Source organism: Rathayibacter sp. VKM Ac-2857, assembly GCF_013205025.1.
Taxonomy (GTDB): domain Bacteria; phylum Actinomycetota; class Actinomycetes; order Actinomycetales; family Microbacteriaceae; genus Rathayibacter.
Genome location: NZ_JABMLE010000001.1, coordinates 113,700 through 571,438 on the forward strand (window position 1 = coordinate 113,700; position 457,739 = coordinate 571,438).

Genomic DNA, 457,739 nt, shown 5'->3' on the forward strand with positions numbered 1-457,739 from the left:
CCGGGCACCCGTGGCTCGCGCGCCTGCGCGATCGCTCCGTCCGCGAGCGGATCGTGCGCGCCTCGCTCGGCCGCGCCTCCGAAGGCGGACCGCACGACAACCGCGACGTCCTGCTCGACATCGTCGTGCTGCGGGCCGAGCGCGCCGCGCTTCTCGGCCACTCCTCGCACGCCGCGTTCGTGATCTCCGGTCAGACCGCGGGCACGCCCGAGCGCGTCCGCGCCCTCCTCGAGGAGCTCGCGATCCCCGCCGCCCGCAACGCCCGCGCCGAGCTCGAGCAGATGCAGCAGCAGGCCGACGCCGAGCAGGACGCCGCCGGGCAGCCGCGCTTCGCCCTCGAGGCCTGGGACCGCGCCTACTACGAGGAGCGCGTCCGCACCGCCCGCTACGCCGTCGACTCCAGCGCGCTCCGCCCGTACTTCGAGCTCGAGCGCGTCCTGCGCGAGGGCGTCTTCGCCGCCGCCACCGGGCTCTACGGTGTCCGGTTCGCGGAGCGGCCCGACCTGGTCGGGCACAGCGCGCACGTCCGCGTCTTCGAGGTCGCGGAGGAGGACGGCACCCCGCTCGGTCTCTTCCTCTTCGATCCGTTCACGCGCGACTCCAAGCGCGGCGGCGCCTGGATGAACTCGCTCCGCATCCGCACGACGCTGCTCGGCGACTCCGCCGTCGTCGTCAACACGCTGAACATCTCCGCGCCCGGCGACGGCGAGCCGGCACTCCTCAGCCTCGACGAGGTCGAGACCCTCTTCCACGAGTTCGGGCACGCGCTGCACGGCCTCTTCGCGACCACTCGCTACCCGCGCTTCGGCGGGACGAGCGTCTTCCGCGACTTCGTCGAGTTCCCGAGCCAGGTCAACGAGATGTGGATCCGGCACCCGGAGCTGCTGCCCGTCTACGCCCGGCACGTCGAGACCGGCGAACCCCTGCCGGCCGCCGTCGTCGAGCAGCTGGAGGCCGCAGCGCTCTGGGGCGAGGGCTTCGCGACCACGGAGTACCTGGCCGCCGCGCTGCTCGATCTCGCCTGGCACGAGACGCCCGCCTCCGCTGAGCGCGCCGACGTCGCGGGGTTCGAGACGCGAGCGCTGGACGCCGCAGGGCTGCTGAACCCCGCGATCCCGCCGCGCTACCGCAGCACGTACTTCAAGCACGTCTTCTCGGGCGGCTACTCCGCCGGCTACTACTCCTACATCTGGAGCGAGATCCTCGACGCCGACACCGTCGAGTGGTTCGAGGAGAACGGCGGACTCGACCGCGCGGCCGGCGAGCGGTTCCGGCGGAGGATCCTCGAGATCGGCGGCTCGCGCGATCCGCTCGTCGCCTACCGGGAGTTCCGCGGGCGGGACGCGCGCACCGAGCCGCTGCTGCGGCGCCGCGGGCTCGCCTGATCCGGGGGGTCGTCCCGGGAGTCAGGCGTGGCGGGCGGACCGGCGCGGGTGCAGCCAGGCCAGCACGACCAGGCCCACCACGAGGCCCCAGAACGCGGAGCCGATGCCCGCGACCGCGATGCCGGACGCCGTCACGAGCAGGGTCGCCGCAGCGGGCAGGCGCAGTCGCGCGTCCTCGACCGCCGCCTGCACCGACGAGACGAACACGCCGAGCAGTGCCAGCCCGGCGACCGCCTCGATCAAGAGCGGGCTCGCCGACGAGACGAGGGCGGCGGCCGCTCCGGCGACCGCGCCGAGCACCAGGTAGGACGCGCCCGCGGAGACCGAGGCGATCCAGCGCCGCTCCGGCTGCGGCGACGCCTCCGGTCCCGCGGTGAGTGCCGCGCTGAGTGCCGCGTAGTTGACCGGGACTCCCCCGAACACCGCGGAGACGCCCGAGGCGAGACCGCTCGAGACGATCGCCGGCCGCGAGTGCGCCTCGAAGCCGAAGCTCGACAGCACCGCGATGCCGGGAATGTTCTGCCCCGCCATCGTCACGACGTAGAGCGGCAGGCCGATGCCGACCATCGCGCCGATCTCGAAGACCGGCACGACGAACTCGGGCACCGGGAGCAGAGGCGCACCCGCGAGGGCGGCGCCGTCGGTGACGAGCAGCAGCACGATCGCGAGGGCGATCGCCGCCGGCACGGCCCAGCGCGGCAGCAGGCGGAGCAGGATCAGCCAGAGCGCGATGACCGGCAGCGCGAGCAGCGGGATCTCGACCGCGGCCCGCACCGGCGCCAGCACGAGCGGGAAGAGGATGCCGGCGAGCATCGCGTTGGCGAGCGGGCGCGGGATGCGCGCCACGAGCCTCCCGAGCGCCGGCCAGAGACCGGTGACGACGATCAGGGCGGAGGCGATGAGGAAGGCGCCGACCGCGCGGTCGAAGCCGCCGGGCAGGGTCGCGGTGGCGGCGAGCAGCGCGGCGCCCGGGGTGCTCCAGGCGAAGGTCATCGGCACCCGGTAGCGCACGCTCAAGGCGATGCAGAGCACGCCCTGCAGCACGCAGACCGCGAGCAGTCCCGACGCGGCCTGAGTATCGGTGGCGCCGACGGCGACGACGCCCGCGAGGACGATCGCGAACGAGCTGGAGAAGCCGGTGAGTGCGGCGACGATCCCGGCGAGGAGCGGCTGGACGATGACGGTGCCTCCGGTCGCTGACCCGACCGGGCGGTGGGCCGGCGGACGCATCGGCGATGCGCTCCGCCAGAGTAGGGAACCGCCTCCGCGCCGGGGCGCCGAACGCCGGGCCAATCAGCGCGAACTGGTCACGCGACGGCCCGGCGGGGACGACTCAGGCGCTCTTCTCCTGGCGACGCGGGGCGTGCGGCACGATCGTCGGCGCGGCGTTGTCGAGCACTGCGGCGCGGGTGACGACCACGCGGGCGACCTCGTCGGAGGACGGGACCTCGAACATGATCGGGCCGAGCACCTCCTCGAGGATGGCGCGGAGGCCGCGGGCGCCGGTCTGGCGCAGCACGGCGAGATCGGCGATCGCCTCGAGGGCGCCGCGGTCGAACTCGAGCTCGACCCCGTCGATCTCGAACATGCGCTGGTACTGCTTGACCAGCGCGTTGCGCGGCTCGGTCAGGATCTGCATCAGCGCGACCTGGTCGAGCTGCGTGACGGTGGTGACGACCGGGAGGCGACCGATGAACTCGGGGATGAGCCCGAACTTGTGCAGGTCCTCCGGCAGGACCTCGCTGAAGATGTTGATCTCATCCTGCTTGTTGTGCAGCGGGGCGCCGAAGCCGATGCCGCGCTTGCCCGCACGCGAGGAGATGATGTCCTCCAGCCCGGCGAAGGCGCCGGCCACGATGAACAGGACGTTCGTCGTGTCGATCTGGATGAACTCCTGGTGCGGGTGCTTGCGCCCGCCCTGCGGCGGCACGGAGGCGACGGTGCCCTCGAGGATCTTGAGCAGCGCCTGCTGCACGCCCTCCCCCGAGACGTCGCGCGTGATCGACGGGTTCTCGGCCTTGCGGGCGATCTTGTCGACCTCGTCGATGTAGATGATGCCGGTCTCGGCCCGCTTGACGTCGTAGTCCGCGGCCTGGATCAGCTTCAGCAGGATGTTCTCGACGTCCTCGCCGACGTAGCCCGCCTCGGTCAGCGCGGTCGCATCGGCCACGGCGAAGGGCACGTTCAGCCGCTTGGCCAGGGTCTGCGCGAGATAGGTCTTGCCGCAGCCGGTGGGGCCGATCAGCAGGATGTTGCTCTTCGCGATCTCGATCTCGTCATGGATCGCGTCCGCGGCGGTGATGGTGTTGCGGACCCGCACGCGCTTGTAGTGGTTGTAGACCGCGACGGCGAGGGCGCGCTTGGCCTGCTCCTGGCCGATCACGTACTCCTCGAGGAAGCCGTAGATCTCCTTCGGCTTCGGAAGGTCGAACTCGTGGCTCGTCTCCTCGCTCGACTCGGAGAGGCGCTCCTCGATGATCTCGTTGCAGAGCTCGACGCACTCGTCGCAGATGTAGACGCCGGGACCGGCGATGAGCTGCTGGACCTGCTTCTGGCTCTTGCCGCAGAACGAGCACTTCAGCAAATCGGCGCTTTCGCCAATACGTGCCACGGGGATGCCCCACTTCCTTGTCGTGCGTCGGTGCTCTCGGGCGGCGGTGCCCTCGAGCGTCTCGCAGAGAGCGGTCATGCGGAACCGCCGAACTCTGGTCCGAGCCTAGCCGCTGAGCCGAGGCGGCTCGGCAGGCGGGCCGGATCGGCGGTCCTTTGCCCCGCTCGTGTCGGTTTGCTACATCTCGAGGGCACGGATCGGCCCCCGGGACGCGGAAGGGCCGGGCGGCGGATCGCTCCGCCTCCCGGCCCTTCGACGATCGGTCGGTCTCCCGAGGTCAGACCGTGAGGGCGGGAACGCCCTTGCGGCTGGTCAGGATCTGGTCGATCAGTCCGTACTCGAGCGCGTCGTCGGCGCCGAGGATCTTGTCGCGGTCGATGTCCTTCTTGACCTGCTCTGGGGAGCGGTTGGAGTGGAAGGACAGCGTCTTCTCGAGCCACTCGCGCATGCGCATGATCTCGGCGGCCTGGATCTCGATGTCCGAGGCCTGGCCACCGCCCTGCTGCACGGCCGGCTGGTGGATCAGGATGCGCGCGTTCGGCAGCGCCAGGCGCTTGCCGGGGGTGCCCGCCGCGGTGAGCACCGCTGCGGCCGACGCGGCCTGACCGAGGACGACGGTCTGGATGTGCGGGCGGATGTACTGCATCGTGTCGTAGATCGCCGTCATCGCGGTGAACGAGCCACCGGGCGAGTTGATGTACATCACGATGTCGCGGTCCGGGTCCTGGCTCTCGAGCACGAGGAGCTGGGCCATGATGTCGTCCGCGGACGCGTCGTCGACCTGCACGCCGAGGAAGATGATGCGGTCCTCGAAGAGCTTCGCGTAGGGGTCCTGGCGCTTGTAGCCGTAGGCCGTGCGCTCCTCGAACGTGGGGAGGATGTAGCGGGAGGAGGGCGCGGCTCCGGAGCCGAAGGCCGTCCCGCCGAAGGTGGGTGTGTTCATTGTCTCTTCCTGATCTCTCGGCGCGTCGGGGGGCTCAGCTGTCGGCGGCGGTTCCGCCACCGCCGGCGACGTCGGTCGCCGAGGAGCGGATGTGGTCGACGAAGCCGTAGGCCAGGGCCTCCTCGGCGCTGAACCAGCGGTCGCGGTCGCCGTCCTCGTTGACCTGCTCGACGGTCTTGCCGGTCGCCTGCGCGGTGATCTCGGCGAGGCGCTTCTTCATGTCGAGGATGAGCTGCGCCTGGGTCTGAATGTCGGACGCGGTGCCGCCGAACCCGCCGTGCGGCTGGTGCAGCAGGACGCGGGCGTTCGGCGTGATGTAGCGCTTGCCCTGGGTGCCCGCGGTGAGCAGGAGCTGACCCATGGACGCCGCCATGCCGATGCCGACCGTCACGATGTCGTTCGGGACGAACTGCATCGTGTCGTAGATCGCCATTCCCGCGGTGATCGAGCCGCCGGGCGAGTTGATGTACAGGAAGATGTCCTTCTCGGCGTCCTCGGCCGCGAGGAGCAGGAGCTTCGCTGCGATCTCGTTCGCGTTGTCGTCGCGCACCTCAGAACCGAGCCAGATGATCCGGTCCTTGAGAAGGCGGTCGAAAACACTGTTGGGCATCGCCATTTCGGCCATGTGTCGCTCCGTTTCAGTTGTCGCTTCGGAGGCGAATCTATCGGACGGCACCCGGCCGATCCGGCCGTGTTCGCCGGGGGCGGAGCCGGAGCGGCCGGTGTTCGCCCGGGGCGGACTGCGAGCGGGACTCGGGCACGGAGTCGGGCCGGGACGACGAGAGCCGCCCCCGGTGATCCGGGAGCGGCTCCTGTCGTTCTCGCGTCGAGGACTACTCGGCGGCCGGGGTCTCCTCGGCGGCCGGAGCCTTCTTCTTCGCGGGGGCGCGCTTCTTCTTGGGGGCCGGAGCGGCCTCCTCCTCGGCGGCGGGGGCCTCGGCGGCGGCGGGGGCCTCCTCGACGACGGCCTCCTCGACGACCTCGGCGGCGGGCGCGTCGACCTCGTCGGTCGCGGCGTCGTCGGTGGCGGTCTCGTCCGCGTCGTCGCCGGGAACGGCGGTGAACGCGGTCAGGTCGACGGCGTTGCCCTCGGTGTCGGTGACCTTCGCCTTGCCGAGGACGATCGCGAGCGCCTTGTTGCGGGCGACCTCGCCGACCATCTGGCCGATCTGGTTGTTCTCGGAGAGGATCTTGATGAACTCGTTCGGCTCCATGCCGTACTGCGCCGCACCCTGGATGAGGTACTGCGTGAGCTCGTCCTGGCTGACCTGGACCTTCTCCTGCTCGACGACGTGGTCGAGGAGGATCTGGGTCTTGAAGGTCTTCTCGCTGGCCTCGGTGACCTCGGCGCGGTGCTCGGCGTCCTCGAGGCGGTTCTCGCCCTCGAGGTGGCGGTGCACCTCGTCCTCGACGAGCGCGGCGGGGACGGGGACCTCGACGAGACCGAGGAGGGCCTCGACGAGCTTCTCGCGCGCCTGGCCGCCCTGACCGAAGGTCTTCTGCTGGGCGGCCTGCTCCTTGAGCGAGTCGCGCAGCTCGGCGATGGTGTCGAACTCGCTGGCGATCTGCGCGAAGTCGTCGTCGGCGTCGGGGAGCTCGCGCTCCTTGACGGCGGTGAGCGTCACGGCGATCTCGGCCTGCTGGCCGGCGTGGTCGCCGCCGAGCAGCGGCGCGGTGAACGTGGTGCTCTCCCCCGCGGTGAGCGAGTCGAGCGCCTCGTCGATGCCCTCGATCAGCTCGCCCGAGCCGAGCTCGTAGGAGATGGCGTTGGCCGTGTCGACCTCGACGCCGTCGATGGTCGCGATGAGGTCGATCTGCGCGAAGTCGCCGGTGGTGGCCGGGCGGTCGACGGTGACGAGCGTGCCGAAGCGGCTGCGGAGCTTGTCGAGCTCGGCGTCGACGTCGGCGTCGGTCACCTCGGCCGCATCGACCGTCAGCGCGAGACCGTCGTAGTCGGGAACGGTGATCTCGGGGCGGACGTCGACCTCGATGGCGAGCTCGAGGTCGCCGGTGAAGTCCTTGTCGCTCGGCCAGGCGACGATGTCGGCCTGCGGGCGGCCCAGGGGGCGCACCTCGGTCTCGCGGACGGCCTCGCGGTAGAAGCCGTCGAGCCCCTCGTTGACCGCGTGCTCGAGGACGGCGGCCTTGCCGACCCGCTGGTCGACGATCGCCGGCGGGACCTTGCCCTTGCGGAAGCCGGGGACGTTGATCTGCTCGGCGATGTGGCCGTAGGCGTGCGTGATGCTGGGGCCGAGCTCGTCCGGGGTGACCGAAATCGCGAGCTTGACGCGGGTCGGGCTCAGCTTTTCTACCGTGGTCTTCACGTGAGGGGATCTCCTGTGCTGGTTGGTGTCGGCGCCGTGTGACCGGTCGTCACGGGTCGATGTCGTCACGATGAGTACTCGTGGTCGGGGCGACAGGATTCGAACCTGCGACCTCCCGCTCCCAAAGCGGGCGCTCTAGCCAAGCTGAGCTACGCCCCGGTTGCGCGGGCCGGTGCACCGTGCCGATGAGGACTCTCGTCGAGCCCTTCCTGCACGGTCACTGGCGCGACACGCCGAAATGGCCTTCGCAAGTGTACTGCACCGCACTCCTGCGGCCGGAACAGGCGCGCGGGCCCGGCCGTGCGGGTCCGCGTCGCGGCCGCTTCCCGTCGTGTACTACAGTGTCCTGGTGCCCGGTCGAGACGACGGGCCGCGCTCGAGAGGGCGACCCGAGGCGCTGGTACCGCCGATTTCGGGGCTGTAGCTTAGTGGTAAAGCCTCTGTCTTCCAAACAGATGATGCGAGTTCGATTCTCGTCAGCCCCTCCATCTCTTCTTCTCCCCGCACTGGTCGAGTAGCCGCGGCGCGCCATCCCCATGCTGGTCGAGTAGCCGCGCAGCGGCGTATCGAGACCCGCCGTGCCCAGCAGGGGTGGATCTCGATACGCCCTCGGCGAGGGCTACTCGATCAGCATGCGGGGGCGGAGCTCACCGGACGGTGACGGCGACCGGGGCGCTCGTCGCGGTGTTGCCCGCGGCGTCCGTCGCCTTCGCCACCACCTGGTGCTCGCCCTTCGGGAAGCCCTTGGTGGAGACCGTCAGCTTCCAGGTGCCGTCGGCCGCCTGCTTCGCGGTCCCGATCCGCGTGCTCCCCGTCCAGAAGACGAGGGACGTCGTGTCGGCGTCCGCGACTGCGATGAGAGTCGTCGTCCCGACGACGGTGCTGCCCGCGGTCGGACTGGTGATCCGCGCGGTCGGCGCCGTCGTGTCGCGAGCGGGCGTCGGGGTCGGCGTGCGTGTCGGGGTCGCAGTCGGAGTCGGAGTCGGGGTCTGCGTGGGCGTCGGAGCCGCCGTCGCCGTGGGAGCCGCCGTCGGAGTCGGCGTCGGCGTCGCGGTCGGCGTCGCCACGGGCGCGGGGGTCGCGGTCGGTGCGGGGGTGTCGGCGGGTGCGGGCGTATCGGCCGGCTCCGGTGTCGCCGTTGCCGCGGGGGAAGCGCTCGGCGTCGGAGTCGGAGTCACCGTGGGCGTGGCGGTCGGTGTGGGCGTCGCGGTCGGCGTCGGCGTCGCGGTCGCGGTCGCGGTCGGCGTCGGCGTGCCAGCCGGGGCGGCCCACGCGGGCACCGCCTCCGGGCCCCAGAGGATGCCGGCGATGAGGGCCTGACCGCGGGCATTGGGGTGGAAGTAGTCGACGGTCGAGACGATGTCGGGCGAGACGGCGGTCGCGGTGAAGGCGCCGCCGTCCCAGTTGCAGCGGGGTCCGATCGCCGAGCAGGCCGACGCGAGAGCGTCGTTGAACTGCTGGGTGCGCAGGGCGGCGGCGGTCACCGCAGCGGTGTAGGCGTCACCCGTCTGGACGACGTTGTCGGCCGTCGCTCCGCGGGTCGTGCGGCAGAGGCGGTTGGCGGGCCAGCCCGCCTCCGCGGGTCCGCCGCGCAGGCCCGCCCACTCGGACGCGATGTCCGGCATCGAGCCGACGAGGACGGTCGCCTCGGGCCAGGTCGAGCCGATCTGGCGCAGGATGCTCGACGCCGACGCCGCGAAGGATGGGGCCGGCGTCATCGCGTACCCGTCCGCGGCTCCCGTGAGGTCGGGGTGGCAGAGGTCGTTGCCGCCGACGAGGAGGGTCACGACGTCGGGGTCCGCGCCCGCCGAGGCCGCGGCGGTCACGGTCGCGGGCACGGTGGCGATCCGGCTGCCGGACTTCGCGTAGTTCGCCGTCGTGACGACGCTGCCCGGGTTCACCTCCTGGAGTCGGGTGGCGATCGAGCGGACCGCGCTCGCGCTCCCGGTCGACCAGGAGTTGACCGGGCAGTCGGCTCGTGTGCCGCAGCTGGAGGCTCCGCGAGTGATCGAGTCGCCGAAGGAGACGACCGAGAGGGTGGGCGCGGGCTCGGCGGCTGCGGCGGGGACCGCGGCCCCGCCCGCGAGGACGAGCGCGAGGAGGAGAAGGAGGACGGACAGGGGGGAACGGCGGGCCGGGCGCGGAGGCATGACTCAGCTCTCGTGGGACGACGTGGTGCTGCGGCAGCAGAGCACCGCGGAGGCGCGGGCTCCGTCGACCGGGCGACCGGGGGACGGGGAGGGGAACGGCCGGATCCCACCCGGAGACGTGCCGCTGCGGGAGCCGGACCTCTCCGGCGAGGCCGGCTGATCCGAGCCTGGCCGACGCCACCGCAACGCGATGCCGCCTCACGACCGGCCTGCTCCCCCCTTAGGTGAGGCGCGGCACAAGTCGAATCCTTCGGTGCGCCGCTCACCGCTTCCGCGAGGACCTCCGCGGTCGCACGGACGCCCGGTGGCGTCCCCCGCTGGTCAGCGAACGGTCAGGGTGATCGCCGCGCTCGTCGAGGTGTTCCCCGCGCGATCGACCGGCTTGGCGGTGACCGGGTGCGATCCCTTCGTGAATCCGCCCGTCGAGACGGTGAGTGTCCAACTGCCGTCGGCGGCCTGCTTGGCCGCGCCGATCCGGGTCTTTCCGCTCCAGAAGACGAGCGACGCGGTGTCCGGGTCGGAGACGGCGACCAGCGTGACCGTCCCGACCACCGTGCTGCCCGCGGCCGGGCTGGTGATGCGGGCGACGAGGGCGGTCGTGTCGCGGACCGGTGTCGGTGTCGGTGTCGCGGACGGTGTGCGGGTCGGCGTCGGCGTCGCGGAAGGTGTGCGGGTCGGCGTCGGGGTGGCGGTCGCCGTGCGTGTCGGAGTCGGAGTCGGGCTCGCGGTCGGCGTGCGCGTCGGAGCCGGCGTCACGGACGGCGTCGGCGTGCTGCTCGGCACGGCACTCGGCGGAACGGTCGGTCGCGGCGTCGCAGTCGGCGCGGGTGTCGCCGATGGTGAGGGTGCGGGCGTCGGAGTCGGCGTCGAGATCGGGGTTGCAGTCGGTTTCGGCGTCGGCGCCGCGGTCGGGAGCGGACTCGGTTCCGGAGTGTCCGCCGTGGGCGCCGCGGACGGAGTCGGCACAGGTGTGGCGGGCGAGGTGGGCGCGGACGTCGGTTCCGGTGTCGGGGCGGCACTGGGCTCGGGCTCCGCAGGTGCGGTCGCCGTGGGCGTGACCGTCGGAACAGGAGACTCCGTCGGCACGGGAGTCGGAGTCGCCGTCGGTTCAGGAGCGGGGGACGCCGTCGGCTCAGGAGTGGAGGTCGGCGTCGCGGTCGGAAGCGGCGTGGCCGTCGTCGCGGCGAAGCGCGCGGCCCAGGCCGGCACCCGCTCCGGACCCCAGAGCACGTCCGCGATCAGGGCCTGGCCGCGCGCGTTCGGGTGGAACCAGTCCACGGTCGACACGATGTCCGGGGTGAGCGGTGTGGCGGTGAAGGCGCCGCCGTCCCAGACGCAGCGCGGACCGACCGCGGCGCAGGCCGACGCCAGCGCGCGGTCGTACTGCTCGGTGCGCAGAGCCGCGGCCGCGGCCGAAGCGGTCTGCGCCTCGCCGGTCAAGGGCACTCCCGTATCCGTGACTCCGCGGGTCGTCCGGCACAGCTTGCTCGCGACCCAGACAGGCTCGGCCGGTCCCCCGCGCAGTCCCGCCCACTCCGAGGCGACGTCCGGCACCGAGCCCAGCAGGATCGTCGTGGTGGGCCAGGCACTGCCGATCTGCTGCAGCAGGCTCGAGGCGGACGTCGAGAACGCCGCCGCCGTCGTCATCGTGTAGCCGTCGGCCGCCGGGTAGAGGTCGCCGTGGCAGAGGTCGTTGCCGCCGATCATCAGGGTGACGACGTCGGGCGACGCTCCCGCCGCCGCCGCCGAGGTCACCATCGCGGCCACGGCCCGGATCCTGCTCCCGGACTTCGCGTAGTTGGCCGTGCTGACGACGCTGCCCGGCGCGATCTCCTGCAGCCGGGTGGCGATGGAGCGGACGGCCGGCGCCGAGCCGGTCGACCAGGAGTTGACCGGGCAGTCGGCCTTGGTCGTGCAGCTCGCTCTCCCCTGGCTGATCGAGTCGCCGAGCGCGAGGACCGAGATCGTGGCGGGCTCGGCCGCGGCGACCGGGACGGCGGCGCTCGCGAGGACCAGCAGCGCGGTGCCCAGCGCGACGGCGAAGCGGAGAGGGCGGCGGTTCGGACGCGCGCGCATGGCGGGGCCTTCGTGGAGCGTCGAGGCGAGGTCGCACGGCACGGCGAGCCGGGCGTGTTCCGCCGCTGAGCGGAGGGGGGCGAGGGAGCTGAGACGAGCATGGCGCGGCGGCGTCCGCGCGGCAAGACCTCGCTCCCCCGCGCGGACGTGTCCGGCCGGGTCAGCGGACCGTGACGGTGACCGGGGCGCTCGTCCCCGCGTTGCCCGAGCGGTCGGTGGCGGTGGCCAGGAGGTCGTGCTCGCCCTTCGGGAAGCCCCTGGTCGAGACGGCCAGCGTCCAGCTGCCGTTCGCCGCGTGCCGGGCCGAGCCGAGGCGGCGACCCTCGCTCGAGAACACGACCGAGGCGGTGTCGTCGTCCGCGACCACCGTCAGCACGGCGCTCCCGGCGACGGTGCTTCCGGTGCTCGGGCTCGTGATCCGCACCGCCGGGGCGGTCGTGTCCTTCACGCCGACCAGCGCTCGGCCGGACGGACCGGGCGCCGGAGCACGCGAGGCCGCGGGCGCGGGGGTGGCGAATCGTGCGGGAGTCACCGTCTTCGCCGTCCGGCGGGTACCGCCGGGAGCAGGAGGCGCCGCCGGAGCCGGCGTGCTCGTCGGAGCAGGGGTGGTGGCCGGAGCGGACGTGGTGATCGGAGCAGAGGGCCGCGACGTGAGCTGCGCCGCCCAGGCGGGCACCGCGTCCGGACCCCAGAGCACCCGCGCGATCAGAGCCTGGCCCTGCACGTTCGGGTGGAAGGAGTCGACGCTCGAGACGATCTCCGGGCGGATCTCCGTCCGGCTGAGGGAGCCGCCGTCCCACACGCAGTGCGGACCCACGGCGGCGCAGGCCGAGGCGAGGGCGTCGTCGTACCGGCGGGTGCGCTCGGCGGCCGCGGCCACCGTCCTCGTGAAGGCGTCGCCGGTCTGGACGACGCCGTCCGCGAGGGCCCCTCGCGTCGTCCGGCATAGCTTCGCCGAGGGCCAGACCTTCGCGCCGGCTCCGCTCTGGACGGCTGCCCACTCGGACGCCACGTCGGGTACGGAGCCGACGAGGACGGTCGCGTCCGGCCAGGCCGAGTGGATCCGCTGGAGGGCACTCGTCGCCGAGGCGGCGAAGGCGTCCGCCGGCGTCAGTGCGTAGCCGTCGGCTCCGGCGCGGACATCGGGGTGGCACAGGTCGTTGCCGCCGATCAGGAGGGTCACGACATCGGGTCGAGCACCCGCGGCGGCCGCCGCCGACACCGCCGAGGCGACCGCCGCGACCCGGCTCCCCGACTTCGCGTAGTTCGTCGCCGTGACGCGGCGACCCGGGTTCAGCTCCTGGAGGCGGCTGGCGACGGAGTGGACCGCGGGAGCGGACCCGGTGGCCCAGGAGTTGACGGGGCAGTCGCCCCTGCCCCCGCAGGTCGTGGCGGCTCGGGTGATCGAGTCGCCGAACGAGGCGACCGAGAGCGCGGGGGCCTCCTCGGCGACGGCGGACGGGGCGGCGGCCGCTCCTCCGACGAGGAGCAGTGCCGCGAGGGCGAGGGTGGACAGGCGGGAACGGACGGACATGGCTCTTCTCGAAGGCGGTGAGGAAGGAGGGCGGAGCGAGACCGATCGGCCTCCGGCTCCGTCGGCCGGGTGGCCGCAGAAGGGCCCGCGGACGGAGTCGGCGGAACCCAGTGGTGAACGGTAATTGCGGTCCTCCACCACCCGCCAACTTGTGGCGCGAACCGATCAACTGGCGTTTCTTGAGCCCCTGTCCGGCCCTGATCGTCTGGCGCGATCCGGCGACGATGGCGCCGTCTCAGGGCTACCGGCCGACGCTCACGGCCTGCGAGACGTCCGACCGCGATCCGGTTCCCGCGGACGGCTGCGCGTCGGCCGGGCGGCCGAGCTGCACCCTCTCGGTCACGTTCTCAGGCATGCCGACCCGCGTCCTCGAGCGGTCGGGAGCACTGTCGGTCGAGTCGGCGATGCCGATCTCGTCGAGGGTCGGGATGTCCGCAGGTACCGGGAGAGCCGAGGGCTGCGGGACGGCCCACGCGGGGACCGCCTCCGGCCCCCACAGGACGCTCGCGACCAGCGCCTGGCCGGCGACGTTCGGGTGGAAGTAGTCGACGGTCGAGAGGACGTCCTTCGTGACGGGGGTCCTGGTGAGAGCGCCGCCGTCCCACACGCACTGCGGTCCCACCGCGGAGCACGCCGCGGCCAGTGCGTCGTTGTACTGCTGCGTGCGCTCAGCGGCTGCGGCGACCGCCGCCTCGAAGGCGGCCCCCCTCTGGACGTGATTGTCGGCCTTCGCTCCGCGGGTGGTCCGGCAGATGCTGAAGAGCCCCCAGAACAGCTTTCCGGGCGTCCCCTGGACGACCTCCCACTCGGACGCGATGTCCGGCATGGATCCGAGGAGCACGGTCGCCCGGGGCCACGCCGAGCCGATCTGCCCGAGGAGCGTCGAGGCCGAGGCGGAGAAGTCCGCGGCGGTCGTCATCGCGTAGCCGTCGGGCCCGGCCGGGACGTTCGGACTGCAGAGGTCGTTCCCCCCGATGAGCAGAGTGACCACGTCCGGGGCGGCTCCCGCCGCCTGCGCTGCGGTGACCTCCGCCGAGACCTCGGCGATCCGGCTCCCGGACTTCGCCCGGTTGTCGGTCGTGACGGTGCGCTGCGGGTTCACCTCCTGGAGGCGGGTCGCGATGGAGCGGACCTCGGGAGCGGAACCGGTCGCCCAGGAGTTGACGGGGCAGTCGTCCTCTGTGCCGCAGGTCGCCGCGGCTCGGGTGATCGAGTCGCCGAAGGCGACGACGGACAGATCGGGCGGCGCTGCAGCGGCCGCGGTGGGGGCGATCGCCCCTCCGGCGAGCACCGCCACGGCGAGGCCGAGGACGATCAGGGGGGAACGGCGGGGTCGGTGCAGGGACACGATTCTCCTCGGGAAGGGTGGGACGGAGGCAGAGGTGTCCGATCGATCGGCGAGCCGTCGATCCGAGGGCGGCGACCGCGCACCGGAGTGCCGCGGCGGAACCTGTTCACGAACGGTAAAGAGGGCCGTCGTCGAAGCGGAAACTTCTGGCGCCGATCGGTCCCCTGGCGCTCCCCGACCGCCTCAGTCCGTCTCGGCGGCCGCGGCCGCTCCCCGGTGCAGATCGGCCAGCACGAGGTACGACGCCGCGTTCCGGCGGATCCCGTCGCGCTCCTGCTCCGACAGCTCCCGGCGCACCTTCGCCGGGACACCGGCGACGAGGGAGCCCGGCGGCACGACCGTGCCCTCGAGCACGACGGCGCCCGCGGCCACGAGCGATCCGGAGCCGATCACGGCCCCGTTCAGGACGGTCGCGTTCATCCCGACCAGCACGTCGGACTCGAGGGTGCAGCCGTGCAGCACGGCGTTGTGCCCGACCGAGACCCCCGAGCCGAGAGTCGCGTCGAAGCCCTCGTCGACGTGCACGATCACGCCGTCCTGCAGATTGCTGCCGCGGCCGATGCGGATGCGCGCCCTCTCCGCGCGGAGGACCGCGCCGTACCAGACGCTCGACTCCTCCCCCAGCTCGACCGCCCCGACGAGCGTCGCGCCCGGCGCGACCCAGGCCGAGTCGGCGACGACGGGCGATCCGCCGGGCAGCGCGATCAGTCGGGCGTCGGGGTGCGCTCCTCGAGCCATGGCGATCGGTCCTCCTCCTCGGCGGACGGTGCGGTCGCCGGATCCCAGTGTCGCAGGGGCGTCCTGCACCGCCGGAGAGGCGATCCTGGCCGGTCGTCGGGCCCCGACCACGATCTGTCCCCGTCCGGGGCACGCGCGGAGGAGGCGGCACGACTTAGGCTGACCCCGGTCCGGGGGGATTTCCGTGGCCGACGGAACAAGGGGACAGCAATGCGACGACGAACCGCACGGGCGACGATCATGGGAGCGCTCGCAGCCCTCCTCCTGGTGCCGATGGTGGCCACCGCGCCCGGCAGCTCGGCGAGCGCCGCCGCCGACACGGTGAAGCCGGTCGTGAGCATCACCGCTCCGACCAGCGGATCGACGGTCTCGGGGACGATCTCCCTGAAGGCGACGGCGACGGACGCGGTCGGGACCACTCAGCTCTCGTTCTGGGAGGGCACCCGCCGTCTGGGCTACGCCACCGTGCAGGCGGGCGTCTGGACGCTGCCGCTCGACACCCGGTCGCTGACTGAGGGCTCGCACGTCTTCGTGGCGAAGGGCAAGGACGCGGCCGGGAACATCGGGAACAGCTCCGCCCTGCGCGTCGCCGTGCAGAACTCGGGCGCCACTCCCACCCCGACCGCGACGCCGAGTCCCTCCCCCACGCAGACCCCCGTGCCGTCGGCGACGCCCACCGCGACGCCCACCCCCTCGCCGACCGCGAGCCCGACGACCGCGCCGACTCCCAGCGCCACGCCGACCGCCACCGGCGCTCCGAAGCCCGACACGACGAAGCCGACCGCGCGGATCACCTCGCCGGCCAGCGGGAGCACCGTTCCGCGGACCGTGACGCTCGTCGCGACCGCGTCGGACGACGTCGGAGTCACCGCCCTCTCGTTCTGGTCCGGCTCCACCCGGGTCGGGAACGCCGTGAAGCTGGCGTCCGGTGACTGGTCGCTCACCACGTCGAGCCTCGCCACGACCCCGCACGTGATCATCGCCAAGGCCCGCGACGCCGCCGGCAACATCGGCAGCAGCGGCTCGATCGCGCTGACCGTCTCGGCCACGGCCCCGACGACGCCGCCGACGCCCATCGCGACTCCGACGCCCACGGCGATGCCGACCGCCACCGCGACGCCGACGGCGACCCCCACTGCCACCCCGACCGCGACGCCGACCCCCACCGCGACGCCCACCACTCCCCCCACGGTCCCCGGCATCCCGGCGCCGCTCGCGCAGTGGGACTTCACCCAGTCCGCCGCGCCGTACTACTCCACCGCGAACGACCTGCCGCTGATGCAGGCGGGCAAGACCAAGGCCACGACCACGTCGACGCCCTGGGGCTCCGGGATCTCGATGACCGGGTCGAGCTTCCTCCGCGTGCCGCTCGAGTCGGCCGGTCGCCTGACGATCGGCGCAACGGGCAACGCGGTCACCGTCGCGAGCTGGGTCTACATGACCGACGACAGCACCGGCTACGTCGCCGGTGCCTGGAACGAGCACGGCGAGCGCGCCGGCCGCTCCTACGGGCTCTTCTACGACCTCGGGCTGTACGGCGGCGACGAGCGGTCGGCCTTCCACGTCTCGCGCACCGGCGGGCCGACCCCCGGCTATCCCTACTCCCGCGACTACTCGGCCTCGGGCGACAAGTTCACCCGGTACACCTGGCAGCTGCACGTGGGTACTTACGACGGCACCTACGCGGTCTCGTACCTCGATGGCGCCTCGGTCGCCTACCCCCGCTTCGTCGACAACAAGGGTGCGACCTACGCCAAGAACCCGTACCTCTTCACCGAGGGGCTGAATCCGAACGCCGGCGACTTCACGGTCGGCGCGGTCGAGCTCACCTCGGGCCCCGGCAATTACGCGAAGGGCACCTTCGCGAAGATCCGCGTCTGGGACAGAGCTCTGACCGCAGAGCAGGTCAAGGCGCTCTACGACACGGAGCGCACGGCGCTGAAGCGAGTGAGCGGGACGGCTGCCGAATCCATGCTGATCGAGTAGCCCGCGCAGCGGACGCAGCGAGTGGAGCGGGCGCCTTCGGCGCCGCCGCGGGGCGGGGAAGAGACCGACGTTCTTGGGGTGGGTGGGTCTCTTAGGAAAGATCACCTAGTACGTATGGGGAAAGTCATGATGATCGAGTAGCCCGCGGAGCGGGCGTATCGAGATCCGCCACCGTCAGGACGCTGAGTATGCAGACCCGCCCTGCTGGTGGTGGCGGGTCTCGATACGCCCCTGCGGGGCTACTCGACCAGCATGACGCGGCGTCGCCGCGTCCTTTCCCTGACCACCGAGACGCGAAGCGGCTTCGCCGCTCGATACGCCCCTAAGGGGCTACTCGACCAGCAAGGTCCGTCGGCGCGCGACTGGTCGGTCGGGGCGGCGCGCGAGCGGCTCAGCGCGCGGCGCGGAGCCAGGCCAGCACCGCGAGGACGCGGCGGTGGTCGGAGCCGGAGTCCTCGAGCCCGAGCTTCTGGAAGATCGAGGTGACGTTCTTCTCCACCGCGCCGACGCCGATGAAGAGCGCGGCGGCGATGCCGGCGTTGGTGCGTCCCTCGGCCATCGCCTCGAGCACCTCGCGCTCGCGCGGCGTCAGGAGGGCCAGCGGGTCGCGGTTGCGCTGGAGCAGCGACGCGACGACCTGCGGGTCGAGCACCGTCCCGCCCGCCGCGACGCGCTCGACAGCGTCGCGCAGCTCCTCCACCGAGGCGACGCGGTCCTTCAGCAGGTACCCCATTCCGCCCTCGCCCGAGCCGAGCAGCTCGTGCGCGTAGGTCACCTCGACGTACTGGCTGAGCAGGAGCACGGCGATCCGCGGGTGCAGGCGCCGCAGGTCGAGCGCCGCGCGGACGCCCTCGTCGCGGAAGGTCGGCGGCATGCGGACGTCGAGCACGGCCACGTCGACCGAGGTGGGCTCCGCGGCGACGGCTGCGAGCAGTCCCTCGGCGTCGCCGTGCGCGCCGACGACGGCGAACCCCGCGTCCTCGAAGAGTCGGACCAGGCCCTCGCGCAGGAGGACGGAGTCCTCGGCGAGGGCGACACGGATCGGTGAGGCGGGCGGCACGCCCTCAGGATAGGGCGGGCACCGGGCGGAACGGCACGTGCACGCCCACGGTCGTCGGGCCGCCCGCGGGCGACTCGACCGTGAACAGCCCGCGCAGACCGCTGACCCGACCGGCGACCCCCTCCAGACCGTGCCCGGGCAGGGGTGACGCGCCGCCCACTCCGTCATCGACGACCCAGACGTCCAGCCACCGCTCGCCTGCGCCACCGACCCCGCGCACATCGAGGTGCACGCGGATCGCGCGCGCCGACGCGTGCTTCGACGCGTTCGCGAGCAGCTCGGCGACGACGAAGTAGACGCTGCGCTCGACCTCGGGCGGCACCTCCGCCACCGGATGCTCGACGAGCACCTCGACCGGCACCGGGCTCATCGCGGCCAGCGAGTGCACCGCCGCCGCGAATCCGCGGTCCTGCAGGATCGGCGGTGCCACTCCCCGGGAGAGCGCGCGCAGCTCGTCGAGCGCCGACCGGACGTGCTCGCGCGCCTCCCCGATCAGCATCGCCGCGGAGTCGGGGTCCGACCGCACCCGGCTCAGCGCCGACCCCAGGTCCATCTGCACCCGGATCAGGCGCTGCTGCGGGCCGTCGTGGATGTCGCGCTCGAGCCGCCGGAGCGCCCTGTCCTCGGCGGCGACGGCCGCACCGCGGGAGACGCTGAGCTCCGCGACCTCGCGCTGGAGCGCCTCCGAGCCCCAGGGCCCGAGCAGGAGCCGGTCGACGAGGAAGCGGGCGAGGGTGAGGCCGCGGGAGACGAACGGCAGGGTCGAGACGAACAGGACGACGAGGGCGACGTCGGCCAGCGCCAGGAACACCGCGGGCGGCCCGGGAACGCCGAGCACCGCGCTGGACTGCCCGGACACCAGCCGCACGATCCCGGACGTGTCCCCGCCGATCAGCGCTGTCAGCGAGCCGAGGCCGGCCCAGCTCCACAGCCCGAGGACGGCGGCGAAGACGAGTGCGAGGAGCGGCGCGACCACCAGGGTGTGCAGCAGCGCCAGCCAGTAGTGCCCGTCCACCACCGGCCCGTAGAGCGCGAAGGTGGCGGGGGCGACGGTCGAGGGCGGGCGGCGCCACTGCGGCTCGTCGATCCGCGGGCGGCCAGCGAGCACGTCGAGCGCGCGCGACGCCCGGCCGAAGCCGCGCGCGGTGTGCAGCGCCAGCGGGAGGAACACCGCACCGATCAGCACGCCGATCAGGCCGAGACCCAGAGCGAGGGCGAGGCCGGTCGCGAACGCCCCGGCCAGCGCCAGCGGCACGGCGAGCAGGAGCGAGAGGGCCTCGCGCGGCAGCTCGCGCCAGAGTCGGAGGTAGGCAGAGAACGCTTCGCCGAGGGCGGTGTGCGCTGCGGGCATGCGAGCCTCCTCCCCCGGCCCGCACGGGTCGCGGGGCATCCTCTCGAGGGTACCGGCGGCTCTCGACAGCGGCGCGGGGGCTGACCCCCGGAACCGCCTCCCGCGCAGCGCTCGAGCACAGGCGAGGCTCCCCTTCTCCCGCCTTAGCCGAGCCTGCACTTCCTTGCGAACACTGGGCTGCGGCGTAGTGTTGACGATCAGTCACCCCCTCTCGAAAGGAACAGACGATGTCCACTGCATCCGTCACGTCGCTCACCTCGTCGAACCCGGATGTCGCATCCGGAGTCGCCCAGTTCCTCAGCCCGGTCGTCATCGAGATGACCGCCCTGGCCGTCAACAGCAAGCAGGCGCACTGGCACGTGCGCGGCGCCAACTTCATCGGCGTCCACGAGCTGCTCGACGTCGTCGTCGGCCACGCGATCGAGTGGGCCGACCTGGCCGCCGAGCGCGTCGTCGCCCTCGGCCTCCCCGTCGACGCCCGCATCCAGACCGTCGCCTCGGCCACGCAGACCGCCCCGCTCACCCCGGGCTTCCAGCGCTCCGAGAACGCCATCGTCGAGGTCATCGGCCTGATGGACGTCGCGATCACCACGGTCAACACCGCGATCGCCGAGCTCGCCGACATCGACGCGAGCAGCCAGGACGTCGCGATCGAGATCGGCCGCGGCCTCGAGAAGGACCGCTGGTTCCTCTTCGCCCACGTCAGCGAGAGCTGAGCACGCGCCACCCGCGCGGCGACGGCCCGTCGGATCCTCGGATCCGGCGGGCCGTTCGTCGTCCCCGCGCTCGCGGACGATCAGGCGTCGTGCGTCAGCCGCCCGGCCAGCAGCGTCGCGGCGACCGGCATCGCGCGCAGCTGCTCCCCCTCAGAGGTGAGCGGGTCGCGCTCGACGACGACCAGGTCGGCGACGTCGCCCGTCTCGGGAGCGAGGCGGCGGGTCCGCGTCGACGCGACGAGCGCCTCCGCGATCGTGACCCGCTGCTCCGGGTGCCACGGGTCGTCGCCTTCCCTCGCGCGGGAGACGGCGGCCGCGATCGCGATCCAGGGGTCGAGCGGCGCGACCGGGGCGTCGGAGCCGAGCACGACCGTCGCACCGGCGTCGATCAGCGAGCGCAGCGCGAAGGCCCGGCCGGTGCGTCCCGCCCAGTAGCGGTCGGCGACCTCCCGGTCGTCCAGCGCGTGCGCCGGCTGCACTCCGGCGACGACGCCGAGCCGGGCGAAGCGGGGCAGGTCGGCGTCCGAGAGCAGCTGCGCGTGCTCGATCCGGCCGCCGCCGACCTGGGCCAGCGCGTCGAGCGCGACCGTCGCGGCGGCGTCGCCGATCGCGTGCACCGTCGGCCGGATGCCCGCCGCGGCCGCACGGGCGAGCAGCTGATCGAGCTCGACGGGGTCGACGGTGAGCACGCCGCTGCCCTCGTGCCCGGCGTACGGGTGCACGCAGTACGCGGTGCGCGTGTTCAGCGAGCCGTCGACGAGCACCTTCAGCGGCCCCATCCGGAGCAGCCCCTCGCCGCCCGCGATCTCGTCCCCGGTGCGCAGGCCCTCCGAGATCGCGCGGTCGAGGTGGTCGCGGTAGACGCCGATGTCGACGCGGAGCGAGCGGGTGCCGCGGGCGATCCGCCGGGTCCAGTCCCCCGCGTTCCAGCGCATCTCGAGATCGACGACCCCGACGACGCCGCGGGCGGCCGCACGGCGCGCCGCCTCGTCCGCCAGATCGTCGAGCTCCTTGTCGCTCAACGCGCCGAGCGCCGTGACGAGGCGGAAGCAGGGCTCCTCGCGCAGGATGTCGTCCTGCGGGGCGAAGCCGTAGCGGCGCAGCGCCGCGGAGTTCACCCAGGCGCAGTGCAGATCGCCGCTGACCAGGACCACCGGTCGCTCCGGCGCCACCGCGTCGAGCAGTGCCGTCGTCGGCAGATCGGGCCAGAGTCCGTCGCGGAAGCCGAAGCCGACGAGGGTCGCCGGCGAGTCCGGTGCGAGGGCGAGCCGCGCGCGGACCGCGTCCACCGTCTCCGCCGCCGACCGCGCCGTCGAGACGTCGAGGCGCGGCGCCGTCATCGACCACTGCGAGAAGTGCACGTGCTCGTCCCAGAGACCGGGCAGCAGCCAGCGGCCGTCGAGGTCGCGCACCTCGTCCGCGCCCGTCTCGGCCGCGTCGAGCGCGCCGTCCGGGGCGATCGACTGGATCCGTCCCGCGCGCAGCAGCACGGACACCGGCTCGTCGCGGCCGAGGAGCCGCGCGGTGCGCAGGAGCAGGGTCGGGGTCACGGGAGCCTCTCGGTCGTCCATCACGGTGAGCGGATCAGGCGGTCACGACTGGCACACCGGGCACCAGTAGAGCTTGCGCGCGCCGATCTCCTCGAGCAGGACGTTCGTGCCGCAGACCCGGCAGGGCAGTCCCTCGCGCTTGTAGACGTAGTTGCGCTCGGCCCGGCTGCGCACGGCGGCGGAGCGCTGCGTCTTCGTCAGTCCCCGGCGGGTGATCATCATCCCGGTCCGGATGCCGTCCTCGAGCAGGAGCGCCCAGTCGGCCCAGAGCTTGCGCGCGAGCTCGAGCGGCACCAGCTTGCCCGGCGTGTGCGGATCGAGTCCGGCGCGGTAGAGCAGCTCGGCGCGGTAGATGTTGCCGATGCCGCTGACGACCGACTGGTCCATCAGCACGAGCCCGACCGGCGTGGCCGTCTTGCGCAGCCGGTTCACGAAGCGGTCGCGGGCCTCGTCGGAATCGTCCGCCGCCGGATCCGGGCCGAGCCGGGCGAGCAGCGCCTCCACCTGGGAGGGGTCCATCACCTCGCAGGCGGTCGGGCCGCGCAGGTCGGCGACCGTCTCCTCCGTCTGGATGCGCACGCGCACGGCGCCGATCGGCGGCGGCGGGAACTCCTCGAGATCGCTGTCGGTCTCGTGCTCGGTCTCGGAGAGGCGCACGGCCCGTCGCCGACGCGGCGCTCCGATGCTGCTGCCCGCCGTGCCGTCCTCGAAGAGCGGCGAGACGTGGCCCAGGAAGTCCCAGGCGCCGTAGAGGCCGAGGTGGACGTGCAGGGTCGCGTCGCCCTCGAAGCGCAGGAGCAGGTGCTTGCCGACCGCGGTCGACTCGAGCACGGTGCGGCCGTCCAGCAGCGCGGCGCCCTCGACGAACCGGCCCTGCGGGCTGCTCGTCGCGACGGCGTGGCCGACGATGTCGCGCTCGAACTGCAGCGCGATGCGGTGGACGGAGTGGCCCTCGGGCACCTAGCGGCCGCTCGCGGCGGAGTCGACCGTGCGGCCGGCGATGTCGCCCGTGGCCTCGTACTCGGCGAGCTGCGCGATGCGGCGCACGTGGCGCTCCTCGAAGGAGAACGGCTCGGCGACGAAGGCGTCGATGAAGTCCGTCGCCTCCTCGACCGAGTGCTGGCGGGCGCCGATCGAGATCACGTTCGCGTCGTTGTGCTGGCGGGCCAGCACCGCGGTGCTCAGGCTCCAGACCAGTGCGGCGCGGACGCCCGTGACCTTGTTGGCGGCGATCTGCTCGCCGTTGCCCGAGCCGCCGAAGACGACGCCGAGCGCCTCGACGCCGGCCTCCTGGTCGCGCACGACCGCGGCGGCCGCGTTGATGCAGAACGACGGGTAGTCGTCGAGCGGGTCGTACGAGGTGGGGCCGTGGTCGACCACGTCGTGGCCGGCGGCACCGAGGTGCTCGATCAGGTGCCGGCTGAAGTCCAGCCCGGCGTGGTCCGTTGCGATGTGGATGCGCACGCGCTCGTCCTCCGGAAAGCCGTTCGTGGCCCGTGGATCCGGGGCCGGGAGTCAGGGTACCGCTCGCGCGGCGGCCGGGTCCTCAGGGGAGGACCGGGCCGCCGACGCGGATCGCGGCTCAGTCGAAGATGGGGTCGCGGGTGCGCGAGCGCTTGAGCTCGAAGAAGCCGTCGTAGGAGGCCACGGCGACGAGGCCGTCCCACAGGGAGAGGGCCTGCTCGCCGCGCGGGATCGGCGAGATGACCGGTCCGAAGAAGGCGATGTCGCCGATCGCGATGACGGGCGTGCCGACGTCCTGGCCGACCCGGCCGATGCCGTCGAAGTGCGAGGCGCGCATCGGCTCGTCGTACTCGTCGGTGTCGGCGAAGGCGGCGAGACCCGCGTCGAGACCGACCTCGGCGAGCGACTCGGCGATGACCGCGTCGACGTCGGTGCGGCCGCCGTTGTGGATCCGCGTGCCGAGCGCGTCGTAGAGTGGCTTGACCTTCTCCTGGCCCTCACGCTCGCCGACGGCCGCGACGAGCCGCGTGTAGCGCAGGGCGCGCGGGAAGAAGGCGCGGTAGTCGTCGCTCACGTCCTGGTCCTCGTTGAGCACGGCGAGGCTCATGATGTGCCAGGTGACGTCGAGGTCGCGGCCGGGCGTCACCTCGTCCACGAAGCGGGAGGTCATCCAGGCCCACGGGCAGGAGGGATCGAACCAGAAGTCAACGGCGGTCATGAGGCCACGCTACGCCTGTCCGCGCCTCCCGGGTGCGCAGGCCCGGGACGGCCCTAGGGTGGTTCGGTGGCGCCCGCACCCCGGCGCCGAAGCGGCAGCGCCGAGACGAACGGATGGAGCACCCTGTGCCTGGAGACAACCTCACCCGGAGCGAAGCGCAGGAGCGCGCCTCACTGATCCAGGTCGACGCCTACGACGTCGCCCTCGACCTCACCCGGGGGGCCGAGACCTTCCGCAGCACCACGACCGTGCACTTCACCGCGACGGAGGGTGCCTCCTCCTTCATCGACGCGATCACGAAGACCGTGCACTCGGTCACGCTCAACGGCGTCGAGCTCGACCCGGCCGAGGTGGCGGACGGCGTCCGGATCCGCCTCGACTCGCTCGCGGCCGAGAACGTGCTGCGCGTCGACGCCGACGCGCTGTACACGAACACCGGCGAGGGCCTGCACCGCTTCGTCGACCCGGTCGACGGCGAGGTCTACCTCTACTCGCAGTTCGAGGTCCCGGACTCGCGCCGCGTCTTCGCGGTGTTCGAGCAGCCCGACCTCAAGGCCGCGTTCTCCTTCACGGTGACCGCGCCCGCCGCCTGGCAGGTCGTCTCGAACCAGCCGACCCCCGAGCCCGTGCCCGCCGGCGACGGCGTCGCGACCTGGAGCTTCGAGCCCACCCCGCGGATCTCCTCCTACATCACCGCGCTCATCGCCGGCCCCTACGTCGTCGAGACCGACTCGCTGGTCTCCTCCGACGGCCGCACCGTGCCGCTCGGCGTCTTCGCCCGCGCCTCGCTCGCGCCGTTCCTCGACGCGGACTACGTCTTCGAGAAGACCAAGCAGGGCTTCGCCTTCTACGAGGAGAAGTTCGGGGTGCCGTACCCGTTCGCGAAGTACGACCAGCTCTTCGTGCCGGAGTTCAACGCCGGCGCGATGGAGAACGCGGGAGCGGTCACCTTCACCGAGACCTACGTCTTCCGCTCGAAGGTGACCGACGCGGTCAAGGAGCGCCGGGTCGTCACGATCCTGCACGAGCTCGCGCACATGTGGTTCGGCGACCTGGTGACCATGAAGTGGTGGAACGACCTCTGGCTGAACGAGTCGTTCGCCGAGTACGCCTCCACCCTCGCGACCGCCGAGGCGACCGAGTGGACCGAGGCCTGGACCACCTTCGCCGCGATGGAGAAGAGCTGGGCCTACCGCCAGGACCAGCTGCCCTCGACGCACCCGATCGTCGCGACGATCAACGACCTGGAGGACGTCCAGGTCAACTTCGACGGCATCACCTACGCCAAGGGCGCCTCGGTGCTCAAGCAGCTGGTGGCCTGGGTCGGCGAGAAGGAGTTCCTGGCCGGCGTGCACGAGTACTTCGTGAAGCACGCCTTCTCGAACACCGAGCTGCGCGACCTGCTGGTCGAGCTCGAGGCGACCAGCGGCCGCGACCTGACCGAGTGGTCGGCGCAGTGGCTCGAGACGGCCGGCGTGAACACGCTCCGCCCGGAGATCGTGGTCGACGAGGAAGGCGCCATCGCCTCGTTCGCGATCCTGCAGAGCGCGGTCGCCGACTACCCGACGATCCGCCCGCACCGCCTCGCGATCGGCCTCTACGACTTCGAGGGCGACCGTCTCGTCCGCGTCGACCGCCTCGAGCTCGACGTCGACGGCGAGCGCACCGAGGTGCCCGAGCTGATCGGCCGCACCCGCCCCGCCCTGGTGCTCCTCAACGACGACGACCTCGCCTACGCGAAGATCCGGTTGGACGACGCCTCGCTCGCCGTCGCGATCGAGCACCTCGCGAGCATCAGCAGCCCGCTGGCGCGCTCGCTGGTCTGGGGCTCGGTCTGGGACGCGACCCGCGACGCCGAGTCGGGGCCGCGCGACTTCGTCCGCCTGGTGCTCGGCAACATCGCGACCGAGACGGAGTCGACGACGCTGCGCACGGTCCTCGGCCAGCTCGTGAGCACCGCCTCGCAGTACGTGGCGCCGGAGCACCGCGACGAGGTGCTCGCGGAGGTGGGCGACCGGCTGTGGACGCTCGCGCAGGGCGCCGAGGCCGGCAGCGACGCGCAGTTCCAGTTCGTGAAGGTGCTCGCCGGCGTCGCCACGACGCCCGCTCACCTGGACGCGGTGCAGGCGCTGCGCGACGGGACGACGACCCTGCCGGGTCTGGAGATCGACACCGACCTGTCGTGGGAGCTGCTGATCGCGCTGGTGGCCGGCGGGCGTGCGGACGCCTCGGACATCGACGCGGCCCTGGCGGCCGACAACACGGCGACGGGAGCGCAGTCCGCGGCGAACGCCCGCGCGGCGATGCCGACGGCGGAGGCCAAGCGCGCCGCCTGGGACTCGGTGACGCTCGACGACTCGGCACCGAACACCATCGTGCGCGCGACGGGTCTCGGCTTCCAGCGCACCAGCGACCCGGCCGTCCTCGAGGCGATGGTGCCGGTGTACTTCGACTCCCTCCGCTCGCTGTGGGACGCGAAGAGCTACAAGATCGCGGAGTACCTCGTGGTCGGCTTCTACCCGGCGGCGACGCCGACGCCGGCGATCGTGGACGCCACCCGCGCATGGCTCGACGCGAACCCCGACGTGCCGGCGCTGCGCCGCCTGGTCATCGAGAACCTGGCCGGCGTCGAGCGCGCCCTGCGCGCGCAGGAGCGCGACGCGGCGCTCTGAGCGCGTGGGTCTCGATACGCCGCTCCGCGGCTACTCGACCAGCATGAGCGGCCGGCGGATCACGCGCCTCCCTGCTGATCGAGTAGCGCGCGCAGCGCGCGTATCGAGATCCCCCACCACCAGGACGGTGGGTCTCGATACGCCGCTCCGCGGCTACTCGACCAACATGAGCGGCCGGCGGACCACGCGCCGAAGGCGCCCCTCCATGCTGATCGAGTAGCGCCCACAGCGCGCGTATCGAGATCCCCCACCACCAGGAGGACGGGTCTCTCAGGAAAGATCACCTAATCCGTATGGGAAAGTCATGCTGATCGAGTAGCCCGCGCAGCGGGCGTATCGAGATCCACCACCGTGAGGACGCTGAGTCTGCAGACCGTCCTGCTGGTGATGGTGGGTCTCGATACGCCCCTGCGGGGCTACTCGACCAGCATGACGCGGCGCAGCCGCGTCCTTTCCCTGACCACCGAGACGCGAAGCGGCTTCGCCGCTCGATACGCCGCTGCGCGGCTACTCGACCCGCATGCGGGGCGCGCAGTGGGCACCGCGCCGGCCGCGCCGGCTCCGCAGGACAGCGAGATGCAGGCGGGGTCAGCGCTCCGGGACCGCGCGGCGGGCCGGGCCGTCGTAGGCGGACAGCGGGCGGATCAGCGCGTTGGAGGCGCGCTGCTCGAGGACGTGCGCGGTCCAGCCGACGACGCGGGCCGCGACGAAGAGGGGCGTGAACAGCTCCGTATCGAAGCCCATCAGCCGGTAGGCCGGACCGGACGGGTAGTCGAGGTTCGGCAGGATGCCGGTGCGCTCGGCCATCTCGGCGGCCAGGGCGTCGTAGAGCTCGAGCATGTCGTCCGCCCCGGCCTGGTCCGCCACCCGCCGGAGCGCCGCCTCCATCGTCGGCACGCGGGAGTCGCCCGACTTGTAGACGCGGTGGCCGAAGCCCATCACCTTGCGCTTCGCCCCGAGCGCCTCCTTCAGCCAGGTCCGCGCTCGGGGGCCCGCCTCCGGCCCGATGCCGATCTCGTCGAAGACGTGCAGGACGGCCTCGTTCGCGCCGCCGTGCAGCGGCCCCTTCAGCGCGCCGACCGCCGCCGTCACCGCGGAGTGCACGTCCGACAGCGTCGACGTGACCACGCGGGCCGTGAAGGTCGAGGCGTTGAACGAGTGCTCGGCGTACAGCACGAGCGACACTCGGAAGGCGTCGACGACCACCGGATCGGGCAGCTCGCCGAAGGTCATCCAGAGGAAGTTCTCCGAGTAGTCCAGATCGTCGCGCGCGGCGATCGGCTCCTGCCCGTGCCGTCGGCGCTGGATCGCCGCGACGACGGCGGGCAGCACCGCCCAGAGCCGCATCGAGCGCTCCAGCACCGCCTCCGGCGACTCGTCGTCCGGGTCGGCCTCGAGCGCGCCGAGCACGCTGACCGCGGTGCGCACGACGTCCATCGGATGCGCTGTCACCGGCAGCAGCTCGACCACCGCGCGCACTTCTGGCGCCGGCTCCCGGTGCGCGCGCTCGAGGGCGCGCAGCTGCTCGCTCTCGGCCGGAGTCGGCAGCTCGCCCTTCCACAGCAGCCAGGACACCTCCTCGAAGGAGCAGGACGCCGCCAGCTCCTGCACCGGATAGCCGCGGTACAGCAGCGAGTTCGACTCCGGGTCGACCTTCGAGATCGCCGTGGTGTCGACGACGACCCCCACGAGTCCCTTGCGGATGTCCTGCTCGGTGGTGCTCATCGCTCGCTCCTTCGCGATCGGATCGGCGACCGGAGCCGCCGGGGTGGGTCGTGGCTCAGACGCCGTGGTGGCCGGCGAGGCTGAAGTCGAAGACGCCCTCGTCGAAGCGGCTGTAGGACGAGTAGTCGAGCAGCTCGTAGAGCTCGGCCCGCGTCTGCATCCCGGCGACCTCGGACTGCAGCGAGCCCTCCGCCTTCAGCGCGTCGAGCGCGCGCATCGCCGCACCCATCGCGATGCGGAGCAGCGACACCGGATAGATCACGATGTTCACCCCCACGTCGGCGAGCTGCTGCGCCGTGAAGAGCTCGCTCTTGCCGAACTCGGTCATGTTCGCCAGGACCGGGACGTCGATCGCCGCGCGGACCGCCTCGAATTCGCTGAGGTCGCGCATCGCCTCGGGGAAGATCGCGTCGGCCCCCGCGTCGACGAGGCGCTTCGCTCGGTCGATCGCGGCCTGCAGCCCGTCGAGGGCGCGGATGTCGGTGCGGGCCATGATCACCAGACCCGGATCGCGGCGGGCGTCGACCGCGGCCGCGATCCGCCGGACGGAGGTGCTCTCGTCGACGACGGCCTTCCCATCGAGGTGCCCGCAGCGCTTGGGATTGACCTGGTCCTCGATGTGCAGGGCCGTCACTCCCGCGTCCTCGAGCATCTGCACGGTGCGCGCGACGTTGAGGGGCTCGCCGAAGCCGGTGTCGGCATCGATCAGGACGGGCAGGTCGGTCATCCGCGCGATCTGCTGGCCGCGGCCCGCGACCTCGCTCAAGGTGGTGAGGCCGATGTCCGGCAGGCCGAGCTCGGCCGACAGCACCGCGCCCGAGACGTAGACGCCGTCGAAGCCCTTCTCCTCGATCAGCCGCGCCGACAGCGGGGTGAACGCCCCCGGCAGCTGCAGCAGCTCGCCGGTCGCGAGCCGCTCGCGGAAGAGGCGGCGCTTCTCGGCGGGAGTCCGGGTGGAGTGGAGCATCGGGCGTCCTTCCCCTGGGGCGGAGTTCGGGTGCGGAGTGCGGAGGCCGGCCGGCCCTCGTCGAATCTATCCCCCGGACGCCGCCCGGCGTCGTTCCGGCGTCACCGGAGCCGGCCAGCGCGCGTCCCTTAACCTGGAAGGGATGCTGCTACTCGAGACCTCCACCCCAGACCCCGTCGCCGCGACCATCTCCTTCTTCGACTCCGAGCTCTTCTGGAAGAGCGTCGCCGTCCTCGCGATCGTGCTCGGCGCCCTGCTGGCCCGCGTCATCGCGCACTTCGTCGTCGGGCGCGTCGTCGATCAGATCGTCTCGGGGGTGAAGAAGCGCCAGCGGGTCGAGGACACCCAGGCGATCGCCGCCTCCCCCCTCGCCGCGGTCCGGGTCGTGCAGCGCACGAGGACCCTGGGCTCGATCCTCAACAACATCAGCTCGATCCTGATCGTCGTCATCGCCGTCGTGATGATCGTGAACACCATCGACAACACCCTGATCGGCTCGTTCGCGCTGCTCACAGCCGCGCTCGGCGCCGGCCTCGGCTTCGGTGCGCAGAACATCGTCAAGGACGTCCTCAACGGTCTGTTCATGGTCGCGGAGGACCAGCTCGGCGTCGGCGACGTCGTCGACACCGGCCAGGCCACAGGTGTGGTCGAGAACGTCGGCGTGCGGATCACCCAGATCCGCGACGTCAACGGCACGCTCTGGTTCGTGCGCAACGGCGAGATCGTCCGGGTCGGCAACATGTCGCAGGGCTGGTCGCGGGTCATCATCGACCTCGCCGTGCCGTACGAGACCGACCTGGAGTCGGTGCAGAGCACGATCCTCAGCACCGCGAACGAGCTCGCGGCGAGCAGCCGCTGGCGGGCCCGGATCATCGACAAGCCCGAGCTCTGGGGCCTCGAGTCGATCGCCGACGACGCGCTGGTGATCCGCGTGGTGCTGAAGACCCGCACCACCGCGAAGGACGACGTGGCGCGCGAGCTCCGCATCCGCCTGAAGCGCGCGCTGGACAGCCTCGACGTCAAGCTGCCGTCGCTCAGCGCAGTGGTGCTCAGCGGCTTCGAGGGCGCGACGAGCGTGGGCGGCGTGAAGGGGCCGCGCACGACGCCGACCGCCACCGTCACGACCGAGCACGGGAAGCCGGTGCGACTGCCGCGTGCACTGCGGCGGCCGAAGGCGCCGCCGGCACCCGAGCAGGCGCCGCCCGCTCAGCGCCCGCAGGACGGCGGCTCCGTGCCGCCGCAGACGGGACCGCGCTCGTGAGCGGCCTGCAGATCGGCGGCACTCCCCCGATGCGCTCCTTCTGGGAGCACCTCGGCGGCCGCCCGACCTTCGAGCGCCTCGTGCGCCGCTTCTACCAGGGCGTCCGCGAGGACGAGGTCCTCTGGCCGATGTACCCCGAGCACGATCTCGAGGGCGCGATTCAGCGGCTCACCGGCTTCCTCGAGCAGTACTGGGGCGGCCCCGGCACCTACAGCCAGGAGCGCGGCCACCCGCGGCTGCGGATGCGGCACCAGCCGTTCAAGGTGAACCCGGAGGCCCGCGACCACTGGCTCCTGCACATGCGCACCGCCGTGGACGAGCTGGAGCTGGCTCCGGCGGACGACGCGATGCTCTGGGACTACCTCGAGCGCGCGGCGCACGCGATGGTCAACACCTTCGAGGAGTAGCGTCTCGGCGCTTCCGCTGGTGTCGCGTCAGGCGGGGGTGCGGACGAGCACGTGGCCGCGCCGCGAGGTGAGGCGCCGCCACTGGCCACTCTCCAGCAGTGCGACCGGGTCGTCGGCGCCGAGGAAGCCCAGCGCGAACAGCGCGAAGGCGGCGCCGGCCGGGACGTCCTCGAGGCCGTCCAGCGAGCGGCCCCAGACGGTCGAGCGCACCCGGCCGACGATCTGCTCGCCGGTCTCGGAGCCGACCGCCGCGGCGATCTCGTCGATGCCGTCGCGGGCGACCTTCTCGAGGAACGCCGGGTCCACCGGCTCGCGCCGCTGCCAGCCCCCGCGCGGCGGCGAGATGCCGGCCCAGGCGCCCGCCGTGGCGTCGTCGCCGTCGGGCAAGACGACCGGCTTGCCGTCCGCTCCTCCGGGCTCCCACTGCAGGCGGGCGAGCCGGTCGGAGAGCGCGCGGATCGGCACCACGCGGTCGAAGGCGGTGGGCTCGTCGAGCGCGAAGACGCGCAGGCCGAGCACGGTGGAGGAGCGGTCGAGCAGGCCGCGCGGCTGGAGGATCGCGGTGTACGCGGCCAGGATGCGGTCCTGGGCGAGCAGGCGCACGGCGCCGTCCTCGACGCGCGCGGACCGGCCGAGGAACACGCGCAGATCGGAGAGGCTGGGCGGATCCGCCAGGGAGAAGGACGACATCATCGCGTCGATAAACTTACCCGAGGCCGCTCTCCTGAACGGCAGACACCCCGGAGGTCCCGTGTCCGATCCGCTCTCCTCGTTCCTCACCGCCCTCGATCTCGTCGACACGGGAGCCCGCACCAGCGAGGACATCTCCACCGGCCCGTCGCAGTGGATGCCCGAGGGCCGCGTCTTCGGCGGCCAGGTGCTGGCGCAGTCGCTGATCGCCGCGGGCCGCACCGTCGAGGAGCGCAGCGTGCACTCGATGCACGGCTACTTCCTCCGCCCGGGCGACGTCTCGCTGCCGATCACCTTCTCGGTCGACCGGATCCACGACGGCCGCTCCTTCGCCACCCGGCGGACGCAGGCCTACCAGAACGGGGCGCCGATCCTCTCGATGATCGCGTCGTTCCAGACCGAGGACGAGGGTCTGGACCACCAGACGCCGATGCCGGAGGGCGTGCCGGACCCCGAGTCGCTGCCGAGCACGGCCGAGGTGCTGAAGGGCGTCGACCACCCGGTCGGCAGCTTCTGGGCCACGCAGCGGCCGTTCGACGTCCGGCACGTGGAGCAGCCGGTCTACCTCCGAGCGGATCCGAACCGCACGGCGCACCAGTGCGTGTGGCTGCGCGCGCTCGGTCCACTGCCCGACGATCCGCTGCTGCACCGCGCCGCCCTCGCCTACGCGAGCGACTACACGATCCTCGAGTCGACCCTGCGCCGCCACGGCGCCGCCTGGGTCACCCCCGGGCTGCGCATCGCGAGCCTCGACCACGCGATGTGGTGGCACCGCCCCGCCCGCGTGGACGAGTGGCTGCTCTACGTGCAGGAGGCGCCGAGCGCCTCGGGCGGTCGCGGACTCTCGCTGGGCCGGATCTACTCGCGCGACGGCCGCCTGGTGGCGAGCGTCGCCCAGGAGGGCATGGTCCGCGTCCCGCTCGGCTGAGCGGCCCGGCTCGCGCCGGGGCCGCCCGCCGGACGGGACGGAGTCAGCTCCGCTTGGAGAAGGCGACGGGCTCCTCGACGTACGGGGCCCAGACCTCGCGGAGCTCCTCCGGGATGCGCTCGGGGCGGCCCGTGGCGGCGGTCACCATCACGAGCGTCGTGGCGGCCTTCGTGTAGAGCACGCGCGGCTCGACGCCGGCGGGCGAGTACAGCTCGTAGCAGACCTCGAGGCTCGCGCCGCCGATCCGCCCGATCCACAGCTCGATGTCGAGCGGGGCGCGCATGTACGGGATCGGCGCGAGGTACTCGATCTCCTGCCGCGCGATCAGGCTGATGGTGCGCGCGCCCGGCCGGGCGTCGAGCACCGCTGTCGCCATTCCGCCCGGCTCCGGGGAGTCGGGGCGCCAGAACGCCTGGATGCGCGCTTCCTCGAGCAGGCGCAGCATCTCGGCGTTGTTGACGTGCGCGTAGGCGTCGAAGTCCGACCAGCGCAGCGGGATGGCGACGTGCAGGCGCATCAGTCGCGGGTGAGCTTGCGGTACGCGGAGCGGTGCGGCTTCGCCGCGTCCGGGCCGAGGCGCTCGATCTTGTTCTGCTCGTACGACTCGAAGTTGCCCTCGAACCAGTACCAGTTGGCCGGGTCCTCCTCGGTGCCCTCGTAGGAGAGGATGTGCGTCGCGATCCGGTCGAGGAACCAGCGATCGTGGGTGATCACCACGGCGCAGCCGGGGAACTCGAGCAGCGCGTTCTCGAGGCTGCCGAGCGTCTCGATGTCCAGGTCGTTGGTGGGCTCGTCGAGCAGGAGCAGGTTGCCGCCCTGCTTCAGCGTCAGCGCCAGGTTGAGGCGATTGCGCTCGCCACCGGAGAGGATGCCGGCCCGCTTCTGCTGGTCCGGGCCCTTGAAGCCGAACTGCGAGACGTAGGCCCGCGAGGGGATCTCGGTCTTGCCGACCTGGATGTAGTCGTGCCCGTCGGAGACGACCTCCCACAGGTTCTTGTTCGGGTCGATGCCGCCGCGGGTCTGGTCGACGTAGGAGATGTCGACCGTCTCGCCGATCCTCAGGTCGCCCGAGTCGAGCGGCTCGAAGCCGACGATGGTCTTGAAGAGCGTGGTCTTGCCGACGCCGTTCGGGCCGATGACGCCGACGATGCCGTTGCGCGGCAGGGTGAAGCTGAGGTCGTCGATCAGGACCCGGTCGCCGAAGGACTTGTGCAGCTTCTTCGCGTCGATGACCTGCGAGCCCAGGCGCGGGCCGACCGGGATGACGATCTCCTCGAAGTCGAGGACGCGCGTCTTCTCGGCCTCCGCCGCCATCTCCTCGTAGCGCGCCAGGCGCGACTTCGACTTGGTCTGGCGGCCCTTGGCGTTGCTCCGGACCCACTCGAGCTCGGTGGTCAGGCGCTTGGCGAGCTTGGCGTCCTTCTTGCCCTGCACCTCGAGGCGCGCGCTCTTCTTCTCGAGGTAGGTCGAGTAGTTGCCCTCGTAGGGGTAGAGGTGACCGCGGTCGACCTCGGCGATCCACTCCGCGACGTTGTCGAGGAAGTACCGGTCGTGGGTGACGGCGAGGACGGCGCCGGGGTACTTGGAGAGGAACTGCTCGAGCCAGAGCACGCTCTCGGCGTCCAGGTGGTTGGTGGGCTCGTCGAGCAGCAGGAGGTCGGGCTTCTGCAGCAGGAGCTTGGTCAGCGCCACCCGGCGCTTCTCACCACCGGAGAGGCTCGTGACGGGCGAGTCGCCCGGCGGAGTGCGCAGCGCGTCCATCGCCTGCTCGAGCTGCGAGTCGAGGTCCCAGGCGTCGGCGGCGTCGATGGCCTCCTGCAGGGTCCCCATCTCGGCGAGGAGGGTGTCGAAGTCGGCGTCGGGGTCGGCCATCGCCAGCGAGATCTCGTTGAAGCGGTCGATCTTGCCCTTGATCTCGCCGACGCCCTCCTGGACGTTCTCGAGCACCGTCTTCGTCTCGTCGAGCTCCGGCTCCTGCATCAGGATGCCGACGGTGTAGCCCGGGCTCAGCCGCGCCTCGCCGTTGCTGGGGGTGTCGAGCCCCGCCATGATCTTGAGGATCGTCGACTTGCCGGCGCCGTTCGGGCCGACCACGCCGATCTTCGCCCCGGGCAGGAACGACATGGTGACGTCGTCCAGGATCAGCTTGTCGCCGACCGCCTTGCGGGCGCGCACCATCGAGTAAATGTATTCAGCCACTTCAGTCCCTCAACCGCTCGTACGTTCTCGGAGCCCCGCTCTCCGCCGCGGGCGCCCTGTTCGTCGGGTGCCCCTCGGCCGGAATGTCGCCGGTGATCGACCACCGCACGCGGGAGCGCGGGCGGGAAGGTCGGAGGCCGGGCCGGTACCGAGGATACCGGCTGGACGCTCGTGGCGTTCGGCTCCGTGCTCAGGCTTCCGCCGGCGGCTCAGCCGTCGAGCGGGACGGTGCTGCCGATGAGGCAGGCGCCGGTCGCGATCGGCGCGGCGACGACGGCGCGGACCCCGTCCACCTTCGGCCCGTACTGCCCGATCAGGCAGGCGTCGCTCGCCTTCACCGAGACCTGGACGGAGTCGGCCTCGAGGCCGACCGAGGTCTCGTCGGCGGTGAGCTGCATCGACTCCTTCGCGAAGCCGGCGGCCACGAGGGCGTCGACGACGCTCCGGCCCGGGGTCCCGGGATCCGAGCCGGCGGCGGCGGTGACGATCTGCCGGAAGAAGGGGAGGTTCTCCTCCGCGGTGCCGCCGGGCACGAGCGCGACCGGGGCGGCCGACTCCTCGGCGGACGGAGCGGCGGAGGCCGACGGGCTCTCCACGGCGGGCGGCGCAGCGGGGGCCGTGCAGCCGGCGATCCCGGTGAGCAGCGCGAGTACCGCTCCCGCTTGCAGGCCGGCGCGGACGACGGTCCGTGTGCTCACTCGATTCCCTCCCGCGGCGGCCGGACGCACGCCGAACGCCGCGTCAGAACGGGGCGTCGGCCGAGTCTAACGAGGCCTCGGACGGCTCCGGCGCGGAGGCGCGCGCTGCGCCCCAGTCGCCGCAGGACGACCCGGAGGACGCGCCCTCGACGGCGGCCGGCGCCTCCGGGCTCCAGCCGCTCGCGCCGCTCGTGGCTGCCTCGGGTGCTGCCGCTTCGGGCGCTGCCGCCTCGGGCGCTGCCGCCTTCGCCCGCCCGACCGTCCGGGTGCAGCGCGTCGTGCCCCAGGCCAGGTCGTGGCCGAGGCCCTCGGCGATCACGCTGACGTCCGTCCCCGCCTTGCCACCCGACTCCCAGGAGCGGACGGAGAGGCGCCCGGTGACGAGGACGCGGTCGCCGCGCGCGAGCGACGCCAGGGCGTTGCCGGCCAGCCCGTTGAAGGCGTTCACGGTGTACCAGTTGGTCGAGCCGTCCACCCAGCGCTGGGTGGAGCGGTCGTAGCGCCGCTGGGCGGACGCCAGGCGGAAGGTCGTCATCGCGGTGCCGCTCGCCGTGTCGACGCTGCGCGGCTCGGTACCGATGACTCCGATGACGGTCAGGGTGTCGGTCATGCTGCTGTCCTCTCCTCGGTCGCCGCCACGGGCGACGCTCCTCGTGTCCCCGACGCGACTGCGACGGGGACGCCGCCCGGGCGGAGGGGGCTGGATCCACCCGGGCGACGCAGGGACAGTGTCGTGACGAAGGGCCCGCCTCCGTGGTGGAGGCGGGCCCTTCGGTGGAGACCCGGCGAGATCATCGCCTGGGGAGGAGAGCTAGGACGCGAGGATGTACTTCGAGTACGACTTGCGGATCTTGTTCACCTTGGGCAGCGCCACAGCGAGGCAGTAGCCCTGGCCGGGGTTCTTGGCGAAGAAGTCCTGGTGGTAGTCCTCGGCCTCGTGATAGACGCCCAGCGGCGCGATCTCGGTGACGATCGGGCCGTCCCACCACTCGGACGCGCGGTCGCGGGCAACCTCGAACAGCTCCTTCTCCTCGTCGGAGGAGTAGTACATCGCCGAGCGGTACTGGGTGCCGACGTCGTTGCCCTGGCGGTTGAGCTGCCGCGGGTCGTGCAGCGTGAAGAACACGTCGAGGATGACCTGCTCGGGGATGACCTCGGGGTCGAAGGTGACGGCGACGGCCTCCGCGTGCCCGGTGCGGCCTGTGCAGACCGACTCGTAGTCGGGGTTCGGGGTGGATCCGCCGGTGTAGCCGGAGACGACGTCGGTCACGCCGTCGAGGACGCGGTAGACGGCGTCCAGACACCAGAAGCATCCTCCGGCGAGTACGAATGTGCGCATTGCGTGTGACTCACTTCCTGTCGCATCGACGCAGCCGGGGTGCCGGGCGCGTCACTCGATCCAACACGCTCCGCGCGGTCGGCATTCCGCCGCGCTCACCCCCTGGAATAGAGTCGCCGGGTGAGCTACGACGCCGCCCCCGCCCGCTACGACGCCATGGACTACCGACGCGCAGGACGGAGCGGGCTGAAGCTGCCCGCCCTCTCGCTCGGGCTGTGGCACAACTTCGGTTCCGACCGCCCCCTCGACACCCAGCGCGCGATCCTGCGCCGGGCGTTCGACCTGGGGATCACCCACTTCGACCTCGCGAACAACTACGGCCCGCCCTACGGCGCCGCCGAGACCGCGTTCGGCCGCCTCTTCGCCGAGGACTTCCGCCCGTACCGCGACGAGATCGTCATCTCCTCGAAGGCCGGCTACGACATGTGGCCGGGTCCGTACGGCGACGGCGGCTCGCGCAAGTACCTCCTCTCCTCGCTGGATCAGAGCCTGAGCCGGCTCGGGCTCGACTACGTCGACGTCTTCTACTCGCACCGCCCCGACGCCGAGACGCCGATCGAGGAGACGATGGGCGCGCTGGTCTCGGCCGTCGAGCAGGGCAAGGCGCTCTACGTCGGCATCTCGAACTACAGCCCGGAGCAGACCCGCGCCGCCGAGGCCGCCCTGGCCGGCAGCGGCGTGCACCTCCTGCTGCACCAGCCGCGCTACTCCCTTTTCGACCGCCACATCGAGGACGGACTCTTCCCGGTCCTCGACGAGATCGGCACGGGCTGCATCGTCTTCTCGCCGCTCGCCCAGGGCCTGCTGACCGACCGGTACCTCGACGGCACGGTGCCCGCGGGCTCTCGCGCCGCGACGTCGCGCTTCCTCTCCTCCGATCGGATCGACGAGAAGTACCTCGAGCGCGCTCGCGGCCTCAACGCGATCGCCCAGGGCCGCGGCCAGACCCTCGCGCAGCTCGCGCTGAGCTGGGTGCTCCGGGTGCCGACGGTCACCAGCGCCATCATCGGCGCCTCGAGCGTCGCGCAGCTGGAGCAGAACGTCGCCGCCCTCGAGGCCGGGCCGCTGACCGAGGCGGAGACCACCGCGATCGAGGAGTTCGCGGTGCACGGGACGTCGCTGACCTGACGTCGCGGGCCGGCGGCGATGTCGGTGGTCGCTCGTAGTCTGCGAGAGCACTCGGCCGGTGGGTGCTCCCGCATTCGACGACCAGCAGGAGGAAGCAGTGTCCCTCACCACCCTTCACGCCACCCGCGTCCCGCCCACCCTCACCCGCGTGAACGCCCGCCTCTGGCGCGTGAGCACCGGCACCGGCTCGATCGTCGGCCACGTCGAGCTCGTCGAGGGACCCCAGGGCGAGAAGTACCGCGCCCGGCTCCTCCGGGCCGGGATGCCGTCCGGGCCCGAGATCGGCGAGTTCTGGAGCGTCGAGGACGCGATCGAGGTCTTCCGAGTGGCCTGAGCCTCGGCTCGGCGCGCCGATCCCCCGGGGGTCGGCGCGCCTGACCCGTGTGCCGCCGGAGCCCGGGCTAACGTTCGGCTCATGCAGTGGTGGAACGAATTCGTGACCTGGGTCCAGACCGCCGAGGGGCGCCAGTCGGTGTTCGTCGGCGCACTCGTGCTCCTCGCCGTGATCGTCGGGGTGATCGTGGCTGCGCTCGTCCTCCGCTCGGCGATCGCGCGCCTCATCCGGCAGCAGGAGCACGAGCGCAAGAACGCGGTCATCGCGACGCTCATCGACGCCGCCGTCGACGCCTCGGCGTGGAACGTGCTCAGCCCGTCGGAGCGCATCCTCAGCGACCGGGCCGCGGCGCAGGCCGAGACGCACCTCCGCCTCCTCCCCGTCAAGGGCTCGGGAGTGGCCGCCAACTGGGCCGCGCACGAGCTCGCGGACCTCAAGCACACCTCGTCGACCGGCGGCTACCAGACCCAGGCGAGCGTGGGCGAGTTCCGGGACCGCCTCGTGCTCTGGCGCGACAAGCCGGGCCGCGCCCGCAAGGCCTTCCTCGCCGACCTCGAGCGCTGGCGCTTCTCGGAGACCTCGCGTCCCGAGACTCCGAAGACCAGCGCCTCGACGGAGGGCTCGGGCGACCGCGCCCCGGAGCCCGCGCGCTCGACGCCCGCCCCCGCCGCCACCCCGGTGGTCGTCGGTGCCGGCCCGAGCGAGCCCACCACCGCCTTCGAGCGCCCGTCGACGCCGACGATCGTCCTGCCGCCCGCCTCAGACGGCACGCACAACGACGAAACGCGCCGACTTCTCGAGGATGTCGACCGCCTCGACGTCCCCTCGCGCGAGCGCACCGTCGAAGAGCTGCCGCCCGTCGAGCAGCCCGCCTCGAGCACCTCGGCGACCTCCGCCGAGGAGCCGGACGAGGCACCCGCCGAGCGCGATCAGAGCACCGTCACCGCCCGGCCGGCCGAGTAGCAGAGCCCCGGACGCAGAGAAGGCCCCGATCGCGGTTGCGATCGGGGCCTTCTCCGTGGTGCGGTTCGTACGCCTCAGACGTGCGCATCTCGAGCACGAGCGACTCGACCGACCAGCACAGCGAGAGGCGCCGCGATGATCGTCCACGCGACGGCGATTCCGCCGAGGATGGCGAGGAGCAACATGGTCGTACCTCCGTTTCTTACGTCGTTGTAATTCCGGTGCTCGCCCAGCCTAGGTGCCGCTCGAGGGCCGGAACGGCTGATGCAGCGAAACACGCCGGTGTTGCTCAGATATCTGCAGTGTGCTAGCGACGCCCTGCCCGCGAGCCCGCGTCCGGGGGACTCCGCGACACACGTCCGGGGGACGCGCGGAGGTTCGACCCGGGGCGCGTGTCGCCGACCGCCGGGGACTCTCCGTCGCCGGGCCCGCCGACACAGAAGTGCCCCCGGCAGGACTCGAACCTGCGACCGTCAGATTAGAAGGCTGCTGCTCTATCCGCTGAGCTACGGGGGCGTCTCGCCAGGGTACTACGGGGGCCTCCGCGGGGCGGCGTCGCCACGGCGCCGTCGGCCGGGCCGGGTCAGGCGCCCTGCACGAGTCCCAGCACCCCGACGATCAGGGAGACGACCGCCAGCAGCAGCGAGATCCCGATCAGGATCGTGTGCACGCGGAGGAACGTCGTCGCGCGGCCGGAGGCGTCGCGGGCGCGCGGGTCCTTCCGCACCCGGCGGAGGAACGGCGGCCAGACGACGGCGTTCCAGACGGCGTTGGCGATCAGCAGCACGCAGACGAGGATCATCACGGAGACCGAGTCTAGGAGGCGCTCCCCCGCCGCCACGGCCGTGTCGGTGGCCGCGGATAGACTTCGGCGCATGAGTAGCGCCCCCGACCGTCTTGTCTGGATCGACTGCGAGATGACGGGACTCGACCTCGCTGTCGACGAGCTCGTCGAGATCGCCGTGATCGTCACCGACTTCGATCTCGAACCCCTCGACGAGGGGCTGTCGATCGTGATCCGTCCCGATGCGTCGGCGCTGGAGAACATGGGCGACTTCGTCCGGAACATGCACGAGACCTCGGGGCTCCTGAAGGAGATCCCGAACGGCGTGAGCGTCGCCGAGGCGGAGTACGAGGTCCTCGAGTACGTGCTCAAGCACGTCCCCGCCGAGCAGCAGGCGCCGCTCGCCGGCAACTCCATCGGCACCGACCGAGCGTTCCTGGTCAAGTTCATGCCGCGTCTCGACGCGCATCTGCACTACCGCAACGTCGACGTCTCGACCGTGAAGGAGCTGGCCCGCCGCTGGTTCCCGCGCATCTATTTCAACGCCCCGGCCAAGCACGGCGGCCACCGCGCCCTCGCCGACATCCTCGAGAGCATCCGCGAGCTGCGCTTCTACCGCCGGGCCGTCTTCGTCCCCGAGCCGGGCCCCACCTCCGCCGAGGTGCAGGCGGTCTCGGCCGCCGTCGTGGACGAGTTCGCCTCGCGGATGTAGTACTCTCGTACAGTTGCTTCGCGGGTCAGCCCCGCGGAACACCGTCCTGGTGGGTATAGCTCAGTTGGCAGAGCGCCTGGTTGTGGTCTAGGAGGTCGCGGGTTCGAGCCCCGTTACTCACCCCAGTGGTAGTGATATTCAGTTCGGAAGGCCCGGAGTCGACGACTCCGGGCCTTCCGTCTTTCCGGCGCCGGAGACCGACCGCTGCTCCATCCGTTCGACGACGAGAGGACAGGCGATGCTCACCCTCGACGAGGCCGAGTTCGAGACGCTGGTCGTCGCCGAGCTCGACGCCCTCCCGGACGACATGGTCGACGGGCTCGAGAACGTCGTCTTCGTCGTCGAGGACCGCCCCGAGGACGGCTCGCTCGACCTCCTCGGCCTCTACGACGGCGTCGCGCTGACCGAGCGCGAGCGCTACGGCTTCGGCGAGATGCCCGACCGGATCATCCTCTACCGCGAGCCGCACCTCGCCGCCTGCGAGACGCTCGACGAGCTGCGCGACGAGATCCACGTCACCCTCGTCCACGAGATCGCGCACTTCTACGGGATCGACGACGACCGGCTGCACGAGCTCGGCTGGGCCTGACGCCTCAGCCTTGCCGACCGCTCGCGGGGTCGCTCGAGTCCAGCACCAGGTCGGCGCCCTCGCGCGGCCGCTCCCGCTTGCAGTAGCGCTGGAACTGCTGGTCCCAGGAGTCCCAGTGCGGCTCGAAGAGCGCGCCGTCGCGGGCGAGCGCGCGCTGCTTCCGCTGGGCCTCGTCCGCCTCGATCCACACGGTGAGGTCGGCGAAGCGCCGGCTCCGCTCCCCCGCGGCACCGCAGCCCTCCACCAGGAGGAGCGGTGCCCGGACGACGCGCGGTCCGGCGGTCGTCCCGCTCGCCCAGTTCCACGCCTGCCAGCGGGCGCCGAGCCCGAGCGCGTGCGGCCGGACGATCCGGTCCGCCGCGATCACGACGGAGCGGTCCAGGCCGGACCAGCCCGGGTAGACGTCGTCCATCCGCACGAGAGCTGCGTCGGACGCGCGGTCGATCCGCCGCAGCTCCACCAGCAGCGCCAGCGCGAAGGTCGACTTCCCTGAGCCGCTCGGTCCGTCGAGCAGCACCGTGCGCGCCCGGCGAGCGACGAGGGCGGCGGCGAGCGTTCGCGCGGTCGCCCCGGTGAGGTGCCGCTGGTCAGCCATTCAGCACGAAGCTCCAGGTCCCGCTGAGCACGGCCGCGGTGACCGCGATCGCCGCGATCGCCGCGCCGCCCAGCACCAGCAGCACGTCGAACGCGCCCAGGCGCGACTCCCGCGCCCAGGTCCGCGGGGTGTCCGCGCCGAAGCCCTTCGCCTCCATCGCCGTGGCCAGCCGGCTGCCGCGCCGGATCGCCAGCACCAGCAGTGAGAAGCTGCGGGCGCCGAGACTCTTCAGCGCGGCGACCGGCCCGCGGCCGTCGGCCATGCCGCGGGCGCGACGGGCCATCGCGAGAGTGCGCCAGTCGTCGGTGAGCAGGCCGACGAGCCGCATCCCGGCGAGACCGCCGAGGACGAACCGCGCCGGGAGCCGGAGGATCTGGGCGAGGCCGTCGGCGAGATCGGTCGGGTCGGTCGTCGAGATCAGCACCACGCTGGGCAGGCCGATGGCGAGCACGCGCAGGGCGATCGCGCCGCCGAGGGCGACGGAGCCCTCCGTCACGGACACGAACAGGAACTGCCCGAGCACCGCGCCGCTGTCCCGTCCGTAGAGCACCGTCGTGACGCCCGCGAGCGGCGCCGCGATCCAGACCGGAGCGGTGCGGCGCACCAGATCGCCCGGGCGCAGACCGACGAAGGGCAGCACGAGCAGCTCGAGCGCGAGCGCGGTCGCCGCGGACACGACGTCGACCGTCAGGATCAGGACGACGGCGATGACGAGGCTCGCGACGAGCTTCGCGACCGGGTTGGCACGGGCGATGCGGCCGCGGGCCGGGATCGCGTCGAGGAGCGTCATCCGGTCACCACCGTCGGCTCGCCGAGGCGCACCACGGCGTCCGCGAGGGCCGACACCAGGTGCTCGTCGTGGGTGACGGCGAGCACGGCGCGGCCGTCCGCGCGCAGCTCGGCCAGCAGGTCGACGACCACGTCCCAGGTCCGCCGGTCCTGCCCGAAGGTCGGCTCGTCGAGCACGACGACGGCGGGACGCCGGACCAGGGCCGAGGCGACGGTGAGCCGCCGCTTCTCGCCGCCGGAGAGGGTGAAGGGGTTCGCGTCGGCGAGGTGGGCGAGGCCGAGGCGCTCGAGCAGCTCGTCGGCGCGGCGCCGCTCCGTCTCGTCGCGGACTCCGAGGTGCAGCTCCTGGCGCACCCGCGCCGTGAGGAACTGGTGCTCGGGCTCCTGGAAGACCATGGCGACCCGGTCCGCGAGCTGTCGCGAGCTCCAGCGGTGCGGGTGCGGCGAGGCTCCGTCGCGCACCTCGGGAGAGGCGACGACCTCGCCCCCGGCCGGAGGGAGCAGGCCGGCCAGCGTCAGGGCGAGCGTCGACTTGCCGGCGCCGTTCGGGCCGAGGACTGCGGTCACCCGACCGGCAGCGATCGTGATGTCGAGGCCGGCGGCGATCAGGGGCGGCGTGCGGCGGCCGAAGACCGGCCGGGCGAGATCGAGTGCCGCGGCGGTGAGAGCGGTCGGAGCCGATCCGGTCGCCTCGTCGCGCCGCTCGGGGTGCTCGCCCGGGAGCCAGACGCCCGCTGCGACGAGGACGCCCCGGGCGCGGTCGATCACCGGACGCGGCTCGCCGTCGGCGACGACCGTGCCGTCGGCGCCGAGCACGACGATCCGGTCGACGAGGTCGATCCAGACGTCGACGCGGTGCTCGACGACGATCAAAGTGGTGCCGGTGCGCGCCGTGGTCCGCTCGACCGCGGCGCGCACCTCCTCGACGCCGCGGGGGTCGAGGTTTGCGGTCGGCTCGTCGAGCAGCAGCAGCCGGGGCTGCATCGCGAGCACGCCGGCGAGGGCGAGCCGCTGCTTCTGCCCGCCCGAGAGCGCCGAGGTCGACCGGTCGAGCGCGACGTCGAGACCGACGTCGTCGAGGGCGCGCCGCACCCGGGCCGGGATCTCCGCGCGCGGGACGCCGAGGTTCTCGCAGGCGAAGCCGACGTCGTCGCCGACGCGCGCGAGCACCGCCTGGGTGTCGGGGTCCTGGAGCACGAGACCGGCCACACCGCGGCGCTCGCCCGGCGCGCCGCCGTCGATGCTCAGCTCGCCCTCGTCCGCGCCGTCCTCCTCGCCGCCGAGCACCCCGGCCAGCGCGTGCAGCAGCGTGCTCTTGCCCGCACCGGACGGACCGAGGAGCAGGACGCGCTCCCCCGGCCGCACGTCGAGGTCGAGCCCCGTGACGGCCGCGCTCGATCGGCCCGCGTGCCGCCAGCTCCAGCCGCGGGCCCGGATCGACGCGCCGCTCATCGAGCGCCCGCGCCCGCCCCCTCGACCACGCGGCCCTCCCGGCCGGAGACGAAGCGGTCCAGCGCTCCGGAGGCGGCGAGGCCGCGCACCGCGAACCAGGGCAGGAGCCCGGCCAGCACGGCGCCCGACACGAGCGAGGACACGACGTAGACCATGCGGAACAGGTCGTCGACGGCCGGGTAGTAGACCAGCAGGTCGTTGACGGCGAGGGCCAGGCCCGCGCCGGCGCCGGCCAGCATCGCGACGAGCGGACGGCCGCTGCGGTAGAGGAACAGGGCGAGGACGATCTCGGCGCCGAGACCCTGGACGAGGCCGGACAGCAGGACGGCGAAGCCCCACTGCGTGCCGATCAGGGCCGAGACGACCGCGGCGAGCAGCTCAGTGTAGAGCGCCGCGCCGGGCTTGCGGATGATCAGGCCACCGAGCACGCCGGCGAAGAGCCAGCCGCCGCCGAGGAGGCCGCCGAGACCGGGGAGGAACTCGAAGGCGACGCCGAGGACGTTGGTCGCGAGGCCCCAGGCCCAGAAGACGATGCCCGCGGCGACGGCGACGACGCTCGCCACGACGATGTCGACGACGCGCCAGCGGAGGTCGCGGGGGCGGCCGGCGGAGGAGGCCTTCGTGGGACCGGAGGTGGTCTGCGTTGCTGCGTTGTTCTGCACTGTCGTGCCCTCTCGTGGAAGCGAAACGGGGCACGGGTGAAAGAAGAGGAGATCGAAACGTTCCTTCGCTGGCATGACCCAGATCAGGTTCGACGGTCGAAGGCTGCTGCCTTCCTCTCAGCCCGGTGCACCGGACTCCCGTGTTCGTCAGCAATCATAGACAGCATGTCGTGGTCGGTGGTGCTCGTTCTCGCCGCGGTCCTCGTGGTGCTCCTGCAGGTGCTGCTCTGGCGGCGCCGGTCCCGGATCCGCCGCGAGCTGCTCAGCTACGGCACGCGGGTGCCCGGGCGAGTGGTCGCCCACGACGCGAGCCGTGGCGATGCCTCGGCCGCCCGGGACCTGGGGCGGCTGCTGGTCGCCTACCGCCTCGTCGACGGCGAGGAGCGGCACGCGGTCAAGACTCCGTGGAAGCGCGGTGACGCCTGGATGGCGGGCGAGCCGGTCGCGGTGATCTACGACCCGCGCCGGCCGAACGACTCGGAGCGGCTCCTCGTCGGCTTCGGCCGGACGAAGAAGACCTGGTTCACGGCGCGGCCCCAGCGCTGAGGCCGCGCGTCGGCTCCGCTACTTCTTGAGGGCGCGGATGATCCGCGCGAGCGCCTTGCCGGACACCCAGACCAGCGGGACGCCGACGGCGAGGACCGAGACGATGTTCGGCTGGAAGCGCAGGCCCAGGTCGTCCTTGATGTAGGCGCCGATCGGGACCACGGCACCGCCGCCGCCTCCTCCGCCGCCCTCCTGGCCGTCCTCGGAGCCGCTGCCGCCGCCGAAGCCGAACCAGCGGAGCGAGACGGGGACGAGCGAGACGCCGTCGACCTCGATCGGGTCTCCGTAGCTCGTCGCGGCACCCGCGGAGGTCACTTTGTCGGCCAGGGAGACAGCGATGTTGGGCATGGCCCGACGCTACTCCGCGGGTCGAACGGGCGACAAGCGGCGCACCGGCGCGCACAGGACTCCCCCACCTCGTCCCCGAGGTCTGCTGCGATGATCGACGGATGCCCTCCCGCCCGCGCCGCCGTCGACCAGGACGTGCCGCGTCCGTCGCGGTCGCGAGCCTGCTGCTGGCGGCGTTCCTCGCCTTCCACCGCGGGCTGTGGGAGGCGGCGGGCTGGCTGTCGGTCGTCGAGACGGCGATCCCGTGGTCGGGGCTCGCGGTCCTGCTCCTGGTGTCGGCCGCGATCGCTCTGCGCTCACGCGGTGCCGGAGCGGCGGTCACCGTGCTGGTGATGGTCTACGGGGTGCTCGTGCTGCCGGTGGCGCTGCCCGCGCCCGCCGTCCGCTCGGGCTCGTTCACCGTCATCAGTCAGAACCTCGGCACCCGGGACGACGCCGGCGCCCTCGCCGCCGAGCTGGCGAGCCGCGGGCCGGACGTGCTCGCCTTCCAGGAGCTCGACGGCGACGCGCGCGAAACGGTCGACGCCGAACTCTCGGACGAGTACCCGCACTCCTACGTGGTCGGCACCGTCGGGCTGTGGAGCCGCACCGAGCTCTCGAACGGCGAGCCGCTCGACCTCGGCCTGGACTGGAACCGCGCCCTCGCCGTCGACGTCGACACGCCGCTCGGGGCGACGCGCCTCTTCGTGGTGCACCTCGCCTCGTTCCGCCTCGGCGATCACGCCGAGCGGGACACGATGCTGGGCGGCCTCGCCACGACCCTCGCGGACGACGCGTCCGACCGCCGGCTCGTCGTCGGCGACTTCAACACCGCGACGGACGACCACCTGCTGGCGCCCGTGCTCGACGAGGCCCGCCTGGTGCGGACCTCCGGCATCGGCTTCCCGGCGACCTGGCCGGCGCTGCTCCCGCTCGTCTCCCTCGACCACGCGCTGGCCGACGGCGTGCCCGCCGCGACCCTCGAGGTCCTGCCGCGGAACGGCTCGGACCACCGGCCGATCAGTCTGACGATCGGTTCCGCGTAGCCAGGGTGTCGCTGATGTCGATGCCCTTCGCCGATTCCGGAGCGGAGCGCGAGAGCAGCGAGGCCGGCCGGACCGCGCCGGTGCCGAAGCGCGCCGAGACGCCGTCGACCGCGAGCTCGGCGTCGCGCCAGTCGTCGGAGTCGCTCCAGAGCGAGAACGCGACGTCGTCGCCCTCGACGAGCTGCTCGCCGCGCACGCCGATCAGGCGGACCGGCCGCCGCATCGGGTTCGCCGCATCGAGGAGCGCCGACGACGCGTCGTAGAGCACACGGGCCACGTCCGTGGCCTCGGGCAGGGTGCGCGAGCGGGTGAGCGTGCTGAAGTCGCCGAAGCGGACCTTGACCGCGACGGTGCGACAGCGCACCCCGGAGCGGCGCATCCGCACGGCGACCTTGTCGCAGAGGCGCAGCAGCTCGCGGCGGACCAGCTCGGGGTCGGCGACGTCGTCGGCGAAGGTGATCTCGTGGCCGGCGCTCTTCTCGATCTGCCGGGTGTCGACGGGGCGCGGATCCACTCCGTTGGACAGCGCGTGCAGGCGGCGGCCGGTGGCCTCGCCGAGCGCCGAGACCAGGGAGGCGAGCGGCGTGGTCGCCACGTCGGCGACGGTGCGCAGGCCGCGCCGCACCAGGGCCTCCTCCGTGCTCGCGCCGACGCCCCAGAGGGCGCTCACCGGGAGCGGATCGAGGAAGGCCTGGACGCCGTCGGAGGGCACGACGAGCAGGCCGTCGGGCTTGGAGCGGCCGGAGGCGAGCTTCGCCACGAACTTGGTGCTGGCGATGCCGACCGAGCAGGTGAGCCCGAGCTCGGCGTGCACGCGCCGGCGGATCTCGGTGCCGATCGCCCAGGGCGACCCGGAGATCCGCCGCGCACCGGCGACGTCGAGGAACGCCTCGTCGATGCTGAGCCGCTCGACGAGCGGGGTGAAGGAGTCGAAGATCGCCATCACCCGGCGAGACGCCTCGCGGTAGCGGTCCATGTGCGGCTCGAGGATGATCGCGTGCGGGCAGCGGCGCAGCGCGACGGCCATCGGCATCGCCGAGTTGATGCCGTACTTGCGTGCCTCGTAGGTGGCGGCGGTGACGACGGAGCGCGAGCCGATGTGCCCGACGACGACCGGCTTGCCGCGCAGCTCCGGGTGCTCGAGCAGCTCGACCGAGGCGAAGAACGCGTCCATGTCGACGTGCAGGATGCTCGCGCGCGGGTCGTCGAAGGGCTCGGTGGTGACCTGCCGCCCCGTGCCGTCCTGCTTGCTCACGTTCCGCCCTGCTCGAGTCGTGCGCCCCGCCCCGTGACGGTGTGCTTTCCGAGGATCATGGTCGCACGCACCACCGACACCGGTCGCAGCGGCGACCCCGGTGGGAATGGCGACGCCGCTCCCGCGGTTGACCCGAGCACCCGCGACGACTCCACCCGCGACGACTCCATCGGAGAAGACATGACGCACGAGCCCGACTCCCCGCACTCCGACCTGAGCCTCTGGCTCGACCTGCAGGCCCGCGCACACGCCGCGTTCGAGGTCCGCCTCGACGCCGTCGTCGACTGGACGGCGCCGACCCCCGACACCGAGTGGGACACCCGCGCGCTCGTGCTGCACGTGGTCCGCGAGCAGCAGCGGGCGCACACGCTGCTCTCCGGCGGCGACGAGTCGCCGATCCGCCTCGAGCCCGTCGCCGCGGACCTCCGCAGCGAGTGGACCCGGGTCACGACGCTGCTGCGCGCGGTGTCCCGCGAGATCGACCCGCAAGCGGAGATGCGTCTCGGCCGCGACACGGTCAGCGCCCTCGAGCTGCTCCAGGAGCAGGTCGCCGACATCACCGTGCACACCTGGGACCTGGCCCGGGCCACCGGCGCCGAGGAGGCGATGGAGGAGGAGCTCGTCGCCGCGGTCTGGGAGCTCTTCGCCCCGCAGGAGGAGACGCTCCGGGCGAGCGGGCTGTTCGCCGCCCCCGTGCCCATCGACACCTCGGCGCCGCTGCAGAGCCGGCTGCTGGCCGTCACCGGGCGCGACGACCGCCTCGCCGCCTGAGCCTCGCGGCCTGAGACGGAGCAGCTGAGCCGCAGCACCGGAGACGGTGCAGCTGAGAACGGCCCCAGGCTGCCGACGGCAGGATGGGGAGGTCCGCGCCCGCCGCGCGGACGGGAACCGGGGCGCATCCGCCCCGTCGAAGAGAGGACAGTCCATGACACGCGTCGCCGTCATCGGAGCACACGGCAAGGTCGGCCAGCAGATCCTCCATCTGCTCTACGACGCCGGACACGAGGCGGTCGGAGTCGTCCGCAACCCCGAGCACTCGGAGGACATCGTCCGCCTCGGCGGCGAGCCGCTGGTCCACGACCTCGAGCACTCCACCGTGGAGGACTTCGCCGGGCGGCTGGAGGGCGTCGACGCCCTCGTCTTCACCGCCGGCGCCGGCCCGGACTCGGGCCCCGAGCGCAAGCGCACCGTCGACCTCGGCGCCTCCGTCCTCAGCCAGGAGGCCGCCGCGATCGCCGGCGTCCGCCGCTTCGTGCAGATCAGCGCGATCGGCGTGGACGCCCCGCTCGCGGACGACACCGAGGAGGGCTGGCGCGCCTACGTCGAGGCCAAGCGCGACGCCGACACGGCGCTGCGCGGCACCGACCTCGACTGGACGATCCTCCGCCCGGGCGGTCTCACCAACGACGAGGGCACCGGCCGGATCGAGCTGGGCGAGAGCGTCGAGAAGGGCAGCATCCCGCGCGAGGACGTCGCCGCGACCGTGATCGCGGTGCTGGCCGATCCCTCCTCGATCGGGAGGACCTGGGAGATCGTCTCGGGCGACGTCGCCATCGAGGACGCGGTCGCGAAGGGCGCCTGAGCCCGGGCCCTCCCCCGGCGCCGCTCGATCGGCCGCCGCCGACCCTGCGCCTAGAGTGGGGCGGGTGAGCACTCACCCGCCCCGCCCCTGGATCCGCAGCTACGCAGACGGAGTGCCGGAGGAGCTGGAGCTCCCGACCGGCTCGCTCGTCGACATCGTCGCTGAGTCGGCGCGGGTCTACCCGCACCAGGTGGCCCTCGAGTTCTTCGGCCGGTCGACCAGCTACGCGCAGCTCGCCGACGAGGTGGAGCGCGCCGCGGAGGGACTGCGGAAGCTCGGCGTCCGCGCCGGGGATCCCGTCGCCCTGATCCTGCCGAACTGCCCGCAGCACGTGGTCGCCTTCTACGCGGTGCTGCGTCTCGGCGCGGTCGTCGTCGAGCACAATCCGCTCTACACGCCGCGCGAGCTGCGGCACCAGTTCGAGGACCACGGCGCGCGCGTCGCGATCGCCTGGGACCGCGTGGTGCCGCTCGTCCAGGAGCTGCCCGACGACCTCGGCGTCGAGACCATCGTCTCCGTCGACCTGACCCGCGCCATGCCCGCGCCGATGCGCGCGGCGCTCCGCCTGCCGATCCGCAAGGCCCGCGAGTCGCGCGCCGCCCTGACCGGGAGGGTCCGCGGCGCGATCGAGTGGGACTCGCTGCTGCGCCGCCGGCTCGACCCGGCGCACCCGCGGCCGACGGCGGAGGACCTCGCGGTCATCCAGTACACGAGCGGGACGACCGGGGCCCCGAAGGGTGCCGAGCTGACGCACCTGAATCTGACGGCGAACGCCGCGCAGTCGCGCGCGTGGGTGCCCACGGTGCGCCGCGGCGACTGCGTGGTCTACGCGGTCCTGCCGATGTTCCACGCCTACGGGCTGACCCTGTGCCTGACCTTCGCGATGAGCATGGGCGCGCGCCTGGTGCTGTTCCCGAAGTTCGACCCGGACCTCGTCCTCAAGGTCGTCCGCAAGCACCCGGCGACGTTCCTGCCGGCCGTGCCGCCGATCGCGGAGCGACTCGCGCTCCGTGCGAAGGAGAAGGGCGTCTCGCTTCAGGGCATCGAGATCGCGATCTCGGGCGCGATGCCGCTCGATCCCGATCTGGTCGAGTCGTTCGAGGCGCTGACCGGCGGCACGCTCGTCGAGGGCTACGGGCTGTCCGAGACCTCGCCCGTGCTGATGGCGAATCCGGTCAGCACCGCGCGCCGGGCCGGGACCGTCGGACTGCCGCTGCCGGGGACGGACGTGCGGATCGTCGATCCGGAGGACCCGGAGACCGAGGTCGCGGCCGGCGGGCAGGGCGAGCTGGTCGTGCGCGGCCCGCAGGTGTTCCGCGGCTACCACCGCAAGCCCGACGAGACCGCGGCCGTCTTCACTGGGGAGGGCTGGTTCCGCACCGGGGACATCGCCACGATCGACGAGGACGGCTTCGTCACCATCGTCGACCGGATCAAGGAGCTGATCATCACCGGCGGTTTCAACGTCTCGCCGTCCGAGGTCGAGGAGGTGCTCCGCCGGCTCCCCGCCGTGCGCGACGTCGCCGTGGTCGGGCTGCCGGACGCCCGCAGCGGCGAGCAGGTCGCTGCCGCGGTCGTCCTCGAGCCGGGCGCCCACCTCGATCAGGAGGAGGCGCGCCGCACCGTGCGCGAGGCGCTCACGCCCTACAAGGTGCCCAAGCGGATCGTCGTCGTCGACGAGCTGCCGCGGAGCATGATCGGGAAGGTGCTGCGCCGCGAGGTGAAGGCGCTGCTGCTCGACGAGTCCTGAGGCCGGCCGGTCTCGCGCCGGGCCTCAGGACTCCCGAGGGTCAGAAGTCGAAGCCTCCGCCGAAGTCGCCGCCTCCGAAGTCGCCTCCGCCGTAGTCGCCTCCGCCACCGAAATCGCCTCCGCCGTAGTCGCCCCCGCCGACGTCACCGCCGGCGTCGCCGGCACCGGCGTCGCCGCCGTCCGCTCCCGCGTCTCCACTGTCGCCGCCGTCGGCCTGCACCGATTCGCCGACCCCGTCGGGGATGAACGCGTCGGCGATGGCGGAGCCGATCACGAAGCCGGCGATCGTGCCGAGCATCGACGAGGCGAGCACGCCGCCGAAGCCCATCCCGCCGGCGCCGCCGCCGGAGAAGCGCCGCTCCATGAAGCCGGGCTGGCGGAGCTCGCTGCGGGTCGCCGACTGGGCGAGCGACTGAGCGTCGTCGGCGCGCGGGGCGTCGCCCGCGGGCGCGCCCTCGCTGAGCTCGCGGAAGACCTGCTGGCGCTGCTCCGGCGTGAGCTGCTCGAACGCCTCGCGGTGCACTTGCTCGATCGCCTCGGGCGGGGCGGTGCGGAGGAGGTAGCGGTAGCGCTCGATCGCGATCTCGTCCTTGCTGCGCGCGGACTGCGCGGGCGGAGTGCCGTAGGCGGGAGCGTCGGCACGGCGCTCAGCGGCCGCGGGGGCGGGGTAGCCGGCGGCGGAGCCGCGGTCCTCGGGTCGCTCTTCGCGGCCCAGCAGTCGGTCCAGGAATCCCATGATCTCCTCCTCGGCGCGGCGGGGGGCACGCGCACAGCGCAACGCTATGCCTCCCTCCGCGGCGATCGCTGAGGGTTCACTCAGAGCGAGCCCAGCGCGGAGGATCGCTGGCGAGCGCGGGTCTCGATACGCCCCTAGGGGGGCTACTCGACCAGCATGAGGAGGCAAGGCACGCGCCATCGCCCCCTCAGACGGATTCCCCTGTCTCCATGCTGATCGAGTAGCCCGCGCAGCGGGCGTATCGAGATCCACCACCGTCAGGACGGGGGTCTGCAGACTCGCCGTGCTGACGACGGCGGGTCTCGATACGCCCCTGCGGGGCTACTCGACCAGCAAAACGCGCGCTCGGCGTCAGCACCCATGCTGATCGAGTAGCCCGCGAAGCGGGCGTATCGAGATCCACCCGCGTCGGAACAGGAGTCTGCAGACTCGCCGTGCTGACGACGGCGGGTCTCGATACGCCCCTGCGGGGCTACTCGACCAGCATGAGGGCGCGGTTCGCGGCACGCGAGTCCTCCACGGGGAGCGCGGCTCGCGGTTCGCGAGTCCTCGTCGTCGGGGAAGGCGGACTCCTGAGGGCGCGGCTCGCGGCACGCGAGTCCTCCACTGCGAAAGCGGCTCGCGGCACGCGAGACCTCGTCGGACGGTCAGGCGGACTCGCGGAGGACGAGCTGGTGGCGGACGGTGCGGTGCACCGAGGGGCCGCCCTTGGGGAGTTCGCCGGCGATCATGGCGACGGCGAGGTCGAGGGCGTGCCGGGCGAGCTCGTCGAGGTCGACGGCGAGGGTCGTCAGCGTCGGTGCGAGCAGCCGCCCGATCGACAGGCCGTCGATACCGACCACCCGGACGTCGCCGGGGACGTCGACCCCCGCGCGCCGGCAGGCGGAGAGCACGCCGAGCGCGCAGAGGTCGTTGAACGCGACGATCGCGTCCGCGACGCGCGGCCGGGCGACGATCCGCTCGGTCGCCTCCGCTGCGGCCTGGGCGGTCGGGCCGTCGGCGCGGACGACCGAGGGCTCGAGACCGTGCGCGGCGAACGCGCGAAGCAGCAGCTCGGCCCGCCTGCTCGGCCGCGCGTCCCCCGAGACGTCCACGATCACCGGACGCCGCACCCTCGCTCCGGCGAGGTGCTCGGCCAGCGCCTCGACCGCGTCGGAGTGGTCGAGCACGACCGCGGCCCGCAGCGGATCGCCGGTGGGATCGAGCTCGACCACGGGGACGGAGCCGAGGCGCTCGATCCACTCGGCCGCCCGATCACCGAAGGTGCCGATCACCGCATCGGTCTGCGCGCCGAGCGCCTGGATCATCCGGTCGGAGTCGGCGGCGAGGCCGACGTCCGCGAGCGAGACGTTCCAGCCCCGCGCCGCGGCGACCCGGACGACGGCGGAGGCGAGCTCCGGCGACCACGGGTTCCGGAGGTCGTCGACGACGAGCCCGAGCTGGTGCTCGCCACCCGTCACCAGCCCGCGGCCGAAGCGCGACGGCCGGTAGGACAGCTGCTCCGCCGCGTCGAGGACCCGCTGCTTCGTCTCCTCGCTGATGCCCGGCATGCCGTTCATCGCCCGGGTGACGGTCTGGCGGGAGACCCCGGCGGCCGCGGCGACGTCATGGATCGTCGCGCGGCCGCCGGACTCGGCACCGCTCAGGCGCGGAGGTCGAGCCACGCCGTCTGCTCCGGAGTCAGCTCGATCGACAGTCCGCGCATCGACGAGCGCAGCTCGGTGATCGTGCGCGGTCCGAAGAGCGGGAAGGTCGGGAACGGCTGCGCGAGCACGTAGGCCAGCGCGATCGCGGTCGCTCCGACGCCGTGCTCGGCCGCCAGCTGCTCGGCCCGCCGGAGGCGCTCGAAGTTGTCCGGCCCGTAGTAGCAGCGCACCAGCTCGGCGTCGCTGGTGTCCTCGGGCCGCGCGCGGCCGGTGAAGAAGCCGCGGGCCTGGGAGGACCACGGCAGCAGCGGGATCTGCCGCTCGACCAGCCACTCCTTCGAGGCCCGGTCGGTGACGTGCACGCAGCCGTCCCACGGCACGTCGTAGGCCTCGGCCAGGCCGAAGTGGTTGCTCAGCGCCTGGAAGCCGGCCCGGCCGTTCGCCCGTGCGTACTCCTGGGCCTCGTCGAAGCGCGCCGGCGTCCAGTTCGAGACTCCGTAGGCGCGGATCCGCCCGGCGCGCTGGTGCTCGTCCATCACGTCGACGAACTCCCCCACCGGCACCTCGAGGTTGTCGCGGTGCATCAGGTAGATGTCGGCGTAGTCGGTGCCCTGGCGCTCGAGGCTCTCGAGCAGCTGCCGGGTGAGCGACTCCGGGTCGCAGTACGGGGTGTGCGCGCCCTTCGTGATCACGACGACGTCCTCGCGGATGCCGCGGTTCTGGATCCACTGGCCGAGGCGGCCCTCGAGCACGCCGCCGCCGTAGATGTAGCCGGTGTCGAAGGCGGTGCCGCCCTGCTCCACGAAGGCGTCGAAGATCGCCGAGGCGTGCGCGAGGTCGGGCTGGTTGTCGACGCCCATCACGAGGCGCGACATCCGCTTGCCGACGCCGGGGATCTCACCGGAGAGCATCGGGGCGTTCGCGGCCACGCGCAGCGGACGGCCGGAGACGGTCTGGATGTCGGCGGTCTCGGCCTCGAACGGGAAGCGCAGGCCGATCGCGGCGCGCCAGCGGTCGAGCGTGCGCGCGGTCGCGAGCGTCTCGTCGAGCGTCATCTGCGCGGCCTCGACCTGCCCGGCGGCGAGGGCGTCGGTCGTCGCGTCGGCTTCGAGCGCATAGGGGCTCTCCCCCTCGAAGGCGACGATGCGGGGCTCCTCGCCCACGACGCTGATCTCGATGCCCGTCTCCGCCGCGCCGAACCACGGGTCGGCCACGTGCAGACGGCCGCGGGTGCCGTGGATGGTCAGGGCGTTCACGTCGTCGAGCGCCACTCCGGTGCGGAGGGTCGCGGTGATGCCGCCGCGGTAGGTCGCGCGGGCGACGCTCCACTCGTCGACGCCGGTCGGGCCGAGGCTGCCCTGCGCGTCGAACTCGACGGGCTCGGCGACGGCGACGCCGGTCGCCGCCTGGACGACGGCCGCCGCTGCGGTGACCGTGTAGCCGCCGACGTCGAGGATGCCGCCGCCGGCCGTCTCGACGTCGTAGAGCCGGCCCTCGCGGGCGCCGGTGCGGAAGGAGAAGGAGGCGTCGATGTGCACGACGTCGCCGATCACGCCGTCGCGGACGAGGTCGAGCAGTGCGGCCGTCTGCGGGTGGAAGCGGTACATGTACGCCTCGACGAGCGGCAGACCCGCACTGCGGGCGGCGTCGACCAGGGCCATCGCCGTGCCGTGGTTAACGGCGAGCGGCTTCTCGCAGAGGACGGCCTTGCCGGCCTCGAGCGCTTGGAGGACGAGGGCGGCGTGGCCGGTGTGCACCGTGGAGATGTAGACACTGGTGACCCGCGGGTCGGCGAGGACGGCGGCGTAGTCGCCGGCGATCGCGTCCGGGAAGCCGTGCTCGACGGCCTCGGCGGCGAAGGCGGCGGCGCGCCCCTGGTCGGAGCTGCCCGCTGCGACGAGTCGAGCCCCGCGGCTGCTCGCCGGGAGCTGGGAGAGGAACCGGCGCGCGATGCTGCCGGGGCCGAGCACGGCCCAGCCGGGTGCGGCGGCGGTGGTCGCGGCTGTGGTGGTCGAGGTGGAGTCGGTCATGCGTGGCCCTTTCGCGGCGTCGTCGACGTGAACGTTCACGCACGACGCTAGAACGGCGAGAGGGGCCGCGTCAAGCCTGGCGCGCAACGACCGCGTGAACGTTCACCACGCGAAGGGAGACACTCCCCCGCCGCCGCTCCCGAGGGACGCGGACGGGCGGAGGAGCGCCGGGATCACTTCTGCTTCGGGACGACCACCCACATCACGAGGTACGCGATGATCTGCGGCCCGGGGAGCAGGCAGGAGAGCACGAAGAGCAGCCGGACCAGGAAGGGGCTCCAGCCGAAGCGGTTTGCGAGGCCGGCGCAGACGCCGGCGATGATCTTGCCCCGACGGGGGCGCACGAGAGTAGCCATGACTCCACTCTGGCGCAGCGGTGCTGAGTGGAGCATCAGGGGAACCCCCCGAACCGGCCTAGGGTGCGCCGTCCGGCCGCTCCGAGGCGATCCGCCGCGAGAAGCCGGCGGCGACGGCCGCGTCCTCCTCCGGCCAGACGAGCCGGAAGCGCTCGAAGACGACCGTGCCGACACCGCCCGGCGACTCGCGCTCGAAGTAGCGGCGGTGCCCGGCGAGCCAGGACTCCCGCGAGCGGTCCTTCTCGCCCTCGTCCCAGGCGAAGGCGTCGTCGACGCTGTCGAGCGCGCCGAGGCGGACCTCGACGGTCTGCAGCAGGACGCGAGCGACGCCGGCGCCGTCGCAGACGATCCAGTGGTCGCCCGCCTCCGGTACGGGCTCGTCGCCGACCAGCGAGGCCGTCGCGGTCTTGACGCCCCGCCGCACCAGGGCGAGCAGCTCGTCGGCGAGCTCGACCGAGTCGCCGAAGGACTCGACGAGCGGCAGCTCCTCGGGCACGGCCGGGTGCTGAGCCCGGTACGCGGCCCAGAGTGCGGCAGCGGACTGCTCATCCGGCTCGGGCAGCGGAGTGCGCTCCGGCGCGTCGGGCAGCAGCGGGAGCAGGTTCGCGCCCGCCAGGGCGGCCGGCTCCTCGGGGTGGTTGTCGGGGGTCTCGACCCGCTCGAACGGCCAGCGCAGCAGCAGCCAGCGCCGCGCGTAGGCGTCGAACTCCTCCTCGAGGCGCGAGCCGGCGAGGCCCGGGATCACCCACCAGGACGCCTCCGCGCCGTCCTCACCGGTGGGGCGGACGCTCAGTGCACCGAGCACCTCCGTCCAGTCCGCTCCGACGAGGAGGTAGGCGAAGAGCGTCCGCTCGCGTGCCGCGGCCTCGAGCAGCCGCAGTGCGCGCAGGTCGTCACCCGGCGACGCGGACGGCAGTCCGCTCGGGTCGCCCTCGGGCAGCAGTGCGGCGAGCCAGCCGCGGTGCTGCCCGATCGCCGGGTGCAGCAGATCCGCGTCGCTCGTCACGAGCGGGCGGAGGAACGCGCCGCCCGGCAGGTCGAGCCGCGCGGGAACGGCGGCGTCGCCGGGCAGTGCGCTCACGCCGCCGTCCGTTCCCCGCGCGCCACGTCAGCCGGCCGCGCGCTCGAGGACGAGCTCGCGGACGCGGGCCGCGTCGGCCTGGCCCTTCATCGCCTTCATCACCGCGCCGATGACCGCGCCGGCGGCCTGGACCTTGCCGTCACGGATCTTGGCGAGCACGTCGGGCTGCGAGGCGAGGGCTGCGTCGATCGCCTCGATGAGGGCGCCGTCGTCCGAGACGACGGCGAGCCCGCGGGCGTCGACGACCTCCTGCGGGGTGCCCTCGCCGGCGATGACGCCCTGGAGCACCTCGCGGGCGAGACGGTCGGTCAGGGTGCCCGCGTCGATCAGCTTCGCGAGCTCGGCGACCTGCTCGGGCGACACCAGCTCGGCCGGGTCCTGCCCCGCCGCGTTGGCGAGGCGCGCGACCTCGCCGGTCCACCACTTGCGGGCGGCCTGCGGCGTAGCGCCGGCGGCGACGGTCTCGCTGATCTCGACCAGGAGCCCGCTGTTCGCGACGTCCTGGAACTCGAGGTCGGTGAAGCCCCAGTCGGCCTTCAGCCGGCGGCGGCGGGCGGCGGGCTTCTCGGGCAGCGCGGCGCGCAGCTCCTCGATCAGCTCGGGGCTCGGCACCACGGGCAGCAGGTCGGGCTCGGGGAAGTAGCGGTAGTCGTCGGCGTCGCTCTTCGGGCGGCCGGCCGAGGTGCGGCCGGTGTCCTCGTGCCAGTGCCGCGTCTCCTGCGTGATCGTGCCGCCGGCGGCGAGGATCGCGCCCTGGCGCTGGATCTCGTAGCGCACGGCGCGCTCGACCGAGCGGAGCGAGTTGACGTTCTTGGTCTCGGTGCGGGTGCCGAGCTTCTCCTGGCCGATCGGCTTGAGCGAGACGTTGGCGTCGCAGCGCAGGTTGCCGCGCTCCATCTTCGCGTCGGAGATGCCGAGCGCGAGGACGATGTCGCGGATGGTCGCGACGTAGGCCTTCGCGAACTCCGGGGCGCTCTTGCCCGCGCCGTGGATCGGCTTGGTGACGATCTCGACGAGCGGGACGCCGGCGCGGTTGTAGTCGACCAGCGAGTACTCCGCGCCCTGGATGCGACCGGTGGAGCCGCCGACGTGGGTCAGCTTGCCCGCGTCCTCCTCCATGTGCGCGCGCTCGATCGGGATGTCGACGACGGTGCCGTCGGCGAGCTCGACCTCGACCGAGCCCTCGAAGGCGATCGGCTCGTCGAACTGCGAGATCTGGTAGTTCTTCGCCATGTCCGGGTAGAAGTAGTTCTTGCGGGCGAAGCGGCTGGACGGCGCGATCGAGCAGCCGAGGGCGAGGCCCAGGCTGATCGAGTAGCGGACGGCCTGCTCGTTGACGACCGGCAGCGAGCCGGGCAGGCCCAGGCAGACGGGCGTCGTGTTGGTGTTCGGCTCGGAGCCGGAGACGTTCGGGGCGTCCGAGAACATCTTCGTCTTCGTGTTGAGCTCGATGTGCACCTCGAAGCCGAGGACCGGCTCGAAGCGCTCGAAGACCTCGTCGTAGTCCATCAGCTCGGGGGCGGTGTGCGCGGACGCCATCAGACGGCACCTTCCTGGGGGGCGGAGAGCTGGGCCGGGGTGAGATCGGGTGCCTGCGAGAGCAGCGGGTGGCCCCACTGCTCCTCCAGGAGCGCCTCGAGCGCGCCGCCGACGGTGTAGAGGCGGACGTCCTGGCGGGCGGGCGCCAGGAACTGGACGCCGACCGGCAGGCCGTCCTCGTCGGCGAGGCCGGCGGGGACCGAGATGCCGGGGATGCCGGCCAGGTTCGCCGGGATGGTCGCGATGTCGCCGCGGTACATCGCCAGCGGGTCGTCGAGCTTCTCGCCGAGCCGGTAGGCGGTGGTCGGCGCGGTCGGCGAGGCGATCACGTCGACCGAGGCGAACGCGGCGTCGAAGTCGCGCTGGACCAGGGTCCGCACCTTCTGCGCGCTGCCGTAGTAGGCGTCGTAGTAGCCCGCGGAGAGCGCGTAGGTGCCGAGGATGATCCGGCGCTTCACCTCGGGGCCGAAGCCCTGCTCGCGGGTCGCGGCCATGACCTGCTCGACGGTGCCGCCGCCCTTCGGGGTGACCCGGAGGCCGAAGCGGACGGAGTCGAACTTCGCGAGGTTGCTCGACGCCTCCGCCGGGAGGATCAGGTAGTAGGCGGCGACGGCGTGCTCGACGCTCGGCGCGCTGACCTCGACGATCTCGGCGCCGGCCTTCTCGAGCACCGCGAGGGCCTCGTGGAAGCGCGCGAGGACGCCGGGCTGGAAGCCCTCGCCCCCGTCGAGCTCCTTGAGCACGCCGATGCGCAGCCCCGTCACGTCGGCGCGGCGGACCGCGTCGGCGAAGGAGGGCCACTCGTCGCGGAGCGAGGTGGAGTCGCGGGGGTCGTGCCCGGCGATGACGTCGTGCAGCAGCGCCGAGTCCAGGACCGTGCGCGAGACCGGGCCGATCTGGTCGAGGCTCGAGGCCAGCGCGACGGCGCCGTAGCGGGAGACCCCGCCGTAGGTCGGCTTGACGCCGACGGTGCCGGTGACGTGCGCGGGCTGGCGGATCGAGCCGCCGGTGTCGGAGCCGAGGGCCAGCGGCGCCTCGTAGCTCGCGACGGCCGCGGCCGAGCCGCCGCCGGAGCCGCCGGGGATCCGGTCGAGGTCCCACGGGTTGTGGGTGGGGCCGTAGGCGGAGCGCTCGGTGGTCGAGCCCATCGCGAACTCGTCCATGTTGGTCTTGCCGATCGGCACGAGGCCGGCCGCGCGGACCTTCTGCATCACGGTCGCGTCGTACGGCGGGCGCCAGCCCTCGAGGATGCGCGAGCCCGCAGTGGTCGGCATGTCGTTCGTGACGATGACGTCCTTGACCGCGAGCGGGACACCGGCGAGCGGGTGCAGCGACTCGCCCTCGGCGCGGCGGCGGTCGATCCCCTCGGCCGTGGCGGTGGCGGCGTCGCCCGCGACGTGCAGGAAGGCGTGCACCGCGCCGTCGACGGCGGCGATGCGGTCGAGGTGCGCCTGCGTCGCCTCGCGGGAGGACACGGAGCCGTCGGCGAGGCGCTCGGAGAGGGCGGAGGCGCTGAGGCGGACGAGCTCGTCGCCGTGGGCGCTCACTGCTCCTCCCCCAGGATCGCGGAGACCTGGAAGCGGCTGCCGTCGTGCTCGGGAGCACCGGAGAGCGCCTGCTCCTGGGTCAGCGTCTCGCCCACGACGTCGGGGCGGAAGACGTTCTCGAGCGGGATGGGGTGGCTGGTGGCCGGGACGTCGGGGGTGGCGACGGCCTGGATCGCCGTCACCGAGTCGACGATCTGACCGAGCTCCCGGGTGAGGTTCTCGATCTCCTCTGCGGTGAGGTCGATCCTGGCCAGCGAGGCCAGATGGGCGACCGTGTCGGCCGTGATCTCGGACATGCGTCTCCGTCGGGTGGTTCGTGGGAATCGGCGTCCAGTCTAGCCAGCGGCGCCGACGCTCCCTCCGCTCAGGCCCCGGGCGACGGAGTGGGCGACGCGGTGACCGCGCCCGTGCCGAAGAGGCTCGTGCCGTGCTTCAGCAGCGCCTCGTAGGCGCCCTGGTAGGTGGTCGGCAGGTCGTCGCCGGGCTCGCCGTAGCGGGCCAGCAGCAGACCCATCAGCCCGAGGGCCGGCGGGCTGAGCGGCTTGTCCCTGTTCGCGTTGGCCGGGTGCGGCGGGGTCGCCTCCGGATTCGGCGGCAGGTACTGCGGCACGGTGGTCGGCCAGTCGTCGATCTGGCGGGGCGTGTCGAGCGTGACCACGCCGAAGAGGTCGGGTGCGTCCGCGTCGCGGGCGGTGAGCGGCTCGAGCCCGTGCAGGCGGCTGAGGGTGCGGATCAGGGCGCCGTGGTGCATCTCCTCGTGCAGGATCGTGCCGGCCCGCGTGTAGGCGGAGATCGCGATCGCCGGCACGCGGCAGCCCAGGCGGTCGAAGCCGAAGCCCATCTCGCCCTCGCGACCGTCGCCGGGTGGCGTCGCGGCGGGCGGCGGCACGTGGTCGTAGAGTCCGCCGTGCTCGTCGAAGGTGGCGAGCAGCATCGTGTTGATCGCGTTCGAGCCGGTCGTCGACGCGCTCTCGCGGATCGCCGAGTAGATCCGGTGCAGCAGCAACTCCCCCGCGCGCACGTCGGAGAGCGCGCTGTCGTAGAGTGGCTGCCCGTCGACCTCGTCCTCGTGCAGGACTCCGGTCGGCGGATGCATGTCGTTGTGGTCGAAGACGAGCCGCGGCTCGACGAAGGCGTAGTCCGGCAGCTCGCCGCTCGCGACGTCCGCGTAGAACTGCTCCATCGGGGCGAAGTTGGTCTTCCAGTACTTCTCCAGCACCGGCGCGTGCAGGAAGCCGGTGTAGGAGACGACCTGGAGCGCGTCGAAGTAGACCCGCCAGCTCTTCCCGGCGTCCTCGAGGCGGTTGAAGACGGTAGGCGCGTCGGCCAGGTCGTCGGCCAGCCACTTCTCGTAGCCGCCAGCGTGCTTGTTGGTGACGAAGCCGTGCGAGGTGGACGCGTGGAAGAACGAGCGGTTGCAGAAGGTCTGCGAGGGGACGGCGCAGAACCAGTGGTCGAAGACGGCGAACTCGCGCGCGAGCGTGGAGAAGACGGGGAGCATGTCCGGCGAGAAGCCGCCCATGATGGTGCCGTACTCCTCGCGGGTGGGGTCCTCGCCCTCCTTCAGGGCGCGGAGGTTCTGCACGTAGTCCTCGAGGAAGCCGCTCATCGTCGGCGCGGAGGTGTCGGCCGGGGCGTTCCAGGGCGCGGTCATCGCGCCGACCGTCTTCCCGGCGTTCTCCGGCGGGTCGATCGTGCCGAAGAGCTGGGTGTTGACGTGCGGGTACTCCTCGCCCGGGTCGGGATCGGGCTGGCGCATCACCGTGTCGGTCGCGCCCTCGTAGACGTGCGCGGCGACGGTGTCACCCGCGGCGGTGGTGTTGGAGTGGTCGCCGGTCTGCAGGCCCTCGAAGGTCTCGCCCGCGGGCGGGCCGTCGGCGGTGTGGAGCTGCCCGAGGATGTTGTCGAAGGAGCGGTTCTCGAACATCACGACGACGACGTGGTCGAAGCCCGGCTCGCTGCGCTCGGGCAGGGGCGACTCGGCCTCGCGGTCACGGCCGGAGGCGACGGCCGCGCCGATCGCTCCGCCGGTGAGGCCGGCCGCGGCGACTCCGCCGGCCACCGCGCTGCTGGCCAGGAAGCGGCGGCGGGAGCGGGAGCGGGGGGCGTCGTCCGGTGAGGTGCTCTCGCCGGTGCCGCTGCTGCCGCTCATGCGCTCCACCCTCCCCGCGTCCCGCGGATCCGTGCCTCCGGGGAGTGTAGCGACGCGCCCGGGGCGGCGGCTCGGAGCATCGTGAGGGCCTGTTCGGCGTCGGCGGGAGCCCCGGTGGCGCCCGCCGCGGTGAGGGCGGCGGCGAGGGCGGGACCGATCGAGCGCTCCCGGTTCTCCGGAGTGAAGGCGGGCGCCGTGCGCGGGAAGCGCGACAGCGGCCGGGCTGGTCCGGACAGCGCCTCGGCGACGGCGAGCACGCCGTCGTCGGCCAGCGCCCGGCGGTCGGCGGCGAAGCGGGCGCGGTGCAGGAGGGCGGGGGTCGTCGGGCCGAGCCGGGCCGTCAGGCGATCGCCGGGCCGTGCGCTCGAGGCGATGACGAGGGCCGGGACGTCGCCGGGCCGATCGGCCCGCCCGCGCGCGATGACGAGCAGCAGCACCCGGCGGCCGGCCGACTCCGCCGCCCGGACCGCGTGGACGGTCTCGTGCAGGAGCCGCTCGGCGACGCGCGCGTCCGCGGACCGCGCGGCGCTCGAGTCGTCGGCGGCGGCGAAGTCGGCCGGGGCGACGAGCGAGCGCGGCTCGACCAGGACGACCGGTGGCAGGGAGCCGGCGGCGGCGACGCCCGCGAAACCGGAGAGCGGAAGGAGGGCTCCCCCGGCGGCGGCGACGGCCGCGTGGTCGCGGTGCGGCCACTCGGCGTCGGCGAGGAGGGTGGTCGAGACACCCTGCCGGTCGTCGACGACCAGGGACCAGTCGGTTCCGGCGTGCCGGGCCGAGTCGAGCAGTGAGCGGAGCGGGTCCCGGCCGTCCGCGCGCCAGTGGTCGGCGCGCGCGAACGAGTGCGCGAGCAGCGTGTGCACGGGGAGCATCGCGGGGGCGAATCGTTCGCCCGGGGTGGCGGGGCCGGGGGCGGTCAGCACCTCGTCGGTGCCGCCCGCGAAGTCCGTGCCGGGCTCGCCGTCGAGGGCGCCGAACACCTGGCGGCGCGGCCGGCCGGCGAAGGACAGGACGACGAGGTGGTCGATCCGGGCCAGCGCGGCGGCGGCGGCGCGCTCTCGTGCGGTCGGCGGTGCCGCACGAGCAGCGGCGTCGAGCGCGGTCGAGGCGGCCTCGGCGAGAGAGCGGCGGAGGAAGGCCCGCCGCTCCTCGCCGGGCAGGTCAGGCATCCGCGTCGGGGGTCTCCTCGGCGGCGGGCGCATCGGCGTCGGGCACATCGGCGTCGGCCTCGGCCGGCGCGTCGGCAGCGGGCGCCTCGGCGCTCGTCGCGTCGGCGGCAGCGGGCGCGTCGGCAGCCGCCTCATCCGCGGCGACCTCCTCGGGCAGTGCGATCGCCTCGGGCCCCTCGGTCACGAGCAGGTGGAACTCGGCAGCGGTGATGATCCGCACGCCGAGCGCCTCGGCCTTGCCGAGCTTGCTGCCCGCGCCGGGGCCGGCGGCGACGTAGTGCGTCTTCTTGGAGACGCTCGAGCCGGCCTTGCCGCCCGCGGCGAGGATCGCCTCCTGCGCCCCCTCGCGGCTGTAGCCCTCGAGCGAGCCGGTCGCGACGACGGTGAGGCTGGCGAGCACGCCGCCCGCGGCGTCGGCCGCGCCGGGTCCGGGGTGGCCGGGCGTGGCGAACTGCACGCCGGCTTTCGCCCAGCGGTCGACGATCTCGGCGTGCCAGTCGACCTCGAACCAGGCGAGCACCGCGTCGCCGATGATGCCGCCCACGCCGTCGACCGCGGCGAGCTCCTCGCGGCTCGCCGCGCGGATGGCGTCGAGCGAGCCGAAGTGGCTGGCCAGGGCGCGGGCGGCGACCGGGCCGACGTGCCGGATGCTGAGCGAGACCAGGAACCGCCAGAGCGGCGAGGTCTTCGCCTTCTCGATGTTGGCGATCAGCGCGAGACCGGTCGTCGACGGCACGTACTCGGCGTCGCCGCCGAACACCTCCGCCGCCGGGTCGAACGGGCCGTCGCGCTTCTGCCGCTTGCGCTTGAACGGGCCGACGACCTTCGCCTCGCCCTTCTCATCGAGCTTCTGCAGCCCGGTCTCGCTGTCGCGGACGACGACCTCGATCGGGAAGACGTCCTCGATCCGCAGCTCGAACAGGCCCGCCTCGGTGACCAGCGGCGGCTCCGCGGGCACGAACGGCTGGGTCAGCGCCGCGGCGGTGACCTCTCCGAGCACCTCGATGTCGAGCGCGCCCCGGCTGCCGATGTGCTCGACGCGGCCGCGGACCTGCGCGGGGCAGGAGCGCGCGTTCGGGCAGCGCAGATCGACGTCGCCCTCCTTGGCGGGAGCGAGGGTCGTGCCGCACTCGGGGCACTGCGTCGGCATCACGAACTCGCGCTCGCTGCCGTCGCGCAGCTCGATCACCGGGCCGAGCACCTCGGGGATGACGTCGCCGGCCTTGCGCAGCACGACGGTGTCGCCGATCAGGACGCCCTTGGCCTTCACCACGTCGGCGTTGTGCAGCGTGGCCTGGCGCACCTCGGAGCCGGCGACCTTCACCTTCTCCATCTGCGCGAACGGGGTGGCTCGGCCGGTGCGGCCGACGCTGACGACGATGTCGAGGAGCTTGGTGTGCACCTCCTCGGGCGGGTACTTGTAGGCGATGGCCCAGCGCGGGGCGCGGCTGGTGGCGCCGAGCTCGTCGTGCAGCTCGAGCTCGTCGACCTTGACGACGACGCCGTCGATCTCGTGCTCGACCGAGTGGCGCTCGCGGCCGTACTGCTCGACGAAGGCGAGGACCTCGTCCACCGACTCCGACACCCGGTTGTGCCCGCTGACCGGCAGCCCCCAGGACGCGAGCAGGCCGTAGACCTCGGACTGGCTCTGCACCGGCGGGTCGGGCCAGGCGCCGATGCCGTGCACGTAGAGCGCGAGCGAGCCGACCCGCGCCTCGCCGGCGCGGAGGTCGAGGCCGGACTTCTTGTCGAGCTGCTGGCGGAGCCCGCCGCTCGCGGCGTTCCGCGGGTTGGCGAAGGTGGGGAAGCGGCGCAGAGCGCTCTCGCGCGCCCGCTCCTCGTCGAAGGGCTTGCGGGTGGCGCTCGGCCGGGCCGACCAGCGCTCGCGCGCCTCCTCGACGGCGTCGTCGCGCAGGGTCTCCTGCAGAGCGTTCAGCGCGGCGAACTCGGCGACCGGGATGAAGACCTCGCCGCGGACCTCGACCAGCGCGGGGTGCCCCTCGCCGGACAGCTGTTGCGGGATGCCGGCCACGCGCAGGGCGTTGACGGTGACGTCCTCCCCAGTGCGCCCGTCGCCGCGGGTGGCGGCGGTGACGAGGCGGCCGTTCTCGTAGTGCAGCGAGATCGCCAGGCCGTCGATCTTGAGCTCGGTCAGCCAGGCGACCGGGCGGGCGGCGGAGGCGACGGTCTTGTCGCACCACTCGCGCAGCTCCTCGGCCGAGAAGACGTTGTCGAGCGAGAGCATCCGCTCGGCGTGGTCGATCGGGTCGAGACCGGCGGCGACCACTCCCCCGACGGTCTGCGTCGGCGAGTCCTCGCTGGCCAGCTCGGGGTGCGCCGTCTCGAGCGCGGCGAGCTCGCGGACCAGCGCGTCGTACTCGGCGTCGGCGAGCGGCGAGGCGTCGGCCGCGTAGTAGTCCTCGCTCGCGGAGCGGATCCGCGCGCGCAGCTCGTCGACGCGCTGCGCCGGATCGAGGTCCGCCGCCGGCGTCGCGCCCGCCTCGGACTTCGCGGCCATCAGAGCACCGCCCCGGTCGCGGAGGCACCGACGAGGTCGGCCGCGACCGTGCGGTCGATGGTGCACTGGCCGAGCACGCGGGTGCCGAGGTAGACGACGGCCGTCTGGCCGGGGGCGACGCCGTCGAGCGGCGAGTCGGGAGTGATCACGAGTTCCACCTTCGAAGAGACGTCCGACACGACCGCGGTCGCCGGGACCGGGTCGGCGTGCGCGCGGATCTGCACGTCGCAGCGGAACGGCGTCGACGCGTCCTCGGGCGCCGCTCCGGCCCAGGTGAAGCGCGAGCCGGCGATCTCGCGGATGCGCAGCGCCTCCCGCGGGCCGACGACGACCTCGTTGGTCTTCGGCCGCACCTCGAGGACGAAGCGCGGTCGGCCGTCCGGCGCCGGCACGCCGAGGTGCAGGCCCCGGCGCTGGCCGACGGTGTAGCCGTGCGCGCCCTCGTGGGCGCCCACCACGGCGCCGTCGCGGTCGACGATCGCGCCGGTCTCGGGAGCGACGCGCTCCGAGAGCCAGCCGCGGGTGTCGCCGTCGGGGATGAAGCAGATGTCGTAGCTGTCCGGCTTGTTCGCGACGCTCAGGCCGCGGCGCGCCGCCTCCGCCCGGACGACCGCCTTCGACGGCGTCGAGCCGAGCGGGAACATCGAGTGCTCGAGCTGCGCGGTGGTGAGCACGCCGAGGACGTAGGACTGGTCCTTCGCCTCGTCGCTCGCGCGGTGCAGCTCGGGGCTGCCGTCGGCCGCGGTCTCGAGCGAGGCGTAGTGGCCGGTGCAGACGGCGTCGAAGCCGAGGTCGAGCGCCTTCTCGAGCAGGGCGGCGAACTTGATCCGCTCGTTGCAGCGCATGCAGGGGTTGGGGGTGCGACCGGCGGCGTACTCGGCCACGAAGTCGTCGACGACGTCGAGCTTGAACCGCTCCGAGAAGTCCCACACGTAGTAGGGGATGCCGAGGACGTTCGCGGCGCGCTGCGCGTCCATCGAGTCCTCGATCGTGCAGCAGCCGCGGCTGCCGGTGCGCAGCGTGCCGGGCATCCTGCTCAGCGCGAGGTGCACGCCGACCACCTCGTGCCCCGCCTCCACCGCGCGGGCCGCGGCCACCGCCGAGTCCACTCCACCACTCATCGCCGCGAGAACCTTCACCGTCCGAGTCTACGAGCGGGCGGCGCTCGCGCGGTGGCGGCTCTCAGCCGGGCAGCACGGAGCGGTTCGAGAGCCCCGCGCGGGCGGCGCGGGCGTACGCGTCGGGCAGTGCCGCGAGCAGCGCGTCGACGTCGGCGTCGACGGTGGTGCGGCCGAGCGTCATCCGGAGCACTCCGCGCGCCTCGTCCTCGCTGCGGCCGAGCGCCAGCACCACGTGCGAGGGCTCGGGGATCCCGGCCGTGCAGGCCGAGCCGGTCGAGACCGAGACGCCCGCCATGTCCAGGAGGAAGAGGAGCGAGTCGCCCTGCGCGCCGGGGAAGGCGACGTGCGCGTTGCTCGCGACGCGGCGGCCGGAGTCGAGGGCGGGACCGGTGAGCGTGGCGCCGGGGACGGCCGCGAGGATCCCGGCGACGAGCCGGTCGCGCAGGGCTGCGAGCCGGAGCGCCTCCTCGGGCAGCTCCGCGACCGCCTCCGTCACGGCCGCGGCGAACGCCGCCGCACCCGGAACGTCCTGAGTGCCCGAGCGGACCCCGCGCTGCTGGCCGCCGCCGTGCAGGACCGGCACGACGCGCGCGTCGCGGGCGAGGACGAGCGCGCCGGTCGCGATCGGGGCGCCGACCTTGTGCCCCGAGATACTGACCGCGACGAGACCCGCGCCGTCGCGGGAGCCGGAGGTGCGACGGACCGACGCGATCTCGAGCGGCAGGTGGCCGAGCGCCGCGACCGCGTCGAGGTGCAGCGGCACGCCGGCGCGTGCGCAGACCGCGGCCAGCTCGGCGACCGGAGCGATCGTGCCGATCTCGTTGTTCACCCAGAGCGCGGAGACCAGCGCGACCGAGCCGGCGTCCGCGGCGAGCGCCGCCGCGAGCGTCTCGGGCCGCAGCGTCCCCTCGGCGTCGAGCGCGAGCCACTCGATCCGGGCTCCCTCGTGGGCGGCGAGCCACTCGACGCTGTCGATCGTGGCGTGGTGCTCGCCGCCGGGCACGAGGATGCGCGTGCGCGCCGGGGACTCCGCGACGCGCTGCCAGTAGAGGCCCTTGAGCGCCAGGTTGATCGCCTCGGTGCCGCCCGCGGTGAGGATCACCTCGATCGGCTCGCAGCCGAGCGCGAGCGCGATGTCCGAGCGGGCGTCCTCGAGCCGGCGGCGCGCCTCCTGACCCGAGCCGTGCACCGAGGAGGGGTTGCCGGGGAGCGCGGACGCCTCGGCGAAGGCGGCGAGCGCCGAGGCCCGGAGCGGGGTGGTCGCAGCGTGATCGAGATAGATCATGGCGCCCTCCGTCCCGCGGCCGGGGTACGGAGGAGGTCTCCGGCCCTTCACTACTGTAGGTCGCATGCAGACACGCGACTCCCTGGCCCGCCTCGGAGTCACCGTGGACGCGGAGGGCGGCGAGCTGCGGGTCTGGTCGGAGCACGCCACCGCGATCGACCTGCTCCTCTACGACGAGAAGGACCCGAGCTGGGTGACCCGCACGGTGCCGCTGGTGCGCGGCGACGACGCCGTCTGGTCCGCCCGGGCCGCGCAGCTCACCGTCGGCCGGCGCTATGCGATCAAGGTCGACGGGCCCTCGGGTGTCCCCGGTCGCTTCGACCCGCGGGTCCCCTTGCTCGAGCCGTACTCCCGGGGACTGCACCGGGTCGCCGAGAACGAGTGGCGCTCGGTCGTCGTGGACGACTCCTTCGACTGGGGCTCCTCCGAGAAGCCGCGCACGCCGCTGGACCGCACGGTGATCTACGAGGCGCACGTGAAGGGGCTGACCAAGCTCAACCCGGCGCTGCCCGTCGAGCTGCGCGGCAGCTACGCCGGTCTCGCGCACGAGTCGACCGTCTCGTCGCTCCTCGACCTCGGGGTCACCGCCGTCGAGCTGCTCCCCGTGCACGCCTTCGTCTCGGAGCAGCGCCTGCTGCGCCAGGGGCTCACCAACTACTGGGGCTACAACACCCTCAACTTCTTCAGCCCGCACGCCGCGTACGCCTCCCCCGCCGCCCAGCGCGGCGGGCCGACCGCCGTGCTGCGGGAGTTCAAGGGCATGGTCAAGCTGCTGCACGAGGCGGGTCTCGAGGTGATCCTCGACGTCGTCTACAACCACACCGCGGAGGAGGGCCCGGGCGGTCCGCGCTCGAGCCTGCGCGGGATCGACGACCGGTCGTACTACCGCCAGACCGACGAGGGCCACTACATCGACGTCACCGGCTGCGGCAACACCCTCGACTTCGGCCGGCCCGTCGCCCAGCGCCTGGTGCTCGACTCGCTCCGCTACTGGTCCGACGAGGTCGGCGTCGACGGCTTCCGGCTCGATCTGGCCGCGACCCTCGGGCGCGACGAGATCGCGCACTTCCAGCGCGACCACCCGCTGCTGCGAGCGGCCGTCGAGGATCCTTCCCTCGCCGACGTGAAGATGATCGCCGAGCCGTGGGACGTCGGCATGGGCGGCTGGCAGACCGGCAACTTCCCCGACGGCTGGTCGGAGTGGAACGACCGCTACCGCGACCGCGCCCGCAACTTCTGGCTCTCGGACATCGACTACGCCCGTCGCGCGGGGACGGCGCCGGTGGGCATCGGCGGCTTCGCGACGCGGCTCTCCGGCTCCTCGAACACCTTCTCGGCCGAGCGCGGCCCGCTCGCCTCCGTCAACTTCGTCACGGCGCACGACGGCTTCACGCTGGCCGACCTGGTCTCGTACAACGTCAAGCACAACATCGGCAACGGCGAGTCGAACCGCGACGGTGCCGACACCAACCGCTCCTTCAACCACGGCTTCGAGGGCCCGACCGCCGACGACGGCGTCAACCAGGGCCGGCGGAAGGCGATTCGCAACCTGCTCGGGACACTGCTGCTCTCCGCCGGCGTCCCGATGATCACGGCGGGCGACGAGTTCGGCCGCAGCCAGCGCGGCAACAACAACGCCTACTGCCAGGACTCGGACCTCACCTGGCTGCGCTGGGACGGGCGCAGCGACTGGCAGCTCGAGCTGCGCGAGCACGCCAGGACGCTCATTCGCCTCCGTCGCGAGCACCCGGCACTGCGGCCCTCGCGCTACGGGCGCGGCGGAGAGGTGACGCCGAGCGCCACGAGCATGCGCTGGTTCGACGCGCACGGGCGGACGATGTCGGAGCACGACTGGACCTCCGCGGAGAACCGCACGCTGCAGTACCTCGCGGCGTCGACCCCCGAGACGGAGGAGTTCGACCGCGTCCTGCTCATCGTGCACGGCGTCGAGGCGGACACCTCGGTCGTCCTCGCCGAGAGCGAGGGCGTCACCGGCTACACCCGGCTGTGGAGCAGCGCGGAGGCGGTGCCGCTCGAGCACGGCGAGTCGTTCGAGCCGGGGCAGGTCGTCCGCGTCGCCGGGACCTCGATGCAGCTGTTCGCCGCGCACGGCCCGCGTCCGGTCGCCGCGAGCTGATGAGGGGCGGACCGGGGACGCCGGCGACGCTCGCGCTCGCCGCGGCGGGGATCGCGTTCGTCCCCCGGGAGTACCGGCACGATCCCGGCGCCGCGAGCTACGGCGGCGAGGCGGCCGAGGCGCTCGGGGTGGAGCCGGAGCGGGTGTTCAAGACGCTGCTGGTCGACGTCGACGGCGAGCTGGTCGTCGGCATCGTGCCGGTGACCGGGTCGCTGGGGCTCAAGGAGCTCGCGGCGGCGGTCGGCGGCAAGCGGGCGGCGATGGCGGACCCCGCGCTCGCGCAGCGGCGCACCGGCTACGTGCTCGGCGGCATCTCGCCGATCGGGCAGAAGACGCGGCACCGGACGGTGCTCGACGAGACGGCGGAGCTGTACGACACCGTGCTGGTCTCCGGCGGGCGGCGCGGCTTCGACATCGAGCTCGCGCCGGCGGACCTCGTGGCCGCGACGGGCGCGATCGTCGCGGACATCGCGCGCTGAGCGGGGGCGGGTCGCCCTTCATGCTGATCGAGTAGCCCTCGCAGAGGGCGTATCGAGATCCACCGTCATCCGATGGGTGGGTCTCAATACGCCGCTCCGCGGCTACTCGACCAGCATGGGGGCACCGCGCGACTGTTGGATTCATGCTGATCGAACAGCCCGCGCAGCGGGCTTCCCTGCTGATCGAGTAGCCCGCGCAGCGGGCTTCCCTGCTGATCGAGTAGCCCGCGCAGCGGGCGTATCGAGATCCACCACCGTCAGAACCTGAGTCTGCTGACCAACCCTGCTGGTGACGTCGGGTCTCGATACGCCCCTGCGGGGCTACTCGACCAGCATGACGCGGCGCAGCCGCGTCCCTTCACTCACCACCGAGACGCGAAGCGGCTTCCCCGCTGGATACGCCGCTCCGCGGCTACTCGGCCAGGATGCCGGCGTCAGCCGGCGGCCGCGACCAGGCCGAGCTCGGCCGAGCGGGCGAGCAGCGGGTGCCGCGGCACGACGCGCACGGTGTAGCCGAACGAGCCGCTGCGGTCGAGGACGATCTCGCCCGCGTAGGGCACGCGGCCGACCGCGTCGGCGGGCACGACCGCGCCCGACTCCTCCGCGACCTCGAGCTCGTGCAGGCGCACGTCGACGAGCGAGCCGTCCGCGGCGGTGGTGCCGGAGACGACCTGCACGGTGACGTCCTCGGGCGAGAGCTCACCGAGCCGGACGCCCGCACGCAGGGCGAGCCGGTCCCCGCGCTGGGGCACCGCGTCGATGCCGCCGGACTCGACCGACGCGACGGCCACGCCCGGCCAGCCCGCGCGCACCCGCTGCTTCCAGGCCGACAGCTCCTTGGCCGGCTCGAAGTGGTCGGCCGCGATCTCGCGCCCGGCCTCGGCGGCGGGGTGGTAGAGCGCCTCCACGTACTGGCGCACCATCCGCTCGGCCGACAGCTCCGGCGAGAGCGTCGACAGCGTGTGCCGGATCGAGCGCACCCAGCGGCGCGGCACTCCGTCGTGGTCGCGCTCGTAGTAGCGCGGCACGACCTCGCTCTCGAGCAGCTCATAGAGCGCATCCGCCTCGAGCGTGTCGCGCGACTCCGGGTCGAGGTCGCGGTCCGAGGACGGGATCGCCCAGCCGTTCTCGCCGTCGAAGTACTCGTTCCACCAGCCGTCGAGGATCGACAGGTTCAGCGAGCCGTTCAGCGCCGCCTTCATCCCGGAGGTGCCGCAGGCCTCGAGCGGACGCAGCGGGTTGTTCAGCCAGACGTCGGTGCCCGGGTAGAGCAACTGGGCCATCGCGATGTCGTAGTCGGGCAGGAAGACCATGCGCCGGCGCACGTCCGGCTCCTGCGCGAAGCGGACCAGCTTCTGGATCAGCCGCTTCCCCTCCTCGTCAGCCGGGTGCGACTTGCCGGCGATGACGATCTGGATCGGGTGCTCGGGGTGGGTCAGCAGCGCGCGCAGCCGCTCCGGGTCGTGCAGCATCAGCGTCAGCCGCTTGTAGGTGGGCACCCGCCGGGCGAAGCCGATGGTGAGCACGTCCGGGTCGAGCAGCTCGTCCAGCCAGGCCGGAGTGAGGCCGCCCGGGTTCTGCTCGCGCCAGGAGCGCGCGGCGCGGGTTCGGGCGTCGCGCACCAGCTGCTCGCGCATCGACCGCCGCGCCTGCCAGAGCTCGCCGTCGCTGAGGGCGCCCGAGGCCCAGTCGGCGCGGGTGGTGTCGTCGGTGCCGAGCCGGTCGCGGGCGAGGCCGCGGAGGATCGGATCGGTCCAGGTCGCCGCGTGCACGCCGTTGGTGACCGAGCCGATCGGCACCTCCGCCGTGTCGAAGCCCGGCCAGAGGCTGGAGAACATCGAGCGGCTCACCTCGCCGTGCAGCTTCGAGACGCCGTTGGAGCGCTGCGCCAGGCGGAGCCCCATGAACGCCATGTTGAAGACGTCGCTCGCGCCGCCCGTGGTCGACTCGGAGCCCAGCGCCAGGACGTCCTCGATCTGGACGCCCGGCAGCAGCTCGGTGGTGAAGTACTGCTCGATCATCCCGCGGTCGAAGCGGTCGATGCCCGCCGGCACGGGCGTGTGCGTCGTGAAGACGGTGCTCGCGCGGACGACCTGCAGCGCCTGGTCGAAGTCGAGGCCCGAGCCGATCAGGCCGGAGATGCGCTCGAGACCCTGGAAGCCCGCGTGCCCCTCGTTGGTGTGGAACACCTCCGGCAGCGGAGTGCCCGAGACCTCGGCCCACAGCTCGAGGGCGCGCACGCCGCCGATGCCCAGCAGCATCTCCTGCAGGAGGCGGTGCTCGCCGCCGCCGCCGTAGAGCCGGTCGGTGACCGTGCGCAGGGCGTCCTCGTTCTCGCGGACGTCCGTGTCGAGCAGCAGCAGCGTCACCCGGCCCACCTCGGCCCGCCAGACCCGCGCGTAGAGCGCGCGCCCGTCGGGCAGGGCCAGCACGATCCGCGCCGCGGAGCCGTCGGCCATCCGCACGATCCGCAGCGGCAGGCCGTCGGGGTCGAGCGAGGGGTAGGACTCGAGCTGCCAGCCGTCGGCCGAGAGCCCCTGGGCGAAGTAGCCCGAGCGGTAGAAGAGGCCGACGCCGGTCAGCGGGACGCCGAGGTCCGAGGAGGCCTTGAGGTGGTCGCCCGCGAGGATGCCCAGGCCGCCGGAGTACTGCGGGAGCGCGGCGGCGATGCCGAACTCGGGTGAGAAGTAGGCGATCGAGCGCGGCGCCGACTCCGGCAGCGACTGGTACCAGCGCGGCTCGGTGCGGTAGCGCTCGAGATCGTCGCGGAGGCGCCAGGCGTCGTCGACGAAGCCCTGGTCGCGGGCGAGCTCGGCGAGGCGCTCGGGCGCGATCGCGCCGAGGAGGGCGGTCGGGTCTCCGGTGCCGCGCTGCCACAGCTCGGGATCCGCCCGCTCGAACAGGCGGCGGGTCGGCTCGTGCCAGGCCCAGCGCAGGTTGCCCGCCAGCTCGCCGAGCGCGGACAGCTCGGGCGGCAGGACCGATCGGACGGTGAAGCGGCGGATGGCCTTCACGGCACTCCTCGACTCTCTGCCGATACGACGACCGGCTGATTCCGGCGACTGCGGACCCCGGTGAGCACCCCCTGCGGACGGCCGGGGCGGTCGCGCTCGCACACTGTAGCGGAGTGCCCGCGACCGCCGTCGACCGTGGCGCGGGCCCTTTTGCACAGCGGCGCGGGGCTCCGCAACCGGCGTGCCAAAGGCACCGCCGGTCGCTACTGTCGTGACGTGGCTCAGACACCTTTCGGCAAGGCTTCGCACGGCAAGGACGCACGACGAGCGGCTCGGGGAGGTGCGGCCCGGGAGGAGACTCCCGCCGCGCAGACTCCTCCGTCGCCGGAGGCGGCGGCACAGGATGCGCAGCGCACTGCACCGGCTCCGGCCGTGCAGGCGCAGGCGCCCGTGGCACCGGGGACGGCCGCCGCGGCGCCGGCTCCCGAGGCCGCGGCGGAGACCGCGGAGCAGTCCCCTCCGACCGGCTCCGGCTACCGGGTGCGCGCCGAGCGGATCCCGATCATCGACCCGCAGCCGCGGCTCGAGGACGACCGGTGGCCCGCCAAGGCCTTCGTCGGCGAGGTCGTCCCGTTCGCGGCGACCGCGTTCCGCGAGGGGCACGACCTGATCGGCGTCGACCTGCTGCTCACCTCCCCCGCCGGCACCGAGTCGGAGCACCGGATGGCGCTGATCGCCACCGGCACCGACCGCTACGGGCGGCTCGTCCTCCTCGACCACGAGGGCGACTGGAGCTACCGCGTCCGCGCCTTCGCCGACGACTGGGCGACCTGGCTGCACACCGCCGAGGTCAAGATCCCGGCCGGCCTCGACATCGCCGTCACCTTCGCGATCGGCGAGAGCCTCCTCCGCACCGCGGCCGGCGACGACGCCCGCTCGGAGGCCGAGCGCTCCCTCCTCTCCGACGCGGCCTCCACGGTCGCCGACTCCTCGCTTCCGCCCGAGGCCCGCCTCGCGGCGGCCGAGGACCCCGCCGTCCACGGCGCGTTCACCGCACGCCCGGTCATGAGCCTCGCGAGCGTCTCGGAGCCGCGCACCGTGCACGTCGAGCGCACCCGCGCCGGCGTCGGCGCCTGGTACGAGTTCTTCCCCCGCTCCGAGGGCGCCGTGCGCCACGAGGACGGCACCGTCACCTCCGGCTCCTTCCGCACCGCGATCGACCGTCTCCCGGCCGTCGCCGCGATGGGCTTCGACGTGCTCTACCTCCCGCCGATCCACCCGATCGGCCGGAACTTCCGCAAGGGACCGAACAACACGCTGGACGCCGGCCCGGACGACCCCGGCTCGCCGTGGGCGATCGGCGCCCCCGAGGGCGGGCACGACGCGATCCACCCGGACCTCGGCACGGTCGAGGACTTCACCGCGTTCCACGACGCGGTCACCGCCGCGGGCCTCGAGCTCGCGCTCGACTTCGCGCTGCAGGCCTCGCCCGACCACCCCTGGGTGACCAGCCACCCCGAGTGGTTCACGACGCTCCCCGACGGCTCGATCGCCTACGCCGAGAACCCGCCGAAGAAGTACCAGGACATCTATCCGATCAACTTCGACAACGACCCCGAGGGCATCCGCCAGGAGGCGCTGCGCGTCCTGCGGTACTGGATCTCGCTCGGCGTGAAGATCTTCCGCGTCGACAACCCGCACACCAAGCCGCTCGACTTCTGGGAGTGGATCATCCACGAGGTCAACGCCGAGAACCCCGAGGTCGTCTTCCTCGCGGAGGCGTTCACCCGCCCGGCGATCATGCGGGCGCTCGGCAAGGTCGGCTTCCAGCAGTCGTACTCGTACTTCACCTGGCGCAACACCAAGGAGGAGCTCGAGGAGTTCTTCACGAGCATCTCGCACGAGACGGCCGACTACATGCGGCCGAACCTCTTCGTGAACACACCGGACATCCTCACCGAGTACCTCCAGTACGGCGGCCGCTCGGCCTACAAGGTCCGCGCCGCGCTCGCCGCGACGGCTTCGCCGCTCTGGGGCGTCTACGCCGGCTACGAGCTGATCGAGAACGTCGCGCGCCCGGGCGCCGAGGAGAACATCGACAACGAGAAGTTCGAGTACAAGACGCGCGACTGGGCCGCGGCCGACGCCGCCGGCACCACGATCGCCCCGTACATCACCCGGCTCAACGAGATCCGCCGGGCGCACCCCGCGCTCGCGCAGCGGCGCAACCTGCAGGTGCACGGCAGCGACGACGACGCGATCCTCGTCTACTCCAAGCACCTGGACCGCGCGTTCACCGGCACCGGATCGGACGACACCCTCCTGGTCGTCGTCAACACCGACCCGCACTCGGCGCGCGAGACCACGGTGCACATCGACCTGCCGGCCCTCGGCCTGGACTGGAGCGCGACCTACGAGGTCGAGGACCTGATCACCGGTGCCGTCTGGACCTGGGGCAGCGACAACTACGTGCGGCTCGACTCCTTCGTCGAGCCCGTGCACATCCTGAGCGTGAAGGCGGACGGACGATGACGGTTCCCGAGGACAACGGCACGAGCCCGGTCGAGAGCACGGACAAGACGGCGCAGAACGCCGTCCCCGCGGAGGCCGGCAGCCCGGCCGACGCGGCGGGCGTCGAGCCGCGCACGGAGACGGTCGTCACGACGGGCACGAGCTCGGCGACGACCACGGGCGCGCACGTCGCGGAGCCCGCGGCCGACGAGGCGTCGGCAGTGCCCGAGCGGCTCACCCCGCCCGAGCCCGTCGCACCGCCGGAGCCGCTCCTGCCGCCCGAGCCGACCGCGGCGTCCGCGACCCCCGAGCCGCTGACGCCTCCGGAGCCGACCGCACCGGCCGCTTCGGCGCACGACTCCGCGCCGGCGCCGGACTCCGACGTCGACGCGCTCCCCGAGTTCCCCGAGTGGGTGCTCCAGCAGCTCGCGACCGGCAGCAACGCGCTCCCCCACGACGTCCTCGGGCAGCACGCGCTCCCCGGCGGTGGCGCCGTCGTCCGCGTCCGCCGTCCGCTCGCCGACGCCGTGACGGCCGTCCTGGCCGGCGGCGTCCGCGTCGAGCTCGAGCACCTGCACGACGGCCTCTGGCAGGGCGTCCACGACGAGGACCCGCAGGCGTACACCGTCGAGGCGCACTACGGCGACGGCTCCCTTTGGACCGCCGAGGACCCGTACCGCTTCTCGAAGACCGTCGGCGACTTCGACCTCTACCTGATCGGCGAGGGCCGGCACGAGCGACTCTGGGAGGCGCTCGGCGCGCGGCACCGCGAGCACGAGGGCGTCTGGGGCACCTCGTTCGCCGTCTGGGCGCCGCACGCCCAGGCCGCCCGCGTCGTCGGCGACTTCAACGAGTGGAGCGGCGAGGGCCACGCCCTGCGCAACCTCGGCGTCAACGGCGTCTGGGAGATCTTCGTGCCCGGCGTCGAGCCCGGCGCCTCCTACAAGTTCGACCTGCTCTCGCGCGACGGCCGCTGGGTCCGCAAGGCCGACCCGATGGCCCGGGCGACGGAGGTGCCGCCGGCGACCGCTTCGCGCGTCCCCGTCTCGCACCACCAGTGGGGCGACTCCGGCTGGATGGAGCAGCGCGCGAGCGTCGACCCGCACACGCAGCCGATCAGCGTCTACGAGATGCACCTCGGCTCCTGGAAGCCCGGTCTCGGCTACCGCGACCTCGCGGACCCCCTGATCGAGTACGTCACCACGCTGGGCTTCACCCACGTCGAGTTCATGCCGCTCGCCGAGCACCCGTTCGGCGGCTCCTGGGGCTACCAGGTCACCGGCTACTACGCCGCGTCGAGCCGCTTCGGCACCGCCGACGACCTCAAGTACCTGATCGACCGGCTGCACCAGGCCGGCATCGGCGTGCTCGTCGACTGGGTGCCCGGGCACTTCCCGAAGGACGACTTCGCGCTCGCCCGCTTCGACGGCGAGCCCCTCTACGAGCACCCGGACTGGCGCCGCGGCGAGCAGATGGACTGGGGCACCTACGTCTTCGACTTCGGGCACACCCAGGTCCGCAACTTCCTCGTCGCGAACGCGCTGTTCTGGCTCGAGGAGTTCCACGTCGACGGCCTCCGGGTCGACGCCGTGGCGTCGATGCTCTACCTCGACTACTCCCGCAAGGAGGGCGAGTGGCTGCCCAACGAGTTCGGCGGCCGCGAGAACCTCGAGGCGATCAGCTTCCTGCAGGAGGTGAACGCCACCGCCTACAAGCTCTATCCCGGCATCATGATGATCGCCGAGGAGTCGACCAGCTGGCCCGGCGTCACCCAGCCCACCGTCTCCGGCGGGCTCGGCTTCGGGCTCAAGTGGAACATGGGCTGGATGAACGACTCGCTGCGCTACATGGCGAACGACCCGCTCTGGCGCCAGTACCACCTGGGCGAGATCACCTTCTCGTTCGTCTACGCGTTCAGCGAGCACTTCGTCCTGCCGATCAGCCACGACGAGGTCGTGCACGGCAAGGGCTCGCTGATCCAGAAGATGCCGGGCGACCACTGGCAGCAGCTGGCGAACGTGCGCGCCTACCTCGCGTTCATGTGGGCGCACCCCGGCAAGCAGCTGCTCTTCATGGGCCAGGAGTTCGGGCAGTACTCCGAATGGTCCGAGGAGCGCGGGCTGGACTGGTGGATCCTCGACCAGCCCAGCCACCGCGGGCTGTGGAGCCTCGTCGGCGAGCTGAACCGCGTGTACCGCGAGGTCCCGTCGCTGAACGAGCTCGACAACGACCAGGCCGGCTTCGAGTGGATCGACGGCGGTGCCGCGGCGCCGAACGTGATCTCGTTCCTCCGCAAGGACAAGGCCGGCCGCTCGGTCGCGGTCATCGTGAACTTCTCCGGCTCGCCGGTGCACGGCTACCGCGTCGGCCTCCCCGAGGCCGGCCGCTGGGAGGAGCTGCTGAACACGGACGCCGAGATCTACGGCGGCTCGGGCGTCGGCAACTTCGGCGCCGTGGAGGCCCGCGACGAGCCGTGGGCCGGGCGGCCCGCCTCGGCCGAGCTGATCCTGCCCCCGCTCGGAGCGCTCTTCCTGCGCCACATCGGCTGACCGCAGCCCGACCCGCACGACGGCGGGCGGAGCGGACGCTCGCGCGTCCGACCCGCCCGTCGTCGTTCACCCGGCAGCCCGCGCCCGCGTCGCCAGACCTGCCGAGCCTCGCGCAGCCACTCAGTGGCGACCGTGGTGCGCCGGCGCGTGCGGCCGGGAGGGCTGAGGTCGCGTCGGCGCTCGTTCCTGCGAGGGGGCCGCCGGCGGAGCCTTCCCGGCGCTCGACCCCTCACCGGCGACCGGTGGCTTCGCGGCCTCCGGAGCGACGGCCGATGGCTTCGCGGCCTCCGGAGCCACGACCGGAGCCTTCTCGGCCTCCGGAGCGACGACCGGTGGCTTCTCGGCCTCCGGAGCGACGCCTGCAGCCGGAACCCTGCCCGAGCTCGGTCCCTCGACGGCGACCGGAGCCTTCTCGCCCTCTGCACGGCCCGCGGCCGGAACGGTGTTCCGGTTCTCCTCTTTCGCGGTCACCTCGCAGAGGACGCACTCCTGGGCAGAGGAGGTCGCGGCGGGAGGTCCCGCGAGGGGAACGCTCTTCCCGGCCCAAACGTCCTCGAGGGACCGCTCGAGGCGGAGGTTCGCCGACTCGAGGGGATGGAGGAGATCCTCCGTCCCGAGTGGCCCGCGCACCTCGAACACTCCGACCGAGCTGATCGCCGCGCCGGTACCGATCACTCGCCTCATCGCGGTGTACTCGCTGCGTGTGGGGAGGTTCAGTGCCGCAGCCACCCTGACCTCGGTGGGATGCTGCGTCACCAGCCGGTCGATGGCCTGCTTGCGGCGAGCCAAAGCCTCCTGCTCGTGAGGCGGAGCGTCCTTCGCAGCCCACTCATCGAAATCTGCACGGTCGAGTGCCCCCGCCAGGTAGGGATTGGCCACGCGCTCGAAGTCCGACGCCTCGAACTCCCCGTCGCTGCCCTCGCCGCCTGCGAGGCCGGCGTGCTTCACAGCCTCGAGGCCCCGAGCGCCACCGGTCGTCACCAGCTCCGAGACCCTGATCGAGAGGTCCCGCTCGGCTTCCGTCGTTCCCGGCGAGCGCAGGTCTCCGGATCGCAGCGGTGTGGCGACGACCGCCTCGGTGCTGCGGTCGATGTTCGCGCCGGCGAGGGACTGCACGGAGTGGTAGAGCTCGTGAGCGAAGACGACCGTCGGCGAGAACAGGCGGATCTCGCCCGTCCGGGAGTCGAAGTAGGACAGGGCGCGGTCGGGGTCGAAGTGCAGGACGCTGTCGGAGCCCCCGCCGCCGACGGCCTCGTCCCTGTTCAGCGCCACCGATACCCACCGGGCGGCCGGTGCGATCAGGACCCGCACGCTGGACAGGTTGCCGTCGCTGTCCAGGAACCGATTGCCGTTCGCCTTCTTCGCCCCCAGAAGATCCGGGACGGCCTCCACGAGACTCCTCGCGGGCTCCGTCGACCGCAGCTGGTCGATCATCGACCGCACGAGCCAGTAGGTGCGCAGTCCCGCCTGCGGCGACTCCGTCTGTCCGCCGTCGCGAGGCCGGGCGGCGACCGCGATTCCGGGTGCCACCTCCCAGGACTCGTAGACGGAGCCGGTGGTCGGATCCTTCACGAGCGTGAACGAGGACGGCCGCAGCAGGTCACCGCCGGGCATCGCCGCGGCACCGCTCGCGGTGAAGAGCGCGCTGAAGCCGACGAGCGCCGCGACGACGACGCTCGGAAGGAGCATCGCGCCACGGCTCGTGACGGAGGATCGAGAGTGGGTGGTCGCTTCGGGACGGCGTCGGATCAGGGCTGGGAGCAGAGGCACGGCAGTACAGTACTGAGCACCGGACGGGCGCTCACGGGCGTGGCGCGGGATCGACGACCGGCCCGGCGGCCGCCCGTCAGGCGGACTCCGCCCGGACGACCGCAGTCCGTCGCGTGTCGATCAGGACGATGCCGCCGAGGATGACGAGCGCGAGCGAGACCGACGCGAGGGTGTCGGTGAGCCAGTGGTAGCCGAGGTAGAGGCGGGCGACGACCTGACCGGCGATCATCCCGAGCGAGAGCGCGAAGCCGCCGATCGCCCAGACCGGCGAGGAGCGGCGCGACGCGAGCAGGAAGGTCGTGATCAGGAAGAAGTCGCAGACGCCGGTGACGTGCCCGGACGGGAACGAGAAGGTGCCGTCCGCCCCGAGGAGCATGTGCTCGACGGGCGGTCGCACGCGCTGCACCAGGTGCGCGGCGAGCTGAACGCTGAGCATCCCCGTCACCATCCCGCCGGCGAGCAGGAGCGGCCGCCAGAGGTGGCGGGCGAGCGCGATCCAGAGCACCAGCATGCCGAGGATGATGATCGGCAGGAGGACCGGGCCGAACACCGTGGCCAGCGTGTCCATCACGACGGTCCCCTCGGCGAAGCGCTTCGCTCGGAACCACTCGGAGACCGCCGGGTCGAGCACGGCCAGGCCGGTGCCCGTCGCCACCTGCACGGTCAGCGCGGCGAAGAGCACGAGCCCGACCGCGACCGACCCGCTTCCCGCGCGCATCAGCCGGCGGCGGGCGGGTGCTGACATCTCCCGCTTCTCGACGAGGAAGCGCTGGTGGAATCGGGCGCTCGGGGAGAGGGCGGCGGTGCTCATCCGCTCACCCTAGGCGTCGGCGGGCTCGGCACCGTCCGCTGCTCATCCTTCGCGCCCGCCCTCCCCGACCGCGCCCTCGGGAGCGGCCGCCCTCGCGGACTGCCCGCTGGCAACCCCCTGGCCTCCCGTGACGCGGAGAGGAGAGGGTCGCTGCATGACTCGATCGAGCACCCCCTCCCGCCCGGAGTCGCGGGGATGGCGCGCCCTGGGCCCGCGCGCCGCCCGGAACGCCTGGTCGGGCGCGCTCTTCGGCCTCGGCCTCGCGGCGTTCGTCGACGAGACCGTGTTCCACCAGCTGCTGCACTGGCACCACTTCTTCGACCTCGGCACGCCGGAGCTCGGGCTCGTCTCGGACGGGATCTTCCACGCCGTGGGCTGGTTCGCGGCGATCGGAGGTCTGTTCCTCTTCGCGGATCTGCGGCGGCGCGGGGCGCTGGAACCGCTGCGCTGGAGTGGAGCGGTGCTCCTCGGCGCGGGTGCGTTCCAGCTCTACGACGGCACCGTCCAGCACAAGCTGCTCGGACTGCATCAGATCCGGTACGTCCACGACCTGCTGCCCTACGACCTGGTGTGGAACACCGTCGCCGCAGTACTGATCCTCGCGGGAGTCGTGCTGCTCGTACGGGCGAGGACGGCCGCCGCGCGGAGGCGCGAGGCGTCGTGATCCCGTCCGCGCTCGACGGACCGGGCCACGCCCACGGCCACGCCGTCCCCCTCGAGCCGGTCCTGCTCCTGCTCGCGGTCTCGGGCGTGCTCGCCTACGCCGGCGCCGCCGCGGTGTCCGGCCGCCGGGGCCGACCCTGGCCGGTGTACCGCGTCGTGCTGTGGACGGCGGGGATCGCCTGCGCCGCCGCGGCCGTCGTCGGACCTCTCGCCGTCGCTGCGCAGTCGAGCTTCACCTCGCACATGGCCGCCCATCTGCTCGCCGGCATGCTCGCGCCGGTGCTGCTCGTCCTCGCCGCCCCCGTCACCCTGGCCCTGCGGACGCTGAGCACGACCCCCGCCCGGCGCCTGACCCGGCTGCTGCGCAGCGCGCCCGCCCGCGTCCTCGCCCACCCGATCACCGCGACCCTCCTCAGCGCGGGCGGGCTCCAGCTGCTGTACCGCACCCCGCTCCTCGAGACGATGCACGCGGCGCCGCTGCTGCACGTCCTCGTGCACGCGCACCTCCTCCTCGCGGGCTGCCTCTTCACCACCGCGATCATCGGCGTCGACCCCCACCCCCATCCACCGGCTCGCGCGACGCAGGTGGTCGCGGTCGTCCTGGCGACGGCCTCGCACGCGATCCTCGCCAAGCAGCTCTACGCCCGGCCGCCCGTGTTCCTCGACGCCGCCGACGTGCGAGCAGGCGCGGAGCTGATGTACACGGCGGGAGGCTGGCTGGAAGCGGTGGTCGTCGTCGTCTTCTGCGCGCAGTGGTACCGGGCGGCGGGGCGACGGCTCGAGCGCGACGAGGCCGGAGCGGGCCGCCGGGAGATCCGCCGCCCCGCCTCATTGTCAAGAGCGGATAACCGCCGCCCGGATCGGGGACCATCGAGGGATGGCGACCAGCGGAGCACCCCTCGAGGGCCGGCACGTCCGATTCATCCGCTACACCCGCACCCGCGACGGCTGGACCAGCGAGACCGTGCACGGGCGCCTGGAGGGGCACACTCCGGCGACCTGGCAGCTGCGGGTCGTCGACGAACTGCGCGAGCTGGCCCGGGACGAGTGGGCGCTCTACCGCCCCTGAGGGTGAGCCCAGCGCCGCTGTCAAGATCCTCGATCGAGGCCGCTCCGTCGGACTAGCGTCGTCCGCGCCGGACTCGTGCCAGTCGAGGAGGTCGTCCGATGTCCCGCTCCCCCACCGCGTCGAGAAGACGCAGCCGCGCACTCGTCGGTGCGCTCGTTCTGCCCCTGGCCGGGTGCGCCGGCCTCGCACCGGACACGGCGGCCGCCGGTGCCACCGCCGCGGCGTTCGAGGAGGCGCTGGCGGCGGGAGACGGCTCCGCCGCGTGCGCGGCCCTGACCCCGCGGGCGGCCGAGGCGGTCGTCGAGGCCGGTACGGCATCGGCGGCGTGCCCCGACGCGATCCTCGCGCTCGGCCTCGACTCGGCCGCCGTGGGCTCCCCCCGCGCCGAGGCCTTCGGCCAGGCCGCCGTGGTCGAGCTGGGCGACGACACCGTCTTCCTCGCGGCGAGCGGCGACGGCTGGCGCGTGCGCGCCGCGGGGTGCACGGCGACCGGCGAGGACCGCCCCTTCGACTGCGTGATCGACGGCTCCTGATGCGCGGGGTGTTCACCGGCTGCCTCTGCGTGATCGGCGCCGGTCTCGTCTTCTTCCTCGCGATGGGGCTGCTGCACCGATGAGCGCCGTGACCCGGGCGCGCGGTTCCGAGCGGCACGCCGGCGCCGCTCGGGGCTTCCTGCGCGAGAACTCGCTGACCCTCGTCTTCGGCGCGCTCTTCGTGCTGTCGCTGGCCGGCCAGTCGGCCGCCGGGTTCCACGTCCACCTCGACGACCTGCGGGTCGCCGGGCTCGAGCCGGTGACGTACGCGCGCTACCTCACGTCGTCGACCTTCGTCGCCGACGTCGCCGAGAACTGGCAGTCGGAATACCTGCAGTTCTTCCTCTACATCGCGGCGACGGTCTGGTTCGTGCAGCGCGGGTCGTCGGAGTCGAAGGAGCCCGGTGAGCGCGGCCGCGCCACGGAGCAGGAGCAGCGCATGGGGCCGTGGGCCGAGGAGTCCTCCCCGCGGCCCGCGAAGCTCCCGAGCGGCCTCCGGCGCTGGCTCTACGCGCACTCCCTGCTGATCGTGATGGGGGCGGTCTTCGCCGGTTCCTGGCTCGCGCAGTCGGTCGCCGGGCACGTCGCCTACGACGAGCAGCAGCTGCTGGACCTGTCGGCGCCGGTCTCCTGGGGCGAGTACCTCGCCTCCGCCGACTTCTGGAGCCGCACACTGCAGAACTGGCAGTCCGAGTTCCTCGCGGTGGGCAGCATGGCGGCGCTCTCGGTCTACCTGCGCGAGCGCGGCTCGCCGGAGTCGAAGGCGGTCGGCGCCCCGCACGCCGAGACGGGCGGGGACGAGTGACGCGTCCTCGGGCCAGACCCAGGCGGAGAGGACGACCACCGCGGGACCTCTCCTGCCGCGGCGCAGTAGCGTCGGCCCGTGGAGGCGGCGCACACCTGCAGAGTCGCGGGAGGATGGCAAGCCCTTTCCCGTCCTGTCACCGTTTCCGTGACACTGGAGTCGATGCCGCCGACGATCCCCGCCCTCGCGATCCTCCCCGCCGCTCTCGTCGAGGTCGGACGTCGTGCCTGAGGACGGCCTGGACGGCGTGTTCGTCTCGTGGGTCGAATCGCTGCCGGAGGTCGACGACGACGAGGCGGCCGTGCTGCAGGCCGTCGGCTTCCTGAGCGCCGGCCTGCGGATCTCCGCCGACATCGCGTTCATCACATTGCGCGAGGAGGCTCGGGTGAGCGACCTGAGCCTGCCGACGATGGCCCGCGAGGTGCTCGGCCACCAGCGCATCCTCGCTACCCCGCACACCGAGGCCTGCCGCCACCCCTGACGGCCGACGCCGGATCTCGTAGGACAGATCACCTCGTCGACGTGGGCACTTACATGCTGATCGAGTAGCCCGCTCAGCGGGCGCATCGAGCGGAGGGGGCGCCTTCGGCGCCAGCGCAGGGCGGGGAAGAGACCGACTTCCTTGGGGTGGGTGGGTCTCGATACGCCCCTTCGGGGCTACTCGACCAGCATGTTCTGCGGGCGTCTCTTCCAAGTAGATCCACCACCGTCAGAACAGAAGTCTGCAGACCCGCCCTGCTGTCGTCGACGGGTCTCGATACGCCCCTCCGGGGCTACTCGACCAGCATGTCTGCGGGCGTCTCGTCCAAGTAGATCCACCACGTCGGAACAGAAGTCTGCAGACCCACCCTGCTGCCGACGCCGGGTCTCGATACGCCCCTCCGGGGCTACTCGACCAGCGAAGCCGCGCCCCGGCTGCGTCTGCGGCGCGACCCCCATGCTGATCGAGTAGCCCGCGCAGCGGGCGTATCGAGATCCACCACCGTCGGAACAGAAGTCTGCAGACCCGCCCTGCTGCCGACGGCAGGTCTCGATACGCCCCTCCGGGGCTACTCGACCAGCATGAAACGGTGCGCCACCGCATCCTTCCGGGCACCGACCGCATACCACCGCCGTCAGAACCAGCCGCTCACCCTCAAGGCGACCGGCGAGAAACGCGTGCCAGCGTTTCGCGCGAGCCGTGCGCAGGACGCTCTGTGGTTCGCGACCACACGATGTGCCGACCGCGGCGGGAGGAGCGTTCGCGCTCCTCCCGCGGACGAGCACCGCACGCGTGCCAGCGTTTCTCGCGAGCCGGACGCAGGACGCTCTGCGGAACGCGACCACAGACTAAGCCGACCGCGGCGGGAGGAGCGTTCGCGCTCCTCCCGCGGACGAGCACCGCACGCGTGCCAGCGTTTCTCGCGAGCCGGACGCAGGACGCTCTGCGGAACGCGACCACAGACTCAGCCGACCGCGGCGGGAGGAGCGCTCGCGCTCCTCCCGCAATTCAATACAGCAAGCCGGTCAGCCGCGCCCGCGCCTTGTTCACGCGCGGGTCCGTCGTTCCGACGATCTCGAAGAGCTCGAGCAGGCGGGCGCGGACGCTCGCCTTGCCGTCGACGTCGAGGCGGGGGTACATCGCGAGGAGGCGGTCGAACGCGTCCTCCACGTGGCCGCCGGAGACGTCGAGGTCGGCGACGGCGAGCTGCGCGTCGAGGTTCGCGGGCTCGGCGGCCGCGGTCGAGCGGATGTCGTCGAGGGTGCGCCCCTGGAGGCGCTGGAGCAGCCTGACCTGGGCGAGTCCGGCGACGGCGAGGTCATCGCGCGGGTTCTGCGCGATCGCCGTCTCGTACTCGGTGATCGCGGCCGAGTAGTCGCCGCGGTCGATCGCGTCGTAGGCCTCCTGGTGGTGCGGGGGCAGCGGCTCAGGGGCGGGCTCGGCGCCCGGCTCGGCGGCGGCGCCCGGGTCGACCGGGACGGTGCCGGTGACGCCCTGCTGCGCGGCGAGCTGCAGCACCTGCTCGAGCAGGTCGCGCAGCTGCTCCTCGGTGATCAGGCCGTTGAACATCGGCACCGGACGGCCGGCGATCACGGCGGCGATCGTCGGAACCGACTGCACCTGGAAGGCCTGCGCGAGCTGCGGGCTCGACTCGACGTCGACGCCGACCAGCACGAGCGCGCCGGCGTAGGAGATGACGACCTTCTCGAGCAGCGCGGTCATGCTCAGGCTCTGGTCGGACCACGAGCCGCGCAGGTCCACGATCACGGGGACGCGCGAGGACAGCTGGACGACCTGGTCGAACTCGGCGTCGCCGGCCGACAGCAGCAGCGGGTTGGTGACGGGCGGCCCCTGGGGCGCCTCCGGACCGCCGGCGGGCGCGGCGGGGGCGGCCGGTGGGGTGCGCCGGTTCACGAGGGTGGACAGGTCGACGGCGCCGCGGAGGTTTCCGGGCAGCGGGGGCAGGGGGGTGCTCACGGCAGCTGCACCACCGAGACGAGTCCTTGGCTCCATCCGAGCATGACGATCTTCTCCTCCGATCCGACGGGCGGTACGTAGAACAGCAACTGATAACCGTAGGTGGTCGCGATGCCCGTGGTCGACTTGTCGGTGCCGAGCAGGGTCTGCGAGGCGCCGGACGTCGACACGGTCGAGCCCTCGGCGGTCGGGCGGACCGTCGCGGTCTCGGCGATGCTCGCGGCGACGAGCGCGCCGGAGTCGTTGGTGGCGAGGGCGATGGTGTCCGAGGTCCCCGCCGCGTTGGTGAACTCGATCGAGGCGGTGTCCGGCAGCGCCTCGCGATCGGCGTTCTTCTTGTCGACGCCGACCTGACCGCGCAGGGTGTCGCCGTCCGCCGAGAAGGTCTCGGCGTACTGGCTGGCGTCGCCGTTCGCGAGGATGTCGGCGTAGGCCGTCCCCACGTTCTCCGGCGCGAGCTTCATCAGCCGGGAGTCGGGGGCGACGATCGAGGTGCCGACCGTCACCGGGGCGACGTCGGGGATCCGCGCGTTGGCCTCGAGCGAGATCGCGTAGTCGACCTTGTAGTCGACGCGCGGGCTGGCCTGGCTCATCATCAGCGCGATCGGCGCCTGCGTCGCGTCGGACGTGTTCTGCACGACGGCCGTGACCAGGCGCGGCCAGCTGTCGGTGTCCTGCGGCAGCACGAGGCTCACCGGCGACGCCGGAATCGCCTGGGGCGCGTCGATCGTGCCGCCCTTGGTCAGCACCTCGTAGTTCGTGGTGCGCTCGGTCAGCGCCTCGCCCTGGAAGCGCTCCGCGAGGATGCTCGCGTCGCGGGCCGCGTCGGCCGCGGCGGCCACCTCGGAGACCGAGGCGACGATCGCCTCCGCCTGCTGCGTCGTCACGACGGGGGTGGGCTCGGCGGCGACCGGCTCCGCACCGGGGGTCGCGGTGGCCGACGCCGTCGGGGTCTCGGAGGCCCCGGCGGCGAGATCGGGCCAGTAGTCGGAGCTGCAGCCGGCGAGCGCGACCGTCGCGCCCAGCGCGATCGGGAGCACGAGCAGCCGGCGGCGACGCGAGGGCTGCGCCGAGGCGATCGAGGACTGGATGCCGGCGCGCGCGCGCGGCAGGCGGACGCCGCGCGGGACCTTGCCCTGCGGGCCCTTGCGGCGCGGGCCGTGCTGGCGGCGCAGGTGCAGGAACGCCCAGATGTACAGAACGAGGCCGATCAGGAGGAAGACGGCGCCGCCGAGCAGCAGCGGCCCGGCCCACGGCGTGGCCGTGTCGACCGGCCAGCTGACGCGGATGTCGCTCGCGGCCGGGGCGGTCCCGTCGGTCGCGACGAGGAGCGAGACGTCCTCCGGGAGGTCGAGCGCGACGGTGATGCTGCCGGTGCCCTCGAACTGCTCGAGCCAGAGGTCGGAGCCGCGGGGATCGACGACGGCGGCGTCCGCCTCGGCGACGTCGGACGCGAGCGTCAGCGCCGTCCCGGTCTCCTGCTCGGCGCGCAGGGAGTCGGCGCCGTCCTCGCTCGTCGCGTAGTCGATCCGGTCGTACTCGGAGCCGCCGACCCAGCCCATCACGTCGGTCGTCGGCGCGTACGCCATCACGAGGTCGCCCTCGCCCTCGATCGTGATCGTCTGCCGGCCCGGATTGGCGCCGAGGGTGCTGCCGTCGATGACGGCGTAGGGCGCCTCGGACTCGAGCGAGGTCTGCGCGGTGAGCGACTCGGGTGGAGCCCACACCGTCCGCTGGCCGATGCCGAGCGCGATGAGCGCCGCGGCGATGACGGTGGCGATGATGGCGAAGACGAACCGCACGAAAGAACTCCTCCTGCGTTGCCGGATCGGGGGTGGCGGCCCGGGACGGCTCCGGTGACGGCCGGACCGGGGCGCGACGGCAACAGACAAAGACAGTCCAGGTTAGCGGATGGGCTCCGCCGAACCCAGGGATCGGCCGAGAGCCCCGATCGCCGGGCGCGCGGTGCGGGTGTCGGCCGGGGCCGGGCGGCACCCGCTGACTAAACTCCCTGGAGTGCCGCGACCCCACCGCGGCCGTGTTCCGGAGGAGACGACGTGGCAAGCGACGAGGCCGAATTCACCCAGGTGTTCCGTGGCTACGACCGGGACGAGGTCGACAAGGCCATCCAGGGTCTGCGCCGGGAGCTCATCCACGCCAACACCCAGGCCGCCGAGAGCGGCCGCGAGTCCAAGCGCCTCGCCTCCCGCATCGACGGGCTGGAGAAGGAGCTGCAGCAGGTCGGCGCGCCCACCTACGCGGGCCTCGGCGCCAAGCTCGAGCACACCCTGCGTGTGGCCGAGGAGCAGTCCGAGCGCATCATCGCGCAGGCCGAGAACGACGCCTCGGCGCTGCGCCGCTCCACCCGCGACGACCGCGACGGCCTGCTGAAGGACGCCCGCGACGAGGCCGAGCGCCTCGTCACGGAAGCCCGCCGCCGTGCCGACCGCACCCGCGAGGAGTCGGAGGCGCAGGCCGCCGCGACCCTCGGCAAGGCCGCCGACGACCGCGATGTGATGACGCAGGACGCCGTCCGCGAGGCCGCCGCCATCCGCGGCACCGTCGCGACCGAGGCCGCGGAGACCCGCGCGACCGCCAAGCGCGAGGCCGCCGCGATCCGCTCGGAGGCCGGCCGCGAGGCCGCCGAGATGCGCGCCGTCGCCGCCCGCGAGGTCGAGGTGGCCCGCGCCGAGGCCGCGCGCCTGGCGCAGAGCAACGAGCTGCTGCGCGCCGAGGTCGCCTCCGAGGTCGACCGCCTGCGCGCCGCCGTCACCGCCGAGGTCGCCGAGGCGCGCGCCGCGGTCGAGGCCGAGGTCCAGGCCGCCCGCGCCGACCTCGAGGCCGACGTCCTGTCGAGCCGCGCCGCCCTCGCGGCCGAGCTCGCTACGGGCCGCGCCGAGGGCGCCCGCGAGCTCGCCGACCTCCGCACCGAGCTCGCCCGAGACCGGGCCGACGCCGTCGCCCTGCTGGACGCCGAGCTGGCCGCCCTGCGCTCCGCCGCCTCCGACGAGGCCGCCGCGCTCTCGCGCGAGGTCGAGCAGGCCCGGATCGACCTGGTCGTCGAGCTCGCCGCCCGCCGCGAGGAGGCGGACCGCGACTACCTGCTCCGCCACCAGGAGGCGGTCGCCCAGACGCAGCGCTACCTCGACGAGTCGAACCTGCAGCTCGCCGACGCGATCCGCCGCGCCAACGACAAGCGCCTCGAGGCCGATGCGCTCCGCAGCGACGCCCTCGACGACGTCACGCGCCTGCGCCGCGACGCCCAGGACGAGTCGGACGCGCTGCTCGACTCCGCCCGCGACCGCGCCCGCGAGATGATCGCCGACGCCGAGCGCCGCACCCGCGAGCTGCAGAACACGGCCGAGTCCCGCCTCGACGAGATCCGCACCGAGCGCGACGCGATCGCCGGCTACGTCACGGGCCTGCGCGGCCTGATCGGCCACATCGACGGGCTGTCGGACGACTCCGACGACGACTCGAAGGACAGCGGCTCCTCGAAGGACAGCGGCTCCTCGAAGCGCTGACCGGCGCGGGCGGGCTCAGCCGAGCTCGCCCGCCCACTCCGTCGGCAGCGGCGACGACTCCGGCGCCACCACCCGCACGATCTCGTCGAGCACGCGGCGCGTCTGCGCCTCGCCGACCCAGAGGTGCTTGCCGCCGGCGACGGGCACCAGCTCGGCCTGCGGGACGGACGCGAACCGCTCGGCGGCCGCCTCCGGCCGCAGGTAGTCGTCGAACTCGGGGATCAGCGCGACCAGCGGTCGCCCGTCCTCGCCCCAGGCCGCGACCTCCTCGGCCGTCGCCCGGTGCAGCGGCGGCGAGAGCAGGATCGCCCCGTCGACGGGGTGCTCCTTCCCCCACTTGAGCGCCAGCTCGGTGCCGAAGGACCAGCCCACCAGCCAGGGGTGCGGCAGCCCGCGCTCGGCGACCAGCGCCATCGCCGCCGCGACGTCGGCACGCTCGGCGGCCCCGCCGTCGAACGCGCCCTCGCTCGTCCCGCGCGGCGAGCTCGTCCCGCGGGTGTTGAAGCGCAGCACCGCGAGGCCGGCCAGGGCGGGGAGCCGGGCGGCGGCCTTGCGCAGGATGTGCGAGTCCATGAAGCCGCCGTGCGTCGGCAGCGGATGCAGGGTGACCAGTGTGGCGACCGGCTCGCGGTCGAGCGGCAGGGCCAGCTCGCCGACGAGGGTCAGCCCGTCGGCGGTGCGCAGCTCGACGTCCTCGCGGCGGGCGGGGAGGACGACGCCTCCGCGGATCTCGTGCGTCATCGTGCTCCTTCGATCCGCCAGCAGTGTGTGTGCCAGTGGCGACGGCCGGCGAGGTCCGCGGCGTCGCCGAGTGCTCCGTCGCCACGCCAGACGACGACGTGGGCGAGGCCGATGTCGATGGTCTGGCCGCAGCCCGGGCAGAGGTAGTTCTTCACGGCGCGCGACGAGGACACGGGCTGGACGTTCCACTCCCGGCCGCGGCGCGTCTCGGTGCGGCGCCAGCCGGCCAGCATCTGCGAGAGGTCGCGCTGCTCGTCGTCGTCCTCGCGCCCGCGTCCGCGGGGTCGATTGCTGCGCGGCATGCCTCCCAGTCTAGGAGCCGCGATCCGCGCGCCCGCACTCCCGGACGCCGCCGTCCCTGTCAGTGCGAGGAGTCGTCCATCTCGAGCCGCGTCTCCTCGGCGTCGAGCATCAGCTGCGCGCGCCGCAGGATACGCGAGGAGTAGACCCCGCGACCGCGCGCCTCCAGCAGCGCCTCGCGCTCGGCGCTCAGCACCGCCCGCCGCAGGTGCAGGTACTGCCCCTGCGGACCCAGGGGGCCGTCGACGTCGCGCTCGACCTGCTCCCACGCCACCTGCGAGCGCGTCAGCGTGTCCCGGCGGACCCGCTCCAGCACGCGCTCGCCGACACTGCCCTCCGGCAGGTCCTCGACCGCCTCCGGCAGCGCCTGGATCCCGGTCGCCGCCACCTCGTCGAGCAGCGTGGCGAGCTCGCGGCGGTCGGCGTCGCCGTCGCTCCCCTGGATCCCCGTCACCCGGATGAGCGCGGGCAGCGTCGCACCCTGCAGCAGGAGCGTCACCACCGCGACCGTGAAAGCGATCAGGATGAGCTGCGAGCGGTACGGCGTCTCCTCGGGCAGCGACTGCGCCGCCGCGAGCGTGACCACGCCGCGCATCCCGGACCAGGACAGGATGACGCCGCCCCGCCAGCCGAACGCCTCGCTCGTCGTCGCCGCGAGGTCGGTCTCGCGCCGCTGATAGAGCCGCTCCGCCCGCTGCTGCCGGCGGAGGAACCGGTCGTCGCTGCTCGCGCTGTTCCGCAGCCGCATCACCCCGACCGCGAGCCGCCGGTTGATCCGCTCCGCCCGCCGCCCGGAGCCGCGGAGCCAGAGCAGCAGCGGCCAGACGAACAGGGTGCGCAGCACGATGAGGATGACGACGGTCGCGAGCCCGAGGTAGACGGCCGTGTCGACGCCGACCCCGCCCGGCTCCACCTCGCCGACGATCGCCTTGATCTCGGCGCCCATCAGCAGGAAGACGCCGTTCTCGAGCAGGAACTGCGCCGTCCGCCAGTTGACCCGCTCGCTGATCCGCGACTGCGGGCTGAGGAACCGCGCGCTGTTGTGCCCGGTGTAGATGCCGGTGACGACGACGGCGAGGACACCCGAGGCGCCGAGCTCCTCCGCCGGGATGTAGGCGAGGAAGGGGACCGCGAAGGAGACCGCGGTGTCGAGCACCGGGTCGCGCAGCTTCGAGCGCACGAAGACGGTCAGCACGCCCATGACCAGTCCGAGGACGACGGCCATCACGACCGAGTAGACGAAGAGCACGCCGACCTCGCCGATGTCGATGGCGTCGCTCGAGACGGAGGCGCCGACCACCGCGGTCGCGGCCGTCGCGGCCCGCAGCAGCACGAGGGCCGAGGCGTCGTTGACGAGGCTCTCGCCCTCGAGCACGGTGACGAGCCGCGGTGGCAGCCCGAGCTTCTTGCCGATCGAGGTGGCGGCGACCGCATCGGTCGGGCTGACCACCGCTCCGAGCGCGATGGCGGCCGGGAGGCTGAGGTCCGGCAGCAGCATGTAGAGGAAGAAGCCGACGACGAGCGCCGTGACGACCACGAGCAGGACCGAGAGCCCGAAGATCGAGCGGAGGTTCCGCCGGAAGTCGGCGAGCGGCACCTGGATCGCCGCCGAGTAGAGCAGCGGCGGCAGGACCCCCGCGAGGATCAGCTCCGGCTCGACCTCGATCTCGGGCACGCCGGGCAGATAGGACGCGCCGATGCCGATGACGACGAGGAGCAGCGGTGCCGCCACGCCGAGTCGGCTCGAGAACCGCGCGACCGTGACGACGGTGATGATCCCGACGACCCCGAGCAGCGCGTAATCCACGCGCTCAGGCTAGCGGGCCGACCGGCCGACCCCGACGAGGGGCGGCGGAGCGGTGGTCAGTACCAGCCGACGCTCTCGGAGTGCGCCCAGGCGCCGCAGGGTGAGCCGTAGCGACCCGAGATGTAGGTGAGGCCCCAGGTGATCTGGGTGGCGGCGTTGGTCTGCCAGTCGCCCGCGACGGTCGCCATCTTGCTGCCGGGGAGCGCCTGCGGGATGCCGTAGGCACCGCTCGACTTGTTCTCGGCGTAGACGTTCCAGCCCGACTCGCGGTTCCAGAGCAGGACGAGGCAGTCGTACTCGCTGTCGGCCCAGCCGCGCTGCACGATCTGGTCGTAGGCGATCGCCTTCGCCGAGCCGGGGTCCGGGGCCGCCGAGCGGGCGACGGGCGCCGCTACGGCCGACTCCTCCTCGTCCTCGACAACGGCCTTCTTCGACGACGTCGGAGTGGGGGTCGGCGTCGGAGTCGGGGTGGGAGTCGGCTTCGCCTGCGCGTCGAAGGTGTCGCGCTGGACCGTGCGCTCGACGGCCGCCTCGGCGACCACGAGGCGCTGCGCCGGGTCGCCGTTGAAGCGCTCGGGGGCCTGGTAGAAGGGCGATGCGACGGCGCCGCTCGACGGATCCACGGCACTCACGGCGACGAAGCCGATGGAGGCCGCGAAGGCGAGGAACGCCAGCGGGAGACGGGTCCGGGACCGACGAGCCACCGGGCGCTTCGACGTCTCGACCGAGGATCGGGAGACGGAAGGCTGCGCGACGGACGTTCTCTGATGCATACCCACGATCACGAAAGCATAACGGACGACCTCCCGATCCGCCAGCATCGGGCCCTCCGCTCAGCGCACCGCCAGCATCACGTCGACCACGGCGTCGAGCACGAGGTCGACCTGGGGCTCGGAGTAGCCGCCGCGCTGCGGGGCGAAGGACACCGTCCGCACGTCGTCCACGGTGAGCACGGAGCCGTCGCGGAAGTAGCCGGAGATCCGGTCGGAGAAGGCGTCGACCTGACGGATGTTGTAGCCGGTGGTCAGCACGCCGGCGCGGGTGAAGCGCTCCCGGGCAGGCCGGGCCAGGCGGTTGACGATCTCCTGCGCGGTGTCGCGGGCGCTCTGCAGCCAGGCCTCCTCGCCCTGCACCGCGATCGCGTACTGGCGCTCGCGCACCGCGAAGGCGTCCTCGAGCCGCTCGAGCGCCGCGTCGACGTGCGGCGCCGAGTAGCCGCCCTTCTTGAGCGAGAAGGCGGTGTGCCGCAGATCGGCCGCGCGCAGGTCCGCCGGTCCGCCCGAGAGCTGCGCGTAGGCGTCCCTGGCCGAGGCGAGGAAGGAGTCGACCTCGTCCGTGTCGTAGCCGGGCCGGGACTCGCGCGCGCGGGGGAAGGGAGCGTCCATCCCGTCATTCTGCCAAGACGACGGCCCGGTCCGGCAATCGGCGCGTCGGCCGAGCCGGGAGACCGGTGACCGAGCGTGCGGAGATCTCGAGCGCGACGACTCAGTGCGCGAAGACGAAGTACAGCACGTAGGCCGCGGCGGCGGACGGGAGGATCGAATCGAGTCGATCGAGGAACCCGCCGTGGCCCGGCAGCCAGGAGCTCATGTCCTTGATGCCGATGTCGCGCTTGATCAGCGACTCGGCGAGATCGCCGAGCGTCGCGGTCAGCAGGATGACGGCACCGAAGACCGCGCCGACCCACCAGGGCTGGTCGAGGAGCAGGACCGCGAGGAGGACGCCGACCCCGACACCGGCGGCCGCGGCACCCGCGAAGCCCTCCCAGGTCTTCTTCGGGCTGATCCGCGGCGCCATCGGATGCTTGCCCCAGGTCAGACCGCTGGCGTAGGCGCCGGTGTCGACCACGATCACCAGGATCAGGAAGGACAGCGCCCAGAGCTGGCCGCCCTCCTCCGCGACGAGGCGGATGGCGAAGGCGCCGAGGAAGGTGACGTAGATCTGCACGAAGGCGCCGAGGCCCACGTCGAGCAGGAGCTCGCGCCCGGTGGACCGGGTGCGGCGGAAGAGCTGCTCCCCCAGCCGCCAGAGCGCGACCAGCGCCGAGCCGCCGAGGACGGCGAACCAGGCGGCCTGCATCCCGCCGTAGTACGCCGCCGGCACGGCGACCACGGCGACGACCCCGGTGGGGATGCGCGGGATGTCGCGACCGGCCTGCCGCAGGGCGTTCGACAGCTCCAGCGCCGCCAGCAGCACCAGCGCGCCGGCCAGCACCATGAAGAGCTCTTTGATCACGAGCAGGCTGACGACCATCGCGCCGCCGCCGATCAGGCCGATGATCGTCGCGGAGACGAGATTCCGGCCGGACCGCGCGGTGAGGCGCTCGTTGGTGGCCTCGAGCTGGGCGCGGGTGGCCTCCAGCTGCCGTTCGACGTCGGCGCGCCCCTGCTGGGCCCGGGCGCGCAGGGCGTCGCGCGTGACCATCCGCGAACCCCGGGCGCCCGGAACGTGCGGCGCCGGAGCGTCGTCGCTGCTCTCGGGTTCCTCGGGGTTCACGGGCACGGAACTACACCTCGAGCAGTTCGGATTCCTTGCGCTTGAGCGCCTCGTCGATGGCGTCCACGTGCTGCTTGGTCAGGGCCTCGAGCTCCTTCTCCCCGCGGGAGAGCTCGTCGTCGCCGATGTCGCCCTTCAGCGCGTCGAGGTCGCTCTTGGCGCTGCGGCGGATGTTGCGGACCGCGATCTTCGCGTCCTCCGCCTTCGTGCGCACGATCTTCACGAACTCCTTGCGGCGCTCGGCGGTGAGCTCGGGGAGGTTGATCCGGATGACCGAGCCGTCGTTGGTCGGGTTGGCGCCGAGGTTCGGCATGTCCCGGATGGCCTGCTCGATGTCGCGGAGCGCGCCCTTGTCGTAGGGGGTGACGAGCAGGGTGCGCGCCTCGATGTTCTGCAGCGACGCGAGCTGCGACAGCGGCGTGGGCGTGCCGTAGTAGCTCACGAGCACCTTCTGGAACAGGCCCGGGTTGGCCCGGCCGGTGCGCACTGTGGAGAAGTCCTCCTTGGCGACCCCGACGGCCTTGTCCATCTTGACGGTCGCGTCGGCCAGTACATCCGAGATCACAGGGGGCTCCTTAAGAGAGAGAAGTGGTCAGTCTAGTTCGAGGCGGGAATGCCCTAGTTGGAGACCAGGGTGCCGAGTCGGGCGCCCCGGATGGCCGCCGCGACGTTGCCGGCCGGCTCCATCCCGAAGACCTGCATCGGCATCCCGTTGTCCATGCAGAGGCTGAAGGCGGTCGAGTCGACGACCTTCAGGCCGCGCTGCAGCGCTTCCAGGTAGGTGAGCGTGTCGAGCTTCTTCGCGTCCGGGTTCGTCCGCGGGTCGGCGTCGTAGACCCCGTCGACGCCGTTCTTCGCGACGAGCACGACCTCGGCGTGCGTCTCGAGCGCGCGCTGCGCGGCGACGGTGTCGGTGGAGAAGTAGGGCAGGCCCGCGCCGGCGCCGAAGATCACGACGCGGCCCTTCTCCATGTGCCGGATCGCCCGGCGGGGGATGTAGGGCTCGGCGACCTGCGTCATGGCGATCGCGGACTGGACGCGCGTCTCCGCGCCGGCCTGCTCGAGGAAGTCCTGCAGGGCGAGCGCGTTCATCACCGTGCCGAGCATGCCCATGTAGTCCGCGCGACCGCGGTCCATGCCGCGCTGCGAGAGCTCGGCCCCGCGGAAGAAGTTGCCGCCGCCGACGACCACCGAGATCTCGACCTCCGTCGCGGCGTCGGCGATCTCGCGGGCGAGAGCACTGATCACGTCCGGGTTCACACCGAGAGTGCCGGCTCCGAACGCCTCCCCCGACAGCTTCAGCAGCACCCTGCGGCGCTTGCCCGTCGTCTTCGCATCCGTCTCCGTCATGGACGTTTCCTCCCGTAGACCCGTACAAACCTATCCCGCGCAGAGCACGCCCCGCGACCACGCCCGGGCACCTCCCCCGGGCAGAGCGAAGGGAGCCCGGGTCGACTGAACGACCCGGACTCCCTCCCCTGTGCGTGCTACGCGCCGACCTTGAAGCGGGCGAAGCCCGACACGGTCAGACCGGCGTCCGCCACGACCTTGCTGATGGACAGCTTGTTGTCCTTGGCGTAGTCCTGGTCGAGCAGCGCGACCTGCTTGAAGTACGCGTTGACGCGACCCTCGATGATCTTCGGCAGGGCGGCCTCGGGCTTGCCCTCGCCGCGCGAGATCTCCTCGACGATGCGGCGCTCGTTGTCGACCTCCGACTGCGGCACGTCCTCGCGCGACAGGTAGGAGGGGTTGGCGAACGAGATGTGCTGCGCGATCGAGCGGGCGGTCTCCGCGTCGTCTCCCGAGTAGCCCAGGACCACGCCGACCTGCGGGGGCAGGTCCTTGTTGGTCTTGTGCAGGTAGACGGCGAAGTGCTCGCCGGAGACGGCGGCGACGCGGCGCAGCTCGACCTTCTCGCCGAGGATCGCGGCCTCGTCGTTGATGAGGTCGGCGACGGTCTTGTCGCCGGCGGGGGCCGCGAGGCCCTCCTCGACGGTGGTGGCGCCGGCGGCGACGACCGCGGCGAGAACGCCGTCGGCCAGGGCGATGAACTTGGTGCCCTTGGCGACGAAGTCGGTCTCGCAGGCGAGCTCGATCAGGGTGGCGACGCCGTCCTTCTCGGCGGCGGCGACGAGGCCCTCGCTCGTGGAGCGGTCGGCGCGCTTCGCGTTGCCCTTGGCACCCTTGAGGCGGAGGATCTCGACCGCCTTGTCCAGGTCGCCGTCGGCCTCGACGAGCGCGTTCTTGGTGTCGACCATGCCGGTTCCGAGCTGCTCGCGCAGCGTCTTGACGTCAGCGAGGCTGAAATTAGCCATAGTTCTGCGAACTCCTCTTGTGTGTGTCCGGCCGGCGCGGCGCTTCGAGCGCCTGCGCCCGACCGGACGTCGTGGTCTGCCGTTCCCGCGGCGACGGGCCTCGGTCTCGAGGACTCCATCACGCCGGAGTGTCGGCGGTTCTGATTCGTGGTGGACGTGCACCGAATGAGCAGGGGCCGGACGGGCGCTCGCGCGACCCGTCCGACCCCCGGCTCAGAGCGGGTGTCAGACGGACGCGGGGGTCTCGTCGGTCGCGGACTCGGCGGGAGCCTCGGCCTCGGCGACGGCCTCGTCGGCGGTCGCGAGCTCGGCGTCGGCGACCTTCTCGGTCTCGGCGCCGGCCTGCTCGGCGGGCTCCTGGACGTCGGACGCCGGGGCGTCGGTGGCGGCGTCGGTCGAGGCGGCGGAGTCGTCGCTCGTGGTGAGCAGCTCCTTCTCCCACTCGGCCAGCGGCTCGACGGCGGAGACGTTGCCCTCGGCCTCGGGCTTCTGGTGACGCTGGATGAGGCCCTCGGCCGCGGCGTCGGCGACGATGCGGGTGAGCAGGCTCACCGAGCGGATCGCGTCGTCGTTGCCCGGGATCGGGTACTGGACCTCGTCCGGGTCGCAGTTCGTGTCGAGGATGCCGATGACCGGGATGCCCAGCTTCTTGGCCTCGTCGATCGCGAGGTGCTCCTTCTTGGTGTCGACGACCCAGAGGGCCGACGGCGTCTTCGAGAGGTTGCGGATGCCGCCGAGCGACTTGTGCAGCTTGTCGAGCTCCCGCTTCTTGATGAGGAGCTCCTTCTTCGTGAAGCCGCTCTTCGTCGTGTCGTCGAAGTCCAGCTCCTCGAGCTCCTTCATGCGCGCGAGGCGCTTGGAGACCGTCTGGAAGTTGGTGAGGAGGCCACCGAGCCAGCGCTGGTTGACGTAGGGCTGGCCGACGCGGGTCGCCTGCTCGGAGATCGCGTTCTGCGCCTGCTTCTTCGTGCCGACGAAGAGGATGGTGCCGCCGTGGGCGACCGTCTCCTTGACGAAGTCGTAGGTCTTGTCGATGTAGGCCAGCGACTGCTGGAGGTCGATGATGTAGCTGCCCGAGCGCTCGGTCAGGATGAAGCGCTTCATCTTCGGGTTCCAGCGACGGGTCTGGTGCCCGAAGTGGACGCCGCTGTCGAGCAGCTGGCGCATGGTGACGACTGCCATGAGTCGTTCTCCTTGTCTGGGGCTCGGGCGCACGACGGCGCCGAACTCCCGTTCGGTTGTCTGCGACGGCCGGTCGGCACGTCGCCCTGGCGCCCGGCGCGCTCCCGCCCTCCTCGCGCTGAGCGAAGGGGACCGTGGGGAGCGTTGGCCGAATGGGCGCGCGTAGTCACCCCGACGAGCGAGGTGCTCCGAGAAGCCTAGCACCAGGACGGCCGCCTCCCCCGCGGGTGCGGGAGGGCGGCCGTCGGTGTCGCGAGGTGGGGCGCTACTTGCGCGCGGACTTCATCACGGTGCGGATGTGCAGGGTGTCCATCTCCTCCAGCGAGCGGCCCTTGGTCTCCGGCACGAACATGAAGACGAAGAAGAGCGAGATCGCCGCGAACGCCGCGTAGAGGCCGTAGGCGAGGGTCAGCGAGACGTCCTGCGACAGGATCGGGAAGGTCACCGTGATGGCGAAGTTGGCGATCCACTGCGCCGAGGCGGCGAGGCCCAGGGCGGCGGCGCGGATCCGGTTCGGGAAGATCTCGCCGAGCAGCACCCAGACCAGCGGGCCCCAGGTCGCGCCGAAGAAGACGACGAAGGCGTTGGCCGAGACCAGCGCGATCGGACCCCAGGCACCGGGCAGCGAGACGTCCTCGCCGCTGATCGTCGACTGGCTGAAGGCGAGCGCCATCAGTCCGAGCGAGATCGCCATGCCCGCCGAGCCGACGAGCAGCAGCGGCTTCCGGCCGACCTTGTCCACCAGGAAGATCGCGACGAAGGTGACCACGACGTTGACCACGGAGGTGAAGACCGAGATCGCGAAGGAGTTCGACTCGTCGAAGCCGACCGCGCTCCAGAGCGAGGTCGAGTAGTAGAAGATCACGTTGATGCCGACGAACTGCTGGAACACCGAGAGCAGGATGCCGACCCAGACCACCGGCAGCAGGCCGAGCGCCGGTCCGCGCAGGCTCGAGCGCTGGGCGTTCTCGGCGTCCTCGTCGATCTTCTTCTGGATGTCGGCCAGCGCCTCGTCCACCTCGTCGCGCGGGGTGACCGTTGCGAGGACCTTGCGCGCGTCCTCCGAGCGGCCCCGCGTGGCGAGGTAGCGCGGCGACTCCGGCAGCGTCAGGGCGAGCAGACCGTAGATCACGGCGGGGACGGCGCAGGCGATGAACATCCAGCGCCACGCGGCGACGCCGAACCAGTAGGGCTCGGACGCGCCGCCGGCGCCCTCCGCGATGATCGTGTCCGAGAGCAGAGCGGCGAAGATGCCGAGCGTGATCGCGAGCTGCTGCAGCGACGCGAGCGCCCCGCGGATCGCCTTCGGGGCGATCTCGGAGATGTAGGTGGGGGCGATCACCGAGGCGATGCCGATGCCCAGGCCGCCGACGATGCGCCAGAGGACGAGGTCCCAGACGGCGAAGGCCGCGCCCGCGCCGATCGAGGAGATGAAGAACAGGCCGGCGCCGAGAAGCATCACCTTGATGCGTCCCCAGCGGTCGGCGAGGCGACCCGCGAGGTACGCGCCGAGCGCGCAGCCGAGCAGCGCGGACGCCACGGCGAAGCCGATCAGCGCGGCCGACAGCTCGAACTCGCCCTGCACCGCCTCGACCGCTCCGTTGACCACCGAGGAGTCGAAGCCGAAGAGGAAGCCGCCGACCGCCGCCGCGATGGCGAGACCGATCACCTTCCTCTTCAGTTTCGCCGCCGAGGGGTTCGGGATGCTGTCAGATCGTCCGCTGGTCATGGTCGTCTCCGATTCTCGCCGCCGGTGGGTGCGGTGTCTCCGCGCCCGCTCCGGATCACAGGCACGTTACTCCCGCCTGCCAAACCGCCGGGACGGGTTGTGCCGGGCGGTGTTCCGAGTCACTCCTCCACAGCCGCCGCCCTCGGGAGTTTCTCCCCCGGTCGGGCCGCGAGTCCCCCACGGCGGTCGACGGACGGCGAGGGTGTCCGCATGGTCTCCCACCTCCTCCTCCGCCCGAACGTGTTCCCGATGCTCGCTCTGCTCGCCGCGATGCTCTGGACCTCGCCGGTGGACGGGTTCTCCGTGGTCGAGCCGTGGCGAGCGCCCGCGCATCGCTACGCGGCGGGTCACCGCGGGATCGACCTCGCCGCGGTGGCGGGAGCACCGGTGCGGGCCGTGGCGGACGGGCGGGTGTCGTTCGCGGGGCGGGTGGTCGACCGGAGCGTGGTCAGCATCGCGCACGCCGGCGGACTGGTGTCGAGCGTGGAGCCGGTCGAGCCGTCCGTCGCGGAGGGCCAGGAGGTGCGCGCCGGGGACGTCATCGGCGCGGTGGGCGCGGGCGGGCACTGCGACGGGTCGTGCGTGCACCTCGGAGTGCGCGAGGACGGGGAGTACGTGAATCCGATGCGGTTCTTCGGCGGGATCCCGCGGGCGGTGCTGCTGCCGATGGACGGGGTGCCGCCTGTGGCTGCGGGCGCCGTGGCGGTCTCAGGCGCGCGGGTGGGCGAGGCGGTAGGCCTCGCGGATCCGCTCGGTCGAGACGTGGGTGTAGATCTGGGTGGTGCCGAGACTCGCGTGGCCGAGCAGCTCCTGCACGGCGCGGAGGTCCGCTCCCCCGTCGAGCAGGTGCGTCGCGGCGGTGTGCCGGAGGGTGTGCGGGCCGGAGGGGCCGGAGCCCTGGCCGCCGTCGAGGAGCCGGGCGACGACGCCGTAGACGGTGCGCGGGGTGAGGCGGGCGCCGCGGCGTCCGAGCAGGAGGGCCGAGGTGCCCGTGCCGCTCGCGCCGGTCTCCGCGTCCGGGAGAAGCTGCGGCCGGGCCTTCTCCAGGTAGGCGATGAGCGCCTCCTTCGCGGGCACACCGAACGGCACGACGCGCTGCTTGCTCCCCTTGCCGGTGACGAGCACGGTGAGCCGGCTCAGGTCGAGGTCGCCGACGTCGATCGCGACGAGCTCGGAGACGCGGATGCCGGACGCGTAGAGCAGCTCGATGATCGCCAGGTCGCGCAGCGCCACCGGGTCCTCGGTCGCCCCCCGCGCCGCGACGACGTCGATCAGGTGCTCGGTCTGCGGCTCGGTGAGCACGCGCGGCAGCGGGCGCCCGCCCTTCGGGGTCCGCAGGCGCGCGGCGACGTCGATCGGGAGGCGCTCGGAGCGCTGCGCCCAGGAGGAGAAGGAGCGGACGGCCGCGGTCCGCCGGGCGAGGGTCGCGCGGGCCACGCCGGTCTGCGACTCGTGCCAGAGCCAGTCGCGCAGCAGCTCGAGGTCGAGCTGGGCGAGCATCGGCTGCCTCCGGCTCGCGGCGAAGTCGATGAGAGTCGAGAGGTCTGCCCGGTAGCCGCGGGCCGTGGCGGGTGAGAGGGAGCGCTCGTCGAGGACGTAGCGGAGGAAGTCCTCGACGGCACCGGCCAGCGGCTCCCCGCGCGAGGGCAGGCCTGCGGGAGGCGTGTCAGCCATCGGTGCTCGGCATCCGCGACCAGAGGTCGATGCGGCCCTGCTCGTCGAGGATCTCGAGCTTCTCGATCAGGTCGGTGCCGAAGCGGGTGGCGATCGGCGCGGTCGCGCTGGGGACCAGCGAGGTGACGACGGTCTCCGGGTGCACGTGCACGAGCGAGAAGCTCTGCGCCCCGTCGATCCCGGCGAGCTCGCGCTCCGGGGCGCCGAGGTCCATCGTGTAGCTGGTCGCTCCCGCGACGAGGACGGGGACGCCGGCGAAGGTCGCGGCCGTGGGGTAGTGCAGGTGCCCGCCGAGGATCGCGCGCACATCCGTGCCGCGCACCACCTCCTCCAGCCGGTCCATCCCGCGCAGCTCGAGCACGGTCATCGCCCCGAGCGGAGTCGGCAGCGGCGGGTGGTGCAGGGCGAGGATCGTGCCGAGCGGGGCGGGTGTCGCGAGCTCGGCGGCGAGGGCCTCGAGCTGCTCGCCGGTCAGCGCGCCGTGGTGGTAGCCGGGCACCGCGCTGTCGAGCGCGATGAGCCGGAGCCCGCCGAGGTCGACGACCTGGTCGATCGGGGTATCGGTCGGCACATCGCCCGGCTCCTGGTCGAGGAGGATCCGGCGGAACGCGCCGCGCTCGTCGTGGTTGCCCATCACCCAGACGATCGGGCAGGCGAACCGCTCGCCCAAAGGATCGAGCACGTCCTTCACCCGCCGGTAGGCGTCCTCCTCGCCGCGGTCGGCGACGTCCCCGGTGACGAGGATCGCGTCGAGCCGACCGCCGCGCTCGACGAGCCGCGCGACCGCCTGCTCGAGCCGGAAGACGGTGTCGACGCGCCCGTAGAGCGGAGCGCCCTCCGCGAGGAAGTGCGGGTCGCTGAGGTGCGCGATCACCCGGTCGGCGGCCCGGAAGTGCCCGAGCTGCGGATGCTCCGGCTGCGTCCTCGTCGTCGTCTCGTCGCCCATGCGGCTCCCCTCGCTGCTCTGTTGTCAGCGTAGGGCGCACCGCCGACAGCGCCGGCAGCGAACGGCGGCGGTCGGTTCGAGCGGCGGCTCTCCCAAGGCGTGAACTCGTGTGGCCTACCGTCTTCGCGCTGCCGTGGACGGCGACCGCGACGCCGATCGGCGCCGCTGGTCCTCATGCGGCTGCCCGCCACCTCCCCTCCGCGTCGCGCTGGACGAGCCCGGTCGCGAGGCAGGTCCCGAGTAGATCGAGCGTCTCGGGGACGGACAGGCCGGAGCGCTGCGCGAGCGCCTCGGTCTCGTGAGCACCGTCCGAGCGGAGGACGTCCAGGACGCGCGACGCCGTCCGTGAGACCTCCGGCGCAGCAGCGAGCACCGCGGACATGCCGAGCAGCTCGACGACCTCCGAAGCCGAGGTCACGCAGGTCGCGGCGTACTCCCGGAGGAGCCGGTGGCAGCCCGCCGAGGAGGCGCTCGTCACCGGACCGGGCACGGCACCGAGCGGCCGCCCCAGCGCCGCCGCATGGCCGGCGGTGTTCAGCGACCCCGAGCGAGCACCCGCCTCCACCACGACCGTCGCGGCAGTCGATGCGGCGATCAGCCGGTTGCGCTGCAGGAAGCGCCTGCGCGTCGGCGTGGTGCCCGGCGGCACCTCGGTCACCACCGAGCAGCCGGGCGTCGCAATGACGCGGTGCAGAAGGTCGGTGTGCGCCGTCGGGTAGAGACGGTCGGAGCCGCCCGCGAGGAAGGCGACGGTGCGTCCGCCCGCGCCGAGGGCCGCCTTGTGCGCGACCGCATCGATGCCGAAGGCGGCTCCGGAGACGATGAGGACGCCGCGCTCGGCGGCGCCGGCGGCGAGGTCCGCCGCGACGTGCTCCCCGTAGCCGGTCGCGGCGCGGGCGCCGACGACGGCCAGCCGGTGCGGAGCAGCGAGCGCGAGCGGATCACCGCGGCTCCAGAGCACGAACGGCGCGTGCTCGCCGAGGTCTGCCAGCGGCAGCGGCCAGCCGTCGCAGCCCGGCAGCAGCAGGCGGGCGTCGAGGCGATGCGCGATCTCCAGGCGGCGACGCAGCAGGGCTCGGTCGACGCGGGGCCGCCAGCGCGTCAGGCCGGCGGCGAGGACCCTCGTTCCGCTGCGCGACTCGTCGCCATCGGACTCCTCATCACCTGTCGAGTCACCCGAATCGTCGTTGCCGCCGATCGCGACGGCAGCATCATCCACAGATCCGGCCTCGACCCGATGCGCCTCCGCCGCCGCCGACTCCGCGAGGATCTCCCGCGCCGAGAGCGTCCCCACGACCTGCGCGAGCGCACCACCCGCACCGAATCGCTCGATCAGCGTCCCCGCCACCGCGTCGCCCGGCTCGGCGAGCGAGGACCACGCGGCACGGGCGAGTGCCTCCACCGGATCGGACTCGCTGTCCTCGGGAAGCAACCGCCGCACGAGGCGCGTCTCGGTCCGGTCGAACAGCTCGGCGACGGCCGTCACGAGCCCGCTCCCCGCAGAATCAGTGCGCGGGCGAGGTGACTCGCAGCAGGGCGGTCGACCTCGTCGAGGTCGGCGAGCGTCCAGGCGAGGCGCAGCACGCGGTCGTAGCCGCGCATCGTCACCAGCCCGCGCTCCAGCGCCAGGTCGAGGGTGCTCGACTCGCGGGCGGTCGGGCGCTGCGGGCTCGCGCGGAGCCAGGCGCCGGGCACCTCGGCGTTCACCGACCACGGGGTGCCTGCCAAGCGCTCCCGAGCGCGGGCCCGCGCGGCGACCACCCGCGCGCGGGCCTGCGCCGTCGAGAGCCCCGGCTCATCGCGGCGGACGGCGAGCTGCGCCGCCCCGATGCGTCGGACCGTGAGCCGGATGTCGACGCGGTCGAGCAGCGGACCGCTCAGCCGCGCCAGATAACGGCGTCGCACCGGCGGCGAGCACGTGCAGATCTCACCCCGGATGCCGTGGCGCCCGCAGGGGCACGGGTTCGCAGCGAGCACGAGCTGCACGCGGGCCGGGTACTCCGCGAAGGTGTTCGCGCGGTGGATGCGGATCACGCCCGACTCGAGCGGCTGCCGCAACGCGTCGAGGGCGACGGCGGAGAACTCCGGAGCCTCGTCGAGGAAGAGGACGCCTCGGGTCGCGCGTGCGACGGCTCCCGGGCGGATCCTCCCGCTGCCCCCGCCGACGATCGCTGCGGCGGATGCGGAGTGGTGCGGGCTCTCGAACGGCGGACGGCGGACGAGGGTGCCGCCGGTGTGCTCCCCGACGAGGGAGCGCATGCAGGTCGCCTCGAGCGCCGCTTCGTCGTCGAGGTCCGGCAGGATCCCGGGCAGGCGCGAGGCGAGCATCGTCTTCCCCGCTCCGGGCGGACCGAGCAGGAACACGTGGTGCCCGCCCGCCGCTGCGGCGACCATCGCGGACGCCGCCTCCTCGTTGCCGATCACGTCCGCGAAGTCGAGGCGCGACTCAGGCTCACGAACGGCAGGAGGCGCAGCAGTGCGCTCCGGCAGGACCGGCACGTCCCACTCCGCCCCGTGCCAGACCGCGGCCTCCGCCAGGGACGACACCGGGATGACGTCCACCCCGTCCACCAGCTCCGCTTCGAGCCGGTCGTCCTCGGGCACCATCACCCTGTATCGGCCGGCTCGGGCGGCGGCGAGCACCGCGGGCAGAACGCCCGGCACCGATTGCAGTCGCCCGTCGAGCCCGAGCTCGCCGATGTGCACGACCGCGGCGACCGACTCCCGGTTCACCTCCCCCAGCGCCGCCAGAGCCGCGAGCCCGATCGCGAGATCGAACGCGGACCCGTGCTTCGGCATCGCCGCCGGCGACAGATTCACCGTCATCTTGTACTCCGCGATCCCGCTGCCCGAGTTGATCGCCGCGGACCGCACCCGCTCCTTCGCCTGCGACAGCGCCGCATCCGGCAGACCGATGATCACCATCCCCGGAGTGCCATCAGCCGAATGCGCCTCCACCCCCACCACCGCACCGGTGAAACCGACCAGCCCGACCGCGGACGTCCTCCCCAGCCCCATCACGCCACCGCCCGCACGTGCCGCACCTGCGACGCCACACCGTCCGGAGCGACGATCCCGACCGCATCGATGCGCAGATGGCGCGACCGCTCGTCGTGCGCCCGCGCCCACGCATACGCCAGCCGCCGCAGCCGCTGCGCTTTCACCCGCGTGATCGCCTCGATCGGCAACCCGAACCGCGTCGACGACCGCGTCTTCACCTCCACCACCACCAGCGCCGAACCCTCCCGCGCCACGATGTCCAACTCCCCTTCGCGCACTCGCCAGTTGCGGTCGAGGATCTCGAAACCGCGCTCCCTCAGGTGCGCCGCAGCGATGTCCTCACCGCGACGGCCCAACTCGTCCTTGTCCATGCAGAACCTCCCGGGGGAAGAGTCGCGGAGGTCGGAATCCGATGGGGCGGTGGGCGGCGGATCTGGGGAAGGATCACGCGATCGGTCGCGGTGGAGGCGGATCAGCCGGCCCGTCACTGCGCTGACATGCGCGTGTGCGACGGTGGGGCAGGTCCCGAGACGCCGCCCGCGGCGGATCCTCGACCGACGGAAGCCCACGCCCCGACCGAAGGACTCCCCCGACATGCCGACCTCCCGCCTCCGCTACGCCCTGATCGGCTCCGGCCACCGCGCCGAGATGTACATCCGGGCCATCGCCGGACCCCACGCGGAGGTGGCCGAGCTCGTCGCGGTCGTCGAGCTCAACCCCACGCGGGCCGAGTACGCGGCGGAGGCGGCGCTGCGCCACGGCGCTCCCGCGCGCCCTCGGCTCAGCGGCCCGGACGACCTCGAGAGCGTCCTCGCCGAGGAGCGCGTCGACCGCGTGATCGTGACCACGCCCGACGCCACCCACGCCGGCTTCCTCGACCGCTGCCTGCGCGCCGGAGTGGACGTCGTCGTGGAGAAGCCGCTGACCATCGACGAGGCCGGCGCCCGGCTCGTCGCGGAGTCGGCCCGCGCCACCGGCCGCATCCCGGTGGTCACCTTCAACTACCGCTACTCGCCGCGCAACTCGGCCCTGAAGGAGCTGGTGGCGAGCGGGGCGATCGGCACCGTCACGTCGCTCTCGTTCGAGTGGCTCCTCGACACCTCGCACGGCGCCGACTACTTCCGCCGCTGGCACCGCGACAAGACGGTCTCCGGCGGACTGCTCGTGCACAAGGCCTCGCACCACTTCGACCTGGTCAACTGGTGGCTCGACGACGTGCCCGAGCGGGTCTTCGCCTCCGGCGGGCTCCGGTTCTACGGAGCGGCGAACGCCGAGCGCCACGAGCGCAGCGTCAGCCAGGACCGCGGGAGCGACGACGCCTCGGCCGACGACCGGTTCGCCCTGGACCTGCGGCGGGATGCGCGCCTGAGCGCCCTCTACCTCGACGCCGAGCACCACGACGGCTACCGCCGCGACCGGTCCGCCTTCGATCCGGGCATCACGATCGAGGACAACCTGGCTCTGATCGTCGACTACCGTGGCGGCGCGACGCTGAGCTACGCGCTCCACGCACATTCCCCGTGGGAGGGCTACCGCGTCGCGATCAACGGCACCCTCGGTCGGGTGGAGCTCGACGTGGTCGAGCGCGGCGCCGTGCTGCCCGACGAGGACGGCCGGATCGCGGTCGACCGCTCCGCCACGGGCGCGGCGGCGGACGCCTACGGACTGCGGCCGAACGGGGAGCGCCTGCTCCTGCAGCGGCACTGGGAGGCGGCGTCGGAGATCCCGATCCCGAGCGCCGCGGGAGCGCACGGCGGCGGGGACGAGCGGATGCTGAGCGACCTCTTCCGCGGAGCCGGCGACGATCCGCTCGGACGGGCGGCCGACTACCGCGACGGGCTCCGCTCGATCGCGGTCGGCGTCGCCGGGAACCGCTCGCTCGAGACGGGGCGGGCGGTGCGGCTCGCGGAGCTCGGGATCCTGCCGGAGTGACACGGACGATCGGCTGCGGGCGGGACATGCACGGAGGCGTCCTGCGGACGGCCGTGGGTCTCGATACGCCGCCTCCGGCGACTACTCGACCAGCATGAAGGGAGGCGGCCTCTGAGAAGGAGGCACCGCTGGCACGAAGGGGGCGGCGTCCGAGGAGGAGGCGCCGCCGGCATGAAGGAGGCAGCCGCCGAGGAGGACACGCCGCGCGTTGGGCTGCCCGACCAGCGGGCGGGAGAGCGGCGCGCCGGAGGCGCTCCTCAGCGCCGGAGCAGGGAGGCCCTACTCGTCGAGGGCGAGCTCCTTCGGGAGCTCGAACTCCTTGCGGGAGAGCTCCTCGACGTTGACGTCCTTGAAGGTGAGGACGCGGACGGACTTGACGAAGCGGTCGGAGCGGTAGACGTCCCAGACCCACACGTCGCGCATGGTCAGCTCGAAGTAGAAGTCGTGCTCGGTGTCGCGGCGGACCAGCTCGACCTCGTTGGCGAGGTAGAAGCGCCGCTCGGTCTCGACGACGTACGAGAACTGCGAGACGACGTCGCGGTACTCCCGGTACAGTGCCAGCTCGACCTCGCGGTCGTAGTCCTCGAACTCGTCGTCATCCATCGTCTCCCGATTCTACGCGACACGACCCTCCGCCGGGACCGCCCTACGCAGAGACGGCGTCCGCTCCCGCCTCGCGCGAGCGCGACAGCCACGTCACCCGGTGCAGCGGCGACGGCCCGACGCGGTCGAGCCCCGCCCAGTGCGCGGCGCTGCCGTAGCCCTTGTTGCTGTCCCAGGCGTAGTCCGCGAAGTCGTCGTGGTGGCGCACCATCTGGCCGTCACGGCCGACCTTCGCCAGCACCGACGCGGCCGAGACGGAGGCGCAGTCGCGGTCGGCCTTGATCCGGGTGACGATCGTCAGCTCGGCCGCCCACGGGCCGAGCGCGGGCGTCAGCCAGTCGTGCTTGCCGTCCAGCAGCACGACGGCGCGGGACAGCTCCACGCCCTGGTCGACGAGGCGCTCGATGCCGCGCGAGGCCGCACGGCCGAGGCCCGCGATGATCCCGGTGTCGTCGATCTCGTCGGCGGACGACTCGCCGATCGCCCAGCCGGACACCCACTTCACCACGCCGGGCAGCAGCGCCTCGCGACGCGCCGGGGCGAGCATCTTCGAGTCGCGCAGGCCCTCCGGGAAGCGGCCGCAGCGCGAGCCGATCGCGACGACGCCGACCGAGACCGGGCCCGCGATCGCCCCGCGGCCGACCTCGTCGCAGCCGATGACGCTCTCGTAGCCCTGGCGGAAGAGCCGGCGCTCCTCGCGGAGGTCCGGGTCGGCGACGACCACCTAGCGCCCGCCCGCGCTGGTCCGGTCGTCCCCCGACTGCTCGTCGGACGCCTCGGTGTCGACGCCGCGGAAGACCGACGGGTAGTCGTCCAGCCAGGCCCACTGCTGCACCGGCCAGGTGACCAGGATCGCGCGGCCGACGACGTTGTCGATCGGCACGAAGCCGTTGCCCGGCTTGTCGGTGTTGTAGCGGGAGTCGGCGGAGTTGTAGCGGTTGTCGCCCATCACCCAGAGCGAGCCCTCGGGCACGACTACGTCGAAGGGGGTCGCCGAGACGGCCTGGACGCCGTCGGGGAGCTTCACGTACGGCTCCGAGATCGGGTTGCCGTTGATCTCGATCTGACCGAGCGGCGTGCAGCACGTGACGTGGTCGCCGGGCAGGCCGATGACGCGCTTGATCAGGTGGTCGTTGCTGTCGGGCGCGGTGAGGCCGACGAGCGCGAGGGCGGAGTCGATCGCGGCCTGGAAGGCGGGCACTTCGGGCTCGGTGGTCGGCGAGAGCCAGCCGCCCGGATCGCGGAAGACGACCACGTCGCCGCGGGAGATCGGGACGACGCCGGGGACCAGCTCGTTGACGAGGATGCGGTCGTTCTCGACCAGCGTCTGCTCCATCGACGACGACGGGATGTAGAACGAGCGGATGAGGAACGTCTTGACCAGGAAGGACACCAGGACGGCGACGACGACGATGATCAGCACGTCGCGGAGGAAGAGGAGCACGCCGCGGCGGCGGCGGCGCGGCCGCTGGTCGTCCGGTCCGGCGGAGTGGCGGGCGCCGTCCTGCGGGAGCGTCACCGGGGCCGTGCTGTCTGTCATCGCGTGCCGTGGCCCCTACTGTGGTTCACCCGTGGCGGCGGTCCGCCGGGGTCTGTGCGTCTCGAGGCCGGACGTGCCCCCGGGCGGGGTCGAGCGGCCCCGGAAAAGGGTCGGACCCCGGTCCATCATAGATGGGCCGGGGTCCGGGAATCGCTGTGCGGACGCCGCTCAGGAGTCGCGCTTCTCCTTGATCTTCGCCTTCTTGCCGCGGAGGTTGCGGAGGTAGTAGAGCTTCGCGCGACGCACGTCACCGCGGGTGACGACCTCGATGTGGTCGATCACCGGGGAGTGGACCGGGAAGGTGCGCTCGACGCCGACCTGGAAGCTGACCTTGCGGACCGTGAAGGTCTCGCGGACGCCCTCGTTCGAGCGGCCGATGACGACGCCCTGGAAGATCTGGATGCGCGAGCGGGTGCCCTCGACGATGTTGACGTGCACCTTGACGGTGTCGCCGGCGCGGAACTCGGGGATGTCGGTGCGGAGTGACGCCGCATCGAGTGAGTCGAGGATGTGCATGCTGTATCGCTCTCCGTGCCCGCCACAGGTCGAACACCGTTTCGTTGATGGAAGTCGGTCGTGCCCACGTCGTCGCGGCTCCCCTGTGGCAGAGCCTGCGCGAGGCACAAGCGCTCATTCTGCCATGGCGCCGGAGCGTGCGTCAAAGCGACGGGCCCGCGGGGTGGCGGACGAGGCCCCCATTCCGCAGAAGTTGCGGTAGTCGACGTCGACTACCGCAACTTTCAAGGACTCGACGCCGGGACCGACCCGCGGGGTCTCGCCAGTACGCAGAAGTTGCGGTAGTCGGGCGCGAGTACCGCAACTTTTGGGGGATCGGCGGAGGAGCCGGAGGCGCGGCGGGACCGGCGCGTCGCCTCAGAGGACGATCGTCTGGCCGTCCTGGGGGCGCTCCGGGTCGAAGCGCTCGTCCGTCACGGGCTGCGGCTGCGGGCCGCCCTGGGCCTGCACCTCGGCGGCCGCGGCGAAGGCGAGGAGCGTCGCCCGCGCATCCGTGAAGAAGCGCCAGACGGAGTGGCCGAACGCGACGACGCCGAGCAGGATCGAGAGCAGGCCGAGCGCCCACGCTCCCGGGGGGAAGAAGCCGAACGCGATCAGCGAGGCGTGCCAGGCCCCGAGCGCGGCGACGTCGCCCCAGGCGGGGGCCCTCGTCGGCCGCACGGTCACTCGAAACGCCACGACGCTCGCGACGACGGCCAGAGCGACCGCCAGAATAGGGAGGGCGATGACCAGGCCGAGCACGGTCCAGCCGCTCGATCCTCCGAAGAGTCCGTACCCCAGGAGGATCCAGAGCGGCAGGACGACCGCCGCCGGGTACAGCCAGGAACCGAAAGCCCGTCTCGTGCGCATGCACCGACGGTACCCACGAGCGCTGAAGATCACCTCAGCGAGCACCGAGAGGATCAGCATGATCGAGCTGCGCACACCCGCCGAGATCGAGGAGATGCGCCCGGCCGGCCGCTTCGTCGCCGAGGTGCTGAAGGCGACGTCCGCCGCGGCCGCCGTGGGCGTCAACCTGCTCGAGCTCGACCGCCTCGCGCACGACATGATCCGCTCCGCGGGCGCCGAGTCCTGCTACATCGACTACCACCCCTCGTTCGGCGCCAGCCCCTTCGGCAAGGTGATCTGCACGTCGGTGAACGACGCCGTGCTGCACGGCCTCCCCTTCGACTACCGGCTGCGCGACGGCGACCTGCTGACACTCGACTTCGCCGCCTCCGTCGACGGCTGGGTCGCCGACTCCGCGATCACCGTCGCCGTCGGCACCCCGCGACCGGAGGACCTGAAGCTGGTCGACACCACGACCCGCGCGCTCGAGGCGGGCATCGCCGCCGCACAGCCCGGCAAGAAGATCGGCGACATCTCCGCCGCCATCGCCGCGGTCGCCCGTGCCGAGGGGCTCAGCATCAACACCGACTTCGGCGGCCACGGCGTCGGCCGCACCATGCACGGCGACCCGCACATCGCGAACGACGGCCGCGCCGGCCGCGGCTACCCGCTGCGCCCGGGCCTCGTCGTCGCGATCGAGCCGTGGTTCCTGCAGAGCACCGACGAGATCTACACCGACAAGGACGGCTGGACCCTCCGCAGCCGTGACGGCTCGCGCGGCGCGCACATGGAGCACACGATCGCGATCACCCAGACGGGCAACATCGTCCTCTCCGCGCGGGACTGACCTCCCTCCGCGCCTGACCGCGACCCGGGACGTTCTTGGACTGATCGCTGGACAGCAACAGTATCCGATAGCGATACTATCCGCATGCGAGTCTCGGAGTTCAGCCGCCTCAGCGGTGTCAGCCTGCCCACGATCAAGTACTACATCCGCGAGGGTCTGCTGCCACCGGGCAGGGCGTGCGGGCCGCAGCGCTCCGACTACGGCGATGAGCACCTCGCCCGGCTCCGCCTGCTCCGCGCGCTGATCGAGAGCGGCGGAGTCGGCATCGCGGGAGCGAAGCGGATCACGGCCGTGCTGGACGAGGGCGCTCCCCCGGCGGTTGCGTTCGAGGTGGCGCAGGACGTCGTCTCCGCGAACGTCGACTCCGAGGCCGTCGCCTCGGACGAGGCACTCGAGCGGGTGCGGTCGGTGGTCGGCGACGACTACTGCGAGCACCCGGCGGTGCGGACGGCGGCCCGAGCCCTCGACGCCCTCGAGCTCTCCGGGGGCGGGATGACGCCGTCCTGGCTCGCCGCCTACGCCCGGGCGGCGGCGATCGTCGCCAGCGCGGACCTGGACGAGCTCGAGGCCCGCAGCAGCGTGAGCGAGCAGACGTCGATCGCGGCGGTGGGCACGGCCCTCGGCGACGTCGTGCTGCAGTCGATGCGCCGGGTCGCCCAGGCCCGCGAGACGCAGCGGAGGTTCGGGGACCGACAGGGGGCGGCGTCCGCCTCCGAGCACGTCGCGGCGCGAGAGATCGCCGAGGTGGCGCGATGACCGCCACGATCCAGCGTCCGGAGCGTGCCGCAGCGGCCCCCGCCCGCCCGCACCGCCCGCTCCTCGTCCTCGCCGCGGCGATGGCCGTCGGCGTCCTGGCCTGCCTCGTGCTCCTGCTCGTCGACCCGCGCGAGCTCGGCGGGCAGCCGCTCTGGGCCAAGCCGCTGAAGTTCTGCCTCTCCATCGCCGTCTACGCGCTGACCCTCGCCTGGCTGATCGGCCTCGTCCCCGAGCGCCGCCGGCGACTCGCGCGCATCCTCGGCAGCGTCGCTGTCGCGGGTCTGGCGATCGAGATGGTCGTCATCGGCGGCGCCGCGGCGGTGGGCGTCACGAGCCACTTCAACGTCGCGACGCCGCTGCACTCGGCGCTGTGGGCGGCGATGGCGGTCTCGATCGTCGTCGTCTGGCTGGTCACCCTGGTGCTCGCGGCGCTCCTGGCGCGGGTGCCGCTCGGCGACCCTTCGCTCACCCTCGCGGTCCGGGCCGGCCTCGTGATCGGACTCGTCGGGATGGCGCTCGCCTTCCTGATGACCGGACCGACCGCCTCGCAGCTCTCGGAGTACCAGGGAGTCGTCGGTGCGCACGCGGTCGGCGTGGATGACGGTGGCGCGGGACTGCCGCTGCTCGGCTGGAGCACCACGGGCGGCGATCTGCGGATCCCGCACTTCCTCGGGATGCACGCGCTGCAGGGGCTGCCGCTGCCGGCCTTCGCGCTCGCGCGGCTGGCGACGCGGGTGCGGCTGCTCGGCGACGCGACCCTCCGATTCCGGCTCGTCGCGCTCGCGGCACTCGCCTGGGCCGCCGTCGTCGCGCTGACCTGCTGGCAGGCGATGCGCGGGCAGTCGATCGTGGCTCCGGATGCGCTCACCCTCGCCGTCGGCGGCGCGGTCGTGCTCGCCCTCGCGGTCGCGGGAGTGGTGGCGGTCCTCCGCGCCTCCGTCGAGGTCGCGCGATGAGCCGGCTGCGCCGCGGCTGGACGCCGCCCGCCGTGATCTACCTGGTGCTCGCCGTCGCCGGCCTCGTCGGCACCTGGACCTACAACGTCCGGGCGGTGCTGGAGAGCGTCGACTTCCTCGGTGACCTGTCGAGCGGCGGTCCGGCGATCTCGTCGATCACGACGGATCTGCTGGTGGTGGCGATCGCTGCGGTCGCCTTCATGGTGGTCGAGGGGCGCCGTGTCGGCATGAAGCGGGTCTGGATCCTCGTCCTGCTCGCACCGCTGGTCGCCCTGGCCTTCGCCTTCCCGCTCTTCCTCGCCCTCCGCGAACGCCACCTGACTCTGGCCCGCGAGCCCTGATCCCCGCCGCGAGATGCCACGTATGAGCGCGACACGCCGCAGAAAGCGTGCACAAGTGGCATCTCGCGAGGTCGGGCCAGGCGTGCAGTCGCGAGATGCCACTGGGGGACCCGACACGCCGAGGGAGGCGTACGCACGTGGCATCTCGCGGAGGTGGGTCAGGGCAGGAGCTCCGGGCGGACGCGGCGGGTGCGCTCGACGCTCTGCTCGTGGCGCCAGGCGGCGATCGCTCCGTGGTTGCCGCTGAGCAGCACCGGGGGGACGTCGAGGCCGCGCCAGGAGGCCGGCTTGGTGTAGCTCGGGTACTCGAGCAGTCCGTCCGAGTGGCTCTCCTCGACGAGGCTCGCGGGGTTGCCGACGACGCCGGGCACGAGGCGGCCGACGGCCTCGATCATCGCCATCACGGCGACCTCTCCCCCGTTGAGGACGTAGTCGCCGAGGCTGATCATCCGCACGCGGGCGCGCTCGGCGGTGTGGTCGACGACGCGCTGGTCGATGCCCTCGTAACGGCCGCAGCCGAAGACGAGGGACGACTCCTGCGCGAGCTCGCGCGCGGTGGCCTGGGTGAAGACCTCGCCGGCGGGCGAGGGGAAGATCACCACGGGGTCCGCGGCGGAGTCGAGGATCGTGTCGAACGCCTCGCCCCACGGCTCGGGCCGCATCACCATGCCGGCGCCGCCGCCGTAGGGCGTGTCGTCGACGGTGCGGTGCCGGTCGTGGGTGAAGGAGCGGAGGTCGTGCACGCCGAGCTCGATCAGCCCGCTCTGGCGCGCGCGCCCGAGCAGGCTGATGTCGAGGACGCCGAAGAACTCCGGGAAGATCGTGACGATGTCGATCCTCACGACCGCGGCTCCTCCTGGGAGTCCGGGGTCGCGGGAGCGGCGGAGTCGTCGGACGCGTCAGCGGACCCGGCATCGACCGACTCGGCATCGGCGGACTCGTCCTCCTCCTCGACCGGAGCGGCCGCGGCCAGCTCGGGATCGGAGAGGTCGATGCCGCTGAGGTCCACCTCGGCGGGCTCCTCCTCGGGAGCCTCCTCGAAGAGGCCGATCGGCGGCGTGACGGTGACGACGCCGGCGACCGGATCGACGGACGGGACGATCGCGTTCACGAACGGGACCATCACCTCGCCCGACGGCGTGCCGACGATCAGGAGGTCCTGCGCGGGGAAGTGGTCGACGCGGCGGACCGTGCCCACCTCGCGGCCGTCGCGGACGACCGACATGCCGACCAGCTGGTAGTCGTACCAGGAGTCGTCGTCGCCGGGCTCGGTCTGCACCTCCTCGTCGATCCAGAGGATCGCCTTGAGGAGGGTCTCGGCGGCGTCGCGGTCGGCGATGCCCTTGAAGAACGCGACGGGGTGGCTGTTGTACCAGCGCAGCTCGACGAGCTCGAGCTTCTTGCCGTGCCACTCGGAGGTGCGGGGCACCTGGAGCGTGAAGGAGGCGCCGGGGGTGAAGCGCTTGTCGGGCTCGTCGGTGTAGAGCTCGAGCTTGATCGCGCCCTTGAGCCCGTGGGCCTTGGTGAGTCGGGCGACGCGGAGCTGCGTCGTGCCCGCTGCGGGGGCCGCCACCCTACTTGTCGGTGTCGACGACGTCGACGCGCACGCGTCGCCCGTCGGCGAGGGCAGCGACGAGAGTGCGGACGGCCTTGGCGGTGCGACCGGAACGTCCGATCACGCGGCCGAGGTCCTCGGGGTGCACGCGCACCTCGAGGACCTCTCCGCGCGGGGAGCTCGTAGCCACGACCTGGACCTCATCGGGGTTCTCGACGATCCCCTTGACGAGGTGTTCGACGGCGGGAGCGAGCACGGACTACGCCTCGGTGGAGGCTTCGTCGGCGGCGGGCGCCTCGGGCGCGGTGGCCTTGGCGGGAGCCTCGGACTTCGGCTTGAGGACCGGCTTCTTCTTCGCGTCGACGACGAACGGAGCCTTGGGCTCCTTCACCTGGACGGTGCTGACGGCGTCGGCGTCGCCCTTGAAGCGGCCCCAGTCGCCGGTCAGCTTGAGGATCGCGGCGACCTGCTCGGTCGGCTGCGCGCCGACTCCGAGCCAGTACTGCGCGCGCTCCGAGTCGACCTTGATGAACGAGGGCTGCTCGGTCGGGTGGTACTGACCGATCTCCTCGATCACGCGGCCGTCGCGCTTGGTGCGCGAGTCGGCGACGACGATGCGGTAGTAGGGCGCTCGGATCTTGCCGAGGCGCTTCAGACGAATCTTGACAGCCACAATTCTCCTGTGTGGTCGTTGACCGTGAGGTCGATGATGGATGAACTGAGCCGTGAGCGTGGGGGCACACCCGGCCGGAAGCTCGAGGGGGTTTCTTCGGCGGTGAGTAGAGGGTCGACCGCCTCGGACCCGACGGATCATTCTGCCAGAAAAACCCGCGCCCTGCGGCGCCGACACGGAGAGCCGTCACTCGGCGTCCGCTCCGGTCTCTGATGCGAGGATGTGGGGGCGCGTCCCGACCCGGCGGACGCCCGACTGACGAGGACGCCGTCATGGAGATCACCTTCGCCGAATCCGACCGCTCCACCCTCGGGATCGAGTGGGAGGTCGCCATCGTCGACCGGCAGACGGGCGATCTCGCCAACGTCGCCGACGTCGTGCTCGAGGCGCTCCGCGGCGAGGACGGGTCGCCGCACCCGCGGATCACCGGCGAGCTGCTGAAGAACACGGTCGAGCTGGTCTCCGGCGTGCACCGCACCGTCCGCGACGCGGTCGCCGACCTGCAGGACCAGTTGCGCCAGGTGCGCGAGATCACCGACCCGATGGGCCTGGACCTCGTCTGCTCCGGCTCGCACCCCTTCGCGCAGTGGTACGACCAGACCATCACCGACAAGGAGCGGTACCACCGGCTCATCGACCGCACCCAGTGGTGGGGTCGCAACATGATGATCTGGGGCATCCACGTGCACGTGGGGATCGAGGACCGCGACAAGGTCCTCACGATCCTCAACTCGCTCCTCGACTACTATCCGCACCTGCAGGCGCTCTCCGCGTCGAGCCCGTTCTGGGGCGGCGTCGACACCGGCTACGCCTCGAACCGCGCGCTGATGTTCCAGCAGCTGCCCACTGCCGGCCTGCCGCCGCAGTTCGGCGCCTGGGCGAACTACGAGGAGTACGTCGACGACATGATGCGCACCGGCGTCATCGACGACCACACCGAGGTCCGCTGGGACATCCGCCCCTCGCCGCAGTGGGGCACGATCGAGATGCGCGCGTGCGACGGGCTGTCCTCGCCGGAGGAGATCGGCGCGGTCGCGGCGCTGATCCAGTGCCTGGTCGAGCACCTCTCCACGCAGCTCGACGAGGGCGGGACCCTCGCGACGATGCAGCCCTGGTACGTCCGGGAGAACAAGTGGCGCGCCGCCCGCTACGGGCTCGACGCCGAGATCATCCTCGACGCGGCCGGCAACGAGCGGCTCGTCACCGACGACATCCGCGATCTGCTCACGACCCTCGCGCCGGTGGCCGAGCGCCTCGACTGCACGGCGGAGCTGGCCGATGTGGAGCTCATCCTCGTGGCGGGCGCGAGCTACCAGCGCCAACTGCGCACCGCGGCCGAGAACGACGGCGATCTGAAGGCCGTGGTCCGCGCGCTCGCGGGCGAGCTGCGCGACGGGCTCAAGGACCCGCGGGCATGACCCGACGGCTCCTGGCCGGCGCGGCGCTGCTCGGCGCCGGCGTGCTGGCTCTCGCCGGCTGCTCGAGCGCCAGCGGCGCCCCCGCCGGAGCGAGGGCGACCGCCACGGCGTCGGCCACCGCCGCGCCGTCAACGACCTCCGATCCGCTGTCCGACTCCGCTCCCCTCGCCCTGGGCGGCGCACTGCCGGCCGGCGCGCGCGTGACGATCGTCGGCGACAGCATCGTCCGCGGTCTGGGGCTCGACCCCGGGCAGGCGTGGCCCGCGCTGGTCGGCGACGACCTCGGCTGGACCGTGGACAACCTGGGCTGCGACGGCGGCGGCTTCATCGAGCCGGGCGACTGCGGAGTGGCGATCGGCGACCGGGCCGAGGAGATCGCCGACACCCGGCCCGACGCGATCGTGCTGATCGCCAGCAGCAACGACCTCGGCTGGACGCCGGAGGAGGTCGCGGATGCGATGGGCCCGGCGGTGCAGGCGATCGCCCAGGCGTCCCCGTCGGCACGGCTGATCGCGCTCGACTCGGTGTGGGGGCCGGACCCGCGGCCGGAGGACCTGGACGCGTACGACGCGGCGCTGGTGGACGCCGTGGACGCGGCGGGCGGGATCTCGCTGGAGTACCCGGATCCGCTGCGTGCCGACGGCCTGCTCGCCGAGGACGGCGTGCACCCGACGGCGGAGGGCCAGGTCGCGCTCGCGGACGCCTTCGTGCTGGCGGCGGAGAAGGTCGGGCTCGCGCAGGCGATCCCCGGTGATCAGCGGGCGACGGACGCGCCCGACTGACCCCGGGGATCCGCTCAGCGGGTGGTGCTGTTCTTGCCGTCGCGCCAGGAGAGCAGGTCGCGCACGGGCTGGAGGTCGATGTCCGGGCCGGTGATGCCGAGCGTGAAAAGGCGGGCGCCGAGGTCGAACTGCTGGTCGAGCACGCCGAAGGAGGCGTCGCCGACTCCCCCGCGGACGCTCGCGCCGGTCGAGATCTCGATGACGTCGACGTCGCGGTCGACGCGGCCGCACCAGTCGGCGAGGACGCCGAGCTTGCGCTCGAGGGTGGGGACGTCGGAGAAGCTGTGCCAGATGTCGGCGTGCTCCGCGACGATGCGGAGGGTCTTCTTCTCGCCGCCGCCGCCGATCATCACGGGGATGTCGCGGGTGGGGGCGGGGTTGAGCTTGTCCCAGCGGGCGCGGATGCGGGGCATGGCCTCGGAGAGCTCGTCCAGGCGCGAGCCGGCGGTGCCGAACTCGTAGCCGTACTCCTGGTAGTCGCGCTCGAACCAGCCGGAGCCGATGCCGAAGATCAGGCGGCCCTCGGCGCCCTTGGCGCTGATGTGGTCGACGGTGCGGGCCATGTCGGCGAGGAGGTCGGGGTTGCGGTAGCTGTTGCAGGTGACGAGCGGGCCGAACTCGATGCGGCTGGTCTGCTCGGCCCAGGCGGCGAGCATGCTCCAGCCCTCGAAGTGCAGGCCGTCCGGCTCGCCGGAGAGCGGGTAGAAGTGGTCCCAGTTGAAGGCGATGTCGACGCCGATGTCCTCGAGCTCGGCGAGCGTGTCGCGGATGACCTCGTAGGAGACGTGCTGCGGAGCGATCTGGACGCCGATGCGGACGGGGCGCGGAGAAGCGGTTGTCATGCCTTCACGCTAGACCTCGCGGCGGGCGGACCGCACGGCTCTGGGGATGACGGTGGTGGGTCTCGATACGCCCCTTCGGGGCTACTCGACCAGCATGAGGCGGGCCCATGCTGATCGAGTAGGCCGCGCAGCGGGAGTATCGAGATCCGACCGGCGCGGCTACTCGCCGGCCGGGTCGGGGGACGCGGTGGGGGCGTCGTCGCTGGTGGAGCGGGCGAGCTTGACGGTGGTGGCGCCGTCGGCGTCGAAGAGGCGGAGGCGACCGCCGTCGATCGAGGCCATCATCGCGTCGGCGAAGATCATCGGCAGGGCGACGCCGTCGCAGGCCATCATCGTGCTGGGGCCGGCGTCGACGGTCAGCGAGCCCTCGCCGTCGATCGACCACTCGCCCTGCACGCCGTTGCAGCCGTCGGAGCCGGTCCAGGTGCCGTCCCCGGCGAGGAGCAGGAACGGGACGTCGGGCGACTCGTAGGACACCCCCGTGACCCAGCGGCCGACGAGCTCGTCCGGCGACGGGGCCGACGCGGCGTCGACTCCCGAGCCCTCGGAGCAGCCGGCCAGCCCGAGGGCCAGCGCGGCCGCCGCGGCGACCGCGAGACCGGCGCGCAGGCCCCTCATCGGCCGAGGAGCTTCTGCAGCTGCTCCAGCTCCTCCGGAGTGGGCTGCGCGCCCGCACCGGAGCCGCCGCCGAGGCCGAAGCCCGAGCCGCCCGCGTTCGTGGACTGCGGACCGGAGGTGATCGCCGCGTTCTCCGCCGCGCGCTTGGCCGGGTTGCCCGACTTGCTGCTCTTCTTCTTCTGCGGCTTCGGGCGGCCCTGGTAGCCGGCGCCGGGCACGGGACCCATGCCGGGGACGTTCGGCATGCCGCCCTTCGCCACGGTCTTCATCATCTTGGCGGCCTGGTCGAAGCGCAGGACGAGCTGGTTGACGTCGGTCACGGTCATGCCGGAGCCGCGCGCGATGCGGAGGCGCCGCGAGCCGTTCAGCAGCTTCGGGTTCACCCGCTCGGCCTTGGTCATCGACTGGATGATCGCCTCGGTGCGCACGATCTCGCGCTCGTCGAACTGGTCGAGCTGCTCGCGCATGCCCTTCGCGCCGGGCAGCATGCCGATCATCTTCTTGATCGAGCCCATGTTGCGCAGCTGCTGCATCTGGCCGAGGAAGTCGTCGAGGGTGAACGTGTCCCCCATGATCTTCTCGGCGATCTTGCGCGCCTCGTCCTCGTCGAAGGCGCTCTGCGCCTGCTCGATGAGGGTGAGGACGTCACCGAGGTCGAGGATGCGGCTCGCCATGCGGTCCGGGTGGAACTGCTCGAAGTCGTCGAGGCCCTCACCGGTGGAGGCGAAGAGGATCGGGCGGCCGGTGAGCGAGGCGACCGACAGGGCCGCGCCGCCCCGGGCGTCGCCGTCGAGCTTGGAGAGGACGACGCCGGTGAAGTCGACGCCCTCCTGGAAGGCCTTCGCGGTGGCGACCGCGTCCTGGCCGATCATCGCGTCGATGACGAAGAGGACCTCGTCGGGGTTCGTCACCCGTCGGATGTCGGAGGCCTGCTTCATCATGTCCGCGTCGACGCCGAGGCGGCCGGCGGTGTCGATGATGACCGTGTCGTACTGCTTGTCGGTGGCGAAGCGGATCGCGTTCTGCGCGACCTTCACCGGGTTGCCGACGCCGTTGCCGGGCTCGGGCGCGTAGACGGCGACGCCGGCCTGCTCGCCGACGACCTGCAGCTGCTGCACGGCGTTGGGGCGCTGGAGGTCGGCCGCGACGAGGAGCGGAGTGTGGCCGTCCTTGCCGAGGTACTTGCCGAGCTTGCCGGCGAGGGTCGTCTTGCCCGCGCCCTGGAGGCCGGCGAGCATGATGACGGTCGGCGGGCGCTTGGCGAACTCGAGGCGGCGCGACTGGCCGCCGAGGATCGCGACGAGCTCCTCGTTGACGATCTGCACGACCTGCTGCGCGGGGTTCAGCGCCTTGTTGACCTCGTCGCCGAGGGCGCGCTCCCGGATCTTGCCGGTGAACGCCTTGACGACGTCGAGCGCGACGTCGGCGTCGAGCAGCGCGCGCCGGATCTCGCGGACGGTGCCGTCGACGTCCGAGGCCGAGAGCTTGCCCTTCGTGCGCAGGTTCTTGAAGGTCTCGACGAGTCGATCGGAGAGGGTGCCGAAAGTAGCCATGATGCCGGGAATTCTACCGGAGCCTGCCCGGGGGTCGGACGACGGCGCCGGGACACGATTAACTGTACCGAGTGCAGGAAGTCGTCTAGGGTGGCCGCGTGATCGAGACACTGCTCGCGGGCGACGCCGCGGATCCCCTGGACTACCGCGACGGCTGGGAGCTGCAGCGCCGGCTGCACGGCGAGGTGGTCGCGGGCGTCCGGCCGGGCACCCTGGTGCTCTGCGAGCACGCCGCCGTCTACACGGCGGGCAAGCGGACGGAGGCGCACGAGCGGCCGGTCGACGGCTCCCCCGTGGTCGACGTCGACCGTGGCGGACGGCTGACCTGGCACGGGCCGGGGCAGCTGGTCGGCTATCCGATCGTGCGGCTGCGCGAGCCGGTCGACGTGGTCGCCTACGTCCGCTCGCTCGAGGGCGTGCTGATCGACGTGCTCGACGACCTGGGCGTCGCCGGCGTGCGGGTCGACGGGCGGTCGGGGGTCTGGATCCCCCGGGCCGACGGCGCCGACAAGATCGCCGCGATCGGCATCCGGGTGGCGCACGGCGTGACGATGCACGGCTTCGCACTCAACGTGTCGAACAGCCTCGAGCCCTACTCCCGGATCGTGCCGTGCGGCATCGCCGACGCCGGAGTGACCACCGTCGAGCGCGAGCGCGGCGAGGCGCCCCCGATGGAGTCGGTGCGCGACCGGGTCGAGGCGAGATTCCGGGAGGCGGCTCCCGCCTTCGCTGCCGTGGACGCGATCGCGGGGGTCGCGGCGTGAGCGCCGAGACCGGCGGCCGGAAGCTGCTGCGCCTCGAAGTCCGCAACGCCGAGACGCCGATCGAGCGCAAGCCGGAGTGGATCAAGACCAAGGCCGTGATGGGCCCGGAGTACCGGCAGCTGCAGTCGCTGGTGGAGGACGAGGAGCTGCACACGGTCTGCCAGGAGGCGGGCTGCCCGAACATCTTCGAGTGCTGGGAGGACCGCGAGGCGACCTTCCTCATCGGGGGCTCGCAGTGCACGCGCCGCTGCGACTTCTGCCAGATCGACACCGGCAAGCCTGCGGACTACGACGCCGACGAGCCGCGCCGGGTGGGCGAGTCGGTGGCACGGATGAAGCTCCGCTACGCGACGGTGACCGGGGTGGCCCGCGACGATCTGCCGGACGAGGGCTCGTGGCTCTACGCCGAGACGATCCGGCAGATCCATGCGCAGGCGCCGGGGACGGGGGTGGAGATCCTGGTGCCCGACTTCACCGGGCGCGCGGAGCACCTGCAGCGGGTGTTCGACGCCCGGCCGGAGGTCTTCGCGCACAACGTCGAGACGGTGCCGCGCATCTTCAAGCGGATCCGGCCGGCCTTCCGCTACGAGCGCTCGCTCGATGTGCTCACGCAGGGGCGCGACGCGGGGCTCATCACGAAGTCGAACCTCATCCTCGGCATGGGCGAGGAGCGCGAGGAGATCTCGCAGGCGCTGCAGGACCTGCACGACGCCGGCACCGACATCGTGACGATCACGCAGTACCTCCGCCCGACTCCTCGGCACCTGCCGGTGGACCGCTGGGTGCACCCGGAGGAGTTCGTCGCGATCAAGGAGGAGGCGGAGGACATCGGCTTCCTCGGCGTGCTCTCCGGCCCGCTCGTCCGCTCCTCCTACCGCGCCGGCCGCCTCTGGGCCCGCTCGATGGAGTCGAAGGGGCTGCCGGTCCCCGAGCACCTGCGCCACCTGGCGGACGCGGCCCTCACCTTCTCCCAGGCGGTCTGACCCCCTCCGCGAGATGCCACTTGTGCACGCCTTGCACGGCGTGTCGCGCGCACAAGTGGCATCTCGCGGAACGGATCCTGGGGTCCCTTGCTGGTCGAGTAGCCCCGCAGGGGCGTATCGAGACCCGCGATCGCCAGCAGGGGTGGTCTGCAGACTTGCTGTCGGGCGCTGGTGGATCTCGATACGCCCGCTCCGCGGGCTACTCGATCAGCATGTGCGCCGCTCCGCTGGCTACTCGATCAGCACGGGCACCGCTCCGCGGGCTACTCGATCAGCATGGGTGGGACTTCCGAGAGGGCTGTTCGCCGAGTCGACCCGTCTCGGGCTGTGGCCTGCTCAGAGAGCCCGGTTCGCGTCCACTCGCCGCACCACGTTCCACTGAGCGGACCCGCACCGGGCGCTGATCGGAGCACAGAGCCCGGTTCGCGTCCACTCGCGCCCTGGCGAGGAGCGGCAGGTGAGGCTGCGGCGGCGTCCGGTCTCCTTCGCGAGATGCCAGTTGTGCACGCGTTTCGCGGCGTGTCGCGGGCACAAGTGGCATCTCGCGGAGGGGGAGGGAGGGCTCCCCCGGGTCAGGCGACGAGCTGGGCGGCGAAGACGTGGGGGGTGAAGCCGGTGAGGTCGTTGATGCCCTCCCCCTGGCCGACGAGCTTGATGGGGATGCCGGTCTTCTCCTGGACGGCGAGGACGAAGCCGCCCTTGGCCGAGCCGTCGAGCTTGGTGATGACGAGGCCGGTGACGCCGGCGTGCTCGATGAAGGCCTGGGCCTGCATCAGGCCGTTCTGGCCGGTGGTCGCGTCGAGGACGAGGAGGATCTCGGAGATCGGCGCCTGCTTCTCGACGACGCGCTTGATCTTGCCGAGCTCGTCCATCAGGCCGCCCTTGGTGTGCAGGCGGCCGGCGGTGTCGATGATGACCATCTCGATGCCGTGGGTCTTCGCGTACTCGACGGTCTGGTAAGCGACCGAGGCCGGATCCTGGCGCTCCTGCTGCGGCCGGACGATCTGCGCGTCGGCGCGCTGCGCCCAGGTGGCGAGCTGGTCGACCGCGGCGGCACGGAAGGTGTCGGCGGCGCCGACCACGACGCTGCGGTCGAAGTTGCGGAGGAACTTCGCGAACTTGCCGATGGTGGTGGTCTTGCCGACGCCGTTGACGCCGACGACCAGGATGACCGCGGGCCGCTCGCTGAGCTTCAGGGTCGTGTCGTACTTGGAGAGGCGCTCCTCGAGCGACTCGCGGAGCATCCGCTGGAGGTCGCGCGGGTCGGTCGTGTTGTAGCGGGCGACCTTGGCGCGGAGGTCCTCGACCATCTCCTCGGTGATGTCGGGCCCGAAGTCGGCGGTGATCAGGGCCGTCTCGAGGTCGTCCCAGGTCTGCTCGTCGATCGTGCGCTTCTCGAACAGGCCGCGGAGTGCGCGACCGAGCGACCAGGAGCTGCGTTCTGCCATGCGCCCAGGCTACCGGCGCGCGGGGGGCGGGCTGCGGCGCGGGGCGGGTCCGCGCGCGTCCACAGCACCGGCCCCTCCCCTACGCCGCGCTCACCGACACCTCCACGACCGCCCACGACAGCGCGGGCAGCGCCAGTGTCACGACCGAACCGTCGACCGCCACTCCCGCGAGCGGCACGAGCCCGACGGCGTCCTGCGCCTCGAGCGTGTTCGCCGTGTGGCGCGTGCCCCCCGACGGCACCTCCAGCAGTTCCGCGCGCAGCACCCGGCCGCCCGTGAAGCCGCGCAGCGAGATCGAGACGGCCGATGCGTCGTCGAGTCCGCGGTTGGCGAGGAAGAACGCGATGACGCCGCGATCGGCGTCGTAGGTCGCCGAGACGTCGACCTGGTCGGCGTCGCCGAAGGTGCCCGCGTCGACCTTGTCGCAGGTCACTGCCGTGCGCAGGATCTGCCCCTGCGCGAGCGCCGCCATCCGGGCGAACGGCCAGAAGATCGTCTGCTTCCAGGCCGGCCCGTTCTCCTCCGAGCGGATCGGCGCGATCACGTTGACGAGCTGCGCCTGGTTGGCGATCGAGACACGGTCGCCGTGACGCAGCAGCGAATTGAGCAGGGTTCCGACGACGACGGCGTCGGTCACGCTGTACGTGTCCTCGATGAGGCGGGGATGCTCGCGCCACGACTGCGAGACAGCGCTCGGCTGGTCGTCGGTGTCGAGCCCCGACTGGTACCAGACGTTCCACTCGTCGAACGAGAGGTCGATGTACTTCTTCGCCTTGCGCTTGGCCCGCACGGCGTCGCAGGTCGCGACGACCGACTCGATGAAGTAGTCCATGTCGACGGAGGACGCGAGGAACGACGCCGCATCGCCGTCGTGCTCCTGGTAGTAGGCGTGCATCGACATGTAGTCGACCTCGTCGTAGGCGTGGGAGAGGACGGTGTGCTCCCACGAGCCGAAGGTCGCCATCCCCGAGTTGGACGATCCGACGGCCACGAGCTCGATGGACGGGTCGACGAAGCGCATCGCCTTGCCGGCCTCCTGAGCGAGCCGACCGTACTCGTCGGCCGTCTTGTGGCCGATCTGCCACGGGCCGTCGAGCTCGTTGCCGAGGCACCAGAGCTTGATGTCGAACGGATCCGCGGCGCCGTTGGCGATGCGGCGATCCGACAGGGCGGTGCCGCCGGGGTGGTTGGCGTACTCGACGAGCTCGCGAGCCGCGTCGACGCCGCGGGTGCCGAGGTTGATGGCCTCCATGATCTCGACGCCGGCCTCCTTCGACCAGTCGACGAACTCGTGCAGCCCGAAGGCGTTGCTCTCCACCGTGTGCCAGGCACCGTCGAGGCGGCGGGGACGCTCGGCCGCGGGGCCCACGCCGTCCTCCCAGTTGTACCCGGAGACGAAGTTGCCGCCCGGGTAGCGGACGACGGTGGGGCCGAGCTCCTTGACGAGGGCGAGGACGTCCCGGCGGAAGCCGCGCTCGTCGGCCTGCTCGTGGCCGGGCTCGTAGATGCCGGTGTAGACGCAGCGACCCATGTGCTCGACGAACGAGCCGAACAGGCGACGCGGCACCGGGCCGATCGTGAAGTCGCGGTCGATGACGATGTGTGCCGTGGGCATGGAGCTCCTGACGTAGGTGTGAGGGACGAGTGGGTGCCCGCCCGGGGGCGGGGGCGTGGAGGTCAGCCCTTGAGGCCCGAACCGGTGACGCCTTCGACGATCTGACGCTGGAACGCCAGGTACATGACGATCAGCGGGAGTGCGGCCAGCAGAGCGCCGGCCTGGATGTCGGCGAAGCGCTGGCCGAACGAGCCCTGCACGGTGGCGAGGCCGACCGGGATGGTCATCAGATTCGGGTTGGAGAGCACGAACAGCGGCAGCAGGAGGTTGTTCCACACCCCGACGAACGTGAGGATCACGACGGCCGCGATCACCGGGCGCGAGAGCGGCATGATGACCGACCAGTAGATCTTCCACAGGCCGGCGCCGTCGATGCGGGCGGCCTCCTCGAGTTCCTTCGGGATCCCGTCGAAGAACTGCTTGAAGATGAACACCGCGATAGCGGCGGGGACCTGCGGGAAGATCACCGACCAGTAGGTGTTGAGCAGATTGAGAGCGCCGAGCTCCTGGAAGATCGGGATGATCAGCACCTGGCCGGGGATCATGATCCCGAACAGGATGAGCAGCAGCACGACGTTGGAGCCGCGGAACTTCAGTCGTGACAGCGCGAAGGCCGCCATCGAGGCGAAGAGGACGGTCAGCACGGCCGTGACGACCGAGGTGATGCCCGAGGCGAGGTACCAGTTCCAGATGTCACCGGCTCGGAGGAGCGTGGCGTAGGAGTAGAGGGTGGGGTTCAGGTCCTTCATGATCGCCGGGGCACCGAGCGCAGCCACCCCGTTGGCCGTCAGTGACGTCTTGAGCGCGAACAGGCTGGGGATGAGCCAGATGATCGCGAAGACGACGAGGACGACGGCCGAGACGATGCCGAAGGTCCGGTTGCCCGTGCCCACGCGGGCTGCGGTCGGCCTGGCCATCGGTGCCGCACCGGAGATCGGCGACTTCGTGGCACGAGGAGCGTCGGTGATGGCCACGATCAGGCCGCCTTTCGGGTGGCGGCGCGGTCGATGTACTGACGGATCAGCGCGATGGCGACGATGACGATGAGGAGGAGGACCGACGCGGCGGAGGCCGCGCCCAGGCGGTTGTCCGTGAAACCGACGTTCGTGACGAGGGAGAGTGCGACCTGGGTCGAGATGCCGGGGCCGCCGGACGTCATCAGGTAGACCTGATCGAAGATCTTCAGGGACGCGATGATCTGCAGCAGGATCACGAGCGTCGTGGTGCGGTTCAGCAGCGGCAGCGTGATGAAGCGGATCTGCTGCCAGGGCGTCGCCCCGTCGATGGCCGCGGCTTCGTACAGCTCGCGCGGGATCTCCTGGAGTCCGGCGAGGTAGAGGACGAAGTTGAAGCCGAGGGTCCACCAGACGGTGGCGATCGCGATGCCGATCATCGCGGTGCTCGGGTCCGCGAGCACGCCGGTCGCGCCGGTGATGCCGAACCAGCCCTGCGCGGTCGCCCACAGGCCCGTGCCCGGCGTGAAGATGAACAGCCAGATCAGCGAGATGGTCGCCGACGGGAGAATGTACGGCAGGAAGAACGCGAGGCGGAAGAACCACTGCCCGTGCCGGACCCGGTTGGTGAGGATCGCGAAGACGAAGGCGATGATCACGAGCGGGGGCACCGTGTACAGCGTGAACTGGAGCGTGTGCCACATCGCGCTCCAGAAGTCGGCGCGCGAGAGCATCTCGGCGTAGTTCGCGACGCCGGCGAACGAGCCCAGACCCGCTCGCACCGTCGAGGTGTTGAAGAAGCTGGAGACGACCATCCAGACGGCCGGCCCGAGGAGGAAGGCCAGGTAGAAGAGTCCGAAGGGAGCGATGAAGAGCCAGGCTCCCCGGCTCTCGCCGCGAGTGCGGCGGGATCCCGTGGTGCCGCTACTCGACGTCGATGTCGGGGCGGGGCGGATGAGGGCAGGTGCGGCGGTCACGTCGTTGTACCTCCAGGGGTCAGCGGTCGAGAGCGGGTCAGAGGGGGCTGGGGGTGTTCGTGTAGATCGCGAGCTGATCCTGGATGGCCTTCAAGGCTCCCTCGGGCGACAGCGACAGCTGCTGGACGAGGGCGAGCTGCGCGCCCACGGTGACCTCGAAGGTCGATCCTGATCCGCCGTACCAGGCCGGGTCGTCATAGACGGCGTAGTCGGCCGCGGACGAGTAGTCGGCCTGCGGTTCGAGCGCCTTGTACTCGGCGCTCTCGAGGGTCGGGAGGTACGCGGGCACGTGGCCGCCCATCGCCCAGGTCTGGCCCTGGTCGAGCATCGACTTGATGAAGCCCATCGCCTGCAGGCGCTGCTCCGGGGTGCGGTCCTTGCGGGGCAGGACGAAGGTGTGCGAGTCGGCCTGCACGGCCGGCCTGTCGAACAGCTGCGGAACCGGCACCATGCCGAAGGCGAGGCCCTCGATCGACTGCGCCGTGGTGATCTCCCACTCCCCCTGGAGGAAGATGCCGGACTGTCCCGTGAACATCGCCGTCTGCGCACCGGCGTAGTCGAGGCCCGTGTTCAGCCAGCCCTTGTCCACCCAGTCCTGGATCGTCGTGGTCACCCGGAGGAAGGCGTCCTCGTCGACCGAGATCGTCGCTCCGTTGTCGGAGAGGAACGGCGTCACGCCGTCGATCTGGTTGTAGAGCGTCCAGAACACCCGCCAGGGAGTCGCGGTCTCGTTGACGTTCCCGAAGGTGATCGCCGTGCCGCCGGTGACCTTCGCGATCGCGTCGAGCGCGGATTCGAACGTCTCGAGGCCGGTGAGGTCCTTCAGCTTCCCGTCCGGATCGAGGAGTCCCGCCTGGCCGCAGATGTCGGAGTTGAAGAACATCACGAGCGGGTGGGTGTCGAGCGGGATCGCGATGTTCTTATCGTCCGTCTTCTGGGCGTCCCAGGAGGCCGGGTTGAAGTCGGCGGAGGACATGCCGACCGAGGCGAGGTCCTCCTCCGTGATCGGGTCGAGGATCCCGCCGTCGTACAGCGGCTTCGCCCGCGTGAGGTGCGCGACCGCGACGTCCGGCGGCTTGTTGCCCACGGTGGCGAGCGTCAGTTTGGAGTAGTACGGGTTGCCCCACGCGAAGACGGTGGCCTGCAGCGAGCCGGGGCCGCCGTTCGCGTCCGCGTAGCCCGCCTGCATCTCCTGCATCCGGGTGCCGTCGCCGCCGCCGAAGAGGCTCCAGAAGATGAGCTGCTCGGGGTTGAGCGGGCTGCCGAAGAGGCCGGCTCCGATCGGACTGCTCGCGCAGCCGGCGAGAGCGAGAGTGCTCGCCGCGGCGAGAGAACCGCCCAGAAACGCCCGTCGGGTGAATGGTGACACCATGTCGACCTCCTCGTCGTGTGGCAGCGCCCGTGCCAGAACTGTGCACGACGGCCCGCGAGCGAGTCGGTCGTAGCGCTTGGACAGCAGCGTTACATCGTTGTAACGGGGAGTCAAGACCTGTGAGCGAGTCGCCTCGCAGAATCAGTCCGTGAGTGCCCGGTCCGTCGCGGTGGACGCCCGCGCGATGATCTCGTGCGGGATGAAGATCCGGCGCGGTGGGAGGGACCGGTCGGCGATCCGCTCCGCGAGCACCGACAGCGTGGTCTCGGCGAAGGCGCGCTTGTCGAAGGACACCGTGGTCAGCGGCGGGGACGCGAAGCGGCCGCCGCGCACGTCGTCGAAGCCGGCGACGGCGATCTGCTCCGGCACCCGGATGTGCCGAGCGAACAGGATGCTCAGAATTCCGACCGCCATCGAGTCGGTGAAGCAGAAGACGGCGTCCATCTCGACTCCCGCGTCGAGCGCGCGGGCGAACGCCTCCCCGGCCACGCTCGGAACCCAGTCCTCCGTCATGATCTCGAGGGCCGGGTCGTTCGGCACACCCGCGGCCGCCAGGGCCTCGCGGTAGCCCTTCGTCCGCGCTCGCGCCGACGCCCGATCGGAGTCGGGGCCGTCCGTCCCGACGACCGCGATGCGCCGATGGCCGCGCGCGAGGAGGTGCTCGGTCATCTCCCGAGCGGCGGCGACGCTGTCGACGGCGACCCTGTCGACGAGATCCTGCTCCACCTCGCCGATCACGACGATCGGCGGCAGCTCGGCGGTGCCGACGATGGCGCTCAGCTTCAGGCTGACCGGGTTGAGGACGAGGCCGTCGATGAGGTGCTCGCGCGCACGCGAGAGCAGCTCCCCTTCGCGGTCGGGGCGCCTGCCGGTCTGCTCCATCTGGATCGACCACCCACGCTCATGGGCGGCTTCCACGAACATGTCGAGCATGGCGGCGGAGTACTCGGTGGTCAGGTCGGGGAACGCGAGGGCGATCGCACCGGAGCGGCCGTTGCGCAGACCGCGCGCGCTGAGGTTGGGCACGTAGTGGAGCTCGGCGATGGCGGCCTCGACGCGCTCCCGAGTGTCGGGCCTCACGAACACGACGCCGTTGATGACGTTCGAGACGGTCTTCGGGCTCACCCCGGCACGAGTGGCGACATCCCGGACGGTTGCTCGCATGCGGCCCAGAGTAGCGCGGCGCTCAGCCCGGGCTGAGCGCCGCGTGCCGCAGAGCGCCCATCGCTCGTCAGACCGCCGGAGCCTCCACGCGCTGGCCGACCACGGCCGAGACGCCGTCCTGGCGCATCGAGACGCCGTAGAGGGCGTCGGCGATCTCCATCGTGCGCTTCTGATGCGTGATGACGATCAGCTGGCTCGAGGTGCGGAGGTCCTGGAAGATGCTGAGCAGGCGGCCGAGGTTCGCGTCGTCGAGCGCCGCCTCCACCTCGTCCATGATGTAGAACGGGCTCGGGCGCGACTTGAAGATCGCGACCATGAAGGCCACCGCGGCGAGCGAGCGCTCCCCGCCGGAGAGCAGCGACAGCCGCTCGATCTTCTTGCCGGCCGGGCGCACCGCGACCTCGATGCCGGTGGTCAGCAGGTTCTCCGGGTCGGTGAGCCGGATGCTGCCGGTGCCGCCGGGGAAGAGCACCGGGAAGACGTCCGCGAAGGCAGCCTGGGTGTCGTCGAAGGCCGAGGCGAAGACCGTCTGCATCGTCTCGTCGAGCTCCTCGATGATCGTCAGCAGGTCGCGCCGGGTGTTCGTGAGGTCGGTCAGCTGCTCGGTGAGGAAGACGTGGCGCTGCTCCAGAGCCGCGAACTCCTCCAGGGCCAGCGGGTTCACCCGGCCGAGCTGGCCGAGCTGCTTCTCGGCCTTGTCCAGGCGGCGGCGCTGCTCGTCGCGGACGAACGGGCGCGCGGGCGCCTCCGCATCGGTCTCGTCGGGGACCGGGACCTCGGGGCCGTACTCGGCGACCAGCACGTCCTCGATCAGGCCGAGCTCGGAGCCGGCGCGCTCGAGCAGCCCGGTGAGCTGCAGGCGCTTCTCGTAGATCTGCAGCTCGAGGCCGTGCACGCTCTCGGTGACGCTCTGCAGCCGGTCGCGGAGGACGCCCTCCTCGCGGCGCAGCGCCTGCAGCTCCTCGTTCTGCTGCGAGCGGGCGGTCTCGGCGCGCAGCAGCTCGGCGCGCGACTGCTGCACCGAGCGGTCGACGGAGGCGAGCACGGCGGGGATCGCGCCGGTCACGTCGGCCGCGGCGTCGTGCTGGCGGCGGCGGATCACCGCGCGGCGGGCGGCCTCGTCGGCGGCCGCGCGGTCGGCCGCTTGCTGGCGCTCGAGCGACTCGCCGCGGGACTGCTCGGCCCGGACGCGCTCCTTGGCGGTCTCGACGCCGAGGCGCGCCTCGATCTCGCGCTCGCGGGCGGCGTCGACCTCGCGCTGGAGGCCGTCGCGGGCGCTGACGTCGAGGACCGGCCGCGGGCGCGAGCGGGCGACGTCCAGCTCGCCCTTCGCCTTCTGCGCGGCGGCCTCGGCGTCGCCGACCCGCTCGGTCGCGATGGTCAGGGCCTTCTCGCCGCGGCCGAGCTCGGCGGTGGCGCCCTCGAGCTGCGCGCGCACCCGGCCGAGACGCTCGGTGTGCGCGGCGCGGGCGGCGTCGTGCTCGCGCAGGGCGGCGAGGGCGAGGCGCGACTGCTCCTTCGCGGCGCGGAGGGCGCCGGTCTGCTCGGCGAGGTCGAAGCGGAGGCGGTCGATCCGGCCCTCGATCTCCTCCAGCCGGCTCGCGGCCGCGTCGCGCTCGGAGACCAGCTCGAGCCGGCTGCGCTGCCCGCCCGCTCCCCCGCTGAGGACGGCGTCGGAGACCGAGGCGCCGTCGCGGGTGACCACGGTGACGGGGTGCTCGCCGCCGGCCAGGGCGGGCCAGAGCCGGCGGGCGGTGTCGAGGTCGTCGACGACGACGCCCTGCTCGAGCAGGGCGAGGACGCCGTCGGGGCCGGTGACCAGGTCGCGGGCGCGAATCGCCCCCTCCGGCACCTCGATCGCGAGGGCAGGGCGGGCGGCGTCGCCGATCAGCAGCTCGACCCGGCCCAGCTCGCGGCGGATCGCCTCGTCCAGCGCGGCCTCGGCGTGGGGCTGCGAGTCGGCGAGCACGGAGTCGGCGGCAGCGCCGAGGGCCGCCGCGATCGCCGCCTCGTAGCCGGGGCGGACCTGGATGCGCTCGGCGACGCGGCCGCGGACGCCGTCGAGACGGGTGGCGATCAGCTCGGCGGAGCCGTCGGAGACGTCGAGGGCGAGCGAGAGGGCGCTGCGGCGGGCGGCGAGGCCGTCGCGCTCGCGCTCGAGGGCGTGCAGCTCCTCGCGGAGCCGCTCGATCTCGCCCTCGGCCTCGAACACCGAGGACTGCGCCAGCTCGTAGCCCTCGTCGAGCGTGCCGTCGGTGCCGCCGCCCGCCTCGCCGATCTCGTCCTCGAGCGCGTCGAGCTGGCGCTGAGCGGCCTCGCGGCGCTGCACGGCGGAGTCGAGGGTGTTCTGCGCGCGGAGGACCTCGCCGCGGACGGCGGCGAGGCGGGAGGCGGCGGTGTCGGCCTGGCCGGTGAGCTTGGACAGCTCGAGGTCGTGCCGGGAGACCAGCGCCGACTGCGCCGCGATCTCCTCGTCGGTCGCGTCCAGGGCGCCGCGGGCGCGCACCGTCGCCTTCTGCGAATCGGTCCACGCGGTCTCGGCGTCGAGCACGGCGACGCGGAGGCGCTCCAGCTCGGCGCGCGCCTCCTCGACCATGGGCGCCGTGACGCGCGGCTGCACCGCGGGCTGCTCCGACTCCGCCTCGAGCAGGGCGAGGCGCTGGCCGGCGAGCGCCGCCAGATTGCGCAGCCGCTCCTGCACCGACTCCAGCTCGAAAGTGGTGCGCCGGGCATCGTCCACCGCGTCACCGACCATCTCGGACTCGATCCGCGCGGTCCGCAGCGTGCTCTGCTCGAGCCGCTCCTGCAGCACGAGGCGCTCGCTGTGCCGCTCGCTCTCCGTCCGGGCGAAGCCGTCGAGCGCGGTGCGGAGGGTGACGACGTCGTCGGCGAGCAGGCGCGCGCGGGCGTCGCGGACGACCGCGGCGATGGTCTGCGCCTGCCGGGCGACCTCCGCCTGGCGGCCGAGGGGCTTGAGCTGGCGGCGGATCTCGCCGGCGAGGTCGGAGAGGCGGGTCAGGTTCGCCTGCATGCCGTCGAGCTTGCGGAGGGTCTTCTCCTTGCGGCGGCGGTGCTTGAGGATGCCGGCCGCCTCCTCGATGAAGCCGCGGCGCTCCTCCGGGGTCGCGTGCAGGACGGCGTCGAGCTGGCCCTGCCCGACGATGACGTGCATCTCGCGGCCGAGACCGGAGTCGCTCAGCAGCTCCTGGACGTCGAGCAGCCGGCAGGCGCGGCCGTTGATCGCGTACTCGCTGCCGCCGTTGCGGAACAGGGTGCGCTTGATCGTCACCTCGGTGTACTCGATCGGCAGCGCGCCGTCGGTGTTGTCGATGGTGAGCGCGACCTCCGCGCGGCCGAGCGGGCCGCGGGTGGAGGTGCCGGCGAAGATGACGTCCTCCATCTTGCCGCCGCGGAGGGTCTTCGCGCCCTGCTCCCCCATCACCCAGGCGAGCGCGTCGACGACGTTGCTCTTGCCCGAGCCGTTGGGCCCGACCACGCAGGTGACCCCGGGCTCGAAGGCGAACGTGGTCGGCTGCGCGAAGGACTTGAACCCCTTGAGGGTCAGGCTCTTCAGGTACACCCGGCCGCCTCGCTCCGCTCGAAAACGCTCCCTACGGTACTCGACGGGCTCCGCCGTGCCGCGGAACCGCGCGGTGCGGCCCGGCGGCGTGCACACTGGGGACGTGACGAGCCCCACCGACCCCGCGCTCCGGATCCGCGAGCTGCCGATCCCCGAGCACCCGGGCGCCGAGGGCTGGGACGACTTCGTCACCCTCACCGCGATCGGCAACGCCGTCGAGGCCGAGGGCACCGGGACGGACGAGCTCGGCTTCCCCGCCGAGACGAACCTCGGCGAGTGGCGGCAGCAGGAGTTCGACCCGCGCCGCGCGTTCCTCGCCGAGCTCGTGACGGACGACGGCGTCCGCGCGGTCGGCAGCGGCGAGCTGCACTGGAGCACCGAGGAGGGCGACGACGCGGCCTGGCTGGCGTTCTCGGTCCTCGACGCCGAGCGCGGGCGGGGCGTCGGCTCCGCGCTGCTCGAGCGGCTGACGGCGGAGGCGCACGCGCTCGGGCGGACGGTGCTGCAGACCTGGACCGCGCACCGCGCCGACCGCTCGGGGCCGCGCCTGGCCGCGCGCTCGGGCGCCGGCTCCGTGCCCGCCGAGGACCCCGGTGCGCGCTGGCTCGCCTCGCGCGGCTGGGTGCTCGAGCAGGTGGAGCGGGTCAGCGTGGTGCGGCTGCCGCTCGACGCGACACTCGCCGCGTCCCGGCGCCGCGGTGCGCTCGCGCACGCCGACGGCTACGCGCTCCGGCACTGGAGCGGCGCGACGCCCGAGGAGCTCGTGGACGGGATGCTCGCCCTGCGCGCGAGCATGTCCGCCCAGGCGCCGACGGCCGGGCTGTCCGTGCCGGAGGAGACCTGGACCCGCGAGCGGCTGGAGGCGCACGACCGCGAGTCGACCGCCGGCGGGCGGGTGGAGCTGACCTCGGTCGCGCTTCGGGACGGGCAGCCGGTCGGCTACTGCACGGTCGACGTGCTGCCGGGCCGCGCCGCGCTCTGGGGCGCGACGCTCGTGCAGCCGGCGCACCGCGGGCACCGGCTCGGGATGCTGCTGAAGCTCGACGCGCTCGAGCACCTGGTCGCGGCCGACCCGGACTGCCGTGCCGTCTACACCTGGAACGCGGAGGAGAACCGGCCGATGCTCGCCGTGAACGAGGCCGTGGGGTTCCGGGCGATCGCGGTGGAGGGCCAGTGGAAGCTGGAGGGGCAGTGGAAGCGGGAGGGCCAGTTGAAGCCGACCGAGGTGTCGCCGTGAACCCGCTCGTGGAGCCCGGACCGCCGCTGACCGCCGCCGAGCGCGAGCGCTTCGCCCGGCAGATCCGGCTCTCGCCGCTCGGCGAGCTCGGGCAGCGGCGCCTGCGGAACGCGCGGGTGCTCGTGCTCGGCGCGGGCGGCATCGGCTCCCCGGTGATCACGGCGCTCGCCGCGGCCGGAGTCGGGCACCTCGGGATCGTCGACGGCGACGTCGTCGAGGCGTCCAACCTCGCGCGGCAGACCGCGCACGACGAGTCGTCGATCGGCTCCTCGAAGGCCGAGTCCGCAGCGGCGACCGCGCGGCGGCTCTCCCCCGGGATCGACGTGCGGGCCTTCCCCGTCTCCTTCACCGGCGCGAACGCCGACGCGCTCGTCGCCGGCTGGGACGTGGTGGTCGACGGCTTCGACACCTTCGGCTCGCGCTACCTCGCCTCCGACGCGACGACCCGGGCCGGGGTCCCGCACGTCTGGGGCTCGGCGCTCGGCTTCGACGGGCAGCTGTCCACCTTCTGGGCGGACGCACCCGGCGGCGGGGTCACCCTGCGCGCCCTGCACCCCGGGGCGGAGGACGCGGCGGACAGCTGCGCGACGGTCGGCGTGCTCGGCTCTCTCTGCGCGGCGATCGGCTCGGCGATGGCGAGCGAGGTGGTGAAGCTCGTCACGGGCGTCGGCGAGCCGCTCTTCGGGCGAGTCGTGGTGCACGACGCGCTGGACGGCTCGTGGAGCGAGCTGCCGCTGGCGCGCGCGGTGCCGCCGGTGGCCGCGGTGCTCGCTGTGGCCGGAGCGGTGACCGCCGATGAGCTGCGGGCGCGGCTCGCCGGGCCGACGCCGCCGACCGTCGTCGACCTGCGGGAGGACGACGAGGACCGCTCCGTCGAGATCCCCGGGGCGGTGCGGCTGCCGATGTCGCGCTTCGATCCGGCGCTGCTGCCCGCGGGGCCGCTGGTGCTGCACTGCGCGTCGGGGGTGCGCTCGCGGATCGCGGCCGACCGCGCGGCGGCGGCGGGGATCGCGTCGGACTCGCTGCTCGGCGGGATGGTGGGCTGGCGGAGCTGATCCGGGCGGATCAGCCGCCGGCGAAGGGCGGCAGGACATCCACTGAGGCGCCTGCGGGCAGCGGAGTGGCGCGGTCGGTCGTCGAGACGCCGTCGACCAGGTAGCTGCAGCGGGCGAGCACGTCGGCCGCGGACGGCTCGGAGGCGACCAGCGCGGCCTCCAGGGCGGCCAGGTCGGCCACGCCGTCGAGCTCGTCGGAGGCGCGCCCGAGGGCGGCCTTCGCCGCGGCGAAGTAGCGGACGCGCACGCTCAGCCGCCGATCGCGCTCATGGTGCGCTCGGGCTGCACGAAGCCGGCCCGGTTCATCTCGTGGCCGGCCGGCTTGGCCCACATCGCGCCGCGCCAGAGCTGGGCGACGTGGTGGTCGTCGGCGCCGGAGCGCATCGCGCCGAGCAGGTCGGTCTCCTCGTTGGAGAACAGGCAGCTGCGGACGCCGCCCTCCGCGGTGAGTCGGGTGCGGCGGCAGTCGCCGCAGAACGCCTCGGTGACGGACGCGATGATGCCGACCGTGCCGAGCAGCTCGTCGGAGCCGATCGCGCGGACGTCGAAGAGCTCGGCGGGAGCACCGTCGCGGGGCGCGGCGTTCGGCGTGAGGACGAAGCGCTCCGAGAGCAGGTCGCGGATCATCGCCGCCGTGATCATGGTCGAGCGGTCCCAGCCGTGGTCGGCGTCGAGGGCCATCTGCTCGATGAAGCGGAGCTGGTGCCCTCCGGCGAGCGCCCAGGCGAGCAGCTCGGGCGCCTCGTGGTCGTTGATCCCGGGCAGCAGCACCGCGTTGATCTTGGTCTGCTTCAGGCCCGCGGGGCCGAGCGCGTCGATCCCGGCGAGGACCCGGTCGAGGAAGGGGCGGCGGGTGACCTTCGCGAAGGTCTCGGCGCAGATGGAGTCGAGCGAGACGTTCACCCGGTCCAGGCCCGCGTCGGCGAGCGCCTGGGCGCGCCCGGAGAGGCCGATCGCGTTGGTGGTCAGCGAGATCTCGGGGCGCGGCTCGATCGCGGCGACGTCGCGGATGATGTCGACGAGGTCCTTGCGCAGGAGCGGCTCGCCGCCGGTGAAGCGGATCTGGCGGACTCCGAACTGCTCGACGGCGATGCGGGCGAGGCGGACGATCTCCTCGCGGTTCAGCAGCGACGCGGGCGGCTGGAACGGCAGGCCCTCGGCCGGCATGCAGTACGTGCAGCGGAGGTTGCAGCGATCGGTCAGCGAGATGCGCAGGTCGTCGGCGACGCGGCCGTAGGTGTCGAGCAGGAGCGGGGTCTCGGGCCGCTCGGCGGGGAGGACGGCACCGCGCGGGCGGGGCCGGATGCCGGGGATCCCGAGTGCTGTGCTCATCCGGACAGACTACGCGCCGGATCCGGGCGGGAGCGGGCAAGATGGAGACGTCCCTGCCGCCGGTCAGGAACGCCCCGTCCCATCAGGAACGCCTTCGCCGGCCAGGACCTCCGAGAGGACCCGATGACCTCGATCGATCTGCATGCCGCCCGCGTGCGCGCGCTGCTCGCGCCGCTGGCCACCCGCGGCGCCCGCGAGACGCTGGCGCTCGATCCCGCCGCGGTCGCCGCCGATCCGGGCGCGTACGACCGCCGGGTGCTCGCGCGCTCGGTCGACGCTCCGCTCGATCTGCCGCGCTTCGACAACTCGCAGATGGACGGCTTCGCGGTGCGCGCGGCCGACCTCGCCGCGGCGAGCGCCGACAGCCCGGTCTCGCTGCCGGTGGCCGCGCCCGTCCCGGCCGGCGACCGCGCTCCCCGGCACGAGGCGGGCACCGCGGTGCCGATCATGACGGGCTCGCCGCTGCCCGCCGGTGCGGACGCCGTCGTCGCGATCGAGACCGTCGACCCGCCGCGCTTCCCCGCCCCCGGCAGCACCGGTGTCCGCGTGGCGTTCTCGCGCCCCGTCGTCGCGGCGGCCTTCGTCCGCGCCCGGGGCAGCGACGCGAGGCAGGGCGACCTCGCGCTGCCCGCCGGCACCGTCCTGCGCGCGGCGCACTACGGACTGCTCGCCTCGCTCGGCCTCACCGAGGTCGAGGTGCTGCCCCGGGTCCGCGTGCTGATCGTGCCGACCGGGCACGAGATCCGCGCGGCCGGCTCGGAGCTCGAGGACGCGCAGATCTACGACGCCAACGGCTCGCTGCTGGCCGAGGCGGTGCGCGAGGCGGGCGGTCTGCCGATCGTGGTGCCCTGCGGCAGCGACCGGGCGGAGGACCTCCTCGCCCTCCTGGACGCGCACGCGGCCGAGGCGGACCTCGCGATCACCGTCGGCGGCGTCAGCGCGGGCGCCTACGAGGTGGTCCGCGACGCGCTCGGGGCGGCGGGCTCGGAGTTCGGCCACGTCGCCGTGCAGCCGGGCGGACCGCAGGGTCTGGGGCTCGTCCGGGTCCGAGACGACCTGCACCTGCCGATCGTCTCGCTGCCGGGCAACCCGGTCAGCGCTCTGGTCTCGTTCGAGCTGTTCCTGCGGCCCGTGCTCCGCTCGCTCGCCGGCCGGCTGCCGGCCGAGCGCCCGCGACTGCGCGCCCGGCTGGCCACGCCGCTCGACTCCCCCGGGCACCTGCACCAGATCCGGCGCGGCACCCTCGACGACGAAGGGCTCGTGCACGCCGTCGGCGGGCCGAGCTCGCACCTGCTCGCGTCCTACGCTCGATCGAACGTGCTCATCCACGTCCCGATCGGGACCGAGCACGCCGCGACCGGAGACACGGTCGAGATCTGGAGGATCGATGACTGAGACGACGGACGCGACCGGAAGCGGCGGGGCCACCGACGGCGCGGAGCTGACCCACGTCCGCGGCGACGGTGCCGTGCACATGGTCGACGTCGGCGGCAAGCAGGTCACCTCGCGGGTCGCGGTCGCGGAGGGGTTCGTCGAGACGACCCCCGACGTCGTCCGCCTCCTGGCGCAGGGCGAGCTGCCCAAGGGCGAGGCGCTCGGCGTCGCGCGCATCGCCGGCATCATGGCGGCGAAGGCCACCTCCGCGCTGATCCCGCTCTGCCACCCGCTGGTGCTCGACGGCGTCGACATCGACCTCGAGCCCGGCGACGACCGGGTCCGGATCGAGGCGCGCGTGCGCACGAGCGGCCGCACCGGCGTCGAGATGGAGGCGCTCACCGCCGTCAGCGTCGCCGCGCTCACCGTCTACGACATGATCAAGGCCGTCGACCGCGGCGCCGTCATCACCGGGATCCGCGTCCTGGCGAAAGAGGGCGGCAGGAGCGGCTCGTGGAGCCGGGCGTGAGCCGCACCGCGGTCGCGGTGGTCGCCTCCACCCGCGCCGCCTCGGGCGTCTACGAGGACCGCACCGGCCCGGCGCTGCTGACCTGGTTCGAGAGCCGCGGCTGGAGCGGCCGCGTGGTCGTCGTCGCGGACGGCGAGGCGGTGGGCGAGGCGATCTCCGACGCCCTCTCGGCCGGCACCGACGTCGTGATCACCACCGGTGGCACCGGCGTCGCGCCGAGCGACGTGACTCCGGAGCAGACCGCGCCGCTGCTCGAGCGCGAGCTGCCCGGTCTCGCCGAGGCGATCCGCGCGCGTGGCGCCGCCCACGTCCCGACCGCCGTGCTCAGCCGCGGGCGGGCGGGCGTAAGCGGCCGGAGCGTGGTCGTCAACCTGCCCGGCTCCCCCGGCGGCGTCCGCGACGGCATCGAGGTGCTCGAGCCGGTCATCGGCCACCTGCTCGACCAGCTGGGCGGGGGCGATCATGTCCGCTGATGCCGTCGCCCTGGCCCGGCTCTCCCGCGAGGCGATCACCGTCGACGAGTGCGAGCACGCCGTCGAGTCGCCGACCCACGGCGCCGTCGTCACCTTCGCCGGCGTCGTCCGCGATCACGACGAGGGGCGCGGCGTGCTGCGGCTCTCCTATGAGGCGCACCCGGAGGCACCCGCGGCGCTGCTCGCCTCCGCCCGGCGGATCGCGGAGCGCTTCCCCGAGGTGCGGGTCGCCGCGGTGCACCGGGTCGGCGACCTCGTCGTCGGCGACCTCGCGCTCGCCTGCGCCGTCGCCTCCGCGCACCGCGCCGCGGCCTTCGAGGCCTGCGCGGCGCTGGTCGACGACATCAAGGCGTCCGTGCCGATCTGGAAGGAGCAGTCGTTCGTCGACGGCAGCTCGGAGTGGGTCGCGTCGCTCGGCTGATCGCCCTCGGCGGGCTCGGAAACACGAGCGTCACACGTGTGGGGTTCACTGGAGCGAGCGCGCCGTCGGCGCAGGGAGCGGAGGGCGCGGCATGGACCTGAACACGATCCAGCGCGTGCGCGTCGTCCGCGAGCGCGCCGACCTGGCCGCGATGGGTCCGCGCACCGCGGTGATCGGCGGCGGGTCCTGGGTGTTCTCGCTCCCGCACGACCACCTCGACGAGCTGCTCGACCTGCAGGGCTTCGGCTGGGAGCCGTACCGCGAGACGGCCGAGGGCCTGTCGATCGCGGCGACCTGCACCCTCGCCGAGCTGTCGGCGATGCCGGACGGCGGCCGGCCCTCGCACCCGCTCTTCTTCCAGTGCTGCACGGCGCTGCTGGGCTCGTTCAAGATCTGGAACGTCGCCACGGTCGGCGGCAACATCGCCAACGCGCTCCCGGCCGGCCCGATGATCAGCCTCGCCGCGGCGCTCGACGCCGAGGCGCTCGTCTGGCGGGCGGACGGCTCCGACGCGCTCGTGCCGGTGGCCGAGCTGGTGACCGGCAACATGACCACCTCGCTCGAGCACGGCGACGTGATCCGCTCGATCGAGTTCCCGCGCCGGGCGCTGGAGGCGCGGACGGCGTACCGGAAGATCGCGCTGTCGCCGCTCGGGCGCTCCGGAGCGGTCGTCATCGGTCGCGTCGACGCCGACGGGGCCTTCGTGCTCACGGTGACCGCCGCGACGATCCGGCCCGAGGTGCTGCGGTGGCCGGCACTCCCGTCGTCCGAGGACCTCGACGACGCGATCGGCGCGATCGCGACCTGGTTCACCGACCCGCACGGCGCGGCCGACTGGCGGCGCGCGGTGGTCGGCGTGCTGGCCGAGGAGATCCGCGGCGAGCTGGACGGCACGGCTGAGCCGGAGACGATCGCTCGGCCGGTCCCGACGGAGGGAGGCGCCGCATGAGGTTCACCGTCAACGGCGAGCCGGTCGACGCGTCGCCTCGTCCCGGTCAGGTGCTGCGGACGCTGCTGCGCGACCACGAGCACTTCGAGGTCAAGAAGGGCTGCGACGCCGGCGACTGCGGCGCCTGCTCGGTGCTCGTCGACGGCACGCCCTTCCACTCCTGCCTCTACCCGGCGCACCGCATCGAGGGCCGCGAGGTCACCACTGCCGCCGGACTCGGCACTCCGGAGGAGCCCGGCGCGGTGCAGCAGTCGTTCGTCGATCACGCCGCCTTCCAGTGCGGCTTCTGCACGGCCGGCATGGTCGTCACCGCGAGCGCCCTCGAGGGGGCGCGCGAGGAGGACCTCCCCCGGCTGATGAAGGGGAACCTCTGCCGCTGCACCGGCTACCGGCCGATCCGCGAGGCGGTGTCCGAGCACGTCTGCGAGCCGCCCACCGGGCTGACTCCCGTGCGCCGCACCGGGCGCGTCTCCGCCGACGAGTCCCGCGTGGGCCGCCCGCTCGGCGCCCCGGCCGGCCGCCGCATCGTCTCCGGGCAGGAGCCGTACACGCTCGACGTCGCCGTGCCCGGGCTGCTGCACCTCACGGTGCTGCAGAGCCCGCACGCGCACGCCCGCATCCTCTCGATGGACACCGCGGTCGCCGCGACGATGCCCGGCGTCGTCGCCGTGCTGACCGCCGCCGACGTCCCGGACGTCCTCTACTCCACGGCACGGCACGAGTCGCGACTGGACGACCCCGACGACACCCGGATGCTCGACACCGTCGTGCGCTTCCGCGGCCAGCGCGTCGCGGTCGTCGTCGCCGAGTCGGTCGGCGTGGCCGAGGCCGCCTGCCGCGCGATCGAGGTCGAGTACGAGCTGCTGCCCGCGGTCTTCGACCCCGAGGAGGCGCGCGCGCCGGGCTCCCCGCTCCTGCACGCGGACAAGGACCCGATCGCCTCGCGCATCGCCGACCCCGGCTCGAACGTGGTCGCCGAGCTGCACGGCGAGTACGGCGACGTCGCCGCGGGGCTCGCCGAGGCGGACGTCGTGGTCGAGGGCCGCTGGACCACCTCCCGCGTCGCGCACACCGCGCTGGAGACGCACGGCACGATCGGCTGGCTCGAGGGCGACGAGCTGGTGCTGCGCACCTCCACCCAGGTGCCGTTCCTGGTCCGCGACGAGATCGCGCGGATCTTCGACCGCGACCCCGCGAGCGTGCGGGTCTTCACCGCACGGGTCGGCGGCGGCTTCGGCGGCAAGCAGGAGATCCTCACCGAGGACGTCGTCGCGCTGGCCGTGCTGGCGACCGGGCGGCCGGTGCAGTTCGAGTTCACCCGCTCCGACGAGTTCACGATGGCGCCCTGCCGGCACCCGATGCGGGTCGACGTGACGCTCGGCGCGCGCCGCGACGGCCGGCTGACCGCGCTGAGCGTCGACGTGCTCTCGGACACCGGCGCCTACGGCAACCACGGCCCCGGAGTGATGTTCCACGGCACCTCCGAGTCGGTCGCGACCTACACGGCGCCGAACAAGCGCGTCGACGCGCAGGCGGTCTACACGAACAACCTGCCCTCGGGCGCGTTCCGCGGCTACGGCCTCGGCCAGGTGATCTTCGGCATCGAGTCGGCGATGGACGAGCTCGCCGGCGAGCTGGGCATCGACCCGTTCGAGCTGCGGCGGATCAACGCGGTGAAGCCCGGCGAGCCCCTCGTGGTGACCCACGTGGAGGGCGACGACATCGGCTTCGCCTCCTACGGGCTCGACCAGTGCCTCGACCTCGCGGAGGCGGCGCTCGACCGCGCGACGGGCGCCGCGGCTCCGGAGGGACCGGGCTGGAGCACCGGGCGCGGCATGGCGGTCGCGATGATCGCGACGCTGCCCCCGCGCGGCCACTTCTCCGAGGCGACCGTGTCGGTCGACGCCGACGGTGTCCTGACGATCGGAGTCGGCACCGCGGAGTTCGGCAATGGGACGACCACCGTGCACACCCAGCTCGTCGCGAGCGCGTTCGGGGCCTCGGCGGACCGGGTGCGGATCCGGCAGTCGGACACGGCTGCGGCGCGGTACGACACCGGCGCGTTCGGCAGCGCGGGGACGGTGGTGGCCGGCAAGGCCGTGTACAGCGCGGCGCTGCGGCTGCTGGCCGACCTGCGCTCGCTGGCGAAGCGGCTGACCGGGCACGACGGCAGCGAGTTCGAACCGGACGACGAGGGGCTCCTCGCCGCGGACGGCACCCGGGTGAGCTTCGCGGACCTCGCGCTCGCGGCCGGCGGACCCGTGTCCGCGACCGGCAGCGAGGACGGCGCGCAGCGCTCGCTCGCCTTCAACGTGCAGGGCTTCCGCGTCGCGGTGCACGCGCCGACCGGCGAGGTGCGGATCCTGCAGTCGGTGCAGGCGGCCGACGCGGGCTTCGTCATCAATCCGGCGCAGCTCCGCGGGCAGGTCGAGGGCGGCGTCGCCCAGGCGATCGGCTCGGCGCTCTACGAGGAGGTGATCCTCGACGGCGAGGGCACCGTGACCACGGCGATCCTGCGGAACTACCACATCCCGCAGATGGCGGACGTGCCGCCGACCGAGGTCTACTTCGCCGACACGGCCGACGAGCTCGGGCCGTTCGGCGCGAAGTCGATGAGCGAGGCGCCCTACAACCCGGTGGCGCCCGCCCTCGCCAACGCCGTCCGCGACGCCGTCGGCGTCCGGCCGCACGCGCTGCCGATCTCCCGCGACCGCGTCTGGCGCCTGCTCCACCCCGACGCGGCCCCCGTGCCCACGGTCGACGCGGGCGCGCCCCCCGGCTGACCCGGCGACTGCGGAGGCCGCGGCCGTGGCCGACCATGCTGGTCGAGTAGCCCCGCAGGGGCGTATCGAGACCCCCCCCCACCGCCAGCACGCGGGGTCTGCAGACCAGCCTGCTGACGACCGTGGATCTCGATACGCCCGCTCCGCGGCCTACTCGATCAGCAAAGAGGCGACCCTCCATGGAATCGCCAGCGCCTTCATGCTGGTCGAGTAGCCCCGCAGGGGCGTATCGAGACCCACGCACGTCAGCGCGCCGGGCCTGCAGACCGCCCCGCGGACGACAACGGATCTCCTTGAAAGAGACGCCCGCACCCATGCTGGTCGAGTAGCCCCGCAGGGGCGTATCGAGACCCACCACCGCCAGAACGCGGGGTCTGCAGACCAGCCTGCTGACGACCGTGGATCTCGATACGCCCGCTCCGCGGCCTACTCGATCAGCATGGAGGCGCCCACTCGGTCGGTCTGCGCACGGCGACTCGGTCAGCATGCAGACGCGGTGGGCTTCGCCTCCATGCTGGTCGAGTAGCCGCGCAGCGGCGTATCGAGACCCACGCTCGCCAGGACACCCCGCCGAGACGTCAGACGCGGGAGGCCAGCTCCGCGCTCGCGCGGGCGACCTCGCGGGCGATCGCGTCCTCGTCCGCGCCGACGAGGTGGCCGTCGGCGACCGCGGGCCGACCGTTCACGAGGAGGAGCGTCACCGGCGGCTGCGCGCCGAGCGCGAGCGCCGCGACCGGGTCGGCGATGCCGGCGTGCTCGATGCCGTCGATCCGCCACAGCGCCAGGTCGGCGAGCTTGCCCACCTCGATCGAGCCGATCTCGTCCTGGCGGCCGAGCACGCGCGCGCCGCCGATCGTCGCGATCGAGAGCGCCTGCCGCGCGCTCATCCGGTCGGCCCCGGCGCGGAGGCGGTTCATCAGCACGGCCGCGCGGATCTCGGAGCCGAGCTGCCCGGACTCGTTCGAGGCGGCGCCGTCCACGCCGAGCCCGACCGGAGCCCCGGCCGCCAGCAGCTGCGGGATCGGCGCGATGCCCGCCGCGAGCCGCGCGTTCGACGACGGGCAGTGCGCGACTCCGGTACCCGTGGCCGCGAACTTCGCGATCGCGTCGTCGTCGAGGTGCACGCCGTGCGCCATCCAGACGTCGTCGCCGAGCCAGCCGAGCGACTCCAGGTAGTCCGTGGGCGACATGCCGAAGGTCTCGCGGGTGTACGCGTCCTCCTCGACCGTCTCGGAGCCGTGGGTGTGCAGCCGCACGCCGAGCTGCCGGGCGAGCACCGCCGACTCGCGCAGCAGGTCCGGGGTCACCGAGAACGGCGAGCACGGCGCGATCGCGACGCGCACCATCGCCTCGAAGGAGGTGTCGTGGTAGCGCTCGACGGCCTCGCCACTCGCCTGCAGCGCCGCGGCCGTGGTCTCGACCGCGAAGTCCGGCGGCAGCCCTCCCTGCGACTCGCCGAGGTCCATCGAGCCGCGCGTCGCGTGCAGGCGCAGCCCGAGCGTCGAGGCCGCGTCGACGATCCCGCCGACGATGTCGCCGGAGCCGCGCGGGAAGACGTAGTGGTGGTCGCCCACGGTGCTGCAGCCCGAGCGGGCGAGCACCCCCATCGCGCCGAGGGACGCCGACCGCGTGAGGTCGGCGTCGATCCGCGACCAGGCCGGATAGAGCGCGACGAGCCAGTCGAAGAGGATCGAGTCCTGCGCCCAGCCGCGGGTCAGCCACTGGTAGAGGTGGTGGTGGGTGTTGACGAGCCCCGGGGTCAGCAGGTGGCCGCGGCCGTCGACCAGGGTGAGCACGACCGGCTCGGCCGACGGCACTCCGGTGGGCGCCCGGCCGTCGAGCGCCCAGGCGGGTGGAGCGCCGGCGCCGACCGCGACGGTCCGCCGGTCGTCGACGACGACATGACCGCCCGGATGCTCGGTCCCGGCGGCGTCGACGGTGGCGACATGGGCTCCGGTGATGACGTGGCGCTGCATCCCCCGAGCATGCCAGCGCGGTGTTTCGCCGTCGTTTCCGTGGAGCAGCCCGCCTCGGTCGAGGCGGCTCGCCTGCTCAGCGGGTGAAGAGGTAGACCGTGAAGGGAGGAGCCGTCCACGAGCGCGTCGGCGTGCGGACGGTCCATCGGCCTGAGACGGTCACGACCCCGGCGTCGAGCTCGTGCGCGGTGATCCGCCGCTCCGCAGTGCTGAAGCTCGAGGACTCGCCGGGCTCGAGCTCCTCGGCGGTCGGGCCGATGTCGTGGAGGGCCACGTCTCCGGTGTTCGCGAAGTGGTAGGTGAGCGTGATCGGCGAACCCGGTTCGATCAGCCCGCCGGGCGTCGTCTCGAAGCGCGCGGTGACGTCGACGTGCAGCCCGGGATGCTCGACGACGGAGGACCGCGACGAGGTCAGCGACGAGGTCGGCTTCGGCGTGCTCGGGAGCGGCAGGTCGGCGGATGCCGCGGGTGCGACGCCGCACACCAGTGCGGCACCGACCGCCGCTGCCGTGACGAGGGACGGGAAGCTTCTTCGGTGGGGGCGGACGCGAGCCGGCCGGCGCAGACGAGACGAGTGCGGCGACGCGCTGATGGAGGGGCGATCGATCATGGGAACTCCCTGAGGGTGCGCGGAAGGGGACAGCGAACGGGTTCGTGCTTCTCTCGGCGAGGACGGCCTCACGGTGAGGGCCACGCCTCTTCGGCACGGCACGCTTTCGAGACGGATGCGGGCCGGCGGAGGAGGACGGACGCGGAGCGATCGAGCCTCGCTCCGCATCCGTCCCCTCGAGGCGGTCCGCCGGCCCCCCGCGAACCGCGGGTCAGCCGGTCGGACCGCCGCCGACCTCTGCCTGCTCTAGCCGATGGACCAGGGGAAGAGGAGGTCGAACGTGCTGGTCGGCGAGGTCACCGAGCCGACCGGCGTCCTCGCCGTCCAGGTGCTCGACAGGGCCACGTAGCCCCGCCGGAGATCCTCCCCGGTGACGACGCGCCCCTTGACGGTGATGGTGGAGACCTTGTCGACGTCCAGGTTCAGGCTCGTCGGACCGACATCGCGCAGCGGCATGTCACCGGTGTTGAAGAACGAGTACACGACGGTGATCGGCGTGCCCAGCCCGATGACGGCCCCCGGCGCGACGTCGAAGGAGGCGTAGGTCTTGACCTTGAGCCCGGGGTGCACCGCGGCTCCGCTTCCCCTTGAGGCAGCGAAGGTGAAACCGCCGTCGGAAGCCGCGACGGCCGACGGCGCCGACGCACTCCCGCCGCTTGTGACGATGCTCTTCGCCGGGCTCGTCGGGGCTGCGACGTCCGGGGTCGGGTCGGCGAGCGCGGCCGGAGCGAGGCCGCCTGCGAGACCAGCGACGAGCGCGAGGGTCGCGACGGTCGAGCGGCTTCCGCGCGCGGGACGGGCGGCGGTGAGGGAACGGGTGGGTTCGGTCATGGTGACTCCTGGTTCATCGTGCTGAGGGCGAGCGGCGGAGCGACGCCATGGTGGCATCGCGCCCGTCGCGCTGTCCTCTCTGTGGCACGGACTGAGGAGCCCGGCAGCGCGTGTGACCCGCTGGCGCCTTCTGTCTCAGCGCGAGGCGTGGATCGGCCCGGACCGCTCCGTCAGCCGCGCCCCCGAGGCCCCCGCGCGCACCGCCAGCACCTCCGCGAGGATCGACACCGCCGTCTCCTCCGGCGTGGACGCGCCGATGTCCAGGCCGATCGGCGAGTGCAGCCGCGCGAGCGACTCCTCCGCCACCCCGGCCTCGCGCAGCAGCCGCAGACGCCGCTCGTGCGTTCGCCGCGACCCCATCGCGCCGATGTAGGCGGCCGGCAGGGTCAGCGCGGTCTCGAGCAGCGGCACGTCGAACTTCTCGTCGTGGGTCAGCACCGCGATCACCGTGCGCTCGTCGACCTCCGTCGCCGCCAGGTAGTCGGCCGGCCAGTCGACCACGACCTCGTCGGCGCCCGGGAACCTCCCCGCCGTCGCGAACACCGGACGCGCGTCGCAGACCGTCACCCGGTAGCCGAGCAGCGCCCCGGCCGCGCAGAGGGCCGCGGAGAAGTCGACGGCGCCGAAGATCAGCAGGCGCGGCTTCTCGGCGCTCACCACGTACGTCACCTCGAGCTCGACGCCCTGGCAGGCGATCTCGACCGTCGCCGAGCGGCCCGAAGCGAGGCGCGCCGCCCGCTCGGCCAGGATCCGGCGGACCGTGTCCTCGTCCAGCAACCGCCCCACCACGTCCTGCGCGCGGGTCGCCCCGGTGAGCACCAGGCCGACCAGCTCGTCGGGCCCGCCGACGATCATCGCGAGCCCCGCGGGCCGCCCGGCCCGCGCAGCCCGCAGCTCGGCGAGCACGGCCCCCGAGGACGCGTCGACCGCGTGCCCGAAGACCCGCAGCTGACCGCCGCAGGAGAGCCCGGCCGCGAAGGCCGCCTCGTCGTCGAAGCCGAAGTGCTCCGAGGCGGAGCCGCCGGTGCCGAGCACCTCCTGCGCCAGCGCGTAGGCCTGGGCCTCGACGCAGCCGCCGGAGATCGAGCCGAGGGCGCTGCCGTCGGCGTCGACCGCCATCGAGGAGCCGAGGGCACGCGGCGCGGAGCCGAAGACGTGGGTGACGGTGACGACGGCGACGCGCTCGCCCGCCTCGACGCGCGCGAGGATCGGCACTGCGAGTTCGAGCACGGCGGCCTCCGACGTCGACGGGCGGGAGGGCGCAGAGCCGGGTCGTGCGGCCGGCGGGCGCTCACACGCGGGAAACATGCCGAGTATATGGTCGAACCCATGCCCGACGACTCCCCCTCGCTCGACCTCGTGATCCGCTCCTCCGCCGTCCTCACCGAGAACGGGACGCGGCCCGCCAGCGTCGCCGTCGCGGGCGGAGTCATCGTCGCCGTGGGCGACATCGACGCGCCCTGGAAGACCCTCGAGGAGGTCGTCCTCCCCGCCGGCCAGGTGCTGCTGCCCGGGATCGTCGACACCCATGTGCACGTCAACGAGCCCGGCCGCACCGAGTGGGAGGGCTTCGCCTCCGCGACCCGTGCGGCCGCGGCCGGCGGCGTCACCACGATCATCGACATGCCGCTCAACTCGATCCCGCCGACGACCACCGTCGCGGGCCTCGAGGCCAAGAAGGCCGCGGCCGGTCCGCAGGCGCTCGTCGACGTCGGCTTCTGGGGCGGGGCGATCCCCGAGAACCTCGGCACCCTGCGCGAGCTGCACGACGCCGGCGTCTTCGGCTTCAAGTGCTTCCTCTCGCCCAGCGGCGTCGACGAGTTCCCGCACCTCAGCACCGAGCAGCTCTTCGCGGCGATGGCCGAGATCGCCGCGTTCGACGGCCTGCTGATCGTGCACGCCGAGGACCCGGACGAGCTCGAGGCGAGCGCGAACAGCGGCGGCACCTCCTACGACGCCTTCGTCGACTCCCGGCCGCCGACCTCCGAGAACTCGGCGATCGCGAGCGTGATCCAGGCCGTCCGCGAGACGGGCGGGCGGGCGCACATCCTGCACCTCTCCTCCGCCGAGGCGCTGCCGCTGCTGCGCGAGGCGAAGGCCGAGGGCCTGCGGATCACCGCGGAGACCTGCCCGCACTACCTCACCTTCGACGCCGAGACGATCCCCGACGGCGGCACGCAGTTCAAGTGCTGCCCGCCGATCCGGGACGAGCGCAACCGCGAGCTGCTCTGGAAGGGGCTGCTCGACGGCACGATCGACCTGATCGCGTCCGACCACTCCCCCGCCACCGCCGAACTCAAGTTCGCGCACGACGGCGACTTCGGCCTCGCCTGGGGCGGCATCTCGGGCCTCGAGCTGAGCTTCCGCGCGGTCTGGACGGGAGCGCGCGAGCGCGGGATCCCGCTCGAGCAGGTCGTGGCCTGGATGTCGACGGCGACGGCGGCGTTCGCCGGGCTCGGGCAGAAGGGCCTGCTGCGCGCCGGCGCGGACGCCGACCTGGTCGCGTTCAAGCCGGAGGCGGCGTCGCCGGTCGACGTCGACGCGCTCTCGCACAAGAACAAGGTCTCCGCCTACGACGGCCGTGTGCTGCGCGGCGCCGTCGCGGCGACCTGGGTCGGCGGAGTCCGGGTCACGGGCGAGACCTCGGCGCCGGTCGGCCGGCTCCTCGAGCGTCCCTGAGCCGTCACCGGCAGCGGAGTCGCAGCGACGGGGTCGCGCCGCGTGTTCCGGTCACGTTTCGGCCGTGTGAACTCCCGCGGTTCCGCACGCGCTTCCGGGCGGATCGCACAAGACTCGGGGCTCACGGGTGGCGGACGCTGAGTGCTCCGCCGGTGCGGCGGGACCGGCCCGCGGGGCATCCTGGCAGACGGGCACCGCAGTCCAGCACCGCAGCCGGCACCGCCCACCGCGCGGCCGCGGACTCCCGCGCACCGCCACGAACCACCGAACGCGAACAGGAGCGGACATGTCGATCGTCCTCGGAGACCACCAGTACGGGAAGGCCGAGAACCGCGTCGTCCGGATCTACCGCGACAGCCCGCGGCACGAGATCCACGACGTGAACGTCTCGACCGCCCTGCGCGGCGACTTCGAGGCCGCGCACCTGACCGGCGACCAGTCTGCGGTCCTGCCCACGGACACCCAGAAGCAGACCGCCTACTCCTTCGCGAAGGAGAAGGGCCTGCGCTCGATCGAGGCGTACGGCCTCGAGCTCGCCCGGCACTTCGTCGACGGGACCGCGACCGTGCACGGCGCGCGCATCGAGATCGAGGAGTTCGCCTGGGAGCGCGTCCTGGTCGACGGCGCGGAGCACGACCACACCTGGGTCCGGAAGGGCCAGGAGGTGCGCATCGCCTCCGTCACCGTCGAGGGCACCGGCGACGCGCAGCAGGTCTGGATCACCGGCGGCTTCAAGGATCTGACGATCCTCAAGTCCACCGGCTCGGAGTTCCACGGCTTCCTGACCGACCCGTACACCGTGCTCCCGCCGACCCGGGACCGCGTGATGGCGACCTCGCTGGTCGCGAAGTGGCGCTTCGCCCTGACGGACGACGAGATCACGGCCACCGACTGGGAGGCCGTCTACGCCGGGGTGAAGGCGCTGATGATCAGCCGCTTCGCCACCGTGCACTCGCTCGCGCTGCAGCAGACGCTCTTCGAGATGGGCAAGGCGGTGCTGGAGGAGTTCCCGCAGATCGTCGAGGTGCGCCTCTCCGCCCCGAACAAGCACCACTTCCTCTACGACCTCTCGCCCTTCGGCGTCGAGAACGACAACGAGGTCTACCACGCCGCCGACCGGCCCTACGGACTGATCCAGGCCGCCGTCACCCGCGACGACGCGCCGGACGCCGGGCCCGCCTGGCGCGCGTACTCGGGACTGGTGTGAGCGGAGCGTCTGCTCCGGGCGCCGGCCCGCGCGGCGTGCATCGCGGCCACGTCCTGCACGTGGCCGGCCGGCCCACCGTCGACACGGCCGCGAACGCGCTGGTGTCGATCCCGGACGGTGCGCTCGTCGTCGGCGACAGCGGGACGATCCTCTGGGTCGGGCCGCACGCCGCGCTCCCCCGCGACTACGCGGACTGGCCGGTCACCGGCGACGCGGGCGCGTTCCTCCTGCCGGGCTTCGTCGACACGCACCTGCACTTCCCGCAGACGTACTCGACCGACGCGTTCGGAGGCGGGCAGCTGCTGGAGTGGCTCGACACGGCGATCTTCCCGGCTGAGTCGCGGCTGGCCGCCGAGGAGTTCGCCGGCCGCATCGCGCGCGCCTTCACCCGGCGGCGAGTGAGCGCCGGGACGACCGCGGCGATGGTCTTCGGCTCGGCGTTCCCGCACGCGCAGGACGCGCTGTTCGAGCGGAGCGTCGCGGCGGGGCTGCGGACGGTGTCGGGTCGCGGGCTGCAGACGGTCGGGCCGCCGTCCGCCGCGGCGCTGCTGACCGGCGAGGACGAGGCGCTCGCGCTCGTCGCCGAGGAGATCGAGCGCTGGCACGCCGTCGACACGGGCGACCCCTCGACGGCGCTGCAGCAGGTCGCGATCGTCCCCCGCTTCTCGCTATCGGTGACGACGACGACGCTCGCCGGCCTCGGCGAGCTCTACGACGGTGTCCGCGACCGCGGCGTGTACGTGCACAGCCACCTCAACGAGAACGACCGGCCGGGCGACGGCGAGATCGCGGCGGTCCTGGCGAGCTTCGGCACCCGCAGCTACCTCGACACCTACGACGGGCTGTTCCTGCCCGGTTCGCGGCGCGGTGGCTCGTCGCTGCTCGGCCGGAGGACGATCCTCGCGCACGCCGTGCACTGCCAGGACGCGGAGCTGCACCGGATGGCCGCGACCGGCACCTCGATCGCGCACTGCCCGACCTCGCAGCAGTTCCTCGGCTCCGGCACGATGCCGTGGCGGCGCACCGCGGCCGCGGGCGTCACGATCGCGCTCGGCAGCGACATCGGCGCCGGCGACGAGTGGCTGCTCGCGCGGGTGGCCAACGACGCGTTCAAGGTGCACCTGTCGGAGGAGGGCGACGCGTCGATCGCGCTGCACCCGGCCCAGCTGCTCTTCACCGCGACGCTGGCGGGCGCTCGGGCGCTGGACATGGAGGAGCGCTTCGGCAACTTCGACCTCGGCAAGGACGCGGACTTCCTCCGCATCGAGCCGGACCGCTGGGAGCCGCTCGCGGAGGTGCTGGCGCTCGGCGTCCGCGCCGACGACCTGGAGGAGGCGACGGCGCAGCTGCTGTTCGCCCTGCTGCTCGGGCTGCGCGAGCCCGCCATCGCCGCGGTGCACGTGCAAGGTCGCCGGGTGCTCGCTCCGGCGGAGTGACCGGCCGTCGTCCCCGTCCGCGCTGCCCCGCTCGTGTCGTGATCCCGATGATCCTGTGCCCGGGCCGAGCAGCGCGCTAGCGTCGGGCCATGACCCGTCGACTCGCCTCGGTCCTCGCCTCCGCGCTGCTGGGCCTCCTGCTCGCCGGCTGCGCGTCGTCGTCGACGCCGGCGTCCGACGCGAGCGCCGCGCCCACCGCCGGCGACCTGGTCGCGGCGGCGGTCGACATCCGGTTCACCGGCGAGGCGATGCGCCTCTGTCCGTTCGACAGCGATCCCGGCTTCACCATGGGACCGTCCCCGTGCGAGGACGCTCTCTCCCTCACCGGGATCGCACCCGACGACCTCCGCTCGCAGAGCGCGGCGCAGGGGTTCCGGCCGCGGACCGAGGACGGCGTCGAGACGATCCCCGCCTACGTCGTCGGACGCCTCTCGGGACGCTCCTTCGACTTCGTCAGCGCTGACGGCGAGCGGTACGTCCCCGTGGGCAGCAGCACGCCGACCGCCGCGCCGACCCCGGCTCCGAGCTTCGCGACGGACGAGGAGAAGACCGCCTACTCCGACGCCCAGCCCGTCCCGCAGCCCGAGGGCTGCATGGCCCCGGAGGGCGGCTGGCGATCGATGGCGGCGCTCGGGCTGCACGAGGCCGCCGCGTACCAGCAAGCGCACCCGCTCACCGTGCTCGGCAACGCGCAGACGTTCGTCGACCACAGCACGCAGATCGCACTGCTGTCCGTCGCGGCGGACGCCGACCCCGCGATCGTCGCGGCGGATCTCGCTGCGGCCTTCCCGGGCGCCCTCTGCGTCCTGCAGTCGGACATCACCGCCGACGACCTGGCCCGCGTCCAGGCCGACCCGGTCCTCACCGCCGCCGAGACCGTCCTGTCCTCGAGCCTCTGGCAGCCGAGCGAGACGAGCGGCGACGATCCCGACCCGGTCTTCACGGTCCGGATGACGGTCCTCACCGACGAGGCGATCCAGCGCGCAGCCGAGTACCCGGACGGACTCGTCGAGCTGCAGCCCTGGTTCGAACCCGTCGTCGACCGCGACGCCTCCTGAGCAGGCCGGCCCAGCCGCAGCACCCGTACGTCGAGGGCCCACCATGCTGGTCGAGCAGCCCCGCCAGGGGCGTATCGAGACCCACGCGTGCAGACGGTGGTGGATCTCGATACGCGCGCTGCGCGCGCTACTCGATCAGCATGAATGCGCTCAGCCCCGAAAGGGTCGACCAGCCCCACAAGGCTCAGCCACGATGATGGAACAGTCCCGCAGGGTCCCCTCCATGCTGGTCCCGCAGCCCCGCGGGGACCCCTCCATGCTGGTCGCGCAGCCCCGCGGGGCCCGCCTTCATGCTGGTCGCGCAGTCCCGCAGGGTCCGCCTCCATGCTGGTCGCGCAGCCCCGCGGGGCCCGCCTTCATGCTGGTCGCGCAGTCCCGCAGGGTCCGCCTCCATGCTGGTCGCGCAGCCCCGCGGGGCCCGCCTCCATGCTGGTCGAGTAGCCCCGCCAGGGGCGTATCGAGACCCACGCGTGCAGACGGTGGCGGATCTCGATACGCGCGCTGCGCGCGCTCCTCGATCGACATGGTTGCTCAGCGCAGCCGCAGCGCCAGGAAGAGGTCGGCGCGGTCCGAGGTGTTCGACAGGTCGCGCTGCGTCAGCTCCTCCACGCGGGCGATGCGGTAGCGGACCGTGTTGAGGTGCAGGTGCGTCTGCTCAGCCGCGCGCACCCAGGAGCCGCCGCAGTCGAGGAACGCCGAGAGCGTCGCGACCAGCTGCGAGTTGTAGCGCGCGTCGTGCTCGAGCAGCCGCCCCAGCACGAGCTCGACGAACACCGCGCGGAGATGGTCGGGCACCGCGCTCAGCAGCTGGACCGCCGAGGTCACCTCGCCCGCCGTGCCGATCCGCACCGGGGAGCCGTCGCCCGGCGCGGACGGCAGCCGCAGCGCGTAGCGCGCCGACCGCAGCGCCCCGCCGAGCGCGGCCAGCGGACTCGGCGCGCTCACTCCGACCCGCAGCACCGCTCCGTCCAGCGCCGCACCGGCCCGGCGCAGCGCCGCGGTCACCACGGCCAGGGCTTCGTCGTCCGTCACCGGGACCAGCGCCACTGCACCGTCGGCATCGCGCCCCACCACGGCCCGGCCCAGGTGCGCCACCGCGTCCGTGAGCACCGAGCGCGCGAGCTCGCCGTCGCCGTCCACCGCGGCCGCCAGCACCGCGAAGCGCTCGACGCCTCCGAGACCCAGCTGGCGGAGGTACACCGCGGTCTCGGACTGCTCGCTGTCCTCCTCGATCAGCTCGAGCAGCCGGTCGGCGAGCGCCGCGTCGGCGAGCAGGGCCGCCTCGCGCTGCAGCCGGTACAGCCCGATCACGCCGGTCAACTCGGTGATCGCGTCGAGCAGCGAGGGGTGCCACTCGTTCCAGTCGCCGGCGACGACGACGAACCACGAGGCGGCGCGGTGCTCCTCCGCTCCCGCGATGGCGAGGATCGACAGCACTCCTCCGTGCGCGTCCGGCACCGTCACCGGAGTGCGGCGCGAGGTGAGGGCGGCGTGCACGACGCGGTCGACCTCGTCGGCGCTCAGCGGGTCCGCGGACGCGGCGGCGGAGCGCCCGGTCGCGGTCAGCACGCGCACCGGCCGCCCGAGCTCGGTCGAGGTGCGGGCGATCAGCTCGTCGAGCAGCTGCCCGCGGTAGACCTCGGTCAGCAGCTGCCGCTGGCGCGCGAGCCCCGCGGTCAGCCGCGCGACCCGATCGCCCGCCAGCGCATTGGAGAGGTGCGCGGTGATCGAGGCGAAGGACACGTCGGCCGGCACGGCGAACAGCGCGACCCCGTGCCCGCGGCAGGCGGCGACCAGATCGTCGGGCACGAAGCCCAGGAGCCCCTCGCCCGCCAGCAGCGCGACGGCGCCGGAGGAGGCGACCGCGGCCACGAAGGTCTCGCTGTCCTCGGCCGTGCGCCGCCACATCATGCCGGTGAGCACGAGCTGATCGCGCGCCAGGTAGCGGCGCGGGTCGAGCAGATCGGTCGTGAACGTCCAGTTCACCTCGCGTGCGAGCGCCTCCTCGGTGGTGTGCACGGCGCAGATCCGCAGCGTCGGCGCGTCGAGGAGCTCCCGGAGCTGCACGCTCAGCTCCCCCGGTAGGTCGAGTAGGCGAACGGGCTGAGCAGCAGCGGGATGTGGAAGTGCGCGGCCGTGTCCTCGAGCCGGAACGCGACGACGACCTCGGGGTAGAACGACTCCGTCTCCGAGCGCTCGAAGTACACGGCGGTGTCGAAGACGACGCGGTAGACGCCCGCGGGCAGCTCCGCCGGGCCGAACTCGGCGACGCGGCCGTCGGAGTCCGTCCGCGCGCTCGCGATCGGCTCCCAGCCGGACGCGCCGCGCACCTCGAGCGCGACCGGCACGTCCTGCGCCGGCCGACCGAGCACGGCGTCGAGCACGTGCGTCGTGACGTGGCTGCGGTGCGCGCTCATCGGCCCGCCTCCACGACGGCGCCGGTCTCGGGACCGAGCGCGCGCACCCGCAGCACCGTGATCTCGCGCAGCTGGTCGGCGACGATCCCGCGCTCGATCTCGTCGTCGTGGGCGAGCCGGCGCTCCAGCTCGGCGACGATCTCGGCGCGGTCGCGCCCGGCCGCGCGGATGAGGAACACCCGACCGAACCGCTCCTCGTAGGCCCGATTCCCGGCCAGCAGGCGCTCCGCCAGCGCCTCGTCCGGCGAGAGGCTGGCCGCCTGCTCGGCGGCGGAGAAGTCGGAGGAGCGTCCGGTCCCCGCGTGCTTCTCGCCGATCCGGGGGTGGTCGGCCAGCGCCGCCTCCACCTCCTCGGCGGTCAGCGTGCGCGCGCTCGCGTCGGCCGCGTCGGCGAGGGCCTCGGTCGAGGCGTAGGGCGCCCCCGCGGCGACCTCGTCGGCCCAGCGCGGGACGGCGAGGCACGCCAGGAGCGCGTCGCGGAGGGAGGTGGGGTCGGTCATGCGGTCTCCTCGTCGGCCCGGGCGTGCGGCACGATGGTCGGATGGACGTGGTGGGGATGGTGCTCGCGGCGGGCGCAGGCCGGCGCGCGGGCGGGCCGAAGGCGCTGCGACGCGATGCGGCGGGCGTGAGCTGGGTCGAGCGCGCGGTGGTGCGACTCGAGGCCGCCGGCTGCGGGAGCGTGCTCGTGGTGCTCGGCGCCGGGGCCGAGGAGGCCCGCCGCCTGGTGCCGGAGCGTGCGCAGGTCGTCGTCGCCGACGCCTGGGCCGAGGGGCTCTCCGCGTCGCTGCGCACCGGACTGCGCGCCGCGCACGGCGACGCCGCCCTGGTGACGCTCGTCGATCTGCCGGACGAGCCGGCCGCGGTCGGCGAGCGCGTGCTCCGCGACTCCCCCGTCGGTCCGGCGGTGCTCGCGCGGGCGACATACGGCGGTCGCCCCGGTCATCCGGTGCTCCTGGGCAGCGCGCACTGGCGGCCGCTCGCGGCGGCGCTCACCGGCGACTCCGGCGCCCGCGACTACCTGGCGGCGCACGGAGCGCTCGGAGTGGAGTGCGGGGATCTCTTCTCGGGAGCCGACCGCGACGGACCCGGCTGAGGCGGTCATCCGAGCCCGCTCTCGTCGAGCGCGTCGCGCAGGGCGCGCCAGGCGAGCGTGGCGCAGACCGAGCGCACCGGGTTCGCGGCGACCAGCAGCAGCGCCGCCTCGTCGCCGAGCGGCTCCCCCGCGACCGACTCCACGGCGCGTCCGGACACCGCGTCGTGCGCGGCCATCGCGTCGAGGAAGGCGGCGACGCGCCCGCGCAGAGTGGCAACGTCGAGCCCGTCGAGCTCGTCCGCGAGCAGCGAGGCGGAGCCCTGCGACACCTCGCAGCCGCGCCCGCTCCAGCGGATCGACAGCGCGGCGGCGTCCCCGGAGACCCGGACCTCGATCCGGTCGCCACAGGTCGGAGTGAGCAGCTCGGCCCGGCCGAGCACCTCCGTCGGCGCCGTCTCGTCCCGCCCCACCGGGTGCCGCGCGTGCGCCCGGATCAGCTCGGCCGCCTCGGCGCTCACGGCCGCTCCTCCAGCTCCGCCAGCTCGGCGTACAGGGTGCTGATGCCCGCGATGCGCTCGCGCGACTCCCGCGGCACGGCGCCGAGCACCCCGGCGGCGAGCACGGCGACCGCGCTCATCGCCGCCGCGTAGCTGTCGAAGGCCGCCTCGCTGTCGACGGGGCACTCCAGCCACACCGCACAGCGATCGGCGAAGCGCCGCGCGTGCGCATCGGCGAGCAGCACGACCGGCACCCCGTGCGCGGCCAGCACGTCGACGACGGCCGCGAAGGAGGCGGGCCGCCGGCGGAAGCCGACCAGCACCACCGCGTCCTCCGCGCCGAGCCCGGCGACCTCCTCGCCGAGCGACTGCCCGGGCTGCGGCGCGATCCGCACCCGGGCGCGCGCCTGTGCGAGCTGCTGGCGCAGGTGCAGTGCGACCGGGTAGCTGTTGCGCAGTCCGATCACGACGACCTCGCGGGCGCCGGAGAGCAGCCGGACGGACTCCTCGAGCCGCCCGTCGGCGAAGGTCGTCGCGAGCCGGCGGAGGTTCGCGTGCTCGCTCTCGAGGTGCACGGCCAGCGCGTCGGCGGGGGCACCGGCCGACGCCGGGCCGACCGGCACGCCGGAGCTGCGCAGCGCGCGGGCGTGCTCGCGCACCTCCTGCGAGTTGGAGAAGCCCAGGCGGCGGAAGAGCCGCGAGACCGTGGCCTTCGAGACCCCGCTGTGCTGCGCGAGCTCGGTGGCGGTGTAGCTGGCGAGGTCGCCGAGGTGGTCGAGGATGAAGTCGGCCGCGCGCTGCTCCTGCCGCGACAGCGAGGCGTAGCCCGCGTCGATCCGGTGGCCGATGCTCGGCGCGGAGGCCTCGGTGCGGTGCTCGGCGATCGGCGCCGAGGCGGTCACACCCGTCCTGCCCGCGCCTCGGCGAACGCGAGCACCGCTGCCTCGAAGGCGTCCAGCGCGGTCGCGACGTCGGCCTCGGTCACGTTCTCCTCGGGGTGGTGGCTGACGCCGCCCTCGCAGCGGACGAAGAGCATCGCGTACTCGGTGAGGTCGGCGATCGCCATCGCGTCGTGCCCGGCCTTGGAGAAGAGCACCATCGGCTCCTGGTCGCCGGTCGCGCGGATGCCGGTGCGGACGACGTCCTGCAGCCAGTCGGCCGCGACGACGGCGGGCGCACCGTGCGTCTCCTCGACGGTCAGCGCGAGCCGGCGGCGGCGGGCCGACTCCGACATCGCGTGCTCGATCTCGTTCCAGACGGTGTCGCGGACGTCGTCGAACTCGGCCCGCAGATCGAGCGAGAACTCTACGCGGCCCGGGATCACGTTGACGGCGCCCGGGAACGCCTCGAGGCGGCCGACGGTGGCGATCGCCCCGTGCTCGCGGGCGATCCGCTCGACGGCGAGCACGGCCTCCGCGGCGCCGGTCAGCGCGTCGCGGCGGCGGTCGAACGGCACGCCGCCGGCGTGGCCGGCCTTTCCAGTGAGGGTGAGGGCGAAACGGCGCGCGCCGGCGATCGAGGACACGACGCCGAGGGCGCGGTCCGCCTCCTCGAGATACGGGCCCTGCTCGATGTGCGTCTCGAGGTAGGCGAGGACGTCGGCGGCGTCGCGCGCCGCGGTCGAGATGCGCGAGGGGTCGAGGCCGAACTCGTGGAACGCCTCGACGAGGGTCGTGCCGTGCGCGTCCTCCAGCTCCCACCAGTGCTCGTCCCAGGTTCCGGCGACCGCTCGGGAGCCGAGCAGGGCCGTGCCGAAGCGGGTCCCCTCCTCGTCGCCGAACGCGACGACCTCGACCGCGAACGGCAGCCGGGTGCCGGCGGCGTTCAGCCGGGCGACGACGGCGATCGCGAGCATGACCCCGAGGATCCCGTCGTAGCGGCCCGCGTCCGGCACCGTGTCCAGGTGCGAGCCGAGCAGCAGCGCGGGCAGGCCCGGCGTCGCACCCTCGTAGCGGCCGCACTGGTTGCCGGCCGCGTCCTGCCAGGTGCGCATGCCGGCGTCCTCCATCCAGCGCGCCGCCATCGCGTTGACGCGGGCGTGCTCGGGAGAGAGGTAGACGCGCTCGATCGCGCCGCGGGTGCTCGAGACGGCGGCGAGCTCGTCGCAGCGCGCCATGATCGCGGCGGCGTCGACGGTGCTCACGCCGCGCCTCCCGTCGACGCGTCGTAGACGCCGTACGCGCCCGCGACGCCGCCGCCCGGAGCGACGGACGCGCCCGCGCGGCGCAGGACCGCCTCGAGTGCGGCGAGGGTCGTCAGCACCGTGTCCTGGCGGGCGTTGTAGCCCATGGTGCCGATCCGCCAGACCTTGCCGTGCAGCGGGCCGAAGGAGGTGCCGATCTCGATGCCGAAGTCCTCCAGCATCGCGCCGCGCACCGCGTCGCCGTTCACGCCGTCCGGGATGTGCACCGCGACGACGTTGTTCATCTTGTGGGCGAGGTCGCCGAACACGCGGAGGCCGAGCCCCTGGACGCCGGCGAGCATCGCCGCTCCGTGCAGCTCGTGCCGCGCGATCGTGGTCTCGAGGCCCTCCTCGACGATCAGACGGGCGCACTCGCGCGCGCCGTAGAGCATCGTCGTGGCCTCGGTGTGGTGGTTGAGCCGGCGCGGGCCCCAGTAGTCGAAGACCATGCCGAGGTCGAAGTAGTTGGAGCGGACGGGGTGCGCGCTGACCGCGTCGCCCTCGTCGCGGATGCCGGCCTCGATGCTCTTCCGAGCCTCGATCACGGCGACGGCGCGCTCGGAGAAGGTGACGGGAGCGGAGCCGGAGGGCCCGCCGAGGCACTTCTGCAGCCCGGCCGAGACGGCGTCGAGGCCGAGCTCGTCGGCGCCGAACGCGTTGCCCGCGAGCGACGCGGTGACGTCGGTGTAGAAGAGCACGCCGTGCTTCTCGCAGACCGCGCCGAGCTCCTCGAGCGGCTGCGCCATCGTCGTCGACGTGTCGCCGTGCACGACCGCGAGCACCTTGGGGCGCACGCGCTCGATCGCCTCGGTGATGACGGAGACCGGGAACACCTGGCCCCACTCCGCCTCGATCACGTGCACCTCGGCGCCGCAGCGCTCGGCGATCTCGCGGAGGAGATGGCCGAAGCGGCCGAAGACGGGCACCAGCACCCTGTCGCCCGGCTCGAGCATCGAGACGAGCGCCGCCTCGATCCCGGCGCGGCTGGTGCCGTCGACGAGCATCGTCTTCTCGTTCGAGGTGGCGAAGACGCGGCGGTAGAGCTCCTGCGTCTCGTTCATCATCGAGGTCATGAACGGGTCGTACTGGCCCACCAGCTGCGCGGACATCGCGCGGAGCACCCGCGGGTCGGCGTTGATCGGGCCGGGGCCCATCAGCAGCCGGGGCGGCGGGTCGATGGGGAGGAACGTCGAGATCGCGGGCGCGGTCGGAATGGGAGCCACCTTCTTCGCAGACGGACGTGCAGAGAAAAACCTGTTTCAGGTCTTGAGTCTACTGCAACAGACGTTTCGCCGATGTTTCGGCGCCGGACCAGGTCGGAGGAGAGATTGACGTCCTTGGGGTGGGCGGGTCTCGATACGCCCCTGCGGGGCTACTCGACCAGCATGCTTGCGGGCGTCTCTTCCAAGGAGATACACCCACCCCTGCTGGTCGCCGATCCCGGCGAGGGCCCTTCATGCTGGTCGAGTAGCCCGCGCAGCGGGCGTATCGAGACCCGCGCCTCCCAAGCGGGGCAGCACATGCCTCACCGCAGCGGCCCCTGCATGCTGGTCGAGTAGCCCGCATCGCGGGCGTATCGAGACCCGCCTACTGCAAGACCTCCGCCGCCAGCTCCAGCAGCGCCAGATCCGCCCCGCGCGGCCCGACCAGGCACAGCCCCACTGGCTTGCCGTCGACGCTCAGCCGCGGCACCGACAGCGCCGTATACCCGCCGATCCCCGCGAGGCAGGTCAGCCCGAGCGTGGCCGTCCGAGCCGCATCGATCACCTCGGCCGACGCGTCGAGCGCAGGAGCCACCGACGACGCCGACGGCAGCAGAAGCACCCGCCCGCCGAGCGCCGCATCGAGCTGCTCGCGGAACCCCGCGACCCGCTCCCGCGCCGCCGCCTCGGTCTCCGCGTCGATCCGCGCCGCGGCATCGAACCGCCCCTGCACGTCCGGCGCCAGCACTCCCGGATGCGCCGTGACCCAGTCACCGTCCGACGCCCACGCCTCCGCGGCTTGCACCGTCCGGAACGCCTCGAACATCTCCGCCACCGGCGGCAGCGCGATCCGCTCGACGTCGAGGCCCTCCACCACCGCCGAGAACGCGGCCGCGACCGGAGCATCGACCCGCTCGAGCAGCGCCTCGGCGACGACGAACCCGCCGACCGGCGACCCGGGATTGCCGCTCAGCGCGACACCGGCGACCCGCTGCAACGTCTCGAGATCCCGCGTCAGCCACCCCACCGTGTCGAAGCTCGGCGCGAGCGGAAGCAGCCCCTCCACCGGCACCGCTCCGTGCGTCGTCCGCAGCCCCCAGAGTCCCTGGTACGACGCGGGCACGCGGATCGACCCCGCCGTGTCCGTCGCGAGTCCGATCGACGCCTGCCCGAGCGACACCGCGGTGGCGGGTCCGCTCGAAGAGCCACCAGGGATCGCTCCCGGGACCGCCGGGTTCGGCGGCGTCCCGTAGCCGGAGTTCCGCCCCGCGATGCTGTACGCGAACTCGTCGGTCTGCGCGATCCCGCGCACCGACGCTCCCGCGCCCAGCAGCATCGCGACCGCGGGCGCCGTCGACCGCTCGACCGAGGCCTCCGCCAGCCGCACGGGGATCCCCGCGCCGATCCGCTGCCCCTCGATCGCGAAGAGGTCCTTCACCGCCACGTCCAGCCCGTCGAGCGGCCCCGGCGCGGAGGCGGGCACGAGCGGTGCCCCGACCGCCCGCCACACCCGCACGTCGAGTGCCGGCGCGGGCGCCTGCACCTGGGCAGCACGCACCCGCCACACCCCGGAGGCCCGCGTCCACAGCTGCGTCACCAGCCCGCGCCCCCCGCGGGCCGGCAGGTTCACCGTCACGACCAGCGCGTCGTCCGTCCCGAGGGCCCGCACGTGCAGCTCGGCGAGCGCCCGCGGCGGCGTCCCGCCCCGCCGCCCGCGGAACCCGGTGATCGCCTCGTGCCCGACGAGCAGCCCGGAGGCGTCGCCGCGGAGGGTCGTCGGCTCGCGGACGAAGGCGTCGGCGAGCGCCGGCACGTCGTCCGCAGCCAGCGCGGCCTCGTAGGCGAGCACCGCGTCGACGAGTCCCTCGGGCAGCTCGCCCTCCAGCGTCGTGACGCGCGGATCACTGCCGCGCGGCTCAGTCATCGAAGTCCGCCGTCCGCACGCGGGCGTGCACGCCCTTCACCAGATCGACGACCTGCGAGATGTTGAAGTCCGTCGCCGCGCTGAGATACGCGTAGGCGAGGCTCGCGTCCATCCCGTAGCGGGCCTGGAGCAGCGCGATCGCCGCGCGCACGCAGTTCTGCACCGCGACGTCGAGGTCCTCGTCCATCCCGGTCGGCACCAGGAACTCGGCCGTCTCACCGAGCGGCCCGGCGATCTCGCCGAACGCGGCGAGCGCCTCCGCCCGCGGGATCACCTCGAAGCGCACCCGCACCCGCAGGCTCGCCTCCATCGCGGTCAGCGCGACCTCGCCGTCGCCCTGCGCGAAGTGCGGATCGCCGACGTAGGCGAGCGCCTCCGGCACCTGCACCGGCAGGTAGACGCTCGTGCCCGCCGTGAGCAGCGAGATGTCGATGTTGCCGCCGTGCGCACCCGGAGGCACGGAGTGCGGCCGCTCGTCGCCCGCCACCGCGACGCCCATGATCCCGAGGAACGGATGCAGCTCGAACCGCGCCGAGCGCTCGCCCCCGGGCGTCAGCGGCAGCACGCCCCGGCGGATCCCGTCGGCGCCCTCCTCGACACGGGCGAACGCGCTGAACGACCCCGCGGCCAGCGGGTACTCCCCCGGCAGCGCACCGCGGCCGTGCCGGTTCGAGATCACGCCGTACGGGACGCGCGGCTCGGCCTCGAGCAGCGTCATCCGCAGCAGATCGCCGGGCATCGCCCCGCGCACCGCGATCGGGCCGGTCACCACGTGCGGCCCGTCGACGGCGGTGTCGCGGAAGGGACCGTGGGCAGCCAACTCGACGGCGTCCTGCAGCACCCCGTCGGGAGCCACGCCGTGCGCCACGAAGAACGCCACGGGATCACGGCCCTGATCCTCCAGGACCCCCTCGTGGCTCAGCGTGTCGATGACGACCTCGGCGCCGGAGTCGACGGTGAGCACCGCCCGGTCACTCGCGCAGGGCAGCCGCCCCCACAGCACCGATCCGGGCCCCGCCGGCAGGTACTCGACCCCCTCCGGAAGCCCCTCGCCGGGCTGCACCGTCCACCCCGTCTGCCGCACCTGCCGCACCTCTGCTTCCCGCATGCCGGCCACCTCTCCGCGCGGGTCCGCCCCGCACTCCGTCCGACAGTAGCGGCGCCGTGTTGCGCCCTCGTGTCCCGACCGCCGCCCGCATCCATGGCAGGATCGGCCCCGCACCTCCCCCTCTCCCCTCCCGCGAGATGCCACTTGTGCGCGCGACACGCCGACGGAGGTGCTCACAAGTGGCATCTCGCGGCCCCACCCCTCCGACGACAGGACCCCCGTGTTCCGACGCCTGCGCACGCGCACCGACAACGTCCACCTCGGCCTCATGCTCGCCCTGACCTTCTCGACCGGCATCATCGACGCCGTCGGCTACCTCGGCCTCGACCGGGTCTTCACCGGCAACATGACCGGCAACGTGGTCATCCTCGGCATGGCGCTCGCCGGCGCCGACGACCTCCCCATCGTCGGCCCGATCATCGCCCTCGCCGGCTTCATGCTCGGCGCCGCGATCGGCGGCCGCGTCCTGCGCCCGGTCAAGGTCGGCTGGACCACCCGCTCCTCCTGGCTGTTCACCGTCGTCGGCCTCCTGATGGCCGTGCTCGCCGTCGTCCTCGGCGTCGTCCCCGAGCACCCCGAGCCCCTCGCCCTGACCGTCACCGGCGTCCTGGGCCTCGCGATGGGCCTCCAGGCTGCGACCGCCCGCCACATCGCGGTCAAGGACGTCACCACCGTCGTCGTCACCTCGACCATCACCGGCCTCGCCGCCGACTCCCGCCTCGGCGGCGGCAAGGGCCAGCCCTGGTTCCGCCGCGTCACCGCCGTCGTCCTGATCGCCGCCGGCGCCGGCGTCGGCGCCCTGGCCCTGAACGTCGGCCTCTGGCTCGGCCTCGCCCTCGCCGCCGCGATCACCCTGATCGCCTCGCTCCTCGGCCACCTCGTCGCCCACGTGAAGCACGCGACCCCGGCCGAGGAGAAGGCCGCCGCCTGACCCGCCACCGCCCGTCCAACGGAGCGGTCCGATGCAGAACATCAGCCAGGAGTTCTGCTCATCGCCCATCAGCGATGACCCGCCACCTCAGCTGATGTTCTGCAGCGGCTCCTCCGTCGAAGGCAGCTGAGCGGACCGGAAACCGCACCGCTCAGCGCGGCGGCCGCTGGCAGTGCGGGCAGAGGTGCGACGAGCGGTTCATGAACGGCACGCGCACGATCGGCTCGCCGCACCGCGGGCAGGGCTTGCCGGTCTGGCCGTAGGCGTTGAGGCTGTGCGAGAAGTAGCCGGAGGCGCCGTTCACGTTGACGTACTGGGCGTCGAAGCTGGTGCCGCCCTCGGCCAGTGCGCGCTCGAGCACCGAGCGGACCTCGGCGAAGAGGCGGCGGATCCGCGCCTCGGTCAGCGTCGAGCTCGGGGTCTCGGGGTGCAACTCGGCCGCCCAGAGCGACTCGTCCGCGTAGATGTTGCCGATGCCGCTGACCAGAGTCTGATCGAGCAGGGAGCGCTTGATGCCGCTGTTCCGGCGCGCCAGAACGGCGAGGACAGCCGTGAGGTCGAAGTGCGGATCGAGCGGATCGCGGGCGATGTGCGCGACCTGCGACGGCACGGCGCGCAGCCAGTCGCCCTCGACCGCGTCGTCGCCGGCGTAGCCGCCCGGAGCACCGTCCGCGGTGGGGGCCAGCGAGTCGATCGCCATCGAGCCGAAGATGCGCTGGTCGACGAAGTGCAGGGCCAGTTCACCGTGCTCCGGATGCTCGATGCCGATCCGGATCCGCGTCAGCCTCGCGAGCGCGGCATCCGCCGTCCGCAGCAGCACCTGCCCGCTCATCCCGAGGTGCACGAGCAGCGCCTCGTCGCGACCGGCCGGCAGCCAGAGGAACTTGCCGCGCCGCACCGCGCCGCGCAGCCGCCGCCCGACCAGCAGCCCCTCGAACGAGCCGAGCGGATGCACGTGGCGCTTCAGCGAGCGCTCGTCGACGATCTCGACGCTCGTCACCAGCGCGCCGGTGACGGCGGGAGCGAGACCGGCCCGCACCACCTCGACCTCGGGCAGCTCGGGCACGGTCAGTCCCCGGTCGGAGCGGCGGGAGCCGCGGGAGCGACCGGCTCGCCGGGAGCCGTCGCCGAGAGGCGCGTCCAGGCGTCGAGAGCGGCGGCCATCTCGGCCGCCTTCTTGCTCGTCCCCTCGCCGCGGGCCGTGACGAGCCCGCCGACGATGACGGTGGCGACGAAGACCTTGCTGTGGTCCGGCCCGGTCGCCGCGATCTCGTAGCGGGGAGCGGGCGCGCCGCGCTCGGCGGCCGCCTCCTGGAGGCTCGTCTTCGGGTCCATCGAGACGCCGAAGCGCAGCGGATCCGCGGTCAGCGGAGCGATCAGCCGCAGCACGAGATCGCGCGCCGCATCCGGGCCGGTGCCGAGGTAGACGGCGCCGATGATCGCCTCGACGGTGTCCGCGAGAATCGACGACTTGTCGCGGCCGCCGGTCATCTCCTCGCCGCGACCGAGGCGGAGGTGCTCGCCCAGGCCGATGCCACGGGCGATCTCCGCGAGCGCCACGGTCGAGACCAGGCTCGCCCGGCGCTTCGCCAGGTCGCCCTCGCTCAGCGCGGGGTACTCGGTGTAGAGCATGACCGTCACGGCCTGCCCGAGGATCGAGTCGCCGAGGAACTCGAGGCGCTCGTTGTGCGGGAGGCCGCCGTGCTCGAAAGCGAACGACCGGTGCGTCAGGGCGAGCTCGAAGAGCTCACCGTCGAGGCTCACGCCGAGCGTGGCCTCCAGACGCGACCGGTCGTCGCTGGAGGGTGTTGCGGAAGTCTGGTTCACCATGGACCGCACGGCTCGTGTCGCGGGGCGACGCGGAGCCGAAGGGACTGGATCAGACGTTCGCGACCTTGCGGCCCTTGTACTCGAGGAACAGCGCGGTGCCCGCGGAGTCCTCGACGACCTTGGCGCGGTGCGGGAGGCTGTAGACGGTCTTGCCGTTCTCGACGGTCTTCACCAGGGGCGGGACCTCCGCCTTCCACTGCGAACGACGAGCGTGGGTGTTCGCGCGGGACTTCTTCCTCTTGGGAACAGCCATGATTCTCTCTTCTCTAGCTCGGTCGGATCAGGCGGGGCTGATCAGGTTCGGTCGTCTTCGGTGCGCGGCTCGGCGCCGGCACCACTGTCTGCGGAAGCTCCGGGCGCTGCGGCCCCACCGGTCCCCGACTCGCCCAACCCGGCGAGCGCGGCCCACCTGGAGTCGCGCGGAGCCTCGGGCTCGGACACGGAGGACTCGGCCAGCCGCTCCCCCGTGACAGGGTCGAGGCCCGGACAATCCGGCCGGCAGACCGGCTGGAACGGCAGCGACAGCACCACCGCATCCCTGACCAGAGGTTCAAGATCCACGTGGTCGTCGTGAACCTCATAGTCGAAAGCTTCGTCAGAAGAGTACGCGAAAAGTTCCTGGAACTCGACATCGACAGGCAGGGAGATGTCGGTGAGGCAGCGGCTGCACTCGCCGACGGCCTCCGCGGACACCTGGACGCTGGCCAGGATGCCCTCGTGCACCGACTCGATCCGGACGTCGAGATCGAGCGGCGCGCCCTGGCGGACGGCGACGATGCCCTCGCCGAAGGCCTCGGGCGCCTCGAGGTCGAGACGGTGCTCGCGCATCTCCCCCGGGCGGTTCACGATGTCGCGCACGTTCACGGTGAACGGCGTCTTCTTGAAAGTAGTCACGAGGATCGAGCCTAGTCCCCCGCGCCACGCCCGGGCGGAGGTCCGGCGGATCCCGCCGACGCCCCGCACCCCCACTCCTCAAAAGTTGCGGTAGTCGCGATCGACTACCGCAACTTCCGCGGAGTCGCAGAGTCCCGCTTCCGCCGCCGCGGCGAAGCAGAGGGTCAACACGCAAAAGTTGCGGTAGTCGGGGACGACTACCGCAACTTCTGAGGGGTGGGAGGGGCGCGTCAGGCGCCGCCCGCCTCCAGGGTCACCTCGATCGGCTCGTAGTCGGCACCGCTGGTGTCGACGCCCTCGTCGGCGAGCTCGGCGAGCGCCTTCTCGACGTACTCGTTCGAGTAGGCGGTCTCCGGCGGGTCCTCGCTGATGATCGTCGCGCCGGTCTCGTTCTCGGTCGTCTTGGCGATGTCGACCGTCTGGTCCCAGGCGGCCTCGTCGATCATCCCGACGCCGTTCGTGGAGGGCCAGATCAGCTTGTTGACCTCGTTGGTCATCCAGAGCTGGTGGCTCGTGCCGAGCGTGGAGCCGGCCGCGGTGACGATGTCCGCCGCCTCCTGCGGGTTGTCCTTCGCGTAGATCCAGCCCTTGATCGACGCCTTGATGAAGGCGACGGTCTGCTCGGCGTAGGCGTCGTCGCTCGAGAGCTTGTCCGCGTCGGCCCAGATCGCGTCCTGCAGCATCGCGGTGCCGACGTCGTTCCAGCTGATCACGTTGAGGTCGTCCGGCGTGTACAGCTCGCCCGTGGCCGGGTTCGTCGACTCGAGGACCTGCGCGTACTCGTTGTAGGTCATCGCCTGCGCCGCGTCGATGTCGCCCGCGAGGAAGCCGTTCATGTCGAACTGCTGCTGCACGAGCGAGATGTCGTCGAGCGCGACCCCGTCCTTCTGCATGCCGGCGAAGAGCTCCCACTCGTTGCCGTAGCCCCAGCTGCCGACCTGCTTGCCCGCGAGGTCGGCGGGCGAGGTGATGCCCTTGTCCTTGAACGAGATCTGCGTGGTCGCGCTGCGCTCGAAGATCTGCGCGACATCGGTGATGTTCGCGCCGTTCTCGATCGAGCCGAGCACCTTCGGGACCCAGGAGATCGCGTAGTCGGCGTCTCCGGAGGCGAGGACGTCCTGCGGGACGATGTCGCCGCCGCCCTCGGCGATGGTGACGTCGAGGCCCTCGTCCTCGTAGTAGCCCTGGTCGACGGCGGCGTAGTAGCCGGCGAACTGGGCCTGGGCGACCCACTGGAGCTGCAGGGTGACGGGCGTGAGATCGCCCGAGTCCCCCGAGGCTCCGGAGCCGGTGTCACTGGATGCGCTGCAGCCGGTGAGCGCGAGGCCGACGGCGGCGAGTCCGGCCGTGGTCGTCATCGCGATGCGCGTGCGTCTGTTCACTGTTCCTCCTGGTGCGGTGCGGTGCGGGATGCGGCCCGGGCGGGCCGGCAGTGCCGTGGTGCGGATGGAGCGGTGGAGCGGATGGAGCGGTGGAGCGAGTGCAGTGGTGCGGATGGAGCGAGTGCAGTGGTGCGGATGGTGCGAGTGCAGTGGTGCAGGTGGTGCGTTCGGGTGGTGCCGAAGGGCCCGCCGACGCGAGCCGGCGGGAGCGGGGGGACGCGCGCCTCAGCGCGCGTGGCTGCGCCGGAGCGCGAGCGCCTCGAGGCCCGCGGTGACGCAGTAGAAGACGAGGCCGACGAGCACGGCCCCGAGCACGTAGGCGTAGGCCAGCGCGTAGTCGCTGCCCGACGCCGCCGAGGTGATCGACTTGCCGAGCCCGCCGATCGGCCCGCCGAAGTACTCGGCGACCAGCGCCGAGATCACCGCGAGCGAGGAGGCGATCCGCAGCCCGGTGAAGAAGAACGGCACCGCCCCGGGCAGGGTGATCGTCCGCGCCGTCTGCCACGGCGAGGCGGCGTACGCGCGCATCAGATCGCGGTGCACGGGCGCCGCCTGACGCAGCCCGCGCAGCGTGTTGACGTACACCGGCACGAAGACCGCGAGCGCCGCCACGAGCTGCCGGGCCGTCTCGACGTTCGCGCCGAACATCGTGTACAGCACCGGGGCGAGCGCCACGATCGGCACGACGGCCGCCGCAGCGACGATCGCTGCCACCAGCCCGTCGAAGACCCGCACCAGTGCGGACACCCCGGCGACGAGCACCGCGAGCACCGCCCCGGCGATCAGCCCGATCAGCGCGTTGCCGCCCGTCACCCGGCTCCCGGCGAGGACCGAGCCCGCGTTCTGCGCGAACTCCGCCCCGATCGCGAGCGGCGACGGCAGCACGAACGGCTGCACGTCGAGCGCCGAGACGCCGACCTGCCAGAGCAGCAGCGCCACGACGCCCAGCACGAGCGGGGCGACGACCGCCCGGGCGAGCGCGGGGCTGTTCACCGGTTCTCCACCCCGCGCGGCACCGCGGCGGCGTCGCCGTGCAGCAGCTCGCGCACGGCGCCGACGTCCGAGAAGAACGCCGCGTCCTCACGCACCCCGGCCTCGCGCTCGGAGGAGTCGGGCAGCGCGATCCGCAGCACGTCGCGGATCCGCCCGGGCCGCGGCGACATCACCACGACGCGGTCGGAGAGGAACACCGCCTCCGGGATCGAGTGCGTCACGAAGACCACGGCGGCGCCCGTCTCGCTCCGGATGCGCAGCAGCTCGGTCTGCATCCGCTCGCGCGTCATCTCGTCCAGGGCGCCGAACGGCTCGTCCATCAGCAGCAGCCTGGGGCTCTCGGCGAGGGCGCGCGCGATCGCGACCCGCTGCTGCATCCCGCCGGAGAGCTGGTCGGGGTAGGAGTCGGCGAAGTCGCCGAGCCCCACGAGCGCCAGCAGCTCGTCGACGCGGGAGCGGCGCGCGGCGGCGCCCACCCCGTGCAGCTCGAGCGGCAGCGCGATGTTCGAGCGGATGCTCCGCCAGGGCAGCAGCCCCGCCTGCTGGAAGGCGATGCCGTACTCCTGGTCGAGCCGCGCGCGCCGCGCCGTCTTGCCGAACACCGAGATCGTGCCGGAGGTCGGCTCGTCGAGGTCGGCGATCAGGCGCAGGAGCGTCGACTTGCCGCAGCCGGAGGGCCCGATCAGCGAGACGAACTCCCCCGCGGCGATCTCGAGCGAGACGGTGTCGAGCGCGGTGACGCTCGTGCTCTTCTTCGTGGTGAACGTCTTCGTGACGGAGTCGACGACGACGGCCGGTTCGGCAGCGCTCATGCGGGCTGCTCCCCTCTGCGGAACGGACGGAGGGCGGTGCCGATCAGGCCGACGGCGCCGGCGGCCGCGAGGCCCACCAGCACCGCGCCCAGGATCGGCGCCCAGGGCTTGGCGGGATCTCCCCCGGCGGAGGAGGCGAACTCGATGATCATCCGGCCGATGCCGCCGCGCAGACCGATCGAGACCTCGGCGACGACGGTGCCGATGACGGCGCTGACGGCGCCGAGCCGGAGCGCCGGAAGCAGGAACGGCACGCTCGCGGGCAGACGCAGCCGCAGCAGCGTCTTCCACCAGCCGACGCCGTAGACGCGCATCAGCTCGACCTGGTGCGCCGACGGCGCGTTCAGACCGCGCAGCGCGCCGATCGAGACCGGGAAGAAGGCGAGGTAGGAGGCGATCAGCGCCACCGACATCCAGTTCTCCCAGGTGAAGGCGCCGAGCTCGAGCTGCGAGCCCCAACGGCGCACCAGCGGCGCGATCGCGATCAGCGGCACCGTCTGGCTCAGCACGATCCACGGCAGCACCGCGGACTCGGCCGTGCGGAAGCGCTGCATCAGAACCGCGAGCAGCAGCCCGACCACCACGCCGACGACCCAGCCCACGGCCGCGACGCCCAGCGAGAAGGCGCTGGCCTGCAGCACCGCGAGCCAGAGCACCGGGGCGTTGCGGGCACCGGTGATCGGCTCCGCGAGCCGGCCGGCGATCTCCCAGAGGTGCGGCATCGCGATGGCGCTGGTGCGCGGGAGCACGGTGACGCCCTGGATCACGACGCCGGTCTCCGGTCCGAGGGCCTTGTAGACCTCCCAGAGCACCGCGAGCAGGAGCAGCCCGGCCGCGCCGAGCAGGACCCCGCGCGTCGCGGCCGGCGACCTCATGCCTTGGCCACGATGTGCGGGCCGAGGGCGGGGATGACGCGCTCGCCGTACACGCGCAGCGTCTCCTCCTTGTTGTCGTGCTGGAGGTAGCCGGCGAACTGCGTGACGCCGATCTCGGCGAGCGCCGTCAGCTTCGCGATGTGCTCGTCGGCCGTGCCGAGGACGCAGAAGCGCTCGACGATCTCGTCGGGGACGAAGGCGGTGTGCGAGTTGCCGGCCCGCCCGTGCTCGTTGTAGTCGTAGCCCTCGCGTCCGGCGATGTAGTCGGTCAGCGCCTGCGGGACGGCGCCCGACGTGCCGTAGCGGCCGACGATGTCGGCGACGTGGTTGCCGACCATCCCGCCGAACCAGCGGCACTGGTCGTACATGTGCTCCCGGTCGGTCCCGATGTACATCGGCGCCGCGACGCAGAACTGCAGCGACTCCGGGTCGCGGCCGACGTTCGCCGCCGCGTCCTTGACCGTCTGGATCATCCAGCGCGCGATGTCGAGGTCGGCGAGCTGCAGGATGAACCCGTCGCCCGTCTCCCCCGCGAGCTTGAGCGCGAGCGGTCCGTAGGCGGCGACCCACATCTCCAGCGAGGAGCCGCGGCTCCACGGGAACTGCAGGGTCGAGCCGTTGTACTCGACCGAGCGGCTGTTGGCGAGCTCGCGGATCACGTGGATCGACTCCCGCAGCGTCTTCAGCGTCGTGGGAGCGCCGCCGGTGACGCGGACGGCGGAGTCGCCGCGGCCGATGCCGCAGACGGTGCGGTTGCCGTACATCTCGTTGAGCGTCGCGTGCAGCGAGGCGATGACGGTCCAGTCGCGGGTCGCCGGGTTGGTGACCATCGGGCCGACGGTGATCCGGTGGGTCTTCTCGAGGATCTGCGAGTAGATGACGTACGGCTCCTGCCAGAGCAGGTGCGAGTCGAACGTCCACGCGTAGTCGAAGCCGTAGGTCTCGGCGAGGACGGCGAGCGCGACGGTGCGCGAGGCGGGCGGGTTGGTCTGGAGGACGACTCCGAAGTCCATGGGGCTTCCTTCGTTGCGGTGGAAAAGAGGGACTTCAGGTCAGATCAAATATTGAGACAACCCGCGCTTGATGTACTTGCCGTCCCCGGCGGTGCCGATGTAGTCCCCGTCGTCGACGACGACCTTGCCGCGGGAGATCACGGTGTCGACGTGGCCGTCGATCTCGAAGCCCTCCCAGGCGGAGTAGTCCATGTTCATGTGGTGGCTGCGGCCCTCGCCGATGCCGATCGAGGTGTGCCCGTTCGGGTCGTAGACGACGACATCGCCGTCGGCGCCGGGCTGAATGACGCCCTTCTTCCCGTACATGCCGAACATCCGCGCGGGAGTGGTCGAGGTGAGTTCCACCCAGCGCGGCAGCGAGATCTGCCCGGACACGACGCCCTGGTACATCAGGTCCATCCGGTGCTCGACCGAGCCGATGCCGTTGGGGATCTTGGAGAAGTCGCCGACGCCCATGTCCTTCTGGCCCTTCATGCAGAAGGGGCAGTGGTCGGTGGAGACCATCTGGATGTCGTTGGTGCGCAGCGACTGCCACATGTGGTGCTGGTGCCCCTCCGCCTTCGAGCGCAGCGGCGTGGAGCACACCCACTTCGCACCCTCGAAGCCCGGCGCGCCGAGCTGCTCCTCGAGCGAGAGGTAGAGGTACTGCGGGCAGGTCTCGCCGAAGACGTTCATGCCGCGGTCGCGGGCCTGCGCGATCTGCTCGACCGCCTGCTTCGCCGACACGTGCACCACGTAGAGCGGCGCGCCGGTGAGGTCGGCGATCATGATCGCCCGGTGCGTCGCCTCCTCCTCCGCCTGCCACGGCCGCGAGGTGCCGTGGAAGTAGGGAGAGGTGTTGCCGGCGGCGAGCGACTGCTTCACCAGCTCGTCGATGATCGCGCCGTTCTCGGCGTGCATCATCATCATCGCGCCGTTCGACGCGCCCTTCTGGAACGCCCGGAGGATCTGCCCGTCGTCCGAGAGGAACACGCCCTTGTAGGCCATGAACAGCTTGAAGCTGGTCACGCCCTCGTCCATCAGCTCGTCCATCGCCACCAGGGACGAGTCCTGCACATCGGAGAGGATCTGGTGGAAGCCGTAGTCGATGGCGCAGTTGCCGGCCGCCTTCTCCTGCCAGGCCTGGTAGCGGTCGACGACGCTCTCGCCCGGGTACTGCACCACGAAGTCGACGATCGAGGTGGTCCCGCCCCAGGCCGCGGCCCGGGTGCCGGTCTCGAAGGTGTCCGAGGCGAAGGTGCCGCCGAACGGCATCTCCATGTGCGTGTGCGCGTCGATCCCGCCCGGGATGACGTACTTGCCGGCCGCGTCGATCACGCGGTCGACGTTCGCCGCGAGGTCGAAGCCCAGCAGCGTCGAGCCGGGCGCGAGCACCGCGGCGATGGTCTCGCCGTCGATCAGGACGTCGGCGGTGGCGGTGCCGGTCGCGTTGACGACCGTGCCGTTCGTGATGAGGGTCTTCATCGATGCTCCTCGGTGGTTCCGGTGCTGCGGCGGTCGCGCGGCCCGTGCTTCGGCGGTCAGGGCTTGGCGATGCTCGTGTACGAGTCCGGACGGCGGTCGCGGTAGAACTGCCAGTCGTCGCGCATCTGCTGCACCATGTCGAGGTCGAGATCCCGGATCAGGATCTCCTCGCTCTCGCCCGAGCCGCGCTCGCCGACGAAGTTCCCGCGCGGGTCGATGACCTGGCTCGTGCCGTAGAAGTCGACGGCCAGCTCGCCGTACTCGTTGTCCTCGCGGCCGACCCGATTGGGCTGGAGCACGAAGTAGCCGTTCGCCACGGCGGCGCACGGTCCCTCCACCTCCCAAAGCCGGTTCGAGAGACCGGGCTTGGTCGCGTTCGGGTTGAACACCATGTGCGCTCCGTTGAGGCCCAGCTCGCGCCAGCCCTCCGGGAAGTGCCGGTCGTAGCAGATGTAGACGCCGACCTTGCCGACCGCGGTGTCGAACACCGGGTAGCCGAGGTTGCCGGGGCGGAAGTAGAACTTCTCCCAGAAGCGGTCGAGGTGCGGGATGTGGTGCTTGCGGTACTTGCCGAGGATCGTGCCGTCGGCGTCGACGACCACGGCGGTGTTGTAGTAGACGCCGGTGATGTCCTCCTCGTAGATCGGCAGGATCATCACCGTGCCGAGCTCCTTCGCCAGCGCGGCGAAGCGCTGCACGATCGGGCCGTCGGCTGGCTCGGCGTAGCGGTAGTACTTCTTGTCCTCGGTGATGCCGAAGTACGGGCCGTAGAACAGCTCCTGGAAGCAGACGATCTGCGCTCCCTGGGCGGCGGCGTCGCGGGCGAACTGCTCGTGCTTGTCGAGCATCGACTCCTTGTCGCCGGTCCACGTGGTCTGGGTGATCGCTGCGCGGACGATGGTCATCGGTACCTCCATGCTTCGGTCGGCCCGGTCGAGGCTCCGCCGAGAGCACCCGCGACGCGGGAGGCGGGGCCGAGGGGCCGTGGTCTCACTGTGGTCCGCGCGCGGGCCGAAGGCAATGACCGCCTCCGCTCCGCTCACCGGACAGGGGTTCATCGTCGTCCTCCGACGTTTCCCGGGTGTTTCCGGCACGGATCCGCAGCATTAAGGCCTCGGCCCCTTCGGAATCCGCGGTGGGGGCCGTCCGCGGTAGCGTCGACGAATGCGCATCACGATCCTGGCCGGCGGCGTCGGCGGCGCCCGCTTCACTTCCGCGGTGCGCGAGCACCTCCGCGACCTCGAGGCGGCCGGCGGCGGACCCTCCGAGATCACGGTCGTCGCCAACACCGGCGACGACCTGTGGCTGACGGGCCTGAAGGTCTGCCCCGACCTCGACTCGCTCACCTACGCGCTCGCCGGCGTCAACGACACCGAGCGCGGCTGGGGCCGGGCCGGCGAGAGCGAGCGCGTCTCGGCCGAGCTGACCGCGTTCGGCGTCGGCTGGCCGTGGTTCACCCTCGGCGACCTCGACATCGGCACCCATCTCGCGCGCACCTCGATGCTCCGCGACGGGCTCACCCTGTCGCAGGCGACCGAGCGGATCACCGCGCGCTGGCCGCTCGGCGTCCGCCTGCTGCCGATGTCCGACTCCGACGTCGAGACCCACGTCGAGGTCGACCTGCCCGGCGAGGGCGTCCGGCTGCTGCACTTCGAGGAGTGGTGGGTGCGGCTGCGCGCGTCGGTGCCCGCCCGCCGCTTCGTGCAGCAGGGCGTCGCGGAGGCGCGTCCCGCCCCGGGCGTGCTCGAGACGATCGCCGACACCGATGCGGTCCTGATCGCGCCGTCCAACCCGGTGGTGTCGATCGGGACGATCCTCGGCGTGCCCGGCATCGCGGAGGCCGTGCGGACCACGTCGGCCCCGGTCGTGGGCGTCTCGCCGATCATCGGCGGCGCGGTGGTGCGCGGCATGGCCGACCACTGCCTGCCCGCGATCGGCGTCGAGACCTCGGCGGAGGCGGTGGGACGGCACTACGGCGCGCGCTCGGCCGGCGGGCTGCTCGACGCCTGGCTGGTCGGCGAGGAGGACGCGGCGGCCGTCGGCGCCCTCGACGACACGGGCCTCCGGGTCCACTCGGTCCCGCTCTGGCTCCGCGACCGCGACAGCTCGACGCGGCTCGCGGCCGACGCGATCGCCGCCGCCCGGGCCTGACCCGACCCCTCCCGCCGACCGCTCCCAGCCTCGGGGGCCACGCTGACAGCACCCCTCACCGCACCCTCGAAAGGACCACCCATGCCCGGAGCCCTCGTCCTCGCCGGAGGCGGCCTCGCCGGAATCGCCTGGGAGCTCGGCATCGTCCGCGGCCTCAGCGACGCCTCGCCCGAGGCGGCCCGCCTCCTCCTCGACCCCTCGACGACCCTGATCGGCACCTCGGCCGGCTCCGCGGTCGCCTCGCAGCTGAGCACCTCCGTCGGCCTCGACGAGGCCTACGCGTCGCAGCTGCGCGAGGAGTCGGCCGAGATCGGCGCCGTCGTCGACGTCGAGCGCCTGCAGGCGATGTACGCGGCCGCGATCGAGGGCGCCACCTCCCCCGAGGACGCCCGGCGCCGCATCGGCGTGCTCGCCCTCGAGACCGCGACCCTGTCCGAGGAGTCCCGCCGCGACGTGATCGCCGCGCGCGTCGCCGACGCCGACTGGCCCGAGCAGCGCCTCCTGATCACCGCGATCGACACCGCCACCGGAGCGCTCGAGGTCTTCGACCGCACGAGCGGCGTCGACCTGGTCGACGCCATCGCCGCGAGCTGCGCGGTGCCCGGGGTCTGGCCGCCGGTGAGCATCGGCGGCGTCCGCTACATGGACGGCGGCGTGCGCTCCGGCAGCAACGCCGACCTCGCCGCGGGCGCCGACTGGGTGCTCGTCATCACGCCGCTGTCCGGCATCGGCTCGCCGGGTGTCGGCACGCTCCCGACCGCCGAGCTCGACGCCCTCTCCGGCTCGCGGGTCGAGGTCGTCTACGCGGACGAGGCGTCGATCGCCGCCTTCGGCCCGAACTCACTCGACCCCGAGGTCCGACCCGCCGCTGCGCAGGCCGGCCGGGCGCAGGGCGCGCGGATCGCCGCCCGGATCGCGGCGCTCGTCGGCGCGGAGGAGACCGTCGGCTGATCGGCGGGCCCTAGCGTCGTCAGCGCTTCACGCCGTAGCGGAGGAACACCGTCCCGTCCGCGAAGCACCGCTGCTGCCGGAGCTCGAGCCTGCTGCGGAGCCCGTGAGGGAGGAACGGGGTCCCGCCGCCGACGATGATCGGCGCGACGTACCAGCGGATCTCGTCCACCACTCCGCCGAGGAGCGCTTGCGCCCCCAGGGTCGCGCCGCCGACGGAGACGTCGTGCGGCTTCGAGCGCGCCTCCGCCGCCACGGCCGCCGGATCGAAGGACCGCTCGAGCCGGGTCCGGCGGGTGCGGACCGCGGGCAGGGTCCGCGAGTAGACGACCTTGTCGGCCGCCCGCCACATCTCCTGGAAGTCGTGGATGAAGGCGAACTGCTCGGCGAGCTCGTAGCCCGCGTCCCAGCCGCGCATGGTGTCGTAGATCCGGCGGCCGTAGAGGTAGGTGCCCACTCCGGCCTCGGTCTCGTTGATGAAGCGGTGCACCTCGGGGCGGGGCGTGGCCCAGCTGAAATCCCCGGTCTCGTCGACGGTGTAGCCGTCGATCGAGGCCACACCGCTGTAGACGAGCGCGCCCACAATGGCCTCCTCCGCGGCCGGCTTCGGGTTCCGTCCACGTGCGCGAGGGTAGGCGTGAGAGCGCTCCAGCGCAACGATTTCCGGAGAACGGTCGCTGAACGGCGGCCGAGCGGCGGCGGCGGTCCGGATCGGGCTCAGTGGCGGCTGCTGAGCAGCGCCAGCACGTCGGCGTGCCGCCCTTCGGCCTCGGCGTCGCGGAGGAAGCGGACGCGGTCCACGAGCACCTCCTCCACGTCCGGCTGCGTGGCGAGGATCCGCACCGTCTCGTCGAGGAACTCGTCCAGCGGCATCGCGCTCGGGTCGTCCTGCTGCCCCATCAGCGTGGTCTGCACGGCGGGCGGCACCAGCTCGATGACCTGGACCGGAGTCTCCGCGAGCTGCGCCCGCAGGCTCTGCGTGTAGGAGTGCACGGCGGCCTTGGTCGCGCTGTAGGTCGGGGTCGCCGGGAGCGGCACGAACGCGAGCCCCGAGGACACGGTCATCAGCACGCCGTCCGGCTTCGCGGCGATCCACGGCGTGAACGCGGTCAGCGTGCGGATCGTGCCGAGCAGGTTGGTCTCGACGATGGCCGCGGCGGTGTCGAGGTGCCGCGAGTCCTGCAGGTCCTCCGGCAGCATGATGCCGGCCATCGTGACGACGACGTCGAGGTCGGGGTGCTCCCGGGTGACCGTCTCGACCGCGGCGGCGATCGACTCCGGGTCGGTGACGTCGATCACGACCGAGTGCGAGCCGGGGTGGGCCGCCGTGAACTCGTCCAGCAGCTCGCTGCGGCGACCGCCCAGGATCACCGTGTTCCCCGCGTCGAGGAGGCGCTCGGCGAGCCCGCGGCCGATGCCCGAGGTCGCGCCGGTGATCAGGATGGTGCTGCCCGTGGTCTTCATGTCGTCTCCTTCGTCTGCCCGGGCTGTCCTGCCCGGCCGGACTCCACCGTCTCCCGGCGCGGCGCGGGCCGGAAGGGCTGGACGATCCAGGGACCGGCGCTCCCTGGTCCGGCACGCTTGCGGAGCGGCAGGATGAGCGCATGGACAGACCTGCGCTCGCCGAGTTCCTCCGCGGCCGACGCGAGCGGCTGCAGCCGTCCGACGTCGGCATGCCGCCCGGAGCGCGCCGCCGCACCGCGGGCCTGGGCCGGGAGGAGATCGCCGCCGCCGTCGGGATGTCCGCCGACTACTGGTCGCGGCTCGAGCAGCAGCGCGGCCCGCAGCCGTCCGAGCAGATGCTCACCGCGATCGCCCGAGGGCTGCGCCTGGACCTCGACGAGCGCGACCACCTGTTCCGGCTCGCCGGGCAGACCCCGCCCGCGCGGCACCGCCGCGACGAGCACGTCTCCCCCGGGCTGCTCCGCGTCCTCGACCGCCTGGAGGACACCCCGGCGCTGGTGATCACGGAGCTCGGCGAGACCCTGGTGCAGAACCGCCTGGCCCGCGCCCTCTTCGGCGACGGCTCGAACTGGACCGGACTCGATCGCAGCGGGATCCACCGCTGGTTCGCGCACCCCGGCGAGGCGCGGCACAGCTACCCCGAGCGCGAGCACGAGCACCAGGGGCGGATGCAGACCGCCCAGCTGCGCTTCGCCGCCGCGGCGCCCGATGCCGATCCGCTGGCCGCGCGCATCATCGCGTCGCTGCTCAGCCGGAGCGAGGAGTTCCGCCGCTACTGGGAGCTGCAGGAGGTCACGGCCCGCTTCGAGGACCACAAGACCCTGCGGCACCCCGAGGTCGGCGAGATCGACGTCGACTGCCAGGCGCTCTTCACCGAGAACCAGGCGCAGGTGCTGCTGGTGCTCACGCCGCGCGCCGACTCCCCCGCCGCTGCCGAGGCGCTCCGCCTGCTCGGCGTGGTCGGCGACCAGCGGCTGACGCCGTCCGCGTGAGGCCGGCGCCGGCCGGGTGCGGATGTCCGCCGCGCGCCGACGTCCGCCTAGGGTGGAGGCGGTCGCAGCGAGCGGCCGCGAAGGGTTCCTCATGAAGATCAGCCAGCTGCGTCACTTCGTGGCCGTCGCCGAGGAGCTCCACTTCGTGCGCGCCGCCGAGAAGCTCGGCATCTCCCGCAAGAAGCTCGACTCCTCCGTCGCCGCCGTCGAGTTCGACCTCGGCCGCCCGCTCTTCGAGCCCGGCGCGGCCGCCACGACCCTCACCGCCGCCGGCCGCCAGCGCCTCGCCTCGGCCCGTGAGGAGCTCGCCGCCCTCGGCGACGAGCCGGAGGAGGCCCCCAAGTCCGGTGGCAAGGCCAAGGCCTCGAAGGGCACCGGCCGCGCCCCCGTCGTCAAGGGCCAGCCCAAGCCCTACAAGCGCCGCCAGTCCCGCTGAGCCGAGCTCTCGCGAGGTTCTCCTGTGGGCCCTACCGGGCTCGAACCGATGACATCCACGGTGTAAACGTGGCGCTCTACCAACTGAGCTAAAGGCCCCCGTCGCGGGCGGGCCGCGGACGATCGGATCGATCCTACGACACGGCTCGCACCGCTACTCTCGGCGCATGGCGGACACGGACGACGGGCGCGCGAGGCGCCGGGCCGAGAGCCGCTGGCCGGCCTCCGCGGCGATCCTCGTGGCTGTGGCGCTCAACCTCGTCGGGCACGACTCGAGCACCTCGGTCGTCCGGATCGCCGCGGCGGTCCTGACGCTCGCGCTGCTGATCCCGCTCTTCGTCGTGAACCCGCGCCGCTTCGACATCGAGACCCGCTGGTCGCGCGGAGTCTCGATCACCCTCGCGGTCGTCCTCGCCGCGGCGAACCAGGTCAACGTCGTCCGGGTCGTGGTCGACCTCGTCGACGGATCGGCCGACGGCCCGCTGCTCCTGCTCACGGCGCTGCAGGTCTGGGTGACCAACGTCGTCGCCTACGCGCTGATCTACTGGGAGCTCGACCGCGGCGGCCCCGTCTCGCGCGGCACGCTGGAGCGCTCGCAGCTGCCGCCCGCCGACTTCGCCTTCCCGCAGGACACCTACCGCGACACCGTCGCCGAGGTGGCTGTCGGCTCCTCCGAGAAGGCCGACTGGCGCCCCGGCTTCGTCGACTACCTCTACGTCTCGACGACGAACACCATGGCGTTCAGCCCCACCGACACCATGCCGCTCTCCAGCCGGGTCAAGCTCCTGATGGCCCTCGAGGGCTTCACCGGCTTCGTCCTGCTGGCCCTGGTCATCTCCCGAGCCGTCAACATCCTCAACTGACCCCCTGGCATGTGCACCCCTGCACCCCCTCCGCGAGATGCCACTTATGAGCGCGACACACCGTGAAAGGCGGTCACAAGTGGCATCTCGCGAAAGGCGTCAGGCGTGGGCCGGAGTGAGCGCGTCGATCGCGGCGCGGTAGTCGTCCATCGAGCGGGCCTCACCCGGGGCCGTGATGAAGGTGTCGCGGATGACGCCCTCCTTGTCGATGAGGAAGGTCGCGCGCGTCGCGTAGCCCTTGCCCTCGAGGAAGACGCCGTACTGCTTGGCGACGTCGCCGTGCGGCCAGAAGTCGGAGAGCAGCGTGAAGTCGTAGCCCTGCTTCTCGCCCCAGGCGCGCAGGGTGTGCTTGGAGTCGACGGAGATGCCGATCAGCTCGACGTCGGCGTGCTCGAACAGCGAGAGGTTCTCGCGCAGAGCGCAGAACTCGCCGGTGCAGGTGCCGGAGAAGGCGAGCGGGAAGAAGACGAGGGCGACGTTGCGCCGCCCGTGGAAGTCGCCGAGCTGGATGCGCTCGCCGTACTGGTTCGCGAGTTCGAAGTCGGGAGCCAGCGTGAGCTTCTCGAGAGCCATCGGACGATGTCCTTCCATGCGCACGAATGTCGCGCGAGCACGAGGGGCAATGCTAGACCCGCTCCGGCCGTCCACCAAGGAGGAGCCGAACAGCGGTCGGGAACCGGGCCGCCCACCGGGCCGCCGACGAGCCCGCCGACACGGCCGCACCACGCGCTGCCGCTGGAGAAATCCCACAGTGCCCTGTGCGCATCCGTCGTGGATCGCCACACATGGCCGGAATCGCTAGGCTGACACGGGTGCCCGCGCGCTGCTCGTCATCCGAGAATCCTGCGCGCGGATCCGCACCGCTTCATGAGAGTGATGTCTCGGGCACGATCTGCCCCCAGAGAGAGGTCGAGGGTGACTGTTAACGATCAGGACCCGTATTCCGTCGGACACGTCGACTCGGATCCCGAGGAAACGTCGGAGTGGAACGAGTCGCTGGACGCGCTCGTCGAGGAGCGGGGTGCGGGTCGCGGACGCGACGTCATGCTCAGCCTCCTCAAGCGCTCCAAGGAGCTGCACCTCGGCGTTCCGATGGTGCCGACCACGGACTACATCAACACCATCGCGGCCGAGAACGAGCCCGAGTTCCCCGGGGACGAGGACGTCGAGCGCCGCTACCGTGCCTGGATCCGCTGGAACGCGGCCATCCTGGTGCACCGCGCGCAGCGCCCCGGCATCGGCGTCGGCGGGCACATCTCGACCTACGCGTCGAGCGCCTCGCTGTACGAGGTCGGCTTCAACCACTTCTTCCGCGGCCAGGACCACCCGGGCGGCGGAGACCAGATCTTCATCCAGGGCCACGCCTCCCCCGGCCCCTACGCACGCGCCTTCCTCGAGGGTCGCCTGAGCGAGCACCAGCTCGACGGGTTCCGCCAGGAGAAGTCGCACCAGGGCGGCGGGCTCTCGAGCTACCCGCATCCGCGCCTCATGCCGGAGTTCTGGCAGTTCCCGACCGTGTCGATGGGCCTCGGCCCGATCAACGCGATCTACCAGGCGCAGGCGAACAAGTACCTCACCAACCGCGGCATCAAGGACGCCTCCGACCAGCAGGTCTGGGCGTTCCTCGGCGACGGCGAGATGGACGAGGTCGAGTCGCGCGGTCAGCTCCAGGTCGCCGCGAACGACGGCCTCGACAACCTCAACTTCATCGTCAACTGCAACCTGCAGCGCCTCGACGGACCCGTCCGCGGCAACGGCAAGATCGTCCAGGAGCTGGAGTCGTTCTTCCGCGGCGCCGGCTGGAACGTCATCAAGCTCATCTGGGGCCGCGAGTGGGACGACCTGCTCGCCCGCGACACCGAGGGCGCGCTGCTCGACCTGATGAACAAGACGCCCGACGGCGACTTCCAGACCTTCAAGACCGAGGACGGCGCCTACGTCCGCGAGAACTTCTTCGGCCGCGACGAGCGTGCGAAGAAGCTCGTCGAGGACTACAGCGACGAGCAGATCTGGGGCCTGCGCCGCGGTGGTCACGACTACCGCAAGATCTACGCCGCGATGAAGGCCGCGACGGAGCACAAGGGCCAGCCGACCGTCATCCTCGCGCACACCATCAAGGGCTACGGTCTCGGCCGCAGCTTCGAGGGCCGCAACGCGACCCACCAGATGAAGAAGATGACGCTGGACAACCTGAAGGGCTTCCGCGACACCATGCGGATCCCGATCACGGACGCCCAGCTCGAGGAGAACCCCTACCTCCCGCCGTACTACCACCCCGGTCAGGGCGACGAGGCGATCGAGTACATGCAGGAGCGCCGCCGCGCACTCGGCGGCTACCTGCCCGAGCGCCGGTCGAAGTACACGCAGCTCTCGCTGCCGGACGACTCGGCCTACAAGATCGGCAAGAAGGGCTCCGGGACGCAGGAGATCGCCACCACCATGGCGTTCGTCCGCATCCTGAAGGACATCCTGCGCTCGAAGGACTTCGGCAACCGCGTCGTCCCGATCATCCCCGACGAGGCCCGCACCTTCGGCATGGACGCGTTCTTCCCGAACGCGAAGATCTACAACCCGCGCGGCCAGCACTACACGTCGGTCGACCGCGAGCTGCTCCTGGCCTACAAGGAGAGCCCGCAGGGTCAGATCCTGCACGTCGGCATCAACGAGGCGGGCGCCCTCGCGGCGTTCACCGCGGTCGGCACCTCCTACTCGACGCAGGGTGAGCCGCTCATCCCGGTCTACGTCTTCTACTCGATGTTCGGCTTCCAGCGCACGGCCGACGCGATCTGGGCGGCGGGCGACATGATGGCCCGCGGCTTCATGATCGCGGCGACCGCCGGTCGCACGACGCTGACCGGTGAGGGCCTCCAGCACGCGGACGGCCACTCGCCGATCCTCGCCGCCACCAACCCGGCCGTCGTCAGCTACGACCCGGCGTACAGCTACGAGATCGCGCACATCGTGCAGTCCGGTCTCGACCGCATGTACGGCGGGAAGCACCCGGACCCGAACGTCATGTACTACGTGACGGTCTACAACGAGCCGATCGTGCACCCGAAGGAGCCCGAGGACGTGGACGTGGACGGCATCGTCCGCGGCATCCACCGCGTCTCCTGGGGTCAGTGGGACGGCCCGAAGGCCCAACTGCTCGCGTCCGGCGTCGCCGTGCCGTGGGCGATCGAGGCGCAGAAGCTCCTCGCCGAGGACTGGGGAGTGTCGGCCGACGTCTGGTCGGTCACCTCGTGGAACGAGCTGCGGCGCGACGGCATCAAGGCCGAGCACCACAACTTCCTCTACCCCGAGGACGAGGCTCAGGTGCCCTACGTCACGCAGAAGCTCGCCGACGCGAAGGGCCCCTTCGTCGCCGTGTCGGACTTCTCGCACCAGGTCCCCGACCAGCTGCGCCAGTTCATCCCCGGTGACTTCGCGACGCTCGGAGCGGACGACTTCGGCTTCTCGGACACCCGCGCCGCCGCACGCCGCCACTTCAAGATCGACGGCCCGTCGGTCGTCGTGCGGACGCTGCAGCTGCTCGCCAAGCGCGGCGAGGTCGACCCCTCGCTCGCCGCCCAGGCGATCCAGAAGTACAGCCTCCACGACGTGAACGCCGGCACCACCGGCAACGCGGGCGGCGAGAGCTGACGGACGGCTCGGTGCTCTCCTCCGACGACGAGCAGTCGACGACGCGGGGCACTGCCCCTTCGGCGGAGCGTCCGGCCACCCGGCCGGGCGCTCCGCGCACGAAGGAGCAGACCCTCGCGTGGCTCCGGACCCTCTCGGGCGAGCTGTCCACGCAGACCATCAAGAAGCTCGAGGACACGCTGCCCTGGTACGGCAGCATGCCCCCGGGCCGCCGCTCCGCGGTGGGCATGGTCGCGCAGGCCGGCATCACCTCGTTCATCTCCTGGTTCGACGACCCCTCGGCGACGCCGTGGATCGCCGCCGACGTCTTCGGAGCGGCTCCCCGCGAGCTGCTCCGCTCCGTCTCGCTGACCCAGACCCTCCAGTTGATCAAGGTCACCGTCGAGGTCGTCGAGGAGCGGATCACCAACCGCGGCGAGGACCTGCGCGAGGCGATCCTGCTCTACTCCCGCGAGATCGCCTTCGCCGCGGCCGACGTCTACGCCCGGGCGGCCGAGGCGCGCGGGCTCTGGGACGCCCGTCTCGAGGCCCTCGTCGTCGACTCGATCCTCACCGGCGAGGCCGACGACGAGCTGCCGAGCCGCATCGCGGCCCTCGGCTGGCACGGCCACGGCGAGGTCGCGGTGCTCGTGGGCACCGCGCCCAAGATGCTCGACGTCGACCAGCTCCGCCGCACCGCCCGGCACATGAGCGCCGACGTGCTGATCGGGGTGCAGGGCAGCCGGCTCGTGCTGGTGATCGGCCGCGCCGAGCCGAGCGAGAACGCGACGGAGGAGACCGGCCCGCCGGTGGCTTTCCTCGAGATCGCGAACGCGCTCGAGCCGGGCTTCGGCTCCGGCCACCTCGTCCTCGGCCACGAGGTCCCGACGCTCGTCGAGGCCTCGCGCAGCGCCCGCGCCGCCCTGGCCGGCTTCGCGGTCGCGCGCTCCTGGCGCAACGCCCCGCGGCCGGTGAACGCCGACGACCTGCTGCCCGAGCGCGCGCTGGCTGGCGATCCGCTCGCCCGGCAGAGCCTGATCACCCAGATCTACAAGCCGCTGCAGAAGCACTCGACCGAGCTGCTCACCACGCTCTGGGCGTACCTCGACAACGGCCGCTCGCTCGAGGCGACGGCCCGCGAGCTCTTCGTGCACCCCAACACCGTCCGCTACCGCCTCAAGCGGGTGGCGGAGGTGATCGGCTGGGACGCGACGGGCGCCCGCGAGGCGCTCATCCTGCAGTCGGCCCTCATCCTCGGCTCGATGAGCGACCCGGACGGAGCGGTCCGCCGCCGTCCGACCCGCAAGTGAACCTCCGCTCCTGGAGGGACCTGTTGTAGAACCGCCACAAGCTCTTTGTGGTTTGTCAGTACCTCATTGCGCCGCACGAACCGGCGCGGATCGGAAGACTGAAAGCGTGATCGTCGTCGTCGCCCCGGGTCAGGGCTCCCAGACCCCAGGATTCCTCGAGCCGTGGCTCGCCGTCCCGTCGGTGGCCGAGCAGGTCGCCGCGCACTCGGAGGCGGTCGGCATCGACCTCGCCGCGCACGGCACGGTCTCGGACGCGGACACGATCCGCGACACCGCGGTGGCCCAGCCGCTGATCGTCTCCGCCGGGCTGGTCAGCCTGGCTGCTCTGCTCGAGGGCGGCCGCCGCGAGCGCATCGCGGGCATCGCCGGCCACTCGGTCGGCGAGATCACCGCCGCGGCCGGTGCCGGAGTCCTCTCCGAGTCCGACGCGCTCGTCTTCGTCCGCGAGCGGGCCCGCGCCATGGCCGCCGCGGCCGCCGCGACGCCCACCGCGATGAGCGCTGTCCTCGGTGGCGACGAGGAGGCGCTCCTCGCCCGCCTCGACGAGCTCGGCCTCGAGCCGGCCAACTACAACGGCGGCGGCCAGATCGTCGTCGCCGGCGCGGTCGACGCCCTGCAGGCGCTGAAGGACGAGCCCCTCCGCGGCACCCGCGTCGTCCCGCTCCAGGTGGCCGGCGCCTTCCACACCCGTTACATGGCTCCCGCCCGCGACTCGCTCGCCGGCGTCGCCGCCTCGATCACTCCGGCCGACCCGACGCTGCGCCTCTGGACGAACCGCGACGGCTCGGTCGTCGACTCCGGCGCCCGCTTCCTCGAGCTGCTCGTCGGCCAGGTCGCCTCGCCCGTCCGCTGGGACCTCTGCATGGCGGCCTTCGCCGAGGCGGGCGTCACCGGCCTGATCGAGCTGGCCCCCGCGGGCGCCCTCGTCGGCCTCGCCAAGCGCGGCCTCAGGGGACTCCCGACCCTCGCGATCAAGACCCCCGACGACCTCGACGCCGCCCGCGCCTTCATCGACGAGCACGCCGCCTAGCAGGAGAGACCCATGACGACCCCTTCCCTCACCCAGTCCAGCGGCAGCCAGTACACCCGCATCCTCGGCATCGGCGCGGCGCGCGGCGACCTCGTCGTGCCCAACGACGACCTCGTCGGCCCGATCAACTCCTCCGACGAGTGGATCCGCCAGCGCACCGGCATCGTCGAGCGCCGCCGAGCGTCGGCCGACGTCCAGGCCGTCGACCTGGCGACGACCGCCTCTCTCGAGGCGATCGAGAAGGCCGGGATCCGCGCCGACCAGATCGGCCTCGTGCTGGTCTCCACCATCAGCAACACGGTGCAGACCCCGTCGCTCGCGGCGCTGCTCGCCGACCGGATCGGCGCGAACCCGGCCCCCGCCTACGACATCTCCGCGGCCTGCGCCGGCTACACCTACGGCATCGCCCAGGCGGACTCGTTCGTCCGCTCCGGCCTCGCCGAGTACGTCCTCGTCGTCGGCGCTGAGAAGCTGTCCGAGATCGTCAAGTCGACCGACCGCAGCATCTCCTTCCTCCTCGGCGACGGCGCGGGCGCCGCGATCGTCGGCCCGAGCGAGACCGCCGGCATCTCCAAGACCGTCTGGGGCTCGGACGGCTCGAAGTGGGACACCGTCGGGATGGACAACCCGCTCGCCGCCTACCGCGACGGCGTCGCCGAGTGGCCCACGCTGCGCCAGGACGGCCCCTCCGTGTTCCGCTGGGCGGTCTGGGAGATGGCCAAGGTCGCCAAGCAGGCGCTGGCCGAGGCGGGCGTCGCGCCCGAGGACCTCGCCGCCTTCATCCCGCACCAGGCCAACATGCGCATCATCGACGAGCTCGCCAAGCAGCTGAAGCTGCCCGAGTCCGTGACGATCGGCCGCGACATCGAGACGACCGGCAACACCTCCGCCGCCTCCATTCCGCTGGCCACCCACCGCCTGCTCGAGGAGCACCCCGAGCTCAGCGGCGGCCTCGCCCTGCAGATCGGCTTCGGCGCCGGACTCGTCTTCGGCGCGCAGGTCGTGGTGCTCCCGTAGGGGGCGCAGGCCCACCCCTAAACTGACCTACGGTCACACGACGAACACCCTCGATCTCGACGAACACCGAGTCGAAACACCCTGATCGAACACCCCTCAAGGAGAGAACCATGGCACTGTCCAACGAAGAAGTCCTCGCCGGCCTGGCCGAACTGGTCAACGACGAGACGGGCATCGCGACCGATTCCGTCGAGATGGAGAAGTCGTTCACCGACGACCTCGACATCGACTCCATCTCGATGATGACCATCGTCGTCAACGCCGAGGAGAAGTTCGACGTGAAGATCCCGGACGACGAGGTCAAGAACCTCAAGACGGTCGGCGACGCGGTCACCTTCATCGTCAAGGCCTCCGCGTAACCAGCGCCCCGCGCTTCCCGTCCTCGCGGCGGACACCCCGGTCAGGGCCCTGAGCCCGGCCGGGGTGCGCCCGGAACCCACCCGTCACGGAACAGAGATCGTCGTCATGAGTCCCAAGAAAATCGTCGTCACCGGCATCGGAGCCAGCACGCCCCTCGGCGGCACCGCTCGCGAGTCCTGGAGCGCCCTTCTCGCGGGTGAGTCCGGCGTCAGCACGATCCAGGCCGACTGGGTGACCGAGCTCGAGCTCCCCGTGACCTTCGCCGCGCAGGCAAAGGTGCGACCGGAGGAGGTCCTCCCCCGGCCCGAGGCCAAGCGCCTCGACCCCTCCAGCCAGTTCGCCCTCATCTCCGCCCGCGAGGCGTGGGCCGACTCCGGCATCACCGACGTCGACCCGCTGCGCGTCGGCGTCGACTACTCCACCGGCATCGGCGGACTCTGGACCCTCATCGACGCGTGGGACACCCTGCGCGAGCGCGGCCCCCGTCGCGTCCTCCCGATGACCATCCCCATGCTCATGCCCAACGCCGCCGCGGCCGCCATCAGCATGGCCATCCCCTCCCGCGCCTACGCCCGCACCGACGTCTCCGCCTGCGCCTCCAGCACCGAGGCGATCGCCAACGCGTACGAGCACCTCCAGCGCGGCCTCGCCGACGTCGTCATCGCCGGCGGCACCGAGTCGGTCGTCCACCCGCTCCCCCTCGCGGCCTTCGCGTCGATGCAGGCCCTCTCGCGCCGCAACGACGACCCGGCCACCGCCTCCCGCCCCTACGACGTCTCCCGCGACGGCTTCGTCCTCGGCGAGGGCGCCGCCACCCTCGTCCTCGAGACCGAGGAGCACGCCCTCGCCCGCGGCGCCCGCATCTACGCCGAGCTCGCCGGCGGCGCCGTGACCAGCGACTCGTACCACATCACCGCTCCCGACCCCGAGGGCTCCGCCGCCGCCCGCGCCATGATCGAGGCCCTCGAGCAGGCCGGCGCCGCCCGCACCGACGTCACCCACGTCAACGCCCACGCGACCAGCACGCCCGTCGGCGACATCGCCGAGTACCGCGCCCTCGCCCGCGTCTTCGGCGACCACCTGCCGAACATCGCCGTGTCCGCCACCAAGGCCGCCACCGGCCACCTCCTCGGCGGCACCGGCGCCCTCGAGGCGATCTTCACCGTCCTCGCCCTGCACGAGCGCACCGCCCCGCCCACCATCAACCTCTTCGACCAGGACCCGCAGATCCCGCTCGACGTGGTCACCAGCCCTCGCGACCTCGGAGCCGGGCCGCTCGTCGCCCTCTCCAACTCGTTCGGGTTCGGGGGGCACAATGCTGTTGCCGCGTTCCGTTCGGTGTAACGGGGCGTAGCCCCGTCACCCCGAGCGGAACGCGGGCTGCGCCGCTCCCTGCGCGGCGCAGGCGCGTCCGCTCCCTGCGGGGTCGCGTTCCGCAGGGCCGGTGCGGTGCGGCGACGGCGATCCGCTGGAACGCGGATCGCCGGATGCGCCTCGTGCCGCGAGGGTGGTCGTTCACCGCAAGCCCTCGCCCACAGTTCTGGGAACGGGGCCGCATCGCCTGCGGCTCGCTCGGCCGGACACCCGCTGCAGCACTCCGGGTGGAGTGACCGCATCGCCTGCGGCTCGCTCCGTCGGACACCTCCGCCAGCGCTTCCGGAGAAGGCCGCTTCGCCTGTCGTCTCGTCGGCAGGGCCCACTCATGCTGGTCGAGTAGCCCCGCAGGGGCGTATCGAGACCCGCCACCACCAGCAGGGCGGGTCCGAAGACTCGCGTTCTGACGGTGGTGGATCTCGATACGCCCGCTGCGCGGACTACTCGATCAGCATGACGAGCTTGCTGGTCGAGTAGCCCCGCAGGGGCGTATCGAGACCCGCCGTCCCCAGCACGGCGGGTCCGCAGACTCGTCCTGCTGGCGCTGGTGGATCTCGATACGCCCGTTGCGCGGGCTACTCGATCAGCATGCAGCTCACGTCTCTCCATTGAGGAACAGGACGTTGCGGCGCCCCCCCACATGCTGGTCGAGTAGCCGCGCAGGGGGGTATCGAGACCGCCGTCCCCAGCACAGCGGAACAGCAGCCGGATCCCAAGGTTCCGACGAGCCGCCCACTCGGTCAGAGAGTAGCGCGCACCGTATCACCGCGCCCCACGAGGCGTATCCGGCGATTCGCGTGCCAGCGAATCGCCGTCGCCGTTCGCACCCCGCTCTGCAGAACGCGACCATCTCCCCGAGCCGACCGCGCTGCGCCGCGCAGGGAGCGGCGCAGAAATGGGCACCGTGCGCTCAGCCGACGCTGTGCATCCAGATGACCCGCCCGAAGTCACTGGCGGCGCGGAAGGGCTCGAGCTCGTCCTCCCAGGCCTGGCCGAGGGCGAGGCGCAGCTCGCGGTGCAGCTCGATGGGGTCGGCGCCGGCGGTCTCCATGGCGGAGCGGATGCGGTCCTCGGGGACGACGGTGTTGCCGGCGCTGTCCGTCTGGGCGTGGAAGACGCCGAGCTCGGGGGTGTGCATCCAGCGGCCGCCGTCGACTCCGGGGGACGGGTCCTCGGTCACCTCGTAGCGGACGTCGGCCCAGCCGCGGAGAGCGGAGGCGATGACGGCACCGGTGCCGACCGGGCCCTCCCAGGAGTACTCGGCGCGCTGGGAGCCTCGCTGCACCGGCTGCTCGATCCAGGCGAAGTTCACGGCACGACCGAGAGCGCGACCCGCTCCCCATTCCAGATGGGGGCAGAGCGCGCGGGGGGCGGAGTGCACGAAGAGCACACCCCGAGTCTGTTGCGTCACCACGCTGTCCTCCGTCCGTCCTGGTGCGTCTTCCCCAACGACCTGGACCACGAGCGACATGCAGTGCCTTCTTGTGCGGTGGACGAGCCACCGGTTCAGATTATGCAGGACCCTCCGCGCCACGACAAGGCGCCTCGCCGCGGCCGCCGCCGGGTCGAGGAGATCCCCTGCCTATACTCGGGAAAGTCCGCCCGAACCGCGGCGTCGCCCGGCTCCGGGCCCGCGACCCGCTCGAGAGGAGCCCCGTGTCGGTCCGCGACGGTCTGCTCGCTCTCCTCACCCTCGGCCCCGCCTACGGCCTGCAGCTGCACGCCGAGCTGCTCGATCGGGCGGCCCACCGCCGCCGGGTCAACGTCGGCCAGATCTACTCCACGCTCGACCGGCTCCGCGAGCGCGGCCTCGTCGCGGCGGCGGGATCGACGGAGGACGGGCTCCCCCTGCACGCCCTCACCGACGAGGGCCGCGCCGAGGCGCTGGCCTGGCTGAGCGGCGACGGCGCCTCCGCCGAGGAGGACTGGGACGACGTGCTCGACCGGATCCTCCTGGCGTCGAGCCTGTCCGACGCCGACCTCGACGCGGTCCTCGACGCCTACCGGAGCACGCTCCCCGATGAGCAGGAGGTGCTCGACGACCATCCGCAGCGCCGCCTCGCCGCCCGCGCGGTGCTGGTGCGCGACGACGCGCTGCGCCGACTCCTCGAGGCCGCCCGCGAGGAGCTCGCCGGAGCCGACGAGGGAGGCGCCGTCCGCGGCTACGCGCTCGAGCGCCCGCGGCGGGGGCGCAAGGCCGCGGCGAAGGACGACGCCGCCGCCGAAGAGCCGCTCGGCGACAGCATCGCCCGACACGAGACAGGCGCGGGCGCCGTCGCCTAGGCTGGCGGGTATGATCCGTTCGCCTCTCGGCCTCCGCGTGTCCACCTCCGCGCGCCGACGGCTCGTCGCAGCCGGTGCGGGCACGGTCCTCGTCCTCTGCGCGGCCCTCGCCGCACCGATGGCGGCCTCCGCCTACGACCCGGCGGACTACCCGTCCTGGTCGGACGTCGAGGCCGCGAAGTCGAGCGAGAGCGCGACGGCCGCCGAGGTCGACCGCATCACCGCGATCCTCGCCGACCTGCGCGACCAGGCCGCCGCCCTCACGGACGCCGCCATCTCCCGCGCCGCCGAGGCCGACGCCGCGCAGAGCGCGCTCGACGAGGCCACCCAGCGCGTGACCGCCCTCGAGGAGCGCGCCGCTGCCGCCCGTGCCGACGCGGACGCCGCGAAGGAGCAGGCCGGCCGCCTCGCCGCCCAGCTGTACCGCAACGGCGGCACCGACGCCACGCTCAACCTCCTGGTCGGCGGCGAGCAGTCGGACAAGCTGCTGTACCGCCTGGGCACCATGAGCCAGCTCACGCTGCAGACCAGTCGCCTCCAGGACGACGCCGAGACGACCGAGAACGCCGCGACCGCACTCGCGGGCCAGGCCGAGCAGGCGCGCACCGAGCGACTCTCCCTCGTCAGCGCCGCGCAGGATGCGCTCGCCACGGCGCAGGCTGCCCAGTCCGAGGCCGACGCGAAGGTCGCGGACCAGGAGCAGTACAGCTCCGGGCTCTACGAGCAGCTCGCCTCGCTCAAGAACACCACGGCCGCGCTCGAGGAGGAGTTCGCCACCGGTCAGGAGGCGAAGGCCGCGTTCGAGGAGCAGGCGCGCCTCTCCCGCCTCGCCGCTGAGGCGGAGGCCCGTCGCCAGCAGGCGGCGAGGGCCCCGTCCGCTCCCTCCGCTCCCGCACCGGCGGCACCCGCGGCACCGTCCACCGGCGGCGGTCCGGTCGAGCTGGGCGACGACGACGCCTCCGGCAAGAACAGCTCCGCGAAGACCATCGCCGCGCTCGGAACCTACGCCGGCCGGACCGACGGCATGTCGCCGGCGCAGGCGCAGAATTACGCGCGCTCCGTCATGGGCGTCCACGGCTGGAGTCAGGACCAGGTGGACAGCTGCCTCATCCCGCTCTGGAACGGCGAGTCGGGCTGGCGCTGGAACGCGCTGAACCGCTCCTCCGGCGCCTACGGCATCCCGCAGGCGCTGCCCGCGAGCAAGATGGCGACGTACGGCTCCGACTACCAGACCAACGCCGCCACTCAGATCGACTGGGGTCTGGCGTACATCGCCGACCGCTACGGCTCGCCCTGCGGAGCCTGGTCGTCGTGGAACTCGAAGACGCCGCACTGGTACTGAGTCGCAGCCGGGGTCCCGGCCCCGGCTCGCGTCACTTCGCCTCGTCGTAGGCGTCGACGATCGCGACGGTGACCGGGAAGTCGACGTCCTGATCCCCGAACAGCGCCCGCCCGGCGCGCGCGGCGGCCTCGCGGACGATCGCGGCGACCCGCTCGGACTCCTCCGCGGGCGCGTGCACGATCACCTCGTCGTGCAGGAAGTAGACGAGGTGCGCGAGCGCGCCCTCCACGCGCAGCCGGGCCCGCAGCTCGCCCATCCAGCAGAGCGCCCACTCGGCGGCCGTGCCCTGCACGACGAAGTTGCGGGTGAAGCGCCCCCAGTCGCGGGCACGCTGCCCGCCCGCATCGGCGTCGCCGGGCGGTGAGCTGCGCCCGAGCCGGGTCGACACCCGCTCGCCCCGCTCTCCGGCGCGGGCGGCCGCCTCGACATGCGCGACCGAGAGCGGGTAGGCGCGTGCGAGCCGCGGGAGCAGCCGCCCGGCCTCGCCGCTGGTCGCCCCGTACATCGCGCCGAGCATCGCGACCTTCGCCCGCGGCCGATCCGGCACGACTCCCGCGTCGACGATGCCCTGATAGAGGTCCTTGCCTCGGCCGGCGGCGGCCATCACGGAGTCGCCCGCCAGCGCGGCCAGGATGCGCGGCTCCAGCTGCGCCGCGTCCGCGACCACGAGCGTCCAGCCCGCATCGGCCGTCACGGCCGCGCGGATCTGCCGCGGCAGCTGCAGCGCTCCCCCGCCGGACGTGGCCCAGCGGCCGGTGACGACCCCGCCGACGACGTACTCGGGCCGGAAGCGCCCGTCGTGCACCCAGGCGTCCAGCCAGGCCCAGCCGTTGGCGGTCAGCAGGCGCGAGAGCTTCTTGTACTCCAGCAGCGGCGGGATCACGGGGTGCTCGATCGACGTCAGCTCCCAGGAGCGGGTCGACTCGACCGCGAGCCCGGCGCGGCGGAGCGAGCGGAGGAGCTCCGTCGGCGAGTCGGGGTTCAGCTCGGGTGCGCCCAGCTCGCGGCGGATGTCGTCGGCCAGTGCCTCGAGGCGGGCCGGCCGGCCGCCGAAGTGCGGTCGGGGGCCGAGCAGCTCGGTGAGCACCCGGTCGTGGACGTCCGCGCGCCACGGCAGCCCGGCCGCGGCGATCTCGCGGGCGATCAGCGCGCCGACCGACTCGGCGGCGAGCAGGAGCCGCAGGCGCCCGCCCTCGGCAGCCGCTGCCAGCGCCTCCTCCTGCCGCGCGAGCTCGACGAGCGGGTCGAGCTCGTCCGTCGCGGCCGGCGCCTCCTCGAAGCCGAGCAGCGTGTCGCCCGCGACCGGTGCGGCCGCGCCGGCGTCCCAGGCATCGGGAGCGGCGCGGGCCAGCGGCGAGCGCGCGGTCTGCTCCGAGCGCCGGAGGATCGCCCGGGCCAGGCGCAGGTCGTGGCAGCGCGCGACGTGCACCCCCTCGGCGAGGAGCGCGGGGTACCAGCGCGCGGTGTCGTCCCAGACCCAGCGCGGACGCTCGACCTCCCGCTCGCGGACGAAGGCGGCCAGCTCGGCCGGCCCGCGTCCGCGACCGATCTCGGTGCCCGAGCCGTCCGCGGCGACCGCGCGCCACGCCCCCGTGGGACCACCGGTGAGCGCGAGAAGCATCCGGCCATTCTCCTCCGCGGCGGCCCGGGCTCGGACGAGCGCCCCGGGAGCGGGGGTCACGGGGCGCGCTCGGGCGCCGGCTTCGACGCCGGATAGCCGGGGAACGGCTTCTCCTGCGCGGTCAGCGGCTGATGCGCCCAGAGCTCCGCCGCGATCGTGTCCATCGACCGCGAGTAGCCCACCAGCGTGCGCCGCTCCGGCTCCGCGGCCCAGGTGACCGCCCGGTACCAGCTCTCGCGGTAGGGGCCCGTCTCGATCCGGCGGATCAGCCCGATCCGCCCGGTCCGCATCGCGTCCACCATCACCCACTCGTCGGGCCCGCTGCTGCGCAGCATCTGGAGGGGACTCCACTCGATCATCTCGCCTCCTGCCCGGTCGATCCGCTGCCGTGGCGAGCACGGGCGCCGCGGCGTACACTCGCAGACTATCGAACACATGTTCGAACGGCCAGTCGGCTTCGACGGGTCGAGCGGAGCAGGCGGGAGCACCCACGATGGCGGTGATCGAGGAGACGGCGATGGTCGCGACCGACGGCGACGGAGTGCCCGTCGCGCTCGAATGGCGAGGCGCCAGCTACCGGGTGACGGACCGTCCGACGGTCTGGACGCGCACCAGCGACTGGTGGGCGCCGCTCGACGGCTTCCCGCCGACGTTCGGCGGTGTGCCGGTCAGCATCGGCGGCTGGCGGTTCCAGGCGACCGATCTCGAGACGGGCGGAGCCTTCGTGCTCGACGTCGTCGCCTCGACGGATCCGTGCTGGAGCGTGGTGCGGTACTACGAGTGAGGGTCGGCGAGTGCGACCCCGCCACCCTCTACTTGCTGTCGGACCAGGGGGCCCTCGTCATGGCGATCAAAGCCGCGACTCCGGAGACGAGGCCGACACCGGCGATGGCGGCTACGACGAGCCAGAGCACGAGTTCCATAGGGCCAGTCTACCGAGTGCGTCGAGCCCCCGTTCCATCGCCCGGCTCTGCAATAGCGTGAGCGGAATGACCGACTCCCCCACGCGCGCGAGCGTCGGACTGCGCTCCGAGCGCGGCCCGATCCTCCTGGCGCTGATGATCTCGACCGCGCTCGTGGCTCTCGACGCGACGATCCTCTCCACCGCGGTGCCCTCGATCGTCGCGGACCTCGGCGGCTTCGAGCAGTTCCCCTGGCTGTTCTCGATCTACCTGCTCGCGCAGGCGGTCTCGGTCCCCCTCTACGGCAAGCTCTCCGACGTGATCGGCCGGAAGCCCATCATGCTGATCGGGATCGGCCTGTTCCTCGTCGGCTCGCTGCTCTGCGGCCTGGCCTGGAGCATGCCCGCGCTGATCGCCTTCCGTGCCCTGCAGGGCCTGGGCGCCGGAGCGATCCAGCCGATGGGCATCACGATCGCCGGCGACATCTACACGGTCGCCGAGCGGGCGAAGACGCAGGGCTACCTCGCGAGCGTCTGGGGCATCTCCTCGGTCGTCGGCCCCACCCTCGGCGGCGTGCTGTCGGATCTCGGCGCCTGGCGCTGGATCTTCCTGGTGAACATCCCGCTCTGCCTGCTCGCGGCCTTCCTCCTGATCCGCAGCTTCCGCGAGACCACCCGCGGCGAGCGCACCCCGCTCGACCTGGCCGGCGCCTCGGTGCTCGCGGTGGGCACGGCGCTGCTCATCCTCGGTCTGCTGGAGGGCGGCAACGCCTGGCCCTGGCTCTCGCCCGCGGGAGTCGGCGTCTTCGTCGTCGCGGCCCTCGCCTTCGCCGGCTTCGTCACCATCGAGCGCCGGGCGGTCGCCCCGGTGCTGCCGCTGTGGGTGCTCACGCGGCGGGTGCTGCTCTCCACCAGCCTCGTCTCGGTGACGGTCGGCGCGATCACGCTCGGCGTCACCTCCTACTTCCCGACCTTCGCGCAGGGCGTCCTCGGCAGCTCCGCCCTCGGCGCCGGCTTCGCGGTCGCCGCGATGACACTCGGCTGGCCGGTGGCCGCGAGCCTCTCCGGGCGCCTCTACCTGCGGATCGGCTTCCGGCGCACGGCCTTCCTCGGCGCGGCGCTGGTCACGGTCGGCACCGGGCTGACGATCCTCCTCGGCGCCTCGTCGAGCCTCTGGGAGATCGCGGGCTTCTGCGTGCTGATCGGCGCCGGCATGGGCCTCGTCGCGACGCCGACCCTCATCCGAGCCCAGGCGAGCGTCGACTGGAACGAGCGCGGCGTCGTCTCGTCGACGAACTTCTTCGCCCGCAACATCGGCAGCGCAATCGCCGTCGCGGTGTTCGGCGCGATCGTCAACGCCCAGGCCGGCGGCGGCGATCCGACACCCGAGGGCCTCGCGGCCGGCACCCGCTTCGTCTGCATCGCACTGACCGTCCTCGCGGTCGGGATGCTCTTCGCCGTCCGCGCGATGCCGAAGGACGATCCGCGCGCCGCCGAGGCTCCCGCTGCGCCCGCCGCGGAGTCCTAGCGCGGAGCGCGGCGAGCCGCGGCGACGGCCCGCAGCCGGTCGAGGTGCCGGCGCCGGGTGCGGTGGATCCAGCGCTGCATCGGGTCGCCGAGCCCGGGGTGGCGCCGGAGCGTGTGCAGGGCGCGGTCGAGGCGGCGCACCATGTCGGCCGCCGCGCCGAACGGTCGCGCCGAGATGCCGACCTCCAGGTGGCGGTCGTACACGATCCGGTGCCGCAGCCCCAGGTGCACGCTGATCTCGACGTCGTCGTGCACGTAGGGGTCGTCGCGGTGCATCTCCCCCGCGATCTCCTGCCAGGCCGAGCGGCGGACGGCGCAGTTCGAGCCGAAGAGCGGCCAGTTGGCCAGCGCGGAGCCCATCAGGACGAAGTACGCGTCCATGTAGACGATCCGCGCGAGGGTCCGCGCGACCGGGCCGAGCTCGACGAAGCGGCCGGGGCCCGTCACCGCTCCGACGCTCGGATCGGCGAAGTGCGCCGCGATCCGCGCGAGCCAGTGCCGGTCGGGCTGCGAGTCCGCGTCCAGCCGCGCGAGCACGTCGCCCTCCGCCTCGTCGAAGCCGTGCGCCGTGCTGGCCGGGATGCCGCTGCCGCCGTGCACGATCACCCGGGCGCCCGCCGCGCGCGCGAGGTCGGCGCTGTCGTCAATGCTGCCGTCGTCGACGACGACGATCTCGAAGGGGGCGAGGGTCTGCTCGGCGAGGAGCGCGAGCAGTCGCTCGAGGTGCCGGGCGTCGTCCTTGACGGGGACGACGACCGAGATGCGTCGGGAGTCCATCCGGACAGTCAACTCGATTCCGGCACCCGCCCGGACATCCGCCGCGCCCGCGACCGCGGCGATCGGCGTGTCAAGCGGGTCCCGCCCGGGCGAGCCGGGTGCTGGGATCGGAAGCGAGGGGGCGCCCCGCCTCCTCGGAACAGGAGACGTCATGATCCAGGGACCCCGCGACTTCCGACCCACCCGCGCCATCGTCACGGCCTCGGACTCCGGCATCGGCCGGGCCGCCGCCGTCGCGCTCGCCGAGGCCGGCCTGGACGTCGGCATCACCTGGCACAGCGACGAGCAGGGCGCCCAGGAGACCGCCGAGGAGGTCCGCTCGCACGGCCGCCGCGCCGAGGTCGCGCGCCTCGACGCCACCGAGCTCGGCACGGTGGGCGACGTGATCGACGACCTGGCCCGGCGACTCGGCGGGCTCGACGTCTTCGTCAACAACGCCGGCGGGGGCGGCGGTGGGGCCTTCCTCGAGCAGAGCGTCGACAGCTGGCGCGAGGTCGTCGCGCTGAACCTCGACGGAGCGTTCGTCGGCCTCCAGCGCGCCGCCCGGATCATGGTCGAGCAGGGCACCGGCGGCCGCCTCATCGGCGTCACCAGCGTGCACGAGCACCAGCCCCGCGTCGGCGCGAGCGCGTACGTCGCGGCCAAGCACGGACTCGGCGGACTGCTGAAGGTCGCGGCCCTCGAGCTCGGCCGCTACGGGATCACCGCCAACGCGGTCGCGCCCGGCGAGATCGCGACCCCGATGAACGACGCGGAGGACGTCGACCCGCACGGCATCGACCGCCCGGGCATCCCGCTCGGCCGGCCCGGCGACGCGCGCGAGATCGCGGCCGTGATCGCCCTCCTCGCCTCCCCCGCCGGCGCCTACATCACCGGATCCTCCTACGTCGTCGACGGCGGCATGCTGCAGATGGGCCCGCAGGCCGGCTCGCACCTGCAGCAGGACGACTGGCGCGACGCCTGAGCGGCCGACCGCTCCGACCAGGCGACGGCACCTGCCGGCGCTCGTGACCTCTCCGGCTCCCGGAAACAGCACCAACTCACCGTGACTGCCGGATTCGACGAGCCGGAGCCGATCGCCCGAGCCGCCCGACCGGTACTCTCGAAGAGGTGCTCCGGCGGGCGGGGCGCTCGGACGAGGGTGCAGGTGACGCGCGTGTGGTTCCGCCGTCGACGCAGGTTCAAGATGGAGCCGTACGACCCGGACGAGAACCCGTCGCGTGAGCCCGTCTCGGTCGAGGAGGCCGCGGAGGAGGGCCTGCTGCTCGCCCAGTACGCGAGCCGGATGGCCGTGAAGAACCGCGTGCTGATGGACGGACTGGCCGAGGGCGTCGCGTTCGACGTCCGGCACTACTCCGTCATCGCCGCCGCCGAGCTGGAGAAGCTCGCCGACGAGTCGGAGGCGGCGGCCGAGCGCCTGCGCGCCATCGCCGCTGACGCGACCCTGGTCGGCGGCCGCTCCGACCACGTGCACGACTACCGCTCCGCCGATATCGACAACCTCGACCACCGCGAACGGCTCTCGCTCTCGGTGGCCGACTCACTGCGCCACCGCGCGCAAGACGAGCAGTATCTGGCCGCGCTCGTCGACGACGCCCGGCAGGACGCCTGGCGCGAGCTGTCGCAGTCGATCGAGGAGACCCTCGACCGGGCGCCGCTGATCGACGCGGACGACGAGGAGTACCGCCGCGACCGCTCGGTGCGGATGGCGCTCGTCGTCGTCGACGACCTGGCGAAGCTCGCCGCGGAGCGCGGAGTCGTCCTCGAGGAGTGAGGTCGTGCCCCCGCGGTCAACGTCAGACAGCGCTCAGCGGAAGTGCTCGATCACGCCCAGCCGGCGCGGAACGACTCGGTCGCCTCGGAGGAGCGCTCGCGCACGGCCTCGAGCAGCTCGACCATCGAGGTGCTGCGCAGGAACGCGAGCCGGTCGAGCTCGGTGACCGGAGCGACCCCCGCGAGCTGCCAGGCGTGCGCGGCCGGGTCCTCGGCCAGCTCGACGACGGCGCCGTAGCGCTGCTCGACGAACTCGCTCGCGACCGCCAGCGCCGTCCGCACCGCGGACTCGGCGGAGCGCAGCAGCTCCTCGTGCTCAGGCGCCCACTCGAGCGGAGCGACGGGGCGCACCTCGGCCTTCGGGTACGGGTCGTCGTCGTACCAGCGGACGACCTCGAAGCGGTTCTCGCCGACGCTGTCGAGGGTGACGAACGCCTCCGCGCCGTCGATGTTCAGGATGCGCGCGACCGTGCCGATCGGGAAGCGCTGGTCGCCGCCGCCGACCTCCTGCCCGCGCTCGATCAGGACGACACCGAACGAGAGCGTCTCGTCCTCGAGCACGTCGCCGAGCATCCGCAGATACCGCGGCTCGAACAGCCGGAGCGGAAGCGGCATGTGCGGCAGCAGCACGGAGCCGAGCGGGAACATCGGGAGGTCAGGCACGAGAACAGCGAACCACGTCGTGCAGGGAGCGGCCACTACGGGCTTCCGGGCGGCGGACGTGCTAGCGCCGACGCGGTCGACACAGACGGAACACCATCCGTTAACCAACAGGGAGGAAGATCCGCCCGTGACCGCTGAAGTGAACCTCGACCAGATCGTCTCCGAAGTGTCTGCGCGCCTGCGCACCCGCTTCCCCGACCGCCCCGCCGCCGAGGTGGAGTCGGCCGTCCAGAAGGAGCTCGACTCCCTCGCCGACCGCCCGGTCCAGGACTACCTCTCGGTCCTCACCGAGCGCGCGGCGAAGTCCCGCCTGAAGAAGTCCCGCCCGGACGCCTGACCGGCCCCTCCACTCCGCCCACTCCACAGAAGTCGTCGTACTCATCGCCCGAGTACGACGACTTTCGCGGAGTCGTCGCACGGGCCGACGGCGCGACGGCACTGAAGCGGAAGTAGGGCGTACGGGACTTGAACCCGTGACCGACGGATTATGAGTCCGCTGCTCTGACCGGCTGAGCTAACGCCCCGCGGCGGCCGGAGCGGGCGGGGCGGGCCGTCAGGAGGCGGCTCGGCCTGCCGGAGCGGACGCTGCGTCGGCGGCCGGATCGGCCACCGGCTCCCCACGATACAGGCTCTCGAAAGTGCTGATCGTGCGGTTGATGTCGTGGGCGGCGACGATGCGGAGCGAGCTGCGCTTGAGGGCCTCGAGGCGCTCGGGGTCGGCGGTCAGGACGTCGGTGAGGCCGTCGGCGAGGGCCTGCGCGTTGCCGGGCTCGAAGAGGTGGCCGTTCTCGCCCTCGTGGACGAGGTGCGGGAGCGCCATCGCGTCGGCGGCGACCACGGGGAGGGCCGAGGCCATCGCCTCCATGGTCGCGATGCTCTGCAACTCGGCGATGGAGGGCATCGCGAAGACGGTCGCGCGGCTGTACGCCTGCTTCAGCTCGGCGTCCGAGACGTAGCCGGCGAAGTGGACGCGGTCGGCGATGCCGAGGGTGGTGGCGAGCTGCTGCAGGTTGCGCATCTGGTCGCCGCCGCCGACGATCTCGAGCTGCGCGTCGAGCGACGGGTCGAGCAGCGAGACCGCGCGGAGGAGGACGTCGATGTGCTTCTCGCCGGTGACGCGCCCCACGAACAGGATGCGGTTGGCGGTGCGCGGGGTGAAGTCGGGCGTGTAGTTGTCGGCGTCGATGCCGCAGGAGATGGCGTGCACGCCCTGCAGGCCGGTGTACTTCTCGAGGAACTGCGCGGCCTTGCGGGTCGGCGTCGTCACGGCCTCGGCGCGGCCGAAGGTGCGGCGGGCGGCCCGCCAGGCCATCGCGACGGCCTTCGCCTGAGCGGCCTTGGGCAGGAGCGTGAACTCGAGCATGTTCTCGGGCATGAAGTGGTTGGTGCCGATGATGCGGATGCCGCGCTTGGCCGCCTCCTGGCCGAGACCGCGGCCGACGATGACGTGCGACTGGAAGTGCACGACGTCGGGCTTCACCTCGTCGAGGATCCGCGCGCTGTTCTGGCGGATGCGGAACGGCAGCGCGAAGCGCAGCCAATCGTGCGGGTACCAGCGGAGGCTGAAGAGGCGGTGCACGATGATCCGCTGACCCTCGTGGCTCTCGACGCGGGTGCCGCTCCAGCCGTCGGCCGACGGGGCGACGACGTGCACCTCGTGGCCGCGCGCCTGCAGGCCGGCGGCGAGGCGCTCGGCGAACTTGGCGGCTCCGTTGACGTCGGGGGCGAACGTGTCGCAGCCGATCACGACGGTCAGCGGGCGGCGGGCGGCGTCCGCACGGGCGGGCTCACCGGTCGACGACTCGGGGCGTGACGCGTCGCGGGGATCTGACACGGAGTGGGTCCTAACGATGTCGTGTCGCTCGGAGGAAGGAGCGATCGGCGTGGGTCGGGCGGGTGCGTGGCGTCGAAGCGGTCCCAGTGTAGGCGCGGAGAGCGCCGGAACCCGGGATTGCGGCGCCTCGCGTCGGGCGGCTCAGCGGGCCTGCGGGTGGTGCTTCGCGAGGAGGAAGACGCCCCAGATGGCGACCACTCCCGCCGCGATGAAGAGTGGGATCGCCCACGGCGCCGCGTACTGCGCCTCGCCGAGGACGATGATGCCGATCGCCACGGCGACGAGCGGGTCGACGACGGTGAGGCCGGCCACGACGAGGTCCGGCGGCCCGGACGCGTAGGCGTTCTGCACGAAGTAGCCGCCGAGCGCGGTCGCGGCCAGGAGCGCCACGATGCAGACGACGGTCAGCGGGTCGAACTCGCCGAACTTGATCCGGTTGAGGACGACCTTGGCGAGGGTGGCGACGAAGCCGTAGACGACTCCGGCGCCGAGGATGTAGAAGATCGCGCGGGCCTTCTTGCGGAAGACGCGGAAGGCGATCACGAAGATCGTCATGACGACCGCGAGGATCACCAGGATCGTGATCAGCTGCGACGTCCGGATCGACTCGTCGACCGCATTGAACGCGGCCACCAGCACGAAGACTCCGACACCGCCGACGCAGAGCATGATCGCGCGGATCGAGGACGCGTTCAGCCGCACCTTGCTGACCCGGGCGTTGACGATCGCCGTGATGACGAGCGCGACCGCGCCGAGCGGCTGGACGACGATCAGCGGCGAGAAGCCGAGGCTGGTGAGCTGGAAGACGATCGCGAGCGCCAGCATCAGCGTGCCGATCACCCAGGACGGTCGCGAGAGCAGCGCGAAGAGCTGCCCGCCGCTCAGTCCGCTCGAGCCGGAGCGCTTGGAGAACCGCTCGACCTTGACGACTCCGCGGTGCTGGAACTGCGCGCCGAGGGAGAGGAAGACCGCGCCGACCAGAGCGATCGGGATGCCGATGAACTTCGCCGGGTCGTTCAGAAGGTCGGCGAGGTCAGTGGGCATGGGCACGACCCTACCCACGATCGATCCGCGCATCCTCCGACGCACGGGGGACCTCGGCCAACCAGCGGATGACGATCAGGACGGCCGTCCGCAGGGCCCGCGATACCCTGATCCCCATGGCCGTCCTCCCCATCCGCATCGCCGGCGACCCCGTCCTGCACTCCCCCGCCGCCCCCGTCACCGAGTTCGACGACGCGCTCCGCACGCTCGTCGCGGACATGTTCGAGACGATGGACACGGCGCCCGGCGTCGGCCTGGCCGGACCGCAGGTCGGCGTGCCGCTGCGGCTCTTCGTCTACGACTACGAGGCCGACGACGGCACTCCCCGCCGCGGTGTCGCGATCAACCCCGAGCTCTTCGTCACGCCGACGCCGCTGGGCGAGGCCGACGAGGACACCGAGTCCGAGGGCTGCCTGTCGTTCCCCGGCGAGCGCTTCCCGCTGCGGCGCTCGGAGCGGGCGATCCTGCGCGCGGTCGACCTCGACGGCACGCCGTTCGAGATCGAGGCGGACGGCTGGTTCGCCCGCGTCTTCCAGCACGAGTTCGACCACCTCGACGGCGTCCTCTACACGGATCGCCTCGAGCACGAGTACGCCAAGCCCGTCGCCAAGATCACCCGCAAGCGCGGCTGGGGCGTGCCCGGCGTCTCCTGGACACCGGGCCTCGAGCACCTCGAGGACTGAGTCCGCGACAACCGGATCCGCGAGGCACGGCGGCCAGACCTTTGCGCCGGACCGGCGCCGCCTCCCTCAGGCCAGGTCGACGCCGTGCACGCCGTTGTGGTGGCGCACGGTCGGGAAGGACGCGGTGACGCTGCGCCCGACTCCGGGGGTGCGCTTCTCGACGACGTCGCCGCCGAAGAGCCCGGCCCGCTCGCGCAGCTCGGAGAGCGCGGGGCTGTCGATCCGGTCGGTGAGCGCGTGCAGATCGGCGTCGACGGCGCTCGCGTCGGACTCGGCGCCGGCGTGGCGCTCGCGGTCGTCGTCGACCTCGACGCGCAGGCCGGTGGCGGTCCAGCGGGAGGTGATCCGCAGCTCGGTGCCGGTGCCGCCGGACTCGAGGGCCTCGTCGAAGGCGTACTCGAGGACGCGCATCACGGCGACGTCCGCGCCGTCCTGCAGCGGGAACGGCTCGCCGAAGGTCTCCTCCTGCACGACCAGGCCGCGCTCGCGAGCGCTCGCGATCAGGGAGTCCGTCCCTCCGGCCAGGGGCAGCTCGCGCGGATCGACCGCGGCGACCGTCGCGATGCGGCGCAGCTGGGCGAGCGACGCCTCCGCGGCGCTGACGGCCCGGCCCGCGGAGCGCGAGGCGGCGGCGGGATCGCGGTCGATGGTGAGGCGCACGCTCTCGGCCTCCTCGACGACCTTCGACGCAGCGCGGACGGCGAGCTGCTCGAGCTCGCCGACGATGCGCAGCCGCGCCTCCTGCTCCCGGACGGACAGCTCGAGGGCGACGGCGCGCGCCGCCTCCTCGGCTCGGCTGTCGAGCGCACGGCGCTCGGCGGCGGCGGAGCGGCGCCACAGGACGATCGCCGCCGCCGCGACGATCAGGGCGAGGACGAGGACGACTTCGAGCACGACGGCCTCCGGGGCATCAGGGAACGGCGCGGGGGACGCCGGAGAGCGATGGTACCCGGGAGCGGGCGCGAGAGCCGGAGGCGCGGCGGGGGCTTGCGGTCGCCTCCCCCGACTCGGGTGAGCGGTCAGCCCTCGCGGCGGCTGCGCGCGACGGTGAACTTCGCGCTGCGCTCGATGATCTTGGTCGGCCCCACGGAGCGGCGCAGCTCGGCCGGGTGCGCGAGGTGCGAGTTGAAGACCGTCCACAGCTCGCCGCCGGGGCGGAGGATGCGGCCCGCGGCCGCGATCATCCGGCGCGCCACGAGGTCGGTCACCGCGCCATCGGAGTGGAACGGCGGGTTGCAGAGCACCACGTCGACCGAGCCGTCGGCGAGCGTGGAGGCGTTGTCGTCGTGGAGCAGCCGGATGCGCTCACCCAGGCCGTTCGCGTCGGCGGTCAGGCCGGCGGACTCGACGGCCGCGCGGGAGCTGTCGGTGGCGATCACCTCGAGGTCCGGGCGGGCGAGCGCGAGCGAGGCGGCCAGCACTCCGGAGCCGCAGCCGAGGTCGACCGCCACTCCCCCGGGCAGCGCGGCCGGGTCGAGCGCGGCGAGCAGCGCCCGCGTGCCGAGGTCGAGCTTGGCGCCGGCGAAGACTCCGGGCAGCGCGACGACCTCGAGCCGGTGCTCGGCCAGGCGGCGGCGCTCCGCACCGGCGGCCGCGGGCTGCTCCGCCTTCGCCTCGCTCGCGAGCAGCGCGCGCGACTTCTGCCGGGCGAGGCTGACGTCGATCCGGTCGTAGCGGCGGGCCAGCACCTCGTTCATGCCGAGCGACATGTGCTTGATCCGGCCGGCGCCGATGAGCTGCGCGGCCGGGTTCGCGAGCGCGACCTCGGCCGCGACGGCGGCCAGGGCGTCGAGCGAGCGTGGGAGGCGCAGCAGCACGATCTCGGCGCCCTCGACCGCCTGGGCGATCGAGTCGGCGATCGTGAAGGGCGCGAGCTCGATGCCGGCGGCGCGCACCGTCTCAGCGTTCGCCGCGAGGGCCCGCTCGGCGACGATCGAGTCCTGGGCGGAGGACACCGTCACGCCGTCCGCGGCGAGGGCCAGCGTCAGCGCTCCGAAGGCGTCGCCGACGACGGCGACCCGGGAGTGCCCCGCGGCGAGGTCGAGGAGGAGGCGGTCGCTCGCGTCGACCGCGACGAGGTCGGGGACCTCGACGTCGGGCCGGCGGCGGAGGAGGTCGAGGACGTCGTCGCGCATGGTGGCTCCGGTCGGGGTCGTGGCGGAGAGCACGGCGGACCGGTGGGGACGGAACCAGACAGGGAGACCGGGCCGGGGCGACCGACTCGAGGGCACGAAAAAGGGCCCAGGAGTGGAGTCCCAGGCCCTTCGCTCCCCGACTTGGACTCGAACCAAGAACCTACCGGTTAACAGCCGATTGCTCTGCCAATTGAGCTATCGAGGATCATCCGCTCACCCGGAGGCGAACAGCGCGTGATTACTTTAGCAAAGTCTGCGCGAACTCCAAATCCTGGATCAGTAGCCGAGCGCCGGGTCGACGACGCCGAGCAGTTCGCGACCCGCGGCGAAGGCGGCGACGTTGGCGCGGACCCGCTCGGCGAGCAGCGGCGTCGTCATCTCCGGGGTGTCCGCGGAGTGCGGGGTGATCAGGCAGCGCGGCTCGCTCCAGAGCGGATGCCCGTCGGGCAGCGGCTCCGGGTCGGTCACATCCAGAGCGGCTCCGGCGAGCCGACCCTCGGCGAGCGCTTGGACTAGCGCATCGGTGTCGACGAGGCTCCCCCGGGCGACGTTGACCAGCACGGCCTCGGCCGGCAGCCGGTCCAGGAGCGCCGCGTCGACCAGCCGGGCGGTGCCGTCGGTCGCGGCGGCCGCGAGCACGAGGACGTCGGCGTCGGCGACCACGTCGGGTAGCTGCTCCGCGGTGACCGTGCGGTCGGCTCCGGGCAGGGCGGCATCGCTCCGGCGCACCACGGTGACGTGGGCGTCGAAAACGCTCAACAGCCGAAGCAGCTCCACGGCGATGCCGCCCGCGCCCACCACGACGACCCGCGCGCGGTGCAGGGTCCTGGCGCGCTTCACTCCCCAGGAGTCGGCGCGAGCGCGCTCGGGCAGCGAGCGCAGCAGCGCGAGGGTCAGCGCGAGTGCGTGCTCGGCGACCGGCTCGGCGTAGGCGCCCTTCGCGCTGGTCCAGCGCAGCCCTCGATGCCCGGTGCTCCGCAGCACGGGGGCGAACACGTCGACACCCGCCCAGGGCAGCTGCACCCAGCCGATGCCCGGATGCTCGGCGAGGACCTCGGCGAGCTCGTCGGTGCGGCCGTAGGAGAGCCAGAGCAGCGCCTCCGCGTCCTCGACGCCGACGACGGTGCCGCCGCCCGCCTCGATCGCGTCGGTGAAGACGTGCTTCGGCCGGGGCAGCACGGCGAGGCGCGGCGTGCTCATCCGGCCTCCTCCGCGGGGGCCGTGCGCGCGGCGCGGGTGGCGTCGAAGCGCTCGAACTCCGCGAAGGCGGCGCCGAGCTCGCGGACGTAGGGGTGCCGCGAGAAGTTCAGCACCTCGAGCAGCGGTCCGTAGGCGACCACCTCGCCCTCGACCAGCACGGCGATCCGGTCGGTGGCCCGGCTGAGCACGTCGATGTCGTGGCTCACGACGACGGCGGCGAAGCCCTCCTGCCGGCGCAGATCCGTCAGCAGGTCCACGATCGACTCGCGGACCGTCGCGTCGATGCCGGAGGTCGGCTCGTCGGCGATCAGCACCTTCGGGCCGAGGACGAGGGCACGGGCGATCGCGACGCGCTGCCGCTGACCGCTGGAGAGCTCGTAGGGGAAGCGGTCGAGCAGGAACAGCGGCAGGTGCACGGAGTCGAGCAGCGTCGCCACCCGCACTGCGGCGCTCTTCGGGTCGTAGTGGCGGTCGCGGAGGAAGATCGGCTCGGCGATCAGCTCGGAGACGGTCAGCTCCGGACGCAGCACAGCCCCGGCGTCCTGCGCGAGGTGCGCCACGTCGAAGGTGAAGCGCTTGACCTCGCGGGCCGGCATCCCGCGCAGGCGGTGGCCGGAGACGGTCGCCTCGCCGCCGATGATCACCGGTCGCGTCCGCGCGCCGGCCCCGGCCGGGCCGTCGAGCCCCTCGCCGCCCAGCACGCGTGCCAGCGTCGACTTGCCCGAGCCGCTGCCGCCGAGGATCCCGAGCACCTCGCCCGGCTCGACGCGGAGGCTGACCCCGCGCAGCGCGGTCCAGCGCCCGCTGATGCCGCGCGGCGGGTACTCGACGCTCAGGTCGTCGACGACGATGGGCGCCGAGGCGGCGGCGGCTCGGCTCACGCCGTCCGCTCCGCCGCGACGATGCTGCGCAGGAGCTCGCGGCGCTCGGCCTGCTCCCCCGGGTCCGGGACCGGCAGCGAGGCCAGCAGCCGCTGCGTGTACGGGTGCTTGGGCGCGGACAGCACCTCCTCGCCGGTGCCCTCCTCGACCAGCTCGCCGCGGTAGAGCACGGCGATCCGGTCGGCGAGCAGGTCGACGACGGCGAGGTCGTGGCTGATGAAGAGCGAGGCGAAGCCGAACTCGCGCTGCAGCTCCGCGAACAGCTCGAGCACGCGCGCCTGTACCGAGACGTCGAGCGCCGAGGTCGGCTCGTCGGCGATCAGCAGCTTCGGCTCGAGCGCGAGCGAGCGCGCGAGACTCGCGCGCTGCCGCTGACCGCCGGAGAGCTCGTGCGGGTAGCGGTCGCCGTAGGAGCGCGGCAGCTGCACCGCCTCGAGCAGCTCGTCGACCCGCTTCCGCGCGGCGCCGGCGTCGCGGGCGCGGCCGTGCACGATCAGCGGCTCGGCGACGCACTCGGCGATCGTCAGCAGCGGATTGAAGCTCGAGGCCGGGTCCTGGAAGACGAAGCCGATGTCGCCGCGGACGGGACGGAAGGCGCGCTCGCGGATGCCGCGCATCTCCTTGCCGAGCACGCGGAGCGAGCCGCCGGTGACGGGGGTGAGCCCGGCGATCGCGCGGCCGATGGTCGTCTTGCCCGAGCCGCTCTCGCCGACCAGGCCGAGCACCTCGCCCGCGCGGATGCGGAAGGAGACACCGTCGACGGCGACGAAGCCGGGTCGGCCGAGCCGGCCCGGGTACTGGATCCGCAGGTCCTCGGCGAGGACGAGCGTCTCCGCCTCCGGGGCGCCGGCGCGCTCGATGGCGCGCTCCTTCGCCCGGGCGACGCCCTGGCCCACGTGCGGCACGGCGGCCAGCAGCTTGCGGGTGTACTCGGCCTTCGGAGCGGCGAACAGCTCGGCGACCGGCGCCTCCTCGACCAGCTCGCCCTGGTACATCACCGCGACGCGATCGGCCAGGTCGGCGACCACGCCCATGTTGTGGGTGATCAGGACGATCGAGGTGCCGAAGTCGTCGCGGCAGCGGCGGAGCAGGTCGAGGATCTCGGCCTGCACCGTCACGTCGAGAGCCGTGGTCGGCTCGTCGGCGACGATCAGCCCCGGGTCGAGCACGAGCGCCATCGCGATGACGACGCGCTGCTTCTGCCCGCCGGAGAACTGGTGCGGGTAGTAGTCGACCCGCTTCTCGGGCTCGGGGATGCCGACGGTGCGCAGGACGTCGATGGCGCGCTTCCGCGCGTCCTTGCGCGAGACGGAGGCGTGGGCGCGCAGCCCCTCCGCGATCTGCCAGCCGACGGTGAACACCGGGTTGAGGGCGGTGCCCGGCTCCTGGAAGACCATGGCGACGTCGGTGCCGCGGAGCTCGCGCAGGCGCGACTTGGGCACTGAGACCACGTCGGTCGACGAGCTGCCGTCCTTCTTCGAGAGCAGGATGACGCCGGACGCCGTCGCCGTCTCGGGCAGCAGGCCGAGGATGGTCTTGGCCGTCACGGTCTTGCCGCTGCCGGACTCGCCGACGATGGCGAGCACCTCGCCGCGCTCGACCCGGAGGCTGACGCCGGCGACCGCGCGGACCGCGCCGCGGTCGCTCGCGAAGGCGACCTCGAGGTCCTGGATGTCGACGATCGGGCGGGAGCCCGCGTCTGCGGCGCGGGCTGTGTCGGTCGGACGCTGATCGCTCATCGGGTCTTCTCCACTCCGGCGACGGGATCGTGTCCCGGCGTCTCCAGGCCGTCCGCGGGGAGGGTGCCGCCCGGGACGACGGACGTCGCGGCGACGTCGCCGGAACCGGCGGCCACCGCGCGCCGACCGCGCAGGCGCGGGTCGGCGAGGTCGTTGAGGCTCTCGCCGACCAGCGTGATGCCGAGCACGACGAGGACGATGGCCAGGCCCGGGAAGACCGAGGTCCACCAGATGCCGCTGGTCACGTCGGACAGCGCCTTGTTGAGGTCGTAGCCCCACTCGGCGGCCGAGGTCGGCTCGATGCCGAAGCCGAGGAAGCCCAGGCCGGCGAGAGTGAGGATCGCCTCGGACGAGTTCAGCGTGAAGATCAGCGGCAGGGTGCGCGTGGCGTTGCGCAGCACGTGCTTGAACATGATCCGCGGCGTCGAGGCTCCGATGACCTTCGCCGACTCGACGAAGGCGTCGCCCTTGATCCTGACCGTCTCGGCGCGGATCACGCGGAAGTACTGCGGGATGTAGACGACCGTGATCGAGACCGCGGCGGCGAAGATGCCGGACCAGAGGTTCGACTGGCCGCCCGAGATCACGATCGACATCACGATCGCGAGCAGCAGGGTCGGGAAGGCGTAGATCGCGTCGCAGATCACGACGAGCACGCGGTCGAGCCAGCCGCCGAGGTAGCCGGAGACGAGACCGAGGAAGACGCCGAGGAAGATCGACAGCACGACCGCGACCACGATGACCAGGAACGCCGTCTGCGCGCCCCAGAGCACGCGCGAGAGCACGTCGTAGCCGCCGACGGTGGTGCCGAGCAGGTGCTCGGCGCTCGGCGGCTGCTGCGCGCCGAACGACTCGGTGCCGGTGCGCAGCTGCGAGTAGCCGTAGGGCGCGATCAGCGGGGCGAAGGCCGCGACGAGGAGGAACGCGCCGGTGATCACGAGACCGGTGACGAGCATCCCGCGCTGCAGGCCCACGCTCTGCCGGAGCTGGTGGACGACCGGCAGCCGGTCGGCGAGGCGGCGGCGCGGACGCGCCGGAGTGGTGGTGCTCATGGGTCAGTACCTCACTCGGGGGTCGATGAGCGCCGCGATGACGTCGACGATGAAGTTGGTCAGCGCCACGATCACGGCCAGCAGGGCGACGATGCCCTGCACGGCGACGAAGTCGCGCGCCTGGAGGTACTCGGCCAGCTGGAAGCCGAGGCCCTTCCACTCGAAGGTCGTCTCGGTGAGCACCGCGCCGCCGAGCAGCAGGGCGATCTGCAGGCCGATGACGGTGATGATCGGGATCAGCGCCGGTCGGTACGCGTGCGTGCGGACCAGGCGGAACTCGCTCACTCCGCGCGAGCGGGCGGCGTCGACGTAGTCGGTGCCGAGGGTGCCGATCACGTTGGTGCGCACGAGACGGAGGAAGATTCCGGCGGTCAGCAGACCGAGCGCCACGGCCGGGAGCACCGCGTGCGAGAGCACGTCGGCCACGGCGGCGGGGTCGCCGGTCTGGATCGCGTCGATCAGGTAGATGCCGGTCTTGTTCTCGAGGAACTGCAGCGAGAGCTCGGTGTTCGTCGTCGCTCGGCCGGCCACGGGGAACCACTTGAGCCAGACGGAGAAGACCAGCTTGAGCAGGAGCCCGGCGAAGAAGACGGGCGTCGCGTAGCAGAGGATCGCGAAGATGCGCAGGACCGCGTCGGGCGTGCGGTCGCGGTGGTAGGCAGCGAGCATCCCGAGCGGGATGCCGACCAGGAACGCCACGATCAGGGCGTAGAAGGCGAGCTCGACGGTCGCGGCGCCGTAGGTGACCAGCACCTCGGTGACCGGGCGGTTGTCGCTCAAGGTGGTGCCGAAGTCGCCGCGCAGCAGATTGCCGAGGTACTCGAGGTACTGCACGATCAGCGGGCGGTCGTAGCCGGCCGCGGCCACGCGCTCGGCCAGCTGGTCGGCGGTGAGCCGACCGCCCAGCGCCGCGGTGATCGGGTCGCCCGTCGAGCGCATGAGCAGGAACACCATCGTCACGAGGATGAAGACGGTCGGGATGATGAGCAGGAAGCGGACGAGCAGATAGCGCCCGAGTCCTCCTCCGGAGCCGCGCGGTCGCCGGGTGGGCGCCGTCGCCGCAGCCGTCGTGGCTGTCGTCACGTGATGCCTTTCGTGGAGAACGGCCGGCGCCTCCCGGGTGGGGAGGCGCCGGCCGGAGGGGTGGATCAGCCCTTGCTGAGCGCCGCGTAGCGGAACTTGAACGAGGCGTCGAGGGTGTCCTCGGCTCCGCTCACGGTGCTGCCGACGATCGCGACCTGCGAGCCCTGGAGGTAGGGCAGGGTCGACAGCTGCGCCGCCACCTTGTCCTGGATCTCCTCGATCAGCGCGGTGCGCGCATCGGCGTCGGTGGTGGAGACCTGCTCGGCGATCAGGCTCTGCACGTCGGCGTCGTCGAAGTGGTTCGCGAGGAAGTTCTCCTTGATGAAGAACGGCGACAGGTAGTTGTCGGCGTCGGAGTAGTCCGGGAACCAGCCGAGCTGGTACGCCGGGTAGACGTCGCTCGAGCGGTCCTTGGAGTACTGGACCCACTCGGTCGTCTGCAGGTTCACGGTGAACAGGCCGGTCGACTCGAGCTGGTCCTTGATCAGCGCGTACTCGTCGCCCGAGGACGGACCGTAGTGGTCGTTCGAGTACTGCAGGTTGAGGGTGACGGGGGTGGTGACGCCCGCGGCCTGGAGCGTGGCGGCCGCCTTGTCCGCGTCCGCTCCGCCCTGGCCGTCGCCGTAGAGGCCCTTGAGAGACTCGGTCGCACCGGTGAGGCCCTGGGGGACGTAGGAGTACAGCGGGGTGTAGGTGCCCTTGTAGACCTGGTCGGCGATCTCCTGGCGGTCGATCAGATCGGCCGCGGCCTGACGGACCGCGAGCGCCTTGGCCGCGTCGGCCTCGGCGGTCGTCGCGCCGAAGGGCTGCGTGTCGAAGTTGAAGGTGATGTAGCGGATCTCGCCGCCGGGACCGTCGACGACCTTGACGGCGTCGTTCCCGCGGAGGTCCTCGACGTCGGTCGCGGAGAGGCTCCGGTACGCGACGTCGATGTTGCCCTCCTGGATGTCCAGCTTCAGGTTCGAGCTGTCCGCATAGTACTTGACGTTGACGGTGCCGGTCTTCGCCGCGCCGAGCACGCCCTGGTAGTCGTCGTACGCCTTGTACTGGATCAGGTTGTTCACGTCGTAGTTGGCGATCGTGTACTGCCCGGCGAAAGCGTCGCCCGAGACGATGTCCGCGTCGGCGGTCAGCGCGTCGGCCGAGAAGACCTCCTCGTCCACGATCGGGCCCGCGGGGCTCGAGAGGATCTGCGGGAAGGTCTGGTCGTTCTCCGACTTCAGCGTGAAGACGACGGTGGTGTCGTCCGGCGCCGCGACGCTGTCGAGGTTCGCGAGGAGCGACGACGGGCCGTTCTCGGCCGCGATGGCGACCTGGCGGTCGAAGGAGAACTTGACGTCCGAGGAGGTCAGGTCGTGGCCGTTGGCCCACTTCAGTCCGTCCTTGAGCGTGACCGTGTACTCGGTCGGCGCGGTGAACTCGGCCGACTCGGCGATGTCGGGCTCGACGTCCGGGCTGCCGTAGGGGGTGTTCATCAGGAACGGGAACACCTGGTTCATCACGGCGAAGGAGCCGTTGTCGTACGAACCGGCGGGGTCGAGCGTGGTGATCTTGTCGGTGGTGCCGATGGTGAGCGTGCCGCCGGCGGCGCCGCCGGTCGAGTCCCCGCCGCCGGCGGAGCAGCCCGCCAGCACGAGCGCGACCGCGGCGAAGCCTGCTGCCGTGCCGAGTGCTCGCGAACCGCGAGTGAATCCGGATGTCATCTCCGTCTGCCTCTTCCTGTCAGAAATCGGATGCGGACCTCGGCGTGGAACGCGGTCCCGCGGCGCAGAGTCCGTCTCGCACGGGGTCCGTGCGGAGCGGGGTCGACCCGGCGCACTGCCCTTCAGGCGCACGGTGTTCTCTGGGCGCACGGGGGCCACGACGCTGAGCGCCCGCATTGCTGTTCCTCAGTGGTAACACATGCGGAAGCGCTCTCCGAACCGGCGCGGGCCCTGCGGCGCTTTCTTCACACGACTGCAACACGTCCCTCATCGAGGGCACGGGGCGCCCGCGGCACCCTCATTCGGTGCGCAGCGCCCGCTTCTCGCGCTCCAGCTCGACCAGGCGGACCTGCACGGCCCGGGAGAGCACGGGGTCGGTCGAGGCGCGCTGCAGGGCGCCGCGCAGCTCCGCGATCTCGCGCAGGAGATCGCGCTCGATCAGCGAGATCGCGACGTCCTTCGAGTAGCGGGCGAGGCCCGCCTCGTCGGCGGCCGGGATCGGCGCGACCGCCAGCTGGTGCACGAGCGAGGCGAACGGCCCGGGCACGTCGGCCGCCACGTGCTCGACCCAGTCGCGGTCCTGCGCGCGCTCGAGGTTGGCGACGACGGCGTCGCGGACGACGCGGAGGGTCTCGTTCGTGACCGCGGCGTGCGCGGCGCGGGCGAGCAGGGCCTCCCCCATCACCTGGGGCAGCTGGAGCATGGCCATCAGCGCCTCGCGCTCGATCCGCGTGACGACGTCGACGGGGAGGTCGGCGATCCGCGCGCCGGCCGGCGTCTCGGGGGCGTCCTCCTGCGGGCGCTCGTCCCGGCCGCCCGGCGCGTTGCGCGCACGGGAGCCGGCGGAGCGGACGGCGGAGTTGACCTCGGACATGTCCAGGCCGAGCATCCGGGCGAGCTCGCGGGAGTAGCCGGGGCGCAGCGCCGGGTCGCGGATCTCGGCGACGACCGGGGCGGCGGCGCGCAGGGCGGCGATCCGGCCCTCGACCGTGTCGAGGTCGTAGCGCGCGAGCAGCTGGCGGATGACGAACTCGAACATCGGCTTCTTGTCGTCGATGAGCCGGCGGACGGCGTCGTCGCCGCGGTTGAGGCGGAGGTCGCAGGGGTCGAGGCCCTCGGGCGCGACGGCGACGAAGGTCTGCGCGGCGAAGCGGTGCTCCTCCTGGAACGCGCGCATCGCGGCCTTCTGGCCGGCGGCGTCCGGGTCGAAGGTGAAGACGACCTCGCCGACGCCGCTGTCGTCGCCGAGCACGCGGCGCAGGACCTTGATGTGGTCGACGCCGAAGGAGGTGCCGCAGGTGGCGACCGCGGTGGTGACGCCCGCGAGGTGGCAGGCCATCACGTCGGTGTAGCCCTCGACGACGACGACGCGGTGGCCGCGGGAGATGTCGCGCTTGGCCAGGTCGAGCCCGTAGAGCACCTGCGACTTGTGGTAGACGGGCGACTCGGGGGTGTTCAGGTACTTCGGGCCCTTGTCCTCCTCGAGGAGGCGGCGCGCGCCGAAGCCGACGGTCTGCCCGGTGACGTCGCGGATCGGCCAGACGAGCCGGCCGCGGAAGCGGTCGTAGACGCCGCCGCGGTTGCTGCTGCTGACGAGGCCCGCCGTGGTCAGCTCCTCCTCGGAGAAGCCGCGGCGCTTGAGGGCGGTGGTCAGGCCGTCCCAGCCGTCGGGGGCGAAGCCGACGCCGAAGCGGTCGGCGGCAGCGCGGTCGAAGCCGCGCTCGCCGAGGAAGCGGCGGCCGACGTCGGCGCCGGGGGTGGCCAGCTGCTCGCGGAAGAACTCCTCCGCGGCGTTGTTCGCGGCGATGAGGCGGGCGCGTCCGCCGGTCTCGGGGGCCTGGCCGCCGCCCTCCTCGTACTGCAGCGGGAAGCCGATGCGGCCGGCGAGCCGCTCCACGGTCTCGCTGAACGAGGTGTGGTCCATCTTCATCACGAAGCTGTAGACGTCGCCCGATTCCTGGCAGCCGAAGCAGTGGTAGAAGCCGGCCTGGGGCCGCACGTGGAAGCTCGGGCTGCGCTCGTCGTGGAACGGGCAGAGCCCCTTCAGCGAGCCGACGCCCGCCGACTTCAGCGTCACGTACTCGCCGACCACGTCCGCGATGTTGACCCTGGCCTTGACCTCCTCGACATCCGTCTGTCGAATCCGAGGCATGCCTCCCATCGTATCCGCCGCCACCCGCCCCCCGGCCGAGTGCGCCGTTTCCACTGCCCGCCGCCCCGCATGCCGGTCGAGCAGCCGCGGAACCAGCAAGAAGGAGCGCCGACCGGCGCACGCACCACCCGCGCGCATGCTGGTCGAGCAGCCAGGGAACGCGGCGCCCCCCATGCTGGTCGAGTAGCCGCGGAACGCGGCGTATCGAGACCCACCGTCCCCAGCAGGACGGGTCTGCAGACTCGTCCTGCTGACGCTGGTGGATCTCGATACGCCCGCTGCGCGGGCTACTCGATCAGCATGGGCTTCCCACCGAACCGGACACGTCGGTCTCGATACGGGCGCTCCGCGCCCTACTCGACCAGCGAGAAGGAGCGCCGGCGGGCGCACCCGCCACCCGCGCACATGCTGGTCGAGTAGCCCCGCAGGGGCGTATCGAGCGGCGAAGCCGCTTCGCGTCTCGGTGGTGAGGGAAAGGACGCGGCTGCGCCGCGTCATGTTGGTCGAGTAGCCCCGCAGGGGGCGTATCGAGACCCGCCACCACCAACAGGGCGGGTCTGCAGACTCGCGTTCTGACGCTGGCGGATCTCGATACGCCCGCTGCGCGGCCTACTCGATCAGCATGGGCCTCCCACCGAACCGGACACGGCAGCCGCCGTCGTCGTGCGAAGCACGCGACCCGCACCCACATGCTGGTCGAGTAGCCGCGGCACGCGGCGTATCGAGACCGCCCCGCCCGACGCGTCGGTCTCGATACGGCCGCTGCGCGCCCTACTCGACCAGCATGAAGATCGGCCTCCCGGCGGTCGCGGCGCAGGATGCAGCCGAACGGGTGATTCGCGTGCCAGCGAATCGCGCTAGGCGTCCGCGACCCGCTCTACGGAACGCACCACCCCGAGGAGCCGACTGCGCGGACGCCGGGCGGGGACCGGCGTCCGAGCGAGCCGGGCTGCGCCCGGCGAGCTCAGTGGCACAGCCTCTCGAACCAGCTCAGGGCGCTCTGGTCGGTGAGGTTGGCGACCTGGTCGACGACGACGCGGCGGCGGGCGTCGTCGGTGCCGGCGGCGTTCCAGTCCTCGGCGAAGCCGGCGTCGAGGGCGCCGGCGCCGCGCTCGAGGAGGGTGTCGGCGAGGCGGGTGAGGACCTCGCGCTGCTGGGCGTAGATCGGCTGGCGGGTGTTCCGCGACATCACGAAGGTGGCGACGATGCCCTTGAGCACGGCGATCTCGGCCTGCTGCTCGCGGGGGACGACGACGTGGCCGCCGAAGCGGACGAGGTCCGGGTGGGAGTAGGCCTCGCGGGTGGCCTCGGTGGCGGACGCGGCGAAGCGGCCGATGAGCTGGCTGGTGAGGTTCTTCAGCCGGGCCTGATCGCGGCGGGAGCCGTCCCAGGAGTCGACCCAGACGTCGAGGGAGTCGAGGCGGTCGAAGGCGGCGACGAGCTCGTCGTGGCCGATCTCGCCGCCGACCCAGGAGTGCATCGACTCGACGAGGTCGTCGTGGTCGACGCGGGAGCCGAGCGCGGCGACGTCGATGTAGCCGGAGAAGACGGCGTCCTCGAAGTCGTGCACCGAGTAGGCGATGTCGTCGGAGAGGTCCATCACCTCGGCCTCGATGCAGCGGACGCCGTCGGGGGCGCCCTCGCGCATCCAGGTGAAGGCGGGCTCGTCGTCGGCGTAGAAGCCGTACTTGGCGCGGCCGGACGGGTCGGCGACGGAGCGGGTGTCGGGCCAGGGGTACTTGCAGCTGGCGTCGAGGCTCGAGCGGGTGAGGTTCAGACCGTAGGGACGGTCGTCGTCGCCGAACACCTTCGCCTCGAGGCGGGTGAGCAGGCGGAAGGTCTGCGCGTTGCCCTCGAAGCCGCCGATCGACTCGGCCCAGGTGTTCAGGGCCCGCTCGCCGTTGTGGCCGAAGGGCGGGTGGCCGATGTCGTGGGCGAGGCAGGCCGTGTCGACGACGTCGGGGTCGAGGTCGAGGCTGGTGGCGAGCTCGCGGCCGATCTGCGCGACCTCGAGCGAGTGCGTCAGCCGGTTGCGAGCGAAGTCGACACCGGCGGTCGGGCTGAGCACCTGCGTCTTCGCGGCGAGGCGGCGGAGCGAGCTGGAGTGGAAGAGCCGCGCGCGATCGCGGGCGAAGTCGGAGCGGCGAGTGCTGTGGTCCTCCGGCAGGAACCGCTCGACGTCGACGAGCGAGTACCCCCAGAGCGCGCGGTCATCCACCGCTGTGGTGGATCTCGGCGGCCGAGACGGCGTCGCGCTGGTCGGCGTTCAGCTCGCGGGACTCGAGCCAGCGGTCGGGCAGCGAGGGCGTCTTCGGCGAGCCGGCGCGGCCGCGCTGGCCCTCGGCCGCCTCGCCGGGGTACGGCACGTCGGGGTCGAGGGTGGCGAGCAGCTCGTCGAGCTCGGCGAGGGTGACCACGGAGGCCATCCGCGCGCGCAGGTCGCCGCCGACCGGGTAGCCCTTGAAGTACCAGGCGACGTGCTTGCGGATGTCGCGGCAGCCGCGCTCCTCGCTCTCGAAGAACTCGCAGATCAGCTGGGCGTGCCGGCGGAAGGCGGTGGCGACCTGGCCGAGGGTCGGCGTGAAGCGCTCGTCGGAGCCGGCGAAGGCGGCGGCGAGGTCGCCGAAGAGCCACGGGCGGCCGAGGCAGCCGCGCCCGACGACGACGCCGTCGCAGCCGGTCTCGCTCATCATCCGCAGCGCGTCCTCGGCCGACCAGATGTCGCCGTTGCCGAGCACGGGGACGCTCGAGATCGCCTGCTTGAGGGTCGTGATCGCCGACCAGTCGGCCTGGCCGCTGTAGAACTCGGAGGCGGTGCGCGCGTGCAGCGCGATGGAGGCGACCCCCGCGCCCTCCGCCGCCCGGCCGGCCTCGAGGTAGGTGAGGTGGTCGGAGTCGATGCCCTTGCGCATCTTGACCGTCAGCGGGACGTCCCCGGCGGCCTTCACCGCGCCCTCGACGATCTGGCGGAACAGCGGGAGCTTCCACGGCAGGGCCGCCCCCCCGCCCTTGCGGGTGACCTTGGCGACGGGGCAGCCGAAGTTGAGGTCGATGTGGTCGGCGCGGTCCTCCGCGACGAGCATGGTCACGGCCTCGGCGACCGTCTTCGGGTCGACCCCGTAGAGCTGGATCGAGCGGACCTTCTCGCTCGGGTGGTGGCGGATGAGGCGCATCGACTCCGGGGTGCGCTCGACGAGCGCGCGGGAGGTGATCATCTCGCTGACGTAGAGCCCGTTGCCGAACTCGCGGCAGAGCCGGCGGAACGCGGTGTTGGTGATCCCGGCCATGGGCGCGAGGACGACGGGGGCGTCGAGTTCGAGGGGGCCGATCCGGAGCGCCGGCGCGGTGCGCGCGGGCGGTGCGGCCATGAGAGTGGAGGACATCGGTATCGATTCTCCCAGATCCTGTGTTGGGGAAGGCGAACGAGCGGAGAGGTGGGGACGGATGGACGGGAACGGCACTGTGGAGGACGGCACCGTGAAGAACGACACTGTGGAGGACGGCACCGTGGAGGACGGTCCGGCGCGGTTCGAGGCGGACGCGCGGGAGCGCGGACTCGACGTCGAGATCGTCGACCGCCCGGAGGCCGGGAGCCTGGCCGAGGCGGCCGAGCTGCTGGGCATCGAGCCCGGCTCGATCGTGAAGTCGCTGGTGGTCAAACGCCACGACGGCGGCTTCGTCTTCGCGCTGGTGCCGGGCGGACGGCAGATCTCCTGGCCGCTGCTGCGCGCGGTGGTCGGCGTGAACAAGCTCCGGCTGCCCGACGAGTCGGTGGCGCTCGAGGCGACGGGCTATCGCCGCGGCACGATCACGCCGATCGGCTCGACGACCGCCTGGCCCGTCGTCGCGGACGAGCGGATCGTCGGCCGCCGGATCGCGATGGGCGCCGGCACGGGCGGCCGCAGCGCCTTCGTCGAGGCGGACGCGCTGATCGCGGCCTACGGCGCGACCGTCGCGGACATCACGGTCGAGGAGCCTGCTCGCTGACAGCGGGAGCGGCAGGAGTCGGCACCGCGCAGACACCGTCCTCGCAGACGGGTATGTCCGCGGCGCCGAGCATCTCGAACGGCCCGCTCGGCACTCGATCGCTCATGCGACGACCGCCCGCTGCGACAGCACGTGCTCGAGCACCTCGGTGAACGCCGTCGGCTCCTGCGCGCCCGAGACGCCGAAGCGGCCGTCGAGCACGAAGAACGGCACTCCGTTGATCCCGTACTCGCGGGCCTGCGCGATGTCGGACTGCACGTCGGCGAGGTGGCGCTGCTCGTCCAGCGCTCGGTGCGCCTCGTCGGCGTCGAGCCCGACCTCGGCGGAGAGGGCGGCCAGGACGTCGGAGTCGGCGAGGTCGCGCCCCTCGACGAAGTAGGCGCGGAGCAGCCGCTCCTTAAGCTCGAGCTGCAGCCCGTTCGCCTTCGCGTGGTGGAGCGCCTGGTGCGCCCGCACGGTCTTCACGTGCACGACCGACTCGAAGTGGTAGTCGAGGTCGACCCCTGCGGCGATCGCCGTGACGGAGTCGAGCATCTGCTGCGCCTGCTCCAGCGGGACGCCCTTGTGCTGCGCGAGGAACTCGGCCGTGCCGCCGCGGTAGTCCTCCGGCGTCTCCGGCGAGAGCTCGAAGCTGCGGTACTCGACCGCGACCTCGGGTGCGTCGGGGTTCGCGGCGCGGAACGCCGCCAGCCCGCGCTCGAACTTGCGCTTGCCGATGTAGCACCAGGGGCACGCGATGTCGGACCAGATGTCGACGGTGATGGGGGTCTGCGCTTCGCTCACTCCGAGGACAACCGCCGTCACCGGGAGCTATTCCCGCAGCACCCGGACGAGCTCGTCGACGTCGGACTCGTCGTTCCAGAGGTGGAAGGCGACCCGGAGGCGCCCGCCGCGGCCCGAGACGCGCAGCCCCGCGGCCTGCAGTCGCGCCAGATCGGCGCCGTCCTCGTCCGGCCAGGAGACGATCGCGCGGTGCTGCGGCGCGCGGTCGAGCCGCTCGCAGAGCCGGTCGCCGAGCCCGGAGGCGCGCTCCCAGACCGCGGCGAGGTCGAGCGAGCGGAACAGCTCGAGCGACGCCTCCGCCCCGACGAACGCCTGCCAGGCGGGCGAGACGTCGAAGCGGCGGGCGTTCTCGGCGAGGTGCATCGCGGGCCCGTAGCAGGAGGACCAGACGTCCTCCCCCGAGTACCAGCCGGCCTGCACCGGCAGCAGCTCGGCCGCGTACTCGGGCGAGACGGTGAGGAAGGCGACGCCGCGGGGCGAGCAGAGCCACTTGTAGGCGTGGGTGAGGGTGGCGTCGAAGCGCGAGGCGTCCACCGGCAGCACTCCTGCGGCCTGCGTCAGATCGCAGGCCGTGCGCACGCCGTGGCGGGCGGCGGCCTCGACGACCGCGTCGAGATCGGCGAGCGCGCCGCTGCTCGACTGCACGGCGGAGAAGACGACGAGGTCGTCGGCGTCCTCGACCGAGTCGGCGAGCGCCTCCAGCGGCACCGAGCGCACAACGACGCCGCGGTGGGCCTGGGCGAGGAAGGGGAAGACGATCGAGGAGAAGTCGCCGTGCACGCAGAGGACGCGCGCGCCGTCCGGGAGCGAGGCGGCGAGCACAGCGGCCATCGCGGAGGTCTGCGAGCCGATCGCCACCCGGTCGACCGGCACTCCGGCGATCTGCGCGAAGGAGGCTCGTGCGCGCTCGGCGACCGCCCCGTAGCCCGCTGCGGTGCCGCCGCCGGCGGACCACTCGTCGAGATCCGCGCGGAGCGCTGCGGCGGTCGCGAGAGGCGGGAGGCCGAGGGTGCAGGCGTTGTGGTAGCCGCGCGCGCCGGGGAACAGCGCTCGGAGATCGGCGGGGGTCGGCGGTGCGGTGCTCACCCTCCGAGGATCCCCCTCGCCGACCGGATCGCCAACCTCGCACCGGCTCCGGGCGCGTCGTGCGTCATCGCGCGGCGAGCGCGTGCGCCTGCTCGATCAGCGCGACGACGGCTCGCGCGTCGCGCACGTCGACGGGCGAAGGGGCACCGTCGAGCAGGGTCCGGGCGACTCCGGCGAGGAAGGCCGCGTAGTGCCCGCGCTCGCTCGGCACGGACGTGGTCCCGTGCTCGTCGATCAGCACGCCCTCGGATCCGGCGGGCACGACACCGAAGTCGTCGTCCAGCGGAGTGGCGCCGCCAGTGCGCAGCGCGCCCTCCTGCGGGTCGAGGCCGTCGACCGAGAAGGCGGCGCGCGTGCCGAGCACCCGGAAGCGCGGCGCGGCGGCGCGGGCGACCCGGCTCATCGTCAGGTGCGAGCGCACGCCGGACTCGTGCCGGAGCGAGACGAAGGCGTCGTCCTCGCTGGCGCCGCCCTCGTGCACGACGCGGGTCTCCGCGGCGGTGACGACGGCCGGGCCGAAGAGCACGAGGGCCTGGTCGACGAGGTGGCTGCCGAGGTCGAAGAGGATGCCGCCGCCCTCCGCCGGGCCGATCGCCGTCTGCCAGCGCCCGGTCTTCGGGGCGCTCCAGCGCTCGAAGGTCGACTCGAAGCGGATCACGTCGCCGAGCGCGCCCTCGGCCAGCAGCCGGCGCAGCGTGAGGAGGTCGGCGTCCCAGCGGCGGTTCTGGAAGACGAAGACCGGCGCCCCGCCCGCCTCGGACGCGGCGAGGATCGCGTCGACATCGGCCGTGCTCGGCGCGAACGGCTTGTCGATGACCACCGCGACACCGGCGGCGAGCACTTGCTCGGCCTGCTCGCGGTGCACGGAGGGCGGAGTCGCGAGCACCACGAGATCGGGCTGCTCGGCCAGCACGGCATCGAGGCCGGCGACGATCCGGGCGCCGGGATGCGCGTCCGCCGCCGCCGCCGCCCGCTCGGGATCGCTCGTCGAGATCGCCACCAGGTCGAAGTCCGGGTCCGCCTCGACGAACGGCGCGTGGAAGACGCGGCCCGCGAGCCCGTAGCCGACGAGCCCGACGCGGACGGTCCTTCCGCGGGTCACGCCGACGCCCCCGGCACGTCCACGGCGCCGCCGAAGCGGCGGGTGCGGCCGGCGTAGTGCTCGATCGCACCCCAGAGGTCCTCGCGGGTGAAGTCGGGCCAGAGCCGGTCGAGGAAGACCATCTCGGCGTAGGCGCTCTGCCAGAGCAGGAAGTTGCTGGTGCGCTGCTCGCCGGAGGAGCGCACGAAGAGGTCGACGTCCGGCATGTCCGGCAGGTAGAGCGCCTTGCCGATCGTCTTCTCCGTGATACCGGACGGCTTCAGCCGGCCCGCCGCGACCTCGGCCGCGATCCGCTGCACCGCGTCGGCGATCTCGGTGCGGCCGCCGTAGTTGACGCACATGGTGAGCGTGAGGACGTCGTTGCCCTCGGTCAGCTTCTCGGCGTACTGCAGCTCGTTGATGACGGAGGCCCAGAGCCGCGGCTTCCGGCCGGCCCAGCGCACGCGCACGCCCCACTCGTTGAGCTGGTCGCGGCGGCGGTGCAGCACGTCGCGGTTGAAGCCCATCAGGAAGCGCACCTCGTCGGGCGAGCGCTTCCAGTTCTCGGTCGAGAAGGCGTAGACGCTGAGGTGCTTCACCCCGATCTGGATCGCCCCTGCGACCACGTCGAGCAGCGACGCCTCACCGCGCTTGTGCCCCTCCACCCGGGTCAGCCCGCGGGAGTTGGCCCAGCGGCCGTTGCCGTCCATCACGATCGCGACGTGCTCCGGGACCGCCTTGCGCGGCAACTCCGGCGGGTGCACGCCCGTCCAGTCGAGGGGGCGGAACGGAACGGCGTCCCTGTGGGTGAACGGCTTCATCGGGTGACGTGCTCCAGAGATCTCAGTCCGCGCTCGAGGTGCCACTGGGTGTAGGCGGCGACCACGCCGCTCGCTCGGGAGCGGGTCGAGGGCTCCGTCGTTTCGGCGTGCTCCCAGTCTCCCGTGAGCAGGGCGCCGAGGAGGACGACCACCTCGGGGGCGACCCGCGGGGCGCCCGGCGGCGTGCAGTCCTCGCAGACGACCCCGCCGAGCTGGACGACGACGGCGCCGTGCGGGCCCGGGGCACCGCAGCGGGCGCAGTCCTCGAAGCTCGGGGCCCAGCCGGCGATCGAGAGCGCGCGGAGCAGGTAGGAGTCGAGGGTGAGCACCGGCTCGTGCTCGTGCTTCGAGAGCGAGCGCAGGGCGCCGACGAGCAGGAGGTACTGCTGCAGCGACGCATCGGCGTCGGTCAGCCGGTCGGCCGTCTCGACCATCGCGCTCGCCGCGGTGTAGCTGTCGTAGTCGGCCGCGATGATCGCGCCGTAGGCGCCGAGCGACTCGGCCTGGGTGACGATGTCGAGGCTCCGGCCCTCGTAGAGCTGCAGGTCGGCGACCATGAACGGCTCGAGCCGCGAGCCGAACTTGGAGCCGGTCTTGCGCACCCCCTTCGCGACCGCCCGGATCTTGCCGTGGCTGCGCGAGAGCAGCGTCACGATGCGGTCGGCCTCGCCCAGCTTGTGGGTGCGCAGCACGACGGCTTCGTCACGGTAGGTGGGCATGCACTCGATTATCCTCCCCACCCCTGACAACCCCGCGGCGGCGCAGCACCTCGCCTGCTCCGGCCGTGGAACGATGTCTCGGTGGCCGCCTCCCTCTTCGAGATCCCCGCCTGGGCCGACCTCCTCGCCATCGCGATCGGCTGCCTGCAGGGCGCGATGTTCGCCGGCGAGTTCCGCGACCGGCGGATCGACCTGCTCGGCGTCACGATCATCGGCACGGCGACGGGCCTCGGCGGCGGCGTGCTGCGCGACCTGCTGCTGCAGACCCCGCTCGTGGCGCTGCACACCAACGCCTACCTGCTCGTGGCGGTGGCGGCCTCGCTCTTCGGCATGCTGCTGCAGCACGTGCTCAACCGGGTCGACGGCACGATCACGGCGCTCGACGCCCTCACGATCGGGCTCTTCGGCGCCATCGGCACGACGAAGGCGCTCTCGCTGGGCGTGCCGGAGGTGCCCGCGGTGTTCGTCGGCACCGTCTCGGCCGTCGGCGGCTCGGTGATCCGCGACATCCTGCTGAACCGGCCGATCGCGCTGATGCACGTGGGCTCGCTCTACGCGATCGCGGCGACCGCCGGCACCGTCGTGCTGGTGGTCGCGCTGCGGTTCGGGATGGTGATCGACTACGCAGCGCCGATCGCGGTGCTGGTCACGGCCGTCATCCGGCTGCTGGCGGTGCGCTACGGCTGGAGCCTGCCGGAGCAGCGGGCGCTGAGCCGGGTGCCGCGGCTGGGCTGGCGGAAGCGCGGCTGACGGCGGGGATGCACGTCCGGACGGCTCGCGGAAGCCCGCGCCCGTGTCGGGGGTCCGACCTAGGGTGGCGGCATGACCGCTGCGGGCACCACGAACGACCGACACGACGTGCTGATCATCGGCGGGGGGAACGCGGGGCTCTCCGTCGCGGGGCGGCTGCGCCGCTACGGAGTGGAGGACGTCGCGGTGATCGAGCCGCGCGAGACGCACCTCTACCAGCCGATGTTCTCGCACGTCGCGGGCGGCACCGCTCCCGCCTCGAAGGCGACCCGGCCGCAGGGCTCGGTGACCCCGAGGGGCGTGACGTGGATCCGGGACCGCGTCGAGGGCATCGATCCGGCCGCGAAGACGGTCGTGCTCGCCTCCGGTCGGCGGGTCGGCTACGGCGATCTCGTCGTCTGCCCCGGCATCCAGAAGGACTGGGACGCGGTGCCCGGGCTGACGGCGGCGATGGCGTCACCGGTCGGCGTCTCGAACTACGAGTTCGACTACGCGCGGAAGGCGTCGAGCGTGCTCCGCGGAGTCCGATCCGGCACGGTCGTCTTCACGCAGCCCAGCGGCCCCGCCACCTGCTCGGGCGCCTCGCAGAAGCCGATGTACCTCGCCTGCGACTACTGGCGCGAGACCGGGGTGCTCGCGGACGTCCACGTCGTGCTGGTCGTGCCGACACCGACGATGTTCGGGATGCCGCTGATCGACGCGGAGCTCGAGCGGAAGGTGGCGGAGTACGGGATCGACGTGCGCTACAACCGCGAGCTGGTCGAGGTGGACGCCGAGAAGCGGACGGTCGTCATCGCCGGTGAGGATCGCCGCAGCGCACAGCTCGGCCCCGACCACGACGCCGGCCACGTCGGCGGCGAACAGCGGGAGACGCTCTCCTACGACGTGCTGCACGCCGTGCCGCCGCAGTCGGCGCCGGACTGGCTCGCGGACACCGGGCTCGTGGCGGAGGGGAGCACGGGCGGGTTCGTCGAGGTCGACCCGCTGACGCTGCGCCACCCGCGCCACCCCGAGGTCTGGGCGCTGGGCGACGCCGCGGCGACCACGAACTCGAAGTCGGGCGGCGCGCTCCGGCAGCAGACGAAGACGCTGGCGAAGAACCTCGTCGCAGCGCGCAAGGGGAAGCCGCTCCCCCAGGTCTACAACGGCTACTCCGTCTGCCCGTTCGTCGTCTCGCGCTCGACCGTCGTCTTCGCAGAGTTCGACGACCGCTACCGCCCGAAGCCGACGATCCCCTTCTGGAAGGGCCTCGCGAAGGAGCGCCGCCTCACCTTCCTCGCCGACCGCTACCTGCTCCCCTGGGTCTACTGGAACCTCATCCTCCAGGGCCGCGCCTGAGACGGAGGGCCGCCTCGGCGGCGACCGCAGCAGCGCGAAGCTTGCTGGTCGGGAAGCCGTGGAACGCGGCATCGTCATGCTGGTCGAGTAGCCGCGGCACGCGGCATCGTCATGCTGGTCGAGTAGCCGCGGCACGCGGCGTATCGAGACCCACTACCGCATGGACGGAGGTCTCGATACGCCCGCTCCGCGGGCTACTCGACCAGCATGGCGCACCGACTCCGCGGGCTACTCGCCAGCCTGGCGCCCCCGCTCCGCGGGCTACTCGATCAGCAGGAAAGTGGCCGCGCCGCCTCAGCGGCGACCGCAGCGGTGCCCAGAGCATGCTGGTCGAGTAGCCGCGGCACGCGGCGTATCGAGACCCACCACCGCATGGACGGGGGTCTCGATACACCCGCTCCGCGGGCTACTCGACCAGCATGGCGCGCACGCTCCGCGGGCTGCTCGCCAGCATGGAAGGGACAGCGCCGCCTCGGCAGCGACCGCAGCGGTGCGCAGCACTCCGCTCGGGCCGCGGGAGGCTCAGGCCGAGGCCGTCGCCAGGACGCGGTCTGGTGCCTCCTCGCGGAGGGCGCGGTTGACGGCCGAGACGATGGCCTTCAGCGAGGCGGTCGAGATGTCGGCGTCGACGCCCACGCCCCAGAGGGTGCGGCCGTTGACCGAGCACTCGACGTAGGAGGCGGCCAGCGCGTCGCCACCGGCGCTGAGAGCGTGCTCGACGTAGTCGAAGACGCGGACCTCGACGCCGTGCTGCGCCAGCACCGCCTCGAAGGCGTTGATCGGGCCGTTGCCGGTCGCGCTCGCCGTGACCGTCTCGTCGCCGACGCGCAGTACGGCGTCGAGCGCGATCGAGCCGCCCAGATCGCTCGAGGTGCTCGTGCGGGTCAGCTCGAAGCGGCCCCACTTGTCCTCGGCGCGGTGCGCGGGCGCGGGCAGGTACTCGTCCTGGAAGATCGTCCAGATCTGCTCGCTGGTGACCTCGCCGCCCTCGGCGTCGGTCTTGGCCTGCACGACGGCGGAGAACTCGATCTGCAGGCGGCGCGGCAGGTCCAGCGCGTGGTCGGTCTTCAGCAGATAGGCGACGCCGCCCTTGCCGGACTGCGAGTTGACGCGGATGACCGCCTCGTAGGAGCGGCCGAGGTCCTTCGGGTCCACCGGCAGGTACGGCACGGCCCAGGTCAGCTCGTCGCGGCTGACGCCGGTGCGCTCGGCCTCGGCCTCCATCGCTTCGAAGCCCTTCTTGATGGCGTCCTGGTGCGAGCCGCTGAACGCGGTGAAGACCAGGTCGCCGGCCCAGGGGCTGCGCTCGGGCACGGCCAGCTGGTTGCAGTACTCGGCCGTGCGCTTGATGCCGTCCATGTCGCTGAAGTCGATCTGCGGGTCGATGCCCTGGGTGAACAGGTTGACGCCCAGAGCGACCAGGTCGACGTTGCCGGTCCGCTCGCCGTTGCCGAAGAGGCAGCCCTCGATGCGGTCGGCGCCGGCCAGATAGCCCAGCTCGGCCGCCGCGACCGCGGTGCCGCGGTCGTTGTGCGGGTGCAGCGAGACGATGATGTTCTCGCGCTGGGCGAGGTTGCGGCACATCCACTCGATCGAGTCGGCGTAGACGTTGGGCGTCGCCATCTCGACCGTGGCGGGCAGGTTGAGGATGACCTTGCGGTCCGGAGTCGGCTCGAAGACCTCGACGACGCGGTCGCAGATCTCGCGGGCGAAGTCGAGCTCGGTTCCGGTGTAGCTCTCGGGCGAGTACTCGTAGTACACGGCGGTGCCGGGGACGGACGCCTCCATCTCGCGGCACTTGCGAGCGCCGGCGAGGGCGATGTCGATGATGCCCTGGCGGTCCTTGCGGAAGACGACCTCGCGCTGCAGCACGCTGGTCGAGTTGTAGAGGTGCACGATCGCCTGGCGGGCGCCGCGGATCGACTCGTAGGTGCGCTCGATCAGGTGGTCGCGGGCCTGGGTCAGCACCTGGATGGTGACGTCCTCCGGGATCGCGTCCTCCTCGATGAGGCTGCGGACGAAGTCGAAGTCGGTCTGGCTGGCGCTCGGGAAGCCGACCTCGATCTCCTTGTAGCCCATCCGGACCAGCAGGTCGAACATGATCCGCTTGCGCTCGGGGCTCATCGGGTCGATCAGCGCCTGGTTGCCGTCGCGGAGGTCGACGGCGCACCAGCGCGGCGCCGTCGTGATGCGCTTGGCCGGCCAGGTGCGGTCGGGCAGCTCGACGACGATCTGCTCGTGGAAGGGCTTGTACTTGCCGATCGGCAGCGACGACGGCTTCTGGGTGTTCTTCATGAGTGCTCTCCTGGCGCGGGAACGCGCCTGTCTCTCGTCTCGCGGGGATCCGGATGCGGATCGAACCACGCGGGTGGTCTGTGGTGACGATGGGTCTGAATCAGCCGACGACGGACTCCGCGACGAGGAGGGCCTGAGGATCAGATCTCGTCGCGGCGGCTAAGAAGGAGCAGACCGATGCGCACGCGACCACGGTAGCACTGCCCCCGCGGCGCGGCACCCACCAGGCACCACCGCGGCGCGGACGTCGCCCTCAGGCCACGAGCCCGTTCTCGTAGGCGTAGACGACCAGCTGCACCCGATCACGCAGCCCCAGCTTGCCGAGCGTCCGGCTGATGTGCGTCTTGACCGTCGCCTCGCTGAGGAACTCCGCCCGCGCGATCTCGGTGTTGCTGAGGCCCCGGGCGGCGAGGTGGAAGATCTCGCGCTCGCGGTCGGTCAGCGTGCCGAACGCGGCCGGCGTCTCGCGGCCGCTCCCCGGCGCGCCGAAGTGCTCGAACAGCTCGCGGGTCGCGGAGGCGGCGACCACCGCGGTGCCGGCGTGCACCGTGCGCACGGAGGCGAGCAGGAACCCCGGCTCGGTGTCCTTGAGCAGGAAGCCGCTCGCCCCGGCGCGGATCGCGCGGGCGGCCGCCTCGTCCAGGTCGAACGTCGTGAGCACCAGGATGCGCGGCGGCTCCACGCCCTTCTCGGCGGCGTCGGCGAGGATCCGCCGCGTCGACTCGATGCCGTCGACGCCCGGCATCCGGATGTCCATCAGCACCACGTCCGGAGCCAGCCGGCCCACGACCTCCGCGCCCTCCGCGCCGTCGGACGCCTCGCCGACCACCTCGAGGTCCGGCTGGGAGCTCAGCAGCATGCGGATGCCGGCGCGGAAGAGCGCCTGGTCGTCGACGAGGACGAGGCGGATGGTGTCGGTCATGCGGGGTGGCCTCCAGAGGCGACGGGCAGGGCGGGCGAAGAGGGGGCGGGCAGGCGCGCGTCGACCACGAAGTCGTCGCCCTCGGGGCCGGCGCGGAGCACGCCGCCGACGAGCGCGGCGCGCTCGCGCATCCCGACGAGGCCGTGCCCCTCCCCGGGCACGCGAGCGGCGGCCTCGGCGTCGGCGCAGCGCGCGTTGCGGACGGTGAGGACGATCTCGCCGGACTCGCGGCGGAGCGCGACGTCGAGCGGGGAGCCGGGACGGCCGTGCCGGAGCGCGTTCGTCGTCGCCTCCTGAGCGATGCGGTAGAGCGCGAGGCCGATGCCGCGCGGCACGGTCTCGAGGTCGACCTCGAGCTCGGAGCGCAGCTGGGTCCCGGCGCCCGAGACGCTCTCGAGCAGCGCCGGCAGGTCGCGAGCCTCGGGCTGCGGGCCGTCGCTCTGGCTGTGCCGCAGCTGCGCGAGGAGGACGCGGACGTCGCCGAGCGCGTCGCGGGCGACCGAGGAGATGGTGAGCAGGGCGGCGTCGGTCTGCTCCGGGCTCGATGCGCCGAGGTAGCGGGCGCCATCCGCCTGCGCGATCACGACGGCGAGCGAGTGCGCCACGACGTCGTGCATGTCCCGCGCGATGCGGTTGCGCTCCTCGACGGTGTCCAGCTCGCGCTGCGCCGCCGCGCGCTCGCGCTCGGCCTCGGCACGGAGGGTCTGGCCCTCACGCGCCCGCCGGACGGAGCGGGAGAGCAGGCCGACCGTCCAGGAGAGGCCGAGCGTGGCGAGGATCCCGCCGAACACGGCTCCCCCGGTCAGGATCGGCGACGTGGTGTTCGCGATCAGCCCGAAGATCAGGACGAGGTAGACGACGGCCACGACCGCGCCGAGCACCGCCGAGACCGCTCCGGCCGCGCGCACCCGGCGTCGCTCGGAGGCGCCGGTGCCGAAGAGCACCGCGAGGATCGCGAGGTCGGCCGGCCCGGGCGCCAGTCCGAGACCCATCTGCAGCAGCGCCCCGCCCCAGGCGATCGCGAGGGCGAGGGCCGGCGCCCGGCGGTGCAGCACGAGCGCTACGGCCAGCACCCCGCCGACGACCGGCTGGAGCGACCCCGCCGGACCGGCGAACGGCACCGTGGAGATCAGGAGCAGCAGCAGCGCCTGCCAGCCGGCACTGCCGACGGCGAAGCCGTCCTGCGGTCCGGCGACCCGCACCAGCAGGGCGTCGATGCGGTCGTCCGGCCCGACCGGCCGGCGGAGGCCGCCTCGCCAGGCGAGCACCTCGGCGCCGGCGAGGACACCGGCCGTCACGAGGGCGGTGACGGCGCGCACGAGGAGCACCTCGTCCGCGCTCGCGTCCTGCGGGAGCAGCTGCTCGGTCGCGGTCAGCGCCGCGACGATCCCCGCGATCCCGGCGAGGACCAGCGCCCCGACCAGGGCCAGCGAGCGCGTCCACGGACCGAGCCGCCGGGCGGTCGACCAGAGCACGACCAGCCCCACGAGCACGCCGTCGATCGGAACGCCGAGGACCGGGATGCCTCCGCCGACGATCGCGCCGACGGCGACCAGCGACGGGGCGAGGGCCGGGAGGAACGCCGCGACGGCCAGGCCGAGCGCGATCAGCAGACCACCGCTGAGGTTCTCCGGCGCGGTGATCCCGGCGGCGCCCAGCGCGAGCTGGAGGACGGCGAGCAGCGCTCCGGCGATCGGGAGCGTCGCGGGACGGTCCAGGAGCGCACGCATGGATCCCACGCTACGCGGCGGTGCGGCCGGCGGCGTCGTCCGGGAGAGTGACCGCGGTCCCCCTGCCGGTGCGGCGCCCGGAGTCACCGGAGGCTCAGAAGCCGAGGCGGCCCAGCAGCTTCGGGTCGCGCTGCCACTCCTTGGCGACCTTCACCCGGATCGAGAGGAAGACGCGCCGGCCGAGCAGCCGCTCGATCTGCTCGCGCGACACCGCGCCCACCTCGCGCAGGCGCTGACCGCCCTTGCCGATGATGATGCCCTTCTGGCTGTCGCGCTCGACGAAGACGTTCGCGTAGATGTCGATGAAGGAGCCGTCCTCGCGCTCGACCATGTCGTCGAGCGTCACGGCGAGCGAGTGCGGCAGTTCGTCCGAGACGCCCTCGAGCGCGGCCTCGCGGATGAACTCCGCGATGCGCGAGCCGGTGTCCTCGTCGGTCACGGCCTCCTCGGGGTAGAGCGCCGGCGAGACGGGCATCAGGCGCAGCAGCTCGACCGCGAGCACGTCGAGCTGCTCCTCGGTGACCGCCGAGATCGGCACGATCGTGTCCCACTCGCGCAGCTCGGAGACGGCGAGCAGCTGCTTCGCGACGGACTTCTTCGAGGAGAGGTCGACCTTGGACACGATCGCGACCTTGCGGGCGCGCGGGAAGGACTCGAGCTGCTCGTTGATGAAGCGGTCGCCGGGGCCGATCGGCTCGTCGGCCGGGAAGAGCATCCCGATCACGTCGACGTCGCCGAGCGTCGAGGTGACGAGGGAGTTGAGCCGCTCGCCGAGCAGGGTGCGCGGGCGGTGGATGCCCGGGGTGTCCACCACGATCAGCTGACCGTCGGGGCGGTGCACGATGCCGCGGATGGCGCGGCGGGTGGTCTGCGGCTTCGAGCTGGTGATGGCGATCTTCTCGCCGACCAGCGCGTTCGTCAGGGTCGACTTGCCCACGTTCGGGCGGCCGACGAACGACACGAAGCCCGCCCGGTAGGGAGTGCTGGGGGTGCTCTGGTCGGTCATCGTGCGTCCTCGTCCTGGTGGTCTGTCTCCGCGACGACCGCAACCGGTCCGGTGCTGGTCTCGCCTGAGGGATCGTAGTCGGGATCGCGCCGCACGATGACGGTCGAGATGGTGCCGCGGCGGGGATCCGCCTGCTCTGCCTCGAGGATCACCCCGTCGATCCGGGCGGTCGCACCGCGCTCGGGCAGGCGGCCGTAGGCCTTGGTGAGCAGTCCGCCGACCGAGTCGACGTCGTCGTCCTCGAGCTCGAGGTCGAACAGCTCGCCCAGCTCGTCGACGGGCAGTCGCGCCGAGACGCGGTAGACGCCCGGCTCGGTCTCCTCGAACAGGTCGACCTCGCGGTCGTACTCGTCCGAGATGTCGCCGACCAGCTCCTCGATCAGGTCCTCGAGCGTGACGAGTCCGGCGATGCCGCCGTACTCGTCCACCACCATCGCGAGGTGGTTGGACTCGAGTTGCATCTGTCGCAGCAGCTCGTCGGCCTTCTTCGACTCCGGCACGAACAGTGCCGGGCGGGCGAGGTCGGCCGCGGAGTCGTCGTCGTCCGGGCGCTCGTAGGTGTGCCGGGCCACGTCCCGGAGGTAGAGCACGCCGAGCACGTCGTCGACGCCGTCGCCGATGACGGGCAGGCGCGAGATGCCCCGGCTGAGCAGCAGGCCCATGCCGGCGCCGACCGAAGCACCCGCCTCGATCGTCACCATGTCGGTCCGCGGCACCATCACCTCGCGCACCAGGGTGTCGTTGAACTCGAAGATCGAGTGGATGAGCTCGCGGTCGTCCTGCTCGAGGACGGACTGCTCGGTCGCCTCGTCGACCATGCTCAGCAGTTGCTCCTCGGAGGAGAAGCCGGCCGAGCGGCCGGTGCCCGGAGTGACCCGGTTGCCCAGCGCGACGAGGCCGTGCGCGACCGGACCGAGCGCGACCCGCAGCACGTGCACGAGCGAGGCGCTGGAGCCGAGCACGGCGCGGGCGTGGGCGCGACCGACGCTGCGCGGGCTCGAGCCGACGAGCACGAACGACACGGCCGCCATGATCAGGATCGCGAGCAGGAGCGCCAGCCAGAGCGCGTCGACCACGACGACGAGCACGGTGGTGACGAAGACGGCGGCCGTGGTCTCCGCCGCGATCCGGGTGAAGTTGACGACGTTGACGTGCGCGCTCATGTCGCCGGCGATGGCCCGCAGGGCGCGGGAGCTGCGCGAGTGGTTCGCCATCTCGAGGACGTCGCTGCGCGAGAGCACGCCGAGCGCGGCGTCGGTGGCGGCGAGCCAGCCGCCGAGGGCGACGAGGCCGAGTGCCGCGAGGAGGAGCTGGACGGTGAGCACGCCGGGCCTAGCGGCGTCGCTCGCTGATGTGGAACCCGACGAGGATGTCGCGCTGGATGCCGAACATCTCGCGCTCCTCCTCCGGCTCCGCGTGGTCGAAGCCGAGCAGGTGCAGCAGCCCGTGCGCGGTCAGCAGCAGCAGCTCGTCGAGCACGGAGTGGCCGGCCGCCTCCGCCTGGGTCTGCGCCACCTGCGGGCACAGCACGATGTCGCCGAGCAGGCCGGCCGGGGTCTGCTCGTCCTCGGTGCCGGGGCGCAGCTCGTCCATCGGGAAGCTCAGCACGTCGGTGGGGCCGGGCTCGTCCATCCACTGCACGTGCAGCTGCTCCATCGCACCCTCGTCGACCAGCACGATCGCGAGCTCGGCGTCGGGGTGCACGTGCAGCGAGTCGAGCGCGTAGCCCGCGAGGCGCAGCAGGGTCGCCTCGTCCACGGGGATGCTCGACTCGTTGTTGATCTCGATGCTCACGGGGTGCGGGGTTCCTTCGGTCGGGAGGGTGCTCGGCGGGAGGGGCGGAGGGCGGGGCGGGTGCCGTGCTCAGGCGCGCGGGCGCTTGGGCTGAGCGTCGCCGGTCGAGCGGGTGGCCGCCCGGCGCTCGGCGCGGGCCGCGAACTCGCGGGCCTGCTCGCGCTCGAAGCTCTGCGCCTGCTTCTGCTGGTCGTACTCGGTGTAGGCGTCCACGATCCGGCCGACGAGGCTGTGGCGGACCACGTCCTCGCTGGTCAGCCGGGCGAAGTGGATGTCGTCGATGTCGTCGAGCACCCGGGTCACCAGGCGGAGTCCGCTGGAGCCGGCGGGCAGGTCGACCTGCGTGATGTCGCCCGTGATCACCATCTTCGAGCCGAAGCCCAGACGGGTCAGGAACATCTTCATCTGCTCCGGTGTCGTGTTCTGCGCCTCGTCGAGCACGACGAACGAGGAGTTCAGCGTGCGGCCGCGCATGTACGCCAGGGGAGCGACCTCGATCGTGCCCGCCGCGAGCAGCTTCGGCACGATCTCCGGGTCCATCATCTCGTTCAGCGCGTCGTAGAGCGGGCGCAGGTACGGGTCGATCTTGTCGGTGAGCGAGCCGGGCAGGTAGCCGAGCCGCTCCCCCGCCTCGACCGCGGGGCGGGTCAGGATGATCCGCTCGACCTCCTTGCGCTGCAGGGACTGCACAGCCTTGGCCATCGCGAGATAGGTCTTGCCGGTGCCGGCCGGGCCGATTCCGAAGACGATCGTGTTCTGGTCGACGGCGTCGACGTACTCGCGCTGCCCCAGGGTCTTCGGGCGGATGCTCTTCCCGCGCGCCGTGAGGATCGCCTGGCCGAACGCGTCCGCGGGACGCACCGGCCCGCCGTTCTCGAGGATGCGCGCGGACTCGCGCACGCCCTCCGGGTCGAGGTCGTGGCCGCCTGCCGTCATGAGCACCAGTTCTTCCACCAGGCGCGCCGCCGCGGCGACGGGGGCGCCCTCGCCGTCGAGGGTCACCTCGTTGCCGCGCACGTGCACCCGGACGTCGGGGAATCGCGATTCGACCGCTCGGATGAGGCGGTCCTGGGGGCCGAGGAGGCGCACCATGGCGACTCCGTCGACGGCGATGACGCGGTGCGTCCCGCCGGTGGTGCCGTCAGCAGGGGGCTGCGGGGTCGTCGGCTCCGCGGAGCCGGATCGAGTGGGGTTCGGGCTCGCGGAGCCGTCGCCTGCGTGATCAACCGGTGGCAAGGGAGCCTTCCGTCAGGTGGCCGCCCAGGACGTGGGCGTGGACGTGGAACACGGTCTGACCGGCCTCTTCGCCGGAGTTGAAGACGAGCCGGAACTGGCCGTTGCTGTGCGCGTCGGCGAGCGTCTGCGCGACCAGGGCGATCTCGGCCAGCAGGGCGGGGTCGCCCGCGGCGAGCTCGGCGACGTTCGCGAAATCCTGCGTCTTCGGGAAGATCAGCAGGTGGACGGGGGCCTTCGGCGCGATGTCCTGGATCGCGAGGATCCGCTCGTTCTCGAACACCACGTCGGCGGGGATCTCGCCGCGGACGATGCGCGTGAAGACAGTGGGCTCGGTCATGCGTCCATCTTAAACGCGGCGGCGACCCGGGCGGGGCCGCGTTCGCCCAGGGCGCGCGGATCGGCGGGGATCACCAGCGGCCGAGACGGGCCGAGAGCACGGCGATCGCGGCCGGGCCGGCGGTCGAGGTGCGCAGGACGGAGTCGCCGAGCGCGACGGCCTCGGCGCCCGCGTCGGCCAGCGCGCGCAGCTCCTCCGCCGCGATGCCGCCCTCGGGGCCGACGACGAGCACGAGGTCGCGCCCGTCCGGCTCGATCGCGGTGAGGCGCGCCTCGGCCGAGGGCTCGAGGACGAGCACGCGCGCCGTCCCGGCCCGCTCCACCAGGGCGCGCAGACCGACGACCGCCGACACCTCCGGCACCCGGGCGCGGAGCGACTGCTTGCTCGCCTCGCGGACGATGCTGCGCCAGCGCTCGCGGCCCTTCTCCTCCTTGACGCCCGACCAGCGCGACACGGAGCGGGCGGCCTGCCACGGCACCACCTCGTCGACGCCCAGCTCGGTGGCGGCCTGGATCGCCAGCTCGTCGCGGTCGCCCTTGGCGAGCGCCTGCACGAGCACGAGCCGGGGACTCGGCGCGGGCACCTCCTCGACCGAGACGACCCCGAGGACGACCCGCGACGCCTCCGCGCTCTCGACGACGGCGACCGCCACCCGGCCGCGCCCGTCGCCGATGCGCACGCTCTCGCCCGCGCGGATCCGGCTCACGGTCGCGAGGTGGCGCGCCTCGGCGCCGGAGAGCTCCAGCCGCCCGCCGGCGACGAAGTCCCCGGAGTCGAGCGACTCGTCGATGTAGTGGTGCGCCACGCCGGCTCCGGTCAGCCCAGGAAGCGGTCGCGGAGCTTGGAGAACAGCCCCTGCTGGAAGTGCGTCAGCGCCGGCTTCTGCGGCTTGTAGTGCTTGGCGAACTCCTGGACGAGCTCGCGCTCGCGGTGCCCGAGCTTGGTGGGGGTGACCACCTGGATGCCGACGCGGAGGTCGCCGCGGCCGTTGCCGCGCAGCTTGGTGACGCCGCGGCCCTTGATCGTGACGATCTCGGTGCTCTGCGTGCCGGGCTTGACCTCGATCTCGATGTCGCCGTCGAGCGCCGCGAGGGTCGTCGTCGAGCCGAGGATCGCGTCCGTCATCTGCACCTCGAGGGTGCAGAGCAGGTCGTCGCCGTTGCGGCTGAAGATGTCGTGGTGCTTGACCTTGATCTCGAGGTAGAGGTCGCCGCTGGGTCCGCCGGCCGGGCCGACCTCGCCGCTGCCGGGCATCTGCAGCCGGAGGCCCGTGTCGACGCCCGCGGGGACGTCGACGGGGATGGTCCGGCGCGCGCGCACGCGGCCCTGACCCTGGCAGGTGGAGCACGGAGTGGCGATGACGGTGCCGTAGCCGCGGCAGGTGCCGCAGGGGCTGGCCGTCATCACGTTGCCGAGCAGCGAGCGGACGGTGCGCTGGATCTGGCCGGAGCCGTGGCAGATGTCGCAGGTGACCGGGGAGGTGCCGGGCTGGCAGCACGAGCCCTGACAGGTCTCGCAGAGCACGGCCGTGTCGACCTCGAGGTCGCGGTGCGTGCCGAAGATGACCTCGTCGAGCGAGACCTCGACGCGCAGCAGCGCGTCCTGACCGCGCTCCCGGCGCGACCGCGGGCCGCGCGAGGAGCCCTGCGCGCCCTGGCCGAAGAAGGTCTCGAAGATGTCGCCGAAGCCGCCGAAGCCCTGCCCGCCCCCGCCGGGGAAGCCGTCCTGCGGTCCGCGGTCGTACTGCTGGCGCTGCTGGGCGTCGCTCAGGACGTCGTAGGCGTGCGTGACGAGCTTGAAGCGCTCGGACGCGTCCGCGCTCGGGTTGACGTCGGGGTGCAGCTCGCGCGCGAGCCGGCGGTACGCCTTCTTGATCTCGTCGGCGGAGGCGTCGCGGTCGACGCCGAGGACTTCGTAGTGATCGGCCACAGGGGGCTTCGTCCTTCGTTCGTGGTCGGTGCGCCGGGCGCGGCGGACCTGTCGGGAGCCGGGGTTCCGGCGAGGGTCTGGAAGAGGGTCATTCCTCGCCGAGGAGGCGGGAGAGGTAGCGGGCGACGGCGCGGACCGCCGCGATGTTGCCGGAGTAGTCCATCCTGATCGGTCCGAGGACCCCCAGGCGCGAGACCTGGCCGCCGGCCGTGTTGTAGCCGCTGGTGAGGACGGAGGTCTCCTGCAGGCCGAACGGCGCGTTCTCGCGGCCGATGCGGACCGAGATGCCGCGCGGGTCCGGCACCATCTCGGCGAAGAGGCGCAGCAGCTCCACCTGCTCCTCGATCGCCTCGAGAACGGGGTAGATGCTGCCGGAGAAGTCCTCCTCGGTGCGCACGAGGTTCGCGGCGCCCGCCATCACCAGGCGGTCCTGCCGGTTCGCGCCGACCTGCTCGAGCAGGGTCTGCACGATCGGGTCGACGACGTCGCGGCGCTCGGGGCTGAACTGGTCGGTCGCGCTCTGCAGCGTCTCGGCCGCGGCCGCGAGACCCAGCCCGAGGACGGCGGTGTTGAGCTTGGCCCGGATCTCGCCGAGCAGCAGCTCGTCGACGTCCTCGGGCGTCTCGAGCACGCGCTGGTCGACGCGGCCGGTGTCGGTGATCAGCACGGACAGCAGCCGGCGCGGGGCGAGCGCGACCAGCTCGACGTGCCGGATGCGCGCCGCGCCGAAGGACGGGTACTGCACGAGGGCGACGCTGTTGGTGAGCTGCGAGAGCAGCCGGACCGTGCGGACGAGCACCTCGTCGAGGTCGGGGCTCTGGCCGAGGAAGGTCTCGATCGCCTGCCGCTGCGCCGCGGTCAGCGGGCGCAGGTCGGTCAGCTGGTCGACGAAGAGGCGGTAGCCCTTGTCGGTGGGGACGCGGCCGGAGGAGGTGTGCGGGGCCGCGATCAGCTCCTCCTCCTCGAGCTGCGCCATCTCGTTGCGGATGGTCGCGGCGGACACGCCGAACGCGTGGCGCTCGACGATCGACTTGGAGCCGACCGGCTCGCGGTTCGCGACGTAGTCCTGCACGATCACGCGCAGGACCTGGAGACCGCGCTCCGTCACCATACGACCGACCTCCCGCCGGACTCCGGGTGCCTCGCGGCACGACCACCTCGGCGCCGTGGCGCCGCGCGGAGCTTGGCACTCCGCGAGATTGAGTGCCAATCATAACCGCGCAGGAGGAAGGAGGGCTGGGCTTGCCCGGATCGCCTCCCGGTGCGGCTGCGTCTCTGCCACGATGGACGCCGAGCGCCCGGGGTCGCCCGACGCGCCGATTCCTGAGACGGAGATCACCATGTCGGCCACCCCGCCCCCGCCGCCCGCCTACTCGACGCCCGCGCCGCCGCTGAACCCGGCCGACGAGAAGACCTGGGCGATCGTCACCCACATCACCGGCATCTTCTTCAGCTTCATCCCGTCGCTCATCGTCTACCTGGTCTTCAAGGGCCGCGGGCCCTTCCTCGAGGCGCACGCGAAGACGGCGCTGAACTTCCACTTGACCACGCTGATCGCCTACGTGGCCGGGACGATCCTGAGCTTCGTGCTCGTCGGCTTCATCGTCTTCCTCGTCGTGCCGATCCTCGTGATCGTCTTCGCGATCATCGCCTCGGTGCGCGCCAGCGCCGGCGAGTACTACACGTACCCGCTCAGCATCCCCTTCTTCAAGTAGGGACCGGGCGGGATCTCGATACGCCCGCTCCGCGGGCTACTCGATCAGCATGGAGGGGCGCCACTGCTGGACGGCGCATCGCCGCTTGCATGCTGGTCGAGCAGCCGCCGCAGGCGGGGCCACATGCTGGTCGAGTAGCCGCCGCAGGGGGCGTATCGAGACCCACGCGCATCGGACGGTGGATCTCGATACGCCCGCTCCGCGGGCTACTCGAACAGCATGGAGCGGGGCGAATCAGCCGTCCGTCAGGCGGCGGACGACCGCGTCGGCCAGCAGCCGGCCGTGCAGCGTCAGCACGATGCGACCGCCGAGGGCCGCGCGGCCGTCGACGAGTCCGTCGGCGATCAGCCCCGCGACCTCGCGGCGGCGCTCCGGCTCGATCGCGTCGATCGGCAGCCCGTCCGCCAGGCGCGAGCGCAGCAGCACGTCCTCCACCCGGCGGGTCGCCGCGTCGAGCGTCTCGCGCCCCGCGGCCGGCGACGAGCCGGAGTGCAGCCGCTCGGCGTAGGCCGCCGGGTGCTTCACGTTCCACCAGCGGACCCCGCCCACATGGCTGTGCGCACCGGGCCCCACGCCCCACCAGTCGTGACCGAGCCAGTACGACAGATTGTGCCGCGACCGGTGCGCGTCGTCGCGTGCCCAGTTGCTCACCTCGTACCAGGAGTAGCCGGCCGCGGCGAGCCGCGCGTCCGCCAGCTCGTACATGTCGGCCGTCAGGTCGTCGTCCGGAGTGGCCACCTCGCCCCGGCGGATCTGCCGCGCGAGCTTCGTGCCGTCCTCCACGATCAGTGCGTACGCCGAGAGGTGGTCGGGCCGGTTGGCCAGCGCCGAGTCGAGCGAGCGCTCCCAGTCGGTCAGCGACTCCCCCGGCGTGCCGTAGATCAGATCGAGGCTGACCTGCAGCCCTGCCTCGCGGGCCCACTCGGCGACGAGCGGCACCCGCTCGGGATCGTGCGTGCGCTCCAGCGTCGCGAGCACGTGCGGCACGGCCGACTGCATCCCGAAGCTGACCCGGGTGAAGCCGGCGTCGGCCAGCTCGCGGAGGTAGGCGGCGTCGACCGAGTCGGGGTTGGCCTCCGTCGTGATCTCCGCACCGTCCGCGACGCCGAAGTGACGCCGGAGTCCGTCGAGCATCCGCACCAGATCGCGGGCGGGCAGCAGCGTCGGAGTCCCGCCGCCGAAGAACACGGTCGCCGCGGGCCGCCGCGGCAGACCCGCCGCCGCCAGCACGCCCTCGCCGAGCGCCATCTCGACGATCGCCTCGCCGGCGTAGTCCTGCTGCTTCGCGCCGCGCAACTCGGTCGCGGTGTAGGTGTTGAAGTCGCAGTAGCCGCAGCGCACCCGGCAGAACGGGACGTGCACGTAGAGCCCGAGGTCGCGGGTCTCCACGCCGTCGGCGACGGAGGCCGGCAGCAGTCCGTCGAGGGGCGCCGGGTCGGCGAGCGGGAGGGCGCTGCCCACGTCAGCTGACGCGCGCCGGCAGCAGCGCGCGAAGGTACTTCTTGACCTGCCGCTTCTGCACGACCCGGAGGACGGGCGTGCCGAGGCGGTAGAGGGCGGTGGAGGGACGCGAGAACACGCGGATGACGAGCCAGACGGAGTCGTCGGCGCGCTTCTCGACCACGAACGACTCCTCGCCGCTCTCCGGGTGGCCCTCGAGGGTGCCGTAGGCGAAGCCGACCTGGTCGGGCTCGTCGACGACGTAGACGACGCGCACGGGGGCGTTCACCGTCCGGCCGAGCAGCGTGATCTTGAGCACGGCGGTGACGCCGGCGGTGATGTACGGCGTGCCGTCCGCCGAGAACTGCTCCTCGGTCGGGCGGCTGGCGAGGTCGATCGGAGTGCCGGCGGAGTCGAAGTTCACGCCGGTGTACTGCACGCCGCTGCCGGCGGTGATGTCGGTGACGGCAATGCCGCTGCCGCGCTGCACGCCCCACGTCATCAGAGACGCGGTCGTGATCGCGAAGCGCTCGGCTCCCGAGCCGAGGCGCGCCTCGAAGCGCTCGGCGGTGAAGCCGTCCGGCGGGTACTCGAGCAGGTCCGGCGCGAGCGTGCCGCCGACGGCCGCATAGGTGACCTGCGGCTGCCCCTCGAAGCTCGAGCGCCGGACGCTCACTTCTTGTCCTTCGTCTCGACGTCACCACTCAGGGCGGCGATGAACGCCTCCTGCGGGACCTCGACGCGGCCGACCATCTTCATGCGCTTCTTGCCCTCCTTCTGCTTCTCGAGCAGTTTGCGCTTGCGGGTGATGTCACCGCCGTAGCACTTGGCGAGGACGTCCTTCCGCATCGCGCTGATCGACTCGCGCGCGATGATGCGAGCGCCGATCGCGGCCTGGATGGGCACTTCGAACTGCTGGCGCGGGATCAGCTTGCGCAGCCGTCCCGTCATCAGCACGCCGTAGGCGTAGGCCTTGTCGCGGTGGACGATCGCGCTGAACGCGTCGACCTGCTCGCCCTGCAGCAGGATGTCCACCTTCACCAGGTCGGCCTCCTGGTCGCCGGCGGGCTCGTAGTCGAGCGAGGCGTAGCCGGCCGTCTTCGACTTGAGGTTGTCGAAGAAGTCGAAGACGATCTCGCCGAGGGGCATGTGGTACCGGATCTCGACGCGGTCCTCGCCGAGGTACTCCATCCCGATCAGCGTGCCGCGGCGGCTCTGGCAGAGCTCCATGATCGTGCCGACGTAGTCCTTCGGCGCGAGGATCGCGGCGCGCACGATGGGCTCGGTCACGCTGGCGATCTTGCCGACCGGGAACTCGCTCGGGTTGGTCACCGTGACGGTGCTCTTGTCGTCGGTGGTCACCTCGTAGATGACGGACGGCGCCGTGGTGATCAGGTCGAGGCCGAACTCGCGGTCCAGCCGCTCGGTGACGATCTCGAGGTGCAGCAGGCCGAGGAAGCCGCAGCGGAAGCCGAAGCCGAGCGCGACCGAGGTCTCGGGCTCGTAGACGAGCGCCGCGTCGGAGAGCTTGAGCTTGTCCAGTGCCTCGCGGAGGTCCGGGTAGTCGCTGCCGTCGATCGGGTAGAGGCCCGAGAACACCATCGGCAGCGGCTCGGTGTAGCCGGGCAGCGCCTCGGTGGCGGGCTTGGACGCGGTGGTGACGGTGTCGCCGACCTTCGACTGGCGGACGTCCTTCACGCCGGTGATCAGGTAGCCGACCTCGCCGACGCCGAGGCCCTTGGTCGAGACGGGCTCGGGGCTGGAGACGCCGATCTCGAGGATCTCGTGCGTCGCGCGCGTCGACATCATCTGGATCTTCTCGCGAGGCGAGAGCTGGCCGTCGATCATCCGGACGTAGGTGACGACGCCGCGGTAGGAGTCGTAGACCGAGTCGAAGATCATCGCGCGGGCGGGGGCGTTCTTGTCGCCGACCGGCGCGGGCACCAGCTCGGTGACGCGGTCGAGCAGCGCCTCGACGCCGACGCCGGTCTTGCCGGAGACGCGGAGGACGTCGGCCGGGTCGCCGCCGATGAGGCTCGCGAGCTCGGCCGCGTACTTCTCCGGGTCCGCGGCGGGCAGGTCGATCTTGTTGAGGACCGGGATGATCGCCAGGTCGTTCTCGAGCGCGAGGTAGAGGTTCGCGAGGGTCTGCGCCTCGATGCCCTGCGCGGCGTCGACCAGCAGGATCGCGCCCTCGCAGGCGGCGAGCGAGCGGCTGACCTCGTAGGAGAAGTCGACGTGACCGGGGGTGTCGATCATGTTGAGCGCGAAGGTCCGCCCGTCGCGCTCCCAGGGCATGCGCACGGCCTGCGACTTGATCGTGATGCCGCGCTCGCGCTCGATGTCCATCCGATCGAGGTACTGCGCGCGCATCGCGCGGTCCTCGACCACGCCCGTGATGCCGAGCATGCGATCGGCGAGGGTGGACTTGCCGTGGTCGATGTGGGCGATGATGCAGAAGTTGCGGATGGACGCCGGATCGGTCGCGGCGGGCTCGAGCCCGAGGTGTGCACGTGGAGACATCGTGCGTCCAGTGTCCCACGGCCGGGGTCCGGCGGCGGGCGAGGGGCCGGGACCGGCCGGATCCGCTGCAGAACATCAGCTGTGGAGGGGGCTCAGCGCTGGTGGGCGATGAACGCCCTTCTCCGCTGATGTTCTGCGGGGGATCGCGTCTAGAGGTCGAGCCCGTAGGTGCGCGTGGGCTCGATCCCGGGTGGGTTCTCGCGCTCGGGGAGCCGGACGAACCCCATGCTCTCGTAGAGGGCGTGCGCGGCGAGCATGTCGGTGCCGCTGTTCATCACGATGCGGTCGACGCCCCGCTCGACGGCGAGCATCACCACGAACTCGGTGAGGAGACGACCCAGTCCGCGGCCGCGCGCCTCAGGAGCGACCGCGAGCAGTCGCCAGTCGAGCTCACCCGGGCGGCCGAGGGAGTAGAGGTTGGCGCCGGGAGCCGCGGTGGTGACGGTCGCGAGGATCGCGCCGGCCTCCTCCGCGACCCAGACCTCGCCCTCGCGGTCGTGCCGGGCGACGTCGGCGATTTCCGCCGCGTACTCCTCCCCCAGCTCATAGTCGTGGGCGTAGGCGGCGAGGCGCAGGCGGGAGACCCCGGCGTACTCGTCCGGGCGCACCCGGCGGACCAGGACGTCGTCGGCGCTCATGCGCTCACCGGAACCGACGGGGCCGGCAGGGCGCGCAGCCCGTGCTCCAGGTCGGCGGGGTCCGCTGCGAGGCAGACGCGGATCCAGCCCTCGCCGGTGCGCCCGAAGGCGCTGCCCGGCGCGACGGCGACGAGCGTCTCGAGGAGGAAGGACTCGGCCCACGAGGCGACGTCGCCGTCACTCGCGTGCGAGACGTCGATCCACAGGTAGAAGGCGCCCTCCGGCTCGCGGAAGCGGATGCCGCGCTCGTCGAGCAGCGCCGTCGCGAGCCGCAGGTTCGAGAGGTAGTGCGCGGCGGCGTCGACCACCGCGTCCTGCGGCCCGGTCAGTGCCGCGAGGGCCGCGCGCTGGTCGGGCGTCGCGACGCAGCTGATCGACGCCTCCTGGACGGTGACCATCGTCGAGGTCAGGCCGGGAGGGGTGACCAGGTAGCCGACGCGGACGCCGGTCATCGCGTAGGTCTTCGAGAGCGAGAAGACGCTGAAGACGCGGTCGTCGTCGTGGCCGGCCTCCTGCGCGAGCGCGGCGAGGCTCACGTGCGGGCGGCCGTAGGTGAAGCACTCGTAGACCTCGTCGCTGACGATCCAGAGGTCATGGCGGCGGGCGAAGTCCAGCAGCCGCTCGAGCGTCGGCCGCGGCAGGACGATGCCGAGCGGGTTCGACGGGCTGTTCACGACGATCGCGCGGGTGCGGTCGGTGACGATCCGCTCGAGCTCGTCCAGGTCGGGGAGGAAGCCGTTCTCGGCGCGGAGCGTGTAGGGCACCGGGACGGCGCCGATCATCCGCGCGTTCATCGTGAAGGTGGTGTAGCCGGGATCGGGCAGGAGCACCTCGTCACCGGGGCCGAGCGTCAGCGTCATCGCCTGGTAGAGCGCCTGCGTGGCGCCGACCGTGACCCAGACCTGCTCGACGTCGGCGCGGAACCCGTTGTCGCGGGCGAGCTTGGCGACGATCGCGCGCCGCAGCTCCATCAGGCCGCCGTTCGGGCCGTAGCCGGTGTCGTCCGCGGCCCAGGCGGCACGGGCCGCCTCGATGATGTGCGGTGCGACGGCGACGTCGGGCTCCCCCACTGCGAGCAGCGTCACGCCGTCCAGGCGGAGGGCGATCTCGAACAGCCGGCGGATGCCCGAGGGCGGAACGGCGGGGATGTGATCGGCGAGTCGGGGCATCGCTGGTCAGGCTACTGGCGGGCTCCTCCCGCGAGATGCCACTTGCGTACGCCTCGCGCGGCGTGTCGCGTACGCAACTGGCATCTCGCGGGAGGGGACGGGGCGTGGGCGGCGGGCGCGGCGCGGTTGAAGGGTGGCGGCGGGTGCGCTAAAGTTCCTTGTTGGCTTGCGCTCCACCATTGGCGTGTGTGGAGTGATTCAGAAGCCGGCGACCTCCAGTCGCACCGGGATGGCGTTTCCACGCCACCGGAAGGGGCACTCCGTCGAGTAGCCGGCTGCACACACATCCGAGAAGAAGGTAATAGACGTGGCAAACATCAAGTCGCAGATCAAGCGCAACCTCACCAACAAGAAGGCGAACGACCGCAACAAGGCGGTCAAGAGCGAGCTGAAGACCGCCGTCCGCGCGGTGCACTCCGCCATCGCCGCCGGCGACACCGAGAAGGCCGCCACCGCGCTCGCCTTCGCCGCCAAGAAGCTCGACAAGGCCTCGAGCAAGGGCGTCATCCACAAGAACCAGGCCGCGAACCGCAAGTCGGCCATCGCGAAGCAGGTCGCCGCGCTCTGAGCCTCTGGGCTCGCTGCAACGACGAAGGGTCCGGCCTCTGGCCGGGCCCTTCGTCGTTTCCGCTCGCCGTCGACGGACTCCTCGTTCCTCGTCGTCCGTCGCGCGGTCGGCTTCCGCAGATGGTCGCGCCGAGTGGAGCGTCTCGCGTCCCGGCTACGACGATTCGCTGGCACGCGAATCGCCTGTTCGCCTGCGGGGCCGCGGCTCCAGCACCACCGGCGCGCAGCGCGGGCCCGCGCGACGACATGCTGGTCGAGTAGCCCCGGAGGGGCGTATCGAGACCCACCGTCATCAGCAGGACCGGCGCCAGCTCGCGCGGATGCCGCGCAACGCGAGCCCGCACACCCCATGCTGGTCGAGTAGCCCCGCAGGGGCGTATCGAGACCCACCACCGCAAGGACGTCCGGTAGCGTCACCGTGACGGACGGCTCCCGCGAAGAGCTGCCCAGCGCGCGATCGGGGGATCATGACCAGCACGGAGACGGCGAAGCCGCTGAGCCAGGACAGGGCGATCCTCCTCGGACTGCTCGGCATGATCGTCGTGCCGACCGCGATCGTGGTCGGCACGAACTCCTGGACGGAGCCCCAAGCCGCGGACTGGGTCAGGATGGCCCTCGGCTCGGTGATCGCCGCGCTCGTCTCCGTCGTCGCGGCCTGGTGGCTCGCCTTCGACCGCCGTCGCGCACACGCTCCCGGCCGCACCTGGTTCTGGGGCGTCGCCTGCGTCTTCACGCTCGTCGCCGTCTCGACGATCTCCTCCGCCGCGGATCGACTCACCCGGCTGATCGAAGCGAGCTGACAGTGTCCATGACGCTCAACGCCGCCACCTAGCCCGCCTGACGGCGGACTAGCGATCCGGATCTCGATACGCCCGCTTCGCAAGCTACTCGATCAGCATGAATCGGGTGCCGCCCGCCTGATGCTCGATCACCGCCGCCCGGCTGTGCTGGCCGAGAAGCTGTGCGATCAACATGGTGTGAGGTCCGCCCGCCTGATGCTGGTCGTCGCTGCCCCTCCATGCTGGTCGAGTAACCCCGCAGGGGCGTATCGAGACCCACCGCCATCAGCAGGACCGACGCCAGCTCGCGGGGACGCTGCTCAGCGCGAGGCCGCGCAACCCATGCTGGTCGAGCAGCCCTGCAGGCGCGTATCGAGACCCACCGCCGCTGGCAGGAGAGGTCCCGGGCGGCGGAGCCGCGCGTCAGACCCCGCGCGCCGAGATGACCGACACCATGCGCTCGAGCGCGAACACCGGGTCGCGAGTCGCACCCTTGACGTTCGCGTCGGCCTCCGCGACGGTCAGGATCGCGGTCCCCAGCCCGTCACCGGTCCAGCCAGCCAGATCGCGGCGCGCGCGGTCCACCTGCCAGGGCGCGAGCCCCAGCCGCGACGCGATGTGGCCGGACCCCTCGCGAGACCCGGCGACCTTCGCCATCGTGCGCAGCTTGCTCGCGAACGCCGCGACGATCGGCACCGGATCCGCACCCGATGCCAGCGCATGGCGAAGCCCCAGGAGCGCCTCCCCGTGCCGGCCGGCGATCGCGGCATCGGCGACCGTGAACGCGGTGGTCTCGACGCGACCGCCGTAGTACTTCGCGACCGTCGCCTCGGTGATGTCCCCGGTCACGTCGGAGACGAGCTGCTGGCAGGCCGAGGCGAGCTCGTCCAGGTCGTCCGAGAACGCCGACACCAGCGCCCGCACCGCTCCGGTGGTCGCCGTGCGCCCCGCGGTGCGGAACTCCGCGATCGCGAAGTCGACCTTGTCGCTCTCCCGCTTGAGCTCCGCGCAGACGATCTCGATGCCGCCGCCGATGCCCGAGCGGATCGCGTCGAGCAGCTTCTTGCCGCGGTTGCCGCCGCCGTGCCGGAGCACGACGGTCGCGCCGTCCGCGGGCTGGGCGAGGTACTCGATCATCTCGACGAGGAACGCGTCCGAGCACTTCTCCACGTTCGAGACGCGCAGCAGCCGCGGCTCGTCGAACAGCGACGGGCTCGCCAGCGTCAGCAGCTCCCCCGGCGCGTAGCCGCCGGCGTCGATGTCATTGACCTCGAGACTCGGGTCCTCGGCGCGCAGGAACTCGCGGAGGAACCGCAGTGCCCGGTCGGCGAGGAACTGCTCGGGACCGGTGATCAGCACGATCGGAGCGGGTCGCGTCTGGTTCCACGCGAGCTGCGGGATCGCCGCCTTCGAGGGGGCCGCCTTGCCGCGGGCCGGGGCTCTGCCTGCCATGCCGTCGTCCTTCCGTGACCCTCGATTCTACGAGTCCGGGGACACCCGCTGGAGAAGCGAGGAGAGGTCGTGCCGTCAGGACGGACCGCGCCGCCGCTGCCTCTCGAGGAACTTCAGTCGATACCTGCGGGAATCGGAGAAGGCGCCGATCCCCGTTCCGAGCAGCGCGACCGCGGAGAGGACGATCCACCACGGCGGCTGGTGCGGCACCGCGGCCAGGAACAGGAGGACTGCCATGTGGGCGAACATGACCAGTGGGATCGAGACACCCGGTTGATCCTTCCGGAGTTCGGGTCGTTCCTTCCGAGTCACGCCGACTCCTTCTCCTCGTCACGCCACGTCGATCCCGTATCCAAGCAGTCGGCGACGTCCGCGACCGATCCGCGGCGCAAGGCTGTCCACTCCGTCGCAAGACACCCGCGGATCGGGTTCCGGCAGCACCGTCCTCCCCGGCGACGGGCGACCCTCGGCTGAGCACAGGCGCGGTTCGACCTCCGCGCTCGTCCGGAGCAGCCACCGGGGCGGCGGCGCCGCTCGTCCAGACCCCGACGCCCTCCGGTCGCGAGGAGAGCAGCACCGTCCCCTCCAGGTCGGTCCGCAGGGCGCGGGTCCCGCGCTCGGCCAGCAGGGCGAGCAGCGACGGCGTCGGGTGGCCGTACGTGTTGTCCGCGCCGACCGAGACGAGGCCGATGCGGGCGCCGAGCGCGTCGTAGAGGGCGGGCGACTGGTCGGCGGAGCCGTGGTGCGCCACTTTCACGACGTCGACGCGGCCCGGGTCCAGGCGCGCGAGCCGGCCCTGCTCCTCGGCGCCGAGGTCGCCGAGCATGGCCAGGGACAGCGGCCCGCCGATCGCGTCCGCGGCGATGTCGATCCGCAGGGTCACGCTCGCCTCGTTGCCGCGGAGGGTGGTCCCCCGCTCCGGCCAGACGACCCGCCAGCGCAGCGAGCCGACCGAGCCGCTGTCGCCGCGCGCCGCTTCCCGCACCGCGGCGCCGCCGGACACGAGGTCGGCGCGGTCGCGGGTGTCGCCCTCGTCCGCCACCGGACCGACGAGCGCCTCGTCGACGCGGCCGACCACGGCCGCCAGGCCGCCGACGTGGTCGAGGTCGTAGTGGGTGAGCAGCAGCAGCGCGAGGCGGTCGATGCCGAGCAGGTCGAGGCACGCGTCGAGCCGCTCCGGCAGCGGCCCGGTGTCGACGAGGACCACCCCGGCGTCGCCGCGGACCAGTACCGCGTCGCCCTGCCCGATGTCGCACATCGCCACCCGCCAGTCGGAGGGGACGGCGGCGGTGCGCAGCAGCGGGGTCGCCACGCCCGACGCCGCTCCGACGACGAGCGCCCCCGCCAGCACCGTCGCCGCGCACCGCCGCAGCAGCCGGAGTCGACGGGACCGGGTGACCAGCAGCAGCGCGAGCACGGTCAGGACCGTGAGCGCCAGCAGCCCGCCGAGCCCGGGCAGCCAGGCGATCCGCGGAGACGGCCAGCTCGCGACGGCGCGCGCGATCGAGGCGATCCACCAGGCCGGCACCGCCGCGAGCCGGATCGCCACGTCGGCCCCCACCGGCCACCACGGCGCGAGCAGGCAGCCGATCAGCCCGAGTCCGGTCGCCGCGGGTGCCGCCGGCTCGGCGAGCAGGTTCGCCAGCACCCCGTAGACCGGGATCGTCGGATCGATCAGCAGGACCGCCGGCTGGCACGCGAGCTGCGCCGCCAGGGGTACCGCGATCAGCAGCGCGAGCGGTCGCGGCAGGACGTCCTCGAGCCGGCGCGCGATCGGCTCCGCCGCGAGCAGCAGCCCACCCGTCGCCAGCACGGACAGCACGAAGCCGAGCCGCCCCGCGATCGACGGATCGACGAGCATCAGCAGGACGACGCTCGCCAGCAGCGCCGGGACCGCCGCACCGGACCGCCGCCCCAGCCGTGCGAGCAGCACGACGGTCGCCATCACCGCCGCCCGCACGACGCTCGGCTCCGGAGTGACCAGCACGACGAACGCTGCGAGGACCGCCAGCGCCGAGAGGGTGCGGAGGCGACGGCCGGCGCCGAGCAGCGCGGCGACGAGCCAGCCGGCCGCGACCACGACCGCGCAGTTCGCTCCGGAGACCGCAGTGAGGTGGGTGAGCGAGGCGGTCCGCATGTCGTCCTCCAGGTCGGACGAGAGGGCTGAGGTGTCCCCCGTCGCGAGGCCCGGTAGAAGGCCTGCGACGTCTCCGCCGATCATCGCGGTCCGGGCGAGGAAGCCCGCGCGCAGCACCTCCGCGACCGCCGCCACTCCGACGGGCGGGCGTCGCTCGAGCACGGCGCTCGCGGTCAGGAGCGTGCTCTCGCCGACGGAGCCCGGCTCCTCTGCCCGGACCCGGAGCACGACCTCGGAGCCGACCGGCAGTCGGCCGCCGGGCTCGGCCAGGAACACCCGCACCGGCGCGGACATCGGCTGATCCTCCAGCTGCAGCGCGGTGCCGTCGAACCACACTCCGCCGGCGGTGAGCGGCCGCGCGGAGGTCTCGATGCGGACGAGCACCGCCTGAACCGCTCGGGATTCCGCCGCCGCCCGCAGCTCCGAAGGGTGCCGCTCGGGCGCTGCGACCACGACGGAGGTGACGGCCAGCGCCGCTCCTCCGAGTGCCACCGCGATCCCGGCCAGGACGACGGCCGCGCGGCGACGACGGAACACGAGCACCGTCGCGACGACGACGAGGGTCACCGACCACGCCACCGTGCAGAGCAGCGCCCCGCCCCCGAAAACGGCCGTGACCGGCAGCAGCCCGGCCGCCGCGGCCGCCGCCCACGCCGCGAGCGCGAGCGGCAGCAGCCGCAGATCCTGCGCGCGGATCACGGCGCCACCTGCTCGCGGAACGCCTCGAGCGTCTTCTCGCCGACGCCCGGCACCTCCAGCAGCTGGTCCACCGAGGTGAACGGCCCGTGCTCCTCGCGGTAGGCGACGATCTTCGCCGCCGTCGCAGGGCCGATCTCGGGCAGCTCCTCCAGTTGCGCGGCCGTGGCCGTGCTCAGGCTGACGATGCCGCCGGTGGTGCCCGCAGCTGCGGCCGGACCCGTGCCGCCCGGCACGACCGCCGCACCCCGCTCGGGGACGAGGATCTGCTCACCGTCCACGAGCCGCCGTGCGAGATTCACGGCTGCCCGCTCGGCTGCTTCCGTGAAGCCACCCGCCGCCGCGAGCGCATCGGCCACCCGCGCACCAGGATCGAGCAGGTAGAGGCCAGGCGCGGCGACCGCTCCGGCGACGTGCACGTAGAGGACCTCGCCCGGACTGCTGCTGGGAGGAGGCGAACCGGTCGCGCCCGCAGATGCCGGCGCTCCAGACGGACCCGCCGCAGCAGCGGCACCACCGGCCGGCGCGAGCACCTCCGTCCGGCCGCTCGCCCGCGTCCCTGCGAGGAGCACTGCCACGACCGCTGCCGCGATCACCAGCACCATCGCCGCGCCGACCCCGATCCGCCAGCGCGATCGCGCTCGGCGCGGACGTCGCAGCAGCCCCGCGGGGTCGTCGGCCTGGCTCGTCTGCTGCATCCGACGACGCTAGGGCGGCCCGGTTCGGGCGATCATCGACTCCCTCGGATCAGTGGACGAAGCTCGACATCCCGTCCTGTGGAGGACGCCCGCCCCGCCCGCTCAGAGCAACCGCAGCCGCCCGACGATCTTGTCGATCCGGTTCCTCGGTCCGATCAGACCGACCGCCAGGTACTCGACGAGCTCCGGCGCGGTCGCCCCGAGCACCTCCCGGTACTCGTCGTACACGCGGGTGTCCTGCGCGGCGGCGGGCATGTCGGCGACGAACGTCCCCTCGTGCGCCTCCGCCTTCGCCCGGATCGTCCGGAGCGTCGCCGCATCGGCCGCGAGCACGGTGCAGCCCGCCCACGGCAGCCCCGGGTGCTCGGAGCCCGTGGTGTCCTGCGCGGCCGGACCGAGCAGGCCGGTCACCTGCGCGCCGGTCGCGGCCGCGACGCAGACGGCGGCGTTCACCGCCCGCCCGATCGGGAGCGCCTCGTCGACCACGACCACCCACTTCAGACGCGCCGATCGGGTCGGCGCCGCGGTGTCGATCTCGTCCTCGGCGTAGCCGACCGGTGCAGTGCTCATCGTCGTCCCTCTCTGGTCGGTCCTCCCGACCGGCCGCGCTCACGATAGGCGGATGGGCGAGCCTCCCGCAGGATGTCCGTATGAACGACCAGCAGAACCGCGACGGAGCGGTCCTCGACGCGCTCGACATCGCCATCCTCCGCCTCCTCCAGTCGGATGCGCGGATGTCCAATCGCGACGTCGCGACCGCGGTCGGCGTGTCCCCCACCACCTCCCTCGATCGCATGCGGCGCCTGCGCACCCGCGGCGTCATCCGGGGCGCCACCCTCGACGTCGACCTCGCCGCGATCGGACGCGGCGTCCAGGCGCTGATCGCCGTTCGGATCCGGCCGCCGTCCCGCGAGGTGATCGAGTCCTTCCGCGACTGGGTCAGCGGCCTCGAGCAGACCCTCGGCGTCTTCGTCACCGCCGGCAACGAGGACTTCATCATCCACGTCGCCGTCCGCGACAACGACGACCTCTACGCCTTCGTCATCGACCGCCTCACCGAGCGCCGCGAGGTCGCCGACGTCCGCACCTCGGTCGTCTACCAGCACATCCGCAACGCGTCGGTGCCGCCCGCCTGAGCGAGCGCGTCGGCAGTGGGAACGCCCAACGGCCGGAGATGAGCGACCGCGAGAGGGAGGTACTCGCCGAGCTCACCCGCGGTCGCTCGAGTATCGAGCGGACGGGACGCCTCCGGCGCCGGCGCAGGGCGGCGAGGAGACTGACGTCTGCAGGGGGGTGGGTCTCGATACGCCGCTTCGCGGCTACTCGACCAGCATGAAAGCGGGCCTCTCTTCCAAGTAGGTCGCTTCAGCGTGCAGAGGTACCCGTCACTGGCGGTTCTTCGTCCTCTCCAGTGCCGCGATGGTGCGCAGCATCAGCGCCATCGTGCCGAAAGCGACGGCGGCGACCAGCGCCGGCAGGTGAGTCAGGACCCCGAGTGCGACGGGTGCGGCTCCCCAGGAGACACTGATCACGAGCGCTGCGACGATGAAGGCCAGCAGCTCGAGCCCTGAGTGCGGCGTCGACCGCACTGCGACCGCCGCGAGGAGTGTGCAGGCGACGATCGCAGACGCCGCCACGATGATCGCCGCCGTGTCGAGAGCGCGGAGTGCGGTGAACGCCGCGTCGAACAGGATCTTCGCGATCAGGAGCGAGGCGACGATGCGCCGCGAGGAGAGGGAGAAAGCCTTCATGAGCACTCCCGGGGTCAGAGGAGGAACGAGACGGCATCGACGTCGACGAGCATCAGTGCCGGGAGGACGCGAGAGACAGCACTCTTACACGTATGGAGACGGTGTACTCGGGCCTGACGTCCGGCGACGGTCGGCACGACGTCCTGGCATCGTCCGCCCGGGCACCTGGCGGATCACGGCAGACCTCTCCGCCTGGGACAGCGCGTCGGCACGGGAACGCCGAAAGGGCCCCTCCGCAGTGGAGGAGCCCCTTCGAGGAGGTCCGGTGCTCGGAAGGACCTACGCCGGCTTCGTCACCAGGTTCACCAGGCGCGGCGCCCGGACGACGGCGGTGACGACCTCGCGGCCCTGCAGCGCCCGCGCGACACCGGTGGCCGCGCGCGCCTTCTGCTCGAGCTCGTCCGAGGAGATCTTCGGCGAGACCTCGATCCGGTCGCGGACCTTGCCGTCGACCTGCAGGATCGCGGTGACCTTCTCCTCGACCAGGAGCGTCGGGTCGGCCTTGCGCCAGAGCGCGTGCGCCACCGAGCCCTCGTAGCCCAGACGGTTCCACATGTCCTCGGCCGTGTACGGCGCGAACAGGTTGAGCGCCATCGCGACGACCTCCGTCGCCTCGCGGACGGCGGGGTCGCCCGCGCCGGCACCGGAGTCGATGACCTTGCGGGTCGCGTTGACCAGCTCCATCAGGCGCGCAACGACGACGTTGAATTTGAACGCCTCGATCAGCGACGGCGACTCGGCGAGGAAGCGGTGCGTCTGCCGGCGCAGTGCCGCGTCGCCGTTCTTCCACTCCACGTCGGGCTTGGTGGTGACGTCCTTCGCCAGGCGCCAGGCGCGGGCGAGGAACTTCGCGCTGCCCGACGGCGAGACGTCGGCCCAGTCGATGTCGTCCTCGGGCGGGCCGGCGAACGCCATCGTCAGGCGCACGGCGTCGACGCCGAACTCGTCCAGCTGGTCGGACAGGCGGACGATGTTGCCCTTCGACTTCGACATCGCGGCGCCGTCCATCTGCACCATGCCCTGGTTGAGCAGCGCGGTGAACGGCTCGGTGAAGGAGACGTAGCCGAGGTCGAAGAGCACCTTGGTGATGAAGCGCGCGTAGAGCAGGTGCAGGATCGCGTGCGTCACGCCGCCCACGTACTGGTCGACGGGCGCCCACTTCTCGGCGAGCTTCGGGTCGAACGCCTGGGTGTCGTCCTTCGGCGAGAGGAAGCGCAGGAAGTACCAGGAGGAGTCGACGAAGGTGTCCATCGTGTCCGGGTCGCGGCGCGCGGGGGTGCCGTCGTTCGGGTTCGTGACGTTCACCCAGTCCTCCGCAGCACCGAGCGGCGACGAGCCCTTCGGCTGCAGGTCGAGGCCGTCGGTCGAGGGCAGGCGCACGGGCAGCTGGTCCTCTGGGACGGGGATCAGCTCGCCGTTCTCGCCGTGGATGATCGGGATCGGCGTGCCCCAGTAGCGCTGGCGCGAGATCAGCCAGTCGCGCAGGCGGTAGTTCTTGGCGGAGCGGCCGCGGCCGCGCTCCTCGAGCAGCTTGATCACGCGCTCGATGGCGGTGCGCTTGGAGAGGCCGTCGAGAGGGCCGGAGTTGATCAGGCGGCCGTCGCCGGTCAGCGCCTCGCCGGTGGTGGCCGGGTCGAGCGAGTACTCCTTCTCGAGCGCGGCGAGCTCCTCCGGGTCCTTCGGGATCACCGGGATCGCGCCGGTGACCGAGGCGGTCGTGTCGACGACGACCCGCACCGGCAGGTCGAAGGCGCGGGCGAAATCGAGGTCGCGCTGGTCGTGCGCGGGGACGGCCATCACCGCGCCGTGCCCGTAGTCGGACAGGACGTAGTCGGCCGACCAGATCGGCAGGCGCTCGCCGTTGACGGGGTTGATCGCGTAGCGGCCGAGGAAGACGCCGGTCTTGGGGCGGTCGACGGTGAGGCGCTCGATCTCACTCGACTTCTGCACCTTCTCGAGGTAGCTGCGGAAGGCGGTCTGCAGCTCCGGGTCGGCGCCCTCGACCAGCTCGGCGGCCAGGTCGGAGTCGGGTGCGACGACCATGAAGGTCGCGCCGAAGAGGGTGTCGGGGCGCGTCGTGAAGACGGTGATCCGCTCCTCGCGGCCCTCGATCTCGAACTCGACGTCGGCGCCGATCGAGCGGCCGATCCAGTTGCGCTGCATGGCGATGACCTTCGACGGCCAGGAGCCCTCGAGCTGGTTGAGGTCGTCGAGCAGGCGGTCCGCGTAGTCGGTGATCTTGAAGTACCACTGGGTGAGCTTCTTCTTCACGACGACGGCGCCGGAGCGCTCGGAGGTGCCGTCGGCGAGGACCTGCTCGTTCGCGAGGACGGTCTGGTCCACCGGGTCCCAGTTGACCCAGCTGTCCTTGCGGTAGGCGAGGCCCTTCTCGTACATCTTGAGGAACAGCCACTGGTTCCACTTGTAGTACTCGGGGTCGGAGGTGTGCAGCACGCGGTCCCAGTCGAAGGACGCGGCGTAGCGCTTCATCGAGCGCTTCTGCTGCTCGATGTTGTCGTAGGTCCAGGTGACCGGGTTGAGGCCGCGCTTGATCGCCGCGTTCTCGGCGGGCAGGCCGAAGCTGTCCCAGCCGATCGGGTGCAGCACGTTGAAGCCCTGCTGGCGCCAGTAGCGGGCGATGACGTCGCCCAGCGCGTACGCCTCCGCGTGGCCCATGTGCAGGTCGCCGGAGGGGTACGGGAACATGTCGAGCACGTACTTGCGCGGGCGCTTGTCGGTGGAGTCGCCGGTCGCGAACGGCCGGGTCTCCTCCCAGATCGGGAGCCACTTCTCCTGGAGCGCGCGGAAGTCGTAGCGCTCCTCGTCGGTCGGGCCGGTCTGCTGGGAGGTCTCTTCTGCCACAGGTGTGTCCTACTTCTGTGAGGGTGGGGGTGGGCGCGCGCTCGGAGGGCGCCTGCGTCCGACGAACAACCCTACTGGCCTCTAGCGACCGGGCGACGACTCCGCCGTGACGTGCAGGTCGACTCCGAGCGCGGCGAGCAGCGCGCGGGCCTTGAGGAGGGTCTCCTCCACCTCCTCGTCCGGGATCGACAGGGTCGTGATGCCCCCGCCCGTGCCGATCCTGGCGCGGACGCCGTCGAGCACGAGGGTCCGGATGGTCATCGCGAGATCGAGTGAGCCGTCGCCGCCGAGCCGGCCGAACGCACCGGCGTAGAGACCGCGCGGCCCCGCCTCCCACTCCCGCAGCAGCTCGATCGCCCGCCGCTTCGGCGCTCCCGTCATCGACCCGGCGGGGAAGGTCGCCGCGAGCAGCTCGGCCAGGCCGACACCCGGCGCGCGCTGCGCCGACACCTCGCTCACCAGCTGGTGCACGTGCGGGTAGCTCTCGACCTCGAGGAGGCGGTCCACCCGCACGGAGGAGGGAGCGGCGATGCGCGCGAGGTCGTTGCGCACCAGGTCGACGATCATCACGTTCTCGGCGCGCTCCTTGACGCTCGCGAGCAGCTCGGCGCGCAGCTCCGCGTCGACGACCGGGTCGGCGCTGCGGGTGCGGGTGCCCTTGATCGGGTGCGTCGAGACGCGACCGTCTGCGGAGGCGTCGAGGAAGCGCTCGGGAGAGGCGCTGACGAGGGCGAGCCCGCCGACCCGGATCAGGCCGCCGTGGTGACTGGGGCTCGACCGCCGGAGACGGCGGTACGCCTCGACGGGGTCGAAGGCGCCCTCGACCACCACCTCGTTGGTGAGGCACAGCTGGTAGGCGTCGCCCGCGCGGATCGCGGCCCGGCAGCGCGCGATCAGGGCGCGGTACTGCTCGGGGTCGTGCCGCCACTCCACGGGGCCGGCGGGCTCGGCGCTGCGCGGCTCGTCGGCGCCGGCCTCGTCGGCGGTATCCGGGGCCGCGGCGAGCGCCGTCAGCGCCTGCTCGAGTCGCCGCGCCTCGCCCTCCTGCCGACGGGAGGAGACGCGGTGCAGAGTCCTCCGGGCGTGATCGAACTCGAGCACCGGATCGCCGCGGATCAGCGCGAGCGCCGGCGGCGCGTCCGCACCGGTGGGCGCCGCCGGGAGGGAAACGAAGGGCGCGCCCGCCTCGTAGGAGATCCAGCCGTAGCGGCCGAGCGCGCGGTCGCCGCTCCGCTCCTCGTCGACCGCGGCGAGCGCCGCCGACACGTCAGCGCCGGCCTCGACCGTGAGCACGTCGTCTGAGGCGCCGAGGAAGGTTCGGCCCTCGACGGCGTCCCGACCGGAGTCGAGCCAGAAGGAGGCGTCCGCGCCGGCGAACAGGGCGAGGTAGGCGCGCTCGGGATCGACCCACGGCAGCTCCCGGCGGAGTGCGGGGTCCTCGAGGAGAGCGGCCACTGGGCTAGCGTAGGCCGTCATGGACGGCGAGCTGGTGCGGGTCTGGGACGGGCACGAGCTCGGTCCCGCGGTCGACGCTCCGGCCGGCGCCCTCCTCGCGGCCGACTCCTGGCTGGTGTCGGCGGGCCGCGTCCGCGGTCTCGAGCTGCACCGCGAGCGCTTCCTCGCCGCGGTCGCCGACGCCGGGACGTCCGGCACGGCGAGCCCTGTCGACGCCGAGACGTTCTTCGACGCCGCCGTCACCGCGCTCCCCCGGACCGGCGACTCCTTCCCCCGGGTCGAGCTGACCGCCGAGGGACTGCGCCTGCGTCTTCGCCCCGCCCCGCCGCGAGGCCGCACCGTCGTCCTCTGGACCAGCCCCGTGGATCCGCGGCGCACCCCGGAGCGCAAGGGACCCGACATCGCTCGCCTGGCGCTCCTGCGCTCGCGCGCTCTCGCCGCGGGCGCGGACGAGGCCGTGATCCTCGGAGCGGACGGCGCGGTCATCGACGGCGCCTCGAGCGCCGTCCTCTGGTGGCTCGGCGACGCACTGGTCGTCCCGCCCGCGAGCAGCCGCCGGGTCCGGAGCGTGACGGCCCGCACGGTCTCGGTGCTCGCCGGAGCGCTGGGTGTCGACGTCATCGAGGCCCCGGCCGAGCCCGCCGACCTCGACGGCCGCGAGGTCTGGACGGCGAACGCGCTGCACGGCCTGCGCCTGGCCACCGGCTGGGTCGACGGGCCGGCGCTCGCCGCGGTGCCGAGCCGTCTCGACACCTGGCGCAAGCGACTCGACGCCCTCCGCCGTCCCCTCCCCTGACCCTCGACGAGGCGGTGAAGTGGACGGCGTGCCGCCGTCCGGAAGCGCCGGAGACCGGACCACGCGACAGGGATCCCGCACCGCACGCCAAAGGGTGACAGATTCGAGCGCGAGTGCTTCGGTGAGAGGAAGACCGTTCGGCGATGCCGCCTCGTCGACGGCGGTGCCCATCTCTCGAGAAGGAACTGCCATGACGTCCACATCACATCCACGCTCCCTCGCCTCCGGCCTCGTCGCGCTCGTCGCGGCGGGAGCCCTGCTCCTCGGCACGACACCCGCCCTCGCCCAGAGCGCCGTCGGTGCAGCCGCTTCGCAGAACGGTGCTCCCGTCCGGTCCGCCGGCGCCGGGACGACGGCCGCACCGCCGCACGCCACCCTCCCCACCGGCGGCACCCTCGCACCGGGTGACCGGCTCACGTCGAAGAACGGGCTCTTCCACGCGGTCATGCAGACCGACGGCGACCTCGTCGGCGACGGACCCGACGGAATGATCTGGCACACCGGCACCCGCGGCGCCGGCAACCGCTTCGTCATGCAGGACGACGGCGACGCCGTCGTCCTCGGCACCGACGGCTCGGTCGAGTGGTCGTCCGGCACCGCCGCGTGGTCGACCGACTCCAACGTCGAGAACCTCGCCGTCGAGCTCAACGACAGCGGAGTGCTCACGATCGTCGACGACGAGGGCGACCTGGGCTGGGACAGCCAGTCCCAGCTGCCGGGGTCGGTCCTGTACGCCCCGAACCACCTCTCGACCGGTGACGTCCTGCGCTCGGACGACGGTCTGTACCTGGCGGTGATGCAGTCCGACGGGAACCTCGTCGTCCACGGCCCGACGGGTCTGATCTGGCAGACCGGGACTCACGGCATCGCCAACGGGCTGTACGTCGCCGAGAACGGCGTCGCGTCGATCTACGACTGGAGTGACACCGTGGTCTGGGCGAACCGCTCCGCCTCCGGCGCGACCGGGCCGTTCCGCTTCGTGCTGCAGAACGACGGGAAGCTCGTCGAGTACGACGGACAGGGCCACGTCGTCTGGTCCAGCCGCTGACGCAGCGGACAGCAGGCTCCGCGAAGGCGCCCGGTTCGTCGCTGCTCCCCCGCGCGTCGCATGATGGAGGGGTGAGCGACGCCGGCGACTTCATCCGCGCGGCGCTCGAGTACGAGGGCGACGTCTGGCGGGCGCAGGACGTGCGCGAGCGGCTCGGCGCGGGGCTCGACTCCACCGGCGCGTCCGTCGGCGCGGTGCGCGGCACCGTGCGGGACGCGCTGAAGAAGTTCCGCGGCCTCGAGCACGACGACGTCACGGTGCTGTCCTCGGAGCTGTGGGCGCCGCCCGTCTTCGAGACTCGGCTGGCGGTGGTGGTCCTGCTGCAGTCGCGGGTGACGCTGCTGCGCGCCTCCGATCTCACCCGGCTGGAGGGCTTCGCTCGGGACTCGCGGGTCGACGAGCTCGGCGATCCCCTGGCCGTCGACGTGATCGCTCCCCTGCTGTCCGCGCTGACCGGTCCGGCGCGGACGCGGGCCGACGCCGTTCTCGACCGCTGGGCCGTCGAGGGTGATCGCCTGGCACGCGTGGCGACGCTGGCCCGAGCGCCCCGCTGACGGTCGCGCGGCGGCTCACTCCTCGGTGGCCGCACCGGCCGCCGTGCCGCCGGCGACCGTGATCCGCCGGTCGAAGGCGAGCGCCCCGGTGACGCGGTGCGCGATCAGCACGACCGTGCGTCCGGACGCGGCGCGCAGCAGGTCGGCGAGCAGCGCGTCGGCGACCGGTGCGTCCACCGAGGCGGTCGGCTCGTCGAGCACCAGCACGTCGAAGTCGGCGAGCAGCGCGCGCGCGAGCGCCAGCCGCTGCGCCTGGCCGCCCGAGACCAGCGAGCCGCGCTCGCCCACCCGGGCGTCGAGTCCGCCGCGGGACGCCGTCCAGGAGGCGAGACCGACCCGCTCGAGGACGGCGGTGAGCACCGCGTCGTCGGCCTCGGGGCGCGCGAAGAGCAGGTTCTGCCGAATGGTGTCGTCGAAGAGGTAGGGCTGCTGCTCGACGAGGCCGACCATGCGCCGGAGCTCGGCCTGCGGGAGCGTCCGCGCCTCCACTCCGCCGATCCGGTACGAGCCGGTGTGGTCGAGGAAGCGGACGAGGGCGTGCGCGAGCGTCGTCTTGCCCGAGCCGCTGCCGCCGGTGACGAGGATCCGCTCGCCGGCCCGCAGCTCGAGCGAGACTCCCGCGAGCGCCGGACCCGCTGCACCGGGCCAGGCGACCGAGAGGTCCCGGAGGACGATGTCGCGGCCGGTCGGGACCGCGACCGCGGGATCGACCTGGGCATCCGTCGCCAGCGCGGGCGACTCCGCCTGCGCATCGAGGTCCGCGAGGCGCTGCGCGCTCGAGAGCGCCGAGCGGGCGCTCTGCACGGCGAGCGGCGCGGCAGCGGCGACCTCGAACACGGCCAGCGGCACCAGGACGAGCACTCCGAGGGCGGGGCCGCCCAGCTGCCCGATCGCGGGGATCCCGAGGGCGAGACCGGCCCAGACCGCGCCGCCGGAGCAGAGCGCGAGGACGGCGGCAGCGAGCCCGGCCGACGCCGCACGCCGCCGCGTCGCCCGGGTGAGCGCCGTCTCCGCCTCCGCGACGTCGGCAATCGCGCCGTCGGCCGCGTCGAAGGCGATCAGCACGTCGAGGCGGGTGATCAGCAGATTCAGCCGCTCCGCCAGCTCGCCCCGGAGCGGCGCGAGGTCGCGGTCGGCGCGCGCCGACACGAGACCCGAGCCGAGGGCTCCCCCGGCGAAGGCGAGCACGAGCAGACCGAGGAGCACGGCGCCCATCGCGGGCAGCAGGAGCCACACGCCGACCACCGCGGCGGTGGACACCACGGCGGAGACGACCAGGGGCTGCACGATCCGCAGCGGCACGTCCTGCTGCGCGTCGACGTCGGCGACCACGCGCGAGACGAGGTCGCCGCGGCGCACCCGCCCGAGCCCGTCGGGCGCCACAGGGATCAGCCGCTCGTAGACGCCCGCCCGCAGCTCCGCCAGTGCGCGGAACGCCGCGTCGTGCCCGGAGAGGCGCTCGAGGTAGCGGAAGAAGGCCCGCGAGAGCGCGAACGCGCGCACCCCGACGACGGCGAGCGAGAGGAAGAGGATCGGCGGCTGCTCGGCCGCCCGCACGATCAGCCAGGCCGAGCAGGCGAGCAGCGCGACGACCGACGCCGAGGAGAGCAGACCGAAGGACAGTCCGGGCAGGAAGCGCCGCGGCGCCGGCATCGCCGCGCGCAGCACGTCGGCGCGGTTCACCGGAGCACCGCCTCGGCGGGAGCGAGCGCGAGCACGGCGTCGGCCGCCGCGATCGTCGCGGGGCGGTGGGTGGCGACGAGGACGACGAGTCCCTGGTCCGCGAGACCGCGGAGCCCTGCGAGCAGCGCGCGCTCCGAGTCGTCGTCGAGCGCGGCGGTCGGCTCGTCGAGGGCGAGCACCGCGCAGCCGCGCTCGAGGACGCGGTGCACGGCGCGCGCGACGGCGACCCGCGCCGCCTGCCCGCCGGACAGGCCCGTGCCGTCCGCGTCGATGCGCCGGTCGGGGTCGAGATCGGCGCCCGCGACCGCGAGTGCCCTCAGGATCCGCTCCGGATCGGGCGAGCGCGAGCCGAGCGCGACGTTGGACCCGACGGTCCCCGGGAGCAGGTCGGGCCGCTGCCCGGACCAGGCGAGCCAGTCGCGACCGGTGGCCGCGTCGACGGTCGCGCCGCCGAGGGCGATCGCGCCGGTCGCGGGGGCGAAGCCGGCCAGAGCGGCCAGCAGGGTGGACTTGCCGGAGCCGCTGGGCCCGGTCAGAGCCGTGATCGAGCCGAGGGGCAGGACGGCGTCGACGGGCGCGAGGACGCGACCCGCGCCGTCGTCCACCGCGAGACCGCGGAGCTCGAGCGTCCCGGACCGGCCGGGGGCCGAGGTCCGCGCGGGCACCACCGCCGCGGCCTCGATGATCGTGAACGCCTCGTCCGCCGCCTGGACCCCGTCCGCCGCGGCGTGGAACTCGGCGCCGACCTGCCGCACCGGCAGGAACACGTCCGGCGCCAGCACCAGCACGAAGAGCCCGATCGCGAGCCCGAGCGAGCCGTCGACCAGGCGCAGCCCGATCGACACCGCGACGAGCGCGACCGAGAGCGAGCCGGCCAGCTCGAGGACGAAGCTGCTGACGAAGGTCACCCGCAGCACCTTCATCGTGTGCACGCGGTAGTCCTCGGTGAGAGCGCGGATCCGGGCGCCCTGCCGCTCCGCGCGCCCGAAGATCTTCAGCGTGGCCAGCCCGCCGACCGTGTCGACGAAGCCGGAGGCGAGCGCCTGCAGCCGGCTCCACTGCTGCTTCTGCACCGCCTGGGTCGCCCAGCCGATCAGCACCATGAACACCGGGATCAGCGGGAGCGTGACCACCAGGAAGAGCGCGCTGAGCGGATCGGCGAGGAAGACGACGAGCACCAGGATCGGCGTCGTGATCGCGGTGGCGATCAGCTGCGGCAGGTAGCGGGCGAAGTAGCCGTCGAGCGCGTCGAGCCCGCCGCCGAGCAGGGCGACGACTCCGCCCGATCCACCCGAGCGGCCGGACGGCCCGAGCGCGACCAGCGCGGCGAGGACCGCCGAGCGCAGCTGCGCCTTCGCACCGGCGCCGCCGCGGGCCGCGTTCACCTCGACGGCCCAGGCCAGCAGCGCGCGCACCGCCACCACGCCCAGCAGCGCCGCGAGCGAGGGGGCCAGCTCGGCGGCGGAGCGCCCGTCGACCGCCCCGGCCACCAGCTGCGCCACCAGCCAGGCGAACGCGACGACGGTCGCCGTGCGGGCGAGCGCGAGCGCTCCGCCGAGCAGGAGGAACAGCCGCGCGGCCCGGGCGTAGCGGAGCAGTCGGGGATCGAGGGGTTTCACGTCTGCGTTCGGTCAGTGCGCGTCCACCGGGATGTGCGTCCGGGTGATGCGCTTGCGGAAGATCCAGTAGGTCCAGGCCTGGTAGCCGACGATGAGCGGCACGAAGACCAGCGCCGTCCAGCTCATCACCGTCAGGGTATAGGGCGTGCTCGAGGCGTTCTCGATGGTCAGGCTGTTCGCGATGTCGTTCGAGGCGGGCATCACCGCGGGGAAGAGCGTGGTGAACAGGGCGAGCACCGCGAGGGCGATCGTGCCGGCCAGCAGGGCGAAGGCGCGGCCCTCCCGCCCGCGCACGTTGGCGATCCAGGCGAGGATCAGCGCGGTCGCCGCGGCGATCGAGAGCAGCCAGGAGGGGCCGCTCCCCTGCGCCAGGTTCGTCCAGCCGAGGAACACCGCGGCGACCGCGATCGTCACGAGTCCCGCCCGCGTCGCGAGCCGGCGCGCCCGCTCGCGGATCTCGCCGTCCGTCTTCAGCGAGACGAAGACGACGCCGTGGGTGAAGAAGAGCAGGAGCGTCGTCGCACCGCCGAGCAGCGCGTACGGGTTGAGCAGGTCGAAGACCGTCCCGATGTAGTTGTGGTCCGCGTCCAGCGGCACGCCCTGCACGATGTTCGCGAAGGCGACGCCCCAGAGGAACGCGGGGACGGCCGAGCCGACCACGATCATCGAGTCGAACCGCTTCTTCCAGGCGGCCTCCGGCCGCTGGTGGCGGTACTCGAAGGAGACGCCGCGGGCGATCAGCGCGAGCAGGATCAGCAGCAGCGGCAGGTAGAAGCCGCTGAAGAGCGTCGCGTACCACTCGGGGAAGGCGGCGAACATCGCGGCCCCCGCGACGATGACCCAGGTCTCGTTGAGGTCCCAGACCGGCCCGATCGTGTTGATCAGGACGCGGCGGTCGGTGTCGTCGCGGCCGAGGAACGGCAGCGACATCCCGACGCCGAAGTCGAAGCCGTCGAGCACGAAGTAGCCGATGAAGAAGACGGCGACGATCCAGAACCAGAGCGTGGCCAGATCGAGCGATCCGAGGTCCATGTGCGCAGTGCCCTTCTCAGTAGACGGTGCCGACGAGTTGCGGGCGACCGCTCTCCTCGTCGATCTCGGGGGCGTCGTCGGGACCGGCCTGGGCCGCCCGCTTGATCAGCCGGAACTCGACGACCGCGAGGGTGCCGTAGATCGCGGTGAAGGCGATCAGCGAGATCAGCACCTCGATGCCGCTCACGCCGGGCGAGACGCCGTCCGCGGTCTTCAGCAGTCCGAAGACCAGCCAGGGCTGACGGCCCATCTCGGTGAAGACCCAGCCGACGATCATCGCCAGCAGCGGCAGCGGGGCGGCCCAGATCGCGATCTTCCACATCCACTGCTTCGGCTCGCGGCCCTTGCGGGTGAACCAGAGGCCGGCGGCGGCGACGCCGATGGCGAGGACGCCGAGCGCCATCATCCAGCGGAACGACCAGTAGGTGATCCAGATGATCGGCGTGTAGTCGCCGGGGCCGTAGACCGCGCTGTACTGCGCCTGCAGGTCGTTGATGCCCTCGACGGTGCCGGTGAAGGTGTGCGTCGAGAGGAAGGAGAGCAGATAGGGGATGCGGATCGAGAAGAGCTCGCTCGAGCCGTCGGGAGTGCCCCAGGTGAAGATCGAGAAGGAGGCGTCGGCACCGGTCGAGGTCTTGTAGAGCGCCTCCGCAGCCGCCATCTTCATCGGCTGGGTGTCGACCATCGCGAGGCCGAGCGAGTCGCCGGTGAAGAGGGTGAGGCCACCGCTGATCAGCATCATCCAGGCGCCGAACTTCAGCGCCGGGCGCATCGTCTCGAGGTGCTGGTTCCGCGAGAGGTGGTAGGCGGCGACGCTGATGATCACGGCGGCCGAGACCATGAAGCAGGCGAAGATCGTGTGCGGGAACGCGGCGAGGGCGACCTTGTTGGTGAGCAGGGCCCAGATGTCGGTGAGCTCGGCGCGGCCCTTGGCCTCGTTGATCCGGAAGCCGACCGGGTTCTGCATGAAGGCGTTCGCGGCGATGATGAAGTAGGCCGAGAGCGTGGTGCCGAGCGTGGTGAGCCAGATCGTGGCGAGGTGCAGCTTCTCGGGGAGCTTGTCCCAGCCGAAGATCCAGAGGCCGATGAAGGTCGCCTCGAGGAAGAACGCGAGCAGCCCCTCGAAGGCGAGCGGGGCGCCGAAGACGTCGCCGACGAAGCGGGAGTAGTCGCTCCAGTTCATGCCGAACTGGAACTCCTGGACGATGCCGGTGACGACGCCCATCGCGAAGTTGATCAGGAAGATCTTGCCGAAGAACTTCGTCAGCTGGAGGTAGTGCACGCGGCCGGTGCGCACCCAGCAGGTCTGGAAGATCGCCACCGTGAGCGCCATGCCGATGGTGAGCGGCACGAAGAGGAAGTGGTAGATCGTCGTCAGGCCGAACTGCCAGCGCGACAGGAGGAGCGGATCCAGGAGTTCGTTCACGGCCCCGAGCCTAGGTCGGCGGCGGGGGCTCGATCGGCTCGGATCCCAGTACTGGAGCGGATGTGCGGCCGTCAGGGCCCCCTCTACGACACCCTTCCCGGGGTGGTCGCCGCGGCCTCGCGCACACCCCCTCGCCGGTGATTCCTCGACGTCGAGACAGAGCGTCTCGACGTCGAGCGACCTCCCCGCGCAGGTCCGGTCGAGCAGCGGCCGGAGTCGTCCGTGCGCTGTCCACGGGCCTCTCGACGGCGAGTGATCGACGTACGCTCCAGAACCTGAGCGGAAGGCCGCTTGACTGCCAGGATTTCCACAGGTTCACCGTCGCCCGGCACCGACCGCGGGAAAGCGTGCACCGCCCTCCTGCGCCGCTCGCGGCTCCCGCCCGGCCGCGCCCCCTACGATCGAGGAATGCCGAGCAAGGGGAGCTACGCCAAGGGTGTCGCGAAGCGCGAGGAGATTCTGCAGACCGCTCTCGAGGTGTTCTCGCGGCAGGGGTACCGCAAGGCCTCGCTGCGCGAGATCTCGGAGGAGGTCGGGCTGACGCAGGCGGGGCTGCTGCACTACTTCGACTCGAAGGAGGAGCTCTTCGCGGAGGTCCTCCGCAAGCGCGACGACACCGACCGCGCCGTCTACGACCTCGAGCAGAAGGGCGACCAGGCGATCGAGGAGGTCGTCCGGCTGATCCGGCACAACAGCGAGGTACCCGGTCTCGTCCACCTCTACGCCACGCTCTCCGCCGACGCGACCGACGAGTCGCACCCCGCGCACGAGTTCTTCATCGAGCGCTACCGGACCGTCAACGAGGTCTTCGCCGCCCGCGTCCGCGAGGACCAGAGCGAGGGCCTGATCGCCGCCGACATCGACCCCGAGCTCGCCGCCAAGATGATCACCGCACTGTCCGACGGACTGCAGGTGCAGTGGCTGCTCGACGACCAGGTCGACATGGGCTCGATCGTCGAGACGTTCTGGTCGCTGCTCAAGCGGGTCCGCTGACCCCGATGGACGCCACGATCCCGTGAACGACGCTCTGACCGGCCTCCTCGCCTTCGTCGTCAGCGTGCCGCCCGTCTGGCGGACGCTGCTCGCCGGCCTCGCCGTCTTCTTCGAGACGACGATCCTCGCCGGGCTGATCGTGCCGGGCGACACCGTCGTGATCGTCAGCGCGACCGGAGTGACCTCTCCCCTGCAGTTCGTCGCGCTGGCCGTCGCCGTGATCATCGGGGCGCTCTGCGGCGAATCGGTCGGCTTCTACCTGGGCCGCTGGTTCGGACCGCGGATCCGCGGGTCGCGCCTGGGCCGCCGCCTCGGCGAGAAGAACTGGCTGCGCGCCGAGCGCTACCTCGCACGCCGCGGCGGCATCGCCGTGTTCCTCTCCCGCTTCCTCCCGGTCCTGCACTCGCTCATCCCCCTCACGGTCGGGATGAGCGGCATGAGCTACCGCACGTTCATGGCCTGGACGACGCCCGCGTGCATCCTCTGGTCGTTCGCCTACGTCGGCGTCGGGGCCGCCGCGGCGGGCGGCTACCGCGAGCTGTCGGACAGCCTGCACTACGCCGGCTACCTCTTCGTCGGGGCGATCGTGGTCTTCGTGCTGGTCGTGATCGGAGTGAAGAAGCTCCTCTCACGCGCAGAGGCGCGTCACCTCGACGAGTGACGCGCCTCCGGGCGTGAGCGGGTCGCGTCAGCCGATCAGGCCGGCCGAGGTGAGCCACTCGGTCGCGATGGCCGCGGCCGACTTCTCCTCGTTGACGCTCTCGGAGTTGAGTTCGACGAGGTCCTCGGCGGTCAGCTTCGCGCTGACGCCGTCGATGATCTCCGCGGCGTCGTCGTCGACCTTGTCGGAGACGATCGGCACCACGTTGTCCGCGACGAACAGGCCGTCGGGGTCGGCGAGGGGCAGCAGGTCGTTCGACTCGATGTTCGGGTCGGCGGTGTAGATGTTCGCCATCTGGATCTGGTTGCTGGCCAGCGCGTCGACGGTCGTCGATCCGCCGCTGTCCTCGATCGCCTGGAACGTCGTGGTGATGCCGTACTTCGACTGCAGCGCGTCGGGCCCGTAGGGACGGGTCTGCAGCTCGGAGTTGCCGCCGAGCACGATCGGGTCGGTGACGTTCTTCAGCGAGGCGATGTCGGTCAGCTTCCACTGGTCGGCGAAGGCCTGGGTGACCGTGTACGAGTTCTGGTCGCTCGCGTCCGCGGCGTCGAGCGCGCGCAGTCCGTCGGGCAGGGCGTCGGTGAGCGCCGAGTAGACGTCGTCGGCCGTGGTCGCGGTCGTGTCCGGCTCCAGCGCCTGCAGGAGGCTGCCGCCGTACTCGGGGAAGACGTCGATCGAGCCGCTCTCGATCTCGGGCAGGTAGATCTCGCGCTGACCGATGCGGAAGTCGCGCTGCACGGTCATCCCCCCGTCCTCGAGGGCCTGCGCGTAGATCTCGGCGATGATCTCGTTCGAGTAGTAGTCCTGCGAGCCGATGACGATGGTGTCGCCGCCGGCGGTCGCTCCCGATCCTTCGTCGAGCGGATCGCTGGACGAGCACCCTGCCAGCGCCACCACGGCGCCGACCGCGAGTGCGCTGAGAACGACACGGCCCTTCTTGGTTGCTGTGAACATCTCTTATTTCCCTTCGTCGATGGGGATTCCCACCACCGCGCGGCGTCGGAGTGACGACGCGCGGAAACCTGTGCGCTCGGTCGAGGCGCGGCCGAGGCCGAGCACGACACCGCGGGGCACGGCGACCCTCTGCAGGATCGCGAACAGCACCTCGCTGAGCAGCGTGAGCACGATCACGATGATCGAGCCCGCGAGCATCTGCGGGTAGTCGCCCGCCTTGACGCCCTGGAAGATGTAGCGGCCGAGACCGCCGGCGCCGATGTAGTCGGCGAGCGTGGCCGTCGCGATGATCTGCAGGGCCGCGACGCGCAGACCGCCGATCAGCAGCGGCAGGCCCAGCGGGATCTCGACCTTCGCCAGGATCTGCCACTCCGTCATGCCGACGGCGCGCGCGGCGTCGACGGTGCGGCGGTCGACCGCCTCGAGACCGGAGTAGGCGCCCGCGAGGATCGACGGGATCGCCAGGATCACCAGCGCGATGAGCGGCGCCCCGAGGCCGAGGCCGAGGCTCATGGCCGCCAGCACGAGCACACCGAGCGTGGGCAGTGCGCGGAGGCCGCCGGCGATCGGCACGGCGATGCCCTTGCCCTTGCCGGTGTGCCCGATCAGGTAGCCGAGCGGGATGGCGATCGCGGCGGCGATCAGGAGGACGATGAGGCTGATGCCGAGGTGCTGCCCGACACGGGTGGGGATGCCGTAGATGCCCTCCCAGTGCGCGGGGTCGCCGATCCAGGCGAAGGCCTGCACGATGAGGTTCACGTCGTCACCGCCTTCTCGACGCGCACGGCTCTCCGGCGCGAGCGGGCCCGGTCGAGGGTCGTCCACGGCATCAGCAGGCGGCCGAGAAGGACGAGGAGGCCGTCGAGCACGAGGGCCAGCACGATCGTGAGCACGATGCCGGTGATGATCTCGCCCTGGATGCCGCGCTGGAAGCCGTCGGTGAAGAGCAGGCCGAGGCTCTGGATGCCCAGCACCGCGCCGACGGTGACCAGGCTGACCGTGCTGACGGTCACCACGCGGAGACCGGAGAGCAGGACGGGACCGGCGAGCGGGAACTCGACCTTCCAGAACCGGGCCCAGGCGGAGTAGCCCATCGCCGTCGCCGACTGGGTGACGTCCTCCGACACCGCCGACAGCGCGTCGGAGGTGGTGCGCACCATCAGCGCGATGCCGTAGAGGGTGAGGCCGATGATGACGTTCGCGGTGGAGCGCAGCGGGATGCCGAGCAGCGCGGGCAGCAGGATGAACATCGCCAGCGACGGGATGGCGTACAGCACGCCGAGCCCGGTGAGCAGGGTGCCGCGGCTCCAGCGGTAGCGGTTGGCGATCCAGCCGAACGGCAGCGAGATCACGAAGCTCAGCAGGATCGGCGGGACCGAGAGCGCGAGGTGCGCCAGCAGGTTCGCGACGATCTGATCGGTGTTGTTGACGACCCAGTTCACGCGCCGACGCCGTCCTGCCCGCGCAGGACGCCGGTGGGCCGCCCGTCGCCGTCGACGACGATCCGGGCGCCGTCGCGCTCCTCGATCGAGAGGGAGCGCTTGCCGCGGTCGGCGCCGACGAAGCCGGCGACGAACTCGCTCGCGGGGTTCGCGAGGATCTCGGCGGGCGAGCCCTTCTGCGCGATCCGGCCGCCCTTCTCGAGGATGACGACCTGGTCGCCGAGCAGGAAGGCCTCGTCGATGTCGTGGGTGACGAAGACGACCGTCTTGTCGAGCTCGCGCTGCAGGCGGAGCGTCTCGCGCTGGAGGTCGGCGCGCACGAGCGGGTCGACGGCGCCGAACGGCTCGTCCATCAGCAGGATGTTGGGGTCGACGGCGAGGCCGCGCGCGACTCCGACGCGCTGCTGCTGCCCGCCCGAGAGCTGGCTCGGATAGCGAGTGGCGAGGGAGCGGTCGAGTCCGACGGTGTCCATCAGCTCGAGCGCGCGGTCGTGGGCGGGCTTCTTCGCCACTCCGTTGAGACGCGGCACCGTGGCGATGTTGTCGATGACCCGCCGGTGCGGCAGGAGGCCCGAGTTCTGCATGACGTAGCCGATGCGGCGACGCAGCGAGACGGCGGGGAGCTTGGAGATGTCCTCGCCGTCGATCTCGATCGTGCCGCCGGTCGGCTCGATCATGCGGTTGATCATCCGCAGGATCGTCGTCTTGCCGCAGCCGGACGAGCCGACGAAGACGGTGGTCTGCCGGGAGGGCAGCACGAGCGAGAAGTCGTCCACCGCCCGCGTGCCGTCCGGATACTGCTTGCTCACTCCGCGGAATTCGATCACGGTCCTGCTCTTCCCTGTCCCGTGGTCCCGGTCAGAACCTGGCGCTCAGCAAAACATCAATCGGAGACGCGTGCCAACCCGGATGGCGCAGTGTTGCGATGGAGCGTGGAAAGAGCTAGGCCGCGGTCGGCCCCCGATGACCGGGGGACGGCCGGGCGGTCAGGCCTCGATCGGCCCGTAGTGCATCGAGAGGTAGTTGCGCAGCAGCGCGCGGCTCTCGTCGATGAAGCGCTGGTCGCCGTTGGGGTCGATCAGGAAGGCGCGGGTGAGCATCGCATCGGCGACCTCGACCGTGACCTCGAGGCGGAACGACAGCTGCGCACCGCCGGGCAGGCCGTACTCCGACGCGAGGATCTCGGCGAAGCGGCGCGCGAAGAAACCGGCCTCGAACGCCTCCCCCGCGACCTCGGGGGCGTGGATCGTGTCGACGAAGCGGATGGAGCGGAAGCCGGCCTCCGTGCGGTGCATGTCGCAGAACGCGTCGACCGCGCAGTCCACGGCGCCCCACCAGTCGGCCGGGTGCTTCTCGCGGATGTCGGTGATGACCTTCTTGCGGAAGCGCTCGAGGGCGCGCTCGCGCAGCGCCTGGAGTACCGCGATGCGGTCGGGGAAGTAGCGGTAGACGGTGCCGATCGCGGCGCCGGCACGCTCGGCCACCATCGCGGTGGTGAGACGGTCGAAGCCGACCTCGTCGACCACGGCCGCGGCGGCGTCGAGGAGGGAGGCCAGCCGGGCCGCGCTGCGGACCTGGACCGGCTCGTTGCGGACCTGAGGCGACTCTCCGAAAGGTCGATCGACGAGATTTCCAAGCGGCACGGCGAAGCTCCTTCGGGATCGGTTTCTACAATCGTACGCACGCGGACGTGCCGTTCGCGTCGAATCACCGAATGTCTCTCGCTTTCTACGCCCCACGTCGGGTGGCCGAGCAGCACCACCCAGGAGGACCCATGTGCGGACGCTTCGTCCTCTCTCAGACCAGCGCGGATCTGGTCGCGCTCTTCGACATCGACGAGCCCGGCCCCGATCTGCCCGGCCCGTCCTGGAACATCGCGCCGACGCAGCGGATCGCCGTCGTCGCCGAATCGATGAAGGGCGTGGAGGAGGGCGAGCCGCCGCGCCGTCGCCTGGCCGGCGCCCGCTGGGGCCTGGTACCGCGCTCGGCCGCGGATCCGTCCGGGGCGCCGCTGTTCAACGCCCGGATCGAGTCGGTCGCCGAGAAGCCGTCCTTCCGCGAGTCGTTCGCTGCCCGCCGGGCGATCGTCCCCGCCTCCGGCTGGTACGAGTGGCGCGTCGGCGCCGACGGCACGAAGGCCCCCGTGTTCGTCTCGCCGGGCGGCGGTGCCCTGGTGCTGTTCGCGGGGCTGTACGAGTGGTGGCGCTCGGCGGAGCCCGGCGCGCCGTGGCTGCTGTCGGCGACGGTCCTGACCCGCCCTTCCGCGGGAGCGGTGGCGGAGGTGCACGAGCGGATGCCGGTGCTGCTGCAGCCCGAACTGATCGAGGACTGGCTCGACCCGCTCACCGAGGGCGACGGCGGGCTGCTGCGCGCGGCGTCCGACGGTGCGGCCGAGCTCGCCGAGGAGCTCGAGGTGCAGCAGGTCGGTGCCGCGGTCGGCACGGTGGGGACGAACGGTCCCGAGCTGATCGAGCCGGTCGCGGACTGACCGGTGACGACCGATCGCGACCGCCGCCCCGCGGCCGCGCCGGAGGGTCTGGCACACTGGGCGGATGCCGCTGACGCCTGAGAGCAAACCGATGAGCGCCGGGGCGGCCGAGGTCCTGCACCGAGCCGCACGCATCGAGGACCGGATCCACGCGCTGCGCATGCGCCGGGTTACCCGCAAGGGCTACGTGCCGCGGGTCATCCCCTACACCGGCTACGGCACCACAGAGCAGCTGCGGGTGCTCGCGCGGGTCCTCTACACCCGGCCGACGCCGCCCGGCGCGGAGGAGGTCCAGCCCGTCGAGAGCGTCCGCGGCTGGCGGAGCTTCACCAGCCTCTACATCAGCGGCGCGGTCGTCTCGGTCGCGGTCGACGGGCAGAGCCACCGCGTGGTCGCCGACCGCGGCGGCGTGGTCGACACGGACATCCCGATCACGCTCGAGCCGGGCTGGCACGTCATCACGCTCACCGTCGAGGGCGGCCTGCCGGTCGAGGCCCCCGTCTTCATCGTCCGTCCGGAGGCGAGGATCGGCGTCGTGTCCGATGTCGACGACACGGTCATGGTCACCGCGCTCCCCCGGCCGTTCGTCGCCGCCTGGAACACCTTCGTGCTCGACGAGCACGCGCGGATGCCCACGCCGGGGATGGCCGTCTTCCTCGACCGCTTCTCGCGGCAGAACCCGGGCTCGCCCGTCATCTACCTCTCGACCGGCGCGTGGAACGTGGCGCCGGCGCTGACGCGCTTCCTCTCGCGGCACCTCTACCCCGCGGGAGCGCTGCTCCTGACCGACTGGGGGCCGACGCACGACCGCTGGTTCCGCAGCGGCAAGCTGCACAAGGAGGAGAACCTCCGCCGCCTCGCCGTCGAGTTCCCCGACGTGCGCTGGCTGCTGGTCGGCGACGACGGGCAGCACGACGAGGAGATCTACTCGGACTTCGCGCACGAGCACCCGGAGAAGGTCGCGGCGATCGCGATCCGCCAGCTCTCCAACGGCGAGGCGGTGCTCGCCGGCGGCCGGTCTAAGGCGGCCGACCTCTCGGAGACGAGCGGCACCCCGTGGGTCTACGCCCCGGACGGCGCCGGCATCTCCGAGCAGCTGAAGGACCTCGGCATCCTCTAGCCTCCCGGGGCGACCTCCGGCACGCGGAACGGGTCCCGGCACGCGATTCTCGCCCCGAACGACGAGCCGGAGCCGCTTTCGCATGCCGAGCATGCTGCTCGAGTAGCCCCGCAGGGGCGCATCGAGACCCGCCTTCATCAGCGAGCCGGGACTGCGGGCTCGACATCCGGCGACGGTGGATCTCGATACGCCCGCTCCGCGGGCTACTCGATCAGCATGAGGTCGACGCGTCTCTCTCCATGCTGGTCGAGTAGCCCCGCAGGGGCGTATCGAGACCCGCCGTCCTCAGCAGGGCGGGACTGCAGACTCGCCGCACGGCGACGGGGGATCTCGATACGCCCGCTCCGCGGGCTGCTCGATCAGCATGGAGCTGGAACGACCGAGGCCGCCCGCTCCCCGAGCGGGGAGGGGCGGCCTCGAGCATGCGGGGACGGACTACGCCTGGTGCGCGGCCTGGAGGTCGAGCGTGATGGTGACCTTCTCGCCGATGAGCACGCCACCGGTCTCGAGGGCGGCGTTGTAGGTGAGACCGAAGTCGGTGCGGTCGATGGTCGCCTTGGCGGTCAGACCGGCCTTGTAGTTGCCGTAGGGGTCGGAGCCGAAGCCGCCGAACTCGACCTCGAAGGTCACGGGCTTGGTGACGTCCTTGATGGTGAGCTCGCCGTCGACGAGGAAGTCGTCGCCGTTCGCGCGGACCGCGGTCGACACGAAGTGGATCGAGGGGTACGTCTCGGCCTCGAAGAAGTCGCCGGTGCGGAGGTGACCGTCGCGGTTGGGCTCGTTGGTGTTGATGGAGGCGACCTCGGCGGTGGCCTCGACCTTGGAGTCCAGCGGGTTCTCGCCGGTGGTGAAGGTGGCGGTGAAGCGCTCGAACTTGCCCTTGACCTTGCTGATCATCAGGTGGCGGACGCTGAAGCCGACCTCGCTGTGCGTGGGGTCGATGACCCAGGTGCCGGCGCGGTATCCGGGGATGGTGGTGGTGGTGTCGCTCATGGTCTCTCCTCGTGAGTGTGAATCGCGCGGGAAGCTCGTCCCCGTCCGATGTATGCAAGCGCATCGACGGATCGAGTATTCCATGTAGCGACAACCTTTTTCGACACCGGTCACCGGGTCGTCGACGGATGGACACGTCGGCGCCGGTCTCGACCCTCGGAAAGGGGCCACGCAGCTCTGACCAGGGCCGCGTCGCCGAATTCGACGGCCGACCCGTCAGAGGGCGGCGGACGGCTCCGCGTCGCGCACGGGATTCCGGATGCCGACCAGCGAGACCAGCCCGCCGAGGAAGAGCAGCACCGCGGTGGCGATCGCCGCGCGGCTGAAGCCCTCGGCGTCGAGGCTGTCGCCCACGATCAGCGAGGTGGCGGCGATCGCGACCAGACCGGCGATCCGCGAGACCGCGTTGTTGATCGCGGAGCCGACTCCGCTGTGCCGGCTGTCGACCGCGCCGAGGATGGTCGAGGTCAGCGGGGCGACGGTGATCGCGAGGCCGAGGCCGAAGAGCAGGATGCCCGGCAGCAGCTGGGTGACGTAGTCGGCCGGCGGGCGGACGCCGGCCAGCAGCAGGAAGCCGACGCCGGCGACCAGTGGGCCGACACCCATGAACAGCCGCGGCCCGAACCGCGCCGTGAGCGAGCCCGCCACCTGCGAGAGCAGCAGGAGCAGGATCGTCGGCGGCAGGGTCGCGAGCCCGGCGAGTGTCGCCGAGAAGCCGAGGCCCTGCTGCAGGTACAGCCCGAGGCCGAAGAAGCCGAACGAGAGCGCCCCGTAGACGAAGGCCGTCGAGACGTTGCCCACGGTGAAGTTGCGCGAGGCGAACAGCGAGAGCGGCAGCATCGGGTTCGGCGTCCGCCGCTCCCAGAGCACGAACGCGACCAGGGCGGCCAGTCCGCCGATCAGGGCCACGAGCACCAGCGGGTTCCCGAACCCGAGCCGCTCCTGCTCGATCAGGGCGAAGACGGGGCCGCCGAGGCCGACGATGCCGAGCACCGCGCCGACCCCGTCGATCGGCACCCGGGTGCCGGAATCGACGTGACCGAGCCGGCGCAGCAGCAGGAGCGTCACCGCGATCGGGAGGATGTTGAGCGCGAAGACGTAGCGCCAGGACCCGGCGTCCACGAGCAGACCGCCGATGACCGGCCCGGCGATCGTGGCCGTCCCCGTCCAGGCGGTCCAGGCGCCGATGGTCTTCGCCTGCGCGGCACCGTGGACCGTCGCAATGATCAGCGCGAGCGAGCTGGGCACGAGGATCGCCCCGGCCGCGCCCTGGAGCATCCGCGCGACGATCAGCACCTCCGCCGACGGCGCGAGCGCGCAGAGCAGCGAGGTGACGCCGAAGCCGATCAGGCCGATCGTCATGCTGCGGGCGCGCCCGATCCGGTCGGCCAGCGAGCCGGCGACGAGGATCAGCGCGCCGAGCGTGATCAGGTAGCCGTCGACCACCCACTGCTGCACCGCCAGCCCGCCGCCGAGCTCCCGGGTGATCGCGGGCAGCGCCACATTGACGACGGTGCCGTCCAGGAACGCCACGAAAGAGGCCAGGATCGCCACCACGAGCACCGCGCGCGGGCGGGTGGTGGCGGGGTCCACGGGGGTGCTCATCGCTGCTGCCGGCTCATCCGCTCACCGTACTCCGAGCCGACGCGGCACACCCGGGCACCGGGGATGCAGACTCGTCGCCTACTCTCGTAGCCATGTCTGCGCAAGGAACCGCCCGCAGCGGCGTGCTCGCCCGCGTCCTCGGTGTCGTCGGAGCGAGCCTGGCCGGAGGGCTGCTGATCACCGTCGGCGTCACTCCCGCCCTCGCCGTCACCGGGCTCGCCGCCAACAACCCGATCGGCCTCTTCGAGACCGTGCCCGAGTACCTCGAGCTGGGCCAGCTGGCGCAGAAGACCGAGATCTACGCGAAGAACGCGGACGGGACCGACGGTCTCCTCGCCTCCTTCTACGCGCAGAACCGCGAGGAGGTGGCTTTCGACCAGGTCAGCCAGTTCGTCAAGAACGCGGCCGTCTCGACCGAGGACCCGCGCTTCTACGAGCACGGCGGCGTCGATCTGCAGGGCACGATCCGCGCGGTGCTCAGCAACGTGGTCGGCGGCGACCTGCAGGGCGGATCCTCGATCACCCAGCAGTACGTGAAGAACGTCCTCGTGCAGAAGGCCGAGGCGCTGAGCGACACCGACGCCGCGGCCTCGCAGGCCGCCTACGACGAGGCGACCGCCACGACTCCGGCGCGCAAGCTCAAGGAGATGAAGCTCGCCGTCGACCTCGAGAAGAAGTACAGCAAGGACGACATCCTGCTCGGCTACCTGAACATCGCCGGCTTCGGCGGACAGGTCTACGGGATCCAGGCCGCGGCCGAGTACTACTTCTCCAGCACCGCGGCGACCCTCACGCTCGCGCAGGCCGCCAGCCTGATCGCGACGGTGAACAACCCGAACGGCCTCCGCATCGACCAGCCGGAGAACATCCCCGAGAACAAGGTCCGGCGCGACTACGTCCTCGACCGGATGCTCGAGGAGGGGAAGATCTCGCAGGCCGACCACGACGCCGCGGTGGCCGAGGAGGTCGTCCCCGCGATCAAGGAGACGCCCACGGGCTGCCAGCAGGCCGGCAACGCCGCCTTCTTCTGCGACTACGTGACCCGGGTCATCCAGAACGACCCCGCCTTCGGCGACGACGAGAACACCCGCTTCGCCAACTTCCAGCGCGGCGGCTACAAGATCTACACGACGCTCGACCGCGACCTGCAGGACGTCGCCACGGCGACCACGAACGAGTGGGTGCCGAAGACGCCGATCGACGACGTCAACATCGGCAGCTCGACGCTCTCGATGGAGGTCGGCACCGGCCGGGTCCTGGCGATGGTGCAGAACAAGGACTACGACGCAGCCGGCTCGGTCAACGGCGAGAACTTCTCCGCGATCAACTTCAACGCCGACACGGCCTACGGCGGCTCCGCGGGCTTCCAGGTCGGCTCGACCTACAAGATCTTCACCCTCGCGCAGTGGATCGCCAACGGCCACACGATCTTCGAGACGGTCAACGGCCGCGAGCGCACCTTCTCCGAGTTCCCCGCCTCCTGCGAGCCGGGCGGCGAGTGGACGGGCTCCTTCCCGGTCGGCAACGACGAGAACGAGAACGGCACCTACAGCGTGCTCCAGGGCACGATGCGCTCGATCAACACCGTCTTCGTCGCGATGGCGCAGCAGCTCGACCTCTGCTCGATCCGCGACCAGGCCGCGGCCTTCGGCGTGAAGACCGCGTCCGGAGCACCGCTGCAGCCGATCCCCTCGGCGATCCTCGGCTCGGCCGACCAGATCGCGCCGATCTCGATGGCGACCGCCTTCGCCGGCTTCGCGAACAACGGCACGGCCTGCACCGCGATCGCGATCGACTCGATCACGGACTCGACCGGGGTCGGTGTCCAGGCGCCGGTCTCGACCTGCACCCAGGCGCTCTCCCCCGAGCTCACCGCGGTGGCGAACGACGCACTCCAGGACGTCGTCACCAGCGGCACCGCCGCCGCCTCCGATCCGGACGACGGCATCGAGCACATCGGCAAGACCGGCACGACCGACGACGCCGTGCACACCTGGATGGACGGGGCGTCGAGCCGCGTGGCGACCGTGGTCTGGGTCGGCAACATCACCGGTGACGCGTCGATGCGCGGCGTGCTGGTCCGCAGCGCGGAGACGAACGCGCGCGCCTACGCCTCGAACCTGCGCCACTACATCTGGAACGCGGTGATGACCCGCGCCGACGAGAAGTACGGCGGAGACGACTTCGCCGACCCGAGCAGCGCACTGCTGAACGGCCGGCAGATCGCCGTGCCGAACGTGGCCGGGCAGTCCGTCGACGACGCGACCGAGGTGCTCGAGGACCTCGGCTTCGACGTCGAGGAGGGCGCCACCGTGGACGCGGCGACACCCGCCGGGACCGTCGCCGGGACCGATCCCGGCGCCGGGACGACGATCGCCCGCTACTCGAGCATCACCCTGCTGGTGAGCAACGGCGCTCTGGTGCCCGCGCCCGAGACGCAGGCGCCCGCTCCGACGGCCACCGCGACGCCGACCGCCACGGCCGAGCCGACCGCCGAGCCGACGGCGACGGAGACGCCGGTGCCGACCGCGACTCCCACCACCACCCCGACGGCGGAGGTCGACCAGTGAGCGGCTTCGACCCCGGCTTCCTCGGCGTCCCGCTCGCGGCGCCCCGGCCGGTCGGCGATCGCCCGGTGCGGGAGCTGCCGTACACGCACTTCGAGGTGCTCCTCGACCCGGAGCGCCGCCTCGCGCTGTCGACCGCGGTGAACATCGACGGGGCGCGGCTGCTCGACCTCGGCCGCGGCGACGACTGGCACCTCGACGAGCGGGTGCCCGCGAGCGAGCAGACCGGCCCCGAGGTGTACGCGCGGAACGACTTCGACCGCGGCCACCTCGTCCGCCGCCGCGACCCCGTCTGGGGCGAGCCGGCCGAGGCGCGCGCGGGCAACGTGGACAGCTTCTGCTACACGAACGCGGCACCGCAGGCGAGCGGCTTCAACCAGTCGAAGGAGCTGTGGCTCGGTCTCGAGGACCTCGTGCTCGAGTACGCCCAGGCGAACCGCGCCCGGATCGACGTCTTCACCGGCCCGGTGCTGGCCGAGGGCGACCCGGTCTACCGCGGGGTGGGCGTCCCGCTCCGCTTCTGGAAGATCGCGGCCTGGAGCCCCGACGGCACGACGCTCGCCGCGAGCGCGTACCTCCTCGACCAGACCGCGCTGGTGCAGCGCATCGTCGACGGCGAGGACCGCGAGGGCCTCGCTCCGCTCGGTGCCTACCGGACCTTCCAGGTCGCCGTGTCGAGCCTGACCGGACCCACGGGGCTCGACCTCGACGCGCTCGCCGCCGTCGACGTGCTGGCCGCGGCGGGAGCCCGCGCGGAGCCGCCGCGCGAGCTGCTCACGGCGGACGACGTGGCGCGCGGTCTCACCGCCCGCTGAGCTCCGCCGCGGGCCAGGATGGGGGGATGACCTCCCCCGTCCTCGTCGAGATCGACGACACCGGCACCCCGCGGCTGCGCGATCCCGAGGCCGGTCTCGTCCACGTCGACGAGCCCGGCTATCTGCGCGGCGACGGCGTCTTCGAGACGCTGGCCGTGATCCGGGGCCGTGCGCACGGGCGGGAGGAGCACCTCGCGCGCCTGGCCGCATCGGCCGCCGCCGTCGGGCTCGAGATCCCGCCGGCCGAGGCGTGGTCGGCGGCGATCGCCCTCGCGGTCGCGGAGCACGACGCGGTCGAGGACCTGAGCATCCGGATGGTCGCGGGCTACCGGGACGCGACGACGGCGCGAGCCACGGTCCGCGCGGAGCCGACCGCCGACTCCTCGGCGCTGCGCGAGCACGGCGTCGCCGTCGCCGTCCTCGACCGCGGCTACGCGCACGGCGCGCTGGAGGACGCGCCCTGGCTCCTCGGCGGCGTCAAGTCGACCTCCGGGGCCGTCACCCGAGCGGCCCTGCGCGAGGCGAGGAGCCGCGGCGCCGAGGACGTGGTCTGGCGGACGAGCGACGGCCTCCTCCTCGAGGGCGCGACCTCGAGCCTGGTACTGCTGGCCGACGGGGTGCTCCTGACGCCCGCGGCGGGCGCGGGGATCCTCGACGGCACGACGGTATCGCGGCTGCTCGCGATCGGCGAGCGGGCCGGATTCGACTCCGCGCGACGGGACCTGCCCGTCTCCGCACTGGCGGGTGCCGACGCGGCCTGGCTGGTGTCGAGCACCCGGCGCGCCGTGCCGATCCGCTCGGTGGACGAAGCAACCCTGGCGCTGGACCGCGGGCTGACCGCGGCCTTCGAGGAGGGACTGCTCGCCGACTGATCGCCGCGCGGCAGGAGGACCGGCGGCGGACCGGCGCTCAGGCGGCGGCGTCGAACTCGCGCGCGGTCCAGACCCCCACGCCGACCGACTCGGCGTGGCGCAAGTCGTCGACGGTGTCGACGTCGAGCCGCAGGGTCGAGGACTCGGGCAGGTCGAGCACGCGATAGCCGGCGCCGACGTGCTTCTCGCGCGAGCCGACGCCGAAGGCGGGCTCGGGGCCGGTACCGCCGGGCAGGAGCAGCGCGGTCGTGCCGCTGCCGGCCCGGTCGCCGACCATCGACGGGACCTCGCCGGCGGCCGCGAGGGCGGCGTCGAGGTCGGCGGCGGTGAGCGCGGGCAGATCGGCCGTCAGCGCGATCACGGGCGAGCCGGGACGGAGGTCCCCGGCCTGCGCGATGCCCGCCGCGACCGCGGGGTTGAGCTGTCCGGGATCGCGCACGACGTGCAGGCCGGGGTGCTCGAGCGCGGCCCGCTCGACCGCGGAGATGTCGGAGGTGACGAGGACGACGGCGCCGACCGACTCCGCCGCGCCGACCGCGGCGAGGGTGTCCAGGAGGAACGCTTCGGCGAGGGCGGAGCGCGCCACGAGCTCGAGCCGGGTCTTGGAGATGCCGCGGCCCCGGTAGACGACGACGGCGGTCCAGGCGCCGCTCACGAGGCGACCCGCCCGGCTGCCGCAGCGAGCCCGGCCGCGTAGCCCTCGGCGTGCGCCTCGTCGGCGCCGACGCGGAACATGTCGTCCGGACCGGTGCGGGTCAGCGTGCGGGCGCCCGGCGCGTCCAGCCCGGTGACGAGCCGCTCGAGGCCGCGCACGACGGCCACGGGATGACCGGTCGCCTTGCCCTTCACGAGGTCGCCGAGCGCGGCGATCTCGTCGGCCACCGCGGGCATGGTCACCGCGAGCGTCCGGCCGAGCGCGTCGACGGCGCCGCGCAGGTCGTCGATCACGAGCAGCCCGGCCGCTCCGATCGCCGCGTCGGTCTGGCCCACCCGCCAGGCGCGGCCGAGGGTGTCGCTGACGATCACGCCGACGCGGGCCCCCAGCCGCTCGCGCAGACCGGAGCAGAGCGCGCGGGCGGAGGCGTCCGGGTCCTCGGGCAGCAGCAGCACCGTGCCCTCCGCGACGTTGCTGGAGTCGACTCCGGCGGCGGCCTGGACGATGCCGAGGCGGTTCTCCACGATCCTGGTGATCCCGTGCGCGTGCGCGCGGGTGGCGACGACGCGGACCGTCTCGGCCGTGATGGCGTCCTCGCGGTCGTCCGCGGCGACCACCCGGCCCTCGGCCTTCGAGACGACCTTGCTGGTCACCACGAGGACGTCGCCGTCGACGGGACGGTCGGCGACCGGAGCGGCCTCGACCGCCGCGAGGATCAGCTCGAGCAGGTCGTCCCCCGGGACCACTTCGGGGATCCCCTCGAGGACCCAGGCCGCCACGCGCATCGCACTCATCCCGCCATTGTCCCAGGCGCCGGAGACGCGGAGCGCACGCCGACGAGGCGCTTGCGGCCCGGGGCGGGAACGTGCGAGCGGGCGGTCAGGAGGCGAGGTACGCCGCGACGGCCGGCGGCACGTACGGCGAGACGTCGCCGCCGAGGGCCGAGACCTGGCGGACGAGCGAGGACGAGACGTGGGCGTGGGCCGGGTCGGGCAGGAGGAACACGGTCTCGACGTGCGCGAGGTTGCGGTTCACGATGGCCATCGGCGTCTCGTAGGCCACGTCGACCTGCGAGCGGATGCCCTTCACCAGGATGCTCGCGCCGACGTCGGTGCAGTAGTCGACGAGCAGGCCCATGCTCCAGGAGGCGACGACGATCGTCCCCTCGATGCCGGCCTCGGCGATCGACTGCTCGATCAGCGCGACGCGCTGCGCGATCGGCAGCAGCGCCGTCTTGGCCGGATTGTGCACGACGACCACGTGCAACTCGTCGACGAGGCGCGCGGCGCGCTCGATGACGTCGAGATGCCCGAGGGTGACGGGGTCGAACGAGCCGGGGACGACGGCGATGCGGGCCATGCCCTCAGCGTATCGGGCGTCCCGGCGGGCGAGCCGGGGCGGACCCTCCCCGTCGGGGTCAGCTCTTGCCGAGGAACTCGCGGTCGCGGTCCTGCACGCGCCGCTCGAGGGCGGCGCGGAGGCGGTCATGCGTCGCGAGCACCGGGTCGGTCTCGAGCAGCCGCTCGGCCAGCACCCGCGCCTCGAGGATGAGCCAGGAGTCCTGCACCACGCGCAGCAGGCGCAGGGAGGAGCGGCCGCCGGACTGCGAATCGCCCAGCACGTCGCCCTCGCGGCGCAGCTCGAGGTCGGCCTCGGCCAGGTCGAAGCCGTCGAGCGTCGCCGCGACGGTCTCCACCCGCTCGCGCGGCGTCCTGCCGGCCTCGGCCGCCGTGACGAAGAGGCAGACGCCGGGCACGCCGCCGCGCCCGATCCGGCCGCGCAGCTGATGCAGCTGCGAGACGCCGAACCGCTCGGCGTCGAGGACGATCATCATCGACGCGTTCGGCACGTCGACACCGACCTCGATGACGGTGGTCGAGACGAGGACGTCGATCTCCCCGGCCGCGAAGGACTGCATGACGGCGTCCTTCTCCTCCGCCGTCATCCGCCCGTGCAGGGCGGCCGAGCGGCGCTTGCCGAGCAGGACGTGCCGGCGGACGCCCTCGAGGGTCTCCGACACCGTGGTCAGCGGAGTGGCCGCGGGCTCGTCCTCCGCGGCGAGCGGGCCCTCGGCCGCCTCCCCCGGCTCGATCGCCGGGCAGACGAGGTAGACCTGGTGGCCCTTGCGGATCTCCTCGTCGGCCCGCTCCCACGCGCGGGCGATGAGGGCGGGACGGTCGGCCAGCGACACGACGTGGCTGCTGATGCCGGGTCGGCCGGCCGGCAGTTCGCGGATGGTCGAGACGTCGAGGTCGCCGAAGACCGTCATCGCGACGGTGCGCGGGATGGGCGTCGCGGTCAGCACCAGCACGTGCGGCGGCTGGGCGCCCTTCCGCCGGAGGACGTCGCGCTGGTCGACTCCGAAGCGGTGCTGCTCGTCGATCACCACCAGCCCGAGGTCGTAGAACGAGACCTTGTCGCCGAGCAGGGCGTGGGTGCCGACGACGATCTTCGCGGTGCCCGAGACGATCCGCAGCAGCGCCGCGCGCCGGGCGGCCGCGCCGAGACCGCCGGTGAGGAGGGTCGGCACGAGCTCGGCCGACAGCTCGGGCCCGAGGGTGCGGACGATCGAGCGGAGGTGCTGACCGGCGAGCACCTCGGTCGGCGCGAGCAGCGCCGCCTGCCCGCCGCTCTCGGCCGTCGCGAGCATGGCCCGGAGCGCCACCAGGGTCTTGCCCGAGCCGACCTCGCCCTGCACGAGCCGCGACATCGGCGACTCGTCCGCGAGGTCCGCGGTGATCTCGCGGCCGACCGTCTTCTGATCGTCGGTGAGGGTGAACGGGAGCGCGGCGTCGAAGCGCTCGAGCAGCCCGCCCGGCGCGGCGACCCGCGCGGTCCCCGGTGTCGAGCGAGCGGCCGCCCGCCGCTCGAGCAGGGCCAGCTGCAGCAGGAACGCCTCGTGGAAGCGCAGGGTGTCGCGCGCCGGGATCTCCTCGCCCTCGCGCTGCGGCCGGTGGATCAGCTCGAGGGCGGCGCCGAGGTCGAGCAGCTTGCGGCTCGCCCGCACCTCCGCGGGGATCGGGTCCTGCACGTACTTGAGGTCGTCGAGCACCACGTCGATCGCCGCCTGCAGCTGCCAGCTGGCGATCGTGCTGGTCGCGGGGTAGATCGGGATCGGCCGCTCGGTCCAGTCCTTCGCGAGCACCGACTTCCCGATCGGGCCGTGCGCCGTGACCTCCTCGTCGTCGAAGAGCCGGTAGTCGGGGTGGGTCAGCTGCTTCGTCTCGCGGAACATCGACACGGTCCCGGCGAAGATGCCGCGCACGCCCCGGCGCAGCTGCGTGGCGCGCCAGGGCTGACTGAAGAACGTCAGCGACAGGGTGCCCGTGCCGTCCGAGATGATGACCTCGAGCAGTCCCCCGCGGCGGTTCTTCATCTCGCGCGAGCGCACCTCGCGGACCTCGGCGACGATCGTCACGTTCTCACCGACCGGCAGGCGGGACACGTCGGTGAGCTCCCCGCGCTTGGCGTAGCGGCGCGGGTAGTGGCCGAGCAGCTCGCCGACCGTGCGGTAGCCGAACGCCTTCTCGATCGGCTTGGCGGTGCGCGGGCCGATCAGCGGCGCGAGCGAGGCGTCGAGGGGGTCCGGGATCACCCGACGATCATAGGTCGGACCTCGGACGCCGGGTCCGCGCGAGGCCCGGGAGGACCGATCGCGGCGCGACGGCGGCGGTCAGCCGCGCGCCGGCTCCGGCGGAGGCGCGCAGTCCCGCGACCACGGTCGACGCCGCACCCCAGCCCGCGGCCTGCTCGGCGGCCACCGGCGCGTAGCGCACGCGCTCGACCCCCTGCCGGAGCTCTCGCAGGGCCGAGCGGGCGCCCTCGTCGTCGCCGAGGGCGGCGGAGATCAGCGCCGCCTGGGCCCGCGGCGACTCCCCCTCCTCGATCGGGATCCCGAGATCGCGGGCACTCGCCAGCAGCTCTGCCCAGGCGGGCTCGAGCGCCCCCTCGGCCGCCCGGCGCCGGCGCACGGCGCGCTGGACGACGCGCAGGAGCCACGGCACGAGCAGCAGCAGGACCAGCAGCGACCACAGGGTGACGACCGGCGCGCTGGTCGCGGTGCCGCCGCCGAGGGCGCCGGGCCTCGCGGTCGCGGTCGAGGCGCTGGGCGTCGGCGTCGCGGTCTGACCGGGCTCGGCTCCGGGCGCCGCGCTCGCGGCGGCACCGGGGGTCGTCGACGGTGCGGACGTCGTGGCGCTCGGCAGCGTGTACGAGGCGGGCGCGCCGCGGCTCGGCGTCGGCTCGAACGGCAGCCAGCCGACGCCCTCGAAGTAGAGCTCGGGCCAGGCGTGCAGGTCGGACGACTGCACCCGGTAGCTCGTCAGCTCGGTGCCCGGAGACGGGACGACCGAGCCCGGCTGGTAGCCGATGGCGAGTCGCGAGGGGATGCCGAGCTCGCGCGCCATCACGGCCATCGCCGAGGCGAAGTGCACGCAGTAGCCCTCGCGGACCTCGAGGAAGGAGGCGAGCACGCCGACGCCGTCGCCGTCGTAGCCCTCCTCGGCCGGGGTGTCCTCGGAGTAGCGGAACTCCGACGAGCGGAAGAACCGCTGCAGCGCGCGGGCCCGGTCGTAGGCGGTGACCTCGTCCGCGGTGACGTCGTTCGCCGTGGTTCGCACGATCTCGGGGACGTCCTCCGGGAGCGAGAGGTAGCGGTCGAAGCCGCTGGGCACCGGGGCGTCGAGCAGCTGCTGCGGGTCGGGCTCGAGGCGCAGCGCCTGCACCTCGTACTCGTCGCCGGCGCGGGTGGTGGCGTCGCCGCGGATCGAGCCGTCCTGCACGTCCTGCAGCCAGCCGTCGCCGACGCCGCTCAGCTCGGAGACGGGGTACGGCACCGGGAGCCAGCGGCTGCGGAGGGTCTCGACGGAGACGTCGACCTCCTCCGTCTCGCGCGGGACGGCCTCGCCGAGGCCGGCGGGAGCGATCGGAGCCGCGATGTCGGCGGTCTCCTCGGTGTCGCTGGGCGCCCAGTCCTCGCCCTCGAAGTCCGAGACGGTGAGCACGCGGAGGTAGACCGGCAGATCGGAGTCGGTCGAGTAGCGCAGCACGGTCACCGGATTCGGCCGGCGCAGGTCGGCGCCGAGCGCGACGACCGGGTCGATCGAGCCGTTGAAGAGCGTGCCGGAGACGCCGGACGGCGTGGCGACGCGGGCGAAGCCGCCCGCGGACCCGGCGACGAGACCGGCGACGATCACGACGACGCCGGCGATCGCGATCGACGGCACGGTGGCGCCGAGCGAGGCGCTGCGCGGGCCGCGGCGCTCGGGCCGCGCACTGACCGCGAGGATCCCGAGGTAGACGAGCGCCGTGAGCAGCAGGCTGGGCCAGGAGACCTCGGCCGGGTCGATGATCGCGGGCACCGCCAGCAGGGTGGCGGGGAAGAGACCCGCGAGCGCGGGGAGGCGCACCGAGAAGGCGAAGAGGTCGGCCGCCCAGGCGAGCACGACGACACCGCCGACGAGGAGGAAGGCGATCCCGCTGTCGGCGACCGCCGGGAGGCCCTGCTCCGCGATCGAGGTGAAGCCCGCCTGAGCGAGCGTCTGCGCATCGGCGATCGCGCCGGGAGTCGGGACCAGGAAGAGCAGAGCCCGCCCGGGCACGAACATCGCGGTGAGCACGCCGACGACCGCGAGCGTGCCGAGCACCGGCGGGATCACCGGGTGGGTGCGGAGCGCACGCGCCGCGGCGGGGACGGCGAGGACGACGCCGACAGCGACGGCCAGCTGGACGAGCCAGCCGATCCCCTCGAGCAGGCGGCCGATCCCCGAGGAGGCCGTGACGAGCGAGAGCCAGAGCAGGACCGAGAGCAGGACCGAGCCCGAGCGGGCGTCGCGCCCGCGGCGGCTCACGCGACCACCCGGAGTGCGAGGGCCTGCGCCCACGCCTCCTCGACGGCGGTGCGCGGCGACACCGGGACGGGGTACCAGCCGAGGGAGCCGAGCGCGGCCTCCTCCTCGGGGGTGCCGCCGACGAGGAAGGCGACGGCCGGGCGTGCGTGCGCGGCGAGGGAGGCCAGCGCGGCCAGGTCCTCCTCGTGCAGCCGGGAGAGCACGGCGAAGACCGGGCGGCTGCCGCCGGCGTCGCGCATCTCGGCGGCGATCCGGCCGACCGCCTCCACCGATTCGGCGGCGGGAGCGAGCTCGGCCAGGCGCAGCAGCACGTCGTGCGCGGCCTCGCGCTCGTCCTCGGAGCGCGCGGGCTGGTCGGGCGCGCCGGTCTCGATCAGGTGCGTCTCGAAGCCGCGCTCGAGCAGGTGCACCGCGAGCGAGGCGGTCATCGAGACCGCCCACTCCAGGCGATCGTCGCCGCCGCGCTCGTCGAGGATCCGCGCGGCGCGGGTCTCCAGCAGGATCCAGGCGTGCGGATCGGTGTTCTGCTCGTCCTGGCGCACCTTGAGCTCGCCCGAGCGGGCGCTGGCCCGCCAGTGCACGCGGCGCATCGCGTCGCCGGGGCGGTAGTCGCGCGGGATGACGTCGTCGGTGCCCGCGCCGGCCGTCGCGTGCGCGACCGGGCTCGAGCCGCCGGCGCCGTGGGCGTCGAGGACGTCGCTCTGCAGCGGGACGGCCCGCGGGGTCACCACGAAGGGCTGGGCCGCGCCGGCGATCGTCTCGCGCACGGCCAGCCCGAAGGCGTCGCCGCGGGTGAGCCGCAGCGGGCCGATGCGGTGGATGCCTCGGCGGCCGGCTGGGAGGCGGTAGCGCGCGCGGACCCGGCTCGAGCCGCTCCCCCGCAGCGCGATCGCCGGCAGCGTGAAGGCTCCGCGCGCGACGGTGCGCCCGGAGACGAGACCGCGCTCGACCCGGTCGAGCCGGTCCTCCGCACGGGCACCGGCCCTCAGCGCCGAGCCGCGGTTGTCGAGGACGACGTCGACGTCGACCACGTCGCCGACCGCGACGACCTGGGGGGCGAAGCGGCGCTGCACCTGCAGCACCGGCGTCACGACGAGCAGCGCGAGGATCGCGGCGACCGGCAGGCCGAGCAGGACGATCCCGACGAAGAGCAGCTCGCGGAACGCGATGATCGGGGCGACGACGATCGCGACCGCGCCGAGCACGACCAGCGTCCAGCCGCGCACGGTGAGGGCGACCCCGCGGACGGCCGGGAGCGCGCCGATCCGCCGCGCCGGGCGCTCGGGACCGCGGCGCTCAGGACCACGGGGCTCGGGACCACGGGGCTCCGGCTGACGGCGCTGCGGATCGCGCGGGTCAGTCGGCACGGCCGCTGAACGGGACGGGGGTGGCGGCGACGATGCGCTGGACGATCTCGGTCACCGAGTGCGAGGTGCCGGTGCCGGAGCGGCCGGGGAGCCGGGTCGCGGGCAGCAGCCGGTGGCCGAGCACCGGCACCGCGAGCACGTCGATGTCGTCCGGGACGACGAAGTCGCGGTCGTTGATCGCGGCGAGCGCCTTGGCCGCGGCGATCAGCTGCAGGGTCGCGCGCGGGCTGCCACCGAGGCGCAGCTCGGGGTCGATGCGGGTCGCCTGCATGATCGCGACCACGTACTCCTGCACCGGCGGGGCGACGTAGATCGACTGGACGTAGTCCATCATCCGGGCGAGCTGGTCGTGGCCGACGACCTGGCGCAGCTCCTCCAGCGGGCTCGCGGCGTCGCGGGTGCGGATCATCTCGAGCTCGGCGCGCTCATCGGGGTAGCCGAGCGAGAGCCGCGCCATGAAGCGGTCGCGCTGCGCCTCGGGGAGGCTGTAGGTGCCCTCCATCTCGACGGGGTTCTGCGTCGCGACGACCGCGAACGGCCGCGGCAGGATGTGGGTGACACCGTCGACCGAGACCTGGCGCTCCTCCATGCACTCGAGCAGCGCGGACTGGGTCTTGGGCGAGGCGCGGTTGATCTCGTCGCCGATGACGACGTTCGCGAAGACCGGGCCGGGCTTGAACTCGAAGTCGCGGGTGGCCTGGTTGAAGACCGAGACGCCGGTGACATCGGAGGGCAGGAGGTCCGGGGTGAACTGGATGCGCGAGACGGTGCCGCCGACGGAGGCCGCGAGCGACTTCGCGAGCACGGTCTTGCCGGTGCCCGGCACGTCCTCCATCAGCAGGTGGCCGCCGGCCAGGAAGACGGTCAGTGCCATCGAGACCTCGGCGTCCTTGCCGTCGATCACACTGCAGAGGTTCTTCAGGATCGCGGCGCAGTGGGCGCTGAACTCCTCGCGGGTCATCGCCGATCCGGGAGCCGCACCGCGGTCCGATGCCGTGCCGACTGCGGAGCGGGTCTCATCGAGGGACGTCATAACTGGTGATTCTCGCAGTGCGAACCGGAAAACGGCTCAGGCTTCCGGGGGGCTCCCAGCCCTCGGCGCGAGTCCTATGCTCGGAACGGTGACCAGGATCATCGCCGGCTTCGCCGGATCGCTCACCCTGCGGGTCCCCCGCGCCGGCACCCGGCCCACGAGCGATCGGGTCCGGGAGGCGATCTTCTCGGCGCTCGAGGCGCGGGACGCCCTCGACGGCGCGACCGTGATCGACCTCTACGCCGGCTCTGGAGCGCTCGGGCTCGAGGCTGCCAGCCGCGGCGCCGCCTCCGTGCTGCTCGTGGAGCGCGACCCGAAGGCCGCGAAGACGGCCGGCGAGAACGCCCGCGCGATCACGACGTCCGCCGCCGCGAACAAGCGCCCGAAGCCGCGGATCGAGGTCGTGATCGCCTCGGTGCGCTCATTCCTCGACGGCTCCCCCGCCGTCAACGCGGACACGGTCTTCCTCGATCCGCCCTACGACCTCCCCGAGGACGAGCTGGCGGCCGATCTCGCCGGCGTCCTGCCGCTGCTCGCCGAGCACTCCGTCGTCGTCGTCGAGCGGAGCTCGCGGAGCCCGGAGCCGACGTGGCCCGCAGGGCTCGAGCGCGACCGGCGGAAGGACTACGGCGAGACGACGATCTGGTGGGCGTCGCCCGCGGCGGGCGAGTAGGCCCTCCGCCCGAGCATTCCGACGCCCGAGCCGCTCCGTCCTCGCCGCGGATCAGCCCGCGGCGCCGTCCCAGCCGAGGTAGGGGTCCCAGCCGCCGCGCTCGTCCAGCGCGACGCCGCCGAGCCGCACCTCCGGCGCGCCCTCGCGCACCGTCCCCAGGGCGGTGAAGCCCGGAGGCAGCGCCGCGCCGGGAGGGAAGCAGGCGAGCATCGCGTGGTCCTCCCCGCCGCCGAGCACCAGCGCACGGGCGAGCGCCGCGTCGATGCCGTCCACGGCCGTCACCAGGGCGGCGTGCGCGTCGACGGCCTCGGGATCGAGATCGAGCACGACCCCGCTCGCCCGGGCCATCCTCCGCGCGTCGAGGACCACGCCGTCCGAGACGTCCATCATCGCCGTGGCGACCCCGCCCGCCGCGATGCCGGCCGCGATCGGCGGCGTCGGCCGCAGCTGCGCGTCGAGCACCTCCGGGTGCTCCGCGCGCAGCGCCCGGGCGAGCGCCGCGTCGGGTTCGCCGGCCGTCCGCGCGCGCTCGAAGAGCAGCCGGAGGCCCAGCCCGGAGACGCCGAGCGGCCCGGCGGTCGCGACGACGTCACCCGGGCGCGCACCGCTCCGGAGCACCGGCTGCCGGCCGTCGAGCGAGCCGAACGCCGTGATCGCCAGGGTCAGTGTGCCGGAGGCGGACAGGTCGCCGCCGACGACGCCGCAGCCTGGCGCCATCGCCGCGCAGCCGGCGGCGAGCCCGTCGGCGATCCCCTCGAGCACGTCGACGCCGAGGCGCTGGGGCGCGGCGATGGCGACCACCAGCGCGGTCGGACGGGCGCCCATCGCGGCGACGTCCGAGAGGTTGGAGGCGGCGGCCTTCCAGCCGAGATCGAAGGGCGAGGACCAGGCGAGCCGGAAGTCCGGGCCGTGCACCATCATGTCGGTCGTGACCACGAAGCGGCCGTCCGGCGCCCGCAGCACCGCGGAGTCGTCGCCCGGACCGACGAGCGTCTCGACGCCGCCGCCGCCGAGCCTCGACAGGATCCGCGCGAGGACCTCGCCCTCGCTGAGCTCGGCCAGGGTGGGGCTCGGATCCGGTGCCATGGTTCACACGCTAGCGTTGCCGTCGATGTCCTCCCGCCTGCTCCGCGCTCCCCTGGCCGTGGCCTCCGCCGTCCTGCTCCTGAGCGGCTGCTCGGCCGCCGTGGCCCTCGAACCCGCGGCGGACGCGACGAACGAGGGCTGCGCCGAGGTCTCGGTCCGCCTGCCCGACGTCGTCGCCGAGCTGCCCGAGCGCGAGACGAACGCGCAGGGCACGGCCGCCTGGGGCAGCCCGGCGGCCGTCATCCTGCACTGCGGCGTCACGCCGCCCGGCCCCACGACCGACTTGTGCGTCTCGGTCAGCGGTGTCGACTGGATCATCGACGAGTCGCAGGCCGCCGACGACGTCTACACGCTGACCACCTACGGCCGCGATCCGGCCGTCGAGATCACCGTCGACCAGAGCCGCGCCTCCGGCACCTCGGCGGTCGTCGACCTCGCGAACGCGGTCTCCTACCTCCCGCAGGAGCGCGCCTGCACGAACGTCTCCGACACGGACACCCTCGACCCCGCGGGCACGCCGACGGGCTGATCCGTCTGCCGAGGCACGTCCGATCTGCAGGTTCCGCACCACGGAGAGCGCTCACCGCGCGATGGACTCCAGCTGGCGTCCCCGGATCGCCTGCAGATCGATCGTGAGCAGCCTCGTCTCAGCCCGGGGAGCGGAGCGCCGCGGCCGCTACCTCGAGCGCTCGCTCCGACGTCGCTCCGAGTGCCCTCGCCCGCGCCGCATAGGCCCCGGCCGCGAGCTGCAGCTCGTGCTCCACCGCGTCGACCCCGCCGGACACGACGGTGCCGGCGCGGCCCCGCGTCTCCACGATCCCCGCCGCCTCGAGCTCCTTGTAGGCGCGCGCGACGGTCCCCGGAGCGACGCCGAGCTCCTCGGCGAGCGCGCGCACCGCGGGCAGCCGGGTCCCCACCAGGAGCGATCCGGCCGCGACCTGCGCGGTGATCCCCTCCCGGATCTGCTCGAACGGCGCCCGCGGGCCCGCCTCGAGCCGGAGCCCGAGGCCGGCCTCGGTCATCGGACCGCGGCCGGGACGCGCTCGAGCGCCAGGTCGAGCAGCTCGCTGATCAGGTCGGGGTAGTCGACGCCGCTCGCGCCCCACATCCGCGGGAACATCGAGATCGGCGTGAAGCCCGGCATCGTGTTGATCTCGTTGATGACGAAGCCGTCCGCCGTCAGGAAGAAGTCGACCCGCGCGAGGCCCTCGGCGCCGATCGCGGTGAAGGCCCTGACCGCGAGGGCGCGCATCTCGGCGAGCTCGTCCTCGGTGAGGTCGGCCGGGCAGACCAGCTCGACGCCCTTCATCCCGAGGTACTTGGCCTCGAAGTCGTAGAAGCCGCCGCCGCTGACGACGACCTCGCCGGCCACGGACGCCCGCGCCGTCGCCCCGCGGCGCCCGCCGAGCACGCCGATCTCGACCTCGCGGCCGACGATCGCGGACTCGATCAGCACCCGGGAGTCGTGCGCGAACGCCTCCTCGAGCGCGGCGTCCAGCTCGGAGCGCTCGTCGACCCGGCTCACTCCGACGCTCGATCCGGCGCGGGCCGGCTTGACGAACGCGGGCAGGCCGAGCTCGTCGAGGGCCGACGCCGCGTCGCTCGGGTCGTCGCGCCACTCCGCCTCGGTCACGGTGTACCAGGGGGCGACCGCGATGCCCGCGGCGCGGAAGACGGTCTTGGTGAAGTGCTTGTCCATCCCGAGTGCGGAGGCGAGCACGCCGGAGCCGACGTAGGGCAGACCGACCAGCTCGAGCATCCCCTGGACGGTGCCGTCCTCGCCCCACGGGCCGTGCAGGATCGGCAGCACCACGTCGATGTCGCCCAGTGAGCGGACGGAGCCGTCGGCCGCGGTGACGGTCAGCTCGCGCGAGAGCGCCGACTCCGGCCAGCGCACGCGGGTTCCGTTGTCCTCGACCCGCGGCAGGGCGTTCGCGTCGAGCGCGAACTTCTCCGGCCGGTCCTCCTCGAGCACGAACGCGCCGTCGGCGGTGATCCCCACCGGGATCACGTCGAAGCGGTCACGATCGATCGCCCGCAGCACCCCCGCCGCCGTTGCGCAGCTGATCGAGTGCTCGCTTGAACGCCCCCCGAACAGAACGGCCACTGCGAGCTTGCTGGTCATCGAGGTTCCTCTCACCCTGGGGCTCGTCCGAATCCGTGGTCAGGTGCGGCGCGATGTCCTTCGGATCGAGCGTACCGGCGAGCACCTGCGACACCTGCTCGACGATGGGCATGTCGACTCCGCGGGCCCGGGCGAGCTCGAGGATCGGCGCGACCGAGGAGAGCCCCTCCGCCGTCTGCTGCATCGACTTCACGACGTCGCCGAAGCTGTAGCCCTGGCCGAGCAGGCGCCCGGCCGTGTTGTTGCGGGAGAGCGACGAGCTGGACGTGGCGATCAGGTCGCCGAGGCCGGCCAGCCCGGACATCGTCTCGGGCCGCCCGCCGTAGGCGACGGCGAAGTCGGTCATCTCGGCGAGGCCGCGGGTGATGATCGAGGCCTTGGTGTTCTCGCCGTAGCCGACCCCGTCGACGATGCCGATCGCGACGGCGATCAGGTTCTTCAGCACACCGCCGAACTCGGTCCCGATCACGTCGGTGTTGACGTAGGAGCGGAAGTAGCGGTTGGTCGCGGCGAGCGCGACCTCCTGGGCGGTGACGAGGCTCTCCGAGGCGATGACCGCTGCCGTCGGCTGCTCCTTCGCGATCTCGAGCGCGAGGTTCGGGCCGGAGGCGACCGCGATGCGGCTCGGATCGATCGGAAGCACCTGCGAGATCACCTCGCTCATCCGCTGGCCGGTGCCCTTCTCGACGCCCTTCATCAGGCTGACGAGGACGGTCCGCTCGGTGAGGAACGGCGTGATCGCCTCGAGGTTGCCGCGCAGGGTCTGCGACGGGATGGAGAGGTAGACGTGGTCGGCGCCCTCGAGCGCCTCCTCGATCCGCGGGGTCGCCCGGATGTTGCGCGGCAGATTGATGCCGGGGAGGTAGTCGCTGTTGCGCTTGGCCTCGGTGATCTCGCGGGCGAGCTCGGCGCGCCGCGCCCACATCACCACGTCGGAGCCGCCGTCGGCGAGGATCTTGGCGAACGTGGTCCCCCAGCTGCCGGCGCCGAGGACGGCGACGCGGCGCGGCACGGGGATCGGCGCCTTCTCGGCCCTACTGCTCCTGCTCAAAGCGTCCCGTGCCCTTCTGGTTGTGCTCGGCGGGGTTCCAGCGCTTCTCGGGCGCCGTCTCGCCGCGCAGTTCCTCGAGCAGACGGGTGATCGCGGCCATCACGACGGTCGAGGCCTCGTTGAGCGTCGCGGAGTCGAGGCTGCGCCCGCGGAACGCGGAGAGGTCGACCGGGTCGCCGACGAGGACGTCGACGCGCTTGCGGCGGAAGAGGGTGATCTTCTTGGAGTAGCGGCCCATCAGCTGCTGCGTGCCCCAGTGCGCGACGGGCACGACGGGCAGTCCGTACTGCAGCGCCATCCGGACCGCGCCGGTCTTGCCGCGCATCGGCCAGAGCTCGGGGTCGCGGGTGAGGGTGCCCTCCGGGTAGATCAGGACGGAACCGCCCTTGTCGACCAGCTCCTTCGCCGCCTTGAGCGGCTCGCTGCCGCGCACGGAGCCGGCCCGCTCGACCGGGATCTGTCCCGAGGCGCGGAGGATCGCTCCAGCGACGGGGATCTTGAACAGCGAGGCCTTGGCGAGGAAGCGCGGCGCGCGACCGGCGCGCCAGAGCACCCAGCCCGTGATGAACGGGTCGATCTCGCTGTAGTGGTTCGGCGCGAAGACGAACGCCCCCTTGCTCGGGATCTTGTCGATGTCGCGGACCCGGAGGTCCACGGAGGCGGTGAGCGTCGGGATCACCAACGCCGCGAGGAGCCAGAAGATGGACGGACGGCTTCGTTCAGACACCCGCCCATCCTCGCACCCCGGGTCCGCCGCCCCCCGCCGCCCACGCCCGCGCACGGCGCGGCGCGGCGCCCGCGGCACGTCGCGCCGTGCTGGTCGAGCAGCCCCGCCGCGGCACATCGCGCTGCATGCTGGTCGAGTAGCCCCGCAGGGGCGTATCGAGACCCGCCGTCCCCAACAGGGCGAGTCTGCAGACCCGTGTTCTGACGCTGGCGGATCTCGATACGCCCTCTGCGAGGGCTACTCGATCAGCATGCAGAGACCCGCCCCTCTGACGACGGTGGATCTACTTGGAAGAGACACCCGCACACATGCTGGTCGAGTAGCCCCGCAGGGGCGTATCGAGACCCGCCGTCATCAGCACGGCGGGTCTGCAGACTCGACTTCTGACGGTGGTGGATCTCGATACGCCCGCTGCGCGGGCTACTCGATCAGCATGACGATCCCCTCCCATGCTGGTCGAGTAGCCCTGCAGGGGCGTATCGAGATCCCGGCGAACGTCGGACTCTCCGCCGCTGTGTGCTGCCTGCGCCGCGAGTACCGGCATGCCGAGACGGCTCCCGCACGCGGTTCCGGCCGATCACGGGAGGGGGCATCGCCGCGTTAGCGTGGCGGAGTGAGCGAGCGACGCGAGAACCCGGTCTCCGCCGCGCTCCGCGGGCTCACCGAGTCGGGGGCGGCGCTCCAGACGCTCGCCTTCGTGCTCCTCCTCGGGTTCTTCGGCGTGTACTCGATCGGCACCCGCAGTCCGGAGCTGCTCGCCCAGCTGCTCGCCCGGGTCGGTCTCGCCGCGGCGGGAGCCGCTGCCGTCACGGGGCTCGTCGTGGTCGTCGTCCGCTCCGTCGCACGCGCGGTCGGCGGCCCGCTCGCGCACGTCGAGGCCGAAGCGAGCGACGGCGAGGTCGTGCTGGGCCGCGGCGACCTGGTCGACGTCCTCCGCTGGGTGGAGCCCCGACTCCCGAGGCGGATCTCCCGCCCCTACGCCGTCGTCGTCCCCGGAGCGAGGGGACTCTCCGTCTCCCTCCGCTCGCACGTCGTGATCGTCCCCTGGTCGCGCGTCCGCACCGTCCGGCGACTCAGGATCCGCCGGGGGATGCGCCGGCACGACGCCGTCGTCGTCGACCTCTCCCGATCCGGTGGCGGCCGAACGCGGTCGCTCACGCTCGTCCCGGTCGAGCGGCCCGGACTGCTGGGGCAGCGCCCCGCCTCGGAGCAGGCGCTGGCCCTGCTCCACCGTCGCGTCGCCGCTGCACTGCCCCCCGGTGAGCCAGCGCCGACCTGGGGCACCCCCGACGAGTGACGCCGCCCTCAAGAAGCTGCGACGGCGGGAAAGAGCGATCCGCTTCGGGGCGTCGCGCAGACGAGATGCAGCGATGCCCCTCCGGACACGTCCCGTGCGTCACCGTCATCGTGCGGCGGATCGCCCCGGTACCGTGTCGACGTGATCCGCGCCCCTCGCCTCCTCGAAGCGGTGCTCGCCGCCGCATCGGAGAGCCCCGCGCTCCTGGTCGCTGCGGCGACCGCCGCGGTCACGATCGTGCTCCTGGTGGTGCTCGTTGCCGCGCGTCTCGTCACCGCTCCGCGCGCCCTCGTCCAGGCGAGCGCGATCGGCGGAGTCGTGGTCGTCGGCGGACCGGCGGTCTCGCGCCTGCTGCGGTTCGGCGACCCGACCGTCCCGACGCCCGATCTGCACCCGTACCTCGTCCTCGATCCGGCGGAGGAGGCCCTCGTGGTGCTCGCCGGCGATCGGCGCATCGAGATCCTCTGGGACGAGATCCGCACCCTCGAGCAACGCACCGTCGGCCTCGGGGGCCGGACCGCGATCGTCGTCACGGTGTCCCGCGGGTTCCGGCCCCGGTCCGCGGACCTGCGTCTCGTCGAGGAGCCCGGACTCCTCGGACTGCGGCCGGCGTCGGCGGAGAGCGTCGACCGCTTTCACGGGCGGCTCCGCGCGCGGGTGGAGGCGGCCGGGTCCGCGTCCCCCGGCAGCCGCTGAGCACGGCGCCGCAGCGGGACCCGTGCTCACGCACGTCCTGCGGGTATCGATCGCGAACGAGGCGGAGTCCTGTGCTCCCTGGAACACCTGCCGGAGCCTCGGACCGACCGCGCGGGCGACGTTCGGCACGCGAAAACGACTCCGGCACGCGCAATCCAACCGATCCGACGAGCCGGACGCGGTTCCGCGGGCCGGAGGTCGGGTCGGCTGCCCGGGTCGTGATGTCCGGCACGCGGAAACGGCTCCGGCTCGCAGGATCGGGAGGATTCTGCGAGCCGGAGCCGTTCCAGCGTGCCGGAGGTGCTGCGGGACTACGCGTCGAGCGAGAAGTCCGCGCCGAGCAGCTCGAGCTTGGTGAGGAAGTTCTCGTAGCCGCGGCTGATGATGCCGACGTTCGAGACGTGCGACGTGCCCTCGGCCGAGAGCGCCGCGATCAGGTGCGAGAAGCCGCCGCGCAGGTCCGGCACGACGATGTCGGCGCCGTGCAGCTTCGACGGGCCGGAGATGACCGCGGAGTGCATGAAGTTGCGCTGACCGAAGCGGCAGGCCTGGCCGCCGAGGCACTCGCGGTGGATCTGGATGGTCGCGCCCATCTCGACCAGCGCGTCGACGAAGCCGAAGCGCTGCTCGTAGACGGTCTCGTGCACGATCGACACGCCCTTCGCCTTGGTCAGCGCCACGACGAGCGGCTGCTGCCAGTCGGTCATGAAGCCGGGGTGCACGTCGGTCTCGATGATGACCGGCTTCAGCTCGCCACCGGGGTGGTAGAAGCGGATGCCGTCCTCGGCGATCTCGAACGCGCCGCCGACCTTGCGGAAGACGTTGAGGAAGGTCGTCATCTCCTGCTGGCGGGCGCCGCCGACGAAGATGTCGCCGTCGGTCGCGAGCGCCGCGGCGGCCCAGGAGGCGGCCTCGTTGCGGTCGAAGAGCGCGCGGTGGGTGTACCCCTCGAGGCGGTCGACACCCTCGATGCGGATCACGCGGTCGGTGTCGACCGAGATGATGGCGCCCATCTTCTGCAGGATGTTGATGAGATCCATGATCTCCGGCTCGATCGCCGCACCCGACAGCTCGGTGATGCCCGAGGCGCGGACCGCGGTGAGCAGCACCTGCTCGGTCGCTCCGACGCTCGGGTAGGGCAGCGACACCTTCGCGCCGTGCAGGCCCTCGGGCGCCGACATCCGGATGCCGGAGGGCAGCTTCTCGACGATGGCGCCGAAGTTGCGGAGCACCTCGAGGTGGTAGTCGATCGGGCGGTCGCCGATGCGGCAGCCGCCGAGGTCGGGGATGAACGCCTCGCCGAGGCGGTGCAGCAGCGGGCCGCAGAACAGGATCGGGATGCGGCTGGAGCCGGCGTGCGCGTCGATGTCGGCGAAGTGCGCCGACTCGACGGCGGACGGGTCGAGGATCAGCTCGCCCACCTCCGGGCCCTGCTTCACCTTCACGCCGTGCACCTCGAGGAGGCCCTTCACGACGCGGACGTCGCTGATGTCGGGCACGTCGCGCAGCGTCGAGGCGGTCTCGCCGAGGAGCGCCGCCACCATCGCCTTGGTGACGAGGTTCTTCGCCCCCTTGAGCTCGATCCGGCCCTTCAGCGGACGACCACCGTGGATCGTGAGCCGCTCGGTCGTCATCCCCACCCGTGCTCCCGCCGCCTTGGCATCCTGAAGAAGTGTGTTCACGCTATTTCACCGGCAATGTCTTGGGCCGCCAGCTCGCGCGACGGGTCTCGAATTCGGAAATGAGCGCTTCGTCGCGCAGGGTCAGGCCGATGTCGTCCAGCCCTTCGATCAGGCGCCAACGAGTGTAGTCGTCGACCTCGAAGGGGAAGGTCTCGCCACCGGCGGTGACCGTACGACCAACCAGATCGACGGTCGCTTCTATTCCCGGCGTGCCGTCGATCAGCTCCCAGAGCCGCTTGACGTCGCTCTCGGCGAGGGCCGCGGCGAGCAGCCCCTGCTTGCCGGAGTTGCCGCGGAAGATGTCGCCGAAGCGCGAGGAGAGCACGACGCGGAAGCCGAAGTCGCGCAGCGCCCAGACAGCGTGCTCGCGGCTGGAGCCGGTGCCGAAGTCGGGGCCCGCGACGAGGATCTGCGCGCCCTGGAAGGCCGGCTGGTTCAGCACGAACTCCGGGTCCTGGCGCCAGCCGTGGAAGAGCGCGTCCTCGAAGCCGGTCTTGGTGACCCGCTTGAGGAACACCGCCGGGATGATCTGGTCGGTGTCGACGTTGCTGCGCTTCAGCGGCGCGGCGATGCCGGTGACGGTCTCGAACTTCTCCATGATCAGGCCTCCACCAGCTCGCGGACGGGCTCCAGATCCGACGGACTGGAGAGGGTGCCGCGGACGGCGGTCGCGGCGGCCACGAGCGGCGACACCAGGTGCGTGCGGCCGCCCTTGCCCTGCCGGCCCTCGAAGTTGCGGTTCGAGGTGGAGGCGCAGCGCTCCCCCGGGGCCAGCTGGTCCGGGTTCATGCCGAGGCACATCGAGCAGCCGGCGAAGCGCCACTCGGCGCCGAACGCGGTGATCACCTTGTCCAGGCCCTCGGCCTCGGCCTCGATGCGCACGCGGGCGGAGCCGGGGACGACCATCACCCGGACGCCGGGCGCCTTGGTGCGGCCCGCGATGATCGAGGCGAAGGCGCGGAGGTCCTCGATGCGCGAGTTGGTGCAGGAGCCCATGAAGACCGCGTCGACCGGGATCTCCTTCATCGGCGTGCCGGCCTCGAGGTCCATGTACTCCAGAGCGCGGCGGGCGTTCGAGCGCTCGTTCGGGTCCTCGATCGTGTCGGGATCCGGCACGGCCTGCGAGAGCGAGACGCCCTGGCCGGGGTTGGTGCCCCAGGTGACGAACGGCTCGAGGGCGTCGGCGTCGAGGACGACCTCGGCGTCGAAGACGGCGCCCTCGTCGCTCGGGAGCTTCCGCCAGTAGGCGACCGCGTCGTCCCAGTCCTGGCCCTCGGGAGCGTGCGGACGGCCCTTGAGGTAGGCGAAGGTCGTCTCGTCCGGTGCGACCATGCCGGCGCGGGCACCGGCCTCGATCGACATGTTGCAGATCGTCATCCGGCCCTCCATCGAGAGCGCGCGGATCGCCGAGCCGCGGTACTCGAGCACGTAGCCCTGACCGCCGCCGGTGCCGATCTTCGCGATGACCGCGAGGATGATGTCCTTCGCGGTGACGCCCTCGCGCAGCTCGCCCTCGACCGTGATCGCCATGGTCTTGAACGGTTTGAGCGGCAGGGTCTGGGTCGCCATCACGTGCTCGACCTCGCTGGTGCCGATGCCGAACGCCATCGCGCCGAACGCGCCGTGCGTCGAGGTGTGCGAGTCTCCGCAGACCACGGTGATGCCGGGCATCGTCAGCCCGAGCTGCGGGCCGACGACGTGCACGATGCCCTGCTCGATGTCGCCGAGCGAGTGCAGGCGGACGCCGAACTCGGCGGCGTTGCGCCGCAGGGTCTCGATCTGGGTGCGGCTGGTGAGGTCGGCGATCGGCTTGTCGATGCCGACGGTCGGGGTGTTGTGGTCCTCGGTCGCGATCGTGAGATCGGGCCGGCGGACCGGGCGACCGGCCTGGCGGAGGCCGTCGAAGGCCTGCGGGCTGGTCACCTCGTGCACGAGGTGCAGGTCGATGTAGATCAGGTCGGGGGTGCCGTCCTCGCCCTTGGCGACGAGGTGGTCGTCCCAGACCTTCTCGGCCAGGGTGCGCGGGCGCTCGACGGCCGGGGGCACGGTGGCCGAGGGCACAGCGGCCGACGGCACAGCGGTATCGGGGGAACTGTCGTTCATGGCGGGATTCTCTTCCTCAGGAATGGTGGTCAGCCCACGAGAGACACCGCGACGAGAGAGGCCTGTCAGATCGAGGTCTCGTCGCGGCGGAGAAGGAGGAGCCGGCCGAACAGCATGGACCGAGGATAGCACCGCGCCGACGCCCGCCCGGGAGGCGCGGCCCGAGCGGATCGGGGCGGGTCGGAGCGGTCGGGATCCGCGATCAGGGCGCGACGAGCATGGCGATCAGCACCGCCGGGACCACCAGCAGCGCCGCCGCGCCGACCACCACGCCGCCGACGACGAAGACCGCGGCGAACGCGGCGCCGACCATCCCGACGAAGCCGGAGCGCCGCTTCACCGGCAGCGCCTCGTGCTCGAACCAGTCGCCGTCGAGCGGATCTGGCGACTCCTGCTCGAAGCGCTCGGCCTCGTCGATCCGGGCCGGCAGCTCGGAGAGCATCATCGCGGCGTGCGGTGACTCGGCCGCCAGCTCGAGCGGGCGCACCAGGGCGCGCTCCGCGAACTCGAACGGATCCTCGTCGGTGCGCACCAGCGCGCGCTCGAACGCCCGGCGCTCCTCGGGAGCGGCGCAGTTCTCGATCAGGTAGCCCCAGCGGCCGGCCTCGATGAGGTCGCCCGAACGGCGGTAGAGCTCGGACAGGAGGACCCGGGGATCGAGCCAGGTGGGGTCGGCCTCGACGCAGCGCTCGAGGAGCGACACAGCTCCTCGGACGTCCCCCTCTGCGAAGCGCGTCTTCGCGCGATCGAGAGCCTCGACGGTGTCCATCCCTCCAGTATGCCAATCGACAGCCGGGCTCTGCAGTCGCTGGTCGACGCGGCTGTCACACGTTCGAGGGTCACGGCGCCCGCGGAGCGGTCGGCGGCTCAGGCTCGGGGAGAGAGCACCGCGTCCACGACGACGACCGTCACGTTGTCCCGGCCGCCGGCCTCGACCGCGGCGCCCACGAGCCCCTCGGCGAGATCGCCCCCGTGCAGCGCACCGGCGTCGCGCCGGGCGAAGAGCTCGGCGATGTCCGTGTCGGAGAGCTCCTTGGTGAGGCCGTCGGAGCAGAGCAGATAGCTCGCCCGGGGCACGATCGGCAGGGTCCAGACGTCGGTCTCGACCTCGTCGTCGGCGCCGAGCGCGCGGGTGACGATGTTGCGATCGGGGTGCGACTCCGCCGCCTCGCGGGTGAGGAAGCCCGCCGAGACCAGCTCCTGCACCGCCGAGTGGTCGACGGTGAGCTGCTGGATCCCGGCACCGTCCCAGCGGTAGACGCGGGAGTCGCCGACGTTGAACAGCGCCCAGGACGCCGGCCCCTCGTCGTCGGGGCGGACGAGGGTCAGGCCGGTGAGCGTCGTCCCGCACAGCGCGCCGCCGACATCCAGGTCGCGGACGGCGGCGTTCGCGGCCTCGACGGCTGCGAAGACGTCGGACACGGGGCCGATCGCCTCGGCCGTGCTCGCCCGCAGGCTCTCCACCGCGGTTGCGCTGGCGAGGTCGCCGCGCGCGTGCCCGCCCATGCCGTCGGCGACGGCGACCAGCGTCGGCGCGACGAGGAGCGCGTCCTCGTTCACCCGCCGGACGGCGCCGACGTCGGTGCAGCTCGACACCGTCAGGAGGAGGACGCCCTGCGGCAGGTCGATACTGGTCGTGGTCGTCGTCGCAGTCACGAGGCCCGGCTCACTTCTTCTCGGCGCGGTCCTGCCCGTCGGCGTCCGCGACGACCTCCGGGTGACCGTCGTGCAGCTCGATGTGGGAGTGCTCGCGGCGCATCTTGATCAGGCTCGCGACCGTGGCGACGGTCATGCTGACGACGATGACGGCCAGCGAGGTGATCGTGTCGATGTCCCAGACCGGCAGCGGCTCGCCGCCGTTGAGGAACGGCAGGTCGTTCTCGTGCAGGGCGTGCAGCACGAGCTTCACGCCGATGAAGGCCAGGATGAACGCGATGCCGTACTTGAGGTACTCGAGCTTGTCGATCAGTCCGCCGAGCAGGAAGTAGAGCTGGCGCAGGCCCATCAGGGCGAAGATGTTCGCGGTGAAGACGATGAACGGGCTCTCGGTGATGCCGAAGATCGCCGGGATCGAGTCGAGCGCGAACAGCAGGTCGGTCGAGCCGATCGCGAGGAACACGATCAGCATCGGCGTGAAGTACTTCGTGCCGTCCTTCACCGTGCGGATCTTCGAGCCGTCGAACTCGTCCGAGATCTTCACGCGCTTGCGCAGCAGGCGGATGAGGAGGTTGTCGGTGCCCTCGTTCTCGTCCTCCTTGCCGAACGCCTGGTTCCAGGCCGTGTAGACGAGGAACGCGCCGAAGAGGTAGAAGATCCAGCTGAAGCTCTCGATCAGCTGCGCGCCGAGCAGGATGAACACCCCGCGGAAGATCAGCGCGATGATGATGCCCACCATCAGCACTTCCTGCTGGTACTTCGGCGGCACCGCGAAGCGTCCCATGATGATCACGAAGACGAACAGGTTGTCGATCGACAGGCTGTACTCCGTCAGCCAGCCCGCGACGAACTGGCCGGCGACCTCTCCCCCGCCCAGCAGCAGCATCACCAGGGCGAAGATCAGCGCGAGCGTGACGTAGAAGCCGACCCAGAGGCCGGACTCCTTCAGGCTCGGGACGTGCGGGCGCTTGTAGACCAGCAGCAGGTCCGCGGCCAGGATGAGGCTCAGGACGACGAACGAGCCGGTCACGAACCAGACGGGCAGCTCTTGCATGGGGACCTTCCGGGGGTCAGTGGATTCCGACGGTCTCTCCCCGGGGAGCGGGCCGTTAAACGAGAAGAACCCCCGGCCATGACCGGGGGTTCTGCTCGTGTTGCCGTGGTGACCCCAGCGGGATTTGAACCCGCGTTACCGCCGTGAGAGGGCGACGTCCTAGGCCGCTAAACGATGGGGCCGCGTTTTTGCAACTCGAAGAGTGTTGCACACGGATCCGCACCGGTGCAAATCGAGCGCGCGGACGGCGCGCTCCCCGGGACCGTCTTGCACCGCGGTCGCCCCCGCGAGAGGCTCGAAGCATGCGACTGACCAAGCTCGAGCACGCCACCGTCCTCGTCGAGGAGGCGGGCTCGCGGCTCGTCCTCGACCCCGGCTCCTTCACCCGCCCCGTGGAGGGCACGGCCGACACCGTCGCGGTCGTGATCACCCACGAGCACGCCGACCACTGGACCGCGGAGCAGCTGGAGCGGCTGCGCGCCGCGAACCCGGCGCTGCGTGTCCTCGGCCCGGCCGGTGTCGCCGCGGCGGCCGAGGGCTTGGACGTCGAGACGGTCGCCGAGGGCGACGTCGTCGAGGTCGGCCCGTTCGAGCTGCGCTTCTTCGGCTCGCGGCACGCGGTGATCCACTCCTCCATCCCGGTGATCGACAACGTCGGAGTGCTGGTGAACGGCCGGTTCTACTACGCGGGCGACTCCTTCACCGTGCCGACCGGCGTCGACGTCGAGGTGCTGGCGGCCCCCTCGGGAGCCCCGTGGATGAAGATCGCGGAGTCGATCGACTACGTCCTCGAGCTCGCGCCGCGCCACGCCTTCGCGACGCACGAGCGGGTGCTGTCGGAGGCCGGCCAGAAGCTCGGCCACGACCGCCTCGGCTGGGCGACCCGCGAGGGCGGCGGGGAGTACCACGCCCTCGAGCCGGGCGACGTGCTCGAGCTCTAGCCGCCGCCCGGCGGTCGTCAGAGGATGCGGGAGTCGAGGATCTCGGCCTGATCGATGTCGGTCCCGGCCGGCAGCACTCCGATCTGGACGAGCGCGTCTTCCGGAACGGTGCCGTCGGGCGTGACGATCGAGGCGCCGTCGATGTTCGTCTTCGACGCGTACAGCGAGACGTCGTCGAGCACCTCGGCCCGGTAGACGCCGTCGACCCAGATCACGACCCGCTTCCCGGAGTTCACCAGCGCGCGACTCATCGCCACCGCGATTCGATCACCGGTCCGCTGGATGCTGTCGACGCCTGTCAGCGATTTCTGGAAGAGCAGGTCGGCCGCAGCGACGTCCACGCCGGAGGCCAGCTCGCCGACCTGGACGAGGTCGCCGTCCTTCACGGGCGTGGTGGGGACGATCTTCGTGCCACCCGGGACGTCGTACTTCCACGCGTACCACCCCCTGCCCTCGTTGTAGTCACCCGCGTATCGGCCGTCGATCCAGACCACGATCCGCTTCCCGGAATGGACCAGCGCCTCGCTCATCGTCACCTCCGCGTACCCGCGGACGACTGAGACGTCCGTGATGCCCGCCGTCGCATCCGAGGCCGCCTCCCGGGGGGATCGGTCGTGACCCTGCAACTGCTTCAGCTTCGCCGCCGCCGGCCTCACATCGGTGTACCCCATCATCTGAACCCGTTCGCCGGGGAGGGTCGTCCCGTAGAACACGCCGACGAGATTCCCGTTCACGATCAGCGGCCCGCCCGAGTCGCCGGTCTCGCCGAGCTGCTCGGTGCCGCCCGTCGTCGCCGTCGAGTGGAAGCCGATGACGCCGTTCGGCATCCGTCCCACCCTTCTGATCCAGACCTTCTCTGTCCTCTGCGTGGGGAACAGGTCCGGGCCCAGCCCGTAGACGTGGCCGACCGAACCGACCCGGTAGCCGTCCGGCACCAGTCGCGGGTAGCGCGGCAGCGCATGCGGGCGGGAGAGCCGGAGGAGCTTCATGTCCGCAGGAGCGAGCGAGATCGACTCCGCCACCGGGACCGCTTCCGTCACCTCGTCCTCCGACGGCGACGGGGCGTAGCGGTAGTAGACGTGGCTCGCGGGGCAGTGATCCGCGGTGAGCACCCAGTCGTCGGCGATCGCCGTTCCGGTGCAGGTGGTGGTCTGGATGCCGGCGAGCGTGTCGTACACCTGCACCACCCAGGGCTCGTTCGACTTCGTCCCCGACGTCAGTGCCGCAACGGGCGCCGTCGTCTGCACACCGATACCCAGCACGATCGCCAAGACGGCCAGCACGGCCGCCGTCCGACGCAGCACTCGAGCCCTCATCGTCATCACCTCTCTCAGATCGAGCGGCCTCCCGGGGCCGGGATCCCACATCGCTCGAGAACGATCGACGAAGCGCCGAGGAGGCGTCAAAGATCTGGCGGTGGAGCGACCGGACGGCGGGATCAGGACCGAGCGACGACGTGCTCGAGGTCGGCGCCGAACTCGAACGTGCGGTCGACCACGGCGCCGGAGTGCAGCACCGCGGGCAGCCAGAAGCGCGCGTCGTCCCACATCCGGTCGTAGGGGACCTCGTCGAGCGGGACGAACGCCGCGGCGAGCTCGCCCGAGGCGACCACCTCGCCCGACCAGCGGCGGCAGACGAAGACGTGCGAGCGCTGGCTCCAGGCGGGGCGGTGCGGGAAGAGGTAGTCGAGGGAGCCGCGAGGCTCGAGGTCGCGGGGATCCGCGCGCAGGCCGACCTCCTCCGCCAGCTCGCGGACGGCGGCCGCCACGGGCGACTCCCCCGGCTCGAGCTTGCCGCCGGGTGCCACGACCCGGCCCTCGCCGAGACCGCGGAGCTTCCGACCGAGCAGCACCTCGACGCCGCCGGGCGCCTCGCGGAGGACGTAGACGACGCAGACCTCGGGCAACGGGCCGATCGGTGCCTGCACGCCCATGCCGCACCTCCGCTCGCCGGGTCCGAGGGGTCGGGACCGCCGTCGTAGGCTAGCCCGGTGACGACGACCGCGCTCGAGCGCTTCCAGGCCCTGCTGCGGGTCGACACGGTGTCGCACTCCGACGAGTCCGACACCGACTGGAGCCGGTTCCGCGTCTTCCAGGAGCTGCTCGAGCAGTTCTACCCCGTGCTGCACGCCGCCCTCGAGCGCGAGACCGTCGCAGGCCACTCCCTGCTCTGGCGCTGGCGCGGCACCGAGGACGGCGAGCCGTCCGTCCTGATGGCGCACTACGACGTGGTCAGCGTCACCCCCGACGACTGGTCGATCGCGCCGTTCGCGGCCGACACGGTCCTCCGCCCGGACGGCCGCACCGCGATCGTGGGGCGCGGCGCGCTCGACGACAAGGGCTCCCTCGTCGCGCTGCTCGAGGCCGTCGAGGCGGCCGTCCTGCGGGGTGAGCGTCCTCGCCGGGACGTGTACCTGGTCTCCACGCACAACGAGGAGACGGCCGGGGACGGCGCGCCGTCGATCGTCGCGCTGCTCGGCGCGCGCGGCGTGCGCCCGCGCTTCGTGCTCGACGAGGGAGGCAACGTCCGCCGCGGCATCGTGCCCGGAGTGACCACTCCGATCGCCGTCATCGGCGTCACCGAGCGCGGCATCATGAACCTCGAGCTGACCTGCCGGGACGCGGGCGGGCACGCCTCCGCCCCGCCGCCCCTGCCGGGCATGCTCGCCACGCAGCGCCTCGCTCGGGCGATCCACCGCCTCACCGAGAACCCGTTCCCCTCGACGCTGCCCGAGCCGATCGCCGAGCTGGTGCGCGCCGCCGCGCCCCGCGCCGACGCCGCGCACGCCGTCTGGTACGCGAGCCCGCACGAGCACCCCGACGCGGTCATCGGCGCCCTGGCCGCGCACTCCAACCGCGCCGCGGCGATGCTCCGGACCACCGTGGCGATCACGCAGCTGCGCGGCAGCACCGGGGCGAACGTCCTCGCGTCCTCCGCCAGCGCGATCGCGAACGTGCGCATCAATCCGGGCGGCACCGTCGCCGGCGTGGTCGAGCGGATCCGCGCGGTGATCGACGACCCCGAGGTCGAGATCGAGGTGCGCGTCGCGCACGAGCCCTCCCCCGTCTCCCCCACCGGAGAGACCGGCGACGGCGGGCCCTACGACGTGCTCCGCGGCGTCGTGCAGGAGGTCTTCCCGGAGGCGATCGTCGCGCCCTACGTGCAGACAGGCGGCAGCGACGCCCGGCACTTCCACGCGATCAGCGACGGCGTCTACCGCTTCATCCCGTTCGAGATCAGCCCGCAGCAGCAGCTCGGCATCCACGGCGCCGACGAGTCGGTCGAGGTCGACCAGTTCGAGCGCGCCATCGCCTTCTACGCGCGCCTCCTGCTCGAGCTCTGACGTCTCCCTCTGCGCTGCCGATGCGCGGCGTGGGCGATCGGTGTGCGGGGAGTGCGCGCGCGGTGTGCGGTTCCTGAGGACCGAGGCGCCGGGCGGCGCCGAATCTGGGAAAACCGTTCGATGACGCGCCGGTCCTCGTTGGCCCGCCGTTCACCCCGCGATGATGGACTGAGCCTCGCGGGAGCAGTTCCCAGCCCGCGGACCAGCAGTGCAGCACCATGCGACATCCCGTACCGACGCCGACTCGATCGAGCCGGCCCCACCGATCGTGGAACCCGAGGATCATGACTGTCCGCCAGGCCGAGTACCCCCGGCCGAACCACTTCATCCTTCACCTCAGCGACACCCACTTCATCGCCGGAGACGGCGGGCTGTACGGCTCCGACGTCGACAGCGAGGCGCAGCTCCGCCGCCTGTTCGACGAGCTGAAGGCCTCGGGCGGTCGCCCGGAGGCCGTCGTCATCACCGGGGATCTGGCCGACAAGGGCGAGCCGCAGGCGTACGCCAAGCTCCGCGCCGTCGTCGAGCCGGCCGCCGCCCGCCTCGGCGCGGAGGTGATCTGGGTGATGGGCAACCACGACGACCGCGGCGCCTTCCGCTCCGGACTGCTCGACCAGCTGCCGACCACGCAGCCGATCGACCGCGTGCACGACGTGAACGGCCTGCGCATCATCGCGCTCGACTCCACCGTCCCGGGCGCCCACTACGGCGAGATCTCGGACGCCCAGCTCGACTGGCTCGCGGAGGAGCTCTCCAGCCCCGCGCCGCACGGCACGATCCTCGCGCTGCACCACCCGCCGGTGCCGAGCGTGCTCGACCTCTCGGTGCTCGTCGAGCTCCGCGACCAGCCCGCGCTCGCGGAGGTGCTCGAGGGCTCGGACGTCCGCAGCATCATCGCCGGCCACCTGCACTACTCCTCGACGGCGACGTTCGCCGGCATCCCCGTCTCGGTCGCGTCGGCCACCTGCTACACGCAGGACCTCAACGTGCCGGTCGGCGGCACCCGCGCCCGCAACTCCGCGCAGGCCTTCAACCTCATCCACGTCTACGACGGCACCGTGCTGCACTCCGTGGTGCCGATCGGCGCGTCGACCGAGGTGTCCTACGTCTCGGCGAACGAGACCGAGCGGATCCTCGCCTCGCACGGCGTCGAGATCGCGCCGGCCACGGCCGCTCCCCTGGAGCAGGTCGAGGCGCTCTACCCGCCCGTCGCGGAGCCGGTCGGCGTCAGCGCCTAGGGGAAAGCGCGCGGAGGACCTCCGCGCGCTCCCGACGTCGGCGCGGACTCCCCGTCAGCGCTTCGGCCTGCTCCGCGCCCGGTCGAGGGCGAACAGGTGGCCGGCGAAGGCGAGGGCCGCGCCGAGCGCGATCCCCACTCCGAGGCCCGCACCGATCCCGATGCCGGGGAAGACGAGCGCGCTGGCGAGTCCGAGCAGCAGCCCGAGGACTCCCCCGCCGATCGCCCAGCCCATGATCAGTCGACCGTCTCCCACGGCGCCGGGATCGGGTAGTACTCCTCGAGGAAGTCGATCACCGCGCGGGTCCGGACCTCCGCGGAGATCTCGGGGAAGCTGCCGTCGTTGAGGCAGAAGAAGTCGACGGCGCGGTTCTTCAGCAGCTTCTTCATGTCCTTGAGGCCCTGGTGCATCGTCGTGTCGACGTACTTCACCGAGGCGTTCTCCTGCACCACCGCGCGGCCGGTCATCAACGCGTAGTAGTGGTAGAGCGAGTTGGTGACGGAGACGTCGCTCGCCGAGCGGAAGCGGCTCGCGGCGGTCGCGGTGAACTCCGGCTCGAACTCGGCCTCGAGCTCGGCCATCACGGTCTTGCGGAGCGGCGTGGCGGCGTGCTCGAGGTGGCGGGTGGTCATCGCGCCGAAGCGCTCGCGGAGCAGCCGACGGTTGACCCGGGCGGCGTTCTCGAAGCCGCTGCGCGAGGCGTTGGAGTCGCCCATGCCGATGCGGGTGGTCGCCTCGATGAACTTGGTGATCCCGCCGGGCGAGAAGAAGATCGACGGGTCGACGGGGCGGCCGAAGAACATGTCGTCGTTCGAGTAGAGGAAGTGCTCGGCCAGGCCGGGGATCCGGTGCAGCTGGCTCTCGACCGCGTGCGAGTTGTGCGTGGGCAGCACCGAGAGGTCGCGGAAGTGGTCCTCGCTGCGGACCAGGGTGACGTCGGGATGCTCGTCGAGCCAGCGCGGGCGCGGCGAGTCGGTGACGATGTAGATGTGCCGGACCCACGGCGCGTACATGTAGACGCTGCGCAGGGCGTACTTGAGCTCGTCGATCTGGCGGAAGCGCGCGGGGGCGTCGTCGCCCTCGCCCACGACGTAGCTGGCCATCCGGGCGGCACGGGCGCGCTGGAACTCCAGGTCCGTCCCGTCGACCCAGGAGAAGACGATGTCGACGTCGAAGCGGATGTCACTGACGAGGGGCTCGAACATGCCCTCGAAGGTCGGCCAGGTGCGGCCGTAGGCCTCGACGTGCGCGTCGATCGCCTCGGCGACCGGGAGGCTGCTGCGCATCAGCGCGTTCTCGGCGGGAGTGGTGATCTCCTCCTCGCCGACCTTCCAGAACTCCAGGCGGACACCGCTGCGGGCGCCGTAGCGGAGCGAGCCGCTCGAGGAGACGCGGGGGCGGAAGAGCGAGAAGACCGCGGCGCGCGGATACGGAGCGATGGCTCCCTCCGCCAGGAGCAGCGGCGGGGTGCCGCGCTTGTCGAGGGTCTTCACGTAGAAGGGCTCGGTGGCGAAGGCGCGGGCGAGCAGCGTGGCCAGCTCGGCGCCGAGCGAGCGGTCGATCGCGAGGAAGGGCGCGCCCTTCGTGCCGCGGATGAGGCGGTAGGGGAACTCGGCCTCGTCGAGCACCTCGCCGAGCGCGATCAGGTCCTCGGTCCAGGCCGCCTGCGGGGTCGTACTCGAGTTGACCAGCGAGAACAGTCCGGCATGGACGACGACGTCGTCCCGGTCGAAATGGCGCGGACGCAGGAGGGCAGACGGCAGAGGACGGACGGAAGGCATGATTCACATTATCCGCCGCCTGTTTCGTGCGGATGACCGTCCTGCTCAGCTTGACAGGGAGTGCAGCCGCTCCAGGGCCGCGTCCCCGGCGCGCACGGCCTCCTGAGACCGGCTCTCCTCGCGGGCCGAGGCGACCCCGAGAGCGAACGCCGGCTCGCCGCGGCGGGCCGCCACGAGCGCGTGCGCGCGGAGCACGTCGCGGGCGGCGAGGGCGTCGCGCTCCTCGCCGAGCGCGTCGGCGACGGCCTTCGCCGCCTTCGCGATCCGTCGCTGCGTGCCGCCGACGGCGGAAGGGACGACCGCGCTCCAGGCCTCGACGACGTAGCGGAGGCGCTTCGCGGCCTTGCGCAGCTCGTGCCGGGCCTCGAGGTCGTCCCCGCCCTTGCGGGCCGCGTCGACGCGCGAGACCTCCTTGGCGAGGGAGCGGCGGACGAGCTTCTTCGCGCTCGTGCCCGCCTTCGCGGTCCGCGGCGGATCGGCGAGCAGTGCGTCGAGGGCTGCCAGGAGTGCGAGGTAGCGGGCACCGCGCAGCGTCTTCGCGACCCGCTGCAGGGCGAGAGCGTGCCGGCGCTCGATCGCGTCGAAGAGCGAGCTGCCTCCGACGGCCCTCGCGGGCAGCCCCTCCCCCGCCTCGTCGACGGCGGTGCGGAGCCGGGCGGCGAGCACCTCCTCGTCGCGGACGGCGCCGAGGACGCCGGCGAGCCAGCGCAGCTCGTCGCGGAGCGGATCGAGCGCGTCGCGCTCCAGGACGAACCGGGAGGCGGCGAGGACGCTGCGCAGGCGGCGGGTGTGCAGGCGCATCCGATGCAGCGCGTCGTCGGCCTCGAGCCGCACCCGCGGGTCGACGGCGCGCAGACCCGTGAGGAGCTCGCGGATCGCGGCGAGCGCCGCCTCCCCGCCGTCCTCGGGTGCGGAGCGGCCGTCCTCGATCGGGCCGCCGGTGGCCCGGGCGAGCTTCGAGGCGCTCTCGGCGGGGCGGGCGCCGGCGGCGAGCAGTCGCTCCTCGATCGCGTCGAGCACCGCCTCGCCCTCGGGGCCGTGGACGTCGACGAGCTCGACCTCCCACTCCCGCCAGCGCCGCTCGACGCCGGAGCGCTGGTCGTGCGCGATGACCAGGTCGTCGGCGATCTCGGCGAGGCGGCGGCCAGCGGAGTCGGCGACGCGGGTGATCGAGCGGACGGTCTCGAGGGCGGCGAGCGGCTCGAGCCGCGCCCGGCCGACGTGGCCGAGCACCGGGTCCCGGACCTCGGCCGGCACGGTGCGGGAGGCGGTCAGCGGGGCGTGGATCTCGGTGCGGCCGGCCGAGCCGGGCAGCTTGACGTGCCAGCCCTCGTCCTCGCCGCCCTCGCGGCGGCGGAGGGTGATCCGGCCGCGGGAGAGCGCGCGGTCGGCGGTGTCGAAGTACTGGGCGGAGAGGCGGACGGGCTCCTCGGCGAGTGCCGTCGCGACGGTGCCCGCGCCGATGAGCTCCGGCAGGGCGGTGTCGGCGTCGACGTCGTACTTCCGCTCCACCTCGGTCTGCACGCGCCGCGGCGCCTCCGCCTTCGTCCGGTCCGCACGCTGAGCCATGGTCCATTGTGCGCACGCGGGAGGCGCTCCCGGCGGCAGGCCCGCGGCGGGGCGCGAGGTCGGCCTAGGCTGGAGCGATGACCGCGCCCGTCCCCCCCGTCGCCCGCCGTGTCCCGCTCGAACGCCGTCACCACGGCGATCTGGTGGTCGATCAGTACGAGTGGCTGCGGCAGAAGGAGGAGCCCGAGGTGATCGCGCACCTCGAGGCCGAGAACGCCTACACCGACGCCCTCCTCGCTCCCCTCGCCCCGCTGCGCGAGCGCCTCTTCGACGAGATCCGCTCCCGGACGAAGGAGACCGACCTGTCGGTGCCCGTCCGCGAGGGCGCCTGGTGGTACTTCTCCCGCTCCTACGAGGGCCGCCAGTACGGCGTGCACTGCCGCGCGCCGATCTCGGGTCCGGACGACTGGACCCCGCCCTCCATCGCCGAGGGCGGACCGCTCGAGGGCGAGCAGGTCGTCCTCGACGGCAACATCGAGGCCGAGGGCCACGACTTCTTCTCGCTCGGCAGCTTCGACGTCTCCAGCGACGGGCGCTTCCTGCTCTTCGGCACCGACGTCGAGGGCGACGAGCGCTACACCCTGCGCATCCGCGACCTCAGCACCGGCGAGGACCTCCCCGACGTCGTCGAGGGCACCGGCGGCGGCGCCACCTTCGGCGCGGACGCCCGCTTCGTCTTCTACCCCACGGTCGACGAGTCCTGGCGGCCCGACACGATCTGGCGGCACACCGTCGGCACCGACTCCACCGCCGACGAGGTCGTCTTCTCGGAGCCCGACGAGCGCTACTGGATCGGCGTGGGGCTCACCCGCAGCCGCCGCTTCCTCGTCATCGAGATCGGCAGCAAGATCACCAGCGAGAGCCTGCTGCTCGACGCGGAGGACCCGACCGGCGAGTTCCGCTCGGTCTGGCCGCGCCGCGAGGGCGTCGAGTACGAGGTCGACCACGCCGTCGTCGACGGCCGCGACCGCCTGCTGATCGTGCACAACGACGGCGCACTCGACTTCGAGATCGTCGAGGAGCCGGCCGACCTCTCGCTCTCCCCCGAGGAGCGCGCGGCCGAGAGGCGCGTCCTCGTCCCGCACACCCCCGGCCGCCGGATCGAGGGCGTCGACGCCTTCGCCCGGCACGTCGTCGTCTCCTACCGCGAGGCGGGGGCGACGCGCCTCGGCCTCCTGATCGACGGCGACGGCGGCGCGCGCCTGGAGGAGATCGTCTTCGACGAGCCGCTGTACGACGCCGGCCTCGCCGGCAACCCGGAGTGGGAGCAGCCCGCGCTGCGGCTCGCCTACACCTCGTTCGTCACTCCCTCCACGGTGCTCACCCTCGACGTCGCGACCGGCGAGCGGACCGTGCTCAAGCAGCAGCCGGTGCTCGGCGACTACGACCCCGCCCGCTACGAGCAGCGCCGCGAGTGGGCGGTCGCCCAGGACGGCACGCGCATCCCGCTCTCGCTGGTCTGGCGGAAGGACGCGGCGGCGCCCGACGAGGCCCCCGCGCCGCTGCTGCTCTACGGCTACGGCTCCTACGAGGCGAGCATCGACCCCGGCTTCTCGATCGCGCGGCTCTCGCTGCTCGACCGCGGCGTGGTCTTCGCCATCGCGCACGTCCGCGGCGGCGGCGAGATGGGGCGCTCCTGGTACGAGGAGGGCAAGACCCTCGCCAAGCGCACCACCTTCACCGATTTCGTCGACTCCGCCCGGCACCTCGTCGAGGCGGGCTTCACCACGCCGGAGCGCCTCGTCGCGCAGGGCGGCTCGGCCGGCGGCCTGCTGATGGGCGCGGTCGCGAACCTCGCTCCGGAGGCCTTCGCCGGGATCCTGGCGCAGGTGCCGTTCGTCGACGCGCTGACCTCGATCCTCGACCCGTCGCTGCCGCTGACCGTGATCGAGTGGGACGAGTGGGGCGACCCGCTGCACGACCCCGAGGTCTACGCCTACATGAAGTCGTACTCGCCGTACGAGAACGTGCGCGAGGGCGTCGCCTACCCGCGGATCCTCGCGACGACGAGCCTCAACGACACGCGCGTGCTCTACGTGGAGCCGGCCAAGTGGGTCGCGCGGCTGCGCGAGGTCGGCGCGCCGGCGCTGCTCAAGATCGAGATGACGGCCGGGCACGGCGGCGTGAGCGGGCGCTACGAGCGCTGGCGCGAGGTGGCGTTCGAGTACGCCTGGATCCTCGACGTGCTCGGGCTGGCGGAGGAGACCAGCAACTGAGCCGCCGCTCCGGATCGGGCGGGCGCGCCGCAAGCCCCACCGGCGCGTCGATCGCGCCGCGTAAGGTTCGGGGTGCCGACCGAGGGGAAGTGCAGAGATGAGCGCAGGACTGTCGATCGACCGGGCCGCGGCCTGGGTCGCCGATCAGCGGTGGTACGCGAGCAAGGGGCGGCGCCCCGAGCTGGAGATCCGGGGCGAGTGGCGGCTGGAGCGCGCCGACGGCGACGTCGTCGTGCACCTCGTCATCGACCGGGCGGGCTCGAGCCCGGTGCTCTACCAGGTGCCGGTGACGGTGCGCTCGGCGCCCGTCGCGGGCCTCGAGGACGCGCTGATCGAGAGCGGCGGCTCCCGCTTCGTCTACGACGGTCCCCGCGACCCGCTCTTCGCGCGAGCGCTCTTCGAGCTGATCGCCGACGGCGGCTCCTCCGACGCGGAGGGCGCCCTGGGCGGCGCCCGCGCGGAGGGACACCGCCAGCCCGGCGCCGTGATCGGCGCGTTCGCCTCGTCGCGGATCCTCAGCGGCGAGCAGTCGAACACGTCGATCATCGTGCAGACCACGGCGGAGGACGGCTCGGCCGGCACCCCCGTGATCGTCAAGGTCTTCCGCGCGCTGCACCACGGCGAGAACCCGGACGTCACCGTGCAGTCGGCACTGAACGCCGCGGGCAGCACGCTCGTGCCGCCCGTGATCGGCAATGTCACCGGCGAGTGGGACGACCGCGGCGAGCCGACCGGCCGCGCGTTCGGGCACCTCGCCTTCGCGCAGGAGTTCCTGCCGGGCGTCGAGGACGCCTGGCGCGTCGCGCTCGAGGCCGTCGCCGGCGACACCGACTTCACCGGACCGGCCCGCGAGCTGGGCCTCGCGACCGCGCAGGTGCACTCCACCCTCGCCGCGGTGATGCCGACCGAGGACGCGACCCCCGAGGTCGTGCAGCGGATGATCGCGACCATGCGCCGCCGGCTGCGGATCGCCTCCTCCGAGGTGCCCGTCATCGCCGAGGACGCCGACGCGATCGACGCGGTCTTCCAGGCGGCCGAGCAGGCCCCGTGGCCGCGGCTGCAGCGCATCCACGGCGACTACCACCTCGGCCAGGTGCTGGCCGTGCCCGGCCGCGGCTGGGTGCTCCTCGACTTCGAGGGCGAGCCGCTGCGGCCGATGCACGAGCGGCTGCTGCCGGACATCGCGCTGCGCGATGTGGCCGGGATGCTGCGCTCGTTCGACTACGCTGCGGGCGCCCACGAGCAGGCGTCGCCGGGCGATTCCCGGGCCGCCTGGGCGCTGGCGAGCCGGAGCGCCTTCCTCGAGGGCTACACCGAGGAGGCGGGCGACGCGGTCACCGCGCACCGCGCCGTCCTGGACGCCTTCGAGCTCGACAAGGCCATCTACGAGGCGATCTACGAGGCGCGCAACCGCCCCGAGTGGCTGTCGATCCCGGTGACCGCGGTGCAGCGGCTCGTCGGACGCTCGTAGGGTGCAGGTATGACCGCACGCGACGAGACCAGTGACGCCCCCGACTCCGACGCTCCCGAGGACGGGCCGCTCGACCCGCTGAGCGACTTCAGCATCCCCGGCGACACCGACCTGCACGTGGACGGCGACGCCTCGGGCGCCGACGGTCGGAAGGTCGCGGAGCCCTCCGAGGACGACTCGGCCGAGTAGCGCCGACGGCGGATCTCGATACGCCCGCTCCGCGGGCTACTCGATCAGCAAGAACGGCCGCTTCGCGGGCTGCTCCGTCACATGAGGACCCGCTCCGCGGGCTGCTCCACCAACCGCAGAATCACCCTCCATGCTGGTCGAGTAGCCCCGCAGGGGCGTATCGAGACCCACCATCACCCGCACCCCTGGCGACAGCGGATCTCGATACGCCCGCTCCGCGGGCTACTCGATCAGCATGGGGGGCCGCTCCGAGGGCTACTCGATCAAGAGGGGCGGCCCGCAATGCGGGCTGCTCGATCAGCATGGGCGGCCCGCTGCGAGGGCTGCTCCATCAGCAGAGGGTCAGGCCGGCGCTCAGCCGCCCATCTCGGGCTCGGCCCAGGAGGCGAGGGTCGAGCCGGCCGCGACGCAGCCGACGCCGAGGTCGGACTGCAGGGTGCTCCACTCCGGCGAGGAGGGGTCGTACGTCCATCGGCCGGCCGCCGCCTGGGACTCCTGCAGGTAGGTGCGGATGCCCGAGGAGGCGGCGGAGACTCCGGTCTCGTCCGGCTCCGGGTTCTGCATCCGCACCGTCTGGAGCTGGAAGGCCTGCCGCTCGAGGAACACCTGGTAGGCCTCGTCGGAGACGTCGCCGCGGTCGTGGTACCACTGCATCGTCCACCCGAGGCTGAGCAGCGAGCTGTACCGGCCGCAGGCGTAGGACGCGCTGGTGTCCTGCTCGCCCGGGACGGTGCCGCGCGCCGTCGGCTCGACCGTCACCGTGACGGTCGGCGCCGGGGTCTGCGCCTCGGCGCCTCCCCCGCTCGTGCAGCCCGTCAGAGCGGCGGCTGCGGCGGCGATGCCGAGCGCGGCGGCCGCGAGTCGAGGCGCGATCGGACGTCGGATGTGCGTGTGATCCCCCATGCGCCGACCCTACCGGGCGACCGGCGCCGGAGGCCGCCCGACGTCAGCGCACCGGCGCGAGCGGCGTGACCGCGGGTCCCTCCAGCACCGTCCCGTCGGCGGCGAACCGCGAGCCGTGCAGCGGGCAGTCCCAGCTGCGCTCGGCGTCGTTCCAGGTGACCACGCCGCCCAGGTGCGGGCAGACCGCCGACACCGCGCAGCGGCGGCCCTCGATGGTCGAGACGGCGACCGGCTGGAGGCCGTCGCGCGCGAGCAGGCCCTCGCCCTCCACCGGCACCACGTCCACCGAGCGCGGCGCGCGCAGCGCCGACCAGTAGCCGCGGGCGTACCAGGCGCCGACCGCAGCGAGCGCGCCGGCGCCCTCCGCCATCACCCGGGGCAGGGTCGGGCGGCGGTGCAGCGTCTTCGCCCACGGCGGCGTCTCGCCCCGGGAGTCGCCGACCAGCGTCAGCGCCGCCTGCACCGCGTTGGTCATCCCCCACTTGTCGTAGCCGGAGGCGAAGAAGATCCGCCCACGACCGCGCGGCAGCCAGCCGACGAACGGCACGCGGTGGAACGCCTCGTAGTCCTGCGCGCTCCACTGCGCGATCGGCTCGGCGCCGTGGAAGGAGCGGCGGGTCCAGGCGATCAGGTCGTCGACGCTCTCCTGAGTCCGCGCGCGCTGGCCGACCCCGTGGCCGTTGCCGCCGATCAGCAGCAGCCGCTCGCCGTCCCGCTCCACGTCGCGGATCGAGCGCGAGGGCCCGTCGACGGAGAGGTACATGCCGTCCGGGATCGACTCGGCCCCGCGGAAGGCGACGGCGTAGGAGCGCAGCGCGACCTGCTTCGCGAAGTACAGCCCGCGGTCCAGGATCGGCGTGCCGGTGAGCAGGTAGGCCCGCTCGCCGGTCACCTCCCCGGCACTGGTCCGCACGCGCACGGGCGAGGAGGCGCGCATCCCGAGCACACGGACGCCCTGGACGAGGACTCCCCCGGCCGCGCGGAAGTCGGCGGCGAGCGCCGTCAGCACCGCCATCGGGTCGAACTCCGCCTGGTCGTCGAGCGCCACGGCCGCGGTGCTCGGGAACGGCGTGTCCAGCGCGCCGACGAGGCGGGTGGCCAGGCCGAAGCGGCGGGCCGTCGCGTGCTCGCGGAGCACCGCGTCCACGCCGTCGGGCGACTGGGCGTAGCTGTAGGCGGTGCGGCGCTGCACGGGGACGCCGGCCTCGCGGAGGTAGTCGATGAGCCAGGTGAAGCCGGCGAGGTTCGCGGCGACGTAGGCCTGCGTGACCGCGGGGGTGTTGCGGGCGGCGATCTTCGAGAGGTGCGTCCCCTGCAGGAGGCTGAGCTTCGCGGTGCTGCTGCCGGTCGCGACCGCGCCGACCTCGCGGGCCTCGAGGACGAGGACGCGGCGGCCGCTGCGCTGGAGCAGGAGCGCCGTCACGAGTCCGGAGAGGCCGGCTCCCACGATCACGTCGTCGTAGTGCGCGCCCGGGACGAACGCGTCGTTCGGGATCGGGGCCGCGCCCTGTCGCCAGAGCGAGGTCCGCTCGATCGCCGGCACGTCGATTCGCTTCATCGGGTCTCCCTGCACTCGGGCCGCGGAGGGCGGCTCGGACCGACGCTACGCGCGGCGGCCGGGCCCGTCAGGGTGTTGACAGCGCGCGCGGCCGTCGACCGCGGCTCAGAGCCAGCCCCAGCGCTTGAAGAGCCGGTGCAGGACCACGCTCGAGGCGACCATCGCCGCCAGCGCCGCCGGGTAGCCCCACGCCAGGTGCAGCTCGGGCATCGCGTCGAAGTTCATGCCGTAGACGCTCGAGATCATGGTCGGCGCGAAGAAGATGGCGGCCCAGGCCGAGATCCGCTTGACCTCGTCGTTCTGCTGGTTGCCCGCCTCCGCGAGCTTCTTCATGTCCTCGTTCTGGCGCTGGGCGACGAGCGTCGCGTTCACGGCGAGGATCTCGCGGAGCGTCGTCCGGAAGCCCTCGACGCGCTCGTCGACCACCGCGACGTGGTCGGCGACGTCGCGGAGGTAGCGGCGCAGCTCGACGTCCTCGCGGAAGACCTCGAAGTCGGTGACGAGCCGGCCGAGCATCCCGGTCAGCGGGCGGGTCGCGCGCTGGAAGTCGAGCACCTCCTGCGAGAGCTCGTAGATGCGCCGGGACACGGCGGGGTCCCCCTCGAAGACCTGGGCCTCGATCTCGTCGATGTCGTTCTCGAGGCCCGCGACGACCGGGGCGTACTGGTCGACGACCGCGTCGAGGATCGCGTAGAGGACCGCCACCGGGCCCTTGCGCAGCAGCTCGGGGTCGGCCTCCATCCGGCGCCGGACCAGCGAGAGGTCGGGCTTCTCGGAGTGGCGGACGGTGACGACGAAGTTCGGGCCGACGAAGAGGTGCAGCTCGCCGAAGTCGACCTCCTCGCGCTGGTCCGCGTAGCTCGCGGCGCGCAGCACCACGAACATGTCGCTGCCGTAGCGCTCCAGCTTGGGGCGCTGATGGGCGCTGATCGCGTCCTCGAGGGCGAGGGGGTGCATCGAGAACTCGTCCTCGAGCGCGGCCAGCTCGGCCTCCGTCGGGCGGTAAAGGCCGATCCAGGCCATCGCGTCGGGCAGCTTCTGCAGCGCGGCGAGCGCCTCGGGGATGCTGCGCGGCGAGACGACGCGCCGGCCGTCCTGGTAGATCGCGTTGTCGACGGTGCTCCGGCGGGCCGGCTCCTCCTCGGGGAGGATCCGCTCGATCGGGCTGGTGTCCTCCGCGGCGGCGCGCGTGCGCGAGCCGAGGTTGAGGAGGGTCGAGGGCACTCGGGGCAGCTTCACGCGGGTCCTCCTCTGATCGACCGACGACCCATTCTGCACCCGCGGGTGAACGGCAGGTGTCCGGCGTCGGCGGCCCGGCCGGCGTCCGGTGTCGGAGCCGCTCAGTAGCCTGGAGGGGCACGACAGGGAGCGCCACCGCACACCCGCAGACCCCGCGAAAGGACGGTCGTGAAGCTCCTGCACACCTCCGACTGGCACATCGGCCGCACCTTCCACGGCCACTCGAGCGTCGCCGCGCTCGGCGTCGTGCTCGACGCCCTGGTCGAGACGGTGCGCGCGGAGCGGGTCGACGTCGTCCTGATCGCCGGCGACGTCTTCGACTCCGCGGTGCCGGCGGCCGAGCACTACACCCTGCTCACCCGCACGCTCGAGGCGATCCGCGCGGCCGGCGCCGAGGTCGTGCTGACCAGCGGCAACCACGACTCCCCCGCCCGCCTGGGCTTCCAGGCCGGCCTGCTGCGCGGCTCCGGCGTGCACGTGCTCACCGATCCCGAGGCGTACGCGGAGCCGGTCGTCCTCCGCGACGAGCACGGAGAGGTCGGCGTCTACGGCATCCCCTACCTCGAGCCCGCGCTCTACCGGCACCGGCACCCGGAGGAGTCGCTGCGCCGCCACGAGGACGTCCTCGCCTTCGCGATGCGCCGGATCCGCGCGCACGCCGAGGCGGCCGGGCGGCGCTGGGTGGTGCTGGCGCACTGCTTCGCCGTCGGCGCCCCGGCCGGCACGGTCGAGCGCGACATCACGGCCGGCGGGATCGACTACGTCTCGGTCGACCACTTCGCCGCAGCCGACTACGCGGCGCTCGGGCACATCCACGGGCGGGCGACGCTGCTGCCGAACGTGCGCTACTCGGGCGCTCCGCTGCACTACTCGTTCGGCGAGGCCGCGAAGCCGCGCGGCGGCTGGCTGGTCGAGCTGGGCGCCGACGGACTCGGCGAGGTGTCCTGGTCGGCGCTGCCCGTGCCGCGGCGGCTCAGCGTGATCGAGGGACGGCTGGACGAGCTGCTGAGCGACCCGTCGCTCGCCGAGTACGAGCCGGACTGGGTCTCGGCCGTGCTGACGGACGAGGTCCGCCCGCTGGATGCGATGGCGCGGCTGCAGTCCCGCTTCCCGGGCTGCGCGACGCTCGAGCACCGGCCCCCGCACGCGGCGGTCGACGAGCGGCGGTACGCCGAGCGGATCCGCGGGCGCAGCGACGTCGAGGTGATCGACGACTTCCTCGCGCACGTCCGCGGCGGGCACGGAGCGAGCGAAACGGAGCGCGCACTCGCGCTCGAAGCGCTGGCGCTGGTCGACGCCGAGGCGCTGCGGTGAGGATCCGCCGCCTCTCCTTCGCCGGCCTCGGCCCCTTCCGCGCCGAGCAGGAGATCGACTTCGACCGCCTGGAGGACGTGGGGATCTACCTGATCGCCGGGCGCACCGGCGCCGGCAAGTCGACGATCCTCGATGCGATCAGCTTCGCGCTCTACGGCTCGGTGCCGCGCTTCGACGGCACGGCCTCGCGCCTGCGCAGCGATCACAGCGCCCCCGAGGACGAGACCTTCGCCGAGCTCGACTTCGAGGCGGCCGGACGGCTCTACCGGGTCCGCCGCTCGCCCGAGTACGAACGGCCGGCCAAGCGCGGCGGCGGCACCACCCGGCAGGCGGCGAAGGTCGCGCTGCTCGAGCACGTCGACGGCGAGTGGCGGGGGCTCTCCTCCAGCGCGCGCGAGACGGGGGCCGACATCGGCCGGATCGTCGGCCTGACGAAGGACCAGTTCCTGCAGGTGATCCTGCTCGCGCAGAACCGCTTCCACGAGTTCCTGCTGGCGAAGAACGACGACCGGCAGCGGCTCCTCCGCACGCTCTTCGCGACGGAGCGCTACGACCTGCTGCGCCGGCGGCTCGTCGAGCAGCGCCAGGAGAGCGGCGCGGCGCTCGAGGAGGAGCGCGCGGTCGTGACGGCGCTGGCCGACGAGGCCGTGCGCCTCGCGGGCGACGAGGAGCCGCTGCCGGCGGTGCTCGACGCGGCCTGGTTCCGCTCCCTGGTGACCCGGCTCGACGAGCCCCTGGCGCTCACCCGCGACGAGGTGGCGGAGGCCGACGCCGCGAGCCGCGCCGCGGAGACCGCCCGGGACGAGACGCGCCTGGTCAAGCGCGCGCAGGACCGGCGCCGGAGCGCGCTGATCGAGGCGGAGGAGCTCGCGGTGGCCGAGTCGCTCGTCGTCCGCGAGCGCGAGCGCATCGAGCGGGCGCGCCGGGCCGAGGGTGTGCTACCGCTGCTCAAGGGGGCGCGCTCGGCCGCCGAGAGGGCCGCTGCCGCCGACCGGAGCCGCGACAGCGCCGCCGAGGCCTTCACTGCCGCTTTCGACGAGCCTGCAGGCCGGGCCGCCGCCGCCCGGGCCGCCGAGCGTCTGGCCGCGACGCTCGGTGCGCTGACCGAGGCCCTCGCCGAGGAGCGCACGCTGCCGGAGGCGGTCCGCCTCGCCGAGCGCACCGTGACCGCGCGGGAGCGCTCCGCCGCGGCGCTGGAGGTGCTCGACCGCGAGCGGCGAGGGGTCCCCGCCCGGCTCGACGCCCTCGCCGAGGAGGAGGACGCCCTCGCCCCGGACGCGTCGGCGCTGCCGGCGCGTGCGGAGGAGCTGGCCGCGCTCGACCGTCGGATCCGCGCCGCCGCCGAGCGCGCGACGGCCGCGACCGCGCTCGATCACCTCCGTTCCGCCCACGCCGAGGCGGCCCGGGCGCACGGCGTCCGCGCGGCCGAGCACGCCGAGCTGGTCGCCCGCCGCTTCGCGGGCTTCGCCGGCGAGCTGGCCGGCGCCCTCGTAACCGGCGACCCGTGCCCCGTCTGCGGCTCCTGCGAGCACCCGCGCCCCGCCGAGCACGGCGAGCTGCCGCCCGTCGGCACCGGCGAGATCGAGAAGGCGCGCACCGCCGTCGACCGCGCCCTCGCCGCGATGGACGCGGCGCGCGAGGCCGAGAGCGCCGGAGCGCTGGCCCTGGCCGCCCTCGAGGAGCGGGCCGGCAGCACGACCGCCGAGGAGCTCCGGGCCGCCCGGGTCGAGGCCGAGCAGCGCCTCGCCGCGTCGCAGCGCGCCGCGACCCGGCTCGAGGAGCTGAGGCGCGAGCGGTCCACCCTCCGAGTCCGGGGCGACGAGCTGACGGCCGCCCTCGAGACCGCCCGCACCGAGCACCAGCGCCTCAGCTCCGACGCCGCCCTCGCCGCCGAGGCGCTGCGCCTCCTGCGCGAGCGGATCGACGCCCATCGCGACGGCGCCGTCAGCATCGCCGAGCGGGTGGCCGCGATCACCGCGCAGCGCCGCCGGGCCGACGCGCTCGTCGAGGCGGAGGACGCGGCGACCGCCCGCCGCGAGGCCGCCGCCGCGGCCGAGGCCCAGCTCGCGGAGGTGGTCGCCGATCGCGGCTTCGCGAGCACCGACGACGCCGAGTCCGCCGCCCTCACCTCCGGTGAGCGCGCCCGCGCCGAGGCCGTCGTCGCCGAGCACGAGCGCCGCCGCAGCGCCGTCGACTCGGTGCTGGCCGACCCCGAGCTCGCGGGTCTGCCGACCGCCCCCGTCGATCTCGCCGCGGCCGAGGAGGAGGCGCGCACCGCCTCCGCCCGCCGCGACGAGGCCCGCTCGCGGCACTCGGTGCTCGAGCACCGCGCCGCCCGGCTCGCCGAGCTCGCCGGCCGGGCCGAGGAGCGCCTGGTCACCCTCGACGAGCGACTGCGCCGGCACGAGGAGCTGCGCGCCCTCGCCGAGACGATCGACGGCCGCGGGCAGAACACCCGCCGGATGGACCTCGAGGCCTTCGCCCTGGCGGGCCGGCTCGAGGAGATCGTCGCCGCCGCGAACCTGCGGCTGAACGCGATGACCAGCGGCCGCTACGCCCTCGTGCACGACGACTCGCTCGCCTACCGCGGCGCCGCCTCCGGTCTCGGGATCGACGTGCTCGACGCCTTCACCGGCGCCCGCCGGCAGCCCGCGTCGCTCTCGGGCGGCGAGACGTTCCTCGCCTCGCTCGCCCTCGCCCTCGGGCTGGCGGACGTGGTCACCATGCAGTCGGGCGGTGTCTCGCTCGAGACGATGTTCATCGACGAGGGCTTCGGCTCACTCGACGCCGAGACTCTCGAGACCGCGCTCGGCACCCTCGACGCGCTCCGCTCCGGCGGGCGCACGATCGGCCTGATCAGCCACGTCGACGCGATGCGCGAGCGGCTGCCGACCGGGCTCAAGGTCGTCGTCAGCGACCGCGGCGACAGCAGGATCCTCACGGCATGACGGAGCGACCCGCTAGGGTCGTCGGCAGTGACACGGGGTGCCCACCAGGGCTGAGATGAGACCCGTCGAACCTGATCTAGTTCGTACTAGCGAAGGGATGTCGCGAATGAGCATTCGCACGCCTGCCCACCCGACCCTCCTCGACGGCGCGGCCGTCGCCCGACACCTCGACGAGCTGCGCCGCACCGCGCCGCTCGTGCAGTGCATCACCAACGCGGTGGTCACCGGCTTCACCGCCAACAGCCTGCTGGCGCTCGGCGCGAGCCCCGCGATGTGCGATCTGCCCGGCGAGGCCGGCGTCTTCGCCGGGATCGCCTCCGCGACGCTGGTGAACCTCGGCACCCCGCACGCGGAGCAGCGCGACGGCGCCCGTGAGGCCGTCGCGGCGGCGAGCGCGGCCGGGACGCCCTGGGTGCTCGACCCGGTCGCCGTCGGTCCGCTGCCCGTGCGCACCGCCCTCGCGGCGGAGCTGCTCGAGGCGCGGCCCGCGATCATCCGCGGCAACGCCTCCGAGATCCTCGCCCTCGCCGGCCTCGGTGCCGGCGGTCGCGGTGTCGACGCCGTCGACGGCCCGGAGGAGGCTCTCGACGCCGCGACCGCGCTCGCCCGCCGCTGGGGGTCCGTCGTCGCCGTCTCCGGAGCCGTCGACGTGCTCACCGACGGCGAGCGCGTCGTCCGCGTCACCGGAGGGCATCCCCTGCTCACCCGCGTCACCGGCGGCGGCTGCGCACTCGGTGCCGTGATGGCCGCCTTCCTCGGCGTGCCGGGCTCCGACCCGCTCGGCGCCGCGGTCGCCGCGTCCGTGGTCTGGGGCCTCGCCGCCGAGCAGGCCGCAGTCGCCTCCGCCGGCCCCGGCTCGTTCGCGGTCGGCCTCCTCGACGCCCTCGCCGCGCTCACCGCTGCCGAGGTCGAGCGCGGAGCGCGGATCGCATGATCGACCTCTCGCTCCAGCTCGTCACCGACACCCGCCTCTGCGGCCCGCGCGGCGTCCCGGCCGTCGTCGCCCCGGCCGTCGCGGGGGGCGTCCGCGTCGTCCAGGTCCGCGACCACGAGGCGACCGCCGCCGAGCTCGTCGCCCTCACCTGCGCCGTCGCCGCCGTCCTCGACGAGCACACGACCCTGCTGGTCGACGACCGCGTCGACGTCGTCCTCGCCGCCCGGCTGGCGGGCGCCCGCGTCGACGGCGTGCACGTCGGCCAGTCCGACCTGCCCGTCCTCGCCGCGCGGAGCATCCTCGGCGCCGACGCGGTGATCGGCCTGACGGCGAACACCGCGGCCCACCTCGCCGCCGCGCACGCACTGCCGGCCGGCACCGTCGACTACCTCGGCGTCGGCGTGATCCGGGCGACGGCGACCAAGCCCGATCACCCGGTCCCGCTCGGGATCGACGGCTTCGCCGCCCTCGCCGCCGCGACCCCGCTCCCCTGCGTCGCCATCGGCGGCGTCACGTCCGGCGACGCCGCGGCCCTGCGCCGCGCCGGTGCGGCCGGTCTCGCGATCGTCTCGGCGATCTGCGCGGCCGACGATCCGGAGTCCGCGGCCCGCGCCTTCCGTGCGGAGTGGGACCGATGAGCGCCGCACTCCCCCAGCCCCGCCCGATCCCCCGGGTCCTCAGCATCGCCGGCACCGACCCCACCGGCGGCGCGGGCATCCAGGCCGACCTCAAGTCGGTCGGCGCGCTCGGCGGCTACGGGATGGCCGTGGTCACCGCGCTCGTCGCGCAGAACACCCGCGGCGTGCGCTCGATCCACCTGCCGCCCGCCGCGTTCCTCCGCGAGCAGCTCGACGCGGTCAGCGACGACGTCGAGATCGACGCGGTGAAGATCGGCATGATCGCGAACGCCGAGCTGGGCGCGGTCATCGCCGCCTGGCTCGACGACGTCCGCCCGCCGCTGGTCGTCGTCGACCCGGTGATGGTCGCCACCAGCGGCCACCGCCTGCTCGACACCGAGGCGGAGGAGGCGGTCCGCGCGCTCGTCCGCCGTGCCGACCTGGTCACGCCCAACCTCCCCGAGCTGGCCGTGCTCGCCGGAGCGGAGCCGGCCGCCGACTGGTCCGCCGCGCTCGGGCAGGCCCGCTCCCTCGCCCGCGATCTCGGCACCGCGGTCCTGGTGAAGGGCGGGCACCTCGACGGCCCGGAGACGCCGGACGCGATCGTCACCGCGGACGGCGGCGTGCGCGAGGTGCCGGGCGAGCGTGTCGCCACCCGCAACACCCACGGCACCGGATGCTCGCTGTCCTCCGCGATGGCGACGCTCCTCGCCGGCGGCGAGAAGACTCCTGACGCGCTCGCCCAGGCGCTGACCGAGGCGAAGGACTGGCTGAACGGCGCCCTCCGCGGTGCCGACGCGCTCCGGGTCGGCGAGGGCAACGGTCCGATCGACCACTTCCACCGCCTGCGCACCCCCGCGTTCTGCGAGCGGATGTGGACCGGGACGGAGCAGCTCCGCGCCGAGATCGACGCGCTGCCCTTCGTGACAGCGCTGGGCGACGGCTCCCTCGACCGCGACGACTTCGAGTGGTACCTGGAGCAGGACGCGCTCTACCTCACCGAGTACGCCCGGGTCCTCGCGATCGCCGCGCAGCGCGCGCCGAGCACCGCCGAGCAGGTCTTCTGGGCGGAGTCGTCCGCCTCGGCCCTGGCGGCGGAGGCGCAGCTGCACCGCGACCGCCTCGGCGAGCGCACGGCGACGGCCTCCCCCGTCACTCGCGGCTACGTCGACCACCTGCTCGCCGTCGGGGCCAGCGGCGGCTACGGCGAGATCGTCGCCGCGCTGCTGCCGTGCTTCTGGCTCTACGCGGACATCGGCGAGCGCCTCGCCGCGGCGAACCGGCCCGGGCACCCCTACGCGGACTGGCTCGTCACCTACGCGGATCCTGCCTTCGCCGTCGCGACCGAGCGCGCGATCGCGATCACCGAGGCGGCCGCCGTCCGCGGCACGAACGCGGAACGCGCCGCCATGGGCGACGCGTTCCTGCGCTCGAGCGTGTTCGAGCGCGACTTCTTCGCGGCTCCGCTCAGCCGATCGCCTCGCGGAGGACGTGCATGAGCGCGTCCAGCTGAACCGTGTCGGCCGAGGCGACCTCGGCGTCCGCGCCGTCGAGCGCGCGGGCGGCGAGGCCGGCCTTCGCGTCGATCAGCTCGGCGATCTTCGCGTCGATCGTGTGCGCCGCGATGATGCGCCAGGCCGTGACCGGCTCCTCCTGGCCGATGCGGTGCACGCGGTCGATCGCCTGCGTCTGCTCGGCCGAGGTCCAGGACAGCTCGGCCAGGACGACGTTGGACGACGCCTGCAGGTTGACGCCGACGCCCGCCGCGGTGAGCGAGCAGACCGCGACCGAGACGTCCGGGTCCTCGTTGAACGCGTCGATCTGCGCCTGGCGGAACGTCGCGGTCTGGTCGCCGCGGATCGACACGGAGGTGAGATCGCGCTTCTCGAAGGTGTCCTCGGCCTGGTCCATCACGTCGATGTGCTTGGCGAAGAAGACGACCTTGCCGACCGAGCGCGCCAGCTGCGAGGCGTAGTCGGCGGCGAGGGCCGCCTTGGCCTGGCCGATCCGGCGCACCATCGTGAAGACGTTCTCGCCGGTCTTGGCCGACTTCGACTCCTCGAGCTCGCTCTGCGCGACGATGCGGATGAACCGCTCGCGCTCGTCGTCGTCGAGCTCGTGCGTGATCGACGCGGTGACGGCCTTGTAGCGCTGCAGCATGCGGGCGCCGAGCTCGCGCTCCGCCTTCTGGATCGAGCGGCCGAGGTCGTCGTCGAGCTCCACCGGCAGGTCGACGATCCGCTTCGAGGGAAGGTCGGCGGCGACGTCGATCTTCTTCCGCCGGACGATGCCGAGGTCGATGACCGCCTCGCGCGCCTCCGGGTAGAAGCCGGTGTCGGCCGGGGTGAGTCCGGTGTCCTCGAGCAGGCCCATCAGCTCGGGCCCCGGCTTGGTCTCGTCGATCCAGCCGAGGAAGCGCCAGATCGCGCGGAAGTCGTCCACGTCGTTGATCAGCGGCGTCCCGGTGAGGGCGATCATCAGCGGGTCGTGCCCGGGCGTCGTCTCGCGGATCTTCGCGGCCAGCGCCAGCACGCTCTGCGAGCGCTGCGAGCGGAGGTTCTTGATGAAGTGCGCCTCGTCGACGACCATGCCGCGGAAGCCGAGGCTGCCGAGCCAGCCGATGTGCCGGTCGAGGATGTCGTAGTTGACGATGACGACGTCGGCGAAGGCGTCGAGCGTGCCGCCGTCGCCGTGGATGACGGTGGCGCGGCGCTGCGGCGTCCAGCGCTCGACCTCGCGCGCCCAGTTCATCTTCACGACGTTGGGCACGACGGCCAGCAGCGGGTACGAGCCGGTGACGGAGGCGGCGAGCAGGCTCTGCGCCGTCTTGCCGAGGCCCGGCTCGTCGGCGAGCAGGAAGCTGCGGTGCCCCTCGCGCGCGCCCTCGATGAAGCGGGCCTGGTGCGGCATCAGGTCGCGACCGCGCGGGGTGACCCGGTCGATCTTCGGCGGCTCGGGCAGCTCCATGCTCGCCGCGCGGCCGCCGGCGCCGTACTCGAACGCCTTGAACAGCGGTCCGAGCAGCTCCCAGTCGTCGAGGCGACGGCGGGCGGGCGTGGGCGCGCTCGCGATCGAGAAGTCCGGCGGGAGGAAGGGGTTGGCGAGCTGGCGCGCGCGCACCGACGGCGGCACGACCTGGTTGACCGGCACCTCCGGCTTGGGCTCCGGCTCGGTCACGATCAGCAGCTCGTCGGGGCTCAGCTCGGCGCCGGCCTCCAGCAGCCAGTCGCGGCGCAGCTTCTGCGCGGCCGCGGTGATGCCGGCCTCCGACTCGAGCAGGGCGATCAGGCTGGTGTCGCGCGCCGCGGTCTTCGCGAGGATCGTCGCGATGCCGTCGAGGCGCTTCATCTCCTCCGCGCGCTGCGAGTCGCTCAGCTCGGTGTCGGTCTTCACCCGCTTGCGCTCCTCGCGCATCAGCAGGGCGATCACCAGGAACTTCGTCCGGTTGGTGGGCCCGACCTTGCCGGTCTGGGCCTTGGCCTCGACCTCGCGCACGCGGCGGGCGAGGATCGGGATGATCCCGGAGTTGTCGACGCCGCGCGGACGCGAACGCGGGCGGGTGCCCGGGCTCGCGCTCGTCGTACGACGCGACTGACCGGACTGACGCTGGCCGCTGCGAGCCATGCTCCTCCTCGACGTGGACGGGGGCGGAGGAGGGGGTTCCCGCGCTCTACCGTCGCATTGCACTGTGCGTGTCTTGCGTGCTGTGCGTGTCTTGCCTGCACTGCGTGTGTTGCACTGGCCGCGTCGCGTCGGGGACGAGACGGGCACCGATGCACCCGGTGGCCGTCGGGAACTCCGAGCAACGGGTCTGAGACCCGGTCGCAGCATCCCCGGCGTGCGGGTGCGCGACGAGTCTACTCCTCAGCGCCGGATCGGCGGCATCCGAAGCCTGCGGGCGCGTCCGGCGCCTGCGGGATCACTCGGCGACGCGCACCCGGATGATCAGGCCCGCGGCGACCACGACGCCGACCGCGGCGAGGTGGAGCGAGGACCAGACGGCGTCGGGGAAGGAGAACGGGAACACCGGGTTCCAGAGCACGACGATCGGCGCGAGCCCGATCAGCCAGTAGTACGCCTTCGCCTGGATGGCGAACCAGCCGATCACGGCCGCGAGGATCGCCACCGGGTAGCGCACGAAGTCGTACGCGTCGCCGCCGACCAGCGCGAGCCCCGCGAGCAGGATGATCGCTGCGAGGATCCCCGGCGCCAGCGCCATCCGCGCGCTCGAGCGGGACGGGTAGCGGGCGGTCGTGCCGCCGCGCGGGGGGCCGGACTTCTTCGCGTTCACCCGTCGATCGTACGGGGCGGGCACGACCGCTCCGCCCCGGACCCCGCACGGTCCCGCTCGGCTCCCGCCCCCTCACGCGAACCGACCCGAGCCGGGCGCACGCCCACCCACGGGCCCCAGAACGCGTCCACTCGTAGACTCACACCCCCGCGCCGTCACGAACGGACCCGAATCGGGGCCAGACCCACCCGAAGACCCCGTCAGCCGTCCGCTCGGCCTCCTCACCCCGAGCGAAGAGACCCGGACGGGGCGCGAATACGCCCGCAGACCCCATCCAGCGTCGACTCGATGGCCCGCGGCCCCGCTCGTGAGCGAACGGACCCGAACCGGGTTGGGGCAGGCCGGCACATCCCAGCACGGGTCCGCTCGAGCGCGGCACGCCGATCGAGACGACGCGAGACGGTCGCCGACGTGTTCATGGGTCACAGCCCGCGTCGTCTCGCGGACGGATACCCCCGCCGGGTATCGGTACTCCGGGCGTAAACTGGGCGGGTGATCGAGGATCTGAAGAAGCGCTCCCTGCACCGTGCCCGCATCCTGGCGGGCCAGATGCGCGGCCTCGAGAAGGCCATCGAGAACGAGGACTACTGCGTCGACATCGTCACGCAGTCGCTCGCCATCCAGAAGTCGCTCGGCTCGCTGAACAAGCTGATCGTCGAGAACCACCTGCGCACCCACGTCACCGCGATGTTCGACGAGGGCGGCGACGCGCGCGAGGCCGCCATCGCCGAGCTCGTGAAGATCTTCGAGCTCTCCAACAACCGCTCGTGACCGCGCTCACCGCCGTCCGCGGCGACATCACCCGCGAACAGGTCGACGTGATCGTCAACGCCGCCAATTCGTCGCTGCTCGGCGGCGGCGGGGTCGACGGCGCGATCCACCGCGCGGGCGGCCCCGAGATCCTCGAGGAGTGCCGGCGCCTCCGGGCGGGCGAGCTGCGCGACGGACTCCCCGCCGGCTCCGCGGTCGCGACCACCGCCGGCCGCCTCCCCGCCCGCTGGGTCGTGCACACCGTCGGTCCCGTGTACTCGCGGAGCGACGACCGCTCCGCCGTCCTCGCCTCCGCCTACACCGAGTCGATCCGCGTCGCCCGTTTCCTCGGCGCCCGGACCGTCGCCTTCCCCGCCGTCTCCGCCGGCGTCTACGGCTGGCCGATGGCCAGCGCGGCCCGCATCGCCGTCGACTCCGTCCGGCTCGCCGCCGCCGAGGACGGCCCGGGCGCCCTCGACGAGGTCCGCTTCGTGCTCTTCTCGGACGACGCGCTCGCCGCCTTCCGCGAGGCGCTCGCCTAGCTCGCCGTCCCGGTCGCGGCGCCGGTGCCCGTGCCCGCTCCGGTACCGGAGTCCGTCCCCGAGTCCGTCCCGGTGCCGGTCCCCTGGCCGCCGAACGACCCGGGCCCGCCGCCGCCGGGGAAGCCGCCGTCCGGCATCCCGCCGCGCTGAGACGGGTCGAATCCGCTCACGGCGGAGGACCCGACCGCGTTTCCGACGGCGTAGCCGATCCCGAAGCCGCCGCCCAGCAGCAGCAGACCGGCGAGGACGGCGAGCGCGATCCACCGGACGCGGCGCCGTCGCCAGAGCGGCTGCCGCGGCTGCGCCGGCTCCGACGCGCTCGGTGCCGCGGTCCCCGCCGTCGGCGGCGGCCACTCGGCCGTCCCCGGTGCCTGGTTCTCGATCGTGCTGCTCATGCTGCGCCTCCGGCTCTCGTCCGCACCCGGCCGGGTGCACGATCGACAGTGCCGTCGCCGCCTATGCCTCGGGCAAGAACCGCTGATCGATCCCCGAAGAGCCGACCGGCGGAGCGCTTTCTCTCGAGCGCCCGTGGAACGACGGAGGGAGCCGGACCCCTCGGTCACGGCTCCCTCCGGCTCCGCAGAACTGCTCGACGGCGAGGCGCTACGCCGTCTTCGGCCGCGCGAACTCGTCGTACGGCAGCGTGATCGGCCGGGTGCGCGGCGGCATCCGCAGCACGGAGTCCAGGGCCGGGCCGAGGGCCTCGCGCCAGGCGCCGTAGCCGGCCTCGTTGAGGTGCAGGCCGTCGGGCGAGTACTGCTCGAGCAGGGCGCCGTCCTCGCCGGCGAGCACCGGCCAGAGGTCGAGGTAGCCGGCGTGCGCGGTGGGCGCGAACTGCCAGAGGTGGCGGTTGACCTCGCGGATCTGCGCGCCGAACTCGCGGGCGCGCGGCAGGATCGACGTCACCAGGATCCGCACGTCGGGGAGGTCACGACGGAAGGTCGCGACGATGGTCTCGATGTTGCGCACGATGTGCTCGGTGGTGCGGTGGTAGGCCAGGTCGTTCGTCCCGACGAGCAGGACCACCGTGTCGGGCGCCCCCTCGACGAGCTCCGGCAGCCGCTCGACCACGTCGTCGCTGGTCGCCCCGCCGATGCCCTCGTCGACGACCGTCGACGCCGTCAACCACTCGTCCCAGGACCCGCCCTGGATGATGCTGTCGCCGATGAAGGCGACCTTTCCCAGCTGGAGATCGCGCCCCGCGTCCGTGTCCGATCGTTCGCTCATCGTGCTCCTCTCGTTCGCGTCCGAGGCGGCGTCGCCGCCCGCGGACCCCTCCATTGTCACCGCTGCGCCCCGCGCCCACCAGGGGAGCGCTCCTCGCCGGCGTCGGCGAGGTCGGCGGCGGTGGCCGTGATGCGGTTGGCCATCCCGTTGAAGATCACGCCGTGGAAGGGCAGGATCGCGAACCAGTAGAGCCGCCCGCCGAGCCCCTGCGGGAAGAAGACGGCACGCTGCGTGTAGACGGATCCGCCGTCCTCACCGGGCTCCGCGCGCATCTCCAGCCAGGCGCCGCCGGGCACCTTCATCTCGGCGCGCAGGCGCAGCAGCGTCGGCCGCTCGATCGCCTCGACGCGCCAGAAGTCCAGCGCGTCGCCCGCGTGCAGCCGCTCGGAGTCGCGGCGCCCGCGCTGCAGGCCCACTCCCCCGACGAGCTTGTCCATCCAGCCGCGGATCGCCCAGGCCAGCGGGAACGAGTACCAGCCGTTGGTGCCGCCGATGCCCTCGATGACCCGCCAGAGCTTCGCCGGGTCGGCGTCCGTCCGGCGCACCTTGAGGTCGACGTAGACCGTGTGGCCGGCCCACTCCGGGTCGCTCGGCAGCGGGTCGCTGGGAGCGCCGACGACCTCGGCGTTCTGCCAGCTGGTCTCGATCTCGCCCGCCTGCATCTTGCCCAGCGCGAGGCGCACCGAGCGGCGGTACGGCGTCAGCCCGCCCTCGGGGTCCGGGATCAGCCCGCGGATGTCGTCCTCGCGCACGACGCAGTCGTACTGCAGCGAGGCGATGATCGGCACCGCGAGCGAGCGCGGGATCGGCGTCACCAGGTTGACCCACTGCGAGGCGAGCCACGGCGTGAAGACCGGCAGCGAGGCGATCGGCCGCTGCGCGAGCCCCGCCTCGACCGCGTAGCCGTTCATCATCTGGCCGTAGCGGAGCACGTCCGGCCCGCCGATGTCGAAGGTGCGGTTCAGCGTCGCGTCCTCGAGGGCGGCGGCGCCGAGCAGGTAGTGCATCACGTCGCGGACGGCGATCGGCTGGATGAAGTTGCGCACCCACTGCGGGGCCGGCATGTAGGGCAGCACGTCGGTGAGGTGGCGCACCATCTCGAACGAGGTCGAGCCGGAGCCGATGATGACGCCGGCCTGCAGCGCGATCGTCGGCACGCCGGAGGCCATCAGGATGCGGCCGACCTCGGCCCGCGAGCGCAGGTGCGGCGACAGCGTCTCCACATCGGGGTGCAGACCGCCGAGGTAGACGATCCGCTCGACACCGGCGGCGATTGCGGCCTCGGCCACGTTCGTCGCGGCGCGGCTCTCGACCTGCTCGAAGCGCGCGTGGTCGGCGCCGGAGCCCATCGAGTGCACGAGGTAGTAGAGGACGCCGACGCCCTCGAAGGCGGCGGCCAGCGACTCCGGATCGCTGAGATCGCCCTGGGCGACCTCGACGTCGCCGGCCCACGGGACCTCGGCGAGCTTGCGCGGGTCGCGGACCAGCACGCGGACGCGGTAGCCGGCCTCGAGCAGGCGCGGGGTGAGGCGGCCGCCGATGTAGCCGGTCGCCCCCGTGACGAGCGCCAGCGGGCGCGACGGGGCGGGTGAGGATTCGCTCATGCGGCCACGCTACGCCGACGCCCCTGGGCGCTCTCCCGCTGGTGCGCGGGCACGGCCGCTGCTAGGGCCGCCGTCACGGTCGAGGGAGGGCCTCCCCGCGCGCCGGGTCAGCCGGCCGGTCGCTCCGCGCCGAGGATCGTGCGGACCTTCTCGACGTCGTCGTTCATCTGGCGGATCAGCGGCTCGACGCCCTCGTAGGCCACCTGGCCGCGGATGCGCGAGACGAAGGCGACGTCGACCACGCGGTCGTAGAGGTCGATGGTCTCGTCGAGCAGGTAGGCCTCGACCTGCTTGGGCGGCACGCCGACGAAGGTCGGGTTGCTGCCGACCGAGATCGCGGCCGGGTAGCTGCGGCCCTCGGTCACGAAGCGGCCCGCGTAGACGCCGTCGGCCGGGATCAGCCCCTGCGACTCGGGCGAGAGGTTCGCGGTCGGGAAGCCGAGCTCGCGCCCGCGCTTGGCGCCGTGCACGACGACGCCGCGCACCACCGGCTCGTGGCCGAGCAGCCAGGTCGCGTGCTCGACGTCGCCCTCGGCGAGCAGCTCGCGGATCCAGGTGGAGGAGACGCGGCGGCCGTGCTCGGGCCGCACGTCGTCGATCAGCTCGACCTCGAAGCCGTGGGTCTCGCCGAGCGTCCGCAGCATCGCGACGTCGCCGGCGCCGTGCGCACCGAAGCGGAAGTCGGAGCCGACCAGCACCACGCGCGCCTCCAGGGCGTCGACGAGCACCTGCTGGACGAACTCCTCGGCCGTGAGCGAGCGGAACCGCTCGTCGAAGGCCAGGAGCAGGGTCGCGTCGATCCCCGTCCCGGCCAGCAGCTCGAGCTTCTGCTCGTTGCCGACCAGCGCCGGCGGGCACTTCTCCGGGGCGATCACGCTGAGCGGGTTGCGGTCGAAGGTCACGACGACCGCGGCCAGCCCGCGCTCGCGCGCCCGGGCGTGAAGGGTGTCGATCACGGCGCGGTGGCCGGTGTGCACGCCGTCGAACTTGCCGATGGTGACCGCGGACGGGCCGATGCCGGTGAGGTCGGCCGGACGCTGCTCGACGCGCATCAGGCCGCCGTTCCCGCGGCGGACCGCCGGCCCTGCACCCGCAGCCACCACAGGCCGAGCACCGGCAGCACCAGCGGGATCAGCAGGTAGCCGGCGCCGAACGCCGCCCAGACCGTCGACTGCCGGCCGAACGGATCGGCGCTGGAGAGCCCGAGCAGCTGCGGCGCGAGCACGCTGATCGCGCCGACGACGAGCACGCCGACCAGCTCGAAGGTGATCGTCACGAAGGCGATGCGCTGCCAGACGCGGCCGGGAGCCACGAGGGCGATGGTCGCGAGGATGTAGACGACGGCGGAGAGCGCCGAGAGCGAGAAGGCGAGCGGCGCCTCGTCGAAGCGGTCGATGATCTGGAACACCGAGCGGCCCGTCGCGGCGAGCGCGAGGATGCCGTAGACGACCACGAGGAGGCTGCCGATCCCGCGGGACCGCGCCGAGCGGGCGGGTCGCTGATCGGGGTTCGGCAGAGCTGGGTCCTGGGCCGCCCGTCCGGGCGCATCGCTGGGTTGGTTCGACATCGCAGGGTCAATGGTAGGCGCTCGCTGCGCCCTCTCCCCCTCGGTCGGGGATCGGGAGCGTCAGGCGGCCTGGAAGAACCAGATCTGGTGCATCCGGTAGACCATCACGGCGATCGCGAGGCAGACGACGCCGAGGATGACCGTGCTCCAGCGGCTGCGCTCGATCAGCGCCCAGAAGCCGGCGGCGAGCGGCAGGATCAGCGCCGAGACCAGGTAGATGTAGAACTCGGGCAGGCTGCCCGAGGGCCGGTTGCCGACGAGCGGCGAGACGATCGCGACGGCGAGCTGGACGATCAGCAGCAGCTCGACGATCGCGGTGGCCCCGACCGTGACGTCGGAGGGGCGCCGGCCGATCATCCCGAGCACGAGGCAGAGCAGGCCGGCCGCGACGGCGACGCCGACCTGGAGCGTGGTGAACCAGTCGATCACGACGCGTCCACCCGGAGCTCCTCGGTGGGGAAGTTGACGACGCTCTTCAGGGCGGCGCCGCGGCGCTCGGCGAGTCCGATGAGGCGCTCGCCCGGACCGACAGCGGCGAGCAGTCCCTTGGCCCCCGCGAACGCCTCGGGCACGGGGATCCGCTTGCCGTTGGCGAGGTCGACCGCCTCGCCGGCGTCGAGGTGCAGGAGCGGGAACAGCTCGCCCGCGACGGCGGTCGGCGAGAGCAGCGCCGCCGGGACGTCGAGCTCGTCGATGACGCCGGCCTCGGCGACCCGGAACGGCCCGACGGCCGTCCGGCGGAGCACGGTGAGGTGCCCGCCGACGCCGAGCTCGGCGCCGAGATCGCGGGCGAGCGCGCGGATGTAGGTGCCGGAGGAGCAGGTGACCCGGACGTCGAGGTCGAGGAAGCCGTCCGCCTCGCGCCGCTCGAGCACGTCGAAGGCGCTGACCGTGACCGGCCGGGCCGGCAGCACGACCTCCTCGCCGTCGCGCACGCGGGCGTAGGCGCGCCGGCCGTCCACCTTGATGGCGCTGACGGCGCTCGGGATCTGCTCGATCGCTCCGGTGAGGGTCGCGACCACGGCGTCGACCGCGTCGGCGCTGAGGGCCGCGGCGGCCCCCGGTTCGGCGGTCGTCAGCGTCTCGCCCTCGCGGTCGTCGGTGCTCGTGGCGGCGCCGAGGCGGATCGTCGCCTCGTACTCCTTGTCGAGACCGACCAGGTAGGTGAGGAGCCGGGTCGAGGGGCCGAGGCCGAGGATCATCAGCCCGGTCGCCATCGGATCGAGCGTCCCCGCGTGCCCGACCTTGCGTGTTCCGGCGCGGCGGCGGGTCCGCGAGACGAGGTCGTGGCTGGTGATCCCGCCCGGCTTGTCCAGCAGGAGGATCCCGTTCGGAGCCGCCGCAGAAGGGCTGGGAGTCTCGAGCACGGGTGCGAGGATACACGCGCAGTTCGGGAGTCGGCCCCGGGGATCCCGCGCCCGGGACGGACCGCGCCCGCCGCGGTTCTAGGCTGTCCGGATGAGGATCGCCGTACTCGGAGCGGGCGCCGTCGGCGGCACCGTCGCCGCCCTCCTGGACCGCGCAGGACACGACGTCGAGGTGACCGCCCGGGGCGAGAACCTGACGGCGATCCGGCGGCAGGGCCTCCGCCTCGACGGCGCCTGGGGCGAGCACACCGCCTGGGTCCGCTGCGGCGAGACGCTCGACCTCGTCCCCGATCTCGCCGTGCTCTGCACGAAGGCGCAGGACGCCGAGGACGCGCTCCGCGCGAACCGGCGCACCGTCGACGGAACGCTCCTCGTCGTGGTGCAGAACGGGCTCGACGGACTGCAGGCCGCCGCCCGCCAGGTCCGCGACGCGCGCCTGGTCGGCGCCCTCGCGCTCTTCGCGGCCAGCCACCTCGAGCCCGGCCGCGTCACCGTCACCGCGCCGGCGACGACGACGCTCGGCGTCCCCGGCCGCCCGGCCGACGACGACGTCCGCCGCGCCGCCGCGACCCTCGGCGAGGCGGTGCCCACCGCCACCACCGACGACTTCCTCGGGGCGCAGTGGACGAAGCTGCTGATCAACGAGGTCAACGCGCTGCCCGCGATCACCGGCCTCTCGGTGCAGGAGACGATCGCGCACCCGGGTCTGCGCCGGCTGCTCGCACGGGCGATGCGGGAGGCGGCGCGGACCGGCCTGGCCTCCGGCGTCCGCTTCGGCGCGCTGCAGGGTCTCTCCGACGCCCGGATCCGCGCCCTGGCGGCGGCGCCGCTGCCCGTGGTCGAGCTGCTGCCCCGGCGGATGGCGACCCGGATGGGCGACGTGCCCAATCCGGGCTCCACGCTGCAGAGCGTGCGGCGCGGGGTTCCCAGCGAGATCGACCACCTGGCCGGCGCCGTCGTCCGCACGGCGCACCGCCTCGGGCGCGAGGCGCCGGTCAACCAGCTGCTCGTGGAGCTCGTGCACGAGGTCGAGCGCTCGGGTGCGTTCCTCCCCGCGGACGACGTGGTCCGTCGCGCGTCCTCCGTCTAGCGGACGGCCCGGTGCGGCCGGTCCGGCCGGGAGCTCAGCAGGAGTCGGCGAAGAGCCGGCGCGGGTGCTCCGGGTCGCGGACGTCCACCAGGATCCCCGCGATCCGCCGCGGGTCCGTGTTCGCGCGGTAGCTCTCGTCGACCGGCGGCTCCTGGGTGTCGAGCCGGATCGACGTGCTCCACGCGCCGCGGAGCTCGGGACGCAGGGCGAACGGCCCGTCGACGAGGAGCAGGGCGTCGCGGCCGGCGGTGCGCCAGCGCGCCTGCCGCGCCTCATCGCGCACGCCGTCGTAGCCGGCGAGGACGAAGCCGGTGCTCCCGCCCAGCTTGAACGGATCGAGCAGCACGCGCCGCAGCAGCTCGTAGTCGTAGCCGGCGAGGTACGCGCGCTGCGCCTCGGGGATCGACGGATCCTCCCGCTCGGCCCGGGGCTTCCGGAAGTCGGCGAGGTGCGCGACCACCGCGTCGCGGCCCGCCCGGCGCATCGCCTCGGCCAGCGCGAGCGCGAACGCGCCGGACACCTCCGGGTCGTCGCCGTCGATCCCGACCGCCACGCGGCCGTGCCCGTAGTTGTGCAGCACCTCCGTCGCGAGAGCGTCGAGCACATCGGCCTTCTGCGGAGCCCACTTGGTCATTCGCCCACGATACGCGGGACGGCCTAGGGTGACCTGATGCCCACCGGATCGACGCCCGTCGCACCGATGCCCGCGCTCTCCGCCGCGATCGTCGACTGGTTCCGCGAGAACGCCCGCGACCTGCCCTGGCGCCGCGAGGGCTTCCCTGCCTGGGGCACCCTCGTCAGCGAGTTCATGCTCCAGCAGACGCCGGTCGTCCGGGTGATCCCGCGGCTCGCCGAGTGGCTCGAGCGCTGGCCGACCCCGGCCGGTCTGGCGGCCGTCCCCCCGGGTGAGGCGGTGCGCGCCTGGCAGTCGCTCGGCTACCCGCGCCGGGCGCTGCGCCTGCACGCCTGCGCCGTCGCGATCACCGAGCAGCACGGCGGCGTCGTCCCGCACGACGTCGAGACGCTCCTCGCCCTGCCCGGCATCGGCGACTACACCGCACGCGCGATCGCCGTCTTCTCCTTCGGCCACCGCCACCCCGTCGTCGACACCAACGTCCGGCGCGTGATCGCCCGGGCGATCGACGGCGCGGCCGAGCCAGGCCCGCCGCGCGCGAAGACCGATCTCGCCGCGATGGAGGCGCTCCTCCCCGAGGACCTCGCCGACGCCGCCGCCTTCAACGCCGGCACGATGGAGCTCGGCGCGATCGTCTGCACCGCGCGCGCTCCCCGCTGCGACACCTGCCCGATCCGGGACGCCTGCGCCTGGCGGGCCGCCGGCTACCCGGCCTACGACGGCCCGGTCAAGGCACGCCAGAAGAAGTACGAGGGCTCCGACCGCCAGGTCCGCGGCCTCGTCCTCGCCGAGCTGCGCGCCGCGCACGGCCCGGTGACCGCCGCCGAGATCGCCTCGCTCTGGCCGGACGCCGAGCAGCGCGACCGCGCACTCGCCGGCCTCCTCGCCGACGGCCTCGCCACAGGCACCCCGGAGGACGGCTACCTCCTCCCCCACTCCTGACCGGGGCTCCGTGTCGGACGGGCCCGGTAGCGTGGCGCCGTGACCGGTCGCCGACTCCGACTCCCCCGCCCCGACGCCGAGCTCGACAGCGCGCTCGCCGCCGTCCGCACCGCGAACGACCTCCCCGGCGCCTTCCCGCCCGAGGCCCTCGCCGAGGCGGAGCAGGGCGATCGCACGGCCGACGACACGGGCCGGATCGACCTCACGGGTGTCCCCTTCGTCACGATCGACCCGCCCGGCTCCCTCGACCTCGACCAGGCCGTGCACCTCGAGCGCCGCGGCTCCGGAGTCGTGCTCCGCTACGCCATCGCCGATGTTCCGGCCGTCGTCCGCCCGGGAGGCGCCCTCGACGCGGAGACCCGCCGCCGAGGCCAGACCTACTACCTGCCCGACGGCCGCGTCCCGCTGCACCCGCCGGTCCTCTCCGAGGGCACCGCCTCGCTGCTCCCGGACCTCGACCGCCGCGCCCTGGTCTAGACCCTCGAGCTCGACGACGCCGCCGAGCCCCGAACGGTCCGCCTCGAGCGCGCCCTCGTCCGCAGCACCGCCCGGCTCGACTACGCGGGCGTTCAGCGCAGCGTCGACGCCGGCGAGCCGCACCCCTCGATCGCGCTGCTCCCCTGGTTCGGCACCGAGCGCCTCGCCCGCGAGGCCGAGCGCGGCGGAGCGAGCCTCGCCCTGCCCGACGAGGAGATCGTCGCCGTCGACGGCGGCTACCGGGTCGAGCGCCGGGCACCCCTGCCGTCGGAGGGCTGGAACGCCCAGGTCTCGCTGCTCACCGGCATGGCGGCCGCGACGATGATGCTCGGCGCCGGCGTCGGGATCCTCCGCACGATGCCCGCGGCCGACGACGCGACCGTCGCCGCCTTCCGCGCCCGCACGGACGCCCTCGGCGTCCCCTGGGGCGTCGACGAGCCCTACGGCGCCTACCTCCGCCGCCTCGACACCGCCGACCCCGCCCAGCTCGCGATCATGTCGGCCGCGGCGACGCTCTTCCGCGGCGCCGGCTACACCGCCTTCGACGGCGCCGCCCCCGAGCAGCCCGAGCAGGCCGCCCTGGCCGCCCCGTACGCGCACGTCACCGCCCCGCTCCGCCGCCTGGTCGACCGCTTCGCCCTGGCCACCTGCCTCGCGATCTCCACGGGCGAGGAGCTCGAGCCCTGGCTCCGCGGGGCCCTGCCCGAGATCCCGGCCCTGATGACCGCGAGCGACCGCCGCTCCGGAGCCGCCTCCCGCGCCGCCACCGCGGTCGTCGAGGCCGCGATCCTCCGCGGCCGTGAGGGCTCCTCCTTCGAGGGCGTCGTCGTCACCTCCGCGAGGACCCGCTCGCAGGTCCAGCTGCTCGACCCCGAAATCACGGTCGACGTGCCGACCCCGCAGACGCCGGGAGCCCGTGTCGTCGTCGTCCTGGAATCGGTCGACGTCGCCACGGGCTCCGCGGTGTTCAGGCCTGCTGCCTAGTCCTCGTCCTCGTCCTCGCGCGGCTTCACGTACGGGTCCGCGTCGCCGGCGTAGTCCGCCTTCGCGGCGAGCGACTGCACCTGGGTGTCCTGGTTGCGCGCCGTCGCGAGGAGGTCCTCGATGTGCTTCGCGTTCTCCGGGATCGCGTCGAGGATGAACTCGAGCGACGGCGTCAGCCGCGCCGTGATGTTCTTGCCGACCTCCGTGCGGAGCATGCCGGTCGCCGCCTTCAGAGCGAGCGCCGAGTCGGCGCGCTCCTCGTCGGTGCCGTAGACCGTGTAGAACACGGAGGCGTGCTGCAGGTCACCGGTCACCTGCACATCGGTGATGGTGACGAAGCCGAGTCGGGGGTCGCGGAGTCCGCGCTCGAGCCGCTTGGCGACGATCACCTGAATCCGTTCGGCGAGCTTCCTCGCCCGTGCCGGATCTGCCATGGCTGGTCCTCATCTCTCTCGACGAACCGTTCAGCTCGCCATCTAACCACTCCCCGGCAGTCCTGCCGGGGGCTTGCTCTGTCCTCGCCCGGTTCTGCGCGGCGCTGCCGGCGCGGATGGGGTGCCTCGCCGCGGCTCCTTCCCGCGCGGCTGCGCCGCGCCCGCCAGACCCGAGCCAGGAGCCGCGACGAGACACCCCACCCGCACCTCCCGTCCGTGCATACGGAAGTCCGTACTCCCGGTCCCCCTCCCGCGCAGGCGCCCCACCCCACGTTCAGGCGCAGGTATCCGACGCGACGTGCCCCGGCGTACCGAACCACTCCCGCGACTTCTGGCGAGTCGATCCTCCCGAAGGGAGGGAGCCCACTCCTGCCCTCGCGCGACAGGCTCGGGTCTGGCGGGCGGGCCGCAGGCCCGCGGGAAGTCGCGCGAGGGCAGGAGTGGGCTCCCGATCCCTCGTCAGACCAGGGGCCGAAAGCCGGAAGCCAAGGACCCCCTGGAACGCCGGAAGGCCCGGGCGGACCCGGGCCTTCCAGTGAGCATTCAGGGTCAGCCTCGCGGCTTCTCCTTCATCTCGATCGTCTCGATCTCGTCGCCGATCTGGATGTCGTTGTACTTGCCGAGACCGATACCGGCCTCGTAGTCCGTACGGACCTCCGTGACGTCGTCCTTGAAGCGACGCAGCGACTCGATGGCGAGGTTGTCGCCGACGACGACGCCGTCGCGGATGACGCGCGCCTTCGAGTTGCGGGTGATCGTGCCGGAGCGGACGATGACACCCGCGATGTTGCCGACCTTCGAGGAGCGGAACACCTCGCGGATCTCGGCGATACCGGACTGGACCTCCTCGTACTCGGGCTTGAGCATGCCCGTGAGCGAGTTCTCGACCTCTTCGATCGCGTTGTAGATGACCGAGTAGAAGCGGATGTCCACTCCCTCTCGAGCAGCGCGCTCTCGGGCCTTCGGGTCGGGGCGGACGTTGAAGCCCACGATGATCGCGTTGTCGATCGTCGCGAGGTTGACGTCCGACTCCGTGATCGCACCGACACCGCGGTGGATGATGCGCAGCTGCACCGAGTCGTCGACCTCGATCTTGACGAGCGACTCCTCCAGCGCCTCGACGGCACCGGACACGTCGCCCTTGATGATGAGGTTGAGCGACTCGACCTTGCCCTCCTCGAGAGCACGGGTGAAGTCCTCGAGCGAGATGCGCTTGCGGGCCTTGGCCAGCAGGGCGTTGCGCTGAGCGGCTTCGCGCTTCTCGGCGATCTGGCGGGCGGTGCGGTCCTCCTCGGTGACGAGGAAGGTGTCGCCGGCGCGGGGCACGGACGACAGTCCCTGCACCTGCACCGGTCGCGACGGCACGGCCTCGAGCACGGCGACGCCGTTCTCGTCGGCCATCGCACGGACGCGGCCGTAGGCCGTTCCCGCGACGATCGCATCGCCGACGCGCAGCGTTCCCGATTGGATGAGGACCGTCGCGACGGCACCGCGTCCCTTGTCGAGCTTGGCCTCGATCGCGACTCCGCGGGCCTCCTTGTCGGGGTTGGCGCGCAGGTCGAGACCGGCGTCCGCGGTGAGCAGCACGGCGTCCAGGAGGTCCTGGATGCCGGTGTTCGCGCGGGCCGACACGTCGACGAACATGACGTCTCCGCCGTACTCCTCGGCGACCAGACCGAACTCGGTCAGCTGCTGACGCACCTTGGCCGGGTTGGCGTCGGGCTTGTCCACCTTGTTGACCGCGACCACGATCGGCACGTTGGCCGCCTGGGCGTGGTTCAGCGCCTCGATGGTCTGCGGCATGATGCCGTCGTCCGCCGCGACCACGAGGATCGCGATGTCCGTGACCTGGGCACCGCGGGCTCGCATGGCGGTGAACGCCTCGTGACCCGGGGTGTCGATGAAGGTGATCGGGCGCTCGATGCCCTCGTGCTCCGCGACGACCTGGTACGCACCGATGTGCTGCGTGATGCCGCCCGCCTCGCCGGCGACGACGTTGGCGTTGCGGATCGCGTCGAGCAGGCGCGTCTTTCCGTGGTCGACGTGACCCATGACGGTGACGACGGGGGGACGGATCTGGAGGTCCTCGTCCGTCTCGTCCTCGAGCTCCTGCTCGAGGTCGAGGCCGAAGCCCTCGAGGAGCTCCTTGTCCTCGTCCTCGGGCGAGACGACCTGGATCTTGAAGCCGAGCTCACCGCCGAGCACCTCGAAGGTGGCCTCGTCGAGCGACTCGGTCGCCGTCGCCATCTCGCCGAGGGCGAAGAGGACGGTGACCAGGTTGCCGGGGGGCACAGGCACGCCGGTCATGGCCTCGATCTTGTCGGCGAAGTCCGAGATCGACGCGCCGCGGCGCAGACGGATGACCGTCTTGCCGTCGCCGCGGGGGACGCTGACGCCGCCGAGCGACGGGGCCTCCCTGAGCTCGAACTCCTGACGCTTCGTGCGCTTCGACTTGCGGGCCTTGCTCTTGCCGCCACCGCGACCGAAGGCACCAGCGGTGCCACCACCGGGGCCGCGACCGCGACCGCCGCCGCCACCGGGACGAGGGGCGAAGCCGCCACCCGCTCCGGGGGCGCCGCCGGGGCGCTGGAAGCCGCCGCCGGCCGGACGGCCGGGGCCGCCGGGACGACCGGCTCCGCCACCGGGACCGCCGGGACGCTGGCCGAAGCCGGCGGGGCGCTGGCCCATGCCGGGACCGCCGGGTCGGGGCGCACCGGGGCGAGGAGCCGCGGGACGGGGGATGTTGCTGGGCGTCGGGCGCGAGCCCATGCCCTGCGAGCTGGCGAACGGGTTGTTGCCCGGACGCGGGGGCGTCGCGGGACGCTGGCCCATGCCCTGGTTGCTCGCGAAGGGGTTGTTGCCCGGACGCGGTGCGCCACCGGGACGGCTGGAGCCGCCGGGAGCGGAGCTGCCGCCGGACTTCGGCGGGGCCGCCGCCGGGGCCGGACGCGGGGTCGCCGGCTTCGGTCCGCCGGGGGTGGCGGGCGAGGCGGCGGGGGTCGCTGCAGCGGGCTTCTCGGCCGCGGGCGCCGGAGCGGCGGCCTCGGTCGGAGCCGGAGCGGCGGGGGCGTTCGCAGCGGCCTGGGCGCGAGCCGCGGCCGCGGCCTCCTGGGCGGCCTGGGCGGCAGCCTGGCGCTCGGCGACCGACATCGGCGGAGCCGGCGCCGGAGCGGGCGGCTTGGCCGGGCCGGGCATCGGCGCGGAGGGGCGTGCGCCCGAGGGGCGGGGAGCCCCGGGACGGGCGGTGCCGGCGGCGGGCGCCGACGGGGTCGTGGAGGCACCCGTGCTCGCGCTGCCCTGGAGGGCCTGGCGGAGCTTGCGGGCGACGGGGGGTTCGATGCTGGACGACGGTCCCTTGACGAACTCGCCCAGTTCTTTCAACTTCGCAAGTGCGACCTTGCTGTCGACGCCGAGTTCGGCGGCGATCTCGTGCACGCGTGGTTTAGCCACTTCTCTCCTGTCTCGGACCTGCGCCCAAGACGGGGCAGGCCATCACAAACGGACGGATCTCATTTCGAGCCGCTCATCAGTCGTTGCTCATGATCAGTTCACGGGCCGTTCTGCCTGTTCTCTCTGCGGTGTGATCGTTCGCCTGGCCGGTTCCTCAGGGTGAGGAGCCGAGCCGGTCAGGTCACGGGTGACGTACTGCTCCACGGCGCTCGCGTCCACGCTCTCGCGCGTCCGGAACGCCCTGCTGAACGCGCGGCGCTTCACCGCGAGCTCGTAGCAGTCGTACGCGTCGTGCAGCCACGCTCCCCGCCCAGCACGGACACCCCGCGGATCTACCACGAGGACGTTCGAGGGGAGGACGAGCCTCAGAAGTGAGGCCCTTGGGGCGCGCAGACGGCAGCCGACGCACGTTCTGACGGGTTCCACTGTACTCCCTCGTTCCCGGGAGCGCCTCCCCGCACCGCCGACAGCGGGGATCACTCCCCGTCCATCACCGAATCGGGCTGGATGTCGATCTTGGCGCCGGTGAGCTTGGCGGCGAGCCGGGCGTTCTGGCCCTCCTTGCCGATCGCGAGCGAGAGCTGGTAGTCCGGCACGAGCGCGCGCACGGCCTTGAGGCTCTGGTCGATCACGAAGGCGCTGGTCACCTTGGCGGGCGAGAGCGCGCTGGCGACGAAGGTCGGCAGGTCGGAGGAGTAGTCGACGATGTCGATCTTCTCGTTGTTCAGCTCCGCGGTCACCGCGCGCACGCGCTGGCCGAGCTCGCCGATGCAGGCGCCCTTGGCGTTGACGCCCGGCTCGGTCGCCCGCACGGCGATCTTGGTGCGGTGGCCGGCCTCGCGGGCGAGCGAGACGATCTCGACGACGCCGGAGGCGATCTCCGGGACCTCGAGGGCGAAGAGCTTGCGGACCAGCGACGGGTGCGTCCGCGAGACCTGGACCGACGGGCCCTTCGTGCCGCGGCTGACGCTCGTGACGTAGACGCGGATGCGGCGGCCGTGGCTGTAGTCCTCGCCCGGCACCTGCTCCTCGGGCGAGAGGATCGCCTCGATGGAGCCGAGATCCACGTGGATCATCTTCGGGTTCGGGCCCTGCTGGATGACGCCGGCGACGATGTCGCCCTCACGGCCCTTGAACTCGCCGAGGATCTTCTCGTCGCCGATGTCGCGCAGCCGCTGGTTGATGACCTGCTTGGCGGCGAAGGCCGCGATGCGGCCGAAGTCGCGCGGCGAGTCCTCGGACTCGCCGACGACGGCGCCCTCCTCGTCGATCTCGGGCACGAACACGCTGACGTGCCCGGTCTTGCGGTCGAGGTGCACGCGGGCGTCCACGGCGGTCGCCGCGTCGGCGTCGTCCGCCTGTCCGATGTGCTTGAGGTAGGCGGTGAGGATCGCCTGCTCGATGATCTGCACGAGTTCCTCGAAGGGGATCTCGCGCTCGCGCTCCAGCAGGCGCAGAACGCTCAGGTCGATGTCCACGGGCGGGCCTTTCTCTCTATTCACTTGGGTGGCGTGGCGGCGCAGCGCGACCACGTCGAAGTCCGGCCCGACGCCGGCGGCACCACGGCACGGAGCCGGGCCCGCGCGTCGGGACCATTGAGCATAGCCGACCGCGCCGGACGCGGACGGAGAGGACGGCGCCGGTCAGGCGCCGAGTCGGGCCAGCGCCTCGGCGGCGGCCAGCTGCTCGCGCTCGCCGGTGCGGCGGTCCCACAGCTCGACGATGCCGTCGGCGGCGCTGCGGCCCGCGATGACGATCACCGGCACGCCGATCAGCTCGGCGTCGCCGAACTTCACGCCGGGAGAGACCTTCGGCCGGTCGTCGATCAGCACGTCGCGGCCCGCGGCCTCGAGCGAGGCGCCGACGGACTCCGCGAGCGCGAGCGCCGCCGGGTCCTTGCCGGTCGCGATCACGTGCACGTCGAACGGCGCGACGTTCTCGGGCCAGATCAGGCCGCGGTCGTCGTGGTTGCTCTCCGCGATGATCGCGAGGATCCGGGTGACGCCGATGCCGTAGGAGCCCATGGTGACGGTGACGAGCTTGCCGTTCTCGTCGAGGACCTTGAGACCGAGCACGTCCGCGTACTTGCGGCCGAGCTGGAAGACGTGGCCGATCTCCATGCCGCGCGCGGTCTCGATCGGGCCGGAGCCGTCCGGAGCGGGGTCGCCCGAGCGGACGTCGGCCACCTCGACGACGCCGTCGCCGGAGAAGTCGCGACCGGCGACGAGGTCGAGCACGTGCTTCCCGGCGACGTTGGCGCCGGTGATCCAGGAGGTGCCCTGGACGACGCGGGGGTCGAGCAGGAAGCGGATCCCGCTGCCCGACTCCTCGCCCAGGACCGCGCCCTCGGCCGACCACGGGCCGATGTAGCCCTTGACCAGCGCGGGGTGCTTCGCGAAGTCCTCCTCGGTCGCGGCCTCGACCTCGGCGGGGGCGAAGGCCACCTCGGCGCGCTTGAGGTCGACGTCGCGGTCGCCGGGCAGGCCGACGACGACGAGCTCGCGGGTGCCGTCGAGCGCGGTGAGCGCGAGGACGACGTTCTTGAGCGTGTCGCCGGCGGTCCAGGCGCGGCCGTCGGCGCGCGGCTCCTGGGCGTTGGCGAGGTCGACGAGCGTCTGGATGGTCGGGGTGCCGGGCGAGTCGAAGACGCGCGCCGCGGAGAGCCCCTCGAGCGGGAGCGCCGCGGGGACGGGCGTGCGGTACGCCTCGACGTTGGCCGCGTAGCCGCCGGCCGAGCGCACGAAGGTGTCCTCGCCGACCGGGGTCGGGTGCAGGAACTCCTCGCTGCGCGAGCCGCCCATCGCGCCGGCGTCCGCCTGCACGATCACGTACTCGAGTCCGAAGCGCTGGAAGATCCGCTCGTAGGCGTCGCGCTGCAGCTGGTAGCTCGCGTCGAGACCGGCGTCGGTGTAGTCGAAGGAGTAGGCGTCCTTCATCGTGAACTCGCGGCCGCGCAGGAGGCCGGCGCGGGGACGCGCCTCGTCGCGGTACTTGTCCTGGATCTGGTAGAGCGAGAGCGGCAGGTCCTTGTAGGACGAGTAGAGGTCCTTGACCAGGAGGGTGAAGAACTCCTCGTGGGTCGGCGCCAGCATGTAGTCCGCGTCCTTGCGGTCCTTCAGGCGGAAGACGCCGTCGCCGTACTCGGTCCAGCGGCCGGAGAGCTCGTAGGGCTCGCGGGGCAGCAGCCCGGGGAAGTGGACCTCCTGCGCACCGGCGGCCGCCATCTCGGCGTGGATGATCGCCTCGATGCGGCGCTTCACCTTGAGCCCGAGCGGCAGCCAGGCGAAGACGCCGGGCGCCTGGCGCCGGATGTAGCCGGCCCGGACGAGGAGGCGGTGGCTCGCGACCTCGGCGTCGGCCGGATCCTCTCGGAGGGTGCGGACGAACAGGTGCGAGAGACGGGTAACCACGAGGGACGATCCTATCCGGAGTCCGCGGCGGGGTGTCCCGCGCGAGCCGGGGTGGCGGCGGACCGGTCGTGGGACCGACCCGCCGCCGCGGGACTACTTCGCGACGACGACGACCGGGGAGCCGGTCGAGGTGTCGTCGGCCGGCATCTCGGCGGCGAGGCGGTTGGCCTCCTCGATCAGCGTCGCGACGATCTCGGACTCGGGGACGGTCTTGATGACCTCACCCTTGACGAAGATCTGGCCCTTGCCGTTGCCGGAGGCGACGCCGAGGTCGGCCTCGCGGGCCTCGCCCGGTCCGTTGACGACGCAGCCCATGACGGCGACGCGCAGCGGCACGCTCATGCCCTCGAGGCCGGCGGTCACGTCGTTGGCGAGCGTGTAGACGTCGACCTGCGCGCGGCCGCAGCTCGGGCAGGAGACGATCTCGAGCTTGCGCTCGCGGAGGTTCAGCGACTGCAGGATCTGCAGGCCGACCTTGACCTCCTGGGCGGGCGGAGCCGACAGCGAGACGCGGATGGTGTCGCCGATGCCCTCGCCGAGGAGGATGCCGAACGCGGTCGCCGACTTGATCGTGCCCTGGAACTCCGGGCCCGCCTCGGTGACGCCGAGGTGCAGCGGCCAGTCGCCGCGCTCGGCGAGCTGGCGGTAGGCCTGCACCATGATCACCGGGTCGTTGTGCTTGACCGAGATCTTGAAGTCGTGGAAGTCGTGCTCCTCGAAGAGGCTCGCCTCCCAGACGGCGCTCTCGACGAGCGCCTCGGGGGTGGCCTTGCCGTACTTCTGCAGGAGGCTGGGCTCGAGCGAGCCCGCGTTGACGCCGATGCGGATCGAGACGCCCGCGGCCTTCGCGGCGGCGGCGATCTTGCCGACCTGGTCGTCGAACTTGCGGATGTTGCCCGGATTCACCCGGACGGCCGCGCAGCCGGCGTCGATCGCGGCGTAGACGTAGTTCGGCTGGAAGTGGATGTCCGCGATGACCGGGATCTGGCTCTTCTTCGCGATGATCGGCAGCGCCTCCGCGTCGTCGCGGCTCGGCACGGCCACGCGCACGATGTCGCAGCCGGAGGCGGTGAGCTCGGCGATCTGCTGGAGCGTCGCGTTGATGTTCGTGGTCGGCGTGGTGCACATCGACTGGACGCTGACCTGAGCGTCACCGCCGACGAGCACCTTCCCGACCTTGATCTGACGGGTCTTCCGGCGGGGGGCGAGGGTCACGGGGACCTTGGGCAAACCCAGATTCACAGCAGGCACGAGCCCCATCGTACGCGCGCCGTCCGGCCGGACGCCGCCGCTCCCCCGGTTCCCAGGTCCCGCCGATCTCCACGGTCCGTGCCACGCCTTCCTCGACCGGATTCCGGAACCGCCGACGTCCGATCTGCAGGTGGTCTCCGGCAGATCGCGTTCACACCCCCGTCCCCGCGAGCAGCCTCCGGCACATCTCCTGCACATCGAACCGAGCTCAGCCGGCCGGACCGGAGTCGGCGCCACCTCGAAGGCGAAAGCGCGAATCGCGTGCCAGCGATTCGCGCGAGTCCGACCGCAACCCGCTCCTCTCCCACTCCACCCGTCGCGAAGCCGACCGCGCGACGCCGGGCAGGGACCGGCCCCACCTGGAAGGCGAACGCGCGAATCGCGTGCCAGCGATTCGCGCCAGCCGACCGCAACACGCTCCTCTCCCACTCCACCCGTCGCGAAGCCGACCGCGCGACGCCGGGCAGGGACCGGCGTCGAACAAGCACAGCCCGACCGCGGCGAGCCGGGCAGGGACCGGCGCCCCCTCGAAGGCGAAAGCGCGAATCGCGTGCGAGCGATTCGCGCTAGCCGAACACGACACGCTCCTCCCAGCGCCACCCGTCGCAAAGCCGACCGCGGCGAGCCGGGCAGGGACCGGCTCGCAAGACAGCTCAGAACAGCGTGATCGGCTTCACGATGTCGGCGTAGATCAGCAGCGCGCTCATTCCGCCGAGGAGCAGCACGACCGCGTAGGTGAGCGGCAGCAGCTTGGCGATGTCGACCGGACCCGGGTCGCGGCGGCCGAAAAGCTTGGCGATGCGGCGGCGCAGGCCCTCCCAGAGGGCGCCGGCGATGTGGCCGCCGTCCATCGGGAGGAGGGGGACGAGGTTGAAGACGAAGAGGGCGACGTTGAGGGAGGCGAGGACGCCGACCATGGTCTGCACCTTGGAGACGATGGGCAGCTGGTCGGAGGCGGCGATCTCGCCGGCGATGCGGCCGACGCCGACGACGCTGATCGGGCCGTTGGCGTCGCGCGCCTCGTTGCCGAAGGCGGCCTGCGCCACGTCGATCAGACGCTGCGGCAGGTTGAGGATGACGTGAGCGACGCTGGCGACGTTCTGCCCGACGGTCTCGGGGACGGCGGTGATCGGCTGCTGCACGAGCGCCTGCGTGGGCGAGATGCCGATGAAGCCGACCGTCTGCGTCTCGACCGCGCCGGAGGCATCGAGCACGGCGTTGCCGGCGGCGTCGGTGACGGCCACCTCGTTCTCGGCCGGGGTGATCGTGAGGGTGAGGGGCTGGCCGTCGCGCTCGACGGCCACGCTGAGGGGCACTCCGGCGGAGGCCCGGATGATCGGGGTGAGGTCGTTCCAGGAGGAGACGGGGGTGCCGTCGATCGCGGTGATCGTGTCGCCGGGCAGGATGCCCGCGGCGGCACCGGGTGCGAGCGGGTCGTCGGAGGCGCAGCTCTCGGCGGTCGTGTCGCTCGCCGGGACCACGCACTGCGAGACGCTGGAGATCGTCGAGGTGTTCTGGGCCACGCCGATGCCGCAGAGCAGCACCGTGAACAGGACGGTCGCGATCACGAGGTTCATGAACGGGCCGCCGAACATCACGATGACGCGCTTCCAGACCGCGAGCCGGTAAAAGGCGCGGTGGTCCTCACCCGCGCCGATCGTCTCGGCGCTGGCCGCTCGGGCCTCGTCGATCATCGTCGCGTAGCCGCCGCGGCGCGGCTCCGGCGTCGACTCGTTGCCGTTCAGCCCGTTGAAGAAGCCTGTGCTCGACTCGCCGACGCGGTCGCCCGGGTGCTTGGGCGGGTACATCCCGATCATCGCGATGTAGCCGCCGAGCGGCAGCGCCTTAACGCCGTACTCCGTCTCGCCACGGCGGACGGAGAAGATCGTCCGGCCGAACCCGATCATGTACTGCGTGACCTTGACCCCGAAGAGCTTCGCCGGCACGAGGTGACCCACCTCGTGCAGCGCGATCGACAGGGCGACGCCCACGGCGATGATGACGACGCCGAGGACGAAGAGCAGCACGGATTCCACTCGGTCACTGTAGGCGCGACGCGACCGCGACCGCTGGGCGATACCTGGGGTCTTCCGATGAGCGGCGCGAATGGGGGTGGAGCGCCCGCCTCCGCCCGGTCGTACTGTGCAGAGGAGCGGCCGATCGGGCCCTCCGCACCCGCACCGAGGATCCGCCGATGACGCTCCGCCCCCTGACCTCCGCTCTGACCGCGCTCCTGCTCGTCCTCGCCGGGATCGGTGCCGCCGATCCCGCCGCTGCCGCGCAGGAGGCGGCGACCCTCACGGTCGTCCCGCACTACGTCGACGCCGCCGGGAATCCGGCGACCACGATCGGGCGGGCGAGGATGGAGCTCCACGTCGGGGACAGCGACGGGGCCGGAGCGCTCGGTCACGCGCACGGCACGGGCATCACAGGGAGCGACGCCGGCTGGACCTTCCACGGTCTCGAGGCCGGGCCCTACGCCGTCCGGGTCGATCCGCGCGGCTGGGCGCCGACGTGGTTCGGCGACACGTCCTTCACGAGCGCGGCCGGGGTGATCGTGCTCGCCCCCGGAGAGGAGCGCACGGTCGACGTCGTCGTCCGGCCAGGAGCGGTCGTGTCGGGAACGGTCACCTCGGGCGGAGTCGTCGAGGCCTACCTCCGCGATCCGGCGACCGGCGAGCTCGAGCTGATGAACAGCTCGGACGGCGTCGCGAACGCCGAGGACAGCTACCACGTCGACTTCCTGCCCGCGGGCGAGTACCTGCTGCACGGAACGGGCCTCGCCTCGGACAGGTTCGTCGAGAACGGCTTCTGGCGCGACTCCAGGACCGTTGCCGGCGCCGACGTGCTGGCGGTCGCCACCGGCTCGACCACGACCGGGATCGACGTGGTGCTGTCCGGCTGGGCTCCGTCGACCGACCGGATCGCCGGCTCCGACCGCTACTCCACGGCGGTCGCGGTCTCGAGGAGCGCGTTCCGCGGCCGCGTGCCGGTGGTCTACCTGGCGAGCGGCGAAGTCTGGCCCGATGCGCTGAGCGCGGGGCCGGCCGCCGCGGTGCAGCACGGCGCGCTGCTGCTCACGGATCCGCGAGCGCTGCCCGCCGCCGTCGAGGACGAGATCCGACGCCTCTCCCCCGAGCGGATCGTCGTCGTCGGCTCGGTCCTCTCCGTCTCCGCTGCGGTGGAGGCGCGCCTCTCCGGCCTCGCCCCCGTGGTCGACCGTCTCGGCGGCGCCGACCGCTACGAGACCTCGCGGCTGGTCGTCGCCGACGCCTTCGCCGGCCGAGAGGTCGAGTACGCCTACCTCGCGACGGGAGCGAACTATCCCGACGCCCTCACCGTGGGCCCGGTCGCCGGTGCGCACGGCGATCCCGTGCTCCTCGTCGACGGAGCGCGCCCGGCGCTGGACCCTCCGACGCTGGCGGGCCTCGACTCCCTCTCCGCCGCGCACGTCCGGGTGATCGGCAGCGAGGCGGCGGTCTCGAGGGGGATCACCGATCAGCTGCTGTCGGAGCGCCCCGAGCTCGGCACCTACCGGGTGGCGGGCGCCGACCGGATCGCCACCGGCATCGCGGTGAACGAGCTCGAGCCGCCGGACCGCTTCGGCTATCAGGCCTATCTCGCCCGCGCGGACGGCTTCGCCGACGCACTGGGCGCGATCGCCGCGGCCGCCGCCCAGCACCGGCCGATCCAGCTGACCGACTCCTCCTGCGTCCGCAGCGCCACCTTCGCAGCGCTCCGCCGGGCGGGCACCGACAGCCTCACGCTGCTCGGCGGCACCGGCACTCTTTCCGAGGACGTCGCGGCACTCGAAGTCTGCTCGTGATCCGGCCCCCGCGCGAACGGGGGGCGCCGGACCCGACCCGGCCGATCCGAGCCCCGGCTCAGAGTTCGGTGGGCGAACGGTCGCCCTTCTCGAAGGAGCGAAGAGACCGACGTTCATGCGGTGGCGGGTCTCGATACGCCCCCGCGGGGCTACTCGACCAGCATGTGTGCGGGTGTCTCTTCCAAGTGGATCCCTCCTCGCGCGTCGATCCGTCACGAGTGGTCGTCGCCGCATGCGCGAGGGGACCGTTCGTGACGGATCGACGGTGCAGCACGGCGTCGGGATGCCGCAGCCGTCCCGTCGCGCTCAGGCGGAGGCGATCCGCGCGTCCGCCGTGCGGCGCGCCCAGGACTCCGCCTCGTCCAGCGACTCTCGGGTCAGCGCGCCCTCGACCGTGTGCGCGTCGACGACGGCCTCGACCGTCGCGAGGATGTCCAGGTAGCCGATCCGCCCGGCGTGGAACGCCTGCACGGCCTGCTCGTTCGCCGCGTTGAAGACGGCCGGGTAGGACGCCCCCGCGACTCCGACCTTCTTCGCGAGCCGCACGGAGGGGAAGGCCTCCTCGTCGAGCGGCTCGAACGTCCAGGACTGGGCCCGCGTCCAGTCCAGCGGCACGCCGACGCCCGCGACGCGGTGCGGCCAGTCGAGCCCGAGAGAGATCGGCAGGCGCATGTCGGGCGGCGACGCCTGGGCGATCGTGGAGCCGTCGACGAACTCGACCATCGAGTGGACGATCGACTGCGGGTGCACGGTCACGTCGATCCGGTCGTACGCCACGTCGAAGAGCAGGTGCGCCTCGATCACCTCGAGGCCCTTGTTGACGAGCGTGGACGAGTTGGTGGTGACGACCAGGCCCATGTCCCAGGTCGGGTGCGCGAGCGCCTCGGCCGGGGTGACGTCGCGGAGGGAGGCGCGGTCGCGTCCGCGGAACGGACCGCCCGACGCGGTCAGCACCAGCCGGCGGACCTCGCGGTGCTCCCCCGCGAGCAGCGCCTGCGCGATCGCCGAGTGCTCGGAGTCGACGGGCACGATCTGCCCGGGAGCGGCGAGCGAGGTGACCAGCTCGCCGCCGACGATCAGCGACTCCTTGTTCGCGAGGGCGAGGGTGCGGCCCTCCTCGAGCGCCGCGAGCGTCGGGCCGAGGCCCACGGACCCCGTGATGCCGTTGAGGACGACGTCGGCGTCGACCGAGCGGATCAGCTGCTCGGCCTCCGCAGCGCCGAAGGCGGTGTGCTCGACGCCGAAGTCGCACGCCTGCTGGGCGACGACCTCGCGGTTCGAGCCCGCGCCCAGGCCGACCACCTCGAACCGGTCGCGGTTCGCGCCGATGACGTCGAGGGCCTGCGTGCCGATGGACCCGGTCGAGCCGAGGATGATGACCCTGCGCATCCGCCCATCCTGGCACGGCGGCCCCGGCGACTCCCGGGACGGGCGGTGCCGGGTCAGCTCACCGCGAGGATGTCGACCACGAAGACCAGCGTGTCGGTGCCGCTGATGCCCGCGTTCGTGTTGCCGGCCTCGCCGTAGCCCTTGTCCGGCGGGATGACCACGAGCACCTGCGAGCCGACGGTCTGGCCGACCACCGCCTCCTTGAAGCCCTCGATCACGTCGCCGGTGCCGAAGGACGCGGGAGTGCCGTTGCCCCAGCTCTGGTCGAAGACCTCGCCGGTGCCCCAGACGACGCCCTGGTACTGCACGATCAGCGAGTCGCCGTCGGCGACGGTCTGCCCGTCGCCCTTCTTCAGCACCTCGAGCTGCAGCTCTGTCGGCGGGTCGGTCTCGGGGATCGTCACCGTCGGGGCGCCGTCCTCGGCGAGCGCCACCGTCGGCAGCCCGTCGACCGGGGCCTGCGGCTCGCCGGTCGCGGCGGACGGGACGATGCCCTCGACGTCGATGACCATCACGATGGAGTCGTCCGCGGCGATCCCGAGATCGGTGCTGCCGGCGTCGCCGAACGCGTCGGCGGGCGGGACGACCGCGACGACGCGCGAGCCGACCGTCGCGCAGTTGACCGCCTTGACGAGGCCCGCCAGGTACTGCTCGGTGTCGACCTCGAAGGCGGCGCGCCCGCCGGTGGCGTAGCTGCTCGCCGAGAACTCGGCGCCGCTCGTGCCGTTGTAGAGGGTGTAGTCCACGAGCACGGTGTCGCCCTCGGCGACCGCCTCGCCGGTGCCCTCGATGACGGTGGTGCCCTCGGTCTCGTCGACGCTCATCGGCGTCGGGAAGACGGTGACCGGCTTCGTCGCGAAGTCACCGGCGGCCTCCACCACGCTCGACGCGTCTCCGGAGGAGATGCAGGAGAGCGGAGTCGGGGTCGCACTCGGCGACGCCTCGGGGGTACCGTCCGTGCAGGCCGCGAGGCTGAGGGAGGCGCCGAGGACAGCGAGGATCGCGAGGGTTCTGCGCACGGGTGCACCTTTCCTGCCCGGCAGGGAGCGGGACGACGTCGGGGGGATCGCTCCATCCTGAGGGCTGCGCCTCTGACCCGGCTGAACGATCCCTCCACGGCTCGCGCGCGGTCGTCCGTGCGCGGAGCGTCCCCGGCCCGCTCCCCGGGAGCCGCGCCTAGCATGGAGGAATGCGTGAATTCTCGGTCCCCCAGTCCCGCGCGCTCGTCACCGAGCTCCCCGGCCCCCGCTCGATCGCGCTGCAGGAGCGCCGCGTCGCCAGCGTCTCCCGCGGCGCCGGAACCCTCGCGAACATCTACATGGACCACGCCTCGGGCGCCGTCCTCGTCGACGTCGACGGCAACCGCCTGATCGACCTCGGCTGCGGCATCGGCGTCACCACCATCGGTCACGCGCACCCCGCGGTCGCGGCCGCGGCCGCCGCCCAGGCGGAGAAGCTGACCCACACCCTCTTCACCGTGACCCCCTACGAGAACTACGTGCGGGTCGCCGAGAAGCTCGGCGAGATCACCCCCGGCGACTTCGAGAAGCACTCGATCCTCGTCAACTCCGGCGCCGAGGCCGTCGAGAACGCGGTCAAGATCGCGCGGAAGCACACCGGTCGCCGCGCGATCGCCTCGCTCGACCACGCGTTCCACGGCCGCACCAACCTGACCATGGCGATGACCTACCGCCCCTGGCCCGAGCGCGCCGGCATGGGCCCTTTCCCCGGCGAGATCTACAGCCTCCCGATGAGCTACCCGTTCCGCGACCCCGAGGGCATGACGGGCGAGGAGGCGGCCGAGCGCTCGATCGACTACATCCGCACCCACATCGGCGCGGAGGAGCTCGCGGCGCTGTTCGTCGAGCCGATCCAGGGCGACGGCGGCATCATCATCCCCGCGGCCGGCTACTTCGAGCGGCTGTCGGAGTTCTGCACCGAGAACGGCATCGTCTTCGTCGCGGACGAGATCCAGGCCGGCATCGCCCGCACCGGCGCCTGGTACTCGATCGAGCACTTCGGCGTCGTCCCCGACCTGATCACCACGGCCAAGGGCATCGCCGGCGGCTTCCCGCTCGCCGCGGTCACCGGCCGCGCCGAGATCATGGACGCCGTCCAGCCCGGCGGAATCGGCGGCACCTTCGGCGGCAACCCCGTCTCGACCGCCGCCGCGCTCGCGACCTTCGGGGCCATCGAGTCCGAGGGGCTGATCGCCGAGGCGCAGCGCGTCGAGCGTTCCCTCCAGGCCCGCATCGGCGACTGGGCCGACCGCTTCGCCGTCGTCGGCGAGGTCCGCGGCAAGGGCGCGATGTTCGGCGTCGAGCTCGTGCACCCCGGCACCAGGAAGCAGAACCCGGAGGCGCTCTCCGCCGTGCTCAAGCACGTCACGACGAACGGCGTCATCGCCCTCGACGCCGGCAGCTGGGACAGCGTCCTGCGCATCATGCCGAGCGTGGTCATCAGCGAGGAGCTGATCGACGACGCCGCGAACGTCATCGAGGAGGCGCTCGCCACCTTCGGCTGAGCGGTCACCCGCTGCGCCGTCCTGCGGGCCGCTCCTCGTGACGAGGGGCGGTTCGCGGTCGTCCGCCGCAGCACCCGACGGCGGCACTCGGCGGAGCGGTCGGCGGGGCATGACCCGAGCGGCATGCACCCGCCGGTAGCGTCGGGCGAATGCCGACCGACGACGCTCCGACACCGCCGACTCCGCCGACGCCGCCGGGGATCGGCGTCTCCGCTCGGGTGGCCCGCTTCACGATGAGCCGCCTCGGCCGGATGATCTACCGGCCGATCGTCGAGGGCCGCGACAACGTGCCGCGCACCGGCCGCGTCATCCTCGCCAGCAACCACCTCTCGTTCATCGACTCCCCCGTGCTGACGCTGCTGGCCCCGCGGCCGGTGCAGTTCCTCGCCAAGGCCGACTACTTCACCGGCACCGGCGCGCGGGGTGCCGCCTCGCGCTCCTTCTTCACGGCGGTCGGAGCGGTGCCCGTCGAGCGCGGCGCCGGCCAGGCCGCGCAGGAGGCGCTCGATCTCGGGCGCGCGATCCTCGAGCGCGACGAGGCGTTCGCCGTCTACCCGGAGGGGACGCGCTCGCGCGACGGCCGCCTCTACCGCGGCCGCACCGGCGTGGCGTGGCTCGCCCTCACCACCGGTGCGCCGGTCGTCCCGGTCGGACTCGTCGGCACGCAGGAGCTGCAGCCCGTCGGCTCGAAGATCCCCCGCCTGCACCGGATCACCGTGCGCTTCGGCGATCCGCTCGACCTCTCCCGGCACGGCTCCGCCGACTCGGGCCGTGCACGCCGGCACGCCACCGACGAGGTGATGGCCGCGATCCATGCACTGTCGGGCCAGGAGGCGGCGGGCGTCTACAACGAGTCACCGCCGGTCACCACGGTCGAGAAGATCCGGCGCGCGCTGCCGCACGAGCGGCGCTGACCACTCCGGGCGGCTCACTGCGCGTCGGCCGCCGAGGTCTGCGGCTCGTGTCCCACCGGGAAGTTCACGGAGTTCGCGATGAAGCACAGTCGCGAGGCCTCGCCATGCAGCGACTGCGCGAGCTCGACCATCGACTCGTGCGCGACGCGCACCCGCGGCCGGAGCGTGACCGACACGAAGCGGCCGCCCTCGCCCTCCTGCACCATGCGCCCGACGGCGTCGTCGACGTACTCGGTCACGACGACCCCGTTCTTCACGGCGACGTGCAGGTACGACAGCAGGTGGCACTGCGCGAGGGAGGCGAGCAGCAGCTGCTCGGGGTTCCAGCGGTCCGGGTCGCCGCGGAAGGGCTTGTCGGCCGAGCCGAGGATCGGCGGCGGGCCCTCGGCGACGAGGACGTTCTGGCGCCCGTACTCCCGGTACCCGCTGGTGCCGGTGCCGCGGTTGCCCTCCCAGACGACGGAAAGAGCGTAATCGTGCTCGGTTCTCATCGGATCCCTCCTTCTCGGCCGTGGTTCAGGCCGGTCTCGACGGTCTGGACCCCTGGTCCTCCGAGGCCCGAAGGTAGACTCGGGGCACCATGACAGACACGCTCGCCCCCCAGGTTCCCACGTCGGCCGTCCCCCAGGAGCGTCGCGTCGCGACCGAGATCCCGGGGCCGCGATCGAGGGCCCTGCACGAGCGTCGCCTCGCCGTCGTGCCCACCGGAGTCGGCACCGCGCTGCCCGTCTACATCGACCGCGCGCACGGCGCGATCCTCGTCGACGTCGACGGCAACCAGTTCATCGACCTCGGCGCCGGCATCGGCGTGACGACGATCGGCCACACCGACGACGCGGTCGTCGCGGCCGCCACCGCGCAGCTCGGCCGCCTCACCCACACCCTCTTCACCGTCACGCCCTACGAGCCGTACATCCGCGTCGCGGAGCTGCTCGGCGAGCACACCCCCGGCGACCACGCGAAGAAGACCGTGCTGGTCAACTCCGGCGCCGAGGCCGTGGAGAACGCGGTCAAGATCGCCCGCAAGCACACCGGCCGCCCGGGGGTGGCGGTGCTCGACCACGCCTATCACGGCCGCACGAACCTGACCATGGCGATGAACTTCAAAGCGCTCCCCTACGGCCTCGGCTTCGGTCCGTTCGCGAGCGACGTGCACCGCGCGCCGAGCTCGTACCCGTACCACGACGGCCTCTCGGGCGTCGAGGCGGCCGAGCGCACCATCGCCTACCTCGAGAAGACGGTGGGCGCCTCCGCGCTGGCCTGCCTCGTCGTCGAGCCCGTGCAGGGCGAGGGCGGCTTCATGGTCCCCGCACAAGGCTTCCTTCCCGCACTGCAGGAGTGGTGCACCGCGAACGGCATCGTCTTCGTCGCCGACGAGATCCAGTCGGGCATGGCCCGCACCGGCGCCTGGTTCGCCAGCGAGCACTTCGGCCTCGTCCCGGACATGGTGCTCTCGGCCAAGGGCATCGCCGGCGGCCTGCCGCTCGCGGGCGTCACGGGCCGCGCCGAGATCATGGACTCCGCGCAGGCCGGCGGCCTCGGCGGGACCTTCGGCGGCAACCCCATCGCGGCGGCCGCGGCGGTCGCGGTCTTCGAGCGGATCGAGCAGGACGGCCTCCTCGCCGAGGCCGACCGGATCGGCGCCCGCCTCGGCGCCGCACTGCGCGCACTGCAGGAGCGCTACGACATCATCGGCGACGTGCGCGGCATCGGCGCGATGATGGCGATCGAGCTCGTCGAGCCCGGCACCGCGCAGACCACCAAGCAGCCCAACACCGCCGCGGTCGGCGCGATCATCGACTACGCGGCGAAGCACGGCGTGCTCGTCCTCAGCGCCGGCACTTACGGCAACGTGGTGCGCTTCCTCCCCAGCCTCGCCCTCACGGACGAGCTGCTGGACGAGGCCGTGGCCGTCCTCGGCGAGGCGTTCGCGACCCTCTGAGCCCCGCTCCCACCGACGACGGCCCGGCCCCTCCGCTCAGGAGGCGCCGGGCCGTCGGGCAAGATGGGGGGATGTCCGCAGGTACCTTCACCCTCGCCGAGTCCGTCGAACTGGCGGTGGTCGAGCGCTCCGGCTTCGTCGAGTCGCGCCACGCAGGATCGGCCGTGCTCCTCGACTCCGACGGCCGCGTCGCCCGCACCCTGGGCACCCCGACGGCTCCGGTCTTCCCCCGCTCCTGCCTGAAGCCCTTCCAGGCCCTCGCCGTGATGACCGCCGGCGTCGAGCTGAGCGGGGCGGAGGCGGTGATCGCGACCGCGAGCCACGCGGGCATCCCGCAGCACGTCGCCCTGGTGCAGAACCTGCTCTTCCGGGCCGGGCTCGACCACACGGCGCTGCAGTGCCCGGCCGACTGGCCGACCGACTCGGCCTCGCGCACCAAGCTGCTGCGGGCCGGCGCGAGCGCGGATCCGCTCTACATGAACTGCTCGGGCAAGCACGCGGCGATGCTGCTCGCCTGCGTGCAGAACGGCTGGAGCACCGACGACTACCTCGAGCGCTCGCACCCGCTGCAGCAGCACATCGTCGACACCATCGAGCGGCTCACCGGCGAGCGGATCGTCGCCTCGGGCATCGACGGCTGCGGCGCTCCGGTGCACGCGCTGCCGCTGACCGCGCTCGCGAAGGGGATCTCGCGGATCGTCTCCTCCTCCCCCGCCTCGCCGTTCGGGCTCTACCGGCAGGCGGGCGTCCTCACCGAGGCGATCCTCGAGAACGCCTGGGCCCTGGACGGTCCGGGTCGCGACAACACGGTGGTGATCGAGCGCCTCGGCCTGGTCGCGAAGCTCGGCGCGGAGGGCGTGCTGGTGATGGCGTCGCCGGACGGCACGACGGTCGCGCTGAAGATCCTCGACGGGAGCCTGCGCGCCGCGACCGTCGTGGCGCTGAAGCTGCTGGTCGAGGCGGGCACGGTCGATCGCACCGCGGCGAACGAGGTGCTCGTGCGCCTCAACCCGGTGGTCACCGGCGGCGGGCAGCCCGTCGGCGCGATCCGCGCCTCCTACGTCTGAGGCGCGGACCCTGGGCCGCCGAGTCCTCGCCGGCTGCCGCGTCCTCGCCTGCTACTGAGTCCTCGCCAGTCGCTTCGCCCGCGCCGCCGACGACACCTGCGTGACGACGACGATCAGGATCGCCAGCACGAACACCGCCGAGGCGATCACGTTGGCCTCCGCGGGGATGCCGCGCGCCGCCGCGATGTAGATGTACTTCGGGAACGTCGTGACCGAGCCGGAGTTGAAGTTCGTGATGATGAAGTCGTCGAAGCTCAGCGCGAAGGAGAGCAGCGCGGCGGCGAGGATGCCCGGGAGCAGCAGCGGGAAGGTGATCCGCCAGAAGACCTGGCTCGGCGAGGCGTAGAGGTCGCGTCCCGCCTCCTCGAGCCGAGGATCCAGGCTCGCGACGCGCGCCTTGACCGTCACCACCACGAAGCTGATGCAGAACATCGTGTGCGCCAGGATGATCGTGACGAGGCCCTTCTCGGTGCCGACCGCGAGGAACTGGGCGGCGAGACCCGCGCCGAGCACCACCTCGGGCGTCGCCATCGGCAGGAACAGCAGCAGGCTGATCGCGGAGCGGAACCGGAAGCGGAACCGCACGAGCGCGATCGCGATCATCGTGCCGAGCGCGGTGGCCAGGACGGTCGCGACGACGCCGACGAGCAGGCTGTTGCCGAACGCCGTCATCACCTCCTCGCTCGTCCACGCCGAGATCCACTTGTCGAAGGTGAAGCCGCGCCAGGCGAGATTGCTCTTGCCCGAGTCGTTGAACGAGTAGACGAAGGTGTAGCCGATCGGGATCAGCAGGAAGATCAGCGCGAGGGCGGTGTAGATCCCGAGGCCCAGGCCCTTGAAGCGGCGGGGCCCGCGCACGGGTGCGGGCGGCGGTGCTCCCAGCGCCTCCTGGGCACTCGCGACGGGGCGGTCGGCGGTGGCGGTCACAGGAGGTCCTCCGTTCCACTGCGCTTCACGTAGAAGCCGACGATGATCAGGATCACGGCCATCAGCACGATCGAGAGCGCGGCCGCGGCCGGATAGTTCTCGAGGGTGAGGAAGTTCGCCTCGATCGCGTTGCCGACCATCGAGGTCTGCGAGGAGCCGAGGAAGTCGCGGCTGGCGTTGATGTAGTCGCCGGCGGCCGGGATGAAGGTGAGCAGCGTGCCCGAGACGATGCCGGGCATCGAGAGCGGCACTGTCACCTTCCAGAACACCGAGGCGGGGTGCGCGTAGAGGTCGGAGCCCGCCTCGAGGAGCCGGGTGTCCAGCCGCTCCAGCGTCGTGTAGAGCGGCAGCGTCATGAACGGGATGAAGTTGTAGGTGATGCCGAACACGACGGCGATCGGGGTGCCCGTGAGGTGACCGTCCGAGGGCAGGATCGCGACGGTCTTGAGGGCCTGCACGAGCGGGCTCTCGTCGGCGAGGATCTGCTTCCAGGCCAGGGTGCGCAGCAGGAAGCTGATGAAGAACGGGGCGATCACCAGCGTCAGCAGCAGGTTCTGCAGCAGCGGCCACGGCCGCGCCTTCACGCCGATGAAGTAGGCGAGCGGGTAGCTGATGACGAGCGCGAGCACCGTGGCGATCAGCGCGTAGCCGAAGGAGCGGATCGCGTGCGGCCAGTAGTCGGCCATCACGACGAGGTAGTTCTGCCAGGCGAAGCCCGGCGCGTACTCGCCGATGTCGCCGTCCGGCACCTCGACCTGGAACGAGGTCAGCACGAGGGAGATCAGCGGCGTGAGGAAGAACAGCAGCATGTAGACGATGCCCGGCAGCAGGAGCACCAGGGCGATCGTCGACCGCCGGCGGACCGGCGGATCGAGCGTGTCGGTCGAGCCGGACGCGAACGCGGCGAAGGCCATGCCTACGCCCCTCCGGAGCGTCCGGCGAGCAGCCCGCGCTTCTGCAGAGCGATCGAGCGGGTGGAGTCGTCCGCGGCGAAGCGCGGCACGGTGCCCGGCTCGTCGGCCAGTCCGAAGCCGTGCTCGATGCTCCAGCTCACCCAGACCTGCGCGCCCTCGCCGACGACCGGCCCGAAGACCATGTTCTGGGCGAAGACGACGATCGGGCCGAGCGTCGGGATCTCGATCGTGTACTGCGTGCTGACGCCGCTGAAGGAGACGTCGACGACGCGCCCCGGGCCCAGCACGTTGCGGTCCGGCGAGTCGGCCGGCGCCTCGGTGAGCAGCTGGAGCTTCTCGGGGCGGACGCCGATCGTCATCTCGCCGGACTCGCGGGCCGCACGGGCGGTCGGCACGACGATCCGGGCGTCGCCGGCCGCGACGATCAGCGCGGTGCCGGTCGAGGCGACGACCTCGCCGGTGAAGAGGTTCGACTGGCCGAGGAAGTTGGCGACGAAGACGGTCCGCGGGAGCTCGTAGAGCGCCTCGGGGGCGCCCATCTGCTCGATCCGGCCCTTGTTCATCACCGCGACGGTGTCGGCCATGGTCATGGCCTCCTCCTGGTCGTGCGTGACGTGCAGGAAGGTGAGGCCGACCTCCTCCTGGATCGACTTCAGCTCGAGCTGCATCTGCCGGCGGAGCTTGAGGTCGAGCGCGCCGAGGGGCTCGTCGAGGAGCAGGAGCGCGGGCCGGTTGACGATCGCGCGTGCGAGGGCGACCCGCTGCTGCTGACCGCCGGAGAGCTGGGCCGGGCGGCGCTGGGCCAGGTGGTCGAGCTCGACCAGCCGGAGCGCCTCGTGCGCCTTGCCGACCGGGTCGTCGATCCGACGGCGCTTGAGGCCGAAGGCGACGTTCTCGAGGATCGACATGTGCGGGAACAGCGCGTAGGACTGGAAGACCGTGTTCACCGGGCGCTGGAACGTCTTGGTGGCCGTGACGTCCTTCCCGCCGATCAGGATCCGGCCGGCGCTGGGCTCCTCGAGGCCCGCGACGAGCCGCAGCGTGGTCGTCTTCCCGCAGCCGGAGGGCCCGAGGAGGGCGAAGAAGGATCCCGCGGGGATGGTGAGATCCAGCGAGTCGATGGCGGTGAAGCCCGGGTACTGCTTGCTGATCCCGACCAGTTCGAGGTCGGCGCCGCGCTCGGCGAAGGTTCCCATCGCCATCAGATGCCCAGCAGCACTTTCTGGAACTCGGCCTGGTAGTCCTTCTCCTCGTCCGCGGTGAGCGTCCGGAAGATGTGGGACTGCGCGAGCGTGTCCTCGTCGGGGAAGATCAGCTGGTTCTCGGCCAGCTCCGGGTCGATGCTCTCCATGGCGTCCTTCGCTCCGTCGACGGGGGTGATGTAGTTGACCCAGGCGGCCACCTCGGCGGCGACCTCCGGCTCGTAGTAGTAGTTCATCAGCGCTTCGGCATTGGCCTTGCGCTGCGAGCCCATCGGCACGACGAAGGTGTCGTTCCACAGGGTGCCGCCCGAGTCGGGGAGCGCGAACTCCCACTTGTCGCCCGCCTCGGTGTTGATCAGGGTGATGTCGCCCGACCAGCAGATCGCCGCGAGGGTGTCCTCGTTCTGCAGGTCGTTCAGGTAGGCGTTGCCCTTGATGTTGCGGATCTGGCCCTCGTCGACCTGCTTGCGGAAGACGTCGATGGCGTTCATGTACTCGTCGTCACCCCAGACCCCGGCGATGTCGGTGCCCTGGGAGAGCATGATCAGCCCGATGGTGTCGCGCATCTCGCTGAGCACGCCGACCCGCCCGCGCAGAGCCGGGTCCCACAGGTCGTCCACGCTGGCCAGGCCGTTCGGGAGCTTCTCCTTGTTCCAGCAGATCCCGGCGAAGCCGGCCTGGAACGGGAGGGAGCGGTGACGTCCGGGGTCGAAGTCCGGATTCGCGAGCGAGGGGGTGAGGTTGACGATGTTCGGGATGTTCGCGTGGTCGAGCTCCTGGATGTAGCCGCGCCGGGCCAGCCGGGAGACCATCCACTCGGTCAGGCAGACGGTGTCGGCGCCGATGTACTGGCCCAGCGCGAGCTGGTCCTTGACCTTGCCGTAGTAGGAGTTGTTGTCGTCGACCGCGACGTTGTAGGTGACGGAGATGCCGGTCTGCTCCTCGAACGCCGTCAGCGTCGGGTAGCCGCCGTCGTCGTCCTCGTCGAGGTAGGCGGGCCAGTTGTCCCAGACGAGGCGCGGGTCGGCGGCGGAGTCGTCGACGGCGGCGGTCGGCGCGGCGCGGGAGACCGGGGCGCAGGCGGCGAGCGCCAGCGCTCCGACCCCGAGACCGAGACCGCCCAGGACGGCGCGTCGGGAGAGCATCGCGCGCCGCTCCCGCTCGCGGGAGCGCGCGACGGCGATGGCCTCGCGGAGTACGGGGTCCCTCGGGAGAGGACGGGTCATGGCTGCGGCTCCTGACTGCGTCGGTGCTCGGGCCCACCGGCGTGAACGTGGGGAAATACTGGCACAGTGCTCGGACGTCTGTCGATGACGGACCGACGAGATCCGCCATCTGGAAACATGATCGTCACGAAATCCGCGTTCCGGACGCGCATCGACCGCGGATTCCTCCCGTTCAGCGGGTTCCCGCGTCCGGCCAGCGGGCCCGGCGGAGACGACCGTCCGCCTCCAGCAGGACCCGCTCCCCGGTGCAGAGGGGTGCCGGTGGAAGCGGACCCAGCACGACCCGCGCCTCGCCCACCGGCACCTCGAGCACCACGGGGGCGACCGCGCGGAGCCTGCTGAGGAGCACTCTGGCGGCCGACCACTCCACGACCGTTCCGAGGATCGCGACGCCGGGCTCGTGCACCGTGCCCGCGACGTCGCCGACCAGGACCGCCGGGATCCGCGCCGAAGCGAGCCTCGCCCGCAGCGCCCCCGGCCGGTTCGTCAGGACAGCGAACGGCTGCGCTCCCGTCGGGACGACCGGCACGGTGGCACGAGGCCGCACCGGGGCTGACGGCGGCGGCGCGAAGACCTGCAGCCGCTCCCCGCGCCACCAGCCGCCACCCGGAGGGAGATCGCCGCGGTACGGCTCGCCGTGCAGCGCGAGCAGCTGGTGCTCCTGGCGGTGCGCGGCTCGCAGCAGCAGCACGTCGTCGAAGGCGTCGCGGAGCGCGGCCAGGCCGTCCGTCACCCGGCGGGCGGTGACGACGATCGACTCGCCGTCGGAGCGGAGCGCGGTCTGCAGGGCATCGAGGAGCCGACGGCGCTCGTCGTCGCTGCAGCGCCGCAGCAGGAGATCGAGGTCGTCGAGCAGGAGCGGACCGCTCGGCCCCTCACCGTCGACGACCGCGTCCCAGGCCTCCTCGGCGTCGAGCGGGCCGACGATGCGGGCGCCGTCGAGCTGCGCTGCGATCGTCCGGAGCGCACCGCTCCGGCCGGAGCCCGCCGCACCGAGGACGAGGAGGGAGCGGCGATCGAGGTGGACGACGTCCTGCCGCTGCTCGACGGGGCGGTCGACGAGTCCGAGTGCGACGACACCCGGTCGCCGCCGCTCCGGCGGCAACGGGACCCGGGCCGGCAGCGGGTCGAGCCACGGCCGGTGGACGGCGGCGTCCCCGCCGCCCCTGCGGACCACCGCGGCGATGTCGGCCTCGCGCGCGAGTGCCGCCTGGACGATCCGCCCGCGTCCGCCGATCGACACGACGCACCGGCCGGCGACGCCGTGCGGGATGCGGGCGGCGGCGTCCGAGCCGATCAGCGCCCGGGAGTCGGCGGCGTCGTGCACCCGGAGCGCGATCCTCAGTCCGCAGTTCGCCGCGACCGCGTCGCGGACGACGCCGACGGGGCGCTGCGTGCAGAGCACGAGGTGGAGGCCGAGCGAGCGGCCGCGCGCGGCGATGTCGGCGAAGGTGCGGTGCAGCTCCGGAGCGCGCTCGAGAACGACCGCGCACTCGTCGACCACGATCAGCAGCCGCGCGAGCACACCGGGCGGCAACCGGGCGACGTCGGGAACGCCGTGCTCGGCGAGGACCACCTCGCGCCGGCGCAGCTCGGCCGCGATGCTGGCGAAGGCGCGGACCGCGCCCTCGGGATCCAGATCGGTGATCACACCGGTCACGTGCGGCAGCCGCCGGAGTGCGCCGAACCCTGCACCGCCCTTGAAGTCGGCGAGCAGGAACGTCACGGCCGAGGGCGGGTACCGGCCCGCCAGCGCCACCACCCACGCGATGAGGAGCTCGCTCTTCCCGCTCCCCGTGGTCCCGCCGACGACGGCGTGCGGCCCGTCGCGGACCAGATCGATCTCGGCCGGGCCGTCCGCGGTCCGCCCGAGCAGCACCGGCAGCCCTCCCCCGCCGTCGTTCCGGGCCGGTCCGCCGAGCTCGGAGAGCAGGACGGACTCCGGCAGCTCCTCCGCTCCCGGGCCGTTCGCCGCGGCGAGGGACTCGGAGTAACCGCGCGCCTGCTCGGCGGAGACGTAGTCGGCGATCAGCGGCTCCGTCACGCCGGCTCCGGAGCGGCCGACCACGCTCGCGGGAGCCGCGCCGCCGACCTGCACGATGCAGCGGCACCGCTTCGGCAGCTCGTCCGCACTGCCGGCCAGCGCGATCACGGCGTCGGCGTCGCTCGCTCCGTCCTCCTCGAGGACCGCGAGAGCCAGCGGCGCGGCGACCGCCCGGGTGTGCGGCAGGGCGCGGAGGCAGTTCCACGCCGCTCCGCCCGGCAGCTCGATGCGGAGGGAGCCGGGCGCCACGAGCTCTGCCACCTGCACCAGGAGCCCGCGCACCAGCGCCCGGGCGAGGACCGGCGGTCCGACGACGCCGACCCCCGAGGAGAGCGCCACCGGCAGCGGAGCCCCGCCGTCCGCGGAGTCCTCCGCCGGTGCAGGCCCCCGCCCGAGCACGATCTCCAGCCCCGCGGCGGCGCGCCGCCAGCGGGCGTCCACCGGCACCCGGTGCTCGAGGACGTCGAGCGGGCGGGGCGACGCGCGGCGCAGCGCGGCGAGCTCCTCCGCACGCGCCAGCGCCGTCTCCGCGGTGTAGGCGGTGAGCTCCCGCGCATAGCGCTCGCCCTCTCGACGAGCGGTCCGGCGGCGGAGACGGCGCGTGTCGAGGAAGGACGCGACCGCGACGACCGGCCCGAGCGCGGCGAGAGCCAGCGTGTACGGCGACGACGTCAGCGCGTAGAGCACGAGCGACGTCAGCACCGGGGCCAGCGCCGCGATCCACGGGAACGACGGCCGCGGTGGCACGGTCGGCGGAGTCGGCGGCAGGAGCCGCGCTCGGGGGTGCTGCATCGTCATGCGACCAGCGAAGCGGACGCCCGTGCCGCGTGGCGGGTCAGCGCGTGATCGGTGGACGGTTCGACGCTGTGGAGGAGCCCTCGACCCGCTCGACCGCCATCTCGACGGAGGACAGCAGCAGCCGGCTGCCGATCTTCGCGCGGTAGCGGCGGCCCGCCTCGAGCGGGAGCGGAGCCTGCGTGGGGGCGACCAGCACGGAGCCGTTCGCCGACCAGCGGTCGCTGACCCACAGCCCGCCCTCGTCGAAGCCGAACTCGAGGTGCGTCTTGGACAGCGAGCGCGTCGGGTCGGGCACGGCGAGGATGTGCCGGAAGGTCTCACCCGCGTCCGGCAGCGGCTGGCGGCCGATGAGACCGTTGCCGGTGACGATGGCGTGCTGGCCGGAGGCGAAGATCAACCGCACGAGTCCCTGACTCGGCGGCGCCATCGGCGCTCCGGGAGCCGGCCGCCGGTGCCGACCCGGCGCGAGGCCCGGCAGCCAGGCGCGGCGGGAGGGATCGAGGACGGTCGTGTCACCGGAGGAGGCGGGGCGGGACGCGCCCGGAGTCGCGTGCGAGGCCACCGAGGTGCCGCACTCTCCGCAGAGGATCGCCCCGGGAGCGAGGGTGGAGCCACACGTGCTGCAGATCACCGAGACCACCCCTCCTCGTGCCATGGTACCCGGGGTGCTGCCGTGCCTCCCGGGTGCTCGATCAGTCGCCGTCCCCGGTGACGGCGAGCACGTCGACGACGATGACCGTCACGTTGTCGCGACCGCCGTTGCCGAGCGCGGCCTCGACCAGTTCGTCCGCCGCGTCCTGGGCGGTCGCCGCGGTGGAGAGCACGTGCTCGAGACCCGCGTCGGTGAGCTCCTTGGTCAGCCCGTCGGAGCAGACGAGCAGCCGCGACGGCGCGATCACGGGGACGAGGCGGTAGTCGGGGATGGGCGGCTCGTGGAAGCCGACCGCCCGGGTGATCACGTTGCTGTGCGGATGCACGTCCGCCTCGTCGCGCGTGATGACCCCGGCGTCGACGAGCTCCTGGACGATCGAGTGGTCGACGGTCAGCTGGACCAGCGCCCCTTGGACGCAGAGGTAGACGCGCGAGTCGCCGATGTTGAAGACCGACCAGTAGGGCTCGCCGCCCACGACCGTCAGCGCGGCGCCGGTCACGGTGGTGCCGGTGCCGCCGTCGGCGGTCTGCGACTGCCGGGCGATGTCGTCGACGGCCTCGCGGAGCGCGCGGTCGATCTCCTCCGCCCCGACCGTCGCGCCGGTCGCGGCGAGCGAGAGCCGGGACACGACGGCGTCGCTGGCCACCTCGCCGGCCGCATGGCCGCCCATCCCGTCGGCGACGGCGAAGAGGGGCGTCTTCGCCAGGTAGCTGTCCTCGTTCGCGCTCCGGACGAGGCCGACCTCGGTGCGCGCGGCCCAGCCGAGCGTCACCTCCGCGGAGGGCGTGTCCGAGGACCAGGCCGAGACGGGGACGGTCACCGACGCTCGGCTGCGGCCGATCTGCGTCATCGCGTCTCCTCGCGTCCGCCGGCCCCGCGCGTGCGGGCCGATCCCTCCGATGCTATCGGCTGCGGGGGCGCCTCAGACGTCCGGTCGGCAGCGGTGCCGAGCACCGCGCGGTGCACCGGAGCAGCCCGCGCACCTGGAGAGGAGAGCGCTCGCAGCACGGTGGATTCCGTCGTCCCGACAGGCCTGAGGATGCGGATTCACTTGCCGGGCCCCGCCCGGGCTGCCAGAATCATCGCATGAGCCCCTCCCGCCCTCCTGCCTCGCGCCCGCTCCAGCTCGACGACGTCTCCAAGGCGATCATCGAGCAGCTGCAGGCCGACGGCCGGCGCTCCTACGCCGAGATCGGCAAGGCGGTCGGGCTGAGCGAGGCGGCGGTCCGCCAGCGGGTGCAGAAGCTGACCGAGTCGGGCGTGATGCAGATCGTCGCCGTCACGGATCCGATGCAGCTCGGCTTCTACCGCCAGGCGATGATCGGGGTTCGCGTGACGGGTGACACACGGGTGGTGGCGGACAGCCTCGCGGCGATCCCGGCCGTCGACTACGTCGTGCTGACGGCGGGCACCTTCGACATCCTCGCCGAGGTCGTCTGCGAGAACGACGACGACCTGATCGCCCTGCTCAACCAGGAGATCCGCTCGCTCCCGGGGGTCCTCTCCACCGAGACCTTCGTCTATCTGAAACTCCACAAGCAGTTCTACAACTGGGGAACGCGGTAACCGATGACCACAGAGACAGCCTTCTCGAGCCAGGGCCTCGCGTCCGGCGATCCGGTGAAGGGCGAGGACGCCCCGGCCGGGTTCGACGACGCGGCGCTGCAGAAGAAGGCCAAGGACCACCTCTGGATGCACTTCACCCGGCAGTCGGTGATGGACTCCGGAGCCGGAGTGCCCATCATCACCCGGGGCGAGGGCCACCACATCTGGGACAGCACGGGTCGCAAGTACTTCGACGGGCTCTCCGGGCTCTTCGTCGTCAACGCGGGCCACGGCCGACGGCGGCTCGCGGAGGCGGCTGCCAAGCAGGCGTCCGAGCTCTCGTTCTTCCCGCTCTGGTCGTACGCGACCCCGTCGGCGATCGAGCTCGCCGACCGCCTCGCCGACCACGCCCCGGGCGACCTCGACCGCGTGTTCTTCTCCACCGGCGGCGGCGAGGCCGTCGAGACCGCCTTCAAGCTGGCCAAGCACTTCTGGAAGCTGCAGGGCAAGCCGGGCAAGCACAAGGTGATCTCGCGCTCGGTGGCCTATCACGGCACCCCGCAGGGCGCGCTGGCGATCACCGGCATCCCGGCGATGAAGGCGATGTTCGAGCCGATCGTCCCCGGTGGCTTCCGCGTGCCGAACACCAACTTCTACCGCGCACCCCAGCACGGCGACGACCTGGAGGCCTTCGGCGTCTGGGCCGCCGACCGCATCGAGGAGATGATCGAGTTCGAGGGCCCCGAGACGGTCGCCGCGGTCTTCCTGGAGCCGGTGCAGAACTCGGGCGGCTGCTTCCCGCCGCCGCCCGGCTACTTCCAGCGGGTGCGCGAGATCTGCGACCGGCACGACGTGCTCCTCGTCTCGGACGAGGTGATCTGCGCCTTCGGGCGGATCGGGCACATGTTCGCCTGCGACGAGTACGGCTACGTGCCCGACATGATCACCTGCGCGAAGGGCATGACCAGCGGGTACTCCCCCATCGGCGCGACCATCGTCAGCGACCGCATCTACGAGCCCTTCCGGCACGGCGAGGTCTCCTTCCCGCACGGCTACACCTTCGGCGGCCATCCGGTCTCCGCTGCGGTCGCGCTGGAGAACCTCGACATCTTCGAGGAGGAGAAGCTCAACGAGAACGTGCGCGAGAACTCGCCGCTGTTCCGCTCCACGCTCGAGAAGCTGCTCGACCTGCCGATCGTCGGCGACGTCCGCGGCGCGGGCTACTTCTTCGGGATCGAGCTGGTCAAGGACAAGACGACGAAGGAGACCTTCGACGCGGAGGAGTCGGAGCGCCTGCTCCGCGGCTTCCTCTCGAAGGCGCTGTTCGACGCCGGGCTGTACTGCCGGGCCGACGACCGCGGCGACCCCGTCGTGCAGCTCGCACCGCCCCTGACGATCGGGCCGAAGGAGTTCGACGAGATCGAGCAGATCCTCCGCTCGGTCCTGACGGAGGCCTGGGCCCGCCTCTGAGCGGTGTGCGCGCCGCCCGCACGAGCGGCGGCGCGCACGAGCGTCCCTCACGCGGCGCGACGACCGTCGACGGCCCCCGCGCACCGCTCGCCGTGGTCCAGGGCTGCGACGAGGATCCGCGCCTCGTGGTGGTGCGGGTCGAGCCGGACCGCCTCGCGTGCGAGGATCACGGCCGACGACGCCAGCCCCGACCACCAGTGCAGTGTCGCGAGCAGGACCAGCAGCGCGGTCCGCTCGGTCGCCGGGGCAGCCGCCGCCACCTGAGCGACCAGCTCGAGGACGGACGTCGCGGCGACGCGGCCGGGAGAGGCGAGGAGCTCCATCGCCCGCTCCCGCCAGTCGCGTCGCTGTGCGCAGACGATGAGCACGGCGAGGGCTCGGGTCCGCGGCTGCCAGGGACGGCCCGCTGCCGCGCGCAGCAGGAGGGACTCGGCGTCGGCCGCGAGTGCGTCGGGGAGACGCGCGCTCGGGTGCCTGTCGAGGAGCGCGTCGACCTCTGCGGCGACCGCCAGCGCCTCCCCTCGGTCGACGACGGGCAGGAGCGCGGCCGGCGCGGCGTCCTCGGGCGTCGCGCCGCGCGGGGAGCCGCCGCTGCGCGGCACCGGCCGTCGAGGGTCGGCGGTGACCAGCACCTCGACGGGGAGTCCGATGCCCTGCGCCCGGGTGCTCAGCGCAGCGACGAGCGCGTCTGCATGTGGCGCACGTCCACTGCCGGTGACGAGCACGATCATCAGGCGCTCCACGCGACCGAAGCGCCCGAGCGCCCCGATCCAGGCCCGGGCGGCTCGTGCGGGATCACCGGCCGCCAGGTCGAAGCGGAGCGCACCCGTGGGCGCGCCGTCCCGCAGCGGGACGAGCACGACGCTCTCCTGCGGCGAGTGACCGAGGAGGCGCGGTATCGCGGCGAGCACGGCGCGGTGGTCGAGGGAGCGGATCGGAGGCGATGAAGTGAGTGTCATGCGGCAACGGTGGCGCCCTCGGCGTCGCTCCGGAGCGGGACCCGGAGCGGTCGGAAGACAGATCGCCGGATCGTCACCTGTGGAGGAACGCCGTCGCCTGCGCACCCGCTCGTCGAGCGGCGCCGCGGGAGCCTGCAGTGGGTTGATCTCCTAAGAAAGATTACCTAGTACGTATGGGGGAACCATGCTGATCGAGTAGCCCGCGGAGCGGGCGTATCGAGATCCACCACCGTCAGAACGCGAGTCTGCAGACCCGCCCAGCTGGTGACGGCGGGTCTCGATACGCCCCTGCGGGGCTACTCGACCAGCCTGACGCGGCGCAGCCGCGTCCTTTCCCTCACCGCAGAGACGCGAAGCGGCTTCCGCGCTCGACGCGCCCTCTGCGCGGGCTACTCGATCAGCATGGAGCGCTCGGCGCTCCATAGCCTCAGCTGGAAGCGCCTCCTCCCTGCGGGTCGAGTAGACCCGCAGGGGCGTATCGAGACCCGCCCACCGTCGGCACGGTGGGACTGCGGGGTCGGTGGATCGCGACGCGCCCGCTGCGTCCTCCACAGGCGGCCGAGCCTCGCAGCCGTCCACCGATGTCCGATTCCCGCCGGTCGGCTCTCCGTGCCGCGGATACTCTCGTGGCATGAGAACGACTCCCCTGCACGTGCGCCGCACCGTCAGCCCCCTCGGCCGGATCGAGGTCGGCAGCGACGGCGAGTCGATCGTCTCGCTCGCGATCGAGAACGGCGGCACCCTCCCGCACGACCACCTGCCCGACAGCGCGCTCCCCGTCCTCTGCAGCGCGGTCGAGCAGCTCGACGCCTACTTCGCCGGCGAGCGGCGCACCTTCGACCTGCCGCTGCTGCTGCGCGGCACGCCTTTCCAACTCGAGATCTGGGGAGCGCTGCAGGGCATCGGCTTCGGCGAGATCACCTCCTACGGCGCCCTCGGGCAGGCGACGGGACGGCTCCGCTCCGGCCGGCCCATCGGCGGCGCCGTCGGCGCGAACCCGATCCCGATCCTCGTCGGCTGCCACCGCGTGCTCGCCGGAGACGGCCGGATCACGGGCTTCAGTGCCGGCGAGGGTGTCGCGACCAAGGCCTGGCTGCTCGATCACGAGGGGATCGCCCACCGATGACCGCCGAGGACGGACTGATCACCGGCGCGGACGGCACCGTCCGGTGCGCCTGGAGCGGCGACGACGTCGAGTACCGCCGCTACCACGACGAGGAGTGGGGCGTCCCCCTGCACGGCGACCGCCCGCTCTTCGAGAAGATCTGCCTCGAGGGCTTCCAGGCCGGGCTCTCCTGGATCACGATCCTCCGCAAGCGGCCGCGGTTCCGAGAGGTCTTCCACGACTTCGATCTCGACGCCGTCGCGGCGATGGATGCGGACGACGTCGACCGCCTGATGGACGACGCCGGCATCATCCGCAGCCGCCCCAAGATCCTCGCGACCATCGGCAACGCGCAGGCGGCCCTCGCCCTATGCGAGCGCGACGGCGACGGTGCGCTGGACCGCCTGGTCTGGTCGTTCCAGGAGGAGGCGCCACTCGGCCGCGTCGTCCGCCCCGCCGACGTCCCCACTTCGACCCCGGCCTCCCTGGCGCTCTCCAAGGCGCTGCGCAAAGCCGGCTTCCGCTTCGTCGGAGCGACGACCATGTACGCCCTGCTGCAGTCGGCCGGTGTCGTCGACGACCACCTCACCGGCTGCTTCCGCGCCCGCTCCTGACGCTCAGGCCGAGGGCACCACGAGGTCCAGCTCGCCGCTGTCGTCGTTCGGCGCCAGCTCGAAACCGCGGGACGCCGCCCACTCGACCAGCTCGGGGAGGGAGTCGGTCTCGACCCCGTCCTCCGCGAGCGCGCGGACGAAGAGGCCCTTGCCCTGCTTGTTGAAGTGGTTGAGGTTCCGCAGCTGCCCCGACGCGTCGCGGGATCGCACGCGGACGAAGAACCGCCCCTCCCCCGGCTGCAGCGGACCGAGCGCCGCGTAGGACTCGCTCCGAAGGTCCAGGACGAGTCCCTCGAGCGCAGACAGCTCCCGCCCCGCCTCGGCCGCCCACCAGCGCTTCAGCGGCAGGCCGGGGATCCGTGAGTCGTGCGACAGGCGGTAGGCGGGGATGCCGTCGAGCCCGCGGACGGGACCCCACAGCGCCGACTGCACCACGACGATCCGACCGAGGACGCCGCGAGCCCCGGGCGGGAGCGACGCCGCGTCGAGCGCGTCGAAGAGCACGCCGTCGAAGCGGTCCACCGCGGGCATCGCCGGAGCAGTCGGCAGGGCCGCGTTCCGCTCGATCTCGCCGAGCTGCCGGGGGCTGAGCTTCAAGGCTCGGGCGGAGGCGTCAGGATCGCCCGCGAGCGCGACCAGCGCCTCGCGCAGCGCCACGCGACGCTCGGTGAGCACCGGGAACGCCAGCTCCTCGACCCGGAACTCGGCCGAGCCGCCGTCGCGCTTGGTCTCGGACGGGGGAAGCAGGACGTGCACGAGGCTCCTCGGGAGGGACGGCGCGCCCGGAGGCACGCGGAGGACGCGCGGCGCCACTGCACCACGCACGACGGAGGGGCCGGGCGATCGCGATGATCACCCGGCCCCTCCGGTCACCGCTCGAGGCGGCGGGTCGTCAGACCAGCGCGGCCTCCCGGGCCACGACGGTGACGACGTCGTTCTCGACGGACAGGAAGCCGTCGTCCGCCTGCGCGGTGATCCGGCTGCCGTCGGCGGCCGTGACGCGCACCTCACCCGAGGCGAGGATCGCGAGCATCGGCTCGTGACCGACCAGGATGCCGATCTCGCCCTCGACCGTGCGGGCGGAGATCTGCTTCGCCTCGCCCGACCAGACCTCCGCGTTCGCGGAGACGACGCTGACCTTCAGGGTTCCGGCCATGATCAGCCGTTCTCCTTCTGGATCTGAGCCCACTTCTCCTCGACGTCCGTGATCGGGCCGACGTTGAAGAACGCCTGCTCGGCCACGTGGTCGAACTCGCCGCGGGCGATCGCGTCGAACGACTCGATCGTGTCCTTCAGCGGGACGGTCGAGCCCTCGACACCGGTGAACTTCTTCGCCATGTAGGTGTTCTGCGAGAGGAACTGCTGGATCCGGCGCGCACGCGACACCGTGATCTTGTCCTCCTCGGAGAGCTCGTCGACACCGAGGATCGCGATGATCTCCTGCAGCTCCTTGTTCTTCTGCAGGATCTGCTTGACGTTCGTCGCCACGCGGTAGTGGTCGGCACCCAGGTAGCGGGGGTCGAGGATGCGCGAGGTCGAGGTCAGCGGGTCGACGGCCGGGTAGAGGCCCTTCGACGCGATCTCCCGGGAGAGCTCGGTCGTCGCGTCGAGGTGCGCGAACGTGGTGGCCGGCGCCGGGTCGGTGTAGTCGTCGGCGGGGACGTAGATCGCCTGCAGCGAGGTGATCGAGTGTCCGCGCGTCGAGGTGATGCGCTCCTGGAGCACGCCCATCTCGTCGGCGAGGTTCGGCTGGTAGCCCACCGCGGAGGGCATCCGGCCCAGCAGGGTCGACACCTCCGAGCCGGCCTGCGTGAAGCGGAAGATGTTGTCGATGAAGAGCAGCACGTCCTGCTTCTGCACGTCGCGGAAGTACTCCGCCATCGTCAGCGCGGACAGCGCGACGCGGAGGCGCGTTCCCGGCGGCTCGTCCATCTGGCCGAAGACGAGGGCGGTCTTGTCGAAGACGCCCGCCTCCTCCATCTCGGCGATGAGGTCGTTGCCCTCACGGGTGCGCTCGCCGACACCGGCGAACACGGACACTCCACCGTGGTCCTGCGCGACGCGCTGGATCATCTCCTGGATGAGGACGGTCTTGCCGACGCCCGCTCCGCCGAACAGGCCGATCTTGCCGCCCTGCACGTACGGGGTGAGGAGGTCGATGACCTTGATGCCGGTCTCGAAGAGCTCGGTCTTCGACTCGAGCTGGTCGAACGCCGGGGGCTTGCGGTGGATGGGCCAGCGCTCGGTGATCTCGAACGACTGGCCGTTGATCGTGCCGTCGGCGTCAGCGTTGAGCACCTCGCCGATCACGTTGAAGACCTTGCCCTTGGTCACGTCGCCGACCGGGACCGAGATCGGCAGGCCGGTGTCGTGGACCTCCTGGCCGCGGACGAGTCCGTCGGTCGGGTTGAGCGAGATGGCGCGGACGAGGTCGTCGCCCAGGTGCTGCGCGACCTCGAAGGTCAGCTTGGACGAGACGCCCTCGACCTCGACGTGCGTGTAGAGCGCGTTGTAGACCTCGGGGATCGCGTCGTGGGGGAACTCGATGTCAACGACGGGGCCGGTGACGCGGGCGATACGGCCGACGGCCCCGCCCGGAGTCCCGGTCGCCGCCTCAGGTGCGGTCAGTGTCATTGCTTCTTCCTTCTGTGGTCTCACCGCACCCGGAGGGCGGAGGCTTCGTGTCGGGGAGGTGCGCCGTCTACTTCGAGGACGACAGGGCGTCGGCGCCGCCGACGATCTCGGCGATCTGCTGCGTGATCTCGGTCTGGCGCGCGTTGTTGGCGAGCCGGGTGTACGTCTTGATGAGGGTGTCGGCGTTGTCGCTGGCCGACTTCATCGCCTTCTGGCGCGCCGCGTGCTCGGACGCCGCCGACTGCAGCATCGCGTTGAAGATGCGGCTCTCGACGTAGACCGGCAGGAGGCGGTCGAGGACCGTCTCGGGGTCGGGCTCGAACTCGTAGAGCGGGTACAGATCGGTGTTCTGATCCTCAGCACCCTCGACGACCTCGAGCGGCAGGAGGCGGACGACCGTCGGCTGCTGCGTGACCATGCTGACGAAGCGGTTGTACACGAGGTGGATCTCGTCCACTCCGCCCTCTTCGTCATCGAGGTTGTACGAGTCGACGACCGCGTCCGCGATCTCCTTCGCGGTCTCGAACACCGGCTGGTCGGTGCCGCCCGTCCAGATGCGGACGCTCGGGCGCCGGCGGAACGAGAAGTACGCGTTCGCCTTGCGGCCGACCAGGTAGAAGACGACCTCCTTGCCCTCGCTGCGCAGCAGCGAGGCCAGCTCCTCCGCCTCCTTGAGCACGCTCGAGGAGAACGCGCCGGCCAGGCCGCGGTCGGAGGTGAAGATCACGATCGCGGCCGTGTCGAGCTTCTCGCGCTCGGTCGTGAGCGGGTGCTCGACGTTCGAGTAGGTCGCGACGGCCGACACGGCGCGCGTGATGGCGTTCGAGTACGGAGCCGCGGCGGCGACGCGGTTCTGCGCCTTCTGGATGCGCGAGGCCGAGATCAGCTCCATGGCGCGGGTGATCTTCTTGGTCGTCTGGGCCGAACGGATCTTCGACCGGTAGACCCGGAGTTGCGCTCCCATGTGTCTCCTGTAGTCCTTCTCTGAATCGTCGAGGGGTCGCTGTTAGCGACGGCCCTTGACGATCTTCTCCTGGCCGACCTCGTCGGCCGAGATCGCCTTGTGCTCCTCGCGCCCGACCGAGGCGAGCGGCTTGCCCTCACCGGTCTGGAACTCGAGCTTGAAGCCGTCGACGGCACGGTGGAGCTCGGCGACGGTGTCGTCGGAGAGCACGTTCGTGTCGCGCAGCGTGGAGAGGACCTGCGTGTTGCGGCCCAGGTAGTCGAGCAGCTCGCGCTCGAAGCGCAGCACGTCGGGGACGGGCACCTCGTCGAGCTTGCCGTTCGTTCCGGCCCAGATCGAGACGACCTGCTCCTCGACGGGGTACGGCGAGTACTGCGGCTGCTTGAGCAGCTCGGTCAGGCGGGCGCCGCGGGCGAGCTGGCGGCGCGAGGCGGCGTCCAGGTCGGACGCGAACATCGCGAAGGCCTCGAGCGAGCGGTACTGCGCCAGCTCGAGCTTCAGCGTTCCGGAGACCTTCTTGATCGACTTGACCTGGGCGTCACCGCCGACTCGCGAGACCGAGATGCCCACGTCGACCGCCGGACGCTGGTTGGCGTTGAAGAGGTCGGACTGGAGGAAGATCTGGCCGTCGGTGATCGAGATCACGTTGGTCGGGATGTACGCCGAGACGTCGTTCGCCTTGGTCTCGATGATCGGGAGACCGGTCATCGAGCCGGCGCCGAGCTCGTCGGACAGCTTCGCGCAGCGCTCCAGCAGGCGGGAGTGCAGGTAGAAGACGTCGCCGGGGTACGCCTCGCGTCCCGGCGGGCGGCGCAAGAGGAGCGACACGGCGCGGTAGGCCTCGGCCTGCTTCGACAGGTCGTCGAAGATGATCAGGACGTGCTTGCCGCCGTACATCCAGTGCTGGCCGATGGCCGAGCCGGTGTAGGGGGCGAGGTACTTGAAGCCGGCGGGGTCCGAGGCGGGGGACGCGACGATCGTCGTGTACTCCATCGCTCCGGCGTCCTCGAGCGCGCCCTTCACCGAGGCGATGGTCGAGCCCTTCTGGCCGATGGCGACATAGATGCAGCGGACCTGCTTGTTCGTGTCGCCGGACTCCCAGTTGGCCTTCTGGTTGATGATCGTGTCGATCGCGATGGCCGTCTTGCCGGTCTGGCGGTCGCCGATGATGAGCTGGCGCTGGCCGCGGCCGACCGGGATCATCGCGTCGATGGCCTTGATGCCGGTCTGCAGCGGCTCGTGGACCGACTTGCGCGACATGACGCCGGGGGCCTGGAGCTCGAGGGCGCGGCGGCCCTCGGAGGCGATGTCGCCGAGACCGTCGATCGGGTTGCCGAGCGGGTCGACGACGCGGCCGAGGTAGCCGTCGCCGACGGGGACGGAGAGGACCTCGCCGGTGCGGGTGACCTCCATGCCCTCCTCGATGCCGGAGAACTCGCCGAGGACGACGACGCCGATCTCGTTCTCGTCGAGGTTCTGGGCGAGGCCCAGGACGCCGTTGGAGAAGCGGATCAGCTCGTTCGCCATGACGCCGGGGAGTCCCTCGACGTGGGCGATGCCGTCGGCGGCGTCGATGACGTAGCCGACCTCGGTGGTGGACGCCTTGCCCGGCTCGTACGACGAGACGAAGTCCTTCAGCGCGTCGCGGATCTCATCCGGGCTGATGGTGATATCTGCCATGGGAATTCCTATTCGTTGGGTCCGTGCGAGCCGAAGCGGTCGTCGGGGCCTGACCTGGGTGGTGCGGAGGTCGGAGGCGGCGCGAGCCGCTCCCTGAGGATACGTGCGTCCGTCAGGACGCGAGCTGGAGCTTCAGGTCGGACAGCCGCGCCGAGACGGTGCCGTCGATGACCTCGTCGCCGACGTTCAGTCGCATCCCGCCCAGGAGGGAGGGGTCGACCAGGACGTTGACGGAGACCGGGCGGCCGTACTGGCGCGTGAGCGCCGAGCGGAGCCGGTCGAGCTGCTCGGGGTGCAGCGGAGCCGCGACCGAGACCGTGGCGATGGTGAAACCGCCCTGGTCGGCGACGACGCCCGCTGCGAAGCGGACGAGCTCGGGGACGCGGCGACCGCGCGGGTGCGCGATCAGCTGCCGAAGGATGGCGAGCGTCTCCGCCGACGCCTTGCCCTCGAGGAGGCGCTGGATCAGCGACACCTTCGAGTCGGCGGCGGCGAGCTTGCTGCCGAGCGCCAGCTCGAGGCCGGCGTCGGACGCGACGACCGCGCCGAACATCTGCAGCTCGCGCTCGATCGAGACGCCCTCGGGCGCGGAGGACGCGATGGCTCGGACCCCCACCTCCTCGATCCCGGCGACCAGGTCGCTCGGGCTCGACCAGCGGTGGCCGGCGATGACGGTGAGCAGGCGCTTGGCGGAGACGTCGAAGGGGGCGAACACGCGGGCCACGAGGGCACGCTTGCTCGCCGGCTCCACACTCGGGTCCGAGAGGGCCGAACGGAGCTGAGCCTGGGAGTCGATGACCCGGGCCGCTTCGAAGAGCTGCTGAGCCGCCTCGAGCGGGACGTGACCGCCGAAGGCGGACAGCTCCGCCTTCGCGGCGGTCAGTGCCTGTCGTGACGCACTGCCCATCAGCTGTTCGCCTTCTCCGAGGCCTCGAGGTCGGCGAGGAAGCGGTCCACGATCGCGGACGCCTTCGCGTCGTCGTTGAGGCTCTCGCCGATCACGCCGGAGGCGAGATCGATGGCGAGGGTTCCGACTTCGGAGCGCAGAGCGACGACGGCCGACTGGCGGTCCGCCTCGATCTGGGCGTGCGCGTTCTGGAGGATGCGCTCGGCCTCGACCTGCGCCTGCTCCTTCTTCGCCGCCACGATCGCGTTGCCGTCGGCGTTCGCCTTCTCGCGGATCACGCCGGCCTCGGCGCGAGCCTCGGCCAGCTGAGCGGTGTACTTCTCGAGTGCGATCTCAGCCTGTCGCTGGGCCTCGTCGGCCTTCGCGATGTTCCCCTCGATCGCGGCGGAGCGCGCGTCGAGCATCGTCTGGATGCGCGGCAGGACCAGCCTCCAGAAGAAGAACAGCAGGATGAGGAAGATCACCCCCGACCAGAAGAAGTCGTAGAACTCCGGGATCAGAATGACCGCGGGGACGTCACCTTCTTCCGCAGCGATGTTCACAGCGGTGCTGAACACGACTACGCCGCGAAGATGAAGTAGGTGGCGAGACCGATGAGCGCGAGCACCTCGGTGAACGCGATGCCGAGGAACATCGTGGTCTGGAGGCGGCCGGCCATCTCGGGCTGGCGCGCCATGGCCTCGACGGTCTTGCCCGCGACGATGCCGACACCGATGCCGGGGCCGATCGCTGCGAGGCCGTAACCGACCGTCGCGATGTTGCCGGTGAGTTCGGCGAGAACGGTGACTGAGTCCACGAGTGGGTCCTTTCAGTGGGGTGATCGTGTGAACGGGCGGGAGCCCGTGAGTAGTGGGGTCAGTGCTCCTCGGCGACGGCCAACTGGATGTAGACCGCAGCGAGGAGGGTGAAGATGTAGGCCTGCAGCACCGCGACCAGCAGCTCGAAGAGCGTGAAGGCGCCGCCGAAGGCGAAGGTCACGACACCGAAGAGCTTGAAGCCCGGGTCGATCTGGGAGCTGAAGAGGAAGAACTGCGTGGCCGAGAAGCACAGCACGAGGAGCAGGTGCCCGACGATCATGTTCATCACGAGCCGCAGCGCGAGGGAGAGCGGACGGATGACGAACGTCTGCAGCAGCTCGATCGGCGTGAGGATGAAGTAGATCAGGAACGGGGCTCCGGGCGGGAACAGGGCGTTCTTGAAGAAGCCCATCCCCCGGTCCTTGATGCCGGCGTAGATGAAGGTGACGTAGGCGACCAGACCGAGGAAGAGCGGCATGCCCACGACCGACGTTCCCGCGATGTTCAGGAACGGCACGATGCCGGTGAGGTTCATCGCGATGATCGCGAAGAAGATCGTCACCAGGATCGGCAGGAAGCGGCGCGCGTCCTTCTCGCCGAGGATGTCCTTCGCGATCGTCACGCGGACGAAATCGAAGGCCATCTCGACGACGCTCTGGAAGCGTCCCGGGACGATGCGCATCTTGCGCGTCCCGAGGTAGAAGAACAGCATCAGTGCGATGACCGCGATGAAGCGGACCAGCATGACGCGGTTGATCTCGAAAGGGGTTCCCTCGAAGAGGAAGCCGGGCGGGAAGAACTCGGAGATCGACGGGGTGTGGAAGTCACTCTCACCGGTCGAGGACGAGACCAACAGGGTCACAGCGTTAGCAAACAGCGCTAGCTCCTGGAATTCGGGGCGTGGCACGTGGCAGACGAACGACGTGAATCGTTCGGACACAACGCTCTCGCGACGACGAAAGGTGGGGTATTCCGCTCGGACGGCGTTCGCACTCGGCGGTCGACATCAACGATGAGACGACCTGAGGACGGGCACACGTCGCCTGCGGGGATTGGACCCTACTGTAGCAACAGAACGGCCTGAGAGCCGAATCGTGATCCTCTCAGACGGCACTCGGGCGGCGCTCATCGGGCGATGTCGCTGACGTTCGCCATCCGCGAGCGCGAGACGACGAGCACGTCGATGACGAGCGAGCCGAGGACCGCCGCGATGATCGTGACGAACATCGCCGTGCTGTTCAGCCACGGCTGGTCGCGCAGCACGAGGGCCGCGATGACGAACAGGACGAACTTGGCGAGCCAGGTTCCGAGCACCACGGCGAAGAAGCCGCCGATGTCCATCCGGTTGGCGACGAGGATGCTGGCGGCGGTGAGCGCCACCATGACCCCGCCGACGACGGCGCCGATCAGCGCGCCGACGGCCCCCTCGCCGCCGGCCGCGAGGAAGCCGATCACCGTGCCGACGACGGCCAGGACGAGGACGAAGACGCCGCCGATCCTGAGCGTGCGCCGCAGGACGGGCACCGAGGCGGGCTGGGGGCGGGGGGTGGCCGGGGAGGCTCCGGTCATGATGCTTCTTTCCGCGCCGGATGCGGCGCTGTCGTGTCGCGACCGAGCGGGAGCCCGATCGGCGCCCGGCGCGTGTCGGTCTCGGACGCGCGGTCGAGGGGATCGAGGACGGCGGACGCCGCCGCCGACTGCGCCGCCGCCTCGAGCCGCTTGCGGCGGCTGAGCGGCAGGAGGGTGACGACGGTGCAGGCGAGGAGCCCGAGGCCGAGGAAGGCCAGCGGCACCCAGAGCACGTCGACGACGAACATCAGCAGGCAGCTGAAGGCGACGACCGCCGTCCAGGCGTAGAAGATCAGCACGGCGTGCAGGTGCGAGTGCCCCATGTCGAGCAGCCGGTGGTGCAGGTGCTTGCGATCTGCGCTGAACGGCGACTTGCCCGCGCGCAGCCGGCGGATCACCGCGAGGCCGAAGTCCATCAGCGGGACCACCAGGATCGCGAACGGCAGGATGATCGGGATGAACGCCGGCAGCAGCTCCTTCGCCGCCAGCTGCGACGGGTCGATCTGCCCCGTGACCGCGATCGCCGAGGTCGCCATCAGCATGCCGACGAGCAGCGCTCCCCCGTCGCCCATGAACATCTTCGCCGGCCGCCAGTTGATCGGCAGGAATCCGGCGCAGGCCCCGACGAGGACGACCGCGATCAGCGACGCGAGGTTGAAGTAGTCGGTCGGCGACGTCTGCTGCACGAGCAGGTAGCTGTAGAGGAAGAAGACGCCGTTGGCGATCAGTGCGACACCGGCGACGAGGCCGTCGAGACCGTCGATGAAGTTGAGGGCGTTGGTGACGAGCACGATCGCCAGCACGGTGATGATCAGCGACATCCACGGCGAGCCGACGGTGAGACCGCCGATCGGCAGCGAGACGATCTGCACGCCCTTCCAGGCGATCAGGCCCGCGGCGATCATCTGGCCGGCGAGCTTCGTCGTCCAGTCGAGGTCCCAGATGTCGTCGGCCACGCCGATCAGGACGATGAGGAGGCTCGCACCGAGGATCGCGAGGATCGGCTCGGGATTGGCGAACACCAGCCGGAAGTAGGGCAGCTGCGAGGCGATGCCGAAGCCGACGAGGATGCCGAGGAACATCGCGATCCCGCCGAGGCGCGGGGTCGGCCGCGTGTGCATGTCGCGCACCCGGATCGCCGGGTACAGCTTGAACCTCAGGCTCAGCTTCCAGATGACCCAGGACAGCCCGCAGGTCACGACCGCGACCGCGAGCGAGACCAGGACGAAGGTGATCATCGGCTACTCACCCGGGGTGGAGTCGGGTCGCGCGGTGCCGCTCGCCGCCGGCTCGTCCTGCACCTGGGCGCGGGACGCCCAGTCCGGTCGCGCCGTGGGAGCGGGCTGCTCCTCGGCGGCGGCGGGCTCGTCGTCCTCGACGGTGGGATCGCTGAGCTCGGTCGAGGCGTCGTAGGACGGGGTCGTCGCGGTGACCTCGGGCTCCTCGGCCGTGGCGACGCCGTCGAGCAGCAGGTCGCCGATGACCTCGCGGATGCTCTCGGCCGAGACGACGCCCTGGCGGAGGATGCGCAGGGTGCCGCCCTCGAAGCTGAGCGCGGTCGCATCGACGATGGTCGAGGACTCGCTCGCGCCGGCCGGGCGCTCGCTGTAGCGGCTGCCCGCGGCACCCGCGTCGAGGTAGACGTCGACGGAGTCGCCGAGCTGGTCGAACGCCTCCTGCGCGGTGGTGGCGGACGGACGGCCGGTGCGGTTCGCGGACGAGACCGCGAGCGGCCCCGTCTCGGCGAGGAGCTCGAGGGTGACCGGGTTGTCGGGCATGCGCAGGGCGACGGTGCCGCGGGTCTCGCCGAGATCCCAGACCAGGGAGGGCTGCGCGTGCAGCACGATCGTCAGCCCACCCGGCCAGAAGGCCTTCGCGAGCTCGCGGACGGGCTCGGGGACGTTCTCGGCGAGGGCGTCGAGCGCGGCGACGTCGCCGATCAGCACGGGCGGCGGCGACTGCCGGGTCCGCCCCTTCGCGTCGAGCAGACGCTGCACCGCGGCGGCGTCGAAGGCGTTGGCCGCGATCCCGTAGACCGTGTCGGTCGGGAGGACGACGAGCTCGCCCCGGCCGAGCGCCGTTCGCGCGAGACGGGTGCCGGTCAGGAGGTCCGTGTCGACGGAGCAGTCGTAGATGCGAGACATAACGCGACAACGATACCGGGCAGCACCCTGACCGAGGCGATCCCGGGGACAACGTCACCCCCGCCGCGCACGACTGCACCCCTGTCGCCGGGTCCTGCCCGTTCGTCGTCCTCCTCCACGACCTGGTGTTCGAGGTGCTCGAGGGGTCGGTGGTCTTCGCGAGCCGGGTCTCTACGACGAGCTGCGCTGGAGGACGCCGCGACGCGCTGAGGGCGCGCGAGCACGCGATCCGCGCCCCCGGATGCGCCAGGCGGATCACCGCGGAACCGGCGTCCTACCGTGTTCCGGCGGCTCGCCTGCCGTCGTGATCCCGAGCGGGAGGCCCCTCCGATGATCCGCCGCGTCGCCGCGCTGCTCGGGTCTCCGACGGCGCGCAGCTCCTCGAACGCCGCTCTCGAGCGCCTCGTCTCGCGGGGCACGAGCGCGGTGGTCGGCCTCGTCGTCGCCGTCGTCGTCTCCCCCGCGGAGGCGGGCGTCTCCGCGACGGCCTTCCTCGCGCTCACCCTCCTCCAGGAGGTCGGGGAGAACACGATGCGCCAGCTCGGGGTCGAGCTGTGGCGGCGGGACGGAGGCGCGGCCCTCGTCCGGCGCTCGGCCGTGCTGATCGCCTGCGGAGGAGCAGCGGTCATGGCGGCGGTGATCGGCACCCTGCTCGCGACGTCCGCCGCGTCCCCCACTCAGGCCCTGGCCCTCCTGCCGTTCGTCGCCGTCGCGGCGCTCCAGGGCGCGAGCATCTCCGCGGTGACCCGCGCCCAGTTCGACGGCCGCTGGGCCTCGATCTCGCGCAGCCAGGCCGTCGGCAGCCTCGTCTCGGTCGTCGTGTGCGTCCCGCTCGCTCCCGTCATCGGCATCGCGGCGGCCTCGCTGCAGACCTGCGTGACCGAGGGGATCCTCCTCCTGCTGCTGAGGCGGACCGGGACGGCGCCCGTTCCGGACCTGCCCCGGCGGCCGGTCCTCCGCGACCACGTGCTGCCGTCGATGCAGAGCAACCTCTTCGGCTGGCTGCAGGGCCAGACCGAGCGGGTCCTCGTCGCGGTCCTCGCCGGCGCCACGACGCTCGGCCTCTACTCGATCGCGAGCCAGATCGCCCGCGCCGTCACGGACGCCGTCGTCCTCGGGCTCACCAACGTGCTCCGGTCTCGGCTGGCGACGGCGGGCACCGAGGCGGAGCGCCGTGCGGTGCTCCGCTCGATCCTGTCGCAGGCGATGGGCGCCGCTCTGACCGTCCAGGCGACCATGATCGCGCTCGATCTCCTGGTGCTCGGCCGGATCCTCGACGCGTCCTGGCATCCGGCGCTGCTGATCGTGCCGGTTCTCGCGATCTCGTCCGTCCCACTGGCCTGCATCTGGTGCGCGTCCTCCTACCTGATCGTCCGGGGCCGGGCGGGCGTCCTCCTACCCTGGCACGGAGTCGGCGTCGGACTGGGGGTCGTAGTCGGAGTCGCCCTCGCCCACGACCTGCTCCTCGGCGCCTGCGCGGCCGTCGCGCGGGACGCCGTCGCCCTGGCGGGACGGCTCCCCTTCGTCGCGCAGGACGTCGGCCGCCCCTTCCTCCTCGCCGTCGCGGTCTGCAGCGCGATCGGCGCCGTCGTGGGAGCGGCCGGCGTCGGACTCGCGCTCCTGCAGTACCGGTGAGCGGCCGATGCCGGACCCGCGGACGCCTCGACCCCTGAACCCCGAAGGAAGCCCCATGGCTGCACCCCCGGCCCCTCCCCTCCCCCGGTCGGTCCCGCGACGGCCGACCGCGGGCTGGTACCTCGCCCTGCTCGTCCTGCTCCTCGGCGGAGCGGTCTTCTGGATCGCGACCGGCGACGTCCAGGTCCCGCTGCTCGCGGCAGGCGCCGCGATCGTGCTGGTCGTCGCTCGGATCCTGTCTCCCGCCGCCGCGGCGATCCTCCTGGTCGTCCTCTACGCGGTCGTTCCCTTCGACTACCTCCCGGCACCGCTGCCCCTCCGGGTGCTCAGCCCCCTCCTCCTGCTCGCGGCGCTCCTCGCCGTCGCGACCGGAGCGCCCCCGCCCCCGTGGCTCCGCGGGATCGCGCTGCTGCCGGCGTTCACCTTCGCGCTGTACGCCCTGCTGATCCCGATCCTGCGGCCGCACGGGCAGCTGGCGACCGTCCTCGCCACGACCGCCGTGCTGATCCTCGCCCTGATCGCGATCCCGCTCCGGATGAGCGGCCCCTCCGTCTTCGGGCCGCTGACAGCCGCACTCCTCGTGGTCGCCGCCGTCCTGGCCGTGCTCGGGACGGTGGAGGCCGCGACGCGGTCGAACGCCTACGCCGCGATCTACGCCGCGGCCCCCTACCCGCTGACGCAGGAGTGGAGCGTCTACCGCATCCTGACGACGCTGGGCCATCCGCTCGTGAACAGCACGTTCTTCGCGTCGGTCGGCTCGCTCGCCTTCGGCCTGTTCCTCCGAGGGCGCCGCCCGGGCGCTCTCCTCGCCTTCGCGGCCTGCTGCACCGCCGTGCTCCTCACCGCCTCCCGCAGTGGAGTGGCGGCGCTCGGCACCGGCACGGCGGTCGCCGTCGGTCTCACCGTCCTCCGGCTGACGGGGAGCCGCTTCGTCCGGCTCGCTCTCGCCGTCGTGCCGCTCGCCGTGATCCTGGCGATCGTCGGGCCGGAGGTGCTCGATGCACGGTCCTCCAGTCAGGAGGGGCGGCTCTCCGTCGAAGTGCGCGACCTCGTCCTGCGGATCGGACTGAGGCTGCTGCCCACGGAGTCGGGGATCTTCGGATCCGGAGGCGGGCTCTCGAGCACCGTCTTCGAGAACAACGGCGGGCGGCACTACGCGCTCGAGAGCAGTCTCTGGCAGTTGATCCTCAGCTACGGCGTCATCGGTGCGGTCCTGCTGCTCGGCCACCTGCTGATCGTGCTCCTGCGCTCGATCGCCCGCGGCGCGATCGCCGGTCCCGCGATGCTGGTCGCCTGGGCGGTCTCCGCCTCCGCCTTCAACCTCCTCGAGTCCGCTCCGGCCGCGCTGATCGTCCCGGCCACGGCGATCCTGCTCACCCTCTCCGAGGCGCGAGCGGAGACGGAGCGCCTCGACCCGGTCGAGCCGTCCCCGGAGGACGGGAGCGACTCGACACGGATCGCACCGCGCTCGTCCCCGACGGCGCGCGCGGCGCGCCAGCCGCAGACGAGAGAGCGCCGCGCCCCGCCGACCGCCGAGCGGTCTTGCTAGCGTCCTGCGCGCTGCTGGACACCGAGCCATCGGCCGCCCCGAGGAGTGCACCATGGAACCGACGCGTCGCTGGCTGGTCGCCACGACCGAGTACGCGGGGCTCACGCCCTACACCGGAGGGATCGGCCGCGGCTTCGCCTCGCTGCTGCCCGCGCTCGTGCGAGCGGGGGTGCAGGTCGATCTCGTCGTCTTCCACTGCGATCCCCCTCTCGAGGGCTTCGATCCGGAGGGCGTCCGGCTCCTCGAGTACGTCCGCCTGCGGCGCCGGCCGGCCGTCGGGCAGCTCCTCCGCAGGGCACTCCACCTGAGGGCCCTCGTGGTCCGCTCCCGCTACGACGTGGTCCTCCTCGCCGAGTGGGAGGGGATCGGGGCGCTGCTCCCCCGGCGAGCGCCGCTCCTGACCAACCTGGCGACCGGATTCCGCATCGCGGACTGGATCGCCGGCCCGGCGACGCGAGGGCGCACGCTGCGCACGCGACTCGTCATCGCTCTGCAGAAGCGCTTCGAGACGCGCCAGATGACGCGGTCGAGGGGACTCGTGCCGATCTCGCGCGCCGTCCGGGACTGGTACGCGGCCCGGATCCCGGCGCTCCCGCCCTCGGTCGTGGTGCGCAACTGCATCGACGTGCCGGCCGTGCGGACGAGCGCGCGGACCAGCGCCCTCCCGGACGGCTGGCCGGCGAGACGCGGCCCCGTCGTCCTCTTCCTCGGCCGCCTCGAGCGGCGGAAGGGCGTCCTGACTGCGATGCAGGCCTTCGACGACCTGGCGCGGTCCCGTCCGGACGTCTCCTTCGTCTTCGCGGGGTCGTTCTGCTTCCTCGAGCCGACCAGGGAGGAGCTGCTCGCCCTGGTCGCCGACGAGCACCACGACCGCGTCACCTTCCTCGGTCACGTCGGCGGCGGGGAGGTCCACGCCGCGATCAGGGCCGCGACCGTCGTCACCTGCCCGTCGCGCTGGGAGGGCTTCGGCAACGCCGCGCTCGAGGTGAAGGCCGTGGGCACCCCGCTCGTCGTGACCACCGGGAGCGGCTTCGACGACTTCTGCGAGGACGGGGTGGACGCGCTGATGGTGCCGCGCGACGACCGCGTCGCGCTGGCCGCTGCGATCGCGCGCCTGCTCGACGAGCCCGAGCTGCGGGAGCGGCTGACCGAGCACGCGTCGAGCGGGATCGACGCGTTCACCGCGGACGCGGTGGCACCCGACCTCCTCGCGGCCGCGGAGCAGCTGCTCGGTCGGGACCGCCGGGTCGCGGGCGGACCTCGCTCTCCGGACGAGCGCCGATGATCGGTGATCGCGCACCGCGGCCGCGCTCGATCACGATCGGCGTCCCCGTCTACGACGTCTCCGCCTACGTCGAGCGCTGCCTCACCTCCCTCTGGGCCCTCACCGTCCCCTCCGGCTGCTCGGTGCAGGTGATCGTCGTCGACGACGGGAGTCCCGACGACTCGATGGCGAAGGTGTCGGCCGCGATCGCGCACGCTCCGCCCGCGTTCTCGATCGAGGTCGTCGTGCACGAGAGCAATCGCGGGCTGGCGGAGGCGCGGAACACGATCCTCGAGCACGCCACCGGGGAGGTGCTCTGGTTCGTCGACTCGGACGACCACGTCGATCCGGACATGCTCGCCGCGATGGTCGCCGCGATGTCGGCCGAGGTGGACGTCGTCGTCACCGGCCTGCGCGCGATCGGCGAGTCGGGCGAGCGGCTCGACGCCGCGCCGATGCCGTACACCGGGCCGCGGCTGTGGACGGGCTGCGACGCCGCGGTGGAGCTCTTCGAGTTCCGCCTGTGGGCCTCGCTCTGGAACAAGCTCGTCCGGCGCGAGCTCTACGACGGCCTGCGCTTCCCCCGCGCCCGCTGCTACGAGGACACCGCGCTGATGGCCGTCCTGCTCGCCCGCGCGCGAACGGTCTCGTTCCTCGATCGCGAGCTCTACGTCTACTCCGTCCGGCCGGGGGCGATCACGGACGGCCTGAGCGTCGATCTCCTCGACCTGTCGAGGAACGTCCGCCACGTCGTCGGACTGCTCGAGAGCGAGTTCCCGCTCCTCGCCGCGCACCCCTCGGTCGGCGCCTACACGGCGCGGGCCGCGCACCTGGCCCCGCTGCGTCTCGTGGCTCTTCACCCGGAGGCGGTCGACGTCGGGCGGACGATCGAGCGCGAGGTCTCGGCCGACGTCCGCGCGGCCGACGTCCTCCGCGTGGCCCGCGGCGGGCACCTCGCGGTCGCCGTCGCCCTCGCGGTCATCAGGGTGTCGCCGTCCGCCTACGTCCGGGTGCTCCGCCTCGCTGCGACGACGCGCGTCCTGCGCCTCCTGCGCCGATTCCGGCGCGTCTGACTGGGTCGAGGCGGCGCTGCGCGCCACTCGGCCGACGTCGGCGACCCCGCTCGCAGGAGCCCGCCGGCGCGCGGATAGGGTCCCCGCCATGCGCAGATCCCTCGCCGTCCTCGGCACGCGCGGCTACCCCAGCTACTACGGCGGCTTCGAGACCGCCGTCCGCCGGCTCGCCCCCCACCTCGTCGACGCCGGCTGGGACGTCACCGTCTACGGGCGCCCCGGAGCGACCGTCGACGACGCGCCCGACCGGGACCACCGCGTCCGCACCGTCGTCACCTCGGGCCGGGACACGCGCTCCCTGAGCACGCTGAGCCACGGGCTGAGCGCGACCAGGGACGCGGTGCGGCGCGCGCCCGATGCGGCACTGGTGATGAACGCGGCGAACGGGCTCTTCCTGCCGCTGCTCGTCCGCGCCGGCATCCCGACCCTCGTCAACGTGGACGGCATGGAGTGGGAGCGGGAGAAGTGGGGACCGCTGGCCCGGTCCGTCTTCCGGACCGGCGCGCGGATGACCGCGAGGCACGCCACCGAGCTCGCCTTCGACGCCCGCGAGATCGCCCGCCGGTGGGGCACCGAGTTCCAGCGCGACGGCGTCCTCCTCTCCTACGGCGGCGACGTCCCGCCCGCCCTGCCGGTGGAGCCCGGACTGCGGCACCGCTCGTACGCCCTGATGGTGGCCCGGCTCGTGCCGGAGAACACCGTTGCGGAGTTCTTCGCCGCCGCTCCCGAGATCGCCCGGACGCATGACGTGGTCATCGTCGGATCCTCCGGCTACGGCGGCGCGCTCGACGAGCAGGCCGCCCGCCTCGCGGCGTCGCACGAGCGCATCCACCACCTCGGCCACCTCAGCGACGACGCCCGGCTGTTCTCGCTGTGGCAGCACGCCGGCGCCTGCTTCCACGGTCACAGCGTCGGCGGCACCAATCCGGCACTGGTCCAGGCGATGGCCTGCGGCGCCCCGATCGTCGCCCGCGACACCGTCTACAACCGCGAGGTCCTCGGCGAGCGCGGCGTGTTCGTCGAGCCGGACGCCGCGTCGATCGCCGCCGCGGTCCGCTGGATGCTCCGCTCTCCCGACCAGCAGGACGCGACCGGCGCGGACGCCCTGGAGCGCGCCCGGGTGCACTACTCCTGGGAGGACGTGTGCTCCGGCTACGAGCGGACGCTCGCCGCGCTCGCCGACGGCGCCCGGAGACCGTCCTCCCGGCCGCTGCAGGCGCACCGGTGAGGCCGGCCGTGCGCGGCGTCGTCGAGGAACACCGACCCGCGGTGCCGGCGCCGCGACGCGCGCTCGTCGTCGCGAGTCCGTACCCCGAGGGGGCGGCGAGGGCCCTGGTCGCCGGCGCTGCGGCTCGAGGCGCCCTGGCCGGGGAGATCGTGCCCCGGACGGGACTGGTCGCTCGCGCCGCCTCGGTCCCTCTCCCCTCCGCGGCGGCCCGCACGCCGTTCGCGAGGCGGATGCGCGCGCTCCGGGACCGGTACGCGTCGCGCCCCGCGCACCGGGTCGAGCGGGTGTCGCACCTGGCGGAGCTCGTGCTCCGCGCGGGGCACCGGCTGCCCTCTCCCGGCCTCGTGCTGCGGGCGTCCTACCTGTCCAAGATCCTCTTCGATCGGGCGGCGGCATCCGTCGACCTCGCCGACGACAGGGTCGTGCTCGGCTTCCCGGGCGCCTGCCTCGCGCTCTTCCGCGCCCATCCCGACGCCCGGCGGGTCTTCCACGCCGTCGACGCGCACCCGCGTGCGCACAACCGTGAGCTCCTCCGGCACTTCTCCCGCCGCCGGAGCCGGGCCGAGCGCTACCCCGCGCGCCTGGTCCGCCGGATCGAGAAGGAGCTGCGGCTGGCCGACGTCGTGCTCACGCCGTCGACGATCGTCTCGGAGCAGATGGCCCGGTACGGCGTCGACCGCTCGAAGATCGTCGAGATCCCCTACGGCGTGAGCCTGGCCGGCTTCACCCCCGAGGGTCCGGCCGCCGAGAGGGACCCGGAGCGGCCTCGGCTCGTCTGCGCGGCCCACGTCTCCCGCCGGAAGGGCGTCCCCCAGCTCCTCGACGCCGTCCGAGGACTGCCGGTGGACCTCGTCCTGGCCGGCGGCGTCTTCGATCGGCGGATCCTCCGCGGCGCCCCGTCGCAGGTGATCGTCACCGGCCCGCTGTCCGCGGACGAGCTCGCGCGGGAGTTCCGGGCCGCGGACGCGTTCGTCCTCCCGACGCTGGAGGACGCCTGCTCGCTGGTCGTCGCCGAAGCCGCGGCCTGCGGGCTCCCGGTGATCACGACCGACGCCAACGGCGCCGCCGCCCTCCTCGATCCGGTGCACGACACGGTCCTGCCCTCCGGAGACGTCGACGCGCTCAGGGAGGCGCTCGGTCGCGTGCAGCGGCTCGATCGCGCGACACGGCTGGCGATCGCCGATCGGGTGCGCTGCACAGCGACGGCGATCACGGACTGGAGCACCTACGCGGAGCGGGTGCTCGACGTCGTCCTCGCCGACGAGGGCACCCGCACGGAACCCGTTCGGATGGTCGGGACGTCGACTCCGAGAGCGAGCTGACAGATCCTCGTGCGGACGCGAGTTCTGCTCATGTTCTCGTGTACGGTGTCGTTCCTGTCCTCCTGCGCGAGAGGACCACGCCGAGACCGGCGGCCCGCCGCGCTCCCGCTCCCGACCGAAGAAGAGATCACCGCCATGCTCCGACGCCTCGACGGCACCGCACCCAGGGTCATCGCCGTGACCGTGACCTCCGGGAAGCGCAGCGTGATGCTCGCCCGCGTCGTCGAGGCGGCGCTGCTCGCGGGCGCCGAGTCGGTGCACGTCGTCTTCAGCGGGAACGGCGGGCAGGAGCGCGTGCTGCGCGGACTGCTCGCGTCCGACCTCGACGCGCGAGTGAGCGCCACCGTCCTCCCCAACGACCTCGGCACCGCCGGCGGCTTCCGCGCGGCGATCGAGCACTGCCGCACGCAGGAGCCGGACTACGCCTGGCTCCTCGAGGACGACACCGTCCCGCGGCCGGACGCGCTCGCCGTGCTCCTGGCCTCGCCGCAGGCCCTCGACCCGACGGCCTGCCACGCGAGCCTGCGCGAGACGGACTTCTACCAGTCCCAGCTCGTCACCGGCCGGCCCGCCGCCGAGGTGTTCCCGAGCCCCGGCCGCTTCCTCGACAACGACGTCCGCCGGCTGCTCGACCGCCGGGCCGGCGGCCGCTGCGGCAGCCGCCCGCAGGAGCCGATCGCGGTGCCGGTCGCCCCCTACGGCGGGCTGCTGGTCTCTCGGGCCGCGCTCTGCGTGATCGAGCCGCCGCGCCAGGAGTTCGTCCTCCGGGGCGACGACCGGGAGTGGACGCAGCGGATCACGCGGGGCGGCTTCCCGATCCACCTGCACCCGCTGAGCCGGATCGACGATCTCGACGCGTGCCGGGAGGCGGCCGACCGCGCGTCCGCGACCGACGTCCTCCTGCACTCCTCGAGCACGCACGAGCTCTACCTCGCCGTGCGGAACCGGACCGCTCTGGATCTCGAGCTGGCGAGGACGGACGGACGTCGCGCCGTGCGCGTGTTCGCCCTCAACCGCGGTCTCTACTGCGCCGCTCTGGCGGCGCGCGGCCTCCGCTGGGGCCGGGTCGCGACGACCGGCACGATCCTCCGCGGCGTCGTCTCGGGCAGCCGGGGGCGCTTCCTCTCCGCACGCTGAGGTCCGCACGCCGAGGCGAGCGGCCGCATCTCGGGCGGACGCCGGGTCAGGCCGTCAGGAGTCCGAGCTCGACGAGGTCGTCGAGCAGCCGGTCGATCTCCGCCTGCGCGCAGCCGCCCCCTGCGTCGTCCAGGTCCTCCGCCGCTCGGACCGTCGCGGCGGCCTCGGCCCTCGACCGGCATCCGCACTCGGCGAACCGCTCCCAGAGCAGCCGGGCCGACGCCTGCAGCACGACCGGCTGCGCCCCGACGGGAGCACCGAGGGGCAGGAGGTAGAGCCCCTGCCGCATCGCCACGGTCGCCACCGCGGGTCGCGCCGGCGGGCGCCGGGGAGAGGTCGAGCGGTCCTCCGCACCAGGGCTCGCCGCCGGAGCCGACCGCGGCGCGTCCGCCGCATCGGAGGAAGGCGGTGCCTCCTCCGGCGCGACGGAGGGCGGGGCGGACGCACCTGCGACGGGCCACGCGGCGCGGCGGACCGCGGCGAGGTCCCGGACCGCGGGCGGCAGGGCGGCGGCCGCTGCCGCGAGGCGCCGCACCCGGAGCCGCAGCCGAGAGGAGGCCGTCCGCGGCGCCAGCGGGTGATCGATCGCGAGGTCCCGACCGGCGGGGAGCATCGCGCGCCGGAGCAGACCGAGCCGGGACGCGAGGGTGGGCGCCTCGGCGAGCGCCAGCAGCCAGTCCCCGGTGCGGCTCAACCGCCGCGTGCGCAGCCGCCAGAGCGCGTACTCCCGACTCGGACGGGCGGGCAGCGCGGCGTCCACTCCGATCCGGGCGAGGAACGGCGCGATCGGCTCGAGGCAGCACAGCTCCGCCGCGAGAGCGGCCACCGCCTCCTCCCGGCCGCGCGCCGCCACCGCGGCGACGAGCTCGTCCAGCTCCTCCGCGCTGCGCTGCTGGTAGAGGGCGCGCAGGCTGTGCAGGGCGGAGACGAGGACCGCCGCATCGACGCCGCTCGCCCGCACCGGCACTCCGGCGACCTCGATCTCGCAGCGGGTGCGCCAGAGCACCTCGAAGGCGCGCTGCGGACCGACGAAGAAGCCGGGCCAGCTGGTGTGCACGTCGATGTCGCACGGCCAGGAGGGGTGAAGGAGGGTCACCGAGTGGGTGACGAGCGCGCGGTGCGCGGCGGACCCCGGCCGGACCGACCAGCCGCGCTCGGCGAGCAGCGCGAGGAGCCGGTCCGCGTCGGACGGGTCGACGAGCACGTCCGCGTCGCTGGAGGGATGGGGACGGCGGATCCGGTGCGCGTCGGCGATCGGGCCCTTGATGAACAGGGCGCGGATCCCTGCGCCGCGGGCGAGGTCGTCCACCAAGGCGTGGACCAGACCGACGGCGGCGTCCAGCGGGAGGTCGGCGGTGGGTCGCACGGTGCCTGCTGCCCCTCTCCGTCGGCGGCGCGGATCCGCGCCGCGGAACACGGTAGAAGTCGACACCTCGAGGAGGACGCCCGGGCGCGGCATCGACGTCCGCCTGCGCGGGACGTCGCCCGCGGAGTGGACCCGTCGACGGTCAGCGGGCGCTGCAGCGACGTCCGGGCACCCGCTCGGCGTGCGGTAACGTCCCTGCTGGAAGCCCCTGTCCCCCTTTCTCCCACTCACAGCAGGAGCACTCGTGCGAATCCTCGTCACCGGCGGAGCCGGCTTCATCGGCAGCAACTTCGTCCACCTGACCCTCCGTGAGCGCCCCGACGCGCAGGTCACCGTGCTGGACAAGCTGACCTACGCCGGCAACCGCGCGTCGCTCGCGCCGGTCGCCGAGCGCATCACGTTCGTCGAGGGCGACATCGCCGACGCCGAGCTGGTCGACCGGCTGGTCGCGGACGCGGACCTGGTCGTGCACTTCGCCGCGGAGTCGCACAACGACAACTCGCTGAACGACCCGACGCCGTTCCTCGAGACGAACATCATCGGCACGTTCACGCTGCTGCAGGCCGTGCGGAAGCACGACGTCCGCTACCACCACATCTCGACCGACGAGGTCTACGGCGACCTCGAGCTCGACGACCCGGCGAAGTTCACCGAGCAGACGCCGTACAACCCCTCCAGCCCGTACTCCTCGACGAAGGCCGGCAGCGACCTGCTCGTGCGCGCCTGGGTCCGCTCCTTCGGCGTGAAGGCCACGATCTCGAACTGCTCGAACAACTACGGGCCGTACCAGCACGTCGAGAAGTTCATCCCCCGGCAGATCACCAACGTCATCGACGGCATCCGGCCCAAGCTCTACGGCGCCGGCGAGAACGTCCGCGACTGGATCCACGTCGACGACCACAACAGCGGCGTCTGGGCGATCATCGAGCGCGGCGCCATCGGCGAGACGTACCTGATCGGAGCGGACGGCGAGAAGAACAACCTCGAGGTCGTGACGCTGATCCTCGAGGAGTTCGGCCAGGGCGCCGACGCCTTCGACCACGTCACCGACCGGCCCGGCCACGACCTCCGCTACGCGATCGACTCCACGCGCCTGCGCACCGAGCTCGGCTGGGAGCCGCGCTACACCGACTTCGAGTCCGGCCTCGCGGCGACCGTGCAGTGGTACCGCGAGAACGAGGAGTGGTGGCGGCCGCAGAAGGCGGAGACCGAGGCGAAGTACGCGGCGCAGGCCGGCACCACCCCGTAGCGCCCGGCGCTGAAGAGGGCCGCGGCCGTCGTCTCCGGACGGCGGCCGCTTCCGCGTGCCCGGACCCGACGCGATGTCGCTCCGAGGCGGACGGACGGCGCGCGAGCGCGGACCGGGAACCGCGTTCGGGGGGCCCCGCGGCGGGGCTTTGTTCACTTCGGCCGGGGCGGCGGGTCGCGTCTCTACGGTGAGCGCATCCCATCCCCCGGGTGGCCGCCCTCCCGATCCTCTGCGCCGCACCGCGGAGGAGCCGCGGCTCCGCCCCTCGCCGAAGGCAGAGGCCCATGCTCCGACGTGCCCGACGCAGCGCACCACTCGCCCTCGTCCTCGCCGCGGCACTCGCGGTCGGGCTGGTGCCGTTCGGTGCCGCACCCGCCTCCGCGGTCGGCTCCGCCTCGACCCCGGGGACCTACGAGAACGACTCCCCCGCCCTGACGCTGACCGGCACCTGGAACACGGTCGCCTCGTCGATGGACAGCGGCGGGACCTACGCGCAGCTCTCGACGGCCGGGGCGGCCGAGATCACCTTCGCGGCGACCGGCATCGCCTGGACCGCGCGGAAGAACCAGTCCTCCGGATTCGCGGACGTCTACCTCGACGGCGCGAAGGTCACCACCGTCGATCTCTACTCGGCGGCCACCCAGTACCGGCAGGCCGTCTACAGCGTCGACGGCCTCGCGGACGGCGAGCACACCCTCCGCATCGTGCGCACCGGCACCAAGAACGACAGCGCCATCGGCCGGAACATCACCCTCGACTCCGTCGTCGTCTCGGACATCACTCCCCCGTCCGCGCCGACGAGCATCACTGCGACCGCGGAGGGAACGGGCGCGCGGATCGGCTGGACGGCGTCCCCCGAGAGCGACGTCACCGGCTACCAGGTGTTCCGCGCGGCGAGCGGCGGCACGGAGTGGGCACGGCTGACCGACGACCGCGGGGTGAGCGGCACCGACCTGCTCGACGAGGGGCTGGCGCCCGGCGGCGGCTACTCGTATCAGGTGGCGGCGGTCGACGCGGCGGGCAACGTGTCGCCCCGCAGCGCTACCGCCTCGGTGGTTCTGCCGCAGAACGCCGTCGCGCCGGGGACGTACGAGAACGACTCCGCCGCCGTCACGCTCTCCGGCGGGTGGAGCGCCGTCGCGTCGTCGATGGACAGCGGCGGCTCCTACTCGCAGCTGGGCGCCGCCGGCTACGCCGAGATCTCCTTCACCGGCACCGGCGTCTCCTGGATCGCCCGGAAGAACCAGTCCTCCGGAACCGCGGACGTGCTCCTCGACGGGACGACGGTCGCTACCGTCGACCTCTACGCGGGGACGACCGCGTACCGGCAGACGGTCTACCGGGTCGACGGGCTCGCGGACGGCGTGCACACGCTCCGGGTCGTGCGCACCGGCGCGAAGAACGACAGCGCCATCGGCCGGAACATCACCCTCGACTCCTTCGTGATCCCCGACATCACGGCACCCGCGACTCCCGCCGACGTCTCCGCGGTCCCCGAGTCGACAGGAGCGCGCGTCTCCTGGTCCGCGAGCGCCGACACGGACACCGCCGGCTACCGCGTCTACCGAGCGGTCGGCGCCGACGCCGCCTGGACGGAGATCACGCCCGCCGACGGCACGACCGAGCTCGGCCTCCTCGACGAGTCGCTGCAGCCGGGCACCGGCTACCGCTACCAGGTCGTCGCCTTCGACGGCTCGGGGAACACCTCGGTGCGGAGCGCTTCCGCCGCAGTGACGACCGCGATCGACGCCGTCCTCCCCGGTACCTGGGAGAACGACTCCGCCGCCGTCACCCGCTCCGGTCCCTGGACGGTGGTCTCCTCGTCGATGGACAGCGGCGGCTCCTACTCGCAGCTCGGTGCCGCGGGCTACGCGGAGCTCTCCTTCACCGGGACGGGCGTGTCCTGGCTCGCCCGGAAGAACGCCTCGTCCGGCATCGCCGAGGTGCTGCTCGACGGCGTCTCCGTGGCGACGGTCGACCTGTTCTCGGCGTCCACGCAGTACCGGCAGACCGCGTACCGGGTCGACGGACTGACCGACACGACGCACACCCTCCGCGTGGTGCGCACGGGGACCAAGAGCGAGGCGGCGAGCGGACGCAACATCACCCTCGACGCGTTCGTCGTGCCCGACATCACGGCGCCGTCGCCGCCGACGGACCTCACCGCGACGCAGGAGGGCACCGGTGCGCGGATCAGCTGGACGGCGAGCCCGGAGCCGGACGTCGCGGGCTACGAGGTCTACCGCGCCACGGAGTCGACCTTCGCGCGGATCAGCCCTGCGGACGGCGTCAGCGGGACCAGTCACGTCGACAGCGACCTGCAGCCGGGAGTGACCTACTCCTACCAGCTGACCGCGTTCGACGCGTCGGGGAACACCTCCGCGCGCACCGCGACCGCGAGCACGACGATGGCGCTCCGTGCCGTCCCGCCCGGCCTGTACGAGAACGGATCCTCCGCGATCACCACGACCGGCACCTGGACCACCGTCTCCTCGACGATGGACAGCGGCGGCAGCTACGCCCAGCTGACCACCGCGGGCTACGCCGAGCTGTCCTTCGAGGGCACCGGCATCAGCTGGACGGCGCGGCGGAACTCGTCGTCGGGCATCGCCGAGGTGCTCCTCGACGGGCGCTCCGTCGACACCGTCGACCTCTACTCCGCCTCCACCCAGTACCGGCAGACCGTCTACCGGATCGACGGACTCGCCGACACCGCGCACACGCTGCGGATCGTCCGCACCGGCACCAAGAACGCCGCCGCGATCGGCCGCAACATCACCCTCGACTCCCTCGTCGTGGCCGATGTCACCGCACCCTCGACCCCGACGGGCGTCTCCGCCGCAGTGGAGGGGACGGGTGCCCGGATCAGCTGGACCGCGAGCCCCGAGAAGGACGTGACCGGATACCGGGTCTACCGCGCCCCCTCCGGCTCGTCGACCTGGACCCTGCTCACCCCGACCGCGGGCGTCGCGGGGACCGACCACCTCGACGACGGACTGCAGCCCGGCGCCGGCTACAGCTACCAGGTCGTCGCCGTCGACTGGGCGGGGAACGCGTCCGCGCGCAGCGCGAGCGCCTCGGTGACCATGCCGCAGAACGCGGTCCCCCCGGGCACCTACGAGAACGACTCCTCCGCCGTGACGCTGTCCGGCACCTGGGGCGTCGCCACGTCCCCCGTGGACAGCGCGGGCAGCTACTCGCAGCTGACGACCGCGGGGTACGCCGAGCTCTCCTTCACCGGCACCGGGGTCTCCTGGATCGCGCGGAAGAACTCGTCCTCGGGGATCGCCGAGGTCTTCCTGGACGGGAAGAAGGTCGCCTCCGTCGATCTTTACTCCTCGACCACGCTCTACCAGCAGACCGTCTACCGGGTGGCGGGGCTCCGCGACGCCGTGCACACGATCCGGGTGGTGCGCACGGGGACGAAGAACGACGAGGCGATCGGCCGCAACATCACCCTCGACGCGTTCGTCGTCCCCGACGTCACGGCGCCGGCCGCGGCCACCGGCCTCGTCGTCGGCCCGGAGGGCACCGGCGCGCGGATCAGCTGGACCGCGAGCCGGGACTCCGACGTCGCCGGCTACCGCCTGCTGCGGACGCCGACGACGAGCAGCACCTGGACGCCGGTGCAGAGCGCCCTGGTGACGGGGACCAGCTACTACGACGCCGGGCTCACTCCGAGCGGGCGCTTCAAGTACAAGGTGATCGCGGTGGACACCAGCGGGAACGAGTCGCCCGGCACACCGACCGCGTCGCTGACGGCGCCGGCGATGCCGGTGATCGAGAGCCCGGCGCTCGCCGACTGCCCGGCGGCGACGGTGACGGTCTCGACCGGCGCCCAGCTCAAGGCAGCACTGGCCGCGGCGAAGCCCGGCACCGTGATCCGGCTGGCGGCGGGCGTCTACACGGACTCCTTCACCGTCTCGAAGTCGGGCACGGCCGCAGCGCCGGTCTGGATCTGCGGCGGCCGCGACGCGGTGCTCGACGCGGGCTCGACCTCCGAGGCGCGCGCACTGCTCGTCTCGTCGGTCAGCCACGTCAAGCTGGTCGGCTTCACCGTCCGCAACTCGACGAAGGGCGTGATGGTGGTCGGCAGCGACCACGTCGTCGTCTCGCACCTGAAGATCCAGAACATCGGCGACGAGGGCATCCACCTCCGCTCGACGACGACCGACAGCGTCGTCTCCGGGAACACGATCGACCGGACGGGGCGGGTCCGCCCGCTCTTCGGCGAGGGGATCTACGTGGGGACGGCCGAGGAGAACCGCTGCACCTACAGCGAGTGCCTCCCCGACGCGTCGAACCGCAACATGATCGCCGGGAACACGATCACCAACACGACCTCCGAGGCCATCGAGGCGAAGGCCGGCACCTTCGACGGCTGGATCGTGGACAACTCGGTCGACAGCTCCGGGATGGGCGCCGACCACCTCTCGCCGCTCGTGATCCTCGGCAACTCCTGGGTCGTGACCGGCAACACCGTGGTCACCGCGCACCGCGACGGGATCCAGGTCTACGCCTCCGAGAACGCCTTCGGCTGGGACAACGAGGTGTTCGGCAACAGCTTCGGGACAGCACCGAGCGGGTACTTCGCGCGGATGACCGTCGACGTGCACGGCAACATCGTCGGCTGCGACAACGACCCGGGCGCGGCGGGGGTGTCGAACCTGGCCTGCCAGAACTGAGGGCGGCAGCGGCCGGTGGTGCACCGCGGAGGAGCGCGCCCGTCAGCGGAGGACCGCGCCCGTCAGCCGGAGGGGTGCGCCTCGATGACCGACGCCTGAGAGTGCCGGACCGAGATCGTCGAGCTCCCCGGCTTCGCGGAGTAGGCGATGAGCCCCTTCGGATCCTCGACGCTCGTCGCGGCGAAGTAGGTGACGTCGAGACGGTACCGGTCCGCGATGCGATAGGCGAGCTCGAAGCTCTCGCGGTCCTCGGCGCCGGACTCGGACTGCCAGCCGAGCTCGCCGATCGTGCAGTGCACGCCGAAACCGGAGCACCACTTCGCGAAGGACGTGATCCGCGTGAGGAGGCTCTTGCGCGTGCCGTCGTGCAGGTAGAAGTGCTGGGAGTAGACGATCGCGTTCTGCGGATCGCTGATCGGCGGGCCGTCCGGCGCGTCCTCGGCGAAGCTCGACAGGAGGATGGAGTCGATCCAGATCGCGTGCGCGTCGCCTCGCTTCCGGAGGTCGTCGACGACCGCCTGCATGTACTGGAAGTAGGTGGACGCCCCGGTCAGGCTGCCGCGCGGCTCGTTGACGAGGTTGTAGGCGGCGACGCGCTCGTCGTCCTTGAAGCGGTCCGAGATCGCCCGCCAGACCTTGAGCACGTCGTCGGTGGTCAGGTCGCCACCGCAGTAGATCGTGCCCTTCGGCCGCGGTCCGGTGCCCCAGGGGAAGGCGCAGCTGTTGTGCAGGTCCAGGACGAGGCGGATCCCGGCCTTTCCCGCGCGCTCGACCTGCTCCTCGAGGAGATCCAGGTACGCGGGATCGACGGGGGCGTCCAGCGCCGCGCGGACGTCGTCGCCCGGCTTCCAGGGCTGCAGTCGCTGCCACGGCACGGCGAGGCGGATGATCGAGACTCCCCGGCCGGCGAGGTAGTCGTACGTCGCCTGGTTGTCGGGCTCGACCCGCGAGGTCGCGATCGCGCGCTGCTGCTGGAGCGTGTACAGATTCACACCGCGCAGATAGGAGGCACCGTCGAGGTAGGTCGAGAGGCCGGTGTCCGCCGACGGCAGCGGCACCGGAGTGATGGACGGAGCCGGGCCGTCCGAGGGGGTCGGCTCCGGCCGCGGCATGCACGCGGCGAGGATCGCGAGAACCGTTCCGAGGGCGACGACCGTCAGCAGGCGCCGGAACCGGTTCGTTCTTCTGATGCCGGGCACACGCCCTCCCCTCCCGATGCGCTGCAGATCGAGCGCGGTGATCGCACTCCACTCCGGAGGGCCGCGAACGGTCTCCACGTTACCGGCGGTCGACCGGACGACTCGCCCGCACAGCCGGAGAGAACGCCGAAGAGAGGTCGGCCGATCTCTCGAGAAGAAGTCGAGGCGAATCATCCGCCGAGAGAGCAGGAATACTTTTCGAGAACACCGAGGACGCCACTGCGCCTCTCCTCGAGAAGCCGTGACGACTTCGTTCAATGACTCTTATCGACTAGAATTCAGCTGATTCTCCCGACCGATAAGGACCGTCGATGCCTCTTCTCTCCAGCCTCACGAAGCGCCTCCCGCCGCAGTGGCGGTGGCGGATCCTCTCCCGCACCCTGGGCCGCTCGGCCGCCGCCCGGGCGCTCGGTGTCCAGGTCGGAGAGGGCTGCCGGATCCTCTCCTGCCAGGTCCGCTCGGAGTACGACCTCCTGAGCATCGGCGACCGCGTGACCGTCAGCAGCGAGGTCCTCTTCATCACCCACGACGGCGCGGGCTGGCTCGCCAACGACGAGCGGGGGCGGCGGTACCGCGTGTCCCCGATCACCATCGGCGACGACTCCTTCATCGGCGCCCGGTCGATCGTCATGCCGGGAGTCAGCATCGGCTCGGGGTGCATCGTCGCCGCCGGCGCCGTGGTCACGAAGTCGGTCCCCTCCGGCGCGATCGTGGGGGGCAACCCCGCGAGGATCATCGGCGAGACACCCGTGTTCCTCGAGAAGGCGCTGCGCGAATGGCCGACGACTCGTCAGGTGACTCGGACGCCGCGCCCCGCCCTGGATCGCCGATGATCTGACCGGCTCGGAACATCAGCGGGGCCAGGAACGCGAGCAGCGCGGGGTTCACGTCGATGGCGCTGAAGCCGGAGAGACTGACCGCGAACGCGACGATCCCCGCCGCGACCGCGGCGTCTCCGCGCTTCGACACCCGGAGCACGACGACCACGATCGCCGTCAGCCCGAGGGCGGCGAGAGGCACGCCGAGCGAGAGCAGGAGCTGGAAGACGGAGTTCTCGAGCGGACCGTCGAAGATCGAGGAGAACTCCGCCGCGGAATTGCTCGGACCGAGACCTATCAGCCAGTTGTCGTCGATCATGTCGAGAGCCACGTCGGTCGACTGCTCCCGGTAATCCGAGGACTTCACTCCACCCGAGGATTCATTGCGCTGATCGAGCAGCGGGGAATTGGTCACGACTCCGAGAAAGCCCAGTGCGGACACCATGAGGAAGAACGCGGTGATCCTCCGGGTGCGCTGCGACGGCGAGGAGCCGAAGAGGAGCACGAGACAGCCCAGGGCGAGTCCGATCGCGATGGCGAGGACACCGGTCCGCGAGACGGCGAGGACGACCGCGGCCCCGGAACCGGCGAGGGCGGCGATCCGGAGCCACCGGTTCTTGTCCGAGCCGAAGAGAGCGATCATCGCGCAGACCGTCGCGACGGTGGAGGTCACGAGCGGATGCCCGAGGCTCGTCCGGGTGCGGAACACCGACCAGACCTTCTCGGTGACGTCGTAGGAGAAGAGCGAGGACCACGGGTTGAAGCCCGCGACGAAGTCCAGCACGGCGAGGGCGCCGACGAAGACGCCGATCCAGAGGTAGGCCTTCTGCGTCGACGCCCAGGTCTCCTCGCGACGGGTCCGCCCGTAGAGGTAGGGCAGGATCACGCAGACGAGCGCGACGATCACCCACGCGACGGACAGGAACGGGTCGAGGCCGAGTGCCACCGAGACCGCCAGCGCCCCGAGGATCGGGATCCACAGCAGCGTGCCGACGCGCACCGGCGCGGCGGGCGCGTCACGGGTGCTCAGCACCGTCCTGATCATCCAGACGGCGAGGATGATCACCGCCGGGGAGAAGTACCGGCCGATGAGCCGGGGCACGTCCATGTAGCCGACGGGCAGGACGACGAGCACCGCGAGAGCGAGGGCGGGCATGAAGCGGCGCGGCATGAACATCAGCACGATCGCACCGACGATGCCGACGAAGCCGAGTGCGACGAGGGTCATGCCAGCACGTCGTTCGACTCGACCCCGAGGCCGCTGCCGAGGGGGCGCACCCGGCGCGAGCTCGCCACCGCGAGGTCGCTCAGGCTCACTTCGTCCGCCTCGCGCACCAGGGCCAGGTCGCGGTCGGCCAGGAGCCGGGCGATCTGCGCCTGGTGGTCGTCGATGTGCTCGCCGTTCCGGGAGCGCCGGATGACCAGCACCGGGTAGATGCCGAGCTCCAGCAACCGCAGGACGCTGCCGACGCCCGCGTGGCTGACGACCACGTCGGCGTCGATCGCCGACTGATCGAAGCGCGCACTCGAGAAGAAATCGACCACCTCGCCCGAGAGACCCGGCACGGGCGGCGTGACACCGAGCTGCCAGATCGAGCGCTCGCCGACCAGAGGGGCCAGCGCCGCGACCGGTCGCGGGAACGGATACTTCTTGATCGTCCCGAGGGTCACGAAGACGCTCGGGTCCGCGACTCTCTCGCACGCGGTGTAGGACTCGAAGGAGTCGAGCACCGAGCCGCGGTACTCCCACCTCGCGTCGGACCAGTGCTCGTGCTGCGTCCACGCGGTGCGCGCGAGGCGAGTCCGAGCGACCAGGCGGCCGGTCATCGACGGACCGTCGACGCGCGAGACGCTCTCGATGTAGTGGGTGGGGATCCGGAGGGCACGCGCGGCGAGGAACGCCGGTGCTGCGATCGCCGCACCGGTGCTCACCACGCCGTCGAAGCCACCGCCGGCGAGGATCCGGCGGAAGCGCGGGAGGGCGCCCAGCACCCCCCGGACGTCGCGCTGGACGATCTCCGGGATGTAGTGGTGCGGCTCTCCCTCGAGCAGTCCGTCGGCCTGAGGCGAATCGAAGGTCACCCACTCGGAGGTGCTGTCGATCGACGACCCCCGGGAGAGCCGCCACAGCTGTTCGAGGTGACCGCCCGTCGAGGCCGCGAGGAGGAGGCGCGGGGGTCGGGTCGTGGGAAACGCGTCGGCGAGATCGATCATGCTCGGGCCTCCAGGAGAGTGCGGACAGCGGTTCGGACGACGGCGAGCTGCTCCACCGCCCCCTGCAGCGCGTTCTGCTGCGAGGCGTCGGCGACGACGCTGCGGAGCGCGTCCGCGATGGCCTCCGTCGAGCGGCCCTTGGCGTCGAAGACGACGATCGGGATGCCCGCCGCGGCGAAGTGGCGCTCGATCTTGTCGGTCGGCGTATCGGCGATCGAGGCGACGGCGGCCCCTTCGGCGACGGCGACGATCAGGGCGTGCAGGCGATCGCTGACGACGAGGGCCGACTCCGCGAACGCGCGGCGGACCTCCTCCTCCTGCACCTTGTGCGAGCGGGAGCCCCACGCGACGTAGTCGGCGTCCCACTCTCCGGCGAGCTCCGCCATCAGCGGTTCGTCCCGCTCCACCTGGGTCACCACGGTGAGACGGAGCCCGCGCTCCTCCGCGATGCGGGCGATCGCCTGCCGCCACTGCCGGGAGGGCGGCACCCGGTCGCCGCGCATCGTCACCGTCAAGCGCGTGCGCTCGGTCGAGGCGGCGTGCTCGGATCCCACCTGGCCGAAGCCGAGGTCCGGCATGACGCCGCCGTGGCCCAGCCGGTCGGCCGTGCGGACGTCGCGCCACATCGTGTAGTGGCTGAGTCCGAGGGTCGAGCGGAACACGGCCGTCGGCCAGCGGTCGAAGTTGCGGGACCCCGCTCCGACCCGGATGACCAGGCCGCCGCGCAGCCGAGTGGCGACGACCAGCGGGAGCAGACCGATGTGCTCCTTCAGACCGCGCCAGGTGAGCTGGATCTCCCCCGGCTTGTAGATGTAGGCGACGCACTCGCCGCGGCGGAGGCAGGCGCCGAGCTCGCGTGCCCAGCCGCCGACGCTCCGGTAGGTGATCACGTCGGCGGGGAGGTCGAGCGCCTCGTCGTAGGAGGCGGGCGAGGCACCGACGTAGGCGTGCATCTCCCCCATGCCGCTCAGCCACTCGACGAGCTCACGCCGCAGGACGATGTCGCCGATGTTCTCGTACTGCCCGACCACGGGAACGAAGATCTTCATACTCACCTCTTCTACTTGCTCAGGATCGTGTCGACGATGAGGGGGGCGTTGAGCTCCTCCACGGAGGCGCGGGCGACCGCCGCGGACGCAGCGCTGGCGCGCTCCACCGCCGCGGCGAGCTCCGCAGGATCGTCGCGAGAGGCGCGAGCGCCGTTCACTCCCTCGACGATGAGCGCGTTCGGGTCGCCACCGGGAGTGGTCGCCACCGGGAGTCCGGTGGCCAGCGCTTCGACGATCGAGCGCGAGAAGCCCTCGAACCGGGAGCTCATCAGCAGCAGGTCGTGCTCGCGCATCAGCGCGCCGACCTCGCCCTTGGGCACCGCGCCCCGGAAGTCGACGCGGTGCGCGATCCCGGCGGCGGCGGCGGCCTCTCGCATGCGGCCCTCGAGCGTGCCGCTGCCGGCCACCGTGAGGCGGAAGCGCTCGTGGAGCAGAGCGAAGGCGGCGATCGCGAGCTCGGGGTTCTTCGCCGGCTCGATCCGGCAGGCCCAGAGCACGTTCACCTTCTCGCTGCTCTCGCTCGCGCTCGGGTAGAACTCGGTCGGGTCGAACCAGGTCGGCGAGAAGTGCACGGAGGCGGACTGCCGGCGCAGCCGCTCGGCGCCGCCGCTGCTGAAGATGACGACGGCGCGCGACTGCCGGACGACACGCCGCTCGAGGAAGCGGTAGAGCCCGCGCGCCCGCCGGAAGAACGAGACGCTGCCCTGCTTGAGATTCGCGTCGCCGCTGCTGTGCATGAACTGCACGTGCGGGGTTCCGCGGAAGTGCCGGAGCGCGACGGCACCGACGTTCACGCGGTGGGTCTGCACCGTGTCGACGTCGGCGGTCGGCAGGAACTTCTTCAGCCCGCGGGCCAGGCGGACCGAGTGCGGGACACGCCGGGTCAGGTCCGCGTGGTCGAGGCGGACCACCGGCATGAAGTCGAAGCGGCGACCGCCGATCTCGTACTCCTTCCACTCGCCGAGCACCTTGTCGCCGATCGCGTCGACGCCCGCGATGCGGATGATCTCGGTGTCGGGAGCGAACTTGACGAGGCCGCGGATGCAGGTGTCGATACCGCCGGGCTTGGGGCGCACCGGGTCGAACTGCTCGACGATCAGGCGAGTGCTCATCTGGGGATTCCTTCTCTGGGGTGTCATTTCTTCAACCAGCGCACGAGGTCGACGGGGGAGATCGACGAGCGACGGGTCAGGAGCACGTAGGCGACGACGAAGACGAGGCTCTGGAGGGCCACGACGCCGAGGACGGCGAGGGTCGGCGGGTCGAGCACGAACAGCAGCACCCAGCCGGGCGCTCCGATCACGACCGCCAGCGACGAGGCGACGCCCGCACCCCGTCCGACGCCGCGGCCGACGGCCGGCTCGACGCGGAAGCCGAGGCGCAGCCGCAGCCAGCGCAGCTTGATCGGCAGGTCGATCCAGTAGGACAGGGCGAAGCCGGTGGCGAGGCCCAGGATCACTCCCTGCGGAGGCAGGACCAGGAGCCCCACCAGACCGGTCCCGGCCCAGATCGTGTTGATGACGAAGGCGCTGTAGAGCGGGCGGATCCCGTCGTGCTTCGCGTAGAAGGGGCGGATGAGCAGGACGTGCCAGGCGAACGGCAGCAGGCTGGAGGCGAAGACCGCCAGGACCACGCCGATGATGCGCGCCGAATCGGTCGACGTCTCGCCGCGGGCGAACATCAGCTCACTCAGACCGGGACCGACCGCGACGAGCAGTCCGGCGACCGGCAGGATGAACGAGGCCAGCCGCAGCAGCGCCTCGCTCAGCTCTCTGAAGGCCTCCTCGTCGTTCGACGCGGCGAAGTGCCGGGACAGCCGCTGGAGCAGGACCGAGGCGAGGCTCGACACCGCCACGCCCTGCACCACCGAGACGATCGCCTGCGCGTAGAAGAGCGCCGAGTAGCCGAAGCCGACCGCGCCGGCGTCGGCCGCTGTCGCGCCGGCCTGGGCCGCCCAGGCCGCCGTGAGCAGATTCGAGATCTGGTAGCAGACCGCCGAGGCGACGGCGAGCAGACCGGTGCGAGCGGCGAGGCGGAGTCCGAGTCCGCGCAGCCCGCTCGTCCCCCAGCTCGGCCGGAAGCCGGCGCGGCCGAGGAGGACGCAGAGCACGACGCTCTGCAGGACGGTCCCGCCGAGTGTCGCCGCGCCCAGCACGGTGATGGCGACGAGCGAGACGGAGCCGGGCGAATCGGCGCTCACGTCGCCGGCGGCGATCACGACGATCGCCCCGGCGATCACTCCCACGCTCGAGACCGCCGGCAGCCAGCTGACCGAGGTGAAGCGGCCGCGGGCGTTCATCAGCTGCGACGCGACCGTGAAGACCGACGCTGCAGCGACCTGCGGGGTGCACCAGAGGAAGAAGGCGAGGGTGAGCTCGCGCTGCGAGAATCCCCAGCTGCCGCCGCCGAGGACGGAGATCAGCGGGCCGGAGAACGCCAGCAGCAGTCCGCTGACGATCACGCCGAAGGCCGCCGAGCAGACCAGCAGCACCGTGCCGTAGCGGTCGGCGTCGTGCTCCGAGCGCACCCGCAGGGTGGCGAGCTGCGGCAGGAACACCGCGGCGATCACTCCCCCGCCCAGCAGCAGGAAGATCTGGTTCGGCACCTGGTTGGCCAGGTTGTAGGAGTCCGAGACCAGGCCGGTCCCGAGCGCCGCGGCCAGAGCGATGTTGCGGAGGAACCCGAGCACGCGTGCGACGAGCGTGCCGGTCGACGCGCTCAGGACGGTGCGTCCGGCACCTCGCTCGCTCACTTCTGCATCACCACGGCCTCCAGGCGGCTGCGGAGAGCCGCGCCGCTCGACGCGCGAGTGAACGAGCTCAGCCACGACTCGTGTCCGGCGACGGTCATGCCGGCGGCCTCGATCACGCCGGCGGCGAAGTCGGCGGCCGATTCGCCGGCGACGAGGACTCCGGTCAGCCGCGGGACGATGGCGTCGGCCACGCCGAGCGCCTGCGAGGAGGCGACGCTCGGCACGCCCACGCGGGCCGCCTCGACGAGCACGTTGCCGAAGCCCTCGGACAGCGACGGGAGCAGGACTACGGCGTTCGCGGGCAGATCGGCGGACCAGGAGGAGACCCAGCCGTGGAAGACGGCGGGGACCCCGTGCTCCGCGGCGAGCGCGCGGACCTGCTCCGTCAGCGGCCCGACGCCGTAGAAGTGCGCGACCACCTCGCGGCCGTGCAGCTCGCGGCAGGCCACCGCGGTCTCGACGACCAGCTGCGGACGCTTCTGCGCGACCAGCCGCGCCGGCGCGACCAGCGCGAGAGGACCGTCGTCGTGCCGGGGCGCGACGGCAGCGACCGACTCCGTCTTCAGCGACGGGTTGAGCACGACGGAGACGGAGGCGGGCGGCAGGCCGTAGAGCGCGATCGCCTCGGCGGCGACCGGATGCGAGATCGCGACGAACTCGTCGGCCCACCGGTACGCCAGTCGCGCCAGCAGCTGCTTCGCCGCGTAGGCAGGGCCGAAGGTGCGGCGGAGGTGGACGGCCATGTTGCGGCCGCTGATCAGCACGCGCGGCCGGCCGGGCAGCAGTCGCGTCGCGAAGAGCGCGAGGAGGTTCCAGTAGGGCATCAGCGCGAGCACGGCGTCCGGCTTCTCGGTGCGGAGCAGCCGGCGCAGCTGCAGCAGCTTCCGCACGGTCCCGCGTCCGTCGAGAGCGACGAGCTGCAGCTCGGCCGGGATGTCGTCGTCGCCGGTGAGCTTCGTCGCGGCGACCACGACCGTGTCCCCGCTCGCAGCGAGGTGCAGCGCCCACTGCCGGGCGACGAACTCGGCCCCGCCGCCGGAGAACCGAGGGACGAGGAGGACGACCTTCATCGCTTCGCGCTCTCGACGCGGGCGAAGGCCGCCGGCATCAGCGAGGCGGAGTCGCGGGTCGCGACCACCCGTGCGGGGGCGCCGGCGACCGTGACGCCGGCCGCGACGTCGCGGTTGACCACCGAGTTCGCGCCGACCACGGCGCCGTCGCCGATCGTGACGGCCCCGTAGATCACCGCGCCCGGGCCGATGTAGACGAAGTCGCCGATCGTCGGCACGCCGCCCTGGGCGATGCCGATCGTGACGGTGGGGTGGATCCGGCAGAACGCCCCCACTCGCGCCCGCGAATTGACGACGAGGGTGCCGTAGTGCGCGATCGAGAGGCCCGGGCCGAAGACGCCGGGGCCGATCGAGATCCCGGTGCGCAGCCCCGCGCGCTGCAGGCGGAACCTCGCGACGAAGCGGGCGACGCGAGCGGCGGCGCCCTTCTGCGCCCGGAGGAACTCGACCTGGCGGAGCAGCCGCTGGTAGTGCACGACCGGGTGGCGCCACCGCGAGTCGAACCGCCAGGCGGCCACCCCGTGCGCCATCTGGTCGGCCAGCACGAACGCCCGGAGATCCGCGCGAGTGCGGATCGTCCGGGGCAGTGTGCGCAGCTCGTCGTCGGTGAGCGTCACGCGCGCCCACCGAAGGTCTCGCACGCCCAGTCGAGGTGGCGCGCGAGTCCGTCCTTCAGGTCGACCTTCGGGGCCCAGCCGAGCTCGGCCGCGATGCGGTCGGTCCCGCCGCCCGTGCGCACGACGTCGCCGAGCGCCTTGTCGGTGTACGACACGTTCAGCGGTGCCCCGTGCAGCTCGCCGAGGAAGTGCAGCACCTCGTTCACCGAGGCGCTCGTCCCGCCCGCGACGTTGTAGACCGAGCCGGGAGCCGTCGGGGTCGTCGCCGCCAGGACGTTGGCCTCGACGATGTCCTCGACGAAGGTGAAGTCGCGGACCTGCTCGCCGGTCCCGTAGATCTCGATCGGGTCGCCGAGCACGGCGGAGCGGACGAAGCGGGTGAACGCCATGTCGGGACGCTGGCGCGGACCGTAGACGGTGAAGTAGCGCAGCGACGTGGTCGGCAGACCGAAGTTGGTGCCGTAGAGGCTGGTGAGGTGCTCGGCGGCGAGCTTGGTCACGCCGTAGGGGCTGACCGGCGCGGGGGGCGTCGCCTCCGAGGTGGGGAAGCACTCCGCGTCGCCGTAGATCGACGAGGAGGAGGCGTAGACGAAGCGCTGCAGGCGGTCGTGGTCGCGGAGCGCCTCGAGCAGCCGCTGCGTCGCGCCGATGTTCCGGGAGAGATAGGGAGCGAAGCCCTCCTTCCAGGAGCCGCGCACGCCCGGCTGGCCGGCCTGGTGGAAGACGACGTCGACGCCGTCGAGTAGCGGAGCCAGCTCGACGGTGGTCAGATCGGCCTCCACGAGCGTCAGTCCGGCCGCGACGTTCTTCGCGGCATTGGCGCGCTTCAAAGAGACGTCGTAATAGTCGGTGAACGCGTCCACACCGACGACGTCCCAGCCGTCGGCCAGGAGGCGGCGGCTGATCGTCGAGCCGATGAAGCCGGCCGCACCAGTGACGAGCGCTTTCATGGATCCCTTCGCGATAAGACCTGGAATAGGCCCGATCGATACTCGGATAGATGTATGAGAAGCGGTCGGCATTGCCCGCGGAGTTTTGAACTCTACCTCCCGGAGAAGTCCCCCACGGCGCTCTGAAGCGATATTCGCTCAGTTCGTGTCCCCCGTTCGGAGGCGCAGGAATGGAGGGATCGTCGCCCGGCCGGAGGGAGCCGTCCGCACCCCTTCGGCACCCCCCGAGAGGTGGTCGAGCCGCGTGATCCTGCTAAGTTCGGGGTCGAGCGCCGCCGCCGCTCTCTCCGCCCGCCGCCAGAGGCCCGCTCGAGAGCTCCGTCGGTCGATGGCCGCTCTCGTCCGAGTCGGCTCCTTCGAGGGGTGAAGGGAAGACCGAGTTCTCCATGAACGGCAAATGGAAAGCTTCAGCAGCGGTGGGCGTCGAAAGAGCCGGAAGGGCTTTTCTCGTGCCGCTGCGCGAGCCGCTCGAGGACGCCGTGGAGATCTCCGGATCGGGACTGGACATCTGGGACGAGATCTGTGCTTCCTCTCATGGGATCACCTTAGCTGCGCTCATCGATAAGATAGCGGCACTCTATTCGACAGATGTCTCCGAGATAGCCCTCCCGGTCGAGGAATTCGTTCTCTCCCTCCGCGATCGCGGTCTCGTCCTCGCCGCGGATCAGAGTGCGAGTGACGGAGAATGACCGGCGCTCGAGATCTCGACCTGCCCAGTGCCGTCCTCCTGCTGCACGGCTGGCTCTCCTGGCTCGCGGAGGAGCACGCTCAGCGCGCCCTCTTCATCAAGGGGCCGGGGCTGCAGTTCCTCGGACTGCGGGAGGGGCACGTCTCCTCCGACGTCGACGTCCTGGTCGACCCGGCGGCCTTCGAGTCGTTCTGCGCCCTCCTCGAGGCGAACGGCTGGAGTCAGCGCCGCAGCACCTTCGCCGGTGCGCGCTACACCGAGCACTCGCGCACCCTCATCCATCCCCGCTGGCCCTGCGACATCGACGTCCATCGCTTCTTCCCCGGCTTCATCGCTCCGGGCGACGTCGTCTTCGACGAGCTGTGGCGCCGCCGGGTGACGATGCCGGCCGCCGGGCGCGACTGCAGCATCCCCGACCGGGCCGGGAGCCTGCTCGTCCTGGGCCTGCACGCGCTCCGGAGCCGCTCGGACAACGCCCGGCACGCCCGCGAGCTGGCCTACCTCCTCGAGCACGCCGCGCTCGACGCGGAGCAGCGCACCGATCTGGCAGCGCTCGCCCGCCGCACGGGGGCCGAGCACACGCTGGCCGAGGTGCTCCGCGCGCTCGACGCGATCCCCTCGACGCCGGCGCCCCCCGTCGCCGACCCGGCGGAGGCCGCCGCACTGATGGAGTGGACCCGGCGCGTGGCGGCAGGAGCGAGCACCGGCTACATGTGGACCAGCATCATCCGGCGGCAGCGCGGCTGGCGACGACTCGTCACGATCCGCCATGCGGTCTGGCCGCAGCGCGCGGATCTGCTGCGGATGCGACCCACGACGACGGACACGGCTGCGGGGCGCGCCCGATCGCGGCTCCAGCGCCTCCTGCGGGGGGCGCCGGCCGCGTCCCGGGCGGTCGCGCAGCTGATCGTCGAGGCCCGCCGCTCCCGTCGCTGACGGCGAGGATCACCCGGGGCGGCAGCCGCAGGACGCCGAACCGGGTGGTTCCGGGCCGAGGGCCTCAGCGCACCGCCACCGTCGACCGATCGCGCCCGGTCAGATCCCGCTGCGTCGTCGCCCCGCGCCAGCCGTCTGCCGTCAGCAGCGCACGGATCTCCGCTCCCTGCAGCTCGCCGTGCTCGATGACGAGCACTCCCCCGGCCCGGAGCAGCCGGAGCGCGGTCCGGGACAGCGCCCGCACGACGTCCAGCCCGTCCTCGCCGCCGTAGAGCGCGGCCGGCGGGTCGTACCGCCGCACCTCGATGTCGCGCGGGACGGCGGCCGAGGGGATGTACGGCGGGTTGGAGACGACGACGGAGACCGTGCCGTCGAGCTCGGGCAGCGCGTCGGCGAGGTCGACGAAGACGATGCGGGCGTTCTCGAGACCCAGGCGGTCGCGGTTGCCGCGCGCCCAGAGGAAGGCGTCGACGGAGTTCTCGACGCCGATGACCCGCGCATGCGGGACCTCGTGGGCGAGCGCGAGCGCGAGCGCCCCGCTGCCGGTGCCGAGGTCGACGGCGATCGGCGACTCGTCGGCCACGGCGCGGAGGGCGTCGATGGCGAGCTGCGCCACTCCCTCCGTCTCGGGCCGCGGCACGAAGACGCCTGGACCGACCGCGAGCTCGAGCGAGCGGAACGGCGCGACGCCGATGATGTGCTGCAGCGGCTCGCGCGAGGCCCGGCGCTCGATCGCGTGGTCGTAGGCGTCGCGGGTCGCCTCGTCGAGCGCGAGGCCGGTGATCAGCCGCGCCTGGAGCGAGCCGCGGCCGAGGCCGAGCAGGTGGCCGAGCAGCAGCTCGGCGTCGACGTCCGGGGTGGGGACGCGCGCCGAGGTCAGCCGGGCGACGGCGTCCGCGAGGAGTGCGCGCGCGTCGAGATCGATCGTCACCGTGCTCACGACTCGTCGGAGCCGATGTCGGCCAGGCGGGCCTCCTCGTCGAACTGGATCGCGCTCTCGACGACGGGGTCGAGCGCTCCGTTCATCACGCCGTCGAGGTTGTAGGCCTTGTAGCCGGTGCGGTGGTCGGCGATGCGGTTCTCGGGGAAGTTGTAGGTGCGGATGCGCTCGGAGCGGTCCATCGTCCGGATCTGCGTCTTGCGGGCGTCGGAGGCGGCGGCGGCGATCTCCTCCTGCTGGCGGGCGAGGATGCGCGCGCGCAGGACGCGCATGCCGGCCTCGCGGTTCTGCAGCTGGCTCTTCTCGTTCTGCATCGAGACGACGATGCCGGTCGGGAGGTGGGTGATCCGCACTGCGGAGTCGGTGGTGTTCACCGACTGGCCGCCGGGGCCCGAGGAGCGGTAGACGTCGATCTTCAGGTCGTTCTGGCTGATCGCGATCTCCTCCGGGGCGTCGACCTCGGGGAAGACGAGCACGCCGGTGGTCGACGTGTGGATGCGGCCCTGCGACTCCGTCACGGGGACGCGCTGCACGCGGTGCACGCCGCCCTCGTACTTCAGGTGCGCCCAGACGCCCTGCGAGGGGTCGGTCGCGTTGCTCTTGATGGCGACCTGGACGTTCTTGTAGCCGCCGAGGTCGGACTCGTCGCGATCGAGGATCTCGGTCTTCCAGCCCTTCGCCTCGGCGTAGTGCAGGTACATCCGGAGCAGGTCGGCCGCGAACAGCGCGCTCTCGGCACCGCCCTCGCCGCCCTTGATCTCCATGATCACGTCCCGGCCGTCGTCGGGGTCGCGCGGGATGAGGAGGCGGCGCAGCTTCTCCTGCGCGACGCGGAGGGACTCCTCGAGCTCCGGGACCTCCTCGGCGAAGGCGTCGTCCTCGCGGGCGAGCTCGCGCGCGGCCTCGAGGTCCTCGCCGGCCTGGATCCAGGCGGCGTGGGCCGACTTGATCTGGCTCAGCTCGGCGTAGCGGCGGTTGACCTTCTTCGCTCGCGCGGCGTCCGCGTGCAGGGCGGGGTCGGACAGCTGCGTCTGGAGGTCCTCGTGCTCGGCGAAGAGGACGCTGACGGATTCGAACATGGGGTTCCTGGTTTCCGGGGGTCGTCTGTGGTGATGGGCAGTACTTGCTGGTCGAATAGGTGCCGCAGGCGCCGTATCGAGCGGCGAAGCCGCTTCGCGTCTCGGTGGTGAGGGAAAGGACGCGGCGACGCCGCGTCATGCTGGTCGAGTAGCCCCGCAGGGGCGTATCGAGACCCGCCACCACCAGCAGGGCGGGTCTGCATACTCAGCGTCCTGACGGTGGCGGATCTCGATACGCCCGCTCCGCGGGCTACTCGATCAACATGACTTTCCCCATACGTACTAGGTGATCTTTCCTAAGAGACCGACGTGCTCAGCAGGGCGGGTCTCGATGCGCCCGCTGCGCGGGCTGCTCGACCAGCAGGAGCGGCCCGCTGCGCGGGCTGCTCGACCAGCAGGAGCGGCCCGCTGCGCGGAATGCGCCGGACATGCTGGTCGAGTAGGCGCCGCAGGCGCCGTATCGAGACCCGGGACGCGAAAACGCCCGCGGCCGCCCCCGGAGGGGCGACCGCGGACGTCGGGGCAGCTAGTGGTGGCCGTTGCCGTGGTTCGCGGTGGTCGGGCCGACGGCGGACTTCGAGACCTGCATCAGGAACTCGACGTTCGAGGACGTCTCCTTCAGGCGGGACAGGATGATCTCGAGCGCCTGCTGCTGGTCGAGCCCGGCGAGGGCGCGGCGCAGCTTCCAGGTGATCTTGACCTCGTCCGAGCTGAGGAGCATCTCCTCGCGGCGGGTGCCCGACGCGTTGACGTCGACGGCGGGGAAGATCCGCTTGTCGGCGAGGTGGCGCGAGAGGCGGAGCTCCATGTTGCCGGTGCCCTTGAACTCCTCGAAGATCACCTCGTCCATCTTCGAGCCGGTCTCGATGAGCGCCGTCGCGAGGATGGTGAGCGAGCCGCCGTTCTCGATGTTGCGCGCCGCACCGAAGAACTTCTTCGGCGGGTACAGCGCCGACGCGTCGACGCCGCCCGAGAGCACGCGGCCCGAGGGAGCGGCGGTCACGTTGTAGGCGCGGCCGAGGCGGGTGATCGAGTCGAGCAGCACGACGACGTCGTGGCCCAGCTCGACGAGGCGCTTGGCGCGCTCGATGGCCAGCTCGGCGACCGTGGTGTGGTCCTCGGCCGGGCGGTCGAACGTGGAGGCGACGACCTCGCCGCGCACGGTGCGCTGCATGTCGGTGACCTCCTCAGGACGCTCGTCGACGAGCACGACCATGAGGTGGACCTCGGGGTTGTTCTGCACGATCGCGTTCGCGATCTGCTGCAGGACGATCGTCTTGCCGGCCTTGGGCGGCGCGACGATGAGGCCGCGCTGGCCCTTGCCGATCGGGGCGACCAGGTCGATGATCCGCTGGGTCAGCTTGCCCGGCTCCGTCTCGAGGCGCAGGCGCTCGGTCGGGTACAGCGGCGTGAGGTCGTGGAACTCGACGCGCGCGGCGGCCTCCTCGACGGTCTGGCCGTTGATGGAGTCGACGCGGACGATCGCGTTGTACTTCTGGCGTCCGCCGCCCTCGCCCTCGCGGGGCTGGCGGATGGCGCCGACGACGGCGTCGCCCTTGCGCAGGTTGTACTTCTTGACCTGGCCGAGCGAGACGTAGACGTCGCTGACACCGGGCAGGTAGCCCGTGGTGCGCACGAACGCGTAGTTGTCGAGGACGTCGAGGATGCCGGCGACCGGGATGAGGACGTCGTCCTCGCTGATCTCGGGCTCGAAGTCGTCGCCGACCGCTCCCCCGCGGCGCTTGCGGTCGCGGTAGCGGCTGCGGCGGCCGTCCTCGCCGTCGGCCTGCTGGCCGTTCTGCGAGGAGCCCTGAGCGTTCTGGCCGTTGCCGCCCTGGGGCTGGCCGCCCTGGTTCGACGCGGCCTGGCCGTTGCCGTTCTGCGCGGCGCCGTTCTGGCCGTTGCCGTTCTGGCCGTTGCCGTTCTGGCCACCGTTGTTCTGAGTGCTGCCGTTCTGCTGGCCGTCGTTCGCCTGGCGGTCCTCACCACGGCGGTTGCGGTTGCGGCGGTTGCGGCCGCGGCCGGTGCCCTGCTGGTCGCCGCCGTTCTGCTGGTCACCGCCGTTCTGCTGCTCGCCGGAGTTCTGCTGGTCGTCCTGGCGGTCGCCGGAGTCGGACTCGTCGCCGGCGTCCTGCGGGGACGACTCGACGGAGTCGCTCGACTCGGGCTGCTCGTTCTGCTCGGCGCTGCCGCCGCGGCTGCGACGGCGTCCGCGGCGCTCGCGCTGACCGCCCTCGCGGGAGGAGTCGTCCGACTCCGGCCCGTTGGGCAGCTCGATCTCGATGACCGGTCGCGGCGCCTGCTCGGCGTCGGGGGCCTGCTCGACGACGGGCGGGAGCTCGGGGATGAGCGACTCGACACCGCTGCCGGCCGGCACGTTCAGGTGCTCACCGGCGGCGACCGTGCCGCTGGAGGCGCGACGCGAGCCGCGACGACGCGGGGTGCGCTCGGCGGGCTCGGCGACCGGCTCGGCGGCCACGGGGAGCTCGAGCTCGACCGGAGCGGCCTCGGCGGCGACCGGAGCCGGCTCCTCGACCGTGGCGGCGGCCTGCTCGAGGACGTCGGCGGTGTCCGCCTCCGTGCTCTCGGCGGGCGCGGGCACCTCGGCGGGGGCCTCGAGCACCGGGGCGCTCTGCTCGGCCACGTCGGCCGGCTCGGCCTCGACACTCGTGCCGTCGACGACGGGCTCGGCCTCGGCCGGCTCGGCGAACGACTGCTCGGCGGCCGAGGGCTCGGCGGGCGCCTGCTCCTCGGCGGGAGCGGCGGGCTCGGCGGCGACCTCGGAGTCCGCGCCGGCGCGGAGGTCCGAGATGGCCTGGACGAGCTCGCCCTTGCGGAGCTTGGAGGCTCCGCCGATGCCGAGGCTCGTCGCGAGAGCCTGCAGCTCGGCGACGCGGAGGCCGGCGAGATCGGCGTTGTCCGCGGCGGTGCCGCGGGTGTTGACATCTGTCACTGGAGAGGGGTTCCTTCCCCCCGGGAGCGAACGCTCACCGGGAGAGCACATCAGCCGTGCGGGTCCATCGCGAGTTCTGATCCACGCGATGCTCTCGGTCGCCGGCTCGACCTGCCTCGGGAAGCGCAGAGAGGGCACGAGCGACCAGGCGCTGATCTGCACGAGAAGCAGGGGCGCCCTTCACACGATGTGATGGCCGTGATTATCGGGACGATCCGTCGGACAGATTCCGCTCGTTACGCGGCTCCTCGGGATGCGATCCCCACTGTAGCACCCTTGAAGTCGACGGCCAGCATGTGCGCGCGCCAGGGCGTCTGCGCCTCCTTCGCCACCAGATCCGCGGCGGCCAGGCGCTGCGCGGGGTCGCTGCAGAGCACGAGGACGCTCGGTCCGGCGCCGGAGACGACGGCCGCGTAGCCGTGCGAGCGCAGCAGCGCGATCAGCTCGGAGGTCTGCGGCATCGCCGCGGCCCGGTAGTTCTGGTGCAGCTTGTCCTCGGTCGCCGCGAACAGCAGCTCGGGGCTCTGGATCAGGGCCGCGATCAGCAGCGACGAGCGCGAGACGTTGAAGACGGCGTCCTCGTGCGGGACGCTGATCGGCTGCAGCGAGCGCGCCAGCCGGGTCGACATGGTGTGCTCGGGCACGAAGACGACCGGCGAGACACCGCGGTGCACCATCAGCTTCTTGGAGCGCGGCCGCAGCGGCGCCTCCGGTCCGCCCTCGGCGCCGGGCTCGACCCAGGCGATGGTGAGACCGCCGAAGAGCGCCGGCGCGACGTTGTCGGGGTGCCCCTCCATCTCGGTCGCGATCCGGAGCAGGTCGTCGGCGTCGAGCTCGACGATGCCGTCGAGCAGTCCCTTCGCCGCCATGATCCCGGAGACGATCGCGGCGCCGGAGGAGCCCATCCCGCGGCCGTGCGGGATGATGTTGCGCGCGGTCACGTCGATGCCCGGCATCTCCTGCCGCTGGTCGGCGAAGGTGTAGGCGATGGCCTGCACGACGAGGTTCGTCTCGTCGGTCGGCACCTCGCCCTCGCCCACGCCGTGCACCGCGACCCGGGCGCCCGTCGCCGTGACGGCCGTGACCTCGAGCTCGTCGTAGGCCGAGAGAGCGAGGCCCAGCGTGTCGAACCCGGGGCCGAGGTTCGCCGAGGTCGCCGGGACCTTGACGTGCACGGTGCGGCCGACGGGAACCGCCGAGGTCATGCGCCGGCCAGCCCCAGCACGTCGGCGATCGCGGCGGTGTCCACGGGCACGACGGTCGGAGTGATGTCCTCGCCGTCCGCGGTGCGCAGGGCCCACTGCGGGTCCTTGAGGCCGTGGCCGGTGACGGTCAGCACGACGGTGGCGTCCTTGGGGATCGCCCCCGCCTCGGCGCGCTCGAGCAGGCCGGCGACGCTGATCGCGGAGGCGGGCTCGACGAAGACGCCGACCTCGCCCGCGAGGATGCGGTACGCCTCGAGGATCTTCTCGTCGCTGATGGCGCCGAAGTAGCCGTCGCTCACGCTGCGCGCGTTGAGCGCGAGCTCCCACGAGGCCGGGTTGCCGATGCGGATCGCGCTGGCGATGGTCTCGGGGTGGCGGACGACCGCGCCGTGCACGATCGGCGCGGAGCCCTCGGCCTGGAAGCCGAACATGCGGGGCAGCTTCGTCGACCCGCCGCGCTCGAGCTCCTCGGAGTAGCCGCGGAAGTAGGCGGTGTAGTTGCCGGCGTTGCCGACGGGCACGATGTGGAGGTCCGGCGCGTCGCCGAGGACCTCGACGACCTCGAAGGCGGCGGTCTTCTGACCGGCGATGCGGTCGGGGTTCACCGAGTTGACCAGGTGCACCGGGTAGTTCTTCGCGAGGTCGCGGGCGATGTCGAGGCAGTCGTCGAAGTTTCCCTGGACCTGCAGCAGCTGCGCGTTGTGCGCGATCGCCTGGCTCAGCTTGCCGAGCGCGATCTTGCCCTCGGGGACGAGCACCGCGGCGGTGATGCCGGCGTGCGTCGCGTAGGCCGCGGCCGACGCGGAGGTGTTGCCGGTCGAGGCGCAGATGACGGCCTTCGCGCCGTGCTCGACGGCCTTCGAGATCGCCATGGTCATGCCGCGGTCCTTGAAGGAGCCGGTCGGGTTCATGCCCTCGTACTTGACCCAGACCTTCGCGCCCGTGCGGGCCGAGAGAGCCGCCGCCGGGATGAGCGGGGTGCCGCCCTCGCCGAGCGTGATGACGGGGGTCGCCTCGGTGACATCGAGGCGGTCCGCGTACTCGTGCAGGACTCCGCGCCACTGCTTGGCCATCTCAGGCTCCTTCAACTCGTAGAACGGACGTCACGGCGCCGACGAACCCGTGGGATTGGAGAGCGGTGACGGTGGCCGCCAGATCGGACTCTGCCGCGGCGTGCGTGCCGATGACCAGGGTAGCGGTCGGCTCGCGCCGCTCCGCACCGGCCTCGGCCAGCGGGTCGAGCACGGGCGGCGTCTGCACCAGCGTCTCGACGGAGACGCCGTGCTCGGCGAAGACCCCGGCGATCTGGGCGAGCACGCCGGGGCGGTCGAGCACCTCGAGCGTGACCTGGTAGCGGGTGGTGACGTGCCCGATCGGCAGCACCGGGAGTCCGGAGCTGGCGCTGGTGACGAGGCCGGGGCCGCCGACGACGTGGCGGCGGGCGGCCGAGACGACGTCGCCCAGCACGGCCGAGGCGGTCTCGACGCCGCCGGCGCCCGCGCCGTAGAACATCAGGCTGCCCGCGGCCTCCGCCTCGACGAAGACGGCGTTGTTCGCTCCGTGCACGGCGGCGAGCGGGTGCGAGCGGTGCACGAGCGCGGGGTAGACGCGCGCCGAGACGCCCTCCTCCCCCGTCTTCGCGTCGACGAGTCGCTCGCAGATCGCGAGCAGCTTGATCACGTAGCCCGAGGCGCGCGCCTGCTCGACCTGCTCCTGGGTGACGCCGGTGATGCCCTCGCGGTGCACCAGCGAGACCGGGACGTCGGTGTGGAAGGCGAGCCGGGCGAGGATCGCGGCCTTCTGCGCCGCGTCGTAGCCCTCGATGTCGGCGGTCGGGTCGGCCTCGGCGTAGCCGAGCTCGGTGGCGAGCGCGAGCGCCTCCTCGAGCGTCGAGTGCTCGGTGTCCATCCGGTCGAGGATGAAGTTGGTCGTGCCGTTGACGATGCCGAGGATCCGGTGCACGCGGTCGCCGGCGAGGCTGTCGCGCAGCGGGCGGATGATCGGGATCGCCCCGGCGACGGCCGCCTCGTAGTTGAGCTGGGCGCCGACCTGGTCGGCCGCCTCGAACAGCTCGTTGCCGTGCGCGGCGAGCAGCGCCTTGTTGGCGGTGATCACGTCGGCGCCCGAGGAGATCGCCTTGAGGATGTAGCTGCGCGCCGGCTCGAGGCCGCCGATCAGCTCGACGACGATGTCGGCGCCGAGGATGAGCGCCTCGGCGTCGGTCGTGAAGTACTCCTTCGGGATGTCCGCGGTGCGCGGCGCGTCGAGGTCCCGGACGGCCACCCCGGCGAGCTCCAGCGGCGCCCCCACGCGCTGGGCGAGCTCGTCGCCGTGGTCGAGCAGGAGGCGCGCGACCTGGGCACCGACGGACCCGGCGCCCAGGAGGGCGACGCGGAGGCTGCGGTACTCGATCATCGGAGGATGGCCTTTCGTTCGATGCCGGCATCGCGGCGGAGGAGGTCGTCCTCGGTCTCGCCGTGCACGATGACGCGCGCGGCTCCGGCCCGGACGGCGACGACAGGGGGTCGGCCGAGGTGGTTGTAGTTGCTCGAGAGCGACCAGCAGTAGGCGCCGGTCGCGGCGACGGCGAGCAGGTCGCCCGGCTGCACGTCGGCGGGGAGGAAGTCGTCGTGGACGACGATGTCGCCCGACTCGCAGTGCTTGCCGGCCACGCGGACGAGGGCGGGCTCGGCGTCCGAGACCCGGTTGGCGATCCGCGCGGTGTAGTCGGCGCCGTAGAGGGCCGGCCGGGCGTTGTCGCTCATCCCGCCGTCGACGCTGACGTATCGGCGCACGCCGTCCGAGCCGACCGCGACGTCCTTGATCGTGCCGACCTCGTAGAGGGTCAGCCCGGCCGGCCCGATCAGCGAGCGGCCCGGCTCGATCGCGATGTGCGGGACGGGGACGCCGAGGCGCGCGCACTGCTCGGCGACCGCGTCCGCGATCGCCGCGGCGATCTCGTCGATCGGCGTCGGGTCGTCGGCGCTCGTGTAGGCGATGCCGAAGCCGCCGCCGAGGTTGAGCTGCGGGACCGGGCCGTCGGCGAGGAGCGCCGCATGCACCGCGAGCAGTCGCGAGGCCGACTCGGCGAAGCCGGCCGAGCCGAAGATCTGCGAGCCGATGTGGCAGTGCAGGCCGAGGAAGCGCAGGCTCCCGTGCGAGCGGATCCGCGCGACGGCGTCCGGGCAGTCCTCGAGCGTGATGCCGAACTTCTGGTCCTCGTGCGCGGTGGCGAGGAAGCTGTGGGTGTGCGCGTGCACGCCGCTGTTCACCCGCAGCCGGACCGGCTGGACGCGGCCGTGGCGCTCGGCCGCGGCGGCGACCCGCTCGATCTCGAGCACGCTGTCCAGGACGATCGCGCCGACGCCGGCCTCGACCGCCCGGTCGATCTCGGCGAGCGACTTGTTGTTGCCGTGCAGGCCCATGTGCTCGGGCTCGACGCCGGCGGCGAGCGCGACGGCGAGCTCTCCCCCGCTGCAGGTGTCGATGTTCAGGCCCTCGGCGCTCATCCAGCGGGCGACCTCGGTGGAGAGGAACGCCTTGCCGGCGTAGTAGACGGTGACGCCGGTGCCGATCCGGCCGAGCTCGCGCTCGAAGGCCTCGCGCGTCGCGACCGCGCGGCGGCGGGCGTCGTCCTCGTCGACGACGTAGAGCGGAGTGCCGAACCGCGCCGCGAGCTCGCTCGCCGCGACCCCGGCGATCTCGAGGCCGCCGTCCGCCGAGCGGACCGTGCCGCCGGACCAGACGCCGTCGGCGAGGCCGTTCGCGTCGTCGGGGCGGTGCAGCCACTCCGGAGCGAGGGGATGACGGGGGGCGCGGACGGGTGCGTCGGCGTGTGCCACGGGTGAGACCTCACAGGAGAGAGTGGGAGCGTCACTGCGTGGCGAGCGAGTCCGGATTGACCCCTGAAGCCAGCAAGATCCTTGAACGTGCTGTCGGTGCAGATGCTGTCGGTGCAGGTGCTGCCGTCGAGCGTGCTGCCAGTGCTCTGTCAGCCGGGGCCGACGGCACAGGGCTCCGATCCTACCGGTCGGGCGCTGCGCGTCCGTCCCGGATCAGGAGCAGACGCCGGTCTCCTGCTGCGCCGGGTCGCTGAGGAAGGTCGGCGAGAGATCGAAGGAGGCGTCCAGCGAGTCGGCCGTCACGGCGACGTCGGTCAGCGCGAGCCCCTGCGGCACCGCGTCCGCGATGCAGACCGAGCGCGCGGCGAGCAGCCCCTCGGCCACGGCGCCGAAGCGGTCCTCGACGTCGGCGGCGCTGATCGTGGTGCCGCCCGCCGTCACCTCGGACGGCGTCAGCTCGATCGCGCCGTCGGCCGCGCCGAGCTCGATGCCGACGCCCGCGGCGAGGGTGAGCCCGAGCACGTCGACCGAGGTGTTCACGCGCACCAGCGGCGGGTCGAGCGTCACGCCGTCGATCGGCACCTGGCTCCGCGCGGCGACGAGCGTGCTCACCGAGTCGGGGTCGAGCGCCACGGTCGCGCGTCCCGCCTCGAGCGGACCGTCGCCGCTCGCGGGGACGCCCTCGAGCGTCGCGTCGACATCGCCGTTCAGATCGCCGAACGCGACGTCGTCGCTGCGGATGTCGAGCCGGTCGAGCGAGCCGGCGATCAGCTGCGGCAGCACCGCCCAGCCGGCGACCTCGACCTCGACGGGGTGGTCCGCGGGGAGCGAGAGCGCCTCCCGGATACTCGACGCCGCGGTGTCGGCGACGGCGCGGCGGGCGAGCACGTCGCCGACGACGGCGGCCACGGCGAGCAGCACGATCAGGATCACGACGACGATCGCGACGCGGCGACCCCGGCGCGGCCGACCGTCGGCGGCGGCGGTCACATCCGGTCCGGAGCAGTCACGCCGAGCAGCGAGAGCCCGTTGCGCAGGACCTGCGCGGTCGCGTCGTTCAGGCGCAGGCGGGTCGAGTGCACGGCCTCGATCGGGTCGTCACCCTGCGGGACCACGCGGCAGTTGTCGTACCAGCGGTGGTAGAGGCCGGCGATCTCCTCGAGGTAGCGGGCGACGCGGTGCGGCTCGCGCAGCTCCGCGGCCAGCGCGACGATCCGCGGGAACTCCTGCAGCCCGCCCAGCAGCGCCGACTCGCTCGGGTGCACCAGCGTCTCGGGGGCGAACGGCTCGCGCGGCACGCCCGACGCCTCCGCCTTCGCCGCGACCTGGCGGGTGCGGGCGTGCGCGTACTGCACGTAGTAGACGGGGTTGTCGTTGCTGCGCTTGGTGAGCAGGTCGAGGTCGATGTCGAGCGAGGAGTCGGCGGAGGAGCGCACGAGCGAGTAGCGCGCGGCGTCGACGCCCACGGCCTCGACCAGATCCTCCATCGTCACCACGGTGCCGGCGCGCTTGGACATCCGGACCGCCTGGCCGTCGCGGAGCAGGTTGACGAGCTGGCCGATCAGGATCTCGAGGTTGACGCCCGGGGTGTCGCCGAAGGCCGCGCACATCGCCATCATCCGGCCGATGTAGCCGTGGTGGTCGGCGCCGAGCATGATGATCGCCCGGTCGAAGCCGCGCTCGCGCTTGTCGAGGTAGTAGGCGAGGTCGCCCGCGATGTAGGCGGCCTCCCCGTCGCTCTTGATGATGACGCGGTCGCGGTCGTCGCCGAAGTCCGTGGTGCGCAGCCAGGTCGCACCGTCGGCTTCGAAGATGTGGCCGAGCTCGCGGAGGCGCTCGATCGCCCGCTCGACGGCGCGCGACTCGTGCAGCGAGTTCTCGTGGAAGTAGACGTCGAAGTCGACGCCGAACTCGTGCAGGCTCTGCTTGATCTCGCCGAACATCAGGTCGACGCCGATCGAGCGGAAGGTCTCGTTCAGCTCGGCCTCGGGCAGCGCCGTGAGGTCGCCCGGGTAGGCGGCCACGACGCGGTCGGCGATGTCGGCGATGTAGGCGCCGCCGTAGCCGTCCTCGGGCGTCGGCTCACCGCGGTAGGCGGCCAGGACGCTCCGGGTGAAGCGGTCGATCTGCGCCCCGTGGTCGTTGAAGTAGTACTCGCGGGTCACCTCCGCGCCCTGCGCGATCAGCACGCGGGCGAGGCTGTCGCCGACGGCGGCCCAGCGGGTGCCGCCGATGTGGATCGGGCCGGTGGGGTTGGCCGAGACGAACTCGAGGTTCATCTTCAGACCGGAGTAGACGGAGCCGGTGCCGTAGGCCCCGCCCGCCTCGACGATCGCGCCGGCGAGCGCGCCCGCGGCGGCGGCGTCGAGCCGCACGTTGAGGAATCCGGGGCCGGCGACCTCGACCGAGGCCACGCCGTCGACCGCGCCCAGTCCCTCGGCGAGCTCGGTCGCGAGCTCGCGCGGGTTCGCGCCGGCCTTCTTCGCGATCTTCATCGCGATGTTCGAGGCCCAGTCGCCGTGGTCGCGGTTCTTCGGCCGCTCGAGCACGACGTCGCCGAGCGCGACCTCGGCGTCGCTCCCTCGTCGCTGCACGGCGTCGAGGACGAGGGCGTGCAGGGAGGCGGCGAGCTGTTCGGGAGTCACGGGGCACGATTCTACCGGCCGCCCCGCCACCCCTTCCTTCCCGCCGATCGCCTCACCTCCCCCGCCGATCGAGCAGCCACCGCAGCATGCTGATCGAGTAGCCGGCGCAGCCGGCGAATCGAGCGGAGGGGGCGCCTCCGGCGCCACCGCGGGGCGGGGAAGAGACCGACGTCCTTGGGGTGGTGGGTCTCGATACGCCCCTTCGGGGCTACTCGACCAGCATGTTCTGCGGGCGTCTCTTCCAAGTAGATCCACCCTCCCCAGAACCGCAGCCGCCAGGACCCATCCGCCCCCCGCCGCCTCGCGATTGCTAGGGTGCAGCGCATGCGCCGACCCGCCGCCCTCGCCCTCCTCGTCGCCGTCGGCGCCCTCGCCGGCTGCGCGCCGGGCGCGGAGCCGGTGCCGAGCGCGAGCGAGGCCGTCACCGGCACCCCGGTCGACATCGCCTGCGACGAGCTGATCCCCGCCTCAGCGCTCACCGGGCTCTGGGCGGGCTTCACCCCGAGCGACGCCGTCGAGCCGACCGCGGTCTCCACCGAGATCGCCGGCTACCAGGGACAGGTCTGCGGCTGGTCCGGGCCGGAGGGCGCGGACTTCCAGATCGCCGTCGCGCAGCTCGATCCCGCGATCATCGAAGCGCTGAAGAACGAGTTCTTCACCACGAGCGCCGCGGTCCCCACCTACGGCCGGCCGCCCGAGATCGAGGGCTATTACGAGGTCGCGAACGGCCGCGGCGTGGCCGACGCCTTCATCGGCGATTACTGGATCGAGGCGTCGAGCGCCTCGTTCGTCGAGCCGGGCGACCCCGAGCCGCTGGTCCGCGCGGCGCTGACCGCCCTTGGCGGCTGACGCCCGCTCAGCCCAGGCGCACCGGCGACACGTGGTCGTCCTCGACGACCTCGTCGCAGGTCGCCTCGACGTTCATCGTCTCGAGCCGCAGGTCGGTGAGGTAGCTGCTGAGGAACGCCGTGTCGGCGGTGTCCCGGCCGGAGGAGATCCGCAGCATCGACGGCCGCGGAGCGAGCCGGGTCGCGTCGACCGCGTGCCAGGCCCCGTCGACCCACGCCTCCGACACCGCGTGGAAGTCGCGCGGCTCGAGCCCCGGGGCGTAGACGGCGGTCACCCGCGCCGGGATGTCGAGCGCGCGCAGCAGCCCGACGACGGTGTGCGCGAAGTCGCGGCAGACGCCCTGTCCGCTCTCGATCACCTGCGCCGCTCCCCCGGTCGCGACCGTGGAGCCGTAGACGTAGGAGAGGTGGCTGTGCACCCACTCCTCGACGGCGACGAGCGCCTCGAAGCCCCTGGCCCGCCCGAACTCGCGCCGGGCGATCCCGCCGAGAGCATCGGTCTCCGCGTAGCGGCTCGGCCGCAGGTACTCGACCAGCTCGAGCTCGCTCGGCTCGTCCGGCACGCCTCGCCCGGAGACGCGGCCGCGGTACTCCACCTGCATCGCGCCGGCGTTCGCCGCCACACGGTGCACGCGCGCACCGTGCCGCGCCGGGAACTCCCGCACCGGGACGGGCTCGCCGTCGAGAGTGACGGTGAAGGAGTCCTCGAAGTCGTCCCCCGTCGGCGTCGCCGCCATCAGGAAGATCAGGTCGGTCGGCCCGTTCAGACGCAGGCCCAGCGAGGCGGAGACGGTGCGCAGCATGCCTCCATCGTGGCACGCCGAGACGGCCCGCCAGGGCGTCCGGCGACGCTCACCCCGGGTGCTAATGTTGTCAGGCACTCCTGGCCCCCATAGCTCAGGGGATAGAGCACTGCCCTCCGGAGGCAGGGGCGAAGGTTCGAATCCTTCTGGGGGCACTCTTCACGCCGATCCGGCTGCCTCGAGCAGACCGACGCGGGCCGCGGGCTCCGGCACGACGCGATCGACTCCGGCTCGAACGCTCGAGCAGCGCTCCTTCGCTCGCCGACGGCCTCGAGCGCCGTGCCCGAGCCGCACGCACGCCGACCGACGCCCTCGGAGCGCGACCGAGGTGCGGTACCGCGGGATTCGAGGGCGTCGCCCGTGCGCGAGAGCGGAGGATCAGTCGTCGTCGTTCGCGCAGTCCCGCGAGCAGTACGGATCGGCGACCCGCGACGGGCGACGTCGGCAGGCGTCGCAGCGGCGGGCGCGCAGGAAGGAGCGGATCAGGGTCGTCATGGTGAGCCTTCGGGTACGACACCGCGACCGCCGTGAGGCTGCGGGATTCGGGTTCCACAGGTCGCTCGGGAGGTGTCCCGACGGATCCTATGGTCCGTCTCCGCCTCGAGCAAGAGACCCGCCGAGGCTCCCGGCCGTTCCGCACCTCCGCGCCTCCGGCGCTCCGAGCCGGCTCACCGGGCGACGACGATCTCCCCCAGATCGGCCGCCAGCTCCTGTGCCATGTGGTCGTACCCCGCCGTGTTCGGGTGGCCGACCTCGATGTTGACCCACTCGGACTGCGACGTCGTGGGGAACCAGCGCTCGTAGAGCGGGCTGATGAACGCGATGCGGTGGTCGCGCGCGTACTCCTGGAGCACGGCGTTGACGTAGCGCTTGTTGGCGTTCGAGTTCGTCGAGACCGACACGGGGCCGAGCATGACGAGCTGCGCCGACGGGAACCGCTCCCGCAGCGCCGTCACGGTGGCGTCGACCGCATCGGGCAGCCCGGCGTTCTCGACGTTCTGGTCGTTCGAGCCGCCCTGGAGGATCACGAGCTGGAACTCGTCCCCGTAGCTCAGCCTCTCGATGCGCTGCAGGAAGGTGCCCTGGCCGTCGTTGCCCGCCTTGATGTAGCCCGTCGACCCGACTCCCTCGACCGCGATGTCCCAGCCGGGGAGGTATCGGGGCAGGACGCGCGCGAAGCCGTCCGTCTCCGGTTCGGCTGCACCGAAGCCCGCGGTGTAGGAGTCGCCGAAGACGAGTACACGGGGCTGCGCCGGCAGCGCGATCGGGTCCGGCGTGGGCACCGGTGTCGCCGTGGTCGGCGAGAACGTCGCACTCGCCGGGATCTCGACGGCCGCCCGGTCGTCCGGCAGGAGGAACACGAGCAGCGTCCCGGTGACGGCGAGTGCGGCGACGACGGTCACGACCCGCACCGTCGTGCTCCGCCAGGCCGATGACAGCACTTCGAGACGCCTCACGATGATCCCCCCCGGTCGACTGAGCGAGAGGCTAACCGAGGAGCGCGCCCGGAGCAGAGCCCCCGAAGGTGTGGCGCGTCCTCACGGACGTCCCGGGACCCGCCGATCCGGGCCACCGGGTCGCCGAGCACCGCCTCGCGTGTCGGGAATCGCCGTTCCGCGGGCGGGGATCGCCCGTCCTGCTCGGCTGCATCCGCGGTCCAGGACACGACCGGAGGACGAGCAGCCGAGCGACTCAGTCGTCGTCCTGAGCGCAGCGCTCGGAGCAGTAGGGGTCGAGTGCGCGCCGGGGGACGAGTCCGCACGCTGCGCAGAGGGGACGACGACGTCGGGGCACGAACGATCGAAGACGTTCAGCCAAGCGTTTCGGGGTCACGAGAACCGCCTTTTCGTTGACGTCGCGAGCAACCGGGCAGGAATCCGGACCGCGCTTCGGGTGCGCGGACGCTCGCCGGGAGACGTCGTGTCCTATTCGTACCCCCGTGCAGCTCGGATTGGTACCGGATGGGCCGTGAAACAGGCACTATCACCCGATTCCGTTCCGGTTCGGAGTCTCTGGGGACACGCTGTCCCGTTCCAGGAGCGCCACGTCCGCAGAGGCGGACCCCGATCGACAGGGGTTCCCGCGCCGAAACGCGCTCGGCGCACACGGCGTTCCTGAGAGCGGCGTCGTAGGGTGAGCGCGTGAAGATCCTTGTCGTCGAAGACGATCCAGCCATGGGCGAAGCGCTCGTGGGCGGCCTTGAAGACGCCGGCTACGAAGCCGAGCTGACGACGAACGGCATCGACGCGCTCGTCGCGTTCAGCAACGCGGAGTTCTCGGCCGCCATCGTCGACGTCATGCTCCCCGCGATGTCGGGCTTCGAGATCTGCCGGCGCATCCGCGAGCTCGGCCGTTCCACGCCGATCCTGCTGCTGACGGCGCGCGACTCGGTCGAGGACCGCGTCTTCGGCCTCGACGCCGGTGCCGACGACTACCTGACGAAGCCGTTCGCGTTCACCGAGCTCAACGCGCGGCTGCGGGCACTGCTGCGGCGCAGCCCGTCGCTGATGTCCACCTCGATCGAGGTCGGCCGCATCACCGTGGACGGATCGAGCATCCGCCGCACCGCCGACAACACGCGCATCCACGTCAGCCCGAAGGAGCTCGAGCTGCTGAAGCTCCTGATCTCGCCGGTCGGCTCGGTGGTCACCCGCCAGCGCATCCTCTCCGAGATCTGGGGCGGCGGCGAGATCGTCGACAACAACATCGTCGACCAGTACGTCAGCTACCTTCGCAAGAAGCTGCCCGCCGAGGACACCGGCGTCAGCATCGTGACGGTGCGCGGCAAGGGCTACTTCCTCCGTCCGGTCGAGTAGCCGCGTGGCCGCCTCGAGCCCGCTCGCCGCGGCGCGCGCTGCGACGCGGCGCTCGGGAGCGCTGTCGATCCGCGCCAGGATCACGATCGGCTCGGTCGCCGTCGCGACCGTGCTCTTCGCCCTGGCCGCGATGCTCTTCTACCAGGTCGTCACCGGCATCGTGGAGCGCAGCGAGCGGACGATCCTCGTCTCGATCGAGGACGAGATCCGCCGGGACATCGCTGCCGGCGACGTCCCGCGGGTCCAAGACTCCTCCACCGGGCAGCTCTACCTCGCGATCACCCCGGACGGCGCGGTCGACGCGACGACCATGCCGACGGAGGTGCGCCGCTCGGTGCAGGCGGAGCTGCGCGACCGAGCGGCCGACGCGGTGCCGCGCTACACCGAGGTCGCCACCGCGACCACGCGCTACCTGGTGCGCATCACCGCCGTGGACGGCGAGGACGGCACCTGGAGCGTCGCCACCGCCCGCGATCAGGCGGCCTCGCAGCTCGTGCTCGACGACTTCGCGCACGTGCTCGTGTACGCCGCGATCTTCCTCGTCGTGACCTTCGGGCTCGCGTCCTGGATCCTCACCGGAGCGGCTCTGGCGCCCGTCCGGCGGATGCGCGCCCGCGCCGACCAGATCGCCGCCGACCCCACTCCCGGCGATCAGCTGCCGGTGGTCGGCACCCGCGACGAGATCGACGAGCTCGCCGAGACGCTGAACGCGTTCCTCTCCAAGCAGTCGGCCTCCCTCGCGCGGGAGAAGCAGATGGTCTCGGACGCCAGCCACGAGCTGCGCACGCCGCTCGCCGCGCTCTCGGCCCAGCTCGAGATCGCGCACCACCGCGTCGAGGACCCGGTCGCCGTCGATCGCGTCATCCTCGACGCGCAGAAGAGCGTGGATCGCCTGGTCCGGCTCGCCTCCGCCCTGCTGGACATCTCCCGGATCGAGAGCCGCTCCGCCCGGCCGACCTCGCCGTTCGCCGAGCTGGTCGACGAGCTGGTCGGCGCGGTCGACCGCACCCGGCTGCTCGCGGCGGAGTCGGGCGTCGAGATCGACTACGAGATCGACGAGCGCGAGCCCGCGCGACTGTACGCCGTCGCCTCGCAGGACTTCGGCCGGGTGATCGACAACCTCGTCCGCAACGCGATCCAGGCGATCGGCCGCGGCGGCACGATCGTCGCGGCGCTCGCGCAGAAGGACGGCCGGCTGCTGCTGACGGTCTCCGACGACGGCCCCGGCATGCCGGCGGAGTTCATCCCCGTCGCCTTCGACCGGTTCTCGCGCCCCGACGACTCGCGCACCACCGCCTCGGGCGGCAGCGGCCTGGGGCTCGCCCTGGTGCACACCACGGTGCTCTCCGGCGGCGGCACCGTCGCGCTGTCCAACCGGGAGCCGCACGGGCTCGCGGTCGACATCGTGCTGCCGCCGGTCGGGTCCGCGGCCCGCTGACGACGCGGCCGGCTCCCCCGGCATGATGAAGGCCCCCGGACTGCTCCGGGGGCCTTCGGGACGATCAGCGCCGTTCGTCCTCGGGACGGATCGGCACGGGCTCGGCGTTCGCGGGCGGCGGGGACCAGACCGGCGCCTCGGACTCCGCGGGGGTGCCGTCGAGCAGGTTGCGCGCGCGGTTCACCACCTCCGGGTCGACGAGGACCGAGTAGCTCGTGGCGATGACCTGCATCGTCGAGGTGAAGTCGCGGCGGCGACGGTTGACCGCGTAGGACGCGAGGCCGAAGAGCATGCCGAAGCCGGCACCGAGCAGGACGGCCGCGATCAGGAAGGAGAACTCGGTGGTCGGCGAGAAGATGATCAGCAGCAGACCGAGGAAGACACCGAGCCACGCGCCGGAGGCGGCTCCGGCGAGCGCGACGCGGCCCCAGGTCAGCTTGCCGGTGACGCGCTCGACGCTCTTGAGCTCGTTGCCGATGATCGCCAGCTGCTTGACCGGGAAGTCGGCCCGCGCGAGGACGTCGACGGCCTTCTGCGCTTTCTCGTAGGTGTCGAAGGTGGCGAGGATCTCGCCGCGCGGGATCGTCGGGGAGGCGGCGCCCCGGCGGTTGTTCATGGGCATCTGCTGAGTCACCCGCTCAGACTGTCACAGCCGACTTGGAGCCTTCTGGGCGCGGATCGAGAGGTTCCCGAGCACGAGCAGGGAGCCGATGGGCTCCGCGCTCGGCTTCCGCGAGGGCGGCCGGGTCTAGGTTGGTAGCCGTGAGTTCCGCCAGAGTCTTCGTAGCGCGCTTGGCCGGTTGCAGCGTCTTCGACCCGGCGGGCGATCGCGTCGGCAAGGTCCGCGACGTCCTGCTCGTCCCCCGTCAGAACGACGCGCCGCGCGTGGTCGGCCTGGTCGTCGAGATCCCCGGCCGGCGCCGGGTCTTCGTCTCGATCGGCCGCGTGACCAGCATCGGCAGCGGGCAGATCATCACGACCGGACTGATCAACGTGCGCCGCTTCGAGCAGCGCGGCGGCGAGGTCCGGGTGATCGCCGAGCTGCTCGGCCGGAAGATGACCTTCGTCGACGGCTCCGGCGACGCGATCGTCGAGGACGTCGCGATCGAGGAGGTCGGGCCGGGCGAGTGGGAGCTCGCGCAGCTCTTCGTCCGCCGTCCCAAGACCAGCCCCTCGCCCTTCGCCAAGGGCGCCACCACGTTCGCCGGCTGGCGCGAGGTCCGCGAGAGCGTCTCCACCGAGGCGCAGTCGGCCGAGCAGTACGTGGCGAGCCTCGCCGAACTCAAGCCCGCCGACCTCGCCAGCACCCTCCTCGACCTGCCGCAGCAGCGGATGCTCGAGGTCGCGGGCGAGCTCTCCGACGACCGGCTCGCCGACGTCCTCGAGGAGATGCCCGAGAGCGAGCAGGTCGAGATCCTCGGCCGGCTCGACGACGACCGCGCGGCCGACGTCCTCGACCAGATGCAGCCCGACGACGCGGCCGACCTGATCGCGCAGCTCTCCGACGAGCGCGGCGAGGCGCTCCTCGAGCTGATGGAGCCGGAGGAGGCGGACGACGTCCGCATGCTCCTCTCCTACGCGCCCGAGTCGGCCGGTGGGCTCATGACGACCGAGCCGATCATCGTCTCGTCCGAGGCGACCGTGGCCGAGGGCCTCGCGATGATCCGCCGGCACGAGCTGGCTCCGGCGCTCGGCGCCGCGGTCTGCGTGACCCTGCCGCCCTACGAGCCGCCGACCGGCCGCTTCCTCGGCATGGTGCACTTCCAGCGGATGCTCCGCTACCCGCCGCACGAGCGCCTGGGCACCCTGCTCGACCAGAGCCTCGACCCGATCACTCCCGACACCTCGGCGGCCGAGGTCGCCCGCATCCTCGCGAGCTACAACCTCGTCTCGGTGCCGGTCGTCGACGAGTCGCACCGCCTCGTCGGCGTCGTGACGATCGACGACGTGCTCGACTACCTCCTCCCCGACGACTGGCGCAGCCACGACGGCGACGACGAACCGCGCACGCCGGTGAGCACGACGACCCAGGGCATACCGATCGCGGCGCCCGTGGCGGCGGCAGGCAGGTTCAAGGCAGGACGACGAGGACGGAGGGGTGCGCGTGGCTAGGGACACCAAGCAGGATCGACGGCTCGACGCCCCGAAGGGCCTGCGCACGCGGGTGCTCCCCCGGCGCAACCGGCAGAGCAGCGACCGCTTCGGCCGCCTGACCGAGTCGTTCGCCCGCGGCATGGGCACGCCGTGGTTCCTCGTCGGCATGACGATCTTCTGCGTGTTCTGGCTGCTGTTCAACACCTACGGTCCCGAGGAGTCGCGGTTCGACTCCCAGGCCCTCGGCTTCACCGTGCTCACGCTGATCCTCTCGCTGCAGGCCTCCTACGCGGCCCCGCTCCTCTTGCTCGCGCAGAACCGGCAGGACGACCGCGACCGCGTGCAGATCGAGCAGGACCGCCAGCGCGCCGAGCGCAACCTCGCCGACACGGAGTACCTGGCCCGCGAGGTCGTGGCGCTCCGCCTGGCGATCCGGGACATGGCGAGCAAGGACTTCATCCGCTCCGAGCTGCGCAGCCTCGTCGAGGAGCTCGAGAAGGACCGGGCGGAGTCGATCGCGAGCGACCGGCGCGATGCCTGACGCCGGGACGCCCGAGCCCGTCGATCCCGCTGCCCTCGAGCACGCGGTGCTCGCGGCACTCGCGCGGGTCATCGACCCCGAGATCCGGAAGCCCATCACCGAGCTCGACATGGTCGACTCGGTGACCGTCGGCGAGGACGGTGCGGTGACCGTGGCCATCCGGCTGACGATCGTCGGCTGCCCCGCGGCGTCCGCCATCGAGCGCGACGTGCGCGCGGCCGCCGAGTCGGCGACGGGCGTCGGCGCCGTCCGGGTCGAGGTGGGCGTGATGACGCCCGCGCAGCGCACGGCGCTGACGGAGCGGCTGCGCGGCGGGCGGCGCGAGATGCCGTTCGGCCCGGACTCGCTGACCCGGGTCTACGCGGTCACCAGCGGCAAGGGCGGGGTCGGCAAGTCGACCGTGACCGCGAATCTGGCGGTGGCCCTGGCGCGGCGCGGGCTGGCGGTCGGACTGGTCGACGCGGACGTGCACGGCTTCTCCATCCCCGGCCTGCTCGGGCTGATGCACGACGGCCGGGTGGCCGGGCCGACGCGGGTCGGCGAGCTGATGCTCCCGCCCGTCGCGCACGGGGTGAAGGTGATCTCGATCGGGATGTTCCTCGAGGGCGACACCCGCGGGGCGGCCGTCTCCTGGCGCGGCCCGATGCTGCACCGCACCATCTCCCAGTTCCTCACCGACGTCTACTTCGGCGATCTGGACGTGCTGCTGCTCGACCTGCCGCCGGGCACGGGCGACGTCGCGATCTCGATCGGCCAGCTCCTGCCGCACGCGGAGGTGCTGATCGTGACGACTCCGCAGCCGGCCGCCGCCGATGTGGCGGAGCGCAGCGGTGCGCTCGCCCGTCAGTCCGGTCAGCGGATCATCGGCGTCGTCGAGAACATGTCCGGGCTGCCGCAGCCCGACGGGTCCGTGCTCGAGCTGTTCGGCAGCGGCGGCGGCGCCGAGGTCGCGCGCCGGCTCAGCGCGAGCGGCGAGGACGTGCCGCTGCTCGCCACGCTGCCGATCAGCGTGGCGCTGCGGGCGGGCGGTGACGACGGGCTGCCGGTCGTCATCGGCGACCCGGAGGACCCGGCTGCCGTGGCGATCACGGAGCTGGCGCGCACGATCGCGTCGCGTCCGCGCGGGCTGACGGGCCGGCGCCTGCCGATGTCGGTCGGCTGACCCCTTCGCCGCAGGCTCAGGCCAGAGCGGGTCTCGATACGCCCTCTCCGCGGCCTCCTCGACCAGCATGAGGGAGCCCGCTGCGGCTACTCGACCAACATGAGGGAGCCCGTTGCGCGGGCTGCTCGCCTCGCCTGGAGCGGCCCGCTGCGCGGGCAGCTCGACCCGCAGCATCCGGCGGACCTGCCGCGATGATGGTGGTCGAGTAGCCCCGCAGGGGCCTATCGAGACCCGCTGTCGTCAGCACGTCGGCCGACGGGGTGGGTCTCGATACGCCCGCTGCGCGGGCTACTCGACCAGCATGCAAGGGCCGCACTGCGGGCTGCTCGACCAGCTTGCAGCGACCGCTCCGCGGGCTGCTCGACCAGCAGCATCCGAGGGACGTGCCGCAACCATGCTGGTCGAGTAGCCCCGAAGGGGCGTATCGAGACCCGCTGTCGTCAGCACGTCGGCCGACGGGGTGGGTCTCGATTCGCCCACTGCGCGGGCTACTCGACCAGCATGCGCGGCCGACAGGCGCGGGTCAGGTGGCTTCGAGGTCGATGGGCGGGGGCGCCACTGTGGAGAGCTCGCCGGCGCCGGCCGAGCGCTTCATCGTCGTGTAGTAGCTGTCCGCCGTCGAGGCGCCGCCGCCCGCCGTGACGGGCGCGGAGACCGCCGAGGGCGGCTTCACCGTGGGGGCCGGCTCGTCCTCGAGCAGGGCGTCGCGGATGATCCGCCGCGGGTCGTACTGCCGCGGATCGAGCTTGCGCCAGTCGACCTCGTCGAACTCGTCGCCCATCTCGTCCTTGACGCGCTCGCGCGCCTGCGTGGCGAATCCGCGGACCTTCCGCACCAGCGCAGCGAGCTGCGAGGCGTAGTAGGGGAGGCGGTCAGGGCCCAGCACGAAGACGGCGATGACTCCGATGATGAGGAGCTTGTCGAACGTCAAACCGAACACGGGACAACACTAACCCGCCGCGCCTGCGCCGACGACCGCGCGCGCCCCCGTACCCTGGCGATGCGCAGGCGCGATCCGCCCGCCGCGACCACCACCAGAGGAGCCCACCCGTGTCCGACAAGGATGCCAACTGGAAGTACGCCGAGGACGCCGTCGTCGAGCCCGAGGCGATCGCCTCCGCCCGCCGGCTCGCCGTCGAGCTGGGCATCGATGCGATCGCGCCCTCGATCGGCGCGCAGTCCGCGCTCGTCGCGGCCGCCGCGCGGGCCACGTCGATCATCGAGATCGGCACCGGCACCGGCGTGAGCGGACTCTGGCTGCTCGACGGCGCCCCCGAGGCGATGCTGACCTCGATCGACTCGGAGGCGGTGCACCAGCAGCACGCCCGCGCCCAGTTCCACGAGGCGGGCATCTCGCCGAACCGCCTGCGCCTCATCCCGGGCCGCGCCCTCGAGGTGCTCCCCCGGATGAACGAGAACTCCTACGACATCGTCTTCGTCGACGGCGATCCGCTGCAGGTCATCGAGAACGTCGAGCACGCGCTGCGCCTCGTCCGCGTCGGCGGCACCGTGCTCGTGCCGCACGCCCTCTGGCGCGGCCGGGTGTCCAACCCCGCTCAGCGCGACGAGATCGCCTCCGCCTTCCGAACGCTCGTCGCCGAGGTCTGCGGCTCGCCGGCCGTGGTCAGCGTGCTGTCGCCGATCGGCGACGGGCTGCTCCAGGCGAACAAGCGCCGCGCCTGACCGCGCGACCCCGGGAACGAGGGAACGCCCGTCGCATCGGATGCGGCGGGCGTTCTCGACGGTGCTGGTGGGTCAGGCTGGAGTCACCACCGACGCGAGAGCGTCGTGGAGTTCCTTCGCCTCTGCATCGTTGACTGAGACGACGAGACGTCCGCCGCCTTCGAGCGGAACGCGCACGACGATGAGTCGACCCTCCTTAACAGCCTCCATCGGTCCGTCTCCGGTCCTCGGCTTCATGGCCGCCATAGAGTTCCCCTTTCGTGACGTATCCGTCTATTATCGTGCATCCGCGCCAGGGACGAAATCGTCCCCCTCCCGCGGGATCACGGCGGAGTCCAGTCGCCGGGCGTGAACACCCAGCACAGGATCAGCCAGACGACCTGGCCGACGAGCGAGACCGCGACGACGAAGGTCCGGAACAGCGGTGACCGCGGCACCGCCAGCGCCCCGACGAGCGGGAACATCGGCAGCAGGAGCCGGAACGTGCTCGACTGCGGGTAGAAGAAGGCGAAGAGGTAGACGGCGTAACCGCCGACCCACATCCGGCTGAAGATGTCGAGCTTCCGCGCCCACCTCGAGAACAGGATGTTGAGGAAGAGCAGCACCAGGACGACGACGATGCCCATGCCGACGAGCGGGGAGTCGAACCAGAGCCGGCCCCACCACTCGCCGCCGGCGAACCAGGAGGTGAACGGGACGAGCTCGCTGTCCCCGATGAAGACGGCCCGCCAGGCGAGCTCGGTGTCGGTGTACGCCGTGAAGGAGCCGGTGACGGCCCACGCGATGAGCAGCCATGCGAAGCCGACCAGGAGGCCCCAGACGGTCAGAGCGACGGTGAGGATCAACTCGGAGCGCGGGAACTGCTCGGTACCCCGCGCGTGGCGCCAGACTCGGTACAGGAAGTAGAGCCCCATCATCGCCGCGAAGGCCAGGCCGCTCGGGCGCAGGAGGCCGAGCACCAGCACCAGCGGGAACACCCAGAGCCACTTCCGCTTGATGAGCAGCAGCAGCATCGTCGCCGTCAGCAGGATGGACGCCGACTCGGCGTAGCCGATCTGCAGCATCGGCGAAGTCGGAGCGACGCAGAAGAAGACGATCCCCATCAGCGCCTGCCCCTCGCTGAGCGAGACGCGCAGGAGCCGGTAGAGGACGAGGCAGGCGCCGGCGCCGCAGACCACGGCCACCGCCACCGCCGAGGTCGACCAGTCGAGGCCGGTGACCGTCATCACGGCGCGGACGGTGAACGGGAAGACGGGCATGAACGCCCAGGTGTTCTGCTCGACGTCTCCGGAGGGCGACAACGGCAGGACAAGCGGATAGCCGACGGTCCCGATCTTCTCGTACCAGCCGCCGTCCCACATCGTCGCGAAGCGCACGTAGGTGTCCCGGAGACCGGTCCAGGGGACGCCGCCCTGGCTCATCGCGAGGCGCAGCATGATCGCCGTCGTGATGACCCGCGTCACCGCGAAGACGAGCAGGACCTGCAGCCACCACGGCAGGAGTGAGCGCCATCGGCGCTCGGTCCGCGCGGGCTCGGTGGACGGGGCCGCGGACACGGCCGCAGCCGTCACGTCCCGGCTCCGGAGGGTGTGGCGACCGCGTTCCGCGGAGCGGCAGGACGGGAGACGGCGGAGGAGGCGGTCGCGTGGCACGCGGTCGGGATCGGCGACCGCGCGGGGCGCAGCAGCCGAGGTCGCGACTCACCGGCTGGAGTGAGGGGAGACATCCCTCCGAGCATATCGGCGGCGCTCGAGCCGAGACGGCGCGGACACGCGCCCAGCGGCCTTCCGCTCAGAGGCGGTACCGGCGCATTCATGACCGGGGCCGCCGCGCACTCCTCGATCGACGCCGGATCAGGGCGGCGTCCAGTCGTAGCCGTCGACGGCCCAGCCGATCGTGATCCAGCCGATCTGACCGGCGATCGAGACGACCACCAGCGCGCTCCGGAAGACGGGCGAGCGCGGCACCGCGAGCGCCCCGACGAGCGGGAACATCGGGCCGAGGAGCCGGAACGTGCTCGACTGCGGGAAGAAGAACGCGAAGAGGTAGAAGCCGTAGCCCGCGACCCACGCGCGGCTGAAGAGGTCCAGTCGTCGCGTCCAGGGCGAGGCGAGGATGCCGACGAACAGCAGCACGAGCACGACGACCAGCGCGATCCCGAGCATCGGCGCGCCGAACCACCAGCCGCCCCACCACGCTCCGCCCTGGAACCACGGGGTGAACGGGAAGAGCTCCTGGTAGCCGATGTAGGAGGCGCGCCAGGCGAGCTCCGTGTCGGTGTAGGCCGTCGGCGAGCCGGTGACCGCCCACGCGACGGCCGGCCAGAGGAAGCCGACGACGAGTCCCCACGCCGTGAGCGCGACGGCGGGCACCGCGTCGGCCCGCGGGAACGGCTCCTTCGCACGCCGGACGAACCGGTAGACGACGTAGAGGCCCATCGCCGCCGCGAACGCCAGGCCGCTCGGGCGCGTCAGCCCGAGCACGAGCACCACCGGGAAGACCCAGGCGAACCGGCGCCGGACCAGCAGGAGCAGCACGATCGCCGTGAGCATCATCGCCATCGACTCGGCGTACGCGATCTGCAGCATCGGCGAGGTCGGCGCAACGCAGAAGAAGAGCACGGCGACCAGGGACTGCGACTCGCTCAGCGAGTGCCGCATCAGCCGGTAGAGGACGAGGCAGGCGACCGCCGCGCAGATCACCGAGACGGCGACGGCGGCCGTGGCCCAGCCGAGGCCGGTGAGCACCATCAGCAGGCGCACGACGACCGGGTAGAGCGGCATGAACGCCCAGGCGTTCTCAGCGATCTCGCCCGCCTCGGTGACGGGCAGCTGGGTCGGATAGCCGGCGGTCGCGATGATCTCGTACCAGCGGCCGTCCCACATCGTCGCGAAGTCGACATAGGCCGGCGACGGGCCGGTCCAGGAGTTCGCCTGCTGGTTCGCGGCGAACTGGAGCATGATCACGGTCGTCACGATGCGGGTGAGGACGAAGACCGCGATGACACGGGCCCACCAGGGGACGAGGCGCAGCTGCGCGCGGCGGCGGACCGGCAGGCGGGTCAGGACGGCGCTCACGCGGAGCCGCTCAGCCAGCGGCGGAGGCCGTCGGTGCAGGCGGTGATCTCGTGCACGGCGACGTGCTCGTCGTCGGCGTGCGCCTTCAGCGGGTCGCCGGGGCCGTAGTTCACCGCGGGGATGCCCATCGCGGAGAAGCGGGCGACGTCGGTCCAGCCGTACTTGGGCTTCGCCTCGGCGCCGACCGCGGCGATGAAGGCCTGCGCGAGCGGGGCGTCGAGCCCGGGGCGCGCGCCCTCCGCCAGATCGACGACCTCGACCTCGAAGCCCTCGAACAGCTCGCGGAGGTGCGCCACCGCCTCCTCGCCGGACCGGTTCGGCGCGAAGCGGTAGTTGACGTGCACGGTGCAGAGATCGGGGATGACGTTGCCCGCCACTCCCCCGCTGATGCGGACGGCGTTGACGCCCTCGCGGTAGACGAGGCCCTCGACCTCGACCTCGCGCGGCTCGTAGGCGGCCAGCCGGTCGAGGATCGGGGCGGCGGCGTGGATCGCGTTCTCGCCGACCCAGCTGCGGGCGGAGTGCGCGCGGAGGCCGTGCGTCGTCACGTCGACGCGGAGGGTGCCGTTGCAGCCGCCCTCGACCTCGCCCCGCGTCGGCTCGCCGAGGACGGCGAAGTCGGCGGCGAAGACGTCCGGGCGGTGGCGGGAGAGACGGCCGAGGCCGTTGAGGTCGGAGGCCACCTCCTCGTTGTCGTACCAGATCCACGTGATGTCAACGACCGGATCGACGAGCTCGGCGGCGAGGACGAGCTGGACCGCGACTCCGGCCTTCATGTCGGTGGTGCCGCGGCCGACGAGGTGCTCGACGCCGTCGATCGTCTCGGCGCGCACGGGCAGGTTCTCGTTGATCGGGACCGTGTCGAGGTGGCCGGCGATGACGACGCGCTGCTCGCGGCCGAGATTCGTGCGGGCGACGACGGTGTGACCGTCGCGGAGGACCTCGAGGTGCGGGTACTGCTCGAGGGCCAGCTGCACCGCGTCGGCCAGCGCCAGCTCGTCCCCGGAGACGGAGGGGATGTCGCAGAGCACCCGGGTCAGCGCGATCGGATCGGAGCGCAGATCAAGGGGCGCGACGGGCGCCGGGGCGGAGGTCGGTACGGCCATGCGCCCCAGGGTACCGGCCGGATCGTGCGCGCTACCCTGGGCGACATGAGCCTCCAGAACACCGCTGACTCCGCCGTGCCCGCGCCCACCTCCGCCTGGGGCTACGGGCTGGCGACGATCGCCTCGGACGGCACCGTCCTCGACACCTGGTTCCCCGAGCCGCGGCTGGGCACCATCCCCGCGGGACGCGACCCGTGGATCGTGCCGGCCGAGTTCGAGGCCCTCGCGGGCGAGGACGCGCGGCGCGAGGTGCGGATCGACGTGGTGACGCTGCAGATCGACCTGCAGAACGCGCCGGCGTCGACCTCGGACGCGTACCTGCGGTTGCACCTGCTCTCGCACCTGCTGGTGCAGCCGAACACCGTGAACCTCGACGGGATCTTCGCGCACCTGCCGAACGTGGTCTGGACGAACGCGGGTCCGGTCGCTCCGGACTCGTTCACCCGCCTGCGCCCGTCGCTGCGACGCCACGGGATCCAGGCCGCGGGCATCGACAAGTTCCCGCGGCTGACCGACTACGTCACGCCGGCGAAGGTGCGGATCGCGGACACGTCGCGCGTGCGCCTGGGCGCGCACCTCGCTCCCGGGACGACGGTCATGCACGAGGGGTTCGTCAACTTCAACGCGGGCACGCTCGGCAGCTCGATGGTCGAGGGCCGCATCTCGCAGGGCGTCGTCGTCGGCGACGGCTCGGACATCGGCGGCGGCGCCTCGATCATGGGAACGCTCTCGGGCGGTGGCGTGCAGCGCGTGTCCATCGGCGCGCGGGCACTGCTCGGTGCGAACTCCGGCATCGGCATCTCGATCGGCGACGACACCGTCGTCGAGGCCGGGCTCTACGTCACGGCGGGGACGAAGGTCGTCGTTGTGGGCGGCGCCCCGCGCGCCGACGGTCGGCCGCAGACGGTCAAGGCGGTCGAGCTGTCGGGCGTGCCGAACCTGCTCTTCCGCCGCAACTCGCTCACCGGCGCGGTCGAGGTGCTCCCCCGCACCGGCGCCGGCATCGAGCTGAATACGGCCCTGCACGCCTGACGCGGGGCTTCGATGCGGCCGCGAGCGGCCCCTGCTGGTCGAGCAGCCGCGGGACGCGGCGTATCGAGACCCGCCCACGTGCAGACGCCGGGTCTCGATACGCCCGCAAGCGGGCTACTCGGCCAACAAGAAGAGGAGCGCTCACGCGCGCGACCCACTCACCACATGCTGGTCGAGTAACCGCGGCACGCGGCGTATCGAGACCCGCCCACGTGCAGACGCCGGGTCTCGATACGCCCGCAAGCGGGCTACTCGACCAGCATGGTGGGCCGCGGAGCGGGCTGTAGAACCAGCAGGACGGGGCCCGCGCAGCGGGCTCCTCAACCGGCAGGGCGGGCCCGCGGAGCGGGCTCCTCGGGCCGGGTCAGCGGTCGGTGGGCCAGTGGCGCTCCGGGGCTCCCGTGTAGAGCTGCTGGGGGCGGCCGATCTTGGTCTGCTTGTCGGTGTTCATCTCGCGCCAGTGGGCGATCCAGCCGGGGAGGCGGCCGATGGCGAACAGGACGGTGAACATCCGGGTCGGGAAGCCCATCGCCTTGTAGATGACGCCGGTGTAGAAGTCGACGTTCGGGTAGAGGCGGCGCTCCTTGAAGTAGTCGTCCTCCAGCGCGAGGGCCTCGAGCTCCATCGCGATGTCGAGCAGCGGGTCCTTGACGCCGAGCGCCTGCAGGACCTCGGACGCGCTCTCCTTGACGAGCTTGGCGCGGGGGTCGTAGTTCTTGTACACCCGGTGGCCGAAGCCCATCAGGCGGACGCCCTCCTCCTTGTTCTTCACCCGCTCGACGAAGGTCTGCACGCTCTCGCCGGACTCGCGGATGCGGCCGAGCATCGTCAGCACCGCCTCGTTCGCGCCACCGTGCAGCGGACCGAACAGGGCGTTGATCCCGGCCGAGACGGACGCGTAGAGGTTCGCCTCGGTGGAGCCGACCAGGCGGACGGTGGACGTCGACGCGTTCTGCTCGTGGTCCTCGTGCAGGATCAGCAGGCGGTCGAGCGCCTTCGACAGCACCGGGTCGACCTCGAACGGCTCGGCCATGGTGCCGAAGTTCAGCCGGAGGAAGTTGTCGACGAAGCTGAGCGAGTTGTCCGGGTAGAGGAACGCCTGGCCGATCGCCTTCTTGTGCGCGTAGGCCGCCATCACCGGCAGCTTCGCGAGCAGGCGGATCGTGGTGAGCTCGACCGCCTCCGGGTCCTTCGGGTTCGAGCTGTCCTCGTAGTAGGTCGAGAGCGCGGAGACACCGGCCGAGAGGACCGACATCGGGTGCGCGCTGTGCGGCAGCGCGTCGAAGAAGCGCTTGAGGTCCTCGTGCAGCAGCGTGTGCCGGCGGATGCGCTCATCGAAGCCGGCGAGCTCGTCCGCGGTGGGCAGCTCCCCGTAGATGAGCAGCCAGGCCACTTCGAGGTACGTCGCGTTCGTCGCGACCTCCTCGATCGGGTAGCCGCGGTAGCGCAGGATCCCCTGGTCGCCGTCGATGTAGGTGATGCTCGACTTGGTGGCGGCCGTGTTGACGAAGCCGTAGTCGAGCGACATCAGACCGGTCTGCTTGGAGAGCGTGGAGAAGTCGATGCTCGAGGAGCCGTCGACGCTGCGCAGCACCGGGAACTCCGCGGTGCGATCACCGAACGTGAGCGTCACCTTCTCGGGCAGGACCTCGGCCGCGGCCGGCGCACTCTCCGTGGCGGGCTCGGGTGTCTCCACCGTCGCGGTTCCGTCGCTCTGCGTGCCGGATTCGGTCACAACGCCTCCCAGGTCATCGGTCGCACCCGGGTGCGCTCGCGCGGAGCGGGCGGCGCCGGGGGCTGGAACTGGCCGGACCCAGGGCCGTTTGTGGCGACGCTGACCGAACCGCATACAGCCTATGGGCAAAGCGGGGGCACTGTGACATCGCCCAGTGCTCGCCCCCGTCCCTTGTGGAGATCCTTCAGGATCGCGGTACGCGCAAGGGTCAGAGCCCGTGTGCCAGCCGCTCGGCGGCCGCCGCGATGCGCTCGTCGGTCGCGGTCAGCGAGAGGCGGACGTGCTCGGTGAAGTGGTCGCCGTAGAAGACGCCGGGACCCGCGAGGATCCCCAGGCGCGCGAGCCGGTCGATCGACTCCCAGGCCGGCCGGCCCTCCGTCGCCCAGAGGTAGAGGCCGGCCTCGCTGCGGTCGACACGGAAGCCGGCGGCCTCGAGCGCCGGGCGCAGGAGATCGCGCCGAGCGCGGTAGCGCTCCTTCTGCCCGGCCACGTGCCCGTCGTCGGCGAGAGCGACGACCATCGCCTCCTGCAGCGGCGCGGGGACGATCATCCCGGCGTGCTTGCGGACGGTCACGAGCCGCGCGATCAGCTCGCGGTCGCCCGCGACGAAGGCGGCGCGGTAGCCGGCCAGGTTGGACTGCTTGCTGAGGGAGTAGACGCCGAGCACGCCGCGGCGGTCCTCGCCGGCCACGCGGGGGTCGAGGACGCTCGGGATCGGCTCGTCGGCCCAGCGGCCGTCCCAGCCGAGCTCGGCGTAGCACTCGTCGCCCGCGACGACCGCCCCCAGCTCGCGGGCCCGGTCGATCGCGCGCCTCAGGGCGTCGACGTCGAGCACGGCGCCGTCGGGATTGCCGGGCGAGTTCAGCCAGACGAGGCGCGTCTCGGCCGGCCACTCGTCGGGGTCGTCGGAGGCGAGCACCGACGCCCCGGCGATCGCGGCGCCCATGGCGTACGTCGGGTAGGCGGCGCGCGGGTGGACGACGACGTCGCCCTCGCCGAGTCCGAGCAGGAACGGCAGCCAGGCGACGAGCTCCTTCGAGCCGATCGTGGGCAGGACCTCGTCGAGGGCGAGCCCCGGAACACCGCGCCGCCGGGCGTACCACGCGGCGATCGCCTCACGCAGCGCGGGAGTGCCGACCGTGGTCGGGTAGCTGTGCGCGTCCGTCGCGCGCGCGAGGGCCTCGCGGATCGGCGCGGGCGTCGGGTCCACCGGCGAGCCGATCGAGAGGTCGACGATGCCGCCGGGATGCGCGGAGGCGACCCGGGTGGCGGGACCCATCAGGTCCCAGGGGTAGTCCGGCAGCGGTCCGAGTGCCACGGACGCGGTCTCAGTGGCTCTGCGGCGGGAGGACGGCGATGACCGGGTGGTCCTTCGCGATCACTCCGACCTTCGCGGCGCCGCCCGGCGAGCCGATCTCGTCGAAGAACTCGACGTTGGCCTTGTAGTAGTCGGACCACTCCTCGGGGAGGTCGTCCTCGTAGTAGATGGCCTCAACGGGGCACACCGGCTCGCACGCCCCGCAGTCGACGCACTCGTCGGGGTGGATGTAGAGCGAGCGCTCGCCTTCGTAGATGCAGTCGACCGGGCATTCGTCGATGCAGGCGCGGTCTTTGACATCGACGCACGGAAGTGCGATCACGTAGGTCACGGTCGTGGACGTCCCTTCGAACAGTGGTCTCTATCGTACGGGGAGCGGCGGGGCGGTGCTGTCGGCCGCGGGCTCCACCGCAACCGGGCGGGACGGCGTGCGGAGCCGGGGCCAGGCGATGACCACGAGGGCGATCAGGGCGGGCGCGAAGGTCCAGACGACGCCGAGCCCGTTGGCCGGCACGAGGACCGACCCGCCGGTGCTCCGCAGCGCGAGCAGCCCGATGGCGCCGAGCAGGCCCATCGCGGTGCAGAAGGCGACGAAGCGGTCGACCATCACGAGCCGCAGCCCCAGCAGGAGCAGCAGCACGGCGGCGAGCGAGACGGCCAGGCCCACCGGGAGGACGGCGTCGCCGACGGTCACCGTGCTCTGGTGCGCGACCGTGGTGATCGCGCCGACCACCGCGCCGGTGACGACGGAGAGCACGCCCGAGACGATGCGGGTGACCAGGTCGGGCCGCTCCTCGGCGACCGGCGCGGGCGGGACCGGCGCCCGCTCGGGGCGGAAGCGCTCGAGGCGGCCGATCGCGAACGGCGGCCCGCTGGAGAGCCGGAGCTCGTCTCCGTCGACGACGAGCTGGGTGCGGTGCGCCTCCAGGGCGGCGCGCTTGCGGGCGTAGTCGTCCTCGTCGAGCTCGATCGCGACGTCACCGGGCGCGGCCGGAGTGGCTTCGGGCAGCACGGCGAGGTAGCGCAGTCCGAGCCGCTCGGCCGCCGTCGAGGCGATCAGGGCGGCGCGGATGTGGTCGGGGTGGCCGTAGCCGCCGCCGACGTCGTAGGAGAGCACGAGGGTCGCGCCGGTCTGCACGAGGACGGCGACGAGGTCGGCGATCGCCTCCTCCTCCGGCGCCGAGGTGAAGGAGCGCGGGTCGGCCGGCTCGAGCGGGACGGGCACGCGCCCGGGGCCCCACTGCATGCCGGAGTCGCGGTAGATCCGCGGGACGAGCCCGGCGGCGCGGGCGGCGGGATCGCCGAGGAAGCGGTGGTCGGCCACGCCGAGCGCGGTGAGGGCGACGACCAGCTCGGTGGTGCGGTGCGCGGCGAGCTCGTCCGAGCCCTCGAGGTGCGCGAGATCGGTCGGGATGACCTCGCCGCACTCGCCGCGGGTCGCGGTGACGACGGTGACCGCGGCGCCGTCCGCGACGAGCCGCGCGAGGGTCCCGCCCATCGTGATCGTCTCGTCGTCCGGGTGGGCGTGCACCGCCACGACCCGCTCACCTGCGCCGTCTCGACTCGCGTCCACTCTCCGCCTCTCGTCCGTCGCGTGCTCTCGTCCTGCCGTGTGTCCTCGCCCGGAGCGCTCCGGGCGACCGCTCGGCACCCGCACATCGCGCGCCCGGCGTCATGTCTGGACAGGCGGGCGGACGGCCACTACAGTCGTCCACGGGTTAGGCAAGGCTTACCTGTGGACGCGGACCGGGGGCGGGATCCGCCCGTCCTCCCGCGCTAACGACCAAGAGAACTCGCGTGCTCGCAAACTACCTCATCGGCCTCCGTGAAGGCCTCGAAGCCGGCCTCGTCGTCGGCATCCTCGTCGCGTACCTGACCAAGCTGCAGCGGCGCGACGTGCTCCCCCGGCTCTGGACCGGCATCGCCGCTGCGGTCGTCCTCTCCCTCGTCACCGGCGCGATCCTCACCTGGGGCCCGTACGGGCTCAGCTTCACCGCGCAGGAGCTCCTCGGCGGCGGCCTCTCGCTGCTCGCCGTCGGCCTCGTCACCTGGATGATCTTCTGGATGGGCGCGAACGCCCGCAGCCTGAAGGGCGAGCTCGAGTCCAAGCTCGACGCCGCCGTCAGCGGCTCCGCCCTCGGGATCGTCGTGCTCGGCTTCGTCAGCGTCGGCCGCGAGGGGATCGAGACCGCCCTGTTCGTCTGGGCGAGCGTCTCCTCGAGCAGCGCCTCCTCCGACTCGGACGCCTGGGTCGGCACGATCGGCGCGTTCCTCGGCATCCTCAGTGCGGTCGTCGCCTCCTACCTGATCTTCCGCGGCTTCGTCCGGATCGACCTCGGCCGCTTCTTCACCTGGACCGGCGGCTTCCTCATCGTCGTCGCGGCCGGCGTGCTGCTCTACGGCGTCGGCGACCTGCAGGAGGCGGCGCTGCTGCCCGGCTGGGGCACTCCGCTGTTCGACCTCGGCCCGATCCTGCCGACGACGGTCGCCGCGATCCTCGGCGGTCTCTTCAACTACACGCCCGAGCCGACGGCGCTGCAGTTCTCCGCCTGGCTGCTCTACCTCGTCGTCGTCGGGACCCTGTTCGTCCGCCAGGTCCGCTCGCGCGGGCCGCGTCGGGGCAGCGCGGCCCCGGTCGCCTCGCCCGTCGCCACCTCCGTCTGATCCCGCTCCGGCGCTGCCGGAACGACCTCTCACCACCAGGAGAACCATGCCCCCGCGCACTCGACCCCGCCTCCCCCGCGTCGCCACCGGCCTCGCCGGGGCGGGCGCTCTCGCCCTGCTCCTCACCGGCTGCGTCGCGAACACTCCGGCCGCCTCCTCCGCGGCCGCCCTCGACGTCGCCATCGAGGACGGCGCCTGCGCGGTGTCCGCCGCGACCGCCGAGGCCGGCGCGGTCACCTTCGCGCTCGAGAACACCGGATCGGACGTCAACGAGTTCGAGATCCTCGCCGAGGACAAGCTGCGCATCGTCGGCGAGAAGGAGAACGTCACCCCCGGGCAGAGCGTCTCCTACGTCGCCCAGCTCGAGCCCGGCACCTACTACACGGCCTGCAAGTTCCAGCAGGTCGGCGCCCCGATCGGGCTGGCCGAGTTCATCGTGACCGGCGAGGCGACCGAGCAGTCGGCCGACGAGCAGGCCGCGACCGAGGCCGCCGTCACCAACTACGTCGCCTACGTGAAGTCGCAGTCCGGCGAGCTGCTGCCCGCCGTGACCGCCTTCGCCGAGGCGTACGCGGCGGGCGACGACGAGAAGGCGCGCAGCCTCTTCGCCGCGACCCGCGTCTTCTACGAGCGCATCGAGCCGACCGCGGAGGCCTTCGGCGACCTCGACCCGAAGATCGACTACCGCGAGGTCGACGCCGTCGCCGAGGGCCTGGACTGGACCGGCTTCCACCGCATCGAGAAGGACCTCTGGGTCCCCGCCGCCGACGCGCTGAACTCCGACGGCACGAGCGCCTGGCTCGACTGGGCGCCGTCCACTCCGGAGCAGCGGACCGCCTTCGCCGACGGGCTCGTCTCGGACGTGCAGGACCTCTACGACCTCGTCGCCGCGTCCGACTTCACCGTCTCGGTCGGCGACATCTCGAACGGCGCGATCGGCCTGCTCGACGAGGTAGCGGCCGGCAAGATCACCGGCGAGGAGGACTGGTGGTCGGGGACCGACCTGACCGACTTCGCCGCCAACGTGCAGGGCGCGGAGGTGGCCTTCGGCAACGTCGAGCCGATCGCGACCGCCACCGGTGACGACGGCGCCGCGCTCACGGCCGAGATCGGCCAGCGCTTCGCCGAGCTCGACACGATGCTCGCCCAGTACGGCTCGATCGACTCCGGCTTCGTCGCCTACTCGAGCGTCACCGACCAGCAGAAAAAGGAGCTCTCGGACCAGGTCAACGCCCTGTCCGAGCCGCTCTCGCAGCTGACCCACACGGTGCTCGGCGTCGAGGAGCCCGCGGAGTAGTGGAGCCCGAGCAGAACGCCGCCGGCCCCGCCGACGAGTCGGGCCGACCCGACGAGCAGCCCCGCCGCCTCTCGCGGCGCGGGCTGCTCGGCCTCGTCTCGGCGGGGACCGCAGGCCTCGCCGCGGGCATCGGCGGGACGGTCGCGGTCACCTCGGCGACCAGCGCGACCGCCTCCTCCGCCGCGACCCGGGTCGTGCCGTTCTTCGGCGCGAACCAGGCCGGCATCACGACGGCCGCGCAGGACCGGCTGCACTTCGCCGCGTTCGACCTGGCCTCCAGCGCCACCCGCGACGACCTGATCGAGCTGCTGCAGGACTGGACCCTCGCGGCCGCCCGCCTCACCCAGGGCCTCGACGTCAGCGAGGAGGGCGCGGTCGGCGGACCGGACACGGCGCCGCCCGACGACACGGGCGAGGCGCTCGGCCTCGACGCGTCCTCGCTCACCCTCACCTTCGGCTTCGGGCCGACGCTCTTCACCGACGAGTCGGGCGCCGACCGCTTCGGGCTCGCCGACCGGCGGCCGGCCGAGCTCGCGGCGCTCCCCCGGTTCCGCGGCGACGCGCTGGTGCCGTCCGCGGGCGGCGGGGACCTCTGCATCCAGGCGTGCGCCGACGACCCGCAGGTCGCGGTGCACGCGATCCGCAACCTCAGCCGCATCGCCTTCGGCCGCGCCTCGCTCCGCTGGTCGCAGCTCGGCTTCGGCCGCACCTCCTCCACCTCGACGGCGCAGGCGACTCCGCGGAACCTCTTCGGCTTCAAGGACGGCACGGCCAACATCAAGTCCGAGGAGCCGGACGCGGTGCAGGAGCACGTCTGGGTGCAGGACGCCGACGGCCCGGCCTGGCTCGCGGGCGGCAGCTACCTCGTGGCGCGCAAGATCCGGATGATCATCGAGACCTGGGACCGCAGCCAGCTCGGCGAGCAGGAGCGCGTGATCGGCCGGAGCAAGGGCTCCGGCGCCCCGCTCTCGGGCGGCGGCGAGTTCACCGAGCCCGACTTCGAGGCGGCCGGCGCGACCGGCATGCCGCTGGTCGACCAGGAGTCGCACGTGCGGCTCGCGCACCCGACCGTGAACAACGGCGTCCGGCTGCTGCGCCGCGGCTACAACTTCGTCGACGGCAACGACGAGCTCGGGCGGCTGAACGCGGGGCTGTTCTTCCTCTCGTTCCAGCGGTCGCCGGAGCAGTTCATCGCGATCCAGAAGAACCTCGCCACCGACGCGCTCAACGAGTACATCAAGCACGTCGGCTCGGCGGTCTTCGCCGTCCCGCCGGGGGTGCGCGACGAGGGCGACTTCGTGGGGTCGGGGCTGTTCGCCTGATCCGCCGACGTTCCTGAGGGAATCTCCATGCCGGCACAGGTCGTCGGCGGCTGCCTCTCCGAGTGCGGCAAGGTCGGCTCCCTAGCGTCGTCGTCGATGTCCGGGAACAGTGCGAAGAACCAGCCGACCAAGCGCGAGCGCCAGGAGCTCGCCCGTATCGAGGCACGGGAGCGGCGGGAGCAGGAACGGCGCAGGAAGCGGCGGAACCGGGTGCTCGGGCAGAGCGGTGCGGCGGTCGGCGTGCTCGCCGTCGTGGCGCTGGTCGCCTGGAACGTCTGGTCGCAGCAGGAGATCGCGAGCACCGGGCCGGCGAACATGCTGAGCGACGGGATCGTGCTCGCGGGGGCGGAGTCGGCGATCACGCCGGTGACGACCGCTCCCCTCGAGGCGGGCGAGGAGCCGGTGCCGACTGACGAGGCGGCCACGCGGGCGGGCGGCGTCGTCACCGTCGACCTGTACGTGGACTACCTGTGCCCGTACTGCGGGCAGTTCGAGACGGCGAACATGGCGAACCTCCAGTCGTGGCTGACGCAGGGGGCGATCACGCTCGAGATCCATCCGGTCGCGATCCTCGACTCCTCCTCGGCGGGGTCGGAGTACTCGAGCCGGGCGGCGAACGCGGCGGCCTGCGTGGCGGACGAGGACCCGGACCGCTTCCTCGCGGTGCACGAGGCGCTGTTCGCGAAGCAGCCGGCCGAGGGGACGACCGGGCTGAGCGACGACGAGCTGCGGACCCTGGTGACCGGGGCGGGCGTCACGGACGACGACGTGCTGGCCTGCATCACGAGCGGCGAGTTCCGGCCGTGGGTCGCGGCGGCGACGAAACGGGCGACGAGTGGGACGCTGGCGAACTCCTCGGTCGCGAAGCTGAGCTCGACGCCGACCGTGCTCGTCAACGGCGAGCAGTACACGGGGAAGCCGGACGACGCGGACGCGTTCGTCGCCTTCATCACGGCCACGCTCGAGGCTGAAGGCGCGACGGCGACGCCGACGCCTGCGGGCTGACGGCCGGGTCTCGATACGCCGCTGCGCGGCTACTCGACCAGCATGCTGCAGCCCATGCTGGTCGAGTAGCCCTCGGAGAGGGCGTATCGAGACCCACCCTCTGCAGGACCCGGGTCTCGATACGCCGCGTTCCGCGGCTACTCGACCAGCATGAAGCGGTCCCCGCGGTCGGCCAGTCGTGCAGCATGCGAGGGCGCTGCGCTCCACGCCGGCCGAGCCGTCTGCGACGGCGCTGCGTTCCATGCTGGTCGAGTAGCCCTCGGAGAGGGCGTATCGAGACCCGGCGGACGGCGGAACGACGAACGACCGGCGGAGCGGGCTCCGGCCGGTCGTTCGTCGTAGGAGGGCGCCGCTGGGGCGCCGGGGATCAGGCCTGCTTCTTGAGGCGGCTCGTCGCGCGGGCGCGCGAGTTCGCGTCGAGCTCGACCTTGCGGATGCGGACGACCTCGGGGGTGACCTCGACGCACTCGTCCTCGCGGGCGAACTCGAGGCACTCCTCGAGCGTCAGCTGGCGCGAGGGCGTCATCGACTCGAAGGTGTCGGAGGTGGACTGACGCATGTTGGTCAGCTTCTTCTCCTTGGTGATGTTCACGTCCATGTCGTCGTTGCGCGAGTTCTCGCCGATGACCATGCCCTCGTAGACCTCCTCCGTGGGGTTCACGAAGAACGTCATCCGCTCCTGGAGCGCGATGATCGCGAACGGCGTCACGACGCCGGTGCGGTCGGCGACGATCGAGCCGTTGTTGCGGGTGACGATGGCGCCGGCCCACGGCTCGTAGCCGTGCAGGATCGCGTTCGCGATGCCGGTGCCGCGGGTGGTGGTGAGGAACTCGGTGCGGAAGCCGATCAGGCCGCGCGAGGGGACGATGAACTCCATGCGGACCCAGCCGGTGCCGTGGTTCGCCATGTTCTCCATGCGGCCCTTGCGAGCGGCGAGGAGCTGCGTGATCGCGCCGAGGTACTCCTCCGGAGCATCGATGGTGAGGTGCTCGAAGGGCTCGTGCACCTTGCCATCGACCTGGCGGGTGACCACCTGGGGCTTGCCGACCGTGAGCTCGAAGCCCTCGCGGCGCATCTGCTCGACGAGGATGGCCAGCGCGAGCTCGCCGCGGCCCTGGACCTCCCACGAGTCGGGGCGGCCGATGTCGAGGACCTTGAGCGACACGTTTCCGATGAGCTCGCGGTCGAGGCGGTCCTTGACCATGCGCGCGGTGAGCTTGTGGCCCTTGACCTTGCCGACCAGCGGCGAGGTGTTGGTGCCGATGGTCATCGAGATCGCCGGGTCGTCGACCGTGATGGCCGGCAGCGGGCGGATGTCCTCCGGGTCGGCGATGGTCTCGCCGATGGTGATCTCGGGGAAGCCCGCGATCGCGACGATGTCGCCGGGGCCGGCGGTCTCGGCCGGGTAGCGGTCGAGCGCCTTGGTGATCAGCAGCTCGGTGATGCGCGCGTTGGTGTGCGAGCCGTCGTGGTGGACCCAGGCGACGGTCTGGCCCTTCTTGATCGTGCCGTTGAAGACGCGGAGGAGGGCGAGGCGGCCGAGGAACGGCGACGCGTCGAGGTTGGTGACGTGGGCCTGGAGGGGCGCCTCGTCGTCGAAGGTCGGCGCCGGGATGTGCTTGAGGATCGCCTCGAACAGCGGCTCGAGGTCCTCGGCGTCGGGCAGCGTGCCGTCCTCCGGCTTGTTCGAGGAGGCGCGGCCGGCCTTGCCGGACGCGTAGACGACGGGGACGTCGAGGATCGCGTCGAGGTCGAGGTCGGGGACGTCGTCCGCCATGTCGGAGGCGAGGCCGAGGAGCAGGTCCTGGCTCTCGGCGACGACCTCGTCGATGCGCGCATCGGGGCGGTCGGTCTTGTTGACCAGCAGGATGACGGGGAGCTTGGCCTCGAGCGCCTTGCGGAGCACGAAGCGGGTCTGCGGGAGGGGGCCCTCCGACGCGTCGACGAGGAGGCAGACGCCGTCGACCATCGACAGACCGCGCTCGACCTCGCCGCCGAAGTCGGCGTGGCCGGGGGTGTCGATCACGTTGATCGTGATGGGGCCGTCGGTCGCGTGCTTGCCGCTGTAGGACACAGCGGTGTTCTTCGCGAGGATCGTGATGCCCTTCTCGCGCTCGAGCTCGTTCGAGTCCATCGCGCGCTCGTCCACGTGGGCGTGCGCGTCGAAGGAGTTCGTCTGCTTGAGCATGGCGTCCACCAGGGTGGTCTTGCCATGGTCGACGTGGGCGACGATCGCGACGTTGCGCAGGTCGGAGCGGGTGGCACTTGCCATGTGAACGGACTCGTCTCGTGTTCTCGTGCAGTAAGGGGGACCATCCATCGTACCGCAGGCGCGCGGTCCGACGACGGAGGGCCCCGTTTCCGGTCGGCGGCCCGATGAACATCGGGTGTCGCCGGCCCGGAACGGGGCCCTCGGCAGCGGTCGGAGCGACCGTGTCAGCGGATCAGACCGCGAACTCGATCCCGGCGCCCGGGATGGCGGCGAGCAGCTCGCGGGTGTACTCCTGCTCCGGCGACTCGAACACGGTGTCGGTCGAGGCGTGCTCGACGATCCGGCCCTTCTGCATCACGCAGACGTCGTCGGCGATCACGCGGACCACCGCCAGGTCGTGCGTGATGAACAGGTAGGTGAGCCCGAGCTCGGCCTGCAGATCGGCCAGCAGGCGGAGGATCTGCGCCTGGACGAGGACGTCCAGGGCCGACACCGCCTCGTCGAGCACCACGATCTCGGGCTTGAGCGCGAGCGCGCGGGCGAT

At 72.4% G+C, this 457,739-nt stretch carries 410 protein-coding genes, 9 tRNA genes, 1 pseudogene and 2 riboswitches (2 of these 422 cut by a window edge); of the genes and pseudogenes, 145 read left to right on the forward strand and 275 right to left on the reverse strand.

The window, feature by feature from the left end; genetic code table 11:
* On the forward strand, positions 1–1,385 hold the 3' portion of the coding sequence (locus HQQ86_RS00490) for a M3 family metallopeptidase (protein WP_173285574.1). 679 nt of this gene lie to the left of the window's left edge; the window shows 1,385 of its 2,064 coding nt (coding positions 680–2,064); its start codon lies off the left edge, out of view; it ends in the stop codon at positions 1,383–1,385.
* A gap of 21 nt (positions 1,386–1,406) precedes the next feature.
* Here the strand turns inward: HQQ86_RS00490 and HQQ86_RS00495 are convergent, their stop codons facing one another.
* The 6 genes from HQQ86_RS00495 to HQQ86_RS00520 all read right to left on the reverse strand — a co-directional run bounded on the left by HQQ86_RS00495 (position 1,407) and on the right by HQQ86_RS00520 (position 7,422).
* Complete coding sequence (locus HQQ86_RS00495; protein ID WP_173285576.1) at positions 1,407–2,615, reverse strand: benzoate/H(+) symporter BenE family transporter; 1,209 nt, start codon at positions 2,613–2,615, stop codon at positions 1,407–1,409.
* Between the two features lie 103 nt (positions 2,616–2,718).
* Positions 2,719–3,996: an ATP-dependent Clp protease ATP-binding subunit ClpX gene (gene clpX / locus HQQ86_RS00500; RefSeq protein ID WP_123445812.1), complete on the reverse strand. Its 1,278-nt coding sequence runs from the start codon at positions 3,994–3,996 to the stop codon at positions 2,719–2,721.
* 277 nt (positions 3,997–4,273) lie between these two features.
* A complete protein-coding gene (locus HQQ86_RS00505) occupies positions 4,274–4,939 on the reverse strand; it encodes an ATP-dependent Clp protease proteolytic subunit (protein ID WP_123445811.1) in 666 nt (221 codons plus the stop codon).
* Positions 4,940–4,973: 34 nt separating this feature from the next.
* Positions 4,974–5,615, reverse strand: a complete 642-nt coding sequence (locus HQQ86_RS00510; protein WP_279630792.1) for an ATP-dependent Clp protease proteolytic subunit — start codon at positions 5,613–5,615, stop codon at positions 4,974–4,976.
* Positions 5,616–5,772: 157 nt separating this feature from the next.
* Positions 5,773–7,263 carry a trigger factor gene (gene tig, locus HQQ86_RS00515; protein WP_173285578.1) on the reverse strand — a complete coding sequence of 497 codons (1,491 nt, stop codon included), beginning with the start codon at positions 7,261–7,263 and terminating at the stop codon, positions 5,773–5,775.
* 81 nt (positions 7,264–7,344) lie between these two features.
* Positions 7,345–7,422 (reverse strand) — tRNA-Pro (locus HQQ86_RS00520).
* A gap of 255 nt (positions 7,423–7,677) precedes the next feature.
* On the opposite strand from HQQ86_RS00520, the gene HQQ86_RS00525 reads away from it, so the two are divergent.
* Positions 7,678–7,751: transfer RNA gene (locus tag HQQ86_RS00525), tRNA-Gly, on the forward strand.
* A 159-nt stretch (positions 7,752–7,910) separates the two neighbouring features.
* Here HQQ86_RS00525 and HQQ86_RS00530 read toward each other — a convergent pair.
* Complete coding sequence (locus tag HQQ86_RS00530) at positions 7,911–9,413, reverse strand: GDSL-type esterase/lipase family protein (RefSeq protein WP_173285580.1); 1,503 nt, start codon at positions 9,411–9,413, stop codon at positions 7,911–7,913.
* On the opposite strand from HQQ86_RS00530, the gene HQQ86_RS00535 reads away from it, so the two are divergent.
* Positions 9,412–9,573, forward strand: coding sequence for a hypothetical protein (locus tag HQQ86_RS00535; protein WP_173285582.1), 162 nt, complete (start codon positions 9,412–9,414; stop codon positions 9,571–9,573). The genes HQQ86_RS00530 and HQQ86_RS00535 overlap by 2 nt on opposite strands.
* A 161-nt stretch (positions 9,574–9,734) precedes the next feature.
* Here HQQ86_RS00535 and HQQ86_RS00540 read toward each other — a convergent pair whose 3' ends face one another.
* The 4 genes from HQQ86_RS00540 to HQQ86_RS00555 form a co-directional block, all read right to left on the reverse strand.
* Entirely contained in the window at positions 9,735–11,489 is a 1,755-nt protein-coding gene (locus tag HQQ86_RS00540) for a GDSL-type esterase/lipase family protein (RefSeq protein ID WP_173285584.1), read from the reverse strand.
* A 160-nt stretch (positions 11,490–11,649) separates the two neighbouring features.
* Complete coding sequence (locus HQQ86_RS00545) at positions 11,650–13,023, reverse strand: GDSL-type esterase/lipase family protein (RefSeq protein ID WP_173285586.1); 1,374 nt, start codon at positions 13,021–13,023, stop codon at positions 11,650–11,652.
* A 241-nt stretch (positions 13,024–13,264) separates the two neighbouring features.
* The gene (locus HQQ86_RS00550; RefSeq protein ID WP_173285588.1) at positions 13,265–14,371 is read right to left on the reverse strand and encodes a GDSL-type esterase/lipase family protein; all 1,107 of its coding nucleotides are present in this window, start codon (positions 14,369–14,371) and stop codon (positions 13,265–13,267) included.
* Between the two features lie 183 nt (positions 14,372–14,554).
* A complete protein-coding gene (locus tag HQQ86_RS00555) occupies positions 14,555–15,109 on the reverse strand; it encodes a gamma carbonic anhydrase family protein (protein ID WP_173285590.1) in 555 nt (184 codons plus the stop codon).
* 210 nt (positions 15,110–15,319) lie between these two features.
* Between HQQ86_RS00555 and HQQ86_RS00560 the strand changes: the two genes are divergently transcribed.
* Positions 15,320–17,095, forward strand: a complete 1,776-nt coding sequence (locus HQQ86_RS00560; protein WP_173285592.1) for an Ig-like domain-containing protein — start codon at positions 15,320–15,322, stop codon at positions 17,093–17,095.
* A 391-nt stretch (positions 17,096–17,486) separates the two neighbouring features.
* On the opposite strand, the gene HQQ86_RS00565 is transcribed toward HQQ86_RS00560, so the two are convergent.
* Positions 17,487–18,155: a response regulator transcription factor gene (locus HQQ86_RS00565; protein WP_173285594.1), complete on the reverse strand. Its 669-nt coding sequence runs from the start codon at positions 18,153–18,155 to the stop codon at positions 17,487–17,489.
* Positions 18,156–18,159: 4 nt separating this feature from the next.
* On the reverse strand, positions 18,160–19,506 hold the full coding sequence (locus tag HQQ86_RS00570; protein ID WP_173285595.1) for a sensor histidine kinase: 1,347 nt from the start codon (positions 19,504–19,506) through the stop codon (positions 18,160–18,162).
* A 227-nt stretch (positions 19,507–19,733) separates the two neighbouring features.
* Here HQQ86_RS00570 and HQQ86_RS00575 point away from each other — a divergent pair, with 227 nt between their 5' ends.
* Positions 19,734–20,222, forward strand: a complete 489-nt coding sequence (locus HQQ86_RS00575) for a Dps family protein (protein WP_123703478.1) — start codon at positions 19,734–19,736, stop codon at positions 20,220–20,222.
* Between the two features lie 80 nt (positions 20,223–20,302).
* Here the strand turns inward: HQQ86_RS00575 and HQQ86_RS00580 are convergent, their stop codons facing one another.
* The 4 genes from HQQ86_RS00580 to HQQ86_RS00595 all read right to left on the reverse strand — a co-directional run bounded on the left by HQQ86_RS00580 (position 20,303) and on the right by HQQ86_RS00595 (position 23,954).
* Positions 20,303–21,772, reverse strand: coding sequence for an amidohydrolase (locus tag HQQ86_RS00580; protein ID WP_367948496.1), 1,470 nt, complete (start codon positions 21,770–21,772; stop codon positions 20,303–20,305).
* A gap of 42 nt (positions 21,773–21,814) precedes the next feature.
* The gene (locus tag HQQ86_RS00585; RefSeq protein ID WP_173285598.1) at positions 21,815–22,732 is read right to left on the reverse strand and encodes an Fpg/Nei family DNA glycosylase; all 918 of its coding nucleotides are present in this window, start codon (positions 22,730–22,732) and stop codon (positions 21,815–21,817) included.
* Complete coding sequence (locus tag HQQ86_RS00590) at positions 22,733–23,236, reverse strand: ribose-5-phosphate isomerase (RefSeq protein ID WP_173285600.1); 504 nt, start codon at positions 23,234–23,236, stop codon at positions 22,733–22,735.
* A gap of 118 nt (positions 23,237–23,354) precedes the next feature.
* Entirely contained in the window at positions 23,355–23,954 is a 600-nt protein-coding gene (locus HQQ86_RS00595) for a DsbA family protein (RefSeq protein WP_173285601.1), read from the reverse strand.
* 125 nt (positions 23,955–24,079) lie between these two features.
* On the opposite strand from HQQ86_RS00595, the gene pepN reads away from it, so the two are divergent.
* Entirely contained in the window at positions 24,080–26,626 is a 2,547-nt protein-coding gene (gene pepN / locus HQQ86_RS00600) for an aminopeptidase N (protein ID WP_173285603.1), read from the forward strand.
* A gap of 588 nt (positions 26,627–27,214) precedes the next feature.
* Here pepN and HQQ86_RS00605 read toward each other — a convergent pair.
* A complete protein-coding gene (locus tag HQQ86_RS00605) occupies positions 27,215–28,351 on the reverse strand; it encodes a bifunctional 2-methylcitrate synthase/citrate synthase (protein ID WP_173285605.1) in 1,137 nt (378 codons plus the stop codon).
* Between the two features lie 55 nt (positions 28,352–28,406).
* Entirely contained in the window at positions 28,407–29,318 is a 912-nt protein-coding gene (gene prpB / locus HQQ86_RS00610; protein WP_173285607.1) for a methylisocitrate lyase, read from the reverse strand.
* Positions 29,319–29,460: 142 nt separating this feature from the next.
* Between prpB and HQQ86_RS00615 the strand changes: the two genes are divergently transcribed.
* On the forward strand, positions 29,461–30,579 hold the full coding sequence (locus HQQ86_RS00615) for a mechanosensitive ion channel family protein (protein ID WP_173285609.1): 1,119 nt from the start codon (positions 29,461–29,463) through the stop codon (positions 30,577–30,579).
* A 29-nt stretch (positions 30,580–30,608) separates the two neighbouring features.
* Complete coding sequence (locus HQQ86_RS00620; RefSeq protein ID WP_173287439.1) at positions 30,609–30,986, forward strand: globin; 378 nt, start codon at positions 30,609–30,611, stop codon at positions 30,984–30,986.
* A 27-nt stretch (positions 30,987–31,013) separates the two neighbouring features.
* Here HQQ86_RS00620 and HQQ86_RS00625 read toward each other — a convergent pair whose 3' ends face one another.
* The gene (locus tag HQQ86_RS00625; protein ID WP_367948497.1) at positions 31,014–31,676 is read right to left on the reverse strand and encodes a hypothetical protein; all 663 of its coding nucleotides are present in this window, start codon (positions 31,674–31,676) and stop codon (positions 31,014–31,016) included.
* A 61-nt stretch (positions 31,677–31,737) separates the two neighbouring features.
* On the opposite strand from HQQ86_RS00625, the gene HQQ86_RS00630 reads away from it, so the two are divergent.
* Positions 31,738–32,604 carry an acyl-CoA thioesterase II gene (locus tag HQQ86_RS00630; protein ID WP_173285613.1) on the forward strand — a complete coding sequence of 289 codons (867 nt, stop codon included), beginning with the start codon at positions 31,738–31,740 and terminating at the stop codon, positions 32,602–32,604.
* A 43-nt stretch (positions 32,605–32,647) separates the two neighbouring features.
* Here HQQ86_RS00630 and HQQ86_RS00635 read toward each other — a convergent pair whose 3' ends face one another.
* The 5 genes from HQQ86_RS00635 to msrA form a co-directional block, all read right to left on the reverse strand.
* Positions 32,648–33,121: a thioesterase family protein gene (locus HQQ86_RS00635; RefSeq protein ID WP_173285614.1), complete on the reverse strand. Its 474-nt coding sequence runs from the start codon at positions 33,119–33,121 to the stop codon at positions 32,648–32,650.
* Positions 33,121–34,803: an energy-dependent translational throttle protein EttA gene (gene ettA / locus HQQ86_RS00640; protein ID WP_173285616.1), complete on the reverse strand. Its 1,683-nt coding sequence runs from the start codon at positions 34,801–34,803 to the stop codon at positions 33,121–33,123. The genes HQQ86_RS00635 and ettA overlap by 1 nt, the downstream gene beginning before the upstream one ends.
* Before the next feature lie 209 nt (positions 34,804–35,012).
* A complete protein-coding gene (locus HQQ86_RS00645) occupies positions 35,013–35,501 on the reverse strand; it encodes a hypothetical protein (RefSeq protein WP_173285618.1) in 489 nt (162 codons plus the stop codon).
* Positions 35,502–35,544: 43 nt separating this feature from the next.
* On the reverse strand, positions 35,545–36,111 hold the full coding sequence (locus HQQ86_RS00650; RefSeq protein ID WP_173285620.1) for a single-stranded DNA-binding protein: 567 nt from the start codon (positions 36,109–36,111) through the stop codon (positions 35,545–35,547).
* Between the two features lie 201 nt (positions 36,112–36,312).
* A complete protein-coding gene (gene msrA / locus HQQ86_RS00655) occupies positions 36,313–36,840 on the reverse strand; it encodes a peptide-methionine (S)-S-oxide reductase MsrA (protein ID WP_173285622.1) in 528 nt (175 codons plus the stop codon).
* Between the two features lie 120 nt (positions 36,841–36,960).
* Between msrA and HQQ86_RS00660 the strand changes: the two genes are divergently transcribed.
* The 3 genes from HQQ86_RS00660 to HQQ86_RS00670 all read left to right on the forward strand — a co-directional run bounded on the left by HQQ86_RS00660 (position 36,961) and on the right by HQQ86_RS00670 (position 39,265).
* The gene (locus tag HQQ86_RS00660) at positions 36,961–37,968 is read left to right on the forward strand and encodes an aldo/keto reductase (protein ID WP_173285624.1); all 1,008 of its coding nucleotides are present in this window, start codon (positions 36,961–36,963) and stop codon (positions 37,966–37,968) included.
* 97 nt (positions 37,969–38,065) lie between these two features.
* On the forward strand, positions 38,066–38,302 hold the full coding sequence (locus tag HQQ86_RS00665) for a hypothetical protein (protein WP_173285626.1): 237 nt from the start codon (positions 38,066–38,068) through the stop codon (positions 38,300–38,302).
* Between the two features lie 102 nt (positions 38,303–38,404).
* Complete coding sequence (locus HQQ86_RS00670) at positions 38,405–39,265, forward strand: hypothetical protein (protein ID WP_173285628.1); 861 nt, start codon at positions 38,405–38,407, stop codon at positions 39,263–39,265.
* A 443-nt stretch (positions 39,266–39,708) separates the two neighbouring features.
* Here HQQ86_RS00670 and HQQ86_RS00675 read toward each other — a convergent pair.
* Both HQQ86_RS00675 and HQQ86_RS00680 read right to left on the reverse strand, forming a co-directional pair.
* A tRNA-Arg gene (locus HQQ86_RS00675) sits at positions 39,709–39,781 on the reverse strand.
* Between the two features lie 67 nt (positions 39,782–39,848).
* Positions 39,849–40,067 (reverse strand): SCO4848 family membrane protein, encoded by a 219-nt coding sequence (locus HQQ86_RS00680; RefSeq protein ID WP_173287440.1) that lies wholly within the window; start codon positions 40,065–40,067, stop codon positions 39,849–39,851.
* Positions 40,068–40,140: 73 nt separating this feature from the next.
* Here HQQ86_RS00680 and orn point away from each other — a divergent pair, with 73 nt between their 5' ends.
* From orn to HQQ86_RS00695, 3 genes are all read left to right on the forward strand, one after another.
* Positions 40,141–40,761, forward strand: coding sequence for an oligoribonuclease (gene orn, locus HQQ86_RS00685; RefSeq protein WP_173250130.1), 621 nt, complete (start codon positions 40,141–40,143; stop codon positions 40,759–40,761).
* 49 nt (positions 40,762–40,810) lie between these two features.
* Positions 40,811–40,886, forward strand: a tRNA-His gene (locus HQQ86_RS00690).
* A gap of 113 nt (positions 40,887–40,999) precedes the next feature.
* A complete protein-coding gene (locus tag HQQ86_RS00695; protein WP_123445773.1) occupies positions 41,000–41,350 on the forward strand; it encodes a metallopeptidase family protein in 351 nt (116 codons plus the stop codon).
* Positions 41,351–41,354: 4 nt separating this feature from the next.
* Here HQQ86_RS00695 and HQQ86_RS00700 read toward each other — a convergent pair whose 3' ends face one another.
* The 4 genes from HQQ86_RS00700 to HQQ86_RS00715 are packed head-to-tail and all read right to left on the reverse strand — an operon-like array spanning position 41,355 to position 44,848.
* On the reverse strand, positions 41,355–41,945 hold the full coding sequence (locus HQQ86_RS00700; protein WP_173285630.1) for an ATP-binding protein: 591 nt from the start codon (positions 41,943–41,945) through the stop codon (positions 41,355–41,357).
* Positions 41,938–42,735: an energy-coupling factor transporter transmembrane protein EcfT gene (locus tag HQQ86_RS00705; RefSeq protein WP_173285632.1), complete on the reverse strand. Its 798-nt coding sequence runs from the start codon at positions 42,733–42,735 to the stop codon at positions 41,938–41,940. Before HQQ86_RS00705 ends, HQQ86_RS00700 begins: the two co-directional genes overlap by 8 nt.
* Positions 42,732–44,186 (reverse strand): ABC transporter ATP-binding protein, encoded by a 1,455-nt coding sequence (locus HQQ86_RS00710; protein WP_173285634.1) that lies wholly within the window; start codon positions 44,184–44,186, stop codon positions 42,732–42,734. Before HQQ86_RS00710 ends, HQQ86_RS00705 begins: the two co-directional genes overlap by 4 nt.
* Positions 44,183–44,848, reverse strand: coding sequence for an ECF transporter S component (locus tag HQQ86_RS00715; protein ID WP_367948498.1), 666 nt, complete (start codon positions 44,846–44,848; stop codon positions 44,183–44,185). Before HQQ86_RS00715 ends, HQQ86_RS00710 begins: the two co-directional genes overlap by 4 nt.
* Positions 44,849–44,891: 43 nt before the next feature.
* Positions 44,892–44,999, reverse strand: a riboswitch (TPP riboswitch).
* Between the two features lie 14 nt (positions 45,000–45,013).
* Here HQQ86_RS00715 and HQQ86_RS00720 point away from each other — a divergent pair.
* The gene (locus HQQ86_RS00720) at positions 45,014–45,394 is read left to right on the forward strand and encodes a DUF3592 domain-containing protein (protein ID WP_173285638.1); all 381 of its coding nucleotides are present in this window, start codon (positions 45,014–45,016) and stop codon (positions 45,392–45,394) included.
* Between the two features lie 18 nt (positions 45,395–45,412).
* Here the strand turns inward: HQQ86_RS00720 and HQQ86_RS00725 are convergent, their stop codons facing one another.
* Positions 45,413–45,742, reverse strand: coding sequence for a hypothetical protein (locus HQQ86_RS00725; protein WP_123445768.1), 330 nt, complete (start codon positions 45,740–45,742; stop codon positions 45,413–45,415).
* A 101-nt stretch (positions 45,743–45,843) separates the two neighbouring features.
* Here HQQ86_RS00725 and HQQ86_RS00730 point away from each other — a divergent pair, with 101 nt between their 5' ends.
* Positions 45,844–46,767 carry an endonuclease/exonuclease/phosphatase family protein gene (locus HQQ86_RS00730; protein ID WP_173285640.1) on the forward strand — a complete coding sequence of 308 codons (924 nt, stop codon included), beginning with the start codon at positions 45,844–45,846 and terminating at the stop codon, positions 46,765–46,767.
* On the opposite strand, the gene dinB is transcribed toward HQQ86_RS00730, so the two are convergent.
* Positions 46,742–48,022: a DNA polymerase IV gene (dinB, locus tag HQQ86_RS00735; RefSeq protein WP_173285642.1), complete on the reverse strand. Its 1,281-nt coding sequence runs from the start codon at positions 48,020–48,022 to the stop codon at positions 46,742–46,744. The genes HQQ86_RS00730 and dinB overlap by 26 nt on opposite strands.
* A gap of 57 nt (positions 48,023–48,079) precedes the next feature.
* Between dinB and HQQ86_RS00740 the strand changes: the two genes are divergently transcribed.
* From HQQ86_RS00740 to HQQ86_RS00750, 3 genes are all read left to right on the forward strand, one after another.
* Positions 48,080–48,793: a TIGR03086 family metal-binding protein gene (locus HQQ86_RS00740; RefSeq protein ID WP_254071767.1), complete on the forward strand. Its 714-nt coding sequence runs from the start codon at positions 48,080–48,082 to the stop codon at positions 48,791–48,793.
* Positions 48,794–48,947: 154 nt separating this feature from the next.
* Positions 48,948–49,604 carry an SDR family oxidoreductase gene (locus HQQ86_RS00745; protein WP_173285644.1) on the forward strand — a complete coding sequence of 219 codons (657 nt, stop codon included), beginning with the start codon at positions 48,948–48,950 and terminating at the stop codon, positions 49,602–49,604.
* A gap of 64 nt (positions 49,605–49,668) precedes the next feature.
* Positions 49,669–51,354, forward strand: coding sequence for a long-chain-fatty-acid--CoA ligase (locus tag HQQ86_RS00750; protein WP_173285646.1), 1,686 nt, complete (start codon positions 49,669–49,671; stop codon positions 51,352–51,354).
* 40 nt (positions 51,355–51,394) lie between these two features.
* Here the strand turns inward: HQQ86_RS00750 and HQQ86_RS00755 are convergent, their stop codons facing one another.
* The 13 genes from HQQ86_RS00755 to HQQ86_RS00815 all read right to left on the reverse strand — a co-directional run bounded on the left by HQQ86_RS00755 (position 51,395) and on the right by HQQ86_RS00815 (position 68,531).
* A complete protein-coding gene (locus HQQ86_RS00755; RefSeq protein WP_173285649.1) occupies positions 51,395–52,090 on the reverse strand; it encodes a hypothetical protein in 696 nt (231 codons plus the stop codon).
* A gap of 647 nt (positions 52,091–52,737) precedes the next feature.
* Complete coding sequence (locus tag HQQ86_RS00760) at positions 52,738–53,754, reverse strand: LacI family DNA-binding transcriptional regulator (protein WP_173285651.1); 1,017 nt, start codon at positions 53,752–53,754, stop codon at positions 52,738–52,740.
* Positions 53,733–55,766 carry an aldo/keto reductase gene (locus HQQ86_RS00765; RefSeq protein WP_173285653.1) on the reverse strand — a complete coding sequence of 678 codons (2,034 nt, stop codon included), beginning with the start codon at positions 55,764–55,766 and terminating at the stop codon, positions 53,733–53,735. Before HQQ86_RS00765 ends, HQQ86_RS00760 begins: the two co-directional genes overlap by 22 nt.
* A 173-nt stretch (positions 55,767–55,939) precedes the next feature.
* Positions 55,940–56,122, reverse strand: a complete 183-nt coding sequence (locus tag HQQ86_RS00770; protein ID WP_123445760.1) for a PspC domain-containing protein — start codon at positions 56,120–56,122, stop codon at positions 55,940–55,942.
* Positions 56,123–56,180: 58 nt separating this feature from the next.
* Positions 56,181–57,203, reverse strand: a complete 1,023-nt coding sequence (locus HQQ86_RS21055) for an ASCH domain-containing protein (RefSeq protein WP_367948499.1) — start codon at positions 57,201–57,203, stop codon at positions 56,181–56,183.
* A 27-nt stretch (positions 57,204–57,230) separates the two neighbouring features.
* A complete protein-coding gene (gene gatB, locus HQQ86_RS00780; protein WP_173285655.1) occupies positions 57,231–58,742 on the reverse strand; it encodes an Asp-tRNA(Asn)/Glu-tRNA(Gln) amidotransferase subunit GatB in 1,512 nt (503 codons plus the stop codon).
* Entirely contained in the window at positions 58,742–60,289 is a 1,548-nt protein-coding gene (gene gatA / locus HQQ86_RS00785; RefSeq protein ID WP_173285657.1) for an Asp-tRNA(Asn)/Glu-tRNA(Gln) amidotransferase subunit GatA, read from the reverse strand. The genes gatB and gatA overlap by 1 nt, the downstream gene beginning before the upstream one ends.
* The gene (gatC, locus tag HQQ86_RS00790) at positions 60,286–60,585 is read right to left on the reverse strand and encodes an Asp-tRNA(Asn)/Glu-tRNA(Gln) amidotransferase subunit GatC (RefSeq protein WP_160089002.1); all 300 of its coding nucleotides are present in this window, start codon (positions 60,583–60,585) and stop codon (positions 60,286–60,288) included. Before gatC ends, gatA begins: the two co-directional genes overlap by 4 nt.
* Positions 60,586–60,653: 68 nt before the next feature.
* The gene (locus HQQ86_RS00795) at positions 60,654–62,441 is read right to left on the reverse strand and encodes an alkaline phosphatase family protein (protein ID WP_173285659.1); all 1,788 of its coding nucleotides are present in this window, start codon (positions 62,439–62,441) and stop codon (positions 60,654–60,656) included.
* Positions 62,438–63,607, reverse strand: a complete 1,170-nt coding sequence (locus HQQ86_RS00800; protein ID WP_173285661.1) for a hypothetical protein — start codon at positions 63,605–63,607, stop codon at positions 62,438–62,440. The genes HQQ86_RS00795 and HQQ86_RS00800 overlap by 4 nt, the downstream gene beginning before the upstream one ends.
* On the reverse strand, positions 63,600–66,125 hold the full coding sequence (gene ligA, locus HQQ86_RS00805; RefSeq protein WP_173285663.1) for an NAD-dependent DNA ligase LigA: 2,526 nt from the start codon (positions 66,123–66,125) through the stop codon (positions 63,600–63,602). The genes HQQ86_RS00800 and ligA overlap by 8 nt, the downstream gene beginning before the upstream one ends.
* Entirely contained in the window at positions 66,125–67,264 is a 1,140-nt protein-coding gene (mnmA, locus tag HQQ86_RS00810) for a tRNA 2-thiouridine(34) synthase MnmA (RefSeq protein WP_173285665.1), read from the reverse strand. Before mnmA ends, ligA begins: the two co-directional genes overlap by 1 nt.
* A gap of 43 nt (positions 67,265–67,307) precedes the next feature.
* Positions 67,308–68,531: a cysteine desulfurase family protein gene (locus tag HQQ86_RS00815; RefSeq protein ID WP_173285667.1), complete on the reverse strand. Its 1,224-nt coding sequence runs from the start codon at positions 68,529–68,531 to the stop codon at positions 67,308–67,310.
* A gap of 64 nt (positions 68,532–68,595) precedes the next feature.
* Here HQQ86_RS00815 and glgX point away from each other — a divergent pair, with 64 nt between their 5' ends.
* Positions 68,596–70,668: a glycogen debranching protein GlgX gene (gene glgX, locus HQQ86_RS00820; RefSeq protein WP_173285669.1), complete on the forward strand. Its 2,073-nt coding sequence runs from the start codon at positions 68,596–68,598 to the stop codon at positions 70,666–70,668.
* A complete protein-coding gene (ybaK, locus tag HQQ86_RS00825; protein WP_173285671.1) occupies positions 70,668–71,147 on the forward strand; it encodes a Cys-tRNA(Pro) deacylase in 480 nt (159 codons plus the stop codon). The genes glgX and ybaK overlap by 1 nt, the downstream gene beginning before the upstream one ends.
* A 434-nt stretch (positions 71,148–71,581) precedes the next feature.
* Here ybaK and glgP read toward each other — a convergent pair whose 3' ends face one another.
* Complete coding sequence (gene glgP / locus HQQ86_RS00830) at positions 71,582–74,161, reverse strand: alpha-glucan family phosphorylase (protein ID WP_173285673.1); 2,580 nt, start codon at positions 74,159–74,161, stop codon at positions 71,582–71,584.
* A gap of 480 nt (positions 74,162–74,641) precedes the next feature.
* Here glgP and HQQ86_RS00835 point away from each other — a divergent pair, with 480 nt between their 5' ends.
* Together HQQ86_RS00835 and glgB are read left to right on the forward strand one after the other, a co-directional pair.
* Positions 74,642–76,633 (forward strand): alpha-1,4-glucan--maltose-1-phosphate maltosyltransferase, encoded by a 1,992-nt coding sequence (locus tag HQQ86_RS00835; protein ID WP_367948576.1) that lies wholly within the window; start codon positions 74,642–74,644, stop codon positions 76,631–76,633.
* Positions 76,630–79,161: a 1,4-alpha-glucan branching protein GlgB gene (gene glgB / locus HQQ86_RS00840; protein ID WP_173285675.1), complete on the forward strand. Its 2,532-nt coding sequence runs from the start codon at positions 76,630–76,632 to the stop codon at positions 79,159–79,161. Before HQQ86_RS00835 ends, glgB begins: the two co-directional genes overlap by 4 nt.
* A 120-nt stretch (positions 79,162–79,281) precedes the next feature.
* Here the strand turns inward: glgB and HQQ86_RS00845 are convergent, their stop codons facing one another.
* Together HQQ86_RS00845 and HQQ86_RS00850 are read right to left on the reverse strand one after the other, a co-directional pair.
* Positions 79,282–80,850 (reverse strand): hypothetical protein, encoded by a 1,569-nt coding sequence (locus HQQ86_RS00845; RefSeq protein WP_173285677.1) that lies wholly within the window; start codon positions 80,848–80,850, stop codon positions 79,282–79,284.
* Positions 80,851–81,007: 157 nt separating this feature from the next.
* The gene (locus HQQ86_RS00850; protein ID WP_173285679.1) at positions 81,008–81,742 is read right to left on the reverse strand and encodes a phosphatase PAP2 family protein; all 735 of its coding nucleotides are present in this window, start codon (positions 81,740–81,742) and stop codon (positions 81,008–81,010) included.
* Positions 81,743–81,896: 154 nt separating this feature from the next.
* On the opposite strand from HQQ86_RS00850, the gene HQQ86_RS00855 reads away from it, so the two are divergent.
* From HQQ86_RS00855 to HQQ86_RS00875, 5 genes are all read left to right on the forward strand, one after another.
* Positions 81,897–82,406, forward strand: a complete 510-nt coding sequence (locus tag HQQ86_RS00855) for a DUF2243 domain-containing protein (protein ID WP_173285681.1) — start codon at positions 81,897–81,899, stop codon at positions 82,404–82,406.
* Positions 82,403–83,530 carry a cytochrome c oxidase assembly protein gene (locus HQQ86_RS00860; RefSeq protein ID WP_173285683.1) on the forward strand — a complete coding sequence of 376 codons (1,128 nt, stop codon included), beginning with the start codon at positions 82,403–82,405 and terminating at the stop codon, positions 83,528–83,530. The genes HQQ86_RS00855 and HQQ86_RS00860 overlap by 4 nt, the downstream gene beginning before the upstream one ends.
* Positions 83,531–83,572: 42 nt before the next feature.
* Entirely contained in the window at positions 83,573–84,007 is a 435-nt protein-coding gene (locus tag HQQ86_RS00865) for a hypothetical protein (protein ID WP_173285685.1), read from the forward strand.
* A gap of 79 nt (positions 84,008–84,086) precedes the next feature.
* Positions 84,087–84,812 (forward strand): DUF6766 family protein, encoded by a 726-nt coding sequence (locus HQQ86_RS00870; RefSeq protein ID WP_173285687.1) that lies wholly within the window; start codon positions 84,087–84,089, stop codon positions 84,810–84,812.
* Positions 84,813–85,035: 223 nt separating this feature from the next.
* Positions 85,036–85,293, forward strand: coding sequence for an ANTAR domain-containing protein (locus HQQ86_RS00875; protein ID WP_173285689.1), 258 nt, complete (start codon positions 85,036–85,038; stop codon positions 85,291–85,293).
* 1,008 nt (positions 85,294–86,301) lie between these two features.
* Here the strand turns inward: HQQ86_RS00875 and HQQ86_RS00880 are convergent.
* Entirely contained in the window at positions 86,302–87,270 is a 969-nt protein-coding gene (locus HQQ86_RS00880) for a tetratricopeptide repeat protein (protein WP_367948500.1), read from the reverse strand.
* A complete protein-coding gene (locus tag HQQ86_RS00885) occupies positions 87,267–89,072 on the reverse strand; it encodes a hypothetical protein (protein WP_173285692.1) in 1,806 nt (601 codons plus the stop codon). The genes HQQ86_RS00880 and HQQ86_RS00885 overlap by 4 nt, the downstream gene beginning before the upstream one ends.
* 255 nt (positions 89,073–89,327) lie before the next feature.
* Here HQQ86_RS00885 and HQQ86_RS00890 point away from each other — a divergent pair, with 255 nt between their 5' ends.
* Positions 89,328–90,794, forward strand: a complete 1,467-nt coding sequence (locus HQQ86_RS00890; RefSeq protein ID WP_173285694.1) for a DivIVA domain-containing protein — start codon at positions 89,328–89,330, stop codon at positions 90,792–90,794.
* A 15-nt stretch (positions 90,795–90,809) separates the two neighbouring features.
* Here the strand turns inward: HQQ86_RS00890 and HQQ86_RS00895 are convergent, their stop codons facing one another.
* From HQQ86_RS00895 to HQQ86_RS00945, 11 genes are all read right to left on the reverse strand, one after another.
* Positions 90,810–91,535: an alpha/beta hydrolase gene (locus HQQ86_RS00895; protein ID WP_173285696.1), complete on the reverse strand. Its 726-nt coding sequence runs from the start codon at positions 91,533–91,535 to the stop codon at positions 90,810–90,812.
* Entirely contained in the window at positions 91,532–91,837 is a 306-nt protein-coding gene (locus HQQ86_RS00900; RefSeq protein WP_123445737.1) for a hypothetical protein, read from the reverse strand. The genes HQQ86_RS00895 and HQQ86_RS00900 overlap by 4 nt, the downstream gene beginning before the upstream one ends.
* Positions 91,838–91,896: 59 nt before the next feature.
* Positions 91,897–93,642, reverse strand: coding sequence for a sodium:proton antiporter (locus HQQ86_RS00905; RefSeq protein WP_173285698.1), 1,746 nt, complete (start codon positions 93,640–93,642; stop codon positions 91,897–91,899).
* A 56-nt stretch (positions 93,643–93,698) separates the two neighbouring features.
* Positions 93,699–94,346 carry a lytic transglycosylase domain-containing protein gene (locus HQQ86_RS00910; RefSeq protein ID WP_254071974.1) on the reverse strand — a complete coding sequence of 216 codons (648 nt, stop codon included), beginning with the start codon at positions 94,344–94,346 and terminating at the stop codon, positions 93,699–93,701.
* Positions 94,347–94,475: 129 nt separating this feature from the next.
* Positions 94,476–95,027 (reverse strand): DivIVA domain-containing protein, encoded by a 552-nt coding sequence (locus HQQ86_RS00915; protein WP_173285702.1) that lies wholly within the window; start codon positions 95,025–95,027, stop codon positions 94,476–94,478.
* 100 nt (positions 95,028–95,127) lie between these two features.
* The gene (locus HQQ86_RS00920) at positions 95,128–96,144 is read right to left on the reverse strand and encodes a phosphatidate cytidylyltransferase (RefSeq protein WP_320527479.1); all 1,017 of its coding nucleotides are present in this window, start codon (positions 96,142–96,144) and stop codon (positions 95,128–95,130) included.
* Positions 96,145–96,148: 4 nt separating this feature from the next.
* Positions 96,149–96,703 carry a ribosome recycling factor gene (gene frr / locus HQQ86_RS00925; RefSeq protein WP_123445733.1) on the reverse strand — a complete coding sequence of 185 codons (555 nt, stop codon included), beginning with the start codon at positions 96,701–96,703 and terminating at the stop codon, positions 96,149–96,151.
* 53 nt (positions 96,704–96,756) lie between these two features.
* Positions 96,757–97,488 (reverse strand): UMP kinase, encoded by a 732-nt coding sequence (pyrH, locus tag HQQ86_RS00930; RefSeq protein ID WP_173285704.1) that lies wholly within the window; start codon positions 97,486–97,488, stop codon positions 96,757–96,759.
* Positions 97,489–97,625: 137 nt separating this feature from the next.
* The gene (gene tsf / locus HQQ86_RS00935; protein ID WP_160088931.1) at positions 97,626–98,453 is read right to left on the reverse strand and encodes a translation elongation factor Ts; all 828 of its coding nucleotides are present in this window, start codon (positions 98,451–98,453) and stop codon (positions 97,626–97,628) included.
* A gap of 225 nt (positions 98,454–98,678) precedes the next feature.
* Positions 98,679–99,635, reverse strand: coding sequence for a 30S ribosomal protein S2 (rpsB, locus tag HQQ86_RS00940; RefSeq protein ID WP_173285706.1), 957 nt, complete (start codon positions 99,633–99,635; stop codon positions 98,679–98,681).
* 265 nt (positions 99,636–99,900) lie between these two features.
* Positions 99,901–101,364 carry a sugar porter family MFS transporter gene (locus tag HQQ86_RS00945; RefSeq protein WP_173285708.1) on the reverse strand — a complete coding sequence of 488 codons (1,464 nt, stop codon included), beginning with the start codon at positions 101,362–101,364 and terminating at the stop codon, positions 99,901–99,903.
* A gap of 270 nt (positions 101,365–101,634) precedes the next feature.
* Here HQQ86_RS00945 and HQQ86_RS21060 point away from each other — a divergent pair.
* Positions 101,635–101,928, forward strand: a pseudogene (locus tag HQQ86_RS21060) (peptidoglycan DD-metalloendopeptidase family protein); the annotation flags it as partial.
* 144 nt (positions 101,929–102,072) lie between these two features.
* On the opposite strand, the gene HQQ86_RS00955 reads toward HQQ86_RS21060, so the two are convergent.
* From HQQ86_RS00955 to HQQ86_RS00975, 5 genes are all read right to left on the reverse strand, one after another.
* Complete coding sequence (locus HQQ86_RS00955) at positions 102,073–103,038, reverse strand: tyrosine recombinase XerC (protein WP_173285710.1); 966 nt, start codon at positions 103,036–103,038, stop codon at positions 102,073–102,075.
* Complete coding sequence (locus HQQ86_RS00960) at positions 103,031–103,984, reverse strand: phosphodiesterase (RefSeq protein WP_173285712.1); 954 nt, start codon at positions 103,982–103,984, stop codon at positions 103,031–103,033. The genes HQQ86_RS00955 and HQQ86_RS00960 overlap by 8 nt, the downstream gene beginning before the upstream one ends.
* Before the next feature lie 172 nt (positions 103,985–104,156).
* The gene (gene dprA / locus HQQ86_RS00965; protein WP_367948501.1) at positions 104,157–105,470 is read right to left on the reverse strand and encodes a DNA-processing protein DprA; all 1,314 of its coding nucleotides are present in this window, start codon (positions 105,468–105,470) and stop codon (positions 104,157–104,159) included.
* Positions 105,467–107,002: a YifB family Mg chelatase-like AAA ATPase gene (locus tag HQQ86_RS00970; protein WP_173285714.1), complete on the reverse strand. Its 1,536-nt coding sequence runs from the start codon at positions 107,000–107,002 to the stop codon at positions 105,467–105,469. Before HQQ86_RS00970 ends, dprA begins: the two co-directional genes overlap by 4 nt.
* Positions 107,002–107,355 carry a YraN family protein gene (locus tag HQQ86_RS00975; protein ID WP_173285716.1) on the reverse strand — a complete coding sequence of 118 codons (354 nt, stop codon included), beginning with the start codon at positions 107,353–107,355 and terminating at the stop codon, positions 107,002–107,004. The genes HQQ86_RS00970 and HQQ86_RS00975 overlap by 1 nt, the downstream gene beginning before the upstream one ends.
* 223 nt (positions 107,356–107,578) lie before the next feature.
* Between HQQ86_RS00975 and HQQ86_RS00980 the strand changes: the two genes are divergently transcribed.
* A complete protein-coding gene (locus tag HQQ86_RS00980; RefSeq protein ID WP_173285718.1) occupies positions 107,579–108,916 on the forward strand; it encodes a Gfo/Idh/MocA family oxidoreductase in 1,338 nt (445 codons plus the stop codon).
* 279 nt (positions 108,917–109,195) lie between these two features.
* Here the strand turns inward: HQQ86_RS00980 and HQQ86_RS00985 are convergent, their stop codons facing one another.
* The 5 genes from HQQ86_RS00985 to HQQ86_RS01005 form a co-directional block, all read right to left on the reverse strand.
* Positions 109,196–109,519: a DUF2469 family protein gene (locus HQQ86_RS00985; protein ID WP_160088897.1), complete on the reverse strand. Its 324-nt coding sequence runs from the start codon at positions 109,517–109,519 to the stop codon at positions 109,196–109,198.
* Positions 109,520–109,562: 43 nt separating this feature from the next.
* The gene (locus HQQ86_RS00990; RefSeq protein ID WP_173285720.1) at positions 109,563–110,243 is read right to left on the reverse strand and encodes a ribonuclease HII; all 681 of its coding nucleotides are present in this window, start codon (positions 110,241–110,243) and stop codon (positions 109,563–109,565) included.
* Positions 110,244–111,059, reverse strand: a complete 816-nt coding sequence (gene lepB / locus HQQ86_RS00995) for a signal peptidase I (RefSeq protein WP_173285723.1) — start codon at positions 111,057–111,059, stop codon at positions 110,244–110,246. It lies immediately after the preceding gene.
* A gap of 168 nt (positions 111,060–111,227) precedes the next feature.
* Positions 111,228–111,575 (reverse strand): 50S ribosomal protein L19, encoded by a 348-nt coding sequence (rplS, locus tag HQQ86_RS01000; protein WP_123445722.1) that lies wholly within the window; start codon positions 111,573–111,575, stop codon positions 111,228–111,230.
* Positions 111,576–111,932: 357 nt separating this feature from the next.
* Complete coding sequence (locus HQQ86_RS01005) at positions 111,933–112,424, reverse strand: hypothetical protein (protein WP_173285725.1); 492 nt, start codon at positions 112,422–112,424, stop codon at positions 111,933–111,935.
* A gap of 58 nt (positions 112,425–112,482) precedes the next feature.
* Between HQQ86_RS01005 and map the strand changes: the two genes are divergently transcribed.
* From map to HQQ86_RS01025, 4 genes are all read left to right on the forward strand, one after another.
* Positions 112,483–113,250, forward strand: a complete 768-nt coding sequence (gene map / locus HQQ86_RS01010; RefSeq protein ID WP_173285727.1) for a type I methionyl aminopeptidase — start codon at positions 112,483–112,485, stop codon at positions 113,248–113,250.
* 84 nt (positions 113,251–113,334) lie between these two features.
* Positions 113,335–114,006, forward strand: coding sequence for a MerR family transcriptional regulator (locus HQQ86_RS01015; protein ID WP_173285729.1), 672 nt, complete (start codon positions 113,335–113,337; stop codon positions 114,004–114,006).
* Positions 114,003–114,962, forward strand: coding sequence for a hypothetical protein (locus HQQ86_RS01020; protein WP_173285731.1), 960 nt, complete (start codon positions 114,003–114,005; stop codon positions 114,960–114,962). The genes HQQ86_RS01015 and HQQ86_RS01020 overlap by 4 nt, the downstream gene beginning before the upstream one ends.
* Positions 114,959–115,303 (forward strand): DUF2834 domain-containing protein, encoded by a 345-nt coding sequence (locus tag HQQ86_RS01025; RefSeq protein ID WP_173285733.1) that lies wholly within the window; start codon positions 114,959–114,961, stop codon positions 115,301–115,303. The genes HQQ86_RS01020 and HQQ86_RS01025 overlap by 4 nt, the downstream gene beginning before the upstream one ends.
* A 158-nt stretch (positions 115,304–115,461) precedes the next feature.
* Here HQQ86_RS01025 and trmD read toward each other — a convergent pair whose 3' ends face one another.
* From trmD to rpsP, 4 genes are read right to left on the reverse strand one after another with little or no spacing between them, the layout of a single operon-like run.
* Complete coding sequence (gene trmD, locus HQQ86_RS01030) at positions 115,462–116,145, reverse strand: tRNA (guanosine(37)-N1)-methyltransferase TrmD (RefSeq protein ID WP_173285735.1); 684 nt, start codon at positions 116,143–116,145, stop codon at positions 115,462–115,464.
* The gene (gene rimM, locus HQQ86_RS01035) at positions 116,142–116,876 is read right to left on the reverse strand and encodes a ribosome maturation factor RimM (RefSeq protein WP_173285737.1); all 735 of its coding nucleotides are present in this window, start codon (positions 116,874–116,876) and stop codon (positions 116,142–116,144) included. Before rimM ends, trmD begins: the two co-directional genes overlap by 4 nt.
* Before the next feature lies 1 nt (position 116,877).
* Positions 116,878–117,114 (reverse strand): RNA-binding protein, encoded by a 237-nt coding sequence (locus tag HQQ86_RS01040; protein ID WP_173285739.1) that lies wholly within the window; start codon positions 117,112–117,114, stop codon positions 116,878–116,880.
* A 3-nt stretch (positions 117,115–117,117) separates the two neighbouring features.
* Positions 117,118–117,531 carry a 30S ribosomal protein S16 gene (rpsP, locus tag HQQ86_RS01045; protein WP_123445713.1) on the reverse strand — a complete coding sequence of 138 codons (414 nt, stop codon included), beginning with the start codon at positions 117,529–117,531 and terminating at the stop codon, positions 117,118–117,120.
* A gap of 272 nt (positions 117,532–117,803) precedes the next feature.
* On the opposite strand from rpsP, the gene HQQ86_RS01050 reads away from it, so the two are divergent.
* The gene (locus tag HQQ86_RS01050; protein ID WP_173285741.1) at positions 117,804–118,949 is read left to right on the forward strand and encodes a glutamate--cysteine ligase; all 1,146 of its coding nucleotides are present in this window, start codon (positions 117,804–117,806) and stop codon (positions 118,947–118,949) included.
* A complete protein-coding gene (locus tag HQQ86_RS01055; RefSeq protein WP_173285743.1) occupies positions 118,946–119,731 on the forward strand; it encodes an SGNH/GDSL hydrolase family protein in 786 nt (261 codons plus the stop codon). The genes HQQ86_RS01050 and HQQ86_RS01055 overlap by 4 nt, the downstream gene beginning before the upstream one ends.
* Before the next feature lie 14 nt (positions 119,732–119,745).
* On the opposite strand, the gene HQQ86_RS01060 is transcribed toward HQQ86_RS01055, so the two are convergent.
* The 3 genes from HQQ86_RS01060 to ffh form a co-directional block, all read right to left on the reverse strand.
* Entirely contained in the window at positions 119,746–120,573 is an 828-nt protein-coding gene (locus tag HQQ86_RS01060) for an LLM class F420-dependent oxidoreductase (RefSeq protein WP_173285745.1), read from the reverse strand.
* 159 nt (positions 120,574–120,732) lie between these two features.
* Positions 120,733–121,191 (reverse strand): META domain-containing protein, encoded by a 459-nt coding sequence (locus HQQ86_RS01065; protein WP_173285748.1) that lies wholly within the window; start codon positions 121,189–121,191, stop codon positions 120,733–120,735.
* Complete coding sequence (gene ffh, locus HQQ86_RS01070; RefSeq protein WP_173285750.1) at positions 121,188–122,744, reverse strand: signal recognition particle protein; 1,557 nt, start codon at positions 122,742–122,744, stop codon at positions 121,188–121,190. The genes HQQ86_RS01065 and ffh overlap by 4 nt, the downstream gene beginning before the upstream one ends.
* Positions 122,745–122,842: 98 nt before the next feature.
* Here ffh and lipB point away from each other — a divergent pair, with 98 nt between their 5' ends.
* On the forward strand, positions 122,843–123,508 hold the full coding sequence (gene lipB, locus HQQ86_RS01075; RefSeq protein ID WP_367948502.1) for a lipoyl(octanoyl) transferase LipB: 666 nt from the start codon (positions 122,843–122,845) through the stop codon (positions 123,506–123,508).
* A complete protein-coding gene (gene lipA / locus HQQ86_RS01080; RefSeq protein ID WP_173285752.1) occupies positions 123,505–124,491 on the forward strand; it encodes a lipoyl synthase in 987 nt (328 codons plus the stop codon). The genes lipB and lipA overlap by 4 nt, the downstream gene beginning before the upstream one ends.
* Positions 124,492–125,063: 572 nt before the next feature.
* On the opposite strand, the gene ftsY is transcribed toward lipA, so the two are convergent.
* The 7 genes from ftsY to smc form a co-directional block, all read right to left on the reverse strand.
* A complete protein-coding gene (ftsY, locus tag HQQ86_RS01085; protein WP_123445706.1) occupies positions 125,064–125,939 on the reverse strand; it encodes a signal recognition particle-docking protein FtsY in 876 nt (291 codons plus the stop codon).
* Positions 125,940–126,018: 79 nt separating this feature from the next.
* On the reverse strand, positions 126,019–127,554 hold the full coding sequence (locus tag HQQ86_RS01090) for an alpha-N-arabinofuranosidase (RefSeq protein ID WP_173285754.1): 1,536 nt from the start codon (positions 127,552–127,554) through the stop codon (positions 126,019–126,021).
* Between the two features lie 62 nt (positions 127,555–127,616).
* The gene (locus tag HQQ86_RS01095; RefSeq protein ID WP_367948503.1) at positions 127,617–128,528 is read right to left on the reverse strand and encodes a carbohydrate ABC transporter permease; all 912 of its coding nucleotides are present in this window, start codon (positions 128,526–128,528) and stop codon (positions 127,617–127,619) included.
* Between the two features lie 2 nt (positions 128,529–128,530).
* On the reverse strand, positions 128,531–129,484 hold the full coding sequence (locus HQQ86_RS01100) for a carbohydrate ABC transporter permease (RefSeq protein WP_173285756.1): 954 nt from the start codon (positions 129,482–129,484) through the stop codon (positions 128,531–128,533).
* A gap of 37 nt (positions 129,485–129,521) precedes the next feature.
* Complete coding sequence (locus HQQ86_RS01105) at positions 129,522–130,856, reverse strand: extracellular solute-binding protein (RefSeq protein WP_173285758.1); 1,335 nt, start codon at positions 130,854–130,856, stop codon at positions 129,522–129,524.
* Between the two features lie 141 nt (positions 130,857–130,997).
* Entirely contained in the window at positions 130,998–132,020 is a 1,023-nt protein-coding gene (locus HQQ86_RS01110) for a LacI family DNA-binding transcriptional regulator (protein WP_173285760.1), read from the reverse strand.
* 67 nt (positions 132,021–132,087) lie between these two features.
* Positions 132,088–135,600, reverse strand: a complete 3,513-nt coding sequence (gene smc, locus HQQ86_RS01115; protein WP_173285762.1) for a chromosome segregation protein SMC — start codon at positions 135,598–135,600, stop codon at positions 132,088–132,090.
* Positions 135,601–135,703: 103 nt separating this feature from the next.
* On the opposite strand from smc, the gene HQQ86_RS21905 reads away from it, so the two are divergent.
* Together HQQ86_RS21905 and HQQ86_RS01125 are read left to right on the forward strand one after the other, a co-directional pair.
* On the forward strand, positions 135,704–136,837 hold the full coding sequence (locus tag HQQ86_RS21905; protein ID WP_173285764.1) for a GNAT family N-acetyltransferase: 1,134 nt from the start codon (positions 135,704–135,706) through the stop codon (positions 136,835–136,837).
* On the forward strand, positions 136,834–137,892 hold the full coding sequence (locus tag HQQ86_RS01125) for a ThiF family adenylyltransferase (RefSeq protein ID WP_367948504.1): 1,059 nt from the start codon (positions 136,834–136,836) through the stop codon (positions 137,890–137,892). The genes HQQ86_RS21905 and HQQ86_RS01125 overlap by 4 nt, the downstream gene beginning before the upstream one ends.
* Positions 137,893–137,902: 10 nt before the next feature.
* Here the strand turns inward: HQQ86_RS01125 and HQQ86_RS01130 are convergent, their stop codons facing one another.
* Entirely contained in the window at positions 137,903–138,139 is a 237-nt protein-coding gene (locus HQQ86_RS01130) for a MoaD/ThiS family protein (protein ID WP_367948505.1), read from the reverse strand.
* A 2-nt stretch (positions 138,140–138,141) separates the two neighbouring features.
* The gene (gene moaA, locus HQQ86_RS01135) at positions 138,142–139,224 is read right to left on the reverse strand and encodes a GTP 3',8-cyclase MoaA (protein WP_173285768.1); all 1,083 of its coding nucleotides are present in this window, start codon (positions 139,222–139,224) and stop codon (positions 138,142–138,144) included.
* 123 nt (positions 139,225–139,347) lie between these two features.
* Between moaA and glp the strand changes: the two genes are divergently transcribed.
* From glp to HQQ86_RS01165, 6 genes are all read left to right on the forward strand, one after another.
* Positions 139,348–140,619 carry a gephyrin-like molybdotransferase Glp gene (gene glp, locus HQQ86_RS01140; protein WP_173285770.1) on the forward strand — a complete coding sequence of 424 codons (1,272 nt, stop codon included), beginning with the start codon at positions 139,348–139,350 and terminating at the stop codon, positions 140,617–140,619.
* A complete protein-coding gene (gene moaC, locus HQQ86_RS01145) occupies positions 140,612–141,127 on the forward strand; it encodes a cyclic pyranopterin monophosphate synthase MoaC (protein ID WP_173285772.1) in 516 nt (171 codons plus the stop codon). The genes glp and moaC overlap by 8 nt, the downstream gene beginning before the upstream one ends.
* Complete coding sequence (locus HQQ86_RS01150; protein ID WP_173285775.1) at positions 141,124–141,600, forward strand: MogA/MoaB family molybdenum cofactor biosynthesis protein; 477 nt, start codon at positions 141,124–141,126, stop codon at positions 141,598–141,600. The genes moaC and HQQ86_RS01150 overlap by 4 nt, the downstream gene beginning before the upstream one ends.
* A complete protein-coding gene (locus HQQ86_RS01155) occupies positions 141,590–142,021 on the forward strand; it encodes a molybdenum cofactor biosynthesis protein MoaE (protein WP_173285777.1) in 432 nt (143 codons plus the stop codon). The genes HQQ86_RS01150 and HQQ86_RS01155 overlap by 11 nt, the downstream gene beginning before the upstream one ends.
* 91 nt (positions 142,022–142,112) lie before the next feature.
* Positions 142,113–142,970, forward strand: coding sequence for an FAD binding domain-containing protein (locus HQQ86_RS01160; RefSeq protein WP_173285779.1), 858 nt, complete (start codon positions 142,113–142,115; stop codon positions 142,968–142,970).
* Positions 142,967–145,753: a molybdopterin-dependent oxidoreductase gene (locus HQQ86_RS01165; RefSeq protein WP_173285781.1), complete on the forward strand. Its 2,787-nt coding sequence runs from the start codon at positions 142,967–142,969 to the stop codon at positions 145,751–145,753. Before HQQ86_RS01160 ends, HQQ86_RS01165 begins: the two co-directional genes overlap by 4 nt.
* Before the next feature lie 578 nt (positions 145,754–146,331).
* Here the strand turns inward: HQQ86_RS01165 and HQQ86_RS01170 are convergent.
* From HQQ86_RS01170 to HQQ86_RS01185, 4 genes are all read right to left on the reverse strand, one after another.
* The gene (locus HQQ86_RS01170) at positions 146,332–147,729 is read right to left on the reverse strand and encodes an 8-oxoguanine deaminase (RefSeq protein ID WP_173285803.1); all 1,398 of its coding nucleotides are present in this window, start codon (positions 147,727–147,729) and stop codon (positions 146,332–146,334) included.
* A 76-nt stretch (positions 147,730–147,805) separates the two neighbouring features.
* Positions 147,806–148,213: a hypothetical protein gene (locus HQQ86_RS01175; RefSeq protein ID WP_173285805.1), complete on the reverse strand. Its 408-nt coding sequence runs from the start codon at positions 148,211–148,213 to the stop codon at positions 147,806–147,808.
* Positions 148,214–148,585: 372 nt separating this feature from the next.
* Complete coding sequence (locus tag HQQ86_RS01180; RefSeq protein WP_173285807.1) at positions 148,586–149,170, reverse strand: hypothetical protein; 585 nt, start codon at positions 149,168–149,170, stop codon at positions 148,586–148,588.
* Between the two features lie 135 nt (positions 149,171–149,305).
* Positions 149,306–150,400, reverse strand: coding sequence for an XdhC family protein (locus HQQ86_RS01185; RefSeq protein ID WP_367948506.1), 1,095 nt, complete (start codon positions 150,398–150,400; stop codon positions 149,306–149,308).
* 99 nt (positions 150,401–150,499) lie between these two features.
* On the opposite strand from HQQ86_RS01185, the gene allB reads away from it, so the two are divergent.
* The 4 genes from allB (at position 150,500) to HQQ86_RS01205 (ending at position 155,550) form a co-directional block, all read left to right on the forward strand.
* Positions 150,500–151,849, forward strand: coding sequence for an allantoinase AllB (allB, locus tag HQQ86_RS01190; RefSeq protein WP_173285811.1), 1,350 nt, complete (start codon positions 150,500–150,502; stop codon positions 151,847–151,849).
* A gap of 286 nt (positions 151,850–152,135) precedes the next feature.
* Entirely contained in the window at positions 152,136–153,056 is a 921-nt protein-coding gene (pucL, locus tag HQQ86_RS01195; RefSeq protein WP_173285813.1) for a factor-independent urate hydroxylase, read from the forward strand.
* Positions 153,053–154,492: an amidohydrolase family protein gene (locus HQQ86_RS01200; protein ID WP_173285822.1), complete on the forward strand. Its 1,440-nt coding sequence runs from the start codon at positions 153,053–153,055 to the stop codon at positions 154,490–154,492. Before pucL ends, HQQ86_RS01200 begins: the two co-directional genes overlap by 4 nt.
* An 89-nt stretch (positions 154,493–154,581) precedes the next feature.
* Positions 154,582–155,550, forward strand: a complete 969-nt coding sequence (locus tag HQQ86_RS01205) for a hypothetical protein (protein ID WP_173285824.1) — start codon at positions 154,582–154,584, stop codon at positions 155,548–155,550.
* A 531-nt stretch (positions 155,551–156,081) separates the two neighbouring features.
* Here the strand turns inward: HQQ86_RS01205 and HQQ86_RS01210 are convergent.
* Genes HQQ86_RS01210 through uraD form a run of 3 tightly spaced genes read right to left on the reverse strand, consistent with a single transcriptional unit; the run spans position 156,082 to position 158,467 of the window.
* Positions 156,082–157,617: a helix-turn-helix domain-containing protein gene (locus HQQ86_RS01210; RefSeq protein WP_173285825.1), complete on the reverse strand. Its 1,536-nt coding sequence runs from the start codon at positions 157,615–157,617 to the stop codon at positions 156,082–156,084.
* 2 nt (positions 157,618–157,619) lie between these two features.
* Complete coding sequence (uraH, locus tag HQQ86_RS01215; RefSeq protein ID WP_173285827.1) at positions 157,620–157,967, reverse strand: hydroxyisourate hydrolase; 348 nt, start codon at positions 157,965–157,967, stop codon at positions 157,620–157,622.
* Positions 157,964–158,467: a 2-oxo-4-hydroxy-4-carboxy-5-ureidoimidazoline decarboxylase gene (gene uraD / locus HQQ86_RS01220; RefSeq protein ID WP_173285829.1), complete on the reverse strand. Its 504-nt coding sequence runs from the start codon at positions 158,465–158,467 to the stop codon at positions 157,964–157,966. Before uraD ends, uraH begins: the two co-directional genes overlap by 4 nt.
* Before the next feature lie 41 nt (positions 158,468–158,508).
* On the opposite strand from uraD, the gene HQQ86_RS01225 reads away from it, so the two are divergent.
* Positions 158,509–159,060: an NTP transferase domain-containing protein gene (locus HQQ86_RS01225; RefSeq protein WP_173285831.1), complete on the forward strand. Its 552-nt coding sequence runs from the start codon at positions 158,509–158,511 to the stop codon at positions 159,058–159,060.
* 5 nt (positions 159,061–159,065) lie between these two features.
* On the opposite strand, the gene HQQ86_RS01230 is transcribed toward HQQ86_RS01225, so the two are convergent.
* The 6 genes from HQQ86_RS01230 to HQQ86_RS01255 form a co-directional block, all read right to left on the reverse strand.
* Positions 159,066–159,518: an iron-sulfur cluster assembly scaffold protein gene (locus HQQ86_RS01230; protein WP_173285833.1), complete on the reverse strand. Its 453-nt coding sequence runs from the start codon at positions 159,516–159,518 to the stop codon at positions 159,066–159,068.
* The gene (locus tag HQQ86_RS01235) at positions 159,515–160,399 is read right to left on the reverse strand and encodes a MurR/RpiR family transcriptional regulator (RefSeq protein WP_216845249.1); all 885 of its coding nucleotides are present in this window, start codon (positions 160,397–160,399) and stop codon (positions 159,515–159,517) included. The genes HQQ86_RS01230 and HQQ86_RS01235 overlap by 4 nt, the downstream gene beginning before the upstream one ends.
* Positions 160,396–161,640: an allantoate amidohydrolase gene (locus tag HQQ86_RS01240; RefSeq protein WP_367948507.1), complete on the reverse strand. Its 1,245-nt coding sequence runs from the start codon at positions 161,638–161,640 to the stop codon at positions 160,396–160,398. Before HQQ86_RS01240 ends, HQQ86_RS01235 begins: the two co-directional genes overlap by 4 nt.
* Positions 161,637–162,833, reverse strand: coding sequence for an alanine--glyoxylate aminotransferase family protein (locus HQQ86_RS01245; protein ID WP_173287451.1), 1,197 nt, complete (start codon positions 162,831–162,833; stop codon positions 161,637–161,639). Before HQQ86_RS01245 ends, HQQ86_RS01240 begins: the two co-directional genes overlap by 4 nt.
* A gap of 433 nt (positions 162,834–163,266) precedes the next feature.
* Entirely contained in the window at positions 163,267–164,805 is a 1,539-nt protein-coding gene (locus tag HQQ86_RS01250) for an AtzH-like domain-containing protein (protein WP_173285835.1), read from the reverse strand.
* Positions 164,798–165,913 carry an acetamidase/formamidase family protein gene (locus HQQ86_RS01255; RefSeq protein ID WP_173285837.1) on the reverse strand — a complete coding sequence of 372 codons (1,116 nt, stop codon included), beginning with the start codon at positions 165,911–165,913 and terminating at the stop codon, positions 164,798–164,800. Before HQQ86_RS01255 ends, HQQ86_RS01250 begins: the two co-directional genes overlap by 8 nt.
* A 220-nt stretch (positions 165,914–166,133) precedes the next feature.
* Here HQQ86_RS01255 and HQQ86_RS01260 point away from each other — a divergent pair, with 220 nt between their 5' ends.
* Entirely contained in the window at positions 166,134–166,844 is a 711-nt protein-coding gene (locus HQQ86_RS01260; RefSeq protein ID WP_367948508.1) for a YoaK family protein, read from the forward strand.
* A 151-nt stretch (positions 166,845–166,995) separates the two neighbouring features.
* Here HQQ86_RS01260 and mutM read toward each other — a convergent pair whose 3' ends face one another.
* The 11 genes from mutM to HQQ86_RS01315 form a co-directional block, all read right to left on the reverse strand.
* Complete coding sequence (mutM, locus tag HQQ86_RS01265; RefSeq protein WP_173285839.1) at positions 166,996–167,910, reverse strand: bifunctional DNA-formamidopyrimidine glycosylase/DNA-(apurinic or apyrimidinic site) lyase; 915 nt, start codon at positions 167,908–167,910, stop codon at positions 166,996–166,998.
* A gap of 2 nt (positions 167,911–167,912) precedes the next feature.
* Positions 167,913–168,674, reverse strand: a complete 762-nt coding sequence (gene rnc / locus HQQ86_RS01270) for a ribonuclease III (protein ID WP_173285841.1) — start codon at positions 168,672–168,674, stop codon at positions 167,913–167,915.
* Between the two features lie 49 nt (positions 168,675–168,723).
* Positions 168,724–168,927: a 50S ribosomal protein L32 gene (gene rpmF / locus HQQ86_RS01275; protein WP_123445680.1), complete on the reverse strand. Its 204-nt coding sequence runs from the start codon at positions 168,925–168,927 to the stop codon at positions 168,724–168,726.
* 41 nt (positions 168,928–168,968) lie between these two features.
* Entirely contained in the window at positions 168,969–169,502 is a 534-nt protein-coding gene (locus HQQ86_RS01280; RefSeq protein WP_123446003.1) for a DUF177 domain-containing protein, read from the reverse strand.
* 296 nt (positions 169,503–169,798) lie between these two features.
* Complete coding sequence (locus tag HQQ86_RS01285; protein WP_367948509.1) at positions 169,799–170,950, reverse strand: ABC transporter substrate-binding protein; 1,152 nt, start codon at positions 170,948–170,950, stop codon at positions 169,799–169,801.
* Between the two features lie 225 nt (positions 170,951–171,175).
* Complete coding sequence (locus tag HQQ86_RS01290; protein WP_173285842.1) at positions 171,176–171,943, reverse strand: ABC transporter permease subunit; 768 nt, start codon at positions 171,941–171,943, stop codon at positions 171,176–171,178.
* A complete protein-coding gene (locus HQQ86_RS01295; RefSeq protein WP_173285844.1) occupies positions 171,940–172,755 on the reverse strand; it encodes an ABC transporter ATP-binding protein in 816 nt (271 codons plus the stop codon). Before HQQ86_RS01295 ends, HQQ86_RS01290 begins: the two co-directional genes overlap by 4 nt.
* Positions 172,752–173,630, reverse strand: coding sequence for an ABC transporter permease (locus tag HQQ86_RS01300; RefSeq protein ID WP_173285846.1), 879 nt, complete (start codon positions 173,628–173,630; stop codon positions 172,752–172,754). The genes HQQ86_RS01295 and HQQ86_RS01300 overlap by 4 nt, the downstream gene beginning before the upstream one ends.
* Positions 173,627–174,643, reverse strand: coding sequence for a TIGR03842 family LLM class F420-dependent oxidoreductase (locus HQQ86_RS01305; protein WP_173285848.1), 1,017 nt, complete (start codon positions 174,641–174,643; stop codon positions 173,627–173,629). The genes HQQ86_RS01300 and HQQ86_RS01305 overlap by 4 nt, the downstream gene beginning before the upstream one ends.
* 39 nt (positions 174,644–174,682) lie before the next feature.
* A complete protein-coding gene (hydA, locus tag HQQ86_RS01310) occupies positions 174,683–176,107 on the reverse strand; it encodes a dihydropyrimidinase (protein WP_173285850.1) in 1,425 nt (474 codons plus the stop codon).
* A gap of 56 nt (positions 176,108–176,163) precedes the next feature.
* Entirely contained in the window at positions 176,164–177,012 is an 849-nt protein-coding gene (locus HQQ86_RS01315) for a nitrilase-related carbon-nitrogen hydrolase (protein WP_173285852.1), read from the reverse strand.
* A gap of 259 nt (positions 177,013–177,271) precedes the next feature.
* Here HQQ86_RS01315 and cofD point away from each other — a divergent pair, with 259 nt between their 5' ends.
* Together cofD and HQQ86_RS01325 are read left to right on the forward strand one after the other, a co-directional pair.
* Complete coding sequence (gene cofD, locus HQQ86_RS01320) at positions 177,272–178,258, forward strand: 2-phospho-L-lactate transferase (protein WP_173285854.1); 987 nt, start codon at positions 177,272–177,274, stop codon at positions 178,256–178,258.
* Positions 178,259–178,339: 81 nt separating this feature from the next.
* Entirely contained in the window at positions 178,340–179,209 is an 870-nt protein-coding gene (locus tag HQQ86_RS01325) for a patatin-like phospholipase family protein (protein WP_173285856.1), read from the forward strand.
* Positions 179,210–179,228: 19 nt separating this feature from the next.
* Here HQQ86_RS01325 and HQQ86_RS01330 read toward each other — a convergent pair whose 3' ends face one another.
* Both HQQ86_RS01330 and HQQ86_RS01335 read right to left on the reverse strand, forming a co-directional pair.
* Positions 179,229–179,789 (reverse strand): dihydrofolate reductase family protein, encoded by a 561-nt coding sequence (locus tag HQQ86_RS01330; protein WP_173285858.1) that lies wholly within the window; start codon positions 179,787–179,789, stop codon positions 179,229–179,231.
* Positions 179,790–179,923: 134 nt separating this feature from the next.
* Complete coding sequence (locus HQQ86_RS01335) at positions 179,924–180,670, reverse strand: SDR family oxidoreductase (RefSeq protein WP_173285860.1); 747 nt, start codon at positions 180,668–180,670, stop codon at positions 179,924–179,926.
* A gap of 140 nt (positions 180,671–180,810) precedes the next feature.
* Here HQQ86_RS01335 and HQQ86_RS01340 point away from each other — a divergent pair, with 140 nt between their 5' ends.
* Positions 180,811–181,662: a helix-turn-helix transcriptional regulator gene (locus tag HQQ86_RS01340; protein WP_173285862.1), complete on the forward strand. Its 852-nt coding sequence runs from the start codon at positions 180,811–180,813 to the stop codon at positions 181,660–181,662.
* Positions 181,663–181,753: 91 nt separating this feature from the next.
* Entirely contained in the window at positions 181,754–182,098 is a 345-nt protein-coding gene (locus HQQ86_RS01345) for a LysR family transcriptional regulator (RefSeq protein WP_173285864.1), read from the forward strand.
* Positions 182,099–182,123: 25 nt separating this feature from the next.
* Here HQQ86_RS01345 and HQQ86_RS01350 read toward each other — a convergent pair.
* Positions 182,124–182,196, reverse strand: a tRNA-Val gene (locus tag HQQ86_RS01350).
* A 68-nt stretch (positions 182,197–182,264) separates the two neighbouring features.
* Between HQQ86_RS01350 and HQQ86_RS01355 the strand changes: the two genes are divergently transcribed.
* Complete coding sequence (locus tag HQQ86_RS01355; protein WP_173285866.1) at positions 182,265–182,960, forward strand: DUF1345 domain-containing protein; 696 nt, start codon at positions 182,265–182,267, stop codon at positions 182,958–182,960.
* A 99-nt stretch (positions 182,961–183,059) separates the two neighbouring features.
* Here the strand turns inward: HQQ86_RS01355 and HQQ86_RS01360 are convergent, their stop codons facing one another.
* Complete coding sequence (locus HQQ86_RS01360; RefSeq protein WP_127886307.1) at positions 183,060–183,533, reverse strand: peroxiredoxin; 474 nt, start codon at positions 183,531–183,533, stop codon at positions 183,060–183,062.
* 342 nt (positions 183,534–183,875) lie between these two features.
* Here HQQ86_RS01360 and aceE point away from each other — a divergent pair, with 342 nt between their 5' ends.
* The 6 genes from aceE (at position 183,876) to HQQ86_RS01390 (ending at position 191,642) form a co-directional block, all read left to right on the forward strand.
* Positions 183,876–186,602, forward strand: a complete 2,727-nt coding sequence (gene aceE / locus HQQ86_RS01365; RefSeq protein ID WP_173285868.1) for a pyruvate dehydrogenase (acetyl-transferring), homodimeric type — start codon at positions 183,876–183,878, stop codon at positions 186,600–186,602.
* A 143-nt stretch (positions 186,603–186,745) separates the two neighbouring features.
* Entirely contained in the window at positions 186,746–187,891 is a 1,146-nt protein-coding gene (locus HQQ86_RS01370) for a CdaR family transcriptional regulator (RefSeq protein ID WP_243587289.1), read from the forward strand.
* Between the two features lie 106 nt (positions 187,892–187,997).
* Positions 187,998–188,921, forward strand: coding sequence for an ACP S-malonyltransferase (locus HQQ86_RS01375; RefSeq protein ID WP_173285872.1), 924 nt, complete (start codon positions 187,998–188,000; stop codon positions 188,919–188,921).
* Positions 188,922–188,933: 12 nt separating this feature from the next.
* The gene (locus HQQ86_RS01380; protein WP_173285874.1) at positions 188,934–189,938 is read left to right on the forward strand and encodes a beta-ketoacyl-ACP synthase III; all 1,005 of its coding nucleotides are present in this window, start codon (positions 188,934–188,936) and stop codon (positions 189,936–189,938) included.
* Positions 189,939–190,048: 110 nt separating this feature from the next.
* Positions 190,049–190,297 (forward strand): acyl carrier protein, encoded by a 249-nt coding sequence (locus tag HQQ86_RS01385; RefSeq protein WP_123445660.1) that lies wholly within the window; start codon positions 190,049–190,051, stop codon positions 190,295–190,297.
* A gap of 106 nt (positions 190,298–190,403) precedes the next feature.
* Positions 190,404–191,642: a beta-ketoacyl synthase gene (locus tag HQQ86_RS01390; protein WP_173285876.1), complete on the forward strand. Its 1,239-nt coding sequence runs from the start codon at positions 190,404–190,406 to the stop codon at positions 191,640–191,642.
* Between the two features lie 940 nt (positions 191,643–192,582).
* Here the strand turns inward: HQQ86_RS01390 and HQQ86_RS01395 are convergent.
* Positions 192,583–193,062 (reverse strand): DUF3145 domain-containing protein, encoded by a 480-nt coding sequence (locus tag HQQ86_RS01395; protein ID WP_367948577.1) that lies wholly within the window; start codon positions 193,060–193,062, stop codon positions 192,583–192,585.
* 266 nt (positions 193,063–193,328) lie between these two features.
* Here HQQ86_RS01395 and HQQ86_RS01400 point away from each other — a divergent pair, with 266 nt between their 5' ends.
* Together HQQ86_RS01400 and HQQ86_RS01405 are read left to right on the forward strand one after the other, a co-directional pair.
* Positions 193,329–193,955, forward strand: a complete 627-nt coding sequence (locus tag HQQ86_RS01400) for a PadR family transcriptional regulator (RefSeq protein ID WP_173285879.1) — start codon at positions 193,329–193,331, stop codon at positions 193,953–193,955.
* Between the two features lie 10 nt (positions 193,956–193,965).
* A complete protein-coding gene (locus HQQ86_RS01405; protein ID WP_173285881.1) occupies positions 193,966–195,297 on the forward strand; it encodes a hypothetical protein in 1,332 nt (443 codons plus the stop codon).
* Between the two features lie 31 nt (positions 195,298–195,328).
* Here HQQ86_RS01405 and HQQ86_RS01410 read toward each other — a convergent pair whose 3' ends face one another.
* Together HQQ86_RS01410 and HQQ86_RS01415 are read right to left on the reverse strand one after the other, a co-directional pair.
* Entirely contained in the window at positions 195,329–196,918 is a 1,590-nt protein-coding gene (locus HQQ86_RS01410; RefSeq protein WP_173285883.1) for a bifunctional 3'-5' exonuclease/DNA polymerase, read from the reverse strand.
* A gap of 56 nt (positions 196,919–196,974) precedes the next feature.
* Positions 196,975–197,277 (reverse strand): hypothetical protein, encoded by a 303-nt coding sequence (locus HQQ86_RS01415; RefSeq protein ID WP_173285885.1) that lies wholly within the window; start codon positions 197,275–197,277, stop codon positions 196,975–196,977.
* Between the two features lie 158 nt (positions 197,278–197,435).
* On the opposite strand from HQQ86_RS01415, the gene HQQ86_RS01420 reads away from it, so the two are divergent.
* The gene (locus HQQ86_RS01420; RefSeq protein WP_254071769.1) at positions 197,436–197,702 is read left to right on the forward strand and encodes a hypothetical protein; all 267 of its coding nucleotides are present in this window, start codon (positions 197,436–197,438) and stop codon (positions 197,700–197,702) included.
* A gap of 205 nt (positions 197,703–197,907) precedes the next feature.
* On the forward strand, positions 197,908–199,347 hold the full coding sequence (locus tag HQQ86_RS01425) for an MDR family MFS transporter (RefSeq protein ID WP_173285889.1): 1,440 nt from the start codon (positions 197,908–197,910) through the stop codon (positions 199,345–199,347).
* On the opposite strand, the gene HQQ86_RS01430 is transcribed toward HQQ86_RS01425, so the two are convergent.
* Entirely contained in the window at positions 199,344–200,123 is a 780-nt protein-coding gene (locus HQQ86_RS01430; protein ID WP_173285890.1) for a glycosyltransferase family 2 protein, read from the reverse strand. The genes HQQ86_RS01425 and HQQ86_RS01430 overlap by 4 nt on opposite strands.
* 151 nt (positions 200,124–200,274) lie before the next feature.
* Here HQQ86_RS01430 and HQQ86_RS01435 point away from each other — a divergent pair, with 151 nt between their 5' ends.
* A complete protein-coding gene (locus HQQ86_RS01435; RefSeq protein WP_173285892.1) occupies positions 200,275–201,087 on the forward strand; it encodes an SDR family oxidoreductase in 813 nt (270 codons plus the stop codon).
* Positions 201,088–201,309: 222 nt separating this feature from the next.
* Positions 201,310–201,897, forward strand: a complete 588-nt coding sequence (locus tag HQQ86_RS01440) for a hypothetical protein (protein WP_173285894.1) — start codon at positions 201,310–201,312, stop codon at positions 201,895–201,897.
* Positions 201,898–201,947: 50 nt separating this feature from the next.
* Here the strand turns inward: HQQ86_RS01440 and HQQ86_RS01445 are convergent, their stop codons facing one another.
* The gene (locus tag HQQ86_RS01445) at positions 201,948–202,559 is read right to left on the reverse strand and encodes an LON peptidase substrate-binding domain-containing protein (protein ID WP_367948510.1); all 612 of its coding nucleotides are present in this window, start codon (positions 202,557–202,559) and stop codon (positions 201,948–201,950) included.
* A gap of 127 nt (positions 202,560–202,686) precedes the next feature.
* On the opposite strand from HQQ86_RS01445, the gene HQQ86_RS01450 reads away from it, so the two are divergent.
* Positions 202,687–202,896, forward strand: a complete 210-nt coding sequence (locus HQQ86_RS01450; RefSeq protein ID WP_132437785.1) for a three-helix bundle dimerization domain-containing protein — start codon at positions 202,687–202,689, stop codon at positions 202,894–202,896.
* 113 nt (positions 202,897–203,009) lie between these two features.
* Here HQQ86_RS01450 and HQQ86_RS01455 read toward each other — a convergent pair.
* The 3 genes from HQQ86_RS01455 to HQQ86_RS01465 all read right to left on the reverse strand — a co-directional run bounded on the left by HQQ86_RS01455 (position 203,010) and on the right by HQQ86_RS01465 (position 205,437).
* A tRNA-Ile gene (locus HQQ86_RS01455) sits at positions 203,010–203,083 on the reverse strand.
* Positions 203,084–203,112: 29 nt separating this feature from the next.
* Positions 203,113–204,303 (reverse strand): glycosyltransferase, encoded by a 1,191-nt coding sequence (locus HQQ86_RS01460; RefSeq protein WP_173287455.1) that lies wholly within the window; start codon positions 204,301–204,303, stop codon positions 203,113–203,115.
* A gap of 231 nt (positions 204,304–204,534) precedes the next feature.
* Entirely contained in the window at positions 204,535–205,437 is a 903-nt protein-coding gene (locus HQQ86_RS01465) for a DMT family transporter (RefSeq protein WP_160088679.1), read from the reverse strand.
* 116 nt (positions 205,438–205,553) lie between these two features.
* On the opposite strand from HQQ86_RS01465, the gene def reads away from it, so the two are divergent.
* Positions 205,554–206,120 (forward strand): peptide deformylase, encoded by a 567-nt coding sequence (gene def, locus HQQ86_RS01470; protein WP_208544755.1) that lies wholly within the window; start codon positions 205,554–205,556, stop codon positions 206,118–206,120.
* A 66-nt stretch (positions 206,121–206,186) separates the two neighbouring features.
* On the opposite strand, the gene HQQ86_RS01475 is transcribed toward def, so the two are convergent.
* From HQQ86_RS01475 to dusB, 12 genes are all read right to left on the reverse strand, one after another.
* Positions 206,187–207,014 (reverse strand): hypothetical protein, encoded by an 828-nt coding sequence (locus HQQ86_RS01475; RefSeq protein WP_173285898.1) that lies wholly within the window; start codon positions 207,012–207,014, stop codon positions 206,187–206,189.
* A 125-nt stretch (positions 207,015–207,139) separates the two neighbouring features.
* On the reverse strand, positions 207,140–208,255 hold the full coding sequence (locus HQQ86_RS01480) for a class I SAM-dependent methyltransferase (protein WP_173285900.1): 1,116 nt from the start codon (positions 208,253–208,255) through the stop codon (positions 207,140–207,142).
* Positions 208,256–208,387: 132 nt separating this feature from the next.
* Positions 208,388–208,460, reverse strand: a tRNA-Asn gene (locus tag HQQ86_RS01485).
* Between the two features lie 71 nt (positions 208,461–208,531).
* On the reverse strand, positions 208,532–209,455 hold the full coding sequence (locus HQQ86_RS01490) for a D-isomer specific 2-hydroxyacid dehydrogenase family protein (RefSeq protein WP_173285902.1): 924 nt from the start codon (positions 209,453–209,455) through the stop codon (positions 208,532–208,534).
* Complete coding sequence (locus HQQ86_RS01495; protein WP_367948511.1) at positions 209,452–210,336, reverse strand: ATP-binding cassette domain-containing protein; 885 nt, start codon at positions 210,334–210,336, stop codon at positions 209,452–209,454. The genes HQQ86_RS01490 and HQQ86_RS01495 overlap by 4 nt, the downstream gene beginning before the upstream one ends.
* Complete coding sequence (locus HQQ86_RS01500) at positions 210,333–212,075, reverse strand: ABC transporter ATP-binding protein (protein WP_173285903.1); 1,743 nt, start codon at positions 212,073–212,075, stop codon at positions 210,333–210,335. The genes HQQ86_RS01495 and HQQ86_RS01500 overlap by 4 nt, the downstream gene beginning before the upstream one ends.
* Positions 212,072–213,127 carry an ABC transporter permease gene (locus HQQ86_RS01505; RefSeq protein WP_173285905.1) on the reverse strand — a complete coding sequence of 352 codons (1,056 nt, stop codon included), beginning with the start codon at positions 213,125–213,127 and terminating at the stop codon, positions 212,072–212,074. The genes HQQ86_RS01500 and HQQ86_RS01505 overlap by 4 nt, the downstream gene beginning before the upstream one ends.
* A 3-nt stretch (positions 213,128–213,130) precedes the next feature.
* The gene (locus HQQ86_RS01510; RefSeq protein WP_123445640.1) at positions 213,131–214,210 is read right to left on the reverse strand and encodes an ABC transporter permease; all 1,080 of its coding nucleotides are present in this window, start codon (positions 214,208–214,210) and stop codon (positions 213,131–213,133) included.
* 65 nt (positions 214,211–214,275) lie between these two features.
* Complete coding sequence (locus HQQ86_RS01515; protein ID WP_173285907.1) at positions 214,276–215,913, reverse strand: ABC transporter substrate-binding protein; 1,638 nt, start codon at positions 215,911–215,913, stop codon at positions 214,276–214,278.
* Between the two features lie 298 nt (positions 215,914–216,211).
* Positions 216,212–218,065, reverse strand: coding sequence for a DNA primase (gene dnaG, locus HQQ86_RS01520; RefSeq protein WP_173285909.1), 1,854 nt, complete (start codon positions 218,063–218,065; stop codon positions 216,212–216,214).
* A 964-nt stretch (positions 218,066–219,029) separates the two neighbouring features.
* Positions 219,030–220,283, reverse strand: coding sequence for a deoxyguanosinetriphosphate triphosphohydrolase (locus HQQ86_RS01525; RefSeq protein ID WP_173285911.1), 1,254 nt, complete (start codon positions 220,281–220,283; stop codon positions 219,030–219,032).
* The gene (gene dusB / locus HQQ86_RS01530) at positions 220,276–221,448 is read right to left on the reverse strand and encodes a tRNA dihydrouridine synthase DusB (RefSeq protein WP_173285913.1); all 1,173 of its coding nucleotides are present in this window, start codon (positions 221,446–221,448) and stop codon (positions 220,276–220,278) included. The genes HQQ86_RS01525 and dusB overlap by 8 nt, the downstream gene beginning before the upstream one ends.
* A gap of 94 nt (positions 221,449–221,542) precedes the next feature.
* Between dusB and HQQ86_RS01535 the strand changes: the two genes are divergently transcribed.
* Positions 221,543–222,052 (forward strand): aminoacyl-tRNA deacylase, encoded by a 510-nt coding sequence (locus HQQ86_RS01535; RefSeq protein WP_367948512.1) that lies wholly within the window; start codon positions 221,543–221,545, stop codon positions 222,050–222,052.
* A gap of 102 nt (positions 222,053–222,154) precedes the next feature.
* Here HQQ86_RS01535 and HQQ86_RS01540 read toward each other — a convergent pair whose 3' ends face one another.
* The 5 genes from HQQ86_RS01540 to recO all read right to left on the reverse strand — a co-directional run bounded on the left by HQQ86_RS01540 (position 222,155) and on the right by recO (position 226,542).
* Positions 222,155–222,835: a DsbA family oxidoreductase gene (locus HQQ86_RS01540; RefSeq protein ID WP_173285917.1), complete on the reverse strand. Its 681-nt coding sequence runs from the start codon at positions 222,833–222,835 to the stop codon at positions 222,155–222,157.
* A gap of 27 nt (positions 222,836–222,862) precedes the next feature.
* Complete coding sequence (locus HQQ86_RS01545) at positions 222,863–223,921, reverse strand: aminotransferase class V-fold PLP-dependent enzyme (protein WP_173285919.1); 1,059 nt, start codon at positions 223,919–223,921, stop codon at positions 222,863–222,865.
* A 64-nt stretch (positions 223,922–223,985) separates the two neighbouring features.
* Positions 223,986–225,023 (reverse strand): Gfo/Idh/MocA family oxidoreductase, encoded by a 1,038-nt coding sequence (locus HQQ86_RS01550; RefSeq protein WP_173285921.1) that lies wholly within the window; start codon positions 225,021–225,023, stop codon positions 223,986–223,988.
* The gene (locus tag HQQ86_RS01555; protein ID WP_123732113.1) at positions 225,020–225,823 is read right to left on the reverse strand and encodes an isoprenyl transferase; all 804 of its coding nucleotides are present in this window, start codon (positions 225,821–225,823) and stop codon (positions 225,020–225,022) included. The genes HQQ86_RS01550 and HQQ86_RS01555 overlap by 4 nt, the downstream gene beginning before the upstream one ends.
* Entirely contained in the window at positions 225,820–226,542 is a 723-nt protein-coding gene (recO, locus tag HQQ86_RS01560) for a DNA repair protein RecO (protein WP_123445629.1), read from the reverse strand. Before recO ends, HQQ86_RS01555 begins: the two co-directional genes overlap by 4 nt.
* 81 nt (positions 226,543–226,623) lie before the next feature.
* Between recO and HQQ86_RS01565 the strand changes: the two genes are divergently transcribed.
* On the forward strand, positions 226,624–227,292 hold the full coding sequence (locus HQQ86_RS01565; protein ID WP_367948513.1) for a trimeric intracellular cation channel family protein: 669 nt from the start codon (positions 226,624–226,626) through the stop codon (positions 227,290–227,292).
* 72 nt (positions 227,293–227,364) lie between these two features.
* Complete coding sequence (locus HQQ86_RS01570) at positions 227,365–228,630, forward strand: NAD(P)/FAD-dependent oxidoreductase (protein ID WP_173285923.1); 1,266 nt, start codon at positions 227,365–227,367, stop codon at positions 228,628–228,630.
* A 522-nt stretch (positions 228,631–229,152) separates the two neighbouring features.
* Here HQQ86_RS01570 and leuA read toward each other — a convergent pair.
* The 11 genes from leuA to hrcA all read right to left on the reverse strand — a co-directional run bounded on the left by leuA (position 229,153) and on the right by hrcA (position 240,990).
* Positions 229,153–230,925, reverse strand: a complete 1,773-nt coding sequence (gene leuA / locus HQQ86_RS01575) for a 2-isopropylmalate synthase (RefSeq protein WP_173285925.1) — start codon at positions 230,923–230,925, stop codon at positions 229,153–229,155.
* Positions 230,926–231,178: 253 nt separating this feature from the next.
* Positions 231,179–231,847 carry a response regulator transcription factor gene (locus HQQ86_RS01580; protein ID WP_123735454.1) on the reverse strand — a complete coding sequence of 223 codons (669 nt, stop codon included), beginning with the start codon at positions 231,845–231,847 and terminating at the stop codon, positions 231,179–231,181.
* Entirely contained in the window at positions 231,844–233,577 is a 1,734-nt protein-coding gene (locus HQQ86_RS01585; protein WP_173285927.1) for a histidine kinase, read from the reverse strand. The genes HQQ86_RS01580 and HQQ86_RS01585 overlap by 4 nt, the downstream gene beginning before the upstream one ends.
* A gap of 94 nt (positions 233,578–233,671) precedes the next feature.
* Positions 233,672–234,583, reverse strand: a complete 912-nt coding sequence (gene era, locus HQQ86_RS01590; protein WP_173250251.1) for a GTPase Era — start codon at positions 234,581–234,583, stop codon at positions 233,672–233,674.
* A complete protein-coding gene (locus HQQ86_RS01595; RefSeq protein WP_173285929.1) occupies positions 234,580–235,908 on the reverse strand; it encodes a CBS domain-containing protein in 1,329 nt (442 codons plus the stop codon). Before HQQ86_RS01595 ends, era begins: the two co-directional genes overlap by 4 nt.
* Before the next feature lie 7 nt (positions 235,909–235,915).
* Positions 235,916–236,377, reverse strand: a complete 462-nt coding sequence (gene ybeY / locus HQQ86_RS01600; protein WP_173285931.1) for an rRNA maturation RNase YbeY — start codon at positions 236,375–236,377, stop codon at positions 235,916–235,918.
* Positions 236,378–236,446: 69 nt separating this feature from the next.
* Entirely contained in the window at positions 236,447–237,469 is a 1,023-nt protein-coding gene (locus HQQ86_RS01605) for a PhoH family protein (RefSeq protein WP_123445998.1), read from the reverse strand.
* Positions 237,470–237,599: 130 nt separating this feature from the next.
* Positions 237,600–237,950, reverse strand: coding sequence for an HIT domain-containing protein (locus tag HQQ86_RS01610; RefSeq protein WP_173285933.1), 351 nt, complete (start codon positions 237,948–237,950; stop codon positions 237,600–237,602).
* Between the two features lie 70 nt (positions 237,951–238,020).
* Positions 238,021–238,755, reverse strand: a complete 735-nt coding sequence (locus HQQ86_RS01615) for a 16S rRNA (uracil(1498)-N(3))-methyltransferase (protein WP_173285935.1) — start codon at positions 238,753–238,755, stop codon at positions 238,021–238,023.
* Between the two features lie 11 nt (positions 238,756–238,766).
* Positions 238,767–239,879, reverse strand: coding sequence for a molecular chaperone DnaJ (gene dnaJ / locus HQQ86_RS01620; protein WP_123445619.1), 1,113 nt, complete (start codon positions 239,877–239,879; stop codon positions 238,767–238,769).
* An 88-nt stretch (positions 239,880–239,967) separates the two neighbouring features.
* Complete coding sequence (gene hrcA, locus HQQ86_RS01625; RefSeq protein WP_173285937.1) at positions 239,968–240,990, reverse strand: heat-inducible transcriptional repressor HrcA; 1,023 nt, start codon at positions 240,988–240,990, stop codon at positions 239,968–239,970.
* Between the two features lie 229 nt (positions 240,991–241,219).
* Between hrcA and HQQ86_RS01630 the strand changes: the two genes are divergently transcribed.
* Positions 241,220–241,594, forward strand: coding sequence for a DUF4870 domain-containing protein (locus HQQ86_RS01630; RefSeq protein WP_123445997.1), 375 nt, complete (start codon positions 241,220–241,222; stop codon positions 241,592–241,594).
* A 234-nt stretch (positions 241,595–241,828) separates the two neighbouring features.
* On the opposite strand, the gene hemW is transcribed toward HQQ86_RS01630, so the two are convergent.
* The 5 genes from hemW to HQQ86_RS01655 form a co-directional block, all read right to left on the reverse strand.
* Positions 241,829–243,055 (reverse strand): radical SAM family heme chaperone HemW, encoded by a 1,227-nt coding sequence (gene hemW / locus HQQ86_RS01635; RefSeq protein ID WP_173285939.1) that lies wholly within the window; start codon positions 243,053–243,055, stop codon positions 241,829–241,831.
* 1 nt (position 243,056) lies between these two features.
* Positions 243,057–243,710: a DUF1990 family protein gene (locus tag HQQ86_RS01640; protein ID WP_123445616.1), complete on the reverse strand. Its 654-nt coding sequence runs from the start codon at positions 243,708–243,710 to the stop codon at positions 243,057–243,059.
* Positions 243,707–245,557, reverse strand: a complete 1,851-nt coding sequence (gene lepA, locus HQQ86_RS01645; RefSeq protein ID WP_173285941.1) for a translation elongation factor 4 — start codon at positions 245,555–245,557, stop codon at positions 243,707–243,709. The genes HQQ86_RS01640 and lepA overlap by 4 nt, the downstream gene beginning before the upstream one ends.
* 149 nt (positions 245,558–245,706) lie before the next feature.
* Positions 245,707–246,195, reverse strand: coding sequence for a GNAT family N-acetyltransferase (locus HQQ86_RS01650; RefSeq protein WP_173285943.1), 489 nt, complete (start codon positions 246,193–246,195; stop codon positions 245,707–245,709).
* The gene (locus tag HQQ86_RS01655) at positions 246,192–247,364 is read right to left on the reverse strand and encodes a pyridoxal phosphate-dependent aminotransferase (RefSeq protein ID WP_173285945.1); all 1,173 of its coding nucleotides are present in this window, start codon (positions 247,362–247,364) and stop codon (positions 246,192–246,194) included. The genes HQQ86_RS01650 and HQQ86_RS01655 overlap by 4 nt, the downstream gene beginning before the upstream one ends.
* Before the next feature lie 307 nt (positions 247,365–247,671).
* On the opposite strand from HQQ86_RS01655, the gene rpsT reads away from it, so the two are divergent.
* Together rpsT and HQQ86_RS01665 are read left to right on the forward strand one after the other, a co-directional pair.
* Positions 247,672–247,932, forward strand: a complete 261-nt coding sequence (gene rpsT / locus HQQ86_RS01660) for a 30S ribosomal protein S20 (RefSeq protein WP_160088609.1) — start codon at positions 247,672–247,674, stop codon at positions 247,930–247,932.
* A gap of 466 nt (positions 247,933–248,398) precedes the next feature.
* Entirely contained in the window at positions 248,399–248,731 is a 333-nt protein-coding gene (locus HQQ86_RS01665) for a hypothetical protein (protein WP_173285947.1), read from the forward strand.
* Positions 248,732–249,133: 402 nt separating this feature from the next.
* Here HQQ86_RS01665 and holA read toward each other — a convergent pair whose 3' ends face one another.
* The 4 genes from holA to HQQ86_RS01685 all read right to left on the reverse strand — a co-directional run bounded on the left by holA (position 249,134) and on the right by HQQ86_RS01685 (position 254,263).
* Positions 249,134–250,069, reverse strand: coding sequence for a DNA polymerase III subunit delta (gene holA, locus HQQ86_RS01670; RefSeq protein WP_173285422.1), 936 nt, complete (start codon positions 250,067–250,069; stop codon positions 249,134–249,136).
* Positions 249,972–252,998 (reverse strand): ComEC/Rec2 family competence protein, encoded by a 3,027-nt coding sequence (locus HQQ86_RS01675; protein ID WP_173285949.1) that lies wholly within the window; start codon positions 252,996–252,998, stop codon positions 249,972–249,974. The genes holA and HQQ86_RS01675 overlap by 98 nt, the downstream gene beginning before the upstream one ends.
* Positions 252,995–253,693 carry a ComEA family DNA-binding protein gene (locus HQQ86_RS01680; protein ID WP_173285951.1) on the reverse strand — a complete coding sequence of 233 codons (699 nt, stop codon included), beginning with the start codon at positions 253,691–253,693 and terminating at the stop codon, positions 252,995–252,997. The genes HQQ86_RS01675 and HQQ86_RS01680 overlap by 4 nt, the downstream gene beginning before the upstream one ends.
* Positions 253,694–253,795: 102 nt before the next feature.
* A complete protein-coding gene (locus HQQ86_RS01685; protein ID WP_173285953.1) occupies positions 253,796–254,263 on the reverse strand; it encodes a DUF2000 domain-containing protein in 468 nt (155 codons plus the stop codon).
* Positions 254,264–254,343: 80 nt separating this feature from the next.
* Between HQQ86_RS01685 and HQQ86_RS01690 the strand changes: the two genes are divergently transcribed.
* The gene (locus HQQ86_RS01690) at positions 254,344–254,829 is read left to right on the forward strand and encodes an Lrp/AsnC family transcriptional regulator (protein WP_173285955.1); all 486 of its coding nucleotides are present in this window, start codon (positions 254,344–254,346) and stop codon (positions 254,827–254,829) included.
* A 249-nt stretch (positions 254,830–255,078) separates the two neighbouring features.
* Here HQQ86_RS01690 and HQQ86_RS01695 read toward each other — a convergent pair whose 3' ends face one another.
* The 3 genes from HQQ86_RS01695 to HQQ86_RS01705 form a co-directional block, all read right to left on the reverse strand.
* The gene (locus HQQ86_RS01695) at positions 255,079–255,444 is read right to left on the reverse strand and encodes a hypothetical protein (protein WP_173285958.1); all 366 of its coding nucleotides are present in this window, start codon (positions 255,442–255,444) and stop codon (positions 255,079–255,081) included.
* A gap of 279 nt (positions 255,445–255,723) precedes the next feature.
* Positions 255,724–258,306, reverse strand: a complete 2,583-nt coding sequence (gene leuS, locus HQQ86_RS01700) for a leucine--tRNA ligase (RefSeq protein ID WP_173285960.1) — start codon at positions 258,304–258,306, stop codon at positions 255,724–255,726.
* A gap of 81 nt (positions 258,307–258,387) precedes the next feature.
* On the reverse strand, positions 258,388–259,761 hold the full coding sequence (locus HQQ86_RS01705) for an anthranilate synthase component I family protein (RefSeq protein WP_367948514.1): 1,374 nt from the start codon (positions 259,759–259,761) through the stop codon (positions 258,388–258,390).
* A 19-nt stretch (positions 259,762–259,780) separates the two neighbouring features.
* Between HQQ86_RS01705 and HQQ86_RS01710 the strand changes: the two genes are divergently transcribed.
* The 3 genes from HQQ86_RS01710 (at position 259,781) to HQQ86_RS01720 (ending at position 262,159) form a co-directional block, all read left to right on the forward strand.
* Positions 259,781–260,557: an aminotransferase class IV gene (locus HQQ86_RS01710; protein ID WP_173285964.1), complete on the forward strand. Its 777-nt coding sequence runs from the start codon at positions 259,781–259,783 to the stop codon at positions 260,555–260,557.
* 190 nt (positions 260,558–260,747) lie between these two features.
* Complete coding sequence (locus tag HQQ86_RS01715) at positions 260,748–261,605, forward strand: hypothetical protein (RefSeq protein WP_173285966.1); 858 nt, start codon at positions 260,748–260,750, stop codon at positions 261,603–261,605.
* A 71-nt stretch (positions 261,606–261,676) separates the two neighbouring features.
* Entirely contained in the window at positions 261,677–262,159 is a 483-nt protein-coding gene (locus tag HQQ86_RS01720; protein WP_173285968.1) for a DNA alkylation repair protein, read from the forward strand.
* Between the two features lie 15 nt (positions 262,160–262,174).
* Here HQQ86_RS01720 and cydC read toward each other — a convergent pair whose 3' ends face one another.
* Genes cydC through HQQ86_RS01740 form a run of 4 tightly spaced genes read right to left on the reverse strand, consistent with a single transcriptional unit; the run spans position 262,175 to position 267,919 of the window.
* Positions 262,175–263,842 carry a thiol reductant ABC exporter subunit CydC gene (gene cydC, locus HQQ86_RS01725; RefSeq protein ID WP_173285971.1) on the reverse strand — a complete coding sequence of 556 codons (1,668 nt, stop codon included), beginning with the start codon at positions 263,840–263,842 and terminating at the stop codon, positions 262,175–262,177.
* Positions 263,839–265,461, reverse strand: coding sequence for a thiol reductant ABC exporter subunit CydD (gene cydD / locus HQQ86_RS01730; protein WP_173285973.1), 1,623 nt, complete (start codon positions 265,459–265,461; stop codon positions 263,839–263,841). The genes cydC and cydD overlap by 4 nt, the downstream gene beginning before the upstream one ends.
* A gap of 12 nt (positions 265,462–265,473) precedes the next feature.
* Positions 265,474–266,493, reverse strand: a complete 1,020-nt coding sequence (gene cydB, locus HQQ86_RS01735) for a cytochrome d ubiquinol oxidase subunit II (RefSeq protein ID WP_173285975.1) — start codon at positions 266,491–266,493, stop codon at positions 265,474–265,476.
* 16 nt (positions 266,494–266,509) lie between these two features.
* Positions 266,510–267,919, reverse strand: a complete 1,410-nt coding sequence (locus HQQ86_RS01740) for a cytochrome ubiquinol oxidase subunit I (RefSeq protein WP_173285977.1) — start codon at positions 267,917–267,919, stop codon at positions 266,510–266,512.
* A 408-nt stretch (positions 267,920–268,327) separates the two neighbouring features.
* Between HQQ86_RS01740 and HQQ86_RS01745 the strand changes: the two genes are divergently transcribed.
* Complete coding sequence (locus HQQ86_RS01745) at positions 268,328–268,912, forward strand: TetR/AcrR family transcriptional regulator (RefSeq protein WP_160088573.1); 585 nt, start codon at positions 268,328–268,330, stop codon at positions 268,910–268,912.
* A gap of 22 nt (positions 268,913–268,934) precedes the next feature.
* Positions 268,935–269,573 carry a DedA family protein gene (locus HQQ86_RS01750; RefSeq protein ID WP_173285979.1) on the forward strand — a complete coding sequence of 213 codons (639 nt, stop codon included), beginning with the start codon at positions 268,935–268,937 and terminating at the stop codon, positions 269,571–269,573.
* Positions 269,574–269,600: 27 nt separating this feature from the next.
* Here the strand turns inward: HQQ86_RS01750 and HQQ86_RS01755 are convergent, their stop codons facing one another.
* The 5 genes from HQQ86_RS01755 to HQQ86_RS21070 all read right to left on the reverse strand — a co-directional run bounded on the left by HQQ86_RS01755 (position 269,601) and on the right by HQQ86_RS21070 (position 273,612).
* Complete coding sequence (locus HQQ86_RS01755; protein WP_173285981.1) at positions 269,601–270,527, reverse strand: ABC transporter substrate-binding protein; 927 nt, start codon at positions 270,525–270,527, stop codon at positions 269,601–269,603.
* A gap of 3 nt (positions 270,528–270,530) precedes the next feature.
* Positions 270,531–271,286: an ABC transporter permease gene (locus tag HQQ86_RS01760; protein WP_173285983.1), complete on the reverse strand. Its 756-nt coding sequence runs from the start codon at positions 271,284–271,286 to the stop codon at positions 270,531–270,533.
* Positions 271,283–271,969 carry an ABC transporter permease subunit gene (locus tag HQQ86_RS01765; protein ID WP_173285985.1) on the reverse strand — a complete coding sequence of 229 codons (687 nt, stop codon included), beginning with the start codon at positions 271,967–271,969 and terminating at the stop codon, positions 271,283–271,285. The genes HQQ86_RS01760 and HQQ86_RS01765 overlap by 4 nt, the downstream gene beginning before the upstream one ends.
* A complete protein-coding gene (locus HQQ86_RS01770) occupies positions 271,966–272,796 on the reverse strand; it encodes an ATP-binding cassette domain-containing protein (RefSeq protein WP_173285987.1) in 831 nt (276 codons plus the stop codon). Before HQQ86_RS01770 ends, HQQ86_RS01765 begins: the two co-directional genes overlap by 4 nt.
* 159 nt (positions 272,797–272,955) lie before the next feature.
* Positions 272,956–273,612 (reverse strand): TetR family transcriptional regulator, encoded by a 657-nt coding sequence (locus HQQ86_RS21070; protein ID WP_173285989.1) that lies wholly within the window; start codon positions 273,610–273,612, stop codon positions 272,956–272,958.
* Positions 273,613–273,743: 131 nt separating this feature from the next.
* Between HQQ86_RS21070 and HQQ86_RS01780 the strand changes: the two genes are divergently transcribed.
* On the forward strand, positions 273,744–274,457 hold the full coding sequence (locus tag HQQ86_RS01780; protein WP_173285991.1) for an SOS response-associated peptidase: 714 nt from the start codon (positions 273,744–273,746) through the stop codon (positions 274,455–274,457).
* A gap of 64 nt (positions 274,458–274,521) precedes the next feature.
* Positions 274,522–275,577: an App1 family protein gene (locus HQQ86_RS01785; protein ID WP_173285993.1), complete on the forward strand. Its 1,056-nt coding sequence runs from the start codon at positions 274,522–274,524 to the stop codon at positions 275,575–275,577.
* Positions 275,578–276,012: 435 nt separating this feature from the next.
* Here HQQ86_RS01785 and HQQ86_RS01790 read toward each other — a convergent pair whose 3' ends face one another.
* Both HQQ86_RS01790 and HQQ86_RS01795 read right to left on the reverse strand, forming a co-directional pair.
* The gene (locus HQQ86_RS01790; RefSeq protein WP_173285995.1) at positions 276,013–276,570 is read right to left on the reverse strand and encodes a YceI family protein; all 558 of its coding nucleotides are present in this window, start codon (positions 276,568–276,570) and stop codon (positions 276,013–276,015) included.
* 216 nt (positions 276,571–276,786) lie between these two features.
* Positions 276,787–278,175, reverse strand: a complete 1,389-nt coding sequence (locus HQQ86_RS01795) for a DHA2 family efflux MFS transporter permease subunit (protein ID WP_173285997.1) — start codon at positions 278,173–278,175, stop codon at positions 276,787–276,789.
* 92 nt (positions 278,176–278,267) lie between these two features.
* On the opposite strand from HQQ86_RS01795, the gene HQQ86_RS01800 reads away from it, so the two are divergent.
* From HQQ86_RS01800 to HQQ86_RS01810, 3 genes are read left to right on the forward strand one after another with little or no spacing between them, the layout of a single operon-like run.
* A complete protein-coding gene (locus tag HQQ86_RS01800; protein ID WP_173285999.1) occupies positions 278,268–280,745 on the forward strand; it encodes a transglycosylase domain-containing protein in 2,478 nt (825 codons plus the stop codon).
* Positions 280,742–281,557 (forward strand): DNA/RNA non-specific endonuclease, encoded by an 816-nt coding sequence (locus HQQ86_RS01805; protein WP_367948515.1) that lies wholly within the window; start codon positions 280,742–280,744, stop codon positions 281,555–281,557. The genes HQQ86_RS01800 and HQQ86_RS01805 overlap by 4 nt, the downstream gene beginning before the upstream one ends.
* A gap of 26 nt (positions 281,558–281,583) precedes the next feature.
* Complete coding sequence (locus tag HQQ86_RS01810; RefSeq protein WP_173286001.1) at positions 281,584–282,429, forward strand: aminotransferase class IV; 846 nt, start codon at positions 281,584–281,586, stop codon at positions 282,427–282,429.
* 37 nt (positions 282,430–282,466) lie between these two features.
* Here HQQ86_RS01810 and cofC read toward each other — a convergent pair whose 3' ends face one another.
* From cofC to HQQ86_RS01845, 7 genes are all read right to left on the reverse strand, one after another.
* Positions 282,467–283,084 (reverse strand): 2-phospho-L-lactate guanylyltransferase, encoded by a 618-nt coding sequence (cofC, locus tag HQQ86_RS01815; protein ID WP_173286004.1) that lies wholly within the window; start codon positions 283,082–283,084, stop codon positions 282,467–282,469.
* On the reverse strand, positions 283,081–283,878 hold the full coding sequence (cofE, locus tag HQQ86_RS01820) for a coenzyme F420-0:L-glutamate ligase (protein WP_216844903.1): 798 nt from the start codon (positions 283,876–283,878) through the stop codon (positions 283,081–283,083). The genes cofC and cofE overlap by 4 nt, the downstream gene beginning before the upstream one ends.
* Before the next feature lie 85 nt (positions 283,879–283,963).
* A complete protein-coding gene (gene coaD / locus HQQ86_RS01825) occupies positions 283,964–284,443 on the reverse strand; it encodes a pantetheine-phosphate adenylyltransferase (RefSeq protein ID WP_160088545.1) in 480 nt (159 codons plus the stop codon).
* Between the two features lie 58 nt (positions 284,444–284,501).
* A complete protein-coding gene (locus HQQ86_RS01830; protein ID WP_367948516.1) occupies positions 284,502–286,679 on the reverse strand; it encodes an ATP-dependent DNA helicase RecG in 2,178 nt (725 codons plus the stop codon).
* Positions 286,680–286,686: 7 nt separating this feature from the next.
* A complete protein-coding gene (locus tag HQQ86_RS01835) occupies positions 286,687–288,933 on the reverse strand; it encodes a DUF3488 and transglutaminase-like domain-containing protein (protein WP_173286006.1) in 2,247 nt (748 codons plus the stop codon).
* Entirely contained in the window at positions 288,930–290,300 is a 1,371-nt protein-coding gene (locus HQQ86_RS21910) for a DUF58 domain-containing protein (protein WP_173286008.1), read from the reverse strand. Before HQQ86_RS21910 ends, HQQ86_RS01835 begins: the two co-directional genes overlap by 4 nt.
* Positions 290,290–291,261 (reverse strand): MoxR family ATPase, encoded by a 972-nt coding sequence (locus HQQ86_RS01845; protein WP_216844999.1) that lies wholly within the window; start codon positions 291,259–291,261, stop codon positions 290,290–290,292. Before HQQ86_RS01845 ends, HQQ86_RS21910 begins: the two co-directional genes overlap by 11 nt.
* Positions 291,262–291,421: 160 nt before the next feature.
* Between HQQ86_RS01845 and rsmD the strand changes: the two genes are divergently transcribed.
* Positions 291,422–292,006 carry a 16S rRNA (guanine(966)-N(2))-methyltransferase RsmD gene (gene rsmD / locus HQQ86_RS01850; protein ID WP_173286012.1) on the forward strand — a complete coding sequence of 195 codons (585 nt, stop codon included), beginning with the start codon at positions 291,422–291,424 and terminating at the stop codon, positions 292,004–292,006.
* 51 nt (positions 292,007–292,057) lie between these two features.
* On the opposite strand, the gene thiL is transcribed toward rsmD, so the two are convergent.
* Complete coding sequence (gene thiL, locus HQQ86_RS01855; RefSeq protein ID WP_173286014.1) at positions 292,058–293,092, reverse strand: thiamine-phosphate kinase; 1,035 nt, start codon at positions 293,090–293,092, stop codon at positions 292,058–292,060.
* Positions 293,093–293,117: 25 nt separating this feature from the next.
* On the opposite strand from thiL, the gene HQQ86_RS01860 reads away from it, so the two are divergent.
* A complete protein-coding gene (locus tag HQQ86_RS01860) occupies positions 293,118–293,621 on the forward strand; it encodes a DUF3515 family protein (protein WP_173286016.1) in 504 nt (167 codons plus the stop codon).
* Between the two features lie 118 nt (positions 293,622–293,739).
* On the opposite strand, the gene HQQ86_RS01865 is transcribed toward HQQ86_RS01860, so the two are convergent.
* The 4 genes from HQQ86_RS01865 to HQQ86_RS01880 are packed head-to-tail and all read right to left on the reverse strand — an operon-like array spanning position 293,740 to position 296,995.
* Entirely contained in the window at positions 293,740–294,114 is a 375-nt protein-coding gene (locus HQQ86_RS01865) for a GntR family transcriptional regulator (RefSeq protein WP_173286018.1), read from the reverse strand.
* On the reverse strand, positions 294,111–295,217 hold the full coding sequence (locus HQQ86_RS01870; RefSeq protein ID WP_173286020.1) for a D-alanine--D-alanine ligase family protein: 1,107 nt from the start codon (positions 295,215–295,217) through the stop codon (positions 294,111–294,113). The genes HQQ86_RS01865 and HQQ86_RS01870 overlap by 4 nt, the downstream gene beginning before the upstream one ends.
* On the reverse strand, positions 295,114–296,229 hold the full coding sequence (locus HQQ86_RS01875) for an NAD(P)H-dependent glycerol-3-phosphate dehydrogenase (RefSeq protein ID WP_173286025.1): 1,116 nt from the start codon (positions 296,227–296,229) through the stop codon (positions 295,114–295,116). Before HQQ86_RS01875 ends, HQQ86_RS01870 begins: the two co-directional genes overlap by 104 nt.
* 22 nt (positions 296,230–296,251) lie before the next feature.
* Entirely contained in the window at positions 296,252–296,995 is a 744-nt protein-coding gene (locus tag HQQ86_RS01880; RefSeq protein ID WP_320527334.1) for a lysophospholipid acyltransferase family protein, read from the reverse strand.
* A 613-nt stretch (positions 296,996–297,608) separates the two neighbouring features.
* Here HQQ86_RS01880 and HQQ86_RS01885 point away from each other — a divergent pair.
* Both HQQ86_RS01885 and HQQ86_RS01890 read left to right on the forward strand, forming a co-directional pair.
* Complete coding sequence (locus tag HQQ86_RS01885) at positions 297,609–298,292, forward strand: hypothetical protein (protein ID WP_173286029.1); 684 nt, start codon at positions 297,609–297,611, stop codon at positions 298,290–298,292.
* A 141-nt stretch (positions 298,293–298,433) separates the two neighbouring features.
* A complete protein-coding gene (locus HQQ86_RS01890) occupies positions 298,434–298,988 on the forward strand; it encodes a hypothetical protein (protein ID WP_173286031.1) in 555 nt (184 codons plus the stop codon).
* Between the two features lie 311 nt (positions 298,989–299,299).
* Here HQQ86_RS01890 and murA read toward each other — a convergent pair whose 3' ends face one another.
* The 7 genes from murA to HQQ86_RS01925 form a co-directional block, all read right to left on the reverse strand.
* The gene (gene murA, locus HQQ86_RS01895; RefSeq protein WP_160088523.1) at positions 299,300–300,622 is read right to left on the reverse strand and encodes a UDP-N-acetylglucosamine 1-carboxyvinyltransferase; all 1,323 of its coding nucleotides are present in this window, start codon (positions 300,620–300,622) and stop codon (positions 299,300–299,302) included.
* 49 nt (positions 300,623–300,671) lie between these two features.
* Positions 300,672–301,268, reverse strand: coding sequence for a 3-isopropylmalate dehydratase small subunit (gene leuD / locus HQQ86_RS01900; RefSeq protein WP_173286033.1), 597 nt, complete (start codon positions 301,266–301,268; stop codon positions 300,672–300,674).
* Positions 301,269–301,270: 2 nt separating this feature from the next.
* On the reverse strand, positions 301,271–302,773 hold the full coding sequence (gene leuC / locus HQQ86_RS01905; protein WP_173286035.1) for a 3-isopropylmalate dehydratase large subunit: 1,503 nt from the start codon (positions 302,771–302,773) through the stop codon (positions 301,271–301,273).
* Between the two features lie 202 nt (positions 302,774–302,975).
* Positions 302,976–303,542 (reverse strand): DUF6584 family protein, encoded by a 567-nt coding sequence (locus HQQ86_RS01910; RefSeq protein WP_173286037.1) that lies wholly within the window; start codon positions 303,540–303,542, stop codon positions 302,976–302,978.
* A gap of 98 nt (positions 303,543–303,640) precedes the next feature.
* Entirely contained in the window at positions 303,641–304,429 is a 789-nt protein-coding gene (locus HQQ86_RS01915) for a PP2C family serine/threonine-protein phosphatase (protein WP_367948517.1), read from the reverse strand.
* A gap of 10 nt (positions 304,430–304,439) precedes the next feature.
* Entirely contained in the window at positions 304,440–305,483 is a 1,044-nt protein-coding gene (locus HQQ86_RS01920) for a TerC family protein (protein ID WP_173286039.1), read from the reverse strand.
* 106 nt (positions 305,484–305,589) lie between these two features.
* Positions 305,590–305,665: transfer RNA gene (locus HQQ86_RS01925), tRNA-Glu, on the reverse strand.
* A 120-nt stretch (positions 305,666–305,785) separates the two neighbouring features.
* Between HQQ86_RS01925 and HQQ86_RS01930 the strand changes: the two genes are divergently transcribed.
* The gene (locus HQQ86_RS01930) at positions 305,786–306,424 is read left to right on the forward strand and encodes an MBL fold metallo-hydrolase (protein WP_173286041.1); all 639 of its coding nucleotides are present in this window, start codon (positions 305,786–305,788) and stop codon (positions 306,422–306,424) included.
* Positions 306,425–306,441: 17 nt separating this feature from the next.
* Here HQQ86_RS01930 and HQQ86_RS01935 read toward each other — a convergent pair whose 3' ends face one another.
* Both HQQ86_RS01935 and HQQ86_RS01940 read right to left on the reverse strand, forming a co-directional pair.
* Positions 306,442–307,740, reverse strand: a complete 1,299-nt coding sequence (locus tag HQQ86_RS01935) for a trypsin-like serine protease (protein WP_173286043.1) — start codon at positions 307,738–307,740, stop codon at positions 306,442–306,444.
* A gap of 122 nt (positions 307,741–307,862) precedes the next feature.
* Entirely contained in the window at positions 307,863–308,357 is a 495-nt protein-coding gene (locus HQQ86_RS01940; RefSeq protein ID WP_173286045.1) for an 8-oxo-dGTP diphosphatase, read from the reverse strand.
* A 57-nt stretch (positions 308,358–308,414) separates the two neighbouring features.
* Here HQQ86_RS01940 and HQQ86_RS01945 point away from each other — a divergent pair, with 57 nt between their 5' ends.
* Together HQQ86_RS01945 and HQQ86_RS01950 are read left to right on the forward strand one after the other, a co-directional pair.
* Positions 308,415–309,767 carry a M20/M25/M40 family metallo-hydrolase gene (locus HQQ86_RS01945; protein ID WP_173286047.1) on the forward strand — a complete coding sequence of 451 codons (1,353 nt, stop codon included), beginning with the start codon at positions 308,415–308,417 and terminating at the stop codon, positions 309,765–309,767.
* A gap of 284 nt (positions 309,768–310,051) precedes the next feature.
* On the forward strand, positions 310,052–311,005 hold the full coding sequence (locus HQQ86_RS01950; protein ID WP_216844906.1) for a phosphodiesterase: 954 nt from the start codon (positions 310,052–310,054) through the stop codon (positions 311,003–311,005).
* A 54-nt stretch (positions 311,006–311,059) separates the two neighbouring features.
* On the opposite strand, the gene HQQ86_RS01955 is transcribed toward HQQ86_RS01950, so the two are convergent.
* Genes HQQ86_RS01955 through HQQ86_RS01965 form a run of 3 tightly spaced genes read right to left on the reverse strand, consistent with a single transcriptional unit; the run spans position 311,060 to position 314,355 of the window.
* The gene (locus tag HQQ86_RS01955) at positions 311,060–311,260 is read right to left on the reverse strand and encodes a hypothetical protein (RefSeq protein WP_216844907.1); all 201 of its coding nucleotides are present in this window, start codon (positions 311,258–311,260) and stop codon (positions 311,060–311,062) included.
* Complete coding sequence (locus HQQ86_RS01960; RefSeq protein ID WP_173286049.1) at positions 311,242–312,786, reverse strand: stealth family protein; 1,545 nt, start codon at positions 312,784–312,786, stop codon at positions 311,242–311,244. Before HQQ86_RS01960 ends, HQQ86_RS01955 begins: the two co-directional genes overlap by 19 nt.
* Before the next feature lie 45 nt (positions 312,787–312,831).
* Positions 312,832–314,355, reverse strand: a complete 1,524-nt coding sequence (locus tag HQQ86_RS01965; RefSeq protein ID WP_173286051.1) for a CYTH and CHAD domain-containing protein — start codon at positions 314,353–314,355, stop codon at positions 312,832–312,834.
* Positions 314,356–314,432: 77 nt separating this feature from the next.
* Here HQQ86_RS01965 and HQQ86_RS01970 point away from each other — a divergent pair, with 77 nt between their 5' ends.
* The 3 genes from HQQ86_RS01970 to HQQ86_RS01980 all read left to right on the forward strand — a co-directional run bounded on the left by HQQ86_RS01970 (position 314,433) and on the right by HQQ86_RS01980 (position 318,231).
* The gene (locus HQQ86_RS01970; protein ID WP_173286053.1) at positions 314,433–316,571 is read left to right on the forward strand and encodes a S9 family peptidase; all 2,139 of its coding nucleotides are present in this window, start codon (positions 314,433–314,435) and stop codon (positions 316,569–316,571) included.
* Between the two features lie 97 nt (positions 316,572–316,668).
* On the forward strand, positions 316,669–318,042 hold the full coding sequence (locus HQQ86_RS01975) for a phosphotransferase (RefSeq protein ID WP_173286055.1): 1,374 nt from the start codon (positions 316,669–316,671) through the stop codon (positions 318,040–318,042).
* Between the two features lie 9 nt (positions 318,043–318,051).
* On the forward strand, positions 318,052–318,231 hold the full coding sequence (locus HQQ86_RS01980; RefSeq protein ID WP_173286057.1) for a hypothetical protein: 180 nt from the start codon (positions 318,052–318,054) through the stop codon (positions 318,229–318,231).
* Positions 318,232–318,585: 354 nt separating this feature from the next.
* Here HQQ86_RS01980 and HQQ86_RS01985 read toward each other — a convergent pair whose 3' ends face one another.
* The 3 genes from HQQ86_RS01985 to HQQ86_RS01995 all read right to left on the reverse strand — a co-directional run bounded on the left by HQQ86_RS01985 (position 318,586) and on the right by HQQ86_RS01995 (position 321,853).
* Positions 318,586–319,134: a hypothetical protein gene (locus HQQ86_RS01985; RefSeq protein ID WP_173286059.1), complete on the reverse strand. Its 549-nt coding sequence runs from the start codon at positions 319,132–319,134 to the stop codon at positions 318,586–318,588.
* A gap of 43 nt (positions 319,135–319,177) precedes the next feature.
* Positions 319,178–320,692: an FAD-dependent oxidoreductase gene (locus tag HQQ86_RS01990; protein ID WP_173286061.1), complete on the reverse strand. Its 1,515-nt coding sequence runs from the start codon at positions 320,690–320,692 to the stop codon at positions 319,178–319,180.
* 105 nt (positions 320,693–320,797) lie between these two features.
* The gene (locus tag HQQ86_RS01995; RefSeq protein WP_320527605.1) at positions 320,798–321,853 is read right to left on the reverse strand and encodes a magnesium and cobalt transport protein CorA; all 1,056 of its coding nucleotides are present in this window, start codon (positions 321,851–321,853) and stop codon (positions 320,798–320,800) included.
* A gap of 246 nt (positions 321,854–322,099) precedes the next feature.
* On the opposite strand from HQQ86_RS01995, the gene HQQ86_RS02000 reads away from it, so the two are divergent.
* The 5 genes from HQQ86_RS02000 to thiD all read left to right on the forward strand — a co-directional run bounded on the left by HQQ86_RS02000 (position 322,100) and on the right by thiD (position 329,243).
* The gene (locus HQQ86_RS02000) at positions 322,100–323,245 is read left to right on the forward strand and encodes an exonuclease SbcCD subunit D (protein ID WP_173286062.1); all 1,146 of its coding nucleotides are present in this window, start codon (positions 322,100–322,102) and stop codon (positions 323,243–323,245) included.
* Positions 323,242–326,193 (forward strand): AAA family ATPase, encoded by a 2,952-nt coding sequence (locus HQQ86_RS21915; RefSeq protein WP_173286063.1) that lies wholly within the window; start codon positions 323,242–323,244, stop codon positions 326,191–326,193. The genes HQQ86_RS02000 and HQQ86_RS21915 overlap by 4 nt, the downstream gene beginning before the upstream one ends.
* Before the next feature lie 23 nt (positions 326,194–326,216).
* Positions 326,217–326,308: riboswitch (TPP riboswitch) on the forward strand.
* Positions 326,300–327,127 (forward strand): hydroxyethylthiazole kinase, encoded by an 828-nt coding sequence (gene thiM, locus HQQ86_RS02010; RefSeq protein ID WP_173286064.1) that lies wholly within the window; start codon positions 326,300–326,302, stop codon positions 327,125–327,127. (Overlaps the previous riboswitch by 9 nt.)
* Positions 327,124–327,765, forward strand: a complete 642-nt coding sequence (gene thiE / locus HQQ86_RS02015; RefSeq protein ID WP_173286065.1) for a thiamine phosphate synthase — start codon at positions 327,124–327,126, stop codon at positions 327,763–327,765. The genes thiM and thiE overlap by 4 nt, the downstream gene beginning before the upstream one ends.
* Positions 327,762–329,243, forward strand: coding sequence for a bifunctional hydroxymethylpyrimidine kinase/phosphomethylpyrimidine kinase (gene thiD, locus HQQ86_RS02020; RefSeq protein WP_173286066.1), 1,482 nt, complete (start codon positions 327,762–327,764; stop codon positions 329,241–329,243). The genes thiE and thiD overlap by 4 nt, the downstream gene beginning before the upstream one ends.
* On the opposite strand, the gene HQQ86_RS02025 is transcribed toward thiD, so the two are convergent.
* On the reverse strand, positions 329,212–331,368 hold the full coding sequence (locus tag HQQ86_RS02025; protein WP_173286067.1) for a DEAD/DEAH box helicase: 2,157 nt from the start codon (positions 331,366–331,368) through the stop codon (positions 329,212–329,214). The two genes, thiD and HQQ86_RS02025, sit on opposite strands and share 32 nt — an antisense overlap.
* 295 nt (positions 331,369–331,663) lie before the next feature.
* Positions 331,664–332,035, reverse strand: coding sequence for a DUF6804 family protein (locus tag HQQ86_RS02030; protein ID WP_243839899.1), 372 nt, complete (start codon positions 332,033–332,035; stop codon positions 331,664–331,666).
* 492 nt (positions 332,036–332,527) lie between these two features.
* On the opposite strand from HQQ86_RS02030, the gene HQQ86_RS02035 reads away from it, so the two are divergent.
* Together HQQ86_RS02035 and HQQ86_RS02040 are read left to right on the forward strand one after the other, a co-directional pair.
* The gene (locus HQQ86_RS02035) at positions 332,528–332,806 is read left to right on the forward strand and encodes a metal-sensitive transcriptional regulator (protein ID WP_123445545.1); all 279 of its coding nucleotides are present in this window, start codon (positions 332,528–332,530) and stop codon (positions 332,804–332,806) included.
* The gene (locus HQQ86_RS02040; protein ID WP_173286068.1) at positions 332,803–333,327 is read left to right on the forward strand and encodes an O-acetyl-ADP-ribose deacetylase; all 525 of its coding nucleotides are present in this window, start codon (positions 332,803–332,805) and stop codon (positions 333,325–333,327) included. The genes HQQ86_RS02035 and HQQ86_RS02040 overlap by 4 nt, the downstream gene beginning before the upstream one ends.
* Here HQQ86_RS02040 and HQQ86_RS02045 read toward each other — a convergent pair.
* From HQQ86_RS02045 to truB, 7 genes are all read right to left on the reverse strand, one after another.
* Positions 333,324–333,722 carry a hypothetical protein gene (locus HQQ86_RS02045; RefSeq protein WP_173286069.1) on the reverse strand — a complete coding sequence of 133 codons (399 nt, stop codon included), beginning with the start codon at positions 333,720–333,722 and terminating at the stop codon, positions 333,324–333,326. The two genes, HQQ86_RS02040 and HQQ86_RS02045, sit on opposite strands and share 4 nt — an antisense overlap.
* Before the next feature lie 208 nt (positions 333,723–333,930).
* Positions 333,931–334,554 (reverse strand): GDSL-type esterase/lipase family protein, encoded by a 624-nt coding sequence (locus tag HQQ86_RS02050; protein ID WP_159423135.1) that lies wholly within the window; start codon positions 334,552–334,554, stop codon positions 333,931–333,933.
* A 56-nt stretch (positions 334,555–334,610) separates the two neighbouring features.
* On the reverse strand, positions 334,611–336,158 hold the full coding sequence (locus HQQ86_RS02055) for an SDR family oxidoreductase (RefSeq protein ID WP_173286070.1): 1,548 nt from the start codon (positions 336,156–336,158) through the stop codon (positions 334,611–334,613).
* A gap of 107 nt (positions 336,159–336,265) precedes the next feature.
* Complete coding sequence (locus tag HQQ86_RS02060) at positions 336,266–337,210, reverse strand: bifunctional riboflavin kinase/FAD synthetase (protein ID WP_173286071.1); 945 nt, start codon at positions 337,208–337,210, stop codon at positions 336,266–336,268.
* On the reverse strand, positions 337,210–337,725 hold the full coding sequence (locus HQQ86_RS02065) for a hypothetical protein (RefSeq protein WP_254071770.1): 516 nt from the start codon (positions 337,723–337,725) through the stop codon (positions 337,210–337,212). Before HQQ86_RS02065 ends, HQQ86_RS02060 begins: the two co-directional genes overlap by 1 nt.
* 60 nt (positions 337,726–337,785) lie before the next feature.
* Positions 337,786–338,154: a hypothetical protein gene (locus tag HQQ86_RS02070; protein WP_173286072.1), complete on the reverse strand. Its 369-nt coding sequence runs from the start codon at positions 338,152–338,154 to the stop codon at positions 337,786–337,788.
* Positions 338,151–339,092, reverse strand: a complete 942-nt coding sequence (gene truB, locus HQQ86_RS02075) for a tRNA pseudouridine(55) synthase TruB (RefSeq protein WP_173286073.1) — start codon at positions 339,090–339,092, stop codon at positions 338,151–338,153. Before truB ends, HQQ86_RS02070 begins: the two co-directional genes overlap by 4 nt.
* Positions 339,093–339,183: 91 nt before the next feature.
* Here truB and HQQ86_RS02080 point away from each other — a divergent pair, with 91 nt between their 5' ends.
* Complete coding sequence (locus HQQ86_RS02080; RefSeq protein WP_173286074.1) at positions 339,184–340,182, forward strand: ketopantoate reductase family protein; 999 nt, start codon at positions 339,184–339,186, stop codon at positions 340,180–340,182.
* A 34-nt stretch (positions 340,183–340,216) separates the two neighbouring features.
* Here HQQ86_RS02080 and HQQ86_RS02085 read toward each other — a convergent pair whose 3' ends face one another.
* Complete coding sequence (locus tag HQQ86_RS02085) at positions 340,217–340,816, reverse strand: hypothetical protein (RefSeq protein WP_173286075.1); 600 nt, start codon at positions 340,814–340,816, stop codon at positions 340,217–340,219.
* Positions 340,817–340,882: 66 nt separating this feature from the next.
* On the opposite strand from HQQ86_RS02085, the gene HQQ86_RS02090 reads away from it, so the two are divergent.
* From HQQ86_RS02090 to HQQ86_RS21085, 3 genes are all read left to right on the forward strand, one after another.
* Positions 340,883–341,758 (forward strand): A/G-specific adenine glycosylase, encoded by an 876-nt coding sequence (locus tag HQQ86_RS02090; protein WP_173287466.1) that lies wholly within the window; start codon positions 340,883–340,885, stop codon positions 341,756–341,758.
* A 39-nt stretch (positions 341,759–341,797) separates the two neighbouring features.
* The gene (locus tag HQQ86_RS21920) at positions 341,798–342,235 is read left to right on the forward strand and encodes an RNB domain-containing ribonuclease (protein WP_367948518.1); all 438 of its coding nucleotides are present in this window, start codon (positions 341,798–341,800) and stop codon (positions 342,233–342,235) included.
* Positions 342,236–342,541: 306 nt separating this feature from the next.
* The gene (locus HQQ86_RS21085; protein ID WP_254071771.1) at positions 342,542–343,219 is read left to right on the forward strand and encodes a hypothetical protein; all 678 of its coding nucleotides are present in this window, start codon (positions 342,542–342,544) and stop codon (positions 343,217–343,219) included.
* On the opposite strand, the gene rbfA is transcribed toward HQQ86_RS21085, so the two are convergent.
* The 7 genes from rbfA to HQQ86_RS02130 all read right to left on the reverse strand — a co-directional run bounded on the left by rbfA (position 343,216) and on the right by HQQ86_RS02130 (position 353,800).
* A complete protein-coding gene (gene rbfA / locus HQQ86_RS02100) occupies positions 343,216–343,653 on the reverse strand; it encodes a 30S ribosome-binding factor RbfA (RefSeq protein ID WP_123445535.1) in 438 nt (145 codons plus the stop codon). The two genes, HQQ86_RS21085 and rbfA, sit on opposite strands and share 4 nt — an antisense overlap.
* A gap of 549 nt (positions 343,654–344,202) precedes the next feature.
* Positions 344,203–347,103, reverse strand: a complete 2,901-nt coding sequence (gene infB / locus HQQ86_RS02105; protein WP_173286076.1) for a translation initiation factor IF-2 — start codon at positions 347,101–347,103, stop codon at positions 344,203–344,205.
* Positions 347,104–347,196: 93 nt separating this feature from the next.
* The gene (locus HQQ86_RS02110; protein ID WP_308197497.1) at positions 347,197–347,583 is read right to left on the reverse strand and encodes a YlxR family protein; all 387 of its coding nucleotides are present in this window, start codon (positions 347,581–347,583) and stop codon (positions 347,197–347,199) included.
* Positions 347,580–348,581 (reverse strand): transcription termination factor NusA, encoded by a 1,002-nt coding sequence (nusA, locus tag HQQ86_RS02115; protein ID WP_173286077.1) that lies wholly within the window; start codon positions 348,579–348,581, stop codon positions 347,580–347,582. Before nusA ends, HQQ86_RS02110 begins: the two co-directional genes overlap by 4 nt.
* Before the next feature lie 165 nt (positions 348,582–348,746).
* Positions 348,747–350,513, reverse strand: coding sequence for a proline--tRNA ligase (locus HQQ86_RS02120; RefSeq protein ID WP_173286078.1), 1,767 nt, complete (start codon positions 350,511–350,513; stop codon positions 348,747–348,749).
* Between the two features lie 93 nt (positions 350,514–350,606).
* Positions 350,607–351,764, reverse strand: coding sequence for a flavodoxin-dependent (E)-4-hydroxy-3-methylbut-2-enyl-diphosphate synthase (gene ispG / locus HQQ86_RS02125; protein WP_173286080.1), 1,158 nt, complete (start codon positions 351,762–351,764; stop codon positions 350,607–350,609).
* Between the two features lie 653 nt (positions 351,765–352,417).
* Positions 352,418–353,800 (reverse strand): site-2 protease family protein, encoded by a 1,383-nt coding sequence (locus HQQ86_RS02130; protein WP_173286082.1) that lies wholly within the window; start codon positions 353,798–353,800, stop codon positions 352,418–352,420.
* Positions 353,801–353,958: 158 nt separating this feature from the next.
* On the opposite strand from HQQ86_RS02130, the gene HQQ86_RS02135 reads away from it, so the two are divergent.
* The gene (locus tag HQQ86_RS02135; RefSeq protein WP_173286084.1) at positions 353,959–355,590 is read left to right on the forward strand and encodes a cell wall-binding repeat-containing protein; all 1,632 of its coding nucleotides are present in this window, start codon (positions 353,959–353,961) and stop codon (positions 355,588–355,590) included.
* Between the two features lie 306 nt (positions 355,591–355,896).
* Here the strand turns inward: HQQ86_RS02135 and HQQ86_RS02140 are convergent, their stop codons facing one another.
* Together HQQ86_RS02140 and HQQ86_RS02145 are read right to left on the reverse strand one after the other, a co-directional pair.
* Positions 355,897–356,979 (reverse strand): 1-deoxy-D-xylulose-5-phosphate reductoisomerase, encoded by a 1,083-nt coding sequence (locus HQQ86_RS02140; protein WP_173286086.1) that lies wholly within the window; start codon positions 356,977–356,979, stop codon positions 355,897–355,899.
* A gap of 53 nt (positions 356,980–357,032) precedes the next feature.
* The gene (locus tag HQQ86_RS02145) at positions 357,033–357,998 is read right to left on the reverse strand and encodes an FKBP-type peptidyl-prolyl cis-trans isomerase (protein ID WP_173286088.1); all 966 of its coding nucleotides are present in this window, start codon (positions 357,996–357,998) and stop codon (positions 357,033–357,035) included.
* 170 nt (positions 357,999–358,168) lie between these two features.
* Between HQQ86_RS02145 and HQQ86_RS02150 the strand changes: the two genes are divergently transcribed.
* Positions 358,169–359,503: an aminotransferase class III-fold pyridoxal phosphate-dependent enzyme gene (locus HQQ86_RS02150; RefSeq protein ID WP_173286089.1), complete on the forward strand. Its 1,335-nt coding sequence runs from the start codon at positions 358,169–358,171 to the stop codon at positions 359,501–359,503.
* Between the two features lie 233 nt (positions 359,504–359,736).
* A complete protein-coding gene (locus HQQ86_RS02155) occupies positions 359,737–360,417 on the forward strand; it encodes a 1-acyl-sn-glycerol-3-phosphate acyltransferase (RefSeq protein WP_254071837.1) in 681 nt (226 codons plus the stop codon).
* Positions 360,418–360,431: 14 nt separating this feature from the next.
* Here the strand turns inward: HQQ86_RS02155 and HQQ86_RS02160 are convergent, their stop codons facing one another.
* Positions 360,432–360,908: an OsmC family protein gene (locus HQQ86_RS02160; protein WP_173286094.1), complete on the reverse strand. Its 477-nt coding sequence runs from the start codon at positions 360,906–360,908 to the stop codon at positions 360,432–360,434.
* Between the two features lie 89 nt (positions 360,909–360,997).
* On the opposite strand from HQQ86_RS02160, the gene gabT reads away from it, so the two are divergent.
* The gene (gene gabT, locus HQQ86_RS02165; protein WP_173286096.1) at positions 360,998–362,359 is read left to right on the forward strand and encodes a 4-aminobutyrate--2-oxoglutarate transaminase; all 1,362 of its coding nucleotides are present in this window, start codon (positions 360,998–361,000) and stop codon (positions 362,357–362,359) included.
* Between the two features lie 71 nt (positions 362,360–362,430).
* Entirely contained in the window at positions 362,431–363,426 is a 996-nt protein-coding gene (locus tag HQQ86_RS02170) for an asparaginase (RefSeq protein ID WP_173286098.1), read from the forward strand.
* Between the two features lie 51 nt (positions 363,427–363,477).
* Here the strand turns inward: HQQ86_RS02170 and HQQ86_RS02175 are convergent, their stop codons facing one another.
* From HQQ86_RS02175 to HQQ86_RS02205, 7 genes are all read right to left on the reverse strand, one after another.
* Entirely contained in the window at positions 363,478–364,257 is a 780-nt protein-coding gene (locus HQQ86_RS02175; RefSeq protein WP_254071838.1) for an ABC transporter permease, read from the reverse strand.
* Between the two features lie 92 nt (positions 364,258–364,349).
* Entirely contained in the window at positions 364,350–365,267 is a 918-nt protein-coding gene (locus HQQ86_RS02180) for an ABC transporter permease (RefSeq protein WP_173286100.1), read from the reverse strand.
* A gap of 2 nt (positions 365,268–365,269) precedes the next feature.
* Positions 365,270–366,469: an ABC transporter ATP-binding protein gene (locus HQQ86_RS02185; RefSeq protein WP_173286102.1), complete on the reverse strand. Its 1,200-nt coding sequence runs from the start codon at positions 366,467–366,469 to the stop codon at positions 365,270–365,272.
* Positions 366,469–367,695, reverse strand: a complete 1,227-nt coding sequence (locus tag HQQ86_RS02190; protein ID WP_173286104.1) for a PotD/PotF family extracellular solute-binding protein — start codon at positions 367,693–367,695, stop codon at positions 366,469–366,471. The genes HQQ86_RS02185 and HQQ86_RS02190 overlap by 1 nt, the downstream gene beginning before the upstream one ends.
* Positions 367,696–367,867: 172 nt before the next feature.
* Positions 367,868–370,537, reverse strand: coding sequence for an FtsK/SpoIIIE domain-containing protein (locus tag HQQ86_RS02195; RefSeq protein ID WP_173286106.1), 2,670 nt, complete (start codon positions 370,535–370,537; stop codon positions 367,868–367,870).
* Positions 370,538–370,574: 37 nt separating this feature from the next.
* Positions 370,575–371,168: a hypothetical protein gene (locus HQQ86_RS02200; RefSeq protein WP_173286108.1), complete on the reverse strand. Its 594-nt coding sequence runs from the start codon at positions 371,166–371,168 to the stop codon at positions 370,575–370,577.
* Positions 371,169–371,229: 61 nt separating this feature from the next.
* Positions 371,230–372,039 (reverse strand): PP2C family serine/threonine-protein phosphatase, encoded by an 810-nt coding sequence (locus HQQ86_RS02205; protein ID WP_173286110.1) that lies wholly within the window; start codon positions 372,037–372,039, stop codon positions 371,230–371,232.
* A gap of 236 nt (positions 372,040–372,275) precedes the next feature.
* Here HQQ86_RS02205 and HQQ86_RS02210 point away from each other — a divergent pair, with 236 nt between their 5' ends.
* Entirely contained in the window at positions 372,276–372,755 is a 480-nt protein-coding gene (locus tag HQQ86_RS02210) for an Lrp/AsnC family transcriptional regulator (RefSeq protein WP_173286112.1), read from the forward strand.
* Positions 372,756–372,758: 3 nt separating this feature from the next.
* Positions 372,759–374,204 (forward strand): aspartate aminotransferase family protein, encoded by a 1,446-nt coding sequence (locus tag HQQ86_RS02215; protein ID WP_173286114.1) that lies wholly within the window; start codon positions 372,759–372,761, stop codon positions 374,202–374,204.
* Between the two features lie 47 nt (positions 374,205–374,251).
* Here the strand turns inward: HQQ86_RS02215 and HQQ86_RS02220 are convergent, their stop codons facing one another.
* Positions 374,252–375,163, reverse strand: coding sequence for a DUF4192 family protein (locus HQQ86_RS02220; RefSeq protein WP_173286116.1), 912 nt, complete (start codon positions 375,161–375,163; stop codon positions 374,252–374,254).
* A gap of 631 nt (positions 375,164–375,794) precedes the next feature.
* Between HQQ86_RS02220 and HQQ86_RS02225 the strand changes: the two genes are divergently transcribed.
* Entirely contained in the window at positions 375,795–376,289 is a 495-nt protein-coding gene (locus HQQ86_RS02225) for a methylated-DNA--[protein]-cysteine S-methyltransferase (RefSeq protein WP_173286118.1), read from the forward strand.
* Positions 376,286–376,882, forward strand: coding sequence for a DNA-3-methyladenine glycosylase I (locus tag HQQ86_RS02230; RefSeq protein ID WP_173286120.1), 597 nt, complete (start codon positions 376,286–376,288; stop codon positions 376,880–376,882). Before HQQ86_RS02225 ends, HQQ86_RS02230 begins: the two co-directional genes overlap by 4 nt.
* Positions 376,883–376,885: 3 nt before the next feature.
* On the opposite strand, the gene HQQ86_RS02235 is transcribed toward HQQ86_RS02230, so the two are convergent.
* From HQQ86_RS02235 to HQQ86_RS02290, 12 genes are all read right to left on the reverse strand, one after another.
* Positions 376,886–377,638, reverse strand: a complete 753-nt coding sequence (locus HQQ86_RS02235; RefSeq protein WP_173286123.1) for a peroxide stress protein YaaA — start codon at positions 377,636–377,638, stop codon at positions 376,886–376,888.
* A gap of 136 nt (positions 377,639–377,774) precedes the next feature.
* Complete coding sequence (locus HQQ86_RS02240) at positions 377,775–378,038, reverse strand: F0F1 ATP synthase subunit epsilon (protein ID WP_160088413.1); 264 nt, start codon at positions 378,036–378,038, stop codon at positions 377,775–377,777.
* A 2-nt stretch (positions 378,039–378,040) separates the two neighbouring features.
* Positions 378,041–379,516 (reverse strand): F0F1 ATP synthase subunit beta, encoded by a 1,476-nt coding sequence (atpD, locus tag HQQ86_RS02245; RefSeq protein WP_123445507.1) that lies wholly within the window; start codon positions 379,514–379,516, stop codon positions 378,041–378,043.
* Between the two features lie 67 nt (positions 379,517–379,583).
* Positions 379,584–380,480 carry a F0F1 ATP synthase subunit gamma gene (locus HQQ86_RS02250; RefSeq protein ID WP_123445506.1) on the reverse strand — a complete coding sequence of 299 codons (897 nt, stop codon included), beginning with the start codon at positions 380,478–380,480 and terminating at the stop codon, positions 379,584–379,586.
* A gap of 42 nt (positions 380,481–380,522) precedes the next feature.
* Positions 380,523–382,160, reverse strand: a complete 1,638-nt coding sequence (gene atpA, locus HQQ86_RS02255; protein WP_123702905.1) for a F0F1 ATP synthase subunit alpha — start codon at positions 382,158–382,160, stop codon at positions 380,523–380,525.
* A 112-nt stretch (positions 382,161–382,272) separates the two neighbouring features.
* Entirely contained in the window at positions 382,273–383,067 is a 795-nt protein-coding gene (locus HQQ86_RS02260; RefSeq protein WP_173286125.1) for a F0F1 ATP synthase subunit delta, read from the reverse strand.
* Positions 383,067–383,624 (reverse strand): F0F1 ATP synthase subunit B, encoded by a 558-nt coding sequence (locus HQQ86_RS02265; RefSeq protein ID WP_243582674.1) that lies wholly within the window; start codon positions 383,622–383,624, stop codon positions 383,067–383,069. The genes HQQ86_RS02260 and HQQ86_RS02265 overlap by 1 nt, the downstream gene beginning before the upstream one ends.
* 2 nt (positions 383,625–383,626) lie before the next feature.
* A complete protein-coding gene (locus HQQ86_RS02270; RefSeq protein WP_055794702.1) occupies positions 383,627–383,863 on the reverse strand; it encodes an ATP synthase F0 subunit C in 237 nt (78 codons plus the stop codon).
* Positions 383,864–383,922: 59 nt separating this feature from the next.
* Positions 383,923–384,726: a F0F1 ATP synthase subunit A gene (atpB, locus tag HQQ86_RS02275; RefSeq protein ID WP_173286127.1), complete on the reverse strand. Its 804-nt coding sequence runs from the start codon at positions 384,724–384,726 to the stop codon at positions 383,923–383,925.
* A gap of 263 nt (positions 384,727–384,989) precedes the next feature.
* Positions 384,990–385,433, reverse strand: a complete 444-nt coding sequence (locus HQQ86_RS02280) for a hypothetical protein (protein WP_173286129.1) — start codon at positions 385,431–385,433, stop codon at positions 384,990–384,992.
* Positions 385,430–386,671: an MraY family glycosyltransferase gene (locus HQQ86_RS02285; RefSeq protein ID WP_173286131.1), complete on the reverse strand. Its 1,242-nt coding sequence runs from the start codon at positions 386,669–386,671 to the stop codon at positions 385,430–385,432. Before HQQ86_RS02285 ends, HQQ86_RS02280 begins: the two co-directional genes overlap by 4 nt.
* A gap of 3 nt (positions 386,672–386,674) precedes the next feature.
* Complete coding sequence (locus tag HQQ86_RS02290) at positions 386,675–387,577, reverse strand: L-threonylcarbamoyladenylate synthase (protein ID WP_173286133.1); 903 nt, start codon at positions 387,575–387,577, stop codon at positions 386,675–386,677.
* A gap of 330 nt (positions 387,578–387,907) precedes the next feature.
* Between HQQ86_RS02290 and HQQ86_RS02295 the strand changes: the two genes are divergently transcribed.
* The 7 genes from HQQ86_RS02295 (at position 387,908) to HQQ86_RS02325 (ending at position 396,785) form a co-directional block, all read left to right on the forward strand.
* Positions 387,908–389,212: a lipopolysaccharide biosynthesis protein gene (locus HQQ86_RS02295; RefSeq protein WP_173286135.1), complete on the forward strand. Its 1,305-nt coding sequence runs from the start codon at positions 387,908–387,910 to the stop codon at positions 389,210–389,212.
* 55 nt (positions 389,213–389,267) lie between these two features.
* Positions 389,268–390,761 (forward strand): O-antigen ligase, encoded by a 1,494-nt coding sequence (locus HQQ86_RS02300; RefSeq protein ID WP_173286137.1) that lies wholly within the window; start codon positions 389,268–389,270, stop codon positions 390,759–390,761.
* Between the two features lie 52 nt (positions 390,762–390,813).
* The gene (locus tag HQQ86_RS02305; protein ID WP_173286139.1) at positions 390,814–392,046 is read left to right on the forward strand and encodes a glycosyltransferase family 4 protein; all 1,233 of its coding nucleotides are present in this window, start codon (positions 390,814–390,816) and stop codon (positions 392,044–392,046) included.
* Positions 392,043–393,098, forward strand: a complete 1,056-nt coding sequence (locus tag HQQ86_RS02310; RefSeq protein WP_173286141.1) for a glycosyltransferase family A protein — start codon at positions 392,043–392,045, stop codon at positions 393,096–393,098. Before HQQ86_RS02305 ends, HQQ86_RS02310 begins: the two co-directional genes overlap by 4 nt.
* Before the next feature lie 88 nt (positions 393,099–393,186).
* Positions 393,187–394,326, forward strand: a complete 1,140-nt coding sequence (locus HQQ86_RS02315) for a glycosyltransferase (RefSeq protein WP_173286143.1) — start codon at positions 393,187–393,189, stop codon at positions 394,324–394,326.
* Between the two features lie 41 nt (positions 394,327–394,367).
* Complete coding sequence (locus HQQ86_RS21925) at positions 394,368–395,648, forward strand: glycosyltransferase family 4 protein (RefSeq protein WP_173286145.1); 1,281 nt, start codon at positions 394,368–394,370, stop codon at positions 395,646–395,648.
* A 135-nt stretch (positions 395,649–395,783) separates the two neighbouring features.
* On the forward strand, positions 395,784–396,785 hold the full coding sequence (locus tag HQQ86_RS02325) for a glycosyltransferase (RefSeq protein ID WP_173286147.1): 1,002 nt from the start codon (positions 395,784–395,786) through the stop codon (positions 396,783–396,785).
* 46 nt (positions 396,786–396,831) lie between these two features.
* On the opposite strand, the gene HQQ86_RS02330 is transcribed toward HQQ86_RS02325, so the two are convergent.
* Positions 396,832–398,151, reverse strand: coding sequence for a nucleotidyltransferase family protein (locus tag HQQ86_RS02330; RefSeq protein WP_173286149.1), 1,320 nt, complete (start codon positions 398,149–398,151; stop codon positions 396,832–396,834).
* Positions 398,152–398,395: 244 nt separating this feature from the next.
* Here HQQ86_RS02330 and rfbB point away from each other — a divergent pair, with 244 nt between their 5' ends.
* Together rfbB and HQQ86_RS02340 are read left to right on the forward strand one after the other, a co-directional pair.
* Positions 398,396–399,400, forward strand: coding sequence for a dTDP-glucose 4,6-dehydratase (rfbB, locus tag HQQ86_RS02335; protein ID WP_173286151.1), 1,005 nt, complete (start codon positions 398,396–398,398; stop codon positions 399,398–399,400).
* Between the two features lie 284 nt (positions 399,401–399,684).
* Complete coding sequence (locus HQQ86_RS02340; RefSeq protein WP_173286153.1) at positions 399,685–404,085, forward strand: fibronectin type III domain-containing protein; 4,401 nt, start codon at positions 399,685–399,687, stop codon at positions 404,083–404,085.
* A gap of 62 nt (positions 404,086–404,147) precedes the next feature.
* On the opposite strand, the gene HQQ86_RS02345 is transcribed toward HQQ86_RS02340, so the two are convergent.
* Positions 404,148–405,284, reverse strand: a complete 1,137-nt coding sequence (locus HQQ86_RS02345) for a cellulase family glycosylhydrolase (protein ID WP_173286155.1) — start codon at positions 405,282–405,284, stop codon at positions 404,148–404,150.
* A gap of 311 nt (positions 405,285–405,595) precedes the next feature.
* Here HQQ86_RS02345 and HQQ86_RS02350 point away from each other — a divergent pair, with 311 nt between their 5' ends.
* Positions 405,596–406,117, forward strand: coding sequence for a DapH/DapD/GlmU-related protein (locus tag HQQ86_RS02350; protein ID WP_173286157.1), 522 nt, complete (start codon positions 405,596–405,598; stop codon positions 406,115–406,117).
* Here HQQ86_RS02350 and HQQ86_RS02355 read toward each other — a convergent pair.
* Genes HQQ86_RS02355 through HQQ86_RS02390 form a run of 8 tightly spaced genes read right to left on the reverse strand, consistent with a single transcriptional unit; the run spans position 406,017 to position 414,754 of the window.
* Complete coding sequence (locus HQQ86_RS02355) at positions 406,017–407,330, reverse strand: O-antigen ligase (protein ID WP_173286159.1); 1,314 nt, start codon at positions 407,328–407,330, stop codon at positions 406,017–406,019. The two genes, HQQ86_RS02350 and HQQ86_RS02355, sit on opposite strands and share 101 nt — an antisense overlap.
* Positions 407,327–408,316, reverse strand: coding sequence for a glycosyltransferase (locus tag HQQ86_RS02360; protein ID WP_173286161.1), 990 nt, complete (start codon positions 408,314–408,316; stop codon positions 407,327–407,329). The genes HQQ86_RS02355 and HQQ86_RS02360 overlap by 4 nt, the downstream gene beginning before the upstream one ends.
* A complete protein-coding gene (locus tag HQQ86_RS02365) occupies positions 408,313–409,365 on the reverse strand; it encodes a polysaccharide pyruvyl transferase family protein (RefSeq protein WP_173286163.1) in 1,053 nt (350 codons plus the stop codon). Before HQQ86_RS02365 ends, HQQ86_RS02360 begins: the two co-directional genes overlap by 4 nt.
* Before the next feature lie 11 nt (positions 409,366–409,376).
* Positions 409,377–410,477, reverse strand: coding sequence for a glycosyltransferase family 4 protein (locus HQQ86_RS02370; RefSeq protein ID WP_173286165.1), 1,101 nt, complete (start codon positions 410,475–410,477; stop codon positions 409,377–409,379).
* Between the two features lie 23 nt (positions 410,478–410,500).
* Positions 410,501–412,117 (reverse strand): lipid II flippase MurJ, encoded by a 1,617-nt coding sequence (murJ, locus tag HQQ86_RS02375; protein ID WP_173286167.1) that lies wholly within the window; start codon positions 412,115–412,117, stop codon positions 410,501–410,503.
* Complete coding sequence (locus HQQ86_RS02380; protein ID WP_173286169.1) at positions 412,114–413,187, reverse strand: glycosyltransferase; 1,074 nt, start codon at positions 413,185–413,187, stop codon at positions 412,114–412,116. The genes murJ and HQQ86_RS02380 overlap by 4 nt, the downstream gene beginning before the upstream one ends.
* Positions 413,184–413,804: a serine O-acetyltransferase gene (locus HQQ86_RS21625; protein ID WP_367948519.1), complete on the reverse strand. Its 621-nt coding sequence runs from the start codon at positions 413,802–413,804 to the stop codon at positions 413,184–413,186. Before HQQ86_RS21625 ends, HQQ86_RS02380 begins: the two co-directional genes overlap by 4 nt.
* Positions 413,801–414,754 carry an NAD-dependent epimerase/dehydratase family protein gene (locus HQQ86_RS02390; protein ID WP_173286171.1) on the reverse strand — a complete coding sequence of 318 codons (954 nt, stop codon included), beginning with the start codon at positions 414,752–414,754 and terminating at the stop codon, positions 413,801–413,803. The genes HQQ86_RS21625 and HQQ86_RS02390 overlap by 4 nt, the downstream gene beginning before the upstream one ends.
* A gap of 386 nt (positions 414,755–415,140) precedes the next feature.
* Between HQQ86_RS02390 and HQQ86_RS02395 the strand changes: the two genes are divergently transcribed.
* Entirely contained in the window at positions 415,141–415,443 is a 303-nt protein-coding gene (locus tag HQQ86_RS02395; protein ID WP_173286173.1) for a PqqD family peptide modification chaperone, read from the forward strand.
* A complete protein-coding gene (locus HQQ86_RS02400; RefSeq protein WP_173286175.1) occupies positions 415,440–416,378 on the forward strand; it encodes a nucleotidyltransferase family protein in 939 nt (312 codons plus the stop codon). The genes HQQ86_RS02395 and HQQ86_RS02400 overlap by 4 nt, the downstream gene beginning before the upstream one ends.
* A 64-nt stretch (positions 416,379–416,442) precedes the next feature.
* Here the strand turns inward: HQQ86_RS02400 and prmC are convergent, their stop codons facing one another.
* The 9 genes from prmC to argS all read right to left on the reverse strand — a co-directional run bounded on the left by prmC (position 416,443) and on the right by argS (position 429,042).
* On the reverse strand, positions 416,443–417,309 hold the full coding sequence (gene prmC / locus HQQ86_RS21100) for a peptide chain release factor N(5)-glutamine methyltransferase (protein ID WP_367948578.1): 867 nt from the start codon (positions 417,307–417,309) through the stop codon (positions 416,443–416,445).
* Positions 417,310–417,314: 5 nt separating this feature from the next.
* Positions 417,315–418,397, reverse strand: a complete 1,083-nt coding sequence (prfA, locus tag HQQ86_RS21105) for a peptide chain release factor 1 (protein ID WP_254071773.1) — start codon at positions 418,395–418,397, stop codon at positions 417,315–417,317.
* Positions 418,398–418,923: 526 nt separating this feature from the next.
* The gene (rho, locus tag HQQ86_RS02410) at positions 418,924–421,350 is read right to left on the reverse strand and encodes a transcription termination factor Rho (RefSeq protein WP_367948520.1); all 2,427 of its coding nucleotides are present in this window, start codon (positions 421,348–421,350) and stop codon (positions 418,924–418,926) included.
* 236 nt (positions 421,351–421,586) lie between these two features.
* A complete protein-coding gene (thrB, locus tag HQQ86_RS02415) occupies positions 421,587–422,555 on the reverse strand; it encodes a homoserine kinase (RefSeq protein ID WP_173286179.1) in 969 nt (322 codons plus the stop codon).
* Positions 422,552–423,628: a threonine synthase gene (thrC, locus tag HQQ86_RS02420; RefSeq protein ID WP_132435767.1), complete on the reverse strand. Its 1,077-nt coding sequence runs from the start codon at positions 423,626–423,628 to the stop codon at positions 422,552–422,554. Before thrC ends, thrB begins: the two co-directional genes overlap by 4 nt.
* Position 423,629: 1 nt before the next feature.
* Positions 423,630–424,970: a homoserine dehydrogenase gene (locus HQQ86_RS02425; protein ID WP_173286181.1), complete on the reverse strand. Its 1,341-nt coding sequence runs from the start codon at positions 424,968–424,970 to the stop codon at positions 423,630–423,632.
* Positions 424,967–426,397, reverse strand: a complete 1,431-nt coding sequence (gene lysA / locus HQQ86_RS02430) for a diaminopimelate decarboxylase (protein ID WP_173286183.1) — start codon at positions 426,395–426,397, stop codon at positions 424,967–424,969. The genes HQQ86_RS02425 and lysA overlap by 4 nt, the downstream gene beginning before the upstream one ends.
* 213 nt (positions 426,398–426,610) lie before the next feature.
* Positions 426,611–427,387, reverse strand: a complete 777-nt coding sequence (locus tag HQQ86_RS02435; RefSeq protein ID WP_173286185.1) for a DUF2993 domain-containing protein — start codon at positions 427,385–427,387, stop codon at positions 426,611–426,613.
* On the reverse strand, positions 427,384–429,042 hold the full coding sequence (gene argS, locus HQQ86_RS02440) for an arginine--tRNA ligase (protein ID WP_173286187.1): 1,659 nt from the start codon (positions 429,040–429,042) through the stop codon (positions 427,384–427,386). The genes HQQ86_RS02435 and argS overlap by 4 nt, the downstream gene beginning before the upstream one ends.
* A gap of 324 nt (positions 429,043–429,366) precedes the next feature.
* On the opposite strand from argS, the gene HQQ86_RS02445 reads away from it, so the two are divergent.
* On the forward strand, positions 429,367–429,891 hold the full coding sequence (locus tag HQQ86_RS02445) for a hypothetical protein (protein WP_173286189.1): 525 nt from the start codon (positions 429,367–429,369) through the stop codon (positions 429,889–429,891).
* 7 nt (positions 429,892–429,898) lie between these two features.
* On the opposite strand, the gene HQQ86_RS02450 is transcribed toward HQQ86_RS02445, so the two are convergent.
* Complete coding sequence (locus HQQ86_RS02450) at positions 429,899–430,693, reverse strand: transglutaminase family protein (protein ID WP_173286191.1); 795 nt, start codon at positions 430,691–430,693, stop codon at positions 429,899–429,901.
* 83 nt (positions 430,694–430,776) lie between these two features.
* Between HQQ86_RS02450 and HQQ86_RS02455 the strand changes: the two genes are divergently transcribed.
* Positions 430,777–430,848, forward strand: a tRNA-Arg gene (locus HQQ86_RS02455).
* A 513-nt stretch (positions 430,849–431,361) separates the two neighbouring features.
* Here HQQ86_RS02455 and HQQ86_RS02460 read toward each other — a convergent pair.
* The gene (locus HQQ86_RS02460) at positions 431,362–432,150 is read right to left on the reverse strand and encodes an SGNH/GDSL hydrolase family protein (protein WP_173286193.1); all 789 of its coding nucleotides are present in this window, start codon (positions 432,148–432,150) and stop codon (positions 431,362–431,364) included.
* A gap of 684 nt (positions 432,151–432,834) precedes the next feature.
* On the opposite strand from HQQ86_RS02460, the gene HQQ86_RS21930 reads away from it, so the two are divergent.
* Complete coding sequence (locus HQQ86_RS21930; RefSeq protein WP_260300519.1) at positions 432,835–433,509, forward strand: response regulator transcription factor; 675 nt, start codon at positions 432,835–432,837, stop codon at positions 433,507–433,509.
* A gap of 4 nt (positions 433,510–433,513) precedes the next feature.
* On the forward strand, positions 433,514–434,947 hold the full coding sequence (locus tag HQQ86_RS21110; protein ID WP_173286195.1) for a HAMP domain-containing sensor histidine kinase: 1,434 nt from the start codon (positions 433,514–433,516) through the stop codon (positions 434,945–434,947).
* 64 nt (positions 434,948–435,011) lie between these two features.
* On the opposite strand, the gene HQQ86_RS02475 is transcribed toward HQQ86_RS21110, so the two are convergent.
* Positions 435,012–435,563 (reverse strand): general stress protein, encoded by a 552-nt coding sequence (locus tag HQQ86_RS02475; protein WP_173286197.1) that lies wholly within the window; start codon positions 435,561–435,563, stop codon positions 435,012–435,014.
* A gap of 146 nt (positions 435,564–435,709) precedes the next feature.
* On the opposite strand from HQQ86_RS02475, the gene HQQ86_RS02480 reads away from it, so the two are divergent.
* From HQQ86_RS02480 to HQQ86_RS02490, 3 genes are read left to right on the forward strand one after another with little or no spacing between them, the layout of a single operon-like run.
* Positions 435,710–437,059 carry a CBS domain-containing protein gene (locus HQQ86_RS02480; RefSeq protein WP_173286199.1) on the forward strand — a complete coding sequence of 450 codons (1,350 nt, stop codon included), beginning with the start codon at positions 435,710–435,712 and terminating at the stop codon, positions 437,057–437,059.
* Positions 437,052–437,582 carry a DUF1003 domain-containing protein gene (locus HQQ86_RS02485; RefSeq protein ID WP_173286201.1) on the forward strand — a complete coding sequence of 177 codons (531 nt, stop codon included), beginning with the start codon at positions 437,052–437,054 and terminating at the stop codon, positions 437,580–437,582. The genes HQQ86_RS02480 and HQQ86_RS02485 overlap by 8 nt, the downstream gene beginning before the upstream one ends.
* Positions 437,575–438,744, forward strand: coding sequence for an Mrp/NBP35 family ATP-binding protein (locus HQQ86_RS02490; protein WP_173286203.1), 1,170 nt, complete (start codon positions 437,575–437,577; stop codon positions 438,742–438,744). Before HQQ86_RS02485 ends, HQQ86_RS02490 begins: the two co-directional genes overlap by 8 nt.
* A gap of 523 nt (positions 438,745–439,267) precedes the next feature.
* Here HQQ86_RS02490 and HQQ86_RS02495 read toward each other — a convergent pair.
* Positions 439,268–439,684, reverse strand: a complete 417-nt coding sequence (locus HQQ86_RS02495) for a Sec-independent protein translocase TatB (protein WP_123445460.1) — start codon at positions 439,682–439,684, stop codon at positions 439,268–439,270.
* 110 nt (positions 439,685–439,794) lie between these two features.
* Here HQQ86_RS02495 and HQQ86_RS02500 point away from each other — a divergent pair, with 110 nt between their 5' ends.
* Positions 439,795–440,427, forward strand: a complete 633-nt coding sequence (locus HQQ86_RS02500; RefSeq protein WP_123702830.1) for an O-methyltransferase — start codon at positions 439,795–439,797, stop codon at positions 440,425–440,427.
* Between the two features lie 72 nt (positions 440,428–440,499).
* On the opposite strand, the gene HQQ86_RS02505 is transcribed toward HQQ86_RS02500, so the two are convergent.
* The 4 genes from HQQ86_RS02505 to dapE form a co-directional block, all read right to left on the reverse strand.
* Positions 440,500–440,673: a DUF3117 domain-containing protein gene (locus tag HQQ86_RS02505; RefSeq protein ID WP_077221916.1), complete on the reverse strand. Its 174-nt coding sequence runs from the start codon at positions 440,671–440,673 to the stop codon at positions 440,500–440,502.
* A 77-nt stretch (positions 440,674–440,750) separates the two neighbouring features.
* Positions 440,751–441,998 carry a hypothetical protein gene (locus tag HQQ86_RS02510; RefSeq protein ID WP_173286205.1) on the reverse strand — a complete coding sequence of 416 codons (1,248 nt, stop codon included), beginning with the start codon at positions 441,996–441,998 and terminating at the stop codon, positions 440,751–440,753.
* Between the two features lie 282 nt (positions 441,999–442,280).
* On the reverse strand, positions 442,281–443,504 hold the full coding sequence (locus HQQ86_RS02515; RefSeq protein WP_173286207.1) for a hypothetical protein: 1,224 nt from the start codon (positions 443,502–443,504) through the stop codon (positions 442,281–442,283).
* Positions 443,501–444,610, reverse strand: a complete 1,110-nt coding sequence (gene dapE / locus HQQ86_RS02520) for a succinyl-diaminopimelate desuccinylase (protein ID WP_173286209.1) — start codon at positions 444,608–444,610, stop codon at positions 443,501–443,503. Before dapE ends, HQQ86_RS02515 begins: the two co-directional genes overlap by 4 nt.
* Before the next feature lie 45 nt (positions 444,611–444,655).
* Here dapE and dapD point away from each other — a divergent pair, with 45 nt between their 5' ends.
* Complete coding sequence (gene dapD / locus HQQ86_RS02525; RefSeq protein WP_173286211.1) at positions 444,656–445,642, forward strand: 2,3,4,5-tetrahydropyridine-2,6-dicarboxylate N-succinyltransferase; 987 nt, start codon at positions 444,656–444,658, stop codon at positions 445,640–445,642.
* Between the two features lie 364 nt (positions 445,643–446,006).
* Here dapD and HQQ86_RS02530 read toward each other — a convergent pair whose 3' ends face one another.
* The 4 genes from HQQ86_RS02530 to HQQ86_RS02545 form a co-directional block, all read right to left on the reverse strand.
* Positions 446,007–447,287 carry a citrate synthase gene (locus HQQ86_RS02530; RefSeq protein ID WP_173287470.1) on the reverse strand — a complete coding sequence of 427 codons (1,281 nt, stop codon included), beginning with the start codon at positions 447,285–447,287 and terminating at the stop codon, positions 446,007–446,009.
* Positions 447,288–447,585: 298 nt separating this feature from the next.
* A complete protein-coding gene (gene dapC, locus HQQ86_RS02535) occupies positions 447,586–448,695 on the reverse strand; it encodes a succinyldiaminopimelate transaminase (RefSeq protein ID WP_173286213.1) in 1,110 nt (369 codons plus the stop codon).
* Positions 448,696–448,705: 10 nt separating this feature from the next.
* Complete coding sequence (gene fdxA, locus HQQ86_RS02540) at positions 448,706–449,026, reverse strand: ferredoxin (RefSeq protein ID WP_085475430.1); 321 nt, start codon at positions 449,024–449,026, stop codon at positions 448,706–448,708.
* 30 nt (positions 449,027–449,056) lie between these two features.
* Positions 449,057–450,232 (reverse strand): PIG-L family deacetylase, encoded by a 1,176-nt coding sequence (locus HQQ86_RS02545; RefSeq protein WP_367948521.1) that lies wholly within the window; start codon positions 450,230–450,232, stop codon positions 449,057–449,059.
* A 260-nt stretch (positions 450,233–450,492) separates the two neighbouring features.
* On the opposite strand from HQQ86_RS02545, the gene efeU reads away from it, so the two are divergent.
* From efeU to HQQ86_RS02565, 4 genes are all read left to right on the forward strand, one after another.
* Positions 450,493–451,359, forward strand: a complete 867-nt coding sequence (efeU, locus tag HQQ86_RS02550; RefSeq protein WP_173286215.1) for an iron uptake transporter permease EfeU — start codon at positions 450,493–450,495, stop codon at positions 451,357–451,359.
* 46 nt (positions 451,360–451,405) lie between these two features.
* Positions 451,406–452,656 (forward strand): iron uptake system protein EfeO, encoded by a 1,251-nt coding sequence (efeO, locus tag HQQ86_RS02555; protein ID WP_173286217.1) that lies wholly within the window; start codon positions 451,406–451,408, stop codon positions 452,654–452,656.
* Positions 452,656–453,978: an iron uptake transporter deferrochelatase/peroxidase subunit gene (efeB, locus tag HQQ86_RS02560; protein WP_173286219.1), complete on the forward strand. Its 1,323-nt coding sequence runs from the start codon at positions 452,656–452,658 to the stop codon at positions 453,976–453,978. The genes efeO and efeB overlap by 1 nt, the downstream gene beginning before the upstream one ends.
* Before the next feature lie 96 nt (positions 453,979–454,074).
* A complete protein-coding gene (locus HQQ86_RS02565) occupies positions 454,075–454,983 on the forward strand; it encodes a thioredoxin domain-containing protein (RefSeq protein ID WP_216844910.1) in 909 nt (302 codons plus the stop codon).
* A 367-nt stretch (positions 454,984–455,350) separates the two neighbouring features.
* Here HQQ86_RS02565 and typA read toward each other — a convergent pair whose 3' ends face one another.
* The gene (gene typA / locus HQQ86_RS02570; protein ID WP_173286223.1) at positions 455,351–457,255 is read right to left on the reverse strand and encodes a translational GTPase TypA; all 1,905 of its coding nucleotides are present in this window, start codon (positions 457,253–457,255) and stop codon (positions 455,351–455,353) included.
* 172 nt (positions 457,256–457,427) lie between these two features.
* Positions 457,428–457,739 carry the 3' portion of an ABC transporter ATP-binding protein gene (locus HQQ86_RS02575; RefSeq protein WP_173286225.1) on the reverse strand. The gene runs 1,425 nt beyond the window's last position, so 312 of the gene's 1,737 nt are visible here — the last part of the coding sequence; its start codon lies beyond the right edge, outside the window — the gene reads right to left on this strand; its stop codon occupies positions 457,428–457,430.

Coding starts and splice junctions, on each gene's coding strand:
- HQQ86_RS02490 (WP_173286203.1), top strand. CDS start 437,575: ATGCCTGACGCCGGGACGCCCGAGCCCGTCGATCCCGCTGCCCTCGAG.
- HQQ86_RS02170 (WP_173286098.1), top strand. CDS start 362,431: ATGTCCGCAGGTACCTTCACCCTCGCCGAGTCCGTCGAACTGGCGGTG.
- HQQ86_RS00680 (WP_173287440.1), bottom strand. CDS start 40,067: ATGATCCTCGTCTGCGTGCTGCTGATCGCCAACGCCGTCTGGAACGCC.
- HQQ86_RS01585 (WP_173285927.1), bottom strand. CDS start 233,577: ATGCGTGCGCTCCTGGACCGTCCCGCGACGCTCCCGATCGCCGGAGCG.
- def (WP_208544755.1), top strand. CDS start 205,554: ATGGCCGTCCTCCCCATCCGCATCGCCGGCGACCCCGTCCTGCACTCC.
- HQQ86_RS02395 (WP_173286173.1), top strand. CDS start 415,141: ATGAACGGCAAATGGAAAGCTTCAGCAGCGGTGGGCGTCGAAAGAGCC.
- HQQ86_RS00985 (WP_160088897.1), bottom strand. CDS start 109,519: ATGGATGACGACGAGTTCGAGGACTACGACCGCGAGGTCGAGCTGGCA.
- HQQ86_RS01555 (WP_123732113.1), bottom strand. CDS start 225,823: ATGAAGCCGTTCACCCACAGGGACGCCGTTCCGTTCCGCCCCCTCGAC.
- HQQ86_RS01440 (WP_173285894.1), top strand. CDS start 201,310: ATGGAGCCGTACGACCCGGACGAGAACCCGTCGCGTGAGCCCGTCTCG.
- ybaK (WP_173285671.1), top strand. CDS start 70,668: ATGAGGGGCGGACCGGGGACGCCGGCGACGCTCGCGCTCGCCGCGGCG.
- HQQ86_RS01315 (WP_173285852.1), bottom strand. CDS start 177,012: ATGACCATCGTCCGCGCAGCGATCACCCAGACCACGTGGACCGGCGAC.
- recO (WP_123445629.1), bottom strand. CDS start 226,542: ATGCCCACCTACCGTGACGAAGCCGTCGTGCTGCGCACCCACAAGCTG.
- dusB (WP_173285913.1), bottom strand. CDS start 221,448: ATGTCCTCCACTCTCATGGCCGCACCGCCCGCGCGCACCGCGCCGGCG.
- HQQ86_RS02220 (WP_173286116.1), bottom strand. CDS start 375,163: ATGACACTCACTTCATCGCCTCCGATCCGCTCCCTCGACCACCGCGCC.
- HQQ86_RS02450 (WP_173286191.1), bottom strand. CDS start 430,693: ATGCTGCGCACCGTCTCCGCCTCGCTGGGCCTGCGTCTGAACGGGCCG.
- HQQ86_RS01920 (WP_173286039.1), bottom strand. CDS start 305,483: ATGCAAGAGCTGCCCGTCTGGTTCGTGACCGGCTCGTTCGTCGTCCTG.
- HQQ86_RS02425 (WP_173286181.1), bottom strand. CDS start 424,970: ATGATCGAGTACCGCAGCCTCCGCGTCGCCCTCCTGGGCGCCGGGTCC.
- HQQ86_RS01345 (WP_173285864.1), top strand. CDS start 181,754: ATGAAGATCAGCCAGCTGCGTCACTTCGTGGCCGTCGCCGAGGAGCTC.
- HQQ86_RS02025 (WP_173286067.1), bottom strand. CDS start 331,368: ATGGCTCGCAGCGGCCAGCGTCAGTCCGGTCAGTCGCGTCGTACGACG.
- HQQ86_RS01180 (WP_173285807.1), bottom strand. CDS start 149,170: ATGACCGAACCCACCCGTTCCCTCACCGCCGCCCGTCCCGCGCGCGGA.
- HQQ86_RS00705 (WP_173285632.1), bottom strand. CDS start 42,735: ATGACGCTCCTCGACGCGATCCCGGCCCGCGGCCGCATCGCCCGTGCC.
- HQQ86_RS02400 (WP_173286175.1), top strand. CDS start 415,440: ATGACCGGCGCTCGAGATCTCGACCTGCCCAGTGCCGTCCTCCTGCTG.
- HQQ86_RS02150 (WP_173286089.1), top strand. CDS start 358,169: ATGCGTGAATTCTCGGTCCCCCAGTCCCGCGCGCTCGTCACCGAGCTC.
- cydB (WP_173285975.1), bottom strand. CDS start 266,493: ATGGACCTCGGATCGCTCGATCTGGCCACGCTCTGGTTCTGGATCGTC.
- leuC (WP_173286035.1), bottom strand. CDS start 302,773: ATGAACGACAGTTCCCCCGATACCGCTGTGCCGTCGGCCGCTGTGCCC.
- HQQ86_RS02285 (WP_173286131.1), bottom strand. CDS start 386,671: ATGATCACCTTCGTCCTGGTCTCGCTCGCGGTCGCGGTCGTGACCTGC.
- HQQ86_RS01245 (WP_173287451.1), bottom strand. CDS start 162,833: ATGGGCCCCGGCCCGATCAACGCCGACCCGCGGGTGCTCCGCGCGATG.
- HQQ86_RS02230 (WP_173286120.1), top strand. CDS start 376,286: ATGACCGCCGAGGACGGACTGATCACCGGCGCGGACGGCACCGTCCGG.
- rbfA (WP_123445535.1), bottom strand. CDS start 343,653: ATGGCAGATCCGGCACGGGCGAGGAAGCTCGCCGAACGGATTCAGGTG.
- atpA (WP_123702905.1), bottom strand. CDS start 382,160: ATGGCAGATATCACCATCAGCCCGGATGAGATCCGCGACGCGCTGAAG.
- HQQ86_RS00870 (WP_173285687.1), top strand. CDS start 84,087: ATGAGCGCCGTGACCCGGGCGCGCGGTTCCGAGCGGCACGCCGGCGCC.
- map (WP_173285727.1), top strand. CDS start 112,483: ATGATCGAGCTGCGCACACCCGCCGAGATCGAGGAGATGCGCCCGGCC.
- HQQ86_RS02065 (WP_254071770.1), bottom strand. CDS start 337,725: ATGTCGAACCAACCCAGCGATGCGCCCGGACGGGCGGCCCAGGACCCA.
- HQQ86_RS02325 (WP_173286147.1), top strand. CDS start 395,784: ATGCTCCGACGCCTCGACGGCACCGCACCCAGGGTCATCGCCGTGACC.
- HQQ86_RS02280 (WP_173286129.1), bottom strand. CDS start 385,433: ATGACCGGAGCCTCCCCGGCCACCCCCCGCCCCCAGCCCGCCTCGGTG.
- gabT (WP_173286096.1), top strand. CDS start 360,998: ATGACAGACACGCTCGCCCCCCAGGTTCCCACGTCGGCCGTCCCCCAG.
- HQQ86_RS01870 (WP_173286020.1), bottom strand. CDS start 295,217: ATGACCAGCAAGCTCGCAGTGGCCGTTCTGTTCGGGGGGCGTTCAAGC.
- HQQ86_RS00960 (WP_173285712.1), bottom strand. CDS start 103,984: ATGGGCGACGAGACGACGACGAGGACGCAGCCGGAGCATCCGCAGCTC.
- HQQ86_RS02305 (WP_173286139.1), top strand. CDS start 390,814: ATGGAACCGACGCGTCGCTGGCTGGTCGCCACGACCGAGTACGCGGGG.
- HQQ86_RS02090 (WP_173287466.1), top strand. CDS start 340,883: ATGCCCGCGCTCTCCGCCGCGATCGTCGACTGGTTCCGCGAGAACGCC.
- HQQ86_RS01965 (WP_173286051.1), bottom strand. CDS start 314,355: ATGGCTCAGCGTGCGGACCGGACGAAGGCGGAGGCGCCGCGGCGCGTG.
- HQQ86_RS02085 (WP_173286075.1), bottom strand. CDS start 340,816: ATGACCAAGTGGGCTCCGCAGAAGGCCGATGTGCTCGACGCTCTCGCG.
- HQQ86_RS00755 (WP_173285649.1), bottom strand. CDS start 52,090: ATGGGATTCCTGGACCGACTGCTGGGCCGCGAAGAGCGACCCGAGGAC.
- ftsY (WP_123445706.1), bottom strand. CDS start 125,939: ATGGCAGAACGCAGCTCCTGGTCGCTCGGTCGCGCACTCCGCGGCCTG.
- HQQ86_RS02355 (WP_173286159.1), bottom strand. CDS start 407,330: ATGACCCTCGTCGCACTCGGCTTCGTCGGCATCGTCGGTGCGATCGTG.
- HQQ86_RS01690 (WP_173285955.1), top strand. CDS start 254,344: ATGAACGACCAGCAGAACCGCGACGGAGCGGTCCTCGACGCGCTCGAC.
- HQQ86_RS01715 (WP_173285966.1), top strand. CDS start 260,748: ATGACGTCCACATCACATCCACGCTCCCTCGCCTCCGGCCTCGTCGCG.
- HQQ86_RS02210 (WP_173286112.1), top strand. CDS start 372,276: ATGAGCCCCTCCCGCCCTCCTGCCTCGCGCCCGCTCCAGCTCGACGAC.
- HQQ86_RS00535 (WP_173285582.1), top strand. CDS start 9,412: ATGACTCAGCTCTCGTGGGACGACGTGGTGCTGCGGCAGCAGAGCACC.
- HQQ86_RS00710 (WP_173285634.1), bottom strand. CDS start 44,186: ATGAGCGGCGCGTCGATCCGGGCCCGCGGCTGGAGCTGGCGGCACGCG.
- HQQ86_RS01295 (WP_173285844.1), bottom strand. CDS start 172,755: ATGAGCGCTGCCGAACCGGCCGTCGTCGTCGACTCCGTCACGAAGACG.
- HQQ86_RS01425 (WP_173285889.1), top strand. CDS start 197,908: ATGACCGACTCCCCCACGCGCGCGAGCGTCGGACTGCGCTCCGAGCGC.
- rplS (WP_123445722.1), bottom strand. CDS start 111,575: ATGCACATCCTCGACTCACTCGATGCGGCGTCACTCCGCACCGACATC.
- HQQ86_RS21085 (WP_254071771.1), top strand. CDS start 342,542: ATGGCGGCCGCGACGATGATGCTCGGCGCCGGCGTCGGGATCCTCCGC.
- thiL (WP_173286014.1), bottom strand. CDS start 293,092: ATGGCACCGGATCCGAGCCCCACCCTGGCCGAGCTCAGCGAGGGCGAG.
- atpD (WP_123445507.1), bottom strand. CDS start 379,516: ATGACACTGACCGCACCTGAGGCGGCGACCGGGACTCCGGGCGGGGCC.
- thrB (WP_173286179.1), bottom strand. CDS start 422,555: ATGACCTCGGCGGTTCCCGTCGGCCGCACCGTGCACGTCAAGGTCCCG.
- HQQ86_RS01415 (WP_173285885.1), bottom strand. CDS start 197,277: ATGATCGAGTGGAGTCCCCTCCAGATGCTGCGCAGCAGCGGGCCCGAC.
- HQQ86_RS02185 (WP_173286102.1), bottom strand. CDS start 366,469: ATGGCGATGGGAACCTTCGCCGAGCGCGGCGCCGACCTCGAACTGGTC.
- HQQ86_RS02045 (WP_173286069.1), bottom strand. CDS start 333,722: ATGAGCAGCACGATCGAGAACCAGGCACCGGGGACGGCCGAGTGGCCG.
- HQQ86_RS00945 (WP_173285708.1), bottom strand. CDS start 101,364: ATGACCAGCGGACGATCTGACAGCATCCCGAACCCCTCGGCGGCGAAA.
- HQQ86_RS01060 (WP_173285745.1), bottom strand. CDS start 120,573: ATGACAACCGCTTCTCCGCGCCCCGTCCGCATCGGCGTCCAGATCGCT.
- HQQ86_RS01665 (WP_173285947.1), top strand. CDS start 248,399: ATGACCAGCACGGAGACGGCGAAGCCGCTGAGCCAGGACAGGGCGATC.
- HQQ86_RS02360 (WP_173286161.1), bottom strand. CDS start 408,316: ATGATCGATCTCGCCGACGCGTTTCCCACGACCCGACCCCCGCGCCTC.
- HQQ86_RS00540 (WP_173285584.1), bottom strand. CDS start 11,489: ATGCGCGCGCGTCCGAACCGCCGCCCTCTCCGCTTCGCCGTCGCGCTG.
- HQQ86_RS01505 (WP_173285905.1), bottom strand. CDS start 213,127: ATGAGCACCACCACTCCGGCGCGTCCGCGCCGCCGCCTCGCCGACCGG.
- HQQ86_RS00605 (WP_173285605.1), bottom strand. CDS start 28,351: ATGAGCACCACCGAGCAGGACATCCGCAAGGGACTCGTGGGGGTCGTC.
- leuA (WP_173285925.1), bottom strand. CDS start 230,925: ATGAAGAACACCCAGAAGCCGTCGTCGCTGCCGATCGGCAAGTACAAG.
- gatB (WP_173285655.1), bottom strand. CDS start 58,742: ATGGCGTCCGCGCACACCGCCCCCGAGCTGATGGACTACGACGAGGTC.
- HQQ86_RS01255 (WP_173285837.1), bottom strand. CDS start 165,913: ATGCGGGAAGCAGAGGTGCGGCAGGTGCGGCAGACGGGGTGGACGGTG.
- HQQ86_RS00615 (WP_173285609.1), top strand. CDS start 29,461: ATGCTGCTACTCGAGACCTCCACCCCAGACCCCGTCGCCGCGACCATC.
- HQQ86_RS01985 (WP_173286059.1), bottom strand. CDS start 319,134: ATGGGGGATCACACGCACATCCGACGTCCGATCGCGCCTCGACTCGCG.
- HQQ86_RS02225 (WP_173286118.1), top strand. CDS start 375,795: ATGAGAACGACTCCCCTGCACGTGCGCCGCACCGTCAGCCCCCTCGGC.
- HQQ86_RS02155 (WP_254071837.1), top strand. CDS start 359,737: ATGAGCCGCCTCGGCCGGATGATCTACCGGCCGATCGTCGAGGGCCGC.
- HQQ86_RS01810 (WP_173286001.1), top strand. CDS start 281,584: ATGACCTCCCCCGTCCTCGTCGAGATCGACGACACCGGCACCCCGCGG.
- HQQ86_RS00855 (WP_173285681.1), top strand. CDS start 81,897: ATGACTCGATCGAGCACCCCCTCCCGCCCGGAGTCGCGGGGATGGCGC.
- glgX (WP_173285669.1), top strand. CDS start 68,596: ATGCAGACACGCGACTCCCTGGCCCGCCTCGGAGTCACCGTGGACGCG.
- HQQ86_RS01020 (WP_173285731.1), top strand. CDS start 114,003: ATGACCGCCACGATCCAGCGTCCGGAGCGTGCCGCAGCGGCCCCCGCC.
- HQQ86_RS00970 (WP_173285714.1), bottom strand. CDS start 107,002: ATGGGGCTGGGGAGGACGTCCGCGGTCGGGCTGGTCGGTTTCACCGGT.
- pucL (WP_173285813.1), top strand. CDS start 152,136: ATGTCGATCGTCCTCGGAGACCACCAGTACGGGAAGGCCGAGAACCGC.
- HQQ86_RS00575 (WP_123703478.1), top strand. CDS start 19,734: ATGTCCACTGCATCCGTCACGTCGCTCACCTCGTCGAACCCGGATGTC.
- thiD (WP_173286066.1), top strand. CDS start 327,762: ATGAGCGCCGCACTCCCCCAGCCCCGCCCGATCCCCCGGGTCCTCAGC.
- HQQ86_RS00595 (WP_173285601.1), bottom strand. CDS start 23,954: ATGACCGCCGTTGACTTCTGGTTCGATCCCTCCTGCCCGTGGGCCTGG.
- HQQ86_RS01570 (WP_173285923.1), top strand. CDS start 227,365: ATGACCGCTGCGGGCACCACGAACGACCGACACGACGTGCTGATCATC.
- HQQ86_RS01155 (WP_173285777.1), top strand. CDS start 141,590: ATGTCCGCTGATGCCGTCGCCCTGGCCCGGCTCTCCCGCGAGGCGATC.
- rpsB (WP_173285706.1), bottom strand. CDS start 99,635: ATGGCAGTCGTCACCATGCGCCAGCTGCTCGACAGCGGCGTCCACTTC.
- HQQ86_RS01300 (WP_173285846.1), bottom strand. CDS start 173,630: ATGAGGTCGCCGGCCGCGACGCGCGGGGTCCTGCTCGGCGCGGCCGGG.
- HQQ86_RS01065 (WP_173285748.1), bottom strand. CDS start 121,191: ATGAGGGGCCTGCGCGCCGGTCTCGCGGTCGCCGCGGCGGCCGCGCTG.
- HQQ86_RS01790 (WP_173285995.1), bottom strand. CDS start 276,570: ATGAGCGACACCACCACCACCATCCCCGGATACCGCGCCGGCACCTGG.
- HQQ86_RS00635 (WP_173285614.1), bottom strand. CDS start 33,121: ATGCGCCTGCACGTCGCCATCCCGCTGCGCTGGTCGGACTTCGACGCC.
- HQQ86_RS02250 (WP_123445506.1), bottom strand. CDS start 380,480: ATGGGAGCGCAACTCCGGGTCTACCGGTCGAAGATCCGTTCGGCCCAG.
- HQQ86_RS01865 (WP_173286018.1), bottom strand. CDS start 294,114: ATGACCGAGGCCGGCCTCGGGCTCCGGCTCGAGGCGGGCCCGCGGGCG.
- prpB (WP_173285607.1), bottom strand. CDS start 29,318: ATGCTCCACTCCACCCGGACTCCCGCCGAGAAGCGCCGCCTCTTCCGC.
- HQQ86_RS01970 (WP_173286053.1), top strand. CDS start 314,433: ATGACCGCGCCCGTCCCCCCCGTCGCCCGCCGTGTCCCGCTCGAACGC.
- HQQ86_RS02050 (WP_159423135.1), bottom strand. CDS start 334,554: ATGAGCGAACGATCGGACACGGACGCGGGGCGCGATCTCCAGCTGGGA.
- HQQ86_RS00720 (WP_173285638.1), top strand. CDS start 45,014: ATGTCGTGGTCGGTGGTGCTCGTTCTCGCCGCGGTCCTCGTGGTGCTC.
- HQQ86_RS01975 (WP_173286055.1), top strand. CDS start 316,669: ATGAGCGCAGGACTGTCGATCGACCGGGCCGCGGCCTGGGTCGCCGAT.
- HQQ86_RS02290 (WP_173286133.1), bottom strand. CDS start 387,577: ATGTCTCGCATCTACGACTGCTCCGTCGACACGGACCTCCTGACCGGC.
- HQQ86_RS01160 (WP_173285779.1), top strand. CDS start 142,113: ATGGACCTGAACACGATCCAGCGCGTGCGCGTCGTCCGCGAGCGCGCC.
- HQQ86_RS00795 (WP_173285659.1), bottom strand. CDS start 62,441: ATGAGCGGCAGCAGCGGCACCGGCGAGAGCACCTCACCGGACGACGCC.
- HQQ86_RS02180 (WP_173286100.1), bottom strand. CDS start 365,267: ATGGCCTTCGCCGCGTTCGCGTCCGGCTCGACCGACACGCTCGATCCG.
- murA (WP_160088523.1), bottom strand. CDS start 300,622: ATGACGACCGAGCGGCTCACGATCCACGGTGGTCGTCCGCTGAAGGGC.
- HQQ86_RS02205 (WP_173286110.1), bottom strand. CDS start 372,039: ATGACGCAGATCGGCCGCAGCCGAGCGTCGGTGACCGTCCCCGTCTCG.
- HQQ86_RS01025 (WP_173285733.1), top strand. CDS start 114,959: ATGAGCCGGCTGCGCCGCGGCTGGACGCCGCCCGCCGTGATCTACCTG.
- HQQ86_RS01090 (WP_173285754.1), bottom strand. CDS start 127,554: ATGCCCACGGCACACATCGTCATCGACCGCGACTTCACGATCGGCCCG.
- lepA (WP_173285941.1), bottom strand. CDS start 245,557: ATGTCTCCACGTGCACACCTCGGGCTCGAGCCCGCCGCGACCGATCCG.
- HQQ86_RS01650 (WP_173285943.1), bottom strand. CDS start 246,195: ATGAGCGCCGACGACGTCCTGGTCCGCCGGGTGCGCCCGGACGAGTAC.
- HQQ86_RS02505 (WP_077221916.1), bottom strand. CDS start 440,673: ATGGCGGCCATGAAGCCGAGGACCGGAGACGGACCGATGGAGGCTGTT.
- HQQ86_RS01055 (WP_173285743.1), top strand. CDS start 118,946: ATGACCCGACGGCTCCTGGCCGGCGCGGCGCTGCTCGGCGCCGGCGTG.
- HQQ86_RS00815 (WP_173285667.1), bottom strand. CDS start 68,531: ATGATCTATCTCGATCACGCTGCGACCACCCCGCTCCGGGCCTCGGCG.
- HQQ86_RS00695 (WP_123445773.1), top strand. CDS start 41,000: ATGCTCACCCTCGACGAGGCCGAGTTCGAGACGCTGGTCGTCGCCGAG.
- rnc (WP_173285841.1), bottom strand. CDS start 168,674: ATGGTGAACCAGACTTCCGCAACACCCTCCAGCGACGACCGGTCGCGT.
- HQQ86_RS01745 (WP_160088573.1), top strand. CDS start 268,328: ATGCCGAGCAAGGGGAGCTACGCCAAGGGTGTCGCGAAGCGCGAGGAG.
- HQQ86_RS02315 (WP_173286143.1), top strand. CDS start 393,187: ATGCGCAGATCCCTCGCCGTCCTCGGCACGCGCGGCTACCCCAGCTAC.
- HQQ86_RS01580 (WP_123735454.1), bottom strand. CDS start 231,847: ATGACCGACACCATCCGCCTCGTCCTCGTCGACGACCAGGCGCTCTTC.
- HQQ86_RS01430 (WP_173285890.1), bottom strand. CDS start 200,123: ATGGACTCCCGACGCATCTCGGTCGTCGTCCCCGTCAAGGACGACGCC.
- cofD (WP_173285854.1), top strand. CDS start 177,272: ATGCGCATCACGATCCTGGCCGGCGGCGTCGGCGGCGCCCGCTTCACT.
- HQQ86_RS01410 (WP_173285883.1), bottom strand. CDS start 196,918: ATGCTTCTCGCGCTCACCGGTGGTCCCACGGGGGCGTGGCGCGCGGTC.
- HQQ86_RS01980 (WP_173286057.1), top strand. CDS start 318,052: ATGACCGCACGCGACGAGACCAGTGACGCCCCCGACTCCGACGCTCCC.
- ligA (WP_173285663.1), bottom strand. CDS start 66,125: ATGGCCGCGAAGTCCGAGGCGGGCGCGACGCCGGCGGCGGACCTCGAT.
- HQQ86_RS01780 (WP_173285991.1), top strand. CDS start 273,744: ATGTGCGGACGCTTCGTCCTCTCTCAGACCAGCGCGGATCTGGTCGCG.
- HQQ86_RS01910 (WP_173286037.1), bottom strand. CDS start 303,542: ATGGACACCGTCGAGGCTCTCGATCGCGCGAAGACGCGCTTCGCAGAG.
- allB (WP_173285811.1), top strand. CDS start 150,500: ATGCCCGACGACTCCCCCTCGCTCGACCTCGTGATCCGCTCCTCCGCC.
- HQQ86_RS00980 (WP_173285718.1), top strand. CDS start 107,579: ATGCCGACCTCCCGCCTCCGCTACGCCCTGATCGGCTCCGGCCACCGC.
- HQQ86_RS02390 (WP_173286171.1), bottom strand. CDS start 414,754: ATGAAAGCGCTCGTCACTGGTGCGGCCGGCTTCATCGGCTCGACGATC.
- HQQ86_RS00570 (WP_173285595.1), bottom strand. CDS start 19,506: ATGCCCGCAGCGCACACCGCCCTCGGCGAAGCGTTCTCTGCCTACCTC.
- ffh (WP_173285750.1), bottom strand. CDS start 122,744: ATGGCTACTTTCGGCACCCTCTCCGATCGACTCGTCGAGACCTTCAAG.
- HQQ86_RS01950 (WP_216844906.1), top strand. CDS start 310,052: ATGACTGTCCGCCAGGCCGAGTACCCCCGGCCGAACCACTTCATCCTT.
- HQQ86_RS01465 (WP_160088679.1), bottom strand. CDS start 205,437: ATGCCCACTGACCTCGCCGACCTTCTGAACGACCCGGCGAAGTTCATC.
- HQQ86_RS01630 (WP_123445997.1), top strand. CDS start 241,220: ATGTCGGCCACCCCGCCCCCGCCGCCCGCCTACTCGACGCCCGCGCCG.
- glgB (WP_173285675.1), top strand. CDS start 76,630: ATGACGGTTCCCGAGGACAACGGCACGAGCCCGGTCGAGAGCACGGAC.
- HQQ86_RS00865 (WP_173285685.1), top strand. CDS start 83,573: ATGTCCCGCTCCCCCACCGCGTCGAGAAGACGCAGCCGCGCACTCGTC.
- HQQ86_RS00845 (WP_173285677.1), bottom strand. CDS start 80,850: ATGCTCCTTCCGAGCGTCGTCGTCGCGGCGCTCGTCGGCTTCAGCGCG.
- HQQ86_RS02055 (WP_173286070.1), bottom strand. CDS start 336,158: ATGAGCGAATCCTCACCCGCCCCGTCGCGCCCGCTGGCGCTCGTCACG.
- HQQ86_RS01105 (WP_173285758.1), bottom strand. CDS start 130,856: ATGGTGTCACCATTCACCCGACGGGCGTTTCTGGGCGGTTCTCTCGCC.
- HQQ86_RS01005 (WP_173285725.1), bottom strand. CDS start 112,424: ATGCGCACGAGACGGGCTTTCGGTTCCTGGCTGTACCCGGCGGCGGTC.
- HQQ86_RS02380 (WP_173286169.1), bottom strand. CDS start 413,187: ATGAAGGTCGTCCTCCTCGTCCCTCGGTTCTCCGGCGGCGGGGCCGAG.
- HQQ86_RS02300 (WP_173286137.1), top strand. CDS start 389,268: ATGGCTGCACCCCCGGCCCCTCCCCTCCCCCGGTCGGTCCCGCGACGG.
- HQQ86_RS02310 (WP_173286141.1), top strand. CDS start 392,043: ATGATCGGTGATCGCGCACCGCGGCCGCGCTCGATCACGATCGGCGTC.
- HQQ86_RS01845 (WP_216844999.1), bottom strand. CDS start 291,261: ATGACCCGCGAGGAGTTCAGCGCCCACTGCGCCGCGATCCTGAAGAAC.
- HQQ86_RS02160 (WP_173286094.1), bottom strand. CDS start 360,908: ATGAGAACCGAGCACGATTACGCTCTTTCCGTCGTCTGGGAGGGCAAC.
- hydA (WP_173285850.1), bottom strand. CDS start 176,107: ATGAAGACCCTCATCACGAACGGCACGGTCGTCAACGCGACCGGCACC.
- cofE (WP_216844903.1), bottom strand. CDS start 283,878: ATGAGTGCGATGCGCGTGGCGGCCTGGGTCCTCGAGGGGATCCCCGAA.
- HQQ86_RS02295 (WP_173286135.1), top strand. CDS start 387,908: ATGATCCGCCGCGTCGCCGCGCTGCTCGGGTCTCCGACGGCGCGCAGC.
- HQQ86_RS01170 (WP_173285803.1), bottom strand. CDS start 147,729: ATGCAGCGCCACGTCATCACCGGAGCCCATGTCGCCACCGTCGACGCC.
- uraD (WP_173285829.1), bottom strand. CDS start 158,467: ATGACCGACCCCACCTCCCTCCGCGACGCGCTCCTGGCGTGCCTCGCC.
- tsf (WP_160088931.1), bottom strand. CDS start 98,453: ATGGCTAATTTCAGCCTCGCTGACGTCAAGACGCTGCGCGAGCAGCTC.
- HQQ86_RS01110 (WP_173285760.1), bottom strand. CDS start 132,020: ATGCGAGCAACCGTCCGGGATGTCGCCACTCGTGCCGGGGTGAGCCCG.
- HQQ86_RS00895 (WP_173285696.1), bottom strand. CDS start 91,535: ATGACGCACGAGATCCGCGGAGGCGTCGTCCTCCCCGCCCGCCGCGAG.
- HQQ86_RS01480 (WP_173285900.1), bottom strand. CDS start 208,255: ATGCGCGACGACGTCCTCGACCTCCTCCGCCGCCGGCCCGACGTCGAG.
- HQQ86_RS01800 (WP_173285999.1), top strand. CDS start 278,268: ATGTCTGCGCAAGGAACCGCCCGCAGCGGCGTGCTCGCCCGCGTCCTC.
- HQQ86_RS01930 (WP_173286041.1), top strand. CDS start 305,786: ATGCGACTGACCAAGCTCGAGCACGCCACCGTCCTCGTCGAGGAGGCG.
- era (WP_173250251.1), bottom strand. CDS start 234,583: ATGACCGACCAGAGCACCCCCAGCACTCCCTACCGGGCGGGCTTCGTG.
- HQQ86_RS01225 (WP_173285831.1), top strand. CDS start 158,509: ATGGACGTGGTGGGGATGGTGCTCGCGGCGGGCGCAGGCCGGCGCGCG.
- prfA (WP_254071773.1), bottom strand. CDS start 418,397: ATGTTCGAATCCGTCAGCGTCCTCTTCGCCGAGCACGAGGACCTCCAG.
- HQQ86_RS01360 (WP_127886307.1), bottom strand. CDS start 183,533: ATGGCTCTCGAGAAGCTCACGCTGGCTCCCGACTTCGAACTCGCGAAC.
- HQQ86_RS01250 (WP_173285835.1), bottom strand. CDS start 164,805: ATGACTGAGCCGCGCGGCAGTGATCCGCGCGTCACGACGCTGGAGGGC.
- HQQ86_RS00700 (WP_173285630.1), bottom strand. CDS start 41,945: ATGGCTGACCAGCGGCACCTCACCGGGGCGACCGCGCGAACGCTCGCC.
- HQQ86_RS01405 (WP_173285881.1), top strand. CDS start 193,966: ATGATCCGTTCGCCTCTCGGCCTCCGCGTGTCCACCTCCGCGCGCCGA.
- HQQ86_RS02370 (WP_173286165.1), bottom strand. CDS start 410,477: ATGAGCACTCGCCTGATCGTCGAGCAGTTCGACCCGGTGCGCCCCAAG.
- moaA (WP_173285768.1), bottom strand. CDS start 139,224: ATGAGCACAGCACTCGGGATCCCCGGCATCCGGCCCCGCCCGCGCGGT.
- HQQ86_RS01710 (WP_173285964.1), top strand. CDS start 259,781: ATGGACGGCGAGCTGGTGCGGGTCTGGGACGGGCACGAGCTCGGTCCC.
- HQQ86_RS01860 (WP_173286016.1), top strand. CDS start 293,118: ATGTCCTCCCGCCTGCTCCGCGCTCCCCTGGCCGTGGCCTCCGCCGTC.
- HQQ86_RS01305 (WP_173285848.1), bottom strand. CDS start 174,643: ATGGACTTCGGAGTCGTCCTCCAGACCAACCCGCCCGCCTCGCGCACC.
- HQQ86_RS00770 (WP_123445760.1), bottom strand. CDS start 56,122: ATGGCTACTCTCGTGCGCCCCCGTCGGGGCAAGATCATCGCCGGCGTC.
- HQQ86_RS01940 (WP_173286045.1), bottom strand. CDS start 308,357: ATGGGCGTGCAGGCACCGATCGGCCCGTTGCCCGAGGTCTGCGTCGTC.
- HQQ86_RS00495 (WP_173285576.1), bottom strand. CDS start 2,615: ATGCGTCCGCCGGCCCACCGCCCGGTCGGGTCAGCGACCGGAGGCACC.
- typA (WP_173286223.1), bottom strand. CDS start 457,255: ATGGCAAGTGCCACCCGCTCCGACCTGCGCAACGTCGCGATCGTCGCC.
- HQQ86_RS02190 (WP_173286104.1), bottom strand. CDS start 367,695: ATGACCCGTCCTCTCCCGAGGGACCCCGTACTCCGCGAGGCCATCGCC.
- HQQ86_RS01380 (WP_173285874.1), top strand. CDS start 188,934: ATGACGACCCCTTCCCTCACCCAGTCCAGCGGCAGCCAGTACACCCGC.
- HQQ86_RS02195 (WP_173286106.1), bottom strand. CDS start 370,537: ATGACGATGCAGCACCCCCGAGCGCGGCTCCTGCCGCCGACTCCGCCG.
- HQQ86_RS01435 (WP_173285892.1), top strand. CDS start 200,275: ATGATCCAGGGACCCCGCGACTTCCGACCCACCCGCGCCATCGTCACG.
- HQQ86_RS02060 (WP_173286071.1), bottom strand. CDS start 337,210: ATGCGCGTCGAGCAGCGTCCGGCCGACCTCACCGGCATCGGCCCGTCC.
- HQQ86_RS02365 (WP_173286163.1), bottom strand. CDS start 409,365: ATGAAGATCTTCGTTCCCGTGGTCGGGCAGTACGAGAACATCGGCGAC.
- HQQ86_RS02565 (WP_216844910.1), top strand. CDS start 454,075: ATGTCCGGGAACAGTGCGAAGAACCAGCCGACCAAGCGCGAGCGCCAG.
- HQQ86_RS00530 (WP_173285580.1), bottom strand. CDS start 9,413: ATGCCTCCGCGCCCGGCCCGCCGTTCCCCCCTGTCCGTCCTCCTTCTC.
- HQQ86_RS01385 (WP_123445660.1), top strand. CDS start 190,049: ATGGCACTGTCCAACGAAGAAGTCCTCGCCGGCCTGGCCGAACTGGTC.
- moaC (WP_173285772.1), top strand. CDS start 140,612: ATGACTGAGACGACGGACGCGACCGGAAGCGGCGGGGCCACCGACGGC.
- HQQ86_RS01390 (WP_173285876.1), top strand. CDS start 190,404: ATGAGTCCCAAGAAAATCGTCGTCACCGGCATCGGAGCCAGCACGCCC.
- HQQ86_RS00765 (WP_173285653.1), bottom strand. CDS start 55,766: ATGACCGACTCCACCTCGACCACCACAGCCGCGACCACCGCCGCCGCA.
- HQQ86_RS00850 (WP_173285679.1), bottom strand. CDS start 81,742: ATGAGCACCGCCGCCCTCTCCCCGAGCGCCCGATTCCACCAGCGCTTC.
- HQQ86_RS02215 (WP_173286114.1), top strand. CDS start 372,759: ATGACCACAGAGACAGCCTTCTCGAGCCAGGGCCTCGCGTCCGGCGAT.
- HQQ86_RS02080 (WP_173286074.1), top strand. CDS start 339,184: ATGAGGATCGCCGTACTCGGAGCGGGCGCCGTCGGCGGCACCGTCGCC.
- HQQ86_RS00555 (WP_173285590.1), bottom strand. CDS start 15,109: ATGGCTCGAGGAGCGCACCCCGACGCCCGACTGATCGCGCTGCCCGGC.
- HQQ86_RS00900 (WP_123445737.1), bottom strand. CDS start 91,837: ATGCCGCGCAGCAATCGACCCCGCGGACGCGGGCGCGAGGACGACGAC.
- dapE (WP_173286209.1), bottom strand. CDS start 444,610: ATGGCCGTACCGACCTCCGCCCCGGCGCCCGTCGCGCCCCTTGATCTG.
- HQQ86_RS01935 (WP_173286043.1), bottom strand. CDS start 307,740: ATGAGGGCTCGAGTGCTGCGTCGGACGGCGGCCGTGCTGGCCGTCTTG.
- leuD (WP_173286033.1), bottom strand. CDS start 301,268: ATGGAGAAGTTCGAGACCGTCACCGGCATCGCCGCGCCGCTGAAGCGC.
- dnaG (WP_173285909.1), bottom strand. CDS start 218,065: ATGCCTCGGATTCGACAGACGGATGTCGAGGAGGTCAAGGCCAGGGTC.
- HQQ86_RS01680 (WP_173285951.1), bottom strand. CDS start 253,693: ATGCAGCAGACGAGCCAGGCCGACGACCCCGCGGGGCTGCTGCGACGT.
- rpmF (WP_123445680.1), bottom strand. CDS start 168,927: ATGGCTGTTCCCAAGAGGAAGAAGTCCCGCGCGAACACCCACGCTCGT.
- HQQ86_RS00730 (WP_173285640.1), top strand. CDS start 45,844: ATGCCCTCCCGCCCGCGCCGCCGTCGACCAGGACGTGCCGCGTCCGTC.
- HQQ86_RS00560 (WP_173285592.1), top strand. CDS start 15,320: ATGCGACGACGAACCGCACGGGCGACGATCATGGGAGCGCTCGCAGCC.
- HQQ86_RS01960 (WP_173286049.1), bottom strand. CDS start 312,786: ATGCCTTCCGTCCGTCCTCTGCCGTCTGCCCTCCTGCGTCCGCGCCAT.
- HQQ86_RS01990 (WP_173286061.1), bottom strand. CDS start 320,692: ATGAAGCGAATCGACGTGCCGGCGATCGAGCGGACCTCGCTCTGGCGA.
- HQQ86_RS01420 (WP_254071769.1), top strand. CDS start 197,436: ATGGTCGCGACCGACGGCGACGGAGTGCCCGTCGCGCTCGAATGGCGA.
- HQQ86_RS00975 (WP_173285716.1), bottom strand. CDS start 107,355: ATGGACAAGGACGAGTTGGGCCGTCGCGGTGAGGACATCGCTGCGGCG.
- HQQ86_RS02260 (WP_173286125.1), bottom strand. CDS start 383,067: ATGGGCAGTGCGTCACGACAGGCACTGACCGCCGCGAAGGCGGAGCTG.
- HQQ86_RS01280 (WP_123446003.1), bottom strand. CDS start 169,502: ATGCGCGAGCACCGTCTCGACCTCGAGGCGCCCGAGGCCTTCGGCGAG.
- lepB (WP_173285723.1), bottom strand. CDS start 111,059: ATGACAGACAGCACGGCCCCGGTGACGCTCCCGCAGGACGGCGCCCGC.
- HQQ86_RS00800 (WP_173285661.1), bottom strand. CDS start 63,607: ATGCCTGACCTGCCCGGCGAGGAGCGGCGGGCCTTCCTCCGCCGCTCT.
- HQQ86_RS01795 (WP_173285997.1), bottom strand. CDS start 278,175: ATGAGCACCCCCGTGGACCCCGCCACCACCCGCCCGCGCGCGGTGCTC.
- HQQ86_RS01165 (WP_173285781.1), top strand. CDS start 142,967: ATGAGGTTCACCGTCAACGGCGAGCCGGTCGACGCGTCGCCTCGTCCC.
- orn (WP_173250130.1), top strand. CDS start 40,141: ATGAGTAGCGCCCCCGACCGTCTTGTCTGGATCGACTGCGAGATGACG.
- msrA (WP_173285622.1), bottom strand. CDS start 36,840: ATGCGCACATTCGTACTCGCCGGAGGATGCTTCTGGTGTCTGGACGCC.
- HQQ86_RS00545 (WP_173285586.1), bottom strand. CDS start 13,023: ATGTCCGTCCGTTCCCGCCTGTCCACCCTCGCCCTCGCGGCACTGCTC.
- HQQ86_RS01685 (WP_173285953.1), bottom strand. CDS start 254,263: ATGAGCACTGCACCGGTCGGCTACGCCGAGGACGAGATCGACACCGCG.
- HQQ86_RS01755 (WP_173285981.1), bottom strand. CDS start 270,527: ATGTTCACAGCAACCAAGAAGGGCCGTGTCGTTCTCAGCGCACTCGCG.
- HQQ86_RS01325 (WP_173285856.1), top strand. CDS start 178,340: ATGCCCGGAGCCCTCGTCCTCGCCGGAGGCGGCCTCGCCGGAATCGCC.
- HQQ86_RS00740 (WP_254071767.1), top strand. CDS start 48,080: ATGGTCGCACGCACCACCGACACCGGTCGCAGCGGCGACCCCGGTGGG.
- HQQ86_RS01340 (WP_173285862.1), top strand. CDS start 180,811: ATGGACAGACCTGCGCTCGCCGAGTTCCTCCGCGGCCGACGCGAGCGG.
- HQQ86_RS00725 (WP_123445768.1), bottom strand. CDS start 45,742: ATGCCCAACATCGCTGTCTCCCTGGCCGACAAAGTGACCTCCGCGGGT.
- coaD (WP_160088545.1), bottom strand. CDS start 284,443: ATGGCCCGCATCGCCGTCGTCCCCGGCTCGTTCGACCCCGTCACCCTC.
- HQQ86_RS01655 (WP_173285945.1), bottom strand. CDS start 247,364: ATGCCCCGACTCGCCGATCACATCCCCGCCGTTCCGCCCTCGGGCATC.
- HQQ86_RS00505 (WP_123445811.1), bottom strand. CDS start 4,939: ATGAACACACCCACCTTCGGCGGGACGGCCTTCGGCTCCGGAGCCGCG.
- efeO (WP_173286217.1), top strand. CDS start 451,406: ATGCCCCCGCGCACTCGACCCCGCCTCCCCCGCGTCGCCACCGGCCTC.
- HQQ86_RS02340 (WP_173286153.1), top strand. CDS start 399,685: ATGCTCCGACGTGCCCGACGCAGCGCACCACTCGCCCTCGTCCTCGCC.
- glp (WP_173285770.1), top strand. CDS start 139,348: ATGACCTCGATCGATCTGCATGCCGCCCGCGTGCGCGCGCTGCTCGCG.
- uraH (WP_173285827.1), bottom strand. CDS start 157,967: ATGAGCGCGCACCGCAGCCACGTCACGACGCACGTGCTCGACGCCGTG.
- HQQ86_RS01050 (WP_173285741.1), top strand. CDS start 117,804: ATGGAGATCACCTTCGCCGAATCCGACCGCTCCACCCTCGGGATCGAG.
- HQQ86_RS02445 (WP_173286189.1), top strand. CDS start 429,367: ATGCGCCGACCCGCCGCCCTCGCCCTCCTCGTCGCCGTCGGCGCCCTC.
- HQQ86_RS02350 (WP_173286157.1), top strand. CDS start 405,596: ATGCCTCTTCTCTCCAGCCTCACGAAGCGCCTCCCGCCGCAGTGGCGG.
- thiE (WP_173286065.1), top strand. CDS start 327,124: ATGATCGACCTCTCGCTCCAGCTCGTCACCGACACCCGCCTCTGCGGC.
- hrcA (WP_173285937.1), bottom strand. CDS start 240,990: ATGGTGACGGAGCGCGGTCTCCAGGTCCTGCGCGTGATCGTGCAGGAC.
- HQQ86_RS00625 (WP_367948497.1), bottom strand. CDS start 31,676: ATGTCGTCCTTCTCCCTGGCGGATCCGCCCAGCCTCTCCGATCTGCGC.
- HQQ86_RS00915 (WP_173285702.1), bottom strand. CDS start 95,027: ATGGACGCTCCCTTCCCCCGCGCGCGCGAGTCCCGGCCCGGCTACGAC.
- HQQ86_RS00955 (WP_173285710.1), bottom strand. CDS start 103,038: ATGGCTGACACGCCTCCCGCAGGCCTGCCCTCGCGCGGGGAGCCGCTG.
- HQQ86_RS00620 (WP_173287439.1), top strand. CDS start 30,609: ATGCGCTCCTTCTGGGAGCACCTCGGCGGCCGCCCGACCTTCGAGCGC.
- HQQ86_RS00650 (WP_173285620.1), bottom strand. CDS start 36,111: ATGACCGACACCCTGACCGTCATCGGAGTCATCGGTACCGAGCCGCGC.
- pyrH (WP_173285704.1), bottom strand. CDS start 97,488: ATGACGGAGACGGATGCGAAGACGACGGGCAAGCGCCGCAGGGTGCTG.
- HQQ86_RS02475 (WP_173286197.1), bottom strand. CDS start 435,563: ATGAACAACCGCCGGGGCGCCGCCTCCCCGACGATCCCGCGCGGCGAG.
- dapD (WP_173286211.1), top strand. CDS start 444,656: ATGAGCCTCCAGAACACCGCTGACTCCGCCGTGCCCGCGCCCACCTCC.
- HQQ86_RS01500 (WP_173285903.1), bottom strand. CDS start 212,075: ATGAGCGATCAGCGTCCGACCGACACAGCCCGCGCCGCAGACGCGGGC.
- HQQ86_RS01490 (WP_173285902.1), bottom strand. CDS start 209,455: ATGAGCACGCCGCGCCTCGCCGTGCTGCCCCGGCCGAAGCACGTCTTC.
- HQQ86_RS00745 (WP_173285644.1), top strand. CDS start 48,948: ATGACACGCGTCGCCGTCATCGGAGCACACGGCAAGGTCGGCCAGCAG.
- HQQ86_RS01015 (WP_173285729.1), top strand. CDS start 113,335: ATGCGAGTCTCGGAGTTCAGCCGCCTCAGCGGTGTCAGCCTGCCCACG.
- HQQ86_RS02135 (WP_173286084.1), top strand. CDS start 353,959: ATGACGCTCCGCCCCCTGACCTCCGCTCTGACCGCGCTCCTGCTCGTC.
- HQQ86_RS02140 (WP_173286086.1), bottom strand. CDS start 356,979: ATGCGCAGGGTCATCATCCTCGGCTCGACCGGGTCCATCGGCACGCAG.
- HQQ86_RS02240 (WP_160088413.1), bottom strand. CDS start 378,038: ATGGCCGGAACCCTGAAGGTCAGCGTCGTCTCCGCGAACGCGGAGGTC.
- HQQ86_RS01605 (WP_123445998.1), bottom strand. CDS start 237,469: ATGGTGCGCCTCCTCGGCCCCCAGGACCGCCTCATCCGAGCGGTCGAA.
- thiM (WP_173286064.1), top strand. CDS start 326,300: ATGAGCATTCGCACGCCTGCCCACCCGACCCTCCTCGACGGCGCGGCC.
- HQQ86_RS01515 (WP_173285907.1), bottom strand. CDS start 215,913: ATGACATCCGGATTCACTCGCGGTTCGCGAGCACTCGGCACGGCAGCA.
- HQQ86_RS01335 (WP_173285860.1), bottom strand. CDS start 180,670: ATGAAGACCACGGGCAGCACCATCCTGATCACCGGCGCGACCTCGGGC.
- HQQ86_RS01205 (WP_173285824.1), top strand. CDS start 154,582: ATGACCCGTCGACTCGCCTCGGTCCTCGCCTCCGCGCTGCTGGGCCTC.
- HQQ86_RS01610 (WP_173285933.1), bottom strand. CDS start 237,950: ATGACCGAGCCCACTGTCTTCACGCGCATCGTCCGCGGCGAGATCCCC.
- HQQ86_RS01355 (WP_173285866.1), top strand. CDS start 182,265: ATGGCGGACACGGACGACGGGCGCGCGAGGCGCCGGGCCGAGAGCCGC.
- thrC (WP_132435767.1), bottom strand. CDS start 423,628: ATGGCCAAGCAGTGGCGCGGAGTCCTGCACGAGTACGCGGACCGCCTC.
- gatC (WP_160089002.1), bottom strand. CDS start 60,585: ATGTCCGAGATCACGGCCGACACGGTCGCCCATCTGGCCTCGCTGGCC.
- HQQ86_RS01785 (WP_173285993.1), top strand. CDS start 274,522: ATGCCGCTGACGCCTGAGAGCAAACCGATGAGCGCCGGGGCGGCCGAG.
- HQQ86_RS01695 (WP_173285958.1), bottom strand. CDS start 255,444: ATGAAGGCTTTCTCCCTCTCCTCGCGGCGCATCGTCGCCTCGCTCCTG.